Here is a 461,373-nt window from a genome sequence, read left to right as displayed (position 1 = left end):
CTTAAGGCTGTAGCTTTTCCGATTCCGGTACCTGCACCAGTAATAATAACTACTTTGTTCTCAAATCTGTTGCTACTCATATGCGCACCACTTTCTTATGTCTTTTTCAGGAGGAGGATTCGAACCTCATAGACCCTAATATCGCCTGATGCAATATGGATTGGAACATTTTTGCAGAAAAATCGACAAAATTATCCTCTATATGACAACTTTATTGTATTTAATTGTATATAGCAATGAATATTTTAATCTGTTTTTACAACAATTGAGAATTTGGTTTTGATCGTCACAAAAAAACACCCCTTAGAATTTCATCAGATAAACCAGAAGTTTTATCCGATGCTTATTCTAAGGGGTTTGATCATTTGTAAATCCGTCGTTGTTAATGAAACCACACTCCAAATAAATTATTTATTGGCTTATAGATAAGAATAATCAGAAACAGAGGACTCGGAATGTTCAATTTTAACAACGCACATACGGTCGCGCCAAGTCCCAAAATCCAAAATATAAAATATACGCTAAGATCACGTACTCGGCGCTTTCGCATTAATTTAGGCAAATCAAGTGCCATACAACCTACAGCAAGCGCCAAAAAAAACAATAACATCATTAGACTCACTCCTTGATTTTTTCAAGAAAAGAATTATCAGTTAGACCTACGCGGTTAATAACTACTGAGGCACTATAATGGATGGGCAATGATTTAAGGTAATCGTCGCCCTTTTTTTGCTGTAGCTTTGTCCAAGCTTTAGGACTGGCATGGTAGATCGATTGTCCAAATCCCATAATATCAACATTGAAGCGATTATTTACTTGCTCCACAGTGTCTTGCATCCGCTCTATAATCCGTTCCTCTGTTTCCTTTTCCAAACGTTTTATGGTGCTTTCCGATTCCAAGTTTTCTGTACTGTGCACTTCTTCAATGTTGCAAAGCGTCTTAACGTCAAGGTAAATATGCGGCTCTCCATCAATAATTTTCACTTTGCGTTTAGTTGAAGCCTGGATCGCTTCGATAACAATAGGCTTTCCGTCTTCCCCTGTTATCGGGCCAGAATGTGAGGTTACCTTATCATTGATATAATTGTAACCAATCGTTTCACCCTCGTTTAGCCAACCGATCAGTTTGTCTTTTCTGAACACAGCAACAGTATGGTATTCCAATCTCGCCTTAGGCATTGTTCGCTCTACATTGCTTTTATCTCCTCCCTCTTTGGGATCTCCCATAACTTCCACTCCGGTCAGTACAGGATGTTCACCTTCAGCCAATAAATTTTCAATAAAATCATCCAGCGTGACAGCGACTGTTTTTGCTGAATCTTTATAAGAATTATCTAGGGAACTAAATAATTTGTTCGCTGGTAATTTATCCATAGGTGTAAGGACATTCAAGACATCGTTGGCGGTTGTATCTCTGGCAACCATAACGTAGAAATCCATTCGAGGTTCCCGACTTCTTTTAAATACGTCCAGTATCTCGGCCACTCCGGAGCGGGCAAGTTCCTCCCCAATCACTAACACCCGGATATGACCAAGATAACTCGTCCTAGAACTATCCAGATTCAACATACGTTGTGCATCATAAAACGTAGGTACAGTAAATTTATAAACAACCACGGGGACTCCAGTGCCTCCCCCTCCTCCAGACGATTGTGAGGAAATCGCAGATGGAATAACGACCTGCATCGAAACTGTATAACCCGTTTCAGCCTTGTCGATCCCTATCCCCAAGACAAAGGCTACCTCATTTAGCTCCTTTCTTTCCCAACAGCCACTTAGCATTAACGTAAATTGGAGAGCTATCATCAATTGGAGAGCGCCTCTAACTAATTTTTTCTTCATTGCGTTGATTCCTCATCACTGGAAGTGCTTTGACGAAATAGGTTCTGCGTCTTGTTCTCAGCAGGTCTTGTCTTTAAAAAAGGCCACGGAAAGCGAAAGATAGAGTCTTTTAAATCTTTTGAATTATAAGGTCCGAGCGGACTCATATAAGGCATTCCGAAAGAACGCAAGCTCGACAAATGCAGTACGATGATAAAAATTCCGAATAGAATTCCATATAATCCGATAAATCCGGCCAAAGCTATAAGCACAAAACGGATCATCCGCGCAGCTATAGACATTCCTGTCTCCGGAATAACAAAGCTAGAAATGGCTGTAAGCGATACAATAATGACCATTGCAGATGAAATAAAACCCGCTGCAACCGCTGCTTGTCCAATCACCAACGTTCCGACAATGGAAATTGCCTGTCCAATATTTTTAGGTATCCGTACCCCGGCCTCCCGCAAAATCTCATAAGTCATTTCCATGATCAGCGCCTCGACAAAAGCAGGAAAAGGGACACTCTCCCGCTGGGCAGCTAAACTAATTACAAGATTGGTCGGTATCATCTCCTGATGATATGTAGTAATCGCAACATACAATGAAGGTGCAAGCAAAGTAATAAAAAATGAAATAAAACGAACTAATCTCAGCAATGTTCCAATATCGGCCCTTTGGTAATAATCCTCAGCAGACTGAAAAAATGCCACAAAAAATGTGGGTACCAACAGTACAAAAGGGGTTCCATCAACAAGAATGGCCACTTTTCCTTCCAAAATACCTGCTGCAATCGTATCCGGACGATCACTGTTGTATACGGTAGGAAATGGTGTAAATACCGTCTCTTGAATAAATTCTTCAATATATCCACTCTCGAGAATACTGTCCGTATCAATTTTATTCAGACGGCATTTTACTTCTTGCACCAACTCCTTATTCGCGATGTTGCTTAGATACATAATGGATACGCTGGTTTGAGTTACCCTTCCGATCTGAACGGTTTCCAGCCATAAATGGCTATCTTTTATTTTCCGCCGAACCAGTGCCGTATTCGTCCGTAAATTCTCAGTGAATCCTTCCATTGGACCTCGAACAACCGATTGGGAACTGGGCTCCCCTACATTGCGATCTTCCCAGCCTGGTAAGCCGATCCGGAGAGTGGTGGATGTCCCATCGAGCAGCAGCATTACACTACCGGACAGCAATTCGTGTACGAATTGGCTGTAATCAACGATGACGGTTAGATCACCGGCTATTAATATCTGTTTCTTAATAATCTCAATCTTCTGCTCAGGCTCAAGCTTTCCCAGCTGTTCATAAGGAATATGTTCCTGCAAAGAATACAAAATTGAATTATGCAGTACCTGAGTATCCACAAGACCATCTATGTAAATCAAAGAAATATTAGTATTTTCTTCTATCTGCAACTCTTTTATCACTACATCAGAACTTCCGCCCAGCAATCCGTTCAACTGATCAATATTGGTTTTCAATCGGTTTGATAGTGTACCCGTCTCCGAACTTTTCACGATGTAGCCTCCACTTCACTTAGTTTAATGAGTATAGTTTGATGTTAATTTTGATAATTATTCCTTTCTGATTAAAATTCGGAATGGCATAATTCTGGTAACTACAACCATACTAAAACTAGTCCAATAAATTTGAGGGGGTATATGAGTTTGGAGAAAGATCGAATTAGTACCAATCAAATGATTATACTCGGGCTATTCACATTTATTGGGGATATGGCGCTTGTGTATCCAGCGTTAATGATATCAGGAGCGAAACAAGATTCATGGATTGCTGCTTTGATTAGTATTCCCTTGGGCCTAGCGACCATTAAATTGTTGCTCTGCTTAGCAGACATTGAACCCAACAAGAATATCATCGAGCTTAGCCTACAAATTCTAGGAAAATGGGCCGGATCTGCTGTAGCCTTGTTCTATCTAGTGTTCTTTCTGATTGCCGCCGCCACTTACATAAGAGAAATTGAAGATTTCATGTGTACACAGATTTACGAGAAGACACCCGGTGGGGTTATCCGTTTTATGGCCATTTTCCTGCTGGTATATGGTGTACGACTGGGTCTGGAAACATTGGGACGGGCAGCTCAGCTTTTTTTCCCTTTGTTTGCAGTTTTTTTGATCGGTCTGCTGCTTCTGCTGACTCCCGATGTCAAAATGGAACGTTTATACCCCATTATGAACACACCAGTACCGGACATGCTCCATACTTTGATGTATGGTGTTTTTTATCCTTTTGGTGAATTATGCGTGTTTCTTATGGTATATCCTTATGCTCAGAAGAATAGCAAAACAAGCCGGGATATTTTCATAGCCTTGATCATCGGAGCTCTGGGACTTAACCTCATCTTATTTTTTTCCCTTACCGTTCTTGGTGTTTACGCTTCTGAACATCAATTTTATGCCGCTTATATTCTTGCTCAAAAAATTAATATTGCTAATTCTCTGCAACGTATTGAAGCGCTTATGGCTACAGCATGGATTATCAGCACGTACTTTAAAACAGCCATTTATTACTATGCTTTAACATTAGGTGCAGCCCAATTATTTAAACTCAAAAGCCACCGTCCTCTGATCCTACCCACTGGATTTTTGTTATTTGGTATGTCACAACTGATTGCCAAAGACATCATTTTTTATGTAAAGGAAATCCCCGCCTACTGGGTAGATTGGGATTTCACGGTTGCATTTGTTCTACCGCTTATATTGCTAATTGTGTATTATTTAAAAAAACGTTTTGCTGCCAAGGTTTAAACGACCTCTCTCCTAAAAATAAAAAAGGACAGCTATTGAGCTGTCCTTTTTTGTTCATGAATTTCTTACATGCAGTAGATTTATTCCTTCTTATCCAATGTAATTGACGATGGGGTTACATCACGAATAGGTTCATTGGACGCTTCGAAAGTTGATCCGCAACTCGGACAAAAACGTGCCTCGATTGCCACATTACCACCGCATGCTTTACAATGCTTCACATCGGACAACCCAGCAATTTGCTGCAGATTGACCTCGATCTCTGATTTCAGTTCAAGAATACGGGAAATATTCTTCTCGATCTGCTCACTCGGCAGTGGTCCTGCACCTTGAGTTACAGCTTCAAACAACAGTTTACCCATTACCTGATACTGCTGGTCAATATCATTCTGCTTACTGTTGTTCTGTAATTTCAAACGATTGATCTCCACCACTGTCTTTGCTTTATTCCCAGCCTCGCTTACGCCTGCCTTTACCTTGTTAAAAAAGCTCATATTCAGCCCCCAATTCCGTAGTAGTCATATCTAAGCATATTTCGACACCACCACAAGTATTCCTCTCTTTATTGTACCTAACTTCAACCGCGATTTGTAGTTCATCCACAATCAAGAACTAATTTCCCCCGCCTTCCTGCGGGAACGAACCTCGACTCAGGTCTGGTATCTAAAACCGCCTTCAGGCCGTTTTGCCACAATCGAAAAGGCTTTACAATGAGTACATAAGCAAGCGGGTTGCAAGGTTCAATCACAATCACCCCCATAAGAGAGGATGACAATAATAAATGAAAAAATTATATCGTTCAAGAAGTGATCAGAAAATTAGTGGTGTATGCGGAGGTCTTGCTATTTGGTCAGGCATCGATGCCACAATACTCCGTCTCGTGGCCGTTGCTGCAGCATTTTTCAGCTTCGGCACAGTACTTATCTTTTATATCATCGCCAGCATCATCGTCCCTAAAGAACCTTTTGGCAGCTTTTCAGATGGACATGATTTCTGTTAACAGATCTTCATTCAGTACCAATCAAACATACTAAGGAGAGATATAACATGAGTTTATTCAAAAGAATTTCCACCCTTACTAAAGCAGCCCTACACGAAGGTCTGAACAAATTAGAAAATCCAGTGCTACTGACAGGTCAGTATCTGCGCGATCTTGAGAACGAAATAGCTACGGCAGAACGCAATGAGCGTGATTTAAAGGTTACAGCGAGTGTATTGGAACGCCGTAAGCAAGAATATACTCAGTTAATAGAGCAAAGCGAGGCTGAAGCCGTTCAGGCGGTTGAGCAAGGAAATGAAGAAAGAGCACGCCTTGCACTCATGGCCAAGCTGCGGTATACAGAACAGCTGGATGAGAGTATCAATAGTCAGGCACAAACTCAGCAATCCCTGGCAGAGCTGGAGATCAACATCGCTAGAGCTAAAGAAGAGCGCGAACATCTTAAAGCGAAAAGAACTGAACTTATCGCTCGTGCTCAGCAAGCTACAGAAACACTAAGCTCCGCTCCTCATAGCAACAGTGTAAAAGGATCGAATGTGGGTAACGCTTCACGTGGCTTCGAACGAATGGAAGAGAAAATTTTCGAGTGGGAAGCATTGGCGGAAAACTCCAAGTATAAATCCAACTCAGGCGCAGGCGTAGCTTCGTCTATTGATCCCAACCTTCGTAGCGCCGTGGATGATGAAATTGAACGTATCCGCAACCGGAAAATCAATACCGACAAAAAATAAATATAATAACAGGTCCCTTATTTCTCAGCTACTCAGCTATATAAGGGGCTTGTTTTTTCTATTCCTCTTCATCCCGCGAATCATTTTTTTCGATTCCGGATCTACTCGGTAAGACTCTGTGATTTTCTGCAAAGCCTTGTTATAGGTGAAATCATCTAAAGCGTTAGTTCTCAAATAATCTATCGTAGCCGCAGGCATCTTCACATAACACATCGAAAGCGCCCAAGAAACCGCCATTTTCACATAATACCCCTCATGTCTGACCTTATCGAGTAGTTGTAGAATCCGACTGATGTACGCTTCTTCAATAAAGAAATTAAGCATCATTACTACCGCAAATCGAATCTCATATTCTTTGTCAGATAACAGATACGGCACTATAAAGTCCCACATCTGCTCTTTATTCTTCAAGGTAAACTTCAGCCCCGTGCAAAAGCTATCACATACCGACCAGTTATCGATTTTAGGAATAAAGTCCGCAATATAATGCAGAATTTCTTCAGGATCTGTCTTTACATAACCAAGTACCATACCTTGCAGCATTACCTCTTCAAAAAAATCAGAGTCGGCGTGCTCCAAATAGGCTCTCCAGTCACCCTTTGCAATGGTTTTGGCGAGTTTACGTAGCTCCGGTAGCCTGACTCCTATCACATTATCGATCGTCGGAAGTAAAGCCGCAGAAAACTTCTGGTAATCCGCATCTGCCAACTCCACTAGCTGTTCCTTTATTGTTTTATCCACTATAGTGCTCCTTACGTATTAATTATTGAAATGAAATCTCCCATAAATATATGGATGCTACCGAACCGTGCGGTGAGTACCTGAGACGGTATTGTTCGAATTGCTTTTTGGTAAGCATATCAAGCCCATACAGCTTCATCATGCCGCGACGAATGGCGATATCTCCCCAACTAACTACATCTGGGCGCTCCATACAATTGATTAGCATCATCTCTGCTGTCCACATACCGATGCCTTTTAACTTCATGAGTCTTTGAATAACCTCTTGATCGGACAATCCATATAATTCCTCCAGCTTAAACTCCCCATCAGCAATCAGCTTGGAAATGTCATGAATACAAACCGCCTTTTTCATCGTCATACCGCAACCCTGAATCTCATCTGCTGTGTGTATAGCTAGCTGCTGCGGAGTTATTTCTCTGAATTGAACCTGCATTCTTGTCCAGATAGTTCGAACCGCTTTGACTGATATTAGCTGACCTACTATGGCATAGATAAGTGCAGTGAAAAGATCCGGAATAATCACACGTTCCACTTTCCCCATTCGCGCCATCGCCGCACCTAGCACTGGGTCCACACTTCCGAGGTAATCGATTTCTGCTTGCCCATATTCAAAAAATTTAGTGATTACAGCTCCCAAAGTATTTCCTCCCGTATCTGAGCTTAACAATAATATACAACATCTATTTTGCAGTGTACGGATTCTTGAATAGGATAGCAAGATAACGAAACTTGAAAAAGCCACAACACTTCTACTCGGGTAGATGGTTATGGCGGGAATTCATATTTTTACTCAACTACTATATGTAACTTGTACTAGATTGTATTTATCATTTTACTACTTTAATATGAATGTATATATGATAGATAAGGAGCTTTACGAATGGACTTTATAGCAATTGACTTTGAAACGGCGAATTCCAGTCGATCCAGCGCCTGTGCTTTGGGGCTTGTGGAAGTTAAAGATGGCGTAATCACTGCAGAACATTCTTGGCTGATCGATCCGCAACAGCGGTTTGACGGCATGAACATTTCGATACATGGCATCACCCCCTCCATGGTAATCGGTCAGCCTACATTCCACGAATTATGGCCCACCGTTGAACCTTTGCTGCACGGACGAATCGTTGTAGCACACAATGCCGCTTTTGATATGAGTGTACTGCGGTATTGCCTCGATGGGATGCACATAAGCTATCCGAGCTTTCAATACTTATGTACTTATTTACTAGGCAAAAAAATGCTGCCCGAGCTTCCCTCTCATAAACTTAATGTAGTCTCCGAGCATTTCGGCATTGAGCTGAAGCACCATGACGCTCTCGATGACGCGCGCGCGGCTGCCTTGGTTCTATTAATGCTTATGGAGCGAGAATCACACCTTGACCCGCTTTTGCTCTCCAGCAGCCAAGGATATACTAGCGGAACAATGTTTGCTGGTGGATACACTCCTTTTTCTGCTCGAAAGAGTAAACCTGCTAAGAAACCTGTGAACAAGCAAAGAACGAAAAACTTCTATTTGTAAGAAACTATTAAGTTATTCAGCAAAAAACACCCAACAGGCTCATTACAGCTGGTTGGGTGTTTTGCATAGATGGAGGAATATAGCATACAAGTCGATTCATTCACTACTTAGAAATCTAACCTTGCTGGTCATTATAGGGAATAGCTCCCTGTAATTCTACATTTACGCCCTATAATGACTTCGAATAGACCCTTATCGTGCTAATTATAGGGAAGAATTCCGTATATTTTATCAACGATCAGTGAATATCCCATCGGTTCATCCAGATCACCAACCAAGATCAACACAACACGCTAGATCTTCATCCGATAGACTGCTTTATTCTCCAGTCCTCTAATGAATGGCGTCCATTCTTCGGTTTCTGGTGTGGTATCCAGAGCATCCTCCACCATTTGCAGCTTCGCATCCATCGCATCAATATGATGCAGCGCTACGGCCTCAGCCGTTTGCGGCTGAACAGGACTGCCCCATTCACCCAGGTTATGGTGTGATAATACGAGATGCTGTAACGCCAGAACCTTCTCCGAATTCAAATCAATGTCTAAGCGGATGGCCGCTTCTGTAATCCAGTTAGATGCCATCGAGATATGACCAATCAACTTACCTTGAACGCTATATTCTGAGACAATTCCGAGCTGAGAGATCATCTCCTCCGGCTTCGCGATATCATGCAGAATAATTCCAGCCTTCATTAAATCTGGATTCAAGAACGGACGCTGCTTGCACAGAAAATCCCCGATCTCCAGCATGCGAACCATATGATAAGCAAGTCCGGCAAAATAAGCATGGTGATGCGTTTTGGCAGCCGGATAATGCATCAATTTCTCTTCCACTTTGCTTACACAAAAGGAGACAATCGAGGCAATCTCCGGATCTGTGATGCTTGCCATAACCCCTTTAATCGTATGAATAAGGTCTACTGGACGAATAGGAGCGGAGCGAATAAAATCCGTTAGCGCAACGCCATCCTCATCGTTCACCAATCTGATTTTGGTTACTTTGATTTGCAATTTCTCACGATAAGTGTGCGCAATCCCGCGAACCTTCACTAGTGCCATAGGAAAAAAAGTTTCTTTATCGGTTGTGCTGACATCCCAATATTTCGCGGACAATTGTCCACTGGAATCTCCCAAGACTAGGTCGAAATAATCCTTTGGAGGAGTACCGTTCGTTTGTTTGATCGCTAGCTCTCTTAAGAGATAAAAGCCAACAAATTCATCCTGTGGAGCGAGCTGTTTAATTTGTGTCATGTTGAAGCCTCCTATTAATAACAGGCTTTGTACCTGCTCTCTATATTAAACTTTAGACACTCACGTCCAAAATCCCTTTAAATCACTATACGATCTATTTTCATTTTTATGTACAGGTAGATAAAGGAGGTTACTCCACAGGCCATAATATGGCTCTAGAATAACCCCCTTTATAGATTAACTATTGATTGAAAATTGCTTATTTACCAGCGGATTCAAGCGCTGATTTAATAGCTTCTACCACTTTAGCAGATACTTCTTTCTCAGCATCATTATTTCCGAAGGCTGCTGCGCGATATCCATACTTGTGTAAGCTATAGCCCGTTGAAGTCGACTCAATCTCGCTCTTCACAGCCAGCTCAGCGTCAGTCAACTGGTTGACCGTTCTTGTACTTCCGTTTTTATCTAAATAGTAAACGAGCATTTTAACAGGAACACCATGTTCTACATACGTCATAACATTTACAAGCTTATCAGCACTTACACCAATGAAGATTCCATCGAAGTAAGCCGCTTTGTTAGCTTCAACAATTTCAGCTTTCCCGTATGCTCTATCCACCGCAGTCTTGAGAGCTACACTACTACTAGTTGCACCGGAAACAGCGTCTACATCTTGCACAGCTTCTCTAGTACCTGCTGCAAGGAAGCTAGAAGTCAATTGCGGAATTGCTTTTACCACCTCTGGGTAAGCAGCTTTGCCTCTATCCACAAGATTCATTCCTACACGATACAAAGCAACATTTACGATCTTACCGTTACGCAGTGTAACGTCTGCTCTGTTTGTTCCTTTATCATAGGCATCACCAAATGCAGTGAAGGTTCCGTCTTTATAGGTTCCTTGAACTTTGGATGCATTAGTCAAAGCATCAGTCAGAGCAGCTTTGGCAGCTGCGGATAGCTCTTCTTGACCTGTGATATCGGACATTTGCACACCTTTTTCAAGTAATCCTGAAGTAAGTGTACCCACCAGCGATTTTTGTTCTGCACTTAGTTTGTCATCAGCGATCAGCTTGCCGTCAGCACCAAACAAGCTTAATTTAACGTTTGTAACTGCATCTGAATCAACATCAACAAGCAGTAATACTTTAGATTGGTTATCTACACCTGCAAATTTCCCGTCAAAATATTTAACTTCACCAGGAACTTTCAGTGCTTTTTCGAAAGCTCTTTCTACAGCTTGATTCCAACCGTGACTGCTTTCTGTAGCGCCAGAAATTCCATCTACTTTCTCATCATAGTTAGCGAAGTAAGATCCATTAGCAAGCAACTTAGCTGTCATCGGAGCATTAGCTTTTACAACTTCTGCATAAGCCGTTGCACCTCTGTCAATGAGGTTGTTCCCAAGTCTGAACAGCTTCACATCCACTAGCTTACCGTTGCGGATCACGATGTCAGCTCTTTCAACACCAACACTTCTTGCAGTCCCATAAGAGGAATAGAATCCGTCTACATAAGCAGAAGTATTGTTAATCTTTGCATTCTGCTCAGCATCCCAGAAAGCATTAATCGCAGTCTTAAAGTCGGCTTCGAGTCCTGCAACAGGCTCTGCAGCTGTACCTTTAGCCAGCAATGCTGGTGTTATAGCTGCAACTGCTGCGGATTGCTCAGCTGTGTAAGCCTTCTCATCCACGAAATCACCGGCACTGTTCAGCGGGTACACTTTAACAGCTGTGAGCTTGTTGGATTCGTAGGTTGCAAATACTGCATATTTACCTGTAGGATCTATGCCCATATGAACACCATCAAAGTAAATAGCATCTGTATCTTTCACTGTTAGAGCTCTTTCAAACGCTCTATCTACAGACAATTTCCATCCATTACTAGAGCGTGTTGCTCCCGAAACAGCGTCTACTGCTGCTGCTCCATCTCTTGTCTTGCCAATCAATTTATTCTCCATCAATCCATAAGCTTGCCATAAAGCGCTGTAATTGTTACGAGCATCTCTGTCGATCAGCTTAGGGCTGGTTCTCAGGAGATCAATGCTAGTAATTTTTCCATCTTTAATTTCGATCTTAGCGCCTTCGGTACCTTTGGAGTAAGCATCGCCATACGCTACGTAAACTCCATCTTGATATACATTTTCCTTAACTGTAACCGGCAATGCTGTAGGCACAGGCTTAACAGTCGCTGCTGGAACTACTGTAGCCGCTGGAGCAGCGGTTGCTTTTGGCGTTGTAGCTGGTTTTGTCGTTGCTGCTGGTGCCGCTGTTGCCTTTGGTGTTGCTACTGGTTTTGCTGTTGGCTTCGGTGTTGCTACTGGTTTTGCTGTTGCTTTTGGTGTTGCTACTGGTTTTGCTGTTGCTGCTGGTTTTGCTGTTGGTTTAGCTGCTGGTGCATCCGCTTCTTCAGAAGCTGCGGATACTGCATCTACCTTCAAGTTCAAAGCAGGCACATTAAGTGTGTAAGCAAATGGCGCTAACAATATTGCCGCGCTAACCGTTAAAGAAATTAGTTTTTTCAATAAAATTCTCCTTTACCAAGTCCCCAGTGATATATAGCTTTTCTTAACCAAACTTACCTTTCACGGCGCCCCTTCTCTTCTTATGAAGCATTACATCTCTCTTCATAAGAACCCATCCCCCCTCTCACACCTATGCGCGAACCGTCACTTTCCAAAAAATAATGCCTTAAATCTATTCATTCCTTTTTACAATAAACCGCATCAAAGGTGAAATAATTCACATATAATATCAGAAAAAAATGAAGGCGCTTTTTTAATCAATTTCTGGTTTGATACTACCAAACTTTTCCGCAATTCCTCTGTATCTAAAATCACATACCCTATAAGAAACATCACTATTTGCTCTTAAATGTGATTTTTCATTATTTTCTCCAAACAAATAAACCCACTTCCTATTCCCAAAGTAGATAACGTGATCTCGATTATTGTGTATCCAAGAATAGATATGTTATTTTAGAACGATCTCTAACATGGGAAAGGAGTTCAAAGCTTTGAACAAACAGCCACCTATTGGAGTTATTCTCGCCCAAATTGGCACACCTACTGCACCTACTGCAAAGGCGGTACGTCCTTATCTGAAACGTTTTTTATCCGACCGCCGAATCATAGATTATTCCCCACTGCTCTGGCAACCTCTGCTGCGAGGCGTTATTCTGCGTACACGTCCTCGGCGGTCGGCTGAGCTGTACAGACAAATCTGGACAACAGAAGGATCACCTTTACTCCTCCACTCATTAGCTCAGCGATCTGGTTTGCAAGCGCTTCTAGGTTCTCGGTATCAAGTAGAGCTTGGCTTAGCATATAGCGAACCAAGTATGGAACAAGCGATGAGCACATTGGAAGCAAATGGAGTCACACGCATCATCATTGTGCCGCTATTCCCGCAATATTCGTCCACTACGACGGCATCTGTCTTCGATCAAGCGAGTTTTGCTGCACTAGGACGACAAAGCTCCACTGGGCCGGTAACAAAGCGCCTTATTCCTGCTCTCAGATTTATGGATGCTTATTATAATGAACCCGGTTATATTTCAGCCATGAAGTCGCATTTACTGCAGCAAATGGAACTTCTTAGCTCTAATCCTGATTTTTTTGTACTGACCTTTCACGGAATCCCCAAACGATATGCAGATACAGGCGATCCCTATCCAGAGCAATGTATGGAAACTGCGCGTCTTCTCGCTTCAGCTATGAATTGGGAGCCTGAACGCTGGCAGCTTACTTTTCAATCACGCTTCGGACGCGAAGAATGGGTAGGTCCCTCTACAGCAGATGTTTTGGGAAAGCTAGCGGAACGCGGAATTCATAAGCCTTTGATTTTCTCACCGGGACTTGTAACGGATTGTCTGGAAACGCTGCACGAGCTAGCCATAGAAGGGCGCGAGCAATTTGAGGCTGGAGGAGGACATGCTGAAGACTTCACTGCGATCCCCTGCTTGAATAATCATGAGGACTGGCTTCAATTTCTGGCTCAGCATATTGAACGAAATGCCATGGGCTGGTAATACAAAAAAACCGTCTTGTCCGCAGATATTCTCTGCTGAGATAAGACGGTTTGTTATGTCCGTTCATAGGATCTAAGGATAACTAAGATGCTTATGCTGTAAGCTGCTTATATTTAGTAGTCAGTTCATGGAACCATTGCTTGTCCTGTAAGGTCAACGCAAAATCGATCAGCTCGGCAATCTCACTTGGCTGCAAATCAGCTGAATCATTAAAAGATACTTCAGCGGTTGCAGTGGCTTCTCCATTCCCATTCTCTGCATAATCATAAGAGAAGCATATCTTGATATCACTTTCCAGAAATTCGTTACGCAGGAAATATAACACCTCACACATTAGCACAGGTCTAACATGATCATCAAAGACACATTCCATAACCTTCGCCCAGTACTGCTGATTGCTGAGGTGTAGCTTATCATTGGTTAAGAGATATTTCTCACCCTGAAAATCAGTGACAAATCTCAGCTCAAGCGGCTTCATTTTAAAAATAGTAGCAATTTGCTTCATGCTAATATTCAGAATGTCTTGCGTTTCTAGTCTGATCATCTCTCATGCACCTCGTCCCTCTTAGTTGGGTTACCTGAAACCTGATGATATCTATAATTTCGTTAAATGCCAATAATGTAAAATTAACTCTATCCAATCACTTTAATTTTTATCTAATTTAACATTATTATCGTCAACTGACTACGCTTTGTTAATATTTTTTCATTAATTCCACAGAAAAATGTTTCAATCTTTGTCCATCTGTTTAATATTTATATTTAAAAACTTAGTCTTTCTTAACTTCACAACAAAAAACTGTTCTGAATGGTCATCATCGACCTCAAAACAGTCTTTTGCCTAGTTATTAATCAGTTAACTTTACTTAAACAAACAATGGCACTAACTGTATTCCTTCAGGCGAGATCCGAACAAGTCCTTTATCCGTGATGCGTAGCGTCGGGATAACCGCCAATGCAAGCAGCGATAAAGTCATAAATGCGTAGTTCAAAGTACAGCCAGCATCATATAGCGCTTTGCTGATCGCAGCTGATTTTGCAGCAGCAATTTCGAACGGTTCCGTGGACATTAGACCTGCAATAGCCAACGGGAATAATGTTTCCCCACTGGATGTGATCATGCAAACACCACCCTGGGCATCCGCCACCGCATTTGCAGCTTTAGCCATTAACTCATCATCATTGCCGATGACGAGTACATTATGACTATCGTGAGCAACCGTCATTGCAATGGCAGCCGGCTCTTTAAATCCAATGCCTTCAACAACGGCCACTGATTTATTGCCTGTACCTTTATGACGTTCGAGCACTGCGATTTTGCACAAACCTTCTATAGCATTTACATCCAGTCGCCCCTCCACTACAGGTATCGAAACCATACGCTCAATAGTCTCCACATGATTTTCTCTTACTTTAATAACTCTTGTAGTAAGTTCACCTGTTTGAATTGGAGCAGCAATGATGAAATCTTCTGAAGTAGGACGCTGTGGCAAATGAACCGAAGCCAACACTTCCTCCGGATAAGTGAATTTAGCAAGTTCTGCCGTCATTACTCCGTTCTCCGCAACTACTACACCTGCGGCAATTGTCAGCACCACATTAATATCCGCCAAATTCCCGTCTAAAAGGATGATATCTGCAAAAGAACCCGGAGTAATAGATCCGATATCCCGCGCTAAACCAAAGCGTTCAGCAGTATTAATGGTAGCCATTTGGATAGCCGTTATAGGCTTAACACCTTGAGCAATAGCATCACGCAGGACGAAATTCATATGCCCTTCATCTCGTAAGGATTCCGAACTACGATCATCCGTTACCAGCATCATTCGGCGTGTATCAATGCCGTGTTCTGTATGGGCCGTAATTGTTTTAGCCACATCATGCCAAGCGGAACCCCGGCGCATTTTGGCATACATCCCCAGTCGAACGCGCTCAATCACATCGTCTGCCGTCACACACTCATGATCGCCAGTCACCCCTGCCGCAGCATACACGGGCAGTCTCCAGTCGCTGGAAGGCCATGTGAAATGACCATCTACAAATCTGCCTGCCCGCAGCGTAGCTTGAATTTCGCCAAGCATTTTCTCATCGCCATAAACAACGCCAGGAAAATTCATCACTTCACCCAGCGCAATCACATCGGGTCCCCAAGTAAAGGCTTCTGCCACTTCTTCTGGTCCAATAGAAGCTCCCGTTGTCTCGAATTCCGCACCTGCCGCAGGCACACAAGAAGCCACCTGCATGTAAGCCGCTAACGGTGTTCCCCGCATCTCATCGAGCATCAATTGAATCCCCTTCAGCCCAAATACATTAGCAATCTCATGAGCATCAAAGAAACCACCTGTTGTACCCAGCGGCAGAACCGCACGGGAGAATTCAGTAACGGTCAGCTGTGTGCTCTCAATATGACAATGGCCATCGAGTAGTCCCGGAGCTATATACTTACCGTTCGCCTCAATAACCTGCGTTCCTTCACCAATCATATGTGTCACATCTTTACCAACATAAGCGATACGTCCACCTTGTATACCAACAGACATTCCTTCTAAAATTTCACCAGAGCATACATTAACCAGCTTTCCACCTGTAATTACTAGTGTTGCCGGTTTATCGCCTCTTGCCGTAGCCACAAGCTCAGGTACACAATCTGCTAAAGGCTTTCTTGTAAAAGTTGTCATTTTCATCTCTCCCCCGTTAGTATCCAAGTGCGTTCTTGATGTAGTGAATAGATTCATAATAATAGAGGATTGCTTAACCATCGGCTGTGTTGATATCATAGTTGGCAAATCTGATATTGTACGAAAAAACGGCTCCGTCATCCCTGTAGATGATAGCCGTTTTCTTAATCCAAAGATTGTCCAACACTCCGGACATGCCCCTGGTATGAACTCACCCGCCAGCATCTATTCCAACGATTATCTTACGTTTTCCTCATATACGTCAAGTGCCGCTTGAACACCAAGTCCGTAAAAAACTTCAAATCCGTGTCGCAGCAACGCTGCTTCCAAAGCTCCAAGCAAACGCAGCACATTATTCGTACGGCAGCTAAAGCCCATCGTGCCAATGCGCCAAATCTTTCCTTTCAGAGGTCCAAAGGAGCTGGCAATTTCAATGCCGAACCGCTCCAGCAGCAGCGTGCGTACAGATTCCCCGTCTATGCCCTCAGGAATCAGCACACAGGTAACAACGGTAAGTTTGCAGGACGGCTCCCCGTAAAGTTCAAGCCCCATCGCTGTTAATCCAGCTATAAGTGCCTTTTCATGGAGCTGATGTCTGGCGAATCTGGCATCCATTCCTTCTTCAAGCGCAAGTCGCAAGCCCTCCCGAAGTGCATAGAGCATAGAGGTCATCTCTGTATGATGATTGAGACGTTGCGGGCTCCAATAATCCTGAAGCATGCCAAGATCGAAATAGTTGCTGCGGACAAAAGACAACTCACCAGGCTGAACATCGCTGATTCTAATCCCACGTTCTACTCGTTTACGGGACATAAGCTTAGCCTCAGCGCGGTCATTATATGTTATTGGTGCCATACCGGAGGGGACGGACAGGCATTTCTGTGTACCTCCTACGACCGCATCCAGCATCCAAGCATCCGTTTCGACAGGAATGCCCCCAAGAGTTGCAACTGCGTCAACTATGAAAAGAGCATCCATTCGGCGGCAGGCTTTACCAATTTCCGCGAGTGGCTGCACCCGTCCTGTAGAGGTCTCACCATGCACCATCGCTACCACATTTGGCTTAAAAGTCTCCATAGCCGCTATCACTTCCTCCGGTTCAAACACACTTCCCCATGGCTTTTCCAGAACGAATACCTCAGTGCCACAACGTTCGGCAATCTCATGAAGCAGGTGTCCGAAGCGGCCAAAGATCGGAATCAGCACACGTTCCCCCGGCAGGATTAAGCTGACCATCACCGCCTCAATACCAGCGCGAGAGGTCCCATCTATAGGGTAGGCCCATGAATTACGAGTAGCAAACAGCTCCCGCAGCATTTCCATCGTTTCATTCATAATAGAGGTGAACTCTGGATCAAACTGACCCAGCACCGGAAAAGACATCGCCCGCAGTACACGCGGATCTACCTCGACCGGACCAGGAGTCATAATACAGCGTTGGGACGGCGACAAATCTTCGTATCGCTTCATGATGATCCTCCATTCAAGTAGAAACGGCTATGCCGTCCTTTAAGGGACGGGCTCCGTTTCAGCGAGAAATATAAGGATAAAGTATAGAGTAAAACATATACTTCCTTATATTTTAAAGTTCTGCGAACTCTTTTTAATAAGCTAACTCATATAACATCGCAGTCAGAACCTCAAGCCCAGCCGCAAGCTGCTCGGGGGATGTATACTCTTCCGGTGAATGGCTGATACCCGCACGACTGGGTACAAAAATCATCGCAGTAGGGCAACGCGGCGCAAACAGTTGGGCGTCATGTCCCGCTCCACTTACCATCATGCGGTACGTCTTCCCCTGTTGGCGGCAGATATTTTCCAGCATCGCAGATAGCTTCGTATCCATAGGCGCAGGGACTGTGTGGAGCACGGATGTAACCTCAAGAGTCACCCCACGTTTAACAGCAATTTCATTACATTCCGCAAGAAGCTTCTCACAGAAACGTTCCAGTTCGTCCTCTTCACTATGGCGGATATCTAGTGTAAAAAGAACCTCACCCGGGATCACATTTGGCGTATTCGGATACACCTCAAGCTTGCCCGAGGTTGCCACAAGAGGTTCACCAGCCTTTTTAGCAGAGCTTTCAAGCAAGTACAGCATTTCAACCGCACTAGCCAGTGCATCCTGCCGCATCAACATCGGTGTCGTGCCCGCATGATTAGCAATACCACTGACCTTGACCACATATCGTCTCTGGCCAACAATCCCCTGAACTACGCCTATCTGAGTGTCCGTCTTCTCCAGAATAATTCCCTGCTCAATGTGCAGCTCTACAAAAGCGCCAATATCATTTCTGGCTCCATTCTCATCTGTTACACCTTGCAAAAAGCTGGATTCCGTCATTGCTGCCTGTAACGTCACTCCCTCTGCATCCATACAGGTCTCGGCCTCGCTTCCGTCATACCTTTCCGTGACATGGCCCGAACCCCAATAAGCAAGCGGAAATCGGCTCCCCTCTTCTTCACAAAAAGATACGACCTCAAGCGTCCGCTGCGGCTGGCCAAAGTTCCTCTGCAAATCTTGAAGCGCAATCATAGCCGCAGCGATCCCATAGGCACCATCATATTTTCCGCCATTGACTACAGTATCGATATGCGATCCGGTTAAAATAACCTTTTGCTGCGGATTGCATCCACTCAATCGTCCATATACATTGCCAACCTTGTCTATGGAAACTTCTAAGCCGAGCCCAGCCATTTTTTCCTGCAAAAAAATCTGCGCCCGGCTCCATTCCTCCGTATATAGCAGTCTAGTAACTCCTGGCCCAGGTGTGCTGAATGCCGCCAGCTCCTCCAGCAGCTCCAGCAGTTTCTGAGTCGAAGCTTGAACTCTGGAATCATTCATAGGCTGTACTGCTCCTTCCTAATTCGCAGCCACTGTCCACCCCCCTCACTGATCATTCCTTCTTCAGAGGTATAGATCACATTCCCGCGACAGATCGTAGCAACTACCTTGCAGGATAAAGTTCTTCCGATGTAAGGGCTGTGCTTGTGGCGATACAATAAATCCTCCGCAGTCAGCGTATAGGTTGTGCTTGGATTCAGCAGAACTAGATCGGCATCTAGACCTAGGGCTATAGCGCCTTTACGATGCTCTATTCCAAAACGTTTTGCGGGTTGCCCTGCAAGCAGACTGGAAATTAATGTAACATCCAAACCCCGCACATTCACGCCTTCATGGAACATAAGCTCCAGACTGCTCTGCGCACCCGAGATCCCACCCCAAGCTGCAAAAAAAGACAAGTCCGGCTTCACCTTCAATTCCGCTGGACAGGGGGAATGATCCGAAGCAATCAGATCGATTTTGCCTTGGGCCAGCATCTCCCATAACTTATCCTGCTCCACCGCACTTCGCAGCGGAGGCGCACACTTCGCCACAGGGCCTAAAGCCTCCATATCATTTTCAGTGAGCACCAGATAATGTGGACAGGTTTCTGCCGAAACGTCCAGACCTCGAAGCTTAGCTTCATAGATTTTCTCAATGGCGGCGGCCGTGCTGATATGAACAAAATGCAACCGGCAGCCCGTACGTTCACTGTACAGCAGCGCCCTGGACACTGCCTCCAGCTCTGCTTCAGCAGGGCGGCAAGCCGCAAAATCACTTGCGCTGGTTCTGCCATTTCGCACTGCATCTGCGGTCAACACCGCCGTGATAGCCTCACTTTCTGCATGCAGCGCCAGAATCCCGCCCAGAGAAGCGATTCGCTGCATCCCTTGATAGAGTGTATCCTCATCCACTTCACGGAATCTGCCTTCGCCCTCCCCTCCAGGATTGGAGAGAAAGGCTTTAAACCCAGTGACGCCAGCGGCTGCCAAAACTTCTAAATCATCCAGATTTCCGGGAACGAGACCACCCCACAGCACATAATCAACGGCAGAGTTTCCAGCCGCAGCATCTACCTTTTGACGAAGCGCAGCCTCGTTCACAGTAGGTGGATTGCCGTTAAGCGGCATATCTGCATAGGTTGTGCAGCCGCCAGCTGCCAGCGCCGCAGAACCGCTGCGAAAGCCTTCCCAATGTCCAAACGTTGGCTCATTAAAGTGGACATGCATATCAATCATACCGGGGAGCACATAGAACCCCTCTGCGTCGATGACTTTGGTTAGCGGCGCAAGCGAAAGTTCCTCTCCAAGTGCGACAATCTTACCCTCTGATACTGCAATATCCAGCTTGAGTACCTGATCGGGCAGCACTACATTCCCGTTCTTAATCACAAGTTCATAGGATTCCTTCATGAGCTGCCACCTCCTCCGGTCGTCAACTTTCTCTTAACTTCCCCGATACGTACTATATCCACCAGGTGCTACTAGCAAAGGTACATGGTAGTGTTGCATGGAGCTCTCTATATGAAAGCGAATAGGTATCTGTTCTAGAAAAAAAGGCATCTCACGTTGAGTGTCTGCTGACGCTTTGGCATCCACTCTACGGTAGTAATCGCCAACCATAAACAGCAGCTCGTAACATCCAGACTCCATTTCGTTTCCCTCCAGCAGCGGAGCATCCAGCCTCCCGTCACTGTTCGTGACTTCTTCACACAGAAGCTTGCTCATCCCATCCGTAAGCTTCCAGAGCTGAAGCGTCAGACCTGTAGCAGGAATCCCCCGCGACAGATCCAGCACATGGGTGGTAAGACGCCCGCTCATTACGCTGTCTCTCCGGCCAGATCTGCACGGCTGACAGAAAAGCCCTGAAAACCATAGGGTGGACGAGGTTCGGTGAAGACTCCACCTTTAGTTTCTTCAGGCTCAACAATGGTTTCCCAAGTCCGGTTATTGGACTCAAATGAAACGGTAGCCAGCTGTGGAAAACGGGACAATACGCGCAGCCCAATTTGATAAATCAACGATTGGATTGATGGACTGTTCAGCTCATGAAAAGCGTTATGGGCGATATCGCGAACCTGCTCCGATGCCACATATTGGCCTAGATCTCCATCCAGAGCATGCTGAACATCACTGTAGGTCCAGTTAATATTCAGAAAAATATAAAGCGGACGGTCAAAGCTCTCCGGCAATGTTGTATACTCATCACGGACGAATCCATAAAACGAGCTTCCACTCACTTTTATCAGCTGTAAATCCTTCAATCGGCATTCATGAGCGATAACCTCAGTCCCATTCTCTCCACGTTTTATAGTTAACGAAGCCGAATAAGATTCATTATTGGAGTGACGCAGTACTAAATGACTCTGTTTAAGCCCCTCAACCCCGGGCACCATCACCTGTTCAAAAGGTAACCGGTCTGCGGAAACTGAAACTGCGGTGACATGATCGTATTTATCGAGAAAACGGCTGCTTAGAAGCTGCAGTAGCCCCTCCGTTGTGCTTCCAGTGTAGTCCGCGGTATTGCGCAGGATGAAATTTTTCATAGAATCGGTAGCAACAACCATGGAATTATCCCCCTCTGAAAAAGAAGGAAGAAACGCTTCGCCCGTGACCGCGAATGTAATATTATGTGCGAATATAATGTTGTCGCAGCCCGTGAAGGAAGATTCGGGAACGGGGGTAACGGCCAGCGGTTTAGCATAGGTACGATAAGTTAACACATCACTTTTCCCATAAAACATTGTACGTCCGTTAATTGGTTCCAGCATGGCTGACACCCTCCCCGTTTATGATGAATGAATAATTAAATAATTAAATCACTTAGGCGAAATCTCGTAATTGTACCGACTTCAGAAAAGGCTTGAATCCATTCCTCCTGAGGGGAACGCTCTACTCGCACTCCAATGGCGCTGATAATGTCATCTTTGTTTTTGCCACGAACAGCTAGAATAAAAGGGAAATGAAATTTGTCCGTATACTTTCGATTCAGATCATTTAATAGATTGAACTCTTCCGTTGTTAGCCGATCCAGTCCAGCTCCCTGCTGCTCTGAGGCAGACAAAGCCGTAACTTGAAGCCTAGTCGCCAAATCTGGGTGAGCTTTTAATAGTCCCTCCATTCGGCTCCGGTCAGCACTCAGTAGGGTCTGCATCATGGTGCTATGCAAATGCTCTAAAGAATGGAATGGAATCTGCTTAAAAGCCTCCTCTGCTACCCACGGTGAATGTTCAAAAATGCCGCCTAGATGCTTCACAAAATCCGTTATACTCATGGCATTTATCTCTTCCAACGTAATCCTGCCTTCAGAAACAGCCATCCACTCAACCTCCAATAGCTTTGTTTACAGCTCGTAAAATACCCCCGTACCCCGTACAGCGACAAATGTTACCCGATAAAGCTTCTTCCACTTCAGCCTGAGTAGGATGCGGGTTCTCTTCCAGCAGAGCAACCACCGAGATAACCATCCCTGGTGTACAATAACCGCATTGGAACCCCCCCTCTTCTAAAAAAGCCCGCTGAACGGGATGCAGGCCTACTTCACTAAGACCCTCAATCGTTGTAATTTCCGCACCTGAGCATTGATAGGCCATGACCAGACATGAATTCACTGGACGTCCATCCACCAGCACCATACATGCCCCGCAGCGGCCAATCTCACAAGAACGTTTTGTGCCGGTCAGCTCCAAATCTTCACGTATGACCTTTAAAAGCCTGCGGGAGGGTGGAATCTCCGTGGATATCGCTTTGCCATTAAGATTGCAATTAAAGGTGAACCTCTCTTCTGCAAAAGCTTCCTCAGACGATAAGGGGGCAAGGTTATCTTCATCTAGATTGGGATCTGAATTATGGCTCGACATGGATGTTCACCACCTTTTGTGGAATAAACGGTGTAGACTGCAGCCATTCGGGATCAATGGGCAGCTTGGTTACCCGCTTCCCTACAGCCTGAAATATGGCTGACGCGACTGCCGGAGCTAAATTGACGGAACCCACCTCTCCAATGCCGCGAGGACCGTACGTGTCATGATCCGGCAAATCCTCTATCGGCTGCACCTGAATGCTGCCATTCATGTCGGCAATGGTCGGCACCAAATAGGTGTCTAAATTTTTGGTGACATAGCTGCCGCCCGACATCACAGCATCCTCTGACAAGGTGAAGCCTACCGCCATACTGCTGCCACCCTCGATCTGCCCGAGATAACCTTGCGGATTAGCCACCGGCCCCGCCGCTACCGCATGATATTGATCCAGTACACGAACACGTCCTGTAAGCAGATTAACTTCCACACGGACTGCGATTGCAGAATAGGTGTATAGGAAATGTGCCCCCACTCTTTTAAAGGGTGTGGTTGGATAAGTGAATTTTGTATTACAGACAATGGGTTCTGAAATACGCTGTGCCAAGTCCTTGTAAGTCAGAAGCAGACCGCCGTCTTTTAGCCAAATGCCGCCAGGGCCGAGCTTCATTTCAGCGCTATCCAGCTTTGGCATTATCGTCGCAGCTGCCTGGAGCATACGAGCGGTGAAGTCTGGACGCAGCCGTTTCAAGGCCATCCACATCATGCTTGTTGATCGCGAAGCCGTACTAGATCCGCTATCGGGCACAACATCCGTATCGCCAATGACGATACTTAGATCCTCTGCCGCCAAGCCAAACTGTTCAATCAGCATTTGTTCCATGGTTGCGATTAAGCCCTGACCAAACTCCTCGTAACCAAACACCGCCTCAATCTTGCCCTCTAGCGTCAAAGAGAGCCTGCCACCCGCCGGATCGGGAATACCATAACCAAGTCCTGCACCATGCATAGCTATAGCAGCACCCGTTCCAGTTACGATCCAAGGTTCCACAACACCTGAATCACTGTCTGTAGATGCGGCCTCATTCATAAGAGGCGAACCCGCCAGCGCTTCCCACACCTGAAAGGCACCATCGGTCTGAGCAATTTCCTGACCCAGTGGCCCCAGATCTCCATATTTACGTAAATTGCGGCGGCGCATTTCCCACGGATCGATCTGCAATCGCTCAGCCAACCGATCGATTTGTCCCTCCAAAGCGAAAATCGCCTGATTGCCGCCAAAACCGCGAAATTCACCAGATACACCGTTATTGGTATATACAGCAAAACCCTTCACATCCACATGATCGATGATATAGGGGCCCATCACATGTTCTGTCGCGAAGTTGAGCACCTCCGCCCCCAGTGTTGCGTAAGCTCCCGTATCCGAAATAATTCTGACCTGATGTGCCCTGATGATTCCTTCGGGGTCGCAGCCAGTCTTCATGGTGATTTTCATGGGATGGCGTTTTAGTCCTGCACGTACCGATTCAGCTCTCGAATTATGCAGTCTTACCGGACGGAGTGTCCACAAGGCGAGCAGCGCTCCATACGGCTGTACATTCAGCTCGTCTTTTCCTCCAAAGGACCCGCCGATAGGACTCGAGATGACGCGAATATCTTCTTGAGGAATAGCCAGAATTCTGGATAGCTGCAGGCGATCCATCAACCCATGTTGTGTAGCTGAATATACGGTAAGCCGTCCGTTATCCTCTGGGATAAACAGTCCACCTTCAGTCTCCATATAGGTGTGCATTTGGCGTGGTGTATAATAAGTCTCCTCTACCACATGACAGCAATCCGTAAATACCGTTTCCGGCTCCCCTTTCCGATATTTCGTATGATGAAGCACGTTTCCCTCGGCATGCAGCAGAATTGCGTCCTTTTTCATCGCCTCTTCCGGATTATCGAGTAAGGGTAGAAGCTCATAATCCACTTCGATAAGAGATAAGGCGTATTCCGCAATTTCGTCCGTCTCTGCCGCGACTGCCGCAATCGCATCGCCAGTGTAACGCACACGGTCACTGCAAAATACCGGTTGATGCGGCAAAGCTATGCCAAAGCCGTTAAGTCCGGGCACATCCTCATGAGTGATTACAGCGTGTACACCAGGGACTTCAATGGCCTTCTCAATGCGTATGGACAAAATACGAGCATGTGCCTGCTCACTGCGGAGCACGCGGCCGATCAACATTCCTTCTGCCCTCATGTCGGTCAAATACTGCAGCTTACCGGATACCTTGCCCTCTCCATCAGGTCGTGTACGCCAGCGGCTACCGCTGGATTCCTTATTCAGCAGCATTTTCCCTCTCTCCTTTCGTCGGGTTATTCACCTCTTAACTCCGTATATTCATAGCCTTCCACAGCTCAGATACAACCAAATTCCCAGCAGTCTTTTTCTTGTAAAGTTCTGTTGCAAAGGGATCACTATACGTCTCAAAGCTGTTCTCGACCCCTTCATATAAAGAAGCCAACAGCTCCTCTGTATACCTCACACCTTCAAGCATAACTTCAGCCCTACTTAGTCGCTGCGGCCGCCCAGAGCCCCCACCTGCGGCGATACGCACCTCAACGAAACGGAGTTCCTCATCGATTGATGCTGAGATTGCTACCGTTACAAGTGAAGGGGTGAACGCTTCCCGGCGGCCAACCTTACGGAAAATTTCTAGCCTATCCGTTAAGGGACTCTCTAAGCGAGTAGGTGAGATGCGAATCTCAGCCACAAGATCTGCCGCAGGTTTTATCCCGCTCCAGTGATTGTTTAGCCACTCTATCAAAGGTAGTGGCGTCATAAATTTGCCGTCAAAGGAGATTAACTCCGCGTCATAGACCAGTAACGCAGGTAGAATATCTCCGAAGCCAGAAGCGATATTGCCCCCGAGCGTGGCAAGATTACGCACCGACGGAGCCGCTATGCAACGTGCAGCCTCTTGCAGCGCAGGAGCCACGGCCTGCAAATGCTCATTACTGCGGCACTGGGAGAGTGGAACAAGAGCGCCCAGAGATAAGTGAAATTCCGTTAAAATGATGTCCGCAAGACCTTGGATTTGCCTGAGATCAATCAGCTGTTTGGGCATATGATCCGTTCCATTTTCCCACCCTGTTCTCAGCAATGTTCCTCCTGCGACATATCGGGAACTGTCTCCAAACGCCGTTTTTCTCTCCCAAGCTTCGTGCAGGCTGCGGGGTTGAATTACTTCAGGTAGCCTACCTTCCTCTTCCCGTAAAACTCCCATACACTCCGCCTCCTTTTTGAGTACCAGATTGCTGCTTCCCTTCTCGTATAACCTGCCTTAAAACCTTTGTTCCCGAATATAAGGAATTGCGAGCGCCTCCGGTGTGCCGGATGGTTTGTTGCGATTGCGGTACCCCAGGTACATCAGGACCAGAATGGTCACAAGGTACGGAATCATTTTGAGAAAATAGGGCGGAACTGCACTGCCCAGCAATTGAATGCGGAAGCCAAGTGAATCCAATGCCCCAAAAAAGTAAGCGCAGAACAAGGCGCGCAGCGGATTCCATCTGGCAAAAATCACTAGCCCTACCGCAATCCAGCCTCGACCGGCTGTCAGCCCTTCATTCCAGGTTGGCGCGTAGGCCAATACCATATCCGCTCCGGCCAGGCCGATGAGAGCAGCACCGGTGATCACATAGCTGTAGCGGATAAGCTTCACACGGATCCCCATCACATCTGCGGTAGCCGGACTGTCTCCGACTGCCCGCAAATGCAGGCCCCATGAAGTGCGGTGAATTAGCAGATGCAAAGCAAGCACTAGCAGCAGGCTGAACCAGGTTAGGTAATCCATGTTGCCGAATATTTTTCCGATGAACGGTACATTTTCCAGCCAAGCCAGATGCAGCTTAGGGGAGGTTCCCGGCAAAGGAATGCCGCTGATCGGTTTACCAAGATAAGCGCTCAACCCACTACCGAACAAGGTCATCGCAAGACCGGACATCGTTTGATTCGCCCGCAAGGTCACACAGAGAAAAGAATGCAGCAAACCAAGCACAGCCGTTACAGCTACGGTAGCCAACAGAGCCAGCAACAGGTTTCCGGAGCGAATATACACGATACAAGTGGTGACCGCTCCCATCAGCATCAGACCTTCAGCCCCAAGCTGTATAATGCCGGCTCGTTCATTTAGAATGCCTCCCAGCGTAGCCAGCAGCAGCGGGGTCCCTGCGGAAATAGCGGCAATAAGTAGCTGTGTTGTAAAATCCATCGCCTATCTCCCCCCTTTCAGCTGAACCCGGCTACGACGAATGCGGAAACGATAGATCATATCGCCAGCAATCAAGAAAAACAGGATGGAGCCTTGCAGCATTTCTGAAATTGAAGAGGGCAACCCGATGGTTTGAACACTATATCCGCCAACAATTAAGCCACCGAATAGAATAGAAGTAACGATTAGACCGAGTGGATTCAATTTGGCCAGCCAAGCTACGATAATGGCGGTGTATCCATAACCCGGTGAAATGCCCTGCATCAGCTTGTGTGTAACACCGGAGACCTCCGCCATGCCAGTGATCCCGGCGAGCCCCCCACTGATCAGCATGACGATAATAATATGGCGCTTGATAGGAATCCCCGCGTATCTGGCTGCAACAGGATTGGCCCCAATCAGACGGAGCTCGTAACCCCACTTGGTAAAACGAATCATTAAGTAATAAATCACAACGGCGATAAGTCCAAATAACAATCCAATATGCAATCTTGTACTTCCGAGAACAGGCAGCGACTGAGCCGCAGTAAACATAGGTGATCCCGGGAAATTAAAACCTTTAGGATCTTTCCAAGGTCCGAATACTACGTAATCGAGCGCCAATAGGGCAACATAATTCAGCATTAATGAAGTGATTAGCTCATTCACTCCAAAATGCGTCCGCGGAATAGCAGTCAATAGTCCCCAAAGCGCACCCGCGGCAATCCCGAACAGCAGCATTAAGCTCAGGGACCAGAATGAAGGTAAGTCAGGAAAATAAATCGTGACCGCTGTGGCCGCCATAGCCCCAACGGTTAACTGGCCTTCTGCTCCAATATTCCATACCGAAATGCGGTAAGCCACAGCAATCCCAAGCCCACATAGGAGTAGCGGGATCGCTTTAACCATCGTTTCCGTGAGCCCATACGCAGTGCCAAATGCGCCACGAAACATTTTTTCATAGACCAGCACCGGATTCATGCCATTCGCCGCAATAAATAGGGCACACAACAATAACGCTAAAATTATAGATACAATAGGTGTCCACCAAGGAGAACGGATGCGGCTGGCATCGTATTCGAAACGTAGAGAGAATCGTTTTCCGGAGTGAGAGGGGAGGGGTTCCAGGAAAGCTGCTGCGGTATTTCTTCCATTCTCCAGGCTCATACGGCGCTCTCCTCTCTATTATGAATACCAGCCATTAGTAGTCCGATGCTCTCTCGATTCGCTTCCTCATGTGTACTCTCACCAATAATTGAGCCGTTATAGATCACTAGAATCCGGTCGGACAACTGAAGCAATTCATCTAAATCCTCCGAAATTAACAACACGCCACTACCTGAACCACGCAGCTCCATAAGAAGGTCGTGAACACCAGCCGTGGCACCTACATCCAGCCCTTGTGTCGGATGAACGGCGACCATCAGCTTAGGCCGATGACTGATTTCACGTGCAAAGAGCAGCTTCTGCTGATTACCACCTGACAACTGTTGTACTGGCGTCTCCAGCTCAGGTGTTTTGACGTTAAAGCGCTGGACCAGCTCCTGTGACCACAAACGGTTCTTCGCGGACTTCAAGAAACCAAATTTGGAGTGCTCCTCTGAGCGGTAAGACTTAAACAAAAGATTATCCACCGATCCGAGGCGTCCAGCTAAACCGCTCTTCATCCGGTTCTCCGGCACGTGGGAGATTCCTGAATCAATTGCCCCTCTAACCGAAACGGATTTCACCGTCTTTCCATCAAACGTGATTTCACCACTTTTCCAGCCTCTAAGACCTGTTAACACTTCAGCCAGTTCCTTTTGCCCGTTACCAGCTACCCCAGCTACGCCTACAATCTCCCCTTTACATACGTTCAGAGAGAAGTGATCCAGTGCTTTTCGCCCGTGATCGGCATATACGTCCACATCTTTCACTTCTAATAAAGAATCCCCTTCAGTGGCTTCCCGTTCTTGACGGGTGATGGTTACTTCCTTGCCCACCATCAGACGAGCCAGCTCCAGTTCATCTGTATCTGCCGTGGTCAGTGTGGCGATCATTTTCCCTTTGCGCATGACGGAAATCCGATCGGAGGACGCCATAACCTCTTTCATTTTATGAGTAGTCATAATAACCGTTTTTCCTGCCTGCTTCATGACCCGCAGCGTTTCAAATAGCTGTTCCACCTCTCCCGGGGTCAATACAGAGGTTGGTTCATCCAGAATAATAATGTCAGCCCCGCGATACAGCGTCTTAACGATTTCAACACGCTGCTGCTCACCCACGGACAACTGCCAGATCGGGCGATCCACCGGGAAATTCAGTCCAAACCGTTCCGCTAATGCCTCTATCTCCTCGCGTTTGTTCTTCATCCACTTACGGCCGCGCCAGAAAGACGACTTTTCGCCAAGCACGATATTTTCTGCTGCTGTGAGGCTTTGCACCAGCCTAAAGTTCTGAAACACCATACCTACACCCAGCTGCGCAGCATCTTTAGGAGAACGGATCTGAGCACCTTTCCCATGAATGAAGATTTCTCCTTCATCTGCTCTGTACACCCCTGACAGCATGCTCATCACCGTGCTCTTCCCGGCCCCATTCTCCCCAAGCAACGCATGAATCTCACCCGCATTTGCCGAAAAGTCGACTTGATCACTGGCGGTTACCGAGCCGAATTTCTTCACAATCCCCCGCATTTCAACTGAAGTTCCCAGCATGGCCTGAACCCCTCCTTCCTTCAAGTTGTAGTACGGGTGGGGAAGTTTCCGCTTAACGGAACCCGCCCCACCCATAGATTGTGCACATCTTATTCCCTATTTTTAAACATTATTGCGGGATAGTTCCTTCCACACCTTTTACGAGCCAGTTCATGCCCAACACTTCCTCCAAGGTCAGCTTCTGACCCTCCTGAACCTTTACATTCCCTTGATTATCTGAGATCGGACCTGTGAAAACCTCAAGCTCACCACTGATAATTTTGGCTTTGGCGTCTTCGACAAGCTTTTTCACATCATCTGGGATCTTGTTCCCGAAAGGAGCCAGCTCCACCATACCGTCAGCCATATCACCGGAATATTGCTCGCTCTTCCAGGTTCCATCCATAACTGCCTGCACAGCTTTTACGTAATACGGCCCCCAATTCCATACCGGGTTCGTCAAATAATTGTCCGGAGCGTATTTGCTCATATCCGAGTCATTTCCCCCGGCAAAAGCCCCTCGTTCAGCAGCAGCCTGCAGTGTTGCAGGTGAATCCTGATAGGCCAAAAGCACATCTGCACCCTTATCCAGCAAGCTGATTGCCGCTTGACGTTCGGTCGTCGGGTCATACCATGTATTCGTCCATACGACGTTCACCTTTACATCAGGATTGACACTTTGTGCTCCAAGGGTATAAGCATTCAAGTTATAAATCACTTCACTGATCGGAAAAGCGCCGACATAACCCAGCTGATTGTTTTTGGTCATTTTCCCTGCTGCAATCCCGCTCAAATAGCTGGCTTGATAATTCTTCCCGAAGTAGGTCCCCATGTTCTCTGCGGTTTTGTAACCCGAAGCATGCAGGAACTTCACGTTGGGAAATTTGCCCGCTACATTTAATGTAAAATCCATATATCCGAAGCTCGTTGTAAACACGATGTCGTGTGATTGCGCAAGCTCTGTGATGATTCTTTCGGCGTCAGCACTTTCAGGGACATTTTCTACAAAGTCAGCTTTAATCCCCAGCTCCTTCTCCATATACAGCCGTCCTTGGTCATGTTGGTACGTGTAGCCGCCATCTCCTGGAGGTCCGATATAAACAAAAGCAACCGTCGGTTTCTTTGCAGCCGGTTCTGTTGTTGCAGTTGCCTCTGTTGCCGCTGTAGTTGTCACTGGTGCCTCCGTTGCATTTGTAGAAGTATTATTATTGCTGCCACACCCCACCAAAGCCACCGTCATTAGAACCATTAATGCAAGACAAGATGTTATGAACTGACCCCTTTTTTTCATAATTCTCCTCCTCCAAATCATCTCTCATCATGGCTGCAACCATTAATGTACTTCTACTATACTTAGAGGTGGCCTTGGCGTAAATTTATATAACATACGTTTGTATATGAATATAAGAATCAGAACTTTTTTTGTGTGTAATGCACTAATTGGTTTTTGAAAGGTGAGTTTCGTGTCATATTATATGACCAGAAGTGGAAATGGAACACTATTTCAGATTACTTTTTAGACTACTTTTTACTTCACTTTCCATTTTTCAGAATCCATTGCTCCTGAATCTCACCAAAATCTTCTTTTGTATCTGCGTCCATGAAATAATGGGCAGACTCAGATTCCAGAACAATCCCCTTATAATCAGGTGAACGCAATATCCCCGCCGCTCCTCGATCTCCATCTAATCCCTGTAGTGCTGGAAACAACGTCTTCGAGAACAAAGCCGGGGGCATAGCCGACCCATTGCTGACGCTAGCGACATAATCCATCTCCGGAGATTGTTCAAACGTTTGTATTAGACGGTTCACTAATGCTGTAGTAATAAATGGCTGATCCGCAAGCGCCACAACTACTGCATCGGGCTGTAAAGGTAATACCGCATTAAGGCCGCAGCGCAGGGAAAAAGACAATCCTAGATGTGCGGTTAAGCAAGTTTCGGTACGTCTAGATCCTTGCGGTTCAATCGCGGGTGGCAGCCATTCCAAGTTGTCATCCGCACGCACCACTACGATAAGCGGTTCAAGATTGCAGCGATCCAATTCGCTAAGCGCGACGCTCCCGAGCGAGACCTCCTGCGATAATTTCAGTGAAACCTTGGACACGCCCATCCGCCTGCTCTGCCCCGCTGCCAAATATATTCCTGCTACCTTCAATACTATCCACTCCTTTAGGCAGTTCTCGTGAGCCTACCCTTCTAATTTGAATAATTTCCGCTATAATACTGACCGCAATCTCCTCCGGACCTTCTCCACCAATGGGCAACCCAACAGGCGCATGCAAAAATGCAGGGGCCTCAAGCCCTTCCAGTAAAAGAGCTATCCGCGCCTTCGAACCAATAATCCCTATATATAGAGGAGCAAGCGGAATCACACTCTCCAGGAACTGTCTATCCCGCCCAAGTTGATGACTGCAAATCAATACATAATCCTCCCGAGCTACACCCAATCGCTGAACAACCTCCATAGGGGAACAAATTACTTGTTCAGCTCGAGGAAACTTATTGTGCAAGCTTCCTTCGCGCCAATCCGCAACCGCAACCCGAAAGCCAACTCTGTCAGCAAGTTCCGCAATCGGAACCACATCAAGCCCACCACCAAAAATCACAAGCCGCGGTTTGGGCACGAAAGACGTATGGAATGCTGTCAATTCTGCTGGAGCGGCCATAAAGCGACCTGCCGCTAGGTTTTCTTTTGCCGAGTGGGATAATTTCGGATGTTTCTTGCTCTGCGGCAGTGAAGTATCAGTATCCTGCTCCAGCTTACAAGTAAACCCCCTCTCCACTGCCTCCCGAAACAGAACCAACCGCTCTCCCGCCGCCAGTCTGTCACTCACCTGCACCAAAAGTTTGTAGAGCTGACCCTGCACGGGTTCAAGCACCACTTTGATTTTGCCCCCACAGCCGACAGTCTCACCCCAGGACAGATCATCCGAAGACAACATATTGTATTCCACAATCTCGGGCAGCCCTCGTTCCCATATCTCAGAGGTACGTAACTCCAGATCGCTTTCCAAACAACCTGGACTCAGACTCCCAATCGTGCCCCCTTCAAAAAACAGCATCACTGCCCCAGGTTTACGATACGAGTGCCCCTCTACCTCAATCAGTGTTGCCAGCACCGCAGGCGTCTTATGGGTTTGAATATGAATTGCGATCTCATGTGTATTCACGAGGCTCCCTCCTCCGTGTTTGCATTTCAACCCAGACCTTAGTCCCGCCCAAGCATTCTCCGAAACATGAACACTAACTTCAGCCTCATTAGATCATTTATTTTTTTAAAATCGACATCCAAGAGCTCACTAAGCTTCTCGATCCGGTAGGTAGCCGTGTTCCGATGAATAAACAACTTTTTGGCTGTCTCATTGACATGCCCATCGTTCTCTAGATAAACCTCCAGCGTCCGCAGCATTTCTCGCACATACTCCGGCTCACGACTAAGCAGTCCTCTAAGCGTTCCGTTGCAATATTTCTCCATGACCTCTGTCGGGATTTGCCCAAGAAGTAAGGACAGCTCAAGCTGCCGATAATGCACAACATTCCCATGCACTCCCTCAAACTGAAGCATCCCCATACATTCCTTGACCTCCGCAAAAGCCTCCTTCAGCCCATCTGGCTTCAATTTACAACTACTTATTGCAGCTCGTGGATAATACCCCTTGTCAAACTTCAGGTTGTCAAAACAAGCCTGGATTACATCTCGAAATTGCTCAGGACTCTGAAGAGCTGCCGGATAGATGGACAATAATCCTTGGTCTACAATCACATGAATGGCCTTTAAATCCCGCAGTACGGGGTGTTCAGTGTATTCTTCTTTTAATCTAAGCAGCTCACTTTGGCGTTCTTCAACAGTCGCAACAATATCAGTTAATACTAGTTGAAATGGCGACTGAAGCAGTTCAATTTCCAATTCGAGCGTAGCCTGTGCTAAATCGGCGTAAGATAAGTTACCATTTAGACAACGTCTCAGCAATCCACTGAACTCCCTATGTTCTGCCTGTTCAAAATAATCCTCGTATCCTGAGTAAATATGATATGAAATAAGTTCAGCACCCTGAACGAACAAGCTCTCTTCCACCGGGAGCAATAAAGGGTCGATGGAACAATACAATAAATATCCCGAGCACTTTTCTCCTTGTATTAGTGGTGTGCGATAACCTGCACGATCCTCTACACGAAAACGTTGATTCCGTTTCTGCCAGGGCCATCCCTCCAGCAACTGTGAGGTCTGGTATTCAGAATTGTTATAGATTACATCCCCGCGTGCGCTAACCACTACAAGTGAATGGCCAATCACATCAGACACCGAGTCAAACAATGGACGGCTGCGGACAGATCGCAGGGCAAATTGCATCAGCTTTTTCTGCTTCTCCATTATGCTCTGCAGAACGTGAGTGCTCCGGCTAAGCTCAGCGCGAAACAGGCCATTCATCTGATCCGAAAAAGTGAACTGGAACGGCAACTGGATTAAGGGGAAGTTAAGGCTCTCAGCTTCTGCGATCAGCTGCTCCGGTACTTCATCCCAAAATCGTCCCAGCTTAATACCCAAGGCCGATGAGCCCCTTCGATTCAGCGTCTGCAGCAAAGCAGAGGCATCCTCCAGATTGTCCTTGATTAAATAGGCTGTCGTTAGCAGCATCTCGCCTTCTTTGATCCAATCCGAAATATCAGGTGCGTCCATCACATTAATCGATTTCACAATTCGATGTTTCCCCTTGGACCCCGCGATAAGCTTCGCCTCGGACAAAGGATAAATGGACAACGCTTCTTCAACCGTAAGATGCATGCCATCCCTCCTTTTTAGGATCAATTGAACCATTTTTGATTCATTATGTTATTTTATGTAACATTATAATTAAAATTAACCTCTTTGGATAGAGCCAAATTAAAATTTAACGATTACTATGTTATTTAATATAACACTAAGTGAACATAACTGATGAACCATTAATCTTTAGTTCACATCACTTGTGTGAGTAGTATAATTAGATCGGACAATATTAGGATGGATTTGGAGGGGATCTTTTGAGTAAAAAGCAAGTGTTTACGGGTTCACCCTGGGAGTCGGTGGTTGGATATTCTCGTGCCATTCGAATCGGCAACCGTATCGAAGTCGCAGGAACAACAGCCATGCAAGACGGGGAAATAGTCGGTATAGGAGATCCATACGCGCAGACGAAATTCATTCTACATACCATCGAAAAAGCGCTAAACCAGCTAGATGCTGATTTGTCGCATGTAATTAGAACAAGAATGTTCGTGACAGACATCTCACGCTGGGAAGAAGTCGGCAAAGCACACGGCGAATTTTTCAAAGATATTCAGCCTGTAGCAACCATGGTAGAGGTAAAAGCGCTTATTGATCCACTATTGTTAGTAGAAATAGAAGTCGAAGCATTCGTAGAATAGAGCTCGGACGTGGCTTGGCACCTTCTTCACGGAAGGTGCTTTGTTTGCGTGTTCAGATGAAACGCGAGTGTGTCGTGGCTGACCTTTGTGGTGTGGGGCATTTATACCCCTTCTTCCGGTAATATCGCCAGTATTCTTGGATTTTGGGGGATTTATACCCCTCTTTCCTGTAATATGGCCGGAATTACTGGATTCTAGGGTATTTATACCCCTCTTTCCGGCTATATCGCCGGAATTACTGGATTCCGGGGCATTTTCGCCCTTCTTCCTCGCAATATGAGCCAATTTCATGCATTCTACGGGATTTATACCGTTATTTTCAGCTATATGAGCCAATTTCGCGCATTCTACGGGATTTATACCGTTATTTTCAGCTATATGAGCCAATTTCGCACATTCTACGGGATTTATACCGTTATTTTCAGCTATATGAGCCAATTTCTTGAGTTCTGCGGGATTTATACCGTTCTTCTTCTTCACGTGGAGGTGTTTACTGAAACACTGGTCTTAAACCAACTTTTGAGCGTTGAATTTATCTTTTACTCTAACACACCATTATTGAACCTACTTCATCACATTGTGATCATTTTTTTAAAACCAATTTCACCTATCATCTCAAAACCCATCAAGTCCCGTCATCTCAAGACCGCCGCCAAACCTCCTTCACCCATGAGAGTAACCGAAGATCCTGACCATGTCCGGCGATAACCGACAATCCCAGCGGCAGTCCATTTGTAGAGAGCATAGGTAATGTTACTTGAGGCAGGCCTGCCAATCCAGCCATGCAACTCAACATCATCGCCCCACTACGATTCTCCTCCAATTGACGTAAATCCCCACCACGCAGCGGTGCAGTACCAGGCACTGTCGGAATCACAAGACAATTATCTTCTCCCAGCAGCTGGCGCAACTGGGTAGAAATCTCCGCTCGTTTATTCAGAGCGATACCGTGGTCCTTGCCAGCTAAGTTAGCAGCCCAAGAGAACCGTGCTGCAATATCTGGCCCAAAGAATGGTTTTACCTTCTCAATCCAGGCGCAATGGGTTGTCCAGATTTCACTACCCTGTAACTCTCGAAAAATATCCATCCAGACCTTCAATCCTTCGGGAGCTATTTCAGTTTCGAAGAAATGATCAGCACCAGTCCTCAAGTGGTTCAATCCATTCGCTAGAACACTCACATCCTTTGGATCGACCAAATCCCAACAGTCCGTAGCAACAAATAAAGTTCCCATGTTCTTTTGTATAGGATCCACTATGTTCTTTTGTAAATTATCCCTCAATTCCATCTTCGCCTTATTCTCGAGACCATTTTCTATACTCTTTAAATTTTTCTCCATACTAATATCTAAACTCATATCTGTTCTCAATTCTAAATTTCCATCTATGCTCATCGTTACTTTTTCATCCATGCGCCCAATTCCAAGTAAAACCTCCCCCACTTTCTGGAGCACATCCATACGATCAGCGATCCAGCCTACTGTATCAAATTGCGGTGATAACGGGATCACACCTTCCATATTCACAGCACCATGCGTCGGGCGAAAGCCATATACTCCGCAATAGGCGGAAGGGACTCGAATAGAACCACCTGTATCTGTTCCGAGCGCAAAATCAACACTACCTGAAGCTACCGCTACTGCCGATCCACTAGAAGAACCACCCGGGATACAACCTGCGGCACGGGGATTTATGGGCGTTCCATAATGATGGTTCTCACCACCCAGACTGTACATCAGCTCATCCGTATGAGTCGCTCCTCGAAGCGTCGCTCCCGATCGGAGCAACTGACGTACTACTGCCGCATGTTCTGTAGACGGATTGTGGCTCCGCAGCCAATCTGGATTACCAGCAGAAGAACTGTGCCCTGCTACCGCATACACATCTTTCACCGCAAAGGTCAGTCCGTCCAATATCCCGTTCCCTAAACGTCCGACTGTTAGCTGAGGATCGATAAATGCACCATACTGATTATCCACCATATCCCCTTCCTCCTCCCCTCAACATTCCTTCTAAGATCTTAATCAACTCGTCTAAGATTTTAATCATCCTTCTAAAATCTCATGTCCAATAAACTAGGGCTTTCTGTTACACCTTTCTAAGAAGCCTTTCACTTCAAGGTGTCGCCTGCAACCCACCTCCAACCCAAATTCTACCTACTCTCACCTCACCCTACCAACCTATCGCCGCGCCATCGCAGCGCGGGTCTGTCCCCCCACTACGATATCCATTGTCATCTATGGATATCGCGTGAGCATGACCCACGCTCCCGTCATATGCTTCCACTTTCCGGACAATATGACCGGCTCCCGCCAGATCTGCCAGCACCTCATCCGCTACCCGTCCCTCTACCTTCAGCTCCTGCGTAGGTTCCCCCCACGTTCTCCCCCATACAAAACGTGGTTCACTTACAGCCGCTTGCGGATTCATCCCATAATGCAGCATCCTTGTAAGTAGCAACGTTTGAGTTTGCGGCTGACCTTCACCACCTTGCGTACCATATAGAATCACAGGTTTGCCCTCGCGGCAGGCCATGGCTGGCATCAGTGTGTGGAAGCTGCGCTTATGCGGTTCAAGCGTATTGATATGGTTCGGATCAAGCGAGAAAAACGAACCCCGATTCTGTAGCAGAATCCCTGTATTCCCAGCCACCACACCTGAGCCAAATTCAAAATACAGACTCTGAATAAAGGAGACTGCATTCCCCTCCTCATCCACCACCGCAGCATACGCCGTATCACTGCCGATAGGCTGACTTGTCAGCTGTGCCGCTTTTTGCATCGAGATCGTAGAGGCTAGTTGCCCTGCATAGTTCTTATCCAGCAACTGCACCAAAGGAATAGCACTAAAATCCGGATCTGTAAGCACTCTATCCCGATCACGAAAACTCAGCTTCAGCGCTTCAACAAGCAGGTGGTAATAATCATAAGAACCATGCTCGATTTCTCCGAAATTAAAATGCTCCAATATATTAAGACTCATCAGCCCCGTAAACCCTTGAGAATTTGGCGGCACTTGATACACCGTATGCCCATGATATTCCGCATGAATCGGCTCGACCCAATCCCCCTGATGATCCGCAAAATCATCCCGTGTGAGATAGCCCCCAGCTGCCAGCATATAATCACAAATATCTTCAGCAATATTCCCCTTATAAAAAGCGTCCCGTCCACCTGCAGCCAACGTCCTCAGGGTTGCCGCCAGCTGTGTCTGCTGAAATCTCGATCCAGCAGACACAGCCACTCCACCCGGCATATAAATCGCGGACGCCTCCGCCGACAACGCCGCTCCAGCAAGCAGCGTATTATTCCGCTGGTCCGGCGACAGCGGAAACCCGCCTTGTGCGTAGCCGATGGCCGGCTCCAGCACCTCCGCTAGCGTTAATCGGCCATACTCACTCAGCATGGCATCCCAGCTATCCACCATCCCCGGCACAGTGATGGCACTGCGGATTCCCCGCCTGGGGATAGCTCCCTCCCCGGCAAAGCAACTCCTGCGAACTCCATAACCCGATCGTCCGCTTCCGTTATACGCCCGGACACGCGCCTCTTCTGTGCTATAAGTCAACCAGAACGAGTCCCCACCAAGCCCCGTCATATGCGGGTAGACTACAGCGAGCGTCGCACTAACCGCCACCGCCGCATCAAAGGCATTACCCCCTTTTCCCAAAATGCGCGCACCCGCAGCCGAAGCTAAATAATGAGGGCTGACGACCATTGTTTTTGTGCCTATTACAGGTTTCTCCGCCATGTTCCCCATCTCCCTATTAACTTCTCACTTAATTAGTGTCATTTAACATTACATAAAAATCCCTTGTCAATCGGTTACGCTAAACCTCAAAATAACCATCCTCTTTTTGTGATTCATGCACAAAGATTAGCTAATTTCTAGTCAACCTCGTAGTTTCACACATATGAATTGTATAGAATGGGCTCTAAACACAAGGGGAGGTCTCACGTGATATCCATCCATAAAGATTATGTACAATTAGCTATCGCCATGTTCAGAACTGGGATTGTCGGCTATGGCGGAGGGCCTTCCGTGATTCCATTAATCCGGCATGATGCGGTAACTCGCTACACTTGGCTGAGCGACGATGAATTCGGGGAGACATTGGCGATTGCCAACGCGCTACCGGGACCTATTGCTACTAAAATGGCGGCTTATCTTGGATATAAACTTCGAGGAGTTAGGGGGGCGATACTGTCAGTTCTGGCACATATTTCACCTAGCTGTCTGGCTATGATCATACTGTTATCGGCTGTAAATTATTTAAGTAGCTCAAAAGTAGTAGCTGGAATGATCGCGGGGGTATCTCCTGTCATTGCTGTCATGTTAGGAATAATGGCATATGAGTTTGCGCAAAAAACCTATAAAGGGCTAGGAAAATATCTCAGCGCTGTCTTCATCCTTCTCGCCTTACTTCTGCTACAAATAATTCACATACATCCAGCTCTCGTAATCGTGCTTTTTCTAGGTTACGGAGCCGTTCATTACCGGATCATCGCGAAGCAACAACAAGGAGGATCAAATTGATGGACTGGTTAGAGCTCATATACGGATTTTTCATGGCGAATTTGCTTGGATACGGCGGTGGTCCTTCCTCTATTCCATTGATGTATCAAGAAATCGTTCCCCATTACGGCTGGCTGACCGATGAACAATTCTCTAACATGCTTGCACTTGGCAATGCACTGCCTGGCCCGATTGCTACCAAAATCGCAGCTTACGTCGGCTATGATGTCTACGGCTGGTTAGGACTCATCGTAGCTTTGTTAGCAACCCTCTTGCCCTCCGCAGTAGCGCTTATTATCCTGTTAGAGGTCATGCAAAAATACAAGCAATCCCCCGTAGTGAAAGGGATGACATTGCTTGTTCAACCGGTCATTGCAGTTATGATGGCTGCGCTCACTTGGACAATGGTCAAAGGTCCTACGAACTCTATCGGAATCTGGCAAACACTGTTCATTGCCGCAATCGCATTCTGGGCCATCAAGCGGCTTAAGCTGCATCCTGCCTTTGTCATCTTAGCCGCTTTTGCCTATGGTGGTCTGGTACTCCGCTACACGGTCTAACTAAACTATTTTAAAATATATTGTGACAATACCGCCTGTACCTCATAAATATTCACGGATTTATTAAAGGTCTTCTTGAGTGGCACAGTGCTGCTGGAAATATAGATACATAGCTCCGCATCCAGATCAAAGTGCCCTGCCGTCTCCACGGAATAATGCGAGATGCTTTTGTATGGGATGGAATGATAGTCCGTCTTTTTCCCCGTCAGTCCCTGTTTATCCACTAGAATCAGTCGTTTGTCTGTAAAAACAAACATATCTCTAATCAACTTGTAGGCTCGTTCAATTTTCTCTTGAGGGGCAAGGATTTGTGCATATTCCCGTTGTACCTCCGCTAGATTTACTTGTGATGCATTACCCATCAATCCGTCAAAAATCGCCATATAACTTCCCCTTTTCATCTGTTATTTTTAGTGGCTTGTCTCCTCCCACATAGAACCATATTATTCCACATTTCATATTCTATGCAGTGTAAAACTTCGCTCTTCCATCTTTTTACTTGCTAAATTTCCGATTATTGTTTACACTGTCATTAAATTTGTTAAGAAAGGGGTGTGGAAGGAATGGATCACAATTGGACCAACAGTGTTATGAGTCGGCTACCTAAAGCGATAGCTGGCATTGCTCATGTAAATGGCGATAACGGGAGAAGTCTGTCCATTTCCATGAATTTAATAACACTACACAATTGTGAAATGCCTTTCCTGCCATCACCCGGACGGATCAGTTAACCGGAGAATGATAAGGCCGTGGGGAAATTTCCCTACGGTCTTTTTTTATGGTTTTTTACAGAATTCCAGTTTCGATTAAGGGTTCTGGCGGTGCAAAGGGCATTCTTAAAGGAGAATATATATGATTATTCAATGCCAAAATGTTCAAAAATACCACGGTGCACAGCTCGTACTAAATAGCATCACCTTCGATATCCGCCAAGGAGAAAAAATCGGTCTAATCGGCCGCAATGGCTGCGGTAAAACTACACTTTTCCACTTACTGAATGGCGAAGAGCGCCCCGATCAAGGGCAAATCTCAATTCGCAAAGGTAGTGTAGTAGGAATGCTGGCTCAAATTCAAGAGGTTAACGAAAAAGAAACTGTATATGAAGTTCTACAGCGTAGCTTTGCTGAACCTTTGCAATGGCAACAACGCCTGCGAGAGCTGGAGCTTGAAATGTCCGCCTTCAATACCGGAACGGATGAAACGCTATGGAATCGGCTGCTGAAAGAATATGGTAGCCTTCAGGATAAATTTGAGACCGCAGGAGGCTACGAAATTGAATCCACCATTCAGCGAGTTGCCATTGGTCTAGGAATCGGAACTGGGCAATATAACCGACTCTTCTCCTCTCTTTCTGGCGGCGAGAAAACTAAAGTCGGACTCGCAGAGCTGCTACTGCGTAGACCTGATGTACTTCTACTCGATGAGCCAACCAATCATCTAGACATGAACGCCATCGAGTGGTTAGAGCAGTACTTACAGAGCTATGACGGTACAGTGTTAGCCATTTCCCATGATCGTTACTTCCTCGACGCTGTAGTCAAAAAAGTGATCGAGATTGAGGATGGCGAGGCTTTTACCTTCCATACCAACTACAGCGGCTATCAAATAGAGAAGGAAACACGTCTACTTCAACAATTTGCTGATTATCAAGAACAACAGAAAAAGATAAAGCAAATGCAGGAGAGTATCAAACGCCTCATCGAATTTGGGAATCGGGGAACTCCCCCAAACCCTGCCTTTTACCGGCGAGCAGCTTCCATGCAAAAAGCACTGGATCGTATGGTAAAGGTTAAACGTCCTATTCTTGAGCGCAAATCGATGGATTTGCAGCTACAACAAAATGATCGCTCCGGGAATCAAGTCGTCATACTGGAGGATATCGGTAAGGCATATGGAGAGCGAAGCCTGTTTACAGACGCAAACGAAGTTCTTCGCTACGGAGAGACTACGGCACTTATCGGTGGTAACGGGGCAGGGAAAAGTACACTTTTAAGAATTATATTAGGTCAGGAGACGCCAGACACCGGAAGCTGCACGCTTGGTTCAAGAACCGTTGTTGGCTATCTTGCGCAAGAGGCTGTCCCTGACAATAACAAACAATCCGTACTCCGCTACTTCCGTGAAGAGGCCGGACTAGAAGAAGGTGAAGCGCGCGGGCAGCTCGCACGTTTCCTATTCTACGGTGCCGATGTATTCAAAGACATCACGAATCTATCCGGAGGGGAATGGACCCGCCTGCGTTTCGCTGTGTTGATGCATCGTAAACCAAACCTGTTAATTCTGGATGAACCAACGAACCATCTAGACATTGACTCCCGGGAAGCGCTAGAGGAAGCATTAGAAGAATTCCCAGGTACAGTGCTGGCCGTTTCACATGATCGCTATTTCATTAATCGTCTGTTCCATAAGCTCTGGTCCATTGAAAGTGGACGATTTGGAGTTTTCAACGGCAACTATGAGTATTACAAGGAGAAGCAAGCTGAACAGGCGTTAGCAGCACCAGTCTCTATTCCTGATCAGCCTAAACCTTTCTCTTCAGATGGAACCACTGCACGCTCCGGTAAGCCTCAATCTAACCGTTCCGTGAATGTTAATGTCACCACGGCTAACTCGTCCAGTTCCCGCAAGAAGAGTATCCACTTTGATTGGGAAAAGGCTATTGCCGAAGTTGAGGATCAGCTTGGGGAAATCGATGCCAAAATGCTAGATCCACTGATCAGTAGCAATGCGGCAGAGCTCGCCGAGCTACAGAAAGAACGCGATGCAGTGCAAGAGCAACTAGATGAGCTCTATGCGGGCTGGATGGAAACTGCGGGACACTAACGATTATTACATGAGGAGATACGGATATGTGCAACGAAACGAAGATTAAGCTTTTTTGGGAAGAATACACCCAGCTTCATCCACAAGCAGCGGATAACTACGAGGCTTGGGCCTTTGGCGACAGTCCTCAAATGGCCGATGAACTGCTAGATCTGGTGATCCGCAGGATTAAGACAGGAACCGCTTCGAACTATGAAATTTATGCAGTATGTGACGAGACCTTACCAGAAATTGGGCGACATAGTATCCTGCTGGACGGCCGTGGTAATCCACAAGCAGTGATCGTTACGACAGATGTGCAAATTACACCTTTTGATGAGGTAGGCGCTGACTTTGCCTATAGCGAAGGCGAGGATGACAGAACGTTAGAGTCGTGGCGCCATGAGCATGAGAAGTTCTTCAGCAGAGAGTCCTTAGCGTTCTTGAAGAAGCCTTTTGATCCAAAGATGAAGGTAGTTTGCGAGAACTTTAGACTGGTATATTCGAAATCTTGAGAAACTCAGGAAACTAAAAAGGCGGCCTCTTCAGTTACGAAGAGACCGCCTTTGATGTATACTATACAACTAATAGAGTTAGATAATTATTAAAATACGGCTCAGCGCCAAAACCCCAGAATCCAGCCAATCACAGAGATCCATAACGGAATGCTGATTAAGATACCCCAAACCAGCCCAGTGGCAATATTGCCCTCTGCAGGGCGCACCACATTTTCCTGTTTCAATGGAATGCTCAACTCTTCTTGTTCCATGCGATCCCCTCCTAAAATTCTTATCGTCACAGTAGAGGAAAAAATGTAGACCGCTCGACCTAAAAGCTTAGAATACCAACTTTGTAAGTGCTTACATAATAGTTATTACCCATCATTTACATCATTAAAAACATCACTTTACGGAAGTCATACATAATATGCAAATTCTTAGTCCAATATTACTACTTTTTCTGGATTTCGTAAATATTCAAACATCGTTTCAATCTGCTCACTTGTATTCCTCTCTAATGAGAGCTCAGGCAGTTCATCTTCAGCAAAAAAGGATACTTCACTCGTCTCCACCCCTTGCAGCGCCTCGCCGCCTACAATTCTGCACAAAATAAAAAACTTATACACGTGATACGGCTCCGGAGGATGGTTATGAAATTTCTTATCTAAAACAGCCAGCAAGCGAATTGCTTCTGTCTCAAATCCTGATTCTTCTTGAATTTCCTTAACAACGACTTCACTCGGTGACAGACCGATATCTCCCCAGCCCCCGGGAAGCGCCCACTTTCCATCCAATTTCTCGCGGACAAGCAGGATTCTGTCATCCCGAAAAACAACACCACGGATATCCACTTTCGGCGTAGAATAGCCACCCTCACTAGCAAAGGAGAGTCTTATTCTCTCCTTGCTTTCGAACGTATAATTAGCGAGGATATCTACACTTAGCTCCCGCAAAGCTTGATACCGTTCTATATCATAGACATCTTTAGCGTAAGTTAGTCCAGTCTGTGCGATGGCCTGTATTTCTTTAGCCCAGGTTAACCATTTCTGCTCCATTGCTGCACCCCTTTAAATAACTTGATTAGGATTACTGGCAAAGCATTAAATGACGGGAGAACAAACCTTTTTTAGCTTCACAGCGGTCTATAATCGTAAATCCAGCCTCCGTGATCATCTCATCCATCGGTTCAATCGCAACGATAACTACCCGATCTGCAATCCGGCGCGCATTCACTAGAATCGCAAACTGTTCCTCAGGTGTAATACTAGAATATAGATTATAAGGCATATCTACAATAGCTACATCGTAATGTTCTGTGATGTCAGCAATATCTCCAAGCGTAACCTCACTTGTGAATCCAAAATGGGCAATATTCGTTCTGGCACCGATCGCGATTTGAGGGTTAATGTCACGTCCAACCATATTGATTCCCATCGAGAGGGCTTCTACCATTACTGTTCCGATGCCGCAGCAAGGATCGATAGCTCGTACACCTTCCGGATTCGGAACGGCTATATTGACCGCAGCTCGGGCTACACGTGTGCTAAGCGCGATAGAGTAGCTACGCGGCTTTTTCATTTGACGGAACCAGGTGGCCTTGTTCTTATGATAAGCTCCAAAGTACCAGCGACCGCCCAGCGTAACAATGCCGTATACCAGCTCTGGATGGTTTACATCCGCTTCCCCTTCAATCCGCAGCCCAATTTCCCGCTCGATCACTCTTCGCTCATCATATTCTATTTTGTCCGCAGGGGGCAGATCATTGGTCTTCACAAAAATAACCTTAAATGTCTTACCGCCAAGCTCCACCTGCTCCGTTTGATCATAAATCTCAGGCAAGCTATCTCCTTCGTACATAACATCAATTCGTTCTTTAATGAAGGGACTGCGGCTGACATCCACCTCTACCTCACTCTTAAAGATTGAAGAAGGTACTTCCTCTCCAAAAAGACAACGAAGCTCCATCTGACATAGTGATAACTCGTCCTCTGAACAGGTGTAAGTATATAAAAATGTGTTTTTTTCACTTTTCTTTTGCAAAATAATCCATCCTCTATCCCAGTAAATTGTACACCTAGCTTGCTACTCCAACATTTCGTGCTGACGATCATACCCTATACGCGCTTTGGCGATTTCAGCGTTGTTTCTATTGACCCATTCCACTAGGGAAGTTAAAGGATCTAGCAAGGACTCTCCTAAACTTGTCAGACCATATTCAACAGTCAAAGGTACCGTAGGCGTAACTTTACGCCAAACTATACCATCTCGTTCTAAATGACGCAGGGTTTGGGTCAGCATCCGTTGTGATATACCACCAGAACGCCGCTGAAGTTCTTTAAACCGCAATGCTTCTGCACCCAAATTAACAATGATGAGCACACTCCATTTGTCCCCAACCCTGTCGAGAATCTGGCGGGTGATGGAGCAATCCTCTAGCGTCGGCATTAGCCGAATGGGTTCGTCCATTGAATGTTCCAAAGTGGTTACCTCCATAGGAACTCAAGCATGTAATAGTGCCTTCTTGTCCCTTAAGTTTAATCAGCTTATCATGGTTACTGTTAGTAATCAACAACCGGAAAGGAACTATTAATTGCGAAAAAAAGCTCCGGTCACGAGGATCAGATAAGACGTCTTTCTAATCGCTTTTGATCCATAGTGAGTTCTCCAGTATAATGATTCCTATAGAATGCTAAACAAGACGGTCACGCATGACGATTAAGCTCATAGCCGGTTTTGCGCAGCAAAACTTAAGGAGGTACATACACACTATGTCATATGAAACGTATTTTTCAACACACCGGGATGAACATCTCGAAGAACTAAAACAATGGCTCAAGATTCCAAGTATTTCTGCCTTGTCTGAGCATAAGGACGATGTACTAGCTGCAGCCCATTGGCTGACAGACACACTAAAGAAAGCTGGACTTGAGAACATTGAACTTCATCCGACAGCGGGGCATCCCGTCATATATGCTGACTATCTTCATGCTCCGGGTAAGCCAACCATTCTTGTATACGGCCACTACGACGTGCAGCCAGTAGATCCGCTAAACCTGTGGACTACCCCTCCGTTTGAACCAGAGATCCGTGACGGCAAGCTGTATGCACGTGGAGCAACGGATGACAAAGGACAAGTATTCATTCACCTCAAAGCGATTGAAGCAATCCTGAAACAAGAAGGTACTCTTCCTGTTAACATCAAGCTCTGTATCGAAGGTGAAGAAGAAATCGGCAGCGCAAATCTCCCTCCATTCCTGGAAGCTAACAAAGAGAAGCTGGCTGCAGATGCGGTGCTAGTCTCCGATACTTCCCTGCTGGAACGTGGTCGCCCTGCAATTTGCACAGGACTACGTGGCCTAGGATCACTTGAAGTGAGCGTTACTACAGCTCTTACAGACCTGCACTCCGGTTCTTACGGTGGTGGCGTTCCGAATGCACTGCACGCTCTCGTGTCCCTGCTCAGCTCCCTTCATGACGACAAAGGCCGTGTTTCTGTAGAAGGCTTCTATGATGGTGTACCTGAACTTTCTCCAATGCTACGTGAGGAATTCGTGAAGCAAGGCGTGAATGAAGATAAGATTCGTGAAGGACTTGGCCTTGATGCGTTATACGGCGAAGAAGGTTATTCTTTTGTAGAACGTATTGGTGCTCGCCCTACACTTGAACTTAACGGTGTGTATGGCGGCTTCCAAGGCGAAGGAAGCAAGACAGTTATTCCAAAAGAAGCACATGCCAAGATTACTTGCCGTCTCGTTGGCGATCAGGATCCACAACATGTTCTTGATGCCGTTGAAGCGCATCTGAAGGCTAATATTCAAACCGGAGCGAAAGTACATGTGACGCAAATGGAGAAGGCACGTGCCTTTAACATCGATCCATCGAACCCTATTCTGCAAACTGCAGCAGACGCTTACGGCAAAGTATACGGAACCCGTGCCCTCTTCACCAAAGACGGTGGCTCCATTCCGATCATGGAAAGCTTCTCCCGTGTACTTGAAGCACCAGTGGTCCTGATGGGCTTTGGCCTTGATGATGAGAACCTGCACGCACCGGATGAGCATTTCAACCTGGAGAACTTTGATAAGGGACTGCTCACCATTGTTGAGTTCTTGAAGACTGTTTAAGAGAATCAGGTAGTATAACAAAGCCAGACTCCTCTTCATTGAGGAGCCTGGCTTTTTGATATCTAAGAATAGTTCATAACAAAACCATCAACCAAAACATAAAAAAATCCTTGCATCGCAAGGATTTGAAAGTTTAAATTATGGAGCGGGTGATGGGAATCGAACCCACGCTATCAGCTTGGAAGGCTGAAGTTCTACCATTGAACTACACCCGCATTGGAAAGTGAGTACAAGAGATATTGTATCACTCCCATAAATAAAAATCAACATTTTTTTATGCGAAATATAAGACATAGAGTATGGTGTGAAACTTATACTTTCTTATATTTTACAAGGAAGCGCCGAGGGGAGCCTTTTTCAAAAATGAGGTCTCAAATTCAGCTGCTTGAATAGGTTTACTGAACAAAAACCCTTGAGCTTCATGGCAATGCTGCTCACGCAAAAACTGCAGCTGCTCTTTGTTCTCCACCCCTTCTGCGGTAACCTTAAGCTTCAAATGATGCGCCATAGAAGTAATCGTGGAGACTATTGCCGCATTATTACTGTCCTCCATAACCTCGGAGACAAACGATCTGTCAATCTTTAGCCTGTCGATCGGCATATCCTTCAAATAGTGCAATGAGCTATAACCTGTACCAAAATCATCGATGCTAATGAACACACCTAGCTCTTTCAAGCGCTTCAGCTGATCAAAAGCCGTTTCTTTATCCAAGGTCATACTCTCTGTAATTTCAAGATCAACATAACATGGATCCAAACCAATATCGGTCAGAATGGTATGAATTTTACCAGCCAGGTTCGGCTGAAGGAATTGACGCATAGATAAGTTGATAGAGACGCATATCGGCTGGTAGCCTGCTAGCTGCCACTGTTTATTTTGCTGGCACGCCATCTTCAGTACCCATTCCCCAATTGGAACAATTAGCCCGCTATCCTCAGCTAATGGAATAAACTCATTAGGTGAGACAATACCACGCTTAGGATGATTCCAGCGCAATAAAGCTTCCATACCTACAATCTCTTCTGTCTCCAGCTGCACCTTTGGCTGATATAAGAGATAGAACTCATCACGCTCAAGCGCTCTTCGAAGGTCATTTTCCAGCTTCAGGCGTTCCTTTGCCTTCATCTGCATGGCTGGGATATAACGACGAATCTCCACGCCCTGCTCCTTCGCATTATGAACAGCAGTATCCGCATTTTGAATGAGATGTTCAGCAGTTTCCCCGTCACCAGGATAAATACTCATCCCCAAGCTGAGTGAGATATGGTACTCGCCAGATTCTATATTAACGGGTGCTTCAAATAATCTGAGCAACTCTGTAGCTCGTGCCAAGCATTCTCCAAGACTTGCTCTTTCAGTCATTAGAAAAGCAAACTCGTCCGCTCCCATACTATACAGCTCTTCACTGGATCTAGCCTCATTACTGAGACGCTCAGACACCAATTTCAATAAAAGGTCTCCGGCATAATGACCCAGAGAGTCATTTATATTCTTAAAATGATTAATATTCATAATGGCCAAAGCTGAGAATTGATCATTTGTGTCCGTCTCTCCAGCATCAATCATTTCTTCTACACGCTGTGTCAGCCGACGTCTATTAGGAAGTCCTGTTAAATCATCATGATACGCCAAATAATTGATCCGTTCTTCGGCCAACTGTTTCTCGTAAAATGGCTCTTCAATTGTCAGGCGATACACGCCAGTAAGCAACTGGTAATAAGCAATTCCGCTACATAACATCCCAAAGAGATCATCAATATTTCCGCCACTTATGGGAGTCATAAAAAAAGCCTGGCCTAGCGAGAAAAAGATAAGTGCCCGAATAATAACAAGCAACGAGGCAGACTTTTCATTATTCCCAGGAAATACGATGACAGCAACACCTGCTAAATAAACAAAAAGTACTGCCAGATCAACGAATTGTTTAACTGTACTCATCCAAGGCTTAGTAAATAACTCAGGCACTGCAGTGTGGATAAATATAAATAATGCGATGAAGAGCACGATTAACATGAAGGCGATTCTGAATACATTTCTTTTTTCGGTAACGGTCACAGGTTTATCTTCTCTACTAAAAATAAACAATATACCCAGCCCGCTGGATAGTCGTGAAAAGGTAAGCAGCCACCTTGATTCCTCAGGGGTTATAAACGATGAAATCAATGGAAATGCTACAAAGCCGAGTGTATGCAAGAAGTCAATAATACATATTCCACCAAAAAGAGCTGCGACATATAATCTTCCTTTAGATAATCTGCTAGAGAAGAACAACCAGCCCTGTGCAAATATCGCAAATCCAAAAGCAACAGTACAACAGCCGACAATGAGATAGAGTGCAGAAATAATTTCCCAATTGTCCAATCGGTTTAACGATGTATGGAAAATTTGAATGAATAGGAACAGTAAGGCTCCTATAATAGCCGCTTGAATTGTCTTTTTCTCTTCTTGTCTCATAGATCCCTCGCGTCTGAAAATGATGTCGATTATTAAGCAACTATGTATAGTCTTGTCCTATGTATAAATATCGGCTAGATCGGTCTTTAAAGTTACATTTCTTTTGTGAGGTCGTATTTTTATGGCGATTATTCATAAATCTTGCATAAATATAAACCATTTTCTTCTAGCAGGCAAGCAAAAATACCTTCAGGCTTCTTATTAGAACGGTAAGTATTTTAGCGAAAAATATTAGAATCATTTATCAGAGAAACTTATAGAAATTTTATTTTTATTCAAAAAAAAAAGCACTTCCCCCTACGAACGGGTTCAGTGCTTCTGAACAACAGGTTTATTTATCTCCGAAGTTAACCTCTGGTGTTGTAAGCTTATCATAGAAATCAACCGCTTTATCCTTATCCACCGATGCGCGAAGCGCCATTGCTGAACGTGGATGCTCATCAAGCGTTCCAGTGATCATGTAAGGAATGATATAGCCCCACTCTTCTTTTTCACGTAAAGGAATCATCAGGCGTTCAATGATATCAATTACAGGGCGCAATGTGTAGCGTGTATTCTTCAAATGAGTCACAAGCAGCTCTGTAGGACAGTTCCCCGCAGCACGTCCCATTCCATAACAGGAAGCGTCCAGCAGCTCTACACCTTTCTCAGCAGCAATCAACGTATTGGAGAACGCGAGTTGAAGATTATTATGGGTATGTACGCCCAGGCGTTTGTTTGGCAAATGAGTTTTGAACTTCTCAACTAAGTAATTGATGTCGTTGTGATCTAGACTACCGTATGAATCCACAATGTATACCACATCAACTACACTCTCACGAATCATTTCGAAAGCTTCTAATAATTCATTCTCCATTACATTCGACAAAGCCATAATATTGATCGTTGTCTCATAGCCTAGATCATGGAAGGTTTGTACCAGCTGTAAGGCTTTCTCCACATCTTTGCTATAACAAGCTACCCGAATCAGATCCAGCATACTTTCGCTGCGAGGTAAAATATCATTCTCATCCACACGACCGATATCAACCAAAGCGGAAAGCTTCGTATGTCCCTTTTGCGGGATAACTTTACGTAAGAAGTCATCGTTCAGAAAACGCCATGGTCCAGCACCTTCTGCTCCTTTGAGCAGTTTAGGGGAGTTTTTATAACCGATTTCCATATAGTCAACACCAGCCTCATTCAAGCCGGCATACAAATTTTGCACAAATTCCACGCTGAAATCCCAGTTGTTAACGAGCCCCCCATCGCGAATGGTGCAGTCAACAATTTTACATTGATTAGTCTTCATAATTATCTCCCTTCAATTCCTGCAATCATCATATGTGCTATTGCAATCATTATAACCTCTAGCATAGCTTTACTATGCAATTTATATCGTTCAATCATACTTTAATGAAGAATAAATTGTAAAGGTATTTCGCCTTTAGCACTTTAAAGTAATTACCATAGTAGGTCAGGGACAAATGTCACAGTATACAAACACTTAAAAATGCTACATTACAAGAAAACAGTTGAGATTGATTCTCAATCTCTTTTGGAGGGATTACAATAGCTACTTCTACCTGCTGTTCCTTACTGCAATTACAACCTGGCGCTGCTGGAAATATTCATAAAATAGAAGGAATGAACCCCGTTCTACGCCGTCGTCTTGCTGATCTCGGAGTGTCAGAGGGTGTGAACATCCGTCTTAAAGGAAAGGGACCTTTTTGGGGACCGATTACGCTAGAATGTAACGGCCAGCTGTTCGCCATACGCCGCAAAGAAGCTTCTCTGATTGAGGTGAACGTATCTTGAGTTCTATAGCTCTTGTGGGCAATCCAAATACAGGTAAGACCTCCCTCTTCAATACATTAACGACTTCATACGAATATGTAGGTAACTGGTCAGGCGTCACGGTTGAGAAAAAGATCGGAAATCTGAAGAACGGGGCAGGCAAGCTCATTGATTTGCCCGGCATCTATTCTCTGCACCCACTCTCCCGTGATGAAGGGGTCGCAGCCCAATATCTGATAGAAGAATCCCCTGAAGCATTAATCAATATCGTGGATGCATCCCAGCTGGAACGTAATCTGCTGCTCACGCTTCAACTACTTGAGTATGGCAAGCCTACTGTACTCGGTCTTAATATGATTGATGTCGCAAATGCGCGTGGTATTCATATTAATCAAACCATTTTACAATCAAGATTGGGTGTCACCGTCCTCCCACTTATAGCAAGAACCGGTAAAGGCAGCGTACAGATGCTCAGCATCCTCGAGGAATCGTCAGCTATTCCTGCTGTAAAGTTCAAGCTGAATTATGGTGAGGTCGTCGAGCGAGCGATATCTTCTATAGAAAAGGAATTACGTTCTATAAAAGATCTGCCCAATCACCGTTGGGTCGCTCTACAGCTATTGGAGCAGAATCCGGTTATACTTCAGTTTCTGAAGTCGCGTATAGATGTTACAAGACTGCTAAACATCTGTGAGTCTTGTCAGAGTGAGCTACAAATCAAAAAACTCGCCCTGACACTCCCGCAATGGATTCGCTCGAACCGTATGGAGTATATTCGCAATATTTGTGTCGAAGTCCTTGATACGACAGCTCAGAAGCCCCATAACTTAACCGAAAGATTAGATTCGGTATTGACTCATCGATTTTGGGGACTGCCCTTATTCATTTTCTTTATGTATGCTCTTTTTAAGACTACATTTGACTGGGTTGGCGGCCCCCTATCGGATATCGTAGACGGCCTGATATCGGGCCCTATTAGTGATGGAACGAACTCACTGCTTCAGACCATTGGAGCTTCAGGCTTCACGCATGCATTGATTGTGGATGGCATCATCGGTGGTGTAGGCGGCGTACTGGTCTTTGTTCCGCAAATCTTCATTCTCTTTCTCATCATTTCCTTCTTAGAGGATTCCGGATACATGGCAAGGGTCTGCTTGTTGATGGACAGCACCATGGAACGAATGGGACTGAACGGAAAAGCATTCATTCCATTTATCATTGGTTTTGGTTGCAATGTACCGGCCATTATGGCGGCGCGAAGCATCGAACAGCCCAAAGACCGCATGCTGACAACCCTGTTAATGCCGCTGATGTCTTGTTCTGCAAGATTACCTGTTTATGCATTATTCGCAGTTGTATTCTTCCCAGAGCAACAAGCGTTTGCCGTTCTCTCTATGTATGTTATGGGGATTGTGTTTGCCCTAACTCTTTGTAAGGTATTCTCTAAATACTTATTCAAGAATGAATCCTCCGTCTTCATCATCGAACTTCCTCCTTACCGTATGCCGCAGATCAAAACCTTATCGCGCAGCACTTGGGAGAAGGGCAAAGGGTTCCTTCGTAAAGCGGGAACGATTATTCTAGCTGGATCAGCCATTATTTGGTTCATGTCTTATGCTGGTCCTGGCGGATTTGATGTAGAAATGGATCATAGCTATCTAGCTAAATTCGGAGGCATGATTGCACCACTGCTGGAACCGCTTGGTTTCGGAACGTGGCAGGCTGGCTCTACCTTGGTCCCAGGATTTTTAGCGAAAGAGGTTGTTGTGTCTACGATGAATATCATCTATCACGCACCAGATACCGCTGGATTAGAGAATCAAATTTCACAAGTCTTTACACCGCTAAGTGCAATCAGCTTTATGGCCTTTATCCTGTTATATATTCCTTGTCTGGCCACTGTAGGGGTTATCAAAAAAGAAACAGCCTCTTGGAAATGGACTTTCTTCTCCATTGGCTATTCTCTTGCTCTGGCGTATATCGTATCTTTTGTTATTTTCCAAGGTGGGCGATTATTAGGCTGGTCGTAGAACTTGTAATTCGTTGATTCTCTTTATGAAAGTGGGGCACCGGAATGGTAAATGTTCTAATCGTCACTCTGATCTTCGGTTATTCAGGCTGGATCATCTATCGACATGTGCAAAAGGGCAAGCAAGGCGCTTGCGCTGGCTGTGATAAGGGCAAGACCTGTTCTGCAGCGTCTTTAGATTCTCCCCTCTCCTGCTGCTCAACACCTGTTAATAAGAAGAAGTAGGCTTGCCTAACCGTTATATGAAAGGGTTCATAGTTTAGCTTGCATTGCTTTCGGGTATGTTTGTTATAAGCAACTACAGACTATACCTAAGGAGGTAATCACTATGAACACAAAAAAAACATTTTTCACAACAGCAGCATTGGGCGTAGCCTATTTACTGAAGAATAAGGGAACTCGCGATAAAATAATGAATAGTATTCAATCCTTTACTTCTCAATCAAAGGCTAAAAAATCCAGTGGCAATATTTAATCTTCAGCATTCTTACAAAAGCAAAGAAACCTCGCCTTAGGGAATGGTCGGTCTTCCATCCATTGTCCTAGGGCGAGGTTTCTTTTTGTTGATTATGAAGAGCTAATCATTCGCTTTCGCCGAGCAACCACTGAACCAATGTGCGAACCATGACTCCTGTACCGCCTCTAGGATTAACTCCACGTTCTTTAGAAAGAAATGCAGTTCCAGCAATATCTAGGTGTATCCACGGCAGACCTTCCGCAAACTCACCTACAAATAACCCAGCGGTAGTGGCTCCCCCGAATCTTCCTGCGGTGTTACGGATATCGGCCACTTCACTCTTTAGCATTTCACGGAATTCCGGGTAAGCCGGAAGCTGCCATATTTTTTCACCCGAAACATTAGCTGCTGTCAGAAACTGCTCCATAAATTCCTCGTTGTTAGTAACAGCACCTGTAGCTATATCTCCTAATGTCGACAACACTGCACCTGTCAGCGTAGCGACATCAATAACTCGTTTCGCTCCCCATTCCCGGGCATAGGTCAGCGCATCCCCAAGTACAAGTCTGCCTTCTGCATCGGTATTCAATACTTCTATGGTTCTTCCGCTCATTGATGTAATGATATCCCCGGGTTTAAAGGCATTAGCAGATGGCATATTCTCAGCGGATGGAATGACCATTACGACATTAATTCGTGGACGTAATCGGCCTAATGCCTCCATGACTCCAAGCACAGCCGCTGCGCCTCCCATATCACTGATTAACTCTTCCATGCCTGGGGCTCTTTTTAAGGAAATTCCCCCCGTATCAAAAGTAATCCCTTTACCGACCAGCCCCACTACATTATCCCAGTGCCCCGTTCCCTGGTAACGGATGACGATCATTCGCGGAGGGTTTACACTTCCTTTTCCGACTGCGAGCAATCCGCCCATTCCTTTTTGCTCAATTTCCCGTTCATCCAGCACTTCGGAAGGAAATCCATAACGTTCAGCAACTTCTATAGCGGCCACAGCAAGGTCAGATGGAGTCAGCAGATTGCCGGGCATATTCGTCAAGTTCCGTGCCAGATTCGTAGCCTCACCAAAAGCCAGCCCTCTCTGCATGCCCAGATTCCAGTCACGCTCGAAAGTATCCGCTGGCTTCTTCTCGATAGTAAAAATAACCGAGTTTGGACCTGTATATTGAGATTGCTCCTGCTTATATGTGGGACGACGATAGGAACCAAGTGACAACCCCTCAGACAACGCATAGGCAATAGATACGATATCCTTATCTTCTGTTAGCTCCTGAACACCTTCAGGCAACTGAAACACTAGCTGTATTGCCTTCAATCGAAGTGCTGCACGTGCTATCTGAACCGCCATTTGACGTAGGTCTTCAGTACTAAGTAATTGATCCCCTTTTCCAACTAAAATAGCTATAGGACAACCAGATGGATAATCTAATGGCAGTACATAAGTCTGATTCAGCTTCCCACTAAAGAGACCTGACCTTCCTAATAATCGAATTCTGTCATTCCACCTCTCTGAGAGGCCTCCATGTTGGGCTTCCGACTCCGAGATGATAAGAATAAGGGCATCACCCTGTATTTCATTAATGGCACTGCCACTATTAAATTCTATATTCATTGTGTCTACCTCCATTTGTCTCCCAAAACCAACCCCCATTGTAACATAAGCAAGGCCGATCTCTGCATCTGTATTATCCGCAGGGATCAGCCTCTTAAACACTTTATATTCTATTCGAATGTACTAATGGATTAATGGCAATGAGATTACAAAATGAGTACCTTCGTTAACTCTACTACTGACAGAGATACATCCGCCATGATTTTTGATGATTCGGTCACTCACGGATAGCCCAAGCCCAGTCCCATTCTCCTTAGTAGTAAAAAATGGACTAAATAACCTGTCCAGTGTACGGATATCCATTCCCTTTCCGTTATCAGAGATGAACATACGGACCTCAGAACCCTCTCTGTGGGCTCCAACCTCTATTATACCCATTAGACCATCTGCTCTATCCGCAACGGCCTCCATAGCGTTTCTAATCAGGTTGAGGACTACCTGTTTCATTTGTTTTACATCTCCAGAAATCATCATATCTCCCTCCTGAAAAGGATGTAGATTGATCTGGCAACCTTTCATCAGGGCTTCGCTCTCTGTAAGCAGCACTACTTCCTTAAGTAAAGCTGACACAGGAATCATCCCCACTTGAGGAACTGACGGCTTGGAGGAAGTAAGGAATTCATGAATGATATCATTGGCACGATCGATCTCTGCCAAGATTATCTTGCCGTATTCCTGCTTCCCAAGCTGCTGTAGATGCGGGTGAAGCAATTGAATAAATCCACGAATTGCAGTTAATGGATTCCGGATTTCATGTGCAATAGATGCAGATAATTTACCTAGCATAGCCAAACTATCGTTCTGGTAAGCCGTTTGCTCAATCAACTTATAATCGGAGATTTCTTTAACTGTAAACAAATAACAACCCTTCATTTGTTCTCCACAGCATAGTGTAACTTTCCAGTACCGGCCATACTCGTCTAAAAACTCATAATTAGATTTTCCTTTGTATACCATCTCTCTATAGCTTTGTAGTACTTGCTTTTTCTTAAAGCGGCTCAGTCGAACGTTAGATAACAGGTGTGATATTGTACAGCCAACAAGGGAGTGACGGGTTAATTCAAGCATCCCGTACATTTGCTTATTTACAAAACTTATAACTCCCTCTTCATCAAAAAGCATGATTCCGCTGTCAATATTCTCTAGTACATCCTCGTATGTAGTATCCACAGGTCCTGATTGATAGGTTCTTCCCGGTAATAGAAGACTTTCTTGATATTGGCTAATCACGATACGAAGTTCCCCCTTTTACTGCATTTGACGAAGACGCTAAAGCGACATCAAATTACTATGTATTTGAGTATATGACGAAGCCGCCAGAACATTCGGTAATCGTTGCACTTTTTCCAACCGGTTCAATTATATTCCAATCATATCCAAGTGAAGTAGACAACGCAATCAGAGAAACTGTCGAATGATAAAAAAATTCATAAAATGATTCCAAAGACATATAAAAAATCACATCTAATTATATTTATTACTATTAATTCGTTCAATTGATTTAAACACGTTTAAGAAAAATTCAGAAAAAGCTAAAAGCCCTCGCAGTTGCGAAGGCCTTGATAAAGGAATGGGTCAGACCCAAATTGTAAATAATCTTACGCTTTCTGTTGCAGACGAAGGCGTCTTTGACTCATCACAGCTAATCTTTTCTTCAATTCCCGTTCCCACTTCGTATCCTCAATCTGTTTGGCTACAGCAAGCAGGTCAAGCGCCATATCGATCTGACTCCGCACAATAGCTAGAGGCTCTTCACTCTCGATGTTAATGACATTCTCGAATATTGCAGTTTCGTCTTCCATGACATAGTCCTGAAAATCCACATCAGTAACACCGTCTCCATGTGCGTATTCCGCCAAGATCTCATACTCGTTTTCGACCTTATAGTGAACCTCTACACGATGACATACCGGACAAAAAAGCAGGGGAACATTATGGACTTGCGTGCGATAATGTTTAAGGGTTCCCTTTGTTCCTACCATACTCGCTCCACAGCAAAAGCTCATATTTGTTCACCCTCCTTAGAATAACTAACCCATCTGAGTTTTTATTATTGTATTACATTACCCCAATGGAGATTCCTCCACTCGAGGACATAATATAACTTTTCACGCCTATTTTCAAATCCATTTTTTATTTAAGCCTTTTTTTGTGCAAAAAACCTCCTTACAGAAAAAACTTCTGCAAGGAGGTCGAAATCAAAATATCAAAGATCAGATAATAGCAGAACAACATTTAAAGGTTTCTGTCACCTGGTTTCCAGTTCATTGGGCATAAGCCACCAGATTGCAGGGCTTGCAGGACACGAAGTGTTTCTTCTACGCTGCGACCTACATCATTGTGATTAACGACCTGATATTTCAATTCACCTTCAGGATCAATGATAAACAATCCACGCAATGCAATACCTTCTTCTTCAATCAGAATGCCGTAGTCTTTAGCAACTTGTTTAGTAATATCAGCAGCAAGCGGGAAATTCAAACGGCCAAGACCATTCGAATCCTTAGGTGTATTGATCCATGCTTTGTGGCTGTGGATCGAATCTACACTTGCGCCGAGAATTTCTGTATCAAGCGCTTCGAACTGCGCAGCTGCTTCACTGAGAGCTGTGATTTCAGTCGGACATACAAAAGTGAAGTCCAGAGGATAAAAGAAGAATACCAGCCATTTGCCACGATAGTCGGACAGACTTACTTTACCAAAATCCTTACCATCACCTGATATGGTTTGCATAGTAAAATCTGGAGCTGGTCTACCTACTAAACGTTCAGCCATTGCCAAAATCCTCCTTTGATTATGTAAGAAACCAACCATTTCTTGTCGTGATATGCTGGAATAATTTACATCTTGTCTACATATCAAATGGTATCATCGCACAAAATCAAAGTCAATCTTAGACAAATTCCCCTATAATCGTAATTAGAAATTAGATTTTATTATGCTTTGCGGATAGCTGCAACAATCAGGTCGCCCATTTCAGATGTACTGATCGCTTTGCTCTTATCTACGGCGATATCACTTGTACGGTGTCCTGCATCCAATACTTCAGCTACTGCAGCCTCTATCGCAGCAGCCGCATCCTCATAACCAAAGGTTAAACGGTACATTAGTGCTAAGGACAGGATTGTTGCAATCGGGTTCGCAAGTCCTTGTCCGGCAATATCAGGTGCGGAGCCGTGAACGGGCTCGTAGAGACCGTAGTTACCATCGCCCATCGAAGCGGAAGCAAGCATACCGATAGAACCTGTCAACATCGCAGCCTCGTCGCTCAGAATGTCACCAAACATGTTCTCGGTAACGATAACATCAAAGCTAGCTGGACGACGCAGCAGCTGCATTGCACAGTTATCAACGAGTACATGTTCAACCTCTACCTCAGGATATTCTGGAGCAATCTTATTTACGACCTCACGCCATAAACGTGAAGTTTCAAGTACATTCGCTTTATCAACACTTGCCAGCTTATTGCGACGCTTGCCAGCAATCTCAAAAGCCTGACGCACAATTCGTTCCACTTCCATTACGTTATATACACAGGTATCCACTGCTTCTTCACCATGTTCACCTTGACGACGCAGTTTATCTCCGAAATAAATCCCACCAGTCAGCTCACGAACGACCATAAGATCGGTACCTTCCAGCACTTCTGGCTTCAATGTCGAAGCGTCCTTAAGGCAATCGAATACGACTGCTGGACGTAAGTTTGAGAACAATCCAAGTTGTTTGCGAATGCCAAGCAATCCGGTTTCAGGACGAAGCTCCTTAGAATTGTTATCCCACTTCGGTCCGCCTACAGCGCCCAGTAATACGGCGTCAGCACTGCGACAGATTTCCAGTGTATCTTCCGGCAGCGGTGTGCCTCTTTCGTCTATTGCAATGCCTCCAAAAAGAGCGTGCTCCGTTTCAAAAGCATAACCAAATACTTCTTCCGTTGCTTTCAATACTTTTTCTGCTTCAGCTACTACTTCAGGTCCAATACCGTCCCCTGCGATTACGGCGATTTTTTTAACCTCACTCATCTCAGTCACTCCTCAAGTGGTCTGCTTTAACAGACATAGTTCTTCTTTATATTGTTGTATCATACCCAGTCGTAAAGGACAAAGATATAGATTCTATTGAGTTGATAGGCATAGCCTATAATTCAATGAGATAAGACCACTTATCCAAATTGCCGCTTCATATTTGCTCTTATTTCTGAAGATGTTTACAATTAAGTTGAAATCATCTACCTAAGGAGTGAATACGAAGTGCAATATGCTAAGCTTGGCAAATCCGGTATGAAGGTCAGTCGGCTATGTCTCGGAACAATGAACTTCGGCCCACAAACAGATGAACAAGAAGCCTTCCGTATTATGGACGCTGCACTCGACGCAGGTGTTAATTTTTTTGATACCGCTAACATTTATGGTTGGGGTGAGAATTCCGGTTTAACAGAAACGATTATTGGTCGTTGGTTTAAGCAAGGTGGTGGGCGACGTGAAAAGGTCGTGTTAGCTACCAAAGTATACGGTGCAATGAGCGATAAGCTCGATGGGCCTAATGATGAGGGTGGACTATCATCTTATATTATACGCCGCCATCTAGAGGGGTCTCTGCAGCGTCTCCAGACCGATCATATTGAATTGTACCAGATGCATCATGTTGACCGTAGTGTCTCTTGGGACGAGCTGTGGGGGGCTTTCGAGCTTGCTGTAAACCAAGGAAAGATTGGTTATGTCGGCTCCAGTAACTTTGCGGGATGGGATATCGCTGTAGCCCAACAAGAAGCGAAGGCACGTGGCTTTTTAGGTTTGATTTCTGAGCAGCATAAATACAGCCTCACCTGTCGCCTTCCTGAACTTGAAGTATTACCCTCCTCTCTCCATCATGGATTAGGCGTTATTCCTTGGAGCCCACTGGATGGAGGTCTTCTTGGACGCAATGCACTTAAGAAAATAGAAGGCAGCCGCAGTGGAGGAAATGCTGAGCGCGTAGAGCAATACAAAGATCAGCTTGAGGCTTTTGCAAGCTTATGTATGGAGCTTGGGGAACCACAAGATAATGTAGCACTAGCATGGTTATTAGCCAATCCTGCTGTAACCGCACCAATTATTGGACCACGCACACTAGAGCAATTCGAGAGTGCACTGCGCAGTCTTGAGATTGTGCTAGATGAATCTGTCCTTAAACGTCTAGATGAGATCTTCCCAGGACCGGGCGGAGAAGCTCCTAAAGCTTACGCTTGGTAGGTTTCTTATAATTTGAAAAAGGGAGCTAAGGCTTCAGCAGAACCAATCGCTGAAGCCTTAACTCCCTTTATTGTTCGTACTTATTCAGCTGTGTCCACGGTTACACTTCCATTACTCGTACTTAGGTCCACAGTATAAGTTCCTTTACCAAGAATGGCAGTGCCAAAGCTGTCCCCGTCTAGATCCCAAGGGACATTCCCCTTCAGTGAGCCATTGCTAGTATCCGCTGTAATCTTCGCATCGGACACAGTTGGCAACCCCACCGTAATCTTTCCGTTACTAGACGAACATTTCCATTTTCCAGTCACTGCTGAATTAATAGTGATCTTGCCGTTGCTGCTCTTTGCCGTCAACGCTCCATCTATATTATCCAATATAATCGCACCATTAGAGCTTTTGAGCTGCGCTCCACCTTGGATGTTCTGAACAGTAAGTGAGCCATTGCTGGTATCTGCTTCAACTCCGCCAGCAACATCATGAATATTTATAACCCCATTACTAGTATCAACCACTAAGCCAGACTTTAAATCCCAGGCTTCTATTGACCCGTCACTAGTATCTACCTCAACGGCAAGGCTGCTAGGTACACTTACATTTAAATAAGGACTTTTAGTATTAAATCCAAACTGAATATTAGAGAACCAATTATGATCTGTATCAAGCTCCATAATCAGTGTATCTCCCTCAGTTTTTACTTTCCATTTCTTTTCCAACGCACTTTCGGCTTCACTTTGCGATTTTCCAGGTAGGAGTAAGCTTCCCTCATAATCCAATGAGCTTCCATCTATTCCCTCGACCTTTACTTTTCCACTTGGAAGTACGATTTTCAGCGTCGTAATATTGTCTTTCACTTCGAGATTGCCGCTTAGTGGAGTTAAATGTGTATTCCCGATTAAACTGCTAAGTGAGCCGCCGGCCATTACGCTCTGTGCACTGCTTGCTCCAACCAACAGGATGATCAATAGGATTGCCCAACCGCTCACACGACTTTTGGCATCGGATTTGATAAACAATCTTAGCAACATCTCGAGTCCGAACAGGATCAACAGTGCTGGCCATAAATAACCAAGTACTTCATAGCTGATCATATTATACTGAGCCATCACAATAATGACACCAAGTGCAATGCAGCCTATAGCTGCAGTAAAACTCCCGATTTTCCATCTCCCCATAGTCAAATCCCCGTTTCTTACGCTCTCGTATTGTTTCTTAGCATCTTCAGACCGTACGCAATCAGACCCAGTGATAGCAAGATCGTACCAATGTTAATCTCAATTAACATTCTCCAAAGCGTCGGAAATGCTGAGATCACCAGCATAAGGAAACCGGCAACAACACATCCAACACCAACCCAAGCCGGATTCACATCTTCATGTGGGTAACCCGGCATAGAGGACATCCTCATCGTCCAAGGTTCTCCGAAGCTGTCAGGATGGAACATCATACGCTCATGTTCGGCTGCAGTTATTTTCATCCAAGCCGCTTTCTGCAGGGCATCAAACAATTGGTAAAACCATAGTGCAGCTAGCGCAAAAGGGAAGATCATGGGCTCAGACGGAATAAACATAATACATAAGGAAGCCCCGATCATAAACTGCAGCCCCTGCTTTTTGAAACCTAAGTACAAATGACCTACACCAGGAACCATAGCTAGCATAAAAGTGAGCCAACGTCTCTTCTTAATCATAATACATCCTCCTAAAATTTGGATAGCATAAACTTTTCAGTTTACCTGAATCCATCTATTATTTATAAATCTCTTTATGACTATTTTCTAAAACCACCAAACCATTGGGTCACCGAATTCGACACATGACCATTAATTTCAGTAATCCCATAAGCCAAATTCTCAAAAACGCCAAACTGTAACAATAAGAAGCTCAAGCAGGCAGCCACCGCATAATGCATCCAAGATGTTCTAGGAGCATAGCGACGTCTTACGCTTGTCGCTTTAACCGCTCGCTCTCTGCGTCCTGTTTCGAGCTGCTCGATATGGGCCATAACACCAGCTGCGAGATCTGGAAAGTCCATCTGTTCATGCTGATATTCACTGTCCGTTTCCATTTCTGACCAAAGAGCGGACATTTCCTTAGCTTCCTCCAGCCACTGCGCGCAATCAGAACAGGATTGTATGTGCAACCGGATACGCAGCTCCATATCTGGAGACAGTAGGCCGTCAATGTAATGTGGCATCCATTCCTTCACTATTGCACAATTCATCGCAATTCCTCCCTTTGTCTACGCATCATCTGTCTGGCACGATAAAGCTGCGATTCGATAGTCTTAACGGAAACACCCTTTTGCTCCGCTATCTCTTGATAAGAATTTCGTTGAAAATAGTACAGCTGTACGACCGACCGGTACGGTTCCGCAAGGCTGTTCACATTCTCACCCAGCTCAGCTGATTGTTCCTGCTCTAGCACCTCTTGCTCTGGTGTTTGAGATGTTACCCAATCATTCTCAGTGTAATCAGCCGCACTCCGATGCCTCCACTCCCTATCATTGGCCCGTTTCCAGTCCAGACAGGTTCGATAGGCTATCCGATAAAGCCATGTCGAGAAGGTAGATTGTCCTCTGAAGGAGGGGAGCGCTTTGTATGCTTTTATAAAAACCTCTTGGGCCATATCTTTGGCCGATTCGGCTTCTCCAGTAATCTTGACGCACACTCTGTATACCATGCCTTGATAACGTGTCACCAAATGCCCAAAGGCCTGATGCTCACCGTTCAGCACAGCAGAAATCCATTCCTTCTCTTCCAGCTTTCTCCCCTCCTTCACCTACATAACGTTAGACGCCAGCCAATTCTAATCCCCTGCAACTTTGCCGTAACTTTTTTTTAAATTTTTGAAATATTTTTGTGAAAGGAATATATTGTTTTTTGTCGAATAATGTTTAATTACTATGACTAAACGAAAACTCTTTCTAATTATCGTGCTATTTCTAACTATACTTACTGGATTTCGCTTCCTATGGGTTTGGGCTTCGCCTCATGCTATACAACCACAATTAGTCAAAGGAGTTCTCGATTTACGGAATAAAGAATTGAATCAAGACAAGCTCCTTAACTTAAAAGGGCAATGGGAGTTCTATCCTAATACGCTGCTTCCCACTTTCAATAAAGAATCTCTAAACAAAGCTCCCCCTAAAAAATATATACAAGTCCCGGATCAGTGGAACGATACCATTCATAATGGCGAAAAGTCTGCTTTTGGCTACGGCTCCTATCGGTTACGGATTCTTGTAGATAAAAACGAAAAGCAGTCTTATGGCATACTTATATCTGGGGTTCGGACTTCTTCGGAAATATATATCAATGGTGAACTACTGGAAAATTCAGGTTCTCCATCTGCCAATAAAGAAGACTATGTTGCTCGTGTATTACCTTACTCCGTATCTTTTACAACGGATAAGACTGAAATTGAAATTGTGATTCATGTAGCCAACTACTCTTTAGCTCATACAGGCGGTATTTTTAAACCCATTTTATTTGGTAACGAAAAAACTTTAACACAACAGAGGAACGTTTCTATAGGCCTTCAACTGTTATTATGTGTAGTACTTCTACTCCATGCCGTCTATGCAGCAATATTATATACCATTGGTCCGCGGCAAAAGATGTTGATCTATTTTTTTCTGTTGGTAATTTCCGCTATAACTACAGTACTCATTGATGATGACAAGCTTTTGCTGCATATGCTTCCCTTAAACTACCAATGGAGCTTAAAACTATTAATCATATCTAATATTATGGCTTTTATATTCATCTTACTGACAAGCAAGCAACTAATGTTCCATAATTTAAAAATTAAAAGCGTTCGGATCCTGACCAGCTTATCCTTGGTACATATCCTTTTCATACTGCTCGGTCCCGTTGTCCACTATTACGAATCATATACGCTTCTTTTTTTCATCAATATATTCGTTCTATCATTAGAAGTTGTAGTTCTCTTTCTGAAATCTGCGCTTAAAAACAACGATGGCTCTATTTTTCTATTGCTATCTATCCTAGCCATCGTTAACAGCACTCATTGGGGATTGTTCAAAAATTTCGATCTGGTTGACGTTACCTATTATCCTTTTGACCTGATTATTGCCTTTTTATGCTTTGCGACTTTTGGGTTTAAGCGCTATTTGTGGAATGCTAAGCAGACTGAAAATCTGGCAAAAAGCCTACAAAGAACCGTTACGCAAAAGGATGATTTCCTAGCTAATACCTCTCACGAGCTGAAAAACCCCCTACATAGCATCATTAATATTGCTGAGACCGTCTTAGACAGTGAGAGAGACTCTTTAATGCATCAGAACGCAAGTAATCTAGAACTGCTAATTACCGTCGGAAGACGTATGTCTTTACTGATAAACGATCTTCTAGATCAATCACAGCTTCGTGAAAGCAACATTCAATTACAGTTAAGAAATGTTCCCATTCAATCCGTAGCTGTTGGCGTACTCGATATGCTCAAGTTCCTAACGGAAGGTAAGCACATTACACTAATCTCGGAGATTCCCGACTCGTTTCCTTCTATTGTGGCAGATGAGAAAAGACTCATTCAGATTTTGTTCAATCTGCTTCAAAATGCTGTGAAATATACGAGTGTAGGCTCAGTTAGGGTCCATGCGGATATTCATAAGGGTGTGGCGCGCATCCATATTACGGATACTGGCATTGGAATGAACGAGGAAACACAGCTTAGAGCCTTCCAACCCTATGAACAGGGTGACTCAAGCGTGACAGCAATAAGTGGTGGAATTGGATTGGGCTTAAGTATTTGTAAACAGTTAGTTGAACTTCACGGTGGAGAGATTAGCGTAAAATCTTCACTTGGCAAAGGCTCTACTTTTACTTTTACTATGCCTCTATCCGATTCAAACATTCAAAAATTCAATTTAGAATTCTCAACAGTGACTGAATACACGGACAAACTATCTCATATTAGGCTATCCGAATTTAACACTACATCGGCTACTTCAACGGATGGAAGAAGACCTAAGATTTTGGCTGTTGACGATGACCCGGTTAATCTGAAAATCCTTACTAGCGTACTGTCCATCAAAGACTATGAAATGGTTACGGTAACCAGTGGAATTGATGCTTTAATAAAACTGGATACTGATCAATGGGATTTAATCATTACAGATGTAATGATGCCCCAGATGTCCGGCTATGAATTAACACAGAGAATTCGTGAACGTTTTACTATAGCTGAGCTTCCTATTCTACTTCTGACCGCACGTAGCCAGCCGGAAGATATCTACACCGGATTTGTTTCAGGCGCGAACGACTATGTAACGAAACCCATGAACGCTATGGAGCTAAGAGGACGGGTACGTTCCTTAACAGACTTAAAACAGTCCGTAAGTGAACGGCTTCGTCTGGAAGCAGCATATCTTCAAGCGCAAATACAACCACATTTTTTATTCAACACATTAAATTCTATATCTGCTCTGGCATCTTTTGATACACAGCGTATGGGTCACCTTATGGATGCCTTTAGCTCTTATTTACGCTTAAGCTTTAACTTCTTGAACGCTGAGCCGATGATACCGATTGAACACGAGCTTGAGCTTGTCCGTGCCTATCTGTACATAGAGAAAGAGCGCTTTGAGGACAGGATGACCATCAACTGGGATTTAACAGAAAATCTACATTTTCAGTTACCTCCCTTGACCATTCAGCCACTCGTTGAAAATGCCGTTAGGCATGGTATATTAAGCCGCTCCAAAGGAGGTACGCTTTCAATATCCATCAAAGAACTAGCTGATGACATCGAGATTACAATCGCTGATAATGGTAAAGGTATGACTTCCGAGCAACTTCAGCAACTGCTGAGCAGTCAGTCTAATGTAACAAGAGGGATTGGATTTCTTAATACACATAAACGCTTGTTACGTGTCTATGCTAAGGGTTTGCAAATTAAAAGCAAGGAAGGGCTAGGTACTTCAGTAAGTTTCATAATCCCTTCTGAAAAAAGAAATATGAATCACAAAAATACCTAGTCACAGACAGACTATAATGAACCGAAAAATAAAGAAGAGTTTATTGTTTTTTGCTAAAAAATACTATATTGAGTGGTGAAATAACAATGATTCAAGCAGTATTGGTGGACGATGAACGTCTTGCTCTCGTAAAGTTAGAATTCATGTTAAAAGAAATGGAAGCTGTTCATATCATCGCGTCCTATACAGATCCTGTTCAAGCTATACAAGATGCCCCAGCCTTGGAGCCTGACGTTATTTTTATTGATATTGAAATGCCTGAAGTGAGCGGGCTTCAAGCTGCCGCAATTCTGCAAGAGGTGTGTCCAAACGCTAATATCGTTTTCGTGACCGCGTATAACCAATATGCAGTGGAAGCCTTTGAGTTAAATGCGATTGATTATATTTTGAAGCCCGTGCGACATGACCGTTTATTCAAAACAGTACAACGCTTGGAGGATAGATTGAGGTTTGCACCAAAAAGCACAGAGGTAGCACATGAACTAACGATTCGTTGTTTTCAATCGCTGCGTTTTGAACGAGGAGGACAACCTTTAAACAATCTCCGTTGGAGAACTTCTAAGGCACAAGAATTGTTTGCTTTCTTGCTTCATAATCGCAATCGATTCGTCAGTAAAGATACCCTGATTGACCTACTATGGCCAGATTTCAATCTTAAAAAGGCTTCTACCCATCTCTACACAACCATTTATCAAGTACGGCAATGTTTAAAGCAGAGTGAGGTAGATCTGCATATCAGCAACGTTAGTGGCGGGGAAGGGTATACGCTTGAGACCGGGCCGCTTCTAATCGATGCAGCCCAGTGGGAGCAAAACATTCTTGCACTCGAATCCATCAGAGAGAACAATTGTTCAGAACATCAAAGCTTATTTGAACTTTATTCGGGGGATTATTTTGGAGATTACGATTATTTGTGGGCGGAGGGCGAACGACAACGTCTGCGCACCATTTGGCTACACCATGCTATGGGAATGGCCCAGTTCTATATCGACAACAACAGAGTTCCCGAAGCTGTCACCGTGTATCAAAAGGTAGTACAGCTTCAGCCCTATTTTGAACAAGGACATTTAGGATTAATGAAGGTCTACGACAGTATTGGGGAACGATCCGCTGTGGAAGAACAATACAAGAATCTGACGGAATTATTGAAAGGCGATCTTAGTATTGGTCTTCCTGCCGTTGTTCAAGATTGGTATGAACAATGGGAACTACATAACCTTAGAATACGCAGCAAGAAATAGTTTCTATTTAACAAAGACACCCGGATCTATTCGGGTGTCTTTGTTGTTACGATATATTAATTGCTGCGTTTGAAACAGCTAGTTAAACGAAGCTAGCGAATTACGCAAGATTGAACAAACTTGTCGAAGCAAATTCAGACATTGTTCAATAAGCCGCAATTCTAACATGTTGTTGGCAGAGCTATGCCCTATTATCCTAAATCCGGGTAATCTACGAAGGTAACAGCGGTATCTGAAGTGCTGTGCAATTCAAAGATGACAATCTCATTGTCGCCTTGTTTCAATAGAGGACCTGGCACATACATTGTTTTCTGTGGTCCGATATTCCAATAGCGTCCAAGGTTGAACCCATTAATGAACACGACGCCTTTAGTCCATCCTTCCATGCTCAAGAACGTATCACAAGGTTCATCCACAACTAAGGTGCTACGGAAGAAGCAAGGTTCCACTTGCCTGAATAGACCTTCAAACTGCAGACCAGATAAATCCGTTAATGGCAACGTATAAGTCATCCATTCCGACAGAAACTGCCGTCCATAACGTACCCCTTCGGTAATCCCTTTACAATCTCTCATAAAAGGACCATAGTTGACGCGTCCTAAATTCTCCACAAGTATACTAACATGCAGCCCTTCGGCCGGAACCTCGAACTCTAATTTCACCTCTGGCTCTACACGATCTAAGGTTGCAGTGAGCTCTCCATTCAGAAAGACTAATGCACGATCATGTAAATCTTGGATGAAGAACTCATCTTTGGGGCGAGGTCCTGTAAGGAACGTACTATAATGTATAAAGCCATAATCCTGACCCAATTTCTCCATCGGTTCAGGGTATGCAGAGTGAATAGGTGCAGAAATACGATTCAAGTTTGCGGTAAGTGAAGTCTGCTCCTTCATCTCTACTCTCCCATATGCTCTCTTAGCGACAGGAGCTGGCAACTCAATGGGTCCGAGATCTACATATTTGGAGATCACTTCACGAACTGCATAATATTTAGCTGTCGGCTCACCGGATTCACTCAGTAAGGAATCATAGTCATAACTAGTAATTGTTGGTTCATAGCTGTCAAACGTATGTCCATTCGCTCCGTTGTAGAACCCAAAGTTAGTTCCGCCATGGAACATATAGAAATTAACGGATGCACCTAAACTAAGTATCTCATCCAATACCTTCGCTACATCCTCAGCCGGGCGCGTATGATGCTCCTCACGCCAATGATCAAACCAACCGTTCCAGTATTCCATACACATGATTGGAGCCTCTGGTTGGTATTCACGGAGCTTGTTGAATGCTTCTACTGGACGTGATCCAAAGTTCACCGTCTCCAGCACACCTGGGACCATACCTCCCTGTAACATCGCGTCTTCAGGTCCATCGGAAGTGAATAGTAGTACATCTATCCCACGGGAAATCATGCTGTCTTTTAAATGATTTAAATAGCACTTGTCATTACCGTAACTTCCGTACTCATTCTCAATCTGCATAGCAATGATCGGGCCACCATTCGTACATAACAGTGGTTGTAATTTGGGGAGCAATACATCATAATACGCATCTACATGATCTAGAAATGGCTTATGGTAGCATCGAAGACGCATATCCGAATCAGCTAGCAACCAAGATGGCAGTCCACCAAATTCCCATTCTGCACAAATATAAGGTGCGGGACGAACGATGACATGCAGACCCAAATCTCCAGCCAATTCAATAAACCGGACTACATCTGCCATACCTTCAAAATTATGTTCGCCTTTCTTCGGCTCGTGTAAATTCCATGCCACATAGGTCTCAACCGTATTGAAGCCGCAAGCTTTTAATTTGATAAGACGGTCTTCCCAATGTTTCGGCAGAGTCCGAAAATAATGGATGGCTCCTGAGATAAGCCGTATCGCCTGATCGTTATAATAAAAGGAAGATCCTGAATAATGAAAAGTTGCCATATTCTCAACACCTCGTAATGGTATGATCACTTAAGTAGAATAACTTGCTATCGCTTGATTGATCCGCTCTCTTGCCTCTAAGAGCCATGTTCCCTGATCCCTCGGGTATACAGAGAAGGTCAACGATGTACTCAGACCCTCTTCCATAATGGCTATCGTTGCTTTCTTGCCAATTTTCTGCTCAAGTAATTCTAGTGCGCGCAAATCCTGCAACCCTTCATATAGAACTTCCAGTCGAATGGATTCAATCGGGCCTTCTACTCCCGGATAGACCAAGTAGGCATCTCCTGAGGGAAATGCATGCTCAGCGTCAGTCGTACGATAAGGGTCCAGCTGCTGATTCAATGAATATTGCGAGTACCAGAAGTTATAACCCCAATGCAAGAAGCCCTGTAATCCGAATTTATACAATTGAAACCCGATTATACGATTTCTAGCAGACGGCATGTTGAAAAACCGGTTGGATACTTGTTCACCTTGAGCGCAGCAATAGTACGTCCAAAGGTCTGGAACCTGATGTTCTAAGAACGGTTCAATATGCGTATTCGCAGGAATCGGCCTTTTCACCAGGCCCTGTTCATACAACTCCAATTCGGACAAAGCGTCCATGATCGGATAACTTGATAAATGTTTATAAATGATCTCACTTGCAGCTCGGTACGATTCCAAATGTTCCTCTCCTGGTTCATCTGAAATATGGAACCAGCTTTGCTGGTCTATTCCCTGCTCTTTCAAATATTGATCTAAGCAAGGTAAAAATTGATCCAAGAAACTACGGTATTCCGCTGAGGATGCGTCCGTATCCCAACCGAATAGTTGCTGATCTTCACCTTGAATGGTTACCATTATTTTTGGTGCACATTTTGCACCCCATTGAGTAAATAAATGAGAGAACTCAAAGTATTTGAAGCCAAGTCGGCGGCACATCGATACCCAACGAGTAAGCAGATCAAATCCGAATTCATAACGATTTCCCGCTTTAGTCACGGAAATCAATTGAACGGTTGGACGTACTCCACCAATGGCTGTATCCAAAGGCGGTGTAAACAACGGAGTTAAGATCATGTTCATGCCATGCTTAACCATCGTATCTGCATAACGTTCTATAAGGGCCCAATGCGCTTCACTAAATACTTCGACACCATACTTTGTAGCAAGACAATCCACATGGAACCATTCCGTATGAATTAACTGTTGCGGCGGTAGTGTTGCAGGGATGACGGTTAACTCGAATACATCCGATTCACCTAATATCTGCCCTTCAGATGATTTGAAGAGGACCTGAATAGAGCGAAGCCCCGTACTCATTGTTTCATCCAAGGTTATCGCCACCCATAAAGATCGCCATTGTCCCGGGATCGATGAAATAGATTGTTGATCCAGCGTATACAATGGATCTGGATATAATCCCGGCGTAGTTCTTAGCACATCGTCATCATGATTTTTGAAACAAGGCATTTCTGAGGAAACAAGTCCAACGGATCTTATACATATTAGATCTGGAAGAGATGACTTTATCTCTACTTCAATATTCTTTAAAAGTGTATCTGAGGTATAAGCGACTTGGAACGAAAATGTTTCCCCGACAAGTGCGGTTGCACTGTGATAGGGTTCATGATTCGGCACTTCATCAGCAAATACCTTAACCAACGAACTTAATAACATCGTCTGAAATGGCTGCGGAGCATTCATCATTGCTTCACCTCTTCATCATTACAGACACTTTGTGCAAATTCTCTCAGAACAATACTGTTACCCTCGATGCGAGATTGCTCCGCTGCAAAAGCCATAAGGTGACTTTGAACGGAATGATTCGCTGATGTAAGACCTTGAATCTTTCCTTCCGCTCGAACCAGCTTAACAAAATCTTTGATTAACCCCATATCGCCGCCGCCATGACCAACATGACCACCTGCATTCTCGAACGAGATTCTTTCTACCTTACCGCTGCCAAAATGGATCACTTCAATTTCATTCTTCTCCATCGCACCGCGAATTTCCCCCGTGGTACCCATCAGCTTGAGGGTACGACTTACATCTTTAGTAAACGCACTCATTGTAAAAGCTATAGTTACGGAATTAGCAAATTCTAGATTTACCACTTGATGGTCGACGACATCATTATCACAATGATAGACACATCGTCCATAAGGTCCTTCCTTAAGAGCATTCAGTCGGGCTTCATAGCTTGGATCATCGCTAATTGCCGATGTAGGCCAATCCGTATTCTCCGTCAAATATTGATTAGGAGCATAATAGAGACATTTATCTGCTGCTGGGCATCCATCTGTGCAACGTAGCGGGGCTCCTTCCGGTGCTTCACTAGATTTGAAATGGGACAGTGAGCCGAAGGAAGACACTCGAACACATTCTGAATCTGTCAACCAGGAAAGAATGTCCAGATCATGACAGGACTTAGCGAGAATCATCGGACTGGACTCATCCTTTTTGCGCCAATTCCCTCTTACGAAGCTATGAGCTTGATGCCAGTAACCCACGTTCTCATTATGTTGAATAGACATCAATTTTCCGATCGCACCACTTTCCAGCAGTTCCTTGATCGTAGAGAAGAAATTGGTATATCTCAATACATGGCATATCGAGAAGACACGATTCACTTTAGAGGCCATTTCTCCCATAAGTACACATTCCTTGGCATCAGGGGACATCGGTTTTTCTAATAGTACATGATACCCTGCCTCCAGTGCTTTCATTGTTGGCACATAATGCTGATTGTCTTGGGTACAGATAAATACCGCATCTGCTACTTTCGGGGAGGCAAAAAAATCATCCCAATGGGTAAAGCACATATCATCAGCCAGCTTATGTCTTGCCTTAAATTTATTTCTCCGCTTCGCATTCGGCTCTGCAACAGCTACAACTTGAAGCTCATTGGGGTGCTGAATCGCATATTCTGAATAATTAATTCCTCGCAGGCCCGCTCCAATTAAAGCAACAGTAACTTTCTTCATCGCAATCTGCTCCTTCATATGAGACTTTATGCTATGTCTGTACTCTATTTCTTTATTCTTTAACACTACCAACCGTCATTCCTTTTACGAAATACCTTTGTAAGAATGGATACACTACCATAATTGGCAATGCGCCCATGAATATTTGCGCCGTTCGGATCGTCTTCTCACTCAGGTTCTCCATCACTTTGAGCTGCTCAATGGACATCGATGACATCTGGGCATTGATAGACATAATCAAGGTAGAAAGATAGGTCTGTAGCGGGTAATGCTCAGGTGAATTCAGGTAAAGGATACCGTCAAACCAAGCGTTCCAATGCCCAACTATGGTGAATAACCCAATCGTTGCGATGGATGGAAGGGATATCGGTAAATAAATTTGCCAAAGTACTCTCCAATGTCCGGCACCATCAATCGTAGCCGCTTCATCCAATTCTCTTGGAATAGATCTGAAGAAGTTAAGCATCAGAACCATATTCCATACATTCAATGCACCTGGTAAGATAAGTGCCCAAATGGAATCGATTAAGCCTGTATTCTTCACTACGATATACGTCGGAATTAAGCCGCCTCCAAAAAACATCGTAATCGCGAATATCCATACATATACGGTTCTAAATTTAAACTGATCATTCGATTTGGACAGTGGAAAAGCAGTAATAAATACTAGAAACAAGTTAACTACTGAACCGAGCACTACTCGTTTTACGGAGACTCCCAAGGAACGAAAGAACTCTACCTTTTCTCCTAAATATACATAAGCATCCCAGGAAAAGCCGACGGGCCAAAGCTTCACTTCTCCAGCCATCGCAGCTGTATTCGAGCTTAGTGAGATGGAGAGTAAGTGTACAAATGGGATAATGCCGAGTATGGTAATGAAAGTTAACAACAGCGTATTGAACACGATAAATAACTTTCTGCTGAATGATTGTTTATGTAGCACCATCTCCACCTCCTAGAATATGCGGTAATTGTTAAATTTGTAAGCTGCATAGTAAGTTGTTGATACCATAAATAAAGATATTATCGATTTAAAGAGACCCACTGCTGCCGCAGGTCCAAATTGTTGGCTGAACATCCCCAATCGATAGACAAATGTATCTATTATATCTGCGCCTGCATATACAGTCGGGTTATACATAATCAATATCTGCTCAAAACCTGCGTTAAGAATACCACCGAGACCTAATACACTAAGTAAAATAATAATCGGTGCTATACCTGGAAGCGTAATGTTAAGCATTTGCTTCCATTTCCCTGCACCATCTACCTCTGCCGCTTCATACAGCGTCGCATTAATTCCTGTGATGGCAGCAAGCATGATGATCATATTGTAGCCCATGCCTTTCCAGACATCCGAGCCAATGATAATCCCCCTGAACCAACCATTATCAAGCATGAACATGATAGGTTCTAAGCCCATAGCGGAAATTAAGCCATTAATAGGTCCATTGAGAGAGAATAATTCAATAATGACACCTCCAAGGACAGTCCATGAAAGGAAGAACGGGAGGAAAATGGCGGATTGAATAAAACCTGCGAACCATTTCTTAGTAAGCTCATTTAATAATAAAGCTAGAATGAGCGGGACAAGCAGAGACAATACCATTTTGATGATGGCTATGACTAGCGTATTCCAAAGTACTTGCTTGAAATCCGGTAAATTAAATACATAACGGAAGTTATCTAATCCCACAAAATCGGATTTAAAAAAACCGGATAACGGCTCAAACTGCTGAAACGCCATAACCAGGCCGGCCATCGGTCCGTAGGCATAAATCAGTGTAACAATCACACCCGGTATTAACATGATATGAAGCGGATATTCTTTCTTCAGTGATTTCATAGATGCCCTCCTCACCAACTTACTCATTTTAAAAACGGGAGGTGAGTCGTCTCACCCGACTCACTTCACCCGCTTTCTTATCCCTATGATTTATTTCGTAGCTTCCGTGCTATACCATTCATTGACCTCATCGATAATTTCATTACCGCCAAGTGCCTTCCAGCTATCCACGAATTTATCGAAATCATCAAGAGAACCACCCATGATAATCTTGGTAAAGGACTCTTGCATCAACTTATCCAGCTGACCGCCCTTTTCCACTACTGTTGGTGTAGGAAGACCGTAAAACTCGTTGTATACAAATTGTTGATTTTCTTTAATTTGTCGTGTTAAGCCCCAGCCACCGTCTTTTGCAGCCCGGCTATAATATTGACCCCAGTTTACACCTTTGGTAGCGTTAGATGTGTCGCCTGCCAGGAAATCCTTAGTCGCTTTGAAAGTATCCGCAACGGTCTTATAATTTGCATCGTCTATTGTAATTTCAGTCTGATTAGCATCGAGCGCTTTGTTTACTTCCCTGTAAATCGTATCAATATCAACAGGGTTGGCAATCCGTGGGTTAAACCAGTTGTATACATAGCCATCTGCCGCTTTGTTCTTATCCTTGTATTTTTTATTACCAACTTCGATGTAGAAATTGAGCATCTTAATCGCAGCTTCTGGGTTCTTCATCTTTTTGTTCACAACGAAAATTTTGTTGCTGCGGATTTTTGGAACGAGTGATTTAGCTGGACCATCAATCCCCGGAAGCTGAATTGCAATCCAATCCGCCTTTGGATCTTTGTCTACGCTGGAGTTAAGCGGCCAGTTCGGATACCACCACTCTCCGTAGGAAATACCCACTTTACCTGCAGTCAGATCTTCTACAGCCTTATTCTCATCCTTTAGTGCAAACTCTTTATCAATAATTCCATCTTTATACCATGCTTGTAGCTTACCAAGTGCAGTCTTCACTTCAGGCTGAATCAATCCCGGTAACAATTTGTCATCGCCGCCTTTAATCCAAGCCGATTGTTTATCACCAACGGAAGGATAAGCACCGAATCCATTAAAGAAACCTCTGACATCAAATCCCCAAAAGAAGAGATTCTTTTGCATGGCGATACCATAGGTGTCATTCTTACCATTCTGATCTGGATCATTATGTGTGAATGCTTGTGCAACTTTCTCAAGCTCATCGATCGTCTTCGGTGCCTGTAAACCTAGATTATTAAGCCAATCTTGACGAATCCATAGCAGCTGCGTGGATAAGAAGGGATCTTCAAATGCAGGAATACCTAATTGCTTACCATCCGCACTGAACGTTTTCATCGCGAATCCACCATCTGAGTCCATATAAGCCTTAAGAGCTGGTGACGCATATTGTGCATAAGCATCTGTCAGATCAGCAAGCATATCTTGCTTTTTAAGTTTCTCATAGTTCTTCTGATCAACTTCTATCACATCGGGTAGATCCCCCGATGCCATGGCAAGCGAGAACTTCTGCTCAAACTGGGCAGAGGGAACGGTCCATTTGTATTTCACTTCAATATTCATCATCTCTTTGAGATCTTTCAGGTAGGCATTTTGTTCCGGTGTTATTCCGCTTGGAGTTCTTGGATCTTCTGGTGGATTATATCCTAGTATTTCTGTAACAGTGACCGTTTCCGGGTATTTCCCTAGTGGATCAGGTGCTGTGGCGCTGTCTGTCGCACTATTCGTAGTCTCTTCCTTAGGCGTAGATGGTGCATTCGCATTTCCATTCCCTTGACTTCCACATGCTGACAATAATGAAAGAATCATCGTTACTGACAAAATCATTTTCCATGGTCTCATTTTTTTCATCTGAACGCTTCCCCCCTTTGTTTGCTGCAATTCTTGTTGTTAATCAGTGTTCCTAGTTATTATTTTAGTCACAGAGGAAACCGCTTTCAATTTCACTTTTTTTACATCACTTTCACTTTATTTACTTATTTTGAGTTTCGATAATCCTGTGGAGATAAACCCATTTTGCGTTTGAAGAATGTTGTAAAGTAGGATGGTGATTCAAAACCGACCCGGATGGCGATTTCATTTAATTTCAGAGTTGTATTCTTCATCAGCTGCAGAGCAACATGCAGCTTCGTCGACTGGATATACTCTAATAAATTTTGTCCTGTCGTCTGTTTATAATAACGAGATAAATAGGACGGATTAAGATGCACCTCTGCAGCAATTGAGGTAAGCGATAAATCTCCAGATAAGTTCTCCTGCACAAACTGGTGAATTTGTTCGATGATTAGCGTCTTGAAATCTTCCTGCTCGATTCCTCCAGCTTTGTGCATCGTATCCTCAAGTTGACTTAGTTTCTCAAGGTCTAAGATAAGCATGTGCTGACCTAATAAAGCTCTCTTAAGAATCATAGTGCGCACGGCTTCAACTTGAAGATGGATTGATTCCCAATGGTTAAGTAAATCCCCCGATATTCCGAATGAAACGCAGACACTTAGCAGCTCATCACACTCATTCTGTACAGGCTCTAATATCCCTCTCATATAAGCAACGATTCCAGGCCAATTCACCCCTTGATCTGGATAGCCACTACGAAAGCGATTCAGCAACCCTTCATCTGGTTGAAGCAGCCATATGATTACACGATCATCATAAACCACTTCTTCACATGCAATAGATGCAGGCAGGTGATCATGGAAAATACGCTGAACAGACGGAGGCATTTTAAATTTAGGATCATCTAGTCGATCCAAGATACCAACAAGAAAGAACGAAGGACGATCTAATGCAATGCCGAACTCTACATCCTTGTAACGTACATTATTGAGTATAGAAGTAATAGACTCCCCGCTCAGCACCCGCTCCATCAGCTCTCTCTTTAGGAAGGAACTAGCGATTTGATAGTGCATTTGTGCCTTCTCCAATTGAAGTCTACGACGGTTCTCCTCGTCTAGCTTGTCGATTGCTGCCTTCACAGCTTGGAAAATAGGTTCAATTCCTTCCGTTTTCAGAATGTAATTGTCCACATTCTTACGAATCGCTTCGTATACATAATCAAATTCACTGTATCCTGTAAGGAAAATCACTCGGCATAATGGCCAATAATAGACGATTTCGTCCACGAGCTGGAGACCATTCTTCTGAGGCATACGAATATCGCTAACCAAAATATCCAATTTCGTTTTCTTAGCAATTTCAAGAGCTTCGCTTGAGGAGTAAGCTTTTCGTATATCCAGTTCAAATTCTGAGTTATCCTGAAACAGTTGGACTAATCCATTCACAATCACAGGCTCGTCATCTACGATTAGTAATCTATACATAATCACACTTCCTTACTCTCATATTTAACTATCAGTTCTACCCTCAATCCTCCATATTTGCTGCGTGAGACAAACAAGCCACTATCTGGTCCGTACTTCAATTGGAGTCTATTATTAACGTTGATTAATCCCGTCTTCTCAACTTGTTTCAGACCCATCGCAAGTTTCTTCTGCAAGTACTCTATTTCCTCATCTTTTAAAAGATTGCCGTTATCTTCAATTGTGATAATTACTATTCCCTCTTCGCATTCCGCACCAATATAGACAACCCCGTGTCGGGAGTCGTCTTCGAAAGCATGCTCGAACACATTCTCAACAATCGGCTGAATAATCAGCCTCGGTACTAAAATCGCATTCGCCAAAACGGGTATTTCTTCATATTCGAAAGAAATACGATTCGAGAAGCGAATACACTGAATTTCACAATAATCAAGCGCATGCTGATACTCCTTAAAGAAAGGCACCTCGTCCGATCCACTTCTTGTGATGTATTGGTAGTAGCTCCCTAGCTTTTGTGAGAGCTCAGCCGCACTATCGGAATCTCCTACTTTACACATCATGTAAATATTAAAGAAGCTGTTATAGAGAAAATGCGGGTTAATCTGTGACTGCAATTGCTTCAACTGCGAATGCTGCAGGGCAATCTTCTGTTCATAATTTTCCTCAATAGAACGCTTAAGTCTAGAAGCCATGCGATTAAAACTATTAAATATATAGTAAAACTCATCTTTGGTCTTTGACTCGATGACTAAATCAAGATTATCCGTTTCTACCATACGGAATGTCTTAACCAATTTAGATAAGGGCCTATGAATCATTAGATTTACCGAATAAGAATAAAGTATCATTACCACAATAGCGATGACGAAAGAGGCATATAGTAGTGTATTAAATTGGCTTAAAGGCCTTGTGATTTCATTCTGATTCACGTACATAATCAAGGATAGATTCAAAGAACTGATAAAGTTATGGGCAATAAAGTAACTTTTACCGTTCACCTTGTTTATTTCTGGGATATCGGAATTAAACTGATCCTGTTTGGTGATGAGTCTAAGGACCTCAGTAGATACTAACTGATCGTCTGTAGTAGATAGAATATTGCCCAGCTCATTACTTCCCAGAAATACCTCCGATTCTTGATATAAGGTTGCGATTTGATTTAGTGCCTCCAATAGCTTACCTTTTGAGATTTCAATATACGACCAAAGCTCCGCATTATCTCCTGTTTCTATAAGGAAAATCGCATCACCGCTCCGATAGAATGAAGGCTTCTGCTTAACGTTAAGTAACGAGGAAATTTTTTCGTACTCCATATTAGGAATAGACGTGATCCCCGTCTTACCAGAGATCGTTTTGCCCAGAGACTTAATATATACCCCGGCGTTAACCACATATTCGCTTGAGGCAATGATCCGATTCAATAGATCTTCAGCATTACCGATTAATTCTACCTCTTCATACTTTTCTAAACTTTCGCCTCGGAAACTAAGCTTCTGTATGTTTTTATCTTCTTGAAATTGTAATTGTTGATTGCGGATGAAATATATCTCTTTATCCAGTTGCTTGGAATAGAACGACGCCCCAGCCAGGGATGAGTCCAAAATCGTATTTTTGGTGAATGACATCCCCTTATAATTCACCCAAATATTCATCGATATGAGCGGAATCAAAAAGACGATAAATACGATGACAACTTTCTGATAGACGAACCATTTTACTTTTCCCGTAGCCAGCAGCTTCATTCTCTACCTCCGTATCTACTCATTTTGAGCCCTTAAAGCTATAAAAAAGACCCGTAAAGTAGTCCTTTCCTCAAGGGAGGATTTTACGGGTAATGACTATTCTTTTAATTATAGATAGACTATCATCACGTCATGCTAAGAAGACTTTCATCCCATCATAGGAAATGATGAAATTCTCCTCTGCTGTATTCTTAACTAAAGTATCATGCAACTCTGCGCTGTAGTGAGAGAAATGAGTCAGAATAAATGATGTACTAGTATCACAACTATTTTGGTCAAGCAAACGTTCTCTTACTATCCGACAACCGGAGATCCCCATATGATAATCATATCTATCCTCTAGCCCATAATTACAATCCAGACTAACAACGTCCAGGTGCTTATCACGTAGATAATTGAAGGTTTCATCACTGAATATACCACTATCATTGCCGTATAAGAATCTTGTGTTATTCTGCTCAAGTAGATAGATAAAGCTATGTTCATCCGGCTTGTGATGGGCTGGCAATGCGGTTACTGTCACTTCTCCAAGAGTGAAGGGCATGAAAGGCTGTATGATATGAAACTCGTAAAAAGGATCTTCAATCGTATCGGTTCCATAATCATAGCGAAGAGCTGATTTCATCGTTTCTTCTACCGTTTCATTTCCGTAAATATGCAGTTTTTTTCCACTCTCCTGCAGCTGACAATACCAATGTTCATGCCTCATCATGAGCTCTGCTGCTGCAAAATGATCCGTATGCGAATGCGTAACAATCAAATGATTAACTTTCCCCAAATCCAATTTGTAACGAAGCTTATTCATATACATGTCAGGTGAGAAATCCAGCAGCAAATCAGAGTTAATAAGCGCTCCTGTACGAGCGCGAATATTCTTGCCACCAAGCTCCATCGCCATAGAGCAACGTTCACATTGACAAAATAAAGCTGGATAACCCTCGCTTGCTCCAGTTCCTAAATACATAAATTCCATGGTATCATCTCCCAGCGCATTTTATGATAGCGCTTACTAATTAGTAAAAAAAAGATATATGCTAAATAGTGTCGCTGGCGCTACATTACGAATAATGAGTGAAAATCCCATTTTCGTCAAGGTTCACTTCGTTGGAAGTTGGGTAGTAAGTGAAGAAGGTTATGAAACGAGTAGCCATAGACCAAAAAAAAGCAAGGCTCCTCCAATAACAGGAGGAGCCTTGCTCCGTTGACTTTTATCGTATGGGTGTTGAGTGCCGGGACAGCACCCTTATTATTACGATATATTAATTACTTCGTTTAAATCTTCGAGCTAACACAAATCCCACAAGAACTAGACCTCCACCTACTAAGTAAATAGGAAGTGCACTGTCTTCTCCCGTTTTCGGAAGCTCTGTTGGTTTATTGCTGTTATCCCCTGGTTCTTTCACAGTACCTGTCGGTACTTCCTCGACATCAATCTCGATCTCAATCTCTTCTTCATTTCCATTCTCATCCGTCACAATGATCGTGAACTTGTCTTTGCCAATGAAGCCTGGATCTGGTGTATAAATCCACTTGCCATCCTTAGTAATTGTCACCTTACCATGATCTGGCTTTTCACCGACACTCGGCACGCCCCCAAGTGGTATTTCACCTTCAAGAGGAACTTCCTCATCTGTAGTCAGTTTCTCTACAGGTGGCGTCACCTTCGGAACAATAGGCGTACTAGTTGGCACCGACGTAATAGTTGGTGTTACTGTTGGTGTTACTGTTGGTGTCGCCACCACAGGTGTTGCGGATGGAGTAGCCGTAACGATTAATCCCGGTATTGACGTCGGGGTCGACACAGGGAAAATTGGATTGTCTGGCGTCGACGTAGGTGTTACTGTCGACACAGGTGTTTCCGTCGGCGTTGTTGTCGGTGTTGCTGTCGGCGTCGGTGTTGCTGTCGGCGTTGCTGTCGGCGTTGGCGTTGCTGTCGGCGTCGGTGTTGCTGTCGGCGTCGATGTTGCTGTCGGCGTCGGTGTTGCTGTCGGCGTCGGTGTTGCTGTCGGCGTCGGTGTTGCTGTCGGCGTCGGTGTTGCTGTCGGCGTCGGTGTTGCTGTCGGCGTCGGTGTTGCTGTCGGCGTCGGTGTTGCTGTCGGCGTTGGGAGTTTATTGGTAATCGTTACCTTAAATCCTGCCGTTGTACTAATATCCACTTCAAGTGGTGTTGGATTAAGAACATACCCAGCTGGTGCTTTTTTTTCAATCAATACATATTTGCCACCTGGTAGCTTGGTAAATTCAAGTACCCCATCTGCACCCGTGGTCCCTTCCTTAATCCAGACCTTGTCCTTATCAATGACACGATAGAGATCAAATACAGCTCCACTTAGCAGCTTTTTATTATCAGTATCATCTACCTTCGTGATCGTTAATGGACCTCTTACACCACTCCCTGTGCCGGAACCGCTAGAGAGCTTAACAGTAATTTCATTGCTAGATTCATGTGGAACGACCTTGATGTTTTTACCATCGAATTTAACCTTATTAGTAACTTTATCATTGTGATTTGCTGTGATCAAAGAGTCATATTTCAAAATGTACGCCTCTGAGATATCTTTTAGGAAACTAAGCTTAAAGCTTTCCTTTCCGTCGATATCTGTAGTAATCTCCAGCTTATAGTCCGTATCTCTAATCAGTTCTTGAGTAGTCTCTTTTACAGTCCCATCACTTGAAACTGTCGTTTTATAGACATGGAATGTATTGGACAAGAGGATTTGATTGTCACTCGGAATATCCGTAATTACAGCCTCTTTTACAAAAGATTGGTTACGGTTGATATTAATTGTCCAATTAATCTTATTACCATTCTGGGAACCAGTTTTATTAACGTATTCCCCACCTTGAGGGACATTAACAGAAGCTTTCAGCTCTGCGGACTCTTTTGTATTCCCGTCATAGAGAATAGCTGTATTGGTAATATTGTTTGAATCAATCGCTTGGTCAGCAAACGTAGTTTTGAAAGTAACATAGAACGCATAATTAATAGCTTTGCTAAATGTTACCTTAAGTTCAGTAGCAGTAAGCGTCACTTCATAATCTTTGGGATCCACATCAGCTCCTGGAGATGGATTTCCGTTTGCACCATACTCCCATTTGTATACTTTTACAGAAGCCTTATTGACAACTATGCCAGCCGGAATGGTATCAATTAGTTCAGCATTATTTAACGTTTTCTGATTATAATTAGCGCCAACGTTCCAGGTAATTTCCTTCGTTACAGCATTGTAAGAACCACTCTTTTTACCATTATTCTTCACTTCAGCTCTTGGATCGAAGGTTGTGGTAACTTCTTTGCTCTTCGGCTTGCCATTCTCTTTCCATGTGAGTGCAGCTGTATTGGAGAATTTATCTTTCTTAGGAGCCAGCCAATCATAATTAAAGCTTGTTGTATAAGTAATTGTGTATGGTTCGGATATTGGAGCTTTAAAAGTAATTACAAAACCATCATTTACAGTAACTGGATCATTAATATTGTAAGTAACGTCATAAACGGTTGCAGCTCCACCATTTGTCGGCTTAACCTTCAATGTGCTTTTAATAAGCTTCAGTCCAGCATTGCCGAAAGTATCCTTTACCACCAGATCATCCATAGTTACACTATCGTCGTTGATTTGAATGGTCCAATCAACTGTTTTATTCGCATAATTCACATTGCTATAGGTTTTATGAAGAATGTGCTGCTTAATATCATTTGTAGCCGGTTTAGTCTCTCCGTTATAAGTCACTTTGTTCGTAATCGTAGTATCATCATATACTCTGCCATTAGCCTTGGTCTGATACTCAATTCGATACGCTGAATGGATATCATTGTTGAATTTCAGGTCAAAACCATTTAACCCCGTTGCCGTCGTTGGAGTTACCGTATATTCGCTAGACGCAAGTTCTACAGCCCCCTTAATTCCATTTCCATTACCGTCGATAGTAACAGGATAGACTTTAACAGAGGTAGGAATTAGATCTTGTGTATTGTTAAATAAATCATTCAATACAGCATTTGCAGCTAAAATTGTTTTTTCATTGTAATTGAAATTTACAGCCCAAGAAATCGTCTGAGTTGCTTCATCGTATTTTGTTTTTTCTTTAGACAGCGGTTTACCGCGCCCTACTGTAACCGTAGCATCATCTTTCTTAGAAATTCCGTCACCCGTTAATACAGCCTCATTGTTAAATGTTGTTGCATCTACACCAGTACCGGTAATATCTGTAGAAAATCCGATTCGGTAAGCCTTAGTAATTGGCTTGTCAGTGAATTTCAGGTTAAGCTCACCTGAAGAAGAACCCGACACATCATACTTGCTGCTATTCACCAAACTACCAGTACTCGCAGTCCCATCAACATTCACATTAAGCTCATAAACAGCAATAGATACCGTATTTAGTGACAATCCCGCAGGAAGCTTATCCGTAACCACCGCATTGTTAATACTGTCTAGTGACTTGTTCACATCAACGGTCCATGCGATGCTAGTTGGATTATAATACTGCGGCTTAGGCACCCCATTTTTTTCTATCAAAGAACTGACCTTGGGCTTGAGATTAAGTTCAATCGTCTGGGTACCACCCTGTATTGGAAATGTCAGCGTCTGATTCGTGGAGCCTGTAATTTTTTTAGAGCTCAAAAGCGATCTTACTGTAAAGGTCCCCCCCACTTGAAAGTGGGATTCAATATACTCGTTAAATGTAAATACAACTTTGTTTGTATTTTTGTCGACTGTATAAGTTCCAATAGGCTCATCATCAAAAATGAGATTACCATTCAGGTCGTTATAAAGTTCAAACTGTGTAGGAAGATCAAACGTAAAGGTTGACCCATCCTTATAACCATGCCCATCGGGAAGTGCCCATGTATAGTTCAATTCCGTATTGGAATCAAGCTCATATACACTTCCAGTCACCGTACTGGTGTATTTGTCATCGGTGTATACAGCTAGCGTTACATTAGTAATGAGATCTTCACTAATTACAGTATTATTGCCATTTCCACTCGCATATGCTGGCGTATTGAACCCGAAGCCAAAGCTATAAGCCCACTGCGTCACAAGTAATAATACTATGAGCCATGCGCTTATTTTCTTTTTTGATAACATTATTAAAATGCCTCCTTTTCAATTCGTTTATTGTGCTTTCTCAAGTTCTATACTTTGGATCTTGTACTCTTATGCTCTTATGCTCTTATACTCTTATACTCTGCAGTGACCTCCTTGATTTTTTCTCCTTCTACTAATCGCCATGCTTACATCTATTGTAAATAATGCATCTATACATAATCTGAACAGAGTCCTGTACAAGTCTTTTCCATACTTTTTCTTCCAAATAAAAAAACAGGGATATGCGATGTAAAGTCGCATATCCCTGTCGTATCTCATGCATTCTCTTCTAGATCTTAATAGTAAGCGTAATACTACTTAAAAAATAAAAAATACAATGTACATTTTATATACTTGCGTGGTCACGTTTGGTGTAAGTTTTACGCTTCTCTAGAAGCTTGTTAAGCGCATCAACATAAGCACGGGCACTCGCTTCCAGAATATCGGTGCTAAGTCCACGACCCTGTGCAGCAACTTCACCCTGCGACAGTACTACATGAACCTCGCCCTGTGCATCTTTACCACGGGAGACGGATTTAATGGAATAGTCCCCAAGGGTAACTTCCTCACCCGTGGCTTTATCAATAGCATTGTAGATGGCATCTACAGAACCATTGCCTTCTGCCTCTGCTACAATAGGCTCCGCTTCCGGACCATCGATAATCACCTTAGCAGTTGGAACAGCTTTATTACCGTAAGTAACGTAAATCGTCTGAAGTCTGAATACTTCTGGCGTATCAATTAGTTTCTCTTCAATTAATGCCAAAATATCTTCATCCGACACTTCTTTTTTCTTATCCGCCAAGTCTTTAAACCTTGAAAAAGCTGTATTAAGCTCTTCTTCAGATAAATCATACCCTAGATCACTTAACTTATCGCGGAAAGCATGGCGTCCAGAGTGCTTACCAAGTACCAGTTTGCTCTCTTTAAGTCCAATGGTCTCCGGTGTCATGATCTCATAAGTGGTTTTCTCTTTCAGCATTCCGTCCTGGTGAATACCCGATTCATGAGCAAATGCATTAGCTCCTACAATCGCCTTATTCCCTGGGACTACCATACCTGTCAACTTGCTGACCAAGCGACTTGTGCGAGAAATCTCGGACAAAGTTAAGGAAGTTTTTGCGCCAAAGAATTCAGCGCGTGTCTCCAGCGCCAATGCCACTTCTTCAATCGCTGTGTTCCCGGCACGTTCACCGATACCGTTGATCGTTCCTTCGATCTGATCTGCACCATTCTGAATCGCGGCTAACGTATTGGCCGTAGCCATGCCAAGGTCGTTATGACAATGAGCACTAAGCTGTACGCGTTCAATATCAGGCACATTCTCTTTTAGATATTTAAAGATAGCTCCGTACTCAGAAGGATTCAAATAACCTACAGTATCCGGGATATTAACAACATTAGCCCCTTCCCGGATAGCCATGCCGACCATTTCAGCCATGAAATCATACTCCGTACGGCCCGCGTCTTCTAATGAAAACTCGAGCTTAGGGAAATATTTCTTAGCGTATCGGATAGCAGACTGTGCAGTTTCCAACACCTGAGCCTTATCCATCCGCAGCTTATGCTGCCGGTGAATAGGAGATGTAGCTAGAAAAATATGAATACAAGGGTCCTGCGCTCCCTGTAGTGCTTCTTTTACAGCATCAATATCTGTCTCTCTAGAACGAGAAAGGCCGATTACCGTGACGTTCTTCACAGCTCTTGCCACCGCATTAACAGAAGCTAGATCACCTGGAGAAGCTGCAGGAAAACCCGCTTCCATGCGATCAATTCCCAGCTTCTCTAACTGGTAAGCGATCTCCACTTTCTCACGCGTGTTGAGGTTCACACCTGGTGACTGCTCTCCATCTCGCAGTGTCGTATCGAACACATAAATTTTCCGCATGCTAAGCACCTCCCAAAAATTGTGCTAAAACTCTCAAATGCGGCTCGCAAAGTCACGGCCGCATTTGAAGGTAATACTATTTAATCATAAGTATGATTATGATTATTTCTTAATCCAGTGCATCATTTCACGCAATTGGCTACCTACAACTTCTACTGGGTGAGCAGCTTCGTTGCGGCGAGTAGCGGTAAGGAAAGCACGTCCGGATTGGTTCTCAAGGATAAAGTCACGAGCGAATTTACCTTCTTGAATATCTGTCAGAACAGCTTTCATTGCTTTTTTAGTATCTTCAGTTACAATGCGTGGTCCAGTTACATAGTCACCGTATTCCGCAGTGTTACTGATGGAATCGCGCATGCTGGACAATCCGCCTTCGTATACCATGTCAACGATCAGTTTCAATTCGTGCAGACATTCGAAGTAAGCCATTTCAGGAGCATAGCCTGCTTCTGTCAAAGTTTCGAATCCAGCTTTGATCAGTGCGGATACACCACCACAAAGTACTGCTTGTTCGCCGAACAAGTCGGTTTCGGTTTCTTCGCGGAAAGAAGTTTCGATAACTCCTGCACGTGTACAACCAATACCTTTTGCATAAGCAAGACCGATTTCTTTCGCTTTACCTGTTGCATCTTGTTCGATTGCAATCAAGCCAGGAACGCCGAAGCCTTCAACATAAGTACGACGAACCATGTGACCTGGAGATTTTGGTGCTACGAGCAGCACGTCCGCATCTTTAGGAGCAACGATTTGTCCAAAGTGTACGTTAAAGCCGTGGGAGAACATCAAAGCTGCGCCTTTTTTGAGGTTTGGTTCCACTTCATTTTTATATACGGATGCTTGAGTTTCATCTGGCATTAAGATTTGCACAACATCTGCACGGGATACTGCTTCAGCTACTGGCAATACTTCAAAACCGTCATTTTTCGCAGTTTCAAAAGATTTACCTTCACGAAGACCGATGACAACTTGAAGACCACTGTCACGTAGGTTTTGTGCTTGGGCATGTCCTTGGCTACCGTACCCGATTACCGCAATTGTCTTTCCTTTTAATACACTAAGTTCTGCATCCTGTTCATAGTACGTTGTAACTGCCATTGTCAATATCCTCCTTTAATTTGAGACCCATCATAAAGAGCGGGTGCTTCAAGAGAACTGGATTCGTCGATTAGATCAAGCTGCTCCTCAAGCTCCCGCTCTTTAGCGGGAATGTCATTCATATCATATCAGATTAATGCAATCAAGCAGTAATCCGTTAAAGTCGCAAAATAAACTATTTAAGAGTTGCCACGTACCATAGCCGTAACACCTGTGCGAGACAGCTCTCTGATTCCATAAGGCTTCAAGAGCTCGATCATCGCGTCAATCTTCTGTGTCTCCCCAACTACCTGCACCAGTATAGTGGTGCTGCCGATATCGACAACTGAAGCACGGAAAGTCTCAACTACACCCAAAATTTCCGGACGCTCACTTGGATCAGCATTCACTTTAATCAGAGCCAGCTCGCGTGCAACCATTGGCTTAGCTCCAAGATCAACAACTTTGATAACATCAATTAGCTTATAGAGCTGCTTCTCAATTTGTTCAAGGGTATGCTGGTCGCCAAGAGTAACGATAACCATCCGGGATAATCCAACCTCTTCGGACTGGCCGACTGTAATACTCTCAATATTAAATCCACGGCGACCGAACAAGCCTGACACCCGTTGAAGCACACCTGGCTGGTCATTTACGAGTACAGAAATCGTATGTCTTGTCACTGTTATTCATCCCCCATCAGCATATGATCGATGGTTGAACCTTGAGTTACCATCGGGTAGACATTCTCGTCTTTTGGAACAACGAATTCTACCAATACTGGACCCTGTGTTTCCAGAGCTTTCTGCCATGCATCACGTGCTTCTTCCTTATTCGTCGCCCGTAGACCTTTTACACCATAGGCCTCAGCCAGCTTAACGAAATCCGGACTACCTGCAAGGTCTGTATAGCTATAACGTTTGTCATAGATAAGATTCTGCCATTGGCGAACCATTCCAAGCACTTGATTATTAATAACAACGATTTTGACAGGTATATTGTTAATCGCACAAATCGCCAGCTCTTGGGAACACATTTGCATACCGCCATCCCCGTTAATCGATACTACCAACCGTTCAGGATGTGCCATTTGCGCACCGATAGCTGATGGGAATCCGAAGCCCATCGTTCCAAGACCACCTGAAGTAATCCATGAACGCGGATGATTGAACTTGTAATATTGTGCTGCCCACATTTGATGCTGGCCAACGTCCGTAGTAACAATCGCTTCACCATTAGTGGTGTCATTAATCATTTCAATAACCCATTGTGGTTTAAGCTCTGTCTCCGAATCTTTATACCGAAGTGGCTGATCAAGCTTCGACTGCGCGATATGCGTTCTCCAAGCATCAGCCTTAGATGCACGGCCAACCTCAGGAATCAGCATTTCCAGTACAGTTTTTACATCTCCAACGATCGGAATATCAGGCGATACATTTTTTCCGATTTCTGCAGGATCGATATCGATATGCACGATCTTGGCTTTTGGCGCGAAGCCGTCCAGCCTACCCGTAACACGGTCATCGAAGCGGGCACCGATATTAATGAGCAAATCACATTGCTGAATCGCATTGTTTGCGGTATATGTGCCATGCATACCTGGCATTCCCATCCAAAGCTCTTCAGCACTTGGGAAGGCTCCAAGTCCCAGCAAGGTTGTAGTTATTGGAATCTCTGTCCGTTTCACGAATTCGAACATAGCCTCATGTGCTCCAGAGTAGATAACTCCACCACCTGCAATGATAATCGGACGTTCAGCAACCTCAATCGCACGAACCAGTTTATCAAGCTGCAGTTTGTTTGGAACTGTACAAGGGTTGTAGCCACGAAGATTTACGGTCTTCACTGGTGTGAACAACGTCTTTGCTGCCGACACATCTTTCGGTATATCGATCAACACTGGACCTTTACGACCGGTATTCGCCACATGGAAAGCTTCATGTATTACGCGAGGGAGATCCTCAACATCTCTTACAAAGTAGCTGTGTTTAGTGATTGGCATCGTGATTCCGGTAATGTCTGCTTCCTGGAAAGCATCTGTACCGATCAGGCTTGAGAAAACGTTACCTGTGATTACGACCAATGGAGTGGAGTCCATATATGCTGTAGCAATACCTGTTACAAGGTTTGTTGCGCCAGGACCCGAGGTTGCGATACACACCCCTGGTTTGCCACTTGCTCTAGCATAACCGTCAGCTGCATGAATCGCTCCTTGCTCATGACGTGTTAACACGTGATTGAAATCCGTAAAGCCGTACAATGCATCATAAATGTACAATACAGCTCCACCTGGATATCCGAATACTGTGTCTACACCCTCCAATACAAGGCTGCGGAGTAGTATTTCCGAACCGGTAATAACTTCCGGCTCCATCCATTTTTCTTTTAGCTGCTCTGTAGACCGTAATTCCGGTATTTGCGCGCTCATCAGTATTCCTCCTCCGATATTTAACATTCATTATGCAAATGACGGACCGTCCTCTATACATCAGCAAATAGTTATTTATAAAACAAAAAAACCTTCCGCCTCCCACGCACAGTATTAGCGCGTGAGGGACGAAAGGTTGATCTTCCGTGGTACCACCCATGTTTGCATTACATCTCGCGATGCAACGCCTTATCAGGTATACAAAAATCCATCGATGTAGGCAAGGGCCCTAATCTCTGTAACCTGAAGTCCGTAACGCGGACTAAACGATTCCCCCTAATAATTCCACCACTCTAGCCAGTGGACCTTTCAGGGAAACAGCTCCGAGGTGAGCTCGTATATAAGGGATTTCGGTGGAGGTTGCAGCAAATCCTCACACTCTCTGAGCAAAAGAGCCCTTAAAACTTCGTCCTCATCATTGCCGATACATGTATGTTCGTTAAAATGTTTAGACACATTATATGATTCCTATCACGGATAGTCAATACCCTTATTTTTAAAATCGTCACAACTCCTGCTTCTACCCTCTCGGAACGCCTGCCCCTCTCCCAACATATGATGTACGACAATGCGTGGAAAGGGGACGCTCTATGATTCGTTATCGTCGACCGAAGCAGGATGACGTTGTTATTTTTGATTTAATCGAGCGACAGCTCGTTCCATTATCTCATCTGCCGCAAACTGAAATCACTAAAATCAAAAAGGATTTACCCCGTCGTCTAGGACACGGAATCACACTTGTCACCTGTCCCGACTATGAAAGCGATCCAAACGGGTTTGTCCATTTCTTGCTGCATGGTGATTTACTCTACATCGATATGCTAGCCATTGCACCAGATGCTCGGCGAAAACACTTGGGAAATATGCTTATGGATCGGGCAGAAAGATTTGCACTTTCTCGCGGTTGTCATCGTTCTAAGGTATCTGTCGATCTAGGGAATGCATCAGCGCTAGCCTTTTATCGAAAATTGGGCTACAGCGTAGCCCGTTATCAATCGCTAAGTTTTTGTTACGAGCTTGAGAAACGATTCTCCTAGCCAAAGCAGCACTTATCGGAACTCAAAAGAATCCAAAAGGTGAATATGGTGTGCCTCCGTACCCATAACCTCCATAAGGAGTTCCATATCCGTAACCGCCACCATAAGGTGTAGCTCCACCATAGCCTCCTCCATAGCCACCGCCATAACCTCCACCATAAGCATAAGGGGCAGTACCAATGGCAAGCAAATCAAACAACACTAATGGAATGATTGCTTTAGTTTGTACTTTTTTACCACTTACACGTTGCAAAATAAGACGATTTCCTGATACACGAAGGAGCTTTCCTGTAACCTGTGTGCCATCTTTTTTCACAGCGATGATCTGTTTACCTATGAGCCTCATAACCTGCTTTTTCGTAACTGGCTTAGTCATAATATCCCCTCCAAAAAGTTTTGCATGCCTCTGATTCCCACCATCTTCAAAACAGTTTATTCGCACAAAAGTACCTTCGCCTGTACACTTGCCCTTACCTCTTAATGTTTATCCATACCGATCCTAACAAAAAAAGCCGTATCTCCGGAAAAGTCCGGAAATACGGCTTGATAATGATATAAGCAAAAAATCGAAAAGATCTAGCGTTTACCAGGATCGTAAGGCTGACCTAATGCCTTAGGAGCAGCGGAACGACCTACAGCACCCACCAATACAATGATCGTTAATACGTAAGGAATCATAAAGATAAACTCTTGTGGAATGTCCTTTGACCATTCAAACAATTGTACGTAGTTACGGATCGCTTGTGAGAATCCGAAGAACACAGCAGCGCCAAAGGCACCAAGCGGATTCCACTTACCAAAGATCATCGCTGCAATAGCGATAAAACCTTGACCTGAAATCGTATTATGTCCAAAGGTTCCGGTTGTAGTTAGAGTGATTGTAGCACCACCGATACCAGCCAGCAATCCACTCAGCATTACGCCGATATATCTCATCCGCTTCACCTTGACCCCTAAGGTGTCTGCAGCACTAGGATGTTCACCTACTGCGCGTAAACGCAGTCCAAATGGCGTTTTAAACAAAACGAAATAAATAACAATAACCAGCACAATGGCCAGATAAGTGGTCGGATAGGAATTAAATATCCCTTCACCGATCACTGGGATTTTGGAGAGTCCAGGAATTGAAACCTTGTTAAACCCATCGATTAGTGGAGTTTCAGCAGATCCATCAAACAGCAGCTTTACCATGTAGAGCGTACTGCCTGCGGCTAAAAAGTTAATAACCGTACCACTGATCGTCTGATCCGATTTAAAGGTAATAGCTGCAACTGCATGAATTAGTGAACCAATTACCCCGACGGCCATAGCACATAGTACGCCAATCCAAGGAGCCCATTCACCCATCCCAGCATCTTGAGCATAATAACCGCCCACTGCTGCGGCAAAAGCACCAAACATCATCAAACCTTCAAGTCCAATATTTACGACACCAGAGCGTTCAGAGAAGATGCCACCAAGTGAGGCAAAAATAAGCGCTGTGGAAAAAACAAGCGTTGTATTAAGCAGTTGACCTAACGTCTGCAGATCCATCTATAACACCTTCTCTTTCTTGCGCTTGAAGTAAAAGGGCTTAAGCACCCAGCGCACAATCCCTTGTGCCGCAATAAAGAATATGATTGAACCTATAACGATACGAATAAGCTCTGGAGGAACATCTGCAGCAAAACTCATTCCTGCAGAACCATAAGTCAACGTACCATAGAGAATCGCAGCAAGAACAACACCAAGTGGATGTGTTAAACCAAGTAGAGCCACTGCGATACCATCAAAACCATATCCTGGTGATGCCGCGAACACAGATTGATAATGGAATACACCCAGTACCTCCCCTGCTCCGGCCAACCCTGCAAATACTCCACTTATGAACATTGCTTTTACAACGTTACGGCCAACATTCATACCTGCGTACTCGGCAGCATGAGGATTGTAACCAACAGCACGCATTTCATATCCTTGCTTAGTCTTCCATAAGTAGACATAGAAGAATACTGCTGCGGCAAGGGCAATAGCTGTTCCCCAGTGCAGACGTGCATTGTCAAATAAAGAATTCAAGAACGTCATAGAAAGTGAAGCTGGAATATCCTCGGAACGATTCTGTCCCGGAAGTAAAAGAAATGCTCTTACAATATAATTCGACAAGTACAGAGCAACCCAGTTTAACATGATCGTGGTAATAACTTCATTAATCCCACGTTTGGCCTTCAAGTAGCCAGCGATACCAGCCCACAGACCTCCACATAACCCTGCTATAATAACAGCAAGCGGAACCAATATGAATCCTGGCAAGGCTGCAAATTTAATGCCCACCACGGTTGCAGCTGTCATACCAATCATCACTTGTCCGTCTGCCCCGATATTAAACATCCCTGAACGGAATGCAAAGGCTACGGCTAAACCAGTGAGCATTAATGGCGTCATTTCGCGCACGGCTTCACCAAAGTTGTACAAGTTACCAAATACACGTGAGAACAGTGCGGAGTAAGCAGTTATCGGATCATAACCACCCATAAGCATAACTATTGCTCCCACAAGAAAACCAAGTACGATGGCGACAAGAGGAACGATATAGCTGTCAGTTGTGAAGATTTTTTTGAACTTATTCAACTGCCTTACCTCCCCGCTTCAAGCTGCCTGCCATCATAAGACCCAGTTCCTGGTCATTCGTATCCTGCGGGAACACTTCACCGACAATTTTGCCTTCATAGATTACAGCAATTCTGTCTGATACATTCATAATCTCGTCCAATTCAAACGAAATGAGCAATACAGCTTTTCCTTGGTCACGCTGTGCGATAAGCTGCTTTTGAACAAACTCGATAGCCCCAACATCTAGACCGCGTGTTGGTTGTGCTGCAATAAGTAATGTCGGATCTTTATCTATTTCCCGAGCAATAATCGCTTTCTGTTGATTTCCGCCGGATAGAGAACGTGCTTTGGTCTGAATTGAAGGTGTACGCACATCAAATTGCTCCACAAGACCTTCAGCATATTTATCAATGACATCATTTTGCATAAAGCCATTTTTGTTATATGGACTCTTATAGTAAGTTTCCAGAACCATGTTCTCACTTACTGAGAAATCAAGCACCAAACCATGCTTATGACGGTCCTCTGGAATATGAGACACATTCATCTCCGTAATCTTACGCGGGGATAAATTAGCTATTTCGTTCCCGGACACCTGAATAGAACCAGAATCAATTTTACGCAGACCTGTAATGGCCTGAATCAGTTCACTCTGTCCATTGCCATCTACACCAGCTATTCCGAGAATTTCTCCGGCTTTCACATCAAAGCTAAGACCGTCCAGCACCGAGACACCGTCTTTACTCTTGCTGTTCACATCCTTTAGCTCGAGTACAGTTTTGCCAACCTCAGGAGCCTTCTTATCTACCTTGAAGGTTACGCCACGTCCAACCATCTTCTCAGCTAGTTCATTCGGATTAGTCTCTGCGGTATTTACGGTATCGATTACTTTTCCGCGTCTAATAATGGTGACCCGATCAGATATTTGCATAATTTCTTTAAGCTTATGCGTAATCAGGATAATAGATTTTCCCTCTGCAACAAGCCGCTTCATAATCGCCATCAATTCCGTAATTTCTTGAGGCGTAAGTACTGCAGTCGGCTCATCAAATATGAGAATATCCGCTCCGCGGTACAGGGTCTTCATAATTTCTACCCTTTGCTGCATACCTACAGAAATGTCATGAATAACGGCATTTGGATTCACTTGCAGGCCATATTGCTCCGATAGCTTCCGAACCTGTTCCGCAGCGGATTTATAGTCAATTTTAAGACCTTTCTTCGGCTCCATCCCAAGAACAATATTCTCGGTAACCGTAAAAGGTTCCACGAGCTTGAAATGCTGATGCACCATACCAATACCAAGCTCAATCGCTTTATTGGGATTATCAATTATAACCGGTTTCCCGTCGATTTCAATACTACCTTCGTCCGGTTGATACAATCCAAACACGATATTCATTAGGGTTGATTTACCTGCACCATTCTCACCGAGCAATGCAAGAATCTCACCCTTTTTTAAGGTCAAGCTAATGGAATCGTTAGCAACAATACCAGGAAATCGTTTTGTGATTTGCTTCAACTCTACGACAGGAGCCGCAGCACTCATGGAATCACCCTCATCACAGAATATATAACTACCATGCAGACACGGATGTACCGCCCTTTTCAAGACGGTATAACTGTGTCCAACTTATCATAACCAGTGCTTTAACAAGGAATAAGGCCAGCACATAACCGGCCTTATTCTTTGTTGCTTATTGTAATCCGACAAATAAAAGGGAGATCTTACTCGGTAGGAACTGTAATTGTTCCATCAATGATTTGTTTTTTGTAATCTTCAACTTTAGCCAAGATCTCTTCAGAAACGTTAACTTTAGATGTATCAGAGATACCTACACCATTGTCTTTCAAACCAAGAACAGTTGTAGTACCACCTTTGAAAGTACCATCGATTACTTCTTTGGAAACCTTCTTCACAGCTTCGTCAACGCGTTTGATCATGGAAGTCAAAGTTACGTCCGTACCAAATTCAATGGATTGGTCTTTGTCTACACCGATAACCCAAACTTTTGCACCGCCAGCTTTGTTACGGGATTTAGCTTCGTTAAATACGCCATTTCCTGTTGCACCAGCAGCAGGGAAGATGATGTCATTACCATCGTTATATAATGTAGCGGCAAGAGATTTACCAGTATCTGGTTTGTCATATGCACCTGCATAAGTAATTGTAACTTTAGCGTCAGGCTTAACTGCTAATACACCAGCTTTAAAGCCTACTTCAAAACGTTTGATTACTGGGCTTTCCATACCGCCGATAAAAGCTACCTTGTTAGTTTTTGTAGTCAAACCAGCAACCACACCAACCAAGAAGGAACCTTCGTTCTCAGAGAAAGTAACGGATGCTACGTTAGGAGCATCTACAACGCTATCAATAATTGCCAAGTTAGCATTTGCGTTCTCACCAGCAACCTTTTTAATTGCGTCGCCAAGATCAAAACCAATACCCCAAGTCAAGTTGTAGCCATCTTTAACGAATTGGTTAAGGTTTGGCTCATAGTCAGCGTTTGATTTACTTTGCAAATATTTAACGGAAGAACCTGTTTCTTTTTCAAGAGCTTGTAATGCTTCCCATGCGGATTGGTTAAACGATTTATCGTTTACGCCTCCGATGTCAGTAACCATACCAAATTTGAAATCAGATTTTGCGGCATTTGTTCCGCCATTTGTTCCTGCATTAGTCTCGCCATTTGCAGCATTCTTAGCGTTGTTGTTTCCGCAACCGGCCAATACTACTGTGAATGCCAGCAACATTACAAGAGATAGCTTGAAAACTTTTTTCATTGAATGTGATCCCCCTTAAAATATTGGATGTCATCTGTGTTCTACTTGGACATTCCATAGATCAAATTATAACTGCAATAAAATCTAAAATCCAGTCCATAAATGACCTCAGGTCAATAAATATTTGTACTTTTTCGTAAGTAACCGCTTTCCATGACACGACATGTTATCATCATGTTTGAATGATGTTAGAAAACCTTATTTTACTTTGTATAGTATTCCAACACATTACAAATATTATTGCACACTTATGTGTTTTCTATTATTATGATTGCTTAGTATTTGCACTGAAAGGAAGTTATCAGATATGACCGATGAAAAAAATCCACAAACGATGCCGGCTTTTAAATATTGCCGTGAATCCCGTGTCTTCAAAACCGGACGCGTTTTCCCTAATGATGTTAATAATCACAAAACATTGTTTGGCGGTAAGCTTATGAGCGGCATTGATGAAGTAGCCTCCATCTCAGCTATGCGCCATTGCCGTGCTAATGTCGTTACAGCCTCTACAGACTCTGTTGACTTCTTGAGGCCCATCCGACCTACAGACTCCGTATGCTTCGAATCCTTCGTTTCTTGGACCGGACGTACAAGCATAGAGGTATTCGTAAAGATCATTTCAGAAAACTTATATACGGGTGAGCGCGCCGTCGCTGCCACTTCATTCCTTACCTTTGTTGCAGTTGGAGAGGATGGTACTCCCACTCCAGTTCCTGCCATAATCCCAGAAACCGATGAAGAGAAATTGATCAGCGAATCAGCTAATGAACGTTCTGAGCTACGTAAAGTAAGAAGAACCATCAGTAAAAAGCTCGCTGCCGAGCTCAATACTGTAAAGTACTGGGAATAACTCTGCATTAAGCAGAGTTTTTTTCTCGTTTTTTTACGGCAGAGAAATCTTTCTCTCATTCTATATACTTCATACCACACAAAAAAGCACCGCTGCATGGGCAACACGCAGGCGGTGCTTTTCGATTATATTACAACACTTACGCGTTGATTTTCTCTTTGGCAATACCAGCCAAGGAGTTGAATGCGTTAAGATCATTTACAGCCAGATCAGCCAGCATCTTACGGTTAACTTCTACACCAGCCAATTTCAGGCCGTATACAAGCTTGCTGTAAGAAAGACCGTTCAAACGAGCTGCTGCATTAATACGAACGATCCACAGTCTGCGGAAGTTACGTTTAGTTTGACGACGGTCGCGGTAAGCGTAAACCATCGATTTCATTACTTGTTCTTTAGCTGTTTTAAAAATGCGGTGTTTAGAACCGAAATAACCTTTTGCCAATTTCAATACTTTTTTATGTCTACGACGAACTACAAATCCGCCCTTAACTCTTGCCATATTAATAAACCTCCCAAAAATGTGTGATAAACTATTTCAAGTTAGCCAATCCTTGTTTCAAACGTCTTACATCCCCAGGGGCCATTACTGGATTACCGTTCAGAACGCGCTTAGCGCGTTTAGATTTGTGGGACAGCAAGTGGTTTTTGTGAGCTTTGTAACGTGTTACTTTACCAGTTCCGGTAATTTTGAAGCGGCCTTTCAGGCTGCTATGTGTTTTCATCTTAGGCATGGTGTTTCCTCCTTGAATATTATGCGGCGCCAAATTGCATGTAAGCAAGTGACTCCAGATTTATTGGGCTTTAGGAGCCAAGATCATAATCATGCTGCGACCTTCCAGCTTAGGCTGGCGCTCAACAACAGATATATCAGCCACTTCGTTCTTAACACGCTCGAGGATTTTCTGGCCGATATTCGCATGTGTAATCTCACGTCCGCGGAAACGAACGGAGCACTTTACTTTATCGCCTTCACCCAAGAACTTGATCACATTGCGGAACTTGGTTTGATAATCATGTTCCTCAATGTTAGCACGGAACCAGACTTCCTTGATATCAACGACCTTCTGGTTCTTACGGGCTTCCTTCTCTTTCTTCTGCGTTTCATAACGGAACTTGCCGTAATCCATGATGCGGCATACCGGCGGCTTAGCCTGTGGTGCTACATTGACTAAATCTAGATTAAGATCGATCGCCATTTGCAACGCTTCGCGGATCGGTTTAATTCCGATTTGTTCACCTTCCGCACCAACCAACCGTACCTCTTTGGCCCGAATTTCATCATTGATCATATGTTCCTTACTGATAACTCTCCACCTCCGGATCTTTTTAACAACTATACTGCCTTACTCCATAAAAAAGGGGTGCCGGTAACACCCGACACCCCGTGTTTGATCAACGTTCATGAACATTAACATTCATAAAGCATTGAGATCAAAACCAGCCGGCGAATATGCCAGTCAGGTGAGAAGCAGGTGCTTCTTCTTGCAATCCCTATGATTTGCGTACTTGAATACTATACACCACTCCAAACGGAGTGTCAATTCTTTTATTCAATATTCTTAAATATCTTATACCTGCTTGCTTTGCACTTCTTCAAGTCTTACGACACGCGTATGCTTGGTATGGCTCCATTGCTTGTTGTTCTGCGTAAAGAACGCATAGAACGTAATTGGATACCAAGAGATCAGGTAAATTGGGAAGAACACCAGATAAGCGTACACCTTCTTGAATTTAACCTTCTCCAAAGCCATCGCAATCCCAAAGGTCACCAGATTCAAACCGATCGCAAGGAAACCGAGCCAGACTGGCAAGCTGCCGTAAATATTAGCAATATTCGGTCCGTTAAAGAGGGCCATATCCACCCACATTACCGCCGTCATCAAGAAGGTGAGCAAAACAATGTACACATTTGCTCCGTAAAGCGCAAGGTCAAACTTCGTTAAGCTACGTTCTTTAATACTTTGCCAAAGTAATGGAAAAAAATAACGACGAGCTACAGTAAAGTGTCCTTGCATCCAGCGCAGACGCTGTCTTGAAGAGGCCTTGAAAGTTAGAGGCTTCTCATCAAATACCTTTGCGTCATAGTTGAACTTAGGATATACACCATGAGATGCACTGCGCATCGTAAACTCCAGATCCTCAACCAAGCTTGTAGCTCCCCAGCCCATCTCTTTAAGGAGATTGGTCTCGAAACACATTCCTGTTCCGCCAAGGAAGTTCGCCATATTCAAATTATGGCGTGAAAGTTGCCACAAACGGTTAATATACCAATACGACACACCATACGCTGCAGTAATCCAGGAATCTTCTGGATTCTTGGTGTCAATATAACCTTGAATAACACGTGCTCCTGAACAAAGATCATTATTCATCTCCATTAGGAATTCAGTATGTGCCAGATTATCGGCATCAAACATTACAACTGCGTCATATTGACGCTGCATGCCCCAAAGCTCCTTGAGCATCCATTCAATGGCATAACCTTTACCACGTAGATTCGGGTTAGTACGGACACAAGCGTTCATTCCGTGCTCTCTAACGATGCGAGCTGTGCCATCTGTACAATTGTCACAAATTACAAATACGTCAAACAGCTCTGAAGGATAGTTAAGCTGCTTCAGGTTCTCCATTAACGCGCCGACGACTTCTTCCTCGTTATGTGCAGCAACAAGTACTGCAAATGTTTTTTCTGGCTTATACTTTGTCTTTGTCTTTTTCTTGTGCAGACCAAATAACGAAAAGGTAAACTGATATACTGCGATTGCTGCCAAGATCACTTGGAGCGTAACAAACAGTGCGTCTGTCATGACCTTTTGATGCCCCCTTTTTTTCACTCTCGGTGTTCTTTTTTTTCTCTCTAGCTTGCTTGACGTTCCTTCTGACCCTTTTGTTGCATCCCTTAACAATAGACCAAGAGTATTCTTATTCTAGGCAGACTTCACAATTTTTATATGTGTTGTTTAAAAGAATTGTATGGATTCCATTTATTTGGATCCTTATTTATCTCTTACCCTTTTAAACATGTTTAGTCCGCTTGAATCATTGTACGGCGTTAGCGGCTCTAAGTCAAAACTAGCAAATTTCTAGCAAAACTGAGCTTTTCCTTGAAATGGACTACCTTTAAAAAGTATGATTAAGACAGATCTAATGCTAAAGAACGGACTGCTCATAAGCACCTGTTATCGGTAGCCGACTGGCGGAGGGACAAGATATGAGACATTTATTCATGAAGCTACATCTCTGGGAGCGGCACCTTTTTAAGTGGATCAACGGTCGAATGCATAATCGTTTTCTGAACTTTTGGCTCTTCTATCTCACTCATTTGGGTGGAGCTACAAGCACAATTGTTATCAACATACTGATATGGGCATTTGCTCCTCAGCCATGGAGAACCGCTAGCCTGCAAGCAATGACGGCTCTAGCTGTTAGCCATTTGCCCGTTGCTGTCGCTAAAAAACTGTATCCACGCATGCGGCCTTATCTGGCGTTACCGGATACGAACACATTTCGTAATCCATTAAAGGATCATTCCTTTCCTTCTGGTCATACTACAGCTATCTTTGCTTCAACGGTCCCATATATGGTAGCATTTCCTGCCTTGACCGTTATTCTGCTGCCGCTGGCCTGTATTGTCGGGTTTTCACGCATTTATCTGGGATTACATTATCCATCTGATGTCTTTGCAGGCTTAGTGATCGGAACCAGTGTTGCAGCGGGCACTATAGCCTTATGGATCTGAAGTATATATGGTTAAACCGGGAAAACCTTTGAGAATAGGTGAATCAAAATTGCAAAAAAAAAGAATTTTAATACTCTCAGAAGGCTTTGGAGCAGGACATACTCAAGCAGCTTATGCGCTGTCGAGCAGTCTGCGCCAACTGTCACCTAATTTACAAACGAAGGTGCTAGAACTTGGGAATTTCCTTAATCCCAAAATGGCACCCATTATTTTGTCTGCTTACCGTAAGACGGTAACGACTCAGCCAAAGCTGATGGGGTACGTCTACCGTCACCAGAAATCATTTAATCGTCTTACCACGCTTGCCCTGCATCGTATATTTTATACGCATACCAAAAATGTTGTTATACAGTTGAAACCTGACGTTATTGTCTGCACACACTTCATTCCGGGTGCTGTAGTATCTCGTCTCAAGAGAGTGGATCCTACCCTAAAGATGCCACTCGTAACTGTTATAACGGATTATGACGCACATGCCAGTTGGATCAGTCCAGAGGTAGACCGTTATCTGGTATCAACACCAGAGGTTAAATCCAAATTGCGTATGCGAAACATTCCTTCTGCAAAAATTCAGGTTACTGGGATACCCGTACACCCTAACTTTTGGCAGCATCCTGGAAAGCAGGAGATTCGACAGCAATTCAATCTCAAGGATATGCCAACGGTACTAGTCATGGGCGGCGGCTGGGGGATCATGAACGATCAGGTTGTAAATGCCTGTCTGGCGGAATGGCGAGAGAAGATTCAGATTGTTTTCTGTCTCGGCAAGAATGAAGAACTGCTTCAGGAAATGAAAGAAGACTCACGTTATAATCATCCTAATATATCCTTGATCGGCTTTACGCGTGAGATTGACAAGCTGATGGAGGTGTCCGATCTGCTCGTCACGAAGCCGGGTGGAATGACCTGCAGTGAAGGGCTTGCTAAAGGAATACCGATGCTTTTCTATAACCCTCTGCCCGGGCAGGAGGAGGAGAATTGCCGCTATTTTACCGCAGCAGGTTTCGGAGAGCCGATAGAGTCTTTAGACGTAGTCGTAATGTGGATGGAACGTCTATTAAACAACTACGAGGATGTGCAGAATAAGCGAAAACTTCATCTTGAGGAAATCGCCCGTTACCACCCATTGCAATGTGCTCAGAGCATTATCGAATTATTGGAATAGTTAATTTAAAAGCGGCAGCCTCCAAACCACTTGGAGGCTGCCGCTTTATTATTGAAGCACATCTTTTGGAGTAGTGCTTTGTAACTACAACCGATATTTGTCCAAACGGGTAGCTTGATACTGCTTGAGCGCTTCCGCACCTACAATGGCCTCACAACGATGGATATTCACGCCACGTCCGACAAATTTCGTCTCGTATTCCGTCATAATATGATCCTCATTTATGATGCCGTCCGCATGTAGGTCTAACGAGATATTTTTCATCTGTAGACCAAAGTCCGCAAATGCATTTAATGAGAATTCAAATAGGCTTCGAGAATCTGTTTTCAAATGAATTTCACCTAAGTCGCTTAGCAGCCCCCGATATTTGTCAAGAAAACGCGGGTGTGTCAAACGACGACGAGCATGCTTACTCTTCGGCCATGGATCACTGAAGTTAAGATAAATTCGTTCCAGCTCTCCTGGAGCAAATACTTCCTCTGCATAATCAATATTGGCGAGTGCCAATTTCAGGTTGGGCGGCGTCTCATGACCTGCCGGCTCCCATACTGCTCTAGCCTTATCTCCAGCACGGCGGATCAGCTCATCATACATATCAACGCCGATAAAATTAATATCGGGATATTTGAAGCTCATTTGGCTGATAAACTGTCCCTTGCCCATTCCGAACTCCACATGGATCGGATGATCATTTCCGAACAGCTTAGACCACTCACCTTTATAACTCCGAGGGTCAAGAATGACTAGATCGGTCTGTTCTTCCAAACTTTCACGTATTCCTTTTCTTCCGCGTAAACGCATAGGTATTCCTCCGATTATCTCTTATACGATAACTGTCACTTGCAATATTGTGCCGAAATTGTCCCGAAAAGTAAAGGGATTGAGGTAAAAAAGAAAAAGGAATTCTCTGGCTCAGCTCTTAAATGAGCTATCCAGGGGAATTCCTTCGTTGTGTATATTTGGAATTAAGGCTCATTCTTGTCCGGTAGATTAGGATCTACTTTGTGTTTGAGCTTGTGGCAAATGTCTTTTTTTCGAATGCGCTGCGAATTTTACGCTGTGCATCTGTCTTGATCTTAGGGTTGCCGTTAAATTCCACACCTGTTAGTGCAAGGGCTTCATCTGGCGTTAAGTGGACTTCAATCGAATCTTTACCCTCAGCATATACCGTTTGAGAATTCATTGCTATCACCTCACGGTTATTATTATGGATCGGACGACACGAAATTATGAACTCCTGGCTGAATTTCTTTAAGCCACAGCAGCTTTTCACACTCTGAATATAACATACTATGTAAGCATTTTCAAGTTGAAAGCGCCTTACTTTCGGCCTATTTTTCATGCCAGTACCGGGAGTGAATGTTACGCCGAGCTCTGTTTTTTGATACAATGTATTGGATTATAAGAAACGGCTGTGTGTTCTTTTATAAAGGATGCCATCCGTCTCAGAAAAATATAAGGATAAGGATACTTATCTATGTTTATATTTTCAGAAAGGAGCTCCTCGTGTCTAATCTTCAATACACTACTCCTCCGCAGCTTTGGGGAGATAAACGTTTTCATACCTGGAATTACGAAATGCGTGAACATTTGAACACCAAGGTATTCAAAGTTATGCTTGATGCAGGCTTTACCTGTCCCAACCGTGACGGCTCCATCGCTAAAGGTGGTTGTACTTTTTGCAGTGCCAGAGGTTCTGGTGATTTTGCGGGAAGTCGCCGAGATGATCTCGTCACCCAATTTAATAATATCCGTGACAAGCAGCATCTAAAATGGCCAAACGCTAAATACATTGGATATTTTCAGGCCTATACGAATACGTACGCTCCGGTCGAAGAGCTTAGAGAATATTTCGAAGTGATTTTACAGCAGCCAGGTGTCGTTGGACTATCTATTGCTACACGGCCTGACTGTTTGCCGGATGATGTTGTCGAATATTTGGCCGAGCTAAACGAGCGCACGTATCTGTGGGTAGAGATGGGTCTCCAGACTATACACGACTCCACCTCTGAGCTAATTAACCGGGCTCACGATAGCCAGTGTTATGTAGATGCTGTTGAGAAGTTGCGGCGTCATGGCATTCGTGTCTGCACCCATATCATTCACGGTCTCCCACAGGAGACGCATGAAATGATGCTTGAAACGGTATCTGCTGTGGCTCGCATGGATGTGCAGGGAATTAAGATTCACCTTCTGCATCTCATGCGTAAAACACCCATGGTGAAGCAATACGAAGCTGGATTGCTACGATTCATGGAACAGGACGAGTATGTGAAGCTCATTGCCGATTCACTCGAAATTTTGCCCCCTGAAATGATTGTACATCGCTTGACTGGAGACGCTCCTCGGGATATCTTAATCGGACCGATGTGGAGCCTCAAGAAATGGGAAGTGCTAAATGCCATTGACGATGAGCTAGTTGCTCGTGATACTTGGCAAGGTAAGTATTGGAGGAAGAGCTAATGGGCTTTATGTCCGTTTTAAGCTTTGCTCATAAATTAATCTCTGAGCGGTTAACTTTAGGTGATCGTGCGATTGATGCCACTGTAGGTACTGGTGCTGATACGCTTTTTCTAGCCAAAACAACCGGAGCTCGCGGTGAAGTCTACGGCTTTGACATTCAAGCTGCAGCGCTGAACCTGGCTGAAGAGCGCCTGCGGCTTGCAAAAGAGGAGGCTCCCTCGCTCGCCACCGTCACCTTGCTGGAACGTAGTCACGCCGAAATGGCTGAAGCTGTTCCAGCGAACTGGCATGGCACCGTTGGAGCTGTAATGTTCAATCTAGGCTACTTGCCTTCAGGAGATGCCGACAAGAAGATCATTACTCAGCCGGGCAGCTCCATTGCAGCCTTGGAAGCTTCTCTCCAGTTACTACGTCCAGGTGGGATCATTACGGCAGTTCTTTATCCCGGCCATGCAGGCGGAGATAAAGAAGCCGCTGCCGTTGAATCTTGGGCAGCAGCTGTTTCCCAAAAGGTAGCACAAAGCATTGTTTATCGTCAGCTGCAGCGCACGGATTCACCTTATATGATTGCGCTCGAAAAGAAAAAAGGAATCCCCTCTTAAACTGTAAAGCATCAAACTATTTTATATTTGGGAAGGAAGATGTAGCAATGACTCAACCATATCCTCTGAAATTTCAACCGGAGTTTAAAGAACGTGTCTGGGGAGGCCGCGCGCTGGAGAAATTCGGCCTAGATCTACCTGAAGGACATATTGGTGAAGGCTGGATGATCGCCGATCACGCGAATGGAACGTCTTCGGTGGTAAACGGAGAGTTAGCCGGTCAAGGCTTAGATCAAATTCGTGAGCAGTTCGGCCATGAATGGTTCGGAAGTAAAGGGATTTCAGAAACGGGTGGAAGATTTCCTCTACTAATCAAATTGCTGGATTGCAACGACAATCTTTCCGTTCAAGTCCACCCTACAGATGATTATGAGGGATTGCCACAAGGTGAACTGGGTAAAACAGAGATGTGGTACGTGTTAGACGCTAAGCCAGGTGCCAAAATCATCTATGGTCTTAAAGAAGGCGTGGATCGTGAAACATTGCGCGAAGCACTGGAGAAAGGCACCGTTATGGATAGCCTTCAAGAAGTATCTGTCTCTGCAGGAGACTCCTTCTATATTCCAGCCGGAACCGTTCATGCGCTATGTGCTGGTGTCGTTGTAGCAGAGATCCAGCAAAATTCCGACACTACATACCGCATTTATGACTATGACCGTCCAGGCCTGGACGGAAAACCACGTGAGCTTCATATTGAAGATTCACTTAATGTTACAGCTTATGAAGGCGCCGGGGCTACTTCGATGAAGACAGATAACGCAGTCCCTGGAGAGTGGCTGCAACTTGCCGCTTCGCCATATTTTATCGTTGAAAAAGGAATCGTAAATGGTTCATGGGACCTCACCACTACAGAAGACAGCTTCACTATTCTAGTCATCTGTGAAGGCAGCGGACATCTTGCTTGGGATGGCGGCTCCCAACCTTATGCTGCAGGAGAATGCTATCTGATTCCTTCCAGTCTCGGCCGTTACGCTATCGAAGGTCATTCTACTGTGCTTCGCTCTTATTTACCATAAGTCGAGAACCTTTAGGAGGAATGGACCATGAAGGAAAATAGTTTTACCTTAACGGATCCCATAGGTGTAAATATCCATGTCTATGAATGGTTACCTGAATCCGATGTACCAGTTAGAGGAATCGTGCAAATTTCTCACGGTATGTGTGAAACAGCTGTCCGCTATGCTCGTTTTGCGGAAGCATTAACCGGAGTAGGTTATGCAGTATATGTCAATGACCACCGGGGACATGGTAAAACCGCTGGTCAAGTCGATCTGCTTGGCGATGTTGGGGAGGACGGATTCTATTGGATGCGGCGCAATCTGCTCCAGGTAGCAGCCAAAGCACTCTCCAAACATGAAGGTAAGCCCATCTTTCTATTCGCTCATAGTATGGGTTCCTTTCTGGCTCAAAAGCTGATGTGTGAAGAGGGTAACGAAATCTATGAAGGATTTATCCTAAGCGGTACAAATGGTCCTCGCGGTATGCTGCGCCTTGGAGAATCTCTGGCTAGTGCACAGCTCAAGTTAAAGGGTGAACATCACCGTAGTGTACTACTGAACAGCTTAGTATTCGGCAGTTACAACCGTGCTTTTTCTCCTGTAAGAACTGCATATGACTGGCTGAGCAGCGATGATGCGGAAGTTGATAAGTACATTGCCGATCCATTCTGCGGAGCCATTTGTACAACACGCTTTTTCCGTGGTTTCTTCCACCTCCTAAGGGAGATCCATTCCGAGGAATCACTTAGAACATTATGTACAAGTAAGCCCATTTATATATTTGGTGGGGATAAGGATCCTGTAGGGATGAGCGGCCAAGGCATTCCTCGTCTTGCGGAGCTGTACAAAAAACGAGGGATATCGGACGTAGAGTATCAGCTCTATCCAGGTGGCAGGCATGAAATGCTTAATGAGGTGAACCGGGATCAAGTTACGGCCGATGTGCTTAACTGGTTAGAACAGCATCTCCCTTCTGAGGTTACGACTACAGCTTAAAAGAAAACCGTAGGTTTTTTGGATTATTTGAGACAGAGCAGCGATCCTCCCGTTATTAGGGGATCGCTGCTCTTCGTTTTGGGTTGTGAGAAGCTTACATTACTCCTAGCTCCTTTCTTCCCCTCCGCTCCCGGACTCATCTGACGCTTTTGGCCAGCCATTACTATCCCCCTTCATTTTCGGACTTAGAAGACTTTTATGGCCAATCATCACTTCCCTCCACCACTTGCGAATTCTGAAGGCGCTTGCGCATGTAACAAAAAAAGACCGCCCCCAAAGGAACGGTCTTTCCTCCCAACACAATCGCCCTATTACAAAGGCAGCGTATAATACTGAGCGCGTTGGCTCTCGTTCTGCTGATACATTACGATTAGCAGCGTGCGACCTTCTCGAACGGAAGGTGATTCAGCTACGGCTACAGCAGAGTTTGTGGTTTGGACAGACTCTTCTAAACTACTCTCTGTAACTCCCTGTATTAATGACTCAGAAGAAGGTACAGCCCCGTCGTTAGCATCGCCTGCTTCCTCTTCCTCTGAACCCCCATCCGCCCGTAGACCGCTGATGGATTCCAGCACCGCTTCAAGCGAGAACGGTAGCACTTCAAGCACCGTATATTTTTGCAGCTCTCTTTCACTGAGTCCGGCTTCTGCCAATTGCGCAGAGATTTGACCCGGATTAGCAGCGATATCCCTCAAGTAACTCGACCAATCCGACTTATCCAGCACGAAATCCCACCAGATTTTGCGAGGCTTATACTTGTGTCCTAGGAAATAATCAAGCTTCATTAGCCCAGTAATAATATCCATAGATGGAGTCCCACGATCTATCAAGAAGGACTGCAAACGGGTAAAGAGATCTTCTAGCTGATGCCCAATCTTTTGCCAGCCTCTCTCCTCCCAGTAGTCACCGAACTCCTGAAAGAAATCAAATGGTGAATCAAACACGTGACGGATCAAGTATTTGGCTGTATGGTCCATCCGGTGGCTGTTCCAGTATTTCTCCAGCACATCCTCAAGCCGCTTCAAACGAATAATATCCGAGAAGGTCATCATATGACTGCTAAGAATTTCGTAAGGGGCATGTTCCATATACGTATACTCATATTTTGCCGCCTGTGCACGCAGACCCGTCCCGCGAAGCATTTTGAGGAATCCAAGCTGCAGCTCTTCTGGCTCCATAACGAATACATCATTAAAGGTTTTGCGGAAGGTGGTGTAATCCTCCATTGGAAGCCCCGCGATCAAATCCAGATGCTGATCGATATTACGACTTTCCTTAATCTTCATTACCGTACGAGAGAGCTTCTTGAAATTCTGGCGGCGTTTAACAAGCTCGTTCGTCTCATCATTTGTAGACTGTACACCAATCTCAAATCTAAAGATGCCCGGAGGCGCATTATTCGACAGGAAATCCAGAACTTCTGGCCGCATGATATCTGCTGTGATTTCAAACTGGAACACACAGCCTTGATGATTATCGATCAGGAATTGAAACATTTCCATCGCATAGTTGCGGTTGATATTGAAGGTGCGGTCCAAGAATTTAATGATTTTGGCGCCATTTTCAATTAAGTAGAGTAAATCAGACTTCACTCGTTCAATATCATAATAACGTACGCCTACCTCAATACTGGATAAACAAAATTGACAGTTAAACGGGCACCCACGGCTTGTCTCAAAATAAACAATACGTTTGCTCAGATCTGGAATATCCTCTGGAAAACGATGCGGTGTAGGCAGCGTATTTAGATCGCTTTTGGGACGAGGTGGATTTACAATGATCTCCTCTCCCTTACGATAAGCAGCTCCGTACACAAAATGAAATTTCCGGTCGTCTCTCAGCTCCTGCAGCAGATGATGGAACGTCTCTTCTCCATCTCCGTTGACGATGAAATCAATGCCAGCTTCTCTCTTCATCCAATGCAGCGGCTCATAAGAGACTTCCGGTCCTCCGAGAACAATCGTAACCTCAGGCATCACTTGCTTAAGAATTCCGATCAGCTTAAGCGTCTCTTCGATATTCCAGATATAACAGGAGAAGCCAATCACATCTGGCCGTTTCTGAAACAAGTCGGACACGATATTCATCACGGGATCTTTAATGGTGTATTCCACCAAATGAATATCTTTAAATTCGTGCTCACTGTAGGCTTTAAGCAAACGGATCGCCAGTGAGGTATGGATATATTTTGCGTTTAGCGTGGTCAGAACGATTTTCAATGCTACACGACCTTTTCTACATTTCATTTTGAAAAAACTCTAGGAATGCCTTACCATACTTCCGGTATTTCACTTCCCCGACACCCTTTACCCTCAGCATTTCCGCTTCGGTCTGCGGGCAAACCACACTCATCTCACGCAGCGTTGCATCATTAAAAATGATATATGAGGGCACATGCTCACGTCCAGCCAACTCTCGCCGGATCAGACGCAGCTGCTCGAAGACGGTCTCATTGACTGCGGAAGGTGACAGGTCATGACCGCGACTACGAACTCGCGTACCAGATGCCGCACCTGCTCGTGACGGCCGCGCAACTCTCTGCATCACCTCACGCTGCCCGCGCAGTACTTCGGCAGCCAGAGGCTGAAGCCGTACTACTGGATACTGTCCTTCCGACAAGGCCAGATATCCCTCTGAGATCAGCACATTGATGCTCTCCGAGATTTCCTTCTCTGTCCGGCTCGACATCGCCCCATGCGTTGGCAGCTTGTCAAAACCATATTGCATCACTTTCTGATTGCGAGAGCCTTTCAGCACAGAAGCCACCAATGCTACTCCATAACGTTCCCGCATACGGTGGATGCAAGAGAATATCTTTTGCGCATCTACGGTCATATCTATAAGCTCTCGTTCATCTGTACACGAGCTGCAAATGCCGCATAACTTGTCCTCATGCTCCTCACCGAAATAATCCAGCTGGGCACTGCGCAAGCAGCGGGTAGTATAACAATAATCAATCATTTGCTGAAGCTTGCGATATTCGTTAGCTTTACGGTCCGTATCCTGTGGATTCTGCTCGATCAGGAACTTTTGCGTCATAATATCCTGTGCACTAAAGAGCAGGATACACTCACTAGGCTCACCATCACGTCCAGCACGGCCTGCTTCCTGAACATAAGCTTCCATGTTTTTTGGCATATTGTAATGAATTACGTAGCGGACATTGGATTTATCAATCCCCATCCCAAAAGCGTTCGTGGCCACCATAACCCGGATATCATCATATAGAAAGCCTTCCTGACTGTCTGCCCGCTCCTGATCATTCATACCTGCGTGATAGCGGCCTGCCGCTATTCCAGAAGCCTGCAGCCTTTGATATAGATCATCCACTTCTTTGCGTGTAGCCGCATAAACAATACCCGGCTGATGAGAATGCGTTGCTGTGTAATCCATGACGAATTCCCGCTTATTCTCTCCACGTAGCACAGACATCGCTAGATTATCTCTTCCGAGTCCAGTCATGAAAATACCCGGCTCGCGCAGACGCAGCAGCCGAACCATATCCTCCATAACCTCTGGTGTTGCCGTCGCTGTAAATGCAGCCAAGATTGGCCGTTCTGGCAGCTCGTTCACAAAAGGCGATACCGACAAATAACTTGTACGGAAATCATGTCCCCACTGAGATACACAGTGCGCCTCATCCACAGCCACACAGGAAATCGCCAGTTCAGCCATCTCCAGTCGGAACCAGTCCAGCTCTAGCCTTTCAGGCGCGACATAAAGCAGCTTCAAATCGCCGCGACGGGCAGCCCGAATCCGCTCATTTACTTCTTTCCCGCTTAACGTGCTATTAATAAAGGCTGCCGGAATACCTGCCGTGGTTAACGCATCGACCTGATCCTTCATCAGAGAGATCAATGGTGAGATCACCAGTGTCAGCCCAGGAAGCAGCAGTGCGGGAACTTGATAGCAAATCGATTTCCCACCTCCCGTAGGAAGAATACCGAGTGTGTCGCGACCTTCCAGCAAGTTCTGAACAATCTTCTTCTGACCATCCCGAAAATCCGGATAACCGTAATATTTTTGCAGCTCAGCCTGCGCCTGTTCAATAGTAGGTGCTTGCATCATCATATCTCTCATAACCCCTTAAGCGTTTCTATCTTTAGTTTAGCGGTCAAAAGTGTATTGAGCAACACTCCTTAACTATGGTCACCATGTTCTTCCTTTGAAATATTTACATAAAAGGCCTTCTTTTAAGCCAAGCTTTAAGAAGAGAGATTTCATAGAAGGGTGGAGCGACCGTGCAAAATTGGAAACAAAAATATACCTCTTTTAAACATAAGCCTGCACGCAAAGAGTCCTCTGCCCAGGACAATCGTCCGGTAAAGCCACTGGATTCCAGCCTGGAGAGCAATATAAGCTTCATTCAACAAGTCTTTGGAGAAGACAGCGATCTTATAGTCCGTAACTTCAAGGTGTACGGTAGACATGATGCGGCTATTATCTTTTTTTCTTCTGTGGTGGACCAGAATCAAATTCAGAACTATGTTTTAAAGCCATTAATGAATGTTTCCTCTGATCTCTCAGAAATTCCAAAAGATCTAAAGGATTTACCTGATTACATCTGGAGTATGACGGTACAAGTAACACAAGGTAACCGTACTAAGGATCTAAATACTCTAGCCTCTATCTTGCTGGAGGGAAATGTAGTTCTAATCATAGATGGAATGGATCAGGCACTTTACTTCAATCTGCGTAAAATTGAGCATCGTAGCATTGAGCAACCTCAAACTGAACAAGTCATACGCGGTTCGCGTGATGGGTTTATAGAGAATTTAGAATCCAATATCTCTTTGCTTCGCTATCGACTACAAACACCGGATTTTCGTGTAGTAACTGCCCCTCTTGGCCTACGGACGCGCTCAAAAGTATCTGTTTGTTATATCGAAGGAATAGCCGATCCAGGGCTAGTTCAAAAGGTGATGAAGCGATTATCAGCAATAAATGTAGACGGCATCCTTGATGCGGGGTATATCGAGCAATTCATAGAAGATCATCCCCTTTCCCCGTTTCCACAGGTTCAGCCAACCGAACGTCCGGATAAATCTATAGCCTCTTTATTAGAAGGACGAGTCATCATCCTTGTAGATGGCTCACCATTCTGCCTCATCGTCCCGGCGCTTTTCAATCAGTTCTTTCAGACGATGGATGACTATACAGAACGTTTTGTTGTAGGAAGCCTCCTAAGAATGATCCGCCTGATCGCATTATTATTTTCCCTTTTCTTCCCAGCCTTATATGTATCCATTATCTCTTTCAATCCTGAGCTATTGCCGACAGAGTTCGCCGTAGCAATAACTGGTGCAAGAGCTGGCGTACCCTTTCCAGCCGTATTGGAAGTTCTGATTATGGAAGTCTTCATGGAGGTGCTGCGCGAAGCAACCATTCGCCTACCGCAAATGATTGGCGGGGCTCTTTCTATTGTAGGTGTGCTTGTCATTGGTCAGGCAGCCGTAGCAGCAGGTCTGGCGAGTCCCACTACCGTAGTTGTTGTTGCTATAACGACTATAGGGTCTTTTGCCACACCCGCTTACAATGCTGCTATCTCTTCAAGAATGCTTAGATTTCCATTGATCATATTGGCAGGCTGCTTTGGCCTGTACGGAGTAATGCTTGGCACTATTGTTATTGTTAACCACTTATTATTCCTGGAATCGTTTGGCGTTCCCTACATGACACCCTTTGTGCCTACGATTTGGAAAGACCTCAAGGATAGTATCGTTCGGGTACCTTTATGGTGGATGCGAAGTCGCCCAAGCTTTCTCAATACACCTGATCCTGACCTTCTTGCGAAGGATATCCCCAAAATGCATACCGATCTGATTTTTAAGGAGAAAAGTGAAGCTGATGAATAGTAACCGCCCCATAACAACGATCCAAGTCATGGCTGTAATCATCAGTACGATTATAGGAATAGGAATCTTAAGTATTCCTCGTTATATGGCTGAAGCCGGAGACAGTGGTGCACCGCTCGTAACTGCTTCTGGCGTACCTGTTGCTTTTTTGGGTTGCTGGTTTACAGCGGTTGTCTGCCGAAAATTCCCTAACGAAACGTTGTTCGTATTCAGCCGCCGCCTTCTCGGAACTTGGCTCGCAGATATTTTCTCCATGCTTATTACTTTGTTTTTTGCTTTCTCTGCCGGGATCACCATGCGCCAATTCGGAGAAGTATGTGTTGCGGTTGTCTTTAAAAAGACACCAATCGAAGCAGTAATTCTCTTAATGCTCCTACTGGTTGCCTTATCAATCCGTAGAAATATTGTAAAATTCACTTATGTACATGTTTTTTATTTACCCTTTATTCTATTATCCGTTATCGCAATTATATTGGTAGCTATGAGAAATGTTGATGTTCTGAACCTGCTACCCCTCACCGGAAATTACACCACCTTTTCAAGCTTTTCCAAAGGAACAATTACATCCGCTGGCCTTTATCAAGGCACACTTGTCATCATCCTGCTGGTTCCTCTAATGAAAAAACCTCAACAGATCCTTAAAGCAGGCACTGTTGCGCTTGGTATCATTGGATTCATTTATGTAATGATCGTGTGGGTCACTCTAGGCATGTTTGGAGCTCAGGAAACCAAATTACTGTCCTATCCAACCCTAGAAGCAGCTCGCTCCATATCCATCGGCGCAGGACTATTAGAACGGTTTGATGCTCTTTTTATAATAATTTGGGTGATTTCTATATTCACTACCATTTTTACGAACTACTACTTAGCCGCATACTCTCTGCAACAAGTGCTGCGGCACAAGGATCACCGCCTAATATCCAGTTTCTTACTTCCACTTATCTTCACTTTTTCACTTTTGCCGAGAAACATTTTTCAGGTCTATTCATTTGCTAGCATTACAGCGATAATCGGTTTGATTTTTTTGACCTTCTATCCTCTTTTATTATGGTTAGTCTCTTTAATCCGAAATAAAGGAGCCATTTCTCATGAATGAAAAAATTTATAAGCGTGTAGTTCTTATTTTTATTCTCTCACTCCTGTCTGGATTGCTCGCAGGTTGCTGGGACCAGCTCGAAATTGAAGATCGTGCATTGGTGCTAGGGTTATCCATTGATTCCGTCCCTCCAGACAGCAAAACAAATGATGACCAAACCACTCATCTTAAAAGCGCAAATATTAACCTACCCCAAATTCGTGTAACCGCCCAAATTGCGGTTCCGGGAAGAGTTCCACTCGGACCAGGCAGTGGGGGTGAAGGCGGAGGCGGGAATCAAAATCCAGTATGGGTCGTAGAAGTATACGGGTACACATTAGATGACGCCATGAACAATTTGCAGCAGCAAATTTCTGATCCACGTTATCTAATTCATTTACGAGTAATTATTATTAGTGAAGACATAGCAAGAAAAAGCATGGACGACTTAAATGATTATTTGCGGCGAAATCCAGAAGTTCGTCGCCGGACCTGGCTGCTAGTATCCGAAGGGGAAGCTGCCAAATTCATGAATATTAATCCTCCACTGCAGCGAGTGCCGACCCTTTACATCCTCTCCACCATGGAAAAAGCAGTGACATCGGGGAAATTTCCCGCTGATTATATAGGTGTATTCTGGTCAGCAGATTCCAAATGGGGCGAAAGTGGTTATCTGCCTTACGTCTCATTACATCAGGAAGACAATATCATGATTAAAGGCCTAGCTTACTTTAGTGGTGGAGTGATGGTCGGTTCGACGATTCCGATTGAGATTGGAGCATATATGTCCATGAAGGGCATTAATCCCGGGGGATACTCCGATCTTTTTTATGCTGATGAATTCGGTCCGGTGATGCTCAAGGTCAACGACCGGTTCACGAGGGTGAAAGTTCAATTCAAAGCGGGCAAACCTCACATCACCTATAACCTCTCTTTAGAGGCGGCTCTAGATGAGCATTTACGTAGTAATATCCCTATCGATTCCAGCCGTTCTTTAGAAAAGATTGAAGATATCTTTCAAAAGAGAGTGATCGGTATTTTCAACCACCTTATTGAAGAAACTCAACAAGCACATTCCGATGTCTTTGGCATGGGTGAATATATTCGTGCATATGCTCCCTCCTACTGGAAAGCACATGTTCGTGACAAACATGACTGGGAGCAGCAGTATTCCAATCTCAGTATTGAAGTTAAGTTGAAAATTCACATCGACAGAGTAGGTCTTAAACAAAATTAAATGACGTTTATAGGAGGCTCTACTATGCTCTATCACCAGCTAACCTACGTAATTGTTGCGCTGCTGATCTCCAGTGTTCTGTTGCTTACTGTGGATACTAAAATATATGCAGTCAATGCTATGCACCGGGAAAAGAAATACGCTAATGTGATCGGTTGGATATATTTCAGCTTATTCCTGCTGATAGGACTAGCTCAGCTATTCTATCTATAAATCGAATTCGTTTCTTGCTGTCCTTCACATAGTATTTCTTAACCGCCCATGGTATATTGAGGAGTACAATATTAAAGGACGGAGAATGCAGTCATGAACACAAGAAGAAATCCTAAAGAAACAGCCAAAAGAGGTACTCGTTCCCACAGCAATTCCCACAGCAAGCCAAATGGCAAGCTTAATCATAAAGCTAAAGCACCCGCAGCGCCCAAGTCTTTTACAGTAAATGAACCTTCTGAGCTGTTACCCTTCTTACTCATCCATATCACAGGCCGTGGACGAAATGCAATTAAATCTATCCTCTCGCGTGGACAAGTAGCAGTGAATGGCAAAGTAGTCACACAGCATAATTTTCAATTACATTCGGGTCAAACTGTGACGATTGATCAAGAGAAGCCTGTACAAGTAGCGGAAATGATCGGACTCACCATCGTCCATGAAGATGATGATCTAATCATTATTCAGAAGGATGCTGGACTGCTGTCGATTGCCACTGCGGAAGAAAATGAATTAACAGCTTACCGCCAGCTTATGGAGCATGTCCGCATCAGCAATCCTAAGAATCGAATTTTTGTCGTGCACCGCTTGGACCGCGATACGTCTGGGGTAATGATGTTTGCCAAAAGCGAACGGATCCAGCAAGCACTGCAAACTACGTGGAAAGATACCGTGAAAGAACGTTCTTACGTAGCTCTAGTTGAAGGCGCCGTTAAAAGACCTGAAGGTACAGTGAGCTCTTGGCTAAAAGAAACCTCTACCCTGAAAATGTACTCCAGTCCTCATGAAGGCGATGGTCTACATGCGATCACACATTATAAGCTCATTCAGGCGAACCGCCACTTCTCGTTGCTTGAGGTAAAGCTTGAAACTGGACGCAAAAATCAGATTCGTGTTCATATGGCAGATATCGGCCATCCGATTGCAGGAGACAAGAAGTATGGTGCAGAGACCAAAACGGTAGGTCGCCTCGGTCTGCATGCTCGTGTACTTTCTTTTATTCATCCTACAACAGGAGAGTTAATGACCTTCGAAAGCCCAATTCCGAAGACATTCCTGAAATATACCGCACCTGCACCTACGAACTGACAAGATCACATTGAACACCCATTCATCCTAAGGGGGCTGATTACAGTGGAGCTTACTACACTACAATCGCTACAATAACTTAACAAAGAATGGGTGATTAGCTATGACAACAGCACATCATTATGAATGTATTGAACGTTTACCCACGACTGAGGAGCATGCCTCCTTATGGGAAGCTGTCGGTTGGGGGAACGTGAATACGGAAATGACCGCAGCCTCTCTGGCTCATTCGGTGTATGGTATGGTCGTTGTACAGGAAGACAAGGTTATCGGTATGGGGCGGATCGTCGGCGATGGTCATATGTATTTCTATATTCAGGACGTAGCCGTGCTTCCCGAATTTCAGGGCCAAGGCATTGGTAATGTCATTATTGAGCAGCTAATACACTATATTCGATCTCATTGTTTTTCTGGCGCGTTCGTCGGACTTTTCGCATCACATGGGAATGATACCTTTTACGAACGATACGGCTTTCAGAATCATGCCCCGGGTATGACGGGCATGTTCAAGGTCATGGAGTAACAAGCGAAAGATGCCCGGTCCATATGGTCCCTGGGCATCTTTTTCACTTCTATTTAGATCATGTTACAATACTAATAAACAAAAGAAGGTGCCATTATTGTTCCATCCTACTGTCTTCGATAATATTAAAATTGCTTTTGAGAACCAAATCTACGATTACGATAATTTGGACGGAATTCTAGTAGTTACGGATCGTTCCGACCTTCTGAATATGGCATTGATGTCCAGAGAATTTAGCCTTTCCTTCCAATTGACGGCTGGCAGGAGCGTAACCGCCGAAGTCTTTCTTACTTCATCTGTGAAAGATCTTAGCGATGAAATATTGGAAGTGCCTAACACGGATCCCGGTTGCAATCTTTCGTTACGTTTTTATATGGAGATCGAAGATATTCCTGCTGAATGTCAGGCAATCGAGAGTATTCTCAAAGCGATCTGGGGGCCTGAAATCCAGCCCGTGCAATCTTTAAGCTTCATTTATGGTCAAGAAGGTGAAACCTACAACAACTGCATCGAGCTGCGATTCAAAAGGCAAATCACGGAGGAGCAGATGGAGGACATTCCGAACCTGCTGAATCATCTTCTGCAAAGTGTAGAAGAACTGGAATCTTTCTCCGTATAATCCCTACTGCACACCGTTCGTACTTTGGAAAAAGAGGTGAGCCAGAAATGAAATTCCTGCCTGCTACCAAAAGTAACCGTTGGTTTATCTGGATGGCTGTTTATGGTGTTTTTTTGTGGTTGCTTTTCATTCTGCACAGATTCGTTATGATGGCTCATACATTAGATGTCACACTCTTGCTGCGCTTCGCACTCTTTTCCATTATTGTATCTGGTATCGTTAACGTCTTAGCGTGGTTCGGAGCTCGTCTACTCTGGTTAATCACTACAACAGGAATAATCATCGGTTCAGTAATTATGCTAAGCTACACCTATAGAGAGATGTCCGGTTGGGAGGATCTCGCGGGACTCCTTGCTTTTTTCTTTTTTACATGTGGAGGATTTGCACTCGGTTTATTGGCGGAAGGAATTCGTCTGCTAGTTAAGCAGTGGCCGAAAGCTTGAACGGAGGAGATGATCGATCGTTGTCCAATTCTTTTCTAACCAAAAATGCATTGTCCCATTCCTTAAAAGAACTAATGGAACATACGTCGCTCAATAAAATTACAGTCAAACAGCTCGTGGACCATTGCGGACTAAATCGACAAACTTTCTATTATCATTTTCAAGATATATTTGATTTACTCGGTTGGATCTATAAGACTGAGGCTGTAGAGAGCATCGCCCAGTATCGTAGCTACAGTACGTGGACGGACGGTTTTTATAGAATCTTCTGCTATATCGAACGAAATAAAACCTTTTGCTGCAACACCTTGAACTCACTGGGCAGAAATCATCTGGATGCGTATCTATACGAAGTGACGAATGATCTCATTATGGGTGTCATAAACGAACTGTCCGCCGGGATGGAGGTTAGCCACGAAGATAAACATTTCATTGCTAACTTCTATACACTGGCCTTCACAGGCCTTGTCATTCAGTGGATGAGAGACGGGATGAAGGAGCATCCGGATCACATTATCGAGAAGCTAAGTGTACTCATTGAGGGGAATTTTCTAAAAGCTTTGCACAAATATGAGAACAAACCGTTGTAACCTTTGGGTTCAGCGGTTTTTTTGTCTAAAAACTAGACACATAGACCGTAATGACTAAAATCCATACACTCTAAAAGGATTGATTATACCTTCGAAATTGGAGTTGGTTTACATTAAGAATGTGATTATTTCAACAACAACTTGGAGGCGACCATTGTGAAAAAAGAGTACGGTAATAAACAGGTTTATTTTGTCGGTGGCGGAATTGCATCCTTAGCGGGCGCGGCTTACCTGGTCAGAGACTGTGACTTTCCGGGACAGAACATTCACATTATTGAAGAGATGAAGATTCTCGGTGGCAGCAACGACGGCGCAGGTGACGCTGAGCACGGTTATGTCATTCGCGGTGGCCGGATGCTCAACGATGAGACCTATGAGAATACATGGGATCTACTCATGTCGATTCCCTCCCTCGACCATCCTGAGAAATCCGTTAGAGAAGAGATTATAGAATTCGATACCGCCAATCCAACACATGCTAACGCTAGACTCGTTAACCGCAACGGTGAGGTGGAAGATGTATTATCCATGGGCTTTGATATGGCTGACCGGCTTGCGATGGGTAAATTAATTATTACACCGGAAGAAAAAATGGGGAAAGCTCGGATTAACGACTGGTTTGGTCCACACTTTTTCACCACGAACTTCTGGTATATGTGGGCTACTACTTTCGCCTTCCAACCTTGGCATAGCGCGGTAGAGCTTAAACGATATATGATTCGCTTCGTTCATGAGTTCCCAAGAATTCAAACCCTGGAAGGCGTAACCCGTACTCCATATAACCAGTATGATTCCATCATCTTACCTATGCACAAATATCTCGAAGGCTTTGGTGTAGACTTTACATTGAAATGTACAGTAACTGACCTGCAGTTCAAAGACGGAGATGGCATTACCGTAACCCAAATGAACGTCCTGCGCCAAGGTGTTCCAGACGTTATTAACATAAGCGAAGACGATATCGTAATCGTCACGAACGGCTCCATGACTGAAGGATCAAGCCTTGGATCCATGACCTCTGCCCCACGTCTCAATGGGAAAGGTAGCTCATGGAAGTTATGGGAGAACATCGCTGCCAAAAAACCAGGTCTCGGCAATCCATCCTCCTTCGATGATCATATCGATGCTTCAAAATGGGAGTCCTTTACCGTGACCTTCGAAGATTCCAAATTCTTCGATCTTATGGAGAAATTCACTCGCAATCGTGCGGGTACTGGCGCATTGGTTACCTTTAAAGATTCAAGCTGGTTAATGTCCGTTGTCTTAGCCTTCCAACCGCATTTCCGCAATCAACCAGAACATGTAAAAGTATTCTGGGGTTACGGTTTGTACCCTGACAACGTAGGAGACTTCGTGAAGAAGAAAATGAGCGAATGTACCGGTGAAGAAATTATGGAAGAATTAATCGGTCATCTTCATTTCGAAGAACATAAGGACGAGATCATGGCAACTGCTAATTGTATTCCATGTATGATGCCTTATATCACTTCACAATTCATGCCTAGATTAAATAGTGACAGACCTAAAGTAGTTCCTGAAGGCTCCACTAACCTTGCCTTCGTTGGCCAATATTGCGAAATTCCAGATGATGTTGTATTCACGGAAGAATACTCTATCCGAGCAGCAAGAACTGCAGTATACACATTGCTCGGCATTAACCGGCCTATCGAGCCAATCAATCAACATCAGTACGATGTCCGCACCTTGTTCACAAGCTTTATCACTTCTTTTAGATAAACACATCATAAAGAGACAAGCGCTCCCGGATAGATTCGGGGGCGCTTGTCTTTGTAATGTGTAAAACAGAGCAGAATTTCGGAATTAAAAAAAGAAGAAATGGATACTTCTCCATCTCTTCTTCTCCACACTATACAAACTTTATATATTGCAAGATCCGTCCGCGCAGCCATCATCCGTGGATACTTCGGATTTTCCATTGCCAACCACCTGCAGCGTTGGTCCTGCTTGCTCCTCCGCCCACACGGTATCCAATACCTCTGTAAATACAGGTCCTGGCTGTGCACCAGATAACGCATATTTATTGTTGAACACGAAGAATGGCACACCGGTAATATTAAGACGGCTTCCTTCTTCGATATCGCCGTTCACTTCAGCTGTGTAAGCATCTGTCTCCAGCATTGCGGTTACTTCTGCCTGATCCAGCCCTACCTCGGCAGCAAGTGTAGCAAGTACACTGCGGTCTCCAAGATTCAATGAATCCGTAAAGTAGGCACGTAGCAGACGTTCAGACATTTCTGCACCTTTTCCTTTTGAGCTTGCAAAGTGACTCAGGCGATGACTATCGAAAGTATTCGTATGTTTCATCGTATCGAATTGGAAATCCAATCCCACATCTTGGGCTTGCTCAGCTAACTGAGCATTCATTGCTTTTGCTTTCTCAATCGTCATACCGTATTTGGAAGCCAACATCTCATGAATACTCTTAGTCTCATTCACTTTCGCATGTGGATCCAGTTGAAAACTACGGAATACCACCTCTACTTGATCTCTGTTCGGGAACTGACTCAGCGCATTCTCCAAACGTCTTTTACCAATATAACAAAATGGACACGCATAATCGGACCAAATATCTATTCTCATGAAAAAAACCTCCTAATATTATTGTTCATTTGTAACTGCTGAATAAGATTGATAACTAAATATTCGTCGCTTACTATTATATAGTTAAAAACCGAAAAATACAAACTTAACTTTTATTTTCAAAAAATCTCATTAGACCTGAACCCCAACTAAAAGTATACGAAAGTGGTATATACGCTCTTCTTCAGGAACGATAGAATCAAGGTAACCATTTCGCCGGGAGACTACATTCAGATTAGCGGACGAAAGAAGTCCTGAAGGGAGATTCAAGATATGTATGATCTATCTATAGTGATTCCTACCCGTAACCGAATCGACGACCTTACGGTGTGCATAGAGTCCATTGGCAAGCAGACACAGCTTGAGGACATCTCCATCGAGCTATGGATTGTGGACGACGGTGAGATCCCTGAGGACAGATTAGCCTATTATCGTGAAATACTAACTGGATTACCGCAGGCTAAACTACATTATCATCGTAAAACTAAACCTGGTCTCTGGCTTTCACGTTACGAAGCGCTAGGACTGATCCATGCAGAAATTATGCTCCACTTAGATGATGATGCAGAATTAGATGACTCCTTATATATTCGACGACTGCTAGATACTTATGCAGCTGATGATTCCATTGTTGGTGTAGGTGGTGTAGCCAAAGGCATACATAGTAGCATGCCAAGCAGGCTATTCGGTATGCTAACCGGACAAATGTCCGGATCACCAGGCAGATTGTCGGCAAGTATGTTTGCAGGCTCGCAATTCCTTTGGGGAGAGAAGGAGCATGTATTTGAAACGGATTTTTTTCACGGATGCAATATGTCCTTCCGGCGTACGGCACTGCGTGATATTAAGCCCTATCCATGGATGACAAGCTATTCCATAGCCGAAGATATTTATTTGTCCCATTTGGCTAGCCGCTATGGCAAGCTTGTAATTAATCCCGCGATGAAGATCGTCCATCATGAGTCGCCAGGCTCTCGCGATAAGGCAGGCGTTGTAGCACATGCTACCGCCATCAACCACTACTATCTGCTCAACTTGCGTAAAGCTCCTTTTATGAATTATGCTGCCTTGATTTGGACACTGACTTGTCTGACGGCTAAAGCAACTCTAAAACGGAATTTCAAAGCCGTTAACGGATATGCCAAGGGTATCCTCTTCGTATTAAATCCTCGCAAGAATAAATATAGTGAATATATGCTCGATTAAGTAGCATCGTATACTTCTAAATCTGTAGCACCGCTCCGAATCAGGATACGGGGCTTTTTTCTATGTCGCCCGATTATATCCCTAAATGTGTCATGAAATTAATTTCCATCAACTTGTTATCTGGGGTATGATATAAATAATGTGTTTTGTTTTAGAAACTAACTTTATGGATGGTGGAATATGTTCAAGAACAAAAAAACGACGCTGATCCTCGTTGTAATCGTCATCGCCCTCATAGCTGTCGGCGCTTGGCTAATTACTAAGGATAAGGACGATAAAACAGCGGGAACTACGGGTAGCGCAACAACAGCCGGAAAAGGAGAGGAAAAGTCTCTCTCACAAACCTTTTATATTTATGACACTGTTGTGAATATCAAAGTGTTCGGTGCTACAGTAGAACAGAAAAATATGGATGATATCCAGCAGATGCTGGAGCGAATGGATATGGAGCTTAGCCGCACCAAAGAAGGTGGAGAGACTTACGCAGTCAATCAGGCAGCAGGAAAAGAAGCGGTTGTTGTTTCTGACGAGACCCTGGATGTAATTAAACAATCCATACAATACGCAAAGGAAATGGACGGGCTATTTGATCCTACAATCGGTCCGTTAATCGATCTATGGAATATTGGTAGCGGTGGAGATAAGGTCCCTCCCCAAGCTGAAATTGATAAAGCGAAGAGCCTAACCAATTACAAGGATGTTGAAATTGATGAAGCTGCGAAAACTGTAAAGCTGATGAAGGAAAATATGGTGCTAGATCTGGGCGGCATTGGTAAAGGTTATGCCGCTGACCGTATCGCTGATTATTTGAAAGAGCAAGGTCTAAATAGCGCTATGATTAACCTCGGAGGCAGCAGTATTATTGCTCTCGGTAAGAAGCCAAACGGAACGGAATGGAATATCGGATTGCAGGATCCAGATCAAAGCCGTGGCACACAGCTAGGAACCATTAAAATCTCAGATGAGGTCATCGATGCTTCTGGTGTTTACGAACGGTATTTTATGCAGGATAATATTCGTTACCATCATATCCTTGATCCACGCACAGGATATCCCTCACAGAACGGTCTCAAAAGCCTTACCATTATGAGCCCGAATGCAACAGATGCGGATGCCTTATCCACTGGGGTATTCCTGATGGGAATCGAGGAGGGCATGAAATATCTTGAAGCTTTACCTGATGATGTTGAAGCTTTCTTTATTACCGACGACAACAAAATCTATGCCACTAAAGGCATAAAAGAAAGAATGAACCTGACAGATCCAACGTACAGCTTCGCAGAGTAAACGAAAAAGCTTGCCCCATTGAGCCGAAGCTGGCTTTCTAGGGAGCAAGCTTTTTTTGGATAGAAGGAGCGAGATTTATGAACCTTGTGAAACCCCTACCTTCCATAGCGGCGGGCTATCGTCATACCGCCCTCCTTAAATCAGACGGCACGGTGACGGCTGTAGGTGATAATAAATATGGCCAATGTGATGTAAGTGACTGGTGCGTTATGATAGCGGTTGCGGCGGGTAATGCTCATACCGGTAATGCTCATACCATCGGGCTTAAATCAGATGGTACGGTGACGGCTGTGGGTTGGAATAAGTATGACCAATGCGATGTAAGCGGCTGGGCTGATATTGTGGCGGTAGCCGCGGGTTGGCGTCGTACCGTCGGACTTAAATCGGATGGCACGGTAGTTGCTGTGGGTCGAAATAATGAAGGCCAATGCAATGTAAACGACTGGCGTGATATAGTAGCAGTTGCAGCGGGTGATTGGCATACCGTCGGGCTTAAAACGGACAGCACGGTGACAATTGTGGGTAATAATCGGTATGGCCAACGCAATGTAAGTGATTGGCATGACATAGTAGCTATAGCGGCGGGTTACCTTCATACCATCGGTCTTAAATCGGACGGTACGGTGATTGCTGCGGGTCGAAATCATGAAGACCAGTGTAATGTAACCAGCTGGCACGGTATTGTGGCTATAGCGGCAGGTAGTCATCATACCATCGGTCTTAAATCAGACGGTACAGCGGTTGCTGTGGGTTGGAATAAGCACGGCGAATGCAATATAAGTGACTGGCGCGATATGGTGGCGGTAGCGGCAGGTTGCACTCATACCATCGGTCTTAAATCGGACGGTACGGTGGTTGCTGTGGGTAACAACGAACATGGACAATGCGATGTAAGCGGGTGGCGCGGCATCCAAATATCTGGAAATTAGTTATAAAAAAATGAAAGCCATGCGCAGATTTCTCTCGCATGGCTTATTAATTATCTTTGGAGGACTTGTTCTCTCACACAAGAGGAAGCTCGCCAAATTCCTTATAATTAGTAAAAATATAACTAGGCTTATGATCCGTAGCCGGTTGTCTGCCCCTCGGATTGTACCAGCAAACCTTCCATCCAGCCGCAAGTGCTCCAACTACATCATTAGCCCAAGTATCCCCTATATATAGCGAATTGTCCGCCAAAGTACCCGTCTTTTGGTTTACGTGTATGAATATTTCTGGGTCTGGTTTAGCAAGACCTACAGCATCAGAAATAAAGATCATGTCCTCGGGAATAATCTGATCTAAGCCTAGTCCACGAATCTTACTCATCTGATGATCCTTCGGTCCATTCGTAATAATACCTACCTTATGACCGTCCGCAATAAATCGTTCAAGATGCTCACGCACGCCATCAATCATCTGAATCGTATATTGACGTCCAATATATGCCGCTTGAACCGCCGTGGCTTGATCACGATCAATCTGCAAACCATACTCGGCAAAAGCAAGCTCCAAACGGCGCACCCTCGTCTCTTCAAGCGGAATCTCACCGCGCAAATACATTGGCCACAACACATCACTATGATGTCTCACTTTATAAAATAATTCCGCAAAGTCCAGACTACTCTCATCTGGGCTGAGCACTTCCCGTACCGCTTCTTTAAATGGTACCAGATGATCATACAACGTATCATCGAGGTCAAAAAAGATTGCCAACTTATGACTTGTTTCCACTTTAACGCCCCTTACTCGTCTTTCTCTCTAGCTGCTTTAGAAAAAAAGGTTATAGGTAAAAAATTCATCATCCCGAATGTAGCCATGCGCTTCATATAACCGCTGCGCCACCACATTCTCCGTCATCGTTGTCAGGGATAAGCCCTTCGTATTCGTAGAGACCGCATAATCTCTAGCACTTTCCAGTAGCATAGCACCTAGCCCTTGCCCTCGGATTTCTGCAGTAACGAACAAATCATTCAGTATCCAAAGGCGCTCCATCGTAACCGATGAAAAAGAAGGATAGAGCTGTGTGAAGCCCCGCGCGCGTTTCTCATCGCCTTCCCCCTCAACCACCATAAGGATCACAGATTCATTCAGCTTTAGTCTGTCGGCTAAGAAGACGCGTGCACCTTCCCGATCTGAGGCTGCTCCATAAAATACTCGATACTCATCAAATAATGGGATGAGCCGTTCTAAATCATCCAGAACCACTCGTTCTATCCGATAATTGTTCATCAACAGCGCTCACTTTCCGGCTTCGCCCGTTTTAACCTCATTGTAAATGGTTGCCGAGCCCTTCACCATGGAGAGAACGCCGAATGATTTGGACAATTGAGCCTTATTCCTTTGAATCGTAGAACACGTGCCGGGCACTAACTTTACCCGCTTCGATATCTAAAATTCCGAAAGAATACAATTTCTCACGCCGCTTATCTGTAGGAGAACCTGGATTAAATAGCAGGATACCATTCTCCTCTCTTAGCAAGGGCTGATGTGAATGACCGAAGAGAATACAATCCACCTCATCATTCGCAAAAGCAAGCAGTGCATTCCCATCCGTTCCTTTGCGGGAATGTGGCGTATGTCCATGTACCATGCCAATCCGGATTCCTTCAAGGGTAATGATCTTGCGCTCTCCGAAACGCGCAATGATCTCATCGCCATCATTATTTCCGGCAATCCCCTCCACCGGTGCTAGTTCTGACAGTAAATCATAGATTCCCATACTCACCCAATCACCGAGATGCAAGATTAAATCCACATTTTGAAACTCTGCTATCAACGCCTTTGGCAGAGACTTAGCCATTCTTGACATATGTGTATCAGATACGACTCCTACTTTCATAAATCTCAGCTCCTAATCTATCATCCTCAACTTTGGTTATCATACTTATTCATAAATCTAATATTCAAATAATTGTACGATTTGCTTAAGCGAGAAGCAAGTTCTGTGACTTCTTCCACTCCGCAGCTACTTCTCCCTATCCCGCCAATTCCACAGCCTTACTTCCCCAACATGCATTCTGCTGACCCATGTTTCTTCCTTCAGCTTGAGCAGTTCTTTCACCGGACCGGTTACGACAGCTCCATAGAGCTTAACTCCATTCTTCTCTATATAACTAATGGAATCATCCAAATCAATGAATGGAATCACCCTTTTGGAGATGGATTTATACTCTTGCATCAAGTGCAGCGTCTTGAGGAAGTTTGCATTACGCAGTTCACCATCACCATATGAGTTAACAGATGGAGAACTACTTGAACGGCTAGTCACCCCTCCAAACCATCCTCGCTTCTCCCTCGATTCCTGTGTCACTTTCATATCATCCGCATGCCAAATTGGCATATATGGAAAACCTAATGGATCATTAACTACTGGCTGTCGTGTCCGTGGACCTGTATCTGCCGCAAACCACAAAGGCTGAAGATTCTTAGGCTCAAACTTCTTCAACAGCTCATCTGTCGTAAATAATTGGTCAAAAGACAAGTATGCTTCCGCTACCGTCCCCTCAGGGAGCTTCTCTAATCTCTCCCACTCACTGCCATTATCCATACTATTTGCCGCATCATTCTTCCCCTGTGGATATAGAAAGTAATAACCAACACTTCTACTCTCATTCGTCCAGGAATAGTTGTAGAGCCTAGCCCAGCCAAATAGAAGCTTCATTGAATAATCCCCGACAGTGATTTGTTCATCTCCCACTTGTTTCTCTATCTTACTTGTCAGATTCATACTAAAAAATGGACCGGTACCACTGCTCAAATGTACAATCGTATTCGGCTGTGAGACAGCAATAGCGGAAGAAACAACATCACTATAAGTCTCTCCTCTTTCTCCAGTGCCATAAAATATCGCGGTGATGACACTGCTGATAATCAAGAAAATTAAGAACGCAGAAATTACCGTAAAAGTATTCGATATACGGGCTCTCCATTTACCGCGGCGGATGATCTTTTTTTCCTTGCCAGATCTGTTTCTTTTACCCTTTCCGAATTTTATGCTCTTATCCTCACTTGAAGCCGGCTTTTCTTCACCCATGAGTTCATCCAGATAAGCCTGATAAGCTTCCATCTTCTCCAGTTCGCGCTCCACTTCATCCCTATCCTCATCAGCAAGGGTACCTTCGCCGTACCTTCTTAACTTCTCCTTGAACTCCTCACTCATGTTCATTCCTCCTCCGCTCTGCTTCACGCAGCTTCTGTCTAGCTCGAAAGATTAAGATCTTATATTGGGACAGACCCACATTCATAATGTCCGATGCCTCCAGGTAACTAAGACCATGAAAATCATGTAGCAGAAGTGCATGCCTCTGATTGTCCGGTAGCTCACCTATCGCAATCCTCATTTCTTCCCAACGTTCCTGCCGAAGCAGCGTGCTTTCCGTGGTATCTGGATGGGCGAGCTGTTTAAAAAAATCCTCACTCTGAACAGTACTGCGTCCTTCCTTCCGCTTATAATCTACGAAGGCATTGTACGCGACACGGAACAACCACGGCTTAATCTTCTCGTCTTTACAATCCTCCAAATATAAATAAGCACGGTAAAAGGTCTCCTGCATTAAATCTTCGGCCGCGTGATGATCACCACAAAGGGAGCGCAAATAGCGGTAAATATCCATCACATACATCTGATATATTTCATCCAGTGAATTTCGCTTCATGCACTCCCCCCTTAACCTAACCACGTATACTCGCATAAAAAGTTACAGCTAAATTTAGCAACTAGTATGAATATACCAGTATTTCTATGGAAGAATGCGAAAAAAAGCCCGCTGACAAGGAGGTTTACTCCTGCCAACAGGCTTCTTAATAACCAGTTCCTCGAGTTACTCTGCTTACAGAACAACCTCAACTTCTTTGAGCATTTCACTAACAGAGATTAAACCGCCACCGGACAAGTACCAGTAGTTAGGATCAAGGTAAATGATTTTACCGTTTTTAAAAGCATTTGTGTTCTTCACGAGATCGTTCTCAACTGCATCCTTCGCTGAACCGGATTTGCTGCCATCACTCTTCACAGCCGCATCTCTATCTACTACGAACAGATAATCCGGATTCTTGTCGGCTACATATTCGTAAGATACGCTTTGACCATGAGTGGATACTTCGATTTTATCATCCGCTTGTGCAAATCCGAATACATCATGGATAATACCAAAACGTGAACCTGAACCATAAGCACTGATTTTTCCTTCATTGGCAAGAATAATAAGAGATTTTTTACCATCGGCTTTAGCTTTTTCATTCAGAGCTTTAACGGAGTCATTAATAGCAGTAAGTTCAGTCTCTACTTCAGCTTCCTTGCCAAAAATTTGGCCCAGCGTCTTCACATTCTTCGTGAAGGATTCCATGTAATTCGCATTATCTACAGCAACGTACAGTGTAGGTGCAATTTTGCTGAATTCATCATAAGAATCTTGCTGTCTGCCGGAAATGATGATCAGATCAGGAGAAAGACTATTTATTTTTTCGAAGTCAGGCTCTTTCAAACCACCGACATTCTCATATTTGGCATCGCTATATTTAGAGAGATAAGAGGGTACATTGCTTTGAGGCACTCCAGTCACCTCTACGCCCAGTTTATCCAAAGTATCGAGTGTACCGAAGTCAAATACAACGACTTTCTGCGGGTTACTCTTAATCGTAATTTCTCCAAGTTCATGCTTAATAGTAAGCTCTTTGGATTCTGTATTCGGTGCAGTAGTAGCCTCTGTATTGCCTGCCGCTGCTGTATTATTATCTGAAGTTGCTGCATTATTGGAGCCACAGGCCGCCAAGATTACGGCAAGAAACACTGTCATGATTAGTAAAGATACGTTCTTCTTCAAAATATTCACCCCTATAATTTATAGTCAAGCTATTTGAATTATTCGCGTATACGTCAAGAAGCTGGCGCCTATCACTTCTAGCGTTACGTCATAATAATTTCCGAAATATAAGCGGAGTCTTGTTTAAAAATAGACACCAATTTTACGACCAGCTATTGTTTCTATAGGGATATCCATGTCATATACATCCCTAAGCACTGCCGTATCAATAATTTCATCCACCGTACCCGATGAAGCTACCCGCCCATTCTTGAGCGCTACAATGTAGTCAGAGTAACAAGAAGCGAAATTAATATCATGAATGACGAGCACAATCGTCTTGCCCTTCTCTTCTACCAATCGGCGTAACACCTTCATAATTTGTACAGAATGCTTCATATCCAGGTTGTTGAGTGGTTCATCGAGTAAAATATACTCCGTATCCTGAGCCATAACCATCGCAATATATGCTCTCTGACGTTGTCCACCGCTAAGCTGATCAATATATTTATCCTGCATCTCTTGAAGGTCCATGTAAGCAATCGCTTCGTCAACGAACGCTCGATCCTCAGGTGTGAGCTTTCCCTGTGAATAAGGGAACCTTCCGAAAGAAACAAGTTCCTTTACGGTAAGGCGTACGCTGATATGATTGGACTGCTTTAGTACCGATATTTTACGAGCAAGTTCATTACTCTTACAGCTGCCAATTTCCTTTCCTTCGATCAGTACCTCTCCCGCGTCTTTGGAGATAAGTCTACTGATCATGGAAAGCAACGTGCTTTTACCAGCTCCGTTAGGGCCGATAAACGAGGTAATAGTACCCTTTTTAATGGATAAAGACACATCGTCAACGACGGTAATCCCGCCATAACGCTTGGTTACATGCTTAACTTCTACCACGACTTATTCTCCTTTAACAGCAGATAGACAAAGTAGACGCCACCTGCAAAATTAATGATTACACTAACCGTAGTAGTGAATCCAAACACACGTTCAACTAGAAACTGTCCCCCGACAAGCGCTATAATACTTAGCAAAATCGTGCCGGGAATCAGATAGGAATGCTTATACGTACGGAACAACTGATGCCCCACATTGGCTACTAATAAACCCAAGAAAGTGATCGGCCCTACTAAAGCCGTTGATATCGAAACGTAGATGGATACAATAACTAACAGCCTTTTGACTACATAGTCATAATTGATCCCTAAGTTAATGGCTTCATCTTTTCCTAAAGAAATAACATCTAAATACTTCACAAATCGCATGAAATACAGCGTAGTTAGCGCTAGAACAACTGTAGACAATATCAGTAGATCACTGCTGACGTTGTTGAAGCTGGCGAACATTTTTCCTTGTAGAATCAGGAATTCATTCGGATCAATGAGCACTTCCATAAAAGAAGATGCACTCTGGAACATCGTCCCCATAATAAGTCCTACGAGCAGCAGGAAGTATATGTTTTGACCCTCTCTGCGGAACATTAGCTTATACAGCACACCTGAGAACAGAACCATGATGCAAGCTGAGAACAAGAAATTCACATTTTTATTCATAAACGTCATATTTGATGAGCCTAGGGCGTATACACCGAACGTCTGGATCAACATGTACAAAGAGTCTAGCCCCAGAATACTAGGTGTCAAAATCCGATTGTTCGTAATGCTCTGAAAAACTACGGTAGAGACAGCTATCACCGCTCCGGTAATTAAGATGGCCGCCAGCTTTCTCCCCCGACTGGGTAGAACATAATCCCAATTTCCCATAACATGATAGGTCATAAACAAGACGATGAGAGCAACAGCGCTTAAGGATAATATAGTTAGTTTCGTCTTCATCACTAATTCGCCTTTCTTCTCATCAGCAAGTAGATAAATAGACCACTTCCGATGACGCCTACCGTGAGACTGATGGATATTTCGTATGGATATATAATGAGCCTGCCCAGAATATCACAGAACAGGAGAAACACCGCACCTAGAATGGCAGTATGCGCCAGATTTTTTTTCAAGTTATCGCCTATGTATAGCGTTACTATGTTAGGTACAACAAGACCCAGGAATGGAATCGTACCTACGGTTAAAATAACAACTGAAGAAATTAACGCTACAATCACCAATCCTACGTTCACTACCGCTTTGTAGTTCATACCGAGATTGACGGAGAAATCCTCCCCCATCCCGGCAACGGTGAACTTATTGGCGAAAACATACGCGAGAATGACAAGTGGAATACTGATATAGATTAATTCGTATTGACCCTTAATAATCGTTGAGAAATCGCCAAGCATCCAAGATGAGATATTCTGAACCAAATCATTTTTGTAAGCAAAAAATGTAGTAATCGAGCCTACAATGTTCCCGAACATGAGTCCGACCAGCGGGATAAAAATACTATCCTTGAACTTGATCCGATCTAAGATTCTCATAAATATAAATGTTCCCAGTAGGGCAAAAACAAAAGCAACGAGCAGCTTCTGCATCGGTGTCGCCCCTGTGAACAGCATCAGGGACACGAGAATACCGAATTTCGCGGAATCCATCGTGCCCGCCGTAGTGGGAGAAACGAATTTATTCCGTGATAATTGCTGCATAATTAATCCGGCAATACTCATGCTTACACCAGCTATAATCAGTGCAGCTAAGCGTGGAATCCGGCTGACTAACAGAGTCTGCATCTGAGATTCTGTAAGCGAAAAAAGATCCAAAGGTGAAATGTCTTTTACGCCTATAAACAAAGATATAAATGAGAATACTATTAGAAGTAGGGACAAATATTTTAGTTTCATGAGTTGTTCCTTATCTGTTTAATAGTTAAATAGTTTGGGAAATAGATGATATTATCGGTATTGATAATGATTTTCATTTGCACTATGTTCGATTATACCTAAGCCCACTTTGAGGGTCAACCCTTTCGTATAGTAAAATTTAAAACAATTGAATTTTATAAATAACATTAAAAAAGAGACACCCTAATAGGCATCTCTTTATCACATGATCTATTTCCGCTAGCTATAGCAGTTATTTATACTTGTGCCAATCCTGATTACTGTTCTCCAACAGATGTGCAAAATCATTCTCAAGCCGCTTTTGCTCAGCTTTTCGCTGATCTTCAACCGCTTTACGAGCAGCTTCCTTGCGGTCATTCTCTTCCGCTTTCAACGCATCAGATTGTGCCTTCAGCTTTCCAAGAACATCACTGCTCAACAGGTCTTTTAGCGTAGCTGGTCCATCGGTCGCAGCAGGACGCGGAGTGGTAGGCATTTTCTTTTTTTTAGCCACTGTCAATCATCCCTTCTAGTTATGAATTAAATTGGAATTTGTTTAAATTATTGGTCTTTTCGTTTATAATGTTCACTAAGAGGTGAGCCATATGAAGTCCACTGATTTATGTCCCCAGCTACAAAAAAGTATGGATATTATCGGCAGGCGTTGGACAGGTTTAATTATCTACCAGCTCCTCCAAGGACCGCAACGTTTCAATGTGATTGAAGCAGCCTTGCCCATCAGCGGAAGATTGCTCTCCGAACGACTTAAAGAGCTGGAACTGGAAGGGATTGTCCTTCGAGAAGTATTCCCTGAGACACCTGTGCGAATCCAATATTCTTTAACGGATAAAGGACTTGCCTTGGAGACAGTTATCCGGGATTTGCAGCGTTGGTCAAAAATATGGATTGATTGTGACACAAATAGCGTAAGCTCAACATTCAAAATGTAAGCGTTTCAATTGTGGCAGTTAGATTTTAAGTCCAACAATCACTAAATCACGTTCTATACCATCCAATTCAGCTACACCGGGTAGTAATCCCCACTGCTTAAAACCGAATTTTTCTAGCAAACCAAGGCTTGGATCATTATGTCCGAACACAAAACCAACTAGATTCTTAATGCCGAGACTAGGTGCTTTCTCAATGGCCTCTTTCAAAAGAATTCTACCGGCTCCACCACCACGGAACTTTTCACTCACGTATACACTAATTTCTGCTGTTGCATTATACGCTGGACGACCATAGAAGGATTGAAAGCTGAACCATGCCGCAATCTCATCTCCCTGCCTAAGTACCCATAAAGGACGATGGTGGCTGTTATGCTCATTGAACCATTTTTCTCTGTCTGCAACAGTAATAGGTTCCAGATCCGCAGTTACCATCCGTCCAGCAATCGTTGAGTTATAAATCTCCACAATAGCTGCTAAGTCTGTAGGTTTTGCATCTTCAATCCTGCTATTCTCCCAATTCATCCCTTGATTCCTCCAAATGTGTTAATTCACTCAGGCCGACCTGCTCCTGGCTCCATTGCCACAGCCGCTGCGCCTCTTGTTTATTCTTCGCTCTGGGAGTCAGCTCCTGATTCTTTCGTCGATAATAATATTGACCGGTTACCTCTTGCAAATCCGATTCCGTAGCCAAATAGATCGCTGTATCGGCTCCTTGTTCAGGAGTTAAAAAGAAGTATGACAGCAGCTTAAGGATCGACTTGCCAAAGCCTGTCTCCCGGTTAACACCTATATTTGTGCCCACTGCTCCTGGATGCACGCAATTCACCGTTACTCTTGTCCCTTGCAGGCGTGCTGCCAACTCTTTCGTGAACAGTATATTGGCTAACTTGGATCGAGCATAGGCTTTTGCGGGATTGAAACGGCGTGCGAGAGTTGGATCTTCATAGTGAAGTGCACCTATTTTGTAAGCACCGGAAGCAACCACAACGATACGGCCTTGCTCTGCTGCTTTTAAAGGCTCCAGTAACAGATTCGTGAGCAAAAAATGACCCAAATGGTTCACACCAAGATCCATCTCAAAGCCGTCCTTCGTAAGCTGACGCTTAATCGTGACTACCCCAGCGTTATTGATGAGTATATCTAGAATCGGATATTTCCGGGTGAATTCCTCCGCAAAACTGCGAATGCTCTCCAGCGAGGCCAGATCACACAACATCAGCTCGATATCCACGGAGTGGCTCTTTTGCTTGGCGGCAGCCAGTGCTTCCTCTCCACGCTGGCGATTACGGCATACCATAATTACTTTGGCTCCCTTGCGAGCCAGTTCAACTGTCGTCGCTAGCCCCATACCAGAATTTGCTCCAGTTACAAGTGCAATTTTACCTCTCATCCCAAGAATCACTCCTCTCTCAACAACCGTACCCCAATAAGCTTCCGCCTAACCTTACGAGAAGTATATTTAAGATTATGTTACACCAACTAGTAGGCTCAAGAAAAGCTTCTTGTCAGGTTTTAAAAGTATAGGTGATCAAATATGCATCCTTCTTTACGGAAAGCTTGCGAATAGGCATGTTATGATTAGCCAACGATAGATGTAGTCCGTCTCGTGCGTCTAGTCTATTTTTGATCTATAATAGGAATATTGCAGTTCTAATCGTGAAGTTGAAAGGGGAACACCAACTATGAATAATGCTCTGACAAGCCTAGAGCAGCAAATGGCGGGCGAAGGCCTTGATGCCCTGCTCGTAACAGATCCCAAACATGTTTACTATTTAACCGGATTCGCCAGCGATCCGCATGAACGTTTTCTCGGTCTGCTGTTGATACGCGGAGAAGAGCCAATGCTCATTCTACCCGCACTAGATGCAGAAGCGGCTCAAGCAGCTTCTTCGGTCACCAGAATCATAACTCATAATGATACCGATAATCCCTATAACCTGCTTAAAGATTGTTTCGGCAGCAGTAAGCTAGGTACTCTTGGTATAGAGAAGGAACATTTCTCAGTAGCCCGTTTTGAGCATCTAACCGCAGCCGTTCCAGCAGAACGTTTTAGTGATATAGGTCCATTGCTGCGTAGCATGCGCTCCAAAAAGACCCCAGATGAAGTTAAACGCATGAAACATGCCGCTGAGCTAGTTGAGGAAGCTTTGCGCCGCGTGCTTACCCATGTGAAAACAGGCGTTACAGAAAACGATTTAGTAGCGGAACTGGAATATCTAATGAAAAAGGTTGGCGCTTCCGGCCCTTCCTTCGACACTATGGTGCTTTCTGGTCCAAAAACAGCCCTGCCTCACGGTGTTCCAGGCAACCGGGTCATTCAGCCAGGCGACTTCCTGATGTTTGATATTGGGGTGTATGCTGATGGTTATGCTTCTGATATTACACGTACCTTTGCTATTGAATCCGTGGACGACAAGCTAATCACGATCTATAACACCGTGCTGGCTGCCAACGAAGCTGGGATCGCTGCTTCCAATCCTGGAGCTCCTTTCGGTTCTGTCGACAAAGCTGCGCGTGATGTGATTGAGGAAGCCGGATTCGGAGAATATTTCTTGCACCGTGTCGGACACGGACTGGGTATGGATGTTCATGAATATCCATCACTCCATGGACAGAACGATGACATTATCGAGATCGGCAATGTATTCACCGTTGAGCCAGGGATTTATGTACCGGGACTAGCGGGTGTGCGTATCGAAGATGATCTGATTATTACAGCTGAAGGTGCGGAAACCTTAACAAGCTTCCCTAAGGAACTGACTATTCTTCATTTGTAGAAAAGAAAATATCAAGAGTATCCGAAAGATATTAAAATCAAAGATAGCCCATCCCTAATAAGTTGGACATGAATCACTTTCAACTTACTGTGATGGGCTTTCTCTTTTCCCCGCACCATACTCGACTTGTTCAGACCCTTTCAAATCTATAATCCCTTTCAACCTTACAAACTCTTGTTTTATAAGTGAGTTTCAACATTTCATCTGCCATTTCCGCATATTGGTTATCTCCATCAGTTCGTTCAGATGTAAAAATCACTGCATATAAGGTGGTTTTGATGTTTTAGCAATCTCACTCATGACTTTGCCTCCGTTTTTTGGTTATTAATAGGCACATTTTTTTGCTTTCTCCATTAATTTATACTATATTAGCGCTTGAATAGAAACGAGCTGTTCAGTGAAAATAAAGTATCAGACTGGAGCTGTTGATTTAGCGTGGTTTTTGAATTGAAGAATTGCCAGCTTTTGAAAAATAAGTAGACTGCTGCTATTGTCATTGAACTAACGTTTCCCGTTTGTTCAAAAACTTTGTGTTAAAATACATTCCTAACAACTGCAGTTGTATTTTCCAGAATTCTCTCTCAGTTATAAGTTTTCTAATCCCCAATCGCTGTAGGTGTATTTTTTATTATGATAAACGTGTTTGAAATCTCTACAAAAATTCAGAAGTTTTCGGCTTCTTGTTTCAAAAGATCTATCACATGTCACTTATGGTAAGGTTCACCGTAACGGGGCTAGCGGCGAAAAAAGTAAAAGGAGCTGCCGCGGCATGCTCCTTCGCTTAACGCTCTTAATGCTTCGATCGTCTTCTCAAGGTTTTTTGACGTGGTATGCTAATTTGCGAATGATCTTCACACAGGATAGCCTCCCTATCGTCAAGCTTGTTCCGCTGCCTTTAGCAATCGAAGCAACAGCCCCTTACGCGGTTCCTGCGCCTTTCGAGCCAATACAGCCAGCTTCTCCGCCTTGCCTAAAATCGGATACAGCACTCGTTCGGCCTCGTAATTCGGTAAAGCCTCGACATGCTGCACCAATAGCGATAGCTTGTCTTCACTTTCCAGTTCAGGCTGAATCCTCAGCTTCAGCGAATCATGAGAGCAACGCAGGCAAGCGATCAAGGCGGGCATCGAGCGTTCGGTTATGCCATGGGTCTCGGCGAAAACAGCCGTGAACTTGTCCTGCACCAGCTGATGCTCCTCGTCTACAAGGGCCATATAGGTCTCTACCAACGGAAAATAACGCTCGTCCGTGAGTCCCAACCCGAATACGGCATAACTGCCCGGCATGACGCTTTTCTCACCTTCCGTATCCTCGTACCACACGAACTCTTCCATCGCCTCACGAGCGTATTCCTCCAATAACGGGTACAGCTCGGAATAGGCCAGTGCATTTGCGAAAAAACGATGCGTATCCGATTTGGCAAGTCCTTTAATGGGTAATGCCTCTCTCACGCTGGATTTTAGCTTGATTTTGTAGCTTTTTGGGAAACCCTTCCGTAGTAGGGAGAGAATGAACGAAATCGCCCGTTCGTACGCACCAGCCTCTTCTTTACGAATAACGACCGTAATGATGGAAAACACATCGTTAGCCTTGCATTCAGTCAACTCGTCACGCAGATGAATGTCTTCACGCGCGAAGGTGTCGCTACCTTCCTTCAACATGCGTTCGGCTTTGCCGCTGCCCAGCTGCCTCGCAAGCTCCAGAAAAGTCATGCCCTTGGCTTTACTGTAACTTGGCTCGTAACGAAGAATCATCACAGCGCCGTACAACAGCAGATCGATAGGCTGGTTCGGCTCATCCATATGCTTGAGAGCCTTATCCGGCTTGATTCCATTTTCATTGGTTTTGTATTCGGAAAGCGTAACATCATAGTGACGTGGCAGGAATACTTCCTCGGTCCAGTGGGTTAAAGCTCGAATGATATCGCTTCGATGCTCCCTCAGCGCTTGCGCCCGTTCTTTATTCAACGCCTGAATCCGGTCAAATATAGCAATCGTCCGTCCGACGTCCGGTTCGTTGAACAAATACGGGTCCAACAGATGGCGTGTCAAAAAGAAAGTTTCTAACGGCTTTGTCGGGTAAGCACCCTTCTCCAGTTTTTGCTCGATATAGGACTCAACCCGCTCCAGAAGCTGCCGCTTTTTCTCTTCATATATGATGTCAAACACCGTTAATCTCACGGGCCCGTCTGCCGTTGCGAATCTTCCCTTCAAGGTAAATCGGTAATCGATAAGGGCCGACGTATGCAACTTGTCCAGTTTCTCCCTTACGATGCTCGTCAACCGGGGCTGCACCTCATGCAAGACCTCCTCCTGCGTAAAAGGAGACGCCTTCATCGACTTGCGCCCTGAAGCATTCCTTCTAAAATCCGAACTGCCAACGCTAGTCCTACCCGGTCGATAATCCAGCACAATGTCGTTAAAAATGCCCACTTGCAGCGTGGTACGCCTGACAGCGCCCTCCACGTCCTTTCGTTTCTCTTGTTCCTCAAACCACTCATAAATTGCCGCTTTCATCTCTTCCAGTGCTTCTTCCTGTAGTGCGTTCATGGTCTCCCGCCTTTTCCACATGTTTCTTCGCTCATCGCACCCAAAATATCGTTTTTTTCCCTTCGGAAAATTCACTATCCTTGCGATTTCCGAGCAGCCAGCAGTAACAATTCCAACCCTCCGACATTTTCAGCTCTACACCACTTGCAATCCATTTATCGGCTAGTTCTTGCGCAATATCCGTTACTGCCAAAGTTACTGCTACCACAAAATCCGATAGCATAGCTGCCTCAATCCACCGTTCAAAATCCGCCTCAGACATTACTTTAGGATCCGGGATCACTCCTGCAAAGTACATAGAGTCGTATTTCCATGTAGCTTAGAGCGGCCAAGGTTGCTCCTCATTAAATCACTTATTTATCACCTAGCTTTATCCCCACTATTCAACCTGTTATGTACATGAAAAGTTACCTTTGTCCCTGTACCTAACGTACTTGTGATATGGAGTCCTGTTCCAAAGTGTCGTTTTAATCGCAGATCCGTATTAATCAATCCGACGCCTGAACGACTATCTGCTTTCCTTTCTAATATTCCTTGCAATTGGACCTCGTCTATTCCGTCCCCATCGTCTTCAACGGTTATCTCTGCATGCGTCTCATAGACAGAAATCCGAATAAGAATCGTTCCTCCACGATTGCGCTTCATTATGCCATGTCTTATCGCATTTTCAACGAGAGGCTGGATCGTAAGAAATGGGACTTTTATGTCCCCACGGTCATCCGTCTCCCAAATAACCTGTAACCTTTCTTCAAACCGAACCTCTTCAATATATAGATAAGAACGTACTAGACTTAACTCCTCTTCGATCGGAACAAGCCTATCCATGTTTTGAAATTCAAATTTATTCCTCAGAAAATTGCTGAATTCATCGAGCAAAATACGCATCTTATCCAAATTAATATCACTTAAAGCTGTTACAGCATTCAACGCATTAAATATAAAATGAGGCTGGATTTGCGCTTGCAGCCATGCAGCTTCTAATCGCAGTTGTTCTCGAACCGATTGTTTAATCGTAGCTAACGCCTCAATCCGCGATTTTATTTCTATTGCTTCCACTGGCTTCGTCACATAATCGTTTGCCCCCGCTATAAAGCCGCTCTGAATATCTTTCGGTTGGCTTCTTGCGGTAAGGAGCAATACAGGGAGCTCCGTGAGTGTAAACCGCTCACGAATCATTCGTGTCAGCTCATAACCGGACATCTGTGGCATCATGATATCGGAGATGACCAGATCCCATTCCTTAGTGTCCAGTACAGCTAATGCCTCTTTACCACTCGTTACCATCGTTAAATCATATTCGTCTGGTGGTAGTATGGCTTCAAGTACTTGAAGGTTGACAGGATCATCATCAACAACTAATAGAATCGGACGTTCACGATTCATTTCTATTAAAGTTGTTTGATTGGTAGCTGGGGGAATCTTCACTTTTTCCATATACACTGAGGAGGCTATTTCTTGAATCGGCATGGATTGTAATGGTTCAAATGAGTTGGTCAATTCATTCTCTTCCTCCTCTTCCAAACCTGCTAGCCTTAATGAAAATGTGAATTTTGAGCCCTCTCCTAAAACAGAGGACACTACTAACGTACCTCCATGAAGCTCAACCAGTTGCTTGCTTATACTTAAACCCAACCCAAAGCCACCATCAATCATAGTCTCACTCGTGCTGGCTTGCTCGTACGGACGGAATAGGCGCTTAAGCATGTTCTCATCCATTCCGATCCCGGTATCAGCAATAACTATATAGGCTCGTCCATCTTTTACAAAAGCTTGAATCGAAATGACCCCATCATTCGTATATTTCACAGCATTATGAAGTAAATTGAAAACGATTTGAACAACCCGGTTCTCATCCGCATTTACTGGAGGAAAATCTTCAGGAATTTGATTTGCAATTTTTACAGACTTCACATCTGCATTTAATTGCAGCATATCAAGTACTCCGGTCACAATTGGCTGAATATATATGACTCTTTTGTGTATGCGCGGATTGCCTTCCCGTAAACTCATCACATCAATTAAATCGTCTAATATCAATGTCATTCGACGTCCTACAGATAAACCTGTTTCAAGCTCTTTGATACTCCTTTCCTGCAACAAATGCCGCTCCCGTTTTAAAACGGATTGTGACATATTAAGAATACTATGAAGCGGATTTTTAAATTCATGAGAAGTATTTGCTAGGAATTGATCTTTATGGTCATTCATCCTTTGCAATGTTGTCGCAAGCTCTTTCGTGTTCGCATGCATGATAAAATAATCTTTAAACCATACAGAGGCTAAACAAGCTATCGCAATAATCAAATCGAACGGATAATAGACAAGACTCAAACCGCTATCCAGCAAGATTAACGACCAAAGAGCATAGTTCATCAACGCAAGAAAAGAGAAAAGCAGTAAAAGATTGCTCTTTAAATCTTTAATTACTTTTTTAAACATCGTAATCAGCGTTATAACTGCAGCAGTACCACCTAATACATAATAAATAGGGAAGAGCATGATCACCTGAGTTGGATTTAAAAACAACGTGATGCCGGCAGTCCCTAGATTCATTATTTTATAGACAGGGTACATCCTACGCCAATATGGAAGCTCGCGATGATTCGTACACTGGAGCAAAGCATAGGCTGCAATAACGAAAGCAATATTAGTCAGCCTAAAATCCCAATCAATTCCAATGTAAAATAACTGATGGAACAACTTCTCATCCGTACTAAAGACACTCGTGATCGTTACACATAATGCAAGCAAACTAAAATAAAGCAGCTTCTTTTCCTTATTTCCTATTAAATACAAAATAAGTGCATAGACAGCGTGCATAATAAAAATAATTGCTGCTAAAAACTGCATAAAAATGGAAGTCTTCATCTCTTTGGCAATGGCTTCTTCTGAACCGAATTTTATGGATCGGACAATGCCCCCGCTTCGACTATCCACATAATTTGCCGCCTGAATCACGAGTTCGATTACACCGTTGTCATCTGCTGTAAAGGTTGTAGAATAAGGTAGGTCCTTCGAAATATATTCATCCTTTGTTGTCGCCACCTGTCCGGATTTAGTAAGTAATCGACCGTTTACATATAATTCTGATGCAGTGCGTACACTGGGTACACGAATACTATAATTAAGATGCTTCGCCGGGTCTACATAAAGAAGCAAACGATAAGAGCCATACCCGTATGGAGATGGCTTGTCAGCATGCAAAACTTCACTCCATCCTCCCGGTACCTGAATGTGTCTTGGCGCATTATCGCCTAACATTTGTTGTCGACTACCATCTATCAACCATTGCGAGGGATAAAACTCCCATTCCCCATCAAGTAAGTGAATGCTGCCATCTTCTGCATTCCAATTGCGTAAATCGAATTGCCCATTATGAATTGACGCCTGTTTGGGATATTGAAACGCTTCCATCCATAAAATGCGAAAACCGGTTAAAATAACTAATATGAAAACTAGCAATAATATTATATAGCTCTTTTTCATTTGATATTTGGATGAGTGAGTTTCCACGAAGTATTTCTCCCCTAGTCATTTTCTTCTAAGACATTTAAATAAGTACTCTCCATAATTTACCACAGTTAATATAGGAGAAACAGACGATAAAGACATCTTGATGTCTATTATATAGAAATACCAACTTGGAATTTCGCGAGTTTGTTGTTCACAAGAAAACTATAGCATGTTCTTTTCAACTAAACTGCCAGTTAGTTGAACAAATAAAAAAACGGCTGCCTAAGCAACCGCTGTTCCACTAACGTACCCCGTGAGCTCAATGATCTGAAGAAATTATTTCACTCAAGCTATTCCTCAGAAATCTCTACGTACTATCTTAACCCAATTTGACGCTGAAATTAGGCATTAACCTTGCCTAGGGCGAATATCTTAACGGGGAAATACATTAAAAAAATGAGGCGATACACTTGGGATACTTCGTTACTGTGGAACCGGGCGTAAAAGTATTTATAGAGGACATCAATCCGAAGGGAAATAAAACGATACTTTTTATTCATGGCTGGCCGCTAAACCATAACCAGTTCGAATATCAGTTCAATTTCCTTCCTAAGCTCGGATATCGTTGTATCGGAATGGACTGGAGAGGATATGGCAATTCGGATAAACCATTCGATGGTTACGGTTTCGATAGATTAGCAGATGATCTTCGTATGGTCATCGAAGCGTTACAGCTAAAAAACATAACACTGGCAGGACACTCTACCGGAGGAGCGATCTCAATTCGTTATATGGCTCGTTATAAAGGGTACGGGGTATCTAAACTCGTCTTAATCGACGCTGCGTCTCCATCAAGCGTTCCAAAAGAATTTACGAATAAAATCATCGAAGAGACAAACAATGACCGTCCGAAAATGCTGCAAAACCAAACGGAGAGCTTTTTCTTTCAGTACATTTCTGAAGCGAAATCCGAATGGTTCTTTCTAATGGGTTTACAAGCTGCGAATTGGTCGACCTCCGCCATTATGGTCACGCTAAGAGACGAGAATGTTTACAACGATCTTGGACAAATCGATGTGCCCACATTAATTATTCATGGAATTCATGATAAAGTCGTTCCGTTTACCCAAGCTCAGGAAACAAATAAACTGATTAAAAATTCGCAATTAGTTCCATTCCAATACAGCGGCCATTGCCCTTTTTTGGAGGAGCGTGATAGATTCAACCAACTATTATCTTCTTTTGCATAACGCCTCGGATTAGCCGCACCATCGCTCCCAATAATATAGTCCGATAATGCCCGATGATTGAGCAAACCTGCCCGTTAGCTTAATAAAGCAGCGTCAATCTAATACCTAGCTTTCAGTTCATTAATTCATCTTTTGGATACAACTGCTCTGCTGACATCTTCACGCCTGCATTCCCCACATCCCGCGAATCGACTCTGCCTCTTTGACCATCCTGCCGACTAGTTCCGAGACCGTAGGGGTATCATGGATCAACCCTGTCACTTGGCCTGCCCAGCCGATGCCCTCTTCTTTGACATCATCATAAATCCAGCGCTTATTGGCTGCACCGCTAATATATTCTTTTAAGGCTTCATAAGTCGGAGTCACACGCTCAATTTCGAGAATCTTATCTATGTACTCACTACGTAGCACTCGCGCGGGCGCTCCGATAGAGCGTTTGATTACGACTGTATCTGACTCGGAGCTTTCTACTAGGGCTTTTTTATAAGAAGCAGCCGCATGAACACATTCAACCGTAGCAACGAATCGTGTGCCCATTTCAATTCCCTCAGCCCCCAGTGCATGGGCCGCCATCCATCCGCGGCCATCCCCGATCCCGCCTGAAGCAATCACAGGAATATCAACCGCATCAACTACTTGAGGAACGAGCACCATAGTCCCTACATCATCACGTCCCAAGTGGCCTCCTCCCTCCTGCCCAACAACAATAACTGCGGAAGCGCCTAATTGTTCAGCTTTTTGGGCTTGTCTACGTGAAGAGACGAGCACGAGCGTTTTAATATCAGTCTGCTGTAGCATTTCCAGTATTGGGGCCGGATTCCCACCGGTGATACTCACCACGGGAACCTTCTCGTCGATGGCGACCTGTACCCGATCTTCATAACCGATACCATGCACACCGATGGCAAAATTAACGCCAAAAGGCTTGTCGGTCATAGTACGGACCCGTTCGATTTCTGAACGTAACGCCTCTGCGCTCGGAAGACTCATCGCTGTAACCTGACCCAATCCACCAGCATTCGAAACGGCAGCGGCGAGGTCTGCGTAACCTAAATAAGCAAGTCCACCTTGAATAATAGGATACTCTATGTGCAATAACTCCGTAATACGGGTGTTCCATTTCATCTTCATCTACACCTTTCCTATCTTTAACCACAGCAGAATCACAGCAAATAAAAGAGCAATTCCCCCTGCCAGATAATCCATTTTCTGAAATTGCAAAACCCTATAAGAAGTTCTTCCTTTACCATTTCCATAAGCACGCGCATCAATCGCATAGCTCAGCTGTTCAGCACGTTGAATCGTCGTGAAGAGCAAAGGAATAATGATCGGGACATAAGCAAATATCCGTTTAGGCAGTGATAATGCTGTAAGGTCATAACCTCTAGCCTTTTGTGCGAGCAGAATACGATCCAGCTCCTCCTTGATGGTAGGAATAAACCGGATCGCAATCACTATCATTAAGGAGAATTGTTCTACGGGTACCCCAATTTTGGATAGAGGTGCAAGTAGCTTTTCAAGACCATATGCTAAGTCTAGCGGTTTAGTCGTTAACGTTAATACTGAGGCTAATAAGATGAGCAATATAATACGCCAAACAAAACGTAATCCTGTTCGCAGTCCCTCTTCAGTTACCTCAATAAAGGACCACGACCAGAGAATCGTTCCTTTGGTGAACACAGCATTATACAGAAGGGTAAACAGCAAAACAAATAATAACGGCCGCAGCCCCCGCCAGAAGAAATGAATAGGAACCTTCGACAGCAGCAAAATTCCGAATACAAAAACAGTTGCAACTCCATAGCTAAGCCATGTTCCAAGCATCAGAAAGCTAAGCATGAGAATCACGATACTAACAAGCTTTATACGAGGATCTAAACGATGGAAAATCGAATGCGTCTCCACATATTGACCCACAATTACGGAATCAGCCATGTTGACGCCCCCTCGAATGCCAAATTGGCTGAACAGCATCGAAGATATCCTGCTCTTTACAGCTAGCAACCTCTATTTTTTGGCCAGATAGTTCCTCTACTAGCTTCAAAAGCTGTACGGGCTCAGGCATGGACAAGCCCAGCTCCACCAATAATTCTTCCTTTTCCATAAATAGTGTTCTGGGGTCAAAATGTCCTTCTAGCTGACCTTTATGGAAAACCAAAACCTCATCCGAGTACTCAGCAACATCCTCCATCTGATGCGAAACGAAGAGAATGGTGCGCTGATTTTGTTGCTGCCAAGTCTTCAGTAGCTTCAGCAAAGATACTTGGCTAGCTGGATCTAGCCCCGCTGTCGGTTCATCCAAAATTAGCAGCTTCGGATTCGTCATCAGCACGGAGGCAATGGCCACACGGCGCTTTTCTCCACCGCTTAATTGGAATGGATTTAACGGGAGAATGCCCTCTGACAGACCCACTTGCGGTAAAATCCTTTCAATCGCCTCCGTGATTTGCTGGCGTGAAGCACCCTGCAGATTCAGTGCAAAAGCAAGCTCCTTTTGCACCGTGGTTTCGAATAGCTGATGCTCCGGATATTGAAAAACAAAGCCCAGCTCCGGGACCACCTTTAATTGTCCCTTGGCATCTCTTGGAGCAGGCTGCTGATCAATCCAATACTCTCCTTTTACGGTGGGAATCAAACCCTTCAGCACTTTGACAAAGGTAGACTTTCCTGCACCCGTGGGACCAATAATCGAAATCCATTTGCCCGCAGTAATGGTGCAGTTTATATTGTGCAAAGCCACATGATCAGCATAGTTTACACTTAAATTATCTAATTTGTAGACCATTGTGATCGAATTATCCCCTTCCAATCGGCTGTTGGCGGCACTTCTGAATGGAGCAATGCATGTACACGCACGGCAAAAGGCAGTTGTAATTGATAGTCCGCAACAGGCATCGTTTCAAAAAAAGCCAGTGGAGCACCATCATACTCAAGTCTCCCTTGATGCAGGAGTAATAATCGTTCTGCTGAAAGCACTTCCTCCATATGGTGAGTGATCTGAATAATGGTCAGACCTTGACGATGCAGCTCTTGCATAATGGCAAGCACCTGCTGCCTTCCCTGAGGATCAAGCATAGAGGTGGCTTCGTCAAAAATAATGACTTGCGGGCGCATCGCCAATATAGCCGCAATAGCGACACGTTGCTTCTGACCTCCAGAGAGCTGATGTGGCATAGCGTCCAGGTAATCCTCCATATGAACAGCCTGCAAGGCATGCTCCAATCGGCTGCGCATTTCCTCCCTTGGCACACGAACGTTCTCCAAACCAAAAAGCACCTCATCCATAACGGTTGTGGTGATAAATTGATCCTCTGGATTCTGAAAAACAAAGCCAATTTGCTGATGAATATCTGCAAGATCAGCTGGCTTTGTGGTGTCTAGGCCCTTAAACTGTACAGCCCCTTTTCGCGGCAGTAGCAGTCCGTCCATGAGCTTTGCAATGGTGGATTTGCCAGAGCCATTCGCGCCAACAATCGCCACAAACTCCCCCGCTTCTATCGTAAAGCTGATATCCTCTAGGACAGGCTGACCCTTTTTATAATAAAAATGAACTTGATCGAAGGTAAGCATTTATTCACTCCCCTTTTGACGATGCCAAGCAGCGAAAAATGCCCCAATGCTGTTCTCGGAAAATGCAGGTGCAGGCCTCTCCCATTTCGTCACTTTTGATCCATTCACAGCAAAGATTTCACCGGTTAAATCCGCGTCAGACTCACTCAATAATGCTGTCACAAAGGAAGCAATATCCTCCGGGCCACCTATTCGCCAAAAGTCTGGGAACGGTTCATTACGACTGGCATGTTTCGCTTTCAAATGATCAATGACAGGTCTGGTCATATCTGTTAAAGCGGCTGGCGAAATCGCATTGACTCTAATTCCATCACGTTTCAGCTCCGCTGCTAGTGTCCACGTCATTCCAAGTATTCCAGCTTTGGCTGCACTATAATTCACCTGACCCACAGAACCTGTTAGTCCAGCCGTAGAGGTCATCAACAGGATATCGCCACCTGTCTGGCGCATATATGGAAGTACGCGTTGAATGCTATAGTAGGTGCCATTTAGATGTACATCCAGCACACCCTTCCACTCTTCATCCGTCATCCGTAGACATTTCTGATCCTGCAAATTCCCAGCGTTAGCTATCAATACCTCAATACGGCCATACCGTGTAATAACCTCATCCACCATTGCAGTGACCGCAACTGGATCTGCTACATTAGCAGAGTATCCTGATGCCTCACCACCCGCCTGACGAATCTCATGGACAACCTCATCGATTAAGACTTGTTTTGTACCATTTACAATCACTATATAACCGGACTTGCCGAGCTGCACGGCGATACTGCGACCAATCCCTCTGGTTGCTCCAGTAATTAAGGCTACTTTGTTCATCACTACACCTCTTTCACTGAAAAAGCTCCCGTAGCAATAACATCGCCAACTTCTGTTGTAAGAGTCACTTTAACCATGCAGTCATCCTCCGCAAAATCAAAAATCACGACATTATCTACCTCTATAGGCTTAAGAAATTTCATATCATATTGAGTGATCCACTGTGCCTGATGCTCCTCGATATATAAGGATTGGGCTAATCCCATTAGATACATCCCATGCGCAATGGGCCGCTTAAATCCAGCCTCAGTTGCAGCATCCTCATCTAGATGAATAGCGGCCAGATCTTGGGAAGCTGCTGCATATTGCCGGATAGCCTCAGCCGTTATGCATTTTCTCATCATGATCATCACCTACCCGAATTAACACCGTTTCTGCGGTGACTATAAGCTCGCCTTCACATTTACAAACCAGCGTATGTGTGTAAAAGGTCAGCTTGCCCTGCCGGCCATCTTTTTGCACCTTGCTCGTTAATGCTAATTCACAATCTAACGTCATCCCTGCCGTAATCGGAGCTTGATATGAGAATTTCTGAGTGCCGTGAAGCAAGGGCTCTCCCTTGCTAAGCCAAGGAATATCGAAGGCTTGCCAAAAAATAATAGGCATCGTAGAAGGAGCAATCAGATTGCCATTAGTCGTCTGCACGGGTGCCTCAATACTCTGTGCGTAATCCGATATCCACTCAGCAGTCATAAGAATCTGATGTCGGACGCTGTTCATTCCGTAACCTCCACAAGCGTAGCCAGCCCCAACCCGCCGCCAATGCCCAAAGTGGCAAGTCCCCTTTGATAAGGCGTATGCTGCATTTCAGCACATAAGCGAGTCATTAAAATCGCTCCGGACGCCCCATATGGATGACCGATAGCTAATGCGCCTCCTCCAAGATTGACCTTTTCCTGTGGGATCTGAAGCTCATTCAGTGAGGCTAGAACTTGCGAAGCAAAGGCTTCATTAAACTCTACGATATCTAAATCGGCTATGGTCAGCTGTTGACGATGTAACACCTTTTGTACAGCTGGAACTGGGCCCATACCTAAATAATTCGGATCTACACCTGCTGCTTGCGCATCTACGACACGCAGGATAGGTTTAAGCTTGAGTTGCCGACATTTCTCACGGGACATCATTAATAGAAGCGCCCCACCATCATTAATAGGACAGGCATTTCCAGCGGTGACAGTACCCTTTTCTTCAAAGATTGAAGGTAGCTTTCGCAGCTTGTCCAGGCTCGTATTAGCCCTTGGACATTCGTCGGTGTTCACCCACTCCCCCTCAACCAGAAGAGGTACAATCTCCTGCTGAAACCTACCACTTTGCTGAGCATGAACGGCCTTCTGATGGCTTTTCAAGGCATATTGATCCTGCTCTTCTCGCGAAATCCCATACTTCCGCGCTACATTTTCCGCAGCAATTCCCATATCCGGATCACCGTAAGCGCTAGGTGTAAAATGAGCACGGGTATATAGCTGCGGAACCCCCATCAAGGTTTGGGGCTTAGCCATTTTCCAAGGGGCACGACTCGTGCTCTCAACACCGCCCGCTAAATAAATCTCACCTGCGCCACTTTGAATAAGCCGTGCTGCTATATTAATGGCCTCTAGCCCAGAACCGCACTGCCGATCAACAGTAACGCCCGGAACCGAAACAGGCAGTCCCGCTTCAAGCGCAGCTACCCGGGCAATATTCCCACCCGGACCGACCACATTTCCAATAATCACATCATCGATCATATCTACGGGCAGATTCGTCTCTGCCACAATATGCTGAATAAGCGGCGCCAGTAATGCTTCCGGCTCAAATGTACTTAATAAGCCGCCCATCCTGCCAATCGGTGTACGTTTTGCCATAACAATTACTGCTTCTATCATACCATCGCTCTTTTCACATAGTCTTTCATCGCTTGCCGGGCAATTTTGCCACTGCTTGTATAGATAAACTCATCAACTGTCAGCAGTTGCTTCGGCGCTTTGTAACTTGCTAAATACTGGCGACAATAATTCTTTATTTCGTCTATAGATAAATGCTTTGCACCATTCCATTTCACGAGGACTGCCAGCTGTTCTCCCCAATAATCGTCAGGGACGCCAAGCACCATTACTTCTTGTATTTCCGGAAGATGCTCCAGTACTCGCTCTATTTCCTCTGGATAAACGTTCAGCCCACCGGAGATGATTCTATTTTTCAAGCGACCCGCCAGATATAAATAACCAGCTTCATCCTGATAAACATAATCCTCCAACACAAGCCATCCCTCTCGAAAAGCTGCTACGGTCTCCTTCGGCAATTGATGGTAGCCTAGAAATATCATATCACTTCGCACATATAACTGCCCAATCTCCCCCGTGGGGACTTCACGGAACTCTTCATCACGAATGGAAATTTGCACTCCGGGATAGGGCTTGCCTACAGAGTTCGGATTATGCTCTTCCAGAACATCCAAATAACTAATATAACTCGCTTCTGAGGAACCATAGGATTCATAGAGACGCGCTCCAGCGAACACTTCTATACCCCTTTTTTTGGACAACTCCGACCACTTTGCACCTGAGCTAATAATCGCATCAATCTGCGTCTGCCCAGGAACAGCCTGCTGCATCATGGATTCAAGCATTGTCGGTACAACAAACAACACCACACCCGGAATCTGCCTGCACAGCTCTAACACCTGTGTGGCGCTAAATTTTTGCGTAATATGAAAGTTTGCTCCACCATACAGACTCTGCATTACAGCGAACAAGGACAGCGAATGCACAAACGGACCCGGTGCTAAAACATCACTCATAGAGTTCAATTCAAAGGCAGCACTCGATACCTCAAAGCTCTTTAACCACGATAAATGGGTACGCATATATCCTTTGGGGAGCCCCGTTGTGCCTGAAGTAAAGCCGATAAATAATAACTCATTCGTCTCATCCAATTCAGCTTCTGGCTTCAGAGCCTTCAACCACTGATCATAGGAACCTGTTCGTTCATTTGAAAAAGTCAGCGTTGGGATGGCTCGGTCCTTGAAGACCAAATTCTTTGCAGCTTCCGGCTCAGCAAAAATCATTGTCGGCTGGCACTGCTCTATAATAATCCGCAGTTCATTTGCACTCCACTTGGGATCTAAAGGAATGGGAACACAGCCTGCATAAATAGCCCCCAAGAAAACCTCGACAAATTCAATGCGATTCGTAGATAAAATAGCGATTTTGTCATGCTTAAGGCCCATTTGCTGTAGACCATTGGCAATTCTCCGCATCGCTTGCACTAATGTTGCATAGGTATGCGTTGCTTGGTCATGGGTTAAGGCAATGCTGTCGGGCTGTTCTGCTGCATAACGCAGTATAGGAACTACTAGATTCATCCTTCACCACACCTATTCGTAATTTCTGTGACTACCGATTATGTACACTCTCTTCGCTCGGGATACAATTAGAATGGCTACGATAGCTTATTTTAGCTTTATATTAATTTTATGTACATATTTATATGGAACGTTTGATCCCTCTTACGACTGGAAAAATCAAACAGCGCGCATCGATTATGATCGGTACGCGCTGGCTGTATTGTTGTTTATTCCTTCTTATGAGCGGATGATGGTATTCCATCTTCAGCAAAAGTAAAAGTTCGGGCGATATATAAGATAGGTGTGCTTACTGCGGTTAGTAAGAATTTCGCTAGATACGTTGTAAGCAAAATTTCAAACCACACACTCCAGTTATACAACCCAGCAAATGCAATGGTACAGAAGATTAGTGTATCCACAAAGGAGCTAATCATCGTACTGCCGTTGGAACGAATCCACAACTGACTTGAGGTGCTGTAATATTTGCGAATCCAGGAGTACAACCGAACGTCTAGGAACTGACTAATGAAGTAAGCAGTCAGACTACCCAACGCTAGTCGAGGCATCAGACCAAAGATCGTCTCCAAAGAAGACTGAGCAATATCGGTCTCTTGCGGCTTAAATACTAGTACCATCTGCATAATGACTGTCGTCATAAGCAAGGTGAAGAAGCCAAACCAAACCGCTTTACGTGCTTCTGCTCTTCCATACTTCTCATTAAGCAAATCGCTGGTCATATACAAAGTGACATACATCGTATTTCCGAGTGTCATCACGATATCAAATGGCATAGCAATCGTCTTAGCTACCTGAATGTTTGCAATTACAGTAGCGATACCTACCCATGCATACATTCCACTTTTGCCGAACAGGCGGTAACAGAGTAGAAAAAAAGCAAAATTGACAATAACAAATAAAACTCCCCACATCAAATTAAACATATTGCTTAAACTCCTCCTAGTTTTGTTTACGCGGGATGGTTACGAACCGCGGCATACATTAAGTTTTGGAACAAAACATTAATACTCTATCACACTGTCGTCAAACAATCCATAAAAATAAACAATTTATGAAATGGGTATTTATACCCATTTTTATTAACTAAAAATAAAAGTGTCAGTAATAATTCATCTTTTTCAGAAAAATATGCTATATAAACTAAAACTTTCACTATTCATCCAGAGGTTAATTCTATAGAATAGTATCAAACACTTCATTCCCGATCCATTTAGTTGATATATTACATAACTATGGAATATATTGCAGGTTGCCAGTCAATAGCAGTCGGTAGGGATATAAAGAAATGGGGCTTCGCTGCCCATAAAAAGGGGGAGAACAATATGTTTCGTTTCAAGCAGTCGATCAGTCGCAGATTTACGCGTTTATTATTTGTAGTTCTATTACTCACGTCTCTTTTGTTAAGTACCAGCTTCTACTTTATATCCACCAGTATTTTCAACAGCTATGTCATGCCACAAATCAATCAAATTCTAACTGCAGCTGCTCAGGACGTATATAAGAATATAAATACAATGCATGCTCAGCAAGCACTAAAGAAGAACGAACAAGCAGCCACCAATCTTGAATTCTATTTTCAGGATAAGAGAAAGCAGCATGGGGTTGAGACTATTTTTCTACTCAATCTAAAAGGCAAGGAAGCTGAGGTTCTGTCCGTAGATCATGATGCAAAATTAAAGCCGGAGGAAATTGTTAAGGTATCCTCTGCAATGCAGCAAGCTCTTAAAGGAAAGAGTGGACTAAGCGATACATACAAGGATTCGCATGGTGTACATAAGTCAGCTTATATCGGAATTCCCGGAAGTACGATGGTTATCGGAATCAGCAGTGATGTAAGCTTTATTCAAGAAAAAACAGACAGTATTCTGTGGACCAGCGCCGGGATCACTCTGCTAACGCTGATCATAGGCTCAACTGGTGCCTGGTTTATGAGCATGCGGATTACTCGTCCTATCTCAAAGCTTGCAGCTTACAGTGCCCGTCTTGCAGAGGGAGATTTCACAGAGGAATTAACGGTTAAAGGCAGTGATGAGGTAGCTCAACTGTCCAGAAGCTTCCAAGCGATGACCCTGCGCCTAAAAGAAATGATTGGACATGTACTCGTCACCTCAAATACTGTGGTCACCGATTCCAATTCTTTAAGAGAACGTGTAGAGGTCCTAAATGAAATGGCAGACCACTCTAGTACATCTGTTGTAGAAATTGGTAAAGGTAGTACGACCATCGCGAGCAGCGCTCAAGATAATTCAAAAGCTATGGAAGAAATCAATTTCGGCATTCAGCATATTGCTTCAGCAGCCACCGAAGTCACTGAGCAGATCAGTGAAGCTTCCGCTGAAGCGATTGGCGGTAATGAGATTGCCCAAAGCGCCGTTCTGCAAATGCGCCATGTTGAACGTGCCTCCCTGCAGTCACTGGAGCAATTACAAGTTATGAACGAACGTTCAGTAATGATCGGAGAAGTCGTTCATAGTATTACTGAAATTACGAAGCAAATCCAAATGCTGTCGCTCAATGCTTCGATCGAAGCAGCACGTGCAGGAGAACATGGACGCGGCTTTGCCGTTGTTGCCGGAGAGGTACGCAAGCTTTCCGAACAATCCCGTAATGCGAATGAGCAGATTCGTGATTTCCTACTCGGACTTCAGGAAGATATGAATCGCTCCGTTACTGAGATGAACCATGTGAATTCTGAGGTAGCCTCCGGGGTAGGCAAGGTGGCAGAAGCGGGCGATGCCTTCAATCACCTTCTGATTCTGATCCAAAGCATCAATCAGAATATTCAATCCGTATCTGCGGCTACGCAGCAAATCTCAGCAAGTACAGAAGAAGTTAGTGCTTCCGTCGAGGAAACCGCACAAATTACTTCAAGATCCCAAGAAAGTGCGGACACACTATCCGAGAACTCGGAGCGCCAACGTATAGAGCTTGAAGGACATGCAGTAACCGTGCAGCATCTATATGAGCAGGCTAAGAAGCTTCAGGAAGCTGTGCAACAATTTAAGATCTAAAGCTTAGGCTTAAATAAAAACAACCCGTTCACACGAAAGTGTTGAACGGGTTGTTTTGTTAGTGTCTCGGCGCCCAAAGAATGACCGAAACGCCGATCACACAAATAACAGCACCAACCCAGTCATATACATCGGGTGTTTTCTTGTCTACTAGCCAGCCCCATAACACAGCGAGTACGATAAACACCCCGCCGTAGGCTGCGTACACTCTTCCGAAGGACGGAAACTTCTGCAACGTAGGGATGATGCCATAGCCAATCAGAATCACAGAACCTACAAGACCATACCAGAGAGGTCTTGATTCTCTTAGCCATAACCATACTAAGTATCCGCCTCCGATCTCAGCAAGGCCGGCAATTACAAATAGTAGAATGGCAGCAACCATGTCATCCCTCTTTCCTATTGAACTCTAAAAATATCAAATGATTCGCAAAATATGATACAACGTCATCACGGTTAGCAAGTATGTGTACAAGCAAGAATCGGGCCACCAAATAGCTGGAACCACAGGCATCAATAGAGTAAAAAATCAGATTGAGCGAGCTGGCTACTATGCGTCACCCGCAGGAGCTACTCACATGAAATTGTGCTGGAGCAGCACTAATACTAGTAGGAGCACAGCCTCTAGCAGCTCATTCAGCGCGCCATACACATCGCCGGTGAGCCCGCCGAGCCGGCTGCTAATCCGCCGCGCAGCAACGGTGCCGCTGGCCAAGGCCGCAGCCGGCAGCAGTAACGCTGCCGCCAGATGCAGCGGCCACGCGGCTAAGCCAGCGCCGAGCGCCAGAGGCGCACCGGCTGCGGCTAGCGAGAGCAGCGCGGCTATCGCCAGCGCGCGCCGCTCATGCGAGGGAGCGAGGCCGGCGAAGCTCGCGGCCAGCCCCTCGTTCCCGCGGGCAATGGGATAACGCACCATTGCCCGCACCATATACCAGCGGCTCCAGATCGCTGGCAGCAAGAGCAGTGGTAGCTCGTAATAGGCGTAGCCTTCGATTAATGCTGCCACTAAAGAGGCCTTTAACAGCAAGAGCAGCACGCAGGCGAGCACACCCATCGCACCCACACGGCTATCCTTCATAATCTCCAGGATCCGTTCCCTCGGTCGGTAGCTTAGCAGACCATCCGCACTGTCCATCCAACCATCGAGGTGCAGACCTCCGGTGAGTCCTACCCATAGAATGAGGGTAATGACGGCGGCTGGCCAAGCTGGTAAAATCAATCCCGTCAAAGCTGCCCCAGCAGCTACGCAAAGTCCGATAGCTGCACCCACCACGGGATAGAACATTACACTTCGGCGCAGCAGCTCAGGAGAAAATCCAGGGTCACTCTTTACAGGAAACCGGGACAAAAACTGAAAGGCAGCCGCGGCAGCATCCCTGCGCTCCCTCATAAACGATACTCCCTGCTCTTGAGTTCAATTGGAATGCCAGCAGTCACTAAAAAAACCTGCTCGCATTGCCGAGCAAGCAACGCGTTCATACGTCCTGCCAGATCACGGTACAATCGGCCAAGCGCATACTCCGGAACAATACCGTCTCCAACCTCATTAGTGACCAAAATGAGATTTCCTTGAAATGTGTGTACACTGTCTTCAAGTCTTGTAATCTCGCTCTCAATCAACTCTTGCCTATCCGTAAATCCTTCCATGGCTAGCAGTACATTCGATAACCACAACGTTAGACAATCTACGAGAACCGCCTTTTCACCAGATAAACGCTTAAGAAGATCTGGCAAATCATAAGGCTCCTCTAACGTCTCCCAAGCATATCCGCTTTGCGAGCGCTGTTGCTGATGCAGTGCAATCCGTTCATTCATTTCATCATCAAACGCTTGTCCGGTTGCAACATAGAAGGCCTGATCTGCCAGTGACGACATCAGTTTTTCTGCAAAGCCACTTTTCCCGCTACGCGCCCCTCCCGTTACAAGAATACTCATTGTTTCCCAGCTCCAGAGATGCCTGCACTTTCAAAGGTGGCCATTTCGCTCAAAATGCGGCATATCGCCTCAATTAAATGAAGGGACAATACGCCTCCAGTTCCTTCACCCAAACGAAGACCCAGGTTAAACAACGGTTCAAGCCCAAGCTGCTCCAGCATCAGCTTATGTCCCTGTTCACCTGATAGATGGGAGCCTATCATATAAGCAATGGATTCTGGCGCAAGCGCCTTCGCCACAAGAGCTGCCGCGCCCGAAATAAAACCATCCAAAATGACAGGTACCCTAGCAGCAGCTGCGCCAAGAATTAGACCAGTCAAACCAGCGATTTCGAGTCCCCCTACTTTGGACAATACATCCAGCGGATCTGCCGGATTCGGTTGATTCACCTTTAAAGCGCGTTCCACAACTGCAATCTTATGTAGTAGACGTTCATCATCAATTCCCGTTCCTCTTCCAACGGCTACTTCAGGTGGTATTCCTTTTAGAGCACACAGAATAGCTGCGCTAGCCGTTGTATTCCCTATGCCCATTTCACCTGTAATAAAAATCTCTGTCCCGTTCTCAATCGCTTCTTGTGCGATTCTTATACCTACAAGCACAGCATTCATCGCTTCTTCACGACTCATCGCAGGTCCCACGGCTATATTATCCGTTCCTCGGCGCACTTTACAATCAATCAGATCCTCATGACTAAGGTCGCCGTTAACACCGATATCAACGAACTTCACCTCAGCCCCAGCTTGGCGTGCCAGTACATTCACAGCCGCTCCTCCGCTGAGAAAATTATAGGCCATCTGCATTGTGACTTCCTGTGGAAATGCACTAACTCCCTCGCAGCATACACCGTGATCGGCAGCCATCACAACTACCGTTCGTTTGGTGAAACTAGGCTGCTCCGTACCCGAAATTCCAGCGAGCTTAACGGCCAAGGTCTCCAATTGTCCCAGGCTGCCCGGTGGTTTAGTTAGAATGTTCAGGCGGTGCTCCGCTTTTAGGAAAGACTGTTCATCAGCCGGTGTGATTCGTTTAATTACTTCTTGAATAGTTGAAATCATAATTTAACCTCCAATTAAATAGATCCGTATAACCTATTCTATCTTATCTACACAGAAAAGCCCCCATCTATGATAGATGGGGACCACTAGAATTACAACTTCACTTTCATAAATCCTTCGATTCTCTCCAGCGCTTCCGTCAATTTTTGTAGGGATGCTGCATAAGAGCAGCGAATATACCCTTCTCCACCCGCTCCAAACACATGCCCCGGAACCGCAGCAACACCAACCTCCTTGAGCAGCTGCAAAGCGAAATTCTCTGACTTCATTCCGGTATTAGCGATGGAAGGAAAGACATAAAATGCACCCTCCGGCTCGTGGCAAGGTAAACCAATAGATCGAAATCCACTAACCAGCAGCTTTCTTCGCTCATCAAAGCATCGTTTCATGTGGTCCTTATGCTCCATACCGTTCCGCAGTGATTCAATGGCAGCGATTTGACCTAGTATCGGAGCACACATCGCAGTGTACTGATGGATTTTGAGCATCGCAGCAATTAATTCGTGATCACCACAAGCATAACCCACTCTCCAGCCAGTCATCGCAAAAGCTTTGGAGAAGCCACTAATGACAATCGTTCGTTCCAACATCCCAGGAAGGGAGGCAATACTGACATGCTGACTATCATAGGTTAACTCGGCATAGATTTCATCTGAAATGACAAGTAAGTTATTCTCTTTTACAATCTGTGCAATGGGTAGCCAATCCTCATAAGTCATTACTGCTCCTGTAGGATTAGTCGGAAAATTCACCATAAGAATCTTGGAACGCGGGGTAATCACCTGCCGCAACGCTTCAGGAGTAAGCTTAAAACCCTGCTCGGCTGAAGATTCAACCTCTACCGTAATCCCACCGTTCAAATGAGTAATCGGCGAATACGCAATATAGCTCGGAGAAGGGACGATAATCTCATCCCCGGGTGTAATAAAGGCCCGCAGAGCCAAATCCACGGCTTCACTGCTTCCCACTGTAACCATAATCTCGTTAGTTGGCTCATAGCGGAGATTGAAGCTTGTGTGCAGATAAGAGGCAATCTCTTCTCTAAGCTCCAACAAGCCGGAATTTGGTGTATACATCGTCTCCCCATTATTCAAAGCACGAATACAGGCAGCTCTTACATGCTCCGGTGTAACGAAATCAGGCTCGCCTACACCAAGCGATATAATATCCTGATTCCCTGTACTTAGGTCAAAAAAAGCCCGAATCCCCGAGGGAGCAATCTCCCGTACACGCGGAGTAATCCATTCATTATGCATGACTGAGCACCTCTTCTTTCGGGCTCTTTTCTGTTAGGGAAAGGGAAATGATCTCGTCCAGCAGTCCGCTGAAGGTGTAACCTGCCGCTTGCGCGCTTTTTGGTAAAAGACTCGCCTTCGTCATGCCCGGTAATGTGTTCACCTCCAGCACATATGGAATACCATCCTTAATGAGCATATCCACCCTTGCGTACACGCTGCATTTTAGTGTTTTGTAGCAAGTTAAGGCTGCATCACGTACTCGCTCATACACCTCAGCTGGTAGATCAATGACCCGTTCGTCTGCCCCGCCATCTTCGTATTTCGCACTGTAATCGAACCACTCCGCATGCGCCGAGGTGATTCCCAAAACGGGCAGCATCTCTCCATTTAGAATAGAGCAAGTAATTTCCTGGCCTTGAATGTAGCTCTCGATCAGAATCGACTGATCACAGGCAAAAGCCTTCTGTACTGCGCTCAACAGCTCCTCGCTACTGCTCACCTTTTCCATACCGATACTCGAACCGCCTGCACATGGCTTCACCATAACAGGATATCCAATCCGCTCTACGGCTTCTTGAGAATAATCCTTCATACTATCCCAACACAGCCAATCCGCCGTATTGACGCCTGAGCAGCGCATAAGCTTTTTGGAAAGATCTTTATCCATACAAATGCTGCTAGACAAAACGCCACTACCCGTATAAGGAATCCCCATTGTCTCCAGCGTCCCCTGAACCGTACCGTCCTCTCCGTAAGCTCCGTGGAGCGCAAGCAGCGCGATATCGATTCCTTTTGCCTGCTCAATAAGCTCTTCACGCTTGGTGATCACTATTGGAGTAACCTCATATTTATTGGGATCTAGATTCTTTAAAATCTCTCTACCGCTATTCATGGATACCTCATACTCTGAGGACACCCCGCCCATAATTACGCCTACCTTCATCTTCATCTCAAGCACCTCTTTATCCCATTAGTTGTCGTGCTGTTCTGCCAATAATCTCGATCCCCTTGCGGATATCCTCATCCGTCACTCTGGAGAAACCGATCCGTATCGTATTTTGACCTTTACCGTCTGTGAAGAATATATCTCCTGCTGTAAAAATAACCCCTTGTTCATGACAGGCCGCTAGCAGCGTCCTTGTATTAAAACCCTCCGCAAAGGTTACAAAAAGATGCAATCCGCCATCCCCTGATAACGCCGTATAAGGAATAAACTCCTTGCAGCATTGCAGGGTTAATTCATATTTTCGTTTATATTCCGCTCTGGCTTTTTTCAAATACTTCTCTAAATGGCCACCTAATAAGTACTGATACAAAATGGATTGATCCAGCGTCGAGGTATGAATGGTACGTGCGCGCTTGACGCTTTCGAGAGAATAGATCAGCTCCTGATCTGCCAGCACCCAGCCTACGCGTAGTCCCGGAAATAATACCTTTGAGAAGCTACCTAGATAGATCACGCTGTTGCCGCTCCCTGCTGCTGCGATAAGTGGAGCCACATGTGAGCCCGAATAGCGTAACTCCTCGTTAAAACCATCCTCGATCACTGGTATTTGGTACCGGTTCATCAGCTTCATTAGCCTCTGTCTTTTCTCGGGAGACATTACAATGCCGGTCGGATTATGATAAGAGGGGACAAAGTAGGCACAGTCAAAGGCTTGCTCCTGCAATGCCTTCTCCAGCTCAACCAGATCAATCCCATCACGCTCCATAGGAATCCCGGTGATCTCAAAGCCATTCAGCTTCAGATTTTTGATCGCCGTATGATGCGTTGGATTCTCACAGATGACCGAACCATTCTTTTTGCTAAGTGCAGACAATACAATATCGAATCCCTCTGTAAAGCCATTGGTGATCAATATATCCTTGCCTTTCATTTCAACGCCTTTGTGCTCCATGTACTGCTTCAAATAGTCTATTAAAGGCTTATACCCTTTGGCATATCCATAATTTAGTAAGACGTTGCCTTCCACCGACATACGATCCATAAAGGAGCGTTTCACATTATCTATATCAAAAAGACTCTCATCAGGTGCGATGCTCGTGAAGGAGATCGTCCCCTTCTCCGCTCGTATGCCGCGCTTCATGATATCCAGATCCTCCGCCAGCCGCGCATGATCATTGATACGCGTCTTCCAGTCCATCGTCCAGGAAGAGATTGTTTCACTGCCGGGAGGTGTAGGTGCCACATAACTTCCCTGACCCTGCACGGCATACGCAAATCCATCATCCTCAAGCTCTGCATAAGCAGAGATTACGGAGTTGCGGCTAACCTTAAGCAATGTGCTGAGTTCTCGTGTGGAGGGCAGCTTTTGATTGCCTTGCAGACCGCCTTTTATGATTAAGTGCTTCATATAGTCTTTAATTTGTATATACACCGGCCGTCCGGCTATGAGCTTAAAATCCTTAAACATCTCTCAATCGCCCCCATGACTATCATGGCACAATCACTCGCTTAAAAAAAGAACCACAGCCATGGGATTTTAATCCGGCTGTGGTTCTATGAGCGGACAAATGCCCAAAAAATCAAGTTATAGATCTATGCTTCGATCACAAGCTCCCCTTCTCCAGTAGGGATCTCAAAACCATTTAAAAACCGGGTTAGTATGTCCTCAGTAATCGGAAATGCGGCATTAGCGTCAAAACGTTCACTCCGGATAAGCAGTCTCTGACGCAATTCATTTGGCTGAATTTTTAAGTGAATCAGTTCCCACACGCCACCATAACTCTCAATAAGTTGCTTGTAATCGTTCCGTCTCTGACGTTGCCAGAAGCTGAAATCGATGACAACATGATGTTTTGCCTGAAGCAGATTCACCAGCTCCCCCCGCAGCTTTATCTCCGACTCTTCTTTATAGGACTCATAATTCTGCTCTGGATAATCCACCCCGAAACGTCCGTGCGTGGCCCAAATATCTTCATCTATCGAAAGTCTGGCGAATCCCTCTTTCTCCAGCTTTTTAGCAAAGGTTGTTTTACCCGACCCCGCTACACCGCACATCATCACTACGATGGAAGCAACACTCGTACGCTTTTGCTGAAGCAATTTTTCAATAACCAACTTTTCACTCAGCATTATAAATGCATCTTCCTTCCACTTGATCTAGTTTAATTACGGCGATGATGATGGTATACTCATCGTTACAAAATACTTTCTCAAAGGATTGTGATAAGGATATGGTGAAATCAGTCCAGCAGACCTCCTAAAATGAAAAATGAAATAATTTTAGGAGGTCATAATAAATGATTTTTAACCCGATTGTCATTGATAACTGGAGTAGAAAACCCTATTTTGAACATTATTTAAACAATGTCAGATGCACCTATAGCATGACCGCAAATATTGATATCACCCTTCTACTATCAGAGCTTAAGCATAAGGGAATTAAGCTGTACCCAGCACTAATCCACATGATTACTACGGTGGTGAACCGTCATAGTGAATTCCGCACATGCTTTGATTCTGAAGGTAGATTAGGTTATTGGGATAGCTTGTCACCTAGTTTTACAATTTTCCATGATGATGATAAGACTTTTTCAAGCATCTGGACTTCGTACGGTGAAAAGTTTAATGATTTCTATAACCGTTATCTGGATGATATGAAAATGTACGGAAGCGTGAAACAATTTATCGCTAAAGCAAACGAACCCCCGAACACCTTCCCTATTTCTAGTATTCCGTGGGTCAGCTTCACGAGCTTTAACCTGAACGTGTATAACGAGGGAACCTTCCTACTTCCCATCTTTACTATAGGAAAATATTTTCATCAAGACAAAAAAATACTATTACCAATATCGGGGCAATTCCACCATGCCGTGTGCGACGGTTACCATGCCAGCATGCTGTATAATGAATTGCAATCACGTGCAGATACCTATAAGGAATGGTTACCTAACATCTAATTATCCACTTTATTCTGCTGAGGGCGAACGATAGTTTAAACATAAAGGGTTCCAGGTTCCACATATTAGGTATGACTAATATGTGGAACCCTTTTTTTCATTTGATTTTCTCATCAATCTCCCGAAATATCTGCCGACCATTGCCCGTTCCGCCAAAATAGCCTGAGTACCATTGCTGTTCCCGGAGAAGGTGCAACTGCGCTGTAGAATGTGACACCAGGAATTAACTGTGCAAGGAAATTCCGAATAACACCACCATGTGTGACTACCAACACCCTGCTTGTTATTACCTCAGCCTTTTTTTCACTAATTGCAGCCTGCACAAATGTATCCTCAGCCCCTCGCCCCAGATCTGACAGGAAGCTACGCAACCGTTCGTCAAACTGCGCCCATGTTTCACCATCCGGTGGTGTAACTGTGGAAGGATTATCAATCCATCTTCTATACAGTGAGTTATCCTTCAATTCCTCATAAGTGCAGCCTTCGAAAGCTCCAAAATTCATTTCGCGCAGACGCGGATCGTAGACAGCCACCTTCTCTAAAGAAGGAGAAATGTAAGCTAGAGTCTCCCGACATCTAAGCAAATCGCTGCAAAATACACACCAAAAATCATTCGATACTTCAGACTGCTGCTTAAGCTGAGATAGCTGCTCTACTGCACTAGATAGCAACGGGAGATCCGAATGTCCTAAGTAACGATGCTCAGCATTCCACTGAGTTTGCCCGTGGCGAACAAGTACTAATTCTAGCTCTATAGAAGGAAACGCCATGTCTAGCATTAGCCCCCGATCCATATCCATGCCACAACCGCGCATAAGCCTACAAAAATTGAAGAGGAGAGCATCATCATCCGCGAGGTCTGAATAATATCGTCCGGCTCCATCGCTCGTACCGGATCACCCATATAGGCTCGGAAAGAAGCGACACCATGATAGACGTTCTCTCCTCCGAGACGGATACCAAGTGCGCCCGCAACAGCGGATTCTGGATAGCCGCTATTTGGGCTTGGATGGAGACGCGCATCCCTCTTCACCATTTGCAGACAATTGCGCCAATCCAGACGAAGCAGCCATGCACACAGTGCCAAGAGCAATGCCGTAATCCGTGCTGGAATGAAGTTGGCAACATCATCAAGCCGAGCGGATGCCCAGCCGAGATCTCGGTATTTATCATTCTTATATCCCACCATGGAATCGAGTGTGTTTACTGCTCGATAAGCCATAGCAAGCGGCGCGCCACCGATGAGCGCATAGAACAATGGAGAAATAATCGCATCGACGATATTCTCTGCTACAGTCTCTACCGTACCGCGCACAATTTCCGGGGAATCTAGCGAAGTCGTATCACGCCCCACGATCATCCCCAACGCCTTGCGGGCAGCAGGGATATCGCCCTTCTGCAATTCCACATACACCGCCATTCCTGCATCCTTTAGTCCCTTGGAGGCAATCGTGGTTGAAATCAACCAAGCCTCGGCTATCCAGACGAGCCACGGTGAGATATATGACAGCAGCCATAGCAGAATGGCTGTCAGTGCCCAAGCACCACCCGCCACACATAGCGGAAGTAACACCCCTGCTCTGCGCAGGCTTTGCGGGTGGGACCATAAACGACGGATCGCCCGCTCCAGAGCCGTGATTGCTTTGCCCATACCGATTACGGGATGGGGCAAGCTACGCGGATCACCTACGATCCGATCAATTACATAAGCCGCAAGCAGTACTAAAGCGATTGTCACAAGCGATCACCTCTGTACATTCTCCAGCAATTCCAGCTACCTATTCTCATTAGCTGTCCTTCCTTGCCTGAACCGATAGCAAACTCCCTGTCACAGCGCTATATACAAGACGCCCGATTGCGCCCCCAAGATCGGTAGCGGTTCCGGCGTAAACATGCTCTGCCTTGTATCGCCCACTTTGGCTCACAGCGAGCACTATCGCATCCGTAGTTGTTCCGGTAGCGATCAGCCCATTCTCGGGATCGGTAATCCCGAGATCTGCCAGTGCAGCAGCTTTGGCTTCGACAGCTGTCTGCACAGCATTGACCATGGCCGCCGGTGTTAGGCAGCCATCAATACCTAGCATTATGTTAATCGTACCCGGGCGATAAACAGCCAGCACATTGCGTTCCACACCCGCGCGCGCAGCATTTCCTGCGGCGGCAGTAACACAAACAAAAATACCCGCTGAGCCTGTGTCTTCCTCAGCTACCGCTGCATGCTCTAGCGGTACTGCCGTCATCAGACCGGCACAGCCAGACATTGAATAACCCCACTCGCGGAGCTTATTCTCCATATCCTGAACAGGATCACTACATTCATAATTGCGGTCAACATATAAATTGACGGCCCTCTCTAGCCGATTCATTCCTCCACCATAGAACGCACTCGATAAACCATCTGCTTCAGCAGGTAGCTCTAGTAGCAGATGGTTTCCCTTCCACTGTAAAGCAAGCCCTGGCCAGATGGCCGAATGGTACTCTTTTACACCTCCTGCGAGGTTAAATGGAATCTTTACTTGCACCATATATCGATCTTGCTCCTTCCACAGCACATTACTTTTATCCATTCATCCAACCCGCTTCGCGGTCGGGCCTGTACTTCCCCAACCGCCTCACTTAGAAACTACCTAATTCTCTATTTCAGCAAATGACTATCTGCTCTAAAATCTACTACAACACATACTCCAATATCCACCTAAAAATCCGTCCCTCACCCATCTATTGCACTTTATACAACAGATTCGGCTTTATTCACTGGCAAAAGCCATTCTGCTGTATTTCTTGCAATAGAATGTCACGTAAAAACCTAATTCACATCATTTTTCAAATTTCTATTGTACACAGTGCTATAGAATCGAATTGCTACGCCAGCAAAGCGAGTTCTGTTGTACGAAATACAACGAATGCACTTTGGAGGATGTCCATCAGAAGCTATCTCACCAAACTTTGTTACAACCCTAAGCATGCGAGCTGAAGCCCGCCATCCGGTATCAAATCGCAACTTCTGCGGTACTTGAGTCACTTATTCATTAGAAACCCTGCCTTCTCTACGCCGCGAGTGTCACTTACAGTAGACTCCCATCCCCCTGCGCTACACCAGACACTTTAACAGCAAACCCACAGCATCCTAAGTTACCTCGGTCACTTATCCGCCAGAATTTCCTTCATCTGTTTTAGCAGCCGGACATTATCCTCATGTCCCTTAACGGCTACTCGGATATGCTCGCCTCCTAGACCGGGGTACATAGCGCAGCTGCGCACCAGTATACCGACACGCCCAAGACGGGTCTGTATCTCAGCCGCACTCCACGGCCAAGGCATGCCACAGAGCAGAAAGTTGGCTTCGCCTGGCGGCACATCGCAGCCTAGCTGCATAAGGCCTTGCCGCAGCAGCTCCCGTTCCGTGGCGATCAGTTCGCGTGTGCGACGTCCATACTCGTGCCCACACTCAAGGCAGGCCTCGCCCGCCAGCAGCGCCAAACCATTCACGCTCCAGGTAACCTGCTTTCCGGTCATCGCCTTTGCCAGCTCCGGATGCGAAATGGCAAACCCGAGACGCAGTCCGGGAATCGCATAAAATTTCGTCATCGACCGCACCAAAATCGTATGCGGAAACTGATCCAGCTCCGGCAACAGTGTATTCCGTTCTGCTTCAGGAATAAAATCAATAAAGGCTTCATCCACAGCCAAGTACGTCCCATAGCTTTCGGCATTCTGCGCTAACCAGCGCAGCTCATCCACAGTATACTGAACGCCATTAGGGTTATTCGGCTGTCCAAGGAACAGCAGATCAACCTTCTCCAGCAGCCCGGCAATCTCGTTCACTCCAGCTTGGAAGTGCTGTTCCCTTGTCCCCTGAACAGATAATACTTCTGCACCGAATTGCACAGATAGCTGCCGGTACTCAGAAAAACAAGGTTCTACGATACCTACCTTTTGCGGAGCAATCGCAAGCAGCAACAATGCCATAGATTCTGCGGCTCCGTTGCCTACTGTCAACCAACTACTATGTACACCAAGGTCCTCTGCTAGCAGACTTTTGAAGCGTCGATGTCCAGGGTCAGGGTAGGCAACCACCGTAGACAATGCTGTTCTAAGTAGCTCTAAGACGGCTGGCGGAGGCCCGATAGGATTGATGTTTGCACTGAAATCAAGAAATGTGCCACCAGCCTCCTCATAAAGTTCCGCAGCTGTTAGCAAATCACCACCGTGGCCGTATTTTTCAAGCATATTTACACTCCCTCTATCCACTTTCGTTTGTTCGATTTGTATCTCATTGCCACCATTATTGCGTCTTTGCCGGGAATACGTCAATGCTCACTAAAGGAATCACCTGAATAACCCCTTGCCTCAAATCGACATTAAAATCTACGAGATGTCAAAAGATAATAAAGTTCTAGACTGGCAGCCTCATCAGATCTACGGACACGCTGTCCCCGAACCCGAAAAAAAGAAGTCGACCATTTCGTTGGTCGACTTCTTTTTTTCTATTGCGCGGTCAAAATTTGTGGACCTTCAGCCGTGATGGCGATCGTATGCTCATATTGGGCGGCGAGCTTGTTGTCCATTGTCCGTGCGGTCCAGCCGTCCGGATCGATTGTCAAGAAGTAGGTACCTTCGGTGATCATGGGCTCAATCGTGAACACCATACCTTCTTTGATACGGGGGCCTTTTCCAGGCTTGCCGATATGCATATAAGTCGGCTCCTCGTGCAGGTCGCGGCCGATGCCATGGGCGAGAAGGTCGCGCACGACGCCGAAACCGTGTGATTCCGCATGCCGCTGAATCGCGCTCGTCACGTCGCCGAGTCGATTACCGGGCTGAGCCTGCTCGATGCCCAGGTCAAGACATTCTTTCGTGACACGCATCAACTTCTCGGCTGTCGGCGAGATCTGCCCGACCGCATAACTCCAGGCCGAATCGCCGAGCCAGCCATCGAGCTCAGCGACCGTGTCAATCGTCACGATATCGCCTTCCTCAAGTGGCTTATTGCTAGGGAAGCCATGCGCGATTACATCGTTGGCGGAGGCACAGGTCGCATATTGATAGCCCCTATAGCCTTTCTGGTATGGCTTTGCGCCGTGCTTCAACATAATGTCCTCGAATATGCGCTCAATCTCGTTGGTGGTAATACCCGGTTTGATAAGCGGGGCGATTGTACGATGACATTCAGCCACCACTTGGCATGCCTTGCGGATAGCCTCAATTTCATGCTTGCTTTTTAAAATGACCATGTTCGTATCAGGACCCCTTCGTAATAGCTTGGATAGCGAGTCGGGCGATTCGATCGACGTTCAGATCGGAATTGCCCGCATAGTAGTGCAGCCCACAGCAACCGACCAGCACAGCAAGCATATGGTCGACGCTGTCATCTTCGCACTGGGCGATCGATTGGAGTGGAACGTACAGGCGTTCCATAAACCGTCTCTTGGCGTGGTGTCGATCCCTTTCAGACAAGCCTACATAATGTTCCGCCGCCATTTTGTAGACGAGATATGCGCGGGCGTCCGACTGCCACAGCTGGAGCAGCGCTTTACAATACATCAACAACTGCCTGTCATCCGGTGGGCTGCCGCTGATGTCCGCCCATTTTGCGATAACTTGCTCACATCGCTCAAAGCCGCTTTCTAACACATCTTCTATTAATAAATGCCGGTTGGGATAATAATGGTATACTGTGCCGTAACCAAGACCTGCCTCGCGGGCGACGTCGCGAATATCAAAGCTGCCGCCCGTGCGAAAGTAGGAGCGCGCGGCGACGTCCAGGATCTGTTCTTTGCGCTGTATGCGTATGAGCTCATTTTGTTCTTTGGTACGAGGGCACATAACGTGTAACCTCCTTATTTAGACCTGCAAATTTGTCAATATAAAAAATAGTAACCCATGGGCTGAAAAAATGCAAAAGATTTCTTGATTTTCGATATAATGAAGTACTTAACAATAAGACTGAGCGCTGGAAATTCTTCAATTTAAAAATCGCAATCATTCAACGAATCTAGTCTAATACTTTATTTCCACCGAAACACGAAGCGATCTCTTTTGTTAAAAAACTGCTTTTGGTTTAAAATGAGAACTGTAATCAATTTTGCTGCAACGGAGGAATTCACTATGATTTTTATTGATAACACAGGGATTACTGACGCTTCCATCAATTTGGCGATTGAGGAATATGCGCTGAAACACTTGCCGATGGACGAGAGTTACCTGCTTTTTTATATTAACAGCCCATCTATCATCATCGGTAAACATCAAAATACGATTGAAGAAATCAATCAGGAATATGTTAAAGAGAATGATATTAAGGTTGTGCGGCGTTTGTCCGGCGGTGGAGCGGTCTATCACGATCTCGGAAATCTTAACTTCAGCTTCATTACTAAGGACGACGGCCAGTCCTTCCATAACTTCCTGAAATTCACCCAGCCGGTGATCGACTACTTACAAAGCATGGGTGTAAACGCTGAGCTTAGTGGACGGAATGATCTTCAAGTCGGCGAACAAAAAATTTCCGGCAACGCTCAATTCTCCACACGTGGACGCATGTTCAGCCATGGCACACTGATGTTTGACCTCAATTTGGACAATGTACAAGCTTCTCTAAAAGTAAATCCAGAGAAGTTCAAATCGAAGAGCACCAAATCCGTACGTAGTCGCGTAGCCAACATCAAAGAGCTGCTAGGTACAGACATGACCATTGAAGAGTTCCGCTCCGGTCTCCTACGTTCGATCTTTGGCATGGAGCCATCCGAGGTCCCTCAGTATAAGCTTCAGGAAGCAGACTGGGACAAAATCCACGAAATTTCCAAAGAGCACTACCAGAACTGGGACTGGAACTACGGTCTGTCACCAAAAAGCAATGTCAAACACACACGTAAATTCCCTGCTGGAATTATTGATATTCGTATGGATATTGAGGATTCCCTCATTAAGGACATCAAAATCTATGGTGACTTCTTTGGGGTTGGTGACGTAGTAGATGTTGAAAATGCACTTCGTGGCAAACGTTATAATGAGGTAGAGGTTAGAGAAGCATTAGCTGATCTGGATTTGAAGCATTATTTCGGACGTATTGAGCCGGAGGACTTTATCGGACTGGTTTTCTTAGAGGAATAGTTACACAAAAATAAAGGGGCCTGCTTATCCTATGCGCAATTTGCGTAAAGAATAGACAAGCCCCTCTTTCATATTCATTTTAGTTCAAGGAGAAAGTATAAATACATAGACAACGAACGCTAGAGTCAGCATGATGCAGATGTTCTCTACGGCTCCACCTTTTTTCGTGCCTGTACTCATTAGCTTTAGACGCAGCTTAAAGGGTATTGGCGGCAATGGTGTAATTCCTCTTTGAGTAAGGGAGTCTGCCAGTAGATGAAGTGCATACGACATACCGCCAGCTATCCACAGACTGCCACCATCATTTATACCCGCTGAGGCAAAATACAATAAGGCGCTCCAGCCCACAACTCCATACAAGGTATGTGTCAGTCCACGATGAGGAACAACCGATGAGACTACAAGCACGCACGCTGCAATGTAGTTCCATGGATCATAGGCTTCCCCGAAGGCAAAGAGTGCTATGGCAATCAAGATCATGACCAAATGGCGCAGCTTTCGACTAGGCAGGAAAGATACACTTCCGACTAGCAGTGCAAGCACAATATTCCAAGGACGTTCCACGATTCCGGCAAAATAGAGATAGATCGCCGCGCCTATCAAAGCAATTTGCAGCGCTCTTAATAGAAATTCTGGAATCGCCTTGCGCACAAGCAGCGAATTCGGTTCATCGATATCAGGCAGCAAAGAGCTTAACGCTGCGACTGCAATAACTGGAATCGTAATCTCGTGTGACATCAAACTCATTACAGATAGGGTAACCCCAGTGCTGATTATTAAATGGGATCTGCCCATCATGGTGAAACCGCTCCTTTCTAAGATGCGAAAAACAAGAACAAATGTGCGGTTATCGAAGTATATCAAGACCCTGTTTTTTTGTCTAGCCTAATCCCTTAAATCCCTTTAAATATAAGCCTTTGAGCGATTCCTATCTTGTCCTCCCCATGAATATACGATACAATTTGGACAACTTGACCTTGTCGTTCTTACAAGGACGGCATTTGCCGAAGAGAGGATGACCTAAGAAGTGAAGCGTTCCCGTATGGCCGATTTCAGCCTGCTACTTGTGGCGATGATGTGGGGATGCACCTTTCTGATTGTTCAAAATGCTGTCAAAGTGCTCCCTCCACTCGCGTTTAACAGCATCCGCTTTACAGGTGCTGCCCTGTTACTGGCTCTAATCACTTTTATTTTTTACCGCAAGGAGTGGAAACAGCTAAGTTTCCGCATGGTACGTGATTCTCTGCTGCTAGGCCTTTTTTTGTTTATGGGCTATGGCTTCCAGACCATGGGACTTCTATATACAACCACCTCCAATACCGGGTTTATTACCGGTCTATCGGTCGTATTGGTTCCGTTTCTATCTCTGGCGCTACTAAAGCATGCCATTTCACGTTACACTTGGTTCAGCGCGGCGCTTGCCGCAGTAGGTCTTTATCTGCTAACCTTCACCGGCTCTGCTTTGTCCCTGAATAAAGGCGATGCTTTGATCTTGCTCTGCGCCATAGCTTTTGCGCTACAAGTCGCATATACTGGCGTTTATGCACCTCATTATCCGGCGTTGCCGCTGGCAACCTTGCAGCTCGCCTTCGTTGGACTGTTGAGCATTGTCGCTTCGCTTATCTTTGAAGGAGCTGCACCGCTGGCACACAGCGCAGAGCTTATCAAGGACCCGGACGTTCTCTGGGCACTTTTAATCTCTATTGGTCCTACCAGCGCTTTTGCTTTCTGGATTCAAACCGCCTGCCAGAAGTACACTACGCCTTCCCGGGTAGCCATTATTTATGCCACAGAACCTGTATTCGCTGTTCTGACAGGCCTAGTCTTTGGCGGAGAAACGCTTGGTATGTCCGCTCTGCTCGGTTGTGGTTGTATTCTGGGAGCTATGCTTATGGCAGAGCTGAGTCCGGAACCGGGTCAGAATCAACATAAAAAGAATTATTTTTCCAAATTACATTTATTTAGAAAGAGATAAGGAGAGAGACAAATGTACAAATTGATCGCGATTGATATTGATGACACTCTAATTAACGATGATAAGGAAGTAACACCCGCTACACAGACTGCGCTTGAAGAGGCTGTAGCCGCTGGCGTTGTTGTAACCCTTGCTACAGGCCGAGCTTATGCTTCTGCACAAGCCATTGCCCGTCAAACTGGACTTAACGTGCCAATCATCACTTACCAAGGCGCACTCGTTAAGAACTTGCTCGATGAAAAGGTACTATATGAGCGTTACGTACCACAAGATGCGGTACACAAGCTGTTCACTTACTGTGTGGAGCATAATCTGCATTTGCAAACTTACATTGACGACAAGCTGTATGCCCGTGAAGACAACCAGAAGATCAAAGATTATACAGACCTGAACAAAACGCCATATTATATTGAACCAGATTGGGAGAAGCTTGTCCCACAAAAAACACCAAAAATGCTGATTATCGATGATCCTGCATTCTTGGATGAGCTGGCTCCAATTCTACGTGAATTGCTCGGCGATTCCGTGCATATTACCAAATCTAAACCACAATTCCTAGAAATCATGCATCATGAAGGAACCAAGGGAATTGCGCTTGAATTCCTAGCCAATCATTTTGGTTGTGATCTCTCCGAGACTATGGCTATGGGTGACTCTTGGAACGACCATGAGATGCTGGAAGCTGCCGGTCTGGGCGTTGCTATGGCGAACGCTATTCCTGCGCTGAAAGAAATTGCTGATTTCGTAACCCTGAGCAACAATGAAGATGGCGTAAAATACGCGATTGATAAATTCATTCTCAATAAAGTAAACTAAATCGGCTGAACTTAATAGTTTTATATACGTTAAACTTAAGATTTTTCTATTAAGGTAAGTGCGTGACTACGGGGAATGTTTGGACTTCCCCTCCGTCACTTTTCCCTTTTTAGAATGTTTTAAAGTTCAAAAGGGTGTTGCTACGCCATATTTTATGACGTTGCAACACCCTTTTGTTATTTCAGCAAGCTCGGTATTCCTGTAGATGCAAACTCTAATGCCTCTTGCTCACCCTCCCCAGCCTCTTCCTCTTCCAGCTGAGAATAGTACAAATCATGATATCTTCCTTCTGCTGCAAGTAGCTCCTCGTGGGTACCACTCTCCACAATTTCACTGTTCTCCATCACTAGAATGACATCAGCGTTCTGAATCGTTGATAGACGGTGAGCGATAACGAGTGTGGTTTTGTCTCCCATTAATTTACGAATCGCTTGCTGCACCAGCTTCTCCGATTCATTATCAAGCGCAGCAGTAGCTTCATCCAGCAACAAAATTGGAGAGTTCCTAAGAATCGCTCTCGCAATCGATAGTCGCTGGCGTTGTCCACCGGACAGGCGTGAACCTTCCTCACCGATATCTGTATCGAGGCCCTCCGGCAACTCCATTACAAAATCATAAGCGTTCGCTTGTCGCAAAGCTTCCAAAATTTCATGCTCATCTGCATCTGGATTTCCATTTCGGATATTATCACGGATACTTCCTGTATAAAGCCCTGACTCTTGCGGCACATAAGAGAAGTGACTCCTAAGTTTAGCTAAACTCATCTCGCTTGTCTTCTCATTATTTATAAACACTTCACCCTCATCAGGTTCATACAACCCAAGGAGTACCTTAAAAAGTGTAGATTTCCCTCCACCGCTCGGTCCCACAATTGCCATTTGAGCCCCTTTGTGAAGCTCTAAGCTGATTTTGTTCAAACTACGTCTCTCCGCTCCCGGATAAGAGAAGGATACCGAGGACATGACCATACGCTCAAATTCAGGCTGTTTCGTAGCTGCTTCGGGTAAAGCCTCCACTTCTACAGGGCTATCCAACACTTCAAAGATCCGTCCCGCCGCCCCAAGTGATTGCTGCATCGAATTGATCAGTCCTGGCAATGCCGAGAACGGCATCACTAAATAATTCATGAGCTGGATGAAAGCAATCATCGCACCGACCTCAAGTGATCCTTTTGCCACAAAATAACCAGCCACGACCAGCGCCAGAAGAAACGTAAAGTTTCCCAAAAAAGAGGAGAATGAGCCAGTAGCTCCCTCAATTCTTCCCCGTTTTAATTCTTCGGAAGTGATATTCTCACTATGTTCCTGATACTGCTTCATTAGTCTGCGTTCAATGCTAAAGGATTTAAACACCATACTACTGCCTAGAATGTCATGTAAAAAGGAAGTAATCTTGCTCATATTAGTCTGAATCTTCACACTGTTCTCACGCATCGCTGAACCGAAGATTTTTCCCGTAAGGAACATCAAAGGCCCCATTGCAAAACAGATCAATGCCAGTAGCCAGTTAATATAGAGCAAATAACCAAAAGCCGCAAGAGCAAGCAAAGGGTTACGGATTAAATCAATCATTACCTCGCCGGTAGCATTACCCACAGATTGATTATCATTAGTAAAACGGGACAACAAATCTCCGGAGTGATTACGGTCAAAATAAGACTGAGGAAGAGCTAAAGCATGTCGCATCATATCTAGCCGCAGTTCGTTTCTGATCTTGGCTGAGATTTTATTTTTGAGATAGCGATCGAAAAAACCGTTGATTGCACTCACTAATAAGTAGATTAATCCGAATATAACCAGCCCTTTAAAAGCTTTCACATCAAGTCTAACCGCCGCATCCGTAATTACTGAGAGCAGCCAAGCAATCGTTAAATCCAGAACAATCCCAAATAAAGTCGTAAACAATAAAACCGTATATAAGAGCTTGTGCCTTAACATGTATGTACTTAATCTTGAGAAAACACCTTTCTGCTTCAAAAAAATCAGCCCTCTCCCCTATTAGCTACTTATTACTCCCTTCCTGTCGTTGATAATTATTCTATATATGTAAATATAAGACGGTAATACTTTCTGATTATAAAGGATAAACATGATTCTGAATACCGAATCTAATAGATATCACAAAAGGGACATCAACAGTCTGAGATTTGTCCGAGTGATGCCCCTTAGCCAAATCGCATATATATTGTTGCTGTCTTTTTCATGTATACTAGAACCAGTTTGACTATCTTAACAATAATAGAGGAGTAACTTCACAACATGATCAAAAGACTTACTGCACTATTTTCAATTCCCTCTTATGCCTTACTCTTTTTATGTATGCTACTTCAGGGAATGGGGATTTCACTCAGTTCACCCTTCTTATCCATTTATTTCACGGAACAGCTTGGCGTATCTGTCGGATTGTTTGGTGTTTTTCTAGCCACCACGTTAATTGCCGGAATATGGATCAGCACACTAATCGGGAGACGCTCTGACCTCGGCTTAAATCGAAAAAACATTTACCTTGTTGCCACACTCTGTAATGCGCTGGCTTATAGCGGGTACTTGCTCATTCAGGATTTCACGATCTTGTTCATCTACATGATTGTGTTCACCGCCCTCGGTGCACCAGGGATGCCACAATTGTTCGCCATTGCTAGAGAAGCAGTGAATAAGAGCAATTTTACGGATACTGCGTTTGCTAATTCTACCTTGCGTTCTGCTTTCTCTCTCGGCTTTATTACAGGTCCTTTAATCGGCACGCTGCTAATCGCTGCTGTTGGGTTTAAGGGGATTTTCACGGGTACGATCGGAGTATTCCTGCTTGTTGCCTTACTCGTTTTCTTCTTTCTCAAATCAAATACAGACACAGAGCTGAGCAGCAACAAGGCTGAAGTAAAAGTGAAAACTTTCCGGCTCAGTCAGAACCGCAATATTCTGCTTCCTTTTCTGATTCTGATACTCATGTATGTAGCTCACTGGACGAGCAGCATCAATACGGCCCTCTTTATTACAAACAATCTAGGGGGATCGACAAGTGATGTCGGTCTAGTCAGCAGTATATGTGCTGCGCTGGAAATTCCATTTATGATTATGCTCGGTCTACTCAGTGCGAAGTACAGTAACCGAGCCTTGATGATGTGCGGGGCCATTTTAGGAGGAGCATATTATCTCGTTGTCATTTTCTCAGGCGCGATGTGGCAGATGCTTGCAGCCCAAGTTCTACTAGCCGTTTTCGTTGCTGTGATTTCAGCGATTGGCATTAGCTACATCCAGGATCTGCTTCCAAACATGCCTGGGTATGCTTCCACGCTTTATTCTAATTCATCCACGATCGGCAGACTGATTGGGAGTCTTGTTGGCGGTGGCTTAGCCAGTATTGTAGGTTACCGGTATTCATTTGTACTCTGTTTTATACTCATCATTATTTCCTTAGTCATGCTTGCGGTAAGCGGACGTCACCCTTTAAATGAACCAGAACAATTAACTGTTTAATCCGTTTATTTCTACTTGCCCATTCTCTTCTAAAGTGAAGAGAATGGGTTTTTGTATATTGGAATTCTCATACCTGTCTGGGCTAGAGTAACGTTCTCCGGTAAAATATATGCTTCTCTTATATCCACATCATGCGACATATGGGTATACACTGCCTTTTTAGGCTTCACGATTTGCAGTAGCTCCGCTGCCTCCGTCATGTCGTACACAGAGCGAGTGGATAGCTCCGCCGCTTCGTAATAGAAGCTTGTACCAAGGACCAGCAAGTCCGCCCCATGCATCAGGCGTGTCTCCTCGGCCCCAAGAGATATGGAATCAGGACAATACACCCATGTATAATCCTCCTTCTCTAGCCGAAAGGCGTACGAATATCCATTCTTACCATGGTTTACTTTCCAGGTATCTATCTTCCAGCCGTCCAGTTCTATCCCTTCATCACAGGGAATCATCTCGATGTAATTTCGCAGCCAAGGGTATTGCCGTTCGATAATAGGAATAACTTCTGCTGGAGTATAAAGTTCACCCTTAATGCCTGTCCATCGACAAGCATCTGCCCATTCAGGTAGCCCACCAATATGATCAAAATGAGCATGCGTCACCAGCAGTCTTCGCATATTCCGAACTCCCTGCGCCTCCATCTGACGTCGCCAATCTGGCCCACAATCAATCACTAGAAAGTCACTGCCATTATCTATAAGTACAGAGGAACGCAGCCTTGTATTGCTTCCATGCTCCCTTGCTTCTGTGCAGGTCTCGCAGCTGCAATATACCCGAGGAACACCCATGGCATCCCCAGTACCCAAAAACACCAATGTATCCATAATCTATCTCTCCTCCAGTTCCCATCAAGGAAGTCTTAAATTACCATATGTCTATCTTAATGATGCTCACCAAAATATCCCCACAAAGTGAAGCTTTGCTTCGATGCGTACCCAGGTACTTTGCGGGGGCCCCAAATATATACTTTCGTCAAAAAAGTCATCCCTTAAGCAGTAGCCCTGCTAGGATGACTCTATTTTTACACTTCTACCTATATTCCGGCAAGTATCTGATACCAAATTCCCCGCTTGGAATAAAGCGTGCTTCGCACCTCATCCCAGCCCCCTAAATAATTAATATCGAAGAGACCCGCTGGATCGGGGTAGCGGCTTTTGTTCTCCGCATAGACCTGTTTATCTACGGGACGAAAGCCATATTTTGCAAAGATCTCTTGTGCCTGTGGGGTCATCAAGAAATCAACTAATGCTTCTGCTGCCGCGCGTGTCCCATGCTTATCCGCATACTTCTCTACAACAGCCGCCGGGTTCTCAATCAGCATTGTATTTCTAGGAATAATGACTTCATATTTAACACCCTGAGCAATCCGGGCCAGCAGTTCATTCTCATAGGTGACAATGACATCACCCACTCCATACTCGAAGGCAGCCATAGATGCACGTCCGCTCTTATCCAAAGACTCCACATTGGCATGTACACTTTCTAAAAAAGCTTTCGCTGCTGCTGGATCCTTAACGCCCTTTTGCTCCTCTGACAGCTTCAGACCAGCCCCATAGATCGCGTTAATATCCCACTGCGCACCACCGGATGTTTTGGGATTTGGGTATAACACTTTAATCCCTGGCTTGGCTAAGTCCGCAAAATCGTGAATTCCTTTGGGGTTTCCCTCACGGGTACCAAGTGCGACTACCGAACGTGTCACCATGCCTTGTTCACCCTGCTCTTTCCACGTTGGCGCTACGAGTCCAGCCTTAACCAGCTTCTCGACATCACCTTCCATGGCTAGCAGTGTAACATCTGCTTCGAACCCACCTACGATTGCACGTGCCTGTGTTCCGGAAGCTTCATAGGACTGCTGAAAACTAATCTCCTGTCCAGTATCCGCTTTCCACTGCGCTGCAAATAACGGCAAAATATCTTCCATCGCATCCTTAGCCACACTGTATGCGCCAACGACTAGCGTAACATCCCCTTGCTTCGAAGGATCTGCCATCGTCGTAATCGCCTTCTCATTCCCGCAACCGACTGCCGCCAGCGTGAGTATGGCCAGCATTAGGGCAGCAAAACATCCGTGCAGTTGTCTGCTCCTTTTGAAATTCATTGCGGCCCACATCCTTCGAGGTAATGATTTTAATATTTCCTTGAAAGTAGCTCTATGGCTGAACTAAAAATTCAAGTAACCAACGTTCGGTATTTGCCGTAATTACGCGGAATGTTTGGACTTTCGGCCGCTGTTATGCTCTAATTTCTTGATTGGAACCGTATTACGGTTGAAATTAGAGCATAAAGGCGGTCGCTACAACTCCTACAGTTCCAAACTTCCACTCCATTACTCTATACCAATACTTCAGTTCCTCTAATCCTAGCTCATCACATTCGCTACTCTTCAAAAAAAATTGAAAATCATATTATTTATTTTATATTAAATAAATATCGGCATCGGATCTTCTTTCAGGTTGTTCTCCTGGATCCAGCTTCGCTCATCATTAAACAGGTAAGCGCGGTGCACAAGGACTGAGATATCCTGTCCCGGCTGCAATGTTTCTTTCTCCAAAGAACGGTAAGTAACCAGCTTATGACCATTAACTTCAACCTCAACGAGCCATTCACTTCCACGGAAATGCAGATGCTTTACGACGCCTTTTTCCGTAGCTGAAGCCATCTTGAACTCATGCAGGTTACCAACTTCAATATACTCAGGACGAATTAGTGCTTTGGTAGGCTTACCATCTCCAGCGCCTTTAAAGCCTTTCACCTCAGAAGCATCTTCAATCAGTGTCGACTCCCCGATAAAAGTTGCCACAAATGGTGTTTTAGGCTCCTTATAAATATCCCAAGGTGTACCCTTTTGTTCCAACTGCCCTTGGTTGATGATCATAATTTCGTCCGCGACTTCAATCGCTTCATCTTGGTCATGCGTTACGAAGATGGAAGTGATGCCAACACGCTCAATCAGCTCACGTAGCCAAGCGCGCAGCTCCTGACGGATCTTCGCATCAATAGCTGCGAACGGCTCATCTAAGAGTAATAGCTGTGGTTCAGGCGCAAGTGCACGGGCAAAGGCCACACGCTGACGTTGTCCACCAGATAGCTGATGTGGATAACGCTTCTCGAAGCCTTTTAATCCCGTAAGCTCCACCAGTTCCATAACACGGTCACGAATGGCAGTTTTGCTGGCCTTCTTAACTTTTAATCCAAAAGCAATATTATCAAAAACAGTCATATGCTTAAATAATGCATAGTTCTGAAAAACAAAGCCGATCCCGCGCTCTTGAGGAGGAAGATTGTTAACTGTCTGACCATGAAAAATGATCTCGCCATTATCCGGTGTCTCCAGCCCTGCGAGCATACGAAGAATCGAAGTTTTACCGCCACCACTCGGGCCGAGCAGTCCGATCAGATGACCTTTTGTAATGGTGAAATTGACGTCCTTGACCGCATGAAAATCTCCAAAATGCTTATTTAATCCCCGCACTTCAACATGCATATTACTGCACTTCCTTTCTTCTCTTGGTCCATTCCATCAATAACAGTAGACCTGCGGAAAATGCAGCCAGAACTAGCGCTATTCCTCCAGCAGCCGTTACATTAAAATTCTCAACATCCTGATAGACTAGCGTCGTCGCCGTCTGGGTTTTGTTCATAATGTTACCCGAGACCACGAGCACCGCCCCGAACTCACCTAGTGAACGAGCCACCGTAAGGATGACCCCATACACAACCGCCCAACGAATCGAAGGCCAAGTCACCTTCCAAAAAATTGTCCAGCCACGAGCGCCCAGTGTAGAAGCAGCTTCCTCCTGCTGTGAACCAATCTCCTGAAGCACCGGCATTACCTCACGCACCATTAAAGGAAAGGTTACGAACAAGGTGGCAATGATCATTCCGGGAATCGCATAGACGATCTTCAGCCCAATCCCTTCAAAAATCGCACCCAAGGCGCTATCCGGACCCAGCAGCAGGACAATCATAAGCCCGCCAATGACGGGGGACACAGCATAAGGCAAATCAACAATACTGTTAAGCAAGCCCTTTAGACGTCTATTTATCCAGTTCGCCCGGACAAGATACAGCGCCATCATAATTCCGAACAACGTATTTAATAACGTAACTACGATCACAACAAGCCCAGTCATCATAAGCGCATGCAGCGCTTCAGGCCTAGTCAGAGCATTCCAGAAACCACCAAATCCTTCACTAAAAGCACCTATAGCCATTTTCCCTAGCGGTGCAGCGATTAGCAGAAAAAACACCAAGTAGGTGAGTCCGATCCACAATTTTCTCATGAGCGTCTCCCCCGCATCTGCAGCATATTAATGAGCCAAAGAATGAGAAAAGATAAGGTCAAGAGAATGACAGAAACCGCTGCTGCGGAAACCGGATTATCACTTTCAACTTCACCAAAAATAAAAACAGAAGATACGAGTGTACGACCTGGAATATTGCCTGCTACGAGGACTACAGCGCCGAATTCAGCAAGCGCCCGCGAGAATGCGAGCATTCCACCGCTGATCATCCCAGGAGCCATAGAGGGGAGAATAACATGCCAGAAGACTCTAGTTCCCTTGGCACCCATTGTATATGCCGCTTCCTCTTCGGAAGGATCAAGTTCCTCCAGCAAGGGCTGAACCGCTCGAATCACGAAGGGAAAGGTTACGAAGACCATAGCAATTACGATTGCCGGTTGATGAAAAACAATTTCAAAACCAAGCGCTTCTGCAGCCTTGCCGATAAGACTACCAGGTCCGAGCAAGAGCAAAATCATCAAACCACCAACTGCCGTCGGCAGTGCAAATGGTAAATCCACAAGACTATTAAGCAATGCTTTACCAATGAATTGATAGCGAATAAGAACCCAGGCAATCATTGTTCCTAAAAAGACATTAATTAAAGTAGCGATAATCGCCAGCTTTAAGGTTAACAGCACCGACTTCCAGGCAATCGGGTCGCTTATGCTTTCCACAAAATTACCGAAACCCAGTGAAAAAGAGTTGTAATAGACCCCAAGTATAGGCAGCACGATCAATACTACAAAATAGAGCAAAATTGTAGTTCGGAAACCCCAAGTCCAACCTTTGTGTCTAAGCAGCGAATTCAATGATTTTGCCCTCCCACCTCCGGATAACCGGTCGGTATACTAACCAACATCTCCATTAATTATTCCTATTTATATACTTGGTTTTATATTATTACTACTTTACCAAATCCTTCTCGTTGTCGTCAATTACTTTCAAGTGAATTTGGGGTAAAATATATATAACAAAGGTTAGGAAAAAGTGGCACATCACAGGAAGGGGAATGATTATGCTGCATACACTGGAGATTACTACAACGAAACGGGATGAATTACGGGATATTACTCGTGAAGTCATTTCTTTTGTGAAAAAAAGCGGGGTGCGTAGCGGGGTGGTCGTAGTTTATTGTCCACATACCACCGCAGGAATTGCAATCAATGAGAATGCAGATCCTGATGTGAGGCATGATGTTCTGATGCGTTTGGATGAAGTCTACCCTTGGGAGCACCCGAAGTATCGACATGCTGAAGGCAATACTGCCTCCCACCTTAAGTCTATTACATCCGGACCTTCCCAGAGCATAATCATCCATGATGGCGAACTATTACTTGGACGTTGGCAGGGTATTTATTTTTGTGAGTTTGACGGACCTAGACGTAGACAATGTTTCTTAAAAATTATTGAGGGATAAACGATGAATGGCCGCTTCCGTTATTGCTACGGAGCGGCCATTAAAATATAACTAGAATTAAATATTACTTTGACCAAGCAGAGAAGTAGCGTTATACCAATGCACAGCTTTAAAGTGTGAACTTATAAAAAAAACAGCATGTTAAAGGCTGCGACATAAAACCTTGATATGAGCTGATGCTGCCTCTTTTACATCCTCAAATGATACTTTATCTTGGATATAATAAGATATAAATCCGTGAGCGGATAAGAACAAGGTTAGCGGCACGTTCTGCCAATCCTCGGACACATATCCCTCTTCCTTCATATGACGGCGTACAATACTTGAGAATAAATCAAAACATCGTCCCTGCTCTGCCCTACAATAAGCCAGCAGCTCTTCATCACGAATCATGAACATAATTTCATACTGATAAGGATGATCTATTCCAAACCTTATAAACTCCATAATTAGCTGCTCTACTCGAGTCATACCCTCTTCAGGTGGCTTATTCATTACTTGACCAAGCAAAGTAGCCACATGATTAAAATCTTCGACAACAATGGCGTAGAACAATTCCGCCTTCTCTTTGAAATGATAATAGAGAGAGCCGTGGCTGTATCCCAAATGCTGACCGATGCTTCGCATTGAAATCGCTCGATACCCTTTGGTAATAAACAGATGCCTAGCGGCCTCTAATATTCTTTCCCTCGACAACTCCTGCTCCACTGCTCTCCTTGCCATATACCTAATCCCCTTCGCTGTAGTAAATCCGCCGCCCTTCTGTTACCAAGGCTTGCCCTTGGGTTAGATCTGTTATCCATGCCATAAATGCGTCTCCCTCGTCATTTCGCGGTAAACATAACAACGTTACTTTATCGGTGAACAAAGTCTCGCCGGTCTGAATACCTCTTCCCCGAAGTTCGTTCTCAACCTTGCCTAGCCAAGTGTAATCAATTTCTACGAATACCTCTCGTCTTAGCACACGGGTGATTACTTCTCCTGCTTCAAGCGCAAGCACTGCCCCATCCGTATAAGCTCTAATCAGCCCTCCGGCACCCAGCATAATGCCTCCGAAATAACGGGTAACAACAATTGCGACATTTTTAACTCCCTGGTTGCGAATTACTTCCAAAATCGGTTTGCCGGCTGTTCCACTCGGCTCCCCGTCGTCCGATTGCCTCTGGATTTCGTCTCTCTCCCCAATCACATAAGCAGAACAGTTATGCGTTGCGTCCCGATGTTTCTTCTTGATGTCTTCGATAAACAACAATGCTTCTTCTTCATTCTCAACTGGCATAACATGACCAATGAAGCGAGATTTGCGGATTACGACTTCCTTGGAACCGGAAGAGCGCACCGTTCGATATTGTTCTAACATAATTATTCCAGTCCTTATATACATATGATGTCTTCATATAATGTCAGGAGCAGCCCCGGTATTGGATTACCTATGGACTGCTCCTGGTGACTTACACTAGTATGAATGGTCTCTAAAATACTGCTGCAATACTATTCTGTAAGTCTTGCTTCCAGCTCTGCTTTTTCTTTTTCGTAACCCGGTTTGCCAAGCAGCGCAAACATATTCTTCTTGTATGCTTCAACGCCTGGTTGGTCGAATGGGTTAACACCGAGCAGGTAACCGCTGATACCGCAAGCTTTTTCAAAGAAGTAAACCAAATAACCAAATGTGTATGGTGTTTGATCAGGAATAGTAACGATAAGGTTAGGTACTTGACCATCTGTATGCGCAAGCATTGTACCTTGGAAAGCCTTCTTATTTACGAAATCCATAGTCTTTCCTGTTAAGAAGTTCAAGCCATCCAGATCATCAGGATCGTTCTCAATGGTCACATGATGAGCCACTTGTTCTACTTGGATTACCGTTTCAAAGATATTACGGTTACCTTCTTGGATAAATTGACCCATGGAGTGTAGATCCGTAGAGAAATCAACGGAAGAAGGATAAATTCCTTTGAAATCCTTACCTTCGCTCTCGCCAAACAATTGTTTCCACCATTCCGATACAAAGTGTAAGGAAGGCTCATAGTTAACGAGGATTTCAGTTGTCTTACCTTTGCGATACAGAGCATTACGAACTGCAGCATATTGATAAGCTTGATTAGTAGCTACATCTGGATTATTGAACTCATCCGCAGCGGCAGCAGCACCTTGCATCATCTCTTCAATGTTAATACCTGCTACAGCGATTGGAAGCAAGCCTACAGGTGTCAATACGGAGTAACGTCCGCCTACATCGTCTGGAATGATGAAGGATTCATAACCTTCTTCAGTAGCCAATTTCTTAAGGGCACCTTTTTCCTTGTCTGTAGTAGCGTAAATACGTTTGCGAGCTTCTTCTTTACCATATTTCTTCTCCAGCGCTGCGCGGAAAATACGGAAAGCAATGGCTGGCTCAGTCGTAGTTCCTGATTTGGAGATTACGTTCACGGAGAAGTCTTTGCCTTCTACTAAATCAAGCAAATGCGTGATGTATGTAGAACTGATGTTATTACCAGCGAAATAAACTTCTGGAGTTTTGCGCTTATCTTTAGAAAGGTTATTGTAAAAAGAATGCGAGAGCGCTTCAATCGCTGCGCGTGCTCCCAGATAAGAACCACCAATACCAATTACAATCAGTACTTCGGAATCGCTCTGGATCTTCTTTGCGGCTTGCTGAATGCGTGCGAATTCTTCCTTATCATAAGCTGATGGAAGATCAATCCATCCAAGATAGTCGGAACCTACACCAGTCTTATTATGCAACTGTTCGTGCGCTAACTTAACTGGAGCGGCAAGGTTGTCAATTTCTTGTTGGTTGAAGAAAGTAAGGGCTTTGGTGTAGTCAAAATTAATCTTCTTAGACATCGGTAATGGAAACCTCCTGTTTATCTCTTTAAATTTGAAACCGCTTGTTACAACTTTATAATTAGGATACTTTAATTTGCCTTGACTGGCAAGGTCTTAGGGCACATCCCGGGCTTTAGAACCAAGTTTTCGAAAGTTTCATGGAAGCGTTTCCCGCATCATTAGGCATGGCTGAGCTGTGGTGCTAGCCTAAGTGCCGTGATAGAATGAAGAAAACGGAAGGTGGCTAAACAAATGAAACAAATCGGTTTTATCGGACTTGGAACAATGGGCGCGCCAATGGCTTCCAACTTGCTTCGTGGCGGCTTTCAGGTGACGGTGTACAACCGTACAGCAGCTAAATGTAAACCTCTTGAAGCAGAAGGTGCCCTGACTGCCCTTACGCCACGTGCCGCCGCTGAAGGTAAGGATGTTATTATTACCATGATCAGTAATGATGATTCGGTTCGTGAAGTGTTTTATGGTCAGGATGGTATTCTTGATGCACTTAAGCCAGGCGGCTTAATTATTGATTCCAGCACAATTTCTCCAGGACTAGTTCACGAAATTGCCACTGCTGTAGAAGCTCGAGGTGGACATTTCCTTGACGCGCCAGTGACCGGAAGCAAGCCGGCAGCTATTGAAGGAACCTTGGTGTTCATGGTTGGCGGCAGTGCTGAAGTTATAGAACAGCATCGCGATATATTCGATACTTTGGGCAAAAAGCTGATACATATGGGTGAGAACGGCAGTGGTGCTGTAGCCAAGCTGGCTCATAATGCTATGGTCGGCATTCACAACGTTGCCCTGGCTGAAGGATTCGCTATCGCTGTAAAATCAGGTGTTCCAGCTGACAAGTTCCTTGAACTAGTGCAGCTTGGTTCTGCGGGTAGCAAACAAGCAGAGCTTAAAGGCCGTAAAATCATAGAAAATGATTTCAGCAATCAGTTCTCCCTTGCATTAATGTTAAAGGATTTGAAGTTAGCCTCCGCCCACAGCGATTTCACAGGCGTCCCTTCTCCAATGCTGGGACTAGCTAAAAGCATGTTCCAAGCTGGGTTTACCCAAGGCTATGGCGACGAAGACCTCTCCGCTGTAGTGAAATGCTATGAAGAGTGGATCGGACAAAAAATGGGTTCTACTGTATCCGAATAACATTTCACTTACTCATGACCGTTTCCACATGATTTCCAATGTGAGAGGCGGTCTTTTTTAACGAATTTCCAATCTAAAAATACGAACGTTTGTTTGCAATAATAATACTAAATTATTCTTTGTAGTGCAAGAAAAAAAGGAAGCCCTGCTTTTCAGCAGAGCTTCCTTTAGTTATGTCTTTATAGAACCGGGTAAGAACAGCAATAATCAGTTACTTCAAATACTTCCAACGCAAATTTTGAGTTGCCAGGGACATTGAACGTTGCCGCTCCCTTAATCTCCTGCCATACCTCAGTGCCGGGAAGCAGCACTTTAAGATCGCCGGACAGAATCTCCATAATTTCAGGACCATCCGTACCAAATTCATATACACCAGGCAACATGATACCAAGGGTGACCTTAGTTCCATCCTGCAAAATTACCGTACGGCTTGTTACTTGTCCGCCATAATATACATTGGCTGCTTTTTCAATCGTTGCGTTGTTAAACTGACTCATTACTTGTTCTCCCCCTAATGATTATTCAGTTAATTACAGAAGTGCTTTCACACGGCTAACTACATTCTCAACAGTAAAGCCGTATTCTTTCATTACTCTGTCTCCAGGTGCGGAAGCTCCAAAAGTAGTGATGCCGAGGATATCGCCTTGGTCACCAGTGTAACGTTCCCAGCCAAAGGTTTGTGCCATTTCGATTGCAAGACGAGCCTTAACTCCTGGAAGAATTACGGAATCACGGTATTCTTTATCTTGTTTTTCGAACAGATCCCAGCTTGGCAAGCTGATTACACGAACATCGATACCTTCTTCAGCCAAAGCAGCTTGTGCTTTAACAGCCAATTGTACCTCAGAACCAGTAGCGATCAGTTGTGCTTGTGGAGTGCCATTCTTGGAATCAGAAACAACATAACCACCACGTTTGATGTTTTCACGAACGCCATCAACTGTTCCAGCAAGAATTGGCAAGTTTTGACGAGTCAGAACCAAAGCAACTGGATTCTCTTTGTTTTCCATAGCATAAGCCCATGCTGCAGAAGTTTCGTTAGCATCAGCCGGACGAATAACAGTCAGACCTGGGATGATACGCAGGGAAGCCAATTGTTCGATTGGTTCATGCGTAGGACCATCTTCACCAACTGCAATACTGTCATGTGTCAGTACATAGGTTACTGGCAATTTCATGATCGAAGCCAAACGGATGGCTGGACGCAGGTAGTCTGTGAACACGAAGAATGTTCCTCCGAATACTTTAAGACCCGTGTGCAGTGCAATACCGTTCATTGCAGCAGCCATACCAAACTCACGTACGCCGAAGTAGATGTTGCGGCCATCATAAGATTCTGGTGTAAACGATGTCAAACCATTCAAATGTGTCATAGTGGAGCTTTCCAAGTCAGCAGAACCACCCACAAGCTGAGGAACGCCAGCAGTCAGACCGTTAAGCGCACTACCGGAAGCTACACGAGTCGATACTGCCTTATCTTCAGTAGTGTAAGTTGGGAGGTTAGCATCCCAGCCTTCTGGAAGATCGCCGTTGATTACTGTTTCGAACTGTGCAGCAAGCTCTGGATATGCTTTTTTGTAAGCTGCGAATTTGTCATCCCAAGCTTTGTTAGCTGCGATTCCGTTTTTCTTCACTTCTGCAAAATGAGCACGCACTTCGTCAGGTACATAGAAATCTTCTTCGTATACCCATTTGTAGAAATCTTTGGTAAGCTTAGCTTCTTCTGCTCCAAGTGGGGAACCGTGAGTACCGCCATGGCCGCCTTTACCTTGTTTGTTAGGGCTACCATAACCAATTACAGTTTTCACTTCGATCAAAGTCGGTTTGCTAGTCTCAGCTTGAGCTTCAGCAATCGCTTTGGCAATAGCCGGAAGATCATTTCCGTCTTCAACGCGAAGTACTTGCCAACCATAAGCATCAAAACGTTGAGCCACGTTCTCGGAGAAGGAAAGGTTCAATTTACCATCAAGGGAAATATCATTTGAATCATACAATACAACCAATTTACCTAGTTTCAAATGACCAGCGAGTGAAGCGGACTCGGAAGAGATCCCTTCCATCAGGTCACCATCACCACAAATAGCGTAAGTATAGTGGTCAACCACTTTATGTTCATCTTTGTTGTAGGTAGCTCCCAATTGAGCTTCAGCCATAGCCATACCAACAGCCATACCAATACCTTGTCCAAGTGGACCTGTTGTTGCATCGACACCAGCGGTGTGACCTACTTCTGGGTGACCCGGAGTCAAGCTGCCCCATTGACGGAAATTTTTCAATTCTTCCATAGGAAGATCATAACCACTAAGGTGCAACAAGCTGTACAGAAGCATAGAACCATGTCCTGCGGACAATACAAAACGGTCACGGTTTACCCATGTTGGATGATCAGGGTTGTGTTTCATTGTTTTTGCAAACAATTGGTAGCCCATTGGTGCAGAACCCATTGGCATACCTGGGTGGCCGGAGTTTGCTTTTTCAATGGCGTCAATCGCCAAAGTACGAATCGTTGTAATGGACAGGTTATCTACAGTTGAGTTTTCTTCCTTTTGAATCGCTTGTTCTTGTTCACTCATTTAATAGTTCCTCCTCTGAAATCTCAAGAATGTCATTTTGACTCTTATTGTATCATTAGTGTGGAAGCAATTCCAATTGTTTTTAAAAACTCTTTATTTGAACAGCTTATCTTTTGCAATATCGACGTATTTATATACACACAAGAACTATGAGACAAGCCAGAATTGCACTAGTCTATGGTCTAGTTTTTAATTGCGACTAAAGATTGTTTTACAATGCTCAAATATACAGTAAGATGGAGTTAGTTAAGCATAATTTTCATTCATTACCCAACATTTCCTAGTGGAAAGGAACTTTGAACATGAGTTCGAATAAGGACATCTTTATTGTGCTTACCGGTACAGGTACGGCCTTTAGTGGTTTTATTAAGTGGTTTACAAAAGCCGATCTGAATCATGCTTCGATCGCCTTTGACTGTGAACTGCGGGAGGTATACAGCTTCGGAAGAAAAAAAATGCACAATCCATTTGTGGCAGGACTAATCCAGGAGAACTTTATCGACCCTTTTTATAGCAGTGCTAATTGTTCCATCTATCAGTTGCGTGTTAGCGCTGAGGAATACGATACGATGTACAATCACGTCCAAGGGATGATGCAAAATCAGGAGCGTTATAAATACCATCTTTTAGGACTAATCGGTGTGCTTCTGAATATTAAAATCGATAGAGAAAATGCTTATTTTTGTTCCCATTTCGTTGCCTCTTTATTTGAAGAAACTGCAGTTCAGCCTGTGAATAAGCCTTCCTGCTTCGTTACACCGGAAGATTTCGCGCTTTCACTCTGTGCACATAAGATTTTTACTGGCAAGCTATCCTATTATTTACGTAGAGCTCAGAGAGCCTCTGCGCGCCCATCCTCTTTACCATTACATACTACTTCGGTTGCCGCACGAATGATGCGAATGAATGAAGACCGGACTGAAGGGGTCGTATAAAAGGTTCTATGCTTGTGAAAAAGGACTAAGCGGATTTAAATCCGCTTAGTCCTTTTTCATTAACCATCAAATAACAAATTGGACCATGTACTGTTTGCACATAAGCTCAAAGCCGATGGATTGATATAGAGAAATTGCGCCTACATTTTCCTCAAGGACATTCAAATACACGTTAGAGGTAACCCTTCCCCCCGCTCGGGTAAGCTCGGCACAGATCTTTTTCCCGTAGCCTTGCCTTCTCCATCTTACATCCGTTCCGATGTTCCCCAATTCAACGTAATCTTCGCTATAGATATGGTATCCACCTACCGCAATCAGCTCATGTTGTTCCATCACACCATAGAACGGATACTGTAATTCTTCTTTTGAGAACGCCATTGTATCTAAATCGGCCATTTTCAACTCAATGAGTTCAAAATAAGGGGGACCCAATTGTAAAACGCTTGTATCCACCGGCGGTAACGCTTCTTGATGGATATGCTTCATTAGAAGCAATTTTTTGGGTGACTTAACAAGTTCAAGCTGTGAAGCGAGTACAGCCATAACTTCTTCATTCACGATTACATTACCGACAGCATTGTCAGGTAAACTCAATTGATCTTTCATAAATGCAAGCACGGACCGGAGACAGAATGACTTCTCCACAGGGAATACGGAAAACGCATAGAACGAAAGCCCTCTAAAAAAAGCCAATACGCCGAGCAGCTCCCCCTGCTCTGTAAACTGTCCATAGTGTACCGTATTATGCTTACGAGCTGTAAGGTATGAATAGTATAAAAAGTGCTGTTCCCTATTAATCGAACTCAAGATTGATTTCATTTCCGCTGGTGTTAACTCTCGAATCATGTCCCCTACCCCTATCAATGTTTGATACAATGCTTCAACATTAACATGATCCTGTGAAGTCACGCAAAAAAGATAGGGTGATATAGGCTCCTACTCTACTTAATTCGATGACTCTGGAAATACTCCGACCAATCCGATGATATAACAACGGTAACTGTATCCGTTTTGGTGTTATACGCATTCTGAGCCGTAAATGTAAAAGTAACAGGGCCATCTAGTAGCTTTTCAAAAGAGCTATCGTACATTTCACCTGTCCAGAAGGTTTTATCGTCGTTAGTTGGGCTGAGCTGCGTAGTGAACCCTCCGTTCATGGTTACTTGGACAGTATCCGGGAGACCTGTTGCTGTACCTTGCAGAACAAAACGTTCTCCTGCCCAAAATACGTTGTATCCTCTTGGACTCTCCTCATTGCCGCTCTTTTTCAGATTGTAGCCTTTACGATTGTTGTTCCACTCTTCGGTGTGCTTAACGCCACCTTTAATACTCAGTAGATTCACCATGAAGTATTTACGTGGAGAGATATTGCTCCAGTTGTAACCATCAAAGACTTCCACTTCAACGGCATATTTTTCATTCTCAATCAGTGAACCGACTGGAATCTGCCATTGCTTAGCGCTTGATACTTGTTCACCGGATTGGACCTTGATTGCACCAGTGGCCAAGTTAATAATTCGCACCTTATAACGTTGCTGCATATCTCCGTCCTCATCTTGATAATCCCATTTAATGATCGGTGTAAGTGTACTTGCGATCGTTGGTTTTGACGAGTCTGTACTGGTTGGATACGTAATATTAACTGTTGGAATTCTATTCACAACTGTTATACTATGGGATATTTCACGGTACAGCCCCAGAGAATCCGTTACAAGCTGTCTAAAGGTGAATACACCATTACTACTAAACTGCTTCGTAAAGTCCTTTTGAATGCTTGCTAGGGCTTCTGTTCCACTTGATGGTTTTAAGAAATACTTGTGGCTTATTGTATCTCCTTTTGGTTCGTCCGGATCAGAGGCGGTACTCTTAATGTTCAGAACGTCCGTCCGGTAGATCGGTACCTTAGTCGCATCTTTACCAGTATCTGTGATCATAGTGAATCCCGGATTAGGTGCGTTATCGATGATGAATGTTTTTTCATTTGATACATCTGACCATGAAAATTTGGAGTATGCCCGACCTTTCACTGTAAAGTATTCAAACCGTTCAAATGTATTATTTGAGATTTGATATTGTCTGAGTAGGCCAGTAGGATCTGGATTTTCTACAGTGGAAACTAATAGATCATCCTTCGTAAAAAACTCTAATCTATATTTCTCCTGTGGATCATTTTCTGGATCTGCGTATGTCCACTTAATTAATGGATCGCCTTGGTCTGAGTCAATCACAGATGGGTTCGAAGCTGTACCTGAAGGACTAGTTAAAGTCATAGAAGGTGCCAAATTCTCTTTCACTTGGACTTGCAATCCAGCGATATTCGACTTATCTCCTATTTGATCGATTGCCCAATGTTCTAACGTATATACCCCTGGATCTGTGAAAGTAAGCGTAATATCCCGAGTGAGATATGATTTCATTTCACCAGTACTGTTCGTTACTTTCCAGTAGTATTCTAACGAGCCTTGATCTGATGTATCCTCATCGATATCTCCTGATGTAAATTGTTTCGTATCATACTGATTTACGGATGAAGGTCCGTTAATCTTAGCGACAGGAACATGATTCTTAACCATAAATGTACGCGTCGCATAAGAGCTTAACCTTCCATCAGAGGCTGTGAGCTGCATTTCCCAACCATCAGAAATGGCCTTTTTATGTGAGATACCGTTACGATTTATAAGATCACGAATGGTCATTGATTGATAACGGTTGTTTCCTGCCCAGTAGTAAGGAGAATCATTAAATTTTGCATTCCAGGCATAAGATAAAACATCTCCATCTTCATCCGGATCTGGTGTTAAGTTATCCATTGTGATGATCGTGTCGCGGTATATTTCGTTAGGCATTGTAAATGCTGCAGCCGGTGGATGATTAACTACCTGTACATTTTGACTGTACCAATCCGACCACAATCCACGATTATCATGTACTTGTAGATTGAGTTGATAGTTCCCTTCACCGAATGATGCGATATTCGGCGGTGTTGTCGCTCCACCCCAATGTTCCCATACTTTATTCCATCCGTCTTTGATTACAGTCCAGTAATATACATCTAATGGATCATTATCTGGATCGAAAGATTTGTCTGTAATGGTCGTAGATTTACGATAGGAAACGATATTCGGATCAACGGTAAATAACGCAACGGGTGGTAGATTAACAGCAGCATTCCCCACAGTACGTTGACACCAATCGCTCCATACACCGACTCCATTATCTCCATCCACATCACGGACTCTTAAACGTATATCGTAACTGTCCTTTTCAAAAACTCCCCCAGGCGGCTGCCCGTCGATCCACATCTCATCTACACTCTTTTTATATTGCCATTGCCACTGCATAATCCCTTTATCAGAACTTGTAATATGATCTAAATCGTAGGACGTATCTGTTAATTGAACATTTCCGTTGATAAGCCTTGCTGAAAAAAGCGCTATTGGCTTGCGATGGACTTTAAAGCTCATCGTAGATGCGGCATCTTTACTCCACATCTGATATTCAGCAAAGCGAGCATCCTGTTTCGGTATATCCTTAGCTTGATAACTCACTACATATTGTCCGGTATACGGAAATGAAGTGTAAAGGCTCGTCCTCCATAGTCCCGAATCCCCTATAATCCCCATTGAGTTATCAAAGTAGTTCGGATCGTGATCATATCTCACTCGATCAGCGTACTTAGCATCCCACTCATAATCTTCGTAGGTGGTACCGCTATTCTCTATTGGACTATTAACGAGAACAAAAGCGTTTCGCTTCAGTCTGTTTGTAACTTTAAAGGTCATACTCGCGGATTCTGACATATTTGAAGGATCTGCTACTTTTACAGTCATCGTATAATCGCCCGGCGGGATCGAATCAGCCACAGCGTCTACAGGGATAGAGAAATACTGATACCCTTTCGTTTGAGATACTACCGTCTTCCTATAAAATATATTTGGTATCTCAGCGCTTACGATAAGATCATCATTATCTGGATCGTGAACATATCCCTCGATGTTAAGTATGTTTCTTCCAGGCTCGTTCTGCAGGACTTGATTATTAGGTGTATTTAACGAAATGGTAGGTGGACTATTAGGTATCAAAGGAAATACTCTTTGAAAACTCCAACCAATATACGGCCCTCCATATCCTTTATCTGGACTATATCCACCAAATGGGTCCTGTTGACCTGCACCAAAACTGTAATTAATAACTAATCCTTTTGGAAGTTCACCGTAACTTAAATTCCCTATATAGTTGTAGTAAGGAACATCAGTCACAAGATTAAATGTATGATCGAATGTATTCTCGTCAAACGGTCCATCAAAAAAGCTCCTATACAATGGGGTCCAATTGGTATTTGGATTTGACCAGTGGCTCGGACAATTATATTGGTAGACTGGTAAATCTAATGGTGCCCCCTCTGGTATTGCCGCCACACAGAGATCCGCTCGAACAACACGTCTATCTAGAGCACTGTTTGAACGATACAAGTTTACTCCTACAGTCAATGTTGCATCTGAACTAATATCAAATGTTAGTTGCTTAGTGGTACGATTATATTTAATATTCGTTAGCTTTTGGTTATTTATTGTCCCACGCATAGTACCATAGTTCCAACCAGCGTCATAAAAATCACCATCAGCAGGTATATTTATATCTTTATACGTGATGAAATTTGGATCACCCGTCGCAGCCTCTGCTGTCTGAAGATACACTCCCTGACTAGGGAAAACTCCGAATAGGATAGTGATTATAATTACTAGTGAAAGTATTTCTTTTGTCTTTTTCATTTAAGCACCTCTCCTACCAGGACCAATCAACTTCTGGCGCTCGATTTTTCACTTCTACAATCCGTGAGCTTAACTTTTGTCCATCTGAATTTGTAGATTTCCGATCAGCTTCTGTCACAAACTCATCAATGGTTGGTTGGCCAAACTCTTCAAACACAGTAAGTCGGACTTCATATTTCCCTACCTCGCTCAGCTCTAAATTTAAGCGATCTTTGTTCTCATTACTGAAGGTCACCCATGCTTCTCCGCTAAAACTCCCGTCATTATTAGAATCATAGCGATACTCCCAGAGTCTCCGACCCACTACATCTTTATCAGGTGAATAGGAGATATCATCCAATGAAACCACCGCTTTATTACCGTAATCAGGACTACGATATACCACTCCAGGCAGAGTAAAATAGTTGTACGGCGCTTCATCTGGCACAATATCAAAAGTAATCTCATCACTATCAGAATACCCAAGCGTATTTTCCACATAAATCGTAGCCTTATATTTTCCAGGTTTTTTAAATAAGATGTCTTTGCTTTCAAGTTCAGATAATGTACCACTATATTTAATATCTGCACTCGTACCGCCAGATACAGCAGTGATGGTAACTCGTGTTTTCGATGGTATTAACGGAAAGCGTGTTGGACTCTGGCTTCTATTGAACAATGTCGTTTTACGATTTTGTTTAAGTATTCCTTCTATATTTATAATTGCTGCTGGTTTCGGCTCAATGACGGTAACTTCTGTACTTGTACTTCCTATTTGTCCATCATTGTCAACGACTGTGAGAGCTATAGGAAATGTCTCTCCAACTTGCTCTATGGTATACCATACATACCCCCTTGGGACATTTCCGATTTCTCCCTGCGCTCCAGATGTGCTCCAAGCATAATCAGTGATATATCCATCCGGATCATAGGAAGCATTTCCACTAACGAGCATATCAGACCCTGCTTTTATGTATCTAGCTGTTGATATTCTTGCAATAGGTGGCTTTCCTTCAGGTTCTGTTGGAATAGTTGGATTTGGAGGAAAAGTAACTTGAGGATTGTTTTTATAAACACCTGCTGAAATCTGTAGAGGCTGTTCCAGAGAGGTAATGATTCCACTCTTTGTGACGATTGGCTTTTTAAAGCGGACGAGAACGGTTAAAGCATATTCCTGAGTAAAATGTTCGCCCGTTACACTCGACTTTTTGATCTCAAAGTCAAACAAAGTGCTTACATTAAATGTCTTTGCAGATTCCTTTTTCGTTTTGAGAGTATTGTTCCTGTCTTTCTCTTTAGCATAGAACACCCACTCATCAATATTTGAAGCATCATTGTATCCTTGCAGCTGCCCCATTAACAAAATTTGAACGGGTTCATCTTTATCTCCCAATTTCGTAGGATTTGGATTAGGTTTATTTAGAGTTACCGTACCGGTAAGTGTTGGTTCTGTAGGGAGGGTGTAGTCGAAGGAGACATTGCCGCTGTATTTGTAAGATGTTACATTAGCTGAACCTGTAAAGTAGTAGATTAAATTTGTTTTATAACGTCTACCTAGCGCATGACCACTTGGATCAAAATTTGAACTTAATTGTTCAGGACCATAATTTTGCTCAGCTGCGTTAGTTTTATAATAAATAATAAATTGATTCCCATTTACTACATTATGATTAACATATGTTGCTGGAAGCGTATCTGTAGGTACAACTAATTTGACGGTGGACTCTATGATCTGCGATGAATCAATTACCGAATACACGTTTTTGTCGTACCATTTAATTCCCGAACGTGATACTGCTGATTGAGTTACCACCGTCATATCAGGGGGATCATTTCTAGGTGTACCATTACCTTGTCCATTTTTATCGTAATGTTTTTGACCATTAATATATGGGTCCCATTCATTTATCTGCCATCTTACTCCGTCTGAATATCGCCAAATAGAATTACCAGGAGTTGTTAAAAAAGGTGTTTCAAACGAAGCATTATACCCGAGTACATTATCTATTCGTTGTTTTGCTTCAACGCCCTTTAAAGTAACCTTTATTTTCCCATTCTCTATTGCAAGAGCAACTTTTTGATTAGTGCCATTATATTTAAGAGAAGAGACATCAATTGCTGAACTGGCAACTCCACTTGGAAGATCTAAGTAATAAGATTTTTGAGCATTTGCAGACCCATTAAGAATCTCTGAAGGTATTGACACTGCTTTGCTTTGCGAATTAGCTGCCTTTATGTTCTGTGGGATATATACAAAAACTAGTATAACTGTAAGCAGAACAATCCAAATTTTCTTCATATAAATTACTCCCCTGGACGTTTAACAATGTATTTTTCTTCAAAATCGCCTCCAAGATTAACGTATATAGAAATAACTGAAGGGTCTTTAATGTACCCATACATCTGATAGCTAGATAGCTTTTGACCCGGTTTCAACACCCAATCCCACAATGCTTCCTTATTGTTCAACTCTAATATTTTAGTTCCAGGTGCAGGTCCAAGAAGAATATTACCATCCACTTTTATATTCCATTTTGGATTCAAATCTACAGAACTTACTTGAATCACTTTACTCCCCTTATTTTCAATGGTGAGTTTAGTCCATACCATATATTTAGTAGGTGTCTTATAAATTCGATCTGAATAACCATACATCTTCATTAGAGACTGTGCTTCTTTAGACTTTACATCGTAAAACATCAGCTTTTCTAACGTGTACGTTAATCCTCCAGCGCTGATCGTCACAGGCAGCTCCAAGTCTTTCTTCAATCCAAATTTACTCAGATTATCCCTCATGATAGGCACTGGCGTTGCTATAGGTTTCACGGTTGCTGTGGGTACCGCGGATGTGGTTGGCTTAGCCGTAACTACTGATGTAACCGTTTCCGCTTTTGCAACCACTCCCTGCCCCAAAACCACACTAAATAACATTGCCGCTACCAAAGTCGCCTTTACAACTCTCTTCATCACCAAATCTCTCCCTTGTCTCAATTGGATTTTTCCTACTTATTAAACTTATACTCCTGAACTGCTGGTACTCTGATTGGCTCTTGTGTTTTGGCTCTGGAGATCAGCAGCGGATGTTCCGTCTCAATGACGGCAATAACCGAGGGACCCTCTATGTATTTGGTAATGCCAAATTCACTATCCTCGTATAAAAGCGGAAAAGTTACTCCATCGGAATCATCAACAATATCAAACTTCACGATCTTTACTTGATTCTTAAAACGGCTGCCTACTTGGGGAGATAGGCCGTTATCAAGCCCAAGATTCGCCTGCAAGGCATGCTGAAAAGTATCGTAAGCAAGCGCGGGATCGATGATTAGACGACCTCGTGTGAGTTCAGTTTCATCTAATTCCTGCGCGGCATCATGAACAGCGATATTGTTTGCATCTTTTAGCATGCTGCGCAGCATGTCCCACTCCTGATTCTGGATCTGAAAGAACCAGGAGTAGATAAAGATCAGTAGGACAAATGCCAGCTTAATAATGTAATCCATAAATTAGGCTCATCCCTTAATCAATCGAGATATTCACTCATAATTGACCCATGTCCATAATACCGGGTCGGCTGCGAAACCGTGGAAAAGTTATACGGAAACAAATTTATCCGTGGTGCTGTTACATACACATCAATTCGTTGCTTGCGTTCTTGAACGGTATCTGTACTGCTCGTAATTTCTATAGAACCCTCTGAGAACCCAATCGCCTTCAGATTTGAAATCACTTCGTTCCGCATAGACGCTGTGACCATCCCCTCCGTTGCAGCTTTTTGTGTGATGTAGGACGTATTAGCTTTGACCTGTAAATCTAGCAGATAATCAATATAGGTGAATATGGGCTGCAGGATAATAAACAGGACAAGCCACATGAATAATGCCCGGAGGACGGTCTCCTTCAATAGAAACGCCTCCTTCTAATATTGCTCTACTTGCTTAGTATGTGTGATGATATCGTCTTGACTGCTGCCAATGATATGCGTAGCTACTGTGATAAACATCCCTGCGATCACAAAGCCAATAGCCAGAAACATTGCTATGGAGATAGAGTCTTTTTTCATAATCGAATTAAACCGAAGGTTGGGTTAAGACCCGAGCAGTTGCCGTTTGGCTGGAATCCAGCGGTTGAATAAATGTCACACCCGGAATCGTCGGTTTGTTATCATCCGTAGCATCAATTACATCTCGAACTACAGGAATCAAAACGGCAATTACGATGGCCACACATAAAAATCCGATAGCAATAAACAAACCTGTAGAAATAGCGTCCTTTTTCATTGTTAAAATCTCCCTTTTATTTTATATTTTTTAAATAATATTGAATATACAATTTTTCACTGGAACATGCCGACCCCATTAAAATTCCCTTTGATCAGTAAAATGTACTGCATCGCCATCGCGACGATCATCAAAAAAGTAGCAATCGATGGGATAACATTAATGATCGTGGATAGATCACCGATAAAAGACCACTTTTTCAAATACTGATCGCTGGAGATTTTGGAGATAATCTTACCTTGCTCACGCAAATAATTCGCCGCTTCTGTGTCGTCATCCATACCCTCAGTAGCCAGCAAAATGGACCGAATGTCATTAATAAAACTATGATTATCGGGAAACTTTGCACAAAACCATTCAATCGCCCCCTCCACACCCTCATCTACTGCTCGTTCTGACAACTCGTACAGATCCTGACGTATATATTGAAAATGTCCAGCCGTACTCCCGCAAAAAGTGCCAAATTGCGCATATCCGCGCTTGCGTAGCCGATTATTCTCATATAGACGGATGAAAGAGATCAGCTCACCGTCTTTTTTAATAACCGTTTTTTGATGAAGCCATGCAAGCACCCAGCCAAACGGAAGATAGCGCATCGGACTGCTGATTACGAGAATAAGTAGAGCAATTAGAGGGTCATAAATAGAAAAAGAATTAGAACGAATGAAATCACTGACGACTTGAGTTATTAAATAAATCAGCGCTGCAGAGTAACGGAAAAGCGTAATTTTACGGGCCGCAATCGATAAACCAGAATCATTTAATAATTGCTGAAGTCTATCCCCCTGCACTCGTTCCCCAAGCTCATTCCACCGTAGTCCTAATCGGACAAGATATCTTTCCTGTTTACTACTACTGCTTACAAAGACAAGTAATGCGACATAAACAATCCCGATTACAGTAACTAATAGTAACAATCTGTCCATAGCTCATCACCTTAGTGGTAGTCCAGTTTAGGTCTGGCGAGAATAGTGCTGATCACAAAAGAAATAAAAAGACCGGAGACGATCACCATCAAAAAAGAAAGTCCTACTGTAGTCTCAAACTGCAATTGGAAATAGATATCAGGCTTCAGCATGTACATAAAGGTTCCAACCGTTGATACCAGCACCAAAAGATTCCCGTATAAGCCAAGGCTGATCGCATCTCTACTTCCCGCTTTTACAGTCAAAATGGTTTCCCTCTGTTGCTCCATAGAACGATTTAACAGCATCAGTGAGCTTTTTAAATAACGGGTCCCTTCCTTCTCGGCATAGAGCAGATCCGATATAAATTCTAGGGCGAAAGTAGTGCCAATCGCATTGGAAAATCTCCCTGCTTCCTCAACAAGCTCCTTCTCATTACTGTAATTGGAAAATGCAGCCCCTAGCAGCTTCAAAGGACCCTTCAACACATTCTTATCCGTAAGAAAATCCGCTGTCCGATCGAGAACGGAATCTACCGACAAGTGAGTAAATTTGGTGGAGATTTTGACTACATCGAGTAAATCATAGCTTCCATGCACCTTCCTCTGCGCGTAGATGTATCTCATACGAAAATAAGGAATCGTCGCAGAAATCACAGCCATAAAAAGTGGAAATCTCCAAGCCCCCTGAATCGAACGCCCTTCGTTAAAAGTTATCCCCTCCAGAAAAGGATTGTTAAAACTCAATTGTCCAGGAAGCTCGCTTAGCGTCAGTAGTCCTGATAGAAAAACAGCGATAAATACTATTGCTGTACGCGTCATAAAACGCATAACGCTAATTCCCGGCTCATATTTTCGGTGTACGAAATATAAAAGATTATCTAGATGACGGTAGAGCCACAGCCTTTTTTTAACCGAGCTAACTCTTTTGCCAACAATACTCATTTTATGTTTAATACGAAAATCGACTTTCTGACCTACCTGTCGTAAATGCCGTTCAACTAGCGGTTTAATGAGCAGCCAAATTCCCCATACAATTAACAAATGAAGGACAAAACGAAGAATATACAATAATAAATCCACGGTTTCACCTCCTCACTCGTTAAGAATGATCTTAGATTTCAAGCTTTCCTTGATAGGCTGATCCATTGGTTTTACTGCTGCAAGCTGTCCCAGCTCTTTCTGGAGCAACTGTGTTGCCTGCTCATTTTTCCTAGTCATCTTCAGAATCAGGTTCTTTGTCAGCTTGTCATTATAGGACCAACACATCTTCTGGGGTTCCCAGCGCATCAGATCATTCGCAAATACAGAGTTCTTTTCCTCGTCATAAAAGACTTCCGATATTCGCGTTAACCGCTTCTTCCCTTTCGGAACACTTTCCAAAATAAAGACCAACTCGCATGATTTCAGTGCAGAGATCAAATGCCCCTTAAGGCTCCCGCCAATCCTTGTCGACACGGCAAAAGCGCCTTGATAAGGAATATCCTCCGAATCAACGGTGTGGAAGGTTCCGGTGATGCCGTCATACCCTTTTTCCCCACTCCACAGATAAAATTCCCATTCGTTATAACGCATTTCCGTCATATACAAAATGTTTGGGTCATGCCGCAGCGATTCTACCCCTACCTCCATCAATTCCTCGTTCGCAGCCTGGATTGGAATAATTCGGTGCCCTTTAATCTGGTAAGGTAAAATCGACTCCGGATGCTTTTCTATCATTACTACACCCATACAGGATGAAGATCCGAGCAGTTGCTCACCGACGATCGTATTTGCAAAGGTTGTTTTTCCCGAGCCTACAGCGCCCGCAATAATGGTATTGCGAAAGGTAGACGATAACGCCCGAATCATTTCAACCGCTTCCGCAGGAATACATTCTGTACCCGCCTGATCTTCTAGACTCAGAAACTCTACAACCTGCCGCCGTAACGATATTGTGGTGAAGCCATCCCATACTCTCGGGGATACCCAAATGGCAAGCCTAATAAATCGACCAGGCCAGAGCGGGTCATCCATTTTAAACTCCACTGAAGGGTTGTCCTTGTTCAGCTTTTTGTTGGGATCACTTTTTAATAAGGAGCGCTTTAACTGTTCAACCCGATCTAGTGAAGGCATCTCATATGGATAAGCTACAAACTCACCTTTCTGGTTATAAAAGATCTGCTTTCCGATCATCTGTAGCCCGGTTGATTCACTGTATGCACGATCAGTAAACCAACGATACGCCGGACCAAAACCCTTCCATTCATGATAGAGCGCTTCTGCAGCCGTTCTGTATGCTTCTGGAACCTTTCCCGTAAAGGGTGTCTTCCGCAAGTATTTCTCTATCTCATTCATAAAAAAGCTAACCGCCTGCGGATCGCCAATTAGCGCCTTCGCATTTAACTCGAAGTAAGCATCATCCTCACGTTCCAGCCCTTCGTTCATATCGTTTTTCATTTTTTGTAAAAATGCATAAAAGTCTTCCTTGCCCGGTTTGCTCATGCGTAGGATACTTTGTTTTAGAGAGAACAACGGACGGCTCGGTTGATTTCCATTCATAGGAATATACCTTTCTTTTTAGCTTCTGGCGCCAGGCTCATGGACACTAGCAAAGAATGTACCTTATCATCCACATGCTGCAGCTCTTTTTTGCCTAAAGGTAAGCTTTCCTGCAAGGGCTGGTAATACGGTAGCTCCAGCAAGATTTCAGTCCCAAAGCGAAGCGCTAGATTTTTAGGAGAAGATATTTCTTCCACATTACTGCGGTTAATAATCAGTTGAAAATCATGTGGACGTAGATCCATATGCCCAGCAAGCTCTAGAAGAGGTTCGAGTCTGTATTCATGCTTTGGATGAGTGACGATCATACGCAGTGCCGATTTGTGCATTCCGACATACCACGCTGCGCTTTCCGGAATAGAGCCAAAGTCAGCAATAACCACATCTGCATTCGCCCCAGCTCTAGCCAAAAAATATTCAATCTCATCCTCCTGATAATCTTGTGCACTCAAGTAATCGTAGTTGCCTGGGAGATACGAGTAACCGTCTTGCTTAATCAATTGCTCAAAATCCTCATCATAAATCATCTTCCCAGTAAGCCTTGATCGAAGCCTATCCAGACTAATGGTCGCTTTGCGGTCATATCCGGGATCATATAAATCAAGTCCAAGGACAATAACACGAAGGCCTGCCGCGGCAATTCGTCTTGCGAACAACTTGGCTACACTAGTGCAGCCGATCCCAGGACCAGATCCAAAAAAACCAACCAGATTACTTCGTTCCTCCCCGTCCTCGTCTAGAATAAAGCGAATCTTCTCTATCACCACTGACGAGGTAGAACGAGGAGGGATAAAATAGATTCCTAAGCTTTCACACAGCATATGTACAGCTTGGTAACCACTGATTCCCTTTTGCAAATATACATATAGGATCATTGAGCTCGGATAATTCCGGCGCAGTTCGCTAAGTGACTGAGCTTGAATCTGGTCACTGGTAACCATTAGCATATGGCTCTCTGCATGAGATGGATCAGGAAGTACGCTTTGTGTAATTACAATAAATCCTGCATTTTTGATATCATTAATGGTTAACTGATCTATGCCTAGACTAAATATTTTCAAGACTCTTCCCTCCTACTCGACCCGTACGATCCACAGCTTTTTTCCCTGCTCCAAAAATTGTCCGAGCCGCTCGCCATCACTTTTCTTCAGCTTCAATTCTGGTGTCGCCACCTTGCCAGTCGAAGTGAACCGATTATTGTTGTTTCCCTTTTCTGAATCCAGCACATCATTATTGTCTTCTGTTCGCACATAATTCACGGTGACTCCAGATATAAACACCTCCTTTGCAGGTTCACTAATTGAGCTCTGCACGATCAGTTCCTCCTCTTCCTTCTTGTTTGGGCTAAGCGATTCACTCCGCCTCTCTCGGTCTCCATCAACAAGATAAATATCTACCTTATCCCGGCTGCGCAGTGAACCATTGATGGCATAGATCGCTTCCTTTGGTATAGGAAAAATCCCTTCATCCTTGAGGGGTTCTAAATCACTAACATCCACTAAGGATGCCGTCAAAATACTTCCGTTGGTCAGATTTACATTCGTAATTTTATGCTCCACTTGTGCGATTTCTGTAATTACACCCGAAGGTATATCCTTGGTCTGAACAGAATCCAGATATAAATCACTTGCTTTCAGCTCATAGTTTTTTGGAAGAAGCTCCCCGCCTTCCACCTTGATTTTGACCACAGTTCGGGATAGTACGTAGGGCTTGAAGTAGAGATCATAGCCCAGTAATCCCCCGACTCCAGTAATCAAAATGAGACTTGCGAAGAAATAATTGCGTTTCAACAGTTGCCTACGCTGTAAAGCCAAGCCTTCCACCTCCTCAAAAACACAGTTTTGAAAAACGACAAAAAGCAACTTGGCGTAAATAGCCAAGCTGCTGGTAAAATGCTTTTTTTACCTGTAGAGATTTAGAAAACTATTAGATTATAGGGTTCCGGTGAAAGCACTCAGGTTTATACCGTAGGCTTTCACCGGAAAACAACCTTTTTATTTAAATACTACAGTCTTATTTTGATGAACGAGGATCCGGTCTTCGATATGCCATTTCACAGCACGAGCCAGAACAACCCGCTCAATGGTGCGTCCAATCCGCTTCAGCTCGATAACATCATCACTGTGACTAACCCGCTGCACATCCTGTTCAATAATCGGACCACCATCAAGCTCTTCTGTAACATAGTGAGCAGTTGCTCCGATAATCTTTACCCCGCGTTGGTACGCTTGAGCGTAAGGATTACCGCCAATAAAGGCTGGCAGGAAGGAGTGATGAATATTAATAATTTGGTGGCGATAGTGCTCAATAAACGACGGTGAGATAATCTGCATATACCGAGCCAGAATTATAACATCAATGTCGTCTCCGATGACCTCAAGCTGACGTTTTTCCGCCTCAGCTTTAGTATCAGCTGTAACCGGAATATGGTGAAAAGGAATGCCGAAGGACTCGACATACGATTTCATATCCAAATGGTTGCTCACGACGAGAGCGATGTCGGCTTCTAGATCACCAGCTTGCCACTGCCAGAGTAGCTCCACAAGACAATGGTCTTCTTTAGAGACAAATATGGCTAATCTTTTCTTATGACGAACATTGAAAATTTTCCAGTTCATCTTGAAACGTTCAGCCACCCCGCCGAACAAAGAACGTATCTCTTCCAGACGATCTCCTAATTCGGGAAGGTCAAACTCAACTCTCATGAAGAACATTCCGCCATCTGGATCCATTGTGTACTGATCCGATTGCACAATATTCGCGCCATGCTGATACAGAAAGTGTGATACAGCCGCCACGATTCCCGGTCCGTCAGGACAAGAAATGAGCATACGCGCCCGGTTGGAATAAGACTCAACACCTGACGAATTGTTTCTTTTTACGTGTAATTCCATGATCCTCATCCCATCCTCTCATCTACATGTGCAATCTGAAGTCTAACTTATGCGTGGAACGAGCAATTACTTGCCTGCTAACCATGCAATCAAGCGATGATTAATGGCTTCCTCGCTCAATTGCGGGAACAGCTCGGCAGCGATGACTTCATCATATAGACGCTCCAGCGGTTCACGTGGATCAGCTTTTTTAGCCTTGGCATCGTTCTTCAGCATCTCCCAGACATTAAGCACAAATTGACGGGAATCGATCTCCTTATTAGCAAAAAACTCACGCAGTTTTTCAACATCCTCTAGAAACTCCGGTCCAAATCGTTCCGCTACGTTACCACGGAGCAAAGCAATCTCTACCTCATACATCGGACGCTGTTTCTTCGCATCTTTACCAACCCATGGCGTCTCAAGAATGAATGGCAGACCTGTCAATTTCTCATGATGGACGATTTTGTTAATCGTATCAAAACCGATCCAACCCGAACCAATTGGAGTGTGACGGTCTTTACCTGCTCCACATGGATTTTTGCTGTCATTGATATGGATAACCCCAAGACGATTCAAGCCGATAATCTCATCAAACTTGTTTAGAACGCCATCCAAATCATTAACGATATCATAGCCAGCATCATGAATGTGACAAGTATCAAGACATACGGACAAACGCTCGTTATGTTCAACCTTATCAATAATAGAAGCAATCTCCTCGAAGCTGCGCCCGATCTCTGTTCCTTTACCAGCCATAGTTTCTAGGGCGATATGAACTTCCGTTTCATTAGTTCCCCCAAGAACCTCATTAAGGCCATCTGCAATCCGCTGAATACCGTATTCTGCATCCTTATCAGTGAATGCACCTGGATGTAATACGATATGCTTGACCTCAAGCGCATGCGTACGGCGGATTTCCTCTTGTAAGAAATCAACGGCCAACTGATACGTGTTCTCTTTATAGGAAGCGAGATTAATAATGTAAGGTGCGTGGACGACAATCTCCTCCACACCGTTTTCTTTCATTGCTTGCTTTCCTTCAACCGGATACATGGCATCAATCGGCTTGCGGCGCGTGTTCTGTGGCGCTCCTGTATATATCATAAATGAGCTGGAACCATACTCATTTGCTTCATTTGCTGCGGTCAAAAGACCCTTGTCCGAGCAAGACACGTGTGAACCTATTTTCAGCATACTTCTTCCCTCTTTCCTTCACGAATTACCCCCTATTCTACCGTGATCAGAAAAATAAATCTAGACAAGGTCAATATGCTGGGTTCTGCTTCGCAAAACTTTGGAAATAAGCTATACTTTAATATGAGATTAAATTATGTGAGAATACTCATTGCCAAAAGGTGGTGTATGCATGTCTATCCAATCAGGACTTGGTTTATTATCCGCAACACCGAGCAATTGGTTCATGAACTCTATCGCTTTCTGGACATTTATGCTGCTGGGTTCCATGTGTATCGGCGGTTTTTTTATGTTCCGGAAATTCCTAAAGGTGTTGCCAAAAGCTGATGGAAAATCAAAGCTGGACTGGCAAAATTACTGGGTAGAACGCAGCCGTTCACTCTGGAGTGATGAATCAAAAGCTTTCTTAGACCAGCTTGTTCAGCCTGTGCCCAGCCCTTTTCGCGATATCGCCAAACATTCCATTGCTGCCGAGATCGGAAAGATCGCTGTGGAAAGTAATGCAAAAGAGGTTACTCGTGATCACTGCATTAAAGGTTACATAGTCGCCACACCACGGCGTGACAATCGTTTTCTCGTCAATTTTCTTGAAAAGAATAAAATCGACTACTCTGCTTACCAGCATTTGTTCAAGTGATTGATAATCTGATGTTGTGTTCAGAACGGAGGCCAACCTTATGAAATATGTAATATGTGGCGGCACCGGTTTCATTGGCAGTGAACTAACAAAATACTGGCTACAGGCAGGAAATGAAATTGCAATCGTCGGTCGCAATCTACCTAAAGCTGCGCCATATCATCCTAAGCTGAGTTACCACACATGGGACAGCCTACACGCTGATTCAACACCCGTGGAAAATGCGGACGCTTTGGTCAATCTTGCTGGAGCCTCTCTCAGCCAACGTTGGAGTCAGAGCGGCAAAAAGGCAATTATGCAATCCCGTCTTTGGGCCGTTTCCGCTGCTGCTAAGCTACTCGCCCGTTTGAAACACAAACCTTCTGTAGTCATTCAAGCGTCAGCTGTGGCTATTTACGGAACCTCCTTGCAAGATACCTTTAATGAATCATCGCCAGCCCATGTCATGGACTTCCCTTCTGACGTGGTTAAGACATGGGAAGAAGCTTCTGATGAAGTATACAAGAATATCCGTATGATCAAGTTGCGTACTGGGGTTGTGCTCGGTAACCGAAACGGAGCATTCCCCAAGATGAAGCTTCCCTATTTACTGGGCTTTGGTGGTAACATCGGCGCGGGAAACCAGTGGGTATCCTGGATTCACCTGACCGATATCGTTCGTCTGATCGATTTTTGTATTCAAAATCCCACCATCTACGGACCTGTTAATGCGACTGCGCCACACCCGGTTACGAACGAAGAGTTCGGTAGAACGATTGGAAAAGTATACAACCGGCCGCATTGGTTCCCACTGCCCGCCATCCTGTTAAAAACAGCAGTAGGTGAATTGTCTGAGATCTTACTCAAAGGACAACGCGTCCTTCCATCGGCGGCATTAGAGCAGGGCTTTAACTTTACCTTCCCTACACTTCAAATCGCTTTAGAAGATTTGAAAAGCCAAAAATAGCAGAATCAACACTCTTTACTTGCACTCTTCATCCCATGTGGAATGTGTAACTTCCTTTTACAATCTTGAATACGGTCCCCTCTGACAGCGGGTACTCTTTGTAAGGGATCATGGCTTCGCCTTGAAAAAGCGTTCCATTTCTGGAGTCGAGATCCTTTAGTACGTATCCGCCAGGGCTCCTAGATATCTCTGCATGTACTCTAGAAGCTCCTTCCGATCTTTCTACATACTGAGCTACTTCTGCCGATCGGCCAATGATAAAGCTAGTTCGGTTTAACGCTATGGTTTCCGACTCTGCCTCTTCCTCATCGCTTCTTTTGAGATAAGGAACATTTCGAGCTAGCTTCTCATTTCGTTTGCCTTGCTCAGGTGTTTCCTCCCGTGATAATAAAGCGGTTGGGGCTATTGGACCTGGTGGTATTACAGAACTATCCTCCTCTTTCCTTGATTCAGATCGCACAGACGGAATGTTAGATAAACGGTCGGATGGATGCTGATCTCCCTTTGGAATCGATGCTGCTGGACGCACAGGGGTCACAGGATTCCTACCGAAATCCCACTCCAGTTCTCTTCGATTCGGACTCCGGTTTGTATCTTCAGAATCCTCACTCGTATGTTCCTTTTCTTCGTCACTTCCAAACCTAATCCTTTCGCTCCATACCATCCAGCTAAAAGCAGCCAAGGCAATCGTTGCGATCCCACAAACGGCTAGCCATAACGGTTTTGGGTTATTCAAATATAGGAATTTCCATAATAATGCATCACCCAATAAGCAACCTAGAATAATATAGGTTCTTGAGCTTGAGGGTTGTGAATTCGTCAACTTATTATCGTCTGTAGACCGAAGAGACCTTTCCTCTTCTTTCACCCTAAGATTCGGACTGGAATAGCTATTTAACCACGGACCTGAATTCTGCTGCGTACGCAGACCCTTATCCTCGTTCCGCTCACTCATTTTTTTCTGGGGAGCAGGTACCTCATTCACAAACAGTTCCCTTACTCTCTCTTGCATTCGTCTTTCAGGCTCTGCCGGACGTACTTCTGTCAACTTAGGAGATGTGTATGCCATTTCTGCGTTACTACTGAATTGTCCTCTACAAGAGTCGCCCTCTGTCAACAGCTCTGAGAGAAGACCCTTTAAGCCCGCTGGTGTAAATTCTTCTTCCCCACAGTATTGCAGTACTCTTTGAACACCACTCCCAGTAAGCTCTGTGATAGAAGCCATCATCACCATGATCAGCGATTTGAGGGACTCTCCCAGCCTAGAAGCAGGCTCATTCCCCTGAACAGGGATATAGGTGAGATATACCTTACCACTCTGCAATGATCCTTCAATAAAAATATAATCTTCATGCAAAGCATACTGATCCGCCCGAAGCATATATAACCTGCCATCTTCCATCCCTTGCGCAATTTGCAGAAGTAATCCAAAAAATGAGGTCATGCTCAACTTCTCACTTTTGAGCAAATGACTGAGCATTTTTTTACGCAGAACAGCATATTCCATCGTAACCTTTAAATCAATTTCCCTAAGCAACAACCTTAAATGATGAGGAATATCAGTGTTCATCAGCATACGAGCTTGAACCATATTAAGCTTACCCACCGGCATCCCTTCTGCTTCGCCAAGCATCATATATATACCGTCCTGCTGCATAAAGTCACGGGATAATCCGTACAACAAGCATCACCACCTCCTATTTTAAAAATAAAGATAAGCGCAAATGGTACCAGGGACTACAGCCAGCATGAAGGGAAATCTCAACAGCTCACTATCTTTATTTCTTAATAGGAATGAACTCTTCAATAATATGAATCCGGAAATTGTGTTAAATATCCTGCGCGTACGCCTGCCTGTCTCCCGTCTCTTTAAGACAATTAGCCAGCCTATCAAGGCCCCAAACAGTACGGAGTACATCACGACCTGCAATGTAAATAGCATTCCTGTCCACGCCCCAATCCCGGCAAAAAGCTTAACATCCCCTGCACCAACCGCCCCTATCAAATGCATAATTAGAAGCACTGCAAATCCTGCAGCGGCACCCACACCAGCCTTAAGCAGTCCATCCCAGCCGTTCATCAGCGCTTGAGCAAGCATACCAGCAAGCAAGCCTGAGACAGTGATCCAGTTTGGTATTCTCATCGACTTTATATCCGTAATAAATGCAGCTACCAGAAACGGCAGACATCCCCAGAAGGCCCACTCCGCCATGGATTTCACTCCTTTCCCCTTCACTCATTTCACTACTGTGAACATCACCTCAATAGATCTACCGTCATCGAGCTGAATTACAAATGGCCACGAGCCCGGTGTGGTATTCACACCAATTTTCCACTCCCACTCGATATATCCGTCCGCATCCGCTTGTTTCCAGCCTAAATATTTAGCAGTGCTTCCCCCGCTTTTATAAAAAACGGATAAGCTAGCGGAAGCATTCGGCGAAATTTTAGCACGAACTTTGCCTTGCTTATTGGCTACAGCTGGATTCGGTTTCTCCAAAATCTTAATAAAATCCTCTGGTTGACCAGTGCCGTCATTGCCCTTATTTGTACCCTCTCCTGTATCCCCGATCCAAAGACGTTCAACAGCACTTGCCTCAAGTACAATGCGTTGGTTTAGAAAGGGAACCTTCATCGGCAGCTCATAGCTAACCACCAATCCAAAGTAAGGTCGGGTACCCTTCTTTAACTCAGGCACGATAATGTTGGATACATGAATTCGATCATAATCCAGTAAGTCTGATGACAGATACGGCTTTAATAGGGGTTTTATCGCTAGATCCAGTACACTTTCTGAGGTCTCAGCCTGTAGCTTCTGCAGAGGTCCCTCGCCCTTCTCTAAAGCTGACATGACCCACTCATTCAGCGGCTTAGGTAATGACATTGCATAACTACTGCCCCAATCTGTAAGTGACAAGCGAGGAATCGTCCAATTCGATTCGGCTTGATTGCCAGCGGATAGGTCGGTGCCATCCTTCACTGGATTAGCGCCAGCTTCGCTTGTTGCTCCCCATTTCTGCACAGCCAAAGCTGCCGGGTACATATGCGTTGAAATAGATTTCACAGTATCAGATGCTGTGCTTTGTAAGGCTGTTGAATACAAGGTCATCTGTACGATAGAAATTAGGAACAAAACAAACAGTAGGAAGATCGGAAGTACCATCGCCGCTTCTACTACCATGCTGCCTTCTTCCTGCGTCTTCCTCCTAATCCGGTACCCGTCCCCCATATCCTTACCAACCTCCTGCTAGTATGAAAAATCAGCCTGCACTGCTCTCATATATGTACTGCCTTGCACTTCTCCAGAATACCCAGCGCTATAATCCAATAGCTTCACAACACCCGGTAGAAACCATAGTCGCATTCCAAGCTTAATATTCGATGAGACATACGTACTTCTTTCATCTGGATTTATTCCTGTGTTCAGTCGAATGAGAGCCAGCATCCGAGATAATTGAACATTCCCGCCTCCATGCAGCATCATGAACAGACGCAAATGATCACGATAAGTCAGCTGGGCCGGTAAATATTTAGACAGTGGTATGGAATCTTTCTCACAGAGTAGCAGCATGTCCTGAATAGCTTGCTGGATCCCATACAACAGTGCTGCGGCCAGAACAGCCAATGGGTTTCCTAAACTTGCCTTCTCAATAAAACCTTCCATCGTTCGAATAGACAACCGCATGGAAAATATTTCAGCATACGCTGCGGCTACATTTCCAGCGGGATTATGAAATCCATAAAGAATGTATTCCAGCTCTTGCGCTTGAGGATTAAGCTGGTCTGTAAGTTCGGCTGTGCCCTCAGAACCTTGTGCTAGAATAGCTAACTTGGAAACATCAAAATGTTGAAAATAGAGAGCAGAATACTCCGTTTGAAAAAGTCTATCTCTAGCCCCTCCCATAATGCCACCCATCGCTGCATAGATTCCGTCCATATCCTCCATCGCCGAACTCCCAGCAGTATACGGGTTAGTGCTTACTTCAGATTTAACAAGTGGATCTGATACTAATTCCTTATTAAAAGCAACATTCTCCTCGTAATATTGACGAAGTGTTTGATAGCTTTTCAGAGAATCTGTCACTCCGTTATCCATCATTCGAATCTTATCAAGTAACGCTTTCGCTTCACCCAGCTTCGATTTTGCTTCTCTCTCCAATTGCTTACGCTCTTTATCCGAGCTACGGTGCTGTTCGATTAAAGCCAAATCACTAACGATAATACTTCCCTTCTTACCGTAATTCTGTAGATAGTTATTCACTACGCGTGAAGCTTCAAGAACAGAAGAGATCATTTGATAGGAGTCACCATATTCACTCAAAGCTTCATACAGCACACCCGACATTCCTGTTACGATAGGTTCAATGGGCTCGTAAGAACTTTGCTGCATAGATATACTATTCTCCATCTGACTTAGATCAGTTGAGGAGAGAATCAGTGCATCTTCCTGCTCACGCAGCTTTTTAAGCGGGTCTGAGCTTATCTCTCCTGAGCTCGCCGGAATATCCCAGTCATTAGCAGGATCATTTGATAGATCCACCCCCTCCATTCGTGACTGTTCCAATATATTTCTCATCTCGTCATTCAATTGCTCTGCCTTCTTTAACGCTTCATTCGCTCCCTCCATTGATCTTTCATGGTCTTCACGAAAAGCTGTTAATAAGGCAGGAAGCCGCGATAACATTTCAGTAGTTCGACTCCGGTATAGAGACAATTGATAAGTGTACTTTGCAGGCTTTTTACTATCACGATAAAGATCATCGTAATATTTCCCAAGATAGTCACTATACTGTGCGGGAATATCCGCCGCCGATTGCATACTTCCGAGTGAACTGGCAGAAATGGACTCTGCAGGCGGATTCATAATCCATTGAAGTAACCTTCTTCCACTCTCTGCAGCCTGGCTTCTCTGCTCTAACATAAGATCCAAAGCCTCTTCTCGCTCGTCATATAACGGCTGCAGCTTACTAAGTAGTTCAGTAGCCCGTGAGGCCTCTGCCATTACTCCTGACATCGGCTTGAATTTACCTGCCAATTCCAAAGCAAAATCCACCGGAGCCTTATACTTCATTTCCTCCAGTATTTGTCGACTCACAACATCATAGCTACCCACCGGCCTGCTCCATTTCAAAGATGACGATTCCAAAGCGAAGGGTACAAGATTGAACGCGTCACTCCTACTACTTTTATGCATATTATCATTGAGTACCTGAGACAGCAGCATATCCCCGTCACTCTCTCCAAAGGCGAATAAACCATACTTTTCTCGTAGCTCAACATCGTAAGATGACATTACAGAGCGAATGCTAGCCCTCGCTAAACGTTCCTCCTGAACATTGAAGGCAGCAATCCGCGCATAGTCAATCAGCACAGCGGTAAATAAAAAGACGAAAGCCAGTACCATAATTAGAAAAATTGAGACAGAACCTTCCGTTTTGCCCTTACCCTGCCTCTGTTTCTTTCGACTCTTACCGCTAACAAGGCAACTGGTAAAGATGCTCCTCATCAAAACCTCCCTCCTTATCCCTACCTTCAATAGATACAAGATCTACTAGCAAGGAAATATTCACTTATCCTGAAGCTTGGTCATCATCGCGGATGCATCCTTCTTCTCCATGTGGACTCCAGACCCACTAGTACCCTCTAAGCCTCCCTTAAACTTAGCCCCGAAGTAACGCATCAGGTCGACCGTACGGATAAACTCAACAGGCTCAGCGATGATAGATTGAGTTTTTACAGTTGGCTTTGCCTTATCAGACAAAACTTCATCAAGTACAGGTAAGTGCAGTAGACGATTTAATTCAGCACTTACTTTCCGTCCTGCAAGTGAATATGCGTAGTTCAAATTTCCCGGCATATTATTCGGAATCATAGAGGACGAATGTCTGAGTTTAAGCACTGGTAGATCACTTTCCTCTGACACTTCACCAGGTAGCTCTATTGTCGCGCCATCACTTCCAGCTTCTCCGCCGAATAAAGAGGCTAGTAAAGCATCGTCTCCAATTCTCCAATAAAGGGAGTCATACTCACCTGCAGCATATGAGCCAGAAACCTCTTTGTGGCTGTTGTCCCAATTGTAAGCCGCACGCTCAGTAGCCCCTGAGGCCACTTGCAGGAGCATAGATTTCTGGTAGCTATACAAACAGAAAAACAGAAGAAGCATTGTAATACACATGACCATTGGTAGTAGAATTGAAGCTTCAATAGTAAAGCTGCCTCGATCGTCCTTAAGCTTATTCACTCGAATACTTCCTGGCTCTTTTCTCCTGCAGTTTTAATCAAAGCCTCCACTACTTCCTGAATTTTGTCCTTAAACAAAAGAACGACCGCAATCAGCACTGCAATAATCAGAATCATTTCCAGTGTCCCCAGGCCTTCCTCGTCCTTCCAAAAATTCTTCACGCTACCCAACATTGTCGTCATCATTAGTTTCACCCTCCTACATTTTTAACATCATGAATGCTGGCGTTCCCACCAGTACAATTACTATTAAAAAGATAACTACCATCGGAAAGACTAGTTTAGAGGAAGCTTGCTCCCCTCGCGTTCGGCTGATAGCTTTCCGTTTATCCCACAGCATCCGCGAGAGATCGCGTAGCGATAACACAAAATCCGCTCCACCTCTGCGATAATTCAGAAGAACCGTCGTCGTGAACAACGATACCTCCTGCACTGCACATCTCTTGCTAAAATTCTCGAATGCCTGCTGAAATGAATACCCTCCTTCCCATTCACTGGTCATGATCCTAAGCTCCTTATACAATGGGTGATTAACATCACCTCGATGGCTCTCCACACAGCGGATAATCGCCCGTTGCACAGTCTCACCTGCTCCTACCAGCAATACAATGCTGTTCAGAAGTTCTGGTAGCTCGAGCATAATATTCTGCTCTCTCACCCTCACCTTTTTATGTAAATCACTCACCATAGCAGCTGGTAGAGCTACCGCCAAGAAAAAACCTAGAATCAGACCTGTCTGATCGCCGCTAAAGCCTGTGATCAAACTTCCACCCACAAGAAGCAACCAACTGTAGCTAAGCATCTCACCCATGAACAACAGGGTTCGTTCTGCACTGTAACGCATCCCATAACTTCGCTGCAGGGAACGTTGAATCCTGAACATCAATGATGGAAAACGACTGACAATGCCGGTTTTCTCAATGAGCAGCAACAGCGGTTCACCCAGCTTCCGAAGTCGTAATCCTTCCATAGGAAGTTCTCTTAATCCGTCATATCTTTTTCCGCATTTAATTCGTAACAGAGCCCAGACAACAAGTAAAAATATAGTGACTACTGCACATAGCCATCGCATGATTTCTTCCCCTTCACAGCGGAATGTCCATTATTTTAGTAGTCCAGAGATAACATAAAAACAAAGCTACTAATGCAAGCGTCGATATGGCTATACCCGCTCCTGTGTACATGGGCTGCATATAGTCTCCTGCAGTCAAACTCATAAAGATCACCATAATTAGTGGAGATATTAACAGCGCTTTCGCTTCGAATTTCTTCTGTGAAATGCTTACAGTAATATCTTGCTGAATATCCAGCTTCTCTCCAATAATCGTAGACGTACGGCGCACTACTTCTACCAGATCACCGCCTGTACGTTTACATACAGTGAACACGTCAGCGAACCGCTCAATATCTTCCATTCCTGCTCTTTCACTGAAATCCCGAAGCGCTTCCTCCACTGGCTGACCGTATTCCATGCGCGTACAGATAATATTTAGCTCCGAGATCATATCGCCGCCCCCCTCCGGGTCCAGCATACGTAAGTCTTGGACCGCTTCCCGGAAAGCATTCTCGACCGATCGCCCTGCTGAGAGTGAGGAAGACAATGAAAATAACGTCTGTTTAAACTGTAAATTAAGCATACTCCGGCGTCTTTTCAGCAAATAATTACGCAGCATACGAGGTGCATACAGCCCACCTGGCATAAGTAGTAACGACAGTATCCAATGATGATAAAAAAGATATCCCACTCCAAACAGCAGCAAACCACCTACTGCAATAGCCAGAGTTTTCTGTATCAAGGTCAACTCGTATACCGTATAATCCGGCAATAATGAATGGCCTCTGGAATCAGCTTTCTTAGGCTTTTCAGCAGCAAACTTAATCTTAAACATTACCTCTTCCCCCTTTTAGAATTCAGAATCCAGCCTGTGATAACGGATAGGAGGTTACACCAGCCATTCTAAGCTTTGCTGTATGCATAAGCGGGTTTGCGCAAGAAACCAGCCCTCCTTGTACCCGGCCCTCTCGTTCACCGGACTCTCGAAATTCATATAGAGGGTTCAAGACCACTTCACCATCTTTCAGGCCTGCAACCTCACAAATCTCCATCACTCGCCTAGAACGATCACGGAGCCTGGATAAGTGTACGAATATATCAATCGCCGATGAGATTTGCTGACGAACAACCGTTACCGGTAGGTCCGCAGCACTTAACACCATCGTCTCCAGTCGACTGACCATATCGTGCGCGCTGTTAGAGTGACCCGTTGATAACGAACCATCGTGTCCAGTGTTCATCGCCTGTAGCATATCGAGGCATTCCGCTCCCCGTACCTCACCCACAACAATTCGATTGGGTCTCATCCGCAGCGAAGAACGAATCAAATCTCGAATAGAAATCTCCCCTCTACCTTCCGTATTCGCGTTCCTAGTCTCCAGGGAAACAAGATTTGGCACCGTTACAATCTGTAGCTCAGCAGAATCTTCTATTGTGATGACCCTCTCCTGTGAAGGGATAAACTGAGATAACGCATTTAGAAAGGTGGTCTTCCCCGAGCCCGTTCCCCCGCTTATAAAAATGTTGTATTTAGCAGCTACTAAGATTTGCAGTAGCTCTGCTGCTTCCAGGCTTAAAGCTTCACGGCTCACCAATTCATTCATCGTCATCGGCTTCTCCGGGAATTTACGTATGGTCATCGCTGGTCCTTTCAGCGAGACTGGCGGAAGTACAATGTTCACGCGGGATCCATCCTTCAACCGGGCATCAACGATAGGAGAGGAGTCATTTACTACTCTGTTAACACCGGATACTACCGTTTGGATAATGTCCTCCAGCCTGCTACTGGACTCAAATTCCAAAGGAAGACGACGAATCTGACCCTCCTCTTCTATAAAAATCTCAGTATGACTATTGATCATAATCTCCGTGATCGCCGGATTATCCACTAATGGCTGAAGCACATCCAATCCTCGGAAGGAGTCAAATAGTCTCTTAACTAACTCATGCTTCTCCTGTGCTGTTAAGTAACGGAGGCTTTCACTTTCTAGAATCGTTCGTTCGATAAACCCAGTAAGTTCACGGTTTCCTACTGCAGAAGTCACATCAAGCCCTGCACGAATCTCACTACGCAGCGCCCTGAACATCTCCTCATTCATGGATATTCTTCCCTGTAAAAACTAATGGGAGTGCTGGCTCTACAATCCGCTTGCACAACTGCATGATCTCCTGCTGAAATTGTGGAGAGTTCAAAAAGAGCTCCTCACGGTGTTGCAGCGTCCATGATGGGATAAAGGGACATACGCCTTCAATGATAATTCCTTCAGGAGGCACCCACTCTTCCAAACGATCCACTGCAAAATTCACTACAAATTTACTCTTCTCCATCACATAGGGGGGCATGCCAGAGTTAGGAGCGGTGCAATGCGACAACCATCTCATAGTCTTATACATGCTTACATCATCATTTTTCAGGACCCAAAGTAGAATCCCACTTCGCTGCAGCACAGCTTTCGCACGCTCTTCCTCGATGCTGCCGGTGTCCACAATAACAACATCAAAGTTTCTCTCCGCAACCAGCCGCTCTAACAAATCCAGCGTATCTTGCAAAGTCATCTGCAGCATTTCCTTCACATTAATAACTGGTCTGAAAGCAGCAGTTCGGAGGTGATCATATCTAATGAAGTATTGTCCTAATTCGATCGTATCCGCTTCAGCCTTGTCTCGATTGGCCTTTATTTCATACAGCAGCCTCTCTAGTCCAGGCGTATAACCTACAGGGATTCTGAGAAACAACCCACTGCTGTCTACACTCTCAAGGTTCAGATAGAACACCGAAAGGCCCATTTCACCAAGCTGCTTCGCCATATTCAATGCTATCGTTGTTTTGCCCATGTTGCCGCTGGCAGAGACAACCCCCAGCAACAGCGTTTCATCTAGTACAGAAGATCCTCTACCTCTTTGAACTTCACATAACTGGAGAAATGCCCCAAGGAGGGAAGGAAGCGCCTGATATTTGGCAATCATCACTCCCCCTCCCAGACTTTTAGCACTCTTACCGAGATAACCTCCATCCTCACTCAAAACTGCCCATGGAACCGTGCTTTTCCCCTCTACTAGCCAAGCCTCGATAAAAGAAGATTCCCCCACAACAGCATCCGGGATGTCCTCTCCCCTCATAAATTCGATAAAAGCATCCATTCGGCTAAAAGCCGTAATACGCAGTATTTCTCCGTACTCGCTGTGATGAAGATAGTGCAGTAATGGTTCAATATATTGACTTTCACGCACTGCGAGCACAATCCATGCCGCCATAAAACCACGCTCCTTTCGATAAGAAGAAATCCATTATTTCCTCAAAAAAAGACAGCAAAAAAAGCACCGACAATAACCGTGGATACGGTAATTGAACGGTGCTTCCGTTACTATTCCTTTAATTTACAGCTATAGTAGCATATATATAAGAAGGCAGCAATAAGTTTTTTCGCACACTAGCTGGATACTATACTCTCATCTTATCTTCGCGCCAGTTCTTAATGGCAGAGCGAATATCGGCAGGGTTGAGCTTCTCCTTCACCGCCCGCTGACACAGTGCTGAAAACTCATCATCACCCGCATAACGTAGCGCTATAATTTGGGCTATTTCAAGCTCTGGGCTCAAAGCTTCGCCTGTCAGACGGAAATAGCGAAACTGCTCTTCCACCCTCACCACGCGGTCCTGATTTTTTGTCGCATATATACGAATTCTTGTAATCGCAAAAAGTAAGCATAAGGACATACCGAATAACAGCAATGGCACCGTTAAAGCACCATCATCACGTATCTCTTGAACAGCATAAATCGCCGACCACACAAACAAAATTAGCGCAAGCGGCATTGTCACAAAATGAAAAGGCCAATCAAAACGCATAAATCCCTTGGGCTTGCCTTTATTCATAATTCATCTCCATATTTTATATGACTTGTAGAGCGCTTAAAGCTTCGTCTCGCCGGGAATAGCCACGATAAAGGGCTTGTTGTTCTCCCAGTTCAGCGACTTCCCTGATACTTTAGTCGTTCCATCCGCATTAACGATTCCGCAAATAATCTGACTTCCCCATACACTCGTATAATAATAGGCATAGGATGGGGCTAAAACAGGGGCTTTACCATATTCCTTTGCAATGGGGTGTCCGAATATCGCGGTAAAATCTTTTTTATCAGCCTCTTTCGAATTGTCCAAATCTGCTTCCCATACGACTGTTCTAATGTTGTCTTTAATCTCATAATACGATACAAAATGCCCATAGATTATGAAATATCCATCAGATCTGCCTTCAGGAAAATAATACGACATAGACAACGCTTCATTATCACCCGTTAATTGGGACGGTTCTCTTTCTTCAACCGGGAAATGTAAAGCAGCAATGCGGGAAACTACCAAGTCCCTACTATTATAATTCTGCACAAGCTTCGCATTTGCACGTTCCTGAACCCAGACAGTATTCGTAGTAGCATCTACCGTTACTCTTGCTCCAAGAGCTTCCGCAATAAATCTCAGCGGCACCGTAACTCTTCCATCCATGATGCTAGCAGGTGCATCCAGTTGTACAGATTCGGAGTTCTTCCACGCCGTTCGAGAACCCACAGCAAGCTTAATCTTCACGGAGTCTCTAACGATCGTTACTTGCTTTGTACGGGCTTCCCACTGAATAGAAGTATTCTTGAAGCTCTCAAAAGCCTTCAGCGGAACCATCGTCTGTCCAGAGACGATTTGCACGCCGTAATTCACGTTCGAATTATTCACCATTACCTTGAGCTTAGCATCTGCGGATACCGTTCCCATCGTACCTAAAGAAGCTAGCATAACTATTAATAGATAAAGTCCTGCCTTTCGCAACATCCCTTCACCCCTCGCTAAACGTCCTTAACTATACCAAATTATGGTTACATTATAACATCTAGCCAAATCCCGGATTACAAAAATCTTTGTTTGATCTCCGGTGTTGGGAGCAGACATTGCTCATCGCGCCCGAACCAACGGTAACGATTCCTTGCAACATAGCGGTAAAGGATGTTCCGTATTGGGCGCGGCACTACAATAAAGAAATACGCAGCAGGCCAAGGCCATCTCAATCTACGTGCAATCCGCAGTACAGCAGCCGACTCTGTATAATACACACCGTTCTCCAGCAATACAACTGTGTTCAACTGCCCAGGTTGAAGTCCAGCCTCACTCATTAGCTTAGCGGCAATTTCACTTTGTAAAGGGGCGAATAGAAATTTAGCCTTGGGATCACGCGGGATGATGAAACGAATCAAACCTTGGCAAAGATGACACACCCCATCAATCAACACAATGGACTTATTTGGCATAATGTTCAGCTCCTCGTTCATAGCTCCCCCTCCCTATAAAGATAAGTGTATCGCATATTTTGGGTAAACAAAAACGCGGGATAGAATCCCGCGCCAACATGTACCGTTCTTTAATTATTCAGCAATTGCCTTTTCAATCCATTGATCACCGATCATTTGTCCTTCGAAATCAGCAGTGAATGCCTCCATGCATTTACAGATGAAATCTTTGCGGCAAATTGGACATGGAGTTTTTAGCAGGCGGCTGATGTTCGTCATTTTCCATTCCGGAAACCGATTATAAAACGCACGGCACTCCGTTCCATCAGCAAGCTTGATAATGAACTCGTACAATCCTTCCTTATCGTTGCTGCTGGCTTTGGTCACATTCGTAATATTCGGTCTGTAAGACATCTTCATCACCCATTATTTAAATTTTTGGTTGTAAATTGCACACGCAACATATTCTCAGATACTTAGACATATTAAAGAATTTTAAGAGTGATGTCAACCAAAGACGCCTAACACGGAGGCTATTTATTGCTCTTTTCTGATCAACGCCTTTATTCAGTCATTATTTCCATAAAATATATACAGATACATTTAATTTATGATCATTCATTTTGCTGTGATTTGATATACCGAATGGGCGTTAATGGTTCATAGAATTTTCTTATTTGGCTCACCCTCATTAATAGTGTACAATTAAATTGCGATAAATTAAAATTAGGAATTACAAAGGAGGTGGCATCCATGAGTATTTATGATTTTGAGGTCAACACTCTTCGGGGTGCAGAAGAATCATTGTCCAAGTACAAAGGTAAAGTACTCCTTGTTGTGAATACAGCTAGCAAATGTGGGTTTACGCCTCAGTATAAAGGGCTTCAGGAAGTGTACGAGAAATTTAAGGATCGTGGATTCGAAGTACTTGGTTTCCCAAGCAATCAGTTTGCTGGCCAAGAGCCTGGCGAAAGTGATGAAATTGCAGAATACTGCGAGATTAACTATGGGGTAACTTTTCCAATGTTCGAGAAGATTGATGTAAAAGGTGATGAAGCACACCCATTATTCAAATACTTATCAAAGGAAGCACCTGGTGTTCTAGGCTCAAAAAGCGTGAAATGGAATTTCACCAAGTTCCTGGTGGATCAAGAAGGCCGTGTCCTTAAGCGTTTTGCTCCTAAAACTACTCCTCAACAGATCGAATCCTATATCTCCAAGCTTCTGAAATAATCCATTCAATATGAAATTTTAAAAAAGGATACTGGTCACATCACTCAGCCCACTAGGTGATATGCGGTCAGTATCCTTTTGTCTTTAATCATGTTATCGTGATAAATCCCTCACCTAATCCTTATGGGATAATTTATAATATTGATGAAGAAAATTACTGGGAGGGTCAAGCAATGGTTGAACTACGAGATTTGCCAGAACTACATGTTATCGGTTGGACAAATGTTAATGCCTCTGGAGAGCCTTATCCGAATCTTTGGGAATTTGTATTTGGCGAGTTAGATATTGATGCTAAATTTGACTCCATAACATCAAAAGTTCAAGACAGCGGTTGTTATCTCGGTCTATTTCAGAATCGTACATCCGTACCCCGATTGTGGGAACAGGCTGCCTGGGATCATGAGTTCCTCCTTGCGGTCGAAGTGAAGCAGCTCGACTTCATTCCTGAAGGGCTTGTGCAGAAGACCTTTCCTGCATCAACCTATGCCATATTTACGGCAAATGGGGTGCCTCACTCGGCTTTTCAGAACACTTGGAATCATATACATAATGAATGGCTGCCGCATTCTGAATATAAATTTAATCCTGATGGTGTCTTCTTCATCCAATATACCGAAAAATCCGGTCCAAATGATGAGCGATTCGAAGCCCATTTATGCGTCCCTATTGTGAAAAAGTAGTGTTTTCCTAATGCTCGTTAAGCATAAAAAAGAAGCCTTGCATCGCAAGGCTCCTTTCGTCATTCTGTATGCGGTAGAGAGGACTCGAACCTCCACGGGTATACACCCACTACCCCCTCAAGATAGCGTGTCTGCCATTCCACCACTACCGCGCGGTGAGATAAAACATAAAACTTTGTTTGAGGTCAACATTCATTATTATAAATGTACTTCCCCGAAATGTAAAGGCGTTGATTTAAGAATTTTCGTCGGCCCATTTCTGCTTACGATATTCAGTGAATGCTAGGTATTCTTTAATGAATTCCTTTTCCTCTGGAAGCAATTCATTCGTTCGATCTTCATTCAACTTCGCTTCTCCGAAATCATAGTCCTCATTGCTCTCTTTCAATATTTCAGATGTATTTCTACCTAAAATAAGCCAGTCCAGACTTACATGAAAAAAAGCGCCGATCTCAATTAATTTATGTGTTCCCGGAGTAGATTTGCCCCGCTTCCAATCTCCCATATTACCTGTGCTTATATTTAACTGCTCGCAGAATGATTTCTTGGTGAGACCTTTTTGCTTAATTAAGTACTCTATACGTTCGTATATGGTCTGCATCCGTAAACCGCCCTTCACAAAAAAATAAAAAAGACTTATTTAAGTAATTACCTATTGCAAAATAACGCAAAAAAGTATATAATTGGTGTTACTATGTATTATCCGATTATATCATATGGCTAGAGTGACGATAAGAGGCGACTCAGGTGACAAGTGTCTGATGTAATGCCGTCTGACCCCCTTAATTAACATGTCATCCCGAAGGATCTCTAGGAGGGAGCGGTGACTTTTGTCAAAATGCTTATCATCTTCCATTATCCATTCACTTGAATATCTGCCGCACAATGCAGTGGTCATCAACAGCCAAGGAGTTATCCAGTTCACCAACAGGAAGTGGAAAGCATTTAGTCATGAATATGGCCTCTCCCCTCACAAACAATGGATTGGAGCTTATTATTCGGAGCTTCTGCAAGATGTGATCATCGATTCCGATCAATGGGCCAAGCTTTATGATTCGGTGAAAATTATACTCCGCAGAGAGCAACAGATTTATACCTCTGAGTTCATCATACAAACCGCCTATAAAGGGACGCGAATCTTTCGTTTGGAAATCTATCCGCTGCTCTCTGATTATTACCTAGAAGCTGCTTTTATAATTTCTCTATATGATTTGGGTGTATTTATAGAAGGAACTAAGATGTCGGGGATCACAAGCATCTGTTCGACATGTCAGCCAACACAAGAGTTAATCCCCATCTGCGCTTCCTGCAAATCCATTCGAAATTCTAAGGATGAATGGATCAACATTGAACTTTTTTTAAAACATCAGCTTTCTCTGCAATTCACCCATGATATTTGCCCAGACTGTGTCAGACAGCTCTATCCCCAATATGCAAGAGCCTTCAAGAACTAATCAACTTGTCTAACCCTATAAAAAAAGTAAGAAAACCTCTGCGAAGCAAAGGATTTCTTACTTTTTTATTTGTATGCGGTAGAGAGGACTCGAACCTCCACGGGTATACACCCACTACCCCCTCAAGATAGCGTGTCTGCCATTCCACCACTACCGCATAATATGACCCGTATGGGATTCGAACCCATGTTACCTCCGTGAAAGGGAGGTGTCTTAACCCCTTGACCAACGGGCCTTAGCAAGGTTGTCTAACGTGACAACAAAAATTATAATACCAGAAATAATAAGACATGGCAAGCACTTTTTTTCCACACCACTTCAGCCTGTAGCATTCTTCGATTCTTCAATCATCTCTATATCCCAATCACGTCTAATTCTTGCCTTGATCTCCTCATATTGTTCCCTGGAGTCGCTGTGTATCTCATGAACATAAAGAAGCTTCCTTATAGGACCATGAACCTCGTAACGAATAGAAAAATTCACGCCGCAAGACCGTTATAATAAGACATATCTCCTTGATGTGTAAACGAAAGTATAGCTGTCTGTGTAAGAACAAGAGATATTAAGGAGGCTGCTAGATTGGATATAACATTTGTCTCATTGGTACATACAAAAAAACTTATTCCCAACCGATAAACGGAAGGAGAATAAGCTGTAAGCTGTTCATTTTTTCCCTTTTAATTCTTTAATCTGCATCATATGATGCCGGTCATGCGATATAAAATCCTTTAAATAGGACTCAAAGGAAAACCTTTCGTCAACATATTTCCCCGAGTATTTCCCCTCTTCAAGGTTACTTATACAATCTAATAGTAAGTTACGATACTTCATAGTCAATTCTATTAATTCATCTTTGGTTTTTGTCTTACCATATGTAACAGCATCATTATTGAATTGATCGAAATCAATAAGTTGAAGTGTTATCGCTTTATCACATGCTATCGGTTCTATCGTCGATTCATAGAAGTATTTATCCCACAACAAAATATGACTAACAACATCATGAATTGTCCATTTTCCTTCAGCGATGGGTGTTTTCCAATCTAAATCAATGATTTCTAGAACAAATCCATTCCATTCCTTAAACTGATTTAGCAAGTCTGATCGGTTATTCATTGGCGTATCTCCTTTTTTATCATCATAACCCTCTTGAAAGTATCCACATTTAATTGCGAGCAATATTAGTAACCCGCTTTACAAGAGATGATTTAGACATTATCAGATCTCCATCGTACTTATTAATTTACGCTAATTCCCCATAGCATTGCACATTCCTGACGTTCGAACAGCGTAGATAAACGAAGCTGTCAATCCAAGAGCTTATGGTCTGCAATGTGAATGCATTTTTCGCTATTTTTTATATATGTAATCGATAAACCCTTGCCGTATCCATTCGCCTTCAAACTTTCTTTCAAGCACTCGATCTTCTTTATATATTAATTGCATATCAGAAAACATAGAGTCCGCCTCATCATAATCATAATAAGAGTGAATTACTAATTCATCATCTTCCATTTGCTCATACTGATGTTCTCCTAAATCAACTCCGTCACCGACTCGAAAATCCTTAAGGGTTAAAAAATTAACAAATAATAATCCACCAGGTTTTAGCACCCGTTTCAATTCATTTATTGCTTCTTTCACATCTTGTTTTTTCATATGAAAAATAGAATTATACGAATACACAAAACTCATCGACTCATCGTTTAATGCCAACTGTCTCATGTCACCCTGATGTATGTTTAAATTCTGCCCTCTTTCTGCTGCGAACTGATTAGCTCTGTTCATTTGTTCAACATTCATCTCAATTCCGTATGTAGCGTATCCATAATTCGCAAACAAACTTAGTGGAGGAGTATCCCCTCCTGCCCCACAATCTAATATGATCTTTTCCATGCCACTTTCATTACATAATGCCAAAAATCTGTATAAGGGTATTTGTTTAAAAAGCTCCATGTTTGTTTCGCTCCTTTGATTTTAGGTTAATCCTTTCTCAAACCACCTTACTCATAGCTAAGATCCTTCTTGTAGTAAAAGTGTTTACTTCCAGTCGGAGCATCATCAATAGTTGCTATTACTTTGTATCCGTACTTCTTATAAAATTCGGGCGCTTGAAAACTGAATGTATCTAATTTGATAAAAGTACATTTTTTTGCTCTAGCAACTTTCTCTGCTTCTTCCAATAATCTTTTCCCGTAACCTTGACTACGATAGTTATCATCCACCCACAAAATACCAATCTCCATCCAATTCCAACATATCGCACTGTTGATACCGGCAACAATATCTCCGTTATCATCCTTCAAACATAAATTTATCTCCTCATAAATGCCGTTTGGTACTTGTTTAGAGTTAAATTCAATAAGTTTTTTTCTGACGTAATCTGTTTCTTCATTTGTGCTATAAAGTATCTTAGGATTAATCGACATAAGTTCCTCCTGATGGTTTATCTCTAACATTGAATCCCCGCAATCCCAAAAGTCTCATTTATAACTTTCTCGTACTCATCCCATTTAAAATAAAAAGGCCCAACATCAATAGCTTTATTGCTGGGTTCCAGTTTGAAATCTCTCCATATGATAAGATCCTCTTCTTTCTCAATAAATACGGATATAAAGCCACACTCTTCATCTCCACACCAAGGGCAGACAAATATTGGGTATCTGTAATACATATATTCATGCATTTGGTTTAATAAAAAATAGTTAATCATTTTCCTTTGATGCTCTTCACTCCCCCACCCGAGGGATGGAACCATGTCATGTCTTTTCAGCATTTGATAAAGAGACCTGCCATCAATTATTATGTCGGCAAATTTGGTATTTTTATTTCCTTCTTGATCAGGATCAAAGCTATCATATCTACTTGAAGGTTTAGTTTGTAATTGATTTATATTTTTCATGTTCCCTCCGTTATATGAATGCTGTGTTAGCCGATGTAACTGGCAGCTTGAGACTGATTCAGTAATATTCGCCTTTTTCACTCTATTCACCTTCCAAAATATTGAATATGATCACTGATAATTCAGATTAAAAAAGACAAATCACACATCCGCGTGATCTGCCCCCAATACTTCCTCTAATCCATATATGTCGCATTTAGCCACTGCAAAATAATTTTACACAACAAAAAAAGAGCCCCCATAATGGAAGCTCTTCTTATGTAATTCAGAACGGAGAGAGTGGGATTCGAACCCACGCACCGCTTACGCAGTCTAACCCCTTAGCAGAGGGTCCCCTTATAGCCACTTGGGTATCTCTCCATAAAAATGGCTCCCCGAACAGGACTCGAACCTGTGACAACTCGATTAACAGTCGAGTGCTCTACCAACTGAGCTATCAGGGAACATTAGAAGTAAATTAGAAGTGAACATGAATTAATTTATCATGATTTCAAGGTCTAGTCAAGCAGGTAAAATAATTTTTGTGATCGTTTTCAAATTCATGCATTATTTCTGCCATTAGCTAGATTTAAGAGGGGATTAATCCCCCCTTTGTTTATACGTAACACCATTCCCCGTCTTGCGGAAGCTGTACTCGATCCTGTAGCTCCTCCTTCTCCAAGTGAGCTTTTAGCTTATCCCGGGTAACAAGGCAATGGTTGATGGCGTCCATGTGTACAGCGATCACCTTAGTAGAAGAAGCATATTCGCATAAGTCTACGACATCCTGCTCATTCATTGTGATATGACCTCCGGTTAAAAACTGCGCTCCACCAGCATTAACGATCGTTACCTCAGGTTTAAATACATCGAGTGCAATCTTCACCTCATCACACCAAATCGTGTCTCCTGCCAAATATACAGCTGGTTCGTTTTCCGCCTGAAAGACAAACCCGGATACCTTCCCCATCAGCTTGCCAATCTCTCCGGTTCCATGCTGTCCACCGGTACGTGTTATAGTTACTCCTTGGAATGTCAGCTTATCGGTGATTTCCGAGACGTTCTCAAATCCCTGCTCTACTAGGGTATCCTTGTCCCCCTCCTGACAAAATAACGGTAGATTATGCGGCAGCAAGGAAACGGCAGCGGCATCCCAATGATCCTGATGAAGATGTGTGATAAGAATTGCATTAGGACTCAGCCATTGTTCTACGGCTCCCGGCAAAGGAACGAGCGGATTGCGGCGATCATTTTCAGTATTTAAAATAGGTGGATTAGCACCTTGCTCACTCAACATAGGATCAATTAAAAATGTACTACCACCATACTCTAGCCATAGGGTCGCGTTGCGAATATGCTGTATTTTCATCGTAAGCCCTTCTTTCTTTCAGATATCTTCTGCTACAATTAATTATAGTTGGACCTTGAAACAGAATACATTGAGATTGGAAAGAGATTGGCCTGTTCTACTTTCACGCAGAAAGGATTTTAAATAATGACGAGTTCTTATTCCATAGATGATGTGGATTTTCGCATCCTACAGCTTCTAATTGATGATTCCACGATCAGTCACAGAGACATTGGGCAGCAAGTGCATATGACAGGCCAAGCAGTGGGTGCACGTATTCGCAAAATGCAGGACACCGGAGTGATTGAAGGCTACACCGTCCGCTGGAATCCAGATAAAGTTGGTGAGGCGATCAATGCCTTTATAACGGTCTTTCTAGGTTCGAATACGGTACATCCAGCCTTTCAAACATTCGCAAAGCAGCATGACAGCGTAAAAGAAATGCATCGCGTCAGTGGAGAAGGCTGCTATTGGATACGTGTTCGTACGGGAAGCCAAGAGGATTTGAATAACTTTCTCGACGAGCTGCTAAAGTTCGGAAATTACAGAGTCAATTTGTCGATGGGGAAGCTTAAATAAGGCTGTATCGCCTATGAGGCCGCTATCGGAGCCAGTTGACCTTTTACGCAGCATAATCGAATATTTGGCATACTAACGGACCCTCTAGTCGCTATTGGCATGAAAATAACCAAATATGTTCTGGCAGACAGCCTTCGTCCAAAAAACGCAGAGCAGCTATTCTCCAATTACTGGAGAATAGCTGCTCTTTTAGTAGAAATTTAATACAATAATCCGGCAGCTTTAAGTAATCTTGCTAGGATCACGGCTGCCTCTGCACGGCTAGTATCACTGCCAGGCGCAAAGCTATCTGCCGATTGGCCTTTCATGATTCCTTTTGCTGTTAAGACATTCACAGCTTCTTTAGCCCAAGAAGAAATAGCAGATGAATCTGTAAATGCATTTGCCGCAGGGTTAGCTCCCGACTCTCCTGCTCCAAGGTTTAACAGCTTCAGTGCCCTAGCTGCCATAACAGCCATTTGCTCCCGTGTAATAGGGGCGTTCGGACGGAAGGTGCCATCCTCATAGCCTTGAACCAGTCCTAAGGCTGCTGCAGCTTTGGCGTCTGCAGCATACCATGATAAATCAGACACATCACTGAAGGTCTTCGTTGTGTTCGCAGCGGCTAGGCCTAAAGAGCGTATTAGCATAGCTGCGAATTCAGCACGACTAACGGAATTCTGAGGTGCAAAGTTATCTGTGGATTGTCCGGTCAAGATCAGTCGACTGGCAAGCGTTTCGATCTCGTTCTTTGCCCAGTGTGAAGAAATATCTCCAAAAGTTACAGGATGTTGTGCAACGACGAATATCCCGCTAGCACTGCTGCTCTTAACAGTAACCTTGGTCATCCCGCCTACGATCTCGAATAATGCAGGTACATAACGGATGGAACCCGTCTGCTCATCGTAAATAAGGACTACTCCCGTCTTTGCAACCAGTGCTCCCTCCATCATAAATGTACGATCTACATACGTAGTGCCGAACCCATTAGCAGGTACAGTGTTTTTGCCATCTGTGACCTTTAAGGTGACAGATGCCGGAGTTCCTTGTACATTAAAACCTTGCAGCTTAGCCTTGGCAAGCAGTTGTTCCAATCCTTTTCCACTTAGCGGATTTAGTTGGAACTCTAAAGTGCCTGCCGGCATTTGTGCAGCTTTCAGCACGCTCTCCACGAATCCTAACGGGAAGCGATAGCTCATATCGCCACTGGCAATGACAAGCACCGCATTCGGGCTAAGTGCTGCTGCATTGCGTAGAGCTTCTGCGCTAAAGCGAGCTATACCATCTCCGTTAGCTGAAATCTCGATAAGAGCTTGCCCAGCAGTCGCCTTAGCTTTTAGCTGCGCATCATGATTAGCAGCTGGTGTTGGCGTTGGTGTAGCGACAGGTGCAACAGGATTTACTGACCCCGCCGGATCAGGAGTACTCGTTGGTTCAGTCGGATCCACAGGATCCGTCCCACCATTAGGTAACACCACCTCAACTGTATACACCCTCTTATCGTTGCCAACAGTTACCGTGAAGTCTGTGCTTCCCGCTTTAACTCCATGAATACTGTTGTTTGTAAAAGTAGCAATGTCACTGCTCATAAAATTAAGTGTAGCTTGTGTAGTAATATCCGCTCCTTCTTTGTCCAACACCTGAAGAATAGCTGACTTTCCTTGTTCTAGTACAACAGGTCCGCTCTGTCCATCTGCTAGCTTGATGGAGAAAGGTTTAACAGCTGTGGCTATCCCTTGATTCTGTTCATTGATGTTAAAGTCAGGAGATGCATTGGACAGGAGGTTCATCCGTTCACCACGAATAATCAAGTTGTCGACGAGCAGGTTACCTTTCAGATTCTTCGTTACTTCTATACCGCTCGTACCTGCACCGTCTAATACATTATTCGTCAGAACAACTCCATCAATCGTCGTGAGGGCATTTCCCTCCAGATTACCGTGGGCAATCAGGCCAGAATAGGTGCTGTCGAGCGCCATATTGTTACGGATGAGTACTTTTCCTTTTAGGTCGCTCTCACCAGCGTACAGCCATAACGCACCGAGGTTTACCCCGTATCCCGAATCATAACTACCTGTGCGAAGCAGTGTATTCCGCTCAACGATTGTTGTTCCTTGGAACGGCTCTGCGGAGAAACGGGTAGATACAGCGATCCCGGCTCCGTTAGTCACAGTATCTTTTACCACGTTATCTTGAACTTTGTTATCTTTACCACCAAAGACCACAATGTTATCGGCCAACCATGGCAGTGAGACGTTATTAAAACGTGCCGTATTGTTATAGCTAAATGTCCGTTCCGCGCCATTCACTTCATTCAATTTGGCATCTGTGAACGACCACATCGCAATACCATCATCCCCTGGATAGCGGATGTCACTTTGTTCCATCATGCTGTTGCCAGTTCCTACAGCAAAGTTAATTCCATCCGCCATCAGATTGCGGATTCGAAGACCTGCCATATACAGACCATTCGTGCGAGCCTTCTCACCAATAGGTTGTGTTAACCACAAGCCTGCTTTGGTATGTTCAATCCATACGTTCTGAATGACCGAGCCTTGGCCAAAAGCACCATGGAAGGCGTTAGTGAACGCTTCATCGTCCCGTACATTAATGCCACCTTCAATCAATAGATCGTATACACCAACCTTACCACCGTGACCGTAAAATTTGGCGCCATTCAGAACCGTATACCACATGCCTGCTCCACGGATTTCGGCTGTATCCAGATCCAGCAGACCCTCTCCGACATTAAAGGTACCTACCGGGAACCAAACCCCTTTCCCTGTTGCCTTCGCTTCGGCAAGCGCTGCCTTAAAGGCTGCGGTATCATCTCCCTCATCATTGGCTACCGCTCCAAAATCCGTTACAGAAATAAAGCCGGCAGGGCGAGTCAACTCAGGGGCTACCTGCTCCATATCCACCAAGTCGATGACGTATGAAGTCGCTTGGTCTCCTGTTCCTTTCTCTAAACGAATGGTTGCTCCGGCAGGAGCATCGCCAATCAGAGCATGAATTTCATCAAAGAAGCGATGTCCACTACCTTGACGAGGATCATTTGACCATGGGTAGCTACCATATTCCCAAGCATATTTTGAAGTCAAATTAAGCTGTTTCTTAACTCCATTTACATATAGAGTCAATGTTTCTTCAGCACCAGCACCATCCGAACTGTCCGGAATGGAATAGCGCAGAACAATAGAATTAGCTGCTTCTGCAAGCTTGAACTCTATATAGTCCCCAGTATTCTTCAAGGCGACGGCTTGTCGTCCAGAAGCCTCAGAAGCCATAGTGCGATATTTCCGCGAAGGACCGATTAGTGTTCCGTTAGTCACTGCATCCTCAGCTTCATAGCTAATATAAGGAACTGTTGCCCCGCGGTAAACTTTGTTCACGCTATTTTTTACTGTCAGGCTATCAATGCCTACTTTATTCCAATCGATATTGTCGTTGCTTAGAGAAACGGTGTTGATTCCTGCACGCAGCTGCAGCTTCACCTGTACAGTCTTCCAAGAGGAAGTCTTGACCACGTTAACTTTATCTGATTCCTTCAGGCCGTTCACCTCAAGCAACAGATCTGTTACATCACTGGAAGTATTCTTGTAACGAACAACGGCATCATATTCACCGGCTTGCTGGGCATTGACTGCAAACCGTATAACATGATCGCCTTGGAATGCTTCTCCTCCTGCATAAATCGCATCTGAAGGGATAGGCAAGAAGCTCCAAAGAGTGCTATCGGTTCCCACAGCAGAACCAAGTTGAACCGCCGATGCGCTGTGAGTAAGAAAGCCCGTTCTATCAGCACTTAGCAGGAGGTTGTAGCCTAACTTCTCTTCCAGCGTCCACTGGGAACGTTCTGTTTCCCCGGAAGATAACAAGACGACTTGATCCCCTTCATTTAAAGAGAGATATTGCTTCGTCTGAACATTCATTATGCGTTTACGTCCATTTACATCTTGGATGATCCATTGGGTGTGAGCCGCCGTGTCGGAGGCTTCTGCATATACGAGTGCCCCTTCTTGTTCAGCCAATACTTTACCAGTCAGCCCTTTCGGCACGATCGTTATAATGTTGGTATCATTCTGAACTGGAGTTGTTGTATTGTTATTGCGCAGTTCTCCAGACGGAGTAGTAAACTCCTGCTGAGCCGCTTCAAGTGTCCATTGAGCTAAGCCGTCACTCTCTAGTAGGAGCGCACGTTCAGCATATCCTGTCTTATTCGCAATGTTTATTAATTCATCGTCGTATTCTCCATAGAGACTACGAATGGTGTAGTGCGTATAATCGGAAGCCAAGCTTACTTCCCAAGCAGATGCTCCGTCTATAGCCGGTTCCGCGCTACTGCTCTCCAAGTATGAATAATCTCCATTCAATGTTAAATAATGGCCTGTTGCTCGATTGATAATCGTTTGTTTGCCGTCCTGCAGAGATATATTCCAATGCGAGAATCCATTCTCTGCTGACGGCTGCCCGTACAGAACAACTCCGTGTTCATTCTCGTATAAATACTCCCCACTGCTTGCATTCTTAAATCTTACAGGGTAAGCAGGGATCGGTGGCGCGATCGCTTCAACCGCTTCGGCGGTAAAATGTGCACTGCTTTTATCCACCGCACCGGGAGCCTTACTGATCCTAATAATCGGATTCCCATTCTCATCGGAAGCCCCATACATATAGTGGCCAGCCCATCCACTTTTGAAGGTGGTCAGACCCGAAGGCTGCATATCCACAATCCACTTAATGCTACCCCATACATCATAAACCGTCTGTAGAGTTTGAACGGCAACGTCCGGATCATCTTCACCTTCAGATCCAGCAATATGCTCCAGAGAGAGATAACGTCCTGTTCCTACATTTTTAATTTTTACAGATCCATTGGCCCCGGCTATTTCTTGCAGCTGCCAGACAAAGGAATCGTCGTTAATATCAAGTGGGCCATAAGTAGCCTGACCTACTGTCACATCCTCGTTTGCAGCAGCTAGAGGTGCATTTTTTGCATCAGAGATTGTAGGTTCCACCACCTTATCCTGCGGCACCATTGCTTCAGTGTCCTGTGAATCATAGACAGATTCAGTGACAGTCTTAGATTCTAGCAATTTCTCTAGTACATTTGGAGAAGTCAGCAAAGGACCATCTTTAAGATACTGATCCTCACCATTTACAGCGTCAAGCTTGAAGCGGAACAAGTCCGGCTTTTTCTCAGTAACGGTAACAAATCGCCACTGTGGGCTGCCCCAGCCTGGATTGATCACACCGTACTCGGCGTATTTAGTGAGATTTTGAAGTGAAATGAACTTCTCAGGGAATTTATTTGGTTCCTTGTCGAGAACACTGCTGATTACGTATGTGTTGTCGCCAATATTTTTACCTGTCCAGATAAATTCCCGCTCCACATTATTCCTGTCTGGAAGCTCAGTGACCTGGATATGGCCATCTGGCATATTCATTGTGTTAATGTAGTGGCCTGTTTTCTTATTCTTGAATAACTTACGGCCATTATATTTCTCAATCAGCCATTGATCGGAGCCATCCTTTTGCATATTTCCATATTTCAAGAGACCATCAGCAGATTCATACCAATAAAAAGACTTCCAGCCATTTTGAATACGATAATATGGAATGGTGCCATCTGTTGGTGTGTTAGGGTCTAGAAGCTGCCACTGGGCGCTTAATGAAGTCGCATCCCCACTTGCTCCAGCACTGTCTCCACCCAAGGTAGATAGATAGATGCCTTTGCTCTCAACATTTTCTAGTGTCAGATAATCATCATAATCATCAGAATCTTTAAAATTCCATTGATCCGATGGTTGGCTTCCGCTGATCTGCTCAGCCTTGGCTGTGCCATCACTATACGAAAGGTAATGATTAGTTGCTGCATTACGGATACGTTTATTACCGTCATAATCCTCTATATACCATAGATAATCGGATGAATCAGCAGTATCTGGAGCAATTAATCCGTGCTTAAGTGCACCGTTTGCGGATTCATACAAGAAATCTGTAGCTACTTGTGCATCTGTATAAGTTGCCAAGCGTACCGGCTGCAACTCGGAAATAGGGACAACTGTCCACTGGGCATTATGACTGGTTGCTTCACCCGGCCAGCTGTTAGAGCGCACGTTGTTATCTTCCTCAAACTGAGGATTCAGCCATAAAGGCTTAACTCCGTCGGTTAATCCTTTATTACTTAAGGTAATAAAACCCGCTCCATCCGCGCCTGGTGCATCTTCTTTCACCCATTCACTTAGCATCACCTTGTCCGGATCGATTTCTTGCGAAAAGACTCCAGCCCAAGTCACTTCATTTTGCTTAATATAATGACCCGTCTCACGGTTTCGAATCATCAGTGTTCCGTCGTCCGTTCCCGGCTCAAGAAACCACTGGGCAGCCTCATTCTTCAAAGGCTGTTTACCGTAAAGTACATTTCCTTTCTCCTCATACATCACCTGACCGGGACGCATCCGGCTTTCCAACCGTACAGGTACTGTTCCTGCGTTAGGATCGATAAAAGCCCACTGCGGACTCTCAAACGTAATATTGATATCCGAGCTTACTTGCGCATAACCAAGCTGATTCTCCTCGTGGATAACCAGCTTACTCTCAGGCACGCTCGCGCTTCGGATGATCATGTATCCGTTTCTATTGGAAGTATCGATCAACCATTGATCCGTAACACTCCCAGCTCCTTGGAGATCTGCCGCCTTAAGTGTATCCTCTTTGCCGTTGTTACCAGCCATTGTAATGTAGTGGCCCGTCTTCACATTCTTAATTCGTGACAGACCATTTACAGTCTCCACTGTCCAATGCGATGATGTGTCCGCTGGATTGGTCATGCCATAACGCACGATACCATCAGACGTTTCATATAAGAAATTATTTTTCCACTTATTCTTGATGATTACTGTCCCTGATGGAATTAGCCCTGCGCCTGTTCCTCCAACCCCTTCTGCTCCTACGGAACCGCTACCGATTCCCATCACAGGCAAGCTTGAGAAAATCAGCAGCATCGCGAGCAGACCCGCCATCGCGGACCTGAATCTTTTCATAAATGTGCCCCCTCTACCTAATATGGACTTCCCTTCCATCTTAAGTTGGCAACGCTTACAAAACGATGTGTGATTTTATCCAGAAAAAGGTGTATTTGTACGTATCTCCCGAAAGGTCTGAGCGCTACTGAAAATTGACAAATCTGCTGAACCCTAAGATAGTTAATTTAATTAGAAACGAGCATTCATTAAATGGAGGTACATATGAAATTCAAAATGGATTCACCAAAAATATCAGATCCAGACGCTCTACTCCCTGAGCAAATATACTCGCTGCAAACCAAAGATGAATTCAGTCGTTGCAGCATAAGCGATACAGTTATTGATAATCAAGAGGCGAATAAAGTCAGCTTTGATCAAGTGGTTTTTAAAAATGTTACGATTATCGAGTCGTCCTTAACTGGGATTGAACTGATGGATGTAATTTTTGAGCGATGCGATCTATCCAATGTGGATTTTACGAATGCAATTATTCATCGAACCGAATTCAGGAACTGCAAGCTCATCGGTACGGATTTCACAAGAGGCAGATTCCAGAATGTTCGCGTGGTAGATTGTATCGGGGATTTCGCAACATTTCGAATGGCTAATCTGAAGCAGGTTGCTTTTGAGAATAGTTCATTGATGAGCTCTGATTACTACCAATCGAATTTCCAGAAAGTCAGCTTCAGCGAATGTAATATTGATCAAGCCACATTGTCAGGATCAAAGCTTAACGGGATCGATCTTAGTGACTGCGAGTTTAGTGGCTTGATCGTGGATATACAAGATTTGGAGGGATGTGTCATTTCGCCTCAGCAAGCTGTTTCCTTTGTGGGATTGATGGGTCTGGTTATAAAATAACGTGCTGTTCGACTTACTGGACTTCCAGCGCTAGCAGCTTCAGCTTACCCGAGCATTTGCCGCAGCGGTAGCGCTTGGGGTCTACTTTTCGCTTACGCGGATACTCCATAGCACATGCTGTACAGATCAGCTTGTACCGGTAAGGGAGTGACTTTCGAGCTTTCGCACCCGGCAATGTCTGACAGTAGCGACTCCCGCCGACTTGTGCCAGCAGTCTTTTGAAATCAGTGTCACGATGCATATACCCTCGCTTCGCCAAATGCAGATGATAATGACAGAGCTCGTGTTTTATAATCTTCTCCGTCTCTTCTCTACCGAACATAGCAAGCTGATGGGGATTAATCTCTATATTATGGCTCTTGGTAAAATATCGACCGCCTGTTGAAGATAATCGGCTGTTAAAGCTTGCCTTGTGCCTAAAGGGTACGCCAAAGCTGTCCCGTGATACCTGCTCAATCCACAGCTGCAGCTCTTCGTTGCTCATCGTTTCCATAGCGTTCTATCACAAGTCCTTTCCACGGGAATTAAGATCTCTACTTGAATTGTAACTTGTGCATAGGCTAAACTGTCAAGAAGGAAGACAAGTACGGAGGGAGAATAACTAATGCCGAAAATGCGGTATGTAATTTTGCAGCAACATCAAGAATTGCAATTCGTGGAAATGCCCGAGGAATATGCGTACCAGCTAAGTGCGCTCAATTTACGTCTAAACAAAGAAATCGACAAGCTGACAGCCGATAATGTACCGGATCTGCCCTTAGCCATTGCTGAGTGTGATTCATTGGATCTGCTACGCGAAGATTACTCCCTGGAGTCCGGTCTGGATTATATCAATAGATTGGAACAGGCCTTTGCCTCTGTTCAGGAGCAAAAGAACTATCCACTCATCTCCCTGCTGACCGAGATTCGGGCGCTGCAAGCGCAATTAGAGCAATGGTACGAAGAGGAAGCAGAAAGCATTCTGTAAATCGTCACCTTTAGGCTCATTTCTCCATATGCTAACTTACGTAAGCAGTTAGAGGAGTGATACCCTTGCCACAGTGGCTCTGCCATCAACTGATGAAAGCCTATTACAAAAAAGACCGCCGTCAGATCAAGCTGCTGAACGAGTGCTGGTTCTTTTATCGTAATTCTGCGGAATCACCGGATTCCATCCAGAGAAATTTATAGGATTCGTTCAATTCAAAAATCCATCCCGCTACTTACAGGGGATGGATTTTTGTATAGGATTCGTTGGAATCCGAATTAGAACATAGGGAATACATATCTGACCAAGAAGAAAAGTGCTCCGAAAAAAATAATAATATAAGCAGCGTATTTAATAAAGGTAGATGCGACAACACTGGAATCCGATTTCCGTTGCACCTCTGTATGCTCCACTTCAACGCTTCTATCTTTATAGCCCGGTTCCATCATCAATCTCTCCTTTCGAATATAGGCTGGTAGATAGTCTCCATTAACCCGGGGCTTTCAGAGTTGAAACAAAATTCCAAATCGAACCAGTTATTTTCCTTCATCATGAAACTGCTTTATTTCTTTTATGATTCCAAGCACATCGCCTTGTGAATTCGAGCTCCCTGATGGTTCGGCTCCAAGTGCAACGCTTCTTCAAATCGTTCTTTCGCTTCTGCCATTTTCCCTAAGCCTAATAAACCTAAACCCATCATGAACAAGCAATGAATTTGATTGCGTCTATTCAGATCATCCTCAAATACGAGGAAATCAGGTAAGGATACGGCAAAATAATCAATCTTCACCTCATCAAAGAGATGTCTTTCTGCGAAATCGATCAGCTTATTAAAACGCCGGTTCGCTTCCTTCGGATGATTCAGCTGTACCCATGCTAAGCCCTGATAGAAGATCATTTCTGGCGGCTGATCGTTGTAGTACATCGCGCTGGCTGGTTCTTTCAAGCCTTGAGACGCAATCGCCCAGTGTCGTGCAGCTTCTTGCATCTTGCCTAATCCGTTATAAGCCACACCAAGCTCGTAATACACATTATTCTCTTGCGCACCATCGAGCTTACCCTCACCTAAATTCTCTGGATAATGAAGCGCACGTGTTAATAATGAGATAGCCTCTTCATATTGGCCTACCTGATTCGCCTGCTTACTCAGTTCAACAAGCGCCAAAACATATTGCCCCGTAGCTTTCCCTTCGCCACCTTCCCATGGATGGAATTGGCGTCGTAATAGAACTGACAAAGCAACTTCATACTTGCTAAGCAAATTCAGTAGGGTCACATATTCAAGGTATAGATCATCCCGCTTCTCCACCAGCTCCATATGCTGTTGAAGTCTTGCCATACGCTCCTGAGCAGAAACACCCATCTTCTTATACAATTGGTCCAGCTCGTAGAATACTCTCGCATCATTCGTATTGCACTGGAAAGCTTGTTCAAGTGACTGCAAGGAAGCCTCAGCATCATTACGCTTATTGTAATAAGCAAGCGCAAGATTACGATGAACCGTCGGGAAACGATCATCAAGCGCGACGGATTGCTCCCAATGGCGAATGGCATCGTCGGTACGTTTTTTATCATAGAATAGATTTCCTAGATAATAATGAGCCTTACTATCTAGCGGATTGCAGGCAATCGCGCTTTCTAATACCTGCAGCTCAAACAAGCTGTTCGGGAAGCAATAATCAGAAGATGCGGATTGAGCAAGCTGAAGCTGCGCTGTCGCATCTTCCTCACGGCCCATTTTCTCGTGTACATAAGCCAATGTGTAATGCACCATCGGATAATTGGGTTCATTCGATATCCTACGAATTTGCTCTAACACCTGTGCAGCTTCCGCGAACAATCCACTACCTGCATAATCGGAAGCTAAATTTAAATAGTTATGCACATCGTTTCGCATGAACCGTGCAAGCTTCATCTGAGCCTCAGCTGCTTCCTCTTGTCGCCCGAGCAATGTAAGCGTAAGCACTCTCTCATAGGCTGCCCCGAAGTCCGCGATATCTAGTTTCAATGTCTCCTCTGCGAATGTAATCGCCTCAGAGTAACGTCCAAGCTTGCGTAAGAATGCTGTTTTTACATGTCTTGATTTATAGTTTCTTGTGTTACGTGCCAAAGCTCTAGTTGCGAGCTCCAACGCTTCTTCATACGCCCCACGTTCACAAGCAATTTGACTCAATGCATAGTATCCACTGTCTTGGAATGCTGCAGACCATACCGCCTTGTAGAAGGCAGCAAATGCTTCTTCCTTGCGATCCTGCAGTCTGAGAACTACACCAAGCTGATAGTATGCTTCACTATCATATGGATTCGGATTGCGCCAAGTCAGCGATCGTATAGCCGTACGGAAATGATTTTCCGCTTGCTTGAACAATCCTCGACGAAGCAGCAGCGTCCCATAAGCCACATTAAGCCGAATATCGGATGCATCTCTTCTTAAGCCTTCTTCATAATAATGCTCTGGCTCGAACGTGGCATGACGGTATTGCTCCAGGTGAACTCCAGCCAAATATAACTGCTCTGTGCTTTTTAATTCTTCCGGTAGTGGAAGTGGCTTAGCTGCATCTGGAACCTGTTCAATGCTAGGCTTCGCTGGACGATAAGATATGAGGCTGTTTCCGTTCACATCAAACACCGTTAGGATTAAGTGATGCGGCTGATCCACTTTATCTAACGTAATGACAGATTTATAGGTTAATTCTGGTGAGAGCGTAACGGTATCCTTCACGTACGTTCTATGCTGACCTCTAAGTTCAATAACCGCTCCCTCGAATACCGAAGTTCCATAGGCCATCACAGTGGCAGTCTGTAAAGTCTCATCCACCTCAAGATTAACGGCGGCATCAATAGAAGCATTTTTCACAACACCGATGTTCTTATATGGCATGAAATATTGTGTAAATGACTTCTCTTCATACGGCTGGAGCCAAGTGAAATCGGGTTGATTATCCGTAAATACCCCTGTCATTAATTCAATATAGGGTCCATCCTCATCGGTTAAATTACGGTCCCACGCTTGACCAAATTCGCCGTTCCCCCAAGTCCACTGCTTTTTACCCGGAGATACATGGTGATTCGCTACGTGAAGCAGACCCGCTTCAACCCCATGATCATAACCACCCACGAAATTATAATCGGATTTGTACGCCATGTATGACGTAGGAACAGGAATATTTTTATAGCGTGAAATATCTACGCCTTCGGAATAGTCCATCTTGTAATACGTTCCTGTTGCAATAGGGAATCTGGACACATCACGCTTACCATGGTCGAATACGGCTGTGACATCCGGTGGAAACACCGATTGCGTATGGTCATTGACTGCAACCGCAGGGTTTGCCCACCATAAGAAGGTTTGTGGCTCCGAAGTTCGGTTATATAGCTGTGCTGTAACTTCGAGATAGGCTTTTCCAGGATGCAGCGTGAAGCCCGTTGTGACCTTCGTTCCATACATCCGGTCAATTTCACTCACCCATACGGTTGCACTGCCATCTTCATTCTCCGTAATTACATGCTCCACAGGGCCAAACGTGTTCGGACGATGATGCTGCGGCCAGTTAAATTCAATTCCACCTGAAATCCATGGTCCTGTCAGACCAACAAGCGCAGGTTTAATCACGCGATTATAATAAACAAAATCATAATTGTTTGTCTTATCCAGAGCACGATAGATACGGCCGCCAATTTCAGGCATGATCTCGATGCGTACATATTCATTTTCGAGCATTACCATCTGATACGATTTCATTTCTTTCTCATCCATAATTTTATCAACCACAGGATGTGGATATACTCGCCCCGAGCTGCCTTGATAGACTCGCTTCTCGAGGAACATTGGATTTTTATCGGGTTCACCTGTTTCATAGGTAGGAATTTCAACCATTTCCTCCCATATGCGGACGCTGTTCGTTAAGATTGCAGAAGGCTCTTTCATACTCATTTCGTTCTCTCCTCCTTCGTGATATAGCTCTAATTTATCGTTGTATGCGCTTTTAAACAATTGACGATAATCTGTAACTGATGGACAATATTCTTATCCTAAAAATAATATTCTCCTTATGAATAGGTTGTTAATTCAAATAAATAAATTATGTTCTTAAAAAGGAGGGTTATCATGACAGATATCTCATTAAAGCCGGATGGCTTCGATGAGCAGAAGCTTTTTGTGCTGCCCGATTTCATGATGAATGAATTACATGAGAATCCGTTAACAAATTCCTTCTATGTAAGTGACATTGGCTGCTTCCCAAGAGCGAAGTTTCATTATCGAGAGCGTCCACAAGGATGTGACTCGCATATTCTTATGTATTGCGTAGAGGGTGAAGGGTGGATGGAGAGTCATCACAATAAGCTGATTCAAATAAAAGAACGGCAATTAGCTGTCATTCCTGCCGGAACACCCCATCGATATGGTGCTTCAGATGTGAATCCCTGGACGATCTACTGGATGCATCTAAAAGGAACGCATGCCGCTGCGTTGATTCAAACTTATGCCATGGACGTAGAGCCGCTAACCTTTACACTGAACCTTCATACCCAATGGATCGAAGATTTCGAGCAATGTTATGCCCTGTTATCGGATAAGCCTTATGCCATGCGTAATCATATCTATGTGTCTCAGTGCATTCGTCATCTGATCAGCCACGTGGGATTGAGTACCATGAACTCTGCGCAAGATAAAAAGAACGAACGTTATCTTGAGCAAGCCATTCGCTACATGACAGATCGAATCAACAGCTCCATTTCACTCCCGGATGTAGCGAAGCATATGGGGTTATCGAAGCAGCATCTAATTTATCTATTTAATCAAGAAACCGGGGTTCCCCCGATTGAATTCTATCTGCGCCTCAAAATGCAGCGTGCCAGTCAACTGCTGGCATTAACCGATCTACATATTAAAGAAATCTCTAGTGCTATCGGGATGCAGGACCCCTACTACTTTTCTAGATTGTTCAAAAAAATAATGGGATGCTCGCCGACTCAATATCGAAGCACCCCAAAAGGTTAAAATAAAGAAAAGCCACACGACCGCTGCACCAGGTAAACCAGTATAGTGGAGTGTGGCTTATATTTTTATTGTAGAGGTTCTAATTAAAACTACGGTTGGAAACCCAGGAGCCTTGCAGTTTACGAAGCATAATAATTTGTCCGGTGTGGTATGAATCATGCAGGATAAGACTCATTACCTCTTCCCCTGGGGCATGACCCGAACCACCCCAATCATATGCGCCTTCTTCCAACGCCTCAATGATTTCTCTAAGAGCAGCGTGCACGTCCTTCAGGTCTGCAACGGCCTTCGCCCATGCTTCTTCCCCTTCCGTTGTTACAGTAAAGGTATCATCGTTGCTTTCAGCATCAGGTTGTTTGGGCAACCCTTTTAACTTTCGCAGCAAACGCACCTTATAATATGTTAGATGGTTAACCGTCTCCCAGATGGAATTGACTGTACCCCCCTCTGGCTTCCAAAGTGCCTGTTTACTGTCCACGCCTTCCAGTGCATCACTTAACGGCGGGGCCCAATCCTCGATATCCATGCAATAATCCCAATTTTGCAGCAGAACCTCACTGATTTTATTTTGCATGTTCAACCTCCTAATACTTACTGAATTATGTAACTACTTAAACCATCATATAGTGGTTACATTAGAAATGTAGCATATTTCCAGCATTCAATCAAGTAACTAGCTAATCACAATTTTAACTGTTACAATCGTTGTAATCGAGAGTTGTGCGGAAAGGATGAACAGGACTTGTTGTGGGAGGATTTCATTAATAGTTACTGGCGGGATTGGCGAACAGGAGATAAGAATAAGGATCGGGATGAACTCGAAGATCCGGAGTGGATTGCGAAATGGCTGAAGAAGCATGCTCTGTTAGAAACACAGCTGCCGAATACGATAGAACTGGAACAGCTAAAGAAGCTTCGATCCCTACTATGGGACTGGGTACAGACTATTGTACAAGGAAAATCGATGGATGGAGAAATGCTGAAGCAGCTCAATATCTATATGGACAAGGGTCCTGTTACGCGGCGAATGATATGGAAAAGTGCCGAGCAAGCGGAGATTTCATTATTGCCACTACATAGCGGTTGGGAGCAGGTGATGGCGGAGATAGCGGCGTCTTTTGCGGAGGCTTTGCTTGAAAAAGAACCCTCAAGATTCCGTATCTGCGAGAATCCTAATTGTCTCTGGGTGTACTATGATGATACACGCAACCGCTCTAAGCGGTACTGCGATGACAAGGCCTGTGGCAACCTCATGAAGGTGCGGCGGTTCCGGGCGCGGAAGAAGGCTGAAAAGGGTTCGGAGTGACTATCAAAGGAACTCTTGCGGGATGACGAATTTCGATCAACATTTATCCCCCCCAAACTTTTCAACACTCCTAATACGTCTTGCTAGTAAGTGCGCTAATAACACACTTATTACAACTAAATGGAGCGTGAACAAACAATGAAAAAGAGCCCTTTTAACGTATTGAAGTTTGGTGTAGTCGGATTAACGGTTATGGGAATAAGCGCTGGCATGTTACCAATGAATGGCACTGCTTTTGCTGATGCAGTGAACACGACTAAGCCTGCCATCAATGCCCCGATTTCAGCTGTAACGATTTCCACCATCAATAACACTGGGATCCAAATCAAAGAAGTAATTCTCACATCTTCAACGGAGCTTCTGAATACAAATATTAAAGTGCCACAGATCGTAGGTATGTTGGATACGAAGGCTCAAGAAGAGATCAACAGTGTCATTCTCTCTAATGCGCAGAAAGACCTTGCTCTTTGGGAAAAGGATGCAACTGAAGCAGCTGCAGACGCTAAAAAGGCTGGTTTTGAGTATCGCCCATATGAGCTTAATATTATTTATGACTTAAAGGAAAATAAAACGGATAACCCTTCTGGAATGATATCACTTGTCGTTACTTCTCAAGGTGAAACTGGTGGAACGGGTATGCCTCGTGTAGATACATACAATGTATTTAATACGAAACAAGCGAAGCGGATTGCCTTGTCAGATTTCTTTGGAAACGACTTTAAGGAAAAGTTGAATGCCGGTATCCTTGCGAAGATCAATGAGGAACCTGAGAACTATTTTATTGAGGATTTCAAAGGGATCGACGAAGAACAAGGTTTTTATATTGAAAATGGTGAGGTTGTCATCCTCTTCCCTAAATATAGTATTGCTCCAGGCGCCATGGGAACTCCTGAATTTCGTTTCAGTACCCATATTACGAACAACCCGAAGCTCGATTTAAGTACAATAGCTACATTTAAGAATGCTAATGGGGTTTCAATGGTGTCATTACGAGATGTGGCGAATCGTTTAGGATATGAAATCAAGTGGAATCAAACGTCGCGCTCAGCTGAGCTAAAGAAAGGTGCACAGTGGACAAATGTTACCTTAGGTAAAGATTCTTACTTTTTTGCCAAAATGGCTCCTGTCACTTTAGGTACTGCTCCTATCCTAAAGAACGATACGATATACGTTCCGGTTAAAATGGTTACCGATATTTTACGTGTGGAAATTAAGAACGGCTAATTAGGCTAATGGCATTCCAGAATGATTTTTTGTTCTAGAATGCCTTTTTAAATTCATAGGCACTTGTGTACCGATTTCTGATCCATTCATGGTCACTCCTTTATTTACCAAGAGAAGTTAAGAACTTTTTTAAGTTAGTCATACGTCTTGCTGACATAAGACAACTGATGACGAAGGAATGAACTACCATGAAAGAAATCAAGGTTACACCATCGACTAACTCTTTAGAACCTGACAATTCCACGACTAGAAGGCGTTATATGCCGGGAATAGATGGACTTCGCGCACTCTCTGTGATCGCAGTTATTGCGTATCATCTCGACCTCAATTGGGCTCCAGGGGGACTTATAGGGGTCGGAATATTCTTCGTTCTGTCTGGATATTTGATCACGGATCAAATCATCCAAAGGTGGAAGCAAGACCGACGGTTCGACCTTAAAGATTTCTGGATCAGACGAGCGCGACGGCTATTGCCTGCTATGTTTGTCATGCTTTTTGTCACTGCTATGTGGCTTCTGTTGTTCGATCGTTCACGATTAGCAGCATTACAAGGGGACTTTATATCTTCAACGTTATACTTCAATAACTGGTGGCTTATTTTTCACGATGTATCTTATTTCGAGAGCTTTGGACCTCCTTCTCCTATAGGTCATTTGTGGTCGCTCGCTATTGAGGAACAGTTCTACTTCATTTGGCCATTGGTTATTATTGTAGGGTTACGCCTTGCACCTCAACGAGGTAAACTCATTGTGATGTGTCTAACAGGGGCATTCCTCTCGGCACTTGCTATGGCGCTAATCTATCAACCTGGAGTTGACCCAAGCCGAGTCTATTATGGTACTGATACTCGAGCTTTTGCTCTACTGATTGGAGCCGCTCTCGCTCTAGCATGGCCGAGTCAAAATTTGACCGATAAGATTTCACGCAGATCTCGCTATATCCTTGACTTCAGTGGTGCAATCGGATTAATCACCCTCATTCTTATGATTTGGCGGACGAATGAGTACGGACAATCTCTTTATTATGGCGGCTTGGTTCTCGTGTCGATCCTTTCCGCACTTGTAATAGCTGTACTCGCACATCCTGCGAGCCGACTAGCTAAAATCATGGGTTGCAAGCCCTTGCGTTGGATTGGCGTACGTTCCTATAGTATTTACATATGGCATTATCCAGTCATCATTCTAACTAATCCTACAGTAGATACAGGTGGGTTCGATGGTTTCCGTGTTCTTTTTCAGCTGGGAGTTAGCCTCCTATTAGCCTCACTATCGTGGAAATATATCGAAGAACCTATTCGTCAAGGTTTATTAGGAAGATGGTGTACTAAATTAAGCATTCGTCTGCAATTCAAGATTCGACCCTTATTCATCTTTATTGCAGTCCCGTTAATCATATTGTCCATATCCTGCAGTAGCAACTTGGATACTAAGATATCCGCAGATCCGAATACAGGCACTATTACTAATCCCGATAAGAATGAACATAATGTCACACTAGTACCCCCTCAAAATGTACCAACACCTACGCCTGTACCTGTACCTGTACCTGTACCAGTACCATTAGATCCACCGAAGAAGCCAGAACCTCAGCCTCAGGTAGAAGAAGCAGGTAAAGGTGTTACTGCGATAGGTGATTCCGTAATCCTCGATGCTGCTCCTTATCTACAAGAACTTCTGCCAGGCATTGTTATCGATGGTAAGGTAGGCAGGCAGATGTCACAGGCACAAGAAGTGGTCGATAAACTTAGGACGAAGGGGAAACTTGGCACTCGAGTGATCATTAATCTAGGTACAAACGGAGCTTTTAACTCCAATCAATTGCGGAAATTACTTATTTCACTTGAAGATGTTCAGCAAGTCGTACTAGTAAACACACGTGTACCGAAAAAATGGCAAAATACTGTGAATACCTTGCTTAAGAAAGTGGCTTTAGAATTCCCCAATGCTATGGTTGTAGACTGGCATTCCTCAAGCGAAGGAAAGGATTCTTACTTCTATGAGGATGGCGTTCATCTAAAACGAGAAGGTGCCAAATCCTATGCCGCACTTGTAGCTAAAGCCATACAAAAGGAGAATCAATGAGAATAGTAATCTAACAAACTAAAGCTACGCAATATAAAAAGAGAAGGGTTTTACGAATATGCTTAAGAGGAATAAAGAGAAATTACTCACTCTTTGTATTACAGATAACAAGGAGAACATATACCGTCTAGCTTACAGCTATGTGAAGAACAAAGAGGATGCATTAGATGTTGTTCAGGATTCGATTTATAAAGCTCTCTCCTCTATAGGGTTGCTAAAAAAACCAGAATCCGTAAAGAGTTGGTTGTTTAGAATCGTAGTAACTACCTCACTAGATTTTCTGAGGAAACATAAAAGAGTTCAACCGGTAGATGATGAAGCACTCGACTTTTTTATCCCTGGTGCGGTAGACGTGTATCCAGATATTGATTTAGAAAGATCGCTGGATGATCTCCCCCTTAAGTATCGAAATGTCATCGTCCTTAGATATATCGAAGATTTAAAGATCGAGGAAGTTGCGGAAGTATTAAATGAAAACGTCAATACAGTAAAGACTAGACTATATCAAGCACTCCAGTTATTAAGAGTCAACATGCAGGAAGAATCCTCAAAGGAGATCAATTAGAATGGATAACCAAATCAAAAAAATTATAGAAGATTATAACAAACTCCCTATTCCTGAGGAATTAGATTTCGTTGTAAGTAAAGCATTAAAGAAAAGGAAGATAAGAAGAATACGTTACCAGTGGATATCTGGAGTTTGTGCGGCAGCCCTATTTTTCGTAATTGGAATTAATGTCAATGTTAACATTGCCAATGCCTTCTCTGCTATACCTGGTGTAGACAGTATTGTTAAAGTGCTAACTTTTAGAGAATACAGAGTGGATGAACAGACCTATAATGCAGACATAAAGGTCCCCATCATTACTAACCTAGAGAATAAAGAGCTGGAATCGACTCTGAATGAAAAATATCTCGAAGAAAACAAAAAACTATATGATGAGTTTCAAGCAGAGATGGAGTCTTTAAAGCAATCCGGAGAGGGGCATTTAGGGGTCGACACAGGCTTTGAGGTTAAAACGGACAATTCTGAGCTATTTGCTATTAGCAGATACGTGGTAAATACCGTAGGTTCATCGTCAACAACAATGCAGCACGATACGATAGACAAGAAGAATCAAATCCTGCTAAGTCTGCCTATGTTATTTAAGGATGATCGATATATCAGTATCATAAGTGAAAATATTAAAGAACAGATGCGCTCCCAAATGAAAGCAGATAAAGATATGTTCTACTGGATTTCAACAGATGAACCCAATGAAGACCTTTTTTATCAATTTGAAAATATAGCTAAAGATCAAGATTTCTATATCAACGATAAGTACCAGCTGGTTATTTCCTTTAACAAATATGATGTGGCTCCTGGCTACATGGGCGTTAGAGAATTCATCATTCCAACAGATGTAATTGCAGATGTTCTGGTCAGCCGTACGTACATTAAATAAATCATTATGAGACTCATAAGGGGTATGCGTTTTGTATCCCTTATGAGTCTTTTTTTGCGTGAAAAGTCATTCATCAATCCCTATGCCTCTAATGTCTTGCCATCCTATTTTTATTTCTTCTAATAATTCATTCCCTATCTTAACTTCTATACTTGAGATAGACTCTCCCCCAACGCTGTGGTAGAAATGAATCGCCGGATTGCCCACCAGCACCCAAGTCATGAACGAGCTATAATTTTTCTTCAATAAATTCTGTGCTACACTTCTTATGAGCTGCTTCCCTAGACCTTTTCCTTGGTGTTCCTTAAGCAAATAAAGTGCGTAAAGCTCCGCATCGTAGAGATCCGGCTCTCTTCGCGCCCCTCCATTTGCAAAGCCAATGATCATCCCAGACTCATCTTCAGCAACATACATTACCTCGTCTTTATTGGGATTTTCAAAATTCTGAATCCAGCGCTTCCTTCTAGCTTCTACTGTGAAATTATCAAGAAACTCGTCTGATATTAGTCCTTTATACGTGGTTTTCCAACTCGTAGCGTGGACGAAAGCGATCCCGTCTATATCACTAGCTGTTGCTTCTCTGATCTTCATTTTATCTCACCCCTGCAGCGCCTTTCGCACGCTTAATATATATTTCGCCTGATCTAATGGATTCACGCCCCGGCGGGTGCGCTCAGCGGATACGTCTGGAGGACATTCTTCATAGCCGGCAAAAAAAGAAGTGAACGTGCTACGCCCCTTCGTATAGGAGCTTAAAGTAACAGGATAATCAAGCGACGTTGCCAGCGGCAGACGGCCTTCGATGATCATCCGCTCGCCTTGCAGCACAGGTGGCTCGAAGGTGCCGCGCATCTGAACCAGGTCGTTCATCACTCGGCCGCCATTCTCCTCAGGGACAACGATGCGAACCTGAAGAATCGGCTCCAGTAGTTTAGTGCCTACCCGCGCGAGTCCATCCATAATCCCCATAGGAGTCGCTACGGCAAAATCCAGCGGATGGGTATGCCATACATGATGCTGTCCCTCGATTAAGGTCACTTTAAGATCGGTAACCTCCCAGCCGTACAAGCCCTGTTGCAAGGCTTCTGGTACACGCCGTGCGGTCTCGCTCTGATATTGCGGCAGCAGATCGGAACTCCGCACTACCGAATCATAAACTAAACCACTGCCAGGAGGTCCGGGCTCAATTTGAAACCGCAGAATCGCCCAGCACGGCTTCGGCATCGTATAAGCGATAAAGCCTTGCCCAGCAGAGGCTGGCGTTTCTTTATAGATGACAGAAGGCTGACCGAAGGTAACCTTCAGCGCATACCGCTCCTCCAGAACACTATTCAGAATCTCCAGCTGAATAGGTCCCATTACTTTGATATGCAGCTCTCGCTCATCCTGCAGCCACTGCGCATCCAAGAGCGGATCTTCATCCGCCAGCTCCTGCAATGCTCCGATAACCTTATGGTCATCCATATCGGTTCCCCAGAATACGCGCACCGTTAGCAGCGGTACAGCCAGCTTCGCTTCCTCCGGAATCGCCTCCGGATGGCCGAGTACATCTCCGATCCGTACCCCTGAAAGACCATAGATTACAGCGATATCCCCCGCTTCAAGCGATCCGACATCCTCAGTACGACCACCCTCGACCTTGCGGATCTGGGTCACTTTTCCCTGAATATTCTGCGTGTAGTTCATTACCGTATCGCGGTTACGGATCGTTCCTTCATAAAGGCGGACAAACGCCATTCGCCCCATGCTTTTATCACGCTGAATATTGTAGACAATGCCGGACACCGGCCCCTCAACATTGCCACCAGCTCGCGGAAAATACTCAACCATCGCGTCCAGCAATGCAGTAATGCCAAGCCCCTTGGCGGCAACACCATAAACCATTGGGAAGAAGCGTCCTGAAGCGGAAGCTGTCTTCATATATTTTTTCCAAGCTGCAAGATCAATCGAACTACCTGACATATACGTCTCTAGCAGATCTTCATCCCGCTCAGCCAATGCCTCCAACAATTCAGTCTGTGCAGCAGGATCGGCATCGCTCCCCCACAAATCTATTGCGCCTATGTACTCCTGCTCTTTCCCGGTGGGTTGCTGTACAGGAATGATATCACTAGACAAATAATTTCGCGCTTGCGCCAGCACAGCCTCAGGGTCTGCACCTACACGATCCATTTTGTTCATAAAAATAAGCGTCGGTATTCCCAGCTTCCTCAGCGCGTTCCAAATCATCTCACTTTGAGCCTGCACACCCTCTACCGCCGACAAAATTAGCACCGCACAATCCATCACTCGCAAAGACCGTTCAACCTCTGACAGAAAATCGACGTGTCCTGGTGTATCAACGAGGTTGATCTGCACACCCTTCCATTCAAAAGAAGCTAATGCCGCCCGAACGGATATTCCTCGTTGCCGCTCCACATCCATAGAATCGGTCAATGCTGTCCCACTGTCTACACTGCCGAGCGCTCGAATGCGACCGCTTTCATACAAAATATGCTCTGTTGTTGTTGTCTTGCCGGCATCCACATGGGCAAATATCCCCACATTAATCCGTTTTGCTCCCTGCTGCTGAATCATCTATAGTACCCCTATCATGAGCTAGATTGATCTAAATTTATATTGTACACATCCTTATGTCTCATAGTAATACATCCCTCCTTGTTGTTCCACCCTCCTACTAAATTGGTTAAATTCAGCTATGCCGGGTATGTAATTACTAAGTAAGAAGTCTAACGCCAAGGAGGAAATTCATCATGTTAGATCAACGATTGCAAAATAAAGTTGCAGTAGTCACAGGCGCAGGGTCCGGTATTGGAAAAGCTACAGCCATAAGGTTTGCTCAGCACGGAGCTAAGGTATATATGCTTGATCGCACCCCTGAGGAATCCTATGAAACTAAACGTGAAATTGAATCCATTGGAGGAACAGCTACAGTTATCGAATGCGATGTTTCCAATCCAGGTCTTGTCGAAGAAAGTATTCGTAAGGTTGCGGATGAGGCTCGGAAGATTGATATCATTTTTGCGAATGCTGGCATTAATGGTACATGGGCTCCAATCGAAACACTAGAAATCGAAGATTGGGACCAGACGCTAGATACCAACCTACGCAGTACCTTTGCCACAGTAAAATATGCTATCCCCCATATGAAAGAAAATGGCGGAAGCATCATTATCACTAGCTCTATTAACGGAAATCGAGTGTTCTCGAACATCGGCGCTGCTGCGTACTCCTCTTCCAAGGCTGGACAAGTCGCTTTTATGAAAATGGCTGCGCTAGAGCTGGCGCAATACGGTATCCGCGTAAATGCGGTCTGTCCTGGATCGATCGACACTCAAATTGGAGATAATACGGATAAGAGTGATGATCTTCAAGAAGTGAAGATTCCTGTAGAATTTCCAAAAGGCAATCATCCTCTGGAAGATGCGCCCGGTAAACCTGAACAAGTAGCCAATCTAGTATTATTTCTCGCCTCGGATGAGTCTTTCCATGTCACAGGAACTGAGATCTATGTAGATGGTGCCGAGTCACTCCTTCGCGGATAACGTTTTACTTGAATCTTTATAATATTTTAAATTGCCTGCAACATTTTGGTCTAATCTACCATCTAAGAGTATGGAGGTGACGCATAATGAAGAAATCATTATTCATAAGTAATGTCAAAACAATGACGATAGCCTGCGGTATTCTAGCAGCAAGCCTGTCATTTGGAGCATCTGCTTTTGCTTTTTCGGATTTGAAAGGTGATCCTGCGGAAGCAAAAATTAACTCCCTGCATAAAGAGGGGATTATAAATGGAGTAGACAAAGATAAGTTCGCGCCTAAATCTAAAGTAAGCTTTGCCCAAGGGATTCAGTTCATCGTTGGGGGTCTGAATCTGTCTCCGAAGCCAGAGGCGGGTAACAGCTCATCCAAAGCTAGTGATTATTTTGATAAGGTGAACGACAAATCTTGGTATGCTTCAGCCTTCCTGACTGCCAAGCAAAATGGTCTTTCACTTGATCGAACAGTAGATCCTAACGGAACCATCACCCGTGCTCAGTTCGCTCACTTATTGACGCAAGCACTGCAAAGTAAAGGTAACTTCCCGGTTACACTCATGTATGTAGACATTAAGGATGGCGATAAACTTTCTACAGAGGTTATAAATAGTCTCCAGATCCTGTTGAATACACATATCGCCACACTCGATAAGAACGGTAATTTCCGGCCAAATGATGCCATTACCCGTTCGGAAGCAGCCGCGATGACCTACGATGCAGCTGCTTTTGCCAAACGCGTAATTGTGTCTAATGGCAGCCCTACTACTCCAACCTATGAGACTGAGGTTACACTAACCAAAGCGGGTGAAGGAGTAAACAAGGCTACATTGACCGTTAACAACTTACCGCATTCTGGATATGGACTAGTGATTGAGCGAATCGAATTTGGCAAAGACAAGACCGCTGTGATTTATTTTAATGTGACTGCTCCTGATCCAGGAAAAATGTACGCACAGGTGATCTCAAAAGCATCTGTTGTCACTTATCTGCCAGAGGGATATAAAGCGATCGCTAAATCGGTATCTGGATCTACATCTAGCGCTACGCAATAAAAGCTCCGGACTCGATTCTTATGGAACGAATCAAACGAAGGTGCCCCAAAAGCCGTAAAATGGCTACTGAGGCACCTTCGTTTTTTGGGTTCTCCCCCATGTTCTAAACTACCCAAGGACTAATAAGAATTTCTTACTTCTCAGGGTGTCCATTGATCGTGAATAATGCCTACTAGTGCATGATCCTCTCCAATCTTCTCGAAAACTAGACGCAGGCTGCGCCAGTCCATCCCTTCGACAGAAGGATCGATGCCAGTAATATGATATTCAACGAAATCATATTGCTCCTTGGGATACACTTCGTTCAAGTTATTGATCGTTGTACCTTGCCCAAGCCCCTTGTTCACAGCAATTTCGGCCGTCTGAATGAAGTCTGCATCGTAGACAAACCGCTTGTAGTAATCTGCGAATGTCAGCTCAATTAAATCACCCGATCCAGCAAATGTTCGCCAGACTCTTTTGGTAGAGTCATTCATTAATCCTTCCACTTCATCCTTGCTGAATACAAGATCATTCTTCGTATCTACGTATGCGTATGGAGAAAAACGTAACCCTTTATCTGAATGTACCCATGCGGCCAATTGCTTCATATCCTTATTTTTAATAGACCTTATGACTGTCGTCGCAGCTTCCTCTACAGTTGGCGGAAGTCCCTCCTGATCCAGTGGCTGATCCGTGCTTGATGGCTCCGTCTCCTGTAGTGGCTCCGTAGTAGCCGCTGGTTGTGCAGTTTGTGTCTGCTCTGGCGTTTGCTCAGGCATCTGCATTTGCGTCTGTTCTGGGGTCACCTTCGGTTCCGTTCCCGCTTCTGGCGTTCCTCTGCATGCTGTAAGCCATAACATAGCTGCTATCAGCGCCAAACCACCGATATTTCTTGCGAAGTACATAAGATCCCTCCTCGTTTTTGATCCCTCGCTCTTTAGACTGATTTGAACAAATGAAGGTTGCAGGCTTATACTAAAACTATCAGTCAAACAACTCTTATGAGAGGGCGGGGTTACTATTCATTTAACAGAAAAACTTAAAAGCCTTCCCCTGACTCCCGGCGTGTATCTCATGAAGGATGGCCTTGGCCATATTATATATGTGGGTAAGGCGAAACAGCTGAAACGGAGAGTGAAATCCTATTTTCAAAACTCGAAGTCTCATTCCCCAAAGGTAAAACAGCTCGTTCGACATATTAAAGATTTGGATATTATCCTTACAGATACCGAATTTGAAGCTTTTATGCTGGAGTGCAAATTAATTAAAGAAATAAAGCCCATGTACAATAGAAAAATGAAAAATCCGCAAGCCTATACGTATATCGTAATAGGAACGGATGATAAAATGCCTTCGTTAGAGATTACCTATGATCCTGCTGTTCAAAAAGGTAACCATATTTGGGGCCCCTACACGAGCAGAAGTACCGTGGAAAGAGCCGTGCAAGGCATCAAGGAAAGCTCAAAAATCCTTTGCAGCAATCCAAGCTTCAAAAATTCTTTATGCCTAAACCATTCGCTTGGCTTATGCATAGGGATGTGTGCTGGCGGCGATGCTGCCGTTCAATATAATACAATCATTGATAAAGTCATAGCCCTACTAAACGGAACGGATTCCAGTCTCCTTGTGGAGATGGAGCAACAGATGACTGAAGCTGCAGAGCAATTTGACTTCGAAACCGCCGCCAAATATAGGGATTACATCGGAGCCATCAGCTTCCTGAATCACAAAGAGAAGGTTATCGAATTCGCTGCAGAGAATCAGAATATCGCGATCCTTGAGGCCATGGATGAACAGACGCTTAAACTCATATTGCTCAAAGGCAATCGTATCCTGGCGCATACTAAGCTCGAATACGATCAACCCGATATTACCTACCTGCAAGCCGTTATAACATCAGCGATTATGGACACTTTCTGCGGTGAACTTAACCAGGCCCCGGCAGCAATTACTCGCCATGAAATTGACGAAGCACAAATTATATACAACTATTTAAAAAGCAGCTCCTGCAGCTACATCATCGTGCAAGAGGATTGGCTTGCAGCTAACAATCATTCCCGTCTAGACACTGCGGTGGACGAGCTGTTGCGTATCTTTTTAAATGCTGCTCCAGCCCATTCGTATAATTAATCTACCTTGTAACTGCGGTGAATGTTTGGACTTCCGTCCCCTTCATCTCATCTATTGGCTCAACTGTTACTCTAAACTTACCCAAAAAGAGCAGGTCTTCATTCCTTAAACGACAAAACAGGTTTCTCCCCCCATGTACGGAGCGGAAGAAACCTGTTTTGAAGCTTGCCTATCTCTCAACTATATTTACACAATCCTTCATCCAGAAGATTAACAGCAAAAGTTAATTGCTCTTCAGATACAATAAGCGGAGGATGCCAAGTGATGCAGTTTCCTCCAGCCAATTTAAAAGAAAGACCCTTCTCCAAGCAATAATACAGTACTCGCTCAGCTAATTCCTCATTCTTCTCTTTGGTGTCTCTGGACTTCACAAGTTCAATAGAAATCAGTAGTCCAGCAATACGGATATCTCCTATGCAAAGATGTTTAGCCGACAGAGTGTCAAGCTTCCCTCTTACAAATTCAGACCTGCTGATACATTGTTCCTGCAGATTTAAGTCATCGATATAATCGATGGTGGCACAGATCGCTGCACTTCCTAACGCCGGTTTCTCATGGGTATAGTGCCCCAAAGAAATATCCCCCGCACAATCATATTGCGTTCTGGTAAGCACCGCTGCTTGCGGGATCACCCCTCCACCTAACCCTTTTCCTAGCACGAGGATATCCGGTTCGATATTGAAATTCTGATGGACGTAGAACCTACCGCTTCGCATCAGCGCTGTAGGAATCTCATCAAAAATCAGTAGAATCCCATATTCATCACATATTTTTCTTAATCTTGTGAAATAAGAGATAGGCGGGATATGCGTATCCGTCGCCCGAATAGGCTCAAGTAAGATCGCCCCGATCTCTCCCTCATGCTGAATCATATATTCCAGATAGTCGAGGCAGAAGGTAGCCACTGCTTCATGGGAATGACTTCCCAGCAGGTTGCGGTATGCGTTAAAAGGAATGGCTTTCAGCATTCCTGGCATTTGCGGGCCCATGTCCTTTTTAAACACGTATTCTCCTCCGACAGCGATCGTGTCCAGCCCCGCGCCATGAAAGGACTCCCACATGGAAATGACCTTATGCTTCCCCGTCCATTTTCGAGCAACCTTAAGGGCCAGACCTACAGCTGCACTTCCGGAAGGCGTAAATAATACTTTATAGTCCTTCGAGGTCGTTTTGTTGATTAAAGCTTCTGCAGCTTTCACCGCAATATCTGCCGTAAATCTTCTTGGAATGAACGGTAGCTCGTCGAGCTGTTTTTTCACAGCTTCAGTTACGTATGGATTCTTGTAGCCAATCTGATGAATGCTATTTCCATGAAAATCAAGATATTTGCGTCCATTCACATCTGTGATATAACATCCCTCAGCATCTACGATACTGTTCAAGCACGGCGTTGACATGGATTGTCGCATATATGCACGCACGTCCGCTTCGATCCTATCTATACTCACAGCGCTTAACTGGGTCATCCACTCTGTCCGCAAAGGGCTAAAGTTGATGTCACCTTCTCTTTTCAGCTCATGATTATCTCGCATAAGGTCTGATTCCTTGAGAAATCAGTACATTGATTCGCCCAATCAGCTGAGGCAGCTCACTCATCGATTGAATCGTAAAGTCTGCCCCGTTTTGAATAAAAGAGGTTTGTGTCGCTGAGATCACCATTTCCTTCTCCACGTCTGAAAGTGCATTAAATTCCTCCTGGCTTAAGCCCATTTCAGAGCTTCCAATGATTACACCTACGGACCAGACGCCTGCATTAACACCTTCTTGAATGTCTGAAATCGTATCGCCTACCTTAACAACCTTCCATGCTGCCGATAACTTTAAAGCTTCCATATTATGATAAATCATATACGGGTAAGGTCTTCCCAGTGAATGCGTTCCATCTGGCGTGATTACATAATCCGGTTGATAGCCCTTCCCAGCGGCATTCGGAATTACAACATCCATCATGGACTCTGTATATCCAGTCGTTGAACCAATCTTTAGTCCTTGGCTTCTGAGCAATTGGACGGTCTCAATAACCTGCGGAATCGGATCAGTATATTCGGATAAGGATGCCATCAATGCCGGTTCGAATTCAGCATACAGGTTCTCTACATCCTGTTCAGTAAAAGCTCTGCCATACTTTTCTTCCCACAAGGCACCTACTCTTGGCATGGATAACATCGAACGGATATGATCTATTTTCAGCATCCCCATAGGGGCTCTTGCTTCCTGCATCGTAACTTCAAGCCCAGCTTCCCGAAAAATATCAAGGAACACATTCACCGGTGCAAAGCAGCCAAAATCAACCGCTGTTCCTGCCCAATCCAGAATTACGCCTTCGACTTGATTCATTGTGTCATTCCTCCCATGTATGCTTCGATAATATTACATAAGTTCTGAATATCTTCTTCGTAAATCTCACCAATATTCCCAATCCGGAAGGTGTCGTGCTCCGTTAATTTGCCTGGGTAGAGGACGTAGCCTTTTTCTTTCACATATTCATAGAAATCTTCAAAGCTGAATGTCTCGTTCGGAAAAAGAAAGGTGGTTATAATAGGAGACTGCTTATCGTCTGTGATATACGCCTCTATTCCTATTCTCGCAAGTCTTTCTCTCAGTATGCGGTTATTATTCTGGTATCTTGCTGCCCTTGCAGGAATGCCACCTTCTTCGATCAGTTCTTCAATCGCTTTCGAAAATGCAGCCACTACATGGGTCGGAGACGTATAGCGCCATTTCCCATCCGCGTCCATCGCCTTCCATTGATCGTATAGATCAAGTGATAGACTACGTGCATTCCCTTTACATGTGAGCAGCTTATCCAGCTTTGCAATGACAAACCCAAATCCCGGAACACCCTGAATACATTTATTGGCGCTGCTGATTAAATAGTCAATTTCAAGCCCAGGTACATCAATCTCTATTCCACCGAAGCTGCTCATCGCGTCGATAATTAATGTTTTATCGTAGGCTTTTGCCAGTTGTGAGATCATCTCCAGCGGGTTAAGAATCCCTGTCGTCGTCTCGCAATGCACCATCGCAATGTGCGTAATGGCTGGATCCTCTTTAAGAATCCCTCTAAGCTCTGCCTCTTGGGGGAATTCATTATATAGGGCACTATACACACGATAATGGAGTCCGATATATTGCGCCATTTGCACAATACGTTCTCCGTAGGCACCGTTTGTAATAATCAAAAGCTTATCATCCGCTGAAATCGCTGTAGTCAGCACAGATTCCACTGCAAACGTACCACTACCCTGCATGAGAACTGCCGTATATTCATCGTTCGTTGCCCTTGCCAAATCCAGAAGTCTGGATCTGATTTGTTGTGTAATGTTCTTATAGTCCTGGTCCCAAGTACAACGGTCAAAGAGCATTTGCTCTTTGACCGTGTTAGTAGTTGTCAATGGACCGGGTGTCAGCAATTTATAGTTGTTCATGGCCCTTCACTCCTTGTTTTAATCTTATTTATTTCGATTCTTTAAAGAATTGTTGATGTTGCTCCAGCAGTTCCACAGTCAACGGCTTAACAAATTTCATACTGTGTGCAGGCTTATGGATATCACTAACCGTTTCATCTTTATACAGAGCCACTGGGTAATTTGTAATTAAGTCTTTTCTAGCATCTTTAATAATCGTTTCTGCCATTTTCATAGCCAGCTCTGTCGTTGCATCGTCTTTTTTCACCACGGCTACGGATTCTGTAAGCGAGAAGTTACCTTCCGTTGGATCTACATAGTCAATCGGTGCGCCTTCTTCTTTAGCTAATACTGCCTGATGACGAAGTCCAAAGCCTGCAGCTACTTCTCCTGCTTTTACCTTTTTAATCGGACCGGAACCAGAGCTTTCCAGATGTGGGCCTACATTAGCAACTAAATCATGCAGAACCGTTTCACCTTCTTCTTCCCCGTATTGCGAAATAATCGCCTGAACCAACAACCAGCCTGTCGAAGAGTCCATAATGTTCGGAACAGATACCAAGCCTTTAAATTCTGGTTTTGTTAAATCCTTAATGGACGTTGGCATCGCCAAGCCCTTATCTTTAAGCACCGCTGTGTTTACAAAAATAGCACCGGTATTCGCCAAAATCGGCGTATAGTACGCTGGATAGGAATCTAGCGCGTTAGTCGTAAACGATAGATCTTTAAACATGCCATGTTTCTCTTGCGCACTTTCTACAAAATAAGAGCTCATCGTGATCAGGTTAGCCTCAATTTTGTCTCCCTCTGCCATCAGCTTTCCACCCAGCTCAGAAGTGCCCAAGGATTGAAAGAGATATTGCCCTTCGTACCCCGCACCTTTTAGCGCAGTCTCCATAGAGGCTACAGCTTCTTCATCCGCATTGGTCAAAATCACTACTTTACTCGCATCACCCGCTGCTTTATTTCCACAACCTGCTATTGTGAACACCAAACTCAAAGCCACGATAGACAACATAATTCCTTTGAATCCCTTAATTCTCTTAGACATAATTTCTCCCTCACTTTAACTGGTTTTTTTATATTTAAAATCGTTAACTAACGAGAGTTTGAGTGCCGTTTCTGGAGATAGTCACCTAGGAGCTTAATGATAAGGTTGGTGCAAAAGATCAGGATGGATAGGACAAACACCTCATTAAATTTGGCGAAATGCTGCAGCTCTTTTATTTTGCTGGCAACTACCGAGGTTTGGGCAGTCACTAGAAAGATAATTCCGCTAATGGTCACCATCGCATTGATAAAATAGTAGCTGGCCATCTCTATCACCGTGGATGCAGAGTTCGGTAGAATGACCCGGCGTATCGTCTGCAGCCAGCTGTCACCTAATAATTCAGCAGTGGTCTCCCACGATGGATTCATTTTCGCCAGAGAGTTCTTTGCCATCAAATAAGGAGTCGTAAAGTAATGAACAAGGGTACAGAGCACAAGAATCGTAAAGGTTCCTTTGAGACTGCTGTTATTGAACAGAAGTAGATACGACAGACCAAGGACCATACCCGGTACCGTGTTCGTCACCATCGATAGGATGTCAAAAGTCGCTTTCCCTTTTATAGGCGTTCGCACATTGATGATAGCCGCAGCATAAGCCACGATCGTACCTACGATTGCCGTCAGTCCTGCTACGAGCAAGGAATTTTTATATACATTGATTAAATCGCTTGATTGAAAAACATCCACAAAATGCTTGAATGTAAACGTAAGATCATAAGGATAGCCATTCATCAGTGGTGCAACGAACATGACTGCAAATACAGCTAGTAGACCGATTAGAATCACGGATGAGATTAGTCCAAGAACCGAATCTCTGCCTTTATTCGGGATCATCTCGATTTCAGTCACCTTGTCATAATGGAAGTTGAATTTTTCAAGATACGTTAACAGTACAACCCCGAACGCCGCCGGTATTAACATCAGTACAGCAATAACTGCCCCATTGTTGAAATCCGGTATAGCCCCAAGCATGACCTGATACAGCTGAGTAGCAACCACGTTATACGTCCCCCCCACCGATGCAGGGATCCCAAAATCCGTGAAGCTTAGGATAAAAGAAAGAACAAACGCCCCTCCCAGAGTCCCCCACAAAGGCCGAACGATGGTGTTCATGAAGCTTCGCAGCGTCCCATCCCCCATAAGCTTGGATACGACGATGAACTTTTTATCAATGTACTTGAACGAATTATGAATCAACAGGAAAGCTGAAGGTAAGGTATAAATTACGTAGCCTATCAACAGACCATTAAATCCATAAATCTCGAATAAATTCCGTCCGAAAATTTTAGTAATCAGTCCCTGGTTGCCAAAAGAGTACATTATCGCAAAACCGTAAGTAATCGTAGGCAACAGCATCGGAATTAGGATTCCAGTTCTAATGATGCTTTTTAACGGGCGATAGATTCTTGTACAGTGGATAGAATAGGCTAGGATAAAGGCTAGAACAGTCGTGATGAGTGCCGTAACACCGGAGACCTTCATACTATTTCCGATGGACTCTCGAATCTCTTGATCTGCCAGAATGGTGAGATAATTGGATACCGAATAACCTTGGCCCGTTTCAAACGAGCGGATAAATAAAACTGCCAGTGGCAAGATCAGGAAAACGATAAATAACAATACGATTGGGATAAAAATGATCCGCATTTCCGGTTTAGCTTTAGGCATAATGTTCACCGAACAGGTTATAGATATTTTCCCGTTTCACTTGCAGTTGCCCCAGAATAAATTCTTTTACAAAATCATTGCTAGGTTGTTGAATGATCTCTTGAGGTGTTCCGAATTGGGCAATATGACCTTGATTAATGATGAGAATTTTATCCGACAGGGTTAACGCCTCTTCCGGGTCATGGGTGACGATAATCGTCGTAAGCTTATATTCTCTGGCGATGGATTTAATCCGAGCTTTAATAGATTCCTTGATGATTCCATCCAGTGCGCTTAGAGGTTCATCGAGCAGTAATAATTTGGGCTTCATTACGAGCGTTCTTGCCAAAGCCACCCTTTGCTTCTGCCCACCCGATAGAGCGCCGATCTTCTTCGTTAAATGCGGCTTTAATTCCAGAAACTCGATATACTCCTGAACCTCATGCTCCGACGTTAATCCCTTTTTATTTTTCAGACCATAAACGATATTTTCGTAAGCATTAAGGTTGGGGAAGAGCGCATAATCCTGGAACACTATATTAAATCCGCGTTTCTTCATGGGTACATTGCTTAAATCTTGATCATTAAAAATGATTTGCCCCTGCTCCATCTCTGAAAGTCCCAAGATGATGTTTAGCAAGGTGGTTTTGCCACTCCCGCTGGGGCCGAGTAAGGAGACAATTTCCCCTGCTTGGATGTCTAGACTAATATCCTCTAGAACAACCTTGTTATCGTAATGCTTGCTTATGTTTTGTAATTTAAGCAAAGGTTCCACCTCCTCAAGTACAACCTCAGTATAAAAAGGTTTTGTTTTTGAGGATAAACAGTTACGTAAAATGTATGTAAATTATAAATAAGTTGTGAGTATATTATAAGTATATCATGACTAACTTAGAAAGGAGTAGTTGCTACCCAATATTAATCCCTTTATACTTCAACTATCGAAAGCGATATAAACTTTGAATGGGTGATTACATGTTTCCACTGGAAAGACAAAAGAAAATCATAGAAATCTTAATGTTCAAAAAGGTTCAGAAGCTGCCGGAGCTAGCAGAAGAGCTTAATATTTCTATCGATACCCTTCGCAGAGATATCAACCTGCTGGACAAGCAAGGGAAGATCAAGAAGATTTATGGTGGAATTAAACTGGTGGAATCGGAGTTTGCTGAATCTCCAATGGATGCGCGGATGGTCGGTCACTTAGAGGAAAAGAAAATGATCGCCCAAAAGTGCAGCGAATATATCAACGATGGGGATTGCATCTATCTGGACAGCGGCTCTACCACCTATCAGATCGCCAAATATATCAAGAATAAAAAGAATCTCACGGTCATTACGAACTCAATTCCTGTGGTAAACGAGCTGATGAACAGTGCGGTTGAGCTTATTATCATTGGCGGAAAGGTCCGACTAAATGAGCAGTCTGTCATTGCATATGATTATCTATTTAATTTCAGTGAATTAAATATCCTTAAGGCTTTTATTTGCGCAAGCGGCATTACCCTTGAAAAAGGCATCTCCGACTATAACCTGGAGGAAGCGCAAACGCGCAAAAAAATTATCGATCTCTCCAAAGAAGTTTATGTTGCTGCTGACCATACTAAATTCGGGAAAGATGTGACCATCGGCATCGCCTCACTCGATAAAATTGGGTACATTATTACCGACCGTAATATAGATCGAAGCTTCCAGCAGAAGTTTAAAACCAAACGCACGAGCTTGATAATTGCGGAATAAAGACTTTCTTCATCCATCTAAAAACACAAAAAGGCCTCTCCTTGGATTTGAAATGGTGGTGGTAACTCCATTTTACCTAGGGGATTTTTGTGTTTTTTAGAATCATTGACACTTACCTGATGCGTTGATGATAATTAGGGAATTTCTCCCTATATATCAGAGATTTATACGCATCAGACTACTAATTAGGGAAAACCTCCCTATAATTCAGGTGATTCGTTGGTAAATGTAGATATTTGCCTAATTTTCAGGGAGGAATTCCCTAATTCCATTGATTTTATGCAAATATCAGCTTTTTTCAGGGAGTTTTTCCCTAATTACTCTCCCAAACATCATTTTTCCGAACATCCCCGAACTTAACATCATAGACAGCATTTCAGGAATCTCTTAAACTAAAAAATCAGAAGTACTAATACATTATGGAGTGTGAATATGCCCTTGAATCAGATGTCCGAGTTACACAAGAGAAACAAATTAATTATTTACTTGTTTTGGGGCTGTTTGTTGTTCGGTTCAATTTCGCTTTACAGATTTCCACAAACAATCATGGCGATTATATCAGCAGCGGTACCCCTTGGATTATTGTGTACGGTACTAATTTGGAAACGTGTGGCTACACCCTATATTATGTACATAACAGCTATTGGCTTTAATATCATTACATACTTCTACATCGATGCAGGGGCAAATATCATTAGTACGTTAATTCTATACTGGGGTCTAGGCATCGTATCCCTCTATCACAACTATCGCCCATTGCTCCTTAATGGTGTGATAGCTTGTATCTTACTCAACTATTTTCTAATGACCAAACCCGCTTTCGAATCCGTTGATGCCTTAAGTGTTAACGTTTTTCTCATCATGATGATACTGGTTCTGATCTATCAGAGTCAGATTGGTGCGAAAATGTTCAAAAATATGTCTAAGAGCAGCAACGAAGCTGAACGTGCCAGAGCGGAAATGGAGACTATCCTTACAGGTGTTACTGAATCCGTAGGAGTTCTGAGTCAATCTAGTAATCTAATGCATAACAACGTACTGACAACAGATCGAATTTCCAAAGAAGTCGTAACCGCCTTCCAAGAGATAGCTAGTGGAGTAGAATCACAAGCACAGAGTGTTAGCGATATCTCAAATGCTATGCAGCAGTTAAACGAATCAGCTATGCAGGCAAATGCTGCCTCCGTCTCCATGAGCAATAGAAGCCGTGAAACGGATCAAATTACGCAAGAGGGGCAAGATGAAATCATTCGCTTAACTGGAACTATGTCTGAAGTTACGGATATCGTAACGAGTACTGCTGGCTTGATGACACAAATGAATGAAGAAAATCAGAAGATTGAATCGATTGTTTCCAGCATCGTAGGAATTGCTGAGCAGACGAATCTTTTGTCGCTAAATGCTTCCATTGAAGCCGCTCATGCGGGGGAACACGGCAAAGGTTTCGCAGTCGTATCCAATGAAATCCGAAAATTGGCACAGAGCTCCCACAATGCATCGGCGGACATTGCCCGGATTCTCAGAAGCATTCAAAATAATATTGCCCAGGTTGGCGATATGGTTTCAAACGGGTTGCTAGTTGTAGAATCAGGAAAAAATTCCACTGATGATATCGCTCGATTATTCGAGGGCATTCGAAATAATACACATCAGGTGCTTGAACAAGCCGAAGACCTGAAGGATAGGAGCGATCATATCCGGCATGCATCCACCCTTGTACTCGGCGAAGTTAATTCAGTGGCTGCAATTACCGAAGAGAATACCGCAGCTATTGAACAAGTCCTCGCTAGCGCTGAGGTCCAGCAACAACATGTTTCTGAAACTGTGATTAGCATCAGCAATCTAAATGAGTTAGCTATTAAGTTAGACAATTTAACGAGATCTTCATAGATACAACTGTTTGTTTCAATACCATTCAGTCAAAAGAAAAAGCCATCTACTCCTCACGAAGTAGATGGCTTTATTTGTTCACTTAGTTCACTTTAGCTAAGACTTCCTGCCTCAACACGCGGCGGACGCATGGTCAGGCTGACCCGGCCCTTCTTCAGGTCAACACCCATCACCCAGACGGTGACATTATCTCCTACGGAGACAACATCCATCGGGTGCTTCACAAAGCTGCCGCTGAGCTGGGATATATGCACCAGCCCATCGTTCTTGATCCCGATATCGACGAATGCGCCGAAATCGATCACGTTGCGGACGGTTCCCTGCATTTCCATGCCGGGAACCAGATCCTCGATCTTCAGCACGTCGGTGCGGAAGATCGGCAACGGCAGCTCCTCGCGCGGATCGCGGCCCGGACGCTGCAAGCTCTCCAGGATGTCGCGAAGCGTTGGCACGCCGACATCCAGCTTCACAGCCAGCTCCTCGGCATTTTGTGCCTCCAGCTGTGAAGCCACTTCTTTGCTGCCCAGCTTGTTTACATCGAGGCTTAGCTCGCGGAACAAGCGATCCACCACCGGATATGACTCGGGGTGAATAGGCGTGCGGTCCAAGGTGTTATCCCCTCCAGGAATCCGCAGGAAGCCGATACATTGCTCATAGGACTTCGCACCCAGACGAGGCACCTTTTGTAGCTGCTTCCGAGTCGTGAACTTACCGTTCTCTTCACGGAATTTAACGATATTCTTAGCAATCGTTCCATTAACGCCAGCTACGTAAGAGAGCAAGGCTGGAGATGCCGTATTCACATCAACACCCACATGGTTAACCGCCGATTCCACGACGGCCTTAAGACTCTCCTCCAGATGCTTCTGGGAGACGTCATGCTGATACTGTCCCACACCGATAGCTTTCGGATCGATCTTCACCAGCTCCGCCAGCGGGTCCTGCACACGGCGGGCGATAGAAGCCGCGCTGCGCTCTGCGACATCCAGATCCGGGAACTCCTCCTGCGCTAGCTTAGAAGCAGAATAGACACTCGCTCCTGCTTCATTAACGATCAGGTAGGCCAGCTCTGGATTACCAATTTCAGCAATCACTTCTGCAGTAAATTGCTCGGTCTCACGAGAGCCTGTACCATTTCCGATAACAATAAGCTGTATTCCATATTTAGCGATTAGTTCTTTAAACTTAGCAGCAGCTTCAACCTTCTTGTTGTTCGGTGGTGTTGGATAGGTCACGGCTACTTCAAGCAGCTTACCAGTATCGTCTACGACGGCTAGCTTACAGCCCGTACGGTATGCAGGGTCAACACCCAGCACACAGCGCCCCTTAACTGGCGGCTGCAGCAGTAGGCTACGTAGATTACCAGAGAAGATCGAAATCGCTTGGTTCTCACCCCGTTCGGTCATCTCCCCACGAACCTCACGCTCCACAGAAGGAGCAATCAGACGCTTATAGGCATCCTCAGTTACTGCTTCTAGCAGTTCCTTCACTGGGGATGGCCCTTTAATAATCTTCCGCGCAATGTAGGCATGAATTTTGTCAGTGATAACCTCAATGCCTACCTTTAATATATTCTCACGTTCACCGCGGTTAATAGCGAGTATACGGTGAGGTGGCATTTTGTGTACAGGCTCACGATAGCTATAGTAGTTCTCGTATACGGATTCCTGCTCTGCATCCTTAGCTTCAGACACAAGGATCCCCTGACTTGCCGTATATTGCCGAACCCAAGAGCGGATCGCAGGATCATCTGCAATGTTCTCGGCGATGATATCCAGTGCGCCTTGAAGCGCTTGATCTGCGGTCTCCACTCCTTTTTCAGCATCTATATATTTCACAGCCTCGGTTTGTGGGTCACCTTGTCTTTGCTGCTCCATCATCCAGTTTGCAAGCGGCTCTAAGCCTTTTTCCTTTGCAACACTAGCACGAGTCTTACGCTTCTGACGGAAAGGACGATATAAGTCCTCCACTTCCTGCAGCTTGACCGCATTGGAGATTTGTTCATGAAGTTCTTTGGTCAGCTTGCCCTGCTCTTCAATATTGCGGATAACGTCTTTCTTACGTTCGCCCAAATTGCGAAGATAAGCCAGGCGCTCTTCAATATCACGCAGCGCATTCTCGTCCAGCTCACCCGTCATTTCTTTCCGGTATCTGGCGATGAACGGAATCGTATTCCCCTCATCCAGCAGTCCAACCGTTGTACGCACCTGCTTCAGGCTAATGTTCAATTCCTTGGCAATCGCTACAGTAATCAATTCCTGCTCCCGCTGTGCGGCCGCCTCTTCCGTAATGACTCCCGTATTGCTGTTATCTACCGTCATTAGTATCCCTCTTCCCGTACACAATCTGCTTATACAATTCTTGTTCTCATAACTAAAATAGTATCACAGATCGGCTCTGTTCCAAAGTCCAGCCTAGAGAGGAGGTAGATTGGGTGGTTTACGCACGTTGTCCCATTCCCCTTTTTCCAGAACTAAGTGACAACATAAAACATAATGCTAGAACAAACGCCGCTGCCACATATGGAAAGTTAATACTTAGATCAAAAAGATACCCTGCAACGATAGGCCCTGCGATATTTCCAAGACTCGTATAAGCAGAGTTCATTCCTGCTACGAAGCCTTGCTGCGTTTCCCCCGCCATCTTGGATAACTGGGTGCCTACCGCTGGTCGAAGAATATCCATAGCCAAGAATACGACAAAGGTAATCGCACAAATCGCCCAGAAGCCACTTACAAACAGCGTCAACAGAATAAACATTGCAGCAGTTATAAGGCAAGTGGAGATTACCTTATTCTCGCCGAATTTATTCAGAATCCAGCCAAACGCGGATACCTGCACCACAGCACCGGCGATCGAGCCAAAGGTAATCACAAAAGCAATATCTTTAGGGGTAAAGCCAAATTTATGGTCCACGAACAATCCGAATACCGTTTCATAGTTAGCCAATCCAAAAGCCATAACAAATACAATAATTAACCCAAAAAAGTAAGGTTCACGATAAGAACGCATCAATTGCGTGAAGAAGCTCTCCTGATTATTTTTAGATAGCTTCGCTTCCATCCGTTTCTCTACAGACAGAGACTCAGGCAAGATCAAAACTGTGATTAGAGCTGCGATCCCAGCCGCACCAGCCGCACAGAAAAAGGGTACCCGCATGCCAAGCTCAGCAAGATAACCGCCAATCCCTGGACCGATAATAAATCCGGTAGTAATGGCTGCGTTAATAAGCCCCATGCCTTTCGCTCTCTCTTCAAAAGAGGTCGTGTCCGCTACATAAGCCATAACTGCTGGCATAATTAACGCAGCGCCTACACCACCGAGCAGTCTTGAAACGAACAGGAGCCAGGACACATTCGCCAGACCAAAGAGCAGCTCTGAAAAAGCAAACACGATCAGACCCGCAACGATCACTTTTTTTCGGCCAATTCTGTCGGATAACCTGCCCGCGAATGGCGATACTAATAATTGGGCAAGGGAGAATGAAGCCACTAACAGCCCAACGGTACTTCCTGTGATCCCAAGTTCATTCATGTAAGTAGGCATGATAGGGACTACAAGTCCGATCCCTGTAAAAGCAAGAAAAATATTAAGCATAACAAGTAGCATAGCGCCCCTGTTTCTAAGTAGTAATGACATTGTGTTAACCTCCGTAGTTTCTAAAGCCAAGTCTTCAAATAGTTTCCCTGTAGAGACCGACCATCCGGTCTAAATTATAGCAAAAAAATAATCCTTCTAATCCGGTGCCTTTAAGAAGCTTCAGCCTTCTTGATTCCTGAATGTAAAGCTCCTTTCAAGCCCCATTATATCTTACCCCGTATATATCCCTTGTAATAACAATCGTACTGATTCCCGGTAATATTTTTTTATATCATCCGGAGTCTTTTCAGGAATAGAACATTCAGCAGCTCTTCCGATCCCTTCGAGCATACCATTTACAATAATCACATAATCCTCTAAATCACCCTTAATAAAACACCCCGTGTCCATGCCTTCCTTCAGAAGATCACGACACGCATGCGAGGCAGCCTCATATAAATGAGCAAGCCGCTTAGTGATATCTTCCGGATGAACTCTGCTTCTAGAGAATTCCTCAAGTGCCCGAATCAACGGATTCTGAAAATCATTTGCATAGTGCTCGGCTAAAGCATATAAACGCTCCTGAACACCAACAATTTCATTCTTCTTATCTTCCCACGCCTGTAACCACTGCGCGGTATCCTCTTCTACCACAAATAGAAAAAGTTCATCCTTGCTCGGAAAATGATGATATAAGCTGCCCTTACTAACATTCGAGGCTACGCAAACTTCATTCATTGTTACAGCTGCATACCCCTTCTGAACAAACAGCTGTGTGGCTTTAAGTACAATTCGTTTCTTTGTTTCTTCTCCGTCTGAACGTCCTCTGATTCTAAGCACCTCCTAAACCGACCGTACGGTCTAATACTATCAGATCATTTTGTAAAAGTGAACCCCTAATCCTTTTTTACCATGAGTTCGTAAAAATGCACATCAAAAGACGCCCGGATTCGTACCCGAGCGCCTATCTCATGGATTATCTATAACCCTGGGTGATTAAAAATCAATCAGTCCGAGGCTGATTTGCAGCGAATCATCCACCTTCTTCATAGTCTCATCATCAAGGTGGGTGATCTTGTCAGTTAAGCGTTGTTTGTCAATCGTCCTAACCTGCTCCAGCAGTATAACAGAATCTCTGTCAAAGCCATGAGCTGCTGCGTCAATTTCCACATGCGTAGGTAATTTAGCCTTCTGGATTTGGGCCGTGATTGCGGCCACAATTACCGTCGGGCTAAAGCGATTGCCAATATCATTCTGGATTACCAGTACTGGCCTTACTCCGCCTTGCTCAGAACCTACAACCGGCGAAAGATCAGCAAAAAAAACATCGCCACGTTTAACGATCAATGTCTACACCCCGCTTACTAAGCGGCCAAGAGTGCTGTCTGCATCTTCCTCCGCGAGGAACGCCTCGCATGCCATGGTCAAGTTGATCTTAGCCATTTCCATGTAGCCGCGCTGCATGGACTCCCGGATAGAACGTTTCCTCCGTTCGCTCAAATACAGCTTCATGGCCTGCCTAATCAATTCACTCCGGTTGGAATTCTCCAATTGAACAATTCCGTCCACTTCCTGCAAGAGATGATCGGGCAAGCTGATCATGATTCTTTTGGTGTTCTGCAAATTGGCCACCTTCTCTTCCACCCCCACAAACCTTCTGCCCTTGTGTTCCAGTGTTGCAATATACAAGGAATTTTATACAAGGAATATATGCCGCCAGTATATCAAGTATGCTGCATCCCATTATAAACTAGAAATGGCGGTTCGTATAGGCTTTTAGTCATATCTCCTAAAACGATACAATTCCTTCTATTTTCTCCCTTGAATAACATCACTGTCAAGAACTTTAAGATTGTAACAGAGCATTTACTAATTTAGGAAGTGTGCCTTCACGGATATAAACGCGCGGCACCCGATGAGCCAGCATGCAAATTACCTCGTAGTGAATCGTTCCAAGATGGAGAGCCAACTCGTCTGCCGTGACCATCACGTCAGCTTGACGGCCGATGAGTACAACTTCTTCGCCTGCTTTAATTTGTTCCGCTTCTTCAGCGAAAGATTTGAGTGATACCATACACTGATCCATGCAGATTGTTCCGACGACAGGAACGCGGCGTCCACGTATTAACACCTCCGCTTTGCCAGTTAGCATGCGGGAATATCCATCTGCGTACCCCACAGGTAACGTTGCGATAATCTCCTCGCTGTCTGTGAAGTACCGAGTGCCGTAGCTGACGCCCCAATGAGAAGGCAGGCTCTTCACATATACAACCTGCGTCTTCAGCGTCATTACCGGATGTAGTTCTACCAGCTGACGGTTTACCTCAGTTGAGGGATAAAATCCGTACAAGCTGATGCCTACCCGCACCATGTTGCTGGATAAATAAGGTGAATCAATGGCCGTAGCGCTATTGCCCGTATGTATGATCGGGATCTGAATGTTCTGCTCCCGCAGCGTTTCCGCCACGCTCATGAACCGTCGATGCTGTTCCAGTGTATAGCTTTTGTCTAGTTCGTCTGCCTTGGCAAAATGGGTAAACATACCCTCCAGCTCCGCCTGCGCAACAGACTGCACTTCAGAGATAAATGCGGGTGCGTCATCTGGTAAAAGACCCAGTCGCCCCATCCCGCTATCAATCTTGATATGCACCTTCAGCCGATGTTCCGGATCTATAGGAAGCTGTCTAACAGCCTCTAATACTTCCGGTGTGAACAGTGTTACAGTTACATGGTTCTCCCAGGCAACGGCTATTCCTTCTGGAGAAGTGTAGCCAAGCACCAGTATAGGAATCAGTATTCCCGCCTGACGCAGCTCCAATGCTTCATCCAAAAAAGCCACACTAACATAATCTGCTCCGAGTCTTTCCAGTTCCCGTGTCACTTCCACTGCTCCATGGCCGTACGCATTTCCTTTGACGCATCCCATAAACTTTGTCTCTGCCGGCAAGTAGCGGCGAAAGGCTTCGTAATTGGAACGCAATTCATCCAGATTAATTTCGGCTACTGTCGGTCGATAGCTTGCTTGCACTTCAAAGTCACCTTCTTACGTTGTAGTAAAACGTCATAGCTGTAATGATCATTGTCTTAGTACTCATGGTAATGCTACGGAAGGTGGCTGTCAATGTGAGCTCAGTTATCTTTTCGCTTCAGTTCAAAGCGGCTGGAGCGCTGGCAAATATAGAAAGGCGGATACTACGTTGTAGAGGAAAGAATCCCACAAAACGCAGTATCCGCCTACTTTATATTATTTACCCGATTGTGCCTCCATAGAAGCGGCAATTTGCATCATTTCGTTAACAGGAAGATTAGCACTTGTAATTCGATATTCTATACCCTCAGACATCCAAGTCAAAGTCTGCTGCTCATCACCACTCAGAAGTCCTGCGGTAAAACCAAGATCTATCAGCGTTCCAGGAGCCAATGCTACTGCACGGTCCAATGGACGGGCTTCCATAATGGTGTATTGATAAACCCCATCATACCGGATGAGAACAGCATGATCCTTGTTCCCCTCCATTTTATGGGAGTCCTTCAACTCGACACCTGCCGGAACGTACCCCGGTTCGATAATACCAAAGTCACCCAGCTCAGCAGCGACAGGTTGCCCCTCTTGCTCCTGACCCTCAGGAACTACAACCGGATTTCCATTTTCGTCAACCTGAGCTACTGTACTTTCTGAAGCAGCACCTGTAGTCATATTCTTTTGCATATCAAAGGAATCCTTAGTGAAATCTGTATCGAATTTAAAGGTGTCAAACTTCACGTCTACAACTACCTTGGCTTCAGAATCAGAGACTTGAACCTGTTTAGGCTCATAAGTCTTTTTATCCAGCCAAATCTTCTGCCGCACAAGGGCATTGCTCTGATAATTCGCAGCTACCTCAAACACATAGTTATCTCCATCTTCCACAAATTGACGATTGTTATCTGAGACGATGCCCCGAACTAGTGTCTGATACAAATAAACCTGACCTTGATTGTCCGGCCAATCACTCTGGAAACGGAAGCTCTTATTCATACTTGGTGTAAGTACGAACACTCCCTCATCATTACGAAGCACGATCTGCGTAATATCCTTCTGTACATTCGCCAAGCTGATCCGGTAATAAGAAGGGTTCTTGTACCATACCTCTACCTTATACTCCTGCGGCTGCTCGCCGGTGAATAGGGTCATAATGCCTGAAGCTTGGTACGTTCCCTGCTTACTCTCCAACTTGTCGGCCACATTGTTCAAATCCTTGACCACGGAAGCGGCATCCTTCTTCCCGCACCCCGTCATCACCAGGGCCACGCTCATAATGATCGCGAGTACCCATATTGTCCGGCGCATGACATCATCCCCTTAACCTGTTTTGAATGCATTGATTAGTACATGTCTATGAGGGACTTGGCCGCAATATGCAGACGGGCATGACAAGCTGGGAGTTAGATTTATTTTTTAGGAACATACAAACAAAAAAAGCCCACGCATAGCGCTGGCTTTATGTTTTATACAGAAATGTAATAACATTATGTAGGTCTTATCTTTTGAATAGAGAGAAAATTATACGATCAGTTTCTTGTTTCAACTCTCATTATCACTATGTATTGCTTTATTGTACTGATTGATTAATTCATCCAACCTCATCGACTGTCTGATCACATTTGGATGTAACAATCCACCGTATTCCCTTTCCATTAAATAAAGTTTGGCTCTAGCACCCTCTATTCTCTTTTGGATAATTTCTGGATTATTCATTACACTACCTCCTCAAATTAATATACTAGAGGTATATGTCAAATTCTATATTTTACAAATAAGTGCAGTACTATAAAGAAATGATTCTAATAAATACTAGAAGGAAGGTAATAATTACGTTACTATGCACTGCTAACAACAAAGCCATTTTTCTTTTCGTTGATTCGCTGCACCTTACTAATTAGGTTTCGGTATTCTTTTTGCGTTTCTAAAGATACCGTATGACGAAGCTCTTCGAACATTCCAACACATTTTATAATACATGATTCGCTATTGATTTTTACTGAATATTCTAAACTTTCCATTATATACTTTATACTAATCTCATATTTATTTCTTCTTATATAATAAAACGCTATCTCAGCCATCAAGTTGGTATATCTATCTTCAAAGATTTGTTGATTATAGGATCTAAACTCTAGCTGATGACGGTCTTTGCAATCTGATATTTTTCCCTCAAACTGCAGAAGAATATCATCCACGTTAAATCGGTAATAATTAGCTGCTTGAAGGATTTTGAACAGACCTGAGAGGATCTCTTCCTCCCTTTGTTCAAGGTATGCCACATATTCCGGCAGCACCGTTATATCCCCTTTTAAAATTCGCAGCAAGTTAATATTAGCCCGTGCCCACTCCATGCATTGATTCATAAGCTGCAAAGCTTCTTCCGTGTCTTCCCGAATCCAGTTCATATCCATATACATGTTAACATAATGTAAAGCCCTATCATAATTTCCTAGCTCTCTATAAACTACTGAACGTAACATGTAAGAGTATTGAATATATGAGAATAGTGGTATTTCTGGTTCCTTTTGAAGCCTGCTTTTTCTGGCACGGTCGTATTTAGCATGATATTGAATTGTTGCTTTATTCCCCATTTCCTTAGCCATTGCCATTACCTTGTCCCAATGTCGTAAAGCACTATATGTATTCGCCAAATCTTTCAGCGCATCAAGCTGGTCCACCTCATCAAGCCGGTTAACAAATCCTTCAAATTGCACAGCTGCTCGCAAATTAGCATCCCGATCTTCACCCAAAGCGATCGTGAATAGCCTGTATTGGCAAAGGGCCAGCCGCTCTGAATGTTGATACTTCTCACTCTCAGCCACACTCTGATATAACATCGCTGCTGCTTTGTGCTTCCCTAGCGTAAAAAAATCTTCTGCAGTATCAAATAACGAAGGCGTATAAGATAAGCTATCCATCATGATCCCAACTACCCGTGCAATACATTCCAGCTTATCCAGCTCTGCACAGCGATATAGAAATGGCCGAAGACGTCTCCAATTCGGATTGGAGTGAACAAAACACTCATCCACATACAAATCATAGTAGCAGCCTTCTTCTAATCCCATACCTTCTGTAATCCGATCTAATTGTTGCATGGCTATCGGGCGATTCCCATTGATGATATTACTGATCGTGCCTGAATTTACCTTAGACACCTCTGCGAACTGATTGATCGTTATCCCCTGCTTCTTGAGATAGTCTGCCAGTTCTGCACGAATGGTCATCTGCTTCATGATCAAAGCCACCTTCCGCCAACATAATTCATAGATAAGCAAATAGCATTTTAATAAATATATGTCTAATTATTCCAGTGGTCAAATACTTTTTTTCTATTCCTTTTTATTATGCAATTATTCGGTGATCAATGTATAGACTTTAGATTAGTAAAAGATAAAAACCACCAGAATACAAGGTGTAATAGACCTTTTCTGATGGTTTTTCTTATGATATTACTATCAATAGTTATTCAATACATGCATTTAAATTCAACTAGGAGCTAGGTTTAATCATCATATCCAGCTTTTTAATATAAGGATCTAGCGTTTCAATTAACTTCTCTTGGTTTTGAATCTCTTCTTTCGAAAGCCGATCCATATGAACACTCCCATCTGCATCAAATACCTTAGCATCATAGCTTTGTAAATCTACGATTAATCGTTCGATCTCATCAAACTCTTTTTTAGTAAGCCTCTGTTCAGCTTTTTCAAGCAATCCATTCCAGAAAGCATCACGATCTACGGATTGCACTGATTTCTTTGATGTTTTCGCTTCATTTATTTGTTCGAAATAAGGTTCAAGCTTAGCCTGTAACTCTTTATATGCCTTCTGGTCCTTCGCACCTAACTGTTCTAGGTGAAAGACGCCTTCAGCATCGGCCATTTGTAGATTATAAGCTCCCAATTCCTCTAGTAAGGACATCAGCTTTGTGAATTCCTCTTCGTCAAAGCTTTGCTTCGCGTTTTGCAGTTTGGCTTCAAGCCTGTCATATTGTTGCTGGGTTACTCCTATCGTAGCAGCAGTTGCTGGGGATCCATACATGTTGTCTGCCAAATAATGATATCCGGCATAAGCTCCAGTAGGAATTAATAGTGCAGCCGCCATAATACTTGCCACGAGCCATTTCTTCATACGTCTTCCCCCTTGTTTGGCTACGGCCCTATTTAATATTTGCTCCTTCAGTTCCGGTGGGGCACTTATATTTCTCGCCTCTTCCTGCAGAACTGTCCGTAACTCTTCATTTAAATTCATGCAGGTCCTCCACCTTTCCCTTAAAAAGAGTATGATTGTCTGGCTTCTGACGAAGCTTCTGCAGTGCAGCGTGAATACGGGATTTCACGGTTCCGAGCGGAATACCCAGTATCGCAGCACTTTCTTCCTGTGAATATTCGTTTAAATAATGCAGAATAATCACCTGCTTCAGCTTAAATGGAAGACGACCTACACTTGCTAGCAGGCGGCGGTTAGATAACCTTTCCACAACATCACTCGTGAAATCATGCTCCAGCATTAGATCTGTTTGTCCTACTTTTTTTACCATTCGGAGATGTGTCCATCTCTTTCTTCGATAGGCATGAATTTGCCGCATGACCACTCCCATCAGCCAAGGCTTAAAGGGGCGGTTTACGTCAAATTGTTCAAGAGAACGGTGCACCTGAATGTAAATCTCCTGAACGATATCATCCACATCGGAGGTTTCGCGAACGAGGAAATGAACGGTCTGATACACATCCCGGATCGTTGCTTCATATAGCTCACCATACGCTTCACGACTGCCGGCTAGCGTAAGCGCAATGAGCTGAGAATATTCATTTGGATGTTTCATCCGTCTCAATCCCTCCTTCGGTCTTACACTATATATTGGTAAATCAAAGAGATATCGTTCGATTTATTTTAACGAATTTAACCCAGCCTTTTGAGCTGCATCAGGTTCAAGTGGTTTGACCGCCGTTATGGACCAAGCACCACGCGCTCTGGCATCACTCAAACTATCCTTTCCCGCAAAATTTACTTAGCTAAATAAATTCGCCTGTAAGAAAGAGAGAACCCCTTAACTTGACAAGCTTATTATAGCTTCTATATATTTTAGGAACTAAAGTAAATTGGAGCGTGGCTATGAGCACAGAGCAAGATAAACAATATGCTATCCATAAGGTTATGGAATCTATGGCAAATGTGCAGCAGAAATCCCAGTTCTTCATTGATATGATCACCAAGCAGGAGACCCTGACTCACAATCAGATCCTACTGCTGTTCCAGCTCAGGCTTATAGGTAGCTTGAACATTACTGACATCTCCGAACGATTCATTATTACACCAGGAGCCGCTTCCTCGATGTGCGATAAGTTGGAAGATGCCGGTCTTATCGAACGTGTGCGGACGAAGGAGGATCGCAGAGTCGTCAACATTGTCCTTACAGAACAAGGGCATCAGCGGATTCTCCATATCTTTGAAGCCTTTCCTACCTCGGATTTGGATAAAATCTCAGGAACCTTAGAACAAATAAATGTGCTAATGGATAAAATGATGAACTAAAAGCTTTTGGGTTATATATGCTGCCTGTCAGGAAACTGACGGCAGTTTTTTTATGTCCAAAATACTATATTGACTATATATTATAATAATTATATATTTTAATCATTAAAATATACTTCGAAAGGCGGCCCCTGTAAATGTCCAATGCTAATGATCTTTTTGAACGCCAGGAAATGATCGGTCCACCGCTGAAAGTAAGAGGTTCACTGACCCTCAAAGAAGATGTTCGTGCGGATAGCATCGATGTTGTCGGCCATTTAAGTGCACAGAAGAATGTTACTACCGCTAAGTTAAAAGTATCTGGTGATTGTTCGATTGGAGGTCATTGTAGAGCCGAACAGGTTATCAATCTAGGAGGTCTACGAGTTCAACACATCCAGGCACACAGACTGCAATCGTCTGGATACTTTTCTGCAGCACAAGATGCTGCACTCGAAACCTTTTATGCCGAAGGTGCTGTGAAGATTCATAGGTTAACTGCTGAATCATCCATTGAGCTACGTTTAGGAAACAGAAGCACAATCAATGTCATAAAATCTAGCGGTACCATTACTGTTAAGCCATCTTTGAAGCTAATGAATGCGCTAATCCCCTACTTCCGGAAGCTTACCTGCAAAACGATTGAAGGGACTAGCATCATGTTATATCGAACGACAGCAGATCTCGTCTGCGGTGAAGATATTGTCATCGGACCGGGTTGTTCTATTGGGGAGATCCGCTATACCAAAAGTCTAACGGTAGACCCTAAATCACAAGTTACTCGGACCGTATTTTTAAATAAATAGCAAACGTAACAACCTTGTCTCTGCTTTGTTTACAGAAAGTGACCTACTACGCGCTGATTTAATCTATACTTAAGAGGATTGGACTTAATCCTCGGAGGTAATTATGAATAAAATCATCGTAATCGGAGCTATCACGCTCTTTTTAGCCGGATGCGGAGCATCGGCATCTATAGATATGGATACAACAATGGCAATTAACCAAACACAAACTACTGAAGCACCACTGAAACTAATCGTTGATGGAGAAACCGTTCTTCCTTCTCTCCCACCTTTTTTCTCAGGTGATAAGGTCTATGTACCTGCAAAAGTACTCATGGAGTACTACTCATCTGAACAACAATGGGATAATGCTACGAAAACCTTAACCATCTCTGATGGAAGCAGTAAATATGTTTTGAAGCCAGGTAATGAGTATATGCAAGGTGACGGTTATCAAAATGAGCTGGGGGGACCTGCAATTCTACGAAATGGTATTTTTTATATTCCGGCAGACTCTCTAAACTCTCTCTCTGGTGCCACTGCGCAGCTGAATGCCTCGCAAAATGAAGTTTCCATTACATCAGGGGATGTTAGTACTACCGTAAGAACACCCAGCGAACCTCTCGCGATTGCTACAGAAAATAACCAAGTTAAGCTGTATACTGCCCTCAAAAATGGCGGTACCTACGAAGGATTTGTTGTAGAGGTGAACGGTAACAAGCATACGTTTAATTGGGAAGCACCAAGATTGTTAGGTTACACTCCTGAGATTCATTATGCCGATATAGATCAGGATGGGCAGGAAGAAGTTGTTGTCATACTGTGGCTAGGAACAGGTACGGGCTTGTCTATGCAGGAGCTTCACGTCATAAAGCCTGACCAGTGGAAAGAAATGAATATACCATCCGCGGATAAAGCTGTCTCAGCATTTGTTACCTCAAAAATCTCCAATGAAAAAGGCGATGCCTTAATTCAAATTCAGGTAAAAGGTTCAACTCCATCTATGGTTACTATGCGATATCCGGATCGTGGCGAGGATGGCAATCTTGGCGAAAAAGCCGGGATTGGTGCTGTGACTTACTACATGGTGGAAGAAGGCAAGCTGAAAGCTGAGACCAATGTTTATATCGGATTTCTGGAGAGTATTGGCACATTAACCTTTTCCTACAGATCAGGAAATGATGGAATGGAACCTGAGTCCATTCGTTTTGAGCCTCATGAGGAGTATGCCTCTTATGTGGTGGGTAAGCAGCTATGATTGATGCCCATATACATTTAGAGCAATATGAGCCTGAGGTTTCGGAACAAATGTTGAGTGAGTTTCCTAACTTGGGGATCGAAGCCCTGATTGCTGTCTCCATGAATTTAGACTCTTGCGTTCGCACTCAAAAGCTTGCCGCTACCTATCCCGGAGTGGTACGTCCAGCTTATGGTTTTCATCCAGAGCAACCCATACCGCAGAAAGCTGAGTTATCCTCTTTGCTGGAATGGATTGAGCGTCAAGCCCGGGAGGATTTCATCGCTGTAGGTGAAATTGGACTGCCTTATTATTCGCGTGCTGAAGCGCTGGAGCGCGGCGAAGCTTTTGATATGGAGCCTTACATTCAGCTTCTTGATCAGTTGCTTGAGCTTGCCGCCCGTATAGATAAACCAGTGGTCCTGCACGCTGTCTATGAGGATGCGCTGATTGCCTGTGATCTATTAGAGAAACATGGTATAAAGCGTGCCCACTTCCACTGGTTCAAGGGACCCGAAGAAGCCATTGCCCGTATGATTAAGAATGGCTACTACATCTCTTTCACCCCTGACATCCTTTATGAGACGGAGATCCAAGAGCTTGCCCGCCGCTATCCCCCAGAGCTTGTCATGGCGGAGACCGATGGTCCTTGGCCATTTGAAGGACCTTTTGCGGGTAGAGTCACGCATCCATCTATGATTTCTGATGTCGCCGCTGCTTGGGGAGTACTGCATGGCTACACTTCCAGCCAAGCAGAAGAGATACTGACTGCGAATACTAAGCGATTTTATAGCTTGTAAATAAACAAAAGGATGGTTCCTAGCGAATGCCAGGCCATCCTTTTGAATAATCACAGCTTTATCCCAATTTGGGAGTTCACAACCTCTCCACACCCATTAACGTTCCGCCTGTGAATTCCATTCTATAAATATCCGGCTTTGTAGTTTGTAGTAGAAAATCCAGATCATATTTAGCGTCAAAATAATTCATCATAAGCGTCATGACTGCACCGTGAGTGCCAATCGCAACCTTTTGCCCACTGTGTTGTTTCAGTATATCTTGCAGCACGTTAACTGATCGCTTCTGACACGCATAAATGGACTCTCCACCAACCGGAACAAAATTTGGATCAGCAAACATTGTTTCCAGTAATGGATATAGCTCCTGGTCAGGCATGATCATATTTCCATCCGAAAAATGGATTTCCCGAAGATCTTCAACACTTTGAATCTCTGCCCCTAACTCCTGCGCCAAGCCAGAAACCGTATGTATAGCCCGAAGATATGGACTTGAATAAAAGACTTCAATTCCTTCGAGACGTAATTTCTCCGTTATCTTACGGGCATCTGCCTCCCCCTTCGCTGTTAATCCACGTGTTCTCTCAGTTCCTCCGGGCAGCTTGGGTGACTCTCCATGCCTTACCATATAAATAAAAGTTGTCATTCTTCCCCCTCCTCTACCTTTACATTTCTCGTGTTCTATCCGAACTCCTTCATAAAAAAAGCCCTTACGGGCAAGAATCGATCCTAGCGAGCTAGGAAATCTCTTAATTGCACTCTATACAACTATTAAGCGTAAAAAGAGGTCTGCTGAGCAAATAAGTCTAGTTTATACAACTAAAGTTCGCCTTGAACGGTGGAACAGCATTTAATTGCAGATTCTGCAACTAAATGCTAGGTAAGCCCGCTAGGTAGTCTGTGCTACTCAAGCTTTCTAGTCTGGCTAGTTTGTCTGACCTTCACTCCCCACTTTCGCAAGCTTATTTCTGAATAAATCTGCAGCCTCAAGTTTCCATCATTTTAACCTTCCCCGATTGCTCCGTTGAGCTATCACTTTTCTCTTTCTGCACAGGCCACAGCATGCGGCCAAATACTATCCCAAGCACACCTATCAAAGCGATTACGATACCAAAGTTTAAAAAGATTCGGCTAGGCCCAGCAGCCTGAACCAGCATTCCACCGAGGAGTGGAGCGCCTATCATAACTCCGCTAAGAATGGTACTCTGAATACCGAACACACGCCCTGTCATGTGCGGGGGAGTTTCTTTTTGTAAACAATAATTGAAGGTAATCATAAATATTCCGTTTCCGAGACCCAGTACGAATCCTAGCAGCAGTACAGGAAGGCTAGTCACGCCTGGCTGAAGCAGGCCAAGCCCTCCGACCGATACACCAATAAGTGCATAACCCGTACCTAGCTTCCAGCCGTAGCCTGTTCCCCGGTTCATTTTGTTCATGACCATGATCATCAATATTGCACCCACGCCAGTTGCCGCGACAAGCCAGCCCAGCATAGATTCCTCAGCAGGTGCGATAATTCTGAATAGACTTGTAAACTGAAAATCGATCATCTGAATAGCTAACGCACCAACTAAACCGAATAGCATGCTGTTTAGCAGCAGTCTGCTGCGCAGCATAAAGCTCCAACCTTCCTTCCACATCGTGCGGAGAGAAACATGCTCCTCTGGACCCCCCTTGCTCTCTGAGCTGACTTGTCCTGCTTCACTATTTTTAACAGTAAGTAGGAGCAAGTAAGAACAGCCTCTGAGACAAGCATTGATCAAAATACACCACTGTGGCGTCAACACAGACAATGCAAAACCACCCAGCAATGGCCCAGCGATTTTGGAACCCTGATTTACGATTCCATTAAGTGAAGTGGCTTGAAGCAGCTGATCCTCTCTAACCATACTGCGGGTCATCGACTGCTGGGCAGGCACATTTAACGTCGAGATAGCAGCACGCAACATCAGTAAAGGGAGTAGCCACACCATACTGGGAGCGAAAAGAACTAGTACTGTTAACAATGCCGTTAGTAGGTCACACATCCGCATTAGCTTTAGCTTATTTAGTCGGTCAGCGGCTACCCCCGCCACGGAGCCGAGCAGAATCCCAGGTAAAGCTATGGAGACTGGAATCAAAGCCAGCATTAACGGACTAGCCTGCCAGCGGTACCCTACGAGTACTTGAATCGCCAGTGCATCGAACCAATCCCCAAAAGTAGCTGTCGCATATGCGCTGTACACACGCATATACACTTTGTTTTTTAGCAGACTCGTTCCTGCTTGTGATGAAGCATTCATCGGACATTCCTCCAAGTTACGATTAAGAACAAGAACATATGAAGCATGATCTTAATGTAACGGAGAATTGTCAGAGAATTATCAGAGAGCTGTCACGATATTCATAAGCACGTTTTCCAAGGATTGCTCCAAACGATGGAATCCCCGCTCTTCCTTCTCTTGTTCAAATAAATCTGCATATTTCTGATGCAAAGCTGACTGGGGAGAAAACTCGTTACAATAGTGAACAATTCGGTATAACGCATATATCCGCATCGGCACGAATCCTGACATCTCTAGCACCTGAAGCGCCTCATCCAATAACTGCTCTGCTTCACGCCAAGACTTGCGCCGTAGACACCACAAGCCTCTTGCAACTTTATAACTGCCGATCTCACGCAAAAAAGGTTTCTCCTGCAAAAGCACTTCAATGTCTTTCGCCATCCGCTCCAATTCCTGATCTTTTGTCCCCATCCACAAGTGTACGAGCATTTCGGAAATGGCCGTTACAGGAATGAAGTTCTCATACCCAGGCTCTTTAATCACTTCATGCGTTAGCTTTAATCGTTCTATTGCTTTTTCCGGTTGCCCGGCCAATGTGTACAAATCCAGAATATTAAGGATCTCCATTTCACGATGCTGGGGCGGCAAAAGAATCTTTTTCTCAAGGACTAGCTCACAGAACTCTAATTTCTTCTTCGGATCACCCAAAAATATATAACAGATCATCAAAGAATAGAAACGCTCTTCAATCTCAACTTCCTCTGTGTTCAGAAGCCATTCCAAATCTCCCTGCACAAAATGAATATAGATCGAATAGAACGGATCCATTTCATAACCCAAAACATCCTGTTGTCGCGCTAAGGTTAACATGGATCGTCCTTGGCCGTATTGATGATATTTTACGAATACCTCCCGCATCGTCTCTTGCATCTTTGCGTCATATGTAGTCGGATTGGTCATAGTTACTGAGGGTTCCTGCATCGTCAAACTATAGCCAAATCCACGAACAGTCTTAATATCCAAGCCTTGTAGCTTGCTAAGCTTTTTACGAAGGCGATAAATATGATCATCAACCGTTCGCTCTACTGGGTATTCTAGGGGCCATACCTTATCCAGCAGTTGTTCTCGACTAAACGTACGCCCTCTATTTTTGTACAAGAACTGAAAAAGCGTAAACTCTTTTGGGAATAATTCGATCGTTATCCCATCTCCGGTCACTTTATATTCACTTTCGATTAATTCCAGCTGCATGATAGAACCTCTCTTTCCCCCGAATCCGCTCATTGGTTACATTATATCAGCCCATCCAAGGCGTACTCCAGATTAAAAATAAACATACAAAAAGAGCAACCCGCAGATTTCTCTGCATGATTGCTCCTTGCACCCATTGCCGTTCTTATCCAGCCATATTATTAATGGAATCCTGTTCACTAAAAACAGAGATGTGACCTACCTTACCCGTCGAGTTTGGAATAATGAATTTCAACTGGAATTGATCATTGGCTTGATAAGTGTAGATCTTATCCTCGCCATTTACTTTGGTATCATCCGGCTTGCCCAGTGTGGACTCGATCTGTTTCAGTGTTAGCTCTTGCAGCGCAGCATCACTGGAACGAACATCGAAGATTAGGCTCCCTTTATTGAATCCGAATACGACATGTTCATCAGTGTAGGTAGCATAAATACCTTTTCCCGCTGACTCTTGTTGATCAGGTTTACCCCAATCAGCTTCTACCTCATCAATTAGTCCGGTATGAGCAGCATATTCAACACCGGGCACCTTGCCCTTTTTAGCAAGCTCAAGTAATTCTTGAAGTTGTTTGTCGCTATTCTGCGGATTCGCATTCGCTGTATCTTTATTAGTCTCCGTAGGGGAAGTGGTCGCTGCTGGTGCGGTTTCCGAAGGAGGGGTTGATGGGCTAACTTCTGGTTCTGCGGTTGCTGTTACCGTTTCAGTTGACGCCGTAGTTGGGGAAGCAGAATTAGCTTGCTCATTGTTCGAGCTGCATCCAGCTAATCCAATCATTCCTGTGAGCAAAATAGAAGCTGCTAAAAATTTAATCTGTACCGACATGATGTCATCTCCTTAGTAGGTTAGCTCAAAACCAGCTTGCAAAAAAATGGAACTGAAAATATAGACGATACTGAAATGAAAAAGTTTCATCAGCCAAGGAGGGCTTGGCTTGGTCTAAATATCATTTACCCAAATCTGCTGAACATCAATAAATTACGGGACATCATCTCGGGAGATACTCCCCCTTAGTAAAAATATTCCACACAAACGCAACCTTAATCCTCCAAGCCGCATCTTATTAGTAAAGGGAGGGGAGCTTCATCTGAATATTATAGAGAGAATCAAAGCAAAGGATGAGTCAGCTCTCCGCCTATTGATGGACGATTACGGCGATATGCTGCTCCGAACCGCTTGCTTACTGCTCAAAGATCGACAGAGTGCCGAAGAGGCGGTACAAGATACTTTTATTCAAGCCTATGCCAAAATGAATCAGTTGCAGGATCCGGAACGGTTAAGGGCTTGGCTCATTCGCATCGTAGTCAACCGCTGCCGCATGAAGCAACGGACTTGGAGCTGGCGTAATATTTTCCCCTCGGGTGGGTCAGAGCTACAAGCCAGCGATGATGCGGGCTTCACTGCCGGGGCAGAAGAGCTTTTTATGGTGGAATGGCATAATGTTAGACTCGCCGAGTTCATCAGGAATCTCGATTATGTATACCGCGAATGTCTGACGTTATATTACTTTCATGAGATGAGCATCCGTGAAATTTCCGAGCAATTGAATATACCGGAGAATACGATTAAATCCCGGTTAGTTAGAGGACGGACACTCTTAAAAAAGATGTTGGAGAAGGAGGGACATTTCTTATGAATACGGGGAACACGGAGAATACGAAACGCGAAGCTATCAAGCAACAGCTAGATGAAGAACTACAACCCATACACTTCGAAGGACATGAACGCGTCCTCAAGATGACCCACCCTCCAACCTTTGGAGCCCGTCTCTTGGCTTTCTGGAATAAAGAAATCGAGATCCCTGTGAAACCTATAGGCGCGATTGGTGCCATTATTCTAGTCGTATCATTGACACTGCATCAACCAGAGGTTAAACATCAACCACAACAAAACGTCCAGCAGCATCCGAACCGTGAACTTATTGAGGCTGGAGGCAATACGTACTGGAAGGATATCTATGATCAGGCGGTGAAGAGACATGCGAATTAAGATCAAAGTCAAACATCTAGTCTCATTCGTGCTACTCCCTGCCTCCCTGCTCATTCTTCTATTTAACTTTCTGCCCTCCTCAAAGGCACAAATAGAGGAAAGTCCAGCTGTTCAATCTAACCTGGCCCGTACAGAACTTCTGAAAAAGCTAGAGTCTACAACTGGCAGTAAACGTATGGAGCTTATTCAAACAAATATCATCGATAAGGAGCACGGCTACGATCCGTATAGATACGACGTAAATATTGGCCCCTCTATGAGTCAGTGGAATCATGATGAACCTAGTATTTCCGACTTGCTGTCAGAGGATAAAATCGCGTTGCTAGAGGAATACATTCTTGATGGGCCAGCGAATAATACACGTATATTTGCGGTAAAGCTGCTTGCCTACGAATATGATGCTCTTGGTCGTAGAGACGACGGAGATCAAGCGCTAAACACCGCCGCGAAACAGTTAGACAGTAATTCTAGCGTGGCAAAAGAACTGGCGCTGCTTCAAGCAGAACGTGCCCTGAATCGTGGGGATACAACAGCCGCTGAATCTATTCTTGAACAAACTACATTTCCATACGAGAATCAGAAAGATTTAGAAGCGCAAAAAGCATGGCTTACCGGGCGCCTGCTCTTCACGAAAGGCAAAGCGCAGGAAGCCCTTGCCGTAGTAACCAATGGCTTGGAGAGCTACAAAAAATACTGGCAGGATATTCATAAACAAATGAGTCTTGTCATTAGTAACTCTGATAAAGACACCGCAGACAGCGAAGCAGCGGGCTCATCATCAAGTTCAGCACCAACGATGGGCACTTCAGAAGCCGAAATGCAGCTTGAAGCGCTAATATCTGCCATTCAGTCAGCTGTAGATATGGGAAGTACCTCAACAGCTGTCGTATCTGGAACCCTAACCCGAAGCGATGGGACACCAATCTCGCGCGCAGGTATTTTTCTCCGTGCTGAAAGCGAGGTTAATCACAGCATCACAGCTGCTGAACCGTACCGAATCGTTACCGACGATGAAGGGCGTTTCGAATTCCACGGTGTAATTCCGGGCTTCTATCAATTGCAGCTTGGACTTAGCTATGATCAGATCGACGGATGGACTTGGCCTGTACAGTATGACGATTGGATTGAAGTTAAACCGGATGATAGGTTGAATGAGAGCATTGTTCTACAACCTCTGCTTGAGCTTCAGTCTCCTATTAATCAGGAGACGATAACGGGTCAATCTGTAGATTTCCACTGGAAGGCTGTTGAAGGTGCGGCTTACTATCGTTTAAGCGGTGGGGTCTCGATGGTGGGGAGCTCCTTCAGTTCGCAGATTCGGGACCATATCACGGACAATCAAGTCTCTATTCCAGTAGATGAACTCTATTACAACAGTGGTTTCTCCTACGGCAGCGGCGGAGAGGGATTTGAATCAATTGATCCTCTATCTTTTCTCATGTTCATGAATCCTGAAGCACGCTTTTCTTGGAATATCGAAGCATTTGATGCGGATGGACATCTGCTTACCCGCAGTAATGGCTACAGATTGAACGAAGACACCGTTGGTAATCTGCCCTTCTTCTATCTCAAGGAACGAGAATTAACCACAGCCGATAGACTATTGTTAAATAAGAAACCTGATCAAGCCATAGAAATGTACCAACAGAATGTTGCCGATGATCCACAGGATGCTCATGCCCTGCATATGCTTGTGAAGCTGATGCTCGCTAAATCCTCCCTGACGAAGGATGACTCATTAGAAGATCAGGCGATTCCGCTACTCCAAAAGCTCATACAGTTGCATCCTTATTCTAATTATGCCTTCACGTTGACACAGTATTATTTTGACCATAAGGACTGGAAATCTTATAACGAATTTCATTCCCGCTACAACGAGTTAAACCCAATCGAATTAAACAGTTATGTACGCTCTATAAACGCCGTAGCTCTCATGCATCAAGGCAAGCTTACAGAAGCTCGGGAGCAATTTGCTATCGCCTTAGAGCATGATGACAGCCATCGTTTTATTGGCAGCTATTTGGCGGCAGAATTATACGCTGGTGAGTCGCTTTCTTCTGTATTGACACTGGCTGAGCATTACCCTGAACACAGCTTTGGTCTTAATGGGTATCGTTGGCCACAAATGATTAAACAGCTCATAGCTGAACGAACAAAACAGCCTAACAACTTTGACCAAGAGCTGAAGGAAAAACTCGGATGGTATGTAAATAGTCAGACAGATGTTTTGAAGCAATGGATCGAAGGGGCAAAGTCCTCCGCATTGAAGACCTTTATGCAAGCTGTTCAAAAGGTAAGCTAACTTAGCCTAACTCACTTATACAAACAAAAATCCGGTCCCGCTCGATTAACACGAGCATGGACCGGATTTTTTAATTACGCATGATTTTATTTACCTTTAGCTTCCATCATGTAATTCTGGAAGTCCGTAATGCTCGGGTTGGACATATAGTGACCACCCTCTACTTCAATCGTTTGACCAGTAATGAATTTAGATTCATCCGATGCCAGGAACAACACTGTGTTTCCGATATCATCCGCTTCTCCATGGTAAGGCAGAGCGTTGAACTTCTGAAAAATATCCAGCACAGCTGGCGGCATATTTCTTGCAGCCGCAGGTGTTAAGATCAGGCCCGGAGCCACTCCGTTGCAACGAATCTTATCTTTACCATATTGTGTGGCGATGTAACGAGTTAGGTTCACAACAGCTGCCTTAGAGGAGCCATAAGCCGTGCGCAATGAGTCTCCAGCAAATGCTGACATGGAAGCTGTGTTAATGATCGAACCCCCGCCCGCTTTAATCATATGTGGAATGGCAAACCGGCTGCCTAACAGAACACTTTTGGTGTTCACATTCATCAAGCGATCCCATTCTTCCAAATCTATGTTGACGACATCTAGGTCTTTTTGCAGATTAGTTAGACCTACATTGTTAAATAAGACTGTAATTGTGCCATACTGAGCGACTGTGAAATCAACAGCTTCCTTGATCGAATCCGCTTGGGATGCATCCAGGAAAAGACCTTCCGCCTCTCCACCTTCACTTTTAATCTTAGCCGCTGCTTCTTTGGCAGCCTCTACATTAAAATCGGCGATGACAACTTTGGCTCCTTCTCTAGCCATTAAAGTAGCGGCTGATAAGCCAATACCTGAAGCGCCTCCAGTTACTAATGCAACCTTACCTTGAACTCTTCCCATATTCATACCCCTTTATAATGTGATTAAGATTCTTAGATGACTTCATTTATGTTTCAGAGCTATCAAAGCTCGTTAACAACTTTTCATAGATTTTCAAGAATTGCTGCAGTTCTTCTTCATCGAGCTTCTGAAACATTTCAGCTCGGAGCTCCTGCCCTTTTAGCTGTGCTTCCTTCAGTACATCTCTGCCTTTGTCCGTGATAGACAGCAGTACATTTCGGCGATCATCCTCGTTATATTTGCGCTCGGCCATTTCCTGCTTAATTAAGCGATTGGCAATATTCGTCATCGCCCCCGGCGTATAACCTAGCTTCTTAGCCAAAGTAGTTTGCTTCTGGGGACCCTTTTTATTCAATTCTCCCAAGACGAGAACAGGAGATATCCCAATATTGTGGTCAAAAGCATTCATCCATCGAACAATAATTTCATTCGTGAATAATTCAACTGCATGTATGAGTCTAAAAATATCTGGGTTTTCCAAGACATCCTCCTTAGATATTCATAATTATTGGCTGCTTCGAGATATATTTTAACACTAAAATATTTAATAGTAAATTATTTAACAGTAAAATACTTAATATTAAAAAAAGAATGCTTATAAAAGCATCCTTTAGATTGCGGATTTATCAACAACATAAGTACCAGCCATCATATCGTGAAGCGCCCGTTTACGGGGAGTAAATGCGACAAATAGATAATCCACAAGCATGATGAGGCCAAGTATTTTACTGAGGTCAGTAGCTAAAGGTGCCCATAAATTAAGAGTGGTGGAAATCACAGTGAGATCGTAGAGGCTTACGCCAACAACCATTGAAAAAATCGTACTAATGATTCGGAAAATATTTCGAATTAGAGCTTCCTTCAACGTTGGGATATTCCCTTGCTGATTGACAATTTTCATCTTTAAAACCAGCTTCCCAGGCGTTCCTCCAAATCTAACGATCATAAAAACATCAAACACGACGAAGAAAATATACTCAAGGATGATGGGAATCTCCGAATGCAAGGATACAGCTAATGAATTGAATATCCAGTATACAATAACCGCAGGTATCAGAATGATAAGGAGATCAAGAATAGTAGCGAGAACTCTTTTCCAAAAGCCTATGAAATCCTCCTGTTCCAAACGTTCAACCTTATAATTATCCATTTTAGGGCCTCACTCTCTATGCTTACTTTATTCATTCATCCTGATTATCCGCTCTTCAATAATGGTTTCCAGTTCCTTATTATGCTTTAGAATCACCCGTCTATCAGAAAAATTATTCGTTAATTCAACTATTCTATGTATCGCTTCCTGATCATATCCCCGATTCCATTCAAAATCATCACAGCCCCCGATGATTCTAATCCTCATAGGCTTAGCCGAGCCCGATCGGCAGGATGATAAGTCCTAGCGATACAACCATTGTGATTCTCGTAGTGAGGATCGTTAGCTTTTGATTTTTGTGCGATTTGTACCAACCTTTAAACTGAAAATGATTCCGATACAGCATAAAAAATATCAATAAATTCCCGAGCGCCATACTCCAGTTATACATAGGCTGACCAAATATAGATTGATATATAAATCTCTCTACCCCGCCTAAAATAAACAAGGTCAACACAAGCAATACACACATTCGAAGTAATTCCAATATAAAAGAGCCGAATTTTGTCATTTCTACAGCCTCCTTTTCAAAATTTTCTGTACGCAAAACATCCATATTCACCCAATTATACACTTTGACTGTGATGACTTCTAACGGAATAAAAAAACAACCCAGCCCAAGATACCTTCTATCCTGAGCTAGGTTGTGTCGGTTCTTCCCTATGAGTGTATAGTTTTTTCCTTACCCTCTATTTCCTGAATCTGCGCCCTCAGATTAACGATTTCCGCCATTAACGCTTCATTCTCCTCCTCTGTATTCCTAGTTCCGCTCTGGATCAGTTGATTCAGACGCAGCTGCAGAAGAACGAGGTCGTCCTCAAGGGCCTGTTCTTTACGGGTAAGCACTCGACTCCTATCTTTTGAGATGTATTCCTCATAGGAGCCTTGAAAAAACTTCGGTGCCTGAGTCGGTGCTAGTATTACCAAACGATTAGCTACTTTAGTGTGAAGGTACCGGTCATGTGAGACCATCACAATTCCTCCCGGATATACCCTTAGCGCTTCTTCTACTCGTTCCCTAGTGTCAATGTCCAGATAATTGGTGGGTTCATCCAGTACTAATAGGTTAGCTTTTCCAAAGTACAGTTTAAGGAAAGCTACACGACATTTCTCCCCCAGACTTAAATCACCAATTCGTTTAAAGACATCATCCCGCGAAAATAAAAAGCAGCCCAGAATCGTTCGTGCCTCCGTTTGGGTCATACCTGGCAGTTCAAGCAAACTATCCAGAATGGTGGACGACACCGCTAGATTATCGAGCTCTTGCGCAAAATAACCAACCTTCGTACGCGGATGCAGCCGCACTTCACCTTTGCTAGGTTGATGAATACCAGCAATCAGCTTCAGCAAAGAAGACTTACCGACACCATTAGGACCCAGAATAGCGAGACGATCGCCTCGATTCAATGACAAACTGAAATTTTTCAGTACAGGCGCACTACCCTTATATGCAAAATCAATCTCACGGAGTGACAGCAAAGTGTCCGCCATAAACGCTTCACTTTCAAGCTTCATCTTCAGCTTACTTGTCTCGCGTGGTAATTCCACACGGTTCTTATTTAAGCGTTCGAGTGCCGCTTCCTTCGCATGAAGACGAGATACGTTCTTCTTTGATTTCGCACGCAGGAAATCATGCTGTCCGGCAGCACGGTGTGCCTGTTGGAACCATTCGGAATACCTTCTGATGCTCTCCAGCAGCTTCTCCTTTTCCTGTTCCTGCTTCTTATATTGTCCCTCTAGCGTTCGCGCCTCTACCTCCTTCTGCTCCCGATACTGCGTATATCCACCCGAATACCGGCGACACCCCTCTGGACTAAGCTCCAGCAACGCCGTCGCCGTTCGATCGATGAACGTACGATCATGCGAAACATAAAGCACAGTTCCGGGATAGGTATGGACCCATTGTTCCAACCACTCCATCGTTTCTCCATCTAAGTGATTCGTCGGCTCATCTAGAATCAACAGCTTCGGCTGCTGGGCTAACAATGCTGCCAATTGAACACGTGTCTTTTGCCCACCGCTTAGCGATGAGTACGGCACATTCCAAACCGAACGCTCAAGTTTGAGCTGCTTCAAGCATTTTTCCGCTTTAGCCTCCCAGTCATATCCACCAAGCTGCAAGTATTGATCGTACACTTCGGCGTATTCAGTAAGTCCCGCTCCACTCTCGTCGTTCTGCTCCTGCAACCTCTGACTGAGAATTTCAAGCCGGCGCTTCAATTGGGGGAGCTCTGGCGATCCGGCGATTACGTAATCCAAGGCGGTCACTTCTTCGGACACTTCTAGCTGCTGATCCAGCACACCCCATTCCTCACGTGGCAAACCATGATAGATACTTCCCTCCTCAAAGAGGAGGCGACCGATCAGCCCCTTAAGCAATGTGGTTTTGCCGATTCCATTACGACCGAACAAGAGCACACGCTCTCCTTCTGATATCTCAAAGGACACCTTCTCGAACAACAGGGTCCCGTTCCATTCTTTACGTATATTTTTTGCTTTTATTAGGGTCATATTTCATTCCTCCGATTATATTGCAAATAAAAAACCGCAGCCAGCGGTCTGCGGTCAAATAGCGTATGATGGGGGGGGGGAAATATGCCATAACATGAATAGACTACGGCCGTGATCACCTGCTGTGTGCAGAGTAAACGAAACAATAGATCTATTCATATAAAAGCAACGTAAGACCCCCGACCGACACACGTATCCCTGACCGTTATCACCCTGAACGGGTGATCCGTGACTTGTGCATATGCACTTCACAAGCTCTATGGTCTTCTTCTAGGAAACGTGTTAGTTATTCATTAGTCGGTGGTCCTCCGTCATTGTCCGAATTGGTTTGAATGAATATAGTATATACCCATTTAAGCCAAAATTAAAAGTTCAAGAATAGTTATAAAATAATCTTTACCGACTGAGACTGTGAACTCCATTGCACCTGAATACCAAATAATTCGGGCAAGATGCTCAGCGGAATCATCAATCGACCATTTTCATTACGGGACGCTGGTATCGTAAGCGTCTTTCCATTTACAACAGCCTGATCAGATAAAGGCTGATGTGCCACCGTACGATTTCCTATCGTAATTAGCAGTGCACCTGTTCCAGCTTTGCTCTGTAAAGTTCCACCTAACAAGGCTACAGATTCTCTCAGCGGAACAAATACACGGGAGTTATCCATTAAAAAAGGATCTTTTAGCTTTGTCGTGACTCCATCCAGCTCAAAAGCTCCAGCAAACATCTTACTTCCTACGGAATACCCATTTTTAGTCGCAATACTCTCCATAGCCAGTGTGCTTGTTGTAATAATGACCCTTGTATTTTTAGCTATTTTTGGGTACAGCCAGTGGATGTCATCATTATGCATTCGAATACATCCGGCGCTGACATACTTTCCTATGGAGGACTCATTATTATTGCCGTGAATCGCATATGTGGTACCATAAGTTCCGTTCACTTCTAGCCCTAGCCAGCGGTCGCCAAGTGGATTGGCCGGATCACCCCCGGGTATTTTCTCTTTGTAATAGGGTCTGTTCTTTACTTTAACTACCATTTTGAAGCTGCCTTCAGGCGTCAGTTCCTTTGATTTTCCTGTTGCGACTGGAAAAGTCTTCACAAGCTTGCCATCACTGAAATACGCGAGTTTGTTTGTCTTTTTGTTCACGATAATCAGATCGGATCCAGCAGCAGCTTCCGCCTTTCCCACACCTGTAAAACATGCAGCGAACAGAAGTCCAAATACAAGCATCAGCTTCATGTTCCGCTGTAATAATGATTCAAACCGGCCACCCGAAACGAAAAATCCCAATTTTCTCCACCTCCATATATAAAGACGAAATCATTTCAATTTTGTTGCATACCAACCTGTACCTATTCTTTTCAACTCGTCCCCCACATTTGACGCAGAGATCGCAATACTGTAACCAAGTGAACGCACATTAAAAAAGCCGACCTTTGGATAACCAAAGATCAGCTCTATATTTTATATGCTCAGTATTTCATGATTAGACAACTAATGTTTCTTACCTGAACCAAATGCAATCACGTACCCATCCGGATCTTTAATCGCAAAATCCTTCCAGCTCCCCCAGTCTGCTTCCTGAAGATCAGGCTCTTGAACAAATTCTGCTCCTTTACCCTTTAACTCTTCATATAGCTCGTCAAGCTCAGGATGAGTCTCCACATAAGCATAGGTGTCCCATGGAGTGATCTGACCTTGTCCGGCTATATTTGGTTGAACATCTTCCGTACGAGCTGCCTGTATTAGCTTGAATCCCAGTGCAAATTCATCGCGTACCGCCCACCAATCATTCACTTCACAGCTTAACACTGTAGCGTAAAATTTCTTGGAACGCTCCAGATTGGATACTAACCTTACTTGAACCGAGAACTGTACCTTACTCACTGTGGATCATCCTCCGATTGTCATATTTGGCTTGATCAACATTTGTAAATTTAATATTCCAATTTTATAATATCATCCAATATACGGAAATTAAATCGAAATCTGCTGACAAGTTTATCGAAGAATGGAATCAATAATGACGGTAAGCTAGTGATCTTTCCTTTTATTCAGAAGGTTTCGAACAGCCTGCACGCGAAGAGGATCTATCGGCTTTAGCGCATCTCCATCTTCTCTAACGGCTGAACCGAAATGCACTCGTCGCACACCCGTTTGTTTTATAAAATCACTTAACCCGTCTGCCGTTAACCCACTGCCAGCAAGAATAGATATAGATTGCTCCGAGGTAAGCTGCTCCAGCGCAGCAAGACGTTCCGCACCTTTAGGGGCTGTATTCTCGGCTCCTGATGTTAGAATGTCAGTAATTTGAGGATAACGCATCAATATTTCTAACGCCTCAAATTGATCCCTCACTTCATCAAAAGCACGATGGAATGTCACCTCCAAACCTTTTGCAGTATGAAGCAGCCTTTGAAGTGACTCTTCGTCAATTGTTCCATCAGGGCGTAACATACCCATTACGACAGATAACCCGCCGATAGATACGATATGCTGAATATCTTGCTCCATGGTTTCTATGTCATCCTTATCATAAGAAAAGGATCTGGCATGGGGTCTAACCATTACCCTGACCGGGATAGAGACAGCATTGCGCACTTTTTCAATAAGTCCCAGACTGGGCGTCAATCCCCCTTCACTGATCCCAGTGATCAATTCAATTCGATCAGCTCCGTAACGCTCGGCCATTACTGCATCACTTAATGTTGTAGCAATAACTTCTAGTAACATTGTTGTCTCTCCTTTATTCATCTTAGAACCTTGCTTTCTGCTATTTTCTTCATCCGCACATTATCCTAACCCACATCCACATAAACACGCAAAAAAAGATCTTGATCCTCTACAAACACTAGAGAATCAAGACCTTTCGTTCTTAAACTATTCTTACGCCCACCACATACCTTGTGGTTGATCGCGAATAAGAATGGATTGCAAATTGGTTACTGCACGTTGGAAGCCTTCGTCTACCGTCATAAGAGGGTCTTCATGCTCGATGCTGACCACATAATCATAACCGTAAGTACGCAGCGCACTCATGATATCTGACCATTCAGATATGCTGTGTCCACAGCCAACGGAGCGGAAGGTCCATGCACGGGTCTGTACATCGCCGTAAGGCTGCATATCCGTCAGGCCATACATATTAATATTGTCCTGATCCAGGTACGTATCCTTGGCATGGAAGTGATGGATCGCACCAGCTTTACCAAGAATCTTGATCGCGCCTACAGGATCGATGCCTTGCCACCACAGATGGCTCGGGTCTAGATTCGCGCCGATCGCATCACAGGTTGCTTCTCTAAGCTTCAGAATCGTGTAAGGAGTATGGCAGAGGAATCCGCCGTGAAGCTCGATACCGATCTTAACGCCATGCTCCTCAGCCAACTTACCGATTTCCTTCCAGTAAGGGATTAGTTTATGCTCCCACTGCCAGGTTTTGATGTCGCTGTACACGGTAGGCCAGGGTGTAACTGGCCAGTTCGGTGCTTTTGCATCGTCGCTGTCTCCCGCGGTTCCCGAGAAAGTGTTCACTACCTTAACGCCCATTAGCGAAGCTAGCTTGATCGACTTACGCAGAATTTCGTCGCCTTCACGAGCTTCTTCTTTATCCGGCGAAATCGGGTTATTATGGCAACTGAATGCACTGATCATAATGCCACGTTTCGTGAACTTCTCCAGATATTCCTTACGAGCTGATTCGCTGGCAAGCAGCTCATCTGTTGGACAGTGGGCATTTCCGGGATTGCCTCCTGAACCGATCTCTACCGCATTCAAACCAGCAGCAGCGATTTTATCAAGCATCTCATCGAGAGTCAAACTTCCAAATACAGGATCAAATACGCCTAATTTCATTTATAATACCACCTTTTCTTTGATTGGCTCCAAAGCTTCAGAATGTCCGTAAACTGGATAATCACGCTTCGTTGGTGCACACCAGTTCACGCCATTGATGATCACTCTTTGGATTTCTTTGTTGTAATAGGTTGGATAAGATTCATGACCAGGTTGGAAATAAAAGATCTTCCCGTTCCCACGGCGATAGGTCGATCCGCTTGGGAACACATTGCCGCCTTCAAACCAGCCGACAAAAATTAGACTCTCTGGTGCTGGCACATCAAAATGTGCTCCGTACATTTCCTCTTGCTCCAAATCGATATATTCACCAATGCCCTCAGCAATCGGGTGACTTGGGTCCATGACCCAAAGACGCTCCTTCTCCCCTGCTTCACGCCACTTTAGATCACAGCTGGTGCCCATCAGCTTCATGAATATTTTGGACATATGACCCGAATGAAGCACCACTAGCCCCATGCCTTGAAGCACTCTTTGGTGAACACGATTTACAATCTCATCACTAACTTCTTGATGGGCAACATGTCCCCACCAAATCAGTACATCTGTGTTATCCAGCACTTCTTGTGTCAGTCCATGCTCCGGTTCATCCAGCGTAGCTGTCTGAGCGTCCAGTCCAGCTTCCTGAAGGAAGCTTGCCAATTGTCCGTGAATCCCTTGCGGATAGACCTTGAGAATTCTCTCTTCCTGCCGTTCATGGCGGAATTCATTCCATACCGTTACTCTGGTCACTTTGGACACACTCCTAGTTCATAGTTATCTATGTCGTTAAACTTGACTGTTTATTCAAGAAGAAACGCCGTTGTCATCCTTAGAAGATGACAAACGTTTCTCGTAGAAAAGTAAGGATTAAGTATAACGTGGAACTTATACTTTCTTACTTTTCAAAAAATACAGGCATGCCAGTTTCAGAGGATTTATAAATAGCCTCCAAGATGCGGGTAACAACGAGCGCCTGCTCTGGCTTCACTACAGGCTCGGTGTCATTGACGATGCTTTCGATCCACTGAGTAGCCTCAGTCAATGCAGGATCATCTCCCGCGCCATCATAAAAGTCAACGCCACCGGCTTCCAGGCTGATATGCTTCTCGAATGTCTTGCCGTATTCTTCTCCGTTAATGCGCAGACCGTTTTCCATATCCGCTCCACCTTCAGTACCGCAAAGCACAGTTTTAGCTTCACCAACATCAAGGGTATTCAGCGCCCAGCTTGCTTCGAGAACGATGCTAGCTCCATTCTCCATAGTAATGAATCCAATGGCGGAATCCTCAACTGTAAATTTCTCAGGATCCCACGGGCCCCAAGCGTTCGCAGCGTTTTTACGACCGGACAGCTTATGATAAGCGTTACCGACAACATATTTTGGTTTGTAGTTATCCATCATCCAAAGAGTCAAATCAAGGGCATGAGTACCGATATCAATCAATGGACCTCCGCCTTGCGCTTCCTCGTCCAGAAACACGCCCCACGTTGGAACGGCACGACGACGGATCGCCTTAGCTTTAGCATAATAAATCTCTCCAAGACCATCATTCTCGCATACCGTATGCAGATAAGCTGAATCTGGTCTGAAACGGTTTTGGTAACCGATGGTCAGCTTCTTCCCAGTTCGTTTTGAAGCATCGATCATTGCTTGCGCTTCTGCTGTGGTCTTAGCCATCGGCTTTTCACACATTACATGCTTGCCTGCCTCCATTGCCGCAATGGAAATCTCTGCATGAGAAATGTTTGGTGTACATACATGAATTACATCTATACTTGCATCTTTAAGAAGCTCTTTATAATCTGTGTAGACCACGGAGCCCTCATCCCCAAACTCCGCTTTTGCCTTCTCAGCACGCTCTGGAACGATATCGCAAAAAGCAACCATTCGAGCACCTTCCACTTTTGATAGCGCTGGCATATGTTTGCCGTTTGCAATGCCTCCGCAGCCGATAATTCCTACTGTTAATGTCATTTTTATTCTAACCTCCACTTGTTCCTGTTTTGATATCTCTATCATACAAAGCCCGGGGGCGTCTTTCTTCCTGCATTCTTGCTGTATTATTCCCGAATATTGTCTTATGGTATTTTAGGGGGGATATCCCCGTGGCATCTTTGAAAAAATGATGGAATGTCTTCACGCTGCCAAACCCGGCGGCTTCCGCCACCGCAGACATCGGCAAATCTTCATTAATTAAGATCCATTTAGCTTTGTTAAGCCGATATTCGTTTAAGAAAGCTATAAAGGTCATACCAGTATTCTTCTTGAATAGCTTGGTAAAATAATACGGACTAAAGCCCATATAGCTAGCTACCTCATTTAGCGTAATGGCTTCCTGGTAATGCTGCTCTACATAGATAAAAATTCGCTCTAATCTTTCCAGTGTTTCTCTAGACTGGTTCAGCGTATCTTCCGAGAACTTAGGCTGTTTATTGAGTGTACTCTTCGGCACTTCCCGTAAAATAACGGTCAATAGTTCAAACAATCTAGCTTTGATTAAGTAAGCGTACCCATCTCTTCGCTGCACGTCTTCCTCATAAATACTCTCAATCAGCCCTTTGATCTTCACGGCGGTTGCTTCGGGCCATTTTGAACTAGAATGCTCCATAAGCGTAAAAACCTCACGAAGCGAATAATCACTTCCGCTCAAAGCTGCGACTTCCTGAAACAGGTTAAGATCGAATTGAATTACTACCCGTTCGCTTTCAGGTGAGGCGAGAAAATAATGGACATCCCCACCGTTGATAAATTGAACCTCACCCTGCTCCATGTGAATAGGGGTATCGTTTATTCCCAGATTTAGACTTCCTTTAGTTACATATATAATTTCAATTTCTTTATGCCAATGCGGATAGCACAGCGTATCTCCTCCACATAGTAAACTTCTAAAAGGAAAATGCTTATCCACATCTGGAATTTCGAGATAAATATTCATAAGCGCAGCTCCTTATCCGGTTAAACACTAAACCAACGATAAACATGTCAATCCGATTTCACGTAAGCGTTTACTGTCTAAATGTTAGTCCTCTAATATTCTTTTGTCAATTCTGGGTCTCTGTATTCTTAATATCCTGCTCCAACTACATTTCTCCCTCTTATACACCACTTTAACAGAGATTTTCTGGTAATTTAATCGGTTTCATTCTATTAAAAAATAATTACCTTTCATGGTTCCTATCATTCACATATTTTTTAAGTGGAGTTGACAAGCATACCTGCCAGGATTTATATTCAGGGTAAGCGTTTACGTAATACTTTTTAAGTAATTTGATTTTCGAAGCGTAAACGTTTAATCTAAGGCTAACCGTAATCTAAGGAGTCGTATGAATGAACCCAACAATTAAAGATGTTGCACAAAAAGCGAACGTTTCCATTGCAACAGTCTCTCGCGTGCTAAACAATTTAAGTGGGTACTCCGACAAGACGAAACAAAAGGTAAATGAAGCTATCAAAGATCTCGGCTATCAACCTAACGCGATTGCTCGTGGCCTAATCAATAAGCGTACGCAGACGATTGGTGTAATGTTTCCAAGTGTTTCTGGAGCGTTCTCCTCCGATCTGCTTAAAGGCATTGAGGAATTGGCCAATGACCGCAATTACAGTGTAATGGTCTGTAATACCGACCAGGATGGTAAACGAACGTTAAAGTACTTACAACTCTTAAGGGAGAAGCAGGTCGATGGCATTATTTACTCTAGTGAGGTCTTGAAGAAAGAGTATTACGATGTGCTAGAAACCATGAAGATCCCAGTTGTGTTGGTTTCTTCTCAAACGGAATTTGCCAGTGTACCTTACGTGAAAGTAGACGATTACCAGGCTGCTTATGATGCTACCCTCTACTTAATTTCCAAAGGTCATAGCAAAATAGCCATGATCAGCGGAAATCCAAGCGATGCTATCGCTGGTGCACCCAGAGCCGAAGGATATCGTAAAGCGCTTGAAGCGAGTGGGATTCCTTTCGACAGCCGCTATCTCACCTTTGGAGACTTTCTGTATGAAAGCGGGAGCATTGCAATGGAAGCTCTCTTGGAGCAAGCCCCTGATGTCACTGCCGTCTTTGCCGCTAGTGATGAAATGGCGATTGGTGCTCTTTCCACGGTCATCAAATATGGTTTAAGTGTTCCCGACGATATATCCATTATGGGTTATGACGATCTTGGAATGGCGAAAATGATTATTCCTCCGTTAACTACAGTGCGTCAACCACTGTACGATATTGGTAAGATCGCCGTAGAGAAGCTTATTCAGATGATTGAAACAGGCGAGACTGTGGATAGTAAAATTGTCGATCACTTAATCGTGGAAAGACAAACGGTAAGATCACTTACCTGAGTCTTTTTACCCCTTTTACGTAAACGTTTACTCTCTCTATTGGTGATGCATATCTGCCGCCTATAAGTAGCAGAATATCAATTAGTTTTCATTTACGTACATGTTTAATCTCTTACATGTTCATAATACCAACAAATTATTAGGAGGATTTAATCATGAAAAAAACAATCAAACCCGTAGTGGTTAGCGTACTGGCTATGTCCGTACTTAGTGCCTGTGGTAGCAATGCGGCTGACAACAGCGCAAATAGTGGTGGAAATGCCTCCTCCGGTGAAAAGGTAAAAGTCGAGTTTTTCCAAAATAAAACCGAAGCCAAAGCCACCTTCGACAAGCTGGTTGCGAAATTCAATGAAGCCAATCCAAATATTGTTGTCACACAGGTTAACCCGCCAGATGCTGAAACGGTATTGAAAACTCGTGCAGCGAAGAAAGATATTCCTGACGTGGTAGGGATCGGAGCAACTGACACCTACAAGACGTTATCTGGCAGCGGTCTTTTTGAAGATTTCACAGGCGATCCACTCGCTGAGAATATCCAGCCAGCATATCTTCAAATGCTGAAAGACCTGACGGGTTCGGACGAACTGAATGGTCTTCCATTCTCTTCAAACGCAAGTGGTGTCATTTACAATAAAGCGATGTTCGCTGAAGCCGGTGTTACTGTTCCAACTACTTGGGATGAGTTCATGGCTGTCGCTCAAAAGTTCAAAGACAGCGGTAAAAATGCTTTTTACCTGACACTGAAGGATTCATGGACAACACTTACGCCGTTCAACTCCCTCTCCACGATCATTAAAGGGAATGATTTCTTCAAGGAGCGTGCAGCAGGCACTGTAACCTTCGCAGACAGCTTTAACGAGGTTGCTGAAAAGCTGCTTAAGCTGACGGAATACGGACAAAAAGATATTTTTGGTAAAGGTTACAATGACGGAAACACAGCATTCGCTAAAGGTGAATCCGCAATGTACCTGCAAGGCGTATGGGCGATCCCAGAAATCGTGAAAGCCAATCCATCCATTGAACTTGGCGTATTCCCATTCCCAGCAACAAATGATGCTGCCGATAACAAAGTCATTTCTGGCGTAGATACGTTGCTGACGATTTCCAAGAACACTAAACATAAAGAAGAAGCAAAGAAATTCGTAGACTTCCTGCTTCAACCTGAGAATGTTAGCCTATACATCAATGAGCAAAAAGCATTCCCAGCTGTAAAAGGTGTAACACAAGATGATCCAACGATGGATGGCTTCAAAGAAGCGTTTAGCGCTGGCAACTTGGCTGACTTTGCTGACCACTACATTCCAAGTGCGATGAAAGTGGATACCATCAACCAATCCTTCTTGCAAAAGAAAGACATTAAAGCTTACCTAGAACAGCTTGATAAGGAATGGGATAAAGTAGCTAACCGGAAATAAACTGATCAGACAAACATGAACCGCGAAAGAGAACGGGGCTTCCCCTCTTCTCTTTCGCTTTTACAATGAGGAGGATTACATGATGGCCAAACGCCGAGTCGCCTTTTATCTGATGACTATACCGGCATTACTTCTTTTCTTTGCCTTCCATACCTTTCCTGCAATCCAGGGTATATATTATTCGTTCACGAACTGGGACGGCTTTAGTGACAGCTTTGATTACGTAGGATTTAAGAACTTCATTAACATTTTTCAAGATGAAAATGTGTTGAATTCATATGTGTTCACTTTTAAATATGCCATTCTAACCACTATTCTTATCAATATCATCAGCTTGTTGATTGCGCTTGGACTTAACGCCAAAATTAAAGCTAAAAACTTTTTCCGTGGCGTATATTTCTTGCCGAATATCCTCAGCGTATTGATTGTTGGTTTTATTTTTAACTACTTGTTCGCTAATGTATTCCCTATTTGGGGTGCGAAAATCGGCAGCGAATTCCTATCACAGAACATTCTCGGTAACTCCGACTGGGCTTGGATCGGTATCGTCATTGTAGCCGTTTGGCAGGGGATTGCTTATAACACGATTCTCTATCTGGCGGGTCTTCAAACCATTCCTCATGATCTTTACGAAGCTTCCAATCTGGACGGCGCTAGTCGCTGGAGAGAATTCTGGAGCATTACGTTTCCAATGCTTGCTTCCTTCTTCACCATCAATATGGTGCTCGCGATGAAGGGCGGTCTAATGGTATTCGACCAAATCGTTGCCTTGACAGGCGGGGGTCCAGGTCGTTCAACGCAATCCATTGCCCACTTAATCTACACAGGCGGCTTCCAAGGCGGAGAATTTGCCTATCAATCGGCGAACGCCGTGATTTATTTTATCGTGATTGTCGTTATCTCCGCCCTTCAGCTTAAATTTCTGCAGAAACGGGAGATGGACTTATGATCAAAAAATCAACCAACTGGCCTGTAACGATTCTTATCGCCCTAGGCTCAATACTGATCCTGTTTCCGCTGTACATGACCATTGCCATCGCACTCAAGAATCCCGAGGAAATGGCTCAATCAATCTTCTCGCTGCCAACTGGCCTGCATTTTGAGAACTTCTCCAATGCGATTAAAGCAACGAATTTCTTCAATGCATTAGGAAATAGTACCGTGATTACCATTACAACAGTCGTGTTCATATTGCTTACCAACTCCATGGTAGCCTATGCTATTGCACGTAATATGAAGCGAAGATTTTTCAAAGTGCTGTACTTCTATTTTATCAGCGCAATGTTTATCCCTTTCCAGATTATCATGCTGCCTGTGGTCAAAGTGACTACGGATCTGCACATGAACAACATTGTAGGGATTATTATTCTATACGTCGTATATGGTCTGGCTTTTAACGTGTTTGTTTACACCGGTTATATCCGTTCCATTCCGTATGAACTGGAAGAAGCAGCTACTGTAGACGGTGCATCGACCTTCGGAACGTTCTGGAAGATTATTTTTCCACTTCTTGCTCCTGTTAGTGCAACGATCGGTATCCTGTCTTGTCTATCCACTTGGAATGACTTTATGCTACCGCTGGTTCTGCTCGGCGATCAGGATTCCTACACACTTCCGCTGGTACAATATGTATTCCAGGGGCAGTTCAGTACAGATTTTAACTTAGCTTTCGCTTCATATTTGCTCGCATTAACCCCGATGCTCATCGTCTATTTGTTCGCTCAAAAATGGATTATCAGCGGACTTACATCAGGATCCATTAAATAAAATAGTAAGATCTATATAGAGATAGGAGATTACAACCTTGGATAAAAAATGGTGGAAAGAAAGCGTAGTGTATCAAATTTACCCCCGCAGCTTTAAAGACAGTAACGGGGATGGTATTGGTGATCTGCAAGGGATTATTTCGAAACTTGATTATTTAAACCATCTTGGTGTCGACGTGGTGTGGCTGTGCCCAGTGTACCAGTCGCCTAATGACGATAACGGTTATGATATCAGTAATTATCAAAGTATCATGGATGATTTCGGAACGCTCTCCGATTGGGAGGAACTGCTTGCTGGTCTTCACAGCCGTGGCATGAAGCTGATTATGGACCTTGTGGTCAACCATTCCTCAGATGAGCATGCTTGGTTCGTAGAGTCCCGCAAATCGCAGGATAATCCTTATCGTGATTATTATATCTGGCGTCCTGGAAAAGACGGCCAGCCACCGAACGACTGGGGCTCCTTCTTCAGTGGATCAGCTTGGGAATACGATGAGAAATCGGAGGAATATTACCTCCATCTCTTCTCCCGTAAACAACCGGATTTAAATTGGGACAATCCAAAGCTCCGCAAGGAAATCTACGATATGATGACTTGGTGGCTAGATAAAGGAATTGACGGATTCCGCATGGACGTGATCAACCTGATCTCCAAAGTACCGGAATTGCCTAGCGTTTCTGGGGAAAGTAACGGAGAACAGCCTACGTACCACTTCGGTGGAGACTATTTCGTTAACGGTCCACGCGTACATGAGTATATGCAGGAAATGAACCGTGAGGTGCTATCCAAGTACGATATCATGACAGTGGGCGAAGCTGTTAATGTTACTCCAGAAGAAGCTTCACTGTATGTTTCCGAGGATCGTAACGAGCTGAACATGGTATTCCATTTCGAGCTCATGGACGTCGATTCCGGTCCTGGAGGTAAATGGAATGTACAGCCTTGGAAGCTGGCGGACATTAAGTCCATTATTTCCAAGTGGCAAGTCGCACTCGACGGTAAGGGTTGGAACAGCTTGTATATGAACAACCATGATCAGCCGCGTATGCTATCCCGCTTTGGTGATGATAAGCTGTTCCCGAAAGAGTCTGGCAAAATGCTAGCAACACTGCTTCATACGCTCCAAGGTACACCTTACATCTATCAAGGTGAAGAAATCGGCATGACAAATGTACAATTTGCTTCCATCGATGACTACAAGGATATTGAAATTGTAAATATGTATAAGGAATACTTGGCTGCCGGACACTCGGAAGAAAAAATCATGAATTCCATTTACATCAAAGGTCGGGACAATGGCCGTACGCCGATGCAATGGAACTCGGAACCGCAGGCAGGCTTCACTACTGGCAATCCGTGGTTGGCTGTGAACCCTAACTACAAAGATATCAACGTAGAGAAGGCACTGGCTGATCCCGATTCTATTTTCCACTACTATAAGAAGCTAATTGAACTGCGTAAGCAGCATGAGATTATCGTATACGGAAACTATACAATCTTGGCCGAGGAGAATGAGCAGGTATATGCTTATCTACGTACTCTTGGAGAAGAACAGCTACTGGTTGTATTGAATTTCTTCGGAGAGCCTACGACTTTCGAACTTCCTTCTACTGTGAAATTCCAAGCGAAGGAATTGCTTATTGCCAACTACGAAGTAAATCCAGAAGAAGAACTAAACACAATTCAGCTTCGTCCTTATGAAGCTCGTGTATATAAGCTTAAATAATAAAATCCATCCGATCTGTCAGCAAAGATCAATGGTAGAACTATAAAAAGGAGCCCTTCGGCTCCTTTTTATTTTATATGCTTGTAAAAACTTTAAAATTCACTTTATGTAGCTTAGCCTTCTGTGTTAATAATTCCATAATGAATAAGGTCATCATATTTATTTTCTTTATAGATATGCTGTAATAAAATGCCTTCCTCCACCATTCCACATTTTTGCATTACCTTCCCAGAGCCGGGATTTGAAGCAAAGTGTCTTGCAAATACTTTATGATAATGCTTTTCTGAAAAAGCAAACGCAATGATCGCTTTTGCTGCTTCAGTCGCGTATCCTTTCCCCCAATATTCCTCACCGATCCAATATCCAACTTCACCATTTCTGTGTGCTTGCTTATTTGTCAGTCCTATAGCTCCATAAAGCTCGTTTGTACTTTTATCAGTAATCGCAAACTCATAATACATATTATTGATAAAATTCTCTTCATGAGCTTCAATCCATGATATTGCACATTCGATAGTGTATGGATAAGGTAGAGTCAACGTACTTTTATAGATATTATAATTATTGCAGAGGTCAGAGACACGTTTTGCATCAGATAATTCAAAGGGTCTCAGTATCAATCTTTCGGTCGTCATTGTTCTTTTCTCTTGATTAAACATTGTTTTACCTCCGCTCAAGAATCTCCTGCACCATCGGCATCGCCAAACTCATAATTCTCAGCTGAAAGCTATATACTATCATCTTACATTGTTCCTCCTACCGACACTGGATTTACCTGTACCTGATCTGCATGCAATTTTTCAATAATCGCCAACAGGAAGGTTTCGGCTAGACTATTCTTTTTAATAGCACTGGCGGCCTCTTCCAAAGTAAACCATTCTGCATGATCTACCTCAGCACTCACCTGACTTAAGTCCTCCGTATCTGCAACACCTATAAAATTCAGCATCAGCGTATTAGAAGGTGCGAAATACAAGCTGCGCATATATTCATAAGCTACAATATCAATTCCTACCTCTTCTTTTACCTCACGAATAAGTGTGGTTTCCGCATCTTCACCTTTATTCACGTACCCTGCAAGCAATATATAATCTGGTCGGTTATACTGCTGAATCAATAGAATCTTATTCATATCCCGATTTAATACTGCTGTACTGATCGCCGTGCTAAAAAAAGGGAATCTGAACGTTTCGCATGCATTACAATAAGGTACCTGCCCTTCCCCATCGCTTTCTTTCATTACTAACGCTGTTCCACACTCTAGACAATATTTCAAGCTGATCTCTTCCTTCTATAATAAAGTAGTCAATACCTATTCCAGTTGCGGTGGAACACGATGCTGCGTAGCTTGTTCAAACCCATAGGCTATGGATAGGAGCGTAGGCTCACTATAGGCTTTTCCGGAAAAAACTACACCAAAGGGACCCCGAGTAGGATCACCATCAGCATCAATAATGCCCTGTTCTACATACCCTGCCGGAACGGTAATTAACGGATACCCTAAGCGTGCCGCAATATACATACCATCTACATCACCTGGCAGTAATAGCGCATCCAAACTATATTGTTCCAACACGTAATCTATTCCTTGCTCGAGCGCTAGCTTTCTGTATTCTTGTTTCTTTTGCTGATATTCTTCTTCTGTTAAAGTTACTTCCTCTGACCTAGTTAATGTGTCTTGCCCATATTGTAATGCGATTTCAGCATGGAGCTCATTATACACTATCAGTTCTTGCAAAGAGTGAATCGGAACGGAATCATCTACCCCAGATAAATACGCGTTGAGCCCCTTTTTAAATTCATAACAGATTACATCATTATTCCAGTTTTGTTGTTCAACGTAAAGCGTAACCGGATCTATAATCGTAGCCCCTTCATTCTTCAAAGTCTGGATAGCTGCTTCCATAATTGAAAGTCGCTCTGCATCTAAATGGTTATAATAATGCCGTGGGACACCTATTCTTGCTTGCCGTATAAAGCTTTTATCTAGAAATGGAGTATAGTCCGTAAAAGCATGCTTCTCGCTCGATAATGTTGCTTCATCCTTGTCATCCACTCCCGTTAATGCCCCCAAAATAATCGCCGCATCCGTAACCGTTTTAGCAATAGGTCCAGGAGTGTCTTGGCTAACTGAAATAGGAATCACTCCAGTACGACTGACTAATCCGACCGTTGGTTTGATCCCGATGAGAGCATGCTGACAGGCTGGCCCAACAATTGATCCCGCGGTTTCCGTTCCGATCGATGCTGCTGCCAAATTCGCCGCAATAGCTGCTGCAGGTCCAGAACTAGATCCGCTGACAAATACGCTCCCAGGTCCATAAGGATTCAGCACTAGCCCTCCCCGGGAACTATACCCAGCTGGCATTGAACTAGACATGAAGTTAGACCACTCCGACATATTCGCCTTTCCAAGCAAAACAGCTCCTGCCGACCGAAGTTTCGCAGCTACGAAGGAATCTTTTGCCGCGAATGATCCTGCTAAAGCTATTGACCCAGCACTCGTATGCATTTTATCCGCGGTATCTATATTATCCTTCAACAATATAGGAATACCGTGTAGACTTCCCCGACTTCCTTGTTCCCTACGTTCAATATCCAGTGCTCTAGCGATGTCTTTAGCCTCTGGATTGATTTCTAAGATTGCGTTTATGTCTATATCGTACTTATGAATCCGTTCCAAATAGGCTGCTACCAAATCTTCTGAGCTGACTACGCCTGCTTCCATAGCCGCTTGCAGCTTTGCAATATCCGCTTCTATTATCCATTCCTGAATTTTGATCTTCATCAGAACAGCTCCTTCAAGTATAATCGCCTTCGGCGTCCTTATAAGGACGGTAAGCGTTTAGCGAGAAATATAAGGATAAAATATAGCGTGAAACGTATACTTTCTTATATTTCAAAATAATGTAATTCTCCCTAGCATAAACCTACCATAAATGATTAGCTCAAGGACATGACGAATTTGACTATAATTATTTAAACCTGTGATTTGACTCCCTCGGCTACAGATGATAGGGTATTTTCGAAGTTAAATTTTTCCGGGAGGGAATGCCCATGACGGAAGTAAAGCTTAGTATCGGATACGACGAATTCGAAGAAGGCCAAAGAATTGGCACTGAAATTGAGAAACTTAGTAGCAGCCCTGAAAGTTCTTCGCTGACAAGTCTAATTATCGGTGATTGGGGGCAAGCCTACGAAAATAGTTCAGAAGAAGTTGTAGAGTCACTGGTTACGCATAGTGCTAGTTTCCCTGCTTTGCGCAAGCTTTTCATAGGCGAGATGGGCTATGAGGAATGCGAGATTTCTTGGATTACCCAAAGTGATCTATCGCCGTTGCTCCCTGCTTTTCCAGAGCTACAGTCACTCACGATTCAAGGTGGGAATGAGCTGAGCCTCTCAGAACTCAAACACGACAAGCTAGAAGAACTGATTATTATAAGTGGAGGCTTAGGTAAAGCCGTTCTTGAACAGATTGCAACTAGCCAATTGCCGAATTTGCGCAAGCTGGAGCTATATCTCGGCGTAGATAACTACGGATTTGACGGCAGCCTAGCAGATCTTCTCCCTCTTATAGAAGTAGGAAAGTTCCCTAAGCTTACTTATCTAGGTTTAAAAAATAGCCAGATCCAAGATGAGATCGCAGGTGCATTAGCAAATGCTCCTATTCTGGATCAGCTAGATACGCTCGATCTATCACTCGGTACCCTAAGCGACGAGGGGGCAGAATTGCTACTAGCCAGCGACAGAATCAAAAAATTAAAAGCATTAAACCTAAGCCATCATTATATGTCTGACGAGATGATTAACCGCTGGAAGCAAAGTGGATTGCCTGTTGATGTTAGCGACAAGCAGGAAAGCGATGATGAGGAAGACTGGCGTTATCCTTCCATCACAGAGTGAGCCTCTCATGAGGCCGATGATCGTTATCGGTATTCCCGGTGATAAACGGACTAGCGGCATCCAGCAAGCGCGTTCCGATCTTGGAATGCCCCCTGCCATTATTTTATCGTACGCTGAGTTTCTGCAAGGAAGATCGTTAGGTGATCTTATGGAAGAGCAGAAGAAACAGATACCCCGTCAGTCCTCCGTTTATAACGGAGTAGATCTCAGTGCAGCTCCCCCGCTACTGAGACTGGAATCGCCTGGCAGCAGCTTCGAGATAGAACGAGCCATTATCGCTCTGGGTGCACCGGATTCGGAAGATATGGACGATTCCCTGCATCCCTTCGCCGATAGGCCTGATCCGCGACCACTCCGCGTGAAGGTAGCCCGTCAATTGAAGGAAATGCAAGGTGTCCTGCATCATCCATCACAATGGTTCCGTGGCTACTGCCGAATGCTGGCTAGACTACAGCGAGAGGCCAACACCGCGTGTCCAGGTTCACTGTGGTTAAATGACCCTACTGACATTGCGGCCATGACCGATAAACGCCAGACACAACAGATTCTGAGCGAGGCAGGGATTCCAATCCCTCGCCCAGTAGGCGAAGATCAGCAGCCTACGGATTATGACTCTCTCCGGGAGATGATGTTATCCCGGCGCATGCACCGGGTATTCATTAAGCTGGCCTTTGGTTCTGCCGCTTCTGGAGTGATCGCCTATCAAATCCATCCTGTGACGGGGGCCGAAATTGCCTTAACAACAGTGGGGGTCGAGGATTACATCACTCGACCACCCATTTACTATAATTCCGGTAAACTGCGACGGTACACGGATACCGCCACAATCTCGGGAATTATGAACTGGATCTACCAGCACGGTGCTTATGCTGAACAATGGATCCCTAAAGCAGGGTTTAAGGGAAAAGCATTCGATATTCGCCAGCTAGTCGTTCTCCGCGAGGCCTGCCACGCGGTTGCTCGGGTCAGCCCTACACCAATTACGAATCTGCATTTACGCAACCAGCGGATGTCTCTTTCGGAAGCCGGTCTGTCTGAATCCGTCCAGGAGCAGGTGCGGAATATCGCTGTGCAAGCACTGGCTGCTTTTCCCCGTTCCGGGGTAGCCGGAATCGATGTACTCGTCTCCGGGGGTTCACAGCAATGTTTTGTCGCGGATGTCAATCCATTTGGCGACTTGCTGTACGATGTGAAATACCGCGGCTGCAGCACCTACGAATGGGAAATGAAGGTATTGTCGGCTAGAGACTATATCACACCTCCCTCCACACCGCTTATAAAGGAAGGATTATCTTAATGGATATGAACACCATCGTCGGCACTCATGACATTCTTATGATCACACTCGATACTCTTCGTTATGATGCTGCTGTTATGGAAGAATCAAACTGCCCGAACTTGTGCGGAACCGGATCATGGGAGAAAAGACATACCCCAGGCAGCTTTACCTATGCGGCTCATCACGCCTTCTTCGGCGGTTTTTTGCCTACTCCAGCCACAACGGATAAGACGGAACATATCCGAATGTTCCATTCCCGAAACACCGGAATGAAGACGCATCCCCATACCTGGCTGTTCGATACACCCGATATCGTATCCGGGCTTGCTGCCGAGGGCTACCGTACGGTTTGTATTGGGGGCGTTATTTTTTTCACCAAAAAAAATCCACTCGCTCGTGTGTTACCAAGCTATTTCCAGCACAGCTACTGGCGGATGACGTTCGGGGTCACCAATCCGCGTTCCACAGAGCATCAGGTGAATCATGCCTTGAAGCTGTTGAAGGATACTCCGGGCGAACAAAGATTGTTCATGTTCCTCAATGTCTCAGCCATCCACGGGCCGAACCATTATTTTATACCCGGTGCTAAAAAGGACTCCGTAGACAGCCAGCGCGCCGCACTCCGCTATGTGGATGGTGAACTGGGCCGGTTGTTCGATGCCTTCCGGGAACGCGGTAATCCTACCTTCTGTCTGGCGTTTTCTGATCATGGAACCGCTTTTGGCGAAGATGGCTATCAAGGGCATCGCTTGGCTCACGAGACCGTATGGAACGTCCCTTATCGGGAATTTATTTTATAAAAGGAAAGGATGGAGAACTGTTATGACGTTATCGTCCTTCTCTTTAGAAGAGCTTCACGGGTGGAAAGACAATATTACTGCTAACCCTTACCGATCTTATCTGTATTCCTATCCACACAAAACAGCTTACAGGGATCTACAGCCTCCGATACCACTAGAATCCTTATGGCGAGATGAGCCTGCAGAATCTTTTTTTCTATATATGCATATCCCGTTTTGCGGTGCTCGCTGTGGATTCTGCAACCTGTTCACCTTGCCTGATAAACGCGCGAATGTTCACGCTACATACGTAGACGCGCTAGAACGTCAAGCCAAGCAGTGGGCCGCGTTCACCAAACATAAGCCGTATGCCCGTTTCGCGATTGGTGGTGGAACACCTACATTATTGGCGGCAGATCAACTGCGCCGTTTGTTCCACATTGCCGTTGATACGATGGGCCTAGATACGAGCTCAGCCTCCATCTCGGTGGAAACTTCACCGGAGACGATCACCGAAGAGAAGCTGAATATTCTAAAAGAATATACGGTGGATCGGGTCAGTATGGGCATTCAAAGCTTTGTCGCGGCTGAATCGGCGGCCATCTATCGCCCACAAAATCCGGATGAGGTGTATCGCGCACTGGAGCTGCTGGGAAAATATGATTTTCCCATTCTAAATTTGGATTTGATCTATGGTCTTCCGGGGCAGACCGTCGATTCTTGGCTGTATTCGCTAAATCAGACGCTTAGCTATGATCCTGAGGAAATCTTTATTTATCCGCTCTATACCCGTGAGCATACCATCGTAAAGCCTGATGATATCCAGCGTCAGGAAGATATTCGCCTAGACTGCTACAAGGCCGCTGGGCAGCTGCTTAAAGCCAGAGGTTATCGCCAATATTCCATGCGCCGTTTCGCCAAGGAAACCGCAGGAACGGATAAACGCATTCTTGACTACAGCTGCCAGGAAGAAGGAATGGTCGGGCTAGGCTGCGGGGCTAGGTCTTATACCCGCAATGTGCATTACGCTTCCCGTTATGGGGTGAGCCGTAAAGCAACCGAGAGCATTATTGCCGATTACGTCAGTGCAGATCGTTACGATACGGCAGATTACGGAATTGTGCTAAGTCTAGAAGAACAGAAGCGCCGCTTTATTCTAAAGGCGATTTTACATAGTGAAGGTCTGAGGCTTGAAGATTATAGTCTGCGCTTCGGAAATTCACTCTGGAGTGATTATCCTGAACTGTCTAACCTGCTTCATACCGGCTTAGGGAAAGAAGAAGATGGAGTATTACGCCTCACTACTGAAGGCATGGGCTACTCCGATTCCATCGGTGATTGGTTTATTTCAGGAGAGATACGAGAGCAGATGGAAAGGTTCGTATTGCCATGAATGCGGTCCTCTACTACCGTGGGTCTCTCACCTCCTGCAACTATGACTGCCCCTACTGTCCTTTCGGCAAAACAAGAGACAGCGCAGCCACTCTCGCGAAGGATCGACAAGGATTGGAAACCTTTGTCGAGTGGGCCTCTCTGCAAGGTACAGCGGGCCATCGGTTGTCTATCTTTTTCAATCCTTATGGCGAAGGTCTGATTCATCGCTGGTACAAAGAAGCGATGGTCTTGCTCTCCAATATGGAGCATGTGGAGAAGGTAGCGATTCAGACGAACCTTTCAGCAAATCTTGACTTCATTCATAAGCTGAATCGAAACAAGGCTGCCTTTTGGGCTACTTACCACCCCGGACAGGTGAGCGAGGATAAGTTTCTAACGCAATGCATGACTTTGTATGAGAATAATGTGCCTTTCAGTGTAGGGAGCGTTGGGATCCGCAGCGCCTTTCCTGCTATAGCCTCGCTTCGCGCAGCATTACCGGAGAGTGTATATCTATGGGTCAATGCTTATAAAGATAAACCGGATTACTATACTGCCGAGGATCTTTCCATTCTTAGCAAAATTGATCCGCATTTTGCTGTGAATGCTATGGATTACGAGAGCCTTGGTCAAACCTGCAACGCTGGAAATGAAGTCTTTTATGTACAAGGCGCTGGACTGGTGAAACGCTGCTATAAGGACAGAGGTGTCATAGGCAATCTCTACCGCGATGGCTTGGAAGGCCTATCCGCTGTAAGAGCCTGCCGAATGAAGGTATGCGACTGTTATATCGGTTATATTCATATGCCAGAGCTGAAGCTGCACAACATCTATGGATCAGGTCTGCTCGAACGGATCCCTTATGGCGCTATGAATCATTGAGGCGAGAATTTGCAGTAAGGTTAACTGCATGTTAAATTTCAAGAAATAGAGCCCTGTCAGTATTTCTAGACAGGGTTTCTTGTCTTCGTGTGGAATATGAAAAGTAGCCCTCGTCTACAGGGCGACAGCAAACACTAAGTTGGAGGGATGAATAGCTGATGAAAAACATTATTAATTTTGCGCATCGCGGCGCATCGGCAGTGTGTCCGGAAAATACTATGGCAGCGTTCCGCAAAGGTCTTGAGTTAGGTGCAACCGGGATTGAAACCGATGTACAAATGACCAAGGATGGCGGGCTTGTTCTTATTCATGATGAAACCCTAAACCGTACGACAAGCGGAAGCGGCTATGTGAAGGATAAAACCCTTGCAGAAATTCTGGAAGTGGACGCGGGCTCTTGGTTCAGTCCCGAGTTCAAAGGCGAGAAACTCCCCTTGCTAGAAGATTTGTTAGATCTGCTGCAAGGTCGAGATACAGTACTGAACATCGAGTTTAAAAATGGTACTTTCTTTTACCCGGGTATGGAGGAAAAGGTTATCGCGGCTGTACGGGAGTTCAAGATGAGCGATCGCGTGATTTTTTCGAGCTTCAACCATTATTCACTAGCTCACAGTAAAACGATCGCACCTGAGATCAAGACAGGAATTCTATACGGGGAAGGTCTGTATCGTCCTTGGGATTATGCAGCTTCGCTTGGCGCAAACGCACTACATGCTTATCATCAAGCGGTACTTCCTGATTTCGTCGAAGAAGCAGCTAAGCATGGCATCGCTTATCATCCTTGGACCGTTAATGATCCAGAACGGATGAAGGCTTTAATCGAAGCTGGAGTGTCAGGTATTATTACAGATCATCCAGATGTGCTCGCTGGGCTTCTAGCTAAATAATAAGGGAGTGTGACTGTGTGAAAAAAGTCTGGTTGCTCGGATTCGGCTTTTTCAGCATCAGCATTACGTGGAGTCTGTATAACGCATTTGTACCCTTTTTTCTAGAAAAATACGTACATAGTGTGGCACTTATCAGCTTCTTGATGACGATTGATAATTACTTTGCCTTATTCCTGCAGCCTTGGATTGGCAACCGTAGTGACCGCACTACCTCGCGTTTTGGACGCAGAATGCCTTATCTTATGATCGGTATGCCTTTCGCTGCCGTGCTAACCATGCTGATTCCGTTTCATACCGGACTATTTACACTTCTGTTGTTTATGATGCTAATGAATCTGGCCATGAGCTTATACCGTTCACCAACCGTCGCCCTTATGCCGGACATTACGCCAGAAGAGCAGCGTACAAAGGCCAACGGGCTGATTAATTTCATGGGTGGGTTCGGTTCTATACTCGCTTTCGGCGTAGGTTCGATCCTGTATAAATCAAATCCAGCGCTTCCGTTTATCGTTGCTGGACTGATTACCTTGTTATGTCTGTTTATCGTATCACGCTTCATAAAAGAAAATCGGGATGGCGTAAACGTGCAAATGGAGCTTCCTTCAGAAGCAGCTACTGCCACCAAGCCAACTCGTATTTCCTTTCGAAGTCAGCTTGACCGTACCACAGTATTTTTGCTAGCGGCGATTTTCTTCTGGTTCGTAGCATATCAAGGCGTTGAGACACTGTTTACCTTATATGGCAAACATCATCTCGGCCTAAGCGAACAGGCGGCCTCTTTCTCACTCACTTTCTTCTCTTTGGCTTTTGTGCTATTCGCCATTCCGAGCGGTTGGCTGGGCGGAAGATTCGGGAAGAAAAAAATGATCATCATCGGCGTATGCGGACTAATGACCATTTTTGCTCTCGTCGGTTTTGCAAAGGACTTATTGCTCCTTCGAGGGTTACTGTTGCTAGGTGGAGTCTTCTGGGCTTGTATTAATATCAATTCCTATCCTTATGTTGTGGCAACAGGGACAGAAGAGAGTATTGGTACACGAACAGGGATGTATTATCTCGTCTCTTCCCTTGCGGCCATCAGTTCGCCTCCACTATTGGGACTTATGATTGATATCTTTGATTACTCGATCCTGTTCTACGTGGCGGCGATTAGTATGGCAGTTGCTCTTGTCTGCTTGTTCCTCATGAAAGGCCGCAAGGATGTGACTAACAGCATTCATTCGCCTGGCGCATAATTTCATTTCAAGTAGAATAGTTAGTCCAATAAAAATAGCGGCAGTCTAGGACCTATTGTAGAGGTCCATGGCTGCCGCTTGTATTTTACACCAACTCATGCTAATTCTTATAGACGGAGTAACGCCCCGTACCAAGCTGTTTGGCAGCGTACATCGCTGTATCTGCTTCATTTAGCAGCCTAAAATGATCCACCTTACCATGACTTATGCTGATCCCTATACTCATGGATACGAACAAGTTATGTTCGCCAAGCTGGTAACTCTTAGTCGTCTTCTCCAGAATCCGCACAGCAAGCTGCTCCGCTTCCTTCTGAGTGCTACCTTTGGCGACAATCACAAATTCATCCCCGCCGACGCGGAAAATATGACGTTTTCTTTTGCTGGAGAATTGAATTAGGTTTTTACCCACTTCTTGCAGCAGTAAGTCCCCCACATGATGCCCCAAGCTGTCATTGATCGATTTGAAACGATTCAGATCCAGAAACAAAACGGCAAGCTGCTCATTTACTTTGCATCGATCCCAAAAATGATCCATTCCATTCTTATTCAATAACCCCGTTAAAGCATCCTTATACGCCAGTTCTTTCAATTGCTCTCTTTCAGCCAATACTAGATTCATGCGTGTAAGTAAAAACATACATAGGGCTATCGTAAGACTATAGACCAACAGCGGTATAATAACCCCATCATCGGCCACTTCATTTCCCAGTAAGGTTTCTACACCTAGCTGGTGCATGATCCATAGGGAGGCGACGATAATGATCACGGAAAGACCGGTATGAATCGCTCTTTTTTGAGGCGTTTTAGATGAAATATCCCGGTAAAGTCTTAGCACTAAATAACCGGCCGCTGCTGCGATGAGAATAGAGAATAACGTTTGTAAGTAAATCTGGACCTCTGCCACCTTAAATTCGCACATCCTTCTGACTACAAAAATGATTAACTATCTGAGCAATTACTATATTAAAATGCTCTGAACATTATCTGAACACTAATTATATCTTCAAATGCCGTGCACAATTGTATAGTTCGCAATTCCATGTCGAATCGGATTTAATAATCCGAGTGATAGATGTATTACTCAGCAAAACAGTTACATTCAGTTCTGGAAAAAGTCTTCTAAGACTACTCCGTAAAATCGCACCATGGCTAACGACCAATATACGACTGCCCGGATGTTTCTCCGCGATATCTTCGATAGCCTGACTGCCTCTGATCTCACTAGCCTCCGGACTTTCCAGTCCCAAATCTAACTTCTTCCACTCACTTCCCCATCGTTCAACGCGATCTTGTTCCGTAGTACCTTCAATCTGCCCTGCGTTCATCTCACGGATCCCTGGTACTAAACCGGCGATCTCCATGCCAAGCCTTGTTGCAATTACCTCTGCTGTTTGTCGCGCTCTAAGCAGATCACTCGAATATAAATAGTCCCATTGTTCAGTGCTGAGCCGTTCAGCAAGAAGAACCGCCTGCTGCACACCCTCAGCATCCAATGGATTATCCGTATGCCCTTGCGCTCTGCCTTCTTTATTCCACGCGGTACTTCCATGGCGAATTAAACCTATTGTAGTCATAAAGATCTCCCTTTAGTTGTTGAGTTCTAGTACTATTCTTGTAATGGTATCTACATTCTATCAGAATCTTTCCATGGATATTTGAAAAATGAGGTTATCCATGTTTTAGAACTTGAGGTATAATAAACCTTACCGCTTTTTACATCAGCTACAGGATAAGGAGATTTTGGTTCATATGAAAAAGTTATTGTTTCCGTTCTTTCTCGCATTTCTACTATGTTTGGTTCCGGTTTACACAGTTTGTTCCTCCACTGCAGGTGCTGCTCCGGTTCCGAAAAACACCGTGTATGTGACCAAGAATAATCACTCGTACATCCCGCTGCGTCTCTTAAATAATTTCACTGGTATACATGCTGAAATGAATGCTAGTGACAAACGTATAACCATTACGAACGCAGACACTAAGATTACACTTACTGTAGGACAAGCAGCTGCGCTAGTCAACGACAAGCCAGTTACACTAACCGATTCCGCTTTTAGTGATAACGGTACGGTATATATCCCTTTGTCCTTTATCAGCAAAACGTTGGGCTTTCAATTAGAGTGGAATCAGGAAGCCTCTTCTGTAACCCTTACTAATAACGGGATTTCATCAACGGTACCTGTACTGACTGGCGCACTTATCAAAGCAGATTCTTCCCCCGTTGTCAGTGCTAGTAAAACTTTCAAGGTGGGCGGCAGATCCTTCAAAGCCCAAACGGTTACGGTATCCCTACTGCATCCTAAAGTGAAGCTCGACGTTGTACTAGCAGGAAATACGGTGGGAAAAGTGGAAGACCTGAGCAGTCTAGCCAAGCGCAATAATGCCGTAGTGGCTATTAATGGTACGTTCTTTGATGCCTATACTAAAGGGGCCTACAAAGCTCCTTACGGTTACATGGTCAGTGGTGGAAAAATGCTCAAAAACAGCTCTGGAGATCGCCGCACGATTTTCACCTATGACAGCAATCACCTGGCCTCACTTATTCCCGGACTAGAGTTTACGAACCATTTCGCTTCCGGATCTATGGAAGGGGCGCTCCAAGCCGGACCACGTCTGCTTGTGAATGGTAAGGTATCTCTTAATGTTGCGGCAGAAGGCTTCAAAGATGCCAAAATCTTAACAGGCGGCGGAGCCCGCAGCGCACTCGGCCTCACTCGCGACCACAAGCTAATTCTGCTAACTACTGGTGGAGCTACTATCCCACAGCTCGCAGAAATGATGAAGCAGGCTGGAGCGTATCAAGCCATGAATCTGGATGGCGGCGCATCGAGCGGATTATACTACAATGGCAAATATCTCACGACCCCTGGGCGCCAGATTAGCAACGCAATTGTGGTTAAATATCAATAGAATGATCTAGCCAGCGGCACGAACGAGCGTTGTGCTAGGTTCGGCTTCTACTTCTAAGAATACTTTTTTTGATGCATCTATTGCAGTTTGTGCAATAGATGCATTCTTTTTTATAGGAAAATAGGATTCTGTTGTACTTTGTACATTAGAATTCGACCTATTTGTAATAATAAGACGTTTTGGTAACCAATTGGTTGCAGGATGTGCAATAGAATCAAATCCCAATGTCTTTTTGATAGAATCTATTGTACAAAGTCCAACTATTCCTCATATTATTTTTCGGCAGCTAGACGTCCTTTTTGCATGATTTTCCTAGTCCGTGTTACTGTATAACCGTGTGAACCACTGCATTCTTATATTTGATCAAAGGAGCACAACTATGGAGACTATTCTAATCATAGAGGACGATGCTAAGCTCGCAAGCCTACTAAGCACGTATCTATCTAAATATGAATTTCGTACGGTGATAGTAGAGGATTTCAACAGGGTACTAGAGATTTTTAATGACACCCATCCTGACCTTGTTCTGCTGGACGTTAACCTGCCTAAATACGACGGGTTTTATTGGTGTCGCCAGCTTCGCACTACCTCACTCTGCCCTATTCTTTTCATATCCGCTCGGGATAGTGGAATGGATCAGGTGATGGCGCTAGAAAATGGCGGGGATGATTACATCACCAAGCCTTTTCATTATGAAGTCGTACTTGCCAAAATCCGCAGCCATTTACGCAGAGCTTACGGCTCTTACTCACAAATTCAAGAGGAACGGACGCTCCAAGCCGGAGAACTAATTCTTTATCCTGAACGGTTTGTGATTCAATATGGCGGGCAATCCAGCGAACTGACACAGAAAGAAGCGGTTCTACTGGAAGCCTTATTGCTAAAAGAAGGACGAGTTGTTAACCGGGAGCGTCTGCTAGATCTCATGTGGAAGGATCAGCATTTCATTGATGACAATACATTAAATGTCTATATTACCCGTGTCCGCAAAAAGCTCAAGGATCTCGGTCTTGGCGATATTGTGGAAACCGTAAGAGGCGCTGGCTATCGGCTTAATGTCATTAAGGATATCTCATGAAGCTATTTTGGAGGGACCAGATTTCGCTAATCCTTTTCTATCTGTTTCAAATGCTACTTATTCCTTTGCTATATTGGCTGTCTGGTGAGAACAGACCGATCTCTATCATGCTCTATGGAATCGCTCTGAGCACCGTAGTTCTTTTACTATTTTTAGGCTACCGATATGTTCAGCACCGGAGATTGTATGCAGCATTAAGTGATCCTATGGACATGCTCCAAAAGCATCTCGTATCCTTAGGGGACACTCCACTTGCCGAAGCGATCCATGAGTTATTACAGCTTATTGACCGCCAGTATCAGGAGCAGGTAAATGGGCATGTCCGCCAAATGGATCAGCATATCGTATTCATGAACCGCTGGGTTCATCAGATGAAGACCCCACTTTCAGTCATTCAGCTTTCGCTAGAGGATCTTGAGGATGAGGCTGCTATAAGTATTCAGGAGGAATTGGAACGTCTGCGCAGAGGGCTGGAAATGGTGATTTATACTTCAAGGCTGGATCAATTTGAGGATGATTTCCAAGTGGAGCCGCTAGTTCTCAGTAAAGTGGTTAGTGAATCTGTAGCTGAGAACCGCAGGCTTTTCATCCGAAGAGGCATAAAGGTAAATATACAAATCAATCCTAACTTCACCGTATATAGTGATGCCAAATGGTTAATGTTTATGCTAACCCAAATCTTGACCAATGCTGTGAATTACACCTCCGGCAACGATAAAACCGTAATCCTTTCATCAAAGCACATCGGAACGGATTTCTTACTTAATATTACAGATCAAGGTATCGGCATTTCTCCTGAAGACCTCAAACGAGTGTTTAATCCATACTTCACCGGTGAACGTGGACGCCAATACCATGAGTCAACAGGAATGGGACTGTATCTAGTGCGAGAAATTTGCATCCGGCTAGGACATACTGTGGAGCTTCAATCTAAGCTTGGAGAAGGCACTACAGTCCAAATTACATTTCACAACAGTGACCATTTACAGAAATAAGATCGGAGGGTACTTCTAGTCATACTTAACTTATGGCTACGGAGCCCCTCTTCTTTATGTATGACCTACTCGCTTCACGTACGAACATAACCTTAAACGGGTTGTAAGATAACGTTAAGGTAAATCCATAGCAGCACATAGCCCGATCTTGTAAATTATATACATAACACGTCCCCGCTTAAGGACGGATGAAATTAGATTGTAATGGAAGGAATGATAGGAATGGATGTTTTAGAAGTCAAAGGTCTTAATAAGGTATATCCGGGCAAAGTAAAGACACAGGCCCTCACCGATATTCATCTTAGCATTGAAAGCGGCGAATTTGTTGGCATCATGGGCCCCTCAGGGAGCGGCAAAACCACTCTGCTTAACATGGTGTCTACCATCGATCAGCCCTCCTCAGGTGAGGTGAATATCAACGGCAGCAATCCTTATCTTTTGAACAAAAAAGACCTTGCTCACTTTCGTCGCAGAGAACTCGGTTTTGTATTTCAAGACTTTAACCTCCTGGAGACTTTAACGGTAGCCGAAAATATCGTGCTTCCTCTAACGCTGGATAATCGCAAGCTCTCCGAAATGGAAGCCTTGCTGCAAAAGGTCGCTGCACGCTTGAACATTACGGAAATTTTGAATAAACGCACCTATGAAATATCCGGCGGACAACGGCAGCGGACAGCGATTGCCCGTGCCATTATTACTTCGCCTTCGATCATTCTAGCAGATGAACCCACAGGGGCACTTGATTCTAATTCCTCACGAATTGTGATGGAGTCGCTAGAGGATATTAACTGCAAAGAAGGCACTACGCTAATGCTCGTGACACATGATCCGCTGGCAGCGAGCTACTGCAATCGGATTATTTTTATAAAAGATGGGAAGCTAGCAGCCGAAATTCACCGGGGAGATAACCGCCAAGCCTTCTTCCAAAAAATTATCGACACACTTTCATTCTGGGGAGGGAATAGTCATGAACTTTCCTCAATTCGCGTTTAACAATGTGAAGCGTAATTCTCGGGCGTATTTTGCCTTTTTCTTAAGTAGTGCTTTTATGGTCATGATCTTCTTTTCATATTCCGTCTTTATTTATCATCCTGGGGTTGCCAGTATCGAGCTAGGTACAAATTCAGCCGCTGGTATGAAAATCGCTTCTTATATTGTGTTTGTCTTTGCTTTCTTTTTCGTTCTTTACTCGATTAGTGCATTTCTGAAACTTCGTAATCTGGAGTTCGGCATACTAATGATGTTAGGTGCACGTTCCGGTCAGATCAACAAACTGATTCTTATAGAAAATATGCTGATCGGACTACTGTCCATAGTAACAGGTATGTCTTTCGGCATGCTTTTATCCAAGTTATTTTTGCTGCTCAGCACGACCATTATGGGAATGGATCATTTACCCTTCTATTGGCCAGTTAAACCGCTGTTGATCACATCTATTTCGTTTATCTCACTGTTTCTGGTCATCTCTATCTTCACATTGTTATTTATCCGCAAACATCAAGTCCTTGATCTGTTAAAAGGAAGTGTTAAACCTAAAAAGGAGCCCCGTGTGTCTTGGCTGCTCTCACTCCTTGGGCTTCTGTTATTGACGGCAGGGGCACTCGCCATTCGAAAGCAATTGTCTCCAATTACGTTATTAGTTGCTGCTGTCACGGGGATCGCAGGTACCTATTTCTTCTACTCTCAGCTGTCCGTACTCGGAATACGTCTGCTTAAACTAAGCCGCAAGCGACTTTGGCGCGGAACCAACCTGTTATGGATTTCCGAGATGAGTTACAAGATCAAAGATAATGCAAGAATGCTGTTTCTTGTAACGGTTGTAACCTCGCTTGCTTGCATGGCGTCAGGATTTATTTTATCGATTAATCAAGCAAACGTAGAACTCTATAAAAATAGTCCATTCGCTATGGAGTATTCGATTTATAAACCAGGGAAAACTCCCCCTGACTTAGAACCCATTCATAATAAATTACAAAACGCTAAAATGGAGTATACAGAGAATAAAATCGAGCTAATCTCTGCCTCCATTCAGAGTCTGGGTAAAGAAGCTACCCAAAGCATTGATTTAATATCCTGGTCCCAGTTCAATCAGTTAACTTCAAAAATGGATATGTCCGAAGTTGCTCCCTTATCTGACAAAGAAGCTGTCTTACTGCTAAACCCTCAGGTGGATTCACAGAACTATACTATTAATCAAAAGATTCTGCTGAAGGTTCAAAACGATGCGGAGCTTATGCTGAAAGAGGTACGAATTCCGAAGAGCCATCCCATGGGGCAATATTCAAGCTCACTCTTAATTGTAGATGACAGCTTGTACAAGAATATCTCTTCTTCAGCAGCGAAGTACACGAGATCATATGTGAAATATCTATATAAAATCCCTGCTTGGGACGGTCCACTACCTGTGGATACCTCACCTGAAACCATCATCACCAATGAACTGATCCAGTGGAGTAGAGATTCCAACAATACCAACAATCAATATATCTCCATATTAAATGCTCGAGCAGATGATTATCTAACTACCAAACAAGGCACGGCTATGCTTAGCTTTATAGGGATCTTTATCGCGCTTATCTTCTCACTTTCTTCAGCCAGCTTCCTCTTCTTCAAGCTTCATACTGAGCTGAATGCAGATAAGCAAATGTTTAATGCCTTGTCTAAAATCGGTTTAAGCGTCAAAGAAATGTCTGCTTCTGCCACCAGACAAATCTCTGTGCTGTTCTATATTCCGATCATTGTCGCTACCATCCAGACGCTTGTCGTCATCCGACCGGTATTGAAGCAAATTAGTATCACGAATGTAACGGTACCTGTCCTAATTACATCTGGTGCATTCCTTGCTGTGCAAACTATATATTTCATCATAGCGCGATCACGCTACATACAAAGTCTCAAGAAGATGATGGTATAAAGAATATGGTGAAAAGAATCGTAACACTCGATGTGCTCCGTGGCTTTGCTCTAATGGGTATCATCTTCATAAACATTCGTCAGATGGTATTCGGTACGATGGAATTTAACTCGCTCGATTTGCAGATTATTCGTTTTCTTGATGTAGCAGTGGATCACCGATTTTTTGTGATATTCTCATTTTTATTCGGTGTTGGCTTTCAGTTATTCTTATCCCGGGCTGAAGCTAAAGGGGAGTCTAAGCCCCGTTTATTATTTCTGCGTAGGCTGTTCATTTTATTTCTAATCGGTCTGGTGCACCATTATTTCCAACCCGGTGAAACCTTGCTCATCTATGCAGTCATTGGACTGGTTCTCCTTCCTTTTTATAAGTTAAAGTCAAGTTTTGTATTGATTGCAGGCATTGTGGTCACCCTTGCAGGTCTCTACTTAGGCCCGATAGTGGTAACGTTTGGTATGTTTCTGCTTGGGCATTGGAGTGGTCTGATTGGATTATTTCAGAATCCGTCACGGTATAAGCTAGGATTACGGATCACCCAAGTGGTTTCTCTGCTGCTAATCATTCCGATGTATTTTGCGCAACAGAGTATCATGGATAAAACAGGCGCTCTGGATGTAGCTTTCGCAGTAGGCGGACTTCCAGTCAGTATTTTTTATGTGACAACGCTAACCCTACTCATGCGCCATGGAGTTGTACAGAAACTACTTGCGCCCCTAGCTTCTCTAGGCAGAATGGCTTTAACCAATTATTTATTGCAAACCGTTATTATACTAACACTATCCAATCTGCTAGATTGGCCTGGTACAGTGCATGTATCGACACAGATGATTGCAGCGGCGGCCATACTGCTTCTACAAATCATATCTAGTACCCTTATTCTCAAACGGTTCCGGATGGGACCGGTAGAATATTTATGGCGACTCGGAACTTATGGCAAAAAACGTATGGTTAAACAGCAATAAGATCCTATCGAAAGGATTCTGGCTGATCTATGAGCATTTTGCTATAGTTGAACTACTAATTTCTGCAGCAAGGAGGCTCCAGATTTATGTCCAAGGCTGATCATATGTTATCCATTCTTTGGATGCTCAAGCAGCGGGGAAGAACCGCCGGAGAACTAGCAGAAGCGTTAGAGATCAGTGTTCGGTCTGTGTACAGATACATCGATGCGTTATGCATCAGTGGTGTACCCGTTATTGCGGATAGCGGGCCTGGTGGCGGTTACAGCTTACCAGAGCATTTTATTGAGGCTCCATTATTCTTTGACTCCGAAGAGCAGCGTGCCCTTCTACAAGCTTCTTCTTTTGCCAGGGGGACCGGATATCCTTATGTTGAAGCTCTGGACCGAGCCCTATCCAAGTTGAAAAGATACAGCAATGCCCAGCAATTAGAACAAATGGAGCGCCATGAGAATGGCATTGAGACGATCCATTCTCCTTCCCCGCCGCTTAGCCATCTGATTCAAGAATTGGAATTGGGGACAGCGAATGGATACACCCTGCAAATGGAATATCGTAAGGGTAATGGAGAAACCAAATCATCCCGTGCCATTGATCCTTACGGACTTGTACTCTGGAAGGGCCAATGGTACACCGTAGCTTACTGCTACGAGAGACATGAGATTCGTAGTTTCAGGGTGGATAGAATCATTGAACTGCACCGTACAGAAGCTGTGTTCGCCCGTCCTGCTGACTTCTCTGCACGTGATTTTTTGTTAAAGAGCTTACTGCCTGCACGCAATACTGAAAAGAAACTAGTTACAGTAGTCATCGCATCCGACGAGGGAGTCTTGAATGATCTATGCAGTCATTGGTTGTTCGGACATACGCTGGTACAGCGCATGGAAGGACAAGCCCGCTTTCAAGTGGACGAAACTTCTTTACTGACTTATGCACCCTATTTCTTGTTGCCTTATGGAACCACATTACGAATCATGGAGCCTTCCTCACTAAGAGAAAGACTAGCCTCCATAGCCTCCAATTTAGCAGCTCATTATAAGACATAAATTACTTTAGGATCACTGACCGTAGTTGTCAGTGATCCTTTTGTATAGTGTAAATGAGTCTGAGGGAATAAATGAACCTATAAATCAAGGAGGAATAACGAATGAAGGAACTACACTATGAATTTTATATTGGCGGAACACCTGAGCAGGTATGGGAAACCTTAATCTCTCCGGAAGCTACGAAGCAGATTTATTACGGCAGCGTTATTCGTTCAACCTTCAAAGAAGGAGAATTACTGGAATACATCGGACCGGGTGCAGATGGAGATGAAACGCTGCATGTCTATGGGACTCTGCTGGAGTTCACCCCACAAAAAGCACTGCGTTTCACACATAAGGTCGGCCCCTCCTATCATAAAGGACATGAAAGATATGAGTCGCGTATTTCTTGGCTGCTTGAACCGGTGGGCGGAACTACTAAGCTCACGCTTATCCATGATGAATGGCATCCTGAAGATCCTTCGTATGCAGGCAGCATCAGCGCTTGGTGGCAGGTTCTAAGTAATACCAAGACTTTAGTAGAGACTGGACGCACGCTTGATTTTGGAAGCTGGACGTAACTTCACGGCTAATAAAAACTTGGATTAGACTATCCCAATTAAAGACAAGCCTATAAGTAGACTCAACCTTAGCCCCTCGGCTGGAGAGCGCAAGCCTTCTTTCCGTTAGGGGCTTTTTTGAGCCTGAATTAATTTTGCCTTAAGGAAACATTTTTGTTGCAGGGACAAAGTTGTTCACATATACTAATATTGTGTCAGACCACAAGAAAAATTCCAATGCACAAAACAATAACCATAAAAATACAAATATTAATAAATGAAAGAAGGGGATCTAATGTCTGGAGCTAGTATTCCTTTATCAGAAGCGGCTAAAGGAAGCACACTGCGTATCAGCGGCATTGAAGTTCAGGGTGTGCTTAGAAGAAGATTACTGGATCTCGGGTTTGTAGTCGGTAATGCCGTTGAGGTGTTACGGCGTAGTCCCTTAGGAGATCCTATAGCTTTTCGGGTAAGCAACACGACCATTGCATTACGTAGAGAAGAAAGCTCTTTAATATTTGGAGAAGTCATCGGAGGTGTAGAAGCATGAGTCATTTCACAGTCGCTTTTGCAGGCAATCCTAACACTGGCAAAAGCACGCTTTTCAATCTGCTGACCGGCATGCGCCAGCATACAGGAAACTGGGCAGGTAAAACCGTCATTACCGCTGAAGGCGAGTTTAAGCATAAGGACCATACGTACCTCGCAGTAGATCTTCCTGGTACGTATTCGCTGTACTCGAATTCTGCTGATGAAGAAGCGGCTAGAGATTATATTATTTTTGAACAGCCCGATGTGACACTAGTTGTTCTCGACGCTACCTCGCTAGAACGAAATCTCAACCTTGCCTTGCAAGTGCTGGAGATTACCGGGCGGGCTGTAGTCTGCATCAACCTCATCGACGAAGCCCGTAAACTTGGTATCGACATCAATCTGAAACGTATTTCCAAACGTCTCGGCGTGCCTGTTGTAGCGATATCAGCTCGCAATAAAATCGGTATTGAGGCGTTATTGGATCAGGTGGAGCGAGTGGCTACAGGCGCATTCACTGCACAGCCACTGCGTATTACGTACAACGAGGAGATTGAACGAGGAATTGCAGAGCTTACACCGCTGGTAGAACAAACCATTGGCAGCAAATACCCGGCCCGCTGGATTGCATTGCGCCTGTTAGATGGTGATGACAGCCTTCTTACCTCACTTAAAGAGAATATGAAGAATAAAGAATTACCTGAAGTAAAGGAGGTCATCGGTCATGGAGTCACCGCATATCACTAAGGGATTAGATCCTCTAGATTCCTTGCTGTCCACAGCGAAAAAGCTCGCTGACGGCGGAGCGATACGGGATGAGATTGTCAGTGGTATCTATGGCGTATCCGCAGGCATCTGCGGGGATGCAGTCACCTATAAGGATAAGAAGAAGCTGAACAGCACTTATAAGCTAGATAATATCGTAACTTCAAAAATATGGGGATTCCCCATTATGCTCGCCATCCTCGGTATCGTATTCTGGATTACGATTGCCGGCGCCAACTATCCTTCAAGCTGGCTTGCTTCCTTCTTCGGCTTCATCGAAGGTTATCTCACTGCCGGATTTGAGGCGATCCATGCCCCCGCTTGGCTACACGGTGTACTTGTTCTGGGATTATATCGAGGAACCTCTTGGGTCATCAGCGTCATGCTGCCGCCAATGATGATATTTTTCCCAGTGTTTGCGCTGCTTGAGAATTTCGGGTATCTGCCGAGGGTTGCTTTTAACATGGATCGGTTGTTCAAAAAATCAGGTGGTCACGGCAAGCAAGCTTTGACCATGTCTATGGGTTTCGGCTGTAATGCCGCCGCGATCCTCTCCACCCGAATCATCGAATCGCCGCGTGAACGGATGCTCGCGATTTTGACTAACAATTTCGTTCCATGTAACGGCCGCTGGCCGACATTAATTCTATTGTCTTCCTTATTCATGGCAGGAGCGGCTACGACAGGCGCACTCCGTACCCTCACCACCGCCTCCGTACTTATGGGGATGGTGCTGATCGGCATCATCGTTACCCTGACGGTTTCCTGGGTCATGTCCAAAACTGCGCTACGCGGTGTTCCAACGCACTATACACTAGAGCTCCCGCCCTATCGTCGTCCACAAATTTGGAAGACCATACTTATTTCCTCTAAAGATAAGTCCCTTAATGTACTTACTCGTGCCATCGTCGTTGCTGCCCCTGCCGGTATTATCACTTGGATTCTTGGCAACCTGTTTGTTGGTGGAGATTCTGTCCTGAATCATATGGCTGCATTCTTCGATCCTTTTGCACACATGCTCGGCATGGATGGCTTTATCATTATGGCGTTTATTCTTGGACTTCCTGCGAATGAAATCGTACTGCCCATTCTGCTTATGGGCTATATGTCCTCAGGTGCTATGGTCGATATCGATAGCTTGGGCAGCATCAAAGATGTCTTTTTATCACATGGCTGGACTTGGCTGACCGCACTTAATATGATGTTGTTCTCCCTGCTCCACTATCCTTGCGGCACTACACTCGTGAACATCTATAAGGAGACGAAAAGCATGAAGTGGGCTGTTCTCTCAGCAGTCATCCCGCTTGGCATCGCCATTGGTGTTACGTTTGCTGTCGCTCAGCTTGCTCGGTTATTCGGGTGGGTGTGACGAAGCTTGTAGCATGAATTCATCTTACAGCAGCGAACTTTAACTGATTTCAACTTACATTAGCTAAATTTACTTTGTCTCACCTTACAACATCTAATGTTCACCGTATTTCACAAAATTCTGCCCTCCTTGAACTCATAATTAGGGAAATTCTCCCCCAAATTCGAACTTTATAAGCGCAAATTAAACTTTTTGCGGAAATTCTCCCTAATAATTAGTCGATTATAGGAAAAATAGGGCATTTCCGCAGAATTTTAGGGAGGAATTCCCCAATTATCGATCATATAGAGAAAAATACGATTAAATCAGGGAGATTCTCCCTAATTATCGATAATATCGAGTAAACCACGACAATTTTAAGAAGGATTTCACTTACTTCGAGTTTTGATGACCCGAGCTATACTTAAGCACCAGTACCCACACCGCCCACCACCTATTTAAGGTCAGCTCAAACAAATAAGCGGTCGCCCAAACAACTCCCGGGCGACCGCTTATTTCATCACGACATAACGTGAACCTACAGTTAAAGCGTTATTTCTTACGCGTTCCACCATCTCTACGACGGTAGAGTACAGCGCCAGCTATCGCTATCAAAACGATAATGATTCCACTGATCCCTACATTCACAAGTGGAAAAGAGTCACTCTCCGCAGCTGGTTTCCCCTCAACTTCAGTCGCCCCATTATTCCCAGTTTCGGATTTCGGCGAATGGTTTGATGTTACCTCCGGAGAAGCTGTAGGAGTACCTGCCGATATACTAGGTCCAAGCTCCTTCAGATCCTCTGATGCCGAGGCAAGCAGCTTCGTTCGGCTGCATAAACTGGCCTCTAATTTACCAGAGTCATCTTCGTCATTAGCATACGCATAGACGATATAACTTTCCCCTTCCACGAATTCAAACCCACAGCTGGCAGACGATAAAGCAGTACTCAAGGTAACTTTATTCCCCTTAATTCCTTTCCAGCTGGAATCGACTTCAAAGGTTACTTTTACTGGATCCGCAGATGAGATTATAGTCCCCTTTGGCTCCTTTTTGTCCACTACTTTCCCAGTAAAGACGGCTGAACTTGACTCCAGCGCCTCAAGTGGCTCCGCAGGTACAACACAGGAACACGCATAAGTAACGGAGGGACGCACCGTCAGCAAGGCCATAAATATTAACGTTATACTTAGGAACATCATAAGTGGACTGCGTAACTTAGCCTTAAACATCATAATAACCTCCTTCTTTACTCTACAGACGGAACAGAAGAAGAAAGTGTTACAACAATTTCCAAACAAGTTATACAAGTCTAATCTCTTCCATCCTAAATAGTCTTCATTAGTTCCTCATGTCTACTGTACCTACTCATAACCCCCGCGCAATTGCAATCATCCGCTGAATCCCCTCACGTAGCACCCCTTCGCTTGCAAAAGAGTAACTTATTCGAATCCTCGACTTCATCTCACCAAGAGGATCAAACAACTCTCCTGGCACAAAAGCAATCGACTGGGCCATACTTGAGGCAAACAGTCGATCCGCCGAAAGATGGTCCGGCAGCTTCACCCATAAATTCAAGCCCCCTTGCGGAGGCGTCCACTCCCACCCAGTCCCAGCCAGCTCCTCCTCTACAATCTCCTTATGCACCTGAAGTGCAATGCGTAGCTTACCGAGATGCTGTTGCAAACGTGATGACGTGTAGTAATGTAGGAATATCTTCTGGTTAAGCAGCGGAGTACCATTGTCCGCGAGTGATTTGGCCGTGATCAAGCGCTCCATAAACGGATAGCGACAAGCCACCGCACAGATCCGTAAGCCTGGGGCTACATATTTACTGAAGCTGCTAATATAGATCACCCAACCTTCGGTATCGTAAGCAAAAAAGGGCGGCGGGGGCTCCTCTTCAAAATACATATCGCGGAACGGATCATCTTCGACTAACAGACAGCGATAACGCTCGGCAAGCTCGACCAACAGTTTACGTTGCTGCGCTGGCACCGTATATCCAGTTGGGTTATGATGAGTCGGATTGATATAGAACATGCGCGGTCTATGCTTTTTCATCAGCGCTTCAACTTCCTCCAAGTCGTAGCCCATCGGAGTGATCTCCACCGGAACCAGCCTTGCCCCCTCCCGGCGAAAAATATCCATGGCCACACTGTAGGTTGGTCGCTCCACAAGCACCGTGTCCATAGGCCCGAGCACAATTCGTGCAATCAGATTGATCGCCTGCTGCGCACCTGAAGTAATAAGCAGCTCTTCCGAGGATAACTGTAGCCGATGCTTCTTCCGAAAATGACGACTAAGCGTCTCCCGTAACTCCTCATCTCCCTGAACCGAAGAGTACGTCCCCATGACCTTGGGATATAAATCGAACACTTTTTTGACATAGTCGGATAGAAAAAGATTTGGCAAAAGACCTGGATCAATCAGCGCCTGTGAGAACTGATACTTAGCAGGCATTCTCTGTATATCCGAAAGAGGATTAGTGAGCGCATAGGCAGTCACTGCTGCTCCTTTTTCTACAATAGGAACCAAGCTAACAGGCGATACGTAATAACCTGATTTATCTTTTACATAAACTTTTCCATCCTCTGTCAGCATTCTATACGCTTTGAATACTGTCAGTCGATGTACCTGTAATTCCTCCGCCAGCAGCCGTATAGAAGGAAGCTTATCATGTGCCCCCCACTCCCCTCGCTCCATGCGATTCACTAGAAATTCATATACCTGCCGAAACAAGGGATGATTATTCTCCACGCTCGCTGACTTTTTCACCTCACTGCAACTCCTCTCCGAACAACTCCTATTTACAGTATTGTACACGATTTTCGAAGTCATCTGTTCTATTCAACATCATCTGTTCTGTGTTCTCCCCTATATGATTAACGAACTGGTTCAAGGATCGTTATATACACACACTAAAGGGGACTTTCAAAATGATCTTATTCGCTTATGCACTTGTATGTCTGATCTTCGGCACGACCTTTCTAGCTATCAAAATCGGTGTGGATGCCGGTGCGCCGCCCTTCTTTTCAGCAGGCTTGCGATTTTTTGTTGCAGGCGCTGTTCTATTTCTATGGATGGTCTGGAAACGAAAAGCTAGCTTCTCCCTGCTCCTGCGTAAAGAAATGCTCTTCACCGGATCTGCGTTAACCTTTGGCACCTTTGCAGGTCTCTACTGGGCTGAACAATATGTATCTTCCGGGTTAGCAGCTGTACTCTCTGCCACAGGTCCGATCATGATTCTGTTGCTCCAAACTTCTATTCTTCGTCAAAAAGCACCTGCCATCTCCCTATATGGTTGTATCATCGGGTTGACCGGCGTACTGCTGCTCGTTCTTCCTAATCTTGTCGTTGATATTTCACCGTTATGGCTCATCGGCTGCGCAGCTGTCCTCATTGGGGAATGCTGTTACGCAGTAGGTGCGATTTATTCTAAAAAAGTAATCAACAGTATGCCTGAGGTCTCTCCAATCGCACTAAATGCAGCCCAAATGATGTATGGTGGAGTGCTGTTATTCATTCTTTCCTTAGCCACCGAAAATGTACATCCTGAGTTTCTGCTCTCTTACGAGATCGCAGGTTCACTGCTCTATCTAATCGTAATCGGCTCGATGGTCGGTCATTCGTTGTTCTACTGGCTCGTCGCTAAGACAAATCCTGTGTTTCCCTCTACCTGGCTCTATATCTCTCCACCAATTGCCGTAGGGGTTGGCTTTTTCTTTTATCATGAAGCCGTGAATTGGGTTACGATCCTCGGTGTATTCACTATCATTGCTGGGACCATCCTGGTCAATGCTGATGCCTTGAAACAATTAATGTTAAAGCGTAGGGTCCGTACATCTGCGTCAAAAAAAATGAATATATGACGTACTATATATTGCATTTATGACCACTATTGCGTATTATATAACCAAGTTAAATTAAAAACATCTATATATGACTCATATATGAAAGGAGGATTCGCTTAACGGCGCTTCTTTTCTAAAGAGGAATGCCTTTTTATCTGAAGTGGAGGGAATTGCGATCGAACTGACATCACGTCAACTAGAAATCATTGATATTGTGAACAAAAGAGCTCCGATTACCGGCGAACAGATTGCCGAATGTCTGAATTTAACACGGCCAACGATTCGCTCCGATCTCTCTGTTCTGGTTATGCTCAAATATATCGATGCTAAACCTAAAGTCGGTTACTTCCCGGGACTCAAATCATCTAATCGTCTGGGGAGCAATTATTTGTTGCAGGAGACAAAGGTAAAAGAGATTCAAAGTGTACCTATTATTATCCGTGAGACTACTACGGTTCAAGATGCCGTAGTTACGCTATTTCTACAGGATGTTGGCACCCTTATTATTTGTGACGAAGAGGGCAAGCTCACCGGTGTTGCTTCACGTAAGGATTTCCTGAAAGTAACCCTTGGCAATCCGGGTGCTGTCTCCATGCCCGTAAGCATGGTCATGACACGCCAGCCCAAAGTAGTCACAACTTCACCGGATGAGACGGTGCTTGATGCCGCACATAAAATGATTTTTCACGAGGTAGATAGTTTACCGGTAGTTGTTCCCAGCGTCACAGAAGACAATGGTACGAAACTGGATGTCATAGGACGCTTGACGAAAACTGCTATCGTAAAACTTCTCCTCGAACTAGAAGCCAAAGGATAACAGGAGGAATTCATGAGCATCGAGCAATCTTCCAACCTAATAACGATCTGCTCAGATTCTATAGGAGATACGGCGGAAGCTGTCGTGCAGGCCGTCATTCATCAATTCCAGAATCAGCAGATCACCATCAAAAGATACGGGAACATTAGACATGAAGATGAGCTCCGGAAGCTTATGGAAGAAGCCGCGCAGCATAAAGGTTTTGTCGTCTATACGCTGGTGCAACCGGAGCTAAGAGAAATGATTAAAGAAGAGGCTGTACGGCTTGACCTTCGTATCGTCGATATCATGGGCCCAATGATGCAAGCTTTCATTGATACGTTTGACGACGCTCCTCAACAGCGACCGGGTTTATTGCACCAGCTTGATGAGAACTACTTCCGCCGTATGGAGGCTATCGAATTCACAGTTGCCTGTGATGATGGTCGCGATCTCGGCGCTATGCTGAAGGCCGATATCGTTCTACTAGGGATGTCCCGTACTTCAAAAACACCACTTAGTATCTTTTTGGCCCATCGGGGGAAAAAGGTCGTTAACTATCCGATTATTCCAGAAATTGCTCCTCCGCAAGAGCTGCTAAGCTTGCCGTCGAACCGACTGATCGGACTAACCATGAAGCCGGAGTATATGCTGAAGATTCGCTCCGAGCGGCTGAAGGTGCTTGGGTTACCGACTGGCTCCCAATATGCAAGTCTGGAGCGGATTACAGAGGAGATGGAATATGCCTCTTCTCTGTTCAATAAGCTAGGCTGTCCTGTAATCGATATTACCGACAAAGCTATAGAAGAAACCGCTGGTATTATTATGGGTTATATCTAACATTCAGTTAAAATTTATGGGATGTACTGGAGGGAATTAGAATGGATCGCGAACTGGCTCTTGAGATTGTACGGGTAACTGAACTAGGTGCATTATCCTCAGCTCGCTGGATCGGGCGGGGAGATAAAAATGCGGCAGATGATGCAGCCACGACTGCCATCCGCTCCATGTTTGATTCTGTCTCCATCGACGGAACGGTCGTCATTGGTGAAGGAGAGATGGATGATGCTCCAATGCTCTATATTGGCGAGAAAGTCGGGAATCAAAAGGGCCCGTCTGTCGATGTAGCCGTCGATCCTCTGGAAGGCACTGAAGTGGTGGCCTGTGGTCTTCACAATGCCCAATCCGTGATTGCCATAGCAGATAAGGGCAGCCTGCTGCATGCTCCAGACATTTATATGGAGAAACTCGCTTGCGGTCCTGAGCTTGCCGGGAAGCTTAGTCTTGAAGACCCTGTGGAGGTCACTCTCCAGAAAGCATGCCTCTTCAGTGGCAAGTCCCTCTCCGAGCTAACTGTAATGGTACTTGACCGCAAACGGCATGAGCAGCTCATTCATAGTCTTCGAGAAGCGGGTGTACGGATTAAGCTACTCGGTCACGGCGATGTGGCTGGCGCTATTGCGGCAGCCCTGCCGGATAGCGATGTCGATTTGTACATGGGCTCGGGCGGAGCACCTGAAGGCGTCCTTGCAGCTGCCGCACTGAAATGTCTTGGTGGAGAAATGCAGGGCCGTTTGCTTCCCGATGGACCTCTTGAGCAGCAGCGCTGCGTCCGTATGGGAATCTCTAATCCTACACGAGTGTTATACATGGAGGACATGGTTGGCACAGGCGACGTACTCTTTGCCGCCACTGGCGTAACCTCAGGTGAATTTCTGAACGGTGTCCGTTTTATCGGCAAAGAGCGCGCTGAGACGCATTCGGTCATCATGCGGGCACAGAGTCGAACAATCCGCTACATCCGTAGCATTCATTTCCTGCCTGGCAAAGAAATACCGGATGGACTAACCGTTAGACAGAATGTTGCCTCTTTATAGCATTACACAAAAAAACAGGCTATCTCACCAGCTCACCCTTGGCTAGTGAAATAGTCTGTTTTTATTACTAAATAGATAATCATCTCTTATTTATTTCTAATGCGCTCACTAGCTAAGGTATCCATAGCATCCAAGGTTCCGGTAGCTTGAGCTAGATTTCTCGCCTCTTGTTGATCAGCTGCCCGGAGCGCATCACTTTCCTTTACACTGCCATCATAATTTCGATTCTCAGCTGTATTCATATTCGCAATATCCTCAAAACGGTCCGCATTCAGACTATTATGCTGTACGAAGATCCGCTTCACTTCTTCCTCTTTCTGCTCGCCCTCCACATCCACCATTACAAGAATATGGCCTTCATCTACATAGTTATCGTACCGCTTGGCTTCCTCTTCAGGAATGCCAAGTCCAATAAGACCGCCAACTAATCCACCGCTGCCTGCACCTATTGCCGCTCCAGCAAGTGTTGCCGCAAGCGGTCCGGCTGCAATGATCGGTCCGATGCCTGGAATAGCCAGAGCGCCTATCCCCATCAAGAGCCCAGTTAATCCACCCAGCAGACCACCCGTAGCTGCACCAGTAGCTATTCCTTCCGGCGCTTGGGTCCCTGATTCATCTCTAAGCGTATCCGCACTCTCTGAATTTCTCGCGATAATCGATATGTCCTCTGTTCTGCAGCCTTGACGTTTCAACTCTTCAATAGCCCTCGAAGCTTCGTATTCGGCAGCAAAGACACCCACTATTCTCTTATTCATCTCCATTACCTCCTAGTGATCGAAGTTAGCTCATACGTTCAGCTTCATAGCTTACTTAACCAAACTGGGCAGGGATAAACTTCTATCTCAGAATTCATAAAGTATTCCAAGTAATGTCCCTGCTAAAATATACTGTATAATAAAAGAAGACGGGCAAATTTGCCCTTGGTTAACTCTATAAAAGAAAGAGACTGAAGCATTCATGGCGATATTTAATTATAATTCTGAGCGTCCCTTCAGAGGTAATCCCGATCTGCATCTCCATTACTGGGGGCGGGAGCAGTGTCTACCTGGGCATTTTTTCGGACCCGGAGTTCGTGACGTGTACAAAATACATTTCATTCATGAGGGAACTGGAAAGGTATCTGTAGGTGAACAAACCCATATCCTGCAAGCGGGACAAGCTTTTCTTACCTACCCTCATATCGTTACTTCTTATGCAGCGGACCTGACCAATCCTTGGATCTATTCCTGGGTAGCCTTTACCGGAGAACAGGTATCATATATTTTATCCAAAACCTCCTTGACCCCTGAGCAGCCAATCTTCCCGATGGATAAACAGCTTATGCCTAATCTCTACGAACGCCTGACAGAAGCAGCCGACAATTCGGATTGTCTTGACCTGCCGCTAAAAGCGATCATGTATGAGTTTTTCTCCCTCTTGCTACAAGCGGTGCCAGCTGTTCCGGATGTACTACCTTTACCGCGTCAAAAGAGTATTTACGTCGAGCAAAGTCTCCACTTTTTGCATACACATTATTGTGAGAACATTTCGGTGGAAATGCTGTCTTCTTCTCTCAAGCTGGATCGCAAATATTTATCATCCTTGTTCAAACGGACCATTGGTATGCCACCACAGCAGTATTTATTGAATTACCGTATCGCTAAAGCATGCGAGCTTCTGACAGAAACCCTCTGTACTATCGGTGAGATCTCGCGTTCCGTCGGCTATCAGGACCCCTTACTCTTTTCGCGAATGTTCAAGAAGGTGAAAGGTTGTTCTCCAAAAGAATACCGTATCCGTCATCTCGAAAATGACATTGTGCTATAAACTTCTTCCTTGCTGACATACGTTTGTCCGGGATCTTTCGCTACAATAAGGACGTAACGTAATCAGAAATAAGTCTTTTTAGGAGGAAATAATGATGTATAACGCAAGCGCTACCAGATATGACAATATGAAATATAACCGCACTGGAAAAAGCGGTCTACTCCTTCCGGCGATCTCGCTAGGACTTTGGCATAACTTTGGCGGAAACGACTTATTCGAGAATGGTCGCGCCATGGCAAGGAGAGCTTTCGATCTTGGAATCACTCATTTTGATCTCGCTAATAACTACGGTCCTCCAGCTGGCTCCGCAGAAGAAAGCTTTGGTCAAATCCTTAAGAAGGATCTTGCTCCTTATCGTGATGAAATGGTCATCTCGACTAAAGCCGGATATTATATGTGGGCCGGTCCTTATGGCGAATGGGGCTCCAAGAAATATCTCGTCTCCAGTCTAGACCAAAGCTTGAAACGTATGGGCCTTGATTATGTAGATATTTTCTATCACCACCGTCCAGATCCGAATACACCACTGGAAGAGACTATGGCTGCGCTGGATCTTATTGTACGTCAAGGTAAAGCGCTGTATGTTGGGATTTCGAATTACAACCCTGAACAGACACGCGAAGCGGCACAAATTCTGCGTCGACTTGGAACGCCATGCCTGATTCATCAACCTAACTACTCCATGATGTCCCGCTGGATTGAAGATGGCTTGCAGGATGTATTAACTGAGGAGGGTATCGGATCGATTGTGTTCTCTCCACTACAAGGAGGCATTCTGACCGACCGCTATCTTAACGGAATTGCTCCTGATTCTCGCGCTGCTGGACCAAGTGTATTCCTGTCCGAAGATGCCATTACGGAAGAGAAGATCGCTAAAGTTCGCAAACTGAACGAGATTGCTGCTGCACGTGGACAAAAAATGTCTCAGCTAGCGTTGTCTTGGGTACTCCGGGGAGGTAAAGTCACTTCTGCTCTGATCGGCGCAAGTAAGGTGAGCCAGATTGAAGATGCAGTCGCTTCCTTGAATGCACCGGAGCTAAGCGCAGAAGAGCTGGAGCAAATCGAGACGATTTTGCGAGGATAATTATAGATTAAACCATAAAGACGGCCAATGAGGTCAGGCAGCTTAAGCTGCTCTGGATTTCATTGGCCGTCTTTTTAAACATTTTAGATTAGAGTTTAGAAATCAATTGTACCGCTTCAGCACGGGTAGCATTCTTATGAGGCTCGAGCTTATTGCCGTTGCTTCCTTGCAAGAATCCAAGCTTCTGTGCGGCAGTAGCATAAGGCTTAGCCCACTCTGCGATATCCGAACCATCAGCAAACGGACGATCTGACTCTCCTGCATTCAAGGTCGTGTTGTTCTTGTAGACATAAGCCTTCATCAACATCACAACCATTTCCTGACGGGAAATCGTACGCTCAGGCGCAAACTTCGCCTCTGACTGGCCGCTAACAATTCCCGCTTCAGTTACTGCTGCTACTTCATCCGCATACCACTTGGAAGAAGCTACATCAGCAAACCGACTTGCTCCAGTGGCTTTCAAGTTCAATTTACGAGCAATAAAAGCTGCAAATTCAGCGCGTGTAACCTGCTGATTCGGTGAGAAGGTAGTGTCGCTTGTTCCAGTTACCACCTGCTGTGCTACCATAGATTTGATCACTTGAGATGCCCAATGTGTAGAAGGAACATCACTAAACGATTTATCATATTGCAGTACGGCATATTTGCTGAAGTGACTAATAACTACTGTTATATAGCCATTATCCAGCTGGCCACCAATATATTGTAGTTCCCCTTGTTCACTCAAGTAATAGACACCCGTCAATTTCGAGTTACTACCTTCGTTCACTTTCAACTTCAGGGTAATTGGAGCATTAAACTGAGTAAGCTTTGTCTCTTTACCGTCTGTCGTAAGGAGTGACAACGTAAAGTCATAAGCTACACCAGCTACTGTAATTACAGTATTCGCTGATTTTCCTGTAATCTTGGCGATATCTTCAGCACTTATCGGAGTGAATCCTACTGAGATTCTCGCATTTTTCAATTGCTCTGCTGAAATGGAACCCTTCAGCTGTTCCAAAACCGAACCCGGAATTTGGAGTGATACATCATCTTTTGTTACAATTAGTGCATTGTCTTTATTAATTACAGCTGTTGCAACAGGTAGTAATAATTGTTTGACGTCAGTTGCAACGGAAACCGTCACCTTGTTGTTCTCACTCTTTAATACAGTGTTGAGAGGCTTAGTGACTCCAGCTTTGTCGACCACACTTAGGACAGGAGCTGTAGTCGTTGTATCGGTTACGGTTGGAGTTCCACCGCCACCTCCACCAGGACTACCTGGATTACTAGGTCCACTAGGGTTACCAGAAGCCAACGGAACTGGGAAGATGTAGGCTTGTAAAGAGCGATTTCCGACTTTATCTACAGCAGCAACGTTGACATGATATGTTGTGCCATTCGTTAATCCCTCAATTTTATAGCTAGTTTGATGAATGGGCTTCTCTGTAAGCAGCTTACCATCAAGCCATACCAAATATCCGTCCAAATCCGCTTCCTTATTACTCTCCCATGTTACATATAAACCACCATCGCCAGATGCTTTTAGCTCTGTAGGCTTGGCAGGAGCATATGGATCACCTATAACGATATTGTTTGCTGAGTATCTGTAGTCATAAGAATATTCATTAACATTCTTGTTATATACATCCACGTACAAATAGGCACTGAATTTGCGAGAATTCGCATCAGGCAGCTTAATCTCTTTACCGGAAGCTGACGAACTGAGTCTCAACGTATACTGTTTATCCATTTTAAGTTCTTCATCGAAAATAAAGAAGAAATAACCATCAAAATTATGAAGATAATTTACCGAAATGATAGCTCCATCATCTGCGACCAATTCAAAATCAGAAGCATTAACTTCATTTTTATCGACCGTTAATTGCGAAAACTTACCTTCTGAATAAACACCCCCGAAAGAAAGTTGTAAGCTATTCCAACCTTTTGTTGTTCCATTTTGCGAATCACCCGATAACTTCAAGGTAGCGATCTCATCACTAGGTTGAAGCGCATATCCAGCCTCTTTTCCACTAAAAAGAAATTCAGCCTCATTCATGGCTCCTGAAACACGTAAAGTACGGGGCGTGGAATAAGCAGACTCTCGCCCCAACAAATCTACTGTAGTAACCTTGAATTCTTGCATGGAATGATAAGGTAGATCGGGAATCGTAACATATGTCTCTTTAGTCGTTGCAATCAGCTTATCTTTGCTATAAACATTGTAAAATAAGATTCCTATACTGTTTGGTTTTTCCCAAGAAATATGGACATCCGCTGAGCTTTTATCAATATTAATCCATGAGCCCCAAGACTGAATAATTGGAGGCAATGGTTCATCTGCAAACGAATACACATCACCCGTCACACTTGCAGCAAAATCTTTTGTATCCCCCGCCGTAACGATGGCATTCCCTGGCTGTAGACCTGGAGCAATAGTTCCTTTAACATCAGCCCAATATAGATTATTACTTTCGGAATGATATACCTCTCCGAGTACCGACGAAGGTACTTGATATTTCTCTCCTCCTTGATCCAGAACTAAATCAATGTCCTTCTGATCAGAGTAAATAACCCCGGAAATTTCACCTGTTGTTGCGTTATAGTACACTTTCAGCATACTAGCAGCATAGGTCAATACCGGGGCCGTTAAGGTTAGCAGCATTAGAACTGCTAGTGAAGCGCTAATTTTGCGAATGGTGTTCCGCAGATAAACTCCTCCTATTTTAAATATGTATGCGTTGGAAATATTTCCCTATATTAAGGTAGAATCTAACAAATAACAATGTATTTTTTCATATAAACCATGCTATTATCGACTATTCTCCACTTTCTTCAACATCTCTATATACCTTCTATTGTCCGGAGTCATAGAGGAGGCGATTGTGAGTTCTTCTATAGCCCTTTCTAGGTGCGCCTTGCTCCCTTCCAATTGCGCTAGATGCGAATAAAAATCTGCGAATTGATAATGCACCTCATGAGACCACGGAAGAATTTCTTCTGCGGATTGCAAGTTTTTTTCTGCCTTACTCCAGTTGCCCTCAGATATTGCCGATTCTCCCTTGACAAGTTGCGTATATCCAACAATCATCCAAACCAAACAGCAAGAAATGATAGTTCCTAATATGGCACAAGATACAAATAACAATCGTTTTAGTTGAAACTCCTTCTGCTTATATCCCTCCATCTCCATACTGGTCAGCAACATAATAAACAACCCGAATACGAGAGGATATGCCAGATCAATATCGAATGCCAGATGGGCACAGAATAGTAACAATGCTAGGATTACCTCAACACCTTTTCGTCCTTGACGCATTGCCGCATTTAACGCAGAACCAATCATAGCGATGAACACCAATACCCCGAACACTCCGGCATCCAATGCAACCTGCAAAAATTGTTGATGTACATATTTTACATACACAGACGGGTATAAAATTGCAAAACCGCCACCGCCAATACCTGCCAGCCAATGCTCTTTCCATAACTGAAAAGCATCTGACCAATAAATACGGCGTAACTCAAACTCCGAAGCATTCCAAGTCATTTCTCGGACGCTTCCACCGCTGTTCATGATCATTCCTGCAACAATCACCAGGATTAGAACGATTAGCGCTCCACCACCTAACAGCGCTGTAGGTTTGTTCTTCCTATTTATGCATACAAAGGCGATGGCCCCCATCACAACCAGGATCAGTACCGCTCTAGAGCCCGACAATAATAATCCACATAGCTGTATTAAACACAGCACAACATACTTTTTTTGATTTGAACGCATAAAAGCACGCCAGCCTGCTGCCATTCCCGCAGCAACAATCACAGCAAAAACATTCGCATATCCCAGCGTCGATTCCAGCCGTCCCTCCCGAAATAAACCAAAGACCAGCCCCCAAAGAGTTAATCCTGCGCCACTCCAGACCCAAGTCACCCAGATCTGATCACGCCTTTTCCCAGAGAGACTTGAGAATAATAAGGATACGGGCAAGAGCAAGGAGACCTTGATCGCTTCCAGCACAGCCTGTTCTTGATCAACAGCACTTCCTACTGCAAGCCAATATAACAGAATGAATGCAAGTAAGAAGCCATGGATCGGTAGAAGCGTAAGCTTTCTAGCATTAAAAATATACAGGGCCGTTACTCCATAGAGCACAGCAGACAACGCCAAAAAGGAACGGGTATAAAAATACCCCGCTCCTATAGATCCAGCAACAATAAAAATAAGTAAGGTGTAAAAAGGTAGCTTTTCAAGTTTAAGTGTTGTCATCAGAACTACTCTTGTTCGACAGGATTCACCGGAATCCCTTCTATCCTACTCACCCAAATATCTGCGTAATATACACCATAATCAATAATCCAAAGATAAACGAATACGTCGAAGGCCGTTCGTAACCATGACCATGACTCTCTGGAATAAGTTCCTTATAGACGATGAATAGCATAGCCCCGGCGGCAAAAGCAAGACCATAGCCCACTACATTCTGTAGGTAACTCGCCGTAAAATACCCAATAACCGCAGATACCATTTCCATAAGTCCGGTAAGCGTAACGATTCCCAATGCTTTTAACTTAGTTGTTCTAGAATTCATCAGAAAGACTGCGAGAATCAATCCTTCAGGCATATTTTGCGCACCAATCGCTATGGCCACGGTGGGACCCAGACTCGCCTGCTCACTGGCATAACTGAATCCCGTACTAAGACCTTCTGGTATATTGTGAATGAACAATGCAATCAAAACGAGCAACGCCTTGGAATCCATATTGGTATATCCGGGTTTATTCTCCACGTCGATATGCGGGATGTTCTTTTCAATTAAATCAAGCAGTAGAACTCCTGTAATCAGGCCCAAGGTTAATGCGATAATTCCCGATTCTTTAATCGCTTGCGGCATGAGTCCAAATGTAGAAGCCGATACCATTATACCTGCAGTAAAAGCAACTAGAACGTCCTTCCATTTCTCAGATAACCTCTTCACGAACAGGATCGGAAACGCTCCAAGAACCGTAGCCATTGCTGATACAAAGCTGCCAATAAGCGCAGATTCCAAACCTTCAACTCCTTCATTACAATTCTGATAGACCAACATATGTTAACACAAAAAGTATTATTACTTCTATATAGCTTTTCCGAATAGTACGCTAATCATAAAAAGACCCCCATAGGCTCGATTCATACCCTAAGGAGGTCTTTGTCTAACATGTAATTATGCGATTCTGTTACACTAGCTTCTTCCGAATCATGCCGGAAATCAGATCAATAATCGTAATCATCGCAATGATACCTAGCAGGATAATTCCGACACGGTCCCAATTCCGTGAACTGAGGGCGAAGATTAACGGTGTGCCAATCCCGCCTGCTCCAATCACACCCAGAATCGTAGCTGAGCGAACGTTAATTTCGAATCTGTATAAAGTGTAGGATAGAAAGCCTGGCAATACCTGCGGCACAACAGCAAACCATAACACCTGCATGCGGCTGGCACCAGAAGAGATTAAGGCTTCGAGCGGACCGTTATCAATATTCTCAATCTCATCCGCGAACAATTTGCCGAGCATGCCGACGGAATGCAGTCCTAGAGCCAGTACACCCGCAAATGAACCCGGCCCAACAGCCTTGATGAACAGCAAAGCCATAATGATCTCAGGGAATGTCCGTATAAAGCTTAATATTAGCTTGCCGGAGCCCGAAATCGCCTTTCCCTTGCTCATGTTGACCGCAGCCCAAAAAGCAAAGGGGATACATATGAAGGTCGAGATAAAAGTCCCTAAAATTGAAATAGCCAACGTCTCAAGTAATCCTCGAAGCAGATCCTCCCCATCCGGTAAATAAACGAAGGCCCAGTCAGGAGAGAATATCCCGGCAAAGATGGCCTTAGTAATGATCCCAGCGGTTTCTTTAAATCCATTAAACGGCACTCCCGAAAAAGCCCAGATGTACACTGCCGCTAATGCTACATAAATCAGCCATCGGAAACGATTTTTACGAGGTTTGGGTACTAGGGTATTCCATGATTTACTCATATTAATTTCTCCCGCAGCTTAGTGCTTACATAATCAATAATCAAGACTACTGCTAATGTGAACAAGATGATGGTGCAAGTCTTATCGTATTCTAAAAAGCCTAATGTCACTTCATAGTAATGGCCGATTCCACCCGCGCCTACCAAACCTAAAACTGCTGCAGCACGGACATTAATCTCAAAGGCATACAACACATAAGACATGAAATGAGCCTGTACCTGCGGAATGACGCCGAACATAATTCGTTGAGTCTTATTCGCTCCGACTGAAGTCATTGCTTCCAAAGGTCCCTGTTCAATCGTCTCCAACGATTCATAGGTAAGCTTGGCGATCAGCCCTAGCGAAAATACCGTCAAAGCAAATATTCCCGGAAGCGCACCGAGGCCAAAAATGGCGACAAAAATAGAAGCCAGCAGTAGATCGGGAATTGTGCGGATCAAATTCAGCAGCATACGTACCGGATAATGAAGCCATCGGCTTTGCGTAATATTGCTTGCACACAGCAAGGCAATGGGAACCGCCAGAATGGCACCAAACGTTGTACCGACCAATGCCATCCGGATCGTCTCCAGCATCGCATCTATAATATTGTCAAAATACCCCCAGTTTGGAGGGAACATTTCCTTAAGCAGATCCAGCATATTTGGCAGACCGGAGAGCAGCTCTCCAATGGATGAATCGGTCAAGACCGCACTTCTCCACAGTAATACTACTAATATAATAGCTGTAAAATAATGCTTTATCTTTCTTGGCGGTTTGGGATGTAACTTCTCTGCATTCACACTCATATCACATGCCTCCGCTTACAGGCTCACCTAACAACTCATCCTGATGAATCGGTCTGCCGTAAATCTCAGCAAATTTCTCATCGGTGGCCTCGGATACAGGACCATCGAAGACCACTTCTCCTGCCCGGAGCCCAATAATCCGGGTGGCATATTCTCTAGCGAGGTCGATAAAATGCAAATTCACGATGGTCGTAATCCCAAGCTCCATATTAATCTTTTTCAAATCATCCATAACCTGCTTGGTCGTGAGCGGATCCAGTGAAGCGACAGGTTCATCTGCAAGGATAATTTGCGCCTCCTGCGCAAGAACACGAGCAATAGCCACGCGCTGCTGCTGACCTCCAGATAGTTGATCTGCACGTGTGTAGGCCTTCTCAGCAATATTGACCCGATCGAGAGACTCAAAGGCTAAATCAATATCCTTCTGTGGGAATTTGCCAATTATCGTCCGTATTGTGGAATGATAGCCGACCCGCCCTGCCAATACATTACGAAGCACAGTCGTACGTTTCACCAAGTTGAAGCTTTGGAAGATCATTCCGATATTTCTACGGATCATTCGGAGCTGGCTTCCCTTTGCCTTCGTGATGGATTTCCCATTTATAAGAATATCACCTTCTGAAATATCATGAAGCCGGTTAATGGAACGTAGCAGGGTTGACTTTCCCGCACCCGAAAGACCAACAATAGCTACAAATTCTCCAGCTGGAATAGTCAGGTTAATGTTGTTTAAGCCTTTGGTTCCGTTTAGATACGTCTTGGACACATTACGAAGCTCTATCATGAAAATCATTCCTTTTTGTGTTTTCGTATATTCGTATAAAAGAGAAAGCCAGGTCCGGGGGGGAATCCGGAGCTGGCTATCCTTAGTTCCTGTTATACACCAACATCGTTGTATCCTTGAACGGCCTGAACTACTCTGTTTTTACTTTATTGTTGTATTCACGAACAATGTCAAAGTTGCTATCTTGTGACTTCACATAACCTTCATGCGAGTAAATATCTTTGATAATCTCATGTCCTTCTTTGTCAGCAGCGATATCAATAAACGCCTGCTGAATCTTCTCAATCCATTCCTTATTCATATCTGAACGGACCGAAATCGTGTCGTTAGGGATTTTATCAGTAAAAGCGAGAACACGAGTATCTTCAAATACTTTCGGATAATCCTTAACGACTATATTACGAGCATCCTGGAAAATAGCTGCGGCATCTACATCACCGTTCAGTACAGCAAGTACGCCTTGGTCATGTCCCTTAACCGTGATAGCTTGTACATCCTTCAACGGATCAAGTCCTGCATCCATTAGTGTTGCAGCCGGCCATACAAAACCTGCTGAGGATGTAACGTTTTGATAAGCGATTTTTTTGCCTTTCAAATCGGCAACGGATTGGATCGCAGAATCTTTCTTAACAATAATCATAGATTTATAGAAGTCAGCCAATTCATCTGTCGGAGCACCCGTTTCATCATTTACACCAAAACGTTGAGCTTGAAGAATAACTTCAGCAGCTCCTTTTTCTTTTGCCAATACGTAAGCTGTTGGAGGAAGGAAACCTAAATCTACTTTTTTAGAAGCCATAGCTTCGATAACAGTGTTGTAATCAGTAGAGACACTTACTTCTACAGGAATACCGAGTTTATCACCCAGTAATTTTTCAAGAGGTTTCGCCTTAGCTTCGAGCGTATCCGCATTTTGAGAAGGGACAAATTGTACTGTGAGCTTCTCTGGAACATAACCCTCTGCTACAGGAGCTGCCGTTTCCTTCGGTGCATTTGCTCCATCCGTCGATCCTTGGTTTGCAGTATTGGTAGTATTGTTAGCACCACAACCACTAAGCAAAGTAATAGACATCATTAGCGGCAATACGAATTTACTTATTTTTCTCAAACGAAAGACCTCCACTGTTCTCTTTTTTTTAGTACTTCTAGACTATAAATATTTTGTATTAAATCTAAGGCCTCTAACTATTAAATATATGTAAAATTTATTTTAATCTCTTAAAATTTCCAAATTATCTGATAGAATGAGGTCTGAACTTATTATCCGTAGGAGGCTACCCATGAATAAAGACAACACCTTAACCTGCGAAATCCTCATAACAAGTGATCTACATGGGCATTTAGGGCCCATTGATTACCGCACGGGTGAGAAACGACAAAAAGGCTTAGCAACCATTGCTAGCCTTATTAAACAAGAAAGATCCCATTGTCCAGAGCTAATACTTCTCGATAACGGTGATCTTATTCAAGGTACACCGCTAGCTTATTATGCAGCCACACAGTACAGTGACGAACTAAATCCAGGCATAGCTGCATTGAATGAATTGAAATATGACGCTGCAATTATTGGTAACCATGAATTTAATTTTGGTAAGCCACTGCTTAATAAAGCCATTCAGGATTCCAAATTTCCTTGGTTATCTGCTGGAATTATAGATCGCGCGACATGTAAACCTGCATTTGGTAGACCCTATATCATCAAATGGGTAGACAAAAAAATCAAAGTAGCCATTCTAGGAGTTACCACACATTACATTCCCCACTGGGAGAATCCTGTCCATATAGAAGGACTTCAATTCAAGGATTCGTTAGAGACTGTAAAGATTTGGTGTGCCACTATTAGAGAAGAAGAACAGCCCGATTTACTCGTTGTAGCTTATCATGGCGGGTTCGAGCGCGACCTCCTTAGTGGTGAACCTGTAGAGAGACTAACTGGAGAGAATCAAGCCTATGCAATGTGCACAGAGGTTGAAGGCTTAGATGTATTAATTACCGGACATCAGCATCGCTTCATAGCTAGTGAGCTAAATGGTGTGACGATCATACAGCCTGGTTGTAATGGACATTCCCTCGGTAAGATTTCAGTAGTCTTTCAAAAAGAAAACGAACGTTGGAAGATTAAGAGTAAACAAGCGGAACTCCTTGCTGTAGACGACAAGACCGCTGTAGATGATACAATTCTAGAGCTTAGCAGCACGCTTGAATCAGAAACAGAAGCCTGGTTGGATGAGAGAATAGGTACAGTTATCGGTGACCTTTCTATTTCTAGTGCAGATGAATGCCGATTGGCTGACCATCCCTTTATAGAATTCATGAATAAGGTACAAATGGAGGCTACAGGTGTAGAGATCTCGACAGCAGCTTTACTCAGCAACGATTGCAAGGGCTTCAGTAACACCATTACCCGGAGAGATATTCTTTCCAACTTCATTTATCCTAACACGCTAACTGTGCTAAGACTGACCGGACAAGATATAAAAGAGGCACTGGAACAAACCGCCAACTATTTTCAAAAGGATCTAGAGGGAAATGTAATTGTTAACCCTGCTTATGTAGAACCTAAATCGCAACATTACAATTATGATATGTGGGAAGGCATCCACTACGAGCTTCATATCAATAAACCTGTAGGCAAAAGAGTCCTCCATCTGCTGCATCGTGGGCAGCCTGTAGAGGACTCTAAGGAATATGATGTTGTTATGAACAACTATAGAGCAAGCGGCGGTGGAGATTATGAGATGTATAAGGGCAAGCCGATTGTCAAAGAAGTACTGATCGACATGTCTGAAATTGTCACGAATTACATTGAAAAACGCGGCCAAATTGAAGCTACCTGTGATCACAACTGGAGAGTTGTTTAGGTCGTACTGATGAATGCCTCAATATCGGTTTCAATCAGCATTAAAGCACCTCTCCAAAAATCAATGGAGTGTACATCAATATTCATAAACTTTGCTACATCTGCAATATTATGCTTGCTGGTAGCACTAAGGAACTGACGATACCGGGCGACGAACTCCTCGCCCTTTTTTAAATATTCTGCGTAGAGTCCTTTAGCGAATAACAGTCCGAAAGAATACGGGAAGTTCATAAATTCATAACCAGCCATAAAATATCCGGCCTTGTTCATCCACATGTAAGGATGGATCGTATCAGGATCAATGCTCTCACCGTAAGCTTCCACCATACAAGCAATCATCAGTTCGTTCAGCTCTTGAACAGGAAGCGGACCCGAGGTTCTTCTCTCATATAGTTTAAGCTCAAATAAATAACGGGCATAGAAGTCTACAAGATAATACCCAGCATCGGAAATACTTCTCTCCAATAGAAGCTGCGTTTCCTTCTTGGTCGAACTAGTGAGTAGTGCCTGATTTACGATCGTCTCGCAAAAGATCGAAGCCGTTTCGGCAATCGGTATCGGATAATCAGTGTTCAGCATCGTTTCTTTTCCCAGACAGGAGCTATGATATGCATGGCCGAGCTCATGGGCAAGAATACTAATATCTATAGCATTTCCAGTGAACTGTGTCATGATTCTGCTCTCGCCTATCGGAAAAATATCAATGCAGAGCCCATATCCACCCTTACCCGCTCTAGGTTCTGCATCAATCCATTGCTGATCAAAAGCCTTTTGAGCTAAATTGGCCAATTCCTCGCTAAAGGTTCCGAAGCTAGAGACAATTGTTTTTTGAGCATCTTCGTAAGAGATTTTTACACTTTCTTCGCCAATCGGTGCAAAAATATCGTAAAAAGGCAGCTTTGTGGAATGTCCCAGCAGTTCGGCTTTCTTTTGATAATAGGTATGAAAAGCTGGCAAACTCTCCTGAAGAGCGGCGAGCATTGCCGATAAAGTTTCACTGTCCATTCGCGATGCCACTAACACCTTTTCCAGAGAAGATTGATATCCACGCATGCCATAAATCGTTAGCGCCTCACCACTTATTCCATTCATGCAAGCTGCACAAACCCCAGCAATACGACTGCAAGCTTCAGCCTCGGCTTCATAAGCCGCTTTTCTTAATGTAACGTTATTCTCATAGGCCATACTCCTTAGTTCTGCAAGCGTTACTTTCTTAGTTTCCCCTTGTACTACCACATCTGCAAGTGTACTCGATACGCTCTCCATGTAGAGCCTTCCCCACGCTTTGGAACCCGTGCTCTGCATTCTGGCAATCGCAACTTCCACTTCCTCATTTAACACATAACGGGATTGCAGAAGAAGCTCCTTTAAATAAAATTGATGTTTCAGAAGATAAGTTGAGCTAACAATAAGCTCATCTATGTGTTCACAAGTGCTAATCCATCGTTTAAAACCCGCAACTACCCCAGCAATCTCTGAGCTCAAATGTTCAATATCATCAGCAAGATTCATGGCTTCCTCAGAACTACTGTCTGCGCTAAGCGTTAACTCTGCATAGGCTAATAAACATACATATACGCTTTTATAATCGTTGTAGAGTCTTAGAAAGTCCTCGATCGCTGCGACGGAAACACCCTCAAGCTTTAGATTGCCCTCAGCCCAGGTTTTTAAATCTATAATAAGTTGACCGAGTAGCTCACGATCCCCTTTTAACTTCTCTGACTCAAAGGAAGGATATAAGCTATCCAGATTCCATGTCATATTCATTTGTGAACCTCTCCTCTACTCTTTGGCCATCCCTGATTTCTTCATTATACCGTCCTTAGTGGATAAAATCTGTATACTACCTATGTTTTCGGGATGGCGCAAGAACATAAAAAAAGGACCCTGCCAACGTATGGCAGGGTCAAGGTCTATATTATAAGGGGGTTATGTGATTACTATAACCCTCTTAGCTTAAAAGAATATGAATAGTAGATAAAGATTGGCTTAATCTACAGATCTCTGTCCTCTTCCTCAACAAAAAAAGGACCCTGCCAACGTCCGGCAGGGTCAAGGTCTATATTTAAGGGGGTTATGTAATTACTATAACCCCCTTAGCTTAAAACGATATGAATAGTACCTAAAGATTAGCTTAATCTGAAATCATCCCTTATTGGCTTAAAGCTGAAGGGCTATTTCTGGCCTTAGTAATCTGAATCCCAATATAAATAATTAGGAACAGCACCATGAACCCAGCAGAATAACGATACATCATCCCATAATCGGATGCCGCCGAGATTGCCCCAAGAATAATGGCCCCACTGGCTACCCCTAAATCTGTTGAGTTATAAAACATACTGTTCGCCATACCATACTGTGCAGGTGTAGATGTCCGAAGCATCCAAGCCTGTATAGTAGGCTGGATAGCTCCAAAGCCGAGTCCATACAGCAATGCGGATATAATGAGCATTGGCATGGATGTTGTATACGAGAGCACTGTTAAGCTCGCGACGACACAAACCGCTGCGGGAATCAGAACAGCAGCCGGACCTCTTTTATCAAATAATCTGCCGGAAATAGGTCTAATAATGATGATCGTAATCGCGTTAAATAAGAAGAACAAACCCACTTGCTCTAAATGCACCGATTCGCCGAACAAAGCGATAAAGCTAAGCAATCCACCATAAGTGATCGCGAGTAAGACATTCAGTATTGCAGGCAATACTAACTTTGTATTAAAAGGAACCTTGAGTGGTTTGGATGGTGCAATGGATCGCTCAATAGGCTGTTTTTTCGGTACAGCTGGAAGTGAACGTGAGAACAATAAGACTGGAAAGGCAAGAAGCAAGGTGAATGTTCCGATCATCGCCAGTGTTCCGAACCCCGATTGCTTCATTACGTTCAAACCAATCATAGGACCAATGGACATTGCAAGACTGGTTGATAAGCCGAAATAGCCGATCCCTTCGCCCATTCTTTTGCTAGGAATAATCTGTGAAACAATCGTGGGAATAATCGTGCTGGCAATCCCGAACCCAATCCCATAGCCTACCCGCATCAGCAATAGTGACCCGATTGAGTCTGCTACCACATAAAGACCGGTTATGGCGGCCGCGATGGCTAAACCAATATATAGTAGTACATTGCGGCTAACCCTCCGCATCAGAAAAGCAGTCATAAAACGTGAAGCAATCGCAGTTAGCGCAAATACACTTGTAACCAAGCTGACCATAATATCTCCGGCTTGAAATTCACTTTTAACATAAGACGGAAATGAAGATAGCAGCATCTGTAAATTCATAAATAAAAATAAAGCACTAAACGTTAAAGCAATAAAAGACTTGGTCCATAGTTTCGTACGTAGTTCTTGTTGTTCTGGCATAACTTACGTTCCTACTCTCCATCATTTATTTGATCAATATGATTGTTTATTCTTAGCAGCAACCCCATGAGCAGCTCATATTCATCACTGGAAATACAGTTCATAATCTCATCTGTGACTTGATCCTCAATAGGAAAGGTCTCCTTAATCAGAGCTCTTCCTTTTTCCGTAATATAAACCTTAAAAGAACGCCGATCATTCTCCCCGGTTCTTTTATAGACCAGCCCTTTTCCCTCCAAGTGATCCAGAATTCGCGTCGTAGTTGGTTTATCCTTACCCGAACGCTTCGCGATATCCTTCTGAATCAGCCCTTCCGTTCTGTCGACTTGAAAAAGCACTGACCATTGCTCAGGTGTTATATCATATTCCTTTAGCCCATTTTGGAATAACGCGCTTAATTTACGATAGGTCGTTCCCATCATAAATCCTAACGTAAGTTCGGATTGGTTATGCTTTGTCGTCATGATTAGACCTCTTCTTATTTCATCTTCTTTTTAATAGTTGCTTAAACAATTATATTCTAGACAACTAAATTTGTAAAGGTGAGACAAAATTATAAACTAACTATTATTAAGTTGCTTGACAAAGTAAACTAAACACGGTATTATTATCTCATGTTAAAGATACTTAACTTAAAGACAACTAGAGCGTAACAACACGCTTAATATTATTTATTTGAAGGTTGTGTAATTCATGGGATTTCTAGACAAACTATTTGGTAGAACAAAAATCGAGGAGGAACAAACAATGTCTAAATTAAACATCGGAATCATTCTGGGAAGTACTCGTCAAGGTCGTTTAAGCCCACAAGTAGGGGAATGGGTTAAAAAGGTAGCAGATGCACGTGGAGATGCTAATTATGAGATCGTAGATATCGCGGACTTCAAACTTCCACTAATGGGAGAAGTTGATGCTACTGAACAAGCAACTGCTTGGAATACAAAGCTTGCTACGTTAGACGGTTTCGTATTTATCGTTCAAGAATACAACCACAGTATTTCCGCATCACTGAAAAATGCACTCGATTACGCGCGTGAAGCTTGGAACAACAAAGCAGCGGGTATCGTGAGTTATGGTTCTGTAGGTGGGGCTCGTGCAGCTGAGCATTTACGTGGGATCTTGGGAGAACTGTCTGTAGCAGATGTTCGTGTACATCCAGCCCTGTCCCTGTTCACTGATTTCGAGAACGGTTCTGTGTTCAAACCAGCGGATCTTCACCTGACCAATGTAAATGGCATGCTTGATCAAGTATTGGCTTGGAGCGGTGCGCTCAAGACGCTTCGTTAAGATCACCCGCTTTAATATTATGAAATACACCTCTAAGAATAGACCTGGATAAACCTATGGTTTGTCCGGTCGATTCTAAGGGGTGTATTTTTTGTATGATGAAATGACCACCTTGTATAGAATCTTTTCTCGCATAATCGGCGAGGATTTCAATCTACAACAAGGAGCAATGATCATATGGTTTGTGCTTGCATTATTAACAGCTCTCGCTTGAGGATGGAGAGTGTTTGGGGTGAAGTGCCCGGGCCATCGCATCCATATAGCTCTGAACGGCGCGCTGACTCACTTCCGCTTCTGGAACGAATATTTCGAAAAGATGAAAACATCCGGGATACAGGTTAAATTCGATATCTACACCTGCTTGCGCAAGTCGTGTTACATATTCGATCGTCTCATCTCGGAATAGATCAAGCTGACCTACACAGGTATAGGTTGGTGGCAGTCCAGCTAAATTCTCCGCTCTCGTTGGTACCGCATAGGAAGATATCCTGCTGGCATCGTTCTCCTCGCCCAGGTACATGTTCCAAGCCGTTAAGTTGTCCGTCCGGTTCCAGATTGCACCTTCTTCCGTAATCTCATGGCTTGATGGCGTAATGTTACGGTTGTCGAGCATTGGGTACAACGGCATCTGAAAGATAATGGAGGGTCCACCTTTATCTCGTGCCATCAGCGCAAGTGCTGCTGTCAGCCCGCCGCCACCGCTTGCACCAGCAATCGCAACCCGATTCTCATCAATGCCAAGTGATTCCGCTTCCTCCGTCATCCATACTAAGCCAGCATAACAATCTTCGATTGCAGCTGGAAAGGGGTGCTCGGGTGCCAGCCTATAATCAACCGACACGACAACACATCTAGCCGTCTGAACAAAGCGTTCACACAACTCGTCGTCCATATCAGGATGTCCTAATACGTATCCGCCCCCGTGAATCCACAGCATAGCTGGAAGCTTGTCAGCATTTCGCCCAGCAGGTTCATAAATTTTTACCAGTATCTCCCCTGCAACACCCGGAATTTTTCGACTGGTTGTGTTTACATGCTCTGATCTCTTCAGTGACGGAGCCGACACTAAACTTCTGCTCCACTCTAAATTCTCTTCCAATTGAAACCCTGGAAATTGTGAATATGCCTCTCTTAATTCTGGTAGTATACGTTTATCGATACTCATGAAAACCCTCCAATACAATAATGATTGCTTATATAATTCCTATTCCTTCTCAGCTTCCCACTTGGCAATTTCCTCTCGTACTCGTGGAGCAACCTCCGTTCCGAGCAGTTCTATAGCCCGCAACACCTGCTCATGTGGCATCGTGCTTAGTGGAACATACATCATAAAGCGTGTAATACCTACATGCTTCCGTAGATGAATGATCTTCTGAGCAACTGTTTCTGGATCTCCAACGTACAATGCGCCATCAAAGCTTCGGGCCGCATCATAGCTGGAACGGTCATAATACGACCATCCTCGTTCTTTCCCGAGCTTGTTCATGCCGTATTGGGTAGATGGAAAAAAGATATCTGCTGCCCGTTCCGTATCTTCTGCGACAAATCCAATCGAATGAGATCCCACCTGAAGCTGCGATACATCATGTCCAGCGCGGGCCGCCGCCTTCTTGTACAGCTCTACAAGCGGAGCAAAATTCATTGGATTCCCGCCAATGATCGCCAACATCAATGGCAGACCCAAAAGTCCTGCACGAACGGCGGAGCTTTGCGTACCTCCGCTGCCAATCCATATTGGTAAAGAGCTTTGGACGGGCCGCGGGTATACGCCCAAATTATGAATTGCTGGCCGATGGCCTCCCTTCCAAGTTACTTTCTCGGAACCCCGTATTTTCATAAGCAGTTCGATATTTTCATTGAATAGCTCCTCATAGTCATGTAAGCCATAACCAAACAACGGAAAGGATTCAACGAATGAACCCCTGCCCGCTATAATCTCGGCACGTCCATTGGAGATGCCGTCAAGCATAGCAAAATCCTGAAACACACGTACAGGATCAGCAGATGAAAGGACCGTCACAGCACTAGCCAGGCGAATCCGTTTAGTCAAGGACGCTGCAGCGGACAACACGATTGCTGGTGAAGAAGCTGCATAATCTTCACGATGATGCTCACCGATACCAAAAACATCAAGTCCCACCCGATCCGCAAGGACGATTTCTTCGACTACTTCTCGTAATCGCTGTGCATGACTCATCACAATTCCAGTCTCAATATCAGGCTTTGTTTCTACGAACGAAGTAACACCTATTTCCATGATTTATCACACCTCTTTTAATTTTTCTCCTGCACTACAACCAACAGATATTTGGGGCAACCCTATTTTTTTAAGAAGAATGCTCTAGACAACGGATTAAAGCTGTCCAATCCATCTCACCATAACCATGGGCTATTCCTTCAAATAAATGATGATGGATAAGTTGGCCCAAAGGTAGAGGAGCTTGGACGGACTGCGCTGCCTCTATAGCCAGTGCAACATCCTTCAGCCCTAGCTTCATTTTAAAACCAGCTGGTTCAAACCGCTGTTCTGTCATTATCGCCCCATAGTTCTGATATAAGGGAGATTGAAAAAGAGCATTCACCACATCCATAAAACGGGCTGGCTCTATGCCATACTTTCCTACCATCAGCTGCGTTTCTGATAAAGCTTCCAGCATAGAAGCAATTAAAAAGTTTACGCCTATTTTTACAACATTTCCTTCTTCGCTATAATCCCCAATCTCGAATATTTCCTGACCTAATTGTTCTAAAACAGGAATTAACTGTTGTCTGGCTTGCTCCGGACCTGCCAAAATGATGCGCAATTTAGCTGCTTTAGCGGCATCCGGACGCCCCAGCACTGTGGCAGACACAAAGTATTGCTTTCTCTCCGCATGCGCCGCGGATAATTTCCGAGCCAGATCTACACTGATCGTACTGGCAGATATGTGAATTCCTTTTTCTGATAATCCATTCAAAATTCCATTTGGACCCTCAACAATCTCCTCCAAAGCGGCATCGTCAGAAAGCATGGTTATGACCATATCGCTCTTTTGTGCTGCCTCCAATGGTGTCTCGGCATAATGCGCTCCCTGATCTATTAGGGGTTGCGCTTTTTCACGAGTACGATTAAAAACGATTAATTCATTACCAGCTTTCAACAAATTTTGGGCCATTGGAAAGCCCATTTTCCCAAGCCCGATAAATGATATTTTCATAAGTCTCTTCTCCGCATTAAGGATGATTTACAATAACGGAACGATCGTTCCAGAATAACCAAAAAAAATTTATATTGCTGCAATTACAAAGCTTATCATCTCTTTGGCACGCTGCTGATCTTGATCTGCTTTTGCCATAATATTTATGCTTTGATGTAAATTCAGCAATAAATAAGACCACGCTTTGACATCAGTGGTTTTATCAAGTTCGCCTGATTGTCGGCCTTTTTCCAAAAGCTCGCAAAAAGCCTGTTCTAAATTCAAAAAACTAGTCTTTATCAATTCATTTATTTTTTCATCCCGCGACTCTAGTGTTGTAGCTGCATTCGTTACAAAACACCCGCCGGGTAGGCTCGTATCGTACGCTGAAGTAATATGTTGCTCAAAAAATTGTTGAATCCCTGCTCTAACGCTTGACGCCCGTTCAAGAATGACCTGTCTATTGAAGCTAACCTTTTTGTAATGTTCCAGTGCGGCAATGTACAACGTTTGCTTGTCAGAAAAAGTATCGTAAAGACTAGAACGGCTAATGCCCATAACCTGCAGCAAATCCGGTATGCTTGTTGCCTCATAACCCTTTTTCCAAAACAACAGCATCGCTTGATGTAGTGCTTGATCCTCGTTAAACTCTCTTGTCCTTGCCATGAGTAACACCTCCTGTAATGGCAATATAACATATCTGGAACGATCAGTCCAGATAAACTTCGAGAGAAAACCTTACGGTTTGCTTGGCATAGCTGATGAACTATAATTAGCCCACAAAAAGACCTGTTCGGTAGGCTTCATCGCTTACGAACAGATCTTAGTTTATTATTCCGGTCTCTCAATTTCAAAAATCTCACCAATCGTAGCGTAATTAGCTCCCGCTAAACGACTTACTGCATTTAAGGCTCTAGGGTCAATCCGCCCCTCCTGATAAATCGATTCATCGATATGAAACTGAACAATTTCGCCGATGAACAAATCACTCCCAGGTTCTTCTGCTCCTAGAGGTATCGCTTGTACAAGCTTACATTCCATTCGAACCTTTGCTTCCAATACACCAGGTACAGCTATATTTTTACTTGGGACCGGTGTAAGATTGGCAAGTTCAATTTCACTTTCTGCTCTTGGCAATGAGGCAGCGGTTTGATTGATTTTTCCAACATTCTCATCATCTACAATATGCACAACAAACTGTTGATTGTTATAGATATTATGGGCTGTATCTTTTAATCGTCCCGCTGGTCTTTGAATAGACAGTGAAACCATCGGAGGATTAGACGAGACGATATTAAAATAGCTAAACGGCGCACCATTCAAAATGCCATCTTCTGATTGTGTAGTGACAAAAGCAATGGGCCTAGGAATAACAGTACCAATTAATAACTTATAATTTTCCCGCTCACTATTTTGCTTCGGATCAATCGAAATCAATCTCCCCAGCTCCTTCTTCACTCTTTCACGAAATCGATCGTGCTTCTAACGGTATCAATAGGGCGTACTAACTTCTCAATTTGCTCACGTTTAGGTTCTAAGAATGGTGGCAATGAAAGCTTTTCTCCAACCGTTTCGTATTCCTCGTCTCCCATAAATCCAGGTCCATCTGTTGCAAGCTCAAACAAGATTTGTGGAGCAACACGTGTATACAGCGACTCGAAGAAATGACGATCCACATAACCTGAAGTACGGAATCCAAAGTCTTCAAAATGCTTAGTCCACTCATCCAGCATCGCACGGTCTTCTACTCGGAAAGCCGCATGGTGAACCGTACCAAAACCTTGGCGTGAATTCGGCAAGTCTTCGTTATGCTCTACAATAATTTGCGCCCCGTTTCCGCCTTCGCCGACTTCAAACAAATGATAAGCCTCTTCCTGTCCGATTTCTTTAAACAGCATGACTCTTTCCAACATTTCTTTAAAATAGCTGAAGTCAGCTATACGTACAAAGATCGGTCCCAAACCAGTGATCGCAAACTCTAAAGGAATTGGTCCTTTTTGCCATGGTGTACCTGATGAGACCCCTTCATTAAATTCATCGGAGATAAGTTGATATTGTTGATCATCAAAATCTACGAAGGATAAAGTCTTTTTGCCAAACTGCTCTTTAATTCCGGTATGCTTCACATCCAGGCGATCAAAACGTTTTACCCAGTAGTCTAATGCAGCATCAGTTGGTACCCGGAAGGATGTCTTGGCGATCTCATTGGTTCCGTGAACACCTTTAGGTATGTTAGGGAAGTCAAAGAACGTCATATCCGTTCCGGCACTGCCCTTATCATCTGCAAAAAACAAGTGATACGTTTGAATATCGTCTTGATTGACGGTTTTCTTCACTAGACGCATTCCCAATACGTAAGTAAAAAACTCGTAGTTTTTCTCTGCGCTGCTTGTGATGGCTGTTACGTGGTGAATCCCTTTTAAATTTCTCATGATTATACACTCCTATGGTTTTAGTTTGATTTTGTAATATAATTCCCTAGATCAAGAAAGATTAATTGAATTATCTTAACGTTAAGATATCCACCAAAAAAAATATCTTTCCAACATTCGATTACATGTATCTCACAAATTATCTTCACATTAATTATCTTTAACTTAAGACAAATTTAACACACTCCTTTGTTGTTGTCAACAAAACACTATAAAAGATAACAGCCTTGTTCAGTATGTAAATAGATATACTGAACAAGGCTGTTTTGTTTTGGTGCTTACTCGATCACAAATTTACCAACCGTCTCATTCATCATTTCCGCAATATTCGCCTGGTGCTCAGAAGAAGCAGCCACATCTTCAAACGCTTGTAATGTATCTGAAATGTGATTTCGAATGCCACTTACATTGTCCGCAGACTGTTGAGATACTGCGGCAACATTCGTCATCGCTTGATCTACCTCTGCCATTGATAGCTTCAGTCCGTGCATTGAAGATACCATTTCACCTGTGATCTCATGAAACATATCGGCATCATTTTTATATTGCATACTTACTTGCTCGAAACTCTCATAATCACTTATCACCGTCGAATCGATAAAATCCAGTAGCGCTTGTGATTGAAAGGACACATTCTCAAAAGCATCTTCCACTAGCAGTGTCATTTTCTGAATCTTCCCCACCGATTCCTCCGACTGTAGAGCAAGTTTGCGTACTTCGTTAGCAACTACAGCGAATCCTCTTCCCTCATCCCCAGCTCTTGCTGCTTCAATGGAAGCATTCAAGGACAATAGATTCGTTTGGGCTGCAATCTCTGAAATGTACCCAGCTATCTCTCTTACTTCATTAACAACTTTCCCTGCCTCGATCGCGTGCATAATGGAATTCTGTTTCTCAGCATACAAACTTGTCGCATATTGAATCGATGCCACAGCCTTTTCCTTCGCGGAAGCTGCCTGTACCAGAATTTCTTCGGAGGTATTTAGTGCGACTCCCGCCTTATCACTTAGCAGATCTGCATTGGAGATAATCTCTTGTACTGTTGCATTTACTTCTTCTGTTGTAGCACTTAAAGATTCACTTCCAGAAGCAACCTCTTGCGAGGAATTATAAATTTGATCCATTGTAGCATTTACTTCCTCAACTGTTGCAGATAATTCTTCGCTAAGTGCACCTAACTCTTGTGCTGAAGAAGAAGCACTAGCTACGATGGTTTGTACTTGCTCTGCCGAATGATTAAGCGACTTCACGATTCGACCAAATTCATCTTCAGCATCAAACTTAGCTCTTTGAGTCAGTTCTCCTCGACCAAACGCCTCTGAAAAGTTCAGGATAATGGTTACTGCTCGTGAGAAATATCTTCTCAAGGACAAATATGAACCGATTGAAATCAGGATAACGAGAAAAGCAACAATGATATTGACCGTTAGTCCTTTTTGAAATAGCTTCTTATTCTGAACATCTGCATACTGGGCACTTCCTAAGTTCATTTCAACTAATTTTCCAAGGTCTTCATTTCGTTTCGTATTTAACGCTTCAAGATCAGAGATGATATCTTCAGCAGGATCATATGTAGGGGTATTTAGCATCTTCTCAAACATCGGAAGCTGAATTTGCCGATACTGTTTCGTTAATGATAAAACTTCAGCATAAATCTCCTTTTCGTTTGGGAGGGAACGTGTTTCTTCATACTTATTCAAGATTCCATTGTTTTCAGCTTGAAGCTCAACAACTTTCTGATAACTCTCTTGAATTTCGCTTGGATCATGACTAGCGATCATCTTATTCGTTAAGGTTACTATTTCATGATTATTAGATTCGAATTTCCCAAGTGCATAAACTGACGTAAGATCGTTCTTATACATACTTCTAGAGTTCGCATACATATTGCTGAAATACACACTACCAACGATCGCAATGATCAGAGCACCTAACAGTAATATTGAATTAGTAACAGTAATTTTGCCTACGATAGTCCAATTTCTCATTTTCCTCATGCTTTGCACTCCCTATGTACTTTTAATTAAGCTTTCATATTCTGCTACTGGCATTGGTTTCGCGAAATAATAACCTTGAGCGATTTCACAATCTATTTGTTTCAAAAAATCAATTTGCGCCTCTGTCTCAACTCCCTCTGCCACAACTTTCATATTTAAATCCCTAGCTAGCTTGACCATACTGGCAATTACTATCTTCCCTGTCTCATCATTTGACTTACTCATCAGAAAAGCCCTGTCTAACTTAATGACATCAGCAGGGAAATATTGCAATACATTTAAGGAACTATAACCTGTCCCAAAATCATCGATAGCTATGGAAAATCCTTTACGTTTCAACTCCAACAAAATATCTCTAACAAACTCTAAATTTTGGAATACAATAGACTCGGTCAGCTCTAACTCTATCAATCTAGCAGGTACCTGGTACCTGTTAATAATATTCGTCAAATGGAGCAGGAAATCATTATGGTATAGGGTTATAAGCGATATATTCACTGAAATCGGAAGTGGCTGGATTCCTTCCTGGATCCATTTACTCAACATGATACATACTGATTTAAACACCATTAAATCTAATTTCACAATAAAGCGATTCCTCTCAAATATGGGGATAAATACTGCAGGAGATATAAGTCCCTTCTGAGGATCATTCCATCGAACCAATGCCTCAGCGCCATGAAAACTGTTCACTCGCAGATCCATTTTCGGTTGTAAATATACTATAAATTCACCATTTGTCATGGCAGCATCCATCTTTCTTACGATGTCTTGCTCTTCGTGTATCTGCAATAGCAATTGTTCGTCAAAGAAAGTGCATGAGCTCTTGTATCCACCTTTAATGGACTTACAAGCGATTCCTGCTCGGTCAATACATGTGAGGATATCGCTCTGACGATCATCTATACAGTAAATTCCACAATTAATCACTAGCCTAAAACCTTCTTCATTTCCAAACGTATAGTCGCTCATTTGTTCAGTAAGTACTTGTATACGGATGAATAATTCCGCCTTATTGTCATACGAAGTGAAAAGAATAAAACGATCACCCCCTAAGCGTCCAACGACATCCTCGTCTAATGTGTTTGCTGTTAAGCTATTAGCCACTTGAATCAAAATACTATTTCCTTCATGAAAACCGACAATTTCATTTATGTATTTAAATTGTTCAATATCAAATTGCAACACAGCAAACTTTGTATTCGGTTTCTCTTTAAGTAAATACTGAGCATCTATAACAAATTTATTCGTTCTAGAAAGATGTGTTAACTCATCCTCAAAGGCAATCCTCTCCATCTGTTTCCTAATTTTGCTCTTATTTAATAGAATGTTAACAAATATGATCAATAATAAGACAAACATGATTACACATAATAGAAAAGTCGCCTGACTCATTTGAGACGCTTTGGCCATGATCACATCTTTCGGTATCACGGAGAGAATATACCAGTCCTCAACCCCCTGGATGCCAGAATAACCAACCATTTTGCTATCTTCGTTAATCCAAAATATTCCTACTCCAGATTTTTTTGCGGTTATGTTCTCTTTAAAGATTTGCAGTTGTTTCTTATTTCTAGAATCAATACTTATACTTTCGAATATGTTATCAATTGACTTATCCTCTTCGAGATTCTTCGATTTGATAATGACTTGTCCCTTTTGATCAATGATTTGAGAATAACCATGACCTTTAAAGAAGGAAACTGCAAGAGCATCATTAAGATCCTGTGTATATTTGCTGGCAGATAAAGCACCCTTCACTTCACCTTTAAACTTAAGTGGACTGTTGATCGTGATAATTTCTTTATTGGAGATCTTATCTAAGAATGGATCAGAAATACTGCTAATACCCTGAAGAGCTTTTTGGAATCCTACTTCATCTGATACATCAAACATCGTCCCATCTGATGCGTAAGCTTTACCATCTGGGCTGTTGATGCTAATTCGAATAAAATTATATTTTTTATCAAAGTGATGCAGATATTTTTTGGTCTTATCCCAATCCATATAATTGATTTCCGAAATAGAATCAGCAATTCCATCTAATGAATCTAATCCACCCTGTATCATATTTCCAATCGATCTACTCGCATGTATCGTAGCTTCTGATGTAGCAGCAACCGCTTCTTGCTCATAAGAGTTAGCAGTCCATTTTATGAAATAGTAAGAGCACCCCCAAAATATCAACGTTGCCATTAGGACGAGGCCTATCATTCTCCATACTCTCAGTGGTTGTGTTTGATCCATGTACTATCATCCTTTTTCCGATTTATTACGTTTTTTTATTAGAAAACGAGCAAAAAAAAGCCGCTATCAGAATGATAACGGCTGCAAATGCGTCAAAAAATAAGAGCATGAAACTCCCACTACATGCAACCGGCTGTCATATCTATAAATAGATTTAGACCCTATGGCTTTGTGTCCCTATTTTTCAATAGGTTTACCAATATTCTGTTTTACTATTATTAGTCCTAAATACTCTATTAAAAATAGGCTACCACCAAAAGACCTATCTCCGCTGTGATTTAATTTTTTTGAATGGGAATTTTTTCACAAACGTCAATGTTAACTTTAATATAATATTTATTAATGTAAAGCAACAATTCTGCGAACAATTATATAATTAGATACTAAAGCCCAATGTAACATTTATATATGTCACATTGGGACTTACTTCTCAACACGAATTATGTTTGTCTTACAAACGCATAACGAAGAACAGCTTCTTCTAAAATATCAATCCCCATAATGATATCATCCAAGTCTGTATATTCATTGGGATGATGACTAAGTCCATCTACAGAAGGAACAAAGATAAGCCCTACTGGGCAAAGTTTGTTCATGTTCATGGCATCATGCCCTGCCCCACTAATCATCCGTTGACTCGATATCCCTTTCTCTTCACAAATGGATTCTAGAACCTGACTGATCTCATCAGATAATAGGACGGGTTCCTCCGAAATAATTTCCGTACTCTCAATTACAAGTTGTCTATTTTCTTGTACTAAGGATATTGTTTGATATAAATGATCTAACACACGTTGCCTGGATGCCACTGAAGTAGATCTGATATCAATTTTAATTTCCACCTCTCCCGGAACCACGTTCATAGCGCCATTCAAGATATCTATCACCCCTAGCGTCGCAACCGTTCCAAATTCTAGTTCGAGTTTGGCTGCTTTCTCAAGCTCAAGTGCTATTTCTGAGGCACCTAGAAAAGCATCTTTTCTCATATTCATAGGTGTCGTTCCAGAGTGGGATGCCTTCCCTGATATTTGAATATGAAGCCTCACGGGTGCAGCAATTCCAGTCACAATTCCTATTTTTTTATTATTGTTTATTAAGACGGGACCTTGCTCAATATGTAATTCGAAAAACGCTTTTAATTCTTCATTCTCTCTACTCGCCTGATCAATACTGTTATAATCCAGTGCACATAGCGAAAATGCCTTTTCCATGGTAATACCGTCTTTGTCCTTCAAAGATCTATATTTCTCCTTCTGAAATAACCCTGACATTATTTTACTGCCTACTGTTGAAATCCCAAAACGCGAGGATTCTTCACAGGCAAATGAGATAATTTCGATCGGATGATCCGTTTCAATCCCTTTTTCGTTTAGACGTTTGATCACTTCCAAAGCAGCCGTTACACCTACTACCCCATCGTACTTCCCACCTTGATATACCGTATCCAAGTGAGAGCCCATTACAACGGGTGGGAGCCCTTCTATCTTCCCATTCCTTCTAGCAATCACATTCCCGCAATGATCCATCCGGATATCTAAATTTTCAGCCTTACACATCCGCATAAAAGCACTCGTACATGTCTGCTCTTCATTTGTATAGGCAATTCTAGTGATGCCCTTCTCACCCGAGTTATATTGATTAATATTATCAAATAAAGCCTGATATCTTCTCTTTCTATCCATGACAGTATCTCCAATCCTGGGTATTCATGATTATGGTTTCATCAAAATTCGTGAATGATATACAATAGAGGTAGTGCTAGTCTTTAAAAATTACTTACTTGATGAGGTGTAATGGATAGCTATGAAGAAGACCATTATTTTTAAAGAAAATGACTCATTTACAATTAAAGCTGATTTTCATGAAACAAACCGCCCCCAAGCCCCTGCTATTGTGTACATTCACGGAGGCGGCCTACTTTGGGGTGATCGAGAGGATCTATCCGAGGAAATGATACAACTTTACACCAAGAATGGCTTTGCGCTATTTTCAATTGATTATAGATTAGCTCCTAGGTCAACCCTATCTGACATCCTTGAAGATGTCCAAGATAGCCTACTTTGGTTAGTGAATGAAGGACCAAAACAATTCTCCATTGACCCCTCGAGGATCGCTGTAGTGGGAAGCTCAGCAGGTGGTTTCCTTGCACTAAGCACAGGAATGTTTACACATAAGCCACGTGCGATTGTCTCCTTCTATGGATATGGCGATATTAGCGCTCCATGGGCACTCGAACCAAGTAAATTCTATTGTGAAAAGGATATCGTCTCCATGGAGATTGCAAAAGGTACAGTGTCCGATCAAATCATTACGAGCGCAAGCGTTGACGAGCGTTTTCTTCTCTATTTATATGCAAGACAATCCGGTCGTTGGATCGAAGAAGTGACGGGCTTGAATCCTTCTCTACATAAGGAAGAACTCCTCAAATTCTGTCCTATTCATCATGTAACTAAGGAATTCCCCCCTACATTGTTACTACACGGAACGAACGATGTAGATGTACCGTATGAACAATCGGTATTCATGAGAGCTGCGCTAGTGAAAGAAGGAGTACCGGCAAAGCTTATTACTATTCCAAACGGAGAGCATGTATTTGAAAAAGATTTCGATAACCCTGTTGTGCAAAAAGCTCTTCATCAGGTGATTGATTTCCTTCAGCTTCATCTTGCTGAGTAGGTCTGTAGAAGAACAGGAAAATCCGGCACTAAAATAGTGCCGGAAAATATAGGAGACCGCATGAATTATTTCTTGTTTAATTCGTGGAAATGCGTCCATAAATGATCGCAATCTTCTCTAGCTTCCACTTTAATCATATTAACAACACTCTCATCATGCCCCACAAAATATTCGCGAAGGTGAATGTCAGAGAAGCCATGCTCTTTCGCATCATCTCTTGTGCTGCAATAATGAACTTCCTTAACACCTGACCAAATAATAGCGCCCATACACATCGGACACGGTTCACAGGTGGCATAAATTACACAATCCGATAAGTCCATCGTGTCTAGCTTTTTGCAAGCTTCTCGGATAGCTACCATTTCCGCATGTGCAGAAGGATCCGTATCTCTCATCATCGTATTGCTAACCGCTGCAATTACTTCATCGCCTCGAACAATCGTTGCACCAAACGGGCCCCCAAATTTCTTATTCATACCCTCGATCGTTGCGTCTACAGCCAGTTTCATGTAATCCATTTCAAATTCCTCCTCTAGTTTAATTGGGATGATTTTAGTGTTTTGCTAAAGATGGTGTATAGAACAAACGAAACAATTAAACCACTAAAGAAAGCAAAATCATTCATCCTAACTAGGAAGGGGATACCCTTAAGAAATGCACCTGACATAGGAAGGATGAAGCTGACTGCTAGAACAGCCATCGCAACAGGATTGTAACCATTCTTATATTCACCGTTGCTGCCTGCTGGGACATAGATATTATCAAGATTTAATACTCTTTTCCGATGAATAAAGAAGCTTGAAAGCATAATACCCGCAATTGGACCAAAGATGGACCCGATAAAGCTATAGAAGAAAAATAAGGTCGTCGTACTTTCTACAAGCTTCCATGGCAAAATCAAAGTACCAACAACAGCTGTCAATACACCCGCAATCTTTACAGTGAATTTTTTCGGGAAAAGGGATGACATCTGCAATCCAGCTGGTAATAGGTTTGCAAACACTACGAAGGCGATAGCTCCTACGTTTAGTGCTAGAATCAATACAACAACCGCGAAAGTGTTTTCAATTTTATCAATGGCATGAACGATATTGAAAATCGGCTCACCAAACGCAATTTCAGTACCCGCGATTAAAGCCACACAAGTGATGGCAAAAAGAATATAAGATAAGATAAACCCTACTGGCAACCCAATCATAGCCGCTTTTGGTGATTTCGCACGATGTGTGAAGTCCGACATATTCACAACAGGACCCGCCCAGTTAGATACCAATGCACTCACGCAAGCAATAAAGACTAATGGACTTGAGCTTGGGTTCGCTGGTACATACTCTAAAATCGGTCCAAACCCTCCAGCAATCTTGATCGCCCAAACAGCAGCACCAATAATAAACACATACACTACTGGGGATGACCAGTTACCGAACTTACCTAATGTTTTCATTCCACCTAAGAACAACAGAACCGTTGCTGTCCAAAGAATCGCATAGGAGATCATTGTCGGGAATGCTAACCCGAAGAGTGTGAAGCCACCGCCTAACTCCATATAATTTGGAATAAATCTAGCAAATATAACATTTAATGATTCTGCACCTACAACGGTTGTGGTTCCGAAGAATACTAATCCGGCAACAAGTCCTCGTATCAATGCCGGTATAATTGCTCCTTTTACCCCAAATGAATCACGAAGCAACATCGCGAATGGCAGCCCATATTTGGAGGCAGAATATCCGTTTAAAGCATAAAATGTGGAGACAATAATGGCTGAAAGCATAACAGCAAAGAGCACCTGTGTTGTATCCAACCCTAGGACAAAGAAACCTGCTACTGTCATATACGACATAATATTATGAACAGCGCCCATCCAGAGTGTTATATAGTTGGACATTCCCCAGTCTCTTTGCTCAGGCTTTTTGGGCAGTAATTCCTCACCGTAACCGTATGATTTGTACCTATCATAATTTTGTTCCAATTTTGCTTGATCCATATCTACACTTCCCCTCGCTTAAATTACTTCACGATATGAGTGCCTGCCTGTTCATTGATCGCATCTTTCAAGCTTTCCGGATTCGTAATAATAACTCGCGTTCCGCTGTTCTCTAAGAAGCTTAAACTTGCCTCGATTTTAGGCAGCATACTTCCTGCTGGGAAGTGATTTTCTAGCACATATTGTTTAGTCTCATCAACCGTCATTTTGGAAAGCTCTTTCTGATTCGGCTTACCATAGTTGATGCATACTCTAGACACTCCTGTTGTAATAATTAAGGTCTCCGCATGAATTTGTTCTGCTAAAAGACTCGTTGCAAAATCCTTATCGATGACTGCATCAACACCTTTGTACGTGTTATCATCAGACTTCACGACTGCGATACCTCCACCGCCTGCAGCGACAACGACAAAGCCCCCGTCGATTAATGACTTAATCGCATCTTTCTCCACAATATCTATAGGTCTTGGGGATGGAACTACTCTACGGTATCCTCTGCCAGAGTCTTCTACAAAGCTCCATTCCGGATGTTCTTTTTTCATTTCTTCCGCTTGCTCTTTGGAAAAGAAGGATCCTACTGGTTTCGTCGGATTCTTGAAATTAGGGTCTTCTGAGCTTACTTCGACTTGTGTAATCACCGTAGCCACATTCTTGTGGATCCCTCTAACTGCAAATTCGTTAATTAAAGCTTGTTGAATTAAATAACCGATTCCACCTTGTGTATCGGCTCCACAATTCACTAGTGGAACAGGAGACATGCCGGCAATTTCATGTGCAATCTCAGATCTTCTTAGCCCAAATCCTACCTGTGGTCCATTACCGTGTGTAACGACGACATTGTAGCCCTCTTGCACCATATCAACAATATTAACGACAACTTCTTTTACTGCTTCAGATTGGTCATGAATTGAATCCAGGCCATTTTCCTTGACCAATGAGTTCCCGCCAATAGCAACGATTACAGTCTCTTTCATCTGATGCCTCCTATGTTGCAATTCTTATGCGCTAACCGAGTAACTCAAGAGATTGCTTTTTGTGTGAGTGGTATAACGGATTTGTTGGATCATTCTTAATTGCGTTCTCGATAGCCTCAATGGCCTCTTTATGCTTACCAAGCGATCTTAGACTGTTCGCCTTATGGAAGGAGAAGTCATATCTATTCGGCTGAAGCGCTAGCAGCTTATCCATCTCGATAACTGCTTCTTGGTGTCGCCCAAGTTCTCTTAAATAATTGGATTTGTGGTAGCGATAGAACGTTTCATTAGGTGCCAGCTCACAGGCTTTATCATATTCCTGAAGAGCTTCCTCCGGTTTTTTCCACAGTCTCAAACAATTCGCTGTGTAGAAATAAAATTCTAAATTAGCTGAATCAATAGAGATAGCGCTTTCATAGCATCGAAGTGCCTCTTCATATCTCTTTAGTTCTTGCAAGAAATACCCTTTATAATAGATGAAATCCAGGTTGTCAGCATCCACTTCTAGCGCTCTATTGATGATGGATATAGCTTCTTCATATTGATCGTTGTTAGCGAGAGCCTTTGCCTGCTTCACATATTCATTATTTTCTTGGAAGCTCTGTTCTAGAATCTTCACGACTTTATGCTGACCGTTCTCTTCGGCACGTTGTAGGGATGAGAGCCCATCTCGATCAGGCAAATGCACATCTGCCCCTGCATGAACAAGCGCTTCAAGAATGTCAGAATATAGTCGTCCGCCATTCCCCAATATGACTGCTTCAAGTAGGGCTGACCAGCCTAAGTCGTTGACATGATTCACTGGAACCCCAGCATCAATACACACCTCTACTGTTTTTAAATAGCCCTTTTCGCTCGATGGTAACAGCGCTGTACCTCCAAATCGATTCACGCTCTTCAAATCAGCTCCACCAGCAATCATGAGACGCAGGATTTCATAAAAGCCATTTGCTGCTGAGCAAATAAACGGTGAGAGTTGTGTAATATCTCTAGTGTTCACGTCACTTCCTGCTTCTATTAATCTTTTAGCAATCGCGATTTGATTGTTTTGAGTTGCCGCCATTAACGCTGTTCGCCCTGCAGCATCTTTATAATCAACACTGGCACCTTCGCCTAATAGTTTCTCAACAGAAGCCCGTTCTCCCTGTTCACTCGCCTCAATAAGTTTTGTATTCAAGGATAGACTATCCAAAATTGTTCACTCCTTCACAGCCTAGCACGAAGATGTTCGTCTAGTTCGAAATAAGAATGGTGGGCTAAGCAAGTTAGCCCTCTTCTTATTTAATATTTTCACTTAATGCAAGTAATGCTTGTTCAAATGCTTCGATTGGAGGGTTAACGATACCTGCACCAATCATTCCAATCCCCGCATCTTTATGTGCAATGGCTGTATTGATAATCGGCATAATTCCTGTTTGGATGACTTTTTGAATATCAATACCTGTTGGAATCCCTATAAAGTCAAGCATTGGAATCGTTACATTAGGATTTTCAGTGGTTGTGATTTCTGCCATTTTTGTGGTGTAGCTGATTGCATCATCGACGGTACCCCCCACAAGCGAAACAATAGCGGGTGCAGTTGCCATAGCAAATCCGCCAATTCCATAGGTCTCCGTAATCGCACTGTCACCAATATCAAGACCAGAATCCTCAGGTTTGTAACCAGCGAACATAGGACCTATTACTTGTTGTGCAGGACCTGTAAACCACACGTTTCCAGCGATTCCACTCACGCGGATACCGAATTCCACTCCGTTACGAGCCATTGTGGTAACAATGGTACTATTCTCAATACCATGCGCAGCATCAAGGGCACATTTACAAAGCGCCATCCATGTCGGACCCGAGAAATAGTCGCTGCTGCTAACGAATTCAAACACTTCTTTTTTCTGTTCAACCGTGAAATCGGTTTGGATAATATAAGGCGTTAGTGCTTGAATGAGCAGGGTTGTTCCAGCTACATTTCGGTTATGACACTCGTCCCCCATATGAAGGGCTTGTGAGAGCATTAGGCGCAAGTCAATCCCATTTGGATTAAGTTTCATCGCATCTCTTAAAATAGGACCCAATACATCTCGCATCCAAATCAAACGCTGGATAACACTCTCGTCATTGGCACCCATACGAAGGATTTTGGACATTTGTTCACTTAAATTTGTATAGGCAATATTTCCATAAGTTTTATTCTCAACAATATGCATAAACATGGAAGCCGATGTGACACCAGCCATGGAACCAACACAGTTATGTTCATGACATGGCGAGAAAATAATCTCTCCGGACGCGGCTAGTACAGCTGCTGCTTCAATATTGGGGGCAAGTCCTTCAAATACAATAGCCCCTGTTACCGCACCTTTCATCGGACCATTCATTCGTTCCCAAGTGATTGGCGGGCCAGCATGTAAAATCGTATTTTTCGTCATACCAGGAACCACATTGATCGCTTGGTCAAAGCCAATCAGTACCGGTTGCGAGTTAATAATTCGCTCAACAGCCTCTTTGTTAGCAGCTTCAATCTTATCTGTAACACTTGGGTCTTCAAGCTTATCCAGCGCAGCAATTAATTCTGGATTCCCTCTGCCTGGCGGCGTCCACTCCAAGTGAGTTACATTCGCGTTTTGTTTTAACAAATCATCTCTAAAGTTCGCAATGCCTACATTTATGACATTTAGTTTATTCGTAAAAAGTTCATTGATTTTACTCATGACTATTCTCCTTTCACAACGAATTCTCTTGCTAGTAGACCTGCGTTCTGACTGCTGCTAGCATGTGTAGCACCAGAAGCTAACAATTTATTAATTTGACCTTCAATATTTTGACTATCTAGCTCGGTTCCAAGAATGTATCCAATAATCTCTAGATGTCTTCCTTCATCTTCAGCGGCTTGCTTCGCTTCGATAATCGCTGGAAGCATTGCGCCTACAGGATCTTCGTGCGCTCCGAAGCCTAGAACAAAATCCATCACAATAACAGCGACAGAAGGATCTTTTGCTTCTTGAATAAATCTTTCAATCCGAGTGGATGGATCTATCATTGGATGTGGCTTACCTTGTGTAAATTGGTCGTCTCCGAAGTCAATAAAGGTATGATCTTGACTTACTCTAACATCTTTTAAGCGATATTCAGGATCTCTCTGAATGTTACTATAGACATTATCGAATTTCTCCATAGCAATGTGCATCGCTTCATCACAGAGCGTACCGCCACTGAATAGTCCACGGATATATTTTTGCTGAGGATTTAACTTCGCACGCACTTCTTCAATAAGCGGAAGATTTAACGCACGTTTGTTAAGCTTCGATTCGTCTGCTCCAGCTAAAAGTACCGCTTTAAGTGCCGCTTCTTTTGACATTTTTGCAAAATGACCGCCAGCTTGAGTGATCTTTTCTTCATTCCCACCCACAAACCAAACCACGACTGGTTTCTTACATTGTTTAATTTGTGCAAGTACTTTCTCTTCTACACTTGGTGCTGGTGGTTTAGATACGAGAACAATAACCTTTGTTGCATCGTCCTCTTCTAACGCTTTAATTCCGGCCAGCATCATAATGCCGCCAACCTCTTCACTTAGATCTCTACCGCCTGTACCGATCAACTGTGTGATTCCACCGCCAAATTCATGAATACGAACCGTTACCTCTTGGCTACCTGTTCCTGATGCGCCAACGATCCCGATATTGCCTTTTCTCACGGCATTCGCAAAGCACAAAGCGACATTACCAATAATCGCAGTACCACAGTCTGGCCCCATCATTAGCAAGCCTTTTTCTTGGGCTAAAGTCTTTAATTCAATTTCATCTTCAATACTTACATTGTCGCTAAACAGCATGACGTGAAGATTATTTTCAAGAGCTTTTCTTGCTTCTCTAGGAGCGTAGCTCCCATTTACGGCAATAATCGCTAAGTTAGCTTCAGGAGTACCGTTTACAGCTGAGGTAATGGTTGAGTATTTAACCTCACTCTTTCCTTTAGAGGAATCTTTCTTTTTCGTTAACAAATCATTGATGCTTTCGAAAGCACCCTCACATAGTTCTTCAGAGGCAGCCTTCACAATAATCACTAAATCACTTGTTTTGGCACTTTCTACTTCAGGTGTCATCAAGCCCACATTTCTAATGACCTCTTTATTCATTTCAGTACCCATTGCAATAATGGCTTGTTCTACGATTTCGATCTGATTCGCTTTTGTTGAGAGTGACATCAAAGATACGGAATCGATATACGTGTTTGGTTTTACTAAAACTTGAACAGTCATACTTTTACCTCCCATTTACATGTTCATTTCCAGCCCTGCAACAATTCCTAGAGCTATATCAGTACCCGAAGTGGACCCTATAGCCAGTACCCTATCTAAAGCCAATAGCAATTCCTCTTCGCTACCTCTAAATAAAGCTTCCATTAAGTCACTTATAGACTCTCTTACCTGGCCACCTGCTGCTTTAGCTAATGCCATATAGCTGATATCATTGGTTAAAACCTTCGCATGTAAGACGACTTCTTCACAAAACGATTGGTGTGAAAAGTATTGATGATTCTCGATGCCCATGACGGTAAACAATCCCACCAAGAAATCATCACCGGCTGGCGTTAAGCCTGGTCCAAGGCCTATGAGCGAAGTTGCATGTGTGATTGCAGTAGAGATTCGCTTGTTTTGCAATTCCGATACAAGTAACTGCGTCCGTTCATGAAGCATTCTAGACATTTCATCGTCAAAAGGATTGCCGCTCTTGAAAGCCCTTTCAATTCTGCTGTTATTTCCGTGAAGTTTGATATATTGCTTCATGGTGGATACATTCATTATTAAGACATCAGCTTCTGAAGGATATTTAGGCAGTTTACAATTCCATCTCTTAACACCATTCATTGTGATAGACATCTTATTAGCAATTGATAAAACGGAATGATCTGAACTTACAATGTCATTCACCCTGATATCTGCTTCTTCAAAGTGTTCTAAGTCAATAATAAGTGTATTAGGAGCGTTATCGATTCCCTTACACGCAATAGTATACAAATCTCCACGATCCAAACATTGAATATTGATTGTGCGATTAAACGTGCTATGAACAAAACCATGAAACTTATGATGAATGATTCGTTGAATAAAATCGCCATCACCGGATTTCGCAAACCTCACTAGAGTCACCTCTGTTTTAATTCCTTATATTTCAAAAAGGTGATTGACCTCCTTTTCACTTCAACAGATGGATGAATGCATTGAATAATATGATTTGGTTACATCATACAAAGGTAACGACGAGCGTAACTACCTTACGCACTTAATATATAATATACTGGTAGGGATCGTCATCGTTTAAGCGAACCAAAAAGAGTGCATCCTATTTGTGCATGTTATACAAGCGAATGTGTTAAAAGTGTGTCTGAGGAGCGTGCCAAAAATTGCTAACTGTTAAAGACTTAATGAAGATCAAGGCTATAGAGGGAATAAAAATTGTTGCTGGAGAACAAGGCATTGATAAATCCATATCCATCGTTAACATTATTGAGAATCCTGACGCCTTTGACTGGCTTTCACCTAACGAACTACTCTTATCAACAGGCTATATCTTTAAAAATAATGCAGAACTACAAAATCGAATTATTAAGGAACTTGCGGAGCTGAACTGTTCAGGATTGGTTGTAAAAATGAAACGGTACTTTGACAAGCTTCCTCAGAACATGATTGATGAAGCCAATAAGTATGGGTTGCCCCTTTTAGAACTGCCCTTTGAATACACACTCTCTAACATGATCTCGATCATTAATGAGAAGGTTTCCGGAAGATATGATTTGCTCAATAGAAAGACTTTAGATATACATAACTTGTTCTTCAAAATCACCCTCGAAGGCGGTGGTATTGCCAAAATAACTTCCATGTTATCCGAAACGATTAGTAATCCTATTATTGTCGTAGACAAGGATTGGCGATTATTGCATCACACTGAACATGCGAAGAACAACAGTCCTCTTGAGTATTATCTTGATTTTTCAAATCGACAGCCTGTTTTTAATAAAGCGTTCATCGATACTATTCCTACCAATCTAAATGAAATGAAAAAGTCTATTAAGAGGACCTATCATTCAGAAGGTGCAGAAATAAAATGTCGAGTGATTCCTGTCGCTGCTTCTAACTATATTTATGGCTATATTGTGATTTGGCAGACAGTGCAAGAGCTATCAGAATTTGATTACATTATTTTGCAGCAAGCCTCCACCATCATGGCACTCGAGCTGATCAAAGCAAAGGAAATTAGCGAACTTGAAATAAGAATTAAGCAGGACTCCATTGATGATTTACTTTCGGGGAAAATATCATCCCATGAAGCGCTGCAAACCTTATGTTATTTACATGGATTAAATCCGGGCTATATGTATTACAGTATGGTGATAAATATTGAAATGAATGAAGCAGACAAGTTTGAAGATATGATTATCGGAAAGTATAAAATGGAGTCCATTGCAAAAAAATGTGTGGACATCATTTATGACTTGTCACATAAAGCGATTGGAGAAATAAAGTGCTTTTATAGAAATAATAGAGTCATCATTCTAGTAGGGCAAAATGAAGAAAGACCTCCTGTTTCTATTAGTGATGCCAAGTTATATGCAAATGAACTGCTTGAGGTCCTTGTTCAAAGAACGAAGGAAACACTCTTAATAGGCATTGGTCAGCAATACAGCACAATCAGCTCGCTGCATAATAGCTTTTCTGAGGCGAACGAAATGATTAAATTGATGCAACAAAAAAACCTTCAAAACAAGGTCTCACATTTCGAAGATTATTCGGTTTACCATCTGTTGGAAGCAAATATCAAAGTCGTTGCCTTAGAAGAATTTTTTCGGAAGTGTCTAGGTAAAATCTATGATCATGATCAATTACATGGTACAAGCTACATGTTAACTTTAGAAAATTACTTTATTAACAATCTGAATGTCACCGAAACTTCAAAGGCTATGTTTTTACACAGAAACACACTTATCTATCGCATTGAGAAAATAAAGGAAATCCTAAATCTGGACTTAAAGCATTCAGAAGAATTACTACGAATTCAAATAGCGCTAAAGATATTTAGTATTTTAAATAAAACGATTTAAAAAAACTCCCCATACAGCAGCAGGGTTCATTATTACACCTGTCTACTACATGGGGAGTCTTTTTATACATACTTATCTCGGCCAGACAACATTCCAAACGTCATCACGAGTCCAGAAATAACGATCAGTGTGATCAGTGGAATCGTCCACACTTGGGTCATATCGTATAAATAACCGATCAATATAGGTCCTATGGCTGCAAGCATATATCCCGTGGATTGAGCCATTCCAGATAATTCTGCAGCTTGATTTCCGTTTCGGGCACGAATTCCGATATAACTTAGCGCCAATGGGAAATTCCCTCCCAAAGCGATACCAATTAAGATAATACTTAGGATCATCATGGGGTAAGATGAGCCCATCCATAGGCCACCATAACCAACAATGGAGCACATGCCTAATGCGAATGCAATCCATACTTGAGAGCGTAGTCGTCCTGCAAGAATAGGAACAAGAAAACTAACAGGTACGCCAACAATTTGTGTGAAGGATAATAACCAGCCTGCTGTCCCCCTACTTATGCCATAGTTATATAAGATTTCAGGTAACCAAGACATCGTTATATAAAATAATGAAGACTGAAATCCCATGAATAGCGCTATTTTCCAAGCGAGTGGTGAACGCCAGATTTGCTTAGCACTGATCCTTACACTTTTTACTGCATTATCTTTGGCTGGATTTAATCTAATTAGAAGGATCCATACCACGATCGCTATGATTGTCGGAATTCCCCATACGATTAAGGCTCCGTCCCACCCAAGCTTTAGACCATGGGCTAGAGGAATACTAATACCTGATGCTAACGATGCGAACAATCCCATTGAAGTGGAATAGATACTTGTCATTAGACCGAACTTTTGTGGGAATTTCTCCTTCACAACTACCGGCAATAGAACATTTCCGATGGCTATCCCTACTCCAATCAATAGCGTACCAACGAAAATAAAGAGTGTCATTGAAATGGAACGAATGCAAATTCCGACCAAAAGAATAACCAAACCTAACAATAGCGTCTTCTCGTTGGATAAACGAGCAGCGATTCTAGGAACGAGAGACGACATAACAGCGAAGGATATCAAAGGTATACTCATTAATAAACCTGCACTCCAGTGTGCAAGCCCCACATCTTCTTGAATAATGCCCACTAATGGACCTACCGATGTAATCGCAGGGCGTAAATTAAAGGCTACCAGAACAATCCCCGAAATGAGTAAAATGATATATAACGAATTCTTGTTGTCTTGTGTCTGTGGTGAATGCAAAAACTAAATCTCCCCTCAACTAATCAAATGCCAAATGATCTTCAGAATGTAGCATTAGTTATAACATATAAGAAAGTAGTTTAAAAGTATAAAAACAAACAGCGCGCACCGATTGAGTACCGGCACGCGCTGAATTTCTAAGCTAGATAAAGAGAAATATTTAATTGTTTTATTTTCTCAATCCACTCTTCTGATAAACCTCTATCGGTTACAATCGCATCAAAATCATTTAACGAAGCAAAGTAAGTGGATTTAACCATATCAAACTTAGAGGAATCAATCACTAAAATTTTCTCAAGGGCACAATTAATTGCCGCATTCTTTGTGTCCACTTCACAACTGTTCGTGCAAGTAATGCCTAATTTAGCATTAACTCCAGCAGCAGAAATAAATGCTTTTGTTGTTCGTGTTCTACTTATTAAATCCAACCCTTCTCTGCTTTCAAACATTTGAAGTTCTGGACGGTAATGACCACCAATAAGAATAAAATCCTTAAATCCTTTTTTATGAATCTCAATTAATGCGTTCATAGTGCAGCAAACAATTTCTACAGAATGATTTGACGGAATATGTTCGATGATTTGAGCGGTTGTTGTACCAATATCAATAAAAATAATATCGTTAGGCTCGATTAGTGAAGCTGCTAACTTACCTATATTATATTTTTCTGATGCTCGATTATTTTTTTGAGTTGTCAAATCATATTCATCTTGTTTATTCTCATTTGGGTCAGAACCATTATAAATAACCGCACCTGAAACAACTTGAACGATTTTATTTTCTTTTAGATATTTAATATCTCGGCGAACAGTCATTTCTGTGACATCAAGTTGATGTGAAAGTTCTTTGATGGATGCGCCACTTTTATTTTTTAGGATTGATACAATTGTATTTACTCTCTCTTGCTTATCCATACCGGTTCATCCTAACTACTAATAATAAAGTATAATTATCAGAATTATACCATATCTAATACCCCAATACTTCCTGCCCTTTTACAATTTTAACTATGGCACTAGTTCCTAAACGGTCTGCGCCCAAATCGATAAATGCTTTAGCATCATCCAAAGAGCGAATGCCTCCAGCTGCTTTAATCTTCACATTCTGACCTATGTTCTGTGCAAACAGGCTGACATCCTCTTTAGTTGCTCCAGCTTTTGAAAATCCAGTGGATGTTTTGATATAATCAGCACCAGCTTTTGTAACAAGCTCACATACTTTCGCTTTTTCCTCTTGGGTGAGCAAACAGGTTTCAACAATAACCTTTAATACTCTACTTCCACATGCATTTTTAATGGCACGTATTTCGTCGCAAACTTCCTCATAACGTCCACTTTTTAAGAAGCCCACATTGATTACCATATCAATTTCCGATGCTCCATTTGTAATTGCATCTGTTGCTTCAAATACTTTAACGGCTTGTGTACTATAACCATTCGGAAATCCGATAACTGTACATATTGCTATTTTGCCCTCTACATAATTTGCAGCTTCTCTAACATAAGCACTTGGGATGCAAACACTGGCCGTCTGGTATTTCATCGCATCATCACATAAATTCTTTATATCATCCCATGTAGCAGTAACATCAAGGAGGGTATGATCTACTTTTCCTAATATATCTTTAACATCCATTCTGTTCACTTCTCCCTTAATAATTAATTTTAAAACGTTTAAAATGTTAATATTCTAACAATTGTTATTGCACTACATGTAACTAGTTTTTCCATAGCCATTGAAGGTGAAGAACCGAGCTCTGGGTGCGTGCAACTGCAACTAATAAGTGCTCCTAATATGTATCGGTTTAAGTTGCAATTCCTCAGTTTCCGCTACAAATCAGGTTTTCCCCCAATAACTCACAGGAACAACTACTGTTCTGAATCACACTCCTCCTTCTAATAACTCCAGGATATTTCATTTGTTACATCACCAATATATATTGTTATACTAATAACATATGTTTGAATTATAACACAATTATGAATATTGTCAATTATAGTAAAGTTGAAGCCCTTATTCGTGTCATACACCAATACATAGGCAGGAGCATAGACTTTAGGTATCTGTTAATTAGAGGTATCTAAGGAGGTTAATAAGTGGGATATTTTTACTTCAGAAATCCGTACTATGTATGCCCAGGTCGTAGTTTCCCCCCATTCCAACCAATGACTCCAGGTGGCATGCAATCAGGCGGACCCATGCCCATATATTCTGGAAGCGGCACCCAACAACCAGGAATGCAGACGCATTCTAGTGGTGGCCCAGTATTTGCATATCTAACCATCACTGATATTCAACCTTTCCTCGGAAAATGGGGGATTTTCACCTTAAGTAGTGGTCAAAAGGTTGTAGCCTATGTCAATACAGTTAATGCTGATTCAATTAGTGTGCTATTTGCAGATGGCAAAAGTGCTGTCATTGACGTAAAAATGATATCCATGGCTGAAGGGCCGTTTCCCACAATGCCAGCTACTCCTGGTAGTGGATCTGGCGGGGGACCTGGTAGTGGTTCCGGTAGTGGCTCTGGTAGCGGCCCTGGTAACTGCACTTGGAAAGAAATCCCCGGCCTTGGTTGGATTTGCATATAAAAACTCACGATCCGTCTATGGAATTTTTCCTTCCGACGGATTTTTTGTGTTGTTTTACTAGATTACTAGTTGATATACGAAAAGGCCGCCGGATGATTTCCGACGACCTCTATAACTTCTCTTCAGGTTAAGTTATGATGCTGAGCAATAACCCCTTCTTGAGTTTGCTGATCCAACTTATAACATATCAAAGCAATCACACATGCTGATATCGCCAGGATGGAAGCAGCTATAGGAAGGGAGATTAATCCTCCATGCTGGGCAACCACTCCACCAATTGCGGATCCTCCTGCGATTCCCAGGTTAGACGCTACTGGATTCAACGATGCAGCTAGGTCCTTCGATCTTGGTGAATACTGCTTGGCCAAATCTATCAAATAGAGCTGGGCTGGTGCGCTAACAATACTCGACATTACGGCTAGCATCATTAGTACGATCATTCCTAGAATCGAGATCGATGCGGTCAAACTAAAGATGATATAGACCACAGCTTGGATAAGAAATACGAATCTAAGCTTACTTACCGCATTTCCGGTTGCAACCTTGCCTCCAATCCAGTTGCTGACAATCGTGGCAATCCCGTATACAAACAGTACGCCACTAACCGAGCTCTTAGGAATATTCATCACTTGCTCCAGCAATGGTGTAATGTACGTGTACATCACAAACACCGCTCCCACTGCCGTAACTGGAATGAGAAACGCGAGAATAATGCGTCCATTCGTGAGCAGTTCGATCTGATCCTTAAGTGAGCTAGGTACAGGCTTCGGTAGTTTGCGTGGAATATAGGCATAATTTAGCGCGATGGCAATTCCGGCTAATACCCCATTTAGTACAAATGCTGCAGGCCAGTTGAAATACTGCCCTACAAAAGTGCCGATCGGTACACCAAATACATTCGCAACAGCGAAACCGCTCAAAATTGTAGCGATCGCTTTGCCTCTTTTCTCCGGATCCACCGCTTCATTCGCTACCGTAATGGCTACAGAAAGAACAAAACCACATAGTACAGCAGTAACTATTCTAGTCACTAGCAGCATACTGTAGGTTCCAGTTATAGCACTCCACAAATTCAGCAGCAGAATCAATACAAGCGATACAAGAATCGTAATCCGTTTCGGGATACGGCTGAACAAAGACATCATAATGGGTGTGCCAATGGCATAAGCGATCGCGAAACCAGATACCAAGCCCCCGGCTGTCGCTAACGTTACTCCGAGGCTCGAGGATATTTCCGAGAGTAAACCAACGATAATATACTCCGTCGTACCCAGAATAAACGCCATAAAAGTAAACGAGAAAATCAATGCGTTCTGTCGTGATGTTGTCATGGTGCTCTCCATCCTATTTGTCTCTATTTTTATAAGAACATACCTACTCATAATACTCATTTAGACTATATTGAGCAATCCTATTTTTCATAAAAAAAGAAGCTTCACACAAGTTCAAAGAACTCATGAGAAGCTTCTAGTTTTACATCATGGAATTATTTTGCATCAAAGAGCCGTTCTGCATCATGCCCTGTGAATTCGTATTCTCTAACTCATTTTACCTACAACCTTAACTCTTAATCGGGTTGCATTTTCCGGATGATAGGCAAGTGGCGTCTCTTCAACCTCAACCAATTTAATCGTAGTAGGATCGGCTCCTGCCAATACCGCTTGTTTCACCGCTTTTTCCTCAGCATCCCTTAACGACTGTTCTCGCGGCTCTCGCGAATAAATATAAATTTGTTCATACTGTCCGCTAATTTGAGAAATCGATGCACCGATGGCATTGGCAACTCCACCGTTCTCTACTTTAATAATGCTGGCTACTCCGGGAATTCCATCTGGAATAATAACACTGCCCCCGCCTACGAGTACAATCTGTACATCTTCGGAAGAAGTTTTCATCTTATCAATCGCCTTGGCTATGATCGAAGAAATTACGGATAGGACTTGTTTGGAAAATTGTTCATCGATGTGACTTACTAAACTTTTATCTCCCACGTCAGCTAACCCAAGGCGAACCGCAATATCCGTCGTAGTCAAGGTGCTTCCACCAAATACGAGTGCTTCTTCTATGATCTTATAGCCCACGCTATCCGGCCCAACTGTAATCTTGCCATTGTCTACGCGAACAATACTTCCGCCGCCAAGTCCTACAGAGATAATGTCTGGCATTCTAAAGTTCGTGCGAATATCTCCTACTTCCACTGCTACAGAAGACTCTCTTGGAAATCCATCCTGTAAGACACCGATATCCGATGTGGTGCCACCAACATCGAGTACCATCGTATTTTTAATGTTCGCTAAATAAGAAGCTCCCCGGATGCTATTTGTTGGTCCACAGGCAATCGTAAGGATCGGAAATTGCTTAGCATATTCAATCGACATAAGTGTACCGTCATTTTGGCATAAGTACACCTCAGCGCCTTGAATCCCTTCTGCTTCTAACGCATTTTCAAAACCTGTGCTAGTGGTCTCGATGACTTTGCATAAAGCCGCATTCAGTATGGTTGCATTCTCACGTTCAATCAGGCCAACAGACCCGATCAAGGAGGAGCAAGAAACCGGATAATTTGTCCCGTATGCTTCCCAGATTAAGTCTCGAACCTTGAGCTCCTGGTCATTTTTGATGGATGAGAACACACCAATGATCGCAATAGATTCTACTTTATTTCGCCATTCTACTAGAAGCTCTTTAATCTCCTCCTCATCAAGCTCACTGAGCAACTTACCATCATATTCATACCCACCATGAACTAATGCATAGTTTCCTGATAGTTTTTCCACCATGTCTCTAGGCCAAGCCGTATATGGCAGAACAGAAGCGGTAGCAGGGAATCCTAACCGAATCACACCAACTTTGGCTAATTTCTTCCGTTCCACAATGGCATTAGTACACTGCGTTGTCCCAAGCATTGCATGTGTGATTTTCGTTTTATCAATGCTCGCTTCCTTCAATACATTACGCAGTGACGTCTCAATCCCCGTTTTTATATCCAGTGTCGTTGGGGATTTAACGCTATGAATTAATCGGCTTTGCTCGTCCAAAATAATAGCATCGGTATTCGTGCCACCTACATCTATTCCAATTCTAAACATGTTTAGCCACCGCCTTACTCACCAATTCTTCAATAGGAGCATAATCGTAATCATACCCAAAGTATCTCGGTCCTACCGTTTCGATTCCTTTTTCCGTTCTCCATTTAGGATGTGCCGGTAAGCCAATGACGCGTACGCGTTTTCCATATTTCAAGCTCTCTGTTGTAACAGGCAATAAAGTTTCATAATCGACTAAGCATATTAAATCCGGGGTCATGGCTACAACCTGGCCATTTTTCTTGGCAAGCAGATTCTCATTTTGAAAATATACCTTCATCTGCTCCTCTTTATTTCCTTCAATGCCCTCTAGGTTCATTTCCCCAAAATTGAAGCCGCCTTTGGTTTCCCGGATGACATCTGTTATTTTCCCTTGAAACAGCTCGTAACCGGATGTCAGGTTTAGAAGCTCTTCAAGCTTGTCTTTTGCATCTCTGTTGTTTGAAGAAATGATCTCTCCAATCTGCTCAGATAGCGTCACGATGTTATGGACACCGCTGTTCTTGATTTGAGCCCCAGTCGTTGGATACAGACTTACCAAAGCACTAGCTCCCATCTCCACAGTAGCTGTACGGGCTAACCGTTCGGTCCATTTATTATCGATCGTCTCAAAAATACCAATGTTCCCTTTTTCATCCGAAATTGCGAGCGGCGCAGCCGAAATGCCATCCAGGTTAAACGTCACCATCTGCAATTCAGGAAATGCCCTACCCATCCCATCGCAATCAATAAGCGGTAAATTCAGCTGTGCTGCAACGACGATCGGAATCATCGAATTGACTCCGCCTGCTTCCATCGGAAATGTGCCTGTAATTTTTTCTCGGCCCAAATATTTGGCCAGCATCTGAAATACCTTAACAAACTCATCGCCTTTCGGAAATTTCTCCACTAATACAGAAGGCGCACCCATCATGGCGGAAGGAATGAAAAAGTCTTCATCCTCGATTTCATCCACAGAGTAAAGTCTTACAGGTCCGTACTTTTCAATAGCCGAAAGAGCCATGAGTTTACCGATGTAAGGATCTCCTCCTCCACCTGTGCCTAAAAATGCAGCGCCTACGGCAATATGTTCAATCGATTGTTTATCTAAATATCTCATTTATTTCCCTCCAATATGACAGTTTTTGAGGCAGTAAATCGGTAGCAGACAATATATAAGACAAATGAAATGACGATACCGAGTAATGGCTGATTTGATAATTGAGGTAAGTTTGGGAAAAAGGACAGCACAACGGGCATACAAGCAATAATGGATCCGATCAGCCAAGAAAATACCCCTAGACGATTAACGCCCTCTGTTTCCTTCCAACGGTTCTTATCGCCTTTATTCATGATCCAATAGGATGCAATCATAACCCCTGCTACCGGCGGAACCATAGCTGACAAGATCGACATCACTGGCGTGAAGTAATTCAAGATACCGATCACGGCGAGTACAGTCCCGATGAGTCCAGCAATCCCTACTGCCCATTTCTCTTTTTCTTTGGAAATATGCAATACATTGGTAAGCGCAAATCCACCCGAGATTGCGTTGACCATATTCGTTTTCCAAGCAGCCAGAATCAAAACAGTACCCCCAATAAAAGGCGTTGTAATATTTATAAAGACGGCCGCAATATCGCTAGTCTGGTAAGCAATCGATAAAATAGCACCCACACTAATCATCAGTACGCCAGAAGGAACAATTCCGATTAACGCTGCTTTTAATACGTCAGAACGTTTTCTTGAGAACTGAGAGTAGTCGCCTGCAATGACAGCCCCTAAGGCAAATGAGCCTATTGTTACAGCTAAGCCATCCATGAAATTCATATGCTTCTCAGGCTGGTAGCTCCAAATGTTCTGCACGGAATCCATAGTGAACACTTGAACTAAACCATATATGCAAATCACGATTAATAAAGGTACTGCAATATAACTAAGTACTCTCAGCACTTTCATTCCGTACATTGCTGAGATCACCATAACCAAACCGCTAATTAAAGAAGCAAGGGGAACTGGGACTATCACTCCATACTCCGCCAGCAGGTTCGCCAGTGCCGCCCCGCATACATTAGCCTGAATCCCGAACCAACCGAGGCAAGCAATAGCGAGAATAATGGATAAAATCGTTCGCGAGCCTTTTTTGCCAAAGACTTGGGCTGCGACTTGAACGGTTGTTTTCCCAAGATCCGTACTCTGAATCCCCTGAAGTATCATAAGGACAACGATAATGGCGTACCCTAAAAAAGCGATCAATAATGTCATAGGTAAGCTCATACCAGATATCAACGTATTCCCAACCAGGAGGCCAGGTATACTGATCACCGCTCCGGCCCATACCATCCCCAGAGTGAACCAAGACTGAGGTGCTCCGTCCTTTCTCATGTTAGTTCTCCTCCTCGAAAAGTAATTTTTCTTATTATAGAAGGAACCATGAGATTACGTCTTTTTCTAAAATAAAAAAAAATCCGTGATTTTTGTCTTATTCGACAAAAACTACGGATTATACTAGCTATGTGTGAGTCGATAAATCATGCAAGCGATATACACATCGTAAGATTCGGAGTTGACGGTTACATCATAGCCAATTAATTCACTGATCTTTCTAATACGATATTTTACTGTATTTTTATGAACAAACAGCATTTTCCCACAGTTATCAAAATTCCCCTTTGCATCTAACAAGAAGGTTATGAGTGTTTTTATCGACTCTGGATCACCTAGAATGGGGTCAATCACAGACATCCATTCTTCAAGTATTTCTTCTCCCTGTTCACTTAACTCAATAGCTTGTTTCATAGAACGCATCTCGGCTGCTGTGTACAATTTACGATGCTCATACATCAGATGGACTTTCCGTCCCACACTGTTCACCAGCCGATACATGCGTCGTACATCTTGTGTATTTCTCATTCGGGGAGCATAGACCATTTCGGAAATAAGCGGGGCTGAATTCGTCGTGTCAATATACTCCCCTGCAATTTCATACTCATTGTACTTGTAAGAGCAATTTCCCATAAGGGCTATTATACAATGATCGATAGTTTGAATGACCGCCGTTTTATAATATTTGAACAAATGCTCTTCCAGCTCTTCACGAATTTGTTTCTCTTGCGATAAATCGTGAATATATACTAACCACATCATCTGAATGGAAGAGACATCAATGTGGAGAAAATGAGCCAGTCTTCGCATTTTTTCGCTTTCATCATTAATAATTGCTTTTACCAAGGCATATTCGCTAACCTCGTTATGCTTATCCCCCCACAAATTGATCGCTACTTGTACAACCTCGCTGATTTTATCGATGGTCTTCGCAGGTAATTTTGAGTTCTCTTTAATCAAAAATAAATGCAGCGCTTCTCCGTTTTTTTGATGAATACTCTTGTATTCCACATAGCAATTTGAAACAGGCTCTGTTTGTCCTTTCGTCATATTCATCAAATAGGGGGCGAAGGTCTCAATAATATACCCCACGTTTAACGATGAATTACGGGGCCACATTACTTGATTTACGATATCTAACTGGGTGTTCGTCAGGATGACGTTCGCTTTCAGCCGATCAGACAATATTTTCAGCGTAATTTCGACGCTCCGTGAGTGTTCTGGCAAAAGGGATACTTTCTCTAACGCTTCATTTACAAAATTATCATTGATCGTCTGATTGTTCAGAACAATCGCTTCCATCACTTCATAAATCACTTCGTTGTAACGAAGTGAAAAATCATTTTCCGGCATACAAATGATGATGAAATTTTTGGACTCTGCTAATTGCAGTACCTCGTCAGCTACTTCAGGAATGATAATTCCTACATAGTATAAGATCAATCCTACTTCTCCAAGCTCGTGCAAGTACTCAATCGTTTCACACTGTTTCTCTACACTGTCCTTAATGGAGTAAAAAGAGCTGATCACTATCTCTTCCGCATACCACTCTTCTTGAATGGAATGGACAATTCGAGAAGAATAATCCGCATTTGAAACCTCTAGTACGGATAAAGAAGAAATGGTGCGGTGTAGATTATTATTTCCAGTTAGCACCTTTGCTCCTCGAAAGGAAGGAAGATGCAGCATATCTTTTACAGTTATCCCCATATCTTCACCACTTCTACTGTATTGTTATCTCATGTTGCCATTAATAAAGCTTTATACATCTTATTTTAGCACTTCAAGCTATAAGCTATGTATATTGATTTCGCTGTATGTATTCTCCTTTCTTCTGTGCAATAAACGAAAAAAAATGATAATATGTATGTTGGGTAAAAGGTCTTTGCTATAACTTATATGTTTTTATATATCGCAACAAGAGGAGATAATATGAGTAACGAACAAAACTTTTGGCTTGATTTACCGAAGCCGTTTTTTATATTAGCACCAATGGAAGATGTCACAGATGTTGTATTTCGTCACGTCATTAGTGAAGCTGCCAAACCCGACGTGTTTTTCACAGAATTCACTAATACAGAAAGCTATTGTCACCCTGTAGGAAAAGACAGTGTACGTGGTCGATTAACGTTCACAGAAGATGAGCAACCAATTGTCGCTCATATTTGGGGTGATAAACCTGTATTTTTTGAACAGATGAGTATTGATATGAAAAAACTTGGTTTTCGCGGTATCGATTTAAACATGGGATGCCCCGCACAAAACGTCGCGTCCAATGGAAAAGGTGCTGGATTAATACTACATCCTGAGGTTGCAGCAGAAATTATTCAAGCAACAAAAGCCGGTGGATTGCCGGTTAGTGTTAAAACAAGATTGGGTTACTCTGAGATTGATGAGTGGCGGGATTGGTTAACACATATATTGAAGCAAGATATTGCGAATCTTTCCATTCACCTTCGTACAAAAGAAGAAATGAGTAAAGTAGATGCACACTGGGAGTTAATCCCTGAAATAAAAAAATTACGCGATGAAATTGCTCCAAATACGTTATTAACTATAAATGGAGATATCCCGGACCGCGCAACAGGATTAAAGTTAGTTGAGCAATACGGCGTTGATGGTGTCATGATTGGCCGCGGCATCTTCACCAATCCATTTGCTTTTGAAAAAGAACCTAAAGAACATAGTCCAAAGGATTTTCTCAATTTACTTCTATTACAGTTGGATCTTCACGATAAATATTCAAATGAACTCGAGCCACGTTCATTTAAACCACTTCTTCGCTTTTTCAAAATCTATGTTCGTGGATTTAGAGGCGCAAGCGAATTAAGAAACCAATTAATGGATACAAGATCAACAGATGAAGTACGTCGTTTAGTAAAAACTGTTTTAGAACAAGAATTAGAATGAGGCATATTCACCTGTGAATTGCCCCGTCAATTAGACAGTATAAAACTATCTAATGCTTAACAGAATGAAAGGCCTCTCGTATTCCTACGAGAGGCCTTTCATTTTTACCCTATACGGTCAGACGTAGTCCTCAATTCTAGTAAAATCAACTTATCCCCATATGGCAATGGAGATGATCCCACAGGTAATCACAGCCGACATGATAATTCTTCGCACTCCTTGCTTCTCTTTTAGTACAAGTATGCCAAGAATCGTACCTACAACCGTTCCAATTTCTCGTATTGGCGCAATTGAAGCTAGTGGAGCAAGCTTCATTGCCATCAGAAACATAAAATAAGAAGCTGGCGAGCAAATACAACCAATCAAGATCATTTTCCAGTTTTGTTGCCATTCCCTTATAATTTGTGCACGACCGGCTCTTATGACCATGAAGAAAGCGACGATTACATAATTAATATTGGATAATTCAAGCGTTGATAGTGGAGATAATTGCTGGACAATTAGTTTGTCCATTAATGTATAGCCCGCAACACACATCCCTACTACAATTGCATAAAGAATGGATATAGAATGAGTCGTTTTCCCTTGATCTGCATGACGATTAACGATTCCACTAATAATAAAGAGCCCTACTATGATACAACAAAAGCCTATCCAGCCTACTAGAGTTAAGGAATCCCCGAATAACACAACACTTAACAAGGTCACTAGCATGACACCAGTACCTCGCATGATTGGATAGGTCTGCGATAAATCACCATAGGAATACGATTTAGAGAGGAAAATGAAGTACGACCCTTGAAATAAAGCAGATATCGCCATATAGCCAAGTGTCTCCGCATGAAGCTCAACTTGAAGCAGCTCAATAATAAAATAAGGTAATAGAGCAAGTGTACCAACAATATGAATCGACCAGAGAAATACGTATTTATTCAGACTTCTCTTTGTAAATAGGTTCCATACCGCATGGGTAATACCTGAAAATAAAACTAAAAAGAATGCCATTGAAATCATAGAAATATCCTCATTTCACTTATGCGCTAACTCATATGTCCAGTTGCATCCCATCAAATGCTACTGTAATCCCATTCGGCTCAAAAATATGAACCAAATCTTCATGCAACAGATGAGCATTATGAGAGAAATGAGTGACTACGATTCGCCCTTCTGCTTTCATAACAAAATTCTTGATTAACCATTCCCGTGTTTTTAGAGTATCTTCAACATTCATGTGAACTTCACAATTTGGGGCATTCCCAGTCGTACATTCTAGAATAGCAAGATCCAGTTTTTTTCCTTTCAACCAGTCCCAAGTCTGTTTGGGAAACCAACCGCTGTCGTGACCATAGAAAATGGCTTTTTCATCCTTTTCTATGTAATACAATAAACAAGTTTCTTTAGAATCATGATTGGCAAGCAATGGCGTAATCGTAGCTGTTTGTGTTTGTACGGTTTCAAAGGGCTTCAAGTTGTGAAGTTGGAAGCGATGCCTTTCCGTGGCAAGCAATTGACTACAGTGCTTAATAGGCAAATCATGACCGTATAGATGAAGTTCTTCCTCTTCATTAAATTGAGCATAACCAAGCGCACGAATCAATAAATCTTCAGGATACAAATGATCGGAATGTGAATGTGTAAACAATAAATCGCGGACCTTATCCATATCTACAGAATCACGAATGGAATGAAGTAAGGTGTCCGCCGGAAAATCAATCTTAAGTATTTCATCAATCAAGACCGAAGTGCGTGTACGAATATTTTTTCCACCACGTACTTTGGCATGCTTGCAAGTCTCGCAATGACAGAATAACGAGGGAATCCCTTCAAATGCAGCCGTTCCATGAAAAAGAACCTTCATAAATATACCACCCTTGTAGTAGAGAACAACAGGAGGTTAATCCTGTTGTTCTCTACGAGTAACACCCTAAACTGGCTCACTCACTTAATATTTGCATCATCCAAATACTGCAACCATTGCTTCGTGTATTCCGCTTGAATTTTATCGAGACCAGCTTTTTTCGCCTTTTCCATAAATAACTTCAAGCCGGCTTCAACATCCTTAACCATACCATCATTCAAAGGATATAAGTATTGCTTTTCAACTTGTAAAAGGGCCGCCTTCTCTGCTTGATAAGACGTCCAATCCTCTCCGAAACCTTGGAAAATATTCGGTTTTGCTATCTTATCCATTTCATCGAACATGTCTAGCACAGCTTGATAGCTCTTATCAAACAACATGAACTCCGGATTTCTCCATGCCCATCCATTCATACCTTCTCTTGTGAATCCATTTGATTGGGCATCACCAAGCATTTTATAATATTTTCCATCTTCAATTTCAAAATGCTTGCCTTCAATACCGTATTGCGTCAGCCAATTGTAGCGTTTATCCGTGACCAATTTCTCATAGAAAGCAAGAGCTCTCTCTGGGTTTTTGCTGCTGCGTGGAACTGCAAAGCCATTATGAATCGGGTGAACGGGTGAAGAGAATCCTTTCATGTTCGGATACGGGGAATAGCCTAGCTCCCAATCCGGATGCAGTGATTTCACTTTGACAACAGCATCACCAAAGCGGTTAGGATTCTCACTTCCCAAAATTGCTGCGGCTTTACCGGCAGCAAATATATCACTACCACTATCTTTAATGTTCAGCATATTCTTCATAAAGTACCCTTTTTCTTGCCAACTCCTGAACATTTTCAAATCTTCCAAATGCTGTGGAGAGCCCCAATAGCTGGTTACGTCTCTTGGAGTGTCATACATGATGCTAAGTCCATATGGAACTTTATCGTTGGTATTCACAGTTTTAGTAGTCATTTGACGGATGGAATCTACATGACTAACCTCAGTATCCGCCAGAGGTAGCATATCCGGTTCATTTTTGCGTATGCCATCCAAATACTGCTCTAGCGTTTCGAGTGATTCCGGCTTTGGCAAATTATACTTTTTACGCAAATCTTCCCGATAGGCAATACCATCATTTACATACTCCTTCCAGATAGCTGGAACGGTGTAAATTTTCTTGTCAACCTTGACTGCTTCCCAGAAATCCTGTGGTACATATGCTTGTAGCTTAGGTGCAGCCTTCGGTAGGAGATCATCTAGCGGAAGGAAAGCCCCTTTCACCGCATATGACTGGTAATTTGTCCATTCTGCCGTAAAGATCAGGTCAATCGGCTGTCCTGAGGACAACAGAAGCTTATACTTCGACTCCCAGTCTGTCCAGGTTGTGAAGTTGAATTTGACGGTTGCATTCAAATCTTCTAATGCCATTTTGTTAACTTCATCCTGAATGAGATTTAAATCCTTTGGGGCATCGCCCAGCATATAGAACTGAAGCTCTACTTTCTTGGATGTGTCGATTCCAGTCGCTTCTGATGCTTCTGGTGCTGGAGTACTGGTATTCGAATTCGAATTCGTTGTTGATTCTGACGATGCCTCCTTAGTATTCGTGCTATTACTACTGCAGCCAGCAAACAAACTTGCAGTTAAGAATAAAGAAGTGCCGATCGTTAACAATTTCTTTTTTCCTTTTCTCATACTAACCCTCCCCTTAATTAAATGATCTATGTCAGCCGATCGCATACGAGTTCCCTTCGTTTGCTTTCGGTACTAACCCTTCACTGCACCAATCGTTAATCCCTTCACAAAATATCGCTGCACAAACGGATATAAGAAAATAATGGGTCCAGTAACGACGATCGCCATTGCCATCTTGGTCGACTCTGTCGGAATGTCACGCCCTAGGGTTACACCGGTTCCAGTGGCCATTTGAGAAACGAACATCATGGTATTGATCGTGTTATACAAGTAGTATTGAAGCTGATACATGCTAACGTCATTAATGAACAAAGAAGACATGAACCAGTCGTTCCAGTACGTCAGAGCAAGGAACAGACCGACAGTCGCTATGCCAGGCATAGCAAGCTTCAGCACGATACTGTAGTAGATCCTAAAGTCGTTCGCGCCATCGATTTTGGCCGATTCGAATAATTCTTCCGGAATCGCAGATTTGATAAAGTTTTTCATTAAAATAATGAGAAAAGGTGTCATAAGACCAGGTAATATCAGTACGGCATAGGTGTCTGCCAGCCCAAAGTATGTAGTCAGCATGATGTACCATGGCACAAGCCCCCCTCCAAACAGCGTTGTGAAATAAATGAAGAAGGACAAATGATTGCGATACTTGAAATCTTTCCTCTGCAGAACGTAACCCGCCATCGTAATAAGAAACAATCCCACCAACGTTCCAATCACAGTTACAAAAATCGTTACACCATAAGCCTTGATTAGCTGAGTTGGAAAGATAAATACCATTTCATAACCTTCCAGCGAGAACACTTTAGGAATCAAGTGAAAACCGTCGCGAATAATGGATTCATTGGCTGTCAATGAGCCTGAAATGATCAGAAGGAAAGGAAAGAGACAGAGCAAAGAAAAAATCATAATAATCAGGTAAGCCATCATGCGGAAAACTCTAGAACTTAGAATGTTGTCATCCAATGTAATCCCTCCTCCCTACTTTAGAACAATGCGTAGTCATCATTAATTTTCTTGATGATATAATTCACTGTCATAATCATTACAAATCCGAAGATAGACTGATACAAACCAGCAGCAGTTGCCATACCAATATCAAAATTAACTTTCAAAGATCGATAAACGTAAGTATCTACAATATCCGTAACGTTGAAGAGCACTCCGTTGTTCCCGACAAGCTGATAGAACAGATCAAATTGACCTTTCATAATGCTTCCGAGTGCAAATAAGAGCAGAATGATAAATGTTGACTTCAGCATAGGTATGGTAATATACCAGATTCGCTGAAAAATATTTGCACCATCAATTTTGGCAGCTTCGTAATACTCATCGCTAATTCCCATGATGGATGCAAGATAAATGACCATGGAATAACCCAGGTTCTTCCATAAATAAAATGCTGTAATCAGAAATGGCCAGAGCCATGGTGTATTGTATATGTCTACTGGATCCAATCCGAACGATTTGAGTAACTGATTAACAAAACCAGAATCAGCATTAAACATGTTAAACGCTAAAACACTAATCAGAACAAACGAAACGAAGTAGGGTAGAAACATAATGGATTGTGATAACTTTTTAAATAGCTTCCCTCGGACTTCACTTAATAGGATTGCTGCCCCTATAGATACCGCGTTACCTAATATGATAAAAACCACGTTGTATCCAAGCGTATTGATTGTCAACTTCAACAGAATTCCAGATTGCGTTAAAAATTTAAAATTGTCTAATCCTACAAACGGACTTCCAAATAAACCACCTGCAAAATCATAACTTGTGAATGCATAATAGATGCCGACCATTGGAGCATAAGAATTTATTAAGAAAAAAAGCAGTGTCGGTGCTATCATCAAAAACATGATTTTATTCTTATTTAATTCATAAAAAAAACCTTTCTTCTTAAACATGACTGACCTCCTCCTGAATAGAATTGCTCGTGAATCTTACTTCCAAATCATAGAAGAAGCGGATTCGATAATATACTGTACAATGACACACATTGCTGTAATCTCCGTATTTGTGAAGTATGAAATTTCTGTACTTTTGTGAATATTCACTACATTTAACCTAATTTCGGCTGCTGGATTTATAAATTTGATTGAAAGCACCAGACTGATGATTTATACTCAGACCAGCGATGAAAGGGGTTTCAAAAAATGATAAAACATTGGTCTAAAGAGCATAAAAAAGTTTACAGCCGAATACTCCTTGGCTCTATTGGATGTGTTGTTATTACCCTTTTGATAACTTCAACTATTCTTTATATGAACTTTACAAGCATCGCACTTAAACAAGTTTATCGTTCCGATTCAAATAGTCTAAATCAAATTAAAACGCAATTATCTACTATGACAGAGACTGTTACCTCACTGTCCTCCCAGATTTACTATGATTCTGCGGTATCTAAGTTGTTGTATTATGCGGACTTGAATATCTATGATGTCATTTTTGCACAGCAACAACTTGATAACTATCGCGCATCCTTACCATTCATTGAATCCATTTATGTATATAATGCGAAATCCAATCAGTTCTATATTAGTTCCAATAATTCACGAAGCGGAATTCAACCGAAGTCCGAACTGGATGATGATGGAATTCTAGACCTTTTTATGAAATTCAAAGAACATCGCCCCTTTCAACCGATTCCCAGAACCTATAACATCGGTTCGGTTCAGACCACTCCAGTATCAAGCTACACTTACTTATGTTATAGCGTCATTGATGATAATAAAGATTTAAATACAGCTGTTGTTGTCAATATCTCGGCATCATGGTTAGGCCTGCGAATGGATCAGTCGGGGAAAGAGATCTCGGAGAATAACACGTTTATCATTAATCAGGATGGAATATTATATTCCAGTAGTGATAAGCAAGAGATGCTAACTGATATATCTGATAAAACCTATATACAGAAAATTATTCAGGATACATCAGAATCTACATATTTTGTAGACACTGTGGATGGAGTTAAATCTTTAATAACGTTTACTACACCCGATTCATTAGGCTGGAAATATGTTCGGATTACCCCTTATAGCAATATCACTCAAGAAATAAATGAAATGAGGTATCGAATATTATTTATCTGTATTGGCATTCTTCTCTTAGGATTGTTGATTTCGTTAACTTTATCCCATAGCATATATCGCCCGATTGACAAAGTCATACGCAAGTTCAAAACCCTGGAAACAGAAAGACGTAACCATCAGCATATTCTCAAACAGGATTTTCTTAGAAATACGATTTTAGGTAGAGAAACGAATAATGCTGAGGTATTACAACAGAAATTACATTACTTCAATTCAGAGCTTATGGTTAATAATAAATCACTGATTGTTTTGATAAGGATCGATCAATTCCCCACAGTCCTCGAGAAATACAAAGAAGATATAAAATTGCTCAAATATGCCATAATGAACATTTGTACAGAAATTTCTTCACCGATCTTTCAAGTCGAAGCCATTGATATGGGGGATGATAGTCTTTTACTTTTGCTAAACTTTCATGATCCGCTTTATATAACGGAACGGGATTCGTTGATTGAAATGGCAGAGCTTATGCAGTTGTCAATCACCAAACATTTAAAATTATCCATCACGATTACCTTTAGTCCTGTGAAGGAATCCATTGAGCAATGCATCTTAGTCTACAAGCAAGTACTTGAGGCTTCTTATCATCGATTATTCAAAGGATACGGCAGCATCCTCTTTTCGGTTGACATTATGAACTTAAAAACCAAAGAATATATGTTTCCAGTTCACAAAGAAAAACAGTTCATTGAATCCTTGATGTCAGGAAATGCGGAAAAGGCACGGAGCATCTATATTGATATCGTAGGAGAAATATCAGAATATTCTTTTACCGTTGTTCAACTTGTCGTATCGCATTTAGCACTTACTGTTAATAACGTCTTGCGAACATTAAAAAAGAACAATGCGATTTTAACATTACCCGAATTCGATACAACGTTCTTACTACCAAATCATGTTGAAACCATGGAAGAAATCAACACTCCATATTTCAAGATATTTGAAGAAATAAGTGAAAAACTCGAAGAGAAAAGAAGTACAAAACAAGAAGATCTCATTAGAAAAGTACATCAAATTATTGAGCGAGATTATAGCAATTCCAACCTGTGCATAAATTCAATTGCAGACGAGCTCTCGATGTCTCCAATCTATTTGAGCCGGTTATATAAACAATTAACTACAAAAGCACTACCCGATATAATTAGTGAAATGCGGTTGAATAAAGCCAAAGAGCTGTTGAAGACCTCTGAATGTACCATTGTTGATATCGCAGAAAAAACTGGATTTACTAGTAGTTCATATTTTTATCGTTTATTTAAGAATAGTACTGGTATAACCCCGAGCGATTATAGAAAAAAAAGAGACCCTCTACAATTTTGTGCAGCAAGCGAAAAAAAATGATACTATGTATGATGGGCAAAATGTTGTAAAAGAAGGAGAACTTAATGAGTAACGAACAAAATTTTTGGCTTGATTTACCAAAGCCGTTTTTTATATTAGCACCTATGGAAGATGTCACAGATGTTGTATTTCGTCACGTGGTTAGTGCAGCTGCAAAACCGGATGTGTTTTTCACAGAATTCGCAAATACAGAATATTACTGTCACCCTAAAGTAAAAGTAAAAGAAAGTGTGCTTACTCGATTAAAGTTCACGGAAGATGAACAACCGATGGTCGCTCATATTTGGGGTAATAAACCGGAGTATTTTGAACAGATGTGCATGGATATGAAAAAGCTTGGTTTTCGTGGTATCGATATTAACATGGGATGCCCAGTAAAAAACGTCGCAACCAATGGAAAAGGTGCTGGATTAATTCGACATCCTAAAGTAGCGGCAGAAATTATCCAGGCAGCAAAAGTTGGTGGATTGCCGGTTAGTGTGAAAACAAGATTAGGTTATAGCGAAATTGACGAGTGGCGCGATTGGTTGACACATATATTCAAACAAGATATTGCGAATCTTTCCATTCACCTTCGTACAAAAAAAGAGATGAGTAAAGTAGATGCACACTGGGAGCTTATCCCTGAAATCAAACAATTACGCGATGAAATTGCTCCAAATACGTTGTTAACGATTAACGGAGATATTCCTGACCGTGCAACAGGCTTAAAATTAGTCGAACAATACGGCGTGGATGGTGTCATGATTGGCCGAGGTATTTTCAAGAATCCATACGCTTTTGAACTAGAATCTAAAGAACATAGTGTGGAGGAACTTCTTCATTTACTACTTTTTCATTTAGATCTTCACGATAAATATTCAAAAGAACATGAACCACGTCTATTTAATCCACTTCGGAGCTTCTTCAAAATCTATATTCGTGGATTTGATGGTGCCGACGAACTAAGAAATCAATTGATGGAGACGAATTCAACCGATGAGGTGCGGCGATTGGTGCAACCTTTCTTAGATAAAGAATTAGAGTAATTCGTAATAAAAAATAATGGCCTCAGTTCTGAATTTCATCAGACGGAGGCCTTTTTTATTAAAGATAACCTAATTCCACTCAAGCTTTGGCAGCAATTCTTTTTGCAGCTCACACATCTCATCGATCATCGCACAAGCTTGATAATAGGTTGGAGCTTGCGGATCAAGCAGAATCGCTTGCAGCAATTTTGTTCTCGACTCTTCAACAAACGCCTCAAGTAACAGCTTATGGATTGTACCTTGGATATGGATCGTTCCGATAATGGCAGTTGGCAGTTCAACCGTCATTGGCTTAAATTCGATACCATTTTTGTTAACGATCGCTTGTGTTTCAACGACCATATCATCTGGAAGTCCTTTAATAGCGCCATTGTTTTGCATATTAACAGCATTCAACTCGATTTCATCTTCGAAGAAGATCGCTTCAATAATTGGCACTGCATATTCATTACTAATTTGAACCTTTTCTTTATCGAACGTATAAGCTTGCTCTATCCAGAGCTCTTGGTTCATTGTTTTTTCGAACAAGCCTTTATCTAAAGTACTGCCACTTGCACAGTATACAAATTCAGGTGTTCTAGAATCTTTCTTCCACAGCTGCTCACTTATTGGATCGTAACGGAACTGCAGGGGTAGTCCAGCATAGAAATCTTCTGCCCAAGAAATATACTCGCCGCAATGGTTAGTACCCGGATAAGGGAAGTAGCCATACGTTCGATACAACGTTCTGGATAATCCAACATGATCAAATTGTGCCAAACGGTTAGCTATCTTTTCTTTTTCATGGAGTCGAGGGTATAAATCCTCTCCCGTATTCTTGTTCCAGATCTTCGTGAAGAAGCCAAAGTGGTTCAATCCGCCGCCTTCAACAGCGATATCTTTACCATCCATCTCCAGAAATTCAGCTAGCTGATGAATACCGATGTCTAAACCATGGCATAAGCCTACCACTTTGATTGAAGTTAATTTGGAGATCGCTTCCACCAATTTCGCTTCTGGATTCGTGTAATTGATTAGCCAAGCATTTGGACACACCTTCTCCATTGTCTTTGCAATTTCCAACATCGGACCAAGATTTCTCAAAGTGTGGAACATTGATCCTGGACCGCCGTTCTCACCATATAGCTGCTTGCTGCCGTAACGCCGTGGGATATGGAAGTCTTGTGACCAGTAGTGATATCTCTCTACCTCAATCGCAACGATGGAGAAGTCAGCATCTCTTAATGCATCTTCCAAATTCGTCGTTTGCCAAATCTTCGCAGGATGAGAAAATGCCGTGAACATTTCGGTTGCATACTTGTATGTTCTATTCACATTTTCTTCTACAATGTCCATAAGCGCGATTTCGAGCTCTACTTGATTTTTTAAACGTTCTGACAACACCATATCTTGAAGTGCTCCTAGCCCAAAGGAAACACTTCCTGCTCCAATTAACGCAACCTTCAACTTTTTCATTGTCTTCAAGCTCCTTTTTCCTTTTTATATACGTTATAGCCAGCACCAATAATTCCGGCGTCAGGTCCAAATTCAGTCAACACGATTTTAATGTTCTCTTTTAAATGTGGAAGGACTTTCTTTTTTGCGCTTTCTATCACTCTATCAATCAGCCACTGGTTGTGATGAATGACCGCTCCTCCGATAACAAAAATATTTGGATCAATTGTTTGCATCAAAGAAACAATTGCGTTGGAAAAGTACTCAACCCACCTGTCGATCACTTCAATCGCTTGCAGATCTCCCATATGATATCTTTCAAACAACAAACTCGACGTGGCATCAATGCCATATAAAAACTTACATTCCGCTTCAAGAGCAATGCCGCTGCATAGGGATTCCAAAGTGCCGTTATACAACGTTGAATGGTTTCTTTTGCTGTCGGAAATAATCATGCTTCCGATCTCGCCCGCATATCCATGAGCTCCTTGAATAATTTTCTTATCAAGTATGATACCGCATCCAATTCCTGAACTAACCGTTATATAAATGGATTGATTATACGGCTTGGCAGCTCCATGATCCGATTCAAGCACTGTGATCACGTTTACATCATTCTCAAAAAACACTTCATAATTCGGAAAGAACTTCCTGATAGTTTCGATACTAACATTCTCTAGGCAAGGGATATTGGTTATATCTCGAATAAACTGTGTTTGATCATTCCAAGGAATCGGCAATACAATACCTATCTTGCTTGCTAGCTGTTCATGATCGACTTTCGCTGTCATTTCCTTGACGGTTTTGAAAATTTCGTCAGCATTTTGGAAATCTCTTGTTAATGCCGACTCCTTCCGAACAAGTTCAAGGTGCTCATTCACTAATCCAACCCTTATATTTGTACCTCCAATATCAACACCAATAACGAAGTTACCCATATTACGCTCCTCAACTATGATGACTGATCCATATATTTGGCGGCTGCAGCATCTAAAAAGAAATCTATATGATCATAGCCGAGCAATTGCTGAGCAGGCAGCCGTGCGTCAGAGTTTGTGAAAATCTCCTTCACGATTTCAGCTTTGCGCTCTCCAGTTATGACGACAACCACTCTTTTACTACTTGCAATCTGTTCCAAACCTAATGTAATGCCTTGCTTTAATTCAGTCTGCTCATGAAAATATTTTTGAGCGACAGTCTTTGTTGTTTCCGACAGCTCCACAACACTGCTGTAATTTAATACTGGGCTACCCGGTTCATTTAATCCGATATGCCCATTCATACCTACGCCCATCAAGCTGAATGTAATTGGGTGTTGCTCGATAAAGTGATCAATTCGCAAGCATTCCTGCTTCATATCCGGCGATGTTCCATCAAAAAACACAATCTGTCTGCTATCCAGTGAAATCTGCGAGAACAGATCTTGATTCAACATCTGATAGCAGCTTCCTTCAGAGCTTTTGTCAATGCCAACCCACTCATCCAAGCTAACGATGTTAAGCCTCTTGATTTTCAATTGGAGGTCCGCATCATTGGAAAATTTCTGATAGCTTTTTTGTGGAGTACTCCCTGAAGCCAGGCAGAACACGGGTTGCTGATCAGTAAATAAATGATCTTTCATCTCTCTGACAATTTCGTTTGCCACTTCCTCTTCATTCTCAAAGATTTTGATCATGTTGCTCACTTCCTTCTTGTTTACTCCGAAATGACATTTATCATCTCTTGCTGGAGGATAAGTATCGCTGATCCGATCGCTGTTGATTGCTCTAACTTACTCACTGAAATTTGAGGAGTCCACTCCGTATATTGCTCGACATAACTTTTGGTGCGGTCCAATATACGTTCCGGGAAGAGCGCTACTGTTTTACCACTAATAATGACCTGATCAATATCCAAGATGCTGATCATATTGGTAATCGTTAATGCCAGATTCTTCGAAACATAATCGATGCAAGCTTCTACGTCATTCGTTGAATTCAAATCATATGTGCTTAACAAGTGCTCAATCGCTAATCTGCTTTCCAGCCAACCGACGGAAGATGGCGTCCGTTTATATTCTGAATCAAAGCACATATACTCCAGTTCACCCGCACTTGCATTAACGCCGCGGTGAAGCTCTTTGTTAATAATCAAGCCGCCCCCGACCCCATCACCTGCAGCAACATGAACGAGACTCGTCAGTGCTTGATCCGAGTTTTCAAGATTCCGAAATTCCGCCACAGTCGCTGCGTTCACATCATTCTCCAGAAGAATGGGCAAGTTCACTTCACGCTTGAGATTTTCAATAATCTCTTCATACTTAAAGTCGTTTTCTTTATTTGGAAGAGTTCTCATCCGAATTGTTTTCTTTCTTGTATTGATCGCGCCATCTACGCCAATACCAATCCCCAAGACAACACTATTCATTTCCTTCGCTTTATTCTTCAAATGTTCCACGATCTCTACGAATATCGAAGTGAACTGCTGGCTATAGAAAGGAATGTCTGTTTCAATCGAATACGTTTCTAATATCTTGTTGTGCAGATTAATGAGTAATGCCGTTATCGTATTGCCAATAATCTGTATTCCGATGGTCGTATAGCTGTTTTCATTAAATCTGTAAACCGTACGTTTTCTTCCTAAGCCGCCAGATCCTTCACGACTTTCACCAGTAACAGTCAATAAACCAATCTGTTCAAAAAAGGTAACAATCTTGCTCACAGTAACAAAGCTCATTGCCGTTTTTTCTGTAATCTCGACTTTCGCTAGTTCAGGATGTTGAAGCAAAATATCAAAAACTATTTTCCTGTTCTCATCTTTAATATCATTGGGCAAAAATGATTTCATATGGCCTCCTTCTTGTTTTTTAATATAATTAATAAACAAAGTTAAATAATTAGCGAAAAAATACAGGTCTTCTTTGACCTCTTAAATTTATTATATATTCACTGGAGTGAAAATTCAAGATGATTTATTTAAGTTCCTTAAATAAATCATACCCACATAAAAAGACCACTTCTTAATAATTCTATTAAGAAGTGGTCTTGGACAATGACCTCTAATTCACGAGGCTCTATGTCTTGATATAAGGTTTAAAAACCTTACATCATGCCGCCCATGACGTTCGATGAGTTTTATATGTTTTTTGATCCTTTTCTTGAATTATAAGTCCACAATCCAGGAAAATTCCTTCCTTTATGTCCAGAAAAAAATGATACGTTCGTAGTGTTCGTGGTCAAAATGTGATCGTTCATCGACACAATTATGTAGTCGATTAGAAGCTAACTGCGATAATATAACTTATTACAAATTCCCTTCAATCGCAATTTCATCCACATGCTCTAGCGTTGCTATCACCCACCGACTTACATAATCTATAAATTCACTAATAAAATTCATACCAGTGTCATCAAAATCCTCAAAGCCTGCCCCCTTGCGCGGATATACCACCTTGATTCCTTCATATAAAAGATGAAAATTCTCACGATATATCCATAAGCCAACACCCAAATTTTCACGCCAACGTCCCTGCTCATCTTCTGCATAAGGAAGCAAACCATAGCCAACTTCCCCATCAGCACGATGATGGAATTGCCGTACATCGATGTATTTTCCTGTTTGATCGATATGAAGTGATAAGGTGGGCTTCCCCAAATGTTCTTTCATTTGCAAGACGATTCTCTCGAATTGCTTCCGCCTGCTATTATCTTCCAAACGATTAAAAAAGCTGCATTTCAATAGGAATTGCCCACTCCATCTCTCTTGCTCCGCCCATTCAAAAAGAAACAATTCTTTAGTCGTTCGATCCGGTCTACCTGTATTCATCCACTCAAAAAAGGCTACTTCCTCTTGTACGGCTGTTATAGAAAAGCCCGTTTCAACAAGAAAGAAGTGAGCTGTGCCAAAATAATCTATCAAAAACGACTTGATCCGCAGCTTTTGTTCGTGAAGTGTCAAATAAGATGTGATGTGCAAGCAATTTCAATGTCATAACGCAATAATAGAACTCCCTTCTGAATATGGTAAAAGGATAACCCATAATTACGGGCTATCCTTTTAAAATGAACAAATAGGTTTATCATACTCATGCCGTAATAGAAGTGGTGTGAGAGCTTATTTATGATTGCAATTGCATTAGAATCTGCGGATCTTTAATCTTCTTATCCTCGGCCAACATCACGATCTTCGACAGAATTTCTGCTGTCTTCGGATCTTCATCAATAAAGGGTAAGAATATACGACCTCTATGCTGTGAATGAACAGGAATGATATGCATAGCTCCTGTAGCTTGTCTGTAAACCATACCGCTGCCCAAATGTACTCCATACTCGCCAAGGGCACCTTCAATTCGAGCATAATTACCATCTAAACGAACATTATCAATCTTCAATAGACGCAGTGACTCTTTAACAATCACTCTCCGCATCTCAATCGTTGTCAGACTGGCTTCTGGATCGACACCGCCAACATGAGCGACACTCACGACTAAATCTATGTCGCGCATCACTTCTGAGAATAAAATGGGAGGAACCTTATCCAAGGTGACGCTCTTATACGTGTTCCGATCCAAGAATTGAACGGTTTCCAGCGTAGGTGCTTCAATCTCCGAAGGAGAAAACCAATCCGCCATCGCATAAAGGTTCGCAATCAAATTCTCAGCGTAGTATACCTTCTGCAGTCCCTCTTCATAACTAACTGTCCACTGCCTGCCTTTAAGCAAGGAGACCGTTTTTCTTGGCTGCACTTGGTGCCCCGCATATCTGCGGGAAATCGTACCCTGAGCCTGCTCGTCTGCATTCGGAACATACAACTCACGGAACACCTGCTTAAATGGTTGACGAAGTTGACGATCGAAAAAGTCCTTCTGATACTGACTCCAAAGACCGCTCTCGTATAAATGAAAGGGGTGCGCAATAAGGAGCTCTTCTGAATCTCCTATAAGCATTAATGAACCCGCTGGATCAATAAGCCCTCCTGCAGTTGCATCGAAGTATCCCAATATCTCTCCCGACTTAAACACCAATGTCCGCAAAAGAGGTGTGATCACTGGATTCCCTGATAACCCCTTCAATTCCTGTAAAGTGAATGTATTCCCTGATTCCATGGAACGTTCTAGCTCCTTGCGGGCTCTCCGATACTGATCTGTTAGTTCCGACTTCATTTCTTTCAATGCGGCAACATATTCATCCTTCTTATACTTAGCCGGGATGGCTTTCAGCTCTTTACCTTTTCGAGTAATGCCAATCTCTGATTGTCCTTCTTCATCAATAAGAAGCTGTACTGTCGTCTCCTCATCTAGCTTATATGGCTGGAAATAAGATTGCATATCGTCCAGCTTTCGTGCTTCCATATCCCACATCAGCCGAATTACATCTCCATATCCGGCATTTCTCGCCAAGTTGCCAAGTGCAATTTGCGAAGTCATACTTTCACTTGCCCGGCGCTGAGCGCCAAATTTCTTACTTTGCGTTAGAAAACGCTGGATAAATTCATAGCGTTCACGAATATCTTGCTCACGATTGTTAGCTAGTGGAATAAGGCTATAGCTGAGCAAGTGATCCTTATTTCGTTTCTCTTCTACTGACTTCTGTATTTCGATGATATCGAGCTTCCCCAATGTCGCATCTGCGAAAAGCTGTGATCTTCGGTGATTAGCTCCAGCCGAAATATATTTAGCGCAATCGTACAACAAGTCGAATCGCTTCTCTCTCAACGTATCATATGCCTCTTTAAACCACCTTATATCAAAGGCGCCATCATTAAAGTCCTGTGCTAAAATCGGTGAATAATGCGCCACAACCGTTTCTTTCTCGGCGGAGAAGCCCTCGTTAATATGCGCATGGAAATACCAAGCTGCACTGCGCAGCCCATCCCAATTTAAATATTTTGCTACAATATCTAACCACTGAGGGGCATACATAGCAGCTTCTAGCAGCCTTTTCTCCGAAATATCAAGACCCTCCAGCAATTGTTTCAAGAGTGTATCCTCTTCACCTTTACGTGGATAACTGATCTTGAGCAGATGACTGAAAGATTCCTTCTTCGTAATACTATCCCCATATCCATAGACATAGCCGCGGATGAAGGTTTCTTGCTGCAGCCCAGATAATATATGAATGAAATGCTCCATACCCTCGATCCGCTCCAGCCCCATGGCCAGATGTGTTACCTCAGTAGCTAGATCACCACGTTCGAGCTCTACCTCTAGAATCCTCTCCACAACCGTCTCACGAATCGCAACTAACTCAGGCTTATGATCTATCCAATCATATCGTTTAGATGTAATATTGCGAATATGATTGCGACTGTCTTGACTTCCTACTAATTCCCGATATACTTCCCCTGTACCGATCATTCCGGCTTCAAAAGCACGTAAGTAATCCTTAAGGTTAAGTACCGAATCAACCTTCTCATTTGGATTCATGATATTAAATGTATAGAAAGTATGGAACATTCGCTTAAAGCTGTCATCATCATACACTCGACTACGGGCCATAGAGAACCATGGATTCGCTAAGAGCTTCAATATCCCCCACTCTTTGGATACTTTCTCTTTAGGCATCGCTTGCATCACAGCACTCAAGGCATTTATCGTAAAGTCAAATGTTATGCTTTTATCGCTATCCATGAAGTAAGCAAAAAGCAGGCTACTGATCTGACTAGTATACTTAAATCCTTTGAGCGCATCTTTAATCTCTTGAATTTGAGTAATAGGATATAACTGCTCCGCAAACTCCTTACGCGAACCCTCTAACAGCGTATGTTTCTCAAGCTCAGCGTAATCCACCTCATCAGAGAAATACCGATAATAATGGTTCAACGTCTGATCAAGGGGGTCCAGTATGGAATAGAAGTAGATCTCCATTAATTCAGAGGCCGCTAAATTACTCCGCTCTAAGTAATCTCTCCAAACCTCGTGCAGAGGATATTTCGTAAGCTCCGCTGTATCGTCCTCTTCCTCTTGAAATGGATGAATCCTCCTTAATTCTGTACCCAACAGCAGCGTATCCTTGTAACCAGAGTAATACTCTACCTCATACTCAACATCACGATGATTATGAATTTCTTGCTCCAGCCCAGAGAGAAAACGGATCACATCTTCAATAGGCATAGTGAAGATATTCTTCCAGTCGAATTCTCCTATTACCGGAGTCTCTGTAAGCCAAGGCTCGATAACCAACGGATCAAATAGACCGAAGCCATTCGCTGCTGTATATTCACTTTTTTTACTAAGCCTCCCGATCAACCGCTGTTCCTTTTGCGTGGGGTTCTCAATTAATTTAGGCAGCGAACTCAAGACTTCATACTGCTTCGTACGTTCATTATCCTCAAAAATCTCAACAATCGTCTCCAACGCCGCCAGTCTCTGCAATTCACTCTTACCTTGCAATAACCTAGTTAGTGAGACGGTAACATTGTCCTCGGGCTGACGCAACAGCATCTCGATAGCACTTTGGCGTAAGGAGCCTGTCTTCAGCTTCAATAAACCTTCCACCAGCATCAACTCTTCGTCCGATAACGTCAATTTTTTCGCCTTATCGAGTGCATGCTCGCGGTTACTCATGCTCTTATCTGATAAAGAGGCAAATATGAATTCACGCTGGATGGAATGATCCATATTCTGCATGAAATGAGATAGCAGCTCTCCACGCATATCCGCACTTAATCGATCCTTCAAAGCAATAATTTGGGCGAGCCATTCACTGTCCATGTCATAAGCTATAAGGTATAGCATTTTGCGAATAGGGAGGTCTGGAGTATAATAAACATGTGCAAAATCCAACACTTTTGAAGGAGCAGATATCTCTTTGTGAGTACCGCCTAGGAACATCGTCTTAAGCTGTTCAAATTCACGTCGACGTTCCTCCTTGTTCTCTAGAAGAGGTATACGATCAAACGTAATACTTGGCGCATCATCATTCTCTCTTTGCCATACACGTCTGTATTCATAACAATAATTGGATAGAATCCAATACTGTAATTCTGAATCCGCAGCATCTAAGTATTGTCGTGCAATTCCATAACGAACATCGTTATTCTTACTGTTAACGAGTACATACTGCGCTATGATCTTCTGATATAGCTCTCCGTGCTCCATCAAATACTCAATTTTACTAAATAAGTCACGTTCTTCAAATACCGCTGTAGCCCATAAGCTTAAATAGACATGATTCGCATTAGTACTAGACAACCAGGACTCACGTACGGATTCATCATTCAGAGATTGATAAGCTCCTTCAATAAGCTGCCCGGCTATGCGCTGATTTGTTGATTCCAGTCCCATACCTGTCCATACGCCTAGCGCTCTCACGACAGAACTATAGCGAACAAATCCTTGGTCAACGATAACCTTCAGCATGTACAGATTCGCTTTCAACGTTCCCTCGTCCATTTGTTCCACAATGGATTGTCGAAGCCCCTCTTGCAACCGTGAAGCAGCCAATAGCTCGCCCATCATTACATACAATTCCTCATGATGACTCATAAATATCCCTTTGATCATTCCGTGAGTAAGTAACGCCGTTTGGTTGTCTCCATATACAATTTCCTTAAGTGCTGCAAGTACTTCTGTATTGTTACGATCTAGCTCGTAAGCAATAACGTCACTAATCGTTTGTGCCAACTCATAATCCTGCTTCAAAGGATAGTCCGCCAAAGTCAAATAATCGATAATATCAAATTCATAACAATCCATAGAGATGAGCGAACACATCTTGTTAATCACTTGCCCCACGTGGGCACTCCATTCCGATGTACGAAATGGTCTGCGTGCGTATCCCGTATTATATGGATATTCCGTTGCATGACCAGCAATATATGCCAAGACTTCTCCCGTGTACTCATTCGTAAGTTGCTTCACAACTTTCACCAGCGGCTCGAATAATTGATCGTTATTCCCCGCAGCGAGTGAATGCAATATCTCTTCGCATTTCAAAAAAATATGATGATCCTGACTCACATGTATCATTTGACCCAACTCAACCACTAACTTCGCTAATGGAGAAAGATGAGGGTCTAACCTCTCAGCTCGCTCTTGTAATGATGCATAATAACGCTTCTTTCGTTCCTGCTTCTCCATCGTTCATTGTCTCCCTTCACCATAGGCTTCCAGCTAACATTATGAACCTGATAAATACAATTTCGTCCTCTTCCATAAGCTTAAGCGGTGATTCCAAATGACTATTCTCTTCTTCACGAATAAATACTTTATATAGCCCATCTTCAAAAGCTAATAATGCGGTCTCTACTGCTTTGGCAAGACCAGGACTCTGTTCATTATACACCGAGCCAAATCCTACCTTTCCACTCTCTCCGCGCTCCTCAATCTCCGTTTCCGTTAAGAATGGAATCAGCGCAGTACTCTGTTGCTTCTCGGTTAGCTTCTGCACATTCAAGATAACAACTTCGGTAATGAGCTCCTTCAGCGTTGTCGGAATGACTGGAAGCTCTATTGGAAGCCTTGTCAGTACATTTTTACGCTTACCCAAGCTTTTAACCGTTACGTACAATTTCATAGAAGAATTCTCCACCTTAAATTTAAATATGAAATCCATTTGGGAACGGTCAAACCTCAAAACAAATTGTGCAGATTATTACTCCCCATTAAATAGCTTCTTTAGTGTGACAATATCGTTAACCGCTACTAATATATCTCCATCCTCTTAAAGTCAGTTTTTTATTGTATTTCTTTCAATAATAGTATTAAGATCTTTTTGGACATTATCTATAAACTCTTCTAGAAAAGCATCGAAGGAGGCATTATCAATTAGCTGTTTAATTAAGCTGATCTTGGAAAGTAAATCTTCATTAATTTCAAGAAATTCCAATGCTTTTAGGTATATTCCAATTTTGTTTATGTTCATTTTGTTGTTCAAATCGCTTTCTATAACTCTACTTAATCTAGAAATACATTCTAGAGCTAGATCATCTCCTAGCTTTTCCAAATCCTTAAACACTTGATACTCTGTTTTTAAATACTGATAAGGAGATCCTTTCTTGAACTCTCCTTGAAGAGCTTCTTCCCAAAAATCTAAAATTTCTTTAATGCTTTTACTATTAATATGATCTAAATGAATTTCAAATTGTTTGTCTTTGTCTTTCAACTCAGGAAAACAAGTATAAAACAAATCTGGTTGTATTGTTTTTCTCATCACTAGACTGAAATCTACATAATCATTTCCTGTCGCTGCATAATGGATAAAGTTTTTAGATTTATTTAATTTGTCTAATTCAAATGCTGTTCCCAGTCTCTTTATTGCATTTAATGCAGCATGGAAAAACCCATCATTGAAAATCCTTTTTTCATATACGATTACAGGTATGTCTTCATCCGACAAATCTTCTAAATGGTCTACATACTGTAAGTCACTTGCAATCTCTTCACATTCCTCGATGATTTGTTGACTTGTCCCCATATCGCTTGGATACAGTTGATACGTGAAATCACCTTGATTATATTTAATTTCTTGTTTCTTCTTTTCGGAATAGCTCGAATAATGTCTATCTACATAATTTCTAAATGAATCTTCTGTGTTTATGTAAATATAAAAACTGTTATGCTCATCCGCATACAGATTGAAAGCATATACATCTTTGTTATCCTCTGAATTTGCAAATTCATTAATGACATACTTGCAGCCTTCAAACAATGCATCTTCCAGCTCCTGAATTGTTACCAATTGAACATCTGATGGAACCTTATCTGCATATACAATTCGCTCGTCATCAGTCTTTATATAGTATCCAGATTCAACTCTTGTTGGATTACCATCTAATAGTTGGCACACACCTGTGTAGTATAAATTCATTAGAAGCAGCTCCCTTGTAAACCTATTAATCATTGTAAGTCCTAATTCTTAAGCCATTCATGTACATCTTTAATTTCATGTAATGTAGTATTCCATTATATTCAATTACTTCGGATATAATTTTCCATCTACTAAATCAAGCAAAACGCTTTGACCTTCTTTATATTGAATGAAGTATTCACTTTAATCAAATCTAGGATTTTTCTTAACTCTTTGAAATTGTCTCTTCAAAATATTCATAATTAATCATACCAATTTCCACCAATTCAATACATAGTAATTGAAATGTGCACAAAAAAGAACCTTCTCTTAAGGAAGCCCCTCATTTTAAATTATTAAATCTTCCCTATATATCCTTACTACGCACTCCACATGTGTTGTATAAACACTGAAAACAAGTTACAGGAATAGTATTTGCTCAATGAAGGGGCGGCTGACAACAGTTGCTCTTTTATTATCCCCCCACCCAGTGCCTGACGAAATAGTTATTACATTTGAGCCGAAGTTAAGGCTTGTTATACCCATCTAAAAATTTCACGAATGTCTTTCTGTACGTACAAGGAAGAAAAATGCAGGTGAATTCCACGTAATGAATCATCCTATATCTTTTGTATTCTCTCCCAAAATTCTTTAAAACGTTGTTCAATTAAAGGTTCAATCAAGTCATAATTTCCCCATGTATTAGCAACATGATAAAATGTAAGTCCAACTCCTTGAAAGGTATGGACATAGTCTTCGGATGCATAAATGTCCTTTTGAATATTCAAATATTCATTGACGAATGGTTTAATCTCATCTGCAAGTTCTTGGGTTGAAAACACGCCGTCCAGACATTTTCGATAGAATTCAGCACCCGTAAGCTGCTTCTGCTTTACTTTCCCTATTTCAGTAGCGAACTGATGCTCTATTTCCTCTGAAAACCAATTATTATTAATTAACCAAGTGATGAACATGCCCGTAGCGGTGTAAGCAGCATCTTTTGTTAAATCCTCCGGGAAATCCCCTTCATAGTGCCACTTCGCTTTATCTAATACACGATCCTCAGGAATCATTATTGCATCTAGAATCAATTCAGGCTCTTCGATATATCCTTTCGCTTGGTATTCCAGAGACAATTGCTCAAGCTGATAAAGCGCTTCTTCCATTGGATATTGTTGATACACCGCATTCGTGGTTTTTTTCCGTAATGTTAACCGGCCTTTCACGATATTTAAAATATGTAGATCTGACGAAGTCTCCGTGATCATCAAATGAATATATTGTTTATAATTTTCGCTCGGTTTTGTAAGCAATATTCTCTTCGGATTCAATTCTCTTTCCTCCTTATACATTTCATAAAAGGGATCGGCAAATTACAAGTTCCCTTTAATCGCAATTTCATCGACCTGCTCTAGCGTTGCTTTCCCCCACCGACTTACATAATCTATAAATGAATTAATTAGGAAATACTTATACTCTGCCCCAAAATTCATCAATCATTTTCGTGGTTTCTTCTAATGACCGAAGTTGGACAGGATTTCCTTTTTCATCTATCGTAAAATGTCCTTTGAAAGCATCTGGCATTGTATTGTATTGTTTTTCTTCTTGTGCATATGCCTGAATAAAACAAGCGTATCCAAATCTATTTACTAAATACGGTAACCCAAAAGCAGAACGAATCAACTCATATTCTTGATAGTTATATGGTGTATTTTCAGGACGTTTTATCAGAATTTCTATGAACTTAGACATCAGTTTCTCTACTTCTTTTTCAGTAGCATAATTCGCGTATCCTCGGATTGCAGTCAATCTCATATCTAGATAGCGTTCTTTTTTAAAGGCTTTGAAGAAAAAATCCTTTAAATCAATATCTTCACAAAACACAAGTGCTATCATTATTGTGTTACGAATATACAATTTTTTTGCTAAAGAATATAGTTCTGTTAGAAATTCAACATCTGCACTTGACAACGCTATGGTCTTGCATTTTTCCAGCAACTGTTGAAAATTAATTTTATTTTCAAACCCCTTTTTTTGAGACATTTTCTTGAGCTCTTCAATTATGTCTGGCATTTGATGTATTCCTCCCAATAATTGTTATACGTAATCATTTTACAGCATTTCCAAAGAACAAGATTTGGAGCGTGGTAGGCGTGCAAGTACAACATTCGTTCGTTATTGAAAGTGATGCTCCCTATTCCTTGAATTTTTCAGTATATATTCAAGATGTATATTTAAACAATAAAAATGATGTAAGCAAAATTCCTAAGTTTCCATATATCGATGTGGATAAAGAGGAACGTTAGCGAAATATCACGTGACCACACTATACCTAATGGGTACATATTTTAGTTCAAGAATTAAAATAGTACCATAGCGGACTTAATAACAAAAAGAGGGGTTCGCCGCCCCTCTTTACTATTTCTGCCAATATATCCCTTATTTAAGACCCTGCTTCACCAACAGTGAACAACACTCCACATGTGTTGTATGCGAGAACATAGTTAATTTGGTTCCCATATAAAACGTCGAGTTAAACCCTTTATTTATAAGGTTTTTTTCTTTTCAAGTATGGTTCTGTTTGGCTACACTCCAGTCTCAAATACAGCTTTCGTCCCCAGTGCCATGTAACAATTTAATTTTCATTTGCGAATTTGATTTCTTACTCAACCTATAAGAAGTCCACTTTGATCAGTGTCAACACTGTACCAACAGACTTGTTTGCCTTGGAATATTCTTTGAATGAAATTTTAGAATCGGTTTGATTCGCATATCGTCGATCTCCCTGTATACCTTCGAAATAAGGATGTTAAAATTACCCATCAGAGCCCCTCATCATTCAAAAGGGCATTCCCCCATCTCCTATAGCTAGAGGCTTACTAAAACAATACGCCAATTATAATTTAATCCAATATGAACAAGATGTCTAACCAGATATTTGACGATCTAAAAAAGAGGCTTCTCACAAAGTTCAAATTGAACTCGTGAGAAGCCTCTTTTTTTCATTGTGGTCAAACGGCGTTTCTCTTGCGGGAAACCCTCGATGTTACAGGCTTTACAGCCTTATTACATCATGCCGCCCATTCCACCCATGCCGCCCATATCAGGCATACCTGGTTTTTCTGGTTCTGGCTTGTCAGCAATTACTGCTTCAGTAGTCAAGAACATAGCAGCTACGGATGCAGCATTTTGAAGCGCGGAACGAGTTACTTTAGCAGGGTCAACGATACCTGCTTCGAACATGTTCACCCACTCGCCAGTAGCAGCGTTGTAGCCGATGCCGATAGCTTCTTTTTTCAAGCGATCCACGATAACGGATCCTTCTTGACCAGCGTTAGCTGCAATGGTACGAACTGGTTCTTCGAGCGCGCGAAGCACGATGTTAACGCCTGTTTTCTCGTCGCCTGTTACATCTACAGCAGCAACAGCATTATATACGTTCACAAGAGCTGTACCACCACCAGAAACGATACCTTCTTCAACCGCAGCGCGAGTTGCGTTCAGGGCGTCTTCAATGCGAAGTTTACGCTCTTTCAATTCAGTTTCAGTTGCAGCGCCAACTTTGACAACGGCTACGCCGCCAGCCAATTTAGCCAAACGCTCTTGCAATTTTTCTTTGTCGAACTCGGAAGTTGTTTCTTCCAGTTGAGCACGAATTTGGCTTACGCGAGCATTGATGTCCGCTTTGTCGCCGCTTCCGTCTACGATTGTTGTGTTTTCTTTAGTTACGCGTACTTGACGTGCGTTACCCAGTTGTTCAATGGAAGTGCTCTTCAGATCAAGACCGAGCTTCTCAGTGATCACTTGACCACCAGTCAGGGCAGCGATATCTTGCAGCATAGCTTCGCGGCGGTCGCCAAAGCCAGGAGCTTTAACAGCAACAGCGTTGAATGTTCCACGCAGTTTGTTCACGATCAACATGGCTTGTGCTTCGCCTTCGATATCTTCAGCGATAATAACAAGCGGTCTAGCTTGTTGAACGATTTTTTCAAGCAACGGAAGGATTTCTTGAGTGCTGCTGATTTTTTTATCAGTGATCAAGATGTATGGGTTCTCCAGAACAGCTTCCATTTTGTCCGTATCAGTAATCATGTACGGGGAAATGTAACCGCGGTCGAACTGCATACCTTCTACGACTTCAAGTTCAGTAGCGAATCCACGGGATTCTTCAACAGTGATAACACCGTCTTTACCTACTTTTTCCATAGCTTCAGCAATCAATTGGCCCACTTCTTCGTCAGCAGCAGAGATAGCAGCTACTTGAGCGATAGCTTGGGAATCTTCGATTGGCTTAGCGATTTTTTGCAATTCTTCAACTGCTGCACGAACTGCTTTGTCGATCCCTTTGCGAATAACCATTGGGTTAGCGCCTGCAGTTACGTTCTTCAGACCTTCACGGATCATAGCTTGTGCCAGAACCGTTGCAGTTGTAGTACCGTCACCGGCTACATCGTTAGTCTTAGTAGCAACTTCTTTAACCAGTTGAGCACCCATGTTCTCGAATGCATCTTCAAGTTCGATTTCTTTAGCGATAGTTACACCATCGTTAGTGATAAGCGGGCTACCAAATTTCTTCTCAAGTACCACGTTGCGACCTTTTGGTCCAAGTGTAACTTTTACCGCATTTGCCAAAGCATCTACACCGCGCAACATAGAGCGGCGTGCTTCTTCACTAAATTTAATTTCTTTAGCCATTGTGTAATTACCTCCTAGAATTTTTTTATATCACGTTACTTTAAGTAGTTTAGATTTAGCTTATAATCGACTCTCGCTTAGTCAAGAATCGCGTGAATGTCGCTTTCTTTCATAATCAAATATTCTTTACCTTCGTATTTGATTTCTGTTCCTGCATATTTAGAGAAAAGAACACGGTCGCCTTCTTTTACTTCGAGCGCTACACGTACTCCATCTTTCAAAGCTCCGCTACCTACTGCAATAATAGTTCCTTCTTGTGGCTTTTCTTTCGAGGAGTCCGGAAGCACAATCCCGAATGAAGTGGTTTCCTCCTGCTCGCTCGGTAGCACCAATACGCGTTCACCTAAAGGTTTGATCATGAAAAAATAGCCTCCTTTAAAATTATGTTATTTTGCTTCAAAACATAGTTTAGAACTTACCTGTCTTACTTCAAAATCTCTGGTGTTTATGAAAAATATCAATTGGACGCTATGAATATCTGGTCCATCTCATATTTTCCATAAGCATTAGCACTCGACAGCTTGTAGTGCTAACAACAATTTTTATGATACTCAACTTGAGCCCGGATTTCAAGTCCTTTTACACAAATTCGCATTTGTTTTCGTAAAAAATAACGTTTCACTGGTTGTCCTAGGCACACACTCTATACATTCTATCCACAGGGTGTGAAAATATGCGTATGATTTCAGTAGTCTCAACTGTACCACCTACACCCGAACATTTCAAAAAACGGGGGTTTAAAACAAAAGAACTGTCTCTTTCGTAGAAAAATCTACTTAGTGACAGCCCTCTTATCATCATTCCTCACTCTTAGTGTACTGAGCTTCCCTTGCCGCATCCGCAGCAAGCTGTTTGCGATAGACGAAGGCGGACAGGAATACGCTGAACTCATACAACACAAGCAGTGGAATCGTCACCAGAAAGTCTGAGATGAAGTCCGGAGGAGTGATGACTACAGCAATAAAGACAAGCGTGAAATAAGCGTATCGACGCATTTTACGCAAGCGTATCGGGTTAAGAACCCTCAGTTTGGTCAGAAACATCACCAACAGCGGTAGCTCAAACAACAGCGCTAAAGGTAGCACCAGACTGAACATGAAGTTGAAATATTGCGCAATTCCGTAGGTCTCTTCCAGTCCCATACTCCGGGTGATAGAGATTGTGAACGAAAGCGCCATTGGAAATACAACATAATAAGCAAAAGAAAGTCCGATTAGAAAAAGAACAAAAACATAGGGTACATAACGTAGTGTTGCACTACGCTCTTCCGGTCGTAAGCCCGGACTAATAAACGCCCACAACTGATAAGCAATAAAAGGAACTGAAATGACTAATGAAACCGCCATTGCGATCTTCATATACATTCCGATACCATCCCAGAATGAGAACGCATGCAGAACAAACCCTTGCGCTAGATCTGTACTAATTAAATAATCGTAGATTGGCTTGGCACAGAACAGCCCCCCTACCAATCCCAAAACAAATACAATCAGCACATAAATAATCCGTTTACGCAGCTCGGTGAGATGATCCACCACCGACATTTCTTCCGATTCGAGAGACATCCTGACACCATCCCATGACAAGAATAGAAACGCCACACCGACTTTATGTATAGCTGTGCCCGTTTCTGCAGAAAGCAGCAACCAAATTGAAAAAGGGACATCTCCTAAGTCTATTAGACTTGAGAGATTGCCCCATTGTTAAATCTTTTATTATTCCGGCAGGCGTTTGTCCTGAGGAATATCTGCAGCGACCGTCTGCGGGGCCGTCGGCACAGGAGCTTCGCTCTTCTTCACCGGATCACCATCACCAATGATTTCACGTGCGCCTTCTTTAAATTCACGGAAGGTTCGTCCAACTGCGCGGCCTAACTCTGGCAGTTTATTCGGTCCAAAGAGGAGCAGTGCCAGTATAACCAACAAGATAATACCCGGAGTACCAATTCCACTAAACATTATTATTCCTCCTTGTCCGTCTATCCGATCATGGTATCGATTACGATAATCTAATAATACCATAACTTATGTCACAGTTACATCCACTATCTTCTATAAATAGTTTATCCTTGTGACGTGACAAGAATATGACAATGTTATTGGCGGTATTGGCCAGTTACCATGAGTAACGCTTCAGGTAGTTGATCCATAATGGCTGCTAAATTCTCATGAACACCCTTCGGTGTGCCCGGTAAGTTGACAATCAACGTGCGTCCACGAATGCCGCATATCCCGCGGAACAGCATCACCGCACGGTTTTTTTGCATCACCGTACTTCGCATCGCCTCAGAAAGTCCAGGCACTTCCCGTTCGATTACACGCCGGGTTGCCTCTGGAGTCACATCACGTATCGCTAAATCCGTACCTCCGGTAGTCAATACCAGATCTGCTTGAAAATAATCTGTAAGTTCTATCAAAGCTGCGATAATCTCATCTTGTTCATCGGGCACGATCCGATATTCAACGATCTCGCCTCCAAGTTCCTCTTCCACCAGCTCCCGAATAACCTGGGCGCTCGTGTCTTCCCGTTCGCCCCTGGCCCCTTTATCGCTGGCCGTTAGGATTGCTGTTTTCCACGCCATAGGTTTGTCCTCCCTCTCTATGTATAATTGGCTGTACAGTGCAGCCCACTTGCTTCAGCGCATCGAACGTCAGCTCTGATCAGGGTTCAAGCACGTAATCTCCATTCTTGCCCCCACTTTTAGATACTAAGAGCGTTGGTCCGATAATCATGTCCTTCTGAAGAGCCTTGCACATGTCGTACACCGTTAGTGCTGAGGCAGAAACAGCGGTCAATGCCTCCATTTCAACTCCGGTCTTTCCGGTAGTATGGACTGTTGCTTCTATATAAAGTTCATCTTCGCTGTTATCGGAGAAGCGGATGTCAATACCGGTAAGTGGGAGCGGATGGCACATTGGAATCCAGTCAGACGTCTTCTTGGCCGCCATAATTCCAGCGATCTGCGCAACGGCAAGTACGTCTCCTTTACTGATCTTGCCTTCCTTGATGGCACTAAGCGTCTCAGTTGCCATCTTGATCTTACTCCGCGCGACAGCTGTCCGCTTCGTAATCTCCTTTTCGCTCACATCCACCATACGAGCTCTTCCCTGCTCGTTAAAATGGGTCAATTCCACGGCTCACTCTCCTTTTCGGCAGTGCACTATGCCATTTTCAGTAATCAGCATGTCCATAAAGGCATCATGCTCATCCATGGGCACTTTCGGAACCAGTTGCATACCAAAGGCTAGCCCGATCCAGACAGGGGGCTTCGCAGCGGCATACTCTTCCGTCTCCCATGACGCACGCAATCGATCATAGTATCCTCGGCCGTAACCAAGCCTGCCTCCCTGAAGATCAAAAGCCAGCCCCGGAACAAACACAACATCCGGTAGTGTAACAACTTCAATCTCTTGTGAATCTTTGCCGGATACAATAGGTTCATGGATACCATACGCCCCCGGCTCAAGCTCACTCCAAGCGTTTACCATATGGACACTCATTGCACCACTTGCCGGAATGACACGCGGCAGCAGTACCCTATGCTGGTCCTTCCACGCCTGTGTAAGAAGCGCGTTGGTATCGAGTTCAGAACGGAAAGATACATAGGCCATCAGTGAGGCTATGTCTTTCGTCTTCAGCCACTCTGATGCATGCTTGCAGACCAGAAAAGACAATTCCCTTCTCTGGTCCGAGGAGAGCTCGTTTCGGGCGATGGTCTTCTCAGTTCTTAGTTGTTGCTTTGCTTTGGAGATCACCGACTCCTTGCTTGACATCGCCCGGCAACCCCCTATATTTATCCCAAGCTTATCCTTGTTTGTAAATCCAGTTTACCACTCTTCTCCCCGGTTCGCCAAGGTGGATAGGACTGTGTTTCTGGGCCAGGTCGTTATTCTCTGCTTCCGATATATCGAGCTCTCGCTTGGGAAACGCTTTTCATGTAAACTATAGAATAAGTTGTTCATACGGCTGAGGTATAAATGCCAAGGCGAAATATGCAAGGGTGGAGGTTTCATCGTTATGCTTCTTCAAGCGACAGGAATTACAAAATCATATGGTATACAGAACGTACTAGACGGCATAAGCCTTCAGGTAAATGAAAAGGAACGTGTCGGACTCGTGGGTGTTAATGGTGCCGGCAAATCAACTTTTCTGCAAATTCTGGCTGGTGAAATGTCCTATGACAGCGGTCAAATTCATAAATCAAAAGAAACTACTATCGGGTATTTAGCCCAAAATAGCGGACTTCAATCTGACAAAACCATTCATGAAGAAATGATGGCAGTTTTCGCTCCGCTGATCGAAGCCGAGGCTGAGCTAAGAGAGATGGAAGTTAGCATTGCCGATCCTAAGCTGGCAGACGACCCAAAACGGTACGAAGAACTGCTCGAAAGATATGCCCGCCGATCAGATTGGTTCAAGGACCACGGTGGTTATGAAATGAATACACGAATCCGCAGTGTCCTGCACGGCATGGGCTTCGGCGAGTTCCCACCGGATACACCTATCTCCACACTTAGTGGTGGCCAGAAGACTAGACTCGCATTAGCCCGCATTTTGCTTCAGGCTCCCGATCTTCTAATGCTGGATGAGCCGACGAACCATCTGGATATCGAAACATTAACATGGCTTGAGGATTATCTTCGCAGTTATGCTGGCGGAATTCTGGTCGTATCTCATGACCGTTATTTCCTTGATCGGCTTGTAACTACTATTGTAGAGATCGAGCGTCATCAATCTCGGCGTTATACAGGCAATTACAGCCGATATGTAGATTTGAAGGCTGCCGAATATGAAACACGGATGAAGCAGTATGAGAAACAGCAAGATGAAATCTCAAGAATGGAAGATTTCGTTCAGAAAAATATTGTGCGAGCATCTACCACGAAACGTGCGCAGAGCAGACGCAAAGCGCTTGAGAAGATGGACCGTATTGATCGACCGATGGGCGATCTGAAGAAAGCCAGCTTCTCTTTCGAGCCTGACTTCATGTCTGGTAAAGAAGTGCTGCAAGTCCGTAATGTTGCGGTTGCCTTTAATGATGGTCCACCTTTGTTCAAGGACGCTTCTTTCGAACTGCGCCGGGGAGAAACTGCTGCACTCATCGGTCCCAATGGTATTGGCAAATCTACACTGCTGCAATGTATGACTGGAACCCGCGAGCCTTCAACTGGAACTGTGAATTGGGGGACTAAGGTAAAGGTCGCTTATTATGATCAGGAACAGACCCGCCTCAATCCAAAGAACACAGTAATGGAAGAGCTATGGAGTGAATATCCAATGATTGAGGAAGCCAGAATCCGTACGATCCTTGGCAACTTCCTCTTCAGCGGTGAAGATGTTCTTAAGAAGATATCCGCGCTGAGCGGCGGCGAAAAAGCACGCGTTGCATTATCAAAGCTCATGTTGCGCGGCGCAAATATGCTCATCCTAGATGAGCCGACCAACCATTTGGATTTAGTCAGTCGTGAGGTCTTAGAATCAGCTTTAATTGATTTCGAGGGCACATTGCTCTTCATTTCTCATGACCGTTATTTCCTCAATAAAATGGCTGAACGGGTGCTTGAGCTTCATCCCGAGGGGATCGATCAATACCTTGGCAACTACGATGACTATATCGAGAAAAAACGAGAATTAGAAGAGATTGCGAAAGATGCCGCCGAATTAGCCGCCAAAAACGTCAACAAGGATGCTGCAGTTCCTGAAAAAAACGCTATTTCCTCCTTCGAAGCGGACAAGCAAGCCAAGCGTGAAGAGCGTAACCGGAAGCGGCGCATTGCTGAGCTAGAGGAAGGCATTGCTTCACTAGAAGAGTCGATCGCTTTTATAGAGAATGAAATGACTAAACCTGAAGTTTATCAGGATTATTTAGCACTTCAAGGTCATGAAGAGGATCTGAAGAACAAAAAAACTCAGCTTACCGATTTATTTAACGAATGGGAAATCCTTGCTGACGAATAATGTAAAAGCCACTTCATAAATTTTTTTCATATTTCTTATTTTGTTCATAAACAGTTATCCACAGCTCTATACACAGGTTTCGTGTATAACTCCCTACTAAAAAAGCCCCTAAGGGGCTTTTTTTATGCGTTAAATCAGTATTTTCGAATTACAGGAATTATTATCCACCGAATTATCCACATTATCCACAATTCCCACAAGGTTTCATTGCTAATAAAAATGGTTATAAGGTCATTTTAAAAAGAGCTGACATTGCTGATTTTACGCACTTTTTACACAATTCGTAGAGAATATGTGGATAACGTTGTCCACAACTTGACAAAAGACATAACCCCACCTAAAACCTGTCATCAAAAGCTAAAAAAGAACCCGCCATCTCTAAATCAGACAGCGGGTCGATGTATATTAAACGATTTGTGTAGAGAGCAGGGCAGCGTTACAGGCTGCAATATAGGCAATCCCTGCTGCCATGATAATATCTTGATGCGTAGCTGTGCCTCTAAATTTAAGACCTTCCCACTCTACCATCACAGCCGCCTCCGCCTGGGCGTTCTCTCCACTTCCAAGTGAATGCAGCTCAAGTCCCGCAAAATCGATGTCCTCTGAGATGCCTTGCCCAATAGCAGCGATAATGGCTTCAAGCGGACCATCTCCAGTACTAGTATGAGAAGTTTCCTGTCCAGACTTCAAATGGCGAACCGTAACCGCGGCCACCCGGCGCTGGGCACTGCCTGCCAATACCTGAACCTCACCCAGTTCATAGACCTGAGCTTGCTGTCCAGTTGTACTGCTCACCATTTGCAGCAACTGGTCATCACTGACTACCTTTTGGCGGTCAGCGGTCTCTTTAAACGATTCATAAAGTGCATCCAGCTCCGCAGGCTCCAGCGTAATACCATACTTCGCCGCCCGGTCCTTCAGCGCATGTCTGCCAGAATGCTTGCCCAGAATGATCATGCTACGCGGGATACCCAGCCGCTCTGGGTCCATAATCTCATAGGTGCTACGATCCTTCAGCAAACCATCCTGATGAATCCCTGACTCATGCTGGAAGGCATTTCTTCCGACGACTGGTTTGTTATAGGCGATTGGAAAATGCATCGCTCCGCTGATCAGCCGCGAAGTATCATACAGCTTATCAAGCACAATGCCTGTTTCTGCTCCAATCGCATCCCCGCGGGTTTCGAGCGCCATCACAAGCTCTTCCAGTGCGCAGTTCCCGGTACGCTCGCCGACTCCGTTCACAGTGACTTCGATCTGCGTCGCACCTCCATCAATTGCTGCCAGACTGTTGGCTACAGCCAGCCCCAAATCATTGTGACAGTGGGCACTGTAGCTTACCGTATCTCCACCTCTTGCTCCTAGCCGCACACGCCGGAACATTTCCCCATATTCATGTGGCAATGCGTAACCGACCGTATCGGGCAGATTGATAATAGAAGCGCCTTCCTCAATAACCGCTTCAATCATTTCAATCAGATCATCAATTCCTGTTCGCGCAGCATCCATCGCCGTGAATTCAACGACATCAGAGAATTGACGCGCATAAGCCGTCATCTCGCGGGCTTTGGCTACGACTTCAGCTCTGCTCATACGCAATTGATGCTGCAAATGAATATCAGAAGAGGAGATGAACAGGTGGATCCGCCGGCGTTCAGCATCTTGGGTTGCCCGGACTGCCGCGTCAATATCTCCTTTAACCGCCCGTGCAAAACCGCAAATTTCCACATTTCGCACCTTACGAGAAATCGTCTGTACTGCTGCAAAATCACCAGGGCTCGATATCGGAAATCCAGGCTCCATCACGTCAACACCCAGATCCGCAAGCTTATAGGCCAGCAGTATTTTTTGCTCTGGGGTGAGACTTGCACCCGGAGCCTGTTCACCATCTCGCAGAGTCGTATCGAAAATTTGTATACGTTTCTTTACTGGAATAATCATCTGATTTCCTCCTGTTTTCCTCTTATTGGATTCCTTACCCTAACCTATGCTTCAGCGCAGATCCACACGTCGACTTGTGGTCCTGCTAAATCCCCACCCACTGCTGCCGGCAGCTGATACGAATGAATCCTCTGCACAATTTGGAATGTGAAGAAGGTTCACTCTTGGCGTCTTATATAGCGCCTGAGTCCATAACCCGAGTTGCTGCTTCAATAAGAACGCAAAAACCCGCCGTCTCTAATAAAGAGACGGCGGGTTACCCCTCCGCGGTACCACTCTTTTTGACGCATAGGCTATTCATATAATCAAGCCATTAAGCTGCGTCCAGCTCTTCTTCCCGGTCCATCCTGAGGGAGTCAGGATATCTGGAAAGGTCCGATAACGGGGACAGCCGTAGGCAGCGTACTCTTATTTCCGCCGCTCCGCTCCCGGGCGAGATTCAAGACTTTCGGTGACTGCGTCGCACCACCCCGCAGCTCTCTGTTCACCGTCATTCCCTACTACTCCCGTTCTTAGCGTGTATTATATACATTCTCACTACTCAAAATCCATACAAAAAAGCCTGCCATCTCATTCAAGAGACGACAGGCTGTTAACCTTCGCGGTACCACTCTTGTTGATGCTCTGTACCGGTTAAGTTACTGCCGATTCCAATTGAACATCCACTCTACGGTCCAGTATGTTAGATACTCGACCACCCTTTCACGGAGGTTACCCGTAGACGGTGTACGAACGTTCCGGCGACAATTGCCGGTAATGCTTCCACCGTTCCGCTCCCAGACGAGTTCAGGTCCCCTTCGACTGCGTCGCACCTACCCGCAGCTCTCTTATCCCAGAGTATCCTTACTACTTCCGCTCATCGCGTTTCCTTGTATAATTGAACTGATTATACTCGTTAGCTCCAAATGATGTCAATAGGCGGATACAGACCATTGTTCCAATGAGAATCCAGGGTCTGCTACCATATCCAGCGGAGTACCGCCATCATGCTGCCACTTCACGTATGCAGCAGCTCCAATCATAGCTGCATTATCCGTGCAGTATACCGGAGGTGGAATAATAAGCTCAATGCCCTCCGCTTCACAGCGTGAGATCAATGCCGTGCGCAGGCCAGCATTAGCAGCAACACCTCCACACAGCAATAACTGCTTGGAGCTAGTAGCTTTAACAGCGCGTACCGCTTTTTCCACCAGCACCTCAACCACAGATTCTTGGAACCCGCGGGCAATGCCTGCGACATCTGGTGTGAGACCCTTCATCTTGCTCTGATTCACAACGTTCAGCACAGCCGACTTTAAGCCACTGAAGCTGAAATCATAAGAACCCGGCTCCAGCCATACTCTTGGTAACGGTACAACCTCAGTCGCCTCGCGGGCCAGACGATCCACATGAGGTCCACCGGGATAAGGGAATCCTAGTGCTCGTGCCACTTTATCATATGCTTCGCCTACGGCATCATCACGGGTGCGTCCGATAATTCGAAACTCACCCTCCCGCTCCATATGAACCAGTTCAGTATGTCCGCCGGACACCACTAGTGTCATGCATGGATACTGTAACTCTGCCACTAAACGGTTAGCATAAATATGCCCTGCAATATGATGTGTGCCAATTAGCGGCTTACCCCATGCGAGGGCAAGGCTCTTGGCAGCTACAACCCCAACAAGTAAAGCCCCCACCAAACCTGGGCCTTGTGTAACCGCCACCGCCGACAACTGATCTGGTGTAACCCCTGCTGAAGCGAGTGCTTCTTCTATCACCAGTGTAATTACTTCCACATGCTTACGGGAAGCTACTTCTGGTACTACGCCGCCGAAGGCGCGATGTGTCTCAATCTGACTCGAGATGATGTTGGATAACACTTCAGAGCCATTTTTGACTACAGCGACCGACGTTTCATCACAACTCGTCTCAATAGCAAGTATTAGTACAGGCTGAGCTGCGCCCGTTTCTGTCTTCATTTCAAGTCCACGCTTCCTTCCATATTCCCATGCTCCTCGTACTCTGGCAGATCCGCCCACATAATGAGCGCATCCTCGCGATTATCGGAATAATATCCTTTGCGTGTGCCAGCAGATCGAAAGCCTTTTTTACGATATAAATTCTGTGCTACCTCGTTCGATACCCGTACCTCAAGTGTAATTGACTTCATCCCCACATAAGATGCCGTCTTCATCAGCTCTTCGAGCAAACGCTCGCCCCATTTACGTCCACGATAGGCTTCAAGCAGGGCTATATTCGTCACATGCGCCTCATCCACGATGGCCCACATACCGGCATAACCGATAATATGACCAGCCAGCTCCATAACCATATATTTTGCAAAATGATTATGCGTCAGCTCGTTGCGAAAAGCTTCCTCTGTCCAAGGCATCGTGAAGGCTTCCCGTTCAATGATAAGAATGTCAGGAATATCCGTAAGCTTCATCAAACGAAAAACAAGTTCAGCCTCTTGAGCTATCATTGATTCCGCTTCCGTCATGGTTTCTTTAAGCCCCCTTCTCTGCTTAACCGCAGATTGGCCTCCGCTTCTGAGATCTGAGTATAGTTAGGGATCAAGCTATGGATATCATTTTTCTCTACCTCAAGCCGCGCTTCTCCAAGAAATCCTGTCCAGCGGCCTTCCATTTCATAAGGAACTGCAATAGAAACACCAAGATCCTTCAATGGACGAAGCGATTCCTCACTGCCATGAACTGCAGTCTCCCCAACAAACCAAAGAACAGCGGGCTTATTGCCTTCGACTGAAGCCTGTCCTAAACGTTCAGCTAAGTACTCCACCCAATCTGCCATCAGGCGGATGGCATCAGGTTCAAGACGGCTAGGAGCATTATTTCCCACAGCTGCGAATAATCCTGTATACACCTGTCCTCGGCGCGCATCCATTAGTGGAATGATCCAATCAGGCCCGTAGCTGTTATTCTCGGTAGTTTGTTCCGACGCTTTGGTCATCACGGTATTCTTGAGGGCTGTTTGATATCCGCCCCATGCTACTGCATGTAGACTCGAAATACCGACCACTGGGACATCCCATGCCCATGCCAGCGTTTTGGCAGCGGTAACTGCGATACGTGTCCCCGTATACGATCCAGGACCCACACCAACAGAAATCCCGCCCAGCATTGCAGCAGTAGTTCCTGTTGCTTGCAGCGCCTGCTCAATGATCGGGAGTAAATGCACCGAATGATTCCGTTCTCCGGAAGCATTTATTTCATGCAGTAGTTCCCCATTCTCTGTAACTGCCACGCCTAATACTGCAGTTGATGTATCCAGCGCTAAAAGCCGCTTGCGCGGCTCTGTATTCTGATTCGTCATATTCCTTAACCCCACTTCTGGATCAGCTGCCGGCAAAGCTCACCATACGGCTCCCCGATTCCGGTCACCGTAATCATTCTTTCATCTGGCCCCACTGTTTCCATGTATATATGCATATGCCGCGGCGGCATTAAATCCGTAATAATACTGCTCCATTCCACCAAGCAGACCCCTTGCCCGTAGAAATACTCATCAAGTCCAAGCTCGTCCGCTTCCTGAAGCGAAATCCGATATACATCCATATGATATAGGGGCAGACGGCCCTCGTACTCTTTAATAATTGTAAAAGTAGGACTGTTTACGATCCCCTTTACGCCGAGATGCCGAGCGTACCCTTGCGAGAATGCTGTTTTTCCTGCGCCCAGATCGCCGTCCAAGCCGATAATCATCCCTGGCGTTGAAGCAGTAGCTAGAGCAGCTGCAAGCAACTCCGTATCCTGGAGGCTGTAAGAACGGTAAGTGAACACCGTTTCGTCTGTATTGTCCAACTACAACTACCACCTTTTAAAATATACCTGCCAAAAACCATTACTATTAATTATATCGGTATGCTCCATCCATCGCAACAACTGTCCCAATTCAATCTCCCATGCCAGTATGCCAACAATAGAAAAAGAGACCTCTACGCAAAAATAAGCATAAAGAGTCTCTTTTATAAAAGTGTAATTTAGTTTATCTCAGCTCTTTGAACAAACCTTGTTAATGATCTTGCTCTTCTAACCGTTCAACGCCTACCGTATGCGTATTCGTTGGTCGAGAGCCCACTTGAACCGTAGCCATTCCGTTCTGTGCATCCACATGCTCAATCCATACAGGTTCTCCATCCAAATGTACACTTACCGTCTCTTTAGAAGCATAAATATCCTGTGCTCGTTTGACGTCCACCACTGTTCTCCTCCTTTATTTTACCTAAATCTCACGATTCTAATGGCGAAGTTTCTTCGAGGGTTGATTCCGCATCAAGCTTCTCCGAGTCCGAGACCTGACTTGCTTCCGGTGGAGCTATAATGCTGTCCCAATCCACAACTGTCGCTGGGATATCCTGCTCGCTCAGCGCATCGATCCACTCGTTTCCACGCGGTTCCATGACTTAGTATTCTCCTCCTCAGCTTTATTAGCCTGATTTTATATTTTCCCATGCTTCACAAAAAATGCACCCGGCTAGAAAAGCCTGTCCTGCCTCATACTAACCCAAAGCAAATAACTTAGATCAGGAGGCGTTTCTCATGCATACCGTTTGGAAAGGAGCCATCAGCTTCGGGCTAGTGCATGTTCCGGTTAAAATGTTCTCCGCTACGGAAGACAAGGACATTTCTCTGCGTTATATCCATAAGGAATGCGGCAGCCCACTGTCGTATGTACGTAAATGTCCGGTGTGTGACAAAGAGGTGGCTTGGGAAGAAATCGGCAAGGGTTATGAATATGAAAAAGGGAAGTTTGTTCTATTCGACAAAGAGGAACTGGATCAATTGACCGACGAAAGCAGCAAAAGCATTACCATACTCGACTTTGTTGATCTGACGGAGATCGATCCAATTTATTTTCAAAAAACCTATTACTTATCTCCGGATCAGGCTGGGACAAATGCATATCGGCTTCTTATGGAGGCCATGCGTCAAACTGGTAAAATTGGCATCGCAAAAATATCGATTCGTTCAAAAAGCAGTCTTGCTGCTATTCGTGTGCTGGAGGATTGCCTCGCCATCGAGACTATTTTTTATCCTGATGAAGTGCGACCGGTCTCGCAAGTGCCTGGCCTGCCCGAAGCAGGGACGGTGAATGATAAAGAGCTGGATATGGCCAAGCTGCTCATTTCACAGCTATCCACGCCTTTTGATCCGGCAAAATATACCGATGATTATCGCCAGCGTATGCTTGATCTAATCTCACATAAAATCGCAGGCGAGGAATTTCATATCGCTCCTGCCAAACAGGAAAGCAATGTAATTGATCTAATGGCAGCATTGCAGGCCAGTATTCAGGCTGTACAGCATATCCCTACAGATCCGGGTCCTTCATTAACAGATACTAAGAAAACAAAAACTAAAGCGGCTCCGGCTGCCAAAAGAAAAACAGCCAAGTCTAAAGCAGCAGCTGAGCCTGCCGATCAGCAAAACGAGGCTTCCGGGCCGATTCCAGTCATTGCACCAAAACCGAAACGCCGCAGCCCAAAAAGTAAAACAACCGTATCTTAGGAGGCTCTGGTGATGAAGCTTCAGCCTATTATTCCTTTTGAACCCATACTGGCTGGGCAGCTTCCAGCAGGCAACCAGTGGATCGCACAGATTAAATGGGATGGCGTTCGCATGTTGTCCTATTACGACGGAAGCACTACTCAGCTTATTAACAGACGTGGTAATTACCGTACAGCGCAATATCCAGAACTTACTGATGTATCTGCTTACTGTAAAGCTGACTCCGTTATTCTTGATGGTGAGATCATTGCACTGGGGGACGGCAAGCCCTCATTTCACGAAGTTATGCGGAGGGATAGCTTAAAGAATGGCTCCACCATTTCCGTCGTTAGGTATCAGGTTCCTGTCATTTATATGATTTTTGATATTCTGTTTTATAATGGCCAATCGACGATGGATCAGCCTTTATTCTCACGGCAGCAGCTGCTAAACGATATTCTGCTGCCGCATCCCCACGTACAGGCCGTACCCAGTTATACCGATCCCACAGAATTATTCGCCGCCGCTCAGACTCAGAGCTTAGAGGGAATCGTCTGCAAGGATATCAACAGTACTTATGCTCCCGGTGGAAAAGATAAACGCTGGCAGAAACGCAAAATCATTTCTGATCTTACGGCAGTAGCCGGGGGTGTAACGTTCCGAGACGGCATCGTCAATGCGTTACTTCTTGGGCTGTATGATGATAAAGGGAATTTGCATTATATCGGACATGCCGGGCCAGGAAAATTGACTGTACAGGATAAACGCGACTTAACTGCAGAGGTACAGCATTTAAAAATAGATCAAATGCCCTTTACAGCTGATCCCCAGCGAGGGAAGGGTGCTTTTTGGATAAAACCGAAGCTTGTCTTCAAAGTTCATTTTTTGGAATGGAATACCTCAGGCACTCTTCGTCAGCCGGTTACTCAAGCTAGGGTAGATCTTCCTCCCCAATCATGTACTATGGAGCAAAAAGGATAAACTCTTTTCAAAAAAACGTCCTCCCGAATTTATCGAGAGGACGTTTCTTATTGCGCTGTAAGATTCGTTACAATGGTCTCCAACTCTGCCTTTGTCTGCGCAGTATTTTTCGTATTCGTAAGCGTATAATCAATACTTCCATCCGCACTGGACCATACAAGCTGGACTTTTAGATCTCCATGGTGAGGACCAAACACAGTGTAAACTGCTTCAACCCCGTTGATGGTCAAATTTTCATCCTGGTCGCCAGGCAGCTGCGCTAAAGTAACCCCTTCCGGAAGCGTATATGCTGGAGCTGATTTTAGATTCAATCTCTCCCCATTTCGCAGATAAGTGATAGAAGTTTCTGTATCGCTCCACTTTAAGCTTTGTGAGATTACTTTTTTACCAGCAGCTTGTGCTTTAGCTTTTACCTGATCTCTGAGGGTTTTATACTCTGTACTGAAAAACTTCGGAAGCACTGGATTTAAAACGACATCCTGCAACTTATATTCGTCTGGTAGAGCAGCGGGTATCAGGAGTGAATTCCCAGTTAATGAAGATAGCTTCTGTGCTGCTTCGTTTATAGAGCTGAATCTGTATGGCATATAGCTTACACTCAAATCTTCCTCTGGATTAGATTTTTTGTCATTAACATAGAGAGCCTTAATTTCTCCCGCTTGTAGGGGAACAGCATATTCTTTGGCAATCAAATCCTTAATCGTTGGCGATACCTGTGGTGATTTCTGCTCAACCGGAACCGTACCTTTGCTTTTATTATTGCTCCCCGCAGGCACTGCGCCTGCTGTTCCACTTACCGCACTCATTAACACTATCAGGCTCAAAGCCGTGATGGCCGCACTTTTTTTAATCATCATTATAATATCCTCCCTTAACCCTTGGTTATTTGATCATGCTTTTAGCTACAGCCAACATTTCATTTGTCGTCAGCTTACTGACCCGATTGTCTGAAAGGGTATATTGTATTGCGCCTGATTTATCCAGCCACACTAGCTTAGTGTTGAAACTTGCTTCTTTAGCCGAATCGGTTGTAAGAATTACTTTCCTACCGTTGACCGTCAGTTCTTTCTTAGTTTCCAAAGCTCGTACAAAAGGCACCGCTCCTTCGGGAAGTTTGGCGGTCGCCACTCCAGTTACAATGCTAAAATTGGCTTTTCCTTTGGCATACAGCTGTATAGACAAGTTCGTCTGGCTCCAGCTGATGATCTTGCTAAACAACTGTTTGTTGGGATCACCTGCCGCCGCTGCTGCCTTTAGTTCCTGCTCTAATTGCAAATACAGCTCTGAATCGTTTGCTACAGACGGTGGATAAATGATGGCTGTCGCCAGAGCAAAGCCCTTAGGAAGATTTCCAGGCTGTGGTGTAGCTGGACCCTTCAACGCTTTGAATTTAGCAGCAAAGGATTTGTAGTCTTTAAAAACAAATCCTTTGCCAGAGAAGCTGATCGTATCCTGAGGGTTAGAGACTTTGTCACGTAAGTAGTAGACCAAAAGCGTACCTTCCTTCAAGCTTGCTACGATCGCCTGTAATTCCTTTTGAGGATTCTGATCGGTTGATGCTGAAGTCTGCTGTTCTGCTGCTGCCGCGACCGAAAGAAACAAGCCAGGCGCACCCCCACTTACAACTACTCCTGTTCCTAACAAGGTTGCTGCCGAGAGTACGATCAGTGTTTTTTTGAAATCATTATTGAGCTTCAATTTCTAACATCCTCTCCTTCTAAAAGGGTGAATGTAAGCTCACCCTGTTTTCAACTACACTTCTATAACACTCCAGCATGAGAAAAAGGGACTTTTTCTCACAAAAAAAGAGACCGCCCCAAGCAACCATCATGGCTTTTGGGACAGCCTCTTTTTTTGTTCTTAACATTACAAGTGACGCGCCAAGTGATGCAATATGTGAAGCACCTATAGAGTAATTAGGGAATTTCTCCCTAAAATTCAGAGATTTCTGTTCATCGGACTTATTATTAGGGAAAACTTCCCTGAAATTTGGCCTATTCGGCAACGAATAAAGAAATTCCTATGATTATTAGGGAGGAATTCCCTGATTTCGTTCATTTAGAGCGAATATCGGTTATTTTTAGGGAGTTTTTCCCTAATTAGTTTAAAGCATGTAAATCACACATAGCACATCGCCCACCGCCCCAACCAGTAGCATAGAACACTACGCGTGGCATATCGTCACATGGCACAGTAAAATCCATTACTTTTCCTATTCCATAAAAAAAGCTGCCTCCCAAGTAGATTTCACTACTTTAGAGACAGCTTCTCATAATGTACGGATAGAACAACAGTAGCTAGCGAATAAAACTATTGGCAATCGCTTGCCATTGTTCACGGGTTAAAATGTTATTCAATCCATCATTTAGACTACGAATCGTCTGGCTGGATTCATCATACCAATACAAACGATTCTGGGAAGACCAAGTCTGCCCCCCCTTCTCTGTACTCGCTGCGATAAAAACTGCTTCTTTACCAGTACCTGTCACAGACCATTTTTCGGCAGTCTGACCTTCCAAGATAGACACTTGCGTTGGATAACCCCTAAAAGCGCTCTGCATTAAGGATAGTGTAATTCTTTGATCCCCCTTATGGTAGGTAACCTCAGCACTCTCTATGGCATTCACAGCGATCTTCTCCATAAACAGCTTTTGGCCTGTTTTATCGACTTTTGCTTTTTTTTGAAATTGTTCAAACATTTCTTTATATTCCTTGTCTATCGGCCAATAAGGAGGAGCGGCTTTAAAAGTGGCGTACTCAAATTCATAACCATTAGCGAGTATGGAAGGCAGCTCGGGCCAGAAATCGCCAGTCCCTTTTAATTCTTTTACGAAATCTTGATATTTAGAATACACCGGAGAACTGAAAGCGAACTGCAATTGATTTCCATAGCCTAATCCTTTGACCAACTTAGTGAATTCAGTATCAATCACGTAATAGGCAGCCATTTCTCCGGGGTTCAAGCGGGCAAGCACCTGCTCATTATAAGTCGCTAATAAAGTCTGATACTTCTCAATCGCAGGAGAGGCCGTGGCAACAGGCTTACTATTATTAGTATGCACCGTCTGTACAATAGCCTTCCCTCCGCTGTTCACTAGCGTAATAGCTCCATCCGGAGGTTGCATGATATCAATTGTAGACTGGCTACCATGCTCCGTTAAACCTCCAAGGCCAGACAGCTGAAGGGCACCAAACCCGATCATCCCCAGCAATATAGCTGCGGAGACTCCTGAGAGAAGTCTCTTTCTAAATTTTGATGGATGCGGGATTGTCTTCTCTTGCTTCTGCATAACAGGATCTCTCGGCTCTGAGAATGACTCCAGCTCGTCTCTGAGATTCGCCATTTCTCCGTCCATCGTTTTCTGTTGTTCATGAATCGCCCTTACTCGCTTCATAACTGCTGCTTTTACATCTAGTTCGTCGCAGTTCCCCAATGCGTCCATTTTCTTTATCATTTTCTCTTCAACACAGCTTCGTTGCCCCACCATTCCGTCCCCCCTTTCTGAGCATTCATCATTTTGCCAAGCTTCGTAATCGTACGCCTGTATTTCTTCTTCACAGCATCAGTATTCTTATCAAGGATCTCCGCAATCTCCGGGAAGCTCTGTTCCTCAAAGATTCGCAGAACTAACAGATTTCGTTCATCTAATTTCAATTTCAAGAGGGCAAAGGTGAGATGTTCGTTAAATATGTAACGGTCCATCAACTGTTCCGGGCTTTCTGCAGGAGGATCCGGTTGAAAAAGCGCCATAATCTTCAAATGTCTTTGACGTTTGCGGATCAGGCTGAGGCAATGATGATAGGCAATTTTATATAGCCAAGAAGAAAAGCTCGTGATAGGGCGATATGTGCCTATGTGCTGATATGCCTTCACTAGAATATCCTGTACCGCATCCTCCGCTTCCGTACGGCTCCCAAGCAGCCGGCAGCAATAGCGGTAAATCGGCTTTTGAAAAGCTTCGACGATAAGGGCATAGGACTCTACCTCGCCTGCCTGTACCCGAACGACGGTGTGTTCGATCCCGTCCAAAATCAGCAAACTCCCCTTTCACATAACCGTATAACCTTATAACTCTTATGATCATCCAAAAGGGACAATTTGGAAATATTTTTTTCATGAAAAGGAACAGACTGGCACATAATACCCTCATTCCTATAACAGAGAGGAGGTTCAGGATGCCAGCAGCCATCAAAGGCACAATTACTGTAGACAGCCAAGAGATAACCATCACCAACCCAGAGAAGCTGCTATGGCCGGATTGCGGGATTACGAAGCGGATCTATCTGGAAAAGCTCGCCGCCCTCTCTCCCTACCTGCTGCGTTATTGTCGAGATCGGCTGCTAACCGTAATACGTTATCCGCATGGTATCTCTGGAATGTCCTTTTATCAGAAAAATGCACCTGATCCTCTTCCAGCCTTTGTCCAGACCGCTGTTCACGAGAATATTAACTATATCAAGCTGCAAGGTTTACCTGAGCTGATCTGGCTGGGTAATCTGGCTGCTTTGGAGTTTCATCCTTCTTTGCATTATGTAGGTAGCGAGCTGCCTTGTGAATGGATGATTGATCTAGATCCGTCGCGTGAGGTCGAGCCCCGTATCATGGAAGCAACTGCAATCGTAGGGACGGTCCTAACCTCCCTTGGTTTATCCTCTGTGCCCAAAACCTCCGGGGCTACCGGGGTACAGATCATCGTTCCTATCGAGACTGGCGTTACTTTTGATGGATTGCGAAAAATAGGATACTTTGTGGGGCGTTATGTCACTGAAAAGCACCCCGATTTATTCACCTTGGAGCGTCTGAAGAAGAATCGGGGAGATAAAATCTATTTTGACTACCTCCAGCATTACAGTGGCAAAACATTAGCTGCACCTTATACACCACGTGCCAGGCCGCTTGCTACAGTATCCACACCATTGCTCTGGAAAGAGGTTCAGCAAAACGTATCTCCTACTGATTTTCATCTGCTCAATATTGAGGAACGCCTGCAACAGATGGGAGATCTTTTGGAAAAAGTGCCACCACAGCCCGTCAAACAACTCATTGCTAAGCTTCCATAGGGATGGAATGCCACGAATAATGACCCCAAAAACAGCAATAAGCCCGCAGCATCATTTCATGCTACGGGCTTATCAGGCGTCCCACTCAAGGACAGAAGGTATATTGTATAAGAATACGGCATATCGAGTCTTGTTCACCGTATTTATTGCTCCATTATTCGTAAAAATACCTTCTTTCAGTTAATAGTACTAAAGTGCCAAGCTAAAACGCCTGCGGCGTCCTTGTAGGATGGTAAGCTAATGAATTGCTTTCTTCTTGAAACGGCCACCTTTAACATCATGAATGTTACCTATTGCGATGAATGCACCAGTATCCCAATCCTCAACAATGGATTTAAGCTTAGCTTCTTCCAAACGGGTGATAACCACGAAGATCACTTTCTTATTCTCCCCGGAAAATCCGCCTTCTCCATCTAAATAAGTAACACCACGTCCAAGACGTTCCGTCAAGGCTTCACCGATATCACGGAATTTATCACTAATAATCCATACCGATTTCGACTGATCCAGACCTTCAAGTGTAATGTCAATTACCTTGAATGCAATGTAATAAGCAATTAGTGAGAACATCGCATTATTCCAACCGAACACAAATCCAGCTCCGGATAAGATGAACAGGTTGAAGAACATAACAACTTCACCTACAGAGAAGGGAAGCTTCTTGGCTACTAGAATCGCAACAATTTCTGTACCATCTAGAGATCCGCCAAAACGTACAACTAGCCCAACACCTACACCAAGAATGATCCCCCCAAAAACGGCAGCAAGCATTGGCTCAACCGTAAAAGCATTCACATGATGCAACATTGAAGTACCAATAGACATAAGCACAATTGCATATAAGGTAGATAAGGCAAAGGTCTTACCGATTTGCTTATAACCGATTAACAAGAACGGAAGGTTTAACAGCGTCAATAAAATCCCCAGAGGAATGTCGAATAGATGTGATAAAATAATGGAGATACCGGTAATCCCACCATCAATCATTTGATTCGGTACGAGGAATATCTCAAGTGCAACAGCCATCATTGCTGCCCCAATGGATAACATGATCATTCGCTGCGCGAACTTAGCCATTTTATGTGTTCCGGTCTTCTGCAGCTTGTTCTTTTCCTCTTTGGCAATCATTTGTGGACTCACATTCATAGAACTCCCCCTACAATTTAACAGTATAGTGTTGAAACATTCGGAAGTATAATTATAATCTATACTTTCTTACATTTCTTCTTATACAATTATTATATCACAAAATAAGCCCTAATAATGAATGGAACACGTTATATCCTTCGAAAAATTCAGATTTAGTCCTCTTTCCGCTCATAATAGCGGAGATAACAACTGACACAGCCCTTCACCGAGTTTGACAATTCTCCCTCTCTCCTTAAACTTTACAGGATCAATAAATTCACTGTGCTTTTGATCCTTCTCAAACCCTGTGACTAGAGGGGATATAGCATCAGGATGTAGCAGCACAGCAGTCAATTCAAAGTTAGAATAAAAGCTGCGCATATCCAGATTTGCACTCCCCACTGTAGCGAGCAGATTATCGATAATCATGATTTTGGCATGCATAAATCCTTTAGTATAGCGGTAGAATTTCACTCCAGCGTCTTGTAAATTTTCTAAATAAGACAAAGAAGCATGATAGACAAGCACATTATCAGGCTTCGCCGGAATGATAATTCTTACATCCACTCCACGAAGTACTGCACTTTTCAAGGCCCGGCAGATGGCAGGATCAGGAATAAAATACGGTGAAGTAATCCAAATCCGCTGTTTAGCTGCACATAAGGCGGCAAAATACATCTCTTGAGAGGCGTCCATTGCAGCATCCGGACCACTCCCTACAATCTGCACGGCTTCTTGTGACTCACAATTATGTTTTGGGAACAGACGCGGATGGCTTGTGCTTTCGCCAGAGGCCAATCTCCAATCCTTTAAGAAGACATACTGAATATAATATACTGAGTCTCCTTCGAGACGCAGATGGGTATCACGCCAGTATCCCATTTTGAGATCCTTCCCCAAATAATCATCCCCTATATTCATTCCACCCGTGAAGCCAACGAGGCCATCTACCACCAGGATCTTCCGATGATTACGGAAATTAAAACGACGGTCTAACAGAGAACTAATCGGAGGTAAAAAAAAGTGGAACTCCACCCCAGCATTTCTCATCGTTCGAATAAACCTACGACTTAATTTATGACTGCCCAGACCATCACAAAGCAAGCGTACCTTAACGCCCTGTCGCGCCTTCCGAATCATAACATCTTGAAATTGCTCACCGATCTCATCATCACGATAAATATAAAATTCCATATGTATATGTTCTTTCGCTTCTTCCATAGCTTCCAGCATAGCATCATACGCTTCTCTCGCAGATGATAATACCCTGCTCTTGTTATGACCAGTAATTGGTCCTTCTGCGATCTTAGAAAGCAAACCCAATAGACCCTTATTATTCTCAAACTGAGCGTTCCCACTCTCAGTAACATCCTTTACTACCTTAATATTGCCAGAGACATGCGAACGAATTTCACGAAATAGTGTAGTACATCTTTTGTTTAATTTTCGATTCTGTCTATAATCACGGCCCAGAAAATAATAGAATGCCAGACCCAGCGGCGGACAACAGAATGAAATGAACAACCACGCCAAAGCCCTTTGCGGGCGACGAAACTCCATAAATACAATTACTGCGACCTGAATAATAAAAAGACTTAGAATTATCGCAAAAATCTTCAATTCCCTACCCCCTTCATTAATAAAACAGTTACCAATAGACTCGCTGCGACGATTCTATTACTGGTTTTGCCGTAACTCTCTTTCTTTATTCAAACAAACCGTTGTCATGTTCCTGAAAGATATGGAATACATAGAGTAGTAAGACAATTCGGGATGAGCCTAATGGAAGTAAGGTCGTTAGCTTCGTGTATCGTAAGGCGGCTGCCATATGCCGCAGAAAGGAGAAGCCATGAAGAGTCAGCCAGATCATAACCGGATTACGCTGCTCGTCGTAAGGGATGCCGGACGCCCAGTCAAACAACTCCAGATCTCCAAGCCACTTGCGTTCGCCCTGCCGGCAGCAGCAGCCCTGTCCCTCTCCAGTCTGGTCACCTCTATGCATTTCCATGCCTCGCAGTCGATCTCACAACTGGAAGCTGAGGCAGCCGCACTATCACTAACCAATCTCCGCATGGAAATGAAGGTCGCTGACAAGGATAAGGATCTAATGCAGCTTCGTACTCAAGTCAGCGAGCTATCAGAAGAGGCAGATAATATTAAAGACAAGCTGAAGAGTGTAAATGCGCTGGAACAGGAGTTACAGTCTTTGATCAACAAAAGCAAAGGCTCCGCCGCTGAAACAAAAGAATCAAAAAAGGGATCAACCGCTTCAAACTCAACCTTAGGCTTATCGAGCCGTAACGCTGTGCCAATCCCAAATGAGACATCTTTTAAAGCTACAATCACATCACAGGTAGGCGGAGAATATATCGCGTCTTATCAGAACGAATCGCTGAATCTAGTGGAGGAAACAAAAGACGATTTCGAAGAGATCCACGGTATGCTCGATGAAATGGTGGAAAGTATTACTCAAACTATCACTCTGGCGGAGCATGCGAATAACGTTCAAGCAAATCAACAGGCAAAAAAAGCTCAAGCTGAAAAAGCCAGACTAAATGCAGCGGTACTCTGGCCAACCGATTCTAGGGTCATCTCCTCAAGCTTCGGCTACCGAACAGATCCTTTCAAAGGTTTATCCGCGTTCCATTCAGGTGTCGATATTGCCGGGAACTTAGGCGATCCTGTATATGCCGCCTTAGACGGGGAGGTCGTTACCTCCGAGCAGATGGGTGCGAGAGGCAAGTATGTCGTGATCAAGCATTCGAACGGGCTTGAAACCTGGTATATGCATCTGCAGGCAATGAATGTATCTGCGGGAGACAAGGTTAATAAGGGGCAGAAGATCGGCTTGCTTGGAAACACTGGTCGAAGCACAGGACCTCATCTTCATTTCCAGGTAGTGAAGCAGAATAAAACTGTGGATCCATTGGATTATGTTAAACCCTAAACGTTAATGTAAAAATATATGAAATAGGAGGAATATATACATGTGGAATAAGCGGCAGCAGCGTGCCTCTATCAAGTCTACTGACTCTCTGATTGGGCATGGGGGTACGCTCGAGGGTAAAGTACATTGCGATACGAACCTGAGGATTGAAGGTACCTTTAGCGGAGAAATTATATGCAGTGGTGTAGTCACTGTAGGTGAGGAAGGCACGGTGCGCTCCAGTATTAGAGCAGAAGAGATCGTTATCGCTGGTAAAGTATATGGAGATGTTACCGCAGACCGTAGGCTCATTATGACCGGTACTGGCGAGCTGCACGGTAATATTTCTGCAGGAGCACTCAGTATTATGGAAGGCAGCCTGCTTAATGGGTCCATCGCCATGCATGAACAGCCCACCTCTGAACAAGCAGGTGAGCTCAAAAGTAATACGAAAAAGGACAAGACAGCAAAACGTTCCTCCAAAGCAGAAGAAACGCTTGAAGCCGGTTAATCCTATTTTTATCCAGCAACGTCCCGTTTACGGAAGACAAACCAGGAAACTGCTAAGAATATAACATAATACACTGCCAGCACAGCAATGGAGAAGCCTAGTGTAGCACCACCTGGACCAATATCAGATCCCATGTAGACCCTTAGATCCATATGAGTGAAAATTAAATATCTTGCCCATTCGAACACATCCGGATTAAGTAAAGCAGCGAAAATACCTTGGGCAAACATGATAAACATAGATAATCCTATCGCCAATCCACTTGCACGGAATACGGAAGAGATCATAAAAGCAAGCGTAACCGTCAAGAAAAGAGTGACATAGCGGCATAGGAGATCTATAAAGGAATACTCAGCAGGACTCCAAGCTGTAATCGAAGACAGTGTGTCTCCAGTTGGAGAGGCGAAAATAAACGATGAAGCTAAACCAAAAACAATCAATACTGCAGTACAAAGCAAGCTAAACAACACAATGCTAATGTATTTCGAGAGCAAGATCTGGGAACGGCTCCACGGGCGAATCAGCAGCATTTTGATGGTTCCCCAGGTAAATTCGCCCGCTACGGAGTCAGCGGCTATAACAACAACGAAGATCGTATTCAGGAAGAATACAACACTCACTATCATTTGGAAGCTGTCCCAAACGCCTAAGCGTGATGCAGGGTTATCCGTTGTGAAATACATAAGAGCCGGAAGAAACGCACTAAACACTGCTAGAATAATCAGCATAATCCATGTGCGAGCACGACTATATATCTTGATGTTCTCATTATGTATCAACGCTGTAAAATTACTCAATTCCTTCACCTCCTGTAACCTCTAAGAATTGATCCTCTAGCGTACGGGCAAGTGATTTGATACTGTACACTTTAATCCCACCAGCCACTAGTCTGGCATTAAACTCAGCAATTTCTTCACGTGCCGCCTCAACTACAAGCCCACCGCTCTTTAATGTTCCTTGTCCAATGAGAGCAAGTGCAGCTTCGGCATCGTCAACCTCAAACAAGGTTTCTCCGATAGGCATTGTAACATTGCCTACCTCTTTTAGCTGTTTTACCTCAAGCAGTTGCCCATTCTGAATAATGGCTACACTGTCACACATGAGCTCCATTTCGGAAAGTAAATGGCTGGAGACAAATACGGTTGTTCCTTCTTCACGACAGAGTAGGCGCAGATAGTCACGAAGCTCACGTATGCCTTGTGGATCAAGCCCATTGGTTGGCTCATCTAGAACCAGTAACTTTGGTCGGTTTAGTAGCGCCTGAGCTACTCCAAGTCTCTGACGCATACCTAGGGAATAAGTCTTCACTTTGTCATGAATTCTTTGACCAAGCCCGACCAGCTCCACAACCTCATCAATCCGTTGCTTACTGACTCCCGGTACCATCCGTGCAAATTGTCTAAGATTCTGATACCCGGACAGAAACTTGTACATTTCAGGATTTTCTACAATAGCCCCAACACTTGCAATAGCCTCTTTATAATTATTTTTAATACTATGACCACTGATCAGGACGTCCCCACTGCTAATGGAAATTAATCCCACCATCATTCGTATTGTTGTCGTCTTCCCTGCTCCGTTTGGTCCCAAAAACCCGAATATTTGACCCGGTGGGATATCCAGCGTTAAATTGCTCACCAGCGTCTTAGAGCCTATTTTCTTGGTAACTCCCTGCAGACGGGCAACAGGTTCAGACAGCATTTCTGTATTTGACACAGTATCACTCCCTTTCATTTACAAACAAGTTTACCATACCGTTTTTTTCAGAAAATTACAAAAAAGAAACAGTCTAACGTTGTTTAGACCGAGGATTCGATTCGATTTGAACAAAAAGGGACCTGGCCTCCCGCAAACGAAAGAGTCCAAGTCCCTTATATCACTTCATTCAATATTACCTGTTTTTTCAGAATGCAGGTATTTAGCCACCTACACGTGCAAGCTCGCGCATATTCGCTTCAAATGCAGCCATCAAAGCAGCCTCGCCGGTCAATCCGGTTTGCTCTACTTTGCGAATCTGCTCCATCATCCGTTTGTAATCCTTCGGAATGACACGAACGAACTTCGGCAAGCTATCTGCCCACTGATCCAATACCCGCGCTCCCGCCTTACTGCCTGTAAGCTCTACATGACGGCTAATCAGCTCGCGCAGCTCATCGATCTCTTCTGGCTCTTCCACTCTCTCGAGAAGTACCATCTCGAGATTGCAGCGGCCGATGAAGGATCTCTCTGGATCGTAAACATAAGCGATACCACCTGACATCCCTGCCGCAAAGTTACGACCTGTTTCACCAAGAACAACCACACGGCCTCCAGTCATGTATTCACAACCGTGGTCACCCACACCTTCTACAACAACCTTCGCTCCAGAATTACGAACGGCAAAGCGTTCACCGGCGATACCGTTGATATAAGCTTCTCCAGCTGTTGCTCCGTAAAATGCAGTATTTCCGATAATGATATTGTCCTCAGCTGCAAAGGTAGCTTTTGGAGATGGTTTGATAATAATCTTACCACCCGATAGTCCCTTACCAACGTAGTCATTGGAGTCGCCTTCCACCGTAAGTGTGATCCCCTTAGGCACGAATGCACCCAAGCTTTGACCAGCAGAACCGGTGAAATGAAGACGAATCGTATCATCAGGCAAGCCGGCTGCCCCGTATTTACGTGTCAGCTCGCTACCAAGGATGGTTCCAACGGCACGATTAACGTTCGTAATCGGTAACGATGCTTCTACAGCCGTTCCTGATTCCAGTGCAGGTGCAGCCAGATCCAGCAGTTTAGAGACATCAAGCGTCTCTTCCAGACCATGATTCTGACGTTTACTGCAGAAGCGTGTGCTTCCCTCTGGCATTTCCGGTACATGCAGCAGACTACTCAAATCTACGCCCTTCTTCTTCCAATGCTGCGAAGCTTGAGCAGCGTCTAAGCAATCTGTACGGCCAACCATCTCTTCAATCGTACGGAAGCCAAGACTCGCCATGATTTCGCGTAAATCCTGTGCCACAAAGGTCATAAAGTTAACTACATGCTGTGGATCACCCGTAAAGTTCTTACGAAGATCTGGATTTTGTGTCGCTACACCAACCGGACAAGTATCCATTTGGCAGACACGCATCATGATACAACCCACAGCTACTAACGGAGCAGTAGCGAAGCCATACTCTTCAGCACCTAGTAATACAGCTACGGCTAGATCGCGACCGCTAAGCATTTTTCCGTCTGTTTCCAGTACAACGCGGTCACGCAGATTGTTCAGCATCAACGTCTGATGCGTTTCGGCCAAGCCAAGTTCCCATGGAAGACCTGCATGACGAATGGAGTTCATCGGAGATGCACCTGTACCCCCGTCATAGCCACTTACCAGGATAATATCAGCGCGCCCTTTGGCTACGCCAGCAGCAATCGTACCTACTCCGAACTCAGAGACGAGCTTAACATTAATATTTGCACGTGGATTGGCATTCTTCAGATCGTAGATCAGCTCTGCCAAATCCTCAATCGAATAAATATCATGATGCGGCGGAGGTGAAATCAAGCCCACACCAGCTGTTGAACCACGCACTTCAGCCACCCATGGATAAACTTTACGTCCTGGAAGCTGTCCGCCTTCCCCTGGTTTAGCACCCTGAGCCATCTTAATCTGGATCTCATCAGCGTTAACAAGGTAGTTAGATGTAACTCCAAAACGTCCGGAGGCTACTTGTTTAATCGCACTGCGACGGGAATCGCCGTTGCTGTCCGGGATATAGCGGGCTGGATCTTCTCCACCCTCACCAGTATTACTCTTACCACCGATCCGGTTCATTGCAATAGCGAGGGTCTCATGCGCTTCCTTACTAATGGAACCAAAGGACATCGCACCCGTCTTGAACCGTTTCATAATGGACTCCACTGGCTCTACTTCTTCTAATGGAATCGGTTCATAAGCTGACTTGAACTGCAACAAGGAACGAATTGTCAGATGCTTCTCACTTTCACCTTGAACAAGTGCAGCATATTTCTTATACAACTTATAATCCCCACTACGCACGGAGTGCTGAAGCAGATGAATGGTCTGTGGGTTGAACAAATGATCTTCCCCATCGTTTCGCCATTGATAATCACCACCGGAATCAAGCACTTTATCATTTCCGTCTTTTTCCGTGAAAGCACGGTTATGATGGATAAGTGCCTCGGTTGCTACTTCCTCCAGACCAATACCGCCAATGCGGGAAGGTGTCCAAGTAAAGTAACGATCCACGAATTCCGAGTTCAGACCCACAGCTTCAAAGATCTGCGCGCCCCGGTAGGATTGAATAGTCGAAATCCCCATTTTGGAAAGAATCTTAACTACGCTCTTAGTCGCAGCTTTAATATAGTTCTTCACAGCCTTCTCATGCGAGATTCCCCGCAGTAAGCCTTGGCCGATCATATCATCCAAGCTTTCAAAGGCCAGATACGGATTGACTGCACTCACACCATAACCAAGCAGAAGTGCATAATGATGGACTTCACGAGGTTCACCGGATTCAAGCAAAATACTAACTTTTGTCCGTGTTCCTTGCCGGATCAGATGGTGATGCAAGCTCGATACCGCAAGTAGAGCAGGAATCGCAGCATTCTCACGGTCCACACCCCGGTCCGTCAGAATCAGAATGTTATGACCTTTAGCCATAACGCGATCAGCAGCCTCGTTCATACGGTCAAGCGCGATACGCATTCCTTCTGCTCCGAGCTCAGCTGGGAAAAGAATCGGAATAGACATCGACTTGAAGCCTGCACGACGAACATGTCGAATTTTAGCAAAATCTTCATTCGAAAGAATCGGTGTGTGCAGCGATATTTGGCGACAGCTTTCTGGTTCTGGTTTAAGCAAGTTACGCTCTGGTCCAATTGTAGTCGTAGTAGAGGTAACCAACTCTTCGCGAATAGCGTCGATTGGTGGATTCGTTACCTGAGCAAACATTTGTTTGAAATAATTATATAGACGCTGCGGACGGTCTGAAAGCACAGCGAGCGGCGCATCATAACCCATGGAACCTACAGCTTCAGCGCCAGTAGATGCCATTGGTTCAAGCACCTTGCGCAAGTCCTCAAAAGTATAGCCGAACGCTTGCTGCAGCTGCTGCACATTGTCATGCTTAGGATTTGGTAGTTCAGGCGCATCTGGAAGCTCTTCGAGACTAATCAAATGCTCATCCAGCCACTGGCGGTAAGGCTTCTCAGTGGCGATAGCCGATTTGACTTCCTCATCGGAGATAATACGGCCTTCCTTCGTATCCACGAGCAGCATGCGTCCAGGCTTCAGGCGGTCTTTATATAAGATGTCCTCTGCTGGAATGTCCAGTACACCCGCTTCGGAGGATAGAATAATCATGTCGTCCTTTGTTACATAATAACGAGCAGGTCGCAAGCCATTACGGTCCAGAATAGCGCCGATTTGCACACCATCTGTAAAGCCCATTGCAGCAGGTCCGTCCCATGGCTCCATCAAAGTGCTGTGGTATTCGTAAAAAGCTTTCTTGTCGGCGTCCATACTGTCATGATTACTCCATGGTTCAGGAACCATCATCATGGCTACTTGTGTCAAGGAGCGTCCGCTCAAATAAAGAAACTCAAAGGTATTATCGAACATTGCTGTGTCCGATCCATCCGGGTTTATAACAGGTTTGATCTTGCTCAGATCTTCGCCGAACACTTCACTCTTGAACAGCGACTGGCGGGCATGCATCCAGTTCACATTTCCGCGCAAGGTATTGATCTCACCATTGTGGATCATAAAGCGGTAGGGATGCGCACGTTCCCAGCTTGGGAAGGTATTCGTACTGAAACGGGAGTGAACTAACGCGATTGCTGATTCCAGCTCTTCGTTCTGCAAATCCAGGTAGAATTGTCCGACTTGTTCTGTAGTCAGCATGCCTTTGTACACGATCTTACGACATGACAAGCTTGGGATATAGAAGGCTTCAGCCTCTTCTACACCACCGTAGCGAATCGCAAGCTCTGCACGTTTGCGGATGACATAAAGCTTACGCTCAAAAGACAATTCGTTCGTAACCGAGGTCGAGCGACCGATAAACACTTGGCGCACAAAAGGCTTTGCAGCCTTCGCAGTTTTGCCAAGCATTTCATCATAGGTAGGTACATCACGATAGCCGAGTACTTCCTGACCTTCTTCAGCAATAATTTTGCTTAAGAGAGCCTCATGTTGAGCCCGAACTTTCTCGTTATGAGATAGAAAAATCATACCTACGCCATAATGGCCTTGTTCCGGCAAAGCAAAGCCAAGCTTCTGGGCTTCACTAGCAAAGAAACGGTGCGGAATTTGAAGCATGATACCTGCTCCGTCACCAGAGTTGGGTTCGCTACCTTGTCCGCCACGATGCTCCATATTAAAGAGCATTGTTAAAGCGTTACTAACAATATCATGGGACGGTTTGCCTTTAATATGGGCTACAAATCCCATGCCGCAAGCATCTTTTTCGAACTGGGGATCATACAGGCCCTGTTTTCCGGGCAGTTCAGTGTGTCTCATCGAACGCAACCTTTCTATTATAAAGTATGGCGTAATCTTTGGAAAATTTTTCAGATTAAAATTTTAATAATTATTCAAGCCAGATTAGTGCTATTATTTTATCACCGGGGTGACAACAGCGCAATTTAAACTTTTTTATGATGCTGATTAACATTTCTTTTTGCGACACAGCTTTAGTGGACAAAAGTTTAAAAAAACTCATCTATGTATAATTATGCATAAATGACGCATAAGAACTTATGCAATGAAAGCGTTTCAAGAATTTTCATCACCCTTGAATGTTTGCAAGAAAAAGGGTTCTATGATTTAAACTCAAAAAAAAGCGCCTCCCGGAGGAGACGCTTTTTAATTACTTTTTTTCAAATTATACAGTCATAGCTTGTTCACTGTTCATTCCAGCTTCATTGTCCCGACTGCGGGTCATGAAGTAAGCGAAAGTAAGAGCAAGGAACCCAAGACCGAAGATTGCAAGAACACCTACGTCACTCCACATTGCACTGAAGTCCCCTGTAGAAATTACTGATTTAAGACCACTAACTGTGTAAGTCATAGGAAGCAGTGGGTTAAAGAATTTCATCCAGTTCGGGATCAATTCAAGTGGGAATGTTCCGGCACTAGTTGTTAATTGGAAAATAAGAATAACGATAACAACAAAACGTCCCGGTTGATCCAGCCAAGTAACAATGGATTGAACTACCCATGTGTAAACTAGACTAGTCAAGAATGTAAATAGGAAGAATAGCGGTACACTTTGTACTTCTAGTCCAAGTCCGTACAATACAACCACAGCAGCCAGCATAGACTGGATAAAGCTCATGATTGAGAACGTAAGCGTACGGCTGATAAAACGATTCATACGGCTTGCGCCTATTACAGCTGATTCACGCATTGGAATAACAATTGTAGAAATCAGTGCACCTACGAACAACCCAAGAGATAAGAAGTAAGGAGCAAACCCTGTGCCGTAGTTCGGTACATGATTTACAACTTGATCCTCAATCACAACCGGTTGTGCGAACATTTCCATCATTTTATCTGACTTATTCACGCTGCCTGTTTTTTCAGCAGCATCGCTAAGCTTAGTTGCCAGTTCTGTTGATCCAGATTTCAGATCATCCATACCATCTTTCAGCTCGCCTGCACCGTCAGCCAGTTTTTTCGAACCATCTGCTACAGCACTGATACCGGAACCTAGTTCGCCTACACCACTTAGCAGTTTTGAGGTACCATCGCCAAGCGCTTTACCGCCTTCAGCCAGCTTGCTGCCTCCAGCTGCAGCTTCTTTAAGCTTCGCACCAAATTGTTGCATCCCTGCATTCAGCTTATTGCCACCTGTTACAAGTGCAGATGCGCCTTGTGCCAGTTTTTGCTGTCCTGTCAAAAGCTGTGTGCTACCAGCATTTAATTGCTGTGCTCCATCATGCAACTGAGTTACACCAGCAGCTACCTGCTGTGAACCTGAGTGCAGTTGAGTTGCACCTTGTGCCAGTTGCTCTTGCCCACTGTGGAGTGCAGTAGCACCCTGTGCCAGCTGCTCTTGACTTTGTTGCAGTTGCTCACTACCTTGTGCAACAGCTGCACTAGCTGCTAGGAGCTTCTGTACGGCCGGATTCTGTGCCAACTCAGGACTAGCCTGTGCCAATTGCTGCAAGCCTTGAGCGACCGCTTTAGCGCCCTCAGTAACCTTTGTGCTACCTTCTGCGGAAGCCTGCAAGCCTGCCTCCAGCTTCGCGCTGCCATCCACGGAAGAGGTTAGACCTGCTTCCAGCTTCGCGCTGCCGTCAACTAAAGATTGTGTTCCTGCTTGTAATTTAGTAGTACCATCTACAGCAGACTTCGTACCTGCTTGAAGCTGTGTGGCACCTGTTACAGCTTGCTTCAAGCCGTCACTAAGCTGTTTACTGCCGGCAGCGCTTTGTGCAACGCCATCTTGAAGCTGTGTATGAGCAGCCGACAATTGTTGCAAACCGCCTGCCAAAGTGCTAGAACCCGTTTGAATTGCAGTAGCACCTGAATTTAAATCAGACACACCTTTAGTAAGTGGTTCTACACCATTTTGAAGTTTACCTGTACCATCTGTCAGTACAAGAAGATTATCTTTCAGCTTCAAGGCTCCGTCATCTAGCTTACCAGCGCCATCTGCGATCTTGGAAGCTCCATCTCCCGCCTCGCCCAATCCATCAGAAACTTCTGTAATCTGATTGAATACAGACTCCACATAAGCCTCTGTTACCTTAGCGGATACTTTAGATTTAATTTCTGATACAGCCGTTCCACCGATCTGTCCGGCCAGGAAGTTGTAGCCTTCATTTGGCTCATAAATAATTTTTGCCGGTTGTGGTTCATCATCCAAAAGCGTTGTTGCTTTAGCAGAGAAGTCTTCTGGAACAATAATCGCCATATAATAGGTATTGTCCTTCATTCCTGCTTGCGCTTCTTCTAGTGAAACAAAGTTCCATTGAAAGCCATCGGTTACCTTAAGCTCCTCAACCAGATCATCTCCGGCCTGAAGTTGTTTTCCTTCATAATTAGCACCGACGTCTTGGTTGACAACAGCAACCGGTAACTCATTCATCTTGCCATACGGATCCCAGAATGCCTTTAGGAAGAATCCGCTATACATCACCGGAATAAATAGGATGGCAATCATCGGAATTAGCACCTTTGGATTTCTCAGTGCTGCGCCAAGATCCTTGGTAAATACGGATAATGATTTCATTCTGGTTCTCTCCTTATGAGCTTATGCTCTCTTTAAAATGCTTTGTTTGCGAAATATTACGTAACACTAGGTGACCGTTTTCCCCATCTGGTCAATTCAGGGGATAAAAAAACGCCTTTCGGCTCTTCTTCAATGCCTAAAACAGCTTGGAAATTGTTAAGGGAAAGCAATCTGATCACGCCATCCCTATCCTGAATCAACGCTTACTGTGCCAGTCCTTCGGCGAGAAACAAATGAAAGTACATCTTGATCTGTTCCTTGTCCAAGGGAGTATGTGTTTTATTCAGTTCAGCAGTCAATACAATATATAGCCTGAACATGACTACAGATACGATTTTAGGATCGCAAGTTTTGATTTCTCCCTTTTCAAGGGCTTGTTGCACCTCCCGTTCTAAATATTCTAAAACTAAGTTCTCGATCTTCTCGAGCCCTTCTCCTGCCTGCGGCGTTCCGAATTCGCGACTCTCCTGGGAAAGCTTGATGAATAGCTCCTGCTCACTTCGAAATTCCAGCAGGGCATCCAGCACACGATGCAGGTTATCAAAGAAAGGTCTGTCTCGCCTGATCTCGCGATCAGCAATCATCTTCATTTCTACCATCATATCGCGCAGGATCTCATCAAACAATTGCTCTTTGTTTGTAAAAAAGGTGTAGATGGTTCCTTTCCCGACATTTGCGATCTTAGCAACCTGATCCATGGTAGTCGCCTTATAGCCGAATAATGAAAATGATTTTGCTGCGGCCTGAAGCACCTGCTGTCTTCGATCCACCACTGCCACCTGTGCCCACTTCCTTTCTCCAGAAAATATCATTACCGCTGACTATCTGACCACTTTACTAATCCGGTCAATTGGTCATTCATTACTTTAACATGTAGCTTTGCAGTTTGCAATACTTTAGAAAATCTTTTATTTTTTTATTTATTGCAGGGTTTTAACTTTCTATTTACGTCTTATTTGTATAATGTGAGTAGAGAACAGTTTTCCCTCATCTATTTAAGAAGAAATTCCGCATTTCTATTGAAAAGGAAAGTAGCAGGTGAACTTATGCGAAAGAAAAGAGTACTGCTGTTTTCGGAAGGCTTCGGTACGGGCCACACAGGAGCAGCCTATGCTCTGGCCGAAGGAATAAAGCTGCTGAATCCGGATGTCCAGTGCCGAGTCATCGAGCTAGGTAAATTTCTTAACCCGATGGTCGCCCCATGGATTCTTTCCGCTTACCGAAAAACAGTTAGCAGCCAGCCTAAGCTGGTCGGCATGATGTATAAGACACAATATCATAAATCATTGAACCCGTTGACTAAGATGGCACTTCACCGGATTTTTTATACACATGCCTCTCAAGTAATCGAGCAGCTAAAGCCTGATTTGATTATTTGCACACACCCCATTCCGGCCGCTGTCATTTCCAGACTAAAGCGTCGTGGATTGGAGGTCCCGCTGTATACGTTAATTACAGATTATGATGCACATGGTAGCTGGGTAAATTCCGAGGTCAACCGATATCTCGTCTCTACCCCACGTGTCAAATCTATTCTAACAGGCCGAGGGATTGCTCCTGAGCTTGTAACGGTCACCGGCATACCTGTCCATCCGAAGTTCTGGGAACGGTCCAACAAGACGCTGCTCCGCAAGGAACTAGGTCTAGCCGATATCCCTACTGTACTCATCATGGGTGGAGGCTGGGGACTGATGTTCGGCAAAGAGATTATGAATTCACTCACAGCCAGAATGGATAACATCCAACTCATCTTCTGTATGGGCAGTAACGAGAAGCTTATAGCCAAAATGAAGTCCAATCCAAGGCTTAATCATCCTAACGTCAGGATTCTTGGATACACCAGTGAAATCAATAAACTGATGGATGCTTCCGACCTTCTAATCACAAAGCCTGGCGGTATGACCTGTACCGAAGGTCAGGCTAAGGGAATTCCAATGCTCTTCTATAAAGCTATTCCAGGTCAGGAAGAGAAAAACTGCCAATATTTCGTAGAGCTAGGACTAGCAGAGGTACTTGACTGTGAGGTAGTGAACAAATGGTTCTCTATGATGCTTCGTGAGTATTCTGTTCTCGAAGAGCAGCGTAAACGCCGTCTAGCCCCTGATAAACATCAACCGCAAAGTTGCGCGACTACCGTTCTACAGATGTTAGGCAACCCCGCAGACAAAACAGCTGATATCAGAGGAGCAAGATCTCAAGCCCGAGGCGAAGAGCCTGTGTGCATTACACCATAAAGAAAAGCAGGTAGCCAGGGAAATTCCCGGCTATCTGCTTTTTTTGTATAGACATGTAATCAGGTTTTATTAAATTTCTATACTTTCACCAGCTTTAAGCGGGAATCCCTCTATCCCCTCTTGTCGCAGACGATTACAGAAATCCATAGCATCCTGAGCAATATCCGGAAATGTATTGTAATGAAGTGGTATGACCTTGTCCGCTTGAAGCCAGCGCGCAGCAAGGAGCGCATCATCCGGTCCCATGGTCAGCATATCGCCAATTGGCAGAGCCGCCAAATCAATCGCAGTTCTTTCACCAATCAGACGCAGATCGCTGAATAGTGCGGTATCACCTGCATGGAATAACGTCTTCCCCTCAATCGTCAATAAAATACCTGCGGGTTGTCCAGCATAAATCCAAACGTCGCCTTCCTGAATCGATGAGGAATGAAACGCCTGAGTATATTTAACGGTAATAGCATCATAAATATGACTGCCGCCTATATTCATATGTTTAACCTTGGCACCCTTCATTCGGCAGTATTCTGCAAGCTCAAAAACAGCAAAGATCGGACAATCATTCTGTTTGGCAATTTGCACAGCATCACCTAAATGATCCGAGTGACCGTGAGTCAGCAGGACAGCATCTACAGTAATGTCATCAGGTGAAATACCGGAGTTCGGATTTCCTGACAAAAAAGGGTCAATAATAACTTTCGCTTGCTCTGTTTCTACCAGCAGCGCTGAGTGTCCGTAATAAGTGATCTTCATGACAATTCTTCCACCTCCAGGGTTATATAGTCTAGTTTACCCTATAAATAGCTGAGGTTCACAGATAAGGTCAATTATTTATAAAACGTATGATTACCAATGGTCTTCACATACTCCTGCGAATGATGTACGGTAAGATCCTGCGCAAGCTTAAGCGATAGGAAAAAATAAGTACTATCGGGAACTTCCTTCACCCCAGAGAGCGCCGCGTTCACCGCTTTAATACTATCATCATTAGGCTTGACACGTTTAAGACGCCCGTTAGCTACAGGACTGAATTGATGCTTTTGATAAATGACCTTATATATCGTGTCGGGGAAATTGGCTGACCGTAGCCTATTCAGAACAACGTTGGCAACTGCCACCTTGCCCTGGTACGGTTCACCTTCCGCCTCTGCCATTACAATTTTTTGTAGCAGAAGCAGTTCTTCTTCGGATACTGCGTAGCGCCGGGTTGCTTTACTTTGCTGCTCCTGGCTTAATAGCTCGGTCCGAGAGAAGTATAATGTTGTGAGGGGATTTTTCTGAGATGCCGAGACTGTCTTAACTACAGTCTGAGCGCTCTTTTTCGCTGTCGCTTTCTGCGCAGCTGAATTAGATTGTGCTACATCAGCCTTTACCCGAACTATGGAAGCCTGCGATGTATTTTGTGGCTTTATTTTATTCTTACTAAGCCATTCTACACTCTGCTCTGGTTTCCAAGTGGAACTGAACAGGTTAACTGTGCTGTAAAGCTTATTCGTTTGTGAAACTTTTGTAGTGCCCCTCGTCTTACTAGATTTTGATTCTTCTTGCAAATAATTTATTACCGATGCTCGGCTGGTGGATTGCAGCTTATCCATCTGCAGATTATCTATTTTCCCCTCGGCAACCTGATTAGGCTGCATTAAGCTTATGGCAGAGAAACACACTAGTATAACGCCAACAAGCAACGCGATACAGCGGTTTTGTTTAAAGATTAACATGATATTCCTCCTATTTCACGGCACATTCCTATTGTATGTAACCGAAAACGGAAGCTTTGAAAACTTAAATACCGATTTTAAAATGTAATATTTTCAATCATTTCATACATAGGAATGGCATACATTCTGGTAGCATACAACACAAAACTATCAATCGTCCAGTCTCTATGAAAGATTTTTGATCTTTTTTCATCATCCAATTTCAGTAAATTTTCCAGCAATTTATCATCAAATGAAATTTTTCCAAGGTACTTTCGAGCCACTGTGAGATGTGGTTTGTACTCCCTGGATTCGGCCGAAAAACCTAAAGGAAGTGTAGCAGTGTGTACTCTCGCAGCCAGTAAATTCAGCTCTTCTAGTTCGCCAGAAACCCCTACCCATAAAACTTTTGGAGCCTTTGGCAGACCAAATGTATTCCATTTGTCTAAGGATAGTTTGAAGGGGCGGCATTGCTCTGACATCTGCTTCAACGACATGATTAAATCCGGGATTTTCGTCTTTGGGGTGTCTCCTAAAAATTGCAGGGTAATATGATAATCCTCTGGATGAGTCCATTTTGCAAAATGAAACTTTTGAGATAGGTTAGAGCACTCTTCCGCCACAACTTGCCCAAGTTCTGAGGGTAATTTCACAGCAATAAATAATCGTTCTGAATCTTTATCCGACACGTTAGCATCCATATCAATTTCACCTTCTCCTATAGATTTGGTATCCTTATCCTATAACATTATCCATTTCCATCAAACCTTAGAGCAGGAGGAATCATCATGACTAAGTCCATAGTATGTCTACAACCACTTACAGTCGAGCAACAAGAAAGGATCAAAGCATCAGCCCCCGGTTATACATTCATACAAGGTGACGGCAAAAATCCGGATTTACAGCTGCTAGCTGATGCTGAAATCGTAATCGGCTGGGCTAAAGGCATCGCCGATACGCTTCTTCGTCCAGATTCGCCCCTTCGCTGGGTCCAATCCTGGTCTGCTGGAATCGAGAAGCTCCCGTTAGAGCGTTTTAAGGAACGTGGAATCCTATTGACTAGTGGGAGCGGAGTGCATGCCGAGCCTATTTCTGCGGTAATCTTTGGCTTCATGCTTCTCTTCACACGTAATTTGCATACAGCTGTTCGCAATCAGATGAACCGCTACTGGAATTCTGACGGAAGTGAGAGTGAATTGTTCGGAAAGACAGCCGTTATTGTTGGAACTGGAGCCATCGGCAGCGAAACTGCCAGAATCGCTAAAGCTTTCCGGATGAAGACGATCGGAGTAAGTCGCTCAGGCAAGCCACTCGCTGATTTTGATCAAGTATATACCACTGACCATCTGCCAGAAGCTGTGAGCCAAGGCGACTTCATCATCAATATTCTCCCTATCACCGATGAAACTATTCAATTATTTAATACTGCAATCTTCTCTGCCTTTAAACAAGGCTCCTATTACATTAACGTTGGACGTGGAGCAACTACTGATACTGAGGCTCTAATCCACGCACTGAATCGCGGTCAGCTTCGTGGTGCGGGATTGGATGTATTCGAAACCGAACCCCTCCCGCAGGATCATCCACTTTGGACTATGGAGCAGGTAGTCATCACTCCTCATTCTGCTGGCATAACCGATCAATACGCTAATCGAATCGTAAATATTTTTACCGAAAATATAAATTCCTATTTATCTACTGGCACTCCATCCCTAAATCTCGTTGATTATGCCCGCCAATATTAAATTTAGTATTTGATTATTAAGAACACTTGTTCTATAATAAAAAAATCCAGGAATCAAACATAAAGAGAGGTTAGCGAAATGGATGTTACTGTCACACAATACAATGAGGAATGGAATCTTATCTTCCAAGAAGAATCTCGTAAGATTAAAGAGATCTTTGCTGATGCACTTATTGATATTCACCATATTGGCAGCACTTCTGTTCCTGGGCTAAAAGCTAAACCAATCATTGATGACTTCAACGCGCAAATGACAGAGCTCGGTTACGAATGTATGGGCGAGTTCGGTATGAGTGGCGAGGCAGCAAAACAATACGGTAATCTAAAAGAGGATCTTGCGAATCAATTTCCGAAGGACATTGAAGCTTATATGGATGGGAAAGAAGCATTTGTCACCGAACTAGAAAGAACAGCGCTTGAATGATATTCAAATCATTAACTATAAACTGATCATACAAAATAGTCCCTGCATGTCTATTAGACAATCCTAATGGACATGCAGGGACCCTTATTTCACATCTGGATCGCAGCGCTCTTAATTAGAAGCTATGATCTCGTCAATATAAGCCGTAGCGGTTCCAGCCGTAGAAGGTGTAACAAACTGAATGCCAATGGCATTCACTTTCTTCAAATTCTCAGGCGATAGATTGGAATTGTTGCTAAGATCAATCGTGAACTCCGTGAATCCATCCTGAGCAGCTATCTTCGCACCCGAATCTACCCATACTGCATAGCCTCCTAATTGAAGAAACAGCTTCGCTTGTACATCAGGCTGGTCAGAGACGATTCTAACTTTAGCAGTAAGCTTGGAGAATGAGCTCAGATCAAGTGCAGCTACTTTTGATGCTGCTATAAAAGGATCTTTATCCTCTCCATTCCATGCGAAATCAAGCTTCAAAGATTGATTACCTTCAGCATATACATCAGAAGATACTGTGGCTGTACCAGAATTGATAGCCCAACCGTCATTCCCCGTCTCGAAGCCATAGTGAACATCCGGGACAGCTTTCTCCAGAGATACTTCCTTCAAATAAAGCTTCGCAGTTCCTCCATCATTTGAAACATCCTCAATTTTAATCCCAATCGTCTTTACAGCAGCCAAATCTACGCCCACCCCTGCTGCTGCAGTAGGCAGTGAAATAGATAAGGTCGTATAACCCTTAGAATCTACAGGCACAGGATCACCGCTGTCACTCCATTTCCAGTCCGCACCTGTCTTGATGAATAGACGCGCTTTAGCTGCACCACTCGAGAGCTTAACCTTAGCGCTGATCGTATCCAGCCCTGTAATATTCAGCTTCTCAGGATTAATTGCAAGTTCAAAGGATTCTTTGGAGCTGCCATTTGTATCATTGCCAGTATTAATCAAATCAAATTGTACACTTGCCGCTTCTTCATTGGCATCAAATACTGGAGGTTGAGCGTTGGCAGACGAACCGTTGGTTGTAGCCCATCCTGCAATATCAGCTTCTGTAGCGAAGGCGTACAACACGCCAGGCTCATGTCCCTGGGAACCTCCATTTCCTTCTTCCGACATATCCGGAAGTGTCCCGTCATAGACCGCTTGAATATCGTCAAAGTAGAGCGAACCTTCGTGGCTCTGTCCGTCCATCGCATTCACATACAAATTAAAGCTCTGAACTTGCTTCAATCTTTCCTGTGTAAGCTCTCCGGCTTTTCCCCAGCTCATCTCCGTCAAATTCTTCAAACTTAATACTATTTTACCGTTCTTGTCTGGATTAATGACCGGATAGGCTTCGAAATATCCTCCATCAACGACAAGCTGCACCACTAGCTTAAGTGGCTCACCTTTCTCAGCATAAGCGTTGTCTCCATCGGAAGCTACCCACATACTGAGTGCATTATAGTCGGACCAGTCCAGCGAACCCAGACTTTTACCTACTCCGGTATAACCTGCATTATTAATCGTATAGTGCAGTTTCATTCCGTAATCCCCAGATGCCTTATGTTCGGAGCTTAAAGATACGCTCACATCATCTCCGCCAGCCTTAGGATATTTGGCTATCAGTGCTTCATCACTTGAGCCATAAGATTCAAAATTATCTACCAGTGCTTTGTCAGCAACAGGTGCAGTATACGTATTATAAAGACCGATATTATCTACATAGATTGGCAATTCACCTTGCACTTCCAAACCACTGCCAACCAGAGATATCGCTAGACCAGTGGCTTCGGTTGATTTAGCGGCATTATCCAGATCAATCGAAACATCAAATTTATAATACTGTGATCCACTCACGTTAACTTTCTCAAGATCGGACAAAGATTTATAGGATGAGTCCATGCCATACTTTGTATCCCAATCTGGTGGCAACTGAATCACACTGCGTACCGCAGCATTGTTTGCCTCATTCTGAGCAGCCTCCGGAATTAACACGGAGAACTTCACACGTGTAACTTGAGACAGGTCCACTCCATCCAGTGCAAGATCATTCAATTGCAGCTTCAGTTCCTGCCAAGTATCCTCAGCAGACAGCCCTTCAGTAATGTTAATAACTAGCTTACCATCAGCATCTAGTGACGCATGCTGCAAGACCGTCTTGATCGTCTCTGCGTTATTGGCGAGCCCTGACCAAGTACCATTGTTTTGGATTTGCTCCAAATCCTTGTCAGTATCAAAAGTAAGTACCTTTATTGGCGCTTCATTGATTTTTAAGAATACAGAATTTGTCTGTGCAAGTGTAGCATCTCCAGTTCCATATGCCCTCACTGTAATCTCTGCTGAACTGCCATTCAGACTAGCGTCTGGCTGCCATGAAGCGCTATAGTAGCCGTCCGCACCGAGCGTCATTTCCACCTCTACTCCAGAATCACCCACAGTATAAGTCACTTTGCTAGGCACTGCATTTAATACCTTGGCCCGAATGACGGTCACGGCATCTGTTACTGTACTGATATTATTCGGAGTTACGATGTGGAGGAAAGGTTTCTTTGCTGCAACTTCAACTTCGAGATTGTATTTATTATCTTCTTTCACATCACTCGCAAAAGCCGTGAAATCATCTTTATAAAAATTCACAAAATCAGGAAGCAACTCATGATCTGCTTTATTAGGAACATTCTTATAAGGAACATACAAATTATTACCTTCACCAAAGTTCGCCCAAGTCAGCATATAAGATATTTTTGCCGCATCAGGGTCAGCCTTGATCGCATTCAATACTTTAGTGAACCATTCCAGCTCATTATTGCCTGTTGTTTTCATACCAGCAGCACTATAACCATACTCAGATAGGGTAACAATCTTACCTTTGTCTTGAGCAAGCTGAGAAATCATCTTAAGGTCTTTAACAAGACCACCCAGGAAAGCCTCCGAACCCGCATTCTCCTTGTTGTCATACTGATCCATTCCAAGAATATCAACAAATTGATCACCTGGATAAGTCGTTAAATATTCACTTTCATTTCCATTAAAAGATCCGTTTGGTGAGAATACATAAAGGAAGTTATGAACGCCTTTAACATCACGTAGGTATTCAACTGTATATCTGTACAGTTCCGCGTATTCACTCTTTGTCGTTGTAGCCGCACCCCACCAGAACCAACCTCCATTTTGTTCGTGGAAAGGACGGAACAGAACTGGAATCAGGTTGCCATCGTCATCCTTAAGATTGTTCGCAAAATCAGAGATGCGATCTAGATATTTATTAAACTCTCCATTCTTATCTCCGCCCGGCAAAATACGTGATACTACCGAGCGCGTTGCTCCTTTGGAATTCCCTGTGTCGTTAAAGCTTCCTCCCGTAACAAAATTGTACGGATGTGTACTTAGCGTTACAATACCACCCAAATCATGAGCCTGCTTCATGGCAGCGGATAACCCTAATCTACTCGCTTCATAATCTCCGCTAACTCCAGGAGGATTCTCATATCCATCTAAACTAAGGGTGTCCCAACCAAAAATCCCAGGATAATCACCAGTGGAGCTGTATACGTCAGAAATAACATTTCCGTTCTTATCCTTTCCGGCAAAAGAGACGGTAGTATCATGCTGATGACCGAACATAACTTGTTTACCGCTCATGCTATCCAGATAAGCAAATAATGATTTGGTAGCAGTCGATGCATCTACGTCAACGATATGAACCCCAGCTTCTGGTGTTGCCGTTGGAGCAGCCGTTGCTGTAGGTTCCGGAGTAGACGTCGGTACTGGCGTTGCTGTAGGCTCTACACTAGTTCCACCTGAGCCCCCAGGCGCCGGTGTGCTTGTTCCCTGTCCTACAAGAACTCCATCCTTCACAGTGTATGTTCCTTCTACTATAGTCACTCCATTTAAGACTACAGAGGAAGCACTTACTACAAGCTTGCTAATGGTACCTTTTGTTGTAATCAACGTTCCCGTTGCACCGTTACCAATCACAAGCTGATCGATTGTAGAACCTGAGCCTACTTCTATAATAGAAGCACTATCAATAGTCAGTTGAGTGATGACCGTAAGGTCCTCTATAACGACCCGAACTTTTCCTTCAGGACGATTCACTTTTACAGCAGCCAATTTAGAATTTTTTAAATGAATCGAATGCTCGCCACCACCAGATATAAGTACATTACCTTTTACTGTTGCATTCTCCAAGACACCCTCACCATCACCAATACCGGAGGTAAAATAAAGGTTGCCTGATGCAGCTACATTCTTTAGTTCAACCCCACTTTGGTTAATGACAATATTCCCATGGATATCTCCCCCAGTGAATTTACCGGCTGTGTTGTAGTAGCCGCTAATCAATCTGTCAACGATAGTGACTACCTCCGCCCTTGTAATTGGGTCGTTCGGACGAAATGTACCATCTGGATATCCGGATAGAATTCCACTCAATGCTAGGGTAGCCTCTTTAGCGTAAGCGCTGATGGATGCTTGGTCTGTAAAGGCACTCGCTTTAGTGCCTGGCTCCAATGAAAAAACAGAAGCAATTAATGTTGCAGCATCTTGACGAGTTACTTCAGTATCCGCTTTCGCTTTATTATCAGGAAAACCTTTGTAATAGCCAGCTTGCTTCGCTATAGATAAAGCGCTTGCATACCAAGCTTTAGCAGGTACATCCGAGAATGACATTTCCGAAAGAGTGCTAAATCCAAATAGCTTATTAATAATACTTACAAGCTCAGCACGCGTTACTTTATGATCCGGCTTAAAAGAGCCGTCCGGATAACCTTGAATAACACCATTACCCTGCCATTTCTCTACACTTTCTCCAGCCCAGTGCGCCTTGAGGTTTTCATTTGTTTTTCCGTTAGCTAGCGCAGGCACAGCCATTGTAACGAGCATTACTGCTGTAAGAAATAGAGCAAAGCTTTTTTTGAACCTCTTCATTCGTTTTACCCTCCCGTTTTGTAAAGGTTTTCATTATTACTCAAGCAGAAGATTCGACTCCTTTATCAACCTCCCCATTTATTCCCAATAACAATTTAGTTATTATATTAGCACCAAAGTAGCAAACAAACAATAACTTATTTTTATAAATATCTATTTTGTTATAAAAAACACTGAATTTCAGGGTTAACAAGCATAAATATAGTCAGATTAATAATAACAAAACACTAACAAAATATTCCCCGTTCTATAAAAAACAAACAAAAGGCCAGTCTCCAATGGATTGGAGGCTGGCCTTAACTTAATCTTCTCTTTTATCTAATCCAAGTCATAAATCGATCCGACTTTCAACCCGTATAGCTCATTGTATATCTTCTCAGCAAAGGCATCCGTCATCCCTGCGATATAATCAATCACCATATGTTCCCACGTCCAAATAGGATTCGCTTGTTTCTGATCCTTCTCAAAGCGTTGCAGCCAGTCCGATGGAATAATGGCTTTGGATGTCTGCGGATCAAGAAAAGCTCCCCATAGACGGCGCAGAATCCATTCACTACGTTTCTGAAGCCGCTGTACTCGTAAATCACGAATCATCGTGACCCAAGCGAAGCTTTTCAGCACACTTACGGTCCGTAGCATATCCTCATCTTCTTTTCCTTCCTTTATAAAGGTGACCTTCTTCCAGTCTCCATCAGGAATCACCCCAAGACTTGCGACAAAGGTGCTAACCCAATAAGCCTTAACTTCACGCCGAGTTCTGGAATAGTCGTTCTCGCAGGTTGGCATCTTTTCCATCCATACTCGAAGAAATGAACTAAGCACCTCTTCGACCTTAGCGCGGATACCTTCCTCCTCCCAACCCTTCCAGAAGAAATCCTCTAACGTTGAAATTTTCTCTACGATCAGCCGCTGAATATAGGAATCGTGCATAAAGTGTTCATGCACTTCAATCTTTCCAGCCTTAATTCCATCCTCCAAATCATGTGCAGAATAAGCGATATCGTCGCAAAGGTCCATCAGCTGAGCTTCCAACGTTTTCTTACCTGCTGGAATTCCCCACTCTTTGCGAATCTCCGAAATATATGCCCATTCGTGAAGGTACATCCCCTTCTTCAGTGAGGTGCCAGGAAACGGATATTTATTAATTCCGAGAAGCACTGCATCCGACAGATTTAATCCATCAATGTTCTCCCGCTTCTCCAGAAACATAATCAGCCGATAATTATGAGCATTGCCTTCAAAGTGCTCATAGCGCTGCTTCATCTGCTCATGAATGAGCAGCCTATCTGCACCCGTTGCTCCAGATTGCAGTGCAGCCTCATTCGTCTTCTTTTCAATAAGCTGATCCAGAATGTTATCTAGTACCTCTTCCCCTTTATGTCCGAAAGGAGGATGACCAAAATCATGAGCAATGGCCGCGCATTCTACAACCTCTGAATCTATTACAAGTCCTGGGTTCTCAGCTTTACTTGTCTCCACCTCTGGATAAGATCTAAGCAGACTTTTCGCTGCCTCACGAGCAATCTGAGCGACTTCAAGCGAATGAGTTAGACGCGTCCGGTAATAATCACCCGTGCCAGCCCCGAACACTTGAGATTTGCCTTGCAGCCTACGAAAAGTAGGCGAATGAATCAAGCGTGAATAATCACGCTCATAAGCAGCTCTCGACGTTTCTAGGCGGGTAATTTCCGGATATTGCCGGTGTTCTCTTTTTTCAATAAGTGTCATATTCCCACCCCTAACCAAATGTCTATATATTGAACTTCATTATAAGGCATTTTCATAACAATTTTCACATCAAAATACAACGTTATCCCAATCCCAAACTGCAATGGAAGCAATCCACCAATCTAAAAGCAATTGAAATGGAGATATTAATCTTCGTAGGCAAAAAACATCTAGGAGGAATCCACTAAATGATAATGAAGAAATTGTCCGTAGCTCTTTTATCCACTTGCTTGATGCTATCCGTTGCTTCTGCGGCTTCTGCTTCTGCTGCACCAGCCGAAACGAAACATGAGAAAAAAGTACATGCTGAGAAAATGAAGAAAGAAAAAGAACATAAAATGCATGAAAAGAAAATGCATATGAAGAGCCACTCCACTAAAGGAATTCATGCAAAGAGCATGAAGGCTAAAAGCATTAACACTAAGAGCATTCACATGAAAGCAACAAAAATGCCAAAAACAGGCCATGGCGGTGCTAGCGAACAAACTGAATAGGGAGGATGAAAGAGGGGGAATCCCCTCTTTCTTTTCTTACACATGAAAAAATGGATATCTTCATTTATATTAACCTTCATCACTTTAACCACTGCCAGTTGTACTGACTCACATTCGCAGGAAAGCAGACCAGACACGAAGTCACTACAAACACAGCAGCAAGAAACGATAACTCCTACTAAAGCTATTCAAAAGATCGATATTAAACCATCATTACCCAAACCTATCCTGCCTACTCAGCTTAGCATTCCAGCTATTAAAGTAAGCGCCAAAATAGAAACCGTTACATTGCTTCCAGATGGACAAATGGACGTCCCTAAGGATAGCAATATTGCAGGAATTCTGTACCCAGGAATATTACCAGGTGCTAAGGGAAATGTAATTTTAGACGGGCATGTGGATAGTTATATTGGTCCAGCTATTTTTTTCAACCTCAAAAAGCTTAAGCACGGTGATGAAATAACGGTATCCAATGCGGACGGGCGAAAACTAACTTATATTGTAGAGTCTGTAGAAATCTTTGCCACTGCTGAAGCACCCTTGGAACGAATTTTTGGAAAGTCTACCGAAGCCAGAATGAATCTTATTACTTGTACAGGGAGATATAGCAGAAAGAAGAAAGAACATGAAAAAAGGCTGATTGTCTTTACAAAACTGAAACTATGAATATTTTGACCCTCCAAAGGAGCATTCTAAAATAAAAAAAACAGGTGAATTCATGAAAACTAGCAGCAAAATTATGATGACTACCCTCTCTCTCT

416 protein-coding genes, 6 tRNA genes, 1 pseudogene, 2 riboswitches and 2 other annotated features (2 of these 427 running past the window's edge) are annotated in these 461,373 nt (G+C 43.8%); of the genes and pseudogenes, 128 read left to right on the top strand and 295 right to left on the bottom strand.

Going from position 1 to position 461,373, the window contains the following annotated elements:
* From MKY19_RS06930 to MKY19_RS06915, 4 genes are all read right to left on the bottom strand, one after another.
* Positions 1–80: the 5' portion of an SDR family NAD(P)-dependent oxidoreductase gene (locus MKY19_RS06930; protein ID WP_042185818.1), read on the bottom strand. 694 nt of this gene lie to the left of the window's left edge; 80 of the gene's 774 nt are visible here — the first part of the coding sequence; it begins with the start codon at positions 78–80; its stop codon lies off the left edge, out of view.
* 302 nt (positions 81–382) lie between these two features.
* Entirely contained in the window at positions 383–613 is a 231-nt protein-coding gene (locus MKY19_RS06925; RefSeq protein ID WP_339269537.1) for a hypothetical protein, read from the bottom strand.
* 5 nt (positions 614–618) lie between these two features.
* The gene (locus MKY19_RS06920) at positions 619–1,842 is read right to left on the bottom strand and encodes a Ger(x)C family spore germination protein (RefSeq protein WP_339801497.1); all 1,224 of its coding nucleotides are present in this window, start codon (positions 1,840–1,842) and stop codon (positions 619–621) included.
* Positions 1,839–3,353: a spore germination protein gene (locus MKY19_RS06915; RefSeq protein ID WP_339801494.1), complete on the bottom strand. Its 1,515-nt coding sequence runs from the start codon at positions 3,351–3,353 to the stop codon at positions 1,839–1,841. Before MKY19_RS06915 ends, MKY19_RS06920 begins: the two co-directional genes overlap by 4 nt.
* Positions 3,354–3,497: 144 nt before the next feature.
* On the opposite strand from MKY19_RS06915, the gene MKY19_RS06910 reads away from it, so the two are divergent.
* Positions 3,498–4,601: an endospore germination permease gene (locus tag MKY19_RS06910; RefSeq protein ID WP_339801491.1), complete on the top strand. Its 1,104-nt coding sequence runs from the start codon at positions 3,498–3,500 to the stop codon at positions 4,599–4,601.
* Positions 4,602–4,681: 80 nt separating this feature from the next.
* On the opposite strand, the gene MKY19_RS06905 is transcribed toward MKY19_RS06910, so the two are convergent.
* Entirely contained in the window at positions 4,682–5,095 is a 414-nt protein-coding gene (locus tag MKY19_RS06905; protein ID WP_339269529.1) for a zinc ribbon domain-containing protein, read from the bottom strand.
* Between the two features lie 287 nt (positions 5,096–5,382).
* Here MKY19_RS06905 and MKY19_RS06900 point away from each other — a divergent pair, with 287 nt between their 5' ends.
* Both MKY19_RS06900 and MKY19_RS06895 read left to right on the top strand, forming a co-directional pair.
* A complete protein-coding gene (locus MKY19_RS06900) occupies positions 5,383–5,601 on the top strand; it encodes a PspC domain-containing protein (protein ID WP_339801487.1) in 219 nt (72 codons plus the stop codon).
* Positions 5,602–5,648: 47 nt separating this feature from the next.
* Complete coding sequence (locus MKY19_RS06895) at positions 5,649–6,332, top strand: PspA/IM30 family protein (RefSeq protein WP_339801484.1); 684 nt, start codon at positions 5,649–5,651, stop codon at positions 6,330–6,332.
* Positions 6,333–6,368: 36 nt separating this feature from the next.
* Here MKY19_RS06895 and MKY19_RS06890 read toward each other — a convergent pair whose 3' ends face one another.
* Entirely contained in the window at positions 6,369–7,073 is a 705-nt protein-coding gene (locus MKY19_RS06890) for a DNA alkylation repair protein (RefSeq protein WP_339801482.1), read from the bottom strand.
* A 22-nt stretch (positions 7,074–7,095) separates the two neighbouring features.
* The gene (locus tag MKY19_RS06885; protein WP_339269521.1) at positions 7,096–7,713 is read right to left on the bottom strand and encodes a DNA-3-methyladenine glycosylase 2 family protein; all 618 of its coding nucleotides are present in this window, start codon (positions 7,711–7,713) and stop codon (positions 7,096–7,098) included.
* A 243-nt stretch (positions 7,714–7,956) separates the two neighbouring features.
* Here MKY19_RS06885 and MKY19_RS06880 point away from each other — a divergent pair, with 243 nt between their 5' ends.
* Positions 7,957–8,595, top strand: coding sequence for a 3'-5' exonuclease (locus MKY19_RS06880; RefSeq protein ID WP_339801479.1), 639 nt, complete (start codon positions 7,957–7,959; stop codon positions 8,593–8,595).
* A 293-nt stretch (positions 8,596–8,888) separates the two neighbouring features.
* On the opposite strand, the gene MKY19_RS06875 is transcribed toward MKY19_RS06880, so the two are convergent.
* The 3 genes from MKY19_RS06875 to MKY19_RS06865 all read right to left on the bottom strand — a co-directional run bounded on the left by MKY19_RS06875 (position 8,889) and on the right by MKY19_RS06865 (position 12,685).
* Positions 8,889–9,845 carry an HD domain-containing protein gene (locus tag MKY19_RS06875; protein WP_042125202.1) on the bottom strand — a complete coding sequence of 319 codons (957 nt, stop codon included), beginning with the start codon at positions 9,843–9,845 and terminating at the stop codon, positions 8,889–8,891.
* 199 nt (positions 9,846–10,044) lie between these two features.
* A complete protein-coding gene (locus MKY19_RS06870) occupies positions 10,045–12,306 on the bottom strand; it encodes an FMN-binding protein (RefSeq protein ID WP_339801474.1) in 2,262 nt (753 codons plus the stop codon).
* Between the two features lie 253 nt (positions 12,307–12,559).
* Positions 12,560–12,685 (bottom strand): hypothetical protein, encoded by a 126-nt coding sequence (locus tag MKY19_RS06865; RefSeq protein ID WP_339269515.1) that lies wholly within the window; start codon positions 12,683–12,685, stop codon positions 12,560–12,562.
* Positions 12,686–12,797: 112 nt separating this feature from the next.
* Here MKY19_RS06865 and hemH point away from each other — a divergent pair, with 112 nt between their 5' ends.
* The gene (gene hemH / locus MKY19_RS06860) at positions 12,798–13,811 is read left to right on the top strand and encodes a ferrochelatase (protein ID WP_339801469.1); all 1,014 of its coding nucleotides are present in this window, start codon (positions 12,798–12,800) and stop codon (positions 13,809–13,811) included.
* A 91-nt stretch (positions 13,812–13,902) separates the two neighbouring features.
* Here the strand turns inward: hemH and MKY19_RS06855 are convergent, their stop codons facing one another.
* From MKY19_RS06855 to MKY19_RS06770, 18 genes are all read right to left on the bottom strand, one after another.
* Positions 13,903–14,355 (bottom strand): IDEAL domain-containing protein, encoded by a 453-nt coding sequence (locus MKY19_RS06855; RefSeq protein WP_339269512.1) that lies wholly within the window; start codon positions 14,353–14,355, stop codon positions 13,903–13,905.
* A 322-nt stretch (positions 14,356–14,677) separates the two neighbouring features.
* The gene (locus MKY19_RS06850) at positions 14,678–16,495 is read right to left on the bottom strand and encodes an adenine deaminase C-terminal domain-containing protein (RefSeq protein WP_339804200.1); all 1,818 of its coding nucleotides are present in this window, start codon (positions 16,493–16,495) and stop codon (positions 14,678–14,680) included.
* A 231-nt stretch (positions 16,496–16,726) separates the two neighbouring features.
* A complete protein-coding gene (locus tag MKY19_RS06845; RefSeq protein ID WP_339801465.1) occupies positions 16,727–17,959 on the bottom strand; it encodes an alanine--glyoxylate aminotransferase family protein in 1,233 nt (410 codons plus the stop codon).
* 133 nt (positions 17,960–18,092) lie between these two features.
* Positions 18,093–19,334, bottom strand: coding sequence for an allantoate deiminase (allC, locus tag MKY19_RS06840; RefSeq protein WP_339801462.1), 1,242 nt, complete (start codon positions 19,332–19,334; stop codon positions 18,093–18,095).
* Positions 19,331–20,725: an allantoinase gene (locus MKY19_RS06835; RefSeq protein WP_339801458.1), complete on the bottom strand. Its 1,395-nt coding sequence runs from the start codon at positions 20,723–20,725 to the stop codon at positions 19,331–19,333. Before MKY19_RS06835 ends, allC begins: the two co-directional genes overlap by 4 nt.
* 33 nt (positions 20,726–20,758) lie before the next feature.
* A complete protein-coding gene (gene uraH / locus MKY19_RS06830) occupies positions 20,759–21,133 on the bottom strand; it encodes a hydroxyisourate hydrolase (RefSeq protein ID WP_339801455.1) in 375 nt (124 codons plus the stop codon).
* Entirely contained in the window at positions 21,133–22,083 is a 951-nt protein-coding gene (pucL, locus tag MKY19_RS06825; RefSeq protein ID WP_076218309.1) for a factor-independent urate hydroxylase, read from the bottom strand. The genes uraH and pucL overlap by 1 nt, the downstream gene beginning before the upstream one ends.
* A 35-nt stretch (positions 22,084–22,118) precedes the next feature.
* Positions 22,119–22,631, bottom strand: a complete 513-nt coding sequence (gene uraD, locus MKY19_RS06820) for a 2-oxo-4-hydroxy-4-carboxy-5-ureidoimidazoline decarboxylase (RefSeq protein WP_339801451.1) — start codon at positions 22,629–22,631, stop codon at positions 22,119–22,121.
* A 4-nt stretch (positions 22,632–22,635) separates the two neighbouring features.
* A complete protein-coding gene (locus MKY19_RS06815; RefSeq protein WP_339801446.1) occupies positions 22,636–23,172 on the bottom strand; it encodes a (2Fe-2S)-binding protein in 537 nt (178 codons plus the stop codon).
* Positions 23,159–25,453, bottom strand: coding sequence for a xanthine dehydrogenase subunit D (gene pucD / locus MKY19_RS06810; protein ID WP_339801443.1), 2,295 nt, complete (start codon positions 25,451–25,453; stop codon positions 23,159–23,161). Before pucD ends, MKY19_RS06815 begins: the two co-directional genes overlap by 14 nt.
* Before the next feature lie 34 nt (positions 25,454–25,487).
* Positions 25,488–26,387, bottom strand: coding sequence for an FAD binding domain-containing protein (locus tag MKY19_RS06805; RefSeq protein WP_339801439.1), 900 nt, complete (start codon positions 26,385–26,387; stop codon positions 25,488–25,490).
* 57 nt (positions 26,388–26,444) lie between these two features.
* The gene (locus MKY19_RS06800) at positions 26,445–27,374 is read right to left on the bottom strand and encodes an ABC transporter permease (protein WP_339801437.1); all 930 of its coding nucleotides are present in this window, start codon (positions 27,372–27,374) and stop codon (positions 26,445–26,447) included.
* 3 nt (positions 27,375–27,377) lie between these two features.
* Positions 27,378–28,520, bottom strand: a complete 1,143-nt coding sequence (locus MKY19_RS06795) for an ABC transporter permease (protein WP_339801434.1) — start codon at positions 28,518–28,520, stop codon at positions 27,378–27,380.
* On the bottom strand, positions 28,517–30,049 hold the full coding sequence (locus tag MKY19_RS06790; RefSeq protein ID WP_339801431.1) for an ABC transporter ATP-binding protein: 1,533 nt from the start codon (positions 30,047–30,049) through the stop codon (positions 28,517–28,519). Before MKY19_RS06790 ends, MKY19_RS06795 begins: the two co-directional genes overlap by 4 nt.
* Before the next feature lie 109 nt (positions 30,050–30,158).
* The gene (locus MKY19_RS06785; protein ID WP_339801428.1) at positions 30,159–31,319 is read right to left on the bottom strand and encodes a BMP family ABC transporter substrate-binding protein; all 1,161 of its coding nucleotides are present in this window, start codon (positions 31,317–31,319) and stop codon (positions 30,159–30,161) included.
* Positions 31,320–31,561: 242 nt separating this feature from the next.
* Positions 31,562–32,134, bottom strand: coding sequence for an NTP transferase domain-containing protein (locus tag MKY19_RS06780; RefSeq protein ID WP_339801425.1), 573 nt, complete (start codon positions 32,132–32,134; stop codon positions 31,562–31,564).
* Positions 32,076–33,200, bottom strand: a complete 1,125-nt coding sequence (locus tag MKY19_RS06775) for an XdhC family protein (RefSeq protein WP_339801422.1) — start codon at positions 33,198–33,200, stop codon at positions 32,076–32,078. Before MKY19_RS06775 ends, MKY19_RS06780 begins: the two co-directional genes overlap by 59 nt.
* Positions 33,201–33,238: 38 nt before the next feature.
* Positions 33,239–34,813, bottom strand: coding sequence for a PucR family transcriptional regulator (locus MKY19_RS06770; protein ID WP_339269487.1), 1,575 nt, complete (start codon positions 34,811–34,813; stop codon positions 33,239–33,241).
* A 239-nt stretch (positions 34,814–35,052) separates the two neighbouring features.
* On the opposite strand from MKY19_RS06770, the gene MKY19_RS06765 reads away from it, so the two are divergent.
* Positions 35,053–35,436 (top strand): RidA family protein, encoded by a 384-nt coding sequence (locus MKY19_RS06765; RefSeq protein ID WP_339269485.1) that lies wholly within the window; start codon positions 35,053–35,055, stop codon positions 35,434–35,436.
* Here the strand turns inward: MKY19_RS06765 and MKY19_RS06760 are convergent.
* The 3 genes from MKY19_RS06760 to ggt all read right to left on the bottom strand — a co-directional run bounded on the left by MKY19_RS06760 (position 35,401) and on the right by ggt (position 39,185).
* Entirely contained in the window at positions 35,401–35,916 is a 516-nt protein-coding gene (locus tag MKY19_RS06760; RefSeq protein ID WP_339801417.1) for a hypothetical protein, read from the bottom strand. The genes MKY19_RS06765 and MKY19_RS06760 overlap by 36 nt on opposite strands.
* 160 nt (positions 35,917–36,076) lie before the next feature.
* Entirely contained in the window at positions 36,077–37,414 is a 1,338-nt protein-coding gene (locus MKY19_RS06755; protein WP_339804198.1) for an amidase family protein, read from the bottom strand.
* Between the two features lie 193 nt (positions 37,415–37,607).
* Positions 37,608–39,185 carry a gamma-glutamyltransferase gene (ggt, locus tag MKY19_RS06750; protein ID WP_339269480.1) on the bottom strand — a complete coding sequence of 526 codons (1,578 nt, stop codon included), beginning with the start codon at positions 39,183–39,185 and terminating at the stop codon, positions 37,608–37,610.
* A gap of 210 nt (positions 39,186–39,395) precedes the next feature.
* Here ggt and MKY19_RS06745 point away from each other — a divergent pair, with 210 nt between their 5' ends.
* Together MKY19_RS06745 and MKY19_RS06740 are read left to right on the top strand one after the other, a co-directional pair.
* Positions 39,396–39,971, top strand: coding sequence for a chromate transporter (locus MKY19_RS06745; RefSeq protein ID WP_339804197.1), 576 nt, complete (start codon positions 39,396–39,398; stop codon positions 39,969–39,971).
* Positions 39,971–40,510: a chromate transporter gene (locus MKY19_RS06740; protein ID WP_339801414.1), complete on the top strand. Its 540-nt coding sequence runs from the start codon at positions 39,971–39,973 to the stop codon at positions 40,508–40,510. Before MKY19_RS06745 ends, MKY19_RS06740 begins: the two co-directional genes overlap by 1 nt.
* A gap of 5 nt (positions 40,511–40,515) precedes the next feature.
* On the opposite strand, the gene MKY19_RS06735 is transcribed toward MKY19_RS06740, so the two are convergent.
* Complete coding sequence (locus MKY19_RS06735) at positions 40,516–40,893, bottom strand: PH domain-containing protein (RefSeq protein ID WP_339801411.1); 378 nt, start codon at positions 40,891–40,893, stop codon at positions 40,516–40,518.
* A gap of 180 nt (positions 40,894–41,073) precedes the next feature.
* On the opposite strand from MKY19_RS06735, the gene MKY19_RS06730 reads away from it, so the two are divergent.
* From MKY19_RS06730 to MKY19_RS06720, 3 genes are all read left to right on the top strand, one after another.
* Positions 41,074–41,241 (top strand): hypothetical protein, encoded by a 168-nt coding sequence (locus MKY19_RS06730; protein ID WP_156114741.1) that lies wholly within the window; start codon positions 41,074–41,076, stop codon positions 41,239–41,241.
* Positions 41,242–41,362: 121 nt separating this feature from the next.
* Positions 41,363–43,333 carry an ABC-F family ATP-binding cassette domain-containing protein gene (locus tag MKY19_RS06725; RefSeq protein ID WP_339269475.1) on the top strand — a complete coding sequence of 657 codons (1,971 nt, stop codon included), beginning with the start codon at positions 41,363–41,365 and terminating at the stop codon, positions 43,331–43,333.
* Positions 43,334–43,359: 26 nt separating this feature from the next.
* Positions 43,360–43,827, top strand: a complete 468-nt coding sequence (locus MKY19_RS06720; protein WP_339801407.1) for an ASCH domain-containing protein — start codon at positions 43,360–43,362, stop codon at positions 43,825–43,827.
* A gap of 101 nt (positions 43,828–43,928) precedes the next feature.
* On the opposite strand, the gene MKY19_RS06715 is transcribed toward MKY19_RS06720, so the two are convergent.
* From MKY19_RS06715 to MKY19_RS06700, 4 genes are all read right to left on the bottom strand, one after another.
* Positions 43,929–44,081 carry a hypothetical protein gene (locus MKY19_RS06715; protein ID WP_156113065.1) on the bottom strand — a complete coding sequence of 51 codons (153 nt, stop codon included), beginning with the start codon at positions 44,079–44,081 and terminating at the stop codon, positions 43,929–43,931.
* Positions 44,082–44,249: 168 nt separating this feature from the next.
* Positions 44,250–44,867, bottom strand: a complete 618-nt coding sequence (locus MKY19_RS06710; protein WP_339801403.1) for an NUDIX hydrolase — start codon at positions 44,865–44,867, stop codon at positions 44,250–44,252.
* Between the two features lie 31 nt (positions 44,868–44,898).
* Positions 44,899–45,852, bottom strand: coding sequence for an RNA methyltransferase (locus tag MKY19_RS06705; RefSeq protein WP_339801400.1), 954 nt, complete (start codon positions 45,850–45,852; stop codon positions 44,899–44,901).
* A gap of 42 nt (positions 45,853–45,894) precedes the next feature.
* Positions 45,895–46,290, bottom strand: a complete 396-nt coding sequence (locus tag MKY19_RS06700) for a helix-turn-helix domain-containing protein (protein ID WP_081382709.1) — start codon at positions 46,288–46,290, stop codon at positions 45,895–45,897.
* A gap of 290 nt (positions 46,291–46,580) precedes the next feature.
* Between MKY19_RS06700 and MKY19_RS06695 the strand changes: the two genes are divergently transcribed.
* The gene (locus MKY19_RS06695; protein ID WP_339269469.1) at positions 46,581–47,936 is read left to right on the top strand and encodes a dipeptidase; all 1,356 of its coding nucleotides are present in this window, start codon (positions 46,581–46,583) and stop codon (positions 47,934–47,936) included.
* Positions 47,937–48,077: 141 nt separating this feature from the next.
* Here MKY19_RS06695 and MKY19_RS06690 read toward each other — a convergent pair.
* The 3 genes from MKY19_RS06690 to MKY19_RS06680 all read right to left on the bottom strand — a co-directional run bounded on the left by MKY19_RS06690 (position 48,078) and on the right by MKY19_RS06680 (position 51,682).
* A tRNA-Gly gene (locus MKY19_RS06690) sits at positions 48,078–48,151 on the bottom strand.
* 113 nt (positions 48,152–48,264) lie between these two features.
* Positions 48,265–50,391, bottom strand: coding sequence for an EAL domain-containing protein (locus MKY19_RS06685; protein WP_339801396.1), 2,127 nt, complete (start codon positions 50,389–50,391; stop codon positions 48,265–48,267).
* Positions 50,392–50,722: 331 nt separating this feature from the next.
* On the bottom strand, positions 50,723–51,682 hold the full coding sequence (locus MKY19_RS06680; protein ID WP_339269465.1) for an aldolase catalytic domain-containing protein: 960 nt from the start codon (positions 51,680–51,682) through the stop codon (positions 50,723–50,725).
* A gap of 239 nt (positions 51,683–51,921) precedes the next feature.
* Between MKY19_RS06680 and MKY19_RS06675 the strand changes: the two genes are divergently transcribed.
* From MKY19_RS06675 to MKY19_RS06660, 4 genes are all read left to right on the top strand, one after another.
* Positions 51,922–52,188 (top strand): FeoA family protein, encoded by a 267-nt coding sequence (locus tag MKY19_RS06675; protein ID WP_306440392.1) that lies wholly within the window; start codon positions 51,922–51,924, stop codon positions 52,186–52,188.
* A complete protein-coding gene (gene feoB / locus MKY19_RS06670) occupies positions 52,185–54,197 on the top strand; it encodes a ferrous iron transport protein B (protein WP_339269463.1) in 2,013 nt (670 codons plus the stop codon). The genes MKY19_RS06675 and feoB overlap by 4 nt, the downstream gene beginning before the upstream one ends.
* 44 nt (positions 54,198–54,241) lie before the next feature.
* Positions 54,242–54,421 (top strand): FeoB-associated Cys-rich membrane protein, encoded by a 180-nt coding sequence (locus MKY19_RS06665; RefSeq protein ID WP_076298228.1) that lies wholly within the window; start codon positions 54,242–54,244, stop codon positions 54,419–54,421.
* 103 nt (positions 54,422–54,524) lie between these two features.
* Positions 54,525–54,671 carry a hypothetical protein gene (locus tag MKY19_RS06660; protein ID WP_179085847.1) on the top strand — a complete coding sequence of 49 codons (147 nt, stop codon included), beginning with the start codon at positions 54,525–54,527 and terminating at the stop codon, positions 54,669–54,671.
* Between the two features lie 106 nt (positions 54,672–54,777).
* On the opposite strand, the gene MKY19_RS06655 is transcribed toward MKY19_RS06660, so the two are convergent.
* The 5 genes from MKY19_RS06655 to leuB form a co-directional block, all read right to left on the bottom strand.
* Positions 54,778–56,385: a leucyl aminopeptidase gene (locus MKY19_RS06655; RefSeq protein ID WP_339801390.1), complete on the bottom strand. Its 1,608-nt coding sequence runs from the start codon at positions 56,383–56,385 to the stop codon at positions 54,778–54,780.
* Positions 56,386–56,406: 21 nt separating this feature from the next.
* Positions 56,407–57,513 (bottom strand): ATP-binding protein, encoded by a 1,107-nt coding sequence (locus MKY19_RS06650; protein WP_076298229.1) that lies wholly within the window; start codon positions 57,511–57,513, stop codon positions 56,407–56,409.
* 368 nt (positions 57,514–57,881) lie between these two features.
* Positions 57,882–58,289: a hypothetical protein gene (locus MKY19_RS06645; protein WP_042125131.1), complete on the bottom strand. Its 408-nt coding sequence runs from the start codon at positions 58,287–58,289 to the stop codon at positions 57,882–57,884.
* A gap of 229 nt (positions 58,290–58,518) precedes the next feature.
* Positions 58,519–59,058, bottom strand: coding sequence for a peroxiredoxin (locus MKY19_RS06640; protein ID WP_339269457.1), 540 nt, complete (start codon positions 59,056–59,058; stop codon positions 58,519–58,521).
* 161 nt (positions 59,059–59,219) lie between these two features.
* Positions 59,220–60,302: a 3-isopropylmalate dehydrogenase gene (gene leuB, locus MKY19_RS06635; protein ID WP_339801386.1), complete on the bottom strand. Its 1,083-nt coding sequence runs from the start codon at positions 60,300–60,302 to the stop codon at positions 59,220–59,222.
* Positions 60,303–60,530: 228 nt separating this feature from the next.
* On the opposite strand from leuB, the gene MKY19_RS06630 reads away from it, so the two are divergent.
* A complete protein-coding gene (locus MKY19_RS06630; protein ID WP_042125126.1) occupies positions 60,531–61,511 on the top strand; it encodes an aldo/keto reductase in 981 nt (326 codons plus the stop codon).
* 80 nt (positions 61,512–61,591) lie between these two features.
* Here the strand turns inward: MKY19_RS06630 and MKY19_RS06625 are convergent, their stop codons facing one another.
* From MKY19_RS06625 to MKY19_RS06610, 4 genes are all read right to left on the bottom strand, one after another.
* Positions 61,592–62,683, bottom strand: a complete 1,092-nt coding sequence (locus MKY19_RS06625) for a DUF4097 family beta strand repeat-containing protein (protein ID WP_339269452.1) — start codon at positions 62,681–62,683, stop codon at positions 61,592–61,594.
* A 17-nt stretch (positions 62,684–62,700) separates the two neighbouring features.
* Positions 62,701–63,198: a hypothetical protein gene (locus MKY19_RS06620; RefSeq protein ID WP_339801381.1), complete on the bottom strand. Its 498-nt coding sequence runs from the start codon at positions 63,196–63,198 to the stop codon at positions 62,701–62,703.
* Positions 63,199–63,278: 80 nt separating this feature from the next.
* Positions 63,279–63,731 (bottom strand): zf-HC2 domain-containing protein, encoded by a 453-nt coding sequence (locus MKY19_RS06615; RefSeq protein ID WP_339801378.1) that lies wholly within the window; start codon positions 63,729–63,731, stop codon positions 63,279–63,281.
* Positions 63,728–64,288 carry an RNA polymerase sigma factor gene (locus MKY19_RS06610; RefSeq protein ID WP_042185733.1) on the bottom strand — a complete coding sequence of 187 codons (561 nt, stop codon included), beginning with the start codon at positions 64,286–64,288 and terminating at the stop codon, positions 63,728–63,730. Before MKY19_RS06610 ends, MKY19_RS06615 begins: the two co-directional genes overlap by 4 nt.
* Positions 64,289–64,412: 124 nt before the next feature.
* On the opposite strand from MKY19_RS06610, the gene MKY19_RS06605 reads away from it, so the two are divergent.
* Both MKY19_RS06605 and MKY19_RS06600 read left to right on the top strand, forming a co-directional pair.
* On the top strand, positions 64,413–67,508 hold the full coding sequence (locus MKY19_RS06605; RefSeq protein WP_339801374.1) for an ATP-binding protein: 3,096 nt from the start codon (positions 64,413–64,415) through the stop codon (positions 67,506–67,508).
* Between the two features lie 86 nt (positions 67,509–67,594).
* The gene (locus MKY19_RS06600) at positions 67,595–68,749 is read left to right on the top strand and encodes a response regulator (protein WP_339801371.1); all 1,155 of its coding nucleotides are present in this window, start codon (positions 67,595–67,597) and stop codon (positions 68,747–68,749) included.
* 191 nt (positions 68,750–68,940) lie between these two features.
* Here the strand turns inward: MKY19_RS06600 and MKY19_RS06595 are convergent, their stop codons facing one another.
* From MKY19_RS06595 to ilvB, 14 genes are all read right to left on the bottom strand, one after another.
* A complete protein-coding gene (locus MKY19_RS06595; RefSeq protein WP_339801367.1) occupies positions 68,941–70,689 on the bottom strand; it encodes a beta-galactosidase family protein in 1,749 nt (582 codons plus the stop codon).
* A gap of 30 nt (positions 70,690–70,719) precedes the next feature.
* A complete protein-coding gene (locus MKY19_RS06590; protein WP_339801364.1) occupies positions 70,720–72,384 on the bottom strand; it encodes a DUF4091 domain-containing protein in 1,665 nt (554 codons plus the stop codon).
* Complete coding sequence (locus MKY19_RS06585; protein ID WP_339804193.1) at positions 72,381–73,661, bottom strand: Gfo/Idh/MocA family oxidoreductase; 1,281 nt, start codon at positions 73,659–73,661, stop codon at positions 72,381–72,383. The genes MKY19_RS06590 and MKY19_RS06585 overlap by 4 nt, the downstream gene beginning before the upstream one ends.
* A gap of 52 nt (positions 73,662–73,713) precedes the next feature.
* Positions 73,714–74,607, bottom strand: a complete 894-nt coding sequence (locus MKY19_RS06580; RefSeq protein ID WP_042125110.1) for a carbohydrate ABC transporter permease — start codon at positions 74,605–74,607, stop codon at positions 73,714–73,716.
* A 9-nt stretch (positions 74,608–74,616) separates the two neighbouring features.
* Entirely contained in the window at positions 74,617–75,507 is an 891-nt protein-coding gene (locus MKY19_RS06575) for an ABC transporter permease subunit (protein WP_042125108.1), read from the bottom strand.
* A 90-nt stretch (positions 75,508–75,597) separates the two neighbouring features.
* A complete protein-coding gene (locus MKY19_RS06570; RefSeq protein WP_149645115.1) occupies positions 75,598–77,331 on the bottom strand; it encodes an extracellular solute-binding protein in 1,734 nt (577 codons plus the stop codon).
* A gap of 125 nt (positions 77,332–77,456) precedes the next feature.
* On the bottom strand, positions 77,457–78,797 hold the full coding sequence (locus tag MKY19_RS06565; protein WP_339801359.1) for a helix-turn-helix domain-containing protein: 1,341 nt from the start codon (positions 78,795–78,797) through the stop codon (positions 77,457–77,459).
* 2 nt (positions 78,798–78,799) lie between these two features.
* Positions 78,800–80,539 carry a histidine kinase gene (locus MKY19_RS06560; protein ID WP_339269433.1) on the bottom strand — a complete coding sequence of 580 codons (1,740 nt, stop codon included), beginning with the start codon at positions 80,537–80,539 and terminating at the stop codon, positions 78,800–78,802.
* Positions 80,540–80,669: 130 nt separating this feature from the next.
* Positions 80,670–81,512, bottom strand: coding sequence for an MBL fold metallo-hydrolase (locus MKY19_RS06555; RefSeq protein WP_042125099.1), 843 nt, complete (start codon positions 81,510–81,512; stop codon positions 80,670–80,672).
* A 286-nt stretch (positions 81,513–81,798) separates the two neighbouring features.
* A complete protein-coding gene (locus MKY19_RS06550) occupies positions 81,799–85,629 on the bottom strand; it encodes a collagen binding domain-containing protein (protein ID WP_339801354.1) in 3,831 nt (1,276 codons plus the stop codon).
* 346 nt (positions 85,630–85,975) lie between these two features.
* Positions 85,976–87,517, bottom strand: coding sequence for a 2-isopropylmalate synthase (locus tag MKY19_RS06545; RefSeq protein ID WP_339801351.1), 1,542 nt, complete (start codon positions 87,515–87,517; stop codon positions 85,976–85,978).
* 102 nt (positions 87,518–87,619) lie between these two features.
* Positions 87,620–88,612, bottom strand: a complete 993-nt coding sequence (ilvC, locus tag MKY19_RS06540) for a ketol-acid reductoisomerase (RefSeq protein ID WP_036679485.1) — start codon at positions 88,610–88,612, stop codon at positions 87,620–87,622.
* A gap of 179 nt (positions 88,613–88,791) precedes the next feature.
* On the bottom strand, positions 88,792–89,280 hold the full coding sequence (ilvN, locus tag MKY19_RS06535) for an acetolactate synthase small subunit (RefSeq protein WP_170880323.1): 489 nt from the start codon (positions 89,278–89,280) through the stop codon (positions 88,792–88,794).
* A complete protein-coding gene (gene ilvB, locus MKY19_RS06530) occupies positions 89,277–91,019 on the bottom strand; it encodes a biosynthetic-type acetolactate synthase large subunit (protein WP_339269428.1) in 1,743 nt (580 codons plus the stop codon). Before ilvB ends, ilvN begins: the two co-directional genes overlap by 4 nt.
* Positions 91,020–91,609: 590 nt before the next feature.
* Here ilvB and MKY19_RS06525 point away from each other — a divergent pair.
* Positions 91,610–92,056, top strand: a complete 447-nt coding sequence (locus MKY19_RS06525; protein WP_339801347.1) for a GNAT family N-acetyltransferase — start codon at positions 91,610–91,612, stop codon at positions 92,054–92,056.
* A gap of 22 nt (positions 92,057–92,078) precedes the next feature.
* Here the strand turns inward: MKY19_RS06525 and MKY19_RS06520 are convergent, their stop codons facing one another.
* From MKY19_RS06520 to MKY19_RS06500, 5 genes are all read right to left on the bottom strand, one after another.
* Complete coding sequence (locus MKY19_RS06520; RefSeq protein WP_042125087.1) at positions 92,079–92,432, bottom strand: hypothetical protein; 354 nt, start codon at positions 92,430–92,432, stop codon at positions 92,079–92,081.
* Between the two features lie 200 nt (positions 92,433–92,632).
* The gene (locus tag MKY19_RS06515) at positions 92,633–93,589 is read right to left on the bottom strand and encodes an ABC transporter permease (protein WP_042125085.1); all 957 of its coding nucleotides are present in this window, start codon (positions 93,587–93,589) and stop codon (positions 92,633–92,635) included.
* On the bottom strand, positions 93,590–94,663 hold the full coding sequence (locus tag MKY19_RS06510) for an ABC transporter permease (RefSeq protein ID WP_042125082.1): 1,074 nt from the start codon (positions 94,661–94,663) through the stop codon (positions 93,590–93,592). It lies immediately after the preceding gene.
* Positions 94,656–96,194 carry an ABC transporter ATP-binding protein gene (locus MKY19_RS06505; RefSeq protein ID WP_042125080.1) on the bottom strand — a complete coding sequence of 513 codons (1,539 nt, stop codon included), beginning with the start codon at positions 96,192–96,194 and terminating at the stop codon, positions 94,656–94,658. Before MKY19_RS06505 ends, MKY19_RS06510 begins: the two co-directional genes overlap by 8 nt.
* A gap of 179 nt (positions 96,195–96,373) precedes the next feature.
* Positions 96,374–97,429 carry a BMP family ABC transporter substrate-binding protein gene (locus tag MKY19_RS06500; protein WP_042185713.1) on the bottom strand — a complete coding sequence of 352 codons (1,056 nt, stop codon included), beginning with the start codon at positions 97,427–97,429 and terminating at the stop codon, positions 96,374–96,376.
* A 307-nt stretch (positions 97,430–97,736) separates the two neighbouring features.
* Between MKY19_RS06500 and MKY19_RS06495 the strand changes: the two genes are divergently transcribed.
* A complete protein-coding gene (locus tag MKY19_RS06495) occupies positions 97,737–98,279 on the top strand; it encodes an acyl-CoA thioesterase (RefSeq protein WP_042185711.1) in 543 nt (180 codons plus the stop codon).
* 139 nt (positions 98,280–98,418) lie between these two features.
* Here the strand turns inward: MKY19_RS06495 and rplT are convergent, their stop codons facing one another.
* The 4 genes from rplT to MKY19_RS06475 form a co-directional block, all read right to left on the bottom strand.
* A complete protein-coding gene (gene rplT / locus MKY19_RS06490; RefSeq protein WP_042125073.1) occupies positions 98,419–98,778 on the bottom strand; it encodes a 50S ribosomal protein L20 in 360 nt (119 codons plus the stop codon).
* 31 nt (positions 98,779–98,809) lie between these two features.
* On the bottom strand, positions 98,810–99,010 hold the full coding sequence (rpmI, locus tag MKY19_RS06485) for a 50S ribosomal protein L35 (protein WP_036679507.1): 201 nt from the start codon (positions 99,008–99,010) through the stop codon (positions 98,810–98,812).
* Between the two features lie 60 nt (positions 99,011–99,070).
* On the bottom strand, positions 99,071–99,568 hold the full coding sequence (gene infC, locus MKY19_RS06480; RefSeq protein WP_036679510.1) for a translation initiation factor IF-3: 498 nt from the start codon (positions 99,566–99,568) through the stop codon (positions 99,071–99,073).
* A gap of 56 nt (positions 99,569–99,624) precedes the next feature.
* Positions 99,625–99,769, bottom strand: a sequence feature (ribosomal protein L20 leader region).
* A gap of 78 nt (positions 99,770–99,847) precedes the next feature.
* Positions 99,848–101,086 carry a glycosyltransferase family 2 protein gene (locus MKY19_RS06475; RefSeq protein WP_042185708.1) on the bottom strand — a complete coding sequence of 413 codons (1,239 nt, stop codon included), beginning with the start codon at positions 101,084–101,086 and terminating at the stop codon, positions 99,848–99,850.
* A gap of 404 nt (positions 101,087–101,490) precedes the next feature.
* On the opposite strand from MKY19_RS06475, the gene MKY19_RS06470 reads away from it, so the two are divergent.
* Together MKY19_RS06470 and MKY19_RS06465 are read left to right on the top strand one after the other, a co-directional pair.
* The gene (locus tag MKY19_RS06470; RefSeq protein WP_042185706.1) at positions 101,491–102,018 is read left to right on the top strand and encodes a phosphatase PAP2 family protein; all 528 of its coding nucleotides are present in this window, start codon (positions 101,491–101,493) and stop codon (positions 102,016–102,018) included.
* A gap of 49 nt (positions 102,019–102,067) precedes the next feature.
* The gene (locus MKY19_RS06465; RefSeq protein ID WP_339801338.1) at positions 102,068–103,183 is read left to right on the top strand and encodes a glycosyltransferase; all 1,116 of its coding nucleotides are present in this window, start codon (positions 102,068–102,070) and stop codon (positions 103,181–103,183) included.
* 84 nt (positions 103,184–103,267) lie between these two features.
* On the opposite strand, the gene trmB is transcribed toward MKY19_RS06465, so the two are convergent.
* Both trmB and MKY19_RS06455 read right to left on the bottom strand, forming a co-directional pair.
* Positions 103,268–103,984 carry a tRNA (guanosine(46)-N7)-methyltransferase TrmB gene (gene trmB, locus MKY19_RS06460; RefSeq protein WP_036679523.1) on the bottom strand — a complete coding sequence of 239 codons (717 nt, stop codon included), beginning with the start codon at positions 103,982–103,984 and terminating at the stop codon, positions 103,268–103,270.
* A gap of 196 nt (positions 103,985–104,180) precedes the next feature.
* Positions 104,181–104,366 (bottom strand): hypothetical protein, encoded by a 186-nt coding sequence (locus MKY19_RS06455; RefSeq protein ID WP_042125061.1) that lies wholly within the window; start codon positions 104,364–104,366, stop codon positions 104,181–104,183.
* A gap of 323 nt (positions 104,367–104,689) precedes the next feature.
* Between MKY19_RS06455 and MKY19_RS06450 the strand changes: the two genes are divergently transcribed.
* From MKY19_RS06450 to MKY19_RS06435, 4 genes are read left to right on the top strand one after another with little or no spacing between them, the layout of a single operon-like run.
* The gene (locus tag MKY19_RS06450) at positions 104,690–105,646 is read left to right on the top strand and encodes a TIGR01212 family radical SAM protein (RefSeq protein WP_076286344.1); all 957 of its coding nucleotides are present in this window, start codon (positions 104,690–104,692) and stop codon (positions 105,644–105,646) included.
* Complete coding sequence (locus tag MKY19_RS06445) at positions 105,646–106,248, top strand: class I SAM-dependent methyltransferase (RefSeq protein ID WP_339801333.1); 603 nt, start codon at positions 105,646–105,648, stop codon at positions 106,246–106,248. Before MKY19_RS06450 ends, MKY19_RS06445 begins: the two co-directional genes overlap by 1 nt.
* Positions 106,249–106,295: 47 nt before the next feature.
* Entirely contained in the window at positions 106,296–107,264 is a 969-nt protein-coding gene (locus tag MKY19_RS06440) for a type I phosphomannose isomerase catalytic subunit (RefSeq protein ID WP_339269421.1), read from the top strand.
* Positions 107,265–107,291: 27 nt separating this feature from the next.
* A complete protein-coding gene (locus MKY19_RS06435) occupies positions 107,292–108,242 on the top strand; it encodes an alpha/beta hydrolase (protein ID WP_339801330.1) in 951 nt (316 codons plus the stop codon).
* A gap of 311 nt (positions 108,243–108,553) precedes the next feature.
* Here the strand turns inward: MKY19_RS06435 and MKY19_RS06430 are convergent, their stop codons facing one another.
* Together MKY19_RS06430 and recQ are read right to left on the bottom strand one after the other, a co-directional pair.
* Positions 108,554–110,461, bottom strand: coding sequence for a B12-binding domain-containing radical SAM protein (locus MKY19_RS06430; protein WP_339271520.1), 1,908 nt, complete (start codon positions 110,459–110,461; stop codon positions 108,554–108,556).
* A 16-nt stretch (positions 110,462–110,477) separates the two neighbouring features.
* Entirely contained in the window at positions 110,478–112,313 is a 1,836-nt protein-coding gene (gene recQ / locus MKY19_RS06425; RefSeq protein WP_042185693.1) for a DNA helicase RecQ, read from the bottom strand.
* A gap of 170 nt (positions 112,314–112,483) precedes the next feature.
* Between recQ and MKY19_RS06420 the strand changes: the two genes are divergently transcribed.
* The 10 genes from MKY19_RS06420 (at position 112,484) to MKY19_RS06375 (ending at position 121,620) form a co-directional block, all read left to right on the top strand.
* Positions 112,484–114,097 (top strand): spore germination protein, encoded by a 1,614-nt coding sequence (locus tag MKY19_RS06420; RefSeq protein ID WP_339269414.1) that lies wholly within the window; start codon positions 112,484–112,486, stop codon positions 114,095–114,097.
* The gene (locus MKY19_RS06415; protein WP_339269412.1) at positions 114,090–115,193 is read left to right on the top strand and encodes an endospore germination permease; all 1,104 of its coding nucleotides are present in this window, start codon (positions 114,090–114,092) and stop codon (positions 115,191–115,193) included. The genes MKY19_RS06420 and MKY19_RS06415 overlap by 8 nt, the downstream gene beginning before the upstream one ends.
* The gene (locus MKY19_RS06410; RefSeq protein ID WP_339269410.1) at positions 115,186–116,409 is read left to right on the top strand and encodes a Ger(x)C family spore germination protein; all 1,224 of its coding nucleotides are present in this window, start codon (positions 115,186–115,188) and stop codon (positions 116,407–116,409) included. The genes MKY19_RS06415 and MKY19_RS06410 overlap by 8 nt, the downstream gene beginning before the upstream one ends.
* Before the next feature lie 24 nt (positions 116,410–116,433).
* Positions 116,434–116,622: a CLC_0170 family protein gene (locus MKY19_RS06405; RefSeq protein WP_149645127.1), complete on the top strand. Its 189-nt coding sequence runs from the start codon at positions 116,434–116,436 to the stop codon at positions 116,620–116,622.
* A gap of 93 nt (positions 116,623–116,715) precedes the next feature.
* On the top strand, positions 116,716–117,708 hold the full coding sequence (locus MKY19_RS06400) for an RluA family pseudouridine synthase (RefSeq protein ID WP_339269408.1): 993 nt from the start codon (positions 116,716–116,718) through the stop codon (positions 117,706–117,708).
* Between the two features lie 103 nt (positions 117,709–117,811).
* Entirely contained in the window at positions 117,812–118,231 is a 420-nt protein-coding gene (locus MKY19_RS06395) for a GNAT family N-acetyltransferase (protein ID WP_339269406.1), read from the top strand.
* Positions 118,232–118,328: 97 nt separating this feature from the next.
* Entirely contained in the window at positions 118,329–118,850 is a 522-nt protein-coding gene (locus tag MKY19_RS06390; protein ID WP_339801323.1) for a hypothetical protein, read from the top strand.
* Between the two features lie 47 nt (positions 118,851–118,897).
* Positions 118,898–119,293: a hypothetical protein gene (locus MKY19_RS06385; protein ID WP_042185681.1), complete on the top strand. Its 396-nt coding sequence runs from the start codon at positions 118,898–118,900 to the stop codon at positions 119,291–119,293.
* A complete protein-coding gene (locus MKY19_RS06380; RefSeq protein ID WP_316502783.1) occupies positions 119,290–119,883 on the top strand; it encodes a TetR-like C-terminal domain-containing protein in 594 nt (197 codons plus the stop codon). Before MKY19_RS06385 ends, MKY19_RS06380 begins: the two co-directional genes overlap by 4 nt.
* A gap of 156 nt (positions 119,884–120,039) precedes the next feature.
* The gene (locus tag MKY19_RS06375; protein WP_339801318.1) at positions 120,040–121,620 is read left to right on the top strand and encodes an oleate hydratase; all 1,581 of its coding nucleotides are present in this window, start codon (positions 120,040–120,042) and stop codon (positions 121,618–121,620) included.
* A 141-nt stretch (positions 121,621–121,761) separates the two neighbouring features.
* Here MKY19_RS06375 and MKY19_RS06370 read toward each other — a convergent pair whose 3' ends face one another.
* On the bottom strand, positions 121,762–122,484 hold the full coding sequence (locus MKY19_RS06370; protein WP_339801315.1) for a DsbA family oxidoreductase: 723 nt from the start codon (positions 122,482–122,484) through the stop codon (positions 121,762–121,764).
* 273 nt (positions 122,485–122,757) lie between these two features.
* Between MKY19_RS06370 and MKY19_RS06365 the strand changes: the two genes are divergently transcribed.
* From MKY19_RS06365 to MKY19_RS06355, 3 genes are all read left to right on the top strand, one after another.
* Positions 122,758–123,690 carry a glycosyltransferase family 2 protein gene (locus tag MKY19_RS06365; RefSeq protein WP_339801313.1) on the top strand — a complete coding sequence of 311 codons (933 nt, stop codon included), beginning with the start codon at positions 122,758–122,760 and terminating at the stop codon, positions 123,688–123,690.
* Between the two features lie 180 nt (positions 123,691–123,870).
* Positions 123,871–124,977 (top strand): FAD:protein FMN transferase, encoded by a 1,107-nt coding sequence (locus MKY19_RS06360; RefSeq protein WP_339801311.1) that lies wholly within the window; start codon positions 123,871–123,873, stop codon positions 124,975–124,977.
* Positions 124,978–125,054: 77 nt separating this feature from the next.
* Complete coding sequence (locus tag MKY19_RS06355) at positions 125,055–125,906, top strand: chromosome condensation regulator (protein WP_339801308.1); 852 nt, start codon at positions 125,055–125,057, stop codon at positions 125,904–125,906.
* A gap of 73 nt (positions 125,907–125,979) precedes the next feature.
* Here MKY19_RS06355 and MKY19_RS06350 read toward each other — a convergent pair whose 3' ends face one another.
* From MKY19_RS06350 to MKY19_RS06305, 10 genes are all read right to left on the bottom strand, one after another.
* On the bottom strand, positions 125,980–126,690 hold the full coding sequence (locus MKY19_RS06350) for an HAD family hydrolase (RefSeq protein WP_076298250.1): 711 nt from the start codon (positions 126,688–126,690) through the stop codon (positions 125,980–125,982).
* 36 nt (positions 126,691–126,726) lie between these two features.
* On the bottom strand, positions 126,727–127,188 hold the full coding sequence (locus MKY19_RS06345; protein WP_042185666.1) for a GNAT family N-acetyltransferase: 462 nt from the start codon (positions 127,186–127,188) through the stop codon (positions 126,727–126,729).
* A 103-nt stretch (positions 127,189–127,291) separates the two neighbouring features.
* On the bottom strand, positions 127,292–127,798 hold the full coding sequence (locus MKY19_RS06340) for a metallophosphoesterase (protein WP_042185664.1): 507 nt from the start codon (positions 127,796–127,798) through the stop codon (positions 127,292–127,294).
* 126 nt (positions 127,799–127,924) lie between these two features.
* Complete coding sequence (locus MKY19_RS06335) at positions 127,925–129,118, bottom strand: anti-sigma factor (RefSeq protein ID WP_339269379.1); 1,194 nt, start codon at positions 129,116–129,118, stop codon at positions 127,925–127,927.
* Entirely contained in the window at positions 129,111–129,614 is a 504-nt protein-coding gene (locus MKY19_RS06330; RefSeq protein ID WP_042185661.1) for a sigma-70 family RNA polymerase sigma factor, read from the bottom strand. The genes MKY19_RS06335 and MKY19_RS06330 overlap by 8 nt, the downstream gene beginning before the upstream one ends.
* A 174-nt stretch (positions 129,615–129,788) precedes the next feature.
* Positions 129,789–130,781, bottom strand: a complete 993-nt coding sequence (locus tag MKY19_RS06325) for a siderophore ABC transporter substrate-binding protein (protein ID WP_280788796.1) — start codon at positions 130,779–130,781, stop codon at positions 129,789–129,791.
* A 123-nt stretch (positions 130,782–130,904) separates the two neighbouring features.
* Complete coding sequence (locus MKY19_RS06320; protein WP_339801304.1) at positions 130,905–131,660, bottom strand: ABC transporter ATP-binding protein; 756 nt, start codon at positions 131,658–131,660, stop codon at positions 130,905–130,907.
* Positions 131,654–132,598 (bottom strand): iron chelate uptake ABC transporter family permease subunit, encoded by a 945-nt coding sequence (locus MKY19_RS06315; RefSeq protein WP_042125012.1) that lies wholly within the window; start codon positions 132,596–132,598, stop codon positions 131,654–131,656. Before MKY19_RS06315 ends, MKY19_RS06320 begins: the two co-directional genes overlap by 7 nt.
* Positions 132,599–132,600: 2 nt before the next feature.
* Positions 132,601–133,548 (bottom strand): ABC transporter permease, encoded by a 948-nt coding sequence (locus MKY19_RS06310; protein ID WP_042125010.1) that lies wholly within the window; start codon positions 133,546–133,548, stop codon positions 132,601–132,603.
* A 232-nt stretch (positions 133,549–133,780) separates the two neighbouring features.
* The gene (locus tag MKY19_RS06305; protein ID WP_143759304.1) at positions 133,781–134,023 is read right to left on the bottom strand and encodes a YqkE family protein; all 243 of its coding nucleotides are present in this window, start codon (positions 134,021–134,023) and stop codon (positions 133,781–133,783) included.
* A gap of 109 nt (positions 134,024–134,132) precedes the next feature.
* On the opposite strand from MKY19_RS06305, the gene MKY19_RS06300 reads away from it, so the two are divergent.
* Positions 134,133–134,477 (top strand): helix-turn-helix domain-containing protein, encoded by a 345-nt coding sequence (locus MKY19_RS06300; RefSeq protein ID WP_339801300.1) that lies wholly within the window; start codon positions 134,133–134,135, stop codon positions 134,475–134,477.
* A gap of 18 nt (positions 134,478–134,495) precedes the next feature.
* Here the strand turns inward: MKY19_RS06300 and MKY19_RS06295 are convergent, their stop codons facing one another.
* Together MKY19_RS06295 and MKY19_RS06290 are read right to left on the bottom strand one after the other, a co-directional pair.
* Positions 134,496–134,999: a GNAT family N-acetyltransferase gene (locus MKY19_RS06295; protein ID WP_042185652.1), complete on the bottom strand. Its 504-nt coding sequence runs from the start codon at positions 134,997–134,999 to the stop codon at positions 134,496–134,498.
* On the bottom strand, positions 134,983–135,867 hold the full coding sequence (locus tag MKY19_RS06290) for an SDR family oxidoreductase (RefSeq protein WP_339801297.1): 885 nt from the start codon (positions 135,865–135,867) through the stop codon (positions 134,983–134,985). Before MKY19_RS06290 ends, MKY19_RS06295 begins: the two co-directional genes overlap by 17 nt.
* 292 nt (positions 135,868–136,159) lie before the next feature.
* Between MKY19_RS06290 and MKY19_RS06285 the strand changes: the two genes are divergently transcribed.
* Positions 136,160–137,254: a Xaa-Pro peptidase family protein gene (locus MKY19_RS06285; RefSeq protein WP_339801293.1), complete on the top strand. Its 1,095-nt coding sequence runs from the start codon at positions 136,160–136,162 to the stop codon at positions 137,252–137,254.
* An 875-nt stretch (positions 137,255–138,129) separates the two neighbouring features.
* On the opposite strand, the gene MKY19_RS06280 is transcribed toward MKY19_RS06285, so the two are convergent.
* The 3 genes and pseudogenes from MKY19_RS06280 to MKY19_RS06270 form a co-directional block, all read right to left on the bottom strand.
* On the bottom strand, positions 138,130–139,803 hold the full coding sequence (locus MKY19_RS06280) for a DUF6138 family protein (protein WP_339801290.1): 1,674 nt from the start codon (positions 139,801–139,803) through the stop codon (positions 138,130–138,132).
* A 61-nt stretch (positions 139,804–139,864) separates the two neighbouring features.
* Positions 139,865–140,128: pseudogene (locus MKY19_RS06275) on the bottom strand (DNA alkylation repair protein); the annotation flags it as partial.
* 35 nt (positions 140,129–140,163) lie between these two features.
* Positions 140,164–143,289, bottom strand: a complete 3,126-nt coding sequence (locus MKY19_RS06270) for an ATP-binding protein (protein WP_339804189.1) — start codon at positions 143,287–143,289, stop codon at positions 140,164–140,166.
* A gap of 437 nt (positions 143,290–143,726) precedes the next feature.
* Between MKY19_RS06270 and MKY19_RS06265 the strand changes: the two genes are divergently transcribed.
* On the top strand, positions 143,727–144,506 hold the full coding sequence (locus MKY19_RS06265; protein WP_076298258.1) for an alpha/beta hydrolase: 780 nt from the start codon (positions 143,727–143,729) through the stop codon (positions 144,504–144,506).
* A gap of 159 nt (positions 144,507–144,665) precedes the next feature.
* Here the strand turns inward: MKY19_RS06265 and MKY19_RS06260 are convergent, their stop codons facing one another.
* From MKY19_RS06260 to MKY19_RS06215, 10 genes are all read right to left on the bottom strand, one after another.
* The gene (locus MKY19_RS06260; RefSeq protein ID WP_339804186.1) at positions 144,666–145,631 is read right to left on the bottom strand and encodes a nitronate monooxygenase family protein; all 966 of its coding nucleotides are present in this window, start codon (positions 145,629–145,631) and stop codon (positions 144,666–144,668) included.
* A 6-nt stretch (positions 145,632–145,637) separates the two neighbouring features.
* Positions 145,638–146,441, bottom strand: a complete 804-nt coding sequence (locus MKY19_RS06255; RefSeq protein ID WP_339801285.1) for an energy-coupling factor transporter transmembrane component T — start codon at positions 146,439–146,441, stop codon at positions 145,638–145,640.
* On the bottom strand, positions 146,434–147,291 hold the full coding sequence (locus MKY19_RS06250; protein WP_339801282.1) for an ATP-binding cassette domain-containing protein: 858 nt from the start codon (positions 147,289–147,291) through the stop codon (positions 146,434–146,436). The genes MKY19_RS06255 and MKY19_RS06250 overlap by 8 nt, the downstream gene beginning before the upstream one ends.
* Entirely contained in the window at positions 147,276–148,076 is an 801-nt protein-coding gene (locus MKY19_RS06245; protein ID WP_076298261.1) for an energy-coupling factor transporter ATPase, read from the bottom strand. Before MKY19_RS06245 ends, MKY19_RS06250 begins: the two co-directional genes overlap by 16 nt.
* Positions 148,077–148,898 carry an SDR family NAD(P)-dependent oxidoreductase gene (locus MKY19_RS06240; RefSeq protein WP_339801278.1) on the bottom strand — a complete coding sequence of 274 codons (822 nt, stop codon included), beginning with the start codon at positions 148,896–148,898 and terminating at the stop codon, positions 148,077–148,079.
* A 2-nt stretch (positions 148,899–148,900) separates the two neighbouring features.
* On the bottom strand, positions 148,901–149,242 hold the full coding sequence (locus tag MKY19_RS06235; protein ID WP_339801276.1) for a MaoC family dehydratase: 342 nt from the start codon (positions 149,240–149,242) through the stop codon (positions 148,901–148,903).
* Entirely contained in the window at positions 149,217–149,618 is a 402-nt protein-coding gene (locus MKY19_RS06230) for a MaoC family dehydratase N-terminal domain-containing protein (protein ID WP_339801273.1), read from the bottom strand. The genes MKY19_RS06235 and MKY19_RS06230 overlap by 26 nt, the downstream gene beginning before the upstream one ends.
* Positions 149,615–150,766, bottom strand: coding sequence for a thiolase family protein (locus MKY19_RS06225; RefSeq protein ID WP_339245715.1), 1,152 nt, complete (start codon positions 150,764–150,766; stop codon positions 149,615–149,617). Before MKY19_RS06225 ends, MKY19_RS06230 begins: the two co-directional genes overlap by 4 nt.
* Positions 150,763–152,244, bottom strand: coding sequence for an AMP-binding protein (locus MKY19_RS06220; protein ID WP_339801269.1), 1,482 nt, complete (start codon positions 152,242–152,244; stop codon positions 150,763–150,765). The genes MKY19_RS06225 and MKY19_RS06220 overlap by 4 nt, the downstream gene beginning before the upstream one ends.
* Positions 152,245–152,453: 209 nt before the next feature.
* Positions 152,454–153,167 (bottom strand): queuosine precursor transporter, encoded by a 714-nt coding sequence (locus MKY19_RS06215; RefSeq protein ID WP_149645151.1) that lies wholly within the window; start codon positions 153,165–153,167, stop codon positions 152,454–152,456.
* 10 nt (positions 153,168–153,177) lie between these two features.
* A riboswitch (PreQ1 riboswitch) is annotated at positions 153,178–153,223 on the bottom strand.
* Between the two features lie 343 nt (positions 153,224–153,566).
* Here MKY19_RS06215 and MKY19_RS06210 point away from each other — a divergent pair.
* On the top strand, positions 153,567–155,255 hold the full coding sequence (locus tag MKY19_RS06210) for a methyl-accepting chemotaxis protein (protein ID WP_076284102.1): 1,689 nt from the start codon (positions 153,567–153,569) through the stop codon (positions 155,253–155,255).
* A 58-nt stretch (positions 155,256–155,313) separates the two neighbouring features.
* Here the strand turns inward: MKY19_RS06210 and MKY19_RS06205 are convergent, their stop codons facing one another.
* The 8 genes from MKY19_RS06205 to MKY19_RS06170 all read right to left on the bottom strand — a co-directional run bounded on the left by MKY19_RS06205 (position 155,314) and on the right by MKY19_RS06170 (position 162,562).
* A complete protein-coding gene (locus tag MKY19_RS06205) occupies positions 155,314–155,640 on the bottom strand; it encodes a YnfA family protein (protein ID WP_339801265.1) in 327 nt (108 codons plus the stop codon).
* 189 nt (positions 155,641–155,829) lie between these two features.
* The gene (gene cobS, locus MKY19_RS06200; RefSeq protein WP_339801262.1) at positions 155,830–156,645 is read right to left on the bottom strand and encodes an adenosylcobinamide-GDP ribazoletransferase; all 816 of its coding nucleotides are present in this window, start codon (positions 156,643–156,645) and stop codon (positions 155,830–155,832) included.
* Positions 156,642–157,190, bottom strand: a complete 549-nt coding sequence (gene cobU, locus MKY19_RS06195) for a bifunctional adenosylcobinamide kinase/adenosylcobinamide-phosphate guanylyltransferase (protein ID WP_042185626.1) — start codon at positions 157,188–157,190, stop codon at positions 156,642–156,644. The genes cobS and cobU overlap by 4 nt, the downstream gene beginning before the upstream one ends.
* On the bottom strand, positions 157,187–158,248 hold the full coding sequence (gene cobT / locus MKY19_RS06190) for a nicotinate-nucleotide--dimethylbenzimidazole phosphoribosyltransferase (RefSeq protein WP_339801258.1): 1,062 nt from the start codon (positions 158,246–158,248) through the stop codon (positions 157,187–157,189). Before cobT ends, cobU begins: the two co-directional genes overlap by 4 nt.
* Positions 158,249–158,340: 92 nt before the next feature.
* Positions 158,341–159,504 carry an aminotransferase class I/II-fold pyridoxal phosphate-dependent enzyme gene (locus MKY19_RS06185; protein ID WP_339269344.1) on the bottom strand — a complete coding sequence of 388 codons (1,164 nt, stop codon included), beginning with the start codon at positions 159,502–159,504 and terminating at the stop codon, positions 158,341–158,343.
* Entirely contained in the window at positions 159,497–160,429 is a 933-nt protein-coding gene (locus MKY19_RS06180; RefSeq protein ID WP_339804184.1) for a D-alanine--D-alanine ligase, read from the bottom strand. The genes MKY19_RS06185 and MKY19_RS06180 overlap by 8 nt, the downstream gene beginning before the upstream one ends.
* Positions 160,430–160,448: 19 nt before the next feature.
* Complete coding sequence (locus MKY19_RS06175; protein WP_339801254.1) at positions 160,449–161,900, bottom strand: PLP-dependent aminotransferase family protein; 1,452 nt, start codon at positions 161,898–161,900, stop codon at positions 160,449–160,451.
* Between the two features lie 125 nt (positions 161,901–162,025).
* Positions 162,026–162,562 (bottom strand): ATP-binding protein, encoded by a 537-nt coding sequence (locus MKY19_RS06170; RefSeq protein WP_339801251.1) that lies wholly within the window; start codon positions 162,560–162,562, stop codon positions 162,026–162,028.
* 167 nt (positions 162,563–162,729) lie between these two features.
* Between MKY19_RS06170 and catA the strand changes: the two genes are divergently transcribed.
* The gene (catA, locus tag MKY19_RS06165) at positions 162,730–163,389 is read left to right on the top strand and encodes a type A chloramphenicol O-acetyltransferase (protein WP_042185618.1); all 660 of its coding nucleotides are present in this window, start codon (positions 162,730–162,732) and stop codon (positions 163,387–163,389) included.
* 113 nt (positions 163,390–163,502) lie between these two features.
* Here catA and MKY19_RS06160 read toward each other — a convergent pair whose 3' ends face one another.
* The 6 genes from MKY19_RS06160 to MKY19_RS06135 form a co-directional block, all read right to left on the bottom strand.
* Positions 163,503–164,189, bottom strand: a complete 687-nt coding sequence (locus tag MKY19_RS06160) for a histidine phosphatase family protein (protein WP_262495570.1) — start codon at positions 164,187–164,189, stop codon at positions 163,503–163,505.
* Positions 164,168–165,127, bottom strand: a complete 960-nt coding sequence (gene cbiB / locus MKY19_RS06155; RefSeq protein WP_339269340.1) for an adenosylcobinamide-phosphate synthase CbiB — start codon at positions 165,125–165,127, stop codon at positions 164,168–164,170. The genes MKY19_RS06160 and cbiB overlap by 22 nt, the downstream gene beginning before the upstream one ends.
* Before the next feature lie 49 nt (positions 165,128–165,176).
* A complete protein-coding gene (locus MKY19_RS06150) occupies positions 165,177–165,956 on the bottom strand; it encodes an adenosylcobinamide amidohydrolase (protein WP_262495571.1) in 780 nt (259 codons plus the stop codon).
* 574 nt (positions 165,957–166,530) lie between these two features.
* The gene (locus tag MKY19_RS06145) at positions 166,531–167,619 is read right to left on the bottom strand and encodes a threonine-phosphate decarboxylase (protein WP_339801244.1); all 1,089 of its coding nucleotides are present in this window, start codon (positions 167,617–167,619) and stop codon (positions 166,531–166,533) included.
* 257 nt (positions 167,620–167,876) lie between these two features.
* Positions 167,877–168,623 carry a type I methionyl aminopeptidase gene (gene map / locus MKY19_RS06140; RefSeq protein ID WP_042185608.1) on the bottom strand — a complete coding sequence of 249 codons (747 nt, stop codon included), beginning with the start codon at positions 168,621–168,623 and terminating at the stop codon, positions 167,877–167,879.
* Positions 168,624–168,630: 7 nt separating this feature from the next.
* A complete protein-coding gene (locus MKY19_RS06135) occupies positions 168,631–169,215 on the bottom strand; it encodes a TetR/AcrR family transcriptional regulator (protein WP_076298271.1) in 585 nt (194 codons plus the stop codon).
* Positions 169,216–169,497: 282 nt separating this feature from the next.
* On the opposite strand from MKY19_RS06135, the gene MKY19_RS06130 reads away from it, so the two are divergent.
* Positions 169,498–170,499 (top strand): lipoate--protein ligase, encoded by a 1,002-nt coding sequence (locus tag MKY19_RS06130; RefSeq protein WP_339804181.1) that lies wholly within the window; start codon positions 169,498–169,500, stop codon positions 170,497–170,499.
* 84 nt (positions 170,500–170,583) lie between these two features.
* On the opposite strand, the gene MKY19_RS06125 is transcribed toward MKY19_RS06130, so the two are convergent.
* On the bottom strand, positions 170,584–171,297 hold the full coding sequence (locus MKY19_RS06125) for a metal-dependent hydrolase (RefSeq protein ID WP_339801239.1): 714 nt from the start codon (positions 171,295–171,297) through the stop codon (positions 170,584–170,586).
* Positions 171,298–171,526: 229 nt separating this feature from the next.
* Here MKY19_RS06125 and MKY19_RS06120 point away from each other — a divergent pair, with 229 nt between their 5' ends.
* Both MKY19_RS06120 and MKY19_RS06115 read left to right on the top strand, forming a co-directional pair.
* The gene (locus MKY19_RS06120; protein ID WP_339245680.1) at positions 171,527–172,474 is read left to right on the top strand and encodes a DMT family transporter; all 948 of its coding nucleotides are present in this window, start codon (positions 171,527–171,529) and stop codon (positions 172,472–172,474) included.
* 12 nt (positions 172,475–172,486) lie between these two features.
* Entirely contained in the window at positions 172,487–173,290 is an 804-nt protein-coding gene (locus tag MKY19_RS06115) for a Cof-type HAD-IIB family hydrolase (protein ID WP_042124947.1), read from the top strand.
* A 176-nt stretch (positions 173,291–173,466) separates the two neighbouring features.
* Here the strand turns inward: MKY19_RS06115 and MKY19_RS06110 are convergent, their stop codons facing one another.
* A complete protein-coding gene (locus tag MKY19_RS06110; RefSeq protein WP_339801235.1) occupies positions 173,467–175,194 on the bottom strand; it encodes an ABC transporter ATP-binding protein in 1,728 nt (575 codons plus the stop codon).
* 354 nt (positions 175,195–175,548) lie between these two features.
* Between MKY19_RS06110 and MKY19_RS06105 the strand changes: the two genes are divergently transcribed.
* Positions 175,549–176,766: a sugar efflux transporter gene (locus MKY19_RS06105; RefSeq protein ID WP_339269327.1), complete on the top strand. Its 1,218-nt coding sequence runs from the start codon at positions 175,549–175,551 to the stop codon at positions 176,764–176,766.
* Between the two features lie 29 nt (positions 176,767–176,795).
* On the opposite strand, the gene MKY19_RS06100 is transcribed toward MKY19_RS06105, so the two are convergent.
* The 5 genes from MKY19_RS06100 to cysT form a co-directional block, all read right to left on the bottom strand.
* Positions 176,796–177,587 (bottom strand): MBL fold metallo-hydrolase, encoded by a 792-nt coding sequence (locus MKY19_RS06100; RefSeq protein ID WP_339269325.1) that lies wholly within the window; start codon positions 177,585–177,587, stop codon positions 176,796–176,798.
* Between the two features lie 209 nt (positions 177,588–177,796).
* Positions 177,797–178,864, bottom strand: coding sequence for a sulfate ABC transporter substrate-binding protein (locus tag MKY19_RS06095; protein ID WP_339269323.1), 1,068 nt, complete (start codon positions 178,862–178,864; stop codon positions 177,797–177,799).
* 321 nt (positions 178,865–179,185) lie between these two features.
* The gene (gene cysA, locus MKY19_RS06090; protein ID WP_042124940.1) at positions 179,186–180,250 is read right to left on the bottom strand and encodes a sulfate ABC transporter ATP-binding protein; all 1,065 of its coding nucleotides are present in this window, start codon (positions 180,248–180,250) and stop codon (positions 179,186–179,188) included.
* 1 nt (position 180,251) lies between these two features.
* On the bottom strand, positions 180,252–181,049 hold the full coding sequence (locus MKY19_RS06085; RefSeq protein WP_042124938.1) for a sulfate ABC transporter permease subunit: 798 nt from the start codon (positions 181,047–181,049) through the stop codon (positions 180,252–180,254).
* Entirely contained in the window at positions 181,046–181,861 is an 816-nt protein-coding gene (gene cysT, locus MKY19_RS06080) for a sulfate ABC transporter permease subunit CysT (RefSeq protein WP_042185592.1), read from the bottom strand. The genes MKY19_RS06085 and cysT overlap by 4 nt, the downstream gene beginning before the upstream one ends.
* Positions 181,862–182,067: 206 nt before the next feature.
* On the opposite strand from cysT, the gene MKY19_RS06075 reads away from it, so the two are divergent.
* Positions 182,068–182,469 (top strand): secondary thiamine-phosphate synthase enzyme YjbQ, encoded by a 402-nt coding sequence (locus MKY19_RS06075; protein WP_339269321.1) that lies wholly within the window; start codon positions 182,068–182,070, stop codon positions 182,467–182,469.
* A gap of 141 nt (positions 182,470–182,610) precedes the next feature.
* Here the strand turns inward: MKY19_RS06075 and MKY19_RS06070 are convergent, their stop codons facing one another.
* From MKY19_RS06070 to MKY19_RS06060, 3 genes are all read right to left on the bottom strand, one after another.
* The gene (locus MKY19_RS06070; RefSeq protein WP_076284085.1) at positions 182,611–183,192 is read right to left on the bottom strand and encodes a TetR/AcrR family transcriptional regulator; all 582 of its coding nucleotides are present in this window, start codon (positions 183,190–183,192) and stop codon (positions 182,611–182,613) included.
* Between the two features lie 4 nt (positions 183,193–183,196).
* Positions 183,197–183,829, bottom strand: coding sequence for a YigZ family protein (locus tag MKY19_RS06065; RefSeq protein WP_076284084.1), 633 nt, complete (start codon positions 183,827–183,829; stop codon positions 183,197–183,199).
* 131 nt (positions 183,830–183,960) lie between these two features.
* A complete protein-coding gene (locus MKY19_RS06060; protein WP_076298278.1) occupies positions 183,961–185,316 on the bottom strand; it encodes a glucose-6-phosphate isomerase in 1,356 nt (451 codons plus the stop codon).
* A gap of 234 nt (positions 185,317–185,550) precedes the next feature.
* Between MKY19_RS06060 and MKY19_RS06055 the strand changes: the two genes are divergently transcribed.
* Positions 185,551–186,450: an NAD(P)-dependent oxidoreductase gene (locus MKY19_RS06055; protein WP_339801228.1), complete on the top strand. Its 900-nt coding sequence runs from the start codon at positions 185,551–185,553 to the stop codon at positions 186,448–186,450.
* A 179-nt stretch (positions 186,451–186,629) separates the two neighbouring features.
* On the opposite strand, the gene MKY19_RS06050 is transcribed toward MKY19_RS06055, so the two are convergent.
* Entirely contained in the window at positions 186,630–186,947 is a 318-nt protein-coding gene (locus MKY19_RS06050; RefSeq protein WP_042185578.1) for a pyrimidine/purine nucleoside phosphorylase, read from the bottom strand.
* Between the two features lie 33 nt (positions 186,948–186,980).
* Positions 186,981–189,023: a transketolase gene (tkt, locus tag MKY19_RS06045; RefSeq protein WP_042185576.1), complete on the bottom strand. Its 2,043-nt coding sequence runs from the start codon at positions 189,021–189,023 to the stop codon at positions 186,981–186,983.
* A gap of 302 nt (positions 189,024–189,325) precedes the next feature.
* Here tkt and MKY19_RS06040 point away from each other — a divergent pair, with 302 nt between their 5' ends.
* Positions 189,326–189,958 (top strand): hypothetical protein, encoded by a 633-nt coding sequence (locus tag MKY19_RS06040; RefSeq protein WP_042124922.1) that lies wholly within the window; start codon positions 189,326–189,328, stop codon positions 189,956–189,958.
* A 66-nt stretch (positions 189,959–190,024) separates the two neighbouring features.
* Here MKY19_RS06040 and MKY19_RS06035 read toward each other — a convergent pair whose 3' ends face one another.
* From MKY19_RS06035 to MKY19_RS05965, 15 genes are all read right to left on the bottom strand, one after another.
* Positions 190,025–190,804: a GNAT family N-acetyltransferase gene (locus tag MKY19_RS06035; RefSeq protein WP_339801224.1), complete on the bottom strand. Its 780-nt coding sequence runs from the start codon at positions 190,802–190,804 to the stop codon at positions 190,025–190,027.
* Between the two features lie 95 nt (positions 190,805–190,899).
* Positions 190,900–194,730 (bottom strand): hypothetical protein, encoded by a 3,831-nt coding sequence (locus MKY19_RS06030; protein WP_339801221.1) that lies wholly within the window; start codon positions 194,728–194,730, stop codon positions 190,900–190,902.
* Between the two features lie 13 nt (positions 194,731–194,743).
* Complete coding sequence (locus MKY19_RS06025; protein ID WP_339801218.1) at positions 194,744–197,008, bottom strand: PKD domain-containing protein; 2,265 nt, start codon at positions 197,006–197,008, stop codon at positions 194,744–194,746.
* Between the two features lie 5 nt (positions 197,009–197,013).
* Positions 197,014–197,676: a hypothetical protein gene (locus tag MKY19_RS06020; RefSeq protein ID WP_339801215.1), complete on the bottom strand. Its 663-nt coding sequence runs from the start codon at positions 197,674–197,676 to the stop codon at positions 197,014–197,016.
* 35 nt (positions 197,677–197,711) lie between these two features.
* A complete protein-coding gene (locus tag MKY19_RS06015; RefSeq protein WP_339801212.1) occupies positions 197,712–198,209 on the bottom strand; it encodes a hypothetical protein in 498 nt (165 codons plus the stop codon).
* Positions 198,210–198,229: 20 nt separating this feature from the next.
* Positions 198,230–198,610 (bottom strand): hypothetical protein, encoded by a 381-nt coding sequence (locus MKY19_RS06010; protein WP_060624923.1) that lies wholly within the window; start codon positions 198,608–198,610, stop codon positions 198,230–198,232.
* Positions 198,611–198,625: 15 nt separating this feature from the next.
* Positions 198,626–198,769 (bottom strand): hypothetical protein, encoded by a 144-nt coding sequence (locus MKY19_RS06005; RefSeq protein ID WP_156113062.1) that lies wholly within the window; start codon positions 198,767–198,769, stop codon positions 198,626–198,628.
* A gap of 7 nt (positions 198,770–198,776) precedes the next feature.
* Complete coding sequence (locus MKY19_RS06000) at positions 198,777–198,986, bottom strand: hypothetical protein (protein WP_042185565.1); 210 nt, start codon at positions 198,984–198,986, stop codon at positions 198,777–198,779.
* Positions 198,987–199,042: 56 nt separating this feature from the next.
* Complete coding sequence (locus MKY19_RS05995) at positions 199,043–199,912, bottom strand: hypothetical protein (RefSeq protein WP_149645179.1); 870 nt, start codon at positions 199,910–199,912, stop codon at positions 199,043–199,045.
* 11 nt (positions 199,913–199,923) lie between these two features.
* The gene (locus MKY19_RS05990; RefSeq protein WP_339801204.1) at positions 199,924–200,973 is read right to left on the bottom strand and encodes a hypothetical protein; all 1,050 of its coding nucleotides are present in this window, start codon (positions 200,971–200,973) and stop codon (positions 199,924–199,926) included.
* 12 nt (positions 200,974–200,985) lie between these two features.
* Positions 200,986–202,431, bottom strand: coding sequence for an ATPase, T2SS/T4P/T4SS family (locus MKY19_RS05985; protein ID WP_339801202.1), 1,446 nt, complete (start codon positions 202,429–202,431; stop codon positions 200,986–200,988).
* Positions 202,428–203,492: a hypothetical protein gene (locus MKY19_RS05980; protein ID WP_339801199.1), complete on the bottom strand. Its 1,065-nt coding sequence runs from the start codon at positions 203,490–203,492 to the stop codon at positions 202,428–202,430. Before MKY19_RS05980 ends, MKY19_RS05985 begins: the two co-directional genes overlap by 4 nt.
* A 12-nt stretch (positions 203,493–203,504) precedes the next feature.
* On the bottom strand, positions 203,505–204,245 hold the full coding sequence (locus tag MKY19_RS05975) for an SAF domain-containing protein (RefSeq protein WP_042185555.1): 741 nt from the start codon (positions 204,243–204,245) through the stop codon (positions 203,505–203,507).
* 180 nt (positions 204,246–204,425) lie between these two features.
* On the bottom strand, positions 204,426–205,325 hold the full coding sequence (purU, locus tag MKY19_RS05970; RefSeq protein WP_283910588.1) for a formyltetrahydrofolate deformylase: 900 nt from the start codon (positions 205,323–205,325) through the stop codon (positions 204,426–204,428).
* Between the two features lie 66 nt (positions 205,326–205,391).
* Positions 205,392–206,501 carry a deoxyribonuclease IV gene (locus MKY19_RS05965; RefSeq protein ID WP_339245635.1) on the bottom strand — a complete coding sequence of 370 codons (1,110 nt, stop codon included), beginning with the start codon at positions 206,499–206,501 and terminating at the stop codon, positions 205,392–205,394.
* A 172-nt stretch (positions 206,502–206,673) separates the two neighbouring features.
* Here MKY19_RS05965 and MKY19_RS05960 point away from each other — a divergent pair, with 172 nt between their 5' ends.
* Positions 206,674–207,138, top strand: a complete 465-nt coding sequence (locus MKY19_RS05960) for a DUF2621 domain-containing protein (RefSeq protein ID WP_042124904.1) — start codon at positions 206,674–206,676, stop codon at positions 207,136–207,138.
* Between the two features lie 40 nt (positions 207,139–207,178).
* Positions 207,179–208,084 carry a TIGR01777 family oxidoreductase gene (locus MKY19_RS05955; protein ID WP_339801193.1) on the top strand — a complete coding sequence of 302 codons (906 nt, stop codon included), beginning with the start codon at positions 207,179–207,181 and terminating at the stop codon, positions 208,082–208,084.
* A gap of 28 nt (positions 208,085–208,112) precedes the next feature.
* Here the strand turns inward: MKY19_RS05955 and MKY19_RS05950 are convergent, their stop codons facing one another.
* From MKY19_RS05950 to MKY19_RS05885, 14 genes are all read right to left on the bottom strand, one after another.
* Positions 208,113–209,768, bottom strand: a complete 1,656-nt coding sequence (locus MKY19_RS05950; protein WP_339801190.1) for a DUF6382 domain-containing protein — start codon at positions 209,766–209,768, stop codon at positions 208,113–208,115.
* A gap of 18 nt (positions 209,769–209,786) precedes the next feature.
* On the bottom strand, positions 209,787–210,296 hold the full coding sequence (locus tag MKY19_RS05945; RefSeq protein ID WP_339801187.1) for a prepilin peptidase: 510 nt from the start codon (positions 210,294–210,296) through the stop codon (positions 209,787–209,789).
* A gap of 24 nt (positions 210,297–210,320) precedes the next feature.
* A complete protein-coding gene (locus MKY19_RS05940; protein WP_339801184.1) occupies positions 210,321–211,313 on the bottom strand; it encodes a TadE family protein in 993 nt (330 codons plus the stop codon).
* A gap of 18 nt (positions 211,314–211,331) precedes the next feature.
* Positions 211,332–213,590, bottom strand: coding sequence for a hypothetical protein (locus MKY19_RS05935; RefSeq protein ID WP_339801181.1), 2,259 nt, complete (start codon positions 213,588–213,590; stop codon positions 211,332–211,334).
* Positions 213,591–213,650: 60 nt separating this feature from the next.
* Entirely contained in the window at positions 213,651–214,325 is a 675-nt protein-coding gene (locus MKY19_RS05930) for a TadE family protein (protein ID WP_339801178.1), read from the bottom strand.
* On the bottom strand, positions 214,322–214,510 hold the full coding sequence (locus MKY19_RS05925) for a Flp1 family type IVb pilin (protein ID WP_042185540.1): 189 nt from the start codon (positions 214,508–214,510) through the stop codon (positions 214,322–214,324). Before MKY19_RS05925 ends, MKY19_RS05930 begins: the two co-directional genes overlap by 4 nt.
* Positions 214,511–214,523: 13 nt before the next feature.
* Positions 214,524–215,396: a type II secretion system F family protein gene (locus MKY19_RS05920; RefSeq protein WP_156113061.1), complete on the bottom strand. Its 873-nt coding sequence runs from the start codon at positions 215,394–215,396 to the stop codon at positions 214,524–214,526.
* 13 nt (positions 215,397–215,409) lie between these two features.
* The gene (locus tag MKY19_RS05915; RefSeq protein ID WP_076284060.1) at positions 215,410–216,213 is read right to left on the bottom strand and encodes a type II secretion system F family protein; all 804 of its coding nucleotides are present in this window, start codon (positions 216,211–216,213) and stop codon (positions 215,410–215,412) included.
* A gap of 22 nt (positions 216,214–216,235) precedes the next feature.
* Positions 216,236–217,477 carry a CpaF family protein gene (locus MKY19_RS05910; protein ID WP_339801173.1) on the bottom strand — a complete coding sequence of 414 codons (1,242 nt, stop codon included), beginning with the start codon at positions 217,475–217,477 and terminating at the stop codon, positions 216,236–216,238.
* Positions 217,470–218,633, bottom strand: coding sequence for a hypothetical protein (locus MKY19_RS05905; RefSeq protein ID WP_339801170.1), 1,164 nt, complete (start codon positions 218,631–218,633; stop codon positions 217,470–217,472). Before MKY19_RS05905 ends, MKY19_RS05910 begins: the two co-directional genes overlap by 8 nt.
* A 187-nt stretch (positions 218,634–218,820) precedes the next feature.
* On the bottom strand, positions 218,821–219,255 hold the full coding sequence (locus tag MKY19_RS05900; protein ID WP_339801166.1) for a DUF6526 family protein: 435 nt from the start codon (positions 219,253–219,255) through the stop codon (positions 218,821–218,823).
* Between the two features lie 36 nt (positions 219,256–219,291).
* Positions 219,292–220,200, bottom strand: a complete 909-nt coding sequence (locus MKY19_RS05895; protein WP_339801163.1) for a copper amine oxidase N-terminal domain-containing protein — start codon at positions 220,198–220,200, stop codon at positions 219,292–219,294.
* Between the two features lie 74 nt (positions 220,201–220,274).
* Positions 220,275–220,694, bottom strand: coding sequence for a thiol-disulfide oxidoreductase DCC family protein (locus MKY19_RS05890; protein WP_339801160.1), 420 nt, complete (start codon positions 220,692–220,694; stop codon positions 220,275–220,277).
* A gap of 93 nt (positions 220,695–220,787) precedes the next feature.
* On the bottom strand, positions 220,788–221,066 hold the full coding sequence (locus tag MKY19_RS05885; RefSeq protein ID WP_042124803.1) for a hypothetical protein: 279 nt from the start codon (positions 221,064–221,066) through the stop codon (positions 220,788–220,790).
* A gap of 339 nt (positions 221,067–221,405) precedes the next feature.
* Here MKY19_RS05885 and MKY19_RS05880 point away from each other — a divergent pair, with 339 nt between their 5' ends.
* Both MKY19_RS05880 and MKY19_RS05875 read left to right on the top strand, forming a co-directional pair.
* Positions 221,406–221,885 carry a glutathione peroxidase gene (locus tag MKY19_RS05880; protein ID WP_042124801.1) on the top strand — a complete coding sequence of 160 codons (480 nt, stop codon included), beginning with the start codon at positions 221,406–221,408 and terminating at the stop codon, positions 221,883–221,885.
* Positions 221,886–222,058: 173 nt separating this feature from the next.
* Positions 222,059–222,565: a GyrI-like domain-containing protein gene (locus MKY19_RS05875; protein WP_339801155.1), complete on the top strand. Its 507-nt coding sequence runs from the start codon at positions 222,059–222,061 to the stop codon at positions 222,563–222,565.
* Positions 222,566–222,634: 69 nt separating this feature from the next.
* On the opposite strand, the gene MKY19_RS05870 is transcribed toward MKY19_RS05875, so the two are convergent.
* Positions 222,635–222,717 (bottom strand) — tRNA-Leu (locus tag MKY19_RS05870).
* An 83-nt stretch (positions 222,718–222,800) separates the two neighbouring features.
* Positions 222,801–223,166, bottom strand: coding sequence for a helix-turn-helix transcriptional regulator (locus MKY19_RS05865; protein WP_149645200.1), 366 nt, complete (start codon positions 223,164–223,166; stop codon positions 222,801–222,803).
* 229 nt (positions 223,167–223,395) lie between these two features.
* Here MKY19_RS05865 and MKY19_RS05860 point away from each other — a divergent pair, with 229 nt between their 5' ends.
* Entirely contained in the window at positions 223,396–224,019 is a 624-nt protein-coding gene (locus tag MKY19_RS05860) for a hypothetical protein (RefSeq protein WP_339269271.1), read from the top strand.
* 74 nt (positions 224,020–224,093) lie between these two features.
* On the opposite strand, the gene MKY19_RS05855 is transcribed toward MKY19_RS05860, so the two are convergent.
* The 9 genes from MKY19_RS05855 to MKY19_RS05815 form a co-directional block, all read right to left on the bottom strand.
* Positions 224,094–224,176: transfer RNA gene (locus MKY19_RS05855), tRNA-Leu, on the bottom strand.
* 6 nt (positions 224,177–224,182) lie between these two features.
* Positions 224,183–224,254 (bottom strand) — tRNA-Glu (locus tag MKY19_RS05850).
* Positions 224,255–224,682: 428 nt separating this feature from the next.
* The gene (locus tag MKY19_RS05845) at positions 224,683–225,135 is read right to left on the bottom strand and encodes a DinB family protein (RefSeq protein ID WP_339801151.1); all 453 of its coding nucleotides are present in this window, start codon (positions 225,133–225,135) and stop codon (positions 224,683–224,685) included.
* A 234-nt stretch (positions 225,136–225,369) separates the two neighbouring features.
* Positions 225,370–225,975, bottom strand: a complete 606-nt coding sequence (locus MKY19_RS05840; protein ID WP_339801148.1) for a class I SAM-dependent methyltransferase — start codon at positions 225,973–225,975, stop codon at positions 225,370–225,372.
* Positions 225,976–226,022: 47 nt separating this feature from the next.
* Positions 226,023–226,448, bottom strand: coding sequence for a GNAT family N-acetyltransferase (locus MKY19_RS05835; protein ID WP_339801145.1), 426 nt, complete (start codon positions 226,446–226,448; stop codon positions 226,023–226,025).
* Between the two features lie 23 nt (positions 226,449–226,471).
* Complete coding sequence (locus MKY19_RS05830; protein WP_339801142.1) at positions 226,472–226,921, bottom strand: oxidoreductase; 450 nt, start codon at positions 226,919–226,921, stop codon at positions 226,472–226,474.
* A gap of 271 nt (positions 226,922–227,192) precedes the next feature.
* Positions 227,193–227,281, bottom strand: a tRNA-Ser gene (locus MKY19_RS05825).
* Between the two features lie 7 nt (positions 227,282–227,288).
* Positions 227,289–227,364 (bottom strand) — tRNA-Asn (locus MKY19_RS05820).
* 152 nt (positions 227,365–227,516) lie between these two features.
* Entirely contained in the window at positions 227,517–228,269 is a 753-nt protein-coding gene (locus MKY19_RS05815) for an MBL fold metallo-hydrolase (protein WP_339801140.1), read from the bottom strand.
* A gap of 126 nt (positions 228,270–228,395) precedes the next feature.
* On the opposite strand from MKY19_RS05815, the gene MKY19_RS05810 reads away from it, so the two are divergent.
* Positions 228,396–228,827 carry an Lrp/AsnC family transcriptional regulator gene (locus tag MKY19_RS05810; protein WP_149645207.1) on the top strand — a complete coding sequence of 144 codons (432 nt, stop codon included), beginning with the start codon at positions 228,396–228,398 and terminating at the stop codon, positions 228,825–228,827.
* A gap of 200 nt (positions 228,828–229,027) precedes the next feature.
* Here the strand turns inward: MKY19_RS05810 and MKY19_RS05805 are convergent, their stop codons facing one another.
* Positions 229,028–235,852: an S-layer homology domain-containing protein gene (locus MKY19_RS05805; protein ID WP_339801139.1), complete on the bottom strand. Its 6,825-nt coding sequence runs from the start codon at positions 235,850–235,852 to the stop codon at positions 229,028–229,030.
* 204 nt (positions 235,853–236,056) lie between these two features.
* On the opposite strand from MKY19_RS05805, the gene MKY19_RS05800 reads away from it, so the two are divergent.
* Complete coding sequence (locus tag MKY19_RS05800; protein ID WP_339801138.1) at positions 236,057–236,695, top strand: pentapeptide repeat-containing protein; 639 nt, start codon at positions 236,057–236,059, stop codon at positions 236,693–236,695.
* A gap of 13 nt (positions 236,696–236,708) precedes the next feature.
* Here MKY19_RS05800 and MKY19_RS05795 read toward each other — a convergent pair whose 3' ends face one another.
* Positions 236,709–237,179, bottom strand: a complete 471-nt coding sequence (locus MKY19_RS05795; RefSeq protein WP_081382729.1) for a SprT family protein — start codon at positions 237,177–237,179, stop codon at positions 236,709–236,711.
* A 120-nt stretch (positions 237,180–237,299) separates the two neighbouring features.
* Here MKY19_RS05795 and MKY19_RS05790 point away from each other — a divergent pair, with 120 nt between their 5' ends.
* Both MKY19_RS05790 and cmpA read left to right on the top strand, forming a co-directional pair.
* Positions 237,300–237,662 carry a hypothetical protein gene (locus MKY19_RS05790; RefSeq protein ID WP_042124766.1) on the top strand — a complete coding sequence of 121 codons (363 nt, stop codon included), beginning with the start codon at positions 237,300–237,302 and terminating at the stop codon, positions 237,660–237,662.
* A 65-nt stretch (positions 237,663–237,727) separates the two neighbouring features.
* On the top strand, positions 237,728–237,865 hold the full coding sequence (gene cmpA / locus MKY19_RS05785; RefSeq protein WP_094874036.1) for a cortex morphogenetic protein CmpA: 138 nt from the start codon (positions 237,728–237,730) through the stop codon (positions 237,863–237,865).
* 75 nt (positions 237,866–237,940) lie between these two features.
* Here cmpA and MKY19_RS05780 read toward each other — a convergent pair whose 3' ends face one another.
* Positions 237,941–238,111, bottom strand: a complete 171-nt coding sequence (locus MKY19_RS05780; RefSeq protein ID WP_156113060.1) for a hypothetical protein — start codon at positions 238,109–238,111, stop codon at positions 237,941–237,943.
* A gap of 122 nt (positions 238,112–238,233) precedes the next feature.
* Positions 238,234–241,596: a DUF5107 domain-containing protein gene (locus MKY19_RS05775; RefSeq protein WP_339801135.1), complete on the bottom strand. Its 3,363-nt coding sequence runs from the start codon at positions 241,594–241,596 to the stop codon at positions 238,234–238,236.
* 174 nt (positions 241,597–241,770) lie between these two features.
* On the opposite strand from MKY19_RS05775, the gene MKY19_RS05770 reads away from it, so the two are divergent.
* Positions 241,771–242,664: an AraC family transcriptional regulator gene (locus tag MKY19_RS05770; protein WP_339801132.1), complete on the top strand. Its 894-nt coding sequence runs from the start codon at positions 241,771–241,773 to the stop codon at positions 242,662–242,664.
* 79 nt (positions 242,665–242,743) lie between these two features.
* Here the strand turns inward: MKY19_RS05770 and MKY19_RS05765 are convergent, their stop codons facing one another.
* Entirely contained in the window at positions 242,744–243,238 is a 495-nt protein-coding gene (locus MKY19_RS05765) for a DinB family protein (protein ID WP_339801129.1), read from the bottom strand.
* 168 nt (positions 243,239–243,406) lie between these two features.
* On the opposite strand from MKY19_RS05765, the gene MKY19_RS05760 reads away from it, so the two are divergent.
* From MKY19_RS05760 to MKY19_RS05740, 5 genes are all read left to right on the top strand, one after another.
* Positions 243,407–243,970, top strand: a complete 564-nt coding sequence (locus tag MKY19_RS05760) for a CGNR zinc finger domain-containing protein (RefSeq protein WP_339801126.1) — start codon at positions 243,407–243,409, stop codon at positions 243,968–243,970.
* 138 nt (positions 243,971–244,108) lie between these two features.
* Positions 244,109–245,194 (top strand): stalk domain-containing protein, encoded by a 1,086-nt coding sequence (locus tag MKY19_RS05755; protein ID WP_339801123.1) that lies wholly within the window; start codon positions 244,109–244,111, stop codon positions 245,192–245,194.
* A 188-nt stretch (positions 245,195–245,382) separates the two neighbouring features.
* Positions 245,383–247,275, top strand: coding sequence for an acyltransferase family protein (locus MKY19_RS05750; RefSeq protein WP_339801120.1), 1,893 nt, complete (start codon positions 245,383–245,385; stop codon positions 247,273–247,275).
* Between the two features lie 58 nt (positions 247,276–247,333).
* A complete protein-coding gene (locus tag MKY19_RS05745; RefSeq protein ID WP_076298375.1) occupies positions 247,334–247,840 on the top strand; it encodes a sigma-70 family RNA polymerase sigma factor in 507 nt (168 codons plus the stop codon).
* 1 nt (position 247,841) lies between these two features.
* Positions 247,842–248,720, top strand: coding sequence for a DUF3298 domain-containing protein (locus MKY19_RS05740; protein ID WP_339801115.1), 879 nt, complete (start codon positions 247,842–247,844; stop codon positions 248,718–248,720).
* 66 nt (positions 248,721–248,786) lie between these two features.
* Here MKY19_RS05740 and MKY19_RS05735 read toward each other — a convergent pair whose 3' ends face one another.
* Complete coding sequence (locus MKY19_RS05735; protein WP_339269241.1) at positions 248,787–249,311, bottom strand: GNAT family N-acetyltransferase; 525 nt, start codon at positions 249,309–249,311, stop codon at positions 248,787–248,789.
* Positions 249,312–249,317: 6 nt separating this feature from the next.
* The gene (locus MKY19_RS05730) at positions 249,318–251,297 is read right to left on the bottom strand and encodes a translation factor GTPase family protein (protein WP_339801111.1); all 1,980 of its coding nucleotides are present in this window, start codon (positions 251,295–251,297) and stop codon (positions 249,318–249,320) included.
* A 176-nt stretch (positions 251,298–251,473) separates the two neighbouring features.
* On the opposite strand from MKY19_RS05730, the gene MKY19_RS05725 reads away from it, so the two are divergent.
* Both MKY19_RS05725 and MKY19_RS05720 read left to right on the top strand, forming a co-directional pair.
* Positions 251,474–252,265 (top strand): SDR family NAD(P)-dependent oxidoreductase, encoded by a 792-nt coding sequence (locus MKY19_RS05725; protein WP_042185493.1) that lies wholly within the window; start codon positions 251,474–251,476, stop codon positions 252,263–252,265.
* Between the two features lie 86 nt (positions 252,266–252,351).
* Positions 252,352–253,314, top strand: coding sequence for an S-layer homology domain-containing protein (locus tag MKY19_RS05720; RefSeq protein ID WP_339245581.1), 963 nt, complete (start codon positions 252,352–252,354; stop codon positions 253,312–253,314).
* 140 nt (positions 253,315–253,454) lie between these two features.
* Here the strand turns inward: MKY19_RS05720 and MKY19_RS05715 are convergent, their stop codons facing one another.
* Positions 253,455–254,201 (bottom strand): hypothetical protein, encoded by a 747-nt coding sequence (locus tag MKY19_RS05715; protein WP_339269237.1) that lies wholly within the window; start codon positions 254,199–254,201, stop codon positions 253,455–253,457.
* Between the two features lie 169 nt (positions 254,202–254,370).
* Between MKY19_RS05715 and MKY19_RS05710 the strand changes: the two genes are divergently transcribed.
* Positions 254,371–255,426, top strand: a complete 1,056-nt coding sequence (locus MKY19_RS05710; RefSeq protein WP_339804179.1) for a UvrB/UvrC motif-containing protein — start codon at positions 254,371–254,373, stop codon at positions 255,424–255,426.
* Between the two features lie 176 nt (positions 255,427–255,602).
* Here MKY19_RS05710 and MKY19_RS05705 read toward each other — a convergent pair whose 3' ends face one another.
* The 6 genes from MKY19_RS05705 to MKY19_RS05680 are packed head-to-tail and all read right to left on the bottom strand — an operon-like array spanning position 255,603 to position 262,296.
* On the bottom strand, positions 255,603–256,958 hold the full coding sequence (locus MKY19_RS05705; RefSeq protein ID WP_339801107.1) for an aspartate aminotransferase family protein: 1,356 nt from the start codon (positions 256,956–256,958) through the stop codon (positions 255,603–255,605).
* Positions 256,948–257,763, bottom strand: coding sequence for a phosphonoacetaldehyde hydrolase (gene phnX / locus MKY19_RS05700; RefSeq protein ID WP_339801104.1), 816 nt, complete (start codon positions 257,761–257,763; stop codon positions 256,948–256,950). The genes MKY19_RS05705 and phnX overlap by 11 nt, the downstream gene beginning before the upstream one ends.
* Positions 257,760–258,854 (bottom strand): 2-aminoethylphosphonate--pyruvate transaminase, encoded by a 1,095-nt coding sequence (gene phnW / locus MKY19_RS05695; protein ID WP_042185485.1) that lies wholly within the window; start codon positions 258,852–258,854, stop codon positions 257,760–257,762. Before phnW ends, phnX begins: the two co-directional genes overlap by 4 nt.
* Before the next feature lie 28 nt (positions 258,855–258,882).
* The gene (locus MKY19_RS05690; RefSeq protein ID WP_339801101.1) at positions 258,883–259,884 is read right to left on the bottom strand and encodes an extracellular solute-binding protein; all 1,002 of its coding nucleotides are present in this window, start codon (positions 259,882–259,884) and stop codon (positions 258,883–258,885) included.
* Positions 259,885–259,931: 47 nt separating this feature from the next.
* Positions 259,932–261,551 carry an ABC transporter permease subunit gene (locus tag MKY19_RS05685; protein ID WP_339269228.1) on the bottom strand — a complete coding sequence of 540 codons (1,620 nt, stop codon included), beginning with the start codon at positions 261,549–261,551 and terminating at the stop codon, positions 259,932–259,934.
* On the bottom strand, positions 261,544–262,296 hold the full coding sequence (locus tag MKY19_RS05680; RefSeq protein ID WP_339801098.1) for an ABC transporter ATP-binding protein: 753 nt from the start codon (positions 262,294–262,296) through the stop codon (positions 261,544–261,546). The genes MKY19_RS05685 and MKY19_RS05680 overlap by 8 nt, the downstream gene beginning before the upstream one ends.
* A gap of 197 nt (positions 262,297–262,493) precedes the next feature.
* Between MKY19_RS05680 and MKY19_RS05675 the strand changes: the two genes are divergently transcribed.
* Entirely contained in the window at positions 262,494–263,267 is a 774-nt protein-coding gene (locus MKY19_RS05675) for a DeoR/GlpR family DNA-binding transcription regulator (RefSeq protein WP_339801095.1), read from the top strand.
* Between the two features lie 546 nt (positions 263,268–263,813).
* Positions 263,814–265,157 (top strand): methyl-accepting chemotaxis protein, encoded by a 1,344-nt coding sequence (locus MKY19_RS05670; protein ID WP_339801092.1) that lies wholly within the window; start codon positions 263,814–263,816, stop codon positions 265,155–265,157.
* Between the two features lie 92 nt (positions 265,158–265,249).
* Here MKY19_RS05670 and MKY19_RS05665 read toward each other — a convergent pair whose 3' ends face one another.
* From MKY19_RS05665 to MKY19_RS05615, 11 genes are all read right to left on the bottom strand, one after another.
* Positions 265,250–267,478: a Tex family protein gene (locus MKY19_RS05665; protein ID WP_339269220.1), complete on the bottom strand. Its 2,229-nt coding sequence runs from the start codon at positions 267,476–267,478 to the stop codon at positions 265,250–265,252.
* Positions 267,479–267,596: 118 nt separating this feature from the next.
* A complete protein-coding gene (locus MKY19_RS05660) occupies positions 267,597–268,796 on the bottom strand; it encodes an MFS transporter (protein ID WP_076284029.1) in 1,200 nt (399 codons plus the stop codon).
* A gap of 171 nt (positions 268,797–268,967) precedes the next feature.
* Entirely contained in the window at positions 268,968–269,576 is a 609-nt protein-coding gene (locus MKY19_RS05655) for a TetR/AcrR family transcriptional regulator (protein WP_339801089.1), read from the bottom strand.
* A gap of 156 nt (positions 269,577–269,732) precedes the next feature.
* Positions 269,733–270,083: a type II toxin-antitoxin system PemK/MazF family toxin gene (locus tag MKY19_RS05650; protein WP_042124727.1), complete on the bottom strand. Its 351-nt coding sequence runs from the start codon at positions 270,081–270,083 to the stop codon at positions 269,733–269,735.
* A gap of 3 nt (positions 270,084–270,086) precedes the next feature.
* Entirely contained in the window at positions 270,087–270,368 is a 282-nt protein-coding gene (locus MKY19_RS05645) for a CopG family ribbon-helix-helix protein (RefSeq protein ID WP_025698676.1), read from the bottom strand.
* 214 nt (positions 270,369–270,582) lie between these two features.
* Positions 270,583–271,764 (bottom strand): alanine racemase, encoded by a 1,182-nt coding sequence (gene alr / locus MKY19_RS05640; RefSeq protein ID WP_339801086.1) that lies wholly within the window; start codon positions 271,762–271,764, stop codon positions 270,583–270,585.
* Between the two features lie 216 nt (positions 271,765–271,980).
* Positions 271,981–273,066: an outer membrane lipoprotein carrier protein LolA gene (locus tag MKY19_RS05635; protein ID WP_094872533.1), complete on the bottom strand. Its 1,086-nt coding sequence runs from the start codon at positions 273,064–273,066 to the stop codon at positions 271,981–271,983.
* Between the two features lie 234 nt (positions 273,067–273,300).
* Positions 273,301–273,474, bottom strand: a complete 174-nt coding sequence (locus MKY19_RS05630) for an aspartyl-phosphate phosphatase Spo0E family protein (protein ID WP_076284026.1) — start codon at positions 273,472–273,474, stop codon at positions 273,301–273,303.
* 122 nt (positions 273,475–273,596) lie between these two features.
* Positions 273,597–274,997 (bottom strand): helix-turn-helix transcriptional regulator, encoded by a 1,401-nt coding sequence (locus MKY19_RS05625; protein WP_339801082.1) that lies wholly within the window; start codon positions 274,995–274,997, stop codon positions 273,597–273,599.
* A 256-nt stretch (positions 274,998–275,253) separates the two neighbouring features.
* Entirely contained in the window at positions 275,254–276,012 is a 759-nt protein-coding gene (locus MKY19_RS05620) for a DUF3600 domain-containing protein (protein WP_339269211.1), read from the bottom strand.
* The gene (locus tag MKY19_RS05615) at positions 275,999–276,586 is read right to left on the bottom strand and encodes a sigma-70 family RNA polymerase sigma factor (protein ID WP_339801078.1); all 588 of its coding nucleotides are present in this window, start codon (positions 276,584–276,586) and stop codon (positions 275,999–276,001) included. The genes MKY19_RS05620 and MKY19_RS05615 overlap by 14 nt, the downstream gene beginning before the upstream one ends.
* 290 nt (positions 276,587–276,876) lie before the next feature.
* Between MKY19_RS05615 and MKY19_RS05610 the strand changes: the two genes are divergently transcribed.
* The 4 genes from MKY19_RS05610 (at position 276,877) to MKY19_RS05595 (ending at position 280,097) form a co-directional block, all read left to right on the top strand.
* Positions 276,877–277,296 (top strand): MarR family transcriptional regulator, encoded by a 420-nt coding sequence (locus MKY19_RS05610; protein WP_076284020.1) that lies wholly within the window; start codon positions 276,877–276,879, stop codon positions 277,294–277,296.
* 137 nt (positions 277,297–277,433) lie between these two features.
* Positions 277,434–278,081 carry a hypothetical protein gene (locus MKY19_RS05605; RefSeq protein ID WP_339269208.1) on the top strand — a complete coding sequence of 216 codons (648 nt, stop codon included), beginning with the start codon at positions 277,434–277,436 and terminating at the stop codon, positions 278,079–278,081.
* Between the two features lie 103 nt (positions 278,082–278,184).
* On the top strand, positions 278,185–279,318 hold the full coding sequence (locus MKY19_RS05600) for a copper amine oxidase N-terminal domain-containing protein (RefSeq protein ID WP_339269205.1): 1,134 nt from the start codon (positions 278,185–278,187) through the stop codon (positions 279,316–279,318).
* A complete protein-coding gene (locus MKY19_RS05595) occupies positions 279,315–280,097 on the top strand; it encodes a TatD family hydrolase (protein WP_339269203.1) in 783 nt (260 codons plus the stop codon). Before MKY19_RS05600 ends, MKY19_RS05595 begins: the two co-directional genes overlap by 4 nt.
* A gap of 76 nt (positions 280,098–280,173) precedes the next feature.
* Here MKY19_RS05595 and MKY19_RS05590 read toward each other — a convergent pair whose 3' ends face one another.
* The 4 genes from MKY19_RS05590 to MKY19_RS05575 all read right to left on the bottom strand — a co-directional run bounded on the left by MKY19_RS05590 (position 280,174) and on the right by MKY19_RS05575 (position 284,435).
* Positions 280,174–280,740, bottom strand: coding sequence for a histidine phosphatase family protein (locus tag MKY19_RS05590; RefSeq protein WP_339801075.1), 567 nt, complete (start codon positions 280,738–280,740; stop codon positions 280,174–280,176).
* Between the two features lie 340 nt (positions 280,741–281,080).
* Entirely contained in the window at positions 281,081–282,379 is a 1,299-nt protein-coding gene (locus MKY19_RS05585) for an MFS transporter (protein ID WP_339801072.1), read from the bottom strand.
* A gap of 81 nt (positions 282,380–282,460) precedes the next feature.
* Positions 282,461–283,612, bottom strand: coding sequence for a winged helix-turn-helix domain-containing protein (locus tag MKY19_RS05580; RefSeq protein WP_339269198.1), 1,152 nt, complete (start codon positions 283,610–283,612; stop codon positions 282,461–282,463).
* A gap of 145 nt (positions 283,613–283,757) precedes the next feature.
* Positions 283,758–284,435 carry a DUF4309 domain-containing protein gene (locus MKY19_RS05575; RefSeq protein ID WP_339801070.1) on the bottom strand — a complete coding sequence of 226 codons (678 nt, stop codon included), beginning with the start codon at positions 284,433–284,435 and terminating at the stop codon, positions 283,758–283,760.
* Between the two features lie 313 nt (positions 284,436–284,748).
* Here MKY19_RS05575 and MKY19_RS05570 point away from each other — a divergent pair, with 313 nt between their 5' ends.
* The 3 genes from MKY19_RS05570 to MKY19_RS05560 are packed head-to-tail and all read left to right on the top strand — an operon-like array spanning position 284,749 to position 287,901.
* Complete coding sequence (locus tag MKY19_RS05570; RefSeq protein WP_339801067.1) at positions 284,749–285,246, top strand: sigma-70 family RNA polymerase sigma factor; 498 nt, start codon at positions 284,749–284,751, stop codon at positions 285,244–285,246.
* Positions 285,243–285,599, top strand: coding sequence for a hypothetical protein (locus MKY19_RS05565; RefSeq protein ID WP_339245522.1), 357 nt, complete (start codon positions 285,243–285,245; stop codon positions 285,597–285,599). Before MKY19_RS05570 ends, MKY19_RS05565 begins: the two co-directional genes overlap by 4 nt.
* On the top strand, positions 285,589–287,901 hold the full coding sequence (locus MKY19_RS05560; RefSeq protein WP_339801063.1) for a carboxypeptidase-like regulatory domain-containing protein: 2,313 nt from the start codon (positions 285,589–285,591) through the stop codon (positions 287,899–287,901). The genes MKY19_RS05565 and MKY19_RS05560 overlap by 11 nt, the downstream gene beginning before the upstream one ends.
* Positions 287,902–287,987: 86 nt before the next feature.
* On the opposite strand, the gene MKY19_RS05555 is transcribed toward MKY19_RS05560, so the two are convergent.
* The 12 genes from MKY19_RS05555 to MKY19_RS05500 form a co-directional block, all read right to left on the bottom strand.
* Positions 287,988–288,797 carry an SDR family NAD(P)-dependent oxidoreductase gene (locus MKY19_RS05555; protein WP_042185448.1) on the bottom strand — a complete coding sequence of 270 codons (810 nt, stop codon included), beginning with the start codon at positions 288,795–288,797 and terminating at the stop codon, positions 287,988–287,990.
* Between the two features lie 46 nt (positions 288,798–288,843).
* A complete protein-coding gene (locus tag MKY19_RS05550; RefSeq protein ID WP_042185446.1) occupies positions 288,844–289,278 on the bottom strand; it encodes a MarR family transcriptional regulator in 435 nt (144 codons plus the stop codon).
* 129 nt (positions 289,279–289,407) lie between these two features.
* Complete coding sequence (locus MKY19_RS05545) at positions 289,408–289,947, bottom strand: RDD family protein (protein WP_339801058.1); 540 nt, start codon at positions 289,945–289,947, stop codon at positions 289,408–289,410.
* Between the two features lie 211 nt (positions 289,948–290,158).
* Positions 290,159–290,458 (bottom strand): hypothetical protein, encoded by a 300-nt coding sequence (locus MKY19_RS05540; RefSeq protein ID WP_339801056.1) that lies wholly within the window; start codon positions 290,456–290,458, stop codon positions 290,159–290,161.
* A 149-nt stretch (positions 290,459–290,607) separates the two neighbouring features.
* Entirely contained in the window at positions 290,608–292,458 is a 1,851-nt protein-coding gene (abc-f, locus tag MKY19_RS05535) for an ABC-F type ribosomal protection protein (RefSeq protein ID WP_339801053.1), read from the bottom strand.
* Positions 292,459–292,840: 382 nt separating this feature from the next.
* Positions 292,841–293,755: a L,D-transpeptidase family protein gene (locus MKY19_RS05530; RefSeq protein ID WP_256716435.1), complete on the bottom strand. Its 915-nt coding sequence runs from the start codon at positions 293,753–293,755 to the stop codon at positions 292,841–292,843.
* A 204-nt stretch (positions 293,756–293,959) separates the two neighbouring features.
* Positions 293,960–294,352, bottom strand: a complete 393-nt coding sequence (locus MKY19_RS05525; RefSeq protein WP_339801049.1) for a VOC family protein — start codon at positions 294,350–294,352, stop codon at positions 293,960–293,962.
* A 147-nt stretch (positions 294,353–294,499) separates the two neighbouring features.
* Complete coding sequence (locus MKY19_RS05520) at positions 294,500–295,198, bottom strand: copper homeostasis protein CutC (RefSeq protein ID WP_339801047.1); 699 nt, start codon at positions 295,196–295,198, stop codon at positions 294,500–294,502.
* A 153-nt stretch (positions 295,199–295,351) separates the two neighbouring features.
* On the bottom strand, positions 295,352–296,320 hold the full coding sequence (locus tag MKY19_RS05515) for a sugar phosphate isomerase/epimerase (RefSeq protein ID WP_042185436.1): 969 nt from the start codon (positions 296,318–296,320) through the stop codon (positions 295,352–295,354).
* Entirely contained in the window at positions 296,321–297,052 is a 732-nt protein-coding gene (locus MKY19_RS05510; protein ID WP_042124690.1) for a ThuA domain-containing protein, read from the bottom strand.
* A 145-nt stretch (positions 297,053–297,197) separates the two neighbouring features.
* Positions 297,198–298,277: a Gfo/Idh/MocA family oxidoreductase gene (locus MKY19_RS05505; RefSeq protein WP_042185435.1), complete on the bottom strand. Its 1,080-nt coding sequence runs from the start codon at positions 298,275–298,277 to the stop codon at positions 297,198–297,200.
* 7 nt (positions 298,278–298,284) lie between these two features.
* Positions 298,285–299,238 (bottom strand): AraC family transcriptional regulator, encoded by a 954-nt coding sequence (locus tag MKY19_RS05500; protein WP_339245496.1) that lies wholly within the window; start codon positions 299,236–299,238, stop codon positions 298,285–298,287.
* A gap of 392 nt (positions 299,239–299,630) precedes the next feature.
* Here MKY19_RS05500 and MKY19_RS05495 point away from each other — a divergent pair, with 392 nt between their 5' ends.
* The 5 genes from MKY19_RS05495 (at position 299,631) to MKY19_RS05475 (ending at position 305,543) form a co-directional block, all read left to right on the top strand.
* Positions 299,631–300,635: a substrate-binding domain-containing protein gene (locus tag MKY19_RS05495; protein WP_042185431.1), complete on the top strand. Its 1,005-nt coding sequence runs from the start codon at positions 299,631–299,633 to the stop codon at positions 300,633–300,635.
* A gap of 155 nt (positions 300,636–300,790) precedes the next feature.
* On the top strand, positions 300,791–302,050 hold the full coding sequence (locus MKY19_RS05490; protein ID WP_052404174.1) for an extracellular solute-binding protein: 1,260 nt from the start codon (positions 300,791–300,793) through the stop codon (positions 302,048–302,050).
* A gap of 82 nt (positions 302,051–302,132) precedes the next feature.
* Positions 302,133–302,999, top strand: a complete 867-nt coding sequence (locus MKY19_RS05485; protein ID WP_042185429.1) for a sugar ABC transporter permease — start codon at positions 302,133–302,135, stop codon at positions 302,997–302,999.
* Positions 302,996–303,817, top strand: coding sequence for a carbohydrate ABC transporter permease (locus MKY19_RS05480; protein ID WP_179085741.1), 822 nt, complete (start codon positions 302,996–302,998; stop codon positions 303,815–303,817). The genes MKY19_RS05485 and MKY19_RS05480 overlap by 4 nt, the downstream gene beginning before the upstream one ends.
* 37 nt (positions 303,818–303,854) lie before the next feature.
* Positions 303,855–305,543 (top strand): alpha-glucosidase, encoded by a 1,689-nt coding sequence (locus MKY19_RS05475; protein ID WP_076301066.1) that lies wholly within the window; start codon positions 303,855–303,857, stop codon positions 305,541–305,543.
* A 113-nt stretch (positions 305,544–305,656) separates the two neighbouring features.
* Here MKY19_RS05475 and MKY19_RS05470 read toward each other — a convergent pair whose 3' ends face one another.
* From MKY19_RS05470 to MKY19_RS05460, 3 genes are all read right to left on the bottom strand, one after another.
* The gene (locus tag MKY19_RS05470) at positions 305,657–306,202 is read right to left on the bottom strand and encodes a GNAT family N-acetyltransferase (RefSeq protein ID WP_339801041.1); all 546 of its coding nucleotides are present in this window, start codon (positions 306,200–306,202) and stop codon (positions 305,657–305,659) included.
* Between the two features lie 83 nt (positions 306,203–306,285).
* Positions 306,286–306,819, bottom strand: a complete 534-nt coding sequence (locus MKY19_RS05465) for an NUDIX domain-containing protein (protein ID WP_339801037.1) — start codon at positions 306,817–306,819, stop codon at positions 306,286–306,288.
* A gap of 36 nt (positions 306,820–306,855) precedes the next feature.
* Complete coding sequence (locus MKY19_RS05460) at positions 306,856–308,331, bottom strand: amidase family protein (RefSeq protein ID WP_339801033.1); 1,476 nt, start codon at positions 308,329–308,331, stop codon at positions 306,856–306,858.
* A 269-nt stretch (positions 308,332–308,600) separates the two neighbouring features.
* Between MKY19_RS05460 and MKY19_RS05455 the strand changes: the two genes are divergently transcribed.
* From MKY19_RS05455 to MKY19_RS05425, 7 genes are all read left to right on the top strand, one after another.
* Positions 308,601–309,446 (top strand): STM4015 family protein, encoded by an 846-nt coding sequence (locus MKY19_RS05455; protein WP_339801031.1) that lies wholly within the window; start codon positions 308,601–308,603, stop codon positions 309,444–309,446.
* Positions 309,406–310,743 carry an STM4014 family protein gene (locus MKY19_RS05450; protein ID WP_339801028.1) on the top strand — a complete coding sequence of 446 codons (1,338 nt, stop codon included), beginning with the start codon at positions 309,406–309,408 and terminating at the stop codon, positions 310,741–310,743. The genes MKY19_RS05455 and MKY19_RS05450 overlap by 41 nt, the downstream gene beginning before the upstream one ends.
* On the top strand, positions 310,743–311,525 hold the full coding sequence (locus tag MKY19_RS05445) for an STM4013/SEN3800 family hydrolase (RefSeq protein ID WP_339801025.1): 783 nt from the start codon (positions 310,743–310,745) through the stop codon (positions 311,523–311,525). Before MKY19_RS05450 ends, MKY19_RS05445 begins: the two co-directional genes overlap by 1 nt.
* Before the next feature lie 22 nt (positions 311,526–311,547).
* Positions 311,548–312,897: an STM4012 family radical SAM protein gene (locus MKY19_RS05440; RefSeq protein ID WP_339801022.1), complete on the top strand. Its 1,350-nt coding sequence runs from the start codon at positions 311,548–311,550 to the stop codon at positions 312,895–312,897.
* The gene (locus MKY19_RS05435) at positions 312,894–313,760 is read left to right on the top strand and encodes an STM4011 family radical SAM protein (protein ID WP_339801019.1); all 867 of its coding nucleotides are present in this window, start codon (positions 312,894–312,896) and stop codon (positions 313,758–313,760) included. The genes MKY19_RS05440 and MKY19_RS05435 overlap by 4 nt, the downstream gene beginning before the upstream one ends.
* Before the next feature lie 158 nt (positions 313,761–313,918).
* On the top strand, positions 313,919–314,647 hold the full coding sequence (locus tag MKY19_RS05430; RefSeq protein WP_339801016.1) for a glycerophosphodiester phosphodiesterase: 729 nt from the start codon (positions 313,919–313,921) through the stop codon (positions 314,645–314,647).
* A 17-nt stretch (positions 314,648–314,664) separates the two neighbouring features.
* Positions 314,665–315,882: an SLC45 family MFS transporter gene (locus tag MKY19_RS05425; protein WP_339801013.1), complete on the top strand. Its 1,218-nt coding sequence runs from the start codon at positions 314,665–314,667 to the stop codon at positions 315,880–315,882.
* A gap of 100 nt (positions 315,883–315,982) precedes the next feature.
* Here the strand turns inward: MKY19_RS05425 and MKY19_RS05420 are convergent, their stop codons facing one another.
* Both MKY19_RS05420 and MKY19_RS05415 read right to left on the bottom strand, forming a co-directional pair.
* A complete protein-coding gene (locus tag MKY19_RS05420) occupies positions 315,983–316,801 on the bottom strand; it encodes a GGDEF domain-containing protein (RefSeq protein ID WP_081382828.1) in 819 nt (272 codons plus the stop codon).
* A 76-nt stretch (positions 316,802–316,877) separates the two neighbouring features.
* Positions 316,878–317,456 carry a histidine phosphatase family protein gene (locus MKY19_RS05415; RefSeq protein WP_042185403.1) on the bottom strand — a complete coding sequence of 193 codons (579 nt, stop codon included), beginning with the start codon at positions 317,454–317,456 and terminating at the stop codon, positions 316,878–316,880.
* Positions 317,457–317,631: 175 nt separating this feature from the next.
* Between MKY19_RS05415 and MKY19_RS05410 the strand changes: the two genes are divergently transcribed.
* The 11 genes from MKY19_RS05410 to MKY19_RS05360 all read left to right on the top strand — a co-directional run bounded on the left by MKY19_RS05410 (position 317,632) and on the right by MKY19_RS05360 (position 328,985).
* On the top strand, positions 317,632–318,789 hold the full coding sequence (locus tag MKY19_RS05410; RefSeq protein WP_042185401.1) for a phosphodiester glycosidase family protein: 1,158 nt from the start codon (positions 317,632–317,634) through the stop codon (positions 318,787–318,789).
* Between the two features lie 379 nt (positions 318,790–319,168).
* Positions 319,169–319,867, top strand: coding sequence for a response regulator transcription factor (locus tag MKY19_RS05405; protein WP_339801010.1), 699 nt, complete (start codon positions 319,169–319,171; stop codon positions 319,865–319,867).
* Positions 319,864–320,862 (top strand): sensor histidine kinase, encoded by a 999-nt coding sequence (locus MKY19_RS05400; protein WP_339801008.1) that lies wholly within the window; start codon positions 319,864–319,866, stop codon positions 320,860–320,862. The genes MKY19_RS05405 and MKY19_RS05400 overlap by 4 nt, the downstream gene beginning before the upstream one ends.
* Before the next feature lie 222 nt (positions 320,863–321,084).
* Positions 321,085–321,855 (top strand): ABC transporter ATP-binding protein, encoded by a 771-nt coding sequence (locus MKY19_RS05395; RefSeq protein ID WP_076299208.1) that lies wholly within the window; start codon positions 321,085–321,087, stop codon positions 321,853–321,855.
* Entirely contained in the window at positions 321,830–323,776 is a 1,947-nt protein-coding gene (locus tag MKY19_RS05390) for an ABC transporter permease (RefSeq protein WP_339801004.1), read from the top strand. The genes MKY19_RS05395 and MKY19_RS05390 overlap by 26 nt, the downstream gene beginning before the upstream one ends.
* Positions 323,777–323,781: 5 nt before the next feature.
* Positions 323,782–324,738 carry a DUF418 domain-containing protein gene (locus MKY19_RS05385; protein ID WP_339801000.1) on the top strand — a complete coding sequence of 319 codons (957 nt, stop codon included), beginning with the start codon at positions 323,782–323,784 and terminating at the stop codon, positions 324,736–324,738.
* Between the two features lie 86 nt (positions 324,739–324,824).
* On the top strand, positions 324,825–325,781 hold the full coding sequence (locus MKY19_RS05380) for a YafY family protein (protein ID WP_339800996.1): 957 nt from the start codon (positions 324,825–324,827) through the stop codon (positions 325,779–325,781).
* Between the two features lie 101 nt (positions 325,782–325,882).
* Positions 325,883–326,341: an SRPBCC domain-containing protein gene (locus MKY19_RS05375; protein ID WP_339269162.1), complete on the top strand. Its 459-nt coding sequence runs from the start codon at positions 325,883–325,885 to the stop codon at positions 326,339–326,341.
* A gap of 274 nt (positions 326,342–326,615) precedes the next feature.
* Positions 326,616–326,870: a FeoA family protein gene (locus MKY19_RS05370; RefSeq protein ID WP_042185387.1), complete on the top strand. Its 255-nt coding sequence runs from the start codon at positions 326,616–326,618 to the stop codon at positions 326,868–326,870.
* The gene (locus MKY19_RS05365; RefSeq protein ID WP_339800991.1) at positions 326,867–327,598 is read left to right on the top strand and encodes a FeoB small GTPase domain-containing protein; all 732 of its coding nucleotides are present in this window, start codon (positions 326,867–326,869) and stop codon (positions 327,596–327,598) included. Before MKY19_RS05370 ends, MKY19_RS05365 begins: the two co-directional genes overlap by 4 nt.
* Positions 327,576–328,985 carry a nucleoside recognition domain-containing protein gene (locus MKY19_RS05360; RefSeq protein ID WP_339269158.1) on the top strand — a complete coding sequence of 470 codons (1,410 nt, stop codon included), beginning with the start codon at positions 327,576–327,578 and terminating at the stop codon, positions 328,983–328,985. Before MKY19_RS05365 ends, MKY19_RS05360 begins: the two co-directional genes overlap by 23 nt.
* Positions 328,986–329,516: 531 nt before the next feature.
* Here MKY19_RS05360 and MKY19_RS05355 read toward each other — a convergent pair.
* Together MKY19_RS05355 and MKY19_RS05350 are read right to left on the bottom strand one after the other, a co-directional pair.
* Complete coding sequence (locus tag MKY19_RS05355; protein ID WP_339269156.1) at positions 329,517–330,200, bottom strand: hypothetical protein; 684 nt, start codon at positions 330,198–330,200, stop codon at positions 329,517–329,519.
* Positions 330,201–330,333: 133 nt separating this feature from the next.
* Positions 330,334–331,743 (bottom strand): PLP-dependent aminotransferase family protein, encoded by a 1,410-nt coding sequence (locus MKY19_RS05350; RefSeq protein ID WP_339800987.1) that lies wholly within the window; start codon positions 331,741–331,743, stop codon positions 330,334–330,336.
* A 161-nt stretch (positions 331,744–331,904) separates the two neighbouring features.
* On the opposite strand from MKY19_RS05350, the gene MKY19_RS05345 reads away from it, so the two are divergent.
* The 4 genes from MKY19_RS05345 to glpX all read left to right on the top strand — a co-directional run bounded on the left by MKY19_RS05345 (position 331,905) and on the right by glpX (position 335,492).
* Entirely contained in the window at positions 331,905–332,837 is a 933-nt protein-coding gene (locus MKY19_RS05345; RefSeq protein ID WP_042185373.1) for an EamA family transporter, read from the top strand.
* A 142-nt stretch (positions 332,838–332,979) separates the two neighbouring features.
* Positions 332,980–333,636 (top strand): helix-turn-helix transcriptional regulator, encoded by a 657-nt coding sequence (locus tag MKY19_RS05340; RefSeq protein ID WP_149646549.1) that lies wholly within the window; start codon positions 332,980–332,982, stop codon positions 333,634–333,636.
* 18 nt (positions 333,637–333,654) lie between these two features.
* Positions 333,655–334,455 carry a pyruvate, water dikinase regulatory protein gene (locus tag MKY19_RS05335; RefSeq protein WP_170880255.1) on the top strand — a complete coding sequence of 267 codons (801 nt, stop codon included), beginning with the start codon at positions 333,655–333,657 and terminating at the stop codon, positions 334,453–334,455.
* Between the two features lie 41 nt (positions 334,456–334,496).
* Positions 334,497–335,492, top strand: coding sequence for a class II fructose-bisphosphatase (gene glpX, locus MKY19_RS05330; RefSeq protein ID WP_076283979.1), 996 nt, complete (start codon positions 334,497–334,499; stop codon positions 335,490–335,492).
* Between the two features lie 86 nt (positions 335,493–335,578).
* Here glpX and MKY19_RS05325 read toward each other — a convergent pair whose 3' ends face one another.
* A complete protein-coding gene (locus MKY19_RS05325) occupies positions 335,579–336,247 on the bottom strand; it encodes a general stress protein (protein WP_339269149.1) in 669 nt (222 codons plus the stop codon).
* Between the two features lie 202 nt (positions 336,248–336,449).
* Between MKY19_RS05325 and MKY19_RS05320 the strand changes: the two genes are divergently transcribed.
* Together MKY19_RS05320 and MKY19_RS05315 are read left to right on the top strand one after the other, a co-directional pair.
* Positions 336,450–337,298 (top strand): AraC family transcriptional regulator, encoded by an 849-nt coding sequence (locus MKY19_RS05320; RefSeq protein WP_076299197.1) that lies wholly within the window; start codon positions 336,450–336,452, stop codon positions 337,296–337,298.
* Positions 337,299–337,389: 91 nt separating this feature from the next.
* On the top strand, positions 337,390–338,382 hold the full coding sequence (locus MKY19_RS05315; RefSeq protein WP_042185364.1) for an aldo/keto reductase: 993 nt from the start codon (positions 337,390–337,392) through the stop codon (positions 338,380–338,382).
* A gap of 88 nt (positions 338,383–338,470) precedes the next feature.
* On the opposite strand, the gene MKY19_RS05310 is transcribed toward MKY19_RS05315, so the two are convergent.
* The 7 genes from MKY19_RS05310 to MKY19_RS05280 all read right to left on the bottom strand — a co-directional run bounded on the left by MKY19_RS05310 (position 338,471) and on the right by MKY19_RS05280 (position 347,062).
* A complete protein-coding gene (locus MKY19_RS05310; RefSeq protein WP_339800982.1) occupies positions 338,471–341,026 on the bottom strand; it encodes an S-layer homology domain-containing protein in 2,556 nt (851 codons plus the stop codon).
* 147 nt (positions 341,027–341,173) lie between these two features.
* Positions 341,174–342,628 carry an O-antigen ligase family protein gene (locus MKY19_RS05305; protein ID WP_339800979.1) on the bottom strand — a complete coding sequence of 485 codons (1,455 nt, stop codon included), beginning with the start codon at positions 342,626–342,628 and terminating at the stop codon, positions 341,174–341,176.
* Positions 342,629–342,677: 49 nt separating this feature from the next.
* Positions 342,678–343,409 (bottom strand): ZIP family metal transporter, encoded by a 732-nt coding sequence (locus MKY19_RS05300; RefSeq protein WP_042185362.1) that lies wholly within the window; start codon positions 343,407–343,409, stop codon positions 342,678–342,680.
* Positions 343,410–343,578: 169 nt separating this feature from the next.
* Entirely contained in the window at positions 343,579–344,382 is an 804-nt protein-coding gene (gene phnE, locus MKY19_RS05295; protein WP_042185360.1) for a phosphonate ABC transporter, permease protein PhnE, read from the bottom strand.
* Positions 344,379–345,170, bottom strand: a complete 792-nt coding sequence (gene phnE / locus MKY19_RS05290; RefSeq protein ID WP_339800977.1) for a phosphonate ABC transporter, permease protein PhnE — start codon at positions 345,168–345,170, stop codon at positions 344,379–344,381. The genes phnE (MKY19_RS05295) and phnE (MKY19_RS05290) overlap by 4 nt, the downstream gene beginning before the upstream one ends.
* A 1-nt stretch (position 345,171) precedes the next feature.
* The gene (gene phnC / locus MKY19_RS05285; protein WP_076283974.1) at positions 345,172–345,954 is read right to left on the bottom strand and encodes a phosphonate ABC transporter ATP-binding protein; all 783 of its coding nucleotides are present in this window, start codon (positions 345,952–345,954) and stop codon (positions 345,172–345,174) included.
* A 130-nt stretch (positions 345,955–346,084) separates the two neighbouring features.
* On the bottom strand, positions 346,085–347,062 hold the full coding sequence (locus tag MKY19_RS05280) for a phosphate/phosphite/phosphonate ABC transporter substrate-binding protein (RefSeq protein ID WP_076283973.1): 978 nt from the start codon (positions 347,060–347,062) through the stop codon (positions 346,085–346,087).
* Between the two features lie 172 nt (positions 347,063–347,234).
* On the opposite strand from MKY19_RS05280, the gene MKY19_RS05275 reads away from it, so the two are divergent.
* Complete coding sequence (locus MKY19_RS05275) at positions 347,235–348,815, top strand: bifunctional metallophosphatase/5'-nucleotidase (protein ID WP_339800972.1); 1,581 nt, start codon at positions 347,235–347,237, stop codon at positions 348,813–348,815.
* Here the strand turns inward: MKY19_RS05275 and MKY19_RS05270 are convergent.
* From MKY19_RS05270 to MKY19_RS05260, 3 genes are all read right to left on the bottom strand, one after another.
* Positions 348,812–350,581, bottom strand: coding sequence for a M3 family oligoendopeptidase (locus MKY19_RS05270; protein WP_339800969.1), 1,770 nt, complete (start codon positions 350,579–350,581; stop codon positions 348,812–348,814). The genes MKY19_RS05275 and MKY19_RS05270 overlap by 4 nt on opposite strands.
* A gap of 385 nt (positions 350,582–350,966) precedes the next feature.
* On the bottom strand, positions 350,967–352,178 hold the full coding sequence (locus MKY19_RS05265; protein WP_339800967.1) for an MFS transporter: 1,212 nt from the start codon (positions 352,176–352,178) through the stop codon (positions 350,967–350,969).
* A gap of 11 nt (positions 352,179–352,189) precedes the next feature.
* Entirely contained in the window at positions 352,190–352,642 is a 453-nt protein-coding gene (locus MKY19_RS05260) for a MarR family transcriptional regulator (RefSeq protein WP_042185346.1), read from the bottom strand.
* A gap of 283 nt (positions 352,643–352,925) precedes the next feature.
* Here MKY19_RS05260 and MKY19_RS05255 point away from each other — a divergent pair, with 283 nt between their 5' ends.
* Entirely contained in the window at positions 352,926–353,465 is a 540-nt protein-coding gene (locus MKY19_RS05255) for an NADPH-dependent FMN reductase (RefSeq protein WP_042124617.1), read from the top strand.
* 196 nt (positions 353,466–353,661) lie between these two features.
* On the opposite strand, the gene MKY19_RS05250 is transcribed toward MKY19_RS05255, so the two are convergent.
* From MKY19_RS05250 to MKY19_RS05210, 9 genes are all read right to left on the bottom strand, one after another.
* On the bottom strand, positions 353,662–354,630 hold the full coding sequence (locus MKY19_RS05250) for an alpha/beta hydrolase (protein WP_339800963.1): 969 nt from the start codon (positions 354,628–354,630) through the stop codon (positions 353,662–353,664).
* Between the two features lie 39 nt (positions 354,631–354,669).
* Entirely contained in the window at positions 354,670–355,722 is a 1,053-nt protein-coding gene (locus MKY19_RS05245) for an LLM class flavin-dependent oxidoreductase (protein WP_076283968.1), read from the bottom strand.
* Positions 355,723–355,792: 70 nt separating this feature from the next.
* Positions 355,793–356,662 carry an NAD(P)-dependent oxidoreductase gene (locus MKY19_RS05240; protein ID WP_339800960.1) on the bottom strand — a complete coding sequence of 290 codons (870 nt, stop codon included), beginning with the start codon at positions 356,660–356,662 and terminating at the stop codon, positions 355,793–355,795.
* A gap of 69 nt (positions 356,663–356,731) precedes the next feature.
* Complete coding sequence (locus MKY19_RS05235; protein ID WP_149646538.1) at positions 356,732–357,307, bottom strand: TetR/AcrR family transcriptional regulator; 576 nt, start codon at positions 357,305–357,307, stop codon at positions 356,732–356,734.
* Between the two features lie 165 nt (positions 357,308–357,472).
* Positions 357,473–358,078 carry a flavin reductase family protein gene (locus MKY19_RS05230; protein ID WP_339269131.1) on the bottom strand — a complete coding sequence of 202 codons (606 nt, stop codon included), beginning with the start codon at positions 358,076–358,078 and terminating at the stop codon, positions 357,473–357,475.
* Positions 358,079–358,095: 17 nt separating this feature from the next.
* Positions 358,096–359,073 carry a ring-cleaving dioxygenase gene (locus MKY19_RS05225; protein ID WP_339800955.1) on the bottom strand — a complete coding sequence of 326 codons (978 nt, stop codon included), beginning with the start codon at positions 359,071–359,073 and terminating at the stop codon, positions 358,096–358,098.
* A gap of 278 nt (positions 359,074–359,351) precedes the next feature.
* Positions 359,352–361,070, bottom strand: a complete 1,719-nt coding sequence (locus MKY19_RS05220; protein ID WP_339800952.1) for a methyl-accepting chemotaxis protein — start codon at positions 361,068–361,070, stop codon at positions 359,352–359,354.
* A gap of 12 nt (positions 361,071–361,082) precedes the next feature.
* Entirely contained in the window at positions 361,083–363,266 is a 2,184-nt protein-coding gene (locus MKY19_RS05215; protein WP_339800948.1) for an EAL domain-containing protein, read from the bottom strand.
* 172 nt (positions 363,267–363,438) lie between these two features.
* Positions 363,439–363,525, bottom strand: a riboswitch (cyclic di-GMP riboswitch).
* A gap of 232 nt (positions 363,526–363,757) precedes the next feature.
* Positions 363,758–364,999 carry a M20 family metallo-hydrolase gene (locus tag MKY19_RS05210; protein ID WP_339800945.1) on the bottom strand — a complete coding sequence of 414 codons (1,242 nt, stop codon included), beginning with the start codon at positions 364,997–364,999 and terminating at the stop codon, positions 363,758–363,760.
* A 121-nt stretch (positions 365,000–365,120) separates the two neighbouring features.
* Here MKY19_RS05210 and MKY19_RS05205 point away from each other — a divergent pair, with 121 nt between their 5' ends.
* On the top strand, positions 365,121–365,993 hold the full coding sequence (locus tag MKY19_RS05205) for an alpha/beta hydrolase (protein ID WP_339800942.1): 873 nt from the start codon (positions 365,121–365,123) through the stop codon (positions 365,991–365,993).
* Positions 365,994–366,058: 65 nt separating this feature from the next.
* Here the strand turns inward: MKY19_RS05205 and MKY19_RS05200 are convergent, their stop codons facing one another.
* From MKY19_RS05200 to MKY19_RS05170, 7 genes are all read right to left on the bottom strand, one after another.
* Positions 366,059–366,511 (bottom strand): nucleoside deaminase, encoded by a 453-nt coding sequence (locus MKY19_RS05200; protein ID WP_042124600.1) that lies wholly within the window; start codon positions 366,509–366,511, stop codon positions 366,059–366,061.
* A 14-nt stretch (positions 366,512–366,525) separates the two neighbouring features.
* A complete protein-coding gene (locus MKY19_RS05195; RefSeq protein WP_339800939.1) occupies positions 366,526–367,980 on the bottom strand; it encodes a cytosine permease in 1,455 nt (484 codons plus the stop codon).
* A gap of 23 nt (positions 367,981–368,003) precedes the next feature.
* On the bottom strand, positions 368,004–368,954 hold the full coding sequence (gene arcC / locus MKY19_RS05190; protein ID WP_149646526.1) for a carbamate kinase: 951 nt from the start codon (positions 368,952–368,954) through the stop codon (positions 368,004–368,006).
* 31 nt (positions 368,955–368,985) lie between these two features.
* A complete protein-coding gene (locus tag MKY19_RS05185) occupies positions 368,986–370,131 on the bottom strand; it encodes an ankyrin repeat domain-containing protein (protein ID WP_339800936.1) in 1,146 nt (381 codons plus the stop codon).
* Positions 370,132–370,231: 100 nt separating this feature from the next.
* On the bottom strand, positions 370,232–371,659 hold the full coding sequence (locus MKY19_RS05180) for a DUF1116 domain-containing protein (RefSeq protein ID WP_339800933.1): 1,428 nt from the start codon (positions 371,657–371,659) through the stop codon (positions 370,232–370,234).
* A 2-nt stretch (positions 371,660–371,661) separates the two neighbouring features.
* Positions 371,662–373,209 carry an acyl-CoA synthetase FdrA gene (fdrA, locus tag MKY19_RS05175; RefSeq protein WP_339269117.1) on the bottom strand — a complete coding sequence of 516 codons (1,548 nt, stop codon included), beginning with the start codon at positions 373,207–373,209 and terminating at the stop codon, positions 371,662–371,664.
* A gap of 15 nt (positions 373,210–373,224) precedes the next feature.
* Positions 373,225–374,091 (bottom strand): DUF2877 domain-containing protein, encoded by an 867-nt coding sequence (locus MKY19_RS05170; RefSeq protein WP_339800929.1) that lies wholly within the window; start codon positions 374,089–374,091, stop codon positions 373,225–373,227.
* Between the two features lie 284 nt (positions 374,092–374,375).
* On the opposite strand from MKY19_RS05170, the gene MKY19_RS05165 reads away from it, so the two are divergent.
* Positions 374,376–376,049: a PucR family transcriptional regulator ligand-binding domain-containing protein gene (locus MKY19_RS05165; protein ID WP_339800926.1), complete on the top strand. Its 1,674-nt coding sequence runs from the start codon at positions 374,376–374,378 to the stop codon at positions 376,047–376,049.
* A gap of 62 nt (positions 376,050–376,111) precedes the next feature.
* Here the strand turns inward: MKY19_RS05165 and MKY19_RS05160 are convergent, their stop codons facing one another.
* The 3 genes from MKY19_RS05160 to deoC form a co-directional block, all read right to left on the bottom strand.
* Positions 376,112–377,311 (bottom strand): MFS transporter, encoded by a 1,200-nt coding sequence (locus tag MKY19_RS05160; RefSeq protein ID WP_339800923.1) that lies wholly within the window; start codon positions 377,309–377,311, stop codon positions 376,112–376,114.
* A 137-nt stretch (positions 377,312–377,448) separates the two neighbouring features.
* Complete coding sequence (locus MKY19_RS05155; protein ID WP_042185310.1) at positions 377,449–378,225, bottom strand: DeoR/GlpR family DNA-binding transcription regulator; 777 nt, start codon at positions 378,223–378,225, stop codon at positions 377,449–377,451.
* A gap of 55 nt (positions 378,226–378,280) precedes the next feature.
* The gene (gene deoC, locus MKY19_RS05150; RefSeq protein WP_339800919.1) at positions 378,281–378,946 is read right to left on the bottom strand and encodes a deoxyribose-phosphate aldolase; all 666 of its coding nucleotides are present in this window, start codon (positions 378,944–378,946) and stop codon (positions 378,281–378,283) included.
* A 461-nt stretch (positions 378,947–379,407) separates the two neighbouring features.
* Between deoC and MKY19_RS05145 the strand changes: the two genes are divergently transcribed.
* Positions 379,408–379,899, top strand: a complete 492-nt coding sequence (locus tag MKY19_RS05145; protein WP_339800916.1) for a hypothetical protein — start codon at positions 379,408–379,410, stop codon at positions 379,897–379,899.
* Between the two features lie 122 nt (positions 379,900–380,021).
* On the opposite strand, the gene MKY19_RS05140 is transcribed toward MKY19_RS05145, so the two are convergent.
* From MKY19_RS05140 to MKY19_RS05120, 5 genes are all read right to left on the bottom strand, one after another.
* Complete coding sequence (locus MKY19_RS05140) at positions 380,022–381,230, bottom strand: MFS transporter (RefSeq protein WP_042185304.1); 1,209 nt, start codon at positions 381,228–381,230, stop codon at positions 380,022–380,024.
* Between the two features lie 207 nt (positions 381,231–381,437).
* The gene (locus MKY19_RS05135; protein ID WP_339800912.1) at positions 381,438–382,988 is read right to left on the bottom strand and encodes a hydantoinase/oxoprolinase family protein; all 1,551 of its coding nucleotides are present in this window, start codon (positions 382,986–382,988) and stop codon (positions 381,438–381,440) included.
* The gene (locus MKY19_RS05130; protein ID WP_339800909.1) at positions 382,981–384,084 is read right to left on the bottom strand and encodes a DUF917 domain-containing protein; all 1,104 of its coding nucleotides are present in this window, start codon (positions 384,082–384,084) and stop codon (positions 382,981–382,983) included. The genes MKY19_RS05135 and MKY19_RS05130 overlap by 8 nt, the downstream gene beginning before the upstream one ends.
* Positions 384,081–385,349 (bottom strand): cytosine permease, encoded by a 1,269-nt coding sequence (locus MKY19_RS05125; protein ID WP_339800906.1) that lies wholly within the window; start codon positions 385,347–385,349, stop codon positions 384,081–384,083. Before MKY19_RS05125 ends, MKY19_RS05130 begins: the two co-directional genes overlap by 4 nt.
* Before the next feature lie 123 nt (positions 385,350–385,472).
* Positions 385,473–387,059, bottom strand: a complete 1,587-nt coding sequence (locus MKY19_RS05120) for a PucR family transcriptional regulator ligand-binding domain-containing protein (protein WP_339800903.1) — start codon at positions 387,057–387,059, stop codon at positions 385,473–385,475.
* A gap of 222 nt (positions 387,060–387,281) precedes the next feature.
* Between MKY19_RS05120 and MKY19_RS05115 the strand changes: the two genes are divergently transcribed.
* Positions 387,282–388,259 (top strand): tRNA-dihydrouridine synthase, encoded by a 978-nt coding sequence (locus MKY19_RS05115; RefSeq protein ID WP_042185302.1) that lies wholly within the window; start codon positions 387,282–387,284, stop codon positions 388,257–388,259.
* A gap of 150 nt (positions 388,260–388,409) precedes the next feature.
* Here MKY19_RS05115 and MKY19_RS05110 read toward each other — a convergent pair whose 3' ends face one another.
* From MKY19_RS05110 to MKY19_RS05090, 5 genes are all read right to left on the bottom strand, one after another.
* Positions 388,410–389,273, bottom strand: coding sequence for an SMR family transporter (locus tag MKY19_RS05110; RefSeq protein WP_339800900.1), 864 nt, complete (start codon positions 389,271–389,273; stop codon positions 388,410–388,412).
* Positions 389,274–389,304: 31 nt separating this feature from the next.
* The gene (locus MKY19_RS05105; protein ID WP_339800897.1) at positions 389,305–390,117 is read right to left on the bottom strand and encodes an MBL fold metallo-hydrolase; all 813 of its coding nucleotides are present in this window, start codon (positions 390,115–390,117) and stop codon (positions 389,305–389,307) included.
* Between the two features lie 80 nt (positions 390,118–390,197).
* Positions 390,198–391,799: an extracellular solute-binding protein gene (locus MKY19_RS05100; RefSeq protein ID WP_339800893.1), complete on the bottom strand. Its 1,602-nt coding sequence runs from the start codon at positions 391,797–391,799 to the stop codon at positions 390,198–390,200.
* 72 nt (positions 391,800–391,871) lie between these two features.
* Positions 391,872–392,768, bottom strand: coding sequence for a carbohydrate ABC transporter permease (locus MKY19_RS05095; RefSeq protein WP_042185294.1), 897 nt, complete (start codon positions 392,766–392,768; stop codon positions 391,872–391,874).
* A gap of 14 nt (positions 392,769–392,782) precedes the next feature.
* A complete protein-coding gene (locus MKY19_RS05090; RefSeq protein ID WP_081951042.1) occupies positions 392,783–393,706 on the bottom strand; it encodes an ABC transporter permease subunit in 924 nt (307 codons plus the stop codon).
* Between the two features lie 249 nt (positions 393,707–393,955).
* Between MKY19_RS05090 and MKY19_RS05085 the strand changes: the two genes are divergently transcribed.
* Both MKY19_RS05085 and MKY19_RS05080 read left to right on the top strand, forming a co-directional pair.
* The gene (locus MKY19_RS05085) at positions 393,956–396,232 is read left to right on the top strand and encodes an AraC family transcriptional regulator (RefSeq protein ID WP_339269091.1); all 2,277 of its coding nucleotides are present in this window, start codon (positions 393,956–393,958) and stop codon (positions 396,230–396,232) included.
* Between the two features lie 44 nt (positions 396,233–396,276).
* Positions 396,277–397,260, top strand: coding sequence for a tRNA-dihydrouridine synthase (locus MKY19_RS05080; RefSeq protein WP_339800889.1), 984 nt, complete (start codon positions 396,277–396,279; stop codon positions 397,258–397,260).
* 69 nt (positions 397,261–397,329) lie between these two features.
* On the opposite strand, the gene MKY19_RS05075 is transcribed toward MKY19_RS05080, so the two are convergent.
* The 17 genes from MKY19_RS05075 to MKY19_RS04995 form a co-directional block, all read right to left on the bottom strand.
* A complete protein-coding gene (locus MKY19_RS05075) occupies positions 397,330–398,715 on the bottom strand; it encodes an alpha-galactosidase (protein WP_339245391.1) in 1,386 nt (461 codons plus the stop codon).
* A 5-nt stretch (positions 398,716–398,720) separates the two neighbouring features.
* Positions 398,721–399,632, bottom strand: a complete 912-nt coding sequence (locus tag MKY19_RS05070; protein ID WP_339800886.1) for an ROK family protein — start codon at positions 399,630–399,632, stop codon at positions 398,721–398,723.
* A 14-nt stretch (positions 399,633–399,646) separates the two neighbouring features.
* A complete protein-coding gene (locus MKY19_RS05065) occupies positions 399,647–400,369 on the bottom strand; it encodes a 6-phosphogluconolactonase (protein ID WP_339800883.1) in 723 nt (240 codons plus the stop codon).
* Between the two features lie 20 nt (positions 400,370–400,389).
* On the bottom strand, positions 400,390–401,520 hold the full coding sequence (locus MKY19_RS05060) for an ROK family protein (protein ID WP_339800880.1): 1,131 nt from the start codon (positions 401,518–401,520) through the stop codon (positions 400,390–400,392).
* A 456-nt stretch (positions 401,521–401,976) separates the two neighbouring features.
* Positions 401,977–402,648, bottom strand: coding sequence for a hypothetical protein (locus MKY19_RS05055; protein ID WP_339800877.1), 672 nt, complete (start codon positions 402,646–402,648; stop codon positions 401,977–401,979).
* Between the two features lie 142 nt (positions 402,649–402,790).
* Positions 402,791–407,752: a DUF4132 domain-containing protein gene (locus MKY19_RS05050; protein ID WP_339800874.1), complete on the bottom strand. Its 4,962-nt coding sequence runs from the start codon at positions 407,750–407,752 to the stop codon at positions 402,791–402,793.
* 16 nt (positions 407,753–407,768) lie between these two features.
* Positions 407,769–408,188, bottom strand: coding sequence for a hypothetical protein (locus MKY19_RS05045; RefSeq protein ID WP_339269078.1), 420 nt, complete (start codon positions 408,186–408,188; stop codon positions 407,769–407,771).
* Between the two features lie 153 nt (positions 408,189–408,341).
* The gene (locus tag MKY19_RS05040) at positions 408,342–409,481 is read right to left on the bottom strand and encodes a DUF4303 domain-containing protein (protein ID WP_339800871.1); all 1,140 of its coding nucleotides are present in this window, start codon (positions 409,479–409,481) and stop codon (positions 408,342–408,344) included.
* 599 nt (positions 409,482–410,080) lie between these two features.
* Complete coding sequence (locus MKY19_RS05035) at positions 410,081–410,791, bottom strand: hypothetical protein (RefSeq protein WP_339800868.1); 711 nt, start codon at positions 410,789–410,791, stop codon at positions 410,081–410,083.
* A 139-nt stretch (positions 410,792–410,930) separates the two neighbouring features.
* Positions 410,931–411,533, bottom strand: coding sequence for a hypothetical protein (locus MKY19_RS05030; RefSeq protein WP_339800866.1), 603 nt, complete (start codon positions 411,531–411,533; stop codon positions 410,931–410,933).
* 993 nt (positions 411,534–412,526) lie between these two features.
* Positions 412,527–414,155, bottom strand: coding sequence for a chaperonin GroEL (gene groL, locus MKY19_RS05025; RefSeq protein WP_042185277.1), 1,629 nt, complete (start codon positions 414,153–414,155; stop codon positions 412,527–412,529).
* A gap of 77 nt (positions 414,156–414,232) precedes the next feature.
* Complete coding sequence (gene groES, locus MKY19_RS05020) at positions 414,233–414,514, bottom strand: co-chaperone GroES (RefSeq protein WP_036676506.1); 282 nt, start codon at positions 414,512–414,514, stop codon at positions 414,233–414,235.
* Between the two features lie 438 nt (positions 414,515–414,952).
* Entirely contained in the window at positions 414,953–415,720 is a 768-nt protein-coding gene (gene tatC, locus MKY19_RS05015; protein ID WP_042193366.1) for a twin-arginine translocase subunit TatC, read from the bottom strand.
* A gap of 150 nt (positions 415,721–415,870) precedes the next feature.
* Positions 415,871–416,113 (bottom strand): twin-arginine translocase TatA/TatE family subunit, encoded by a 243-nt coding sequence (locus tag MKY19_RS05010; protein WP_042185275.1) that lies wholly within the window; start codon positions 416,111–416,113, stop codon positions 415,871–415,873.
* Between the two features lie 137 nt (positions 416,114–416,250).
* Positions 416,251–416,736: a MogA/MoaB family molybdenum cofactor biosynthesis protein gene (locus MKY19_RS05005; protein ID WP_020429419.1), complete on the bottom strand. Its 486-nt coding sequence runs from the start codon at positions 416,734–416,736 to the stop codon at positions 416,251–416,253.
* A 79-nt stretch (positions 416,737–416,815) separates the two neighbouring features.
* Positions 416,816–417,289, bottom strand: a complete 474-nt coding sequence (moaC, locus tag MKY19_RS05000; protein WP_339269068.1) for a cyclic pyranopterin monophosphate synthase MoaC — start codon at positions 417,287–417,289, stop codon at positions 416,816–416,818.
* A gap of 3 nt (positions 417,290–417,292) precedes the next feature.
* A complete protein-coding gene (locus MKY19_RS04995; RefSeq protein WP_339800858.1) occupies positions 417,293–417,928 on the bottom strand; it encodes a 5-formyltetrahydrofolate cyclo-ligase in 636 nt (211 codons plus the stop codon).
* Between the two features lie 244 nt (positions 417,929–418,172).
* On the opposite strand from MKY19_RS04995, the gene MKY19_RS04990 reads away from it, so the two are divergent.
* Positions 418,173–420,113: an ABC-F family ATP-binding cassette domain-containing protein gene (locus tag MKY19_RS04990; RefSeq protein WP_339800855.1), complete on the top strand. Its 1,941-nt coding sequence runs from the start codon at positions 418,173–418,175 to the stop codon at positions 420,111–420,113.
* Positions 420,114–420,518: 405 nt separating this feature from the next.
* Here the strand turns inward: MKY19_RS04990 and MKY19_RS04985 are convergent, their stop codons facing one another.
* The 7 genes from MKY19_RS04985 to MKY19_RS04955 all read right to left on the bottom strand — a co-directional run bounded on the left by MKY19_RS04985 (position 420,519) and on the right by MKY19_RS04955 (position 426,456).
* Entirely contained in the window at positions 420,519–422,054 is a 1,536-nt protein-coding gene (locus tag MKY19_RS04985) for a 2-isopropylmalate synthase (protein WP_339269062.1), read from the bottom strand.
* A 241-nt stretch (positions 422,055–422,295) separates the two neighbouring features.
* Positions 422,296–422,577: a binding site (T-box leader), on the bottom strand.
* Positions 422,578–422,965: 388 nt separating this feature from the next.
* Positions 422,966–424,015, bottom strand: coding sequence for a tRNA (adenosine(37)-N6)-threonylcarbamoyltransferase complex transferase subunit TsaD (tsaD, locus tag MKY19_RS04980; protein WP_339800852.1), 1,050 nt, complete (start codon positions 424,013–424,015; stop codon positions 422,966–422,968).
* Positions 424,012–424,536, bottom strand: coding sequence for a ribosomal protein S18-alanine N-acetyltransferase (rimI, locus tag MKY19_RS04975; protein WP_042185263.1), 525 nt, complete (start codon positions 424,534–424,536; stop codon positions 424,012–424,014). Before rimI ends, tsaD begins: the two co-directional genes overlap by 4 nt.
* The gene (gene tsaB / locus MKY19_RS04970; RefSeq protein ID WP_339800849.1) at positions 424,533–425,369 is read right to left on the bottom strand and encodes a tRNA (adenosine(37)-N6)-threonylcarbamoyltransferase complex dimerization subunit type 1 TsaB; all 837 of its coding nucleotides are present in this window, start codon (positions 425,367–425,369) and stop codon (positions 424,533–424,535) included. Before tsaB ends, rimI begins: the two co-directional genes overlap by 4 nt.
* Positions 425,370–425,374: 5 nt before the next feature.
* On the bottom strand, positions 425,375–425,797 hold the full coding sequence (gene tsaE, locus MKY19_RS04965) for a tRNA (adenosine(37)-N6)-threonylcarbamoyltransferase complex ATPase subunit type 1 TsaE (RefSeq protein ID WP_231573469.1): 423 nt from the start codon (positions 425,795–425,797) through the stop codon (positions 425,375–425,377).
* Between the two features lie 271 nt (positions 425,798–426,068).
* Positions 426,069–426,254: an H-type small acid-soluble spore protein gene (locus MKY19_RS04960; protein ID WP_042193364.1), complete on the bottom strand. Its 186-nt coding sequence runs from the start codon at positions 426,252–426,254 to the stop codon at positions 426,069–426,071.
* Between the two features lie 31 nt (positions 426,255–426,285).
* Positions 426,286–426,456: a hypothetical protein gene (locus MKY19_RS04955; RefSeq protein WP_156113056.1), complete on the bottom strand. Its 171-nt coding sequence runs from the start codon at positions 426,454–426,456 to the stop codon at positions 426,286–426,288.
* Between the two features lie 139 nt (positions 426,457–426,595).
* Here MKY19_RS04955 and MKY19_RS04950 point away from each other — a divergent pair, with 139 nt between their 5' ends.
* Together MKY19_RS04950 and MKY19_RS04945 are read left to right on the top strand one after the other, a co-directional pair.
* Positions 426,596–427,564, top strand: coding sequence for a Ku protein (locus MKY19_RS04950; protein ID WP_339800844.1), 969 nt, complete (start codon positions 426,596–426,598; stop codon positions 427,562–427,564).
* 12 nt (positions 427,565–427,576) lie between these two features.
* Positions 427,577–428,524 carry a DNA ligase gene (locus tag MKY19_RS04945; RefSeq protein ID WP_339800841.1) on the top strand — a complete coding sequence of 316 codons (948 nt, stop codon included), beginning with the start codon at positions 427,577–427,579 and terminating at the stop codon, positions 428,522–428,524.
* Between the two features lie 47 nt (positions 428,525–428,571).
* Here MKY19_RS04945 and MKY19_RS04940 read toward each other — a convergent pair whose 3' ends face one another.
* The 4 genes from MKY19_RS04940 to MKY19_RS04925 form a co-directional block, all read right to left on the bottom strand.
* Entirely contained in the window at positions 428,572–429,381 is an 810-nt protein-coding gene (locus tag MKY19_RS04940) for a hypothetical protein (RefSeq protein WP_339800838.1), read from the bottom strand.
* Positions 429,382–429,406: 25 nt separating this feature from the next.
* Positions 429,407–430,222, bottom strand: a complete 816-nt coding sequence (locus MKY19_RS04935; RefSeq protein ID WP_339800835.1) for a hypothetical protein — start codon at positions 430,220–430,222, stop codon at positions 429,407–429,409.
* A gap of 599 nt (positions 430,223–430,821) precedes the next feature.
* Entirely contained in the window at positions 430,822–432,012 is a 1,191-nt protein-coding gene (locus MKY19_RS04930) for a hypothetical protein (RefSeq protein ID WP_339800832.1), read from the bottom strand.
* Positions 431,976–432,554, bottom strand: coding sequence for a sigma-70 family RNA polymerase sigma factor (locus MKY19_RS04925; protein ID WP_339800829.1), 579 nt, complete (start codon positions 432,552–432,554; stop codon positions 431,976–431,978). The genes MKY19_RS04930 and MKY19_RS04925 overlap by 37 nt, the downstream gene beginning before the upstream one ends.
* A 146-nt stretch (positions 432,555–432,700) precedes the next feature.
* On the opposite strand from MKY19_RS04925, the gene ligD reads away from it, so the two are divergent.
* Positions 432,701–433,585, top strand: a complete 885-nt coding sequence (ligD, locus tag MKY19_RS04920; protein WP_339800826.1) for a non-homologous end-joining DNA ligase — start codon at positions 432,701–432,703, stop codon at positions 433,583–433,585.
* A 237-nt stretch (positions 433,586–433,822) separates the two neighbouring features.
* Here the strand turns inward: ligD and MKY19_RS04915 are convergent, their stop codons facing one another.
* Both MKY19_RS04915 and cls read right to left on the bottom strand, forming a co-directional pair.
* Positions 433,823–434,662, bottom strand: coding sequence for a YitT family protein (locus tag MKY19_RS04915; RefSeq protein WP_231573468.1), 840 nt, complete (start codon positions 434,660–434,662; stop codon positions 433,823–433,825).
* Positions 434,663–434,902: 240 nt separating this feature from the next.
* Complete coding sequence (gene cls / locus MKY19_RS04910) at positions 434,903–436,333, bottom strand: cardiolipin synthase (RefSeq protein ID WP_339800823.1); 1,431 nt, start codon at positions 436,331–436,333, stop codon at positions 434,903–434,905.
* A gap of 208 nt (positions 436,334–436,541) precedes the next feature.
* On the opposite strand from cls, the gene MKY19_RS04905 reads away from it, so the two are divergent.
* Entirely contained in the window at positions 436,542–437,660 is a 1,119-nt protein-coding gene (locus MKY19_RS04905) for a peptidoglycan DD-metalloendopeptidase family protein (RefSeq protein ID WP_339269040.1), read from the top strand.
* A gap of 40 nt (positions 437,661–437,700) precedes the next feature.
* A complete protein-coding gene (locus MKY19_RS04900; protein ID WP_339800819.1) occupies positions 437,701–438,150 on the top strand; it encodes a polymer-forming cytoskeletal protein in 450 nt (149 codons plus the stop codon).
* Between the two features lie 8 nt (positions 438,151–438,158).
* On the opposite strand, the gene MKY19_RS04895 is transcribed toward MKY19_RS04900, so the two are convergent.
* The 5 genes from MKY19_RS04895 to MKY19_RS04875 all read right to left on the bottom strand — a co-directional run bounded on the left by MKY19_RS04895 (position 438,159) and on the right by MKY19_RS04875 (position 448,162).
* Positions 438,159–438,947 carry an ABC transporter permease gene (locus tag MKY19_RS04895; protein ID WP_042185240.1) on the bottom strand — a complete coding sequence of 263 codons (789 nt, stop codon included), beginning with the start codon at positions 438,945–438,947 and terminating at the stop codon, positions 438,159–438,161.
* Positions 438,940–439,851, bottom strand: a complete 912-nt coding sequence (locus MKY19_RS04890; protein ID WP_339804174.1) for an ABC transporter ATP-binding protein — start codon at positions 439,849–439,851, stop codon at positions 438,940–438,942. The genes MKY19_RS04895 and MKY19_RS04890 overlap by 8 nt, the downstream gene beginning before the upstream one ends.
* A gap of 217 nt (positions 439,852–440,068) precedes the next feature.
* Positions 440,069–444,664 (bottom strand): glutamate synthase large subunit, encoded by a 4,596-nt coding sequence (gene gltB / locus MKY19_RS04885; RefSeq protein WP_339800815.1) that lies wholly within the window; start codon positions 444,662–444,664, stop codon positions 440,069–440,071.
* A 364-nt stretch (positions 444,665–445,028) separates the two neighbouring features.
* Entirely contained in the window at positions 445,029–447,383 is a 2,355-nt protein-coding gene (locus MKY19_RS04880) for a YhgE/Pip domain-containing protein (RefSeq protein ID WP_042185237.1), read from the bottom strand.
* 203 nt (positions 447,384–447,586) lie between these two features.
* The gene (locus MKY19_RS04875) at positions 447,587–448,162 is read right to left on the bottom strand and encodes a TetR/AcrR family transcriptional regulator (RefSeq protein WP_339804172.1); all 576 of its coding nucleotides are present in this window, start codon (positions 448,160–448,162) and stop codon (positions 447,587–447,589) included.
* Positions 448,163–448,429: 267 nt separating this feature from the next.
* Here MKY19_RS04875 and MKY19_RS04870 point away from each other — a divergent pair, with 267 nt between their 5' ends.
* A complete protein-coding gene (locus MKY19_RS04870; RefSeq protein WP_076299152.1) occupies positions 448,430–449,617 on the top strand; it encodes a glycosyltransferase in 1,188 nt (395 codons plus the stop codon).
* Positions 449,618–449,686: 69 nt separating this feature from the next.
* On the opposite strand, the gene MKY19_RS04865 is transcribed toward MKY19_RS04870, so the two are convergent.
* From MKY19_RS04865 to thpR, 3 genes are all read right to left on the bottom strand, one after another.
* Positions 449,687–450,370 carry a metal-dependent hydrolase gene (locus tag MKY19_RS04865; RefSeq protein WP_339245178.1) on the bottom strand — a complete coding sequence of 228 codons (684 nt, stop codon included), beginning with the start codon at positions 450,368–450,370 and terminating at the stop codon, positions 449,687–449,689.
* Between the two features lie 74 nt (positions 450,371–450,444).
* Positions 450,445–451,335 carry a cell wall hydrolase gene (locus tag MKY19_RS04860; protein ID WP_076283914.1) on the bottom strand — a complete coding sequence of 297 codons (891 nt, stop codon included), beginning with the start codon at positions 451,333–451,335 and terminating at the stop codon, positions 450,445–450,447.
* Positions 451,336–451,412: 77 nt separating this feature from the next.
* Entirely contained in the window at positions 451,413–452,015 is a 603-nt protein-coding gene (gene thpR / locus MKY19_RS04855; RefSeq protein ID WP_076283913.1) for an RNA 2',3'-cyclic phosphodiesterase, read from the bottom strand.
* Positions 452,016–452,102: 87 nt separating this feature from the next.
* Between thpR and MKY19_RS04850 the strand changes: the two genes are divergently transcribed.
* Positions 452,103–453,059: a D-2-hydroxyacid dehydrogenase gene (locus tag MKY19_RS04850; protein ID WP_339800811.1), complete on the top strand. Its 957-nt coding sequence runs from the start codon at positions 452,103–452,105 to the stop codon at positions 453,057–453,059.
* Between the two features lie 78 nt (positions 453,060–453,137).
* Positions 453,138–453,482 carry a GrpB family protein gene (locus MKY19_RS04845; RefSeq protein WP_339269025.1) on the top strand — a complete coding sequence of 115 codons (345 nt, stop codon included), beginning with the start codon at positions 453,138–453,140 and terminating at the stop codon, positions 453,480–453,482.
* A 111-nt stretch (positions 453,483–453,593) separates the two neighbouring features.
* Here the strand turns inward: MKY19_RS04845 and MKY19_RS04840 are convergent, their stop codons facing one another.
* Together MKY19_RS04840 and dgt are read right to left on the bottom strand one after the other, a co-directional pair.
* Positions 453,594–458,390, bottom strand: a complete 4,797-nt coding sequence (locus tag MKY19_RS04840) for a glycosyl hydrolase (RefSeq protein WP_339800809.1) — start codon at positions 458,388–458,390, stop codon at positions 453,594–453,596.
* A gap of 318 nt (positions 458,391–458,708) precedes the next feature.
* Positions 458,709–460,118 carry a dGTP triphosphohydrolase gene (dgt, locus tag MKY19_RS04835; protein ID WP_339800807.1) on the bottom strand — a complete coding sequence of 470 codons (1,410 nt, stop codon included), beginning with the start codon at positions 460,116–460,118 and terminating at the stop codon, positions 458,709–458,711.
* A 188-nt stretch (positions 460,119–460,306) separates the two neighbouring features.
* Here dgt and MKY19_RS04830 point away from each other — a divergent pair, with 188 nt between their 5' ends.
* The 3 genes in view from MKY19_RS04830 to MKY19_RS04820 are tightly spaced (at most 52 nt apart) and all read left to right on the top strand, a layout consistent with a single transcriptional unit that may run on beyond the window.
* Positions 460,307–460,612, top strand: a complete 306-nt coding sequence (locus tag MKY19_RS04830) for a hypothetical protein (RefSeq protein WP_339269021.1) — start codon at positions 460,307–460,309, stop codon at positions 460,610–460,612.
* Between the two features lie 42 nt (positions 460,613–460,654).
* A complete protein-coding gene (locus MKY19_RS04825) occupies positions 460,655–461,278 on the top strand; it encodes a class F sortase (RefSeq protein WP_339800805.1) in 624 nt (207 codons plus the stop codon).
* Positions 461,279–461,330: 52 nt separating this feature from the next.
* Positions 461,331–461,373: the start of a polysaccharide deacetylase family protein gene (locus MKY19_RS04820; RefSeq protein WP_052404165.1), read on the top strand. Its footprint extends 707 nt past the window's final position; the window shows 43 of its 750 coding nt (coding positions 1–43); the start codon lies at positions 461,331–461,333; its stop codon lies beyond the right edge, outside the window.

Source organism: Paenibacillus sp. FSL R5-0744 (genome assembly GCF_037972555.1).
Lineage (GTDB): Bacteria > Bacillota > Bacilli > Paenibacillales > Paenibacillaceae > Paenibacillus_AQ.
The sequence above is the reverse complement of the archived record's forward strand: the minus strand, read 5'-3'. Positions and strand labels throughout refer to the sequence as shown.

Excerpts from the sequence above, each read along its gene's own strand:
- MKY19_RS06125 (WP_339801239.1), bottom strand. The coding sequence starts at position 171,297 with ATGATGGGCAGATCCCATTTAATAATCAGCACTGGGGTTACCCTATCT.
- MKY19_RS05690 (WP_339801101.1), bottom strand. The coding sequence starts at position 259,884 with ATGTCTAAGAGAATTAAGGGATTCAAAGGAATTATGTTGTCTATCGTG.
- MKY19_RS05385 (WP_339801000.1), top strand. The coding sequence starts at position 323,782 with ATGGTGAAAAGAATCGTAACACTCGATGTGCTCCGTGGCTTTGCTCTA.
- MKY19_RS04870 (WP_076299152.1), top strand. The coding sequence starts at position 448,430 with ATGCGAAAGAAAAGAGTACTGCTGTTTTCGGAAGGCTTCGGTACGGGC.
- MKY19_RS05080 (WP_339800889.1), top strand. The coding sequence starts at position 396,277 with ATGAGTAACGAACAAAATTTTTGGCTTGATTTACCAAAGCCGTTTTTT.
- MKY19_RS06235 (WP_339801276.1), bottom strand. The coding sequence starts at position 149,242 with ATGATGAGAAAATGCATAACGGCTGAGGCTATCCGGCAATATGCAGCA.
- rplT (WP_042125073.1), bottom strand. The coding sequence starts at position 98,778 with ATGGCAAGAGTTAAGGGCGGATTTGTAGTTCGTCGTAGACATAAAAAA.
- MKY19_RS06025 (WP_339801218.1), bottom strand. The coding sequence starts at position 197,008 with ATGAAGAAAATTTGGATTGTTCTGCTTACAGTTATACTAGTTTTTGTA.
- MKY19_RS06910 (WP_339801491.1), top strand. The coding sequence starts at position 3,498 with ATGAGTTTGGAGAAAGATCGAATTAGTACCAATCAAATGATTATACTC.
- MKY19_RS04955 (WP_156113056.1), bottom strand. The coding sequence starts at position 426,456 with ATGGAACCGCGTGGAAACGAGTGGATCGATGCGCTGAGCGAGCAGGAT.
- MKY19_RS05985 (WP_339801202.1), bottom strand. The coding sequence starts at position 202,431 with ATGAATGGAAATCAACCGAGCCGTCCGTTGTTCTCTCTAAAACAAAGT.
- MKY19_RS05070 (WP_339800886.1), bottom strand. The coding sequence starts at position 399,632 with ATGGGTAACTTCGTTATTGGTGTTGATATTGGAGGTACAAATATAAGG.
- MKY19_RS05365 (WP_339800991.1), top strand. The coding sequence starts at position 326,867 with ATGAGTCATTTCACAGTCGCTTTTGCAGGCAATCCTAACACTGGCAAA.
- MKY19_RS06595 (WP_339801367.1), bottom strand. The coding sequence starts at position 70,689 with ATGGCAACTTTTCATTATTCAGGATCTTCCTTTTATTATAACGATCAG.
- MKY19_RS06280 (WP_339801290.1), bottom strand. The coding sequence starts at position 139,803 with ATGAACGCACTACAGGAAGAAGCACTGGAAGAGATGAAAGCGGCAATT.
- cobT (WP_339801258.1), bottom strand. The coding sequence starts at position 158,248 with ATGATTTCAACTATTCAAGAAGTAATTAAACGAATCACACCGGCTGAT.
- fdrA (WP_339269117.1), bottom strand. The coding sequence starts at position 373,209 with ATGACTGTTCAAGTTTTAGTAAAACCAAACACGTATATCGATTCCGTA.
- MKY19_RS05795 (WP_081382729.1), bottom strand. The coding sequence starts at position 237,179 with ATGAGCAACGAAGAGCTGCAGCTGTGGATTGAGCAGGTATCACGGGAC.
- MKY19_RS04940 (WP_339800838.1), bottom strand. The coding sequence starts at position 429,381 with ATGATGATTAAAAAAAGTGCGGCCATCACGGCTTTGAGCCTGATAGTG.
- MKY19_RS06180 (WP_339804184.1), bottom strand. The coding sequence starts at position 160,429 with ATGAAGGTAGGCGTAATTATGGGCGGGGTGTCCTCAGAGTATGAGGTA.
- MKY19_RS05610 (WP_076284020.1), top strand. The coding sequence starts at position 276,877 with ATGAGCACAGAGCAAGATAAACAATATGCTATCCATAAGGTTATGGAA.
- MKY19_RS05325 (WP_339269149.1), bottom strand. The coding sequence starts at position 336,247 with ATGAATAAGAGAATAGTGGGTGTCTTTGCTGCCGAATACGAAGCTTCG.
- MKY19_RS05390 (WP_339801004.1), top strand. The coding sequence starts at position 321,830 with ATGAACTTTCCTCAATTCGCGTTTAACAATGTGAAGCGTAATTCTCGG.
- MKY19_RS06605 (WP_339801374.1), top strand. The coding sequence starts at position 64,413 with ATGACTAAACGAAAACTCTTTCTAATTATCGTGCTATTTCTAACTATA.
- MKY19_RS05205 (WP_339800942.1), top strand. The coding sequence starts at position 365,121 with ATGAAGAAGACCATTATTTTTAAAGAAAATGACTCATTTACAATTAAA.
- MKY19_RS06365 (WP_339801313.1), top strand. The coding sequence starts at position 122,758 with ATGTATGATCTATCTATAGTGATTCCTACCCGTAACCGAATCGACGAC.
- MKY19_RS06730 (WP_156114741.1), top strand. The coding sequence starts at position 41,074 with ATGGATCACAATTGGACCAACAGTGTTATGAGTCGGCTACCTAAAGCG.
- MKY19_RS06850 (WP_339804200.1), bottom strand. The coding sequence starts at position 16,495 with ATGAAAATGACAACTTTTACAAGAAAGCCTTTAGCAGATTGTGTACCT.
- MKY19_RS05005 (WP_020429419.1), bottom strand. The coding sequence starts at position 416,736 with ATGGCGTGGAAAACAGCAATCCTAACGGCCAGCGATAAAGGGGCCAGG.
- MKY19_RS05500 (WP_339245496.1), bottom strand. The coding sequence starts at position 299,238 with ATGAATATTTATCTCGAAATTCCAGATGTGGATAAGCATTTTCCTTTT.
- MKY19_RS05410 (WP_042185401.1), top strand. The coding sequence starts at position 317,632 with ATGAAAAAGTTATTGTTTCCGTTCTTTCTCGCATTTCTACTATGTTTG.
- MKY19_RS06710 (WP_339801403.1), bottom strand. The coding sequence starts at position 44,867 with ATGGAGCAGAAATGGTTAACCTGGGCTAAAGAAATACAGGCCATCGCA.
- infC (WP_036679510.1), bottom strand. The coding sequence starts at position 99,568 with ATGATCAATGATGAAATTCGGGCCAAAGAGGTACGGTTGGTTGGTGCG.
- MKY19_RS05685 (WP_339269228.1), bottom strand. The coding sequence starts at position 261,551 with ATGCCTAAAGCTAAACCGGAAATGCGGATCATTTTTATCCCAATCGTA.
- MKY19_RS06255 (WP_339801285.1), bottom strand. The coding sequence starts at position 146,441 with ATGGCTGATTCCGTAATTGTGGGTCAATATGTGGAGACGCATTCGATT.
- MKY19_RS06785 (WP_339801428.1), bottom strand. The coding sequence starts at position 31,319 with ATGAAAAAAAGGGGTCAGTTCATAACATCTTGTCTTGCATTAATGGTT.
- MKY19_RS05345 (WP_042185373.1), top strand. The coding sequence starts at position 331,905 with ATGATCTTATTCGCTTATGCACTTGTATGTCTGATCTTCGGCACGACC.
- MKY19_RS06055 (WP_339801228.1), top strand. The coding sequence starts at position 185,551 with ATGAAACAAATCGGTTTTATCGGACTTGGAACAATGGGCGCGCCAATG.
- leuB (WP_339801386.1), bottom strand. The coding sequence starts at position 60,302 with ATGAGTGAGGTTAAAAAAATCGCCGTAATCGCAGGGGACGGTATTGGA.
- MKY19_RS06600 (WP_339801371.1), top strand. The coding sequence starts at position 67,595 with ATGATTCAAGCAGTATTGGTGGACGATGAACGTCTTGCTCTCGTAAAG.
- phnC (WP_076283974.1), bottom strand. The coding sequence starts at position 345,954 with ATGATAGAGCTTCGTAATGTGTCCAAGACGTATCTAAACGGAACCAAA.
- MKY19_RS05515 (WP_042185436.1), bottom strand. The coding sequence starts at position 296,320 with ATGAAATTAGGCGTATTTGATCCTGTATTTGGAAGTTTGACTCTCGAT.
- purU (WP_283910588.1), bottom strand. The coding sequence starts at position 205,325 with ATGGAATTACACGTAAAAAGAAACAATTCGTCAGGTGTTGAGTCTTAT.
- catA (WP_042185618.1), top strand. The coding sequence starts at position 162,730 with ATGATTTTTAACCCGATTGTCATTGATAACTGGAGTAGAAAACCCTAT.
- MKY19_RS06565 (WP_339801359.1), bottom strand. The coding sequence starts at position 78,797 with ATGTATAGATTACTAATCGTAGATGACGAGCCTGTGATTGTGAATGGA.
- MKY19_RS05405 (WP_339801010.1), top strand. The coding sequence starts at position 319,169 with ATGGAGACTATTCTAATCATAGAGGACGATGCTAAGCTCGCAAGCCTA.
- MKY19_RS05875 (WP_339801155.1), top strand. The coding sequence starts at position 222,059 with ATGGTTGAACTACGAGATTTGCCAGAACTACATGTTATCGGTTGGACA.
- MKY19_RS05790 (WP_042124766.1), top strand. The coding sequence starts at position 237,300 with ATGCCGAAAATGCGGTATGTAATTTTGCAGCAACATCAAGAATTGCAA.
- MKY19_RS05155 (WP_042185310.1), bottom strand. The coding sequence starts at position 378,225 with ATGGATAAGCAAGAGAGAGTAAATACAATTGTATCAATCCTAAAAAAT.
- MKY19_RS05940 (WP_339801184.1), bottom strand. The coding sequence starts at position 211,313 with ATGGGGGACGGGTACCGGATTAGGAGGAAGACGCAGGAAGAAGGCAGC.
- MKY19_RS05010 (WP_042185275.1), bottom strand. The coding sequence starts at position 416,113 with ATGTTTAGTGGAATTGGTACTCCGGGTATTATCTTGTTGGTTATACTG.
- MKY19_RS06615 (WP_339801378.1), bottom strand. The coding sequence starts at position 63,731 with ATGAATTGTGCAATAGTGAAGGAATGGATGCCACATTACATTGACGGC.
- rpmI (WP_036679507.1), bottom strand. The coding sequence starts at position 99,010 with ATGCCTAAGATGAAAACACATAGCAGCCTGAAAGGCCGCTTCAAAATT.
- MKY19_RS05560 (WP_339801063.1), top strand. The coding sequence starts at position 285,589 with ATGCGAATTAAGATCAAAGTCAAACATCTAGTCTCATTCGTGCTACTC.
- MKY19_RS05630 (WP_076284026.1), bottom strand. The coding sequence starts at position 273,474 with ATGAATAATCCAGAAATTATCCAAAAGAGAATAGAGGGTGCTAGAGCC.
- MKY19_RS05910 (WP_339801173.1), bottom strand. The coding sequence starts at position 217,477 with ATGAATGAGGAGATGTTCAGGGCGCTGCGTAGTGAGATTCGTGCAGGG.
- MKY19_RS06260 (WP_339804186.1), bottom strand. The coding sequence starts at position 145,631 with ATGAAATGGAACACCCGTATTACGGAGTTATTGCACATAGAGTATCCT.
- MKY19_RS06735 (WP_339801411.1), bottom strand. The coding sequence starts at position 40,893 with ATGGCGATTTTTGACGGATTGATGGGTAATGCATCACAAGTAAATCTA.
- MKY19_RS05360 (WP_339269158.1), top strand. The coding sequence starts at position 327,576 with ATGGAGTCACCGCATATCACTAAGGGATTAGATCCTCTAGATTCCTTG.
- MKY19_RS06335 (WP_339269379.1), bottom strand. The coding sequence starts at position 129,118 with ATGAGTGAGGAGTTCAAGGAGAAGTTAAGAAGGTACGGCGAAGGTACC.
- MKY19_RS06475 (WP_042185708.1), bottom strand. The coding sequence starts at position 101,086 with ATGACAGACGCACTGTTTGTTACGCTCCAAGTGATCTTGGCAGCAATC.
- MKY19_RS06000 (WP_042185565.1), bottom strand. The coding sequence starts at position 198,986 with ATGAAAAAGGACGCTATTTCTACAGGTTTGTTTATTGCTATCGGATTT.
- MKY19_RS05810 (WP_149645207.1), top strand. The coding sequence starts at position 228,396 with ATGACGAGTTCTTATTCCATAGATGATGTGGATTTTCGCATCCTACAG.
- MKY19_RS06795 (WP_339801434.1), bottom strand. The coding sequence starts at position 28,520 with ATGAGCCTGGAGAATGGAAGAAATACCGCAGCAGCTTTCCTGGAACCC.
- MKY19_RS05540 (WP_339801056.1), bottom strand. The coding sequence starts at position 290,458 with ATGACAAAATTCGGCTCTTTTATATTGGAATTACTTCGAATGTGTGTA.
- MKY19_RS06210 (WP_076284102.1), top strand. The coding sequence starts at position 153,567 with ATGTTTCGTTTCAAGCAGTCGATCAGTCGCAGATTTACGCGTTTATTA.
- MKY19_RS06185 (WP_339269344.1), bottom strand. The coding sequence starts at position 159,504 with ATGCATAATGAATGGATTACTCCGCGTGTACGGGAGATTGCTCCCTCG.
- MKY19_RS05455 (WP_339801031.1), top strand. The coding sequence starts at position 308,601 with ATGACGGAAGTAAAGCTTAGTATCGGATACGACGAATTCGAAGAAGGC.
- MKY19_RS06215 (WP_149645151.1), bottom strand. The coding sequence starts at position 153,167 with ATGTTTAATTTGATGTGGGGAGTTTTATTTGTTATTGTCAATTTTGCT.
- MKY19_RS05915 (WP_076284060.1), bottom strand. The coding sequence starts at position 216,213 with ATGTTTAAGATTAAGTTTGCTGCTGAAAAGCCTAAGAAAGCTGATTCC.
- MKY19_RS06395 (WP_339269406.1), top strand. The coding sequence starts at position 117,812 with ATGACAACAGCACATCATTATGAATGTATTGAACGTTTACCCACGACT.
- MKY19_RS05955 (WP_339801193.1), top strand. The coding sequence starts at position 207,179 with ATGAAATATGTAATATGTGGCGGCACCGGTTTCATTGGCAGTGAACTA.
- MKY19_RS05740 (WP_339801115.1), top strand. The coding sequence starts at position 247,842 with ATGGATAACCAAATCAAAAAAATTATAGAAGATTATAACAAACTCCCT.
- MKY19_RS05265 (WP_339800967.1), bottom strand. The coding sequence starts at position 352,178 with ATGCCAGAACAACAAGAACTACGTACGAAACTATGGACCAAGTCTTTT.
- MKY19_RS05565 (WP_339245522.1), top strand. The coding sequence starts at position 285,243 with ATGAATACGGGGAACACGGAGAATACGAAACGCGAAGCTATCAAGCAA.
- MKY19_RS06790 (WP_339801431.1), bottom strand. The coding sequence starts at position 30,049 with ATGCTGGGAACTTCAGTTGAAATGCGGGGGATTGTGAAGAAATTCGGC.
- MKY19_RS06905 (WP_339269529.1), bottom strand. The coding sequence starts at position 5,095 with ATGAGCTTTTTTAACAAGGTAAAGGCAGGCGTAAGCGAGGCTGGGAAT.
- MKY19_RS06020 (WP_339801215.1), bottom strand. The coding sequence starts at position 197,676 with ATGAAGAGAGTTGTAAAGGCGACTTTGGTAGCGGCAATGTTATTTAGT.
- MKY19_RS05780 (WP_156113060.1), bottom strand. The coding sequence starts at position 238,111 with ATGATGGAACCGGGCTATAAAGATAGAAGCGTTGAAGTGGAGCATACA.
- MKY19_RS06560 (WP_339269433.1), bottom strand. The coding sequence starts at position 80,539 with ATGAAGCTGCTGGCTACGGGAAAAGTAAAATGGTTCGTCTATCAGAAA.
- pucL (WP_076218309.1), bottom strand. The coding sequence starts at position 22,083 with ATGCTGGAACCAATTAACGGACGTACAATGTTTTATGGGAAAAGTGAT.
- MKY19_RS05180 (WP_339800933.1), bottom strand. The coding sequence starts at position 371,659 with ATGAGTAAAATCAATGAACTTTTTACGAATAAACTAAATGTCATAAAT.
- MKY19_RS06550 (WP_339801354.1), bottom strand. The coding sequence starts at position 85,629 with ATGTTATCAAAAAAGAAAATAAGCGCATGGCTCATAGTATTATTACTT.
- MKY19_RS06625 (WP_339269452.1), bottom strand. The coding sequence starts at position 62,683 with ATGGGGAGATGGAAAATCGGGAGTTTTACTGCAGCTATAGGCTGCATT.
- MKY19_RS06105 (WP_339269327.1), top strand. The coding sequence starts at position 175,549 with ATGATCAAAAGACTTACTGCACTATTTTCAATTCCCTCTTATGCCTTA.
- MKY19_RS05725 (WP_042185493.1), top strand. The coding sequence starts at position 251,474 with ATGTTAGATCAACGATTGCAAAATAAAGTTGCAGTAGTCACAGGCGCA.
- MKY19_RS06345 (WP_042185666.1), bottom strand. The coding sequence starts at position 127,188 with ATGAACAATTATCGGATAGAACGAGTGGTTCTGGATGATTTAGAACGG.
- MKY19_RS05225 (WP_339800955.1), bottom strand. The coding sequence starts at position 359,073 with ATGAGAAATTTAAAAGGGATTCACCACGTAACAGCCATCACAAGCAGC.
- MKY19_RS05420 (WP_081382828.1), bottom strand. The coding sequence starts at position 316,801 with ATGTGCGAATTTAAGGTGGCAGAGGTCCAGATTTACTTACAAACGTTA.
- MKY19_RS04845 (WP_339269025.1), top strand. The coding sequence starts at position 453,138 with ATGGATGTTACTGTCACACAATACAATGAGGAATGGAATCTTATCTTC.
- MKY19_RS04930 (WP_339800832.1), bottom strand. The coding sequence starts at position 432,012 with ATGGTGGGGCAACGAAGCTGTGTTGAAGAGAAAATGATAAAGAAAATG.
- MKY19_RS04850 (WP_339800811.1), top strand. The coding sequence starts at position 452,103 with ATGACTAAGTCCATAGTATGTCTACAACCACTTACAGTCGAGCAACAA.
- MKY19_RS05370 (WP_042185387.1), top strand. The coding sequence starts at position 326,616 with ATGTCTGGAGCTAGTATTCCTTTATCAGAAGCGGCTAAAGGAAGCACA.
- MKY19_RS05250 (WP_339800963.1), bottom strand. The coding sequence starts at position 354,630 with ATGAGTATCGATAAACGTATACTACCAGAATTAAGAGAGGCATATTCA.
- MKY19_RS05890 (WP_339801160.1), bottom strand. The coding sequence starts at position 220,694 with ATGAACGAGGAGCTGAACATTATGCCAAATAAGTCCATTGTGTTGATT.
- MKY19_RS06035 (WP_339801224.1), bottom strand. The coding sequence starts at position 190,804 with ATGATTCGAGAGTTAACACCAGCGGAAATGAAATCAATCTTGAGTTCG.
- MKY19_RS05090 (WP_081951042.1), bottom strand. The coding sequence starts at position 393,706 with ATGTTTAAGAAGAAAGGTTTTTTTTATGAATTAAATAAGAATAAAATC.
- MKY19_RS04915 (WP_231573468.1), bottom strand. The coding sequence starts at position 434,662 with ATGGCTAAGTTCGCGCAGCGAATGATCATGTTATCCATTGGGGCAGCA.
- MKY19_RS06665 (WP_076298228.1), top strand. The coding sequence starts at position 54,242 with ATGGTAAATGTTCTAATCGTCACTCTGATCTTCGGTTATTCAGGCTGG.
- MKY19_RS06740 (WP_339801414.1), top strand. The coding sequence starts at position 39,971 with ATGGACTGGTTAGAGCTCATATACGGATTTTTCATGGCGAATTTGCTT.
- MKY19_RS05595 (WP_339269203.1), top strand. The coding sequence starts at position 279,315 with ATGATTGATGCCCATATACATTTAGAGCAATATGAGCCTGAGGTTTCG.
- MKY19_RS06150 (WP_262495571.1), bottom strand. The coding sequence starts at position 165,956 with ATGGATAAAAGTAATGTGCTGTGGAAGGAGCAAGATCGATATATGGTG.
- MKY19_RS05745 (WP_076298375.1), top strand. The coding sequence starts at position 247,334 with ATGCTTAAGAGGAATAAAGAGAAATTACTCACTCTTTGTATTACAGAT.
- MKY19_RS05885 (WP_042124803.1), bottom strand. The coding sequence starts at position 221,066 with ATGTCTTACAGACCGAATATTACGAATGTGACCAAAGCCAGCAGCAAC.
- MKY19_RS05670 (WP_339801092.1), top strand. The coding sequence starts at position 263,814 with ATGGCGATTATATCAGCAGCGGTACCCCTTGGATTATTGTGTACGGTA.
- trmB (WP_036679523.1), bottom strand. The coding sequence starts at position 103,984 with ATGCGTTTACGCGGAAGAAAAGGAATACGTGAAAGTTTGGAAGAACAG.
- MKY19_RS06305 (WP_143759304.1), bottom strand. The coding sequence starts at position 134,023 with ATGCCTACCACTCCGCGTCCTGCTGCGACCGATGGACCAGCTACGCTA.
- MKY19_RS05865 (WP_149645200.1), bottom strand. The coding sequence starts at position 223,166 with ATGCAGACCATATACGAACGTATAGAGTACTTAATTAAGCAAAAAGGT.
- MKY19_RS05995 (WP_149645179.1), bottom strand. The coding sequence starts at position 199,912 with ATGGACAGATTGTTACTATTAGTTACTGTAATCGGGATTGTTTATGTC.
- MKY19_RS05110 (WP_339800900.1), bottom strand. The coding sequence starts at position 389,273 with ATGATTTCAATGGCATTCTTTTTAGTTTTATTTTCAGGTATTACCCAT.
- MKY19_RS06445 (WP_339801333.1), top strand. The coding sequence starts at position 105,646 with ATGGGCTTTATGTCCGTTTTAAGCTTTGCTCATAAATTAATCTCTGAG.
- MKY19_RS05520 (WP_339801047.1), bottom strand. The coding sequence starts at position 295,198 with ATGTTACTAGAAGTTATTGCTACAACATTAAGTGATGCAGTAATGGCC.
- MKY19_RS06695 (WP_339269469.1), top strand. The coding sequence starts at position 46,581 with ATGTCATATGAAACGTATTTTTCAACACACCGGGATGAACATCTCGAA.
- MKY19_RS06085 (WP_042124938.1), bottom strand. The coding sequence starts at position 181,049 with ATGAGAAAATTGTGGATCGGACTCACCTACTTGGTGTTTTTTCTGCTA.
- MKY19_RS05590 (WP_339801075.1), bottom strand. The coding sequence starts at position 280,740 with ATGACAACTTTTATTTATATGGTAAGGCATGGAGAGTCACCCAAGCTG.
- MKY19_RS04880 (WP_042185237.1), bottom strand. The coding sequence starts at position 447,383 with ATGAAATCATTATCCGTATTTACCAAGGATCTTGGCGCAGCACTGAGA.
- MKY19_RS06410 (WP_339269410.1), top strand. The coding sequence starts at position 115,186 with ATGAATGAAAAAATTTATAAGCGTGTAGTTCTTATTTTTATTCTCTCA.
- MKY19_RS06620 (WP_339801381.1), bottom strand. The coding sequence starts at position 63,198 with ATGATTAAGAAGAGACGTTGGCTCACTTTTATGCTAGCTATGGTTCCT.
- MKY19_RS06065 (WP_076284084.1), bottom strand. The coding sequence starts at position 183,829 with ATGTTAGAACAATATCGAACGGTGCGCTCTTCCGGTTCCAAGGAAGTC.
- tsaB (WP_339800849.1), bottom strand. The coding sequence starts at position 425,369 with ATGACGAATCAGAATACAGAGCCGCGCAAGCGGCTTTTAGCGCTGGAT.
- MKY19_RS06115 (WP_042124947.1), top strand. The coding sequence starts at position 172,487 with ATGTACAAATTGATCGCGATTGATATTGATGACACTCTAATTAACGAT.
- MKY19_RS05400 (WP_339801008.1), top strand. The coding sequence starts at position 319,864 with ATGAAGCTATTTTGGAGGGACCAGATTTCGCTAATCCTTTTCTATCTG.
- tsaD (WP_339800852.1), bottom strand. The coding sequence starts at position 424,015 with ATGAAGACAGAAACGGGCGCAGCTCAGCCTGTACTAATACTTGCTATT.
- MKY19_RS05575 (WP_339801070.1), bottom strand. The coding sequence starts at position 284,435 with ATGTCGGTACAGATTAAATTTTTAGCAGCTTCTATTTTGCTCACAGGA.
- MKY19_RS04825 (WP_339800805.1), top strand. The coding sequence starts at position 460,655 with ATGAAAAAATGGATATCTTCATTTATATTAACCTTCATCACTTTAACC.
- MKY19_RS05620 (WP_339269211.1), bottom strand. The coding sequence starts at position 276,012 with ATGAATTTAAATGAAGAGTTACGGACAGTTCTGCAGGAAGAGGCGAGA.
- MKY19_RS04945 (WP_339800841.1), top strand. The coding sequence starts at position 427,577 with ATGAAGCTTCAGCCTATTATTCCTTTTGAACCCATACTGGCTGGGCAG.
- MKY19_RS05505 (WP_042185435.1), bottom strand. The coding sequence starts at position 298,277 with ATGACATTAACAGTAGGAATTATCGGCTGCGGAGGCATTGCAAACGGC.
- MKY19_RS05450 (WP_339801028.1), top strand. The coding sequence starts at position 309,406 with ATGATGAGGAAGACTGGCGTTATCCTTCCATCACAGAGTGAGCCTCTC.
- MKY19_RS05210 (WP_339800945.1), bottom strand. The coding sequence starts at position 364,999 with ATGGATAGAAAGAGAAGATATCAGGCTTTATTTGATAATATTAATCAA.
- MKY19_RS04990 (WP_339800855.1), top strand. The coding sequence starts at position 418,173 with ATGCTTCTTCAAGCGACAGGAATTACAAAATCATATGGTATACAGAAC.
- MKY19_RS06100 (WP_339269325.1), bottom strand. The coding sequence starts at position 177,587 with ATGGATACATTGGTGTTTTTGGGTACTGGGGATGCCATGGGTGTTCCT.
- MKY19_RS06800 (WP_339801437.1), bottom strand. The coding sequence starts at position 27,374 with ATGGATTTTACAACACAGCTACTTATTGCCGCTATTTCCGCAGGGACC.
- MKY19_RS05675 (WP_339801095.1), top strand. The coding sequence starts at position 262,494 with ATGGGTGATTACATGTTTCCACTGGAAAGACAAAAGAAAATCATAGAA.
- MKY19_RS06580 (WP_042125110.1), bottom strand. The coding sequence starts at position 74,607 with ATGGTGCTACATAAACAATCATTCAGCAGAAAGTTATTTATCGTGTTC.
- MKY19_RS04890 (WP_339804174.1), bottom strand. The coding sequence starts at position 439,851 with ATGCTGTCTGAACCTGTTGCCCGTCTGCAGGGAGTTACCAAGAAAATA.
- cobS (WP_339801262.1), bottom strand. The coding sequence starts at position 156,645 with ATGAGGGAGCGCAGGGATGCTGCCGCGGCTGCCTTTCAGTTTTTGTCC.
- MKY19_RS05815 (WP_339801140.1), bottom strand. The coding sequence starts at position 228,269 with ATGAAAATACAGCATATTCGCAACGCGACCCTATGGCTAGAGTATGGT.
- MKY19_RS05195 (WP_339800939.1), bottom strand. The coding sequence starts at position 367,980 with ATGGATCAAGCAAAATTGGAACAAAATTATGATAGGTACAAATCATAC.
- MKY19_RS06440 (WP_339269421.1), top strand. The coding sequence starts at position 106,296 with ATGACTCAACCATATCCTCTGAAATTTCAACCGGAGTTTAAAGAACGT.
- MKY19_RS05135 (WP_339800912.1), bottom strand. The coding sequence starts at position 382,988 with ATGTTTAGAATTGGAATAGATGTAGGTGGCACGAATACCGATGCTATT.
- MKY19_RS06880 (WP_339801479.1), top strand. The coding sequence starts at position 7,957 with ATGGACTTTATAGCAATTGACTTTGAAACGGCGAATTCCAGTCGATCC.
- MKY19_RS06900 (WP_339801487.1), top strand. The coding sequence starts at position 5,383 with ATGAAAAAATTATATCGTTCAAGAAGTGATCAGAAAATTAGTGGTGTA.
- MKY19_RS06340 (WP_042185664.1), bottom strand. The coding sequence starts at position 127,798 with ATGAAAGTAGGAGTCGTATCTGATACACATATGTCAAGAATGGCTAAG.
- glpX (WP_076283979.1), top strand. The coding sequence starts at position 334,497 with ATGGATCGCGAACTGGCTCTTGAGATTGTACGGGTAACTGAACTAGGT.
- MKY19_RS06680 (WP_339269465.1), bottom strand. The coding sequence starts at position 51,682 with ATGAAGACTAATCAATGTAAAATTGTTGACTGCACCATTCGCGATGGG.
- MKY19_RS05030 (WP_339800866.1), bottom strand. The coding sequence starts at position 411,533 with ATGCCAGACATAATTGAAGAGCTCAAGAAAATGTCTCAAAAAAAGGGG.
- MKY19_RS05040 (WP_339800871.1), bottom strand. The coding sequence starts at position 409,481 with ATGAATTTATACTACACAGGTGTGTGCCAACTATTAGATGGTAATCCA.
- MKY19_RS05800 (WP_339801138.1), top strand. The coding sequence starts at position 236,057 with ATGAAATTCAAAATGGATTCACCAAAAATATCAGATCCAGACGCTCTA.
- MKY19_RS06500 (WP_042185713.1), bottom strand. The coding sequence starts at position 97,429 with ATGAAAAAAGTTTTCAAGCTATCTCTTGTAATGTTGCTGGCATTCACA.
- cysA (WP_042124940.1), bottom strand. The coding sequence starts at position 180,250 with ATGCATGTTGAAGTGCGGGGATTAAATAAGCATTTTGGAGATTTTCAT.
- MKY19_RS05660 (WP_076284029.1), bottom strand. The coding sequence starts at position 268,796 with ATGTCATTACTACTTAGAAACAGGGGCGCTATGCTACTTGTTATGCTT.
- MKY19_RS06515 (WP_042125085.1), bottom strand. The coding sequence starts at position 93,589 with ATGGATCTGCAGACGTTAGGTCAACTGCTTAATACAACGCTTGTTTTT.
- MKY19_RS04950 (WP_339800844.1), top strand. The coding sequence starts at position 426,596 with ATGCATACCGTTTGGAAAGGAGCCATCAGCTTCGGGCTAGTGCATGTT.
- MKY19_RS06685 (WP_339801396.1), bottom strand. The coding sequence starts at position 50,391 with ATGAGACAAGAAGAGAAAAAGACAATTCAAGCGGCTATTATAGGAGCC.
- tatC (WP_042193366.1), bottom strand. The coding sequence starts at position 415,720 with ATGTCTCTCGAATCGGAAGAAATGTCGGTGGTGGATCATCTCACCGAG.
- MKY19_RS05445 (WP_339801025.1), top strand. The coding sequence starts at position 310,743 with ATGGATATGAACACCATCGTCGGCACTCATGACATTCTTATGATCACA.
- MKY19_RS05065 (WP_339800883.1), bottom strand. The coding sequence starts at position 400,369 with ATGATCAAAATCTTTGAGAATGAAGAGGAAGTGGCAAACGAAATTGTC.
- MKY19_RS06435 (WP_339801330.1), top strand. The coding sequence starts at position 107,292 with ATGAAGGAAAATAGTTTTACCTTAACGGATCCCATAGGTGTAAATATC.
- MKY19_RS06360 (WP_339801311.1), top strand. The coding sequence starts at position 123,871 with ATGTTCAAGAACAAAAAAACGACGCTGATCCTCGTTGTAATCGTCATC.
- MKY19_RS05125 (WP_339800906.1), bottom strand. The coding sequence starts at position 385,349 with ATGAGAAAGGACGGAGCACCTCAGTCTTGGTTCACTCTGGGGATGGTA.
- MKY19_RS04900 (WP_339800819.1), top strand. The coding sequence starts at position 437,701 with ATGTGGAATAAGCGGCAGCAGCGTGCCTCTATCAAGTCTACTGACTCT.
- tkt (WP_042185576.1), bottom strand. The coding sequence starts at position 189,023 with ATGAGTGAACAAGAACAAGCGATTCAAAAGGAAGAAAACTCAACTGTA.
- MKY19_RS06495 (WP_042185711.1), top strand. The coding sequence starts at position 97,737 with ATGACCGATGAAAAAAATCCACAAACGATGCCGGCTTTTAAATATTGC.
- phnE (WP_339800977.1), bottom strand. The coding sequence starts at position 345,170 with ATGAGTGTGAATGCAGAGAAGTTACATCCCAAACCGCCAAGAAAGATA.
- MKY19_RS06160 (WP_262495570.1), bottom strand. The coding sequence starts at position 164,189 with ATGGATATGGATCGGGGGCTAATGCTAGACATGGCGTTTCCTTCTATA.
- MKY19_RS05925 (WP_042185540.1), bottom strand. The coding sequence starts at position 214,510 with ATGATGACGACAATGTTGGGTAGCGTGAAGAATTTTTGGAAGGACGAG.
- MKY19_RS05845 (WP_339801151.1), bottom strand. The coding sequence starts at position 225,135 with ATGAATAACCGATCAGACTTGCTAAATCAGTTTAAGGAATGGAATGGA.
- MKY19_RS04840 (WP_339800809.1), bottom strand. The coding sequence starts at position 458,390 with ATGAAGAGGTTCAAAAAAAGCTTTGCTCTATTTCTTACAGCAGTAATG.
- thpR (WP_076283913.1), bottom strand. The coding sequence starts at position 452,015 with ATGGATGCTAACGTGTCGGATAAAGATTCAGAACGATTATTTATTGCT.
- MKY19_RS05235 (WP_149646538.1), bottom strand. The coding sequence starts at position 357,307 with ATGGCAAGGACAAGAGAGTTTAACGAGGATCAAGCACTACATCAAGCG.
- MKY19_RS05220 (WP_339800952.1), bottom strand. The coding sequence starts at position 361,070 with ATGAGGAAAATGAGAAATTGGACTATCGTAGGCAAAATTACTGTTACT.
- MKY19_RS06835 (WP_339801458.1), bottom strand. The coding sequence starts at position 20,725 with ATGAAGGAATCCTATGAACTTGTGATTAAGAACGGGAATGTAGTGCTG.
- MKY19_RS05435 (WP_339801019.1), top strand. The coding sequence starts at position 312,894 with ATGAATGCGGTCCTCTACTACCGTGGGTCTCTCACCTCCTGCAACTAT.
- uraD (WP_339801451.1), bottom strand. The coding sequence starts at position 22,631 with ATGGCTGTTTCTGAAGGCAGGATTACGTTGGAAGAGATAAATGCCATG.
- MKY19_RS05485 (WP_042185429.1), top strand. The coding sequence starts at position 302,133 with ATGGCCAAACGCCGAGTCGCCTTTTATCTGATGACTATACCGGCATTA.
- MKY19_RS05130 (WP_339800909.1), bottom strand. The coding sequence starts at position 384,084 with ATGAGATATTTAGATAAACAATCGATTGAACATATTGCCGTAGGCGCT.
- MKY19_RS05735 (WP_339269241.1), bottom strand. The coding sequence starts at position 249,311 with ATGAAGATCAGAGAAGCAACAGCTAGTGATATAGACGGGATCGCTTTC.
- MKY19_RS05215 (WP_339800948.1), bottom strand. The coding sequence starts at position 363,266 with ATGGCAACGTTGATATTTTGGGGGTGCTCTTACTATTTCATAAAATGG.
- MKY19_RS05625 (WP_339801082.1), bottom strand. The coding sequence starts at position 274,997 with ATGAAGCAGATGACCATTCGTGCAGAACTGGCAGACTATCTCAAGAAG.
- MKY19_RS05705 (WP_339801107.1), bottom strand. The coding sequence starts at position 256,958 with ATGCGAGATAATCATGAGCTGAAAAGAGAAGGTGACATCAACTTTAGC.
- MKY19_RS05715 (WP_339269237.1), bottom strand. The coding sequence starts at position 254,201 with ATGTACTTCGCAAGAAATATCGGTGGTTTGGCGCTGATAGCAGCTATG.
- MKY19_RS06660 (WP_179085847.1), top strand. The coding sequence starts at position 54,525 with ATGAACACAAAAAAAACATTTTTCACAACAGCAGCATTGGGCGTAGCC.
- MKY19_RS06050 (WP_042185578.1), bottom strand. The coding sequence starts at position 186,947 with ATGAGTCAGTTTAACAACGCAACGATTGAAAAAGCAGCCAATGTATAT.
- groL (WP_042185277.1), bottom strand. The coding sequence starts at position 414,155 with ATGGCTAAAGAAATTAAATTTAGTGAAGAAGCACGCCGCTCTATGTTG.
- MKY19_RS05945 (WP_339801187.1), bottom strand. The coding sequence starts at position 210,296 with ATGGCGGAGTGGGCCTTCTGGGGATGTCTGCCGTTTCTGGTAGCTGCA.
- MKY19_RS06290 (WP_339801297.1), bottom strand. The coding sequence starts at position 135,867 with ATGAGAGGTAAAATTGCACTTGTAACTGGAGCAAATTCTGGTATGGGG.
- MKY19_RS05730 (WP_339801111.1), bottom strand. The coding sequence starts at position 251,297 with ATGATTCAGCAGCAGGGAGCAAAACGGATTAATGTGGGGATATTTGCC.
- MKY19_RS06145 (WP_339801244.1), bottom strand. The coding sequence starts at position 167,619 with ATGCTTGAAAAATACGGCCACGGTGGTGATTTGCTAACAGCTGCGGAA.
- MKY19_RS04905 (WP_339269040.1), top strand. The coding sequence starts at position 436,542 with ATGCCGCAGAAAGGAGAAGCCATGAAGAGTCAGCCAGATCATAACCGG.
- MKY19_RS05395 (WP_076299208.1), top strand. The coding sequence starts at position 321,085 with ATGGATGTTTTAGAAGTCAAAGGTCTTAATAAGGTATATCCGGGCAAA.
- MKY19_RS05965 (WP_339245635.1), bottom strand. The coding sequence starts at position 206,501 with ATGCTGAAAATAGGTTCACACGTGTCTTGCTCGGACAAGGGTCTTTTG.
- MKY19_RS06075 (WP_339269321.1), top strand. The coding sequence starts at position 182,068 with ATGCTGCATACACTGGAGATTACTACAACGAAACGGGATGAATTACGG.
- MKY19_RS06415 (WP_339269412.1), top strand. The coding sequence starts at position 114,090 with ATGAATAGTAACCGCCCCATAACAACGATCCAAGTCATGGCTGTAATC.
- MKY19_RS05580 (WP_339269198.1), bottom strand. The coding sequence starts at position 283,612 with ATGCAGCTGGAATTAATCGAAAGTGAATATAAAGTGACCGGAGATGGG.
- ilvC (WP_036679485.1), bottom strand. The coding sequence starts at position 88,612 with ATGGCAGTTACAACGTACTATGAACAGGATGCAGAACTTAGTGTATTA.
- uraH (WP_339801455.1), bottom strand. The coding sequence starts at position 21,133 with ATGAGCGGGCGTCTTACCACCCATGTGCTGGATCTGTCGCGGGGGATT.
- MKY19_RS06315 (WP_042125012.1), bottom strand. The coding sequence starts at position 132,598 with ATGAAGACGAAACTAACTATATTATCCTTAAGCGCTGTTGCTCTCATC.
- cobU (WP_042185626.1), bottom strand. The coding sequence starts at position 157,190 with ATGAGTATTCTTGTAACGGGAGGGGCGCGTAGCGGGAAAAGTGGCTTT.
- arcC (WP_149646526.1), bottom strand. The coding sequence starts at position 368,954 with ATGAAAGAGACTGTAATCGTTGCTATTGGCGGGAACTCATTGGTCAAG.
- MKY19_RS06715 (WP_156113065.1), bottom strand. The coding sequence starts at position 44,081 with ATGGAACAAGAAGAGTTGAGCATTCCATTGAAACAGGAAAATGTGGTG.
- MKY19_RS06590 (WP_339801364.1), bottom strand. The coding sequence starts at position 72,384 with ATGATGAATGCTCCGCAGCCATTTCAGACGATGTTATTAAGTTCGTTG.
- MKY19_RS05470 (WP_339801041.1), bottom strand. The coding sequence starts at position 306,202 with ATGTTTAATCAAGAGAAAAGAACAATGACGACCGAAAGATTGATACTG.
- MKY19_RS06640 (WP_339269457.1), bottom strand. The coding sequence starts at position 59,058 with ATGGCTGAACGTTTAGTAGGTAGACCAGCTCCAGATTTTACTATGCAA.
- MKY19_RS05415 (WP_042185403.1), bottom strand. The coding sequence starts at position 317,456 with ATGACTACAATAGGTTTAATTCGCCATGGAAGTACCGCGTGGAATAAA.
- phnE (WP_042185360.1), bottom strand. The coding sequence starts at position 344,382 with ATGAGTAAATCATGGAATACCCTAGTACCCAAACCTCGTAAAAATCGT.
- MKY19_RS06250 (WP_339801282.1), bottom strand. The coding sequence starts at position 147,291 with ATGGTCTACAAATTAGATAATTTAAGTGTAAACTATGCTGATCATGTG.
- MKY19_RS06030 (WP_339801221.1), bottom strand. The coding sequence starts at position 194,730 with ATGAAAAAGACAAAAGAAATACTTTCACTAGTAATTATAATCACTATC.
- MKY19_RS06645 (WP_042125131.1), bottom strand. The coding sequence starts at position 58,289 with ATGAGCTTTTGCTGTGGAGCGAGTATGGTAGGAACAAAGGGAACCCTT.
- MKY19_RS05260 (WP_042185346.1), bottom strand. The coding sequence starts at position 352,642 with ATGACGACAAAGCATAACCAATCCGAACTTACGTTAGGATTTATGATG.
- MKY19_RS05665 (WP_339269220.1), bottom strand. The coding sequence starts at position 267,478 with ATGACGGTAGATAACAGCAATACGGGAGTCATTACGGAAGAGGCGGCC.
- MKY19_RS05245 (WP_076283968.1), bottom strand. The coding sequence starts at position 355,722 with ATGGAAATAGGTGTTACTTCGTTCGTAGAAACAAAGCCTGATATTGAG.
- MKY19_RS06815 (WP_339801446.1), bottom strand. The coding sequence starts at position 23,172 with ATGTCGAGCCATAATTCAGATCCCAATCTAGATGAAGATAACCTTGCC.
- ligD (WP_339800826.1), top strand. The coding sequence starts at position 432,701 with ATGCCAGCAGCCATCAAAGGCACAATTACTGTAGACAGCCAAGAGATA.
- MKY19_RS06720 (WP_339801407.1), top strand. The coding sequence starts at position 43,360 with ATGTGCAACGAAACGAAGATTAAGCTTTTTTGGGAAGAATACACCCAG.
- MKY19_RS04995 (WP_339800858.1), bottom strand. The coding sequence starts at position 417,928 with ATGTCAAGCAAGGAGTCGGTGATCTCCAAAGCAAAGCAACAACTAAGA.
- MKY19_RS06520 (WP_042125087.1), bottom strand. The coding sequence starts at position 92,432 with ATGACTAAGCCAGTTACGAAAAAGCAGGTTATGAGGCTCATAGGTAAA.
- MKY19_RS05430 (WP_339801016.1), top strand. The coding sequence starts at position 313,919 with ATGAAAAACATTATTAATTTTGCGCATCGCGGCGCATCGGCAGTGTGT.
- abc-f (WP_339801053.1), bottom strand. The coding sequence starts at position 292,458 with ATGACCCTAATAAAAGCAAAAAATATACGTAAAGAATGGAACGGGACC.
- MKY19_RS06555 (WP_042125099.1), bottom strand. The coding sequence starts at position 81,512 with ATGGAATTTATGTATTTAGGAACTGGAGCAAGCGAGGGTTATCCAGCT.
- MKY19_RS06370 (WP_339801315.1), bottom strand. The coding sequence starts at position 122,484 with ATGAGAATAGATATTTGGTCCGATTATGCGTGTCCATTTTGTTATATT.
- MKY19_RS05765 (WP_339801129.1), bottom strand. The coding sequence starts at position 243,238 with ATGCAAAATAAAATCAGTGAGGTTCTGCTGCAAAATTGGGATTATTGC.
- MKY19_RS05585 (WP_339801072.1), bottom strand. The coding sequence starts at position 282,379 with ATGAATGCTTCATCACAAGCAGGAACGAGTCTGCTAAAAAACAAAGTG.
- MKY19_RS06040 (WP_042124922.1), top strand. The coding sequence starts at position 189,326 with ATGAGTTCGAATAAGGACATCTTTATTGTGCTTACCGGTACAGGTACG.
- MKY19_RS05600 (WP_339269205.1), top strand. The coding sequence starts at position 278,185 with ATGAATAAAATCATCGTAATCGGAGCTATCACGCTCTTTTTAGCCGGA.
- MKY19_RS05635 (WP_094872533.1), bottom strand. The coding sequence starts at position 273,066 with ATGCGCCGGACAATATGGGTACTCGCGATCATTATGAGCGTGGCCCTG.
- MKY19_RS05880 (WP_042124801.1), top strand. The coding sequence starts at position 221,406 with ATGAGTATTTATGATTTTGAGGTCAACACTCTTCGGGGTGCAGAAGAA.
- MKY19_RS05830 (WP_339801142.1), bottom strand. The coding sequence starts at position 226,921 with ATGAAAAATATAAATCAATTACAAACTAAACCTTCAAGTAGATATGAT.
- MKY19_RS05545 (WP_339801058.1), bottom strand. The coding sequence starts at position 289,947 with ATGGATAATTATAAGGTTGAACGTTTGGAACAGGAGGATTTCATAGGC.
- MKY19_RS05495 (WP_042185431.1), top strand. The coding sequence starts at position 299,631 with ATGAACCCAACAATTAAAGATGTTGCACAAAAAGCGAACGTTTCCATT.
- MKY19_RS05710 (WP_339804179.1), top strand. The coding sequence starts at position 254,371 with ATGAAGGATGGCCTTGGCCATATTATATATGTGGGTAAGGCGAAACAG.
- MKY19_RS05605 (WP_339269208.1), top strand. The coding sequence starts at position 277,434 with ATGTCCAATGCTAATGATCTTTTTGAACGCCAGGAAATGATCGGTCCA.
- MKY19_RS05045 (WP_339269078.1), bottom strand. The coding sequence starts at position 408,188 with ATGAAATTGTACGTAACGGTTAAAAGCTTGGGTAAGCGTAAAAATGTA.
- MKY19_RS06130 (WP_339804181.1), top strand. The coding sequence starts at position 169,498 with ATGATTTTTATTGATAACACAGGGATTACTGACGCTTCCATCAATTTG.
- MKY19_RS06225 (WP_339245715.1), bottom strand. The coding sequence starts at position 150,766 with ATGATAGAAGCAGTAATTGTTATGGCAAAACGTACACCGATTGGCAGG.
- MKY19_RS05050 (WP_339800874.1), bottom strand. The coding sequence starts at position 407,752 with ATGGAGAAGCAGGAACGAAAGAAGCGTTATTATGCATCATTACAAGAG.
- MKY19_RS06925 (WP_339269537.1), bottom strand. The coding sequence starts at position 613 with ATGATGTTATTGTTTTTTTTGGCGCTTGCTGTAGGTTGTATGGCACTT.
- MKY19_RS06570 (WP_149645115.1), bottom strand. The coding sequence starts at position 77,331 with ATGAAAAAAATGAGACCATGGAAAATGATTTTGTCAGTAACGATGATT.
- MKY19_RS06575 (WP_042125108.1), bottom strand. The coding sequence starts at position 75,507 with ATGAAATCACTGAAGAAAGAATATCCGCTTCATATCATGTTAATACCG.
- MKY19_RS05200 (WP_042124600.1), bottom strand. The coding sequence starts at position 366,511 with ATGGATTACATGAAACTGGCTGTAGACGCAACGATCGAGGGTATGAAT.
- MKY19_RS06285 (WP_339801293.1), top strand. The coding sequence starts at position 136,160 with ATGAATAATGCTCTGACAAGCCTAGAGCAGCAAATGGCGGGCGAAGGC.
- MKY19_RS04860 (WP_076283914.1), bottom strand. The coding sequence starts at position 451,335 with ATGTTAATCTTTAAACAAAACCGCTGTATCGCGTTGCTTGTTGGCGTT.
- MKY19_RS05480 (WP_179085741.1), top strand. The coding sequence starts at position 302,996 with ATGATCAAAAAATCAACCAACTGGCCTGTAACGATTCTTATCGCCCTA.
- MKY19_RS05120 (WP_339800903.1), bottom strand. The coding sequence starts at position 387,059 with ATGGGGATAACTGTAAAAGATATGCTGCATCTTCCTTCCTTTCGAGGA.
- MKY19_RS05100 (WP_339800893.1), bottom strand. The coding sequence starts at position 391,799 with ATGAGAAAAGGAAAAAAGAAATTGTTAACGATCGGCACTTCTTTATTC.
- MKY19_RS06220 (WP_339801269.1), bottom strand. The coding sequence starts at position 152,244 with ATGAATCTAGTAGTTCCTATACTGCGTTATGCAGCAGAACAGCCCGAC.
- MKY19_RS06060 (WP_076298278.1), bottom strand. The coding sequence starts at position 185,316 with ATGTCTAAGAAGATTAATTTTGACTACACCAAAGCCCTTACTTTCTTC.
- MKY19_RS05275 (WP_339800972.1), top strand. The coding sequence starts at position 347,235 with ATGAATAAAGACAACACCTTAACCTGCGAAATCCTCATAACAAGTGAT.
- MKY19_RS06385 (WP_042185681.1), top strand. The coding sequence starts at position 118,898 with ATGAAATTCCTGCCTGCTACCAAAAGTAACCGTTGGTTTATCTGGATG.
- MKY19_RS06405 (WP_149645127.1), top strand. The coding sequence starts at position 116,434 with ATGCTCTATCACCAGCTAACCTACGTAATTGTTGCGCTGCTGATCTCC.
- MKY19_RS06895 (WP_339801484.1), top strand. The coding sequence starts at position 5,649 with ATGAGTTTATTCAAAAGAATTTCCACCCTTACTAAAGCAGCCCTACAC.
- MKY19_RS04865 (WP_339245178.1), bottom strand. The coding sequence starts at position 450,370 with ATGAAGATCACTTATTACGGACACTCAGCGCTGCTGGTAGAAACAGAG.
- MKY19_RS05895 (WP_339801163.1), bottom strand. The coding sequence starts at position 220,200 with ATGTTGCGAAAGGCAGGACTTTATCTATTAATAGTTATGCTAGCTTCT.
- MKY19_RS06875 (WP_042125202.1), bottom strand. The coding sequence starts at position 9,845 with ATGACACAAATTAAACAGCTCGCTCCACAGGATGAATTTGTTGGCTTT.
- groES (WP_036676506.1), bottom strand. The coding sequence starts at position 414,514 with ATGATCAAACCTTTAGGTGAACGCGTATTGGTGCTACCGAGCGAGCAG.
- MKY19_RS05775 (WP_339801135.1), bottom strand. The coding sequence starts at position 241,596 with ATGAGTATGAAAGAGCCTTCTGCAATCTTAACGAACAGCGTCCGCATA.
- MKY19_RS06920 (WP_339801497.1), bottom strand. The coding sequence starts at position 1,842 with ATGAAGAAAAAATTAGTTAGAGGCGCTCTCCAATTGATGATAGCTCTC.
- MKY19_RS05355 (WP_339269156.1), bottom strand. The coding sequence starts at position 330,200 with ATGATGTTTAAGGCTAAGTTACGCAGTCCACTTATGATGTTCCTAAGT.
- MKY19_RS05805 (WP_339801139.1), bottom strand. The coding sequence starts at position 235,852 with ATGAAAAGATTCAGGTCCGCGATGGCGGGTCTGCTCGCGATGCTGCTG.
- MKY19_RS04830 (WP_339269021.1), top strand. The coding sequence starts at position 460,307 with ATGATAATGAAGAAATTGTCCGTAGCTCTTTTATCCACTTGCTTGATG.
- MKY19_RS05165 (WP_339800926.1), top strand. The coding sequence starts at position 374,376 with ATGAAGATCAAGGCTATAGAGGGAATAAAAATTGTTGCTGGAGAACAA.
- MKY19_RS05240 (WP_339800960.1), bottom strand. The coding sequence starts at position 356,662 with ATGAAAATATCATTTATCGGGCTTGGGAAAATGGGCTTTCCAATGGCC.
- MKY19_RS06770 (WP_339269487.1), bottom strand. The coding sequence starts at position 34,813 with ATGCATCTTACGGTTGAAGAAGCGTTGTCCATTTATCCTTTGTCCGAG.
- MKY19_RS05960 (WP_042124904.1), top strand. The coding sequence starts at position 206,674 with ATGTCTATCCAATCAGGACTTGGTTTATTATCCGCAACACCGAGCAAT.
- allC (WP_339801462.1), bottom strand. The coding sequence starts at position 19,334 with ATGAATGATTCCAGAGTTCAAGCTTCGACTCAGAAACTGCTGGAGCTG.
- MKY19_RS05085 (WP_339269091.1), top strand. The coding sequence starts at position 393,956 with ATGATAAAACATTGGTCTAAAGAGCATAAAAAAGTTTACAGCCGAATA.
- MKY19_RS06355 (WP_339801308.1), top strand. The coding sequence starts at position 125,055 with ATGAACCTTGTGAAACCCCTACCTTCCATAGCGGCGGGCTATCGTCAT.
- MKY19_RS05375 (WP_339269162.1), top strand. The coding sequence starts at position 325,883 with ATGAAGGAACTACACTATGAATTTTATATTGGCGGAACACCTGAGCAG.
- MKY19_RS05140 (WP_042185304.1), bottom strand. The coding sequence starts at position 381,230 with ATGACAACATCACGACAGAACGCATTGATTTTCTCGTTTACTTTTATG.
- MKY19_RS06270 (WP_339804189.1), bottom strand. The coding sequence starts at position 143,289 with ATGAAAAAGAGCTATATAATATTATTGCTAGTTTTCATATTAGTTATT.
- ilvB (WP_339269428.1), bottom strand. The coding sequence starts at position 91,019 with ATGAGCGCGCAAATACCGGAATTACGGTCTACAGAGCAGCTAAAAGAA.
- MKY19_RS06855 (WP_339269512.1), bottom strand. The coding sequence starts at position 14,355 with ATGATCAGACTAGAAACGCAAGACATTCTGAATATTAGCATGAAGCAA.
- MKY19_RS06205 (WP_339801265.1), bottom strand. The coding sequence starts at position 155,640 with ATGGTTGCTGCCATTCTACTATTTGTAATTGCCGGCCTTGCTGAGATC.
- phnW (WP_042185485.1), bottom strand. The coding sequence starts at position 258,854 with ATGAACAACTATAAATTGCTGACACCCGGTCCATTGACAACTACTAAC.
- gltB (WP_339800815.1), bottom strand. The coding sequence starts at position 444,664 with ATGAGACACACTGAACTGCCCGGAAAACAGGGCCTGTATGATCCCCAG.
- MKY19_RS06230 (WP_339801273.1), bottom strand. The coding sequence starts at position 149,618 with ATGAACAGCGTCCGACATCAGATTCTTATGACTGCTGAGTGGATATCG.
- pucD (WP_339801443.1), bottom strand. The coding sequence starts at position 25,453 with ATGCTGCTGAATAAGGAATCCAGCGGTAGCCGCTGGCGTACACGACCT.
- MKY19_RS05905 (WP_339801170.1), bottom strand. The coding sequence starts at position 218,633 with ATGGCGGCATGGATTGTGCTCGCAGTGCGTGAAAGTCAATATATTGAA.
- MKY19_RS06005 (WP_156113062.1), bottom strand. The coding sequence starts at position 198,769 with ATGAAAAAAGACTCTATCTCCATAGCAATGTTTCTGGCTATTGGCTTT.
- MKY19_RS06505 (WP_042125080.1), bottom strand. The coding sequence starts at position 96,194 with ATGAGTGCTGCGGCTCCTGTCGTAGAGTTGAAGCAAATCACAAAACGA.
- MKY19_RS05305 (WP_339800979.1), bottom strand. The coding sequence starts at position 342,628 with ATGACAACACTTAAACTTGAAAAGCTACCTTTTTACACCTTACTTATT.
- MKY19_RS05490 (WP_052404174.1), top strand. The coding sequence starts at position 300,791 with ATGAAAAAAACAATCAAACCCGTAGTGGTTAGCGTACTGGCTATGTCC.
- MKY19_RS06725 (WP_339269475.1), top strand. The coding sequence starts at position 41,363 with ATGATTATTCAATGCCAAAATGTTCAAAAATACCACGGTGCACAGCTC.
- dgt (WP_339800807.1), bottom strand. The coding sequence starts at position 460,118 with ATGACACTTATTGAAAAAAGAGAACACCGGCAATATCCGGAAATTACC.
- MKY19_RS05900 (WP_339801166.1), bottom strand. The coding sequence starts at position 219,255 with ATGAATAAAGGCAAGCCCAAGGGATTTATGCGTTTTGATTGGCCTTTT.
- MKY19_RS05255 (WP_042124617.1), top strand. The coding sequence starts at position 352,926 with ATGTCTAAATTAAACATCGGAATCATTCTGGGAAGTACTCGTCAAGGT.
- MKY19_RS05380 (WP_339800996.1), top strand. The coding sequence starts at position 324,825 with ATGTCCAAGGCTGATCATATGTTATCCATTCTTTGGATGCTCAAGCAG.
- MKY19_RS05105 (WP_339800897.1), bottom strand. The coding sequence starts at position 390,117 with ATGAAGGTTCTTTTTCATGGAACGGCTGCATTTGAAGGGATTCCCTCG.
- MKY19_RS05615 (WP_339801078.1), bottom strand. The coding sequence starts at position 276,586 with ATGAAACATCCAAATGAATATTCTCAGCTCATTGCGCTTACGCTAGCC.
- MKY19_RS05755 (WP_339801123.1), top strand. The coding sequence starts at position 244,109 with ATGAAAAAGAGCCCTTTTAACGTATTGAAGTTTGGTGTAGTCGGATTA.
- MKY19_RS06095 (WP_339269323.1), bottom strand. The coding sequence starts at position 178,864 with ATGAATTTCAAAAGGAGCAGACAACTGCACGGATGTTTTGCTGCCCTA.
- MKY19_RS06295 (WP_042185652.1), bottom strand. The coding sequence starts at position 134,999 with ATGAATTGGGAGAATAGCAGGATTGAAGATGCAAAACCTACAGACTTA.
- MKY19_RS05315 (WP_042185364.1), top strand. The coding sequence starts at position 337,390 with ATGATGTATAACGCAAGCGCTACCAGATATGACAATATGAAATATAAC.
- MKY19_RS06175 (WP_339801254.1), bottom strand. The coding sequence starts at position 161,900 with ATGTTTAAGGATTTTAAGCTCATAGCCGGACGGCCGGTGTATATACAA.
- MKY19_RS05720 (WP_339245581.1), top strand. The coding sequence starts at position 252,352 with ATGAAGAAATCATTATTCATAAGTAATGTCAAAACAATGACGATAGCC.
- MKY19_RS05270 (WP_339800969.1), bottom strand. The coding sequence starts at position 350,581 with ATGAATATGACATGGAATCTGGATAGCTTATATCCTTCCTTTGAGTCA.
- MKY19_RS06585 (WP_339804193.1), bottom strand. The coding sequence starts at position 73,661 with ATGAAGAAAGTTACTGTTGCTTTAATTGGAGCGGGCCTGCGAGGAATT.
- MKY19_RS05935 (WP_339801181.1), bottom strand. The coding sequence starts at position 213,590 with ATGAGGAGCATCTTTACCAGTTGCCTTGTTAGCGGTAAGAGTCGAAAG.
- MKY19_RS06240 (WP_339801278.1), bottom strand. The coding sequence starts at position 148,898 with ATGAACAAAGTAGCCTTAATTACTGGAGCAACCAGAGGGATTGGTCGC.
- MKY19_RS06245 (WP_076298261.1), bottom strand. The coding sequence starts at position 148,076 with ATGCTTACCTTCGATCAAGTTCATTTTTATTATAAAAAGGGTCAGCCT.
- MKY19_RS05440 (WP_339801022.1), top strand. The coding sequence starts at position 311,548 with ATGACGTTATCGTCCTTCTCTTTAGAAGAGCTTCACGGGTGGAAAGAC.
- MKY19_RS06455 (WP_042125061.1), bottom strand. The coding sequence starts at position 104,366 with ATGAATTCTCAAACGGTATATGCTGAGGGTAAAGATTCGATTGAAGTC.
- MKY19_RS05115 (WP_042185302.1), top strand. The coding sequence starts at position 387,282 with ATGAGTAACGAACAAAACTTTTGGCTTGATTTACCGAAGCCGTTTTTT.
- MKY19_RS05320 (WP_076299197.1), top strand. The coding sequence starts at position 336,450 with ATGGCGATATTTAATTATAATTCTGAGCGTCCCTTCAGAGGTAATCCC.
- MKY19_RS06330 (WP_042185661.1), bottom strand. The coding sequence starts at position 129,614 with ATGAAGCGAAATTCACTGGATGAAATATATCAGATGTATGTGATGGAT.
- MKY19_RS04985 (WP_339269062.1), bottom strand. The coding sequence starts at position 422,054 with ATGATTATTCCAGTAAAGAAACGTATACAAATTTTCGATACGACTCTG.
- MKY19_RS05310 (WP_339800982.1), bottom strand. The coding sequence starts at position 341,026 with ATGCTGCTAACCTTAACGGCCCCGGTATTGACCTATGCTGCTAGTATG.
- MKY19_RS06845 (WP_339801465.1), bottom strand. The coding sequence starts at position 17,959 with ATGAAGCGATACGAAGATTTGTCGCCGTCCCAACGCTGTATTATGACT.
- MKY19_RS06135 (WP_076298271.1), bottom strand. The coding sequence starts at position 169,215 with ATGTGCCCTCGTACCAAAGAACAAAATGAGCTCATACGCATACAGCGC.
- MKY19_RS05835 (WP_339801145.1), bottom strand. The coding sequence starts at position 226,448 with ATGTCGATTAATCCTAAGATACTTTATAGCACAAATGAAGAAACAGAT.
- MKY19_RS05920 (WP_156113061.1), bottom strand. The coding sequence starts at position 215,396 with ATGCGATGGCTATGTGCAGTAGTCACTATATTTTTACTTGTTGTCTGG.
- MKY19_RS05075 (WP_339245391.1), bottom strand. The coding sequence starts at position 398,715 with ATGAAAAAGTTGAAGGTTGCGTTAATTGGAGCAGGAAGTGTTTCCTTT.
- MKY19_RS06470 (WP_042185706.1), top strand. The coding sequence starts at position 101,491 with ATGAGACATTTATTCATGAAGCTACATCTCTGGGAGCGGCACCTTTTT.
- MKY19_RS06805 (WP_339801439.1), bottom strand. The coding sequence starts at position 26,387 with ATGGGAGTTTTACGGGAAGAGGAAGGTAGGCTACCTGAAGTAATTCAA.
- MKY19_RS06300 (WP_339801300.1), top strand. The coding sequence starts at position 134,133 with ATGAAGTCCACTGATTTATGTCCCCAGCTACAAAAAAGTATGGATATT.
- MKY19_RS05060 (WP_339800880.1), bottom strand. The coding sequence starts at position 401,520 with ATGAAATCATTTTTGCCCAATGATATTAAAGATGAGAACAGGAAAATA.
- phnX (WP_339801104.1), bottom strand. The coding sequence starts at position 257,763 with ATGAATCAAGTCGAAGGCGTAATTCTGGATTGGGCAGGAACAGCGGTT.
- MKY19_RS06015 (WP_339801212.1), bottom strand. The coding sequence starts at position 198,209 with ATGGATTACATTATTAAGCTGGCATTTGTCCTACTGATCTTTATCTAC.
- MKY19_RS05750 (WP_339801120.1), top strand. The coding sequence starts at position 245,383 with ATGAAAGAAATCAAGGTTACACCATCGACTAACTCTTTAGAACCTGAC.
- MKY19_RS05840 (WP_339801148.1), bottom strand. The coding sequence starts at position 225,975 with ATGGAGCTTTTTAAACAAATACCCTTATACAGATTTTTGGCATTATGT.
- rimI (WP_042185263.1), bottom strand. The coding sequence starts at position 424,536 with ATGACGGAAGCGGAATCAATGATAGCTCAAGAGGCTGAACTTGTTTTT.
- MKY19_RS06545 (WP_339801351.1), bottom strand. The coding sequence starts at position 87,517 with ATGCGGAAAATTTATGTGTTCGATACGACACTGCGAGATGGAGAGCAG.
- MKY19_RS05555 (WP_042185448.1), bottom strand. The coding sequence starts at position 288,797 with ATGGGAAGAGTTCAAGGTAAGGTTGCATTAGTAACTGGAGGCGCTTCA.
- MKY19_RS06400 (WP_339269408.1), top strand. The coding sequence starts at position 116,716 with ATGAACACAAGAAGAAATCCTAAAGAAACAGCCAAAAGAGGTACTCGT.
- ggt (WP_339269480.1), bottom strand. The coding sequence starts at position 39,185 with ATGGCGGAGAAACCTGTAATAGGCACAAAAACAATGGTCGTCAGCCCT.
- MKY19_RS06170 (WP_339801251.1), bottom strand. The coding sequence starts at position 162,562 with ATGCTGAGTGAAAAGTTGGTTATTGAAAAATTGCTTCAGCAAAAGCGT.
- map (WP_042185608.1), bottom strand. The coding sequence starts at position 168,623 with ATGGTCATTTTAAAAAGCAAGCATGAAATTGAGGCTATCCGCAAGGCA.
- MKY19_RS06070 (WP_076284085.1), bottom strand. The coding sequence starts at position 183,192 with ATGGCAAGGAGAGCAGTGGAGCAGGAGTTGTCGAGGGAAAGAATATTA.
- deoC (WP_339800919.1), bottom strand. The coding sequence starts at position 378,946 with ATGGATGTTAAAGATATATTAGGAAAAGTAGATCATACCCTCCTTGAT.
- MKY19_RS05770 (WP_339801132.1), top strand. The coding sequence starts at position 241,771 with ATGACAGATATCTCATTAAAGCCGGATGGCTTCGATGAGCAGAAGCTT.
- MKY19_RS05460 (WP_339801033.1), bottom strand. The coding sequence starts at position 308,331 with ATGAAGATCAAAATTCAGGAATGGATAATAGAAGCGGATATTGCAAAG.
- recQ (WP_042185693.1), bottom strand. The coding sequence starts at position 112,313 with ATGATGATGCAAGCACCTACTATTGAACAGGCGCAGGCTGAGCTGCAA.
- MKY19_RS06310 (WP_042125010.1), bottom strand. The coding sequence starts at position 133,548 with ATGAAACTAAAATATTTGTCCCTACTTCTAATAGTATTCTCATTTATA.
- MKY19_RS06525 (WP_339801347.1), top strand. The coding sequence starts at position 91,610 with ATGATTCGTTATCGTCGACCGAAGCAGGATGACGTTGTTATTTTTGAT.